Here is a 461,373-nt window from a genome sequence, read left to right on the forward strand (position 1 = left end):
GACCTGCTCATCTGCGCCACCACCACACCCGACCTAGTATTTCCGGCTACGGCCAACATCATTTCGGCGGCTATTGGCGCGACCAAAGCGTTCAGCTTTGATATGCAGGCTGCCTGCTCGGGCTTCATGTATGCCTTGGCTACCGGCTCCCAGTTCATTGCTACCGGCACCTACAAAAAGGTAGTGGTAGTAGGCGCCGACAAGATGTCGAGCATCATTGATTACACGGACCGCTCCACCTGCATCATTTTTGGTGATGGTGCCGGCGCCGTGCTCCTGGAACCCAATACCGATGGCCTAGGCCTATTGGATCAGGAGTTGCACTCCGATGGCCACGGCGAGCAATACCTGCACCAGAAAGCCGGTGGCTCACGCCGTCCGCCCTCTGCTGAAACTGTGGCACAGCGCGAGCATTACGTGCACCAGGAAGGCGCGGCGGTATTCAAGTTTGCCGTGAAGAATATGGCCGATGTAGCTGCCCAGGTTTCTGAGCGCAACGGCCTTACCGCCGATACCATCGATTGGCTGGTGCCGCACCAGGCTAACAAGCGGATTATTGACGCAACGGCGCACCGCGTAGGTATCGGCCCAGAGAAGGTAATGCTCAATATTCATCGGTATGGCAATACCACCAACGGTACTATTCCGCTGTGCCTGGCCGATTATGAGCAGCAGCTCCGCAAAGGCGACAACCTGATTATTGCTGCGTTTGGCGGTGGTTTCACGTGGGGTGCACTTTACCTCAAATGGGCCTACGACCCTAAGCCCGGCCCTTCCGCTGCCTAAATACGGCGGCGCGAAACCAGAAAACCTCTATACTTGCACTCCCGACGTGCCGCCCCGCCATATTTTCGGGTCGGCACGTTGCGTTTCCACCCTGTTTACTCATTTACTGAATGTTGAAGATATAGGCCTAGGACACCAGTTTCCAGCTCCTTTCGCTTAGTTTTCCTCTCTTAACTCTTTCTCCCACCATGGCCACGACCGCAGATTTTCGCAACGGGCTCGTTTTGAACTACAACGGCGAGTTGCACGTCATCACCGAATTTCAGCACGTAAAGCCCGGCAAAGGTCCGGCTTTTGTACGTACTAAACTCCGCAACATTAAAACTGGCCGTGTGCTTGATAACACGTTCAATGCCGGCGTGAAAGTAGAAACCGCCCGCGTAGAGCAGCGCCCCCATCAGTACCTGTTCAAAGACGAGTACGGCTACACGTTCATGGACAATGAAACGTTTGAGCAGGTAGTTCTGCCTGAAGCCATGGTGCCCTTCGCCGACCTGATGAAGGAAGGCCAGGTAGCAACCATCCTGTTCCACGCCGAAACCGAGCAGCCGCTTACCGCCGAGTTGCCCACCACGGTAGAGCTGGTAGTGACCTACACCGAGCCCGGCCTGAAAGGCGACACCGCTACCAACACGCTGAAGCCCGCCATTGTAGAAACCGGAGCCCGCATACAGGTGCCCCTGTTTATTGATACCGATACCAAAATCCGCATCAAGACCAGCGACTACTCCTATGTCGAAAGAGTCAAATAAGCAGTCCAGCAAGCCCTCTCCCGCCGCCATGAAAGCCAAAGAACTACAGGAACTGATCGACTTCATTGCCAAGTCAGGTCTGAACAAAGTAAACATCGAGACTGAAGAGTTTAAGATCTCGGTTCAGCGCGACCCCAGCTACAAGCCCGTGGTAAGCATGTCGGCTCCAGCGGCAGCGGCTCCGGCCGCTACTCCTGCAGCCGCACCGGCCCCATCGGCTCCAACAGCGGCTGCACCCGCACCGGCTGCTGAAGCAGCCAGCAACGGCAACCAAGTTCCGCTGAAGTCGCCGATGATTGGCACCTTCTACCGCAGCAGCGGCCCAGACAGCCCCGCGTTCGTGCAGGTTGGTGACCTAGTAGAAAAGGGTCAGGTGATTTGCATCATCGAAGCCATGAAGCTGTTTAATGAGATTGAGGCTGAGCAATCGGGCCGCATTGTGAAGGCCATGGTTGAAAACGCCTCGCCGGTGGAGTACGACCAGCCGCTGTTCCTCATTGAGCCGATGTAATTTGAGAACCTAGAAATGAGAGCTTGGAGCTCAGACAAGAAGTGGCCTAGAAGCCCGGTCTGACTTCCAAGCTCTCATTTCTCACTTCTACCCCACGAGCTGTGTTCAAGAAAATACTGATTGCTAACCGGGGCGAAATTGCATTGCGCATTATTCGTACCTGCAAGGAAATGGGCATCAAAACGGTGGCCGTTTATTCTACCGCCGATAAGGAAAGCCTGCACGTCCGCTTTGCGGATGAGGCAGTTTGCATTGGCCCGCCTCCCTCGGCCCAGAGCTACCTGAGCATCCCGACGCTAATTGCAGCGGCCGAAATCACCAACGCCGATGCCATCCACCCTGGCTACGGCTTCCTCTCGGAAAACGCAGAGTTCTCGCGTGTTTGTCAGGAAAACGGCATCAAGTTCATCGGGGCTACGCCCGAGATGATTAATCAGATGGGCGACAAGGCTTCGGCCAAAGCCACGATGATTGCGGCCGGCGTACCGTGCATTCCCGGCTCCGTAGGCCTGCTCGACTCGGTGGAGCAAGGCAAAAAGGTAGCCGCTAAAATCAAGTATCCGGTTATCCTGAAGGCTACGGCTGGCGGCGGTGGCCGCGGTATGCGCATCATCAACTCCGAAGACGAGTTTGAGAAAGCCTGGAACGACGCCCGCACCGAAGCCAAAGCCGCTTTCGGCAATGACGGCGTGTACTTGGAGAAGTTCGTAGAGGAACCGCGCCACATCGAGATTCAGGTGTGCGGCGATCAGTACGGCCGCGTGTGCCACCTTTCGGAGCGCGACTGCTCTATCCAGCGTCGCCACCAAAAGCTGGTGGAAGAAGCCCCTTCGCCTTTCATGACGGAAGAGCTGCGCGAAAAAATGGGCGCGGCAGCTATTGCTGGTGCCTCGGCTATCAACTACGAAGGCGTAGGTACCATTGAGTTCCTGGTGGATAAGAACCGGGATTTCTATTTCATGGAGATGAACACCCGTATTCAGGTGGAGCACCCCGTGACGGAGGAAATCATCAACTACGACCTCATCAAGGAACAGATCAAGGTAGCGGCTGGCATCCCGATTTCGGGCGACAACTACTTCCCCCGAATGCACGCCATGGAGTGCCGCATCAACGCCGAGGACCCCACGAAGGACTTCCGTCCTTCGCCCGGCAAAATCACGGTGCTGCACATTCCGGGCGGCCACGGCGTGCGCGTTGATACGCACGTGTATGCTGGCTACCAGATTCCTTCGAACTACGACTCGATGATTGCCAAGCTCATCACGGTAGCGCAAACCCGCGAGGAGTGCATCGTGAAGATGAAGCGTGCCCTTTCGGAGTTTGTGGTAGAAGGCGTGAAGACCACCATTCCCTTCCACCTGAAGCTCATGGACAACGAGAAATTCAAGGCCGGTGACTTCACCACCAAGTTCCTGGAAACCTCCTTCGATTTTTCGGAGCTTTAGGCCACTCCTGCTTCTAGATTTGGAAAGCCCAACCTCGCGGGGTTGGGCTTTTTGTTTGCTCATACTTTTCGTTTGCCAGCCACATCACCGAAAGGTGAGTACTCACTCATTTTTCGAACGAATTTCTAGGTGTTTCTACTATTAGTGCCTGTATGCGCAAATACTCGTCATTATAGCATTGTTAGCACGTCAATACAGCATAGGATTAACAAAATATTATGGAACATTTCCGGGTTCTATGCTCTAGTATTGTAACGTTCTCAATACCCCCACAACCAAAACACCCACCGTATGAAAACCCCATTTCGGCAGCCTCTTGTAGGCCTGCTGCTAGGCGGAGCATTGCTCACTGCTTCTTGCTCCAAAGAGAACCTAGCGCCCTCCTCTCCTGCTGCTCCGGTAGCTTCCAACAACACCCAAAATGCTACGGCCGTTAATGGCGTGATGCTGCAAGGGTTTTACTGGGATGTGCCGATCAGCAATACGCAGGGCACTTGGTGGCAGGTGCTGGGCAGCAAAGCCACCGAGTTCAGCACGGCCGGTTTCACGGCTGTTTGGCTGCCACCGGCCTACAAAGGCAGTGGCATCAATGATGTAGGCTACGGCGTATATGACCGCTACGACCTGGGCGAATTCAATCAGAAAGGCACGGTTGCCACCCGCTACGGCACACTGTCCCAGCTACAGTCGGCCATTACGGCACTGCACGGCAAAGGCATTCAGGTGTACGAGGATATGGTAATGAACCATCTGACCTCGGCCGATGCACAGGAGCAATTCAGCTACAACGGCACCAATTACAACGTGTACACCAGCTTCACCTATCCGGGTCGTGGCAACACGTATAGCTCGTTTAAGTGGCACTATTACAACTTCAACGGTACGCAGCAGGCGCCTAATAATGGCTGGTATCAGTGGAATGCCTGGGATTTCAACTCCTACGCCAACGGTGATGCCTACGATAACCTGCTAGGCTCGGAAATCCGATACGCCGACGTAAATCAGCGGACGGAAACCAAGAACTGGGGCAACTGGATTACGACCAAGCTAGGCCTAGACGGCTACCGCCTCGATGCCACCAAACACATTCAGACCGGCTTTGTGAATGAGTGGCTGGATGCGGTGAAAGGCACCAGCGGCCGCTTTGCGGTGAGTGAGGCTTGGTTCCGCAACCTCACAGATATGAATAACTACGCGTCGGCGACGGGCGGCCGCACCAGTCTGTTCGACGTGCCGCTGCACTATACCTTCCAGAGCATGAGCAGCGGCAACGGTGCCTGGGATATGCGCGGGCTGCAATTTGCGGGCTTCACGGAAGCCAACGGGCCACTGTCGGTCTCCTTCGTAGATAACCACGACACCGACCAGACCGGCGGCGCGCTGTTTTCGCCAGTGGTAAACCTCAAAATGCTGGCCTACGCCTACATTCTGACCCGCGAGAAAGGTTACCCCTGCGTCTTCTACAAAGACTATTACAACTACAACCTGGGCACGCAAATCAGCAAGCTGATGCAGATCCGGAAGGCTAATGCTTTCGGCTCGGCCTACGAATACACCAGCGTGGATGATGCCGATTATTACGCCTACTCCCGCGCCGGCGACGCCACCCACAAAGGCTTGATGATGATCTTGAATGACGGCGGATCTGCCCGTACCAAAGGCATCACTTCCCCTTTCAAAAGCGCCACGCTGACCGACAAGACTGGCAACTATGCTGGCACCATCACCACGGATGCCAACGGTTACGGCAACTTCCCGGTACAGGCCCGCAGCTACTCGGTGTGGGTTCCTAACTAGGGAACTACAAACATGTAGACCAGTAAATTATCCAGCACAAAAAAGGCTAACCAACTGGTTAGCCTTTTTTGTGCGTACTGGCCTAGCCCGTTGTATAGGCCTCTTATCTTGACTATTTCTCGGGTGTGCCGTGCTCAATCTCGTGCACCAGTTCGCCGTACCACTCCTCGCCGTATTTGCGCACGAGTGGTTCTTTCAGGAACTGATAGATGCGTACACCCAAGTTCGCGCCGAATGAACAGGCCGGGTTGCAGATATTCCAACGGTCGTAGTTGAGGGCATCGAAGTCCTCGTACTTCGTGATGCGGATGGGATATAGGTGGCAGCTGATGGGCTTCTTGAAGCTGGTGGCACCGGCCAGATAAGCCTGCTCGATGCCGCACTTCAGAATACCGCGCTCATCGTAGAGCGCGTAGGCGCACTCCCGGTCGTTGATGGTAGTGGTGCTGTAGTCGCCTTCCCAGTCTTTGATGTAGAGACCTTGCTGCTCAATGGCCTGCTGCCCGGCTTCCGTCAGAAAGGGCTTGATGGCCGCGTATTCCTGTTCCAGAATCTGCAGCTCATTGGCTTCCAGGGGGGCACCCAGGTCGCCTTCTACGCAGCAGGCACCTTTGCAGGCTTCCAGATTGCACACGAAGAAATTATCCCGCACGTCATCCGAGATGACGGTATTTTGTATGATGATCATGTCGTAGTTTGCTCGCTAATCGTGCCTCTTGGTTCTCCTGGGTGCCGCGAAATGACTTAGCCAACATCTACGCCCCTACCCCAGTTCACTACAAGAAACAGCGCCGCAAAGATACCGGAATTAGGCCAGCTTCAGCAGAATCTGCTCAGTGAGCTCGCACTGCCGCACGTACGAGTACTCCGCCTGGGCCCGCTGGCTCGCCGACTGGCCTAGCGCCTCCCGCAGCGCGGGTTGCGTCAGGCACTGCAGCACCTGGTGTACGCACGCCGCTACATTGCGCAAGGGGTACAGTAGGCCAGTCTGGCCATCCTGCACAATTTCCAGGGTGCCGCCGGTGGCGCTGGCTACCACCGGCAGGCCCGCGGCCATGGCCTCAATTGTTACCATGCCGTAGGTTTCGCTCACGGAGGCCAGCACAAACACATCAATGGCGCGGTAGAATACTTCCGTTTTAGGGCTAAACGGGAGGATATGCACCTGCTCCCGCAGCCCTAGTCGCGTGATTTGCGCCTGCAGGTGCTGCCAGTATTCGTCGCCTTCGTTGCGGGTCAGCTCGCCCATGAGGACCAGCTCTACGGGTTGCTGGTGTTGGGTGCGGAGCTGATGCAGCACGTCAATGACAAAGTCCTGGCCTTTGCCATCATCAAACCGGCCTAGCACGCCCAGCAGCAAGGGGTGCTGCGGTAGCTGGAGTTGCTCGCGCGCCTCCTGCTGAGTCAGGCCCGGCTCCAGGAAACGTGCTAAGTCTATTCCCAGCGGCACTACATGCACCCGGGCTGGGTTGAAGCGCGTCATCTCAGTTACTTGCCGCGCTAGGCCAGGTAGTGGCGAAAGCCACGCTTCAATCAGACTGAAACGCCAGGTGTGAAACCAGTCGCGTTTCGGAATCCCGATCTGCATGTGCTGCTGATAGACTACGTGCAACTCATTGCCCAACAACAGCTTGAGCAACACTACGAAGCCCAGGTCTTTGTTCTGCGTAACCAGCAGCCGGCTGATGCCATGCTTGCGCAGGTACTGCGCTACTTGCTGGGCGGCGGGCAGTGCCACAGATTTGCGGCGGGTGCTTATCGTTTCGTAGGCCAGTTGTTCGCAGGCGGCCCACTCGGCAAGCGGCGAGGCGGGCGGAATCAGCAGCGTAATGTCCCAGCCCCGCTCCCGCATCCAGCCTGAGAACTTGATGGTATTGATTTCCAGCCCCCCTAAGCTATCGGAAAGGCAGAGAATGGCCAGCCGTTGCTTGCTGTTAGCTTTTTCCCCGCCTTGTCCGGACGGTGAGGAAGTGTTCGAAATCTGCTGACCTTCTTTTCCTGTGTGCATACCTCTGACCTGAAATCAGCTGCGAAGTAACGGAGTGAGAAGTTATAGCCACCAAAAGACGCGGGCCGCTGCTCCGGAGTTGGCTTGCGAAGTGGCCTAGAACAACTCCTTTTACCGCAAAAGGGTACAGGGAGTTATGTACCTTGCAGCCAGCATGAAAATACTGTTGGTGGAAGATGAGCCCAAGCTCGCTTCGTTTGTCAGGAAAGGTTTTGAAAACGAAGGATACGAAATTGAAGTGGCCTACGACGGACGCATGGGCCACTCTCTGGCCCAGCAGCAGCGCTACGAGTTGATTATTCTGGACGTGAATCTGCCCTACATCAACGGCTTTGAGCTGTGCCGACAGATCCGGCTGCAGGACCCGCACGTGCCCATTCTGCTGCTCACGGCCCTCGACAGCCTCGATGACAAGGTAACCGGGTTTGAGGCCGGCACCGACGATTACCTCGTGAAGCCCTTCGAGTTCAAGGAGTTGCTGTTGCGGGCGCGGGTGCTTACGCGCCGCCACACCGAGGCGGCGCGTAAGCACCCGCTGCGCATTGCCGATCTGGAGCTGAATCTCGATTCCAAAACCGTGACGCGCGCCGGCCAGCGCATCGACCTCACAACCAAGGAATACTCCTTGTTGGAGTATCTGCTGCTGAACCGGGGCAAGGTCATTTCGCGCGTGGATATTGCCGAGAAAGTCTGGGAGCTCAACTTCGATACCAACACTAACGTGATTGACGTGTACGTGAGCTACCTGCGCAAAAAGCTCGACAAAGGCTACGACACCAAGCTAATACATACGGTGGTAGGCATGGGCTACGTGCTCCGCGAGGGGTAGCGTGCTTCGTCATGGCGAGCAGGTGGCGCATCAAACCAGTGTCGATGTACCCGGAGAAGAGCGTAACTAATCATTGCTCTTTTCGGGCTCGAATTCGCCAGACAACGCCCCATCCGTCATTGCGAGGACGAAGGACGAAGCAATCTTTCCTTCCTCAAAGCACGAGTTTTTCACAACTCTTCGTGACTGCAGATAAAGAGCGTGCGACAAGGAAAGATTGCTTCGCTCCGCTCGCAATGACACACTAGCCCCACTAAAGAATGGCCTAGGCCACTCTAACGTTCACTTCCCCATTTCACCTCTATGCTGATCCGGAACAAGCTGATATTGCGCTTTACGCTACTCGTAGTGGGCATCCAGCTGTGTTTTTCGATCTTCCTGTATTATTTCCATGCTACTACGCGGGAGCAGCGCTTCCTAAACCGCCTGGCCGGAAAGGCTACCATGACGGCCCGCGTAATTGTGCGCCGCGACACCCTGAACGAACAGCTCCTGCGCACCCTACACCGCCGCGACTTATTCACAGTGCCGGGCGAACAGATCAGTATTTACGGGGAGGGCCAGCACCTGCTCTACACCAGCGCCGACAATCTCAGCCAGAAGTTCAACTCCCAGTATCTGGCTAAAATTCGGCCGGGCCGGCCGGTGCATTTTAAAGACGGCTTGCTGGAAACCATCGGGATTTACTACAAGCACCACGGCCACCCCTACTGGATTTTTTCGGCGGGTCACGACGATTTTGGGCATCAGCAATTAGAGAAGTTAGGTCTGATCTTGCTGGCCGCCAATATTGGCTCGTTGGTGCTCATTATCCTGGCCGGCTGGTATTTTGCCGATGAGTCGTTGAAGCCGATTGCCCGCATTGTAGGCCAGGTGGAGCGCATCACGGCCTCGCGCCTGAACGCCCGCGTAGATGAAGGCAATGGCACCGATGAAATTGCCCAACTGGCCCGCACTTTCAACCATATGCTGGGCGGCGTGGAGCAGGCCTTTGAATCGCAGAAAACCTTCCTGAGTAACGCTTCCCACGAGCTTCGGACGCCGCTGGCCAACGTCCTCGGCACGCTGGAAACCTCCCTGGCCTACGACCACGACCTGCCGGAAGCCAAGCACAGCATGAGCTCGGCGGTGGAAGAAATAAAGAAGCTGATTGCCCTCACCAACGGCCTGCTCTCCCTGGCGAAAGTCACGGACCCCGCGTTTCAGCAGGAGCCCGTGCGACTCGATGAATGCCTGACCCAAGCCATCGGCACCTGCGAAACCAAGCACCCGGGCCGCGCCATAAAGTTGCAATTCGGGCTGCTGCCGCCGGAAGTGGAGGATATGTTTACGGTGCGCGGCAACGCCCAACTCCTTACTACCGCCCTCCTGAACATCATTGATAACGCTTGCAAATACTCCTCAGCGGAGGTGCAGGTTGAGTTGGGCTACTTGAGCCCGGGTGTTATTCAGGTTAAAGTGACAGACTCGGGTATTGGCATGGAACCCCACGAGCTGGCCCGGATTTACGAGCCCCTCTACCGGGCCGGCAACGGCAACAGTGCCCCCGGCTATGGCCTAGGCCTGCCCATGACGCGCAAAATTGTGCTTGTGCATGGCGGCGACATTCGCCTGACCTCAGCAGTAGGCCAGGGCACCACGGCCGAAGTGTCGTTGCCCGCGGCCTCCTAGGCCAGTGTGGGCGTTAATATCTTCTAATATTCTTCTCATACGGTTCTAATCTTGCCGGGCGTGTTTTGCGCTGATGATGGCAAGATCCACTTCTTCCGCCTCCCGAAACCGGCTCTTGGTGTGGCTACTGGTAGGCACACTGCTGCTTTCCACGGGGCTCAATCTGTACTTGCTCTTCCAGGGCCCCGATTACCCCGAAGACTACGCATTTGCTACCCCTCTGCTCGAAACAGCAACTGAGGTAGAGTTGCAGGAAGCCCGCAGGGCGCTGGCCGAGTGCCGGGCCGGCTACTCCTTCACGCCCGATAGTCTAACCCATGCTTCAACTTCCTGGGAGCCCTAAATCGCACGCTGACACTACCTACCCCACCGAATAGCTTGCTGCTTTTCGTTGGTGGCCTGAAATGGTCCTTCTGATCAGGAGCGCGTATGCCCTAATTAGGTACTGCACAAACTCTATGGACCAGGTTTTTTCACTTCCTGGACAAGCATTTTCCGCACCCTGCTCATTGGGGTATACGTACGTGGCATGCCCCGGCCACCGGCTCTTCTACCCTGACTTACTGCCTTATGCTTTTTAACCCTCAACAATACTGGCAGAAATTGCGGGAATCCTTGTGGTTCGTGCCGTGTCTGATAGTGTTGGGGGCCTGCGGAGTGGCCTACGGCGTGATTGAGTTTGATGCGCGCACCTCCTTCGATGGCGACAAGCAGTTTCCCTTGCTGTTTGGTGCAGGGGCCGAGGGCTCGCGGGGCATGCTCACGGCCATTGCGGGCTCTATGCTCACGGTAGCGGCGCTGGTATTTTCCCTTACCCTTTCTTCCATCTCGCAGGTAAGCAGCCAGTACTCGCCACGGGTGCTGCGCAACTTCATGAGCGACCGGGGCAACCAGGTGGTGATGGGGTATTTCGTGGGCGTATTTACGTATTGCCTGATTGTGCTGGGCACCATTCGGGGCACTGATGAGCAGCGCTTTGTGCCCTCTACGGCGGTGCTGCTAGGCCTGGTTTTCGCGCTGGGCGGCGTGGTGGCTCTCATCTATTTCATCCACCACATTGCCGAATCGTTGCAAACGGGCACTATTCTGCAGCGCATCAGTGAAGAAACCTTGCAGGCCATGAACAGGATGTTCCCCAAGGAACTGGGCGAGCCTGCTGAGCTGCCCGAATCAGAAGCGCTTCTGTCTGCTTTTTCTGAAAACGCTGCTACCTGGCGGCCTGTGCGCACTTCGCAGGCCGGATATGTGCAGCGGATAGATGGGCCGGCACTTCTGGAGTGGGCCACTCAGCACAACGCGTTGCTGCGCATAGAGCAAGCCATTGGAGCGTTTGTAGGGGAGCAAACCCTGCTGTTCCAGGTGCAGCCCGATTCGGCAGCGGCAAGCCCACTTTCTGCAAAGGCCTTGGAGGAGCTACCCAGCCACCTGGTTATCGGGCGGCATCGTAATACCGAACAGGATGTGGCCTTTGGTATTCAGCAGCTCGTTGATATTGCCCTCCGGTCGCTTTCGCCCGGCATCAACGACACGACTACTGCCATCATGGCCATTGATTACCTGGGGCTGACCAGCCAGCGGTTGGCCAGCCGGACCTTCCCCTCCCGCCTGCGTTCCGACGGAGAGCAGCCCCGAGTGCTGACTACGGCCCTGGATTTTCCCGGCTACCTAAGGCTCCTATTCGATCTGGTGCGCCTGAACGCCAAAGGCAACCACACCGTGTTCCGGCGGCTTCTTCGGGCCCTGGCCCTAACAGCTGAAGCCGCGCATACCAAGGAGCGAAAATCGGCCGTGCACACCCAGGCCACCCTCCTGCTTAGCTACGCCGAACAAACCCTGGCCACGGAAGACGAAAAGCGCTCCGTGCGCGCGCTTCACGCAGAGCTGCTGCACTTCTGGGAGGTTCCGCTGAGCAACCGGCTTCAGTACCAGGCAGAGGCCTAGCTCAGCGGCCGCTTCGCAGCCAGGCCAGCCTCCGGGTGCTCATTCCCCACTAACCTCCCTCGATTACGTGTGGGCGGCGGCAGCATTCTACTCCATGCCTAAAAATGCTCCGTCCGGCAGCAAAGAGGCTTTTTTAATGTCTTCTAATGTCATTCTAATTTCATGCTAATGTTACGGAAGGAGCTTTGAAACATCCTACACGATTTCCGTGCGGGTTGTCCCCTCCTCCGTATGTTTCCTCTCCGTTCCTTTCGCTACACGGTTCTTACCTTACTTTTTCCGCCGCTGCTAGGCTTGGGCCTGAGCGGCTGCGGCGCCAACTCGCAAGCGGAAAACACCAAGCCCGAAGCACCTCCCACGCTGCCCGTGGCGCAACTCGTAGCCCGCGACACAGTACTGAGTCACGAGTACGTAGCCGATATTCAGGCCGTGCGCAACGTAGAAATCAGGGCGCGGGTAGAAGGTTTTCTGGAGCAGATTTACGTGGATGAGGGTAAGCCTGTCCGCAAAGGGCAACTGCTGTTCCGCATCAACGATGCGCCCTACAAAACCCAGCTCAGCCAGGCCCGTGCCGTGCTCGGCAGCGCCAAAGCCCAAGCCCAGGTAGCCAAGCTGGAGCTAAGCCGCGTGCAGTTGCTGACCGCCAAAAACATCATTTCCAAGACGGAACTCGACGTAGCACAGGCCAAATACTGCGCCGCCCAGGCCCAGATCGACGAGGCCCGCTCCGCCGAAACTGCCGCCGCGCTTAGCCTCTCCTACACGCAAGTGCGCGCTCCGTTTGATGGGGTTATTAACCGCATTCCGCTCAAAATGGGCAGCGTAATTGAAGATGGCACCCTGCTCACAACGGTGTCGGATACGCGGGCCGTATATGCCTACTTCAACGTTTCGGAGGCCGAGTATTTAGAATATACCCGCAACGGTCAGCAAGACTCGGCCCGCAGCACCAACAACGCCCGCCTGGTGCTGGCCGATGGCTCTACCTACAATGTGAAGGGCAAAATTGAAACCGTAGAAGGTCAGTTTCAGGCCAATACCGGCTCCATTGCCTTCCGGGCTCGTTTTGACAACCCCGACAAACTCCTACGCCACGGTGCTAGCGGCAAGGTACGCATCACCAATACCGTATCTGATGCAGTACTGGTGCCTCAGAAAGCGGTGTTCGAGATTCAGGACAAAAACTATGTTTTCCTGGTGGATAACGCCGGCAAGGTGCAGCAGCACGAGTTCAAGCCCAAAACACGGCTAGCCACCTATTACCTGGTGGCCTCGGGCCTGAAACCGGGGCAGCGCGTGGTGTGCGAAGGCACCCAAGATTTGCGCAACGGCGCCCAAATCACCCCCCGGATGGTCACGCTCAGCAGCCTCGTATCGGTGCTGCCGTAGGCAAAACGTCACGGCGTGTTCGGCTTTTAGGCTTGCGAGGGGACATTGCTCCTGGAAGTCTGAACGCGTCGTGGCGTAATACGGCCGCCTAGGCCAGTCGCCTGCTTTTCTCCCCTCCTGATGTTGTTGCTATGCTTGCATTGTTCATTCGGCGGCCGGTGTTGTCGCTGGTCATATCCTTGTTTATTACCCTGTTAGGTGGCCTAGCGCTGTTCACGCTGCCCATCACGCAGTTCCCCGACATTGTACCGCCTTCCGTAACCGTTACGGCCCGCTACACCGGCGCCAACGCGGAAGTCTGCGCCAAGGCCGTGGCTACGCCCCTGGAACGCGCCATCAATGGCGTGCCGGGCATGACCTACATTTCCTCGGTGAGCAGCAACAGCGGCATCACGCTCATTACGGTGTTCTTCCAGGTAGGCACCGACCCCGACCTGGCGGCCGTAAACGTGCAGAACCGCGTGCAAACGGTAATCGACGAGTTGCCGGAAGAGGTTATCAAGGCGGGCGTGAGTACTGAGAAAGAGGTGAACAGCATGCTGCTCTACCTCAACGTGATGAGCGAAGACCCCAAGGTGAGCGAGAAGTTCATCTACAACTTCGCTGATATCAACGTATTGCAGGAGCTCAAGCGCATTGATGGCGTGGGCTTCGCTGAAATCATGGGCCAGCGCGAGTACTCCATGCGCGTGTGGCTGCAGCCCGACCGCATGCTGGCCTACAACGTGTCGGCTGATGAAGTAATCGAAGCCATCCGGGCCCAGAACGTGGAGGCGGCGCCGGGTAAATCGGGCGAGAGCTCGGGCCAGGATGCGCAGGTGCTGCAATATGTACTGCGCTACACCGGCAAGCTCTTCGAGCCCAAGCAGTACGAGGATATTGTGCTGCGCGCCGAGCCCGACGGCTCCATGCTTCGCCTCAAGGACGTGGCCAAAGTGAAGTTCGACGTACTCAGCTACGGCATGGTATCCAAGATTGATGGCAAGCCCTCAGCAGCCATCATGCTCAAGCAGCGCCCCGGCTCCAACGCCTCCGATGTAATTAAGCAGGTGAAGGAGCGCATGGCCGACCTAAAGGTATCGTCGTTTCCGCCCGGCATGACCTACAACGTGGCCTACGACGTGTCGCGGTTCCTCGATGCGTCTATCCATGAGGTACTGCGCACGCTGGTGGAGGCCTTCCTGCTGGTGTTCGTGGTGGTGTACCTGTTTCTGCAAGACTGGCGCTCCACGCTGATTCCGGCGCTGGCCGTGCCGGTGGCGTTGGTGGGCACGCTGTTTTTCATGCAGCTACTGGGCTTCAGCATCAACCTGCTCACGCTCTTTGCGCTGGTGCTGGCCATTGGTATTGTGGTCGATAATGCCATTGTAGTGGTGGAAGCGGTGCACGCTAAAATGCACGAGAAGCACCTTTCCGCCATGGATGCTACCCTGGAAGCCATGTCGGAAATTGGGGGCGCCATAGTAGCCATTACGCTGGTGATGTCGGCGGTATTCGTGCCGGTATCGTTCATGGAAGGCCCGGTAGGCGTGTTCTACCGCCAGTTCTCCCTCACGCTGGCTATTTCCATCGTGATTTCCGGGGTGAATGCCCTCACCCTCACACCGGCTCTGTGCGCGCTGATGCTGAAGCCCACGCACGCCATTGAAGGCGATACGCCGGATGCCGCCGATGGCCGACGGCTAGGCCTAATGGATCGGTTCTTTGCGGGCTTCAACCGCCGCTATGAGTCGATGGCTACCGGCTACCGCAACCTGGTGCGAACCGTGGCTAATCACCGCATCATTACCATAGGCCTACTGATCGGTTTCTGCGTGGCAACCTGGGGCGTAAACTCCATCCTTCCTTCCGGCTTCATCCCGACGGAAGACCAGGGCATGATTTACGTGAACGTGACCACGCCGCCCGGCGCCACAGTGGAACGCACCGAGAAAGTGCTCGACCAGATTCAGAAAGCCGCTGCCAAGCTCGGCCCGGTAGAGTCCGTTTCGACGCTGGCTGGCTATAGCCTTATGAACGAGGTGGCCGGCGCTTCTTACGGCATGAGCATGATCAACCTCAAGGCCTGGGACGACCGGAAGGAGTCCGTAACGGAGCTGATTGCCCTGCTCAACGAGCAAACCAAGCACATCAACGACGCTGACATTCAGTTCTTCCCACCGCCCACCGTGCCCGGCTTCGGTAACTCCAGCGGCTTCGAGCTGCGCCTCCTCGACCGCACCGGACGCGGCGACTTGCAGCAAACGGCCAAAGTTTCCAACGACTTCATCACGGCCCTGGCCAAAACACCCGCCGTGGGCGCGGCCTTCACCGGCTTCGATGCCAGCTTCCCACAGTACCTCATTCACGTCGATCAGGACCAGGCCGCCAAGAAGGGCGTGACTGTGGATAAGGCCATGAGCACGCTGCAAACCCTCATGGGCTCGTTTTACGCCTCCAACTTCATCCGCTTCGGGCAGATGTACAAGGTGATGGTGCAGGCCGATCCCAGCTTCCGGACCAAGCCCGAAGATGTGCTGAAAATGTACGTCAAGAACGACCGCAACGAGATGGTGCCCTACTCCAGCTTTGTGCGCTTGGAACGCGTGTACGGCCCCGAGCAGCTCACGCGCTACAACATGTACACCTCAGCCATGCTCAACGGCGACGCCGCCCCCGGCTTCTCCTCCGGCGACGTGATTAAGACCATTGAGCAGGTAGCCGCCAAAGAGCTGCCCCGCGGCTACAGCTACGAGTGGAGCGGCATGACGCGCGAGCAAATTCTGAGCGGCAACCAGGCGCTCTACGTGTTTGCCATCGTGCTGGTGTTTGTGTACCTACTGCTGGCGGCCCAGTATGAGAGCTTCCTGCTGCCGCTGCCGGTAATCCTGAGCCTGCCTACCGGCATCTTCGGGGCCTTCCTATTCCTGAAGCTGCTAGGCCTGGAAAACAACATCTACGCCCAGGTTTCGCTGGTTATGCTAATTGGCCTGCTGGGTAAAAACGCCATCCTCATCATTGAGTTTGCGGTGCTGCGCCGCAAAGAAGGTGCCTCAGCTCTAGAGGCCGCCGTGGAAGGTGGTTACTCGCGCCTCCGCCCTATCCTGATGACTTCCTTCGCCTTCATTGCCGGCCTGATTCCGCTGTGCATAGCCACTGGCGCGGGCGCCCTTGGCAACCGCTCCATCGGTACGGCCGCGGCAGGCGGCATGTTCATCGGCACCCTGTTCGGCGTCGTCCTGATTCCGGGGCTGTATGTGCTCTTCGCCGGGCGCGAAGGCAAGGCCAAAAAGAAGAAGCCCAAACAGCTAACCGAAGCCGAACCAGTTCACGCCACGGCATAGTACTGCCCGCAAATTCAATCTAGCAGCCAGGGCATTCAAACTTGGTCGTCATGCTGAGCGCAGTCGAAGCATCTCTACCGCTTCTCTAGGCCAGTTGTTTAGCCAGAGGTAGAGATGCTTCGACTACGCTCAGCATGACAATTACTGCAGCAACATCAGCACGCGAGCTGCCCCAACAAGCGCAGCATGACACACCTGATTATAACCGTCTAGCTACTAGCTACCACTTACCGCTAGTCTTCCTCCATGACCTTTCCTCCCCTTAGCATTTTTACCCGTCGATTTCTTCCAGCCCTGACTGGCCTAGCGCTGGCCACGGGCTGCCGCGTTGCCGAGCCCGTTCCGACTCCGGCCGCTTCTCCCATGCCAGCCAGCTTCACGCAGGCAGCCACCCCGGATTCGGCGGGCGTGGCGGCGTTGACGTGGCGGCAGTTTTTCGGGGATAAGAATCTGGTATGCCTCATTGATACCGCCCTGCAGGCAAATCCAGATTTGCGGATTGCGGTACAGCGTATTGAAATAGCCCGGGCCAACCTGCGGGTGCAGCGCGGCGCCTTGCTGCCCAGTGTGGATGCCGTAGCCAGCGCCGGCGTAGACCGCTACGGCGCCTACACACTAAACGGTGTCGGCAACTACGATACCAACCTCTCGCCCAACATTGATAGCCGCCAGCGCATCCCTACGCCCACTCCTGACTTTTTTCTGGGCCTACGCAGTTCCTGGGAAATCGACTTGTGGGGTAAGCTAAGTCAGCGCAAACAGGCCGCTTACCTGCGCCTGCTCGCTACCGAGAAAGGCCGCCATCTGGTAGAAACGGCCTTGGTTGCGCAAGTAGCTAGTCTGTATTTCGATTTGCTGGCCCTGGATAATGAGCTGGCCGTGCTGGGCAAAAACCAGCGCCTGCAGGAAAGTGGCCTAAAGATAGTAAAAGTGCAGAAGCAAGCCGGCCGGGCCAACGAGCTGGCCGTGCAGCAGTTCAGGGCGCAGCTCCTGCGCACCCGCAGCCTGGAAGCCGAAGCCCGTCAGCGCATTGTAGCCGCCGAAAACGAGCTAAACCGACTACTAGGCCGTTATCCGCAGCGCATTGCGCGTGGCTTGCCCATTTTGCAGCAGCCCTTACCCGCCCGTGTGCAGGCCGGTTTGCCCGCCACTATGCTCCTAAAGCGCCCCGATGTGCAACAAGCTGAGCTGGAGCTGGTGGCCGCCCGCGCCGATGTTGCTGCCGCCCGCGCCGCCTTTCTGCCTTCGCTCACGCTCACGCCGTACGTGGGCCTGAATGCCTACAAAGCTTCCCTCCTGTTCAATGCGCCTAGTTCCTTAGCTATTGGTGCGCTGGCCGGACTTGCGGGTCCGATCATCAACCGCAACGCGCTCAAGGCCAACTACAGCCGATCCGCCGCCGAGCAGCAGGTGGCCTACTTTGAGTATCAGAAAGCTATGCAAACGGGCTTCGAGGAAGTGGTAACCAACCTGCGCGGCATCGGCAACTACCAGCGCATGTACGAGTTGCAGCAGCAAGAAGTAGAAGCTCTCAACCAGGCCGTTTCCATCTCCGATGACCTGTTTAAAGCCAACTACGCCACCTATCTGGAGGTCATCACGGCCCAGCGCAGCGTGCTGGAAGCTGAGTTGAACCTGAGCAATACCCGCCGCCAGCAGTTCCTGCGCCTCATCGATCTATATCGCTCCCTGGGCGGCGGCTGGACGCCTACCACTACTGTGAAGAAATAGGCAGCCCGTTTTTCACCAAAAGGCCAAGCCGCCGCTCACTCAGGGCTGAGTGGCGGCGGCTTTCTCGTGTAGTGCCTAGACGTATAAACTTACCCCGAAATATTGCGGCTAGGCCACTATTGCAACTTTCAATTCTGACGCCTTACCTTTGAGGAGTCAATTCTTTCTGACCAAAGGATTGTTTTTATACAGAGGCGTGGAGAGACAGGCTCGACGAAACGCCGGCAACCCCCAGTGATGAGCTGGAACGGTGCCAAGTCCTGACCATATAAAAACAAGTTGCCGTGGCTACTACCAACAACTTTCTCGCCCCTTCTCCCGCTTTCGTTGCTATGCAACAGCCTTGTTGTGCCCTGCGCACCCAGGCCGTTTGCATGCCTTGCGTGTGCATGGGTTGTTGTTGTTAGGTAGCCTCTACGCTTCGTAGTCTACGGTTTTCGCCTTCCCCGATGCATTCATTGGGAATGCTGGCGGCCGCTGCGCTGATTTCTGCCGGCGCTTTACCTTCTCTGTGTTTTCTGCTGCGCCGATTCGGCGGCCGTGTACTCTCGCGGGTTGGCTGTCGTGTAGGCCACTAGCGCCAGAGAATCGGGTTTCAGCAGGCTTATAGGCCACTACGTGCTTCTCTCAGAATACATCTGCGCCTGTCCGGCGCTGAGCTTTTCGCTGGCCGAAAACCGCTTAGGTAGGCCGGTTTCTTTTCGCTGTTTCCATTATTTCCCCTCCTTACTTCATGTCGCACGCTCAAAAGCCCATTGGCATCTATTTCGAACACCCTGAGTGGTTTAAGCCCCTGTTTGCCGAGCTGGACCGCCGCGGACTGGCCTACGAGAAAATCGACGCCGCTCATCACCTCTTCGACCCCTCGGAAAAAGAGAGCCGCTACTCCTTGGTAGTGAACCGCATGAGTTCCTCAGCCTATTTGCGCGGTCACGGCCAGGGCATCTTCCACACGGCTGGCTATGCCACGCACCTGGAGCGTATTGGTACGCGCATTATCAATGGCTCGGCGGCTACGGCCATCGAAACTAACAAGGCCCGTCAGCTTTCCTTGTTCTCTTCATTGGGCCTGAAGTTCCCGAAGTCCTTTGTAGTAAACCACGCCTCACGTATTGCAGATGCCGCCCGGCAACTGCAGTTCCCCATCGTGGTGAAAGTGAACATTGGCGGCAGCGGCGCGGGCATTATCCGCTTTGACACGATTGAAGGCGTAGAGGCGGCCGTGGCCGCTGGCCAGATTGACCTAGGCATCGACCAAACGGCCTTGGTACAGGAATACGTAACGCCCCACGGCGGCAACATTCACCGCGTAGAAACGCTGAATGGCAAGTTTCTGTACGCCATGAAGGTGTACACCACCGGCGAAAGTTTCAACCTCTGCCCCGCCGAAATCTGCCAGATTCCGGAGGAACAATCGGCGGAGTTCTGCCTCACGGAGGCGCCTAAAAAAGGTATTCAGGTGGAAGCTTTCACGCCCCCAGCCGAGGTAATTGAAGCCGTGGAGCGCATTGTGGCCGCTGCTAAGATTGACGTGGGTGGCATCGAATACCTGATTGATGACCGCACCGGCGACGTGCTATTCTACGACATCAACGCCCTCTCCAACTTCGTGGCCGACGCCGTGAATGTGGTGGGCTTCGACCCCTACGCCCGCTTCGTGGACTACCTCGAAACGCAGCTGCCCGGCGCTAAGTCAGGCGCAGCACCTGTTGGTGCTGATTTCATTACTTCTTCCCCCGCTGACCTCATCGCACAATAATGAGATACGGATATTGGATGCCCGTTTTTGGCGGGTGGCTGCGCAACGTCGAGGACGAAAACATGCGCGCCGACTGGGACTATGTGAAAACGCTGGCCCAACGCAGCGAAGAGCTCGGCTACGACCTTTCGCTCATCGCGGAGCTGAATCTCAACGATATCAAGGGCGAAGAAGCCCCTTCCCTGGATGCCTGGAGCACGGCCGCCGCCCTGGCCGCCGTCACGAAGAAACTAGAGCTGATGGTGGCCGTGCGGCCCACCTTCCACTCGCCGGCCCTGCTGGCCAAGCAAGCCGCCAACATCGACCACATCAGTGGTGGCCGGTTGTCATTGAACGTGGTGTCGTCGTGGTGGCAGGATGAGGCCAAGAAGTACGGCGTGCACTTCGAGCAGCACGACGACCGTTACGCCCGCACCGCCGAGTGGCTGCACGTGGTCGATAACCTCTGGAAGCAGGACCACTTCACCTTCGAGGGCAAGTTCTACAAGGTAACCGACTCCATTCTGCAGCCCAAGCCGGTGTCGCGCCCCCGGCCGTTCCTCTACGCCGGTGGCGAATCGGAAGCCGCCAAAAACCTCATTGCCGCACAGTGCGACGGCTACGTCATGCACGGCGACGAGCCCGAGGCCATCGGCCGCCGCATTCAGGACCTGAGCCAGCGCCGTGAGAAGCTCGGCTTGCCACCCATGAAGTTTGGGGTGGCTGCCTACTCTGTGGTGCGCAACACGGAGCAGGAAGTGAAGAAGGAGCTGGAGCGCATCACCAACGTGAACGGTTCGGCGGCCGGCTACAAAAACTACCAGCAGTGGCTGGCTGGCACTCAGCTCGAAAACCAGGTATCGCTGCAGGATTACTCGGTCTCGAACCGTGGCCTGCGCTCCGGCCTCACCGGCACCCCCGACCAGGTAGCCGAGCGCATCGCCGCCTTCGAAGCTGTGGGCGTCGATCTGTTCCTGCTCCAGTGCAGCCCGCAGCTGGAGGAAATGGAGCGGTTCTCGGAAGCAGTGATTCAGGTACTGGCCTAGGCCAGTGGCCAGTTCGATAGACCACCAAAACTGTCATTCCGAGCAAAGCGAGGAATCTGGGTTAGCTTCTTATAAGTGAGCCAGATTCCTCGCTTTGCTCGGAATGACAGTTTTAGGCCACCTTCAACGCCCTAATGCTTTTCTCCTTACTCTTGCCCTATGGAATCAGCTTTACCTGTTGCTTCAGCCGATGTTCCCGTTGCGGCGCCAGTGTCTTTCGCGGAGGCATTTCGCTTCTGGCTGAAGCTCGGGTTCATCAGCTTCGGCGGGCCAGCTGGCCAGATTGCCATGATGAACGAGTATGTGGTAGAACGCCGCCGCTGGCTGGATGAGGAGCAGTTTCTGCATGCTTTGAACTATTGCATGCTCCTACCCGGCCCCGAGGCGCAACAGCTGGCCACCTACATTGGGTGGCTGCTCCACGGCGTGCGGGGTGGCCTAGTGGCGGGCGGCCTGTTCGTGCTGCCCTCGGTGTTTATGCTGCTGGGCTTGAGCTGGGCGTATGTGGAATATGGCACGGTGCCCGCGGTGGCTGGGCTGCTGTATGGACTGAAGCCGGCCGTAGTTGCCATTGTGCTGGGGGCGCTGTTGAAGATTGGAGAAAAAGCCCTGAAAACGCCTCTACATATGCTGATGGCACTGGCCAGCTTTCTGGCGCTGTTCGTAGGCCACTTGCCGTTCCCGGTGGTAGTGTTCAGCGCCTTGCTGCTCGGCCTATTGGTGCAACGCTGGCAGCCAACCTGGCTGGGCATGAAGCTAACAGCCCCGGAAACTATTCCAACTACTGAACCTAGTAACCACAAGTGGCCTAGACGAGTGGCCAAAGCCCTCCTGATTGCGCTAGGCCTCTGGATAATTCCGGTAGCAGCTGCCGGGCTGCTCACTGGCGAATGGAGCTTCTGGTGGCAGCTGACGCGGTTTTTCACTACGGCGGCGCTGGTTACGTTCGGCGGGGCCTACGCCGTGCTGCCTTATGTGGCCCAGGTAGCAGTCGAGAAATTTCACTGGCTCACACGCCTGCAAATGGTCGATGGCTTGGCCCTCGGCGAAACCACGCCGGGCCCACTTATTATGGTGCTCACCTTCGTCGGGTTCATGGGTGCCTGGCAACACGGTGGGCACTCGGTGGTGTGGGGGGCGGCGGGGCTCCTGCTCACCACTTTTTACACCTTCCTGCCGAGCTTCCTGTTCATTTTTGTGGGCGCCCCGCTGGTGGAGCGCACGCGCCAGGATGACCGTGTGAAAGCGGCCTTGAGTGTCGTCACGGCAGCTGTGGTGGGGGTTATCCTGAACCTCGGCATTTATCTCGGCCAGGCAGTTGTGTGGCCGCAGGGAATTCAAGCTTCGCCAGATTGGTTTAGCCTCGTATGGGCAGTGCTTTCGGTGGGCGCGCTGCGCTGGGGCAAGGTGAATCTCATCCTCTGGATTGGCGTGAGTGCCTTGGTCGGCTGGGGGTATACCTGGCTGTTCTAGGCCACTTTTCCTCCTCAAACGCTGCAAAACGGCCTCGGCATTCCCCTACCAAAGCCCTACCTTTGCTAAGTAGCCAATAAGCTTAGTTTCCGACTAATAGACCGAATGGGACTCGATTATCTTTCTCTATTGAACCCCTCGCAGGCCGCTGCCGTGATGCAAATCGATGGCCCCTGCATGATTATAGCGGGTGCCGGCTCGGGCAAAACCCGGGTGCTCACTTACCGCATTGCCAACCTGCTGGAAAAAAACGTTGATCCGTTCAACATCCTGGCCCTCACCTTTACCAACAAGGCGGCCAAGGAGATGCGCGCCCGTATTGAAAAGGTAGTTGGCCCCGAGGCCAAAAACCTCTGGATGGGCACCTTCCACAGCATTTTCGCCCGCATTCTGCGCTCCGAAGCCGATAAAATCGGCTACCCCCGCTCCTTCACTATCTACGATACTCAGGATTCCAAAACTCTGATCGGCCAGATTGTGAAAGAGCTGGAGCTGGACGATAAGCTCTACAAGCCCAACCTCGTGCTCGGCCGTATTTCGGCGGCGAAAAACAAGCTCATTTCGGTGCAGCAATACCTCAACGACCCCGTAATCAAGCAGGACGATGAGGCCGCCCTCCGCCCCAAGATCGGGGTGCTGTACCAGCAGTACGCCAGCCGGTGCTTCAAGGCCGGTGCCATGGACTTCGACGACTTGCTCTACCAGACCAACGTCCTGTTCAAAGACCACCCCGATGTACTGAACAAGTACCAGAACATCTTCAAGTATGTGATGGTGGATGAGTACCAGGACACCAACTACTCGCAGTACCTGATTGCGCGCAAGCTGGCGGCCAAGGAGCGCAACATCTGCGTGGTGGGTGATGATGCGCAAAGCATTTACGCCTTCCGGGGCGCTGATATTCAGAACATTCTAAATTTCGAGAAAGACTACCCGGAGCTGCAGGTGTTCAAGCTGGAGCAGAACTACCGCTCCACCAAGAACATTGTGTGGGCCGCCAACTCGGTTATCAAGAACAACCAAGCTCAGCTGCGCAAAGACGTTTTCTCGGATAACGAGGACGGCCCGCTGATTGAAGTGCTGAAAGCTGCCTCCGATAACGAGGAGGGCAAACTGGTGGCGCAAAGCATCTACGAGGACAAGATGAACCACCATCTTTCCTACGACGACTTTGCCATCCTGTACCGCACCAATGCCCAGAGCCGGGCGATGGAGGAATCCTTGCGCAAGCTCAACATCAAGTATAAGATTGTAGGCGGCCTGAGCTTCTATCAGCGCAAGGAAATCAAGGACTTAGTGGCCTACCTGCGCCTGACGGTAAACCCCAATGACGAGCAGGCCCTGCGCCGCGTCATCAACTACCCCAAGCGCGGCATCGGCGATACCACGCTGGCCAAGCTCATCAACTCGGCCGAGGAATCGAACCACACCATCTGGGAAGTGGTCAGCAATGCCGACAAGTTTTTGCCGACTCGCACAGCGAATCCGATTGTCGATTTCGCGGAGAAGATAAAGGCCTATACCGCTGTAGCGGCCAAGGAAGATGCCTTTGAGGCGGCCAAGTTCATTGCCAAGAACTCGGGCATGATTGAGGAGCTGTATGCTGACAAGAGCATCGAGGGCCTCTCCCGCTACGAGAACATTCAGGAACTCCTGAACGGGGTGAAGGCCTACACCGAGGACCCCGAGCGGGAGGATAAGTCGCTGGGTGCCTTCCTGCAGGATATTGCCCTCGTGACCGACGCCGACACCAAGGACGCGCAGAGCGAAGGCGAGCAGGTGACGCTTATGACCATTCACTCGGCCAAGGGCCTGGAGTTCCGCAATGTATACATCGTGGGCATGGAGGAAAACCTCTTCCCTTCCCAGATGATGATTACGTCGCGGGCTGATTTGGAGGAAGAGCGCCGCCTGTTTTACGTGGCCATCACGCGGGCCGAGAAGAAGCTCACGCTGAGCTACGCTACCTCGCGCTATCAGTGGGGCAACCTGCGCAGCTGCGAGAAAAGCCGCTTTCTCGACGAAATTGATCCGCAGTATGTTGATTTCAAGTTCTCTTCAGGTCCGGCTGGCAGCCCCATGGACTCGGCCTTTGGCCATGTACTAGAGCGCCGCAGCAACCTCATTCCAGCAGCGCCGCGCAAAACGGTAGCCACCAAGTACGTGGCACCTTCTGACTTTCAGCCTTCCGATACCAGCAACCTGCAAAACGGGCAGCGCGTGGAGCATCCGAAATTTGGTTTTGGGCAGGTGACGAAACTCGAAAACCAGAACGGCTCGGTAAAAGCCATTATTCAGTTTGAAGAAGTTGGGGAGAAGACGTTGCTGCTGAGCTTTGCCAAATTGCGCATCGTCTAAAGCCTAAACCTATCATTTCCTTCTGCGTTCAGAACAAGCGCTAGGCCACTCTCAGGTGGCCTAGCGCTTGTTTTCTTGCTTGGTAAGTAGGATAAAGGCTGAGCAAGTCTTAAAAATTATCCAATTTCACCTTTCCAACTCAGCCTTTGCCGACTGCTCCGCAAGAGAAAGAGGCCTAGGGCTGAGGTTTGGCGTATATTTGTCTGGCAGCATTCGTCTGTCTACTGCTTTCCTATGACTCTTCCTTCTCTTCATAAACACGAACTCCTCCAGCGTGAGTACGGCCAGAGCACGTTTCAGCTCGTCCAGCAGCTCCGTGATGTAGAGGACCGCGCCGAGCGCACGCGCCGGGCGCAGCAAATCGTGCAGCTTATCTTCCGGATTCAGCCCAGTCTCCGCGACCAGCCCGAAAGCCAGCAAAAGGTGTGGAATCACATCTTCGAAATGGCCGATGGCGAGCTGGATGTGGACAGCCCATTCCCGCTGGCCGCTCCTGCTAACCAAACTAAGCCGGCTCGGGTGGCCTACCCCAGCAAAGGCCCCAAACTGCGCGCTTATGGCCGGGCCGTGGAGCAACTCATAGCGCAGGCCATTACGCTCGAAGACCCTACGGAGCGCGAGCAGGCTACCATCGTGATTGGCCGCACAATGAAGTTCCTGTACCGTTCCCATAACAAGGAAAACGCCAAGGACGTCACGATTCTGAAGCACCTCAAGGAGCTTTCCGGTGGGCAGCTCACCCTTGACCCAGAACAGGTGGATGCGCAGAATTTGTTTGAGTTTCTCACCGTGCCGACCTCCCCAGCTGGCTCTGGCCGGCAGGCATCCTTCGTCGTGTCGCAGCCGCGCCAGGACCGGGATATACGGCGGGGCAGTTCCGGCGGCAACAATAACCGGCGCGACAAGCAGCAGCGCCGTGGCGGCAAAAAAGGCCGCCAGGAACCACAACAACCTCCTCAGTAATTTTCTTAAGAAACTAGCAGTCATAGGCTGGAATAAGCGTAGCCGCAAAAATTCCAGCTTCTGGCTTCTAGCTTCTAACTTCTCTCCTACATGGCCTCTTTTGAAGTAATCGGCGGTAAAGCGCTGAAAGGCGAAATCGTGCCCCAGGGCGCTAAGAACGAAGCTCTCCAGATTTTGTGCGCGGTGTTGCTCACCGATGAGCCCGTCACGATCAGCAACATTCCCGAAATCCGCGACGTCAATAAGCTCATTGAGTTGCTGCGCGACATGGGTGTAAAAGTTGGTAAGCTCTCGCCAGATACATACCGCTTCCAGGCTGATGCCGTAAACCTGGACTACCTCGACACTCCCGAGTTTGTGGCGCAAGGTCGCGCTTTGCGGGGTTCTGTTATGATTCTGGGGCCCATGCTGGCGCGCTTCGGCAAGTGTCAGTTGCCCAAGCCCGGCGGCGACAAAATCGGCCGGCGGCCCCTTGACACGCACTTTGTAGGCCTGGAAAAACTGGGTGGTAAGCTCACCCTGGAAGGCAAAGACTTCTACCGCATCAGCACCGAAGGGCGCCTGCACGGCGCCTATATGCTCCTTGACGAAGCCTCCGTTACGGGCACCGCAAACATTGTGATGGGCGCGGTTCTGGCCGAAGGCATCACCACCATTTACAATGCCGCCTGCGAGCCTTATCTGCAGCAGCTTTGCAAAATGCTGGTGCGCATGGGTGCGAAAATCAATGGCATCGGTTCCAACCTGCTCACTATTGAAGGTGTGGAGCGCCTGGGTGGCACGGAGCACCGCATGCTGCCCGACATGATCGAAATCGGCTCCTTTATTGGCCTAGCCGCCATGACGGGTTCGGAAATTACCATCAAGGATTGCCAGATTCAGGAGCTGGGCCTGATTCCGGACACGTTCCGCAAGCTTGGCATTCAGCTGGAATTCCGCGGCGACGATATCTTCGTGCCCGCTCAGGAGCACTACGAAATTGCCACGTACCTCGACGGCAGCATCCTGACCATTTCCGACCATACCTGGCCTGGCCTCACGCCTGACCTGCTGAGCGTACTGCTGGTAGTAGCCACGCAAGCCAAAGGCACAGTGCTCATTCACCAGAAGATGTTTGAGTCGCGTCTGTTCTTCGTGGATAAGCTCATCGATATGGGGGCCCAAATCATTCTCTGCGACCCGCACCGCGCCACCGTTATTGGCCTCGACCAGCGCAACCAGCTGCACGGCATTACCATGACCTCGCCGGATATTCGGGCAGGTGTGGCCCTGCTTATCGCGGCACTTTCAGCCGATGGCCGCAGCGTAATTGAGAACGTGGAGCAGATTGACCGCGGTTATCAGTACATCGATAAGCGTCTGACGGCGCTGGGTGCTCAGATCCGACGCCTCTAAACCTGGCCTAGACCTACTAAAAAGCCCGACTTCCTCCGAAGTCGGGCTTTTTTGTCTCTATACTAGTTATCCTATATGTCCCGTTCATATTCCAGATAGCATTAGCGGGGCCGATCCACTCTCTACTTTATACGCCCATGAAAAGCACCATCTTATTCCTCTGTATCAGTGGTTTGCTCACGCTAGGCTCATGCGAGAAGCAACAAGAGCCCAATGCAGCATCGGATAAACAACTAAAGGTTAACGAGTTGATGGAAGCTCCGTCGATGGACGCAGCGGCGCTTGCGGCCCCTGCTGCTCCTACACCTCCTGAGGCACCTCAGCCTGGCTTACCCACTGATGGAACTCTTCCGACGGCCGCTCCTGCTTCAACCCGGAAGATCATCTATCATGCCGATGTTCGGGTGAAAGTGGCCGACCTGATCCGCGCCAACTCCCGCATGGACAGCCTGACGAAAGCATATGGGGCTTACATCTCGGACGCCTCGGAGGAGCGGGAGGAAGGCAAGTGGGAGCATCAAATGAAAATCAGGGTTGCGCCAGGGCGGTTTCAGTCCCTACTCCATAGCCTCAATGGGCTGGGCGCGCTAGAGTCTAAAACCCTTAGCACCGATGATGTAACGTCCGTACATGCCGATGTATCGGCACGGCTGCTTACCAAGCGAGCCGTTGAGCATCGCTACGTGGCGCTCCTAACCAAGGCCAAGAAGATTGAGGACATTCTGGCCATCGAGGAAAAGATTGGAGAAGTGCGTGAGGAAATCGAATCGACCGAAAGCCGGCTCAAAACCCTCAACGACCAAGTCACCTATTCTACCATCACGCTAACCTATTATCAGGTGCTGGCTCTGAATACGCCCGATGCCCCTATTCTCTCCTTCAGCAGCCGGTTTGCACAGGCGTTCTTTAATGGCTGGGAGCTCCTTACGGGCCTCGTGCTGGCGCTTGTAACCGCGTGGCCCCTGCTGGTTCTTGGTACTGCTGCTGTAGTACTTATACGGGCCTGGCGCCATCGGCGCAGAGCCTCGTTACAAGAAGAGGCCTAGCCTCAACAAAAAGCCCCAGCTGCCATGGCAGCTGGGGCTTTTTGCTATAGGTCAGTGTGGCGTTAATCCACAATCATATCGACTACCGATGTTACTAGCGAAAGAACTACGCTGAAAATCAGGGCTGATATAAAGCCGTCAATTTCAAAGCCGGTGAGCAAGTAGCTGGCCAGCATCACGATAAGAGCGTTGATGACAAACAGAAACAGGCCTAGCGTGAGAATGGTGATGGGGAGGCCGATAATTTTTAGAATCGGCTTCACTACCGCATTCAAAATGGCCAGCACAACTACCAGGATAATGGCATCGCCAAAACCGCCAATATGTGAGCCGGGGAGAAACTTGGCCAGCACATACGTAATGATGGCCGAGAGCAGGAACTTGAGAATAAATCCCATGAGTAGTGTAGGGTTGGAGTGAGGAGAGAGATGCTAGGCCACTCTAGGCCTAGCACCCGATACGCAAAAACGCTCCTGACGTTGGGCCTCCCCTATTTCTCTACCGCTTTAGCCTTCAGCCGGCCTTGCGAAACGCCCATCCAGTTGGCCATATGATACAGCAGGCGGGCACCTACGATGGCGTTCCATTCGGTATCACCGGGTGCTACCTCGTTCAGGTCGCAGCCGATGATGGTACGGCCCGAATGTACTACCATACGCAGCAGGTACAGTGCCTGCTCAAACTCTAGGCCACCTGGTACAGGGGTGCCGGTGCCGGGGCACAGCTTGGGGTCGAGGCCGTCAATATCAAAGCTGAGGTACACTTTTTGGGGCAGCTGGGCAATGATCTTTTTGCACTCCTTCTTCCATGATTTGCCACCAAGCATTTCAGCCTGCAGAAAGCGGTCGGCAAACAGGGCTACGCGGCCATTGCTTTGCTCGATGTACTCAGCTTCCTGCTGGCAGTAGTCGCGGATACCTACTTGCACCAGCTTCTTCACCTGCGGCAGCTTCAGGGCATTGTACATGATGGACGCGTGCGAAAACTCAAAGCCTTCGTAGGCCGGGCGCAAGTCACAGTGCGCATCAATCTGCAGAATGCCGAATTCCTCGTGACGCTCAGCCAGCGCGTGCATGTAGCCCAGGGGCGTGCTATGGTCGCCGCCCAGTACTACTACCCCTTTACCGGCATCCAGCAACGCGCCGGTTTTAGCCTTGAGCCATTCCAGCAGGGCCTGACCCTGTAGGCCTATCCGAGCGGGCACAGGTGAGAATTTCTTGTGCCCTTCCTCGGGCTCACCATCTTCCAACCACCCAATATACTCTTCCGCAATGGGGCGCAGCTCCAGGCTCTGGGCTGCAATCTGCTCATCGGGCTCTTCCATGGCCAGGCCCATACGCCACGCATCGGGCAGGTCTGGGTCGTAGAGGTCAACCTGCAACGAGGCCTCCCGGATGGCGGCAGGTCCTTCAGCCGTTCCGGCACGGTACGACACGGTAACTTCCCATGGAACGGGCACTACTACTACTTGGGCCTCTTCGGGCGTGAACGGTAACCCGAACAAGCCGCCAGCAGTGTCGCCGAGGGCGTTGGGGTCGAAATGAGCAAGTTTCTGCTCTAATGAGGATGTTGTTGAGCCAGCCATGTGAGAGGAGAGGTTGAAAGGAAAATCAGGAAAACACCAAGGCCCCCGCTTAGCTACGACACAGCTTCAGTAGCTCTGTCCCAGCCCCGGAGGCCACGGCGACGCGAACAGGCCGAGAGGCCTGCAAAAGGACTAATCGGCCTGCTGGCCACCCATAAAATCATAGGTGCGGATAATGTCGAGAATCTTCTCAAACGTATCCCGATCGAAGAAAATCATGAGCGGCAACTCCACCGAGTTTGCCTTATCCGAGAACTGCGTGATAACCGAGAAAATCAGCGGCTGCACCATCGGGCGGTCCGACATCAGAATTTGCAGGGCCTTCGTCATGTCCCCTTTCGGATGCACAGGCGGAGCACCGTATATACTGGCTTTCAATATATTAGCCAACTGCGTCACCAGCGCACCGGTAATAATATTGCTGATTTCCAGCAGCAGGGACTCCTGCATATCATCAATATGAACGGAATCGGAAGTCGTCATCCGCAAACACACGCGCGAAAGGCGCTGCACATGCTGGCCGGAAAAGAACATGAGCGTTGTGCCATTGAAATCTCCCCGGATATCTGACTGAATGATAACATGCTGCTGCTGCAGCTCGCTAACTTTCTCCAGAATTGTGCTCCCCGATACGATATTGAGGTTAGGAACTTCGAGGAGCACCTTTTCCTGGGCAATAACCGCGAACGAATCGGCGGCGCGAGCCAGCCCGATGTTCAGGATTTCGCGGATAATGTCCCGCTCCAGTTCCGTCATGTGCAAATCCATAGGAGTCATTCAGTTGGTGAGGCTACTGGCCTAGGCCAGTAGTTGGAGGTCTTCGTGTCGTTGGTTAAGGTCGTCGGGCTAAAAACAGACGGGTAAGGGCCGGTACATCAAGTACCAAACACACTTGCCCACTGCCTAGTAGCGTAACGCCACCAAACAAATCAATGGTATCCAGCGGCTTGCTCATGGGCTTAATCACGATGTCCTGCTGACGCAGGAACCGATCAACGATAAGGCCCAGCTTACGGTTGCTGTAATTCACGATAATAATATCCTGGCGGCCGTGTAAGTCTGCTTTGTTAGCAGCCGGCAGCGGCCCGTCGCCGTTGTGCAATAAGCGGCGCAAGGGCACCACGGGCACATTTTCTTCTTGTACGCGCGCCAGCAACATACCGCCCACTACGTGGAAATCGTCTGGCTGCAACGAAACCACCGAATCGGTGTGCATGAGCGGAATGGCATAGTTGCGGTCTTCCAGTACAAATAGCAAAGCACCCTTTACGGCGATGGACGTCGGCAGCACCAAGGTAAAGGTTGTGCCCTGGCCTAGCACCGAGTCAACCCGAAGCTGCCCGCCGAGCGAGTCAATAGCCAGTTTCACGACATCAAGACCGACGCCCCTTCCCGAAATTTCGGTTACTTCCTTGGCCATCGAAAAGCCGGGCTCAAAGAGAAACGCCTGCACGGCCTCATCTGAGAGAGTAGCTGCCACATCGGCCCCTACCAGGCCGCGCTCAATGGCCTTGCGGCGCACACTATTTACATTGATTCCGCGGCCGTCATCAATTACCTGAATCAACACATCATCCCGCTCTGCCTGCGCAGAGAGGGTCAGATGCCCTTGGGCAGGCTTGCCGGAAGCTTCACGCTCGGCTGGTGTTTCCAAGCCATGGCCAATGGCGTTCCGGACCAAGTGCAGCAAAGCATCCGTGATGATCTGCAGAATGTTACGGTCAATCTGGATATCCTCCCCGACTACGGTCAGCTCCACATCCTTCTGTTCCGCGGCAGACACATCGCGCACCACCCGTGGAAACTTGTTGAAGAGAGATCCAACGCCTACCAGGCGAGCATCCATGACGCTGTACTGCAGATCGTCGGCGATACGTGAGAAGTGCGCCGCCGCCGCTATAAGAGCCGGATTCCCAATTTCCTGACTAAGCGTCAGGACCCGGTCGCGGTCAATTATCAGCTCTCCTACCAGGTTAAGCAAGTGGTCGAGCTTTTTGATCTGGATATATACCAGATCCGAAAGCTCCAGCTTGCGGCCGGCTTCTTCATCGTCTTCTACCGCTTCCTCCAGCACAGGCTCTTCACCCTTCACTAAGCGGTCGAGGTTGTCGAGCAGGCGAACCACATCCGGCAGTTCCTGGTCGGCACCAACGGCCCGCACCATTTCTCCGATGGTATCAATTCCTTTGAACAGAACCGGCACTACGGTCCCAGTGAAGGTCATTTCCTTGCTGCGAATGAGCCCGAAAATGGTTTCCATGTGGTGCGCAACCTCCCCGATGGGAATAAAGCCCATAGCCCGGGCATTCGATTTGAGGTTGTGCATGAGCCGGAAGAGCTCATTCAGGGCGGGCTCATCCGTTGGATTGCGCTCCAGCTCACTGATATGGCGGCTCATGGCGTCGTAATACTCGAGCGCCTCCGACATGAATATTTCCCGGTATTCCTGCTCCCTCGACTTCATGAGTGCAAAGTTTGAGGAGTAGCAGAAAACAGGCCTAGATGCCTAAGTGGCCTAGAGGCTACATGTCGTACCAAAAACCCAGCTACATCGTGCAGCGGCAATACTGCATTGGCCAGCCCCGCTTCAATAACCGATTTGGGCATGCTAAACACAGCAGAAGAAGCTTCATCCTGAGCTATTACCACCCCACCCTGCTCCCGAATATGACGGGCCCCACTGGTGCCATCATGGCCTAGGCCAGTCAGGACTATGCCCACCACATTGCGCCCAACCGTTCGGGCCACTGATTGCATGAGAATATCCACGGAGGGTACATCCAGGCTGGTTTCGCTCACAAAATCAGTTTGCCAACCCAGCCAGGGATACATTGCGCCTACTTTGATGATGCTATTTGTGCCACCAGGTGCCACCAGCACTTTTCCTGCTTCCAGCGCGCTGCCTTTAGTAGCTGCCGCAACCGGAAGTGCCGAAACGCGGCGCAGGCGTTCTACCAGCGTATCGGTGAAGGATGCTGGTAAATGCACAGCAACTACAACGGCCCAAGGAAAGTCAACCGGTAACAACCGAAGCACATGTTCTACGGCCGGTGCACCTCCAGTGGAGCCCCCAATAACTACTACCCCACGCGGTGGCAACGGAGCAGCTACAGGGCGCATTCCATCAGTTAAGGGAAGTGCGGCAGTAGGCTTCGGGCGAGCAGCATTTACTTTACGCTTCACCTGGCGGCGCCATTCCATCAACTCGGGTCCATTCTGCGCAGGTGCTGGCTTTATGTAATCATAAACGCCAAAACGGGCTACCTCTCGCAGCATCCCAGGCAAAGGCTGCTGGGTAGTATATAATAATACCGGCCCGTTGTATTGTCTGCGCAGGACTTCAAGCCCCAACAGCTGACTTTCTCCCACTACCACTACTCCTGGTTGCAATAGCCGCGCCTGCCGAGACAGTTCGTCAGAGCCCATAGCGTTGCCTACTACCCGCAAAGCAGGATCGGTATGCAACAGCCGGGTTAGCTCTGCCGCCACAAATGTGGGCAGGTTACCAAGCAATAAGGTAAAAGGAGAAAGAAGATTAAGCACGGAATAGCTACGCGAAGGAACAAGTTGGCTAACAGAAAAATCTGGAAGCCAGGCACTCAAATCAACTTAGGACTGCGCCGCTTCTGAGTCCTGTAGGGCAATGCCCACAATTTCAAGCACCTTTTCCTCTGAGAACGGCTTCACGATGTAAGCCGTGGCACCGCTTTCCAGGGCTTCATTCACAATTACCTCCTGGCCAACTGCTGAGCACATCACCACCTTCACTTCCGGCTGCACCTGCTTGATCCCTTTCAGTACATCTAGGCCAGTATTATCTGGCAGAATAACGTCCAGCGTAATCAGATCGGGCCGGGTTTCTGCAGCCAGATCCAGTGCCTGCTGTCCATTTGCCGCCTCTCCTACTACCTCATAGCCGGCGTCGGTAAGCATATTTTTAAGCATCGTGCGCATGTAAAAGGAGTCATCGACGATGAGGATGCGGTTTTTCATAAAAAGGAAGTAGGTCTGAAGAAAGAGAAGGAAGCTGAACAGTGCGTTAAACTCAGGCTTTTGTACGCGCAGCCGCAGCGGAAGATTCCCCTTTGGGCTGTAACTGCATTATTTCGCTTGGGGTAAGCAGCTTCAGCATATCCAATACCACAATGATGCGGCCATTGGTTTTGGCGATACCTTCAATGTATTTATCATGGATATTGATATCCTGGATAAATTCCGGCGCCTTCTCAATGATGGAAATCGGGATGGAAAGTGGCTGAGGGACTTCCCGTACCATTATTCCAATAGTGTAATCCTTGGCCTCAATGGCCAGGGTATACGTTACGTTTGGCAGTTCTTCACCAACCGGACGAAGCTGAAACCGCTCCTCCAAATCGATGATAGTCACAATATCGCCCCGCAGGTTGGCAATGCCTTTTACGAAGGAGGGTGTCTTCGGCATTCGGGCAATTTCCGGGGTGATGGTCACCTCCTTCACTTGCTCAATCCGAATCCCATACTCTTCCTCGCCCAATCGAAAGACGATAAGTTGAATAAGGGCTTCTTGCTTGGCGTTTTTATCGGCGTCAGCCATACCTAAAACGGGAGAGCGAAGCACCAGACCGCTTTCTTAGAGAAGCAGGTCTGGTATTTCGTCGATACAAATTGAAGTGTGGTTACTTGGCTTTGCTTGCCTTCCGAGGCTTTTCAGCTGTAGCTACTTCCTTGGCAGCTACAACTGGCGCTGTACGGCGGGAAGACTTGCGGGTAGAAGCATTCTCTTTTTCAGGAGTAACAGGGTCCGTTGGCTTCACAGCCGTATTCAGCGCTCTTACACGCCTAGAAGCTGCTTTTGCTGGCCTAGAAGCTTGATCTGCGGCCGCTGGAGCAACTCGCCGAGTCCGCGTAGCAGGTGCTGCCGGAGCGGGAGCCGGGGCAGCTACCGCATTGCGGCGCGTCTGACGACGACGGATGGGCTCTGGCTCCGGCTCGGGTTCTGGCTCCAGATCTTCCATCAACTGGAAGGCCGATAGACCTAGTTGCAGGTCATCTGCAATATCCGTCAGGTTCTGGCTGCTGGTAGTCAGTTCCTGCATAGAAGTGGAGAGCTGCTTGGCTGTGCTGGCCACCTGCTGGGTGCCCGATGCCGTTTGCTCGGCAATAGCTACCACTTCCTCTACATACTTTACTACGTCGCCAATGGAGGTTTTCTGAATCTCCGTTGCCGTCAGAATGTCGCGTGAAGTACGCAGGGTTTCGCCGCTGCTGGTCGCAATGTTCTTAAAGGCCGAGCTGGCCTCGAACGTGGCGTTTTTGCCTTTCAATACCCGGCCTTCCATGGTCGAAATTGCAGTTGCAGCAGAGGTAGTATCCTTTCGAACGTCCTCTACTAGCGTAGCAATTTCGTTGGCCGATTTGCGTGAGCCTTCGGCCAGTTTCCGGATTTCTTCGGCTACTACCGCGAAACCACGACCAGCTTCACCGGCTCGGGCTGCTTCGATGGCGGCGTTCAGAGCCAGCAGGTTGGTCTGGGCCGCAATGTCGGTGATAACGCCCAGCGACTTGCTGATTTCTCCCGACCGTGTGCTTAGTACTTCAATGGTTTTAGAGGTTTGGGCAGCTGCACTGCTGATTTCCTCCATGTTTTTTACCACTTCAGCTACCGTTTTCAGACCGAGCTGCGAGGTTTGCTCACCAAGAATAGCTGCCTTAATACCAACGTCGGCCTTACCAGCCGTTTCTTTGGTGGCCTGCATAATCTCTTCGATCAGCTTGAATGCCTGGTCAGTTTTGAGTGCTTGGTTCTGTGCACCTTCTGCCATTTGCTGCATGGCCAAGGCAACGTCCACGGTTACGCGGCTCATCTCCTGACCTTTTAGCACCATCTCCTCCGACGACTCGCCCACAATCTGCGACGACTCGTTGATTTCGCCGAGCAGCTCGTTGAGGTTGTCTACGGCAAGGTTTAGAGCATTCGACATAGCGAGAATATCACCAGTCGTCTGAATTTCTACTTGCTGCGTCAGGTCACCTTCCGAAATGGCGCGTACCACGCGGCTCACTTCCAGTACTGGCGAGGCAATCGACTCGATCAGAGCGTTAAGGGTGTCTACCAGTTCTTTCCAGGAGCCGCTCACATCACTTACCGAGGCGCGCTCCGTCAGTTTGCCTTCCACGCCAGCAACTTTCGCCACACGGCTAACTTCTACCGCCAGTCGGTTCAGGTCATCCACCATTCGGTTGATGGTTTCGGCCAGGTCCGCTACTTCGCCTTTGGCGTCCAGCGTCAGCTTCTGGGTCAAGTCACCTTGCGATACGGCCGTTACTACTTTCACTAGGCCACGTACCTGCGTGGTAAGGTTGGCCGCCATCGTATTTACGTTGTCGGTCAGGTCCTTCCAAACGCCCGATACGTTAGGCACATTGGCTTGGCCACCCAAGCGGCCTTCCGTACCTACTTCCTGCGCCACGCGGGTTACCTCGCCAGCGAAGATGTTCAGGGAGTCCACCATCCGGTTAATGTTGTCCTTCAGGTCGAGCAACTCGCCTTTAACATCAACTGATACTTTCTGGCTTAGGTCGCCGCGGGCTACGGCGGTAGTTACGTTAGCAATGTCTCGTACCTGAGAGGTAAGTGAGGCTGCCATCGTGTTTACGTTATCCGTCAGGTCTTTCCAGGTACCGCGTACGTTTGGTACTACGGCCTGACCACCGAGGCGGCCTTCCGTACCTACTTCGCGTGCCACGCGGGTTACTTCGTCGCCGAACGTGTTCAGCGAGTCCACCATCTGGTTGAGGTTTTCCTTCAGCTGCAACAGCTCGCCGCGCACGTTTACCGTCACCTTCTGGCTCAAGTCGCCACGAGCTACGGCGGTTGCTACGTTGGCAATGTCTCGCACCTGAGAGGTCAGGTTCGAGGCCATCGTGTTTACGTTATCGGTAAGGTCCTTCCAGGTACCCGATACACTCGGCACATTGGCCTGACCACCCAGAATACCTTCCGTACCTACCTCGCGCGCCACACGGGTTACCTCGCCGGCAAAAATATTGAGCGAGTCCACCATCTGATTCAGGATGTTCTTCAGGTCGAGAATCTCGCCTTTTACATCCACTGTCATCTTCTGGGTCAGGTCACCCTTTGCTACGGCGGTAGCTACGTTGGCAATATCCCGCACCTGAAGCGTCAGGTTCGAGGCCATCGTGTTTACGTTGTCCGTCAGTTCCTTCCAGGTACCACCTACGCGGGGCACGTTGGCTTGGCCGCCTAGCTTACCCTCGGTACCTACTTCGCGGGCCACGCGGGTTACTTCATCACCGAAGATGTTCAGCGAGTCCACCATCTGATTGAGGATGTTCTTCAGCTCCAGGATTTCTCCTTTCACATCAACGGCCATTTTCTGGCTCAGGTCACCGCGGGCTACGGCGGTTGCTACGTTGGCAATATCTCGTACCTGAAGCGTCAGGTTCGAGGCCATGTAGTTTACGTTGTCCGTCAGTTCTTTCCACACGCCGGCCACATTCGGTACGGAGGCTTGGCCACCCAGCTTTCCATCGGTGCCTACCTCAAGTGCCACGCGGGTTACTTCGCCGGCGAACAGGTTCAGCGAGTCCACCATTTGGTTGAGGTTCTGCTTCAATTGTAGCAGCTCGCCCTTTACATCTACCGTAATCTTCTGGCTTAGGTCACCTTTTGCTACGGCAGTAGCCACGTTGGCAATATCTCGCACCTGCAAAGTCAGGTTCGAGGCCATGTAGTTTACGTTGTCCGTCAGTTCTTTCCACACGCCGGCCACATTCGGCACGACTGCCTGGCCGCCAAGGCGGCCTTCGGTGCCTACCTCTTGGGCCACGCGGGTTACTTCGCCGGCGAACAGGTTCAGCGAGTCCACCATTTGGTTCAGGTTCTGCTTGAGTTGCAGCAGCTCGCCCTTTACATCAACCGTGATTTTTTGAGTCAGGTCACCCTTTGCTACGGCGGTAGCTACGTTTGCAATGTCTCGTACCTGAAGCGTCAGGTTCGAGGCCATCGTGTTTACGTTGTCCGTTAGCTGCTTCCATACGCCGCCAACGTTTGGTACAGAGGCCTGGCCACCCAGCTTACCTTCCGTACCTACTTCCTGCGCTACGCGGGTTACCTCACCAGCAAACAGGTTCAGCGAGTCCACCATTTGGTTGAGGTTCTGCTTCAACTGCAGCAGCTCGCCTTTTACATCTACCGTAATCTTCTGGGTCAGGTCACCCTTTGCTACAGCGGTAGCTACGTTGGCAATGTCTCGTACCTGAGAGGTCAGGTTGGAGGCCATGTAGTTTACGTTGTCAGTCAGCTCTTTCCAGATACCGCCTACGTTCGGTACGGAAGCTTGTCCACCTAGCTTACCCTCGGTACCTACTTCCTGGGCCACGCGCGTTACTTCGCCGGCAAACAGGTTGAGGTTGTCAATGGTCTTGTTGATGGTTTCGGCCATCACCTTGAAGTCACCTGACACCGGAATCTGGAAGGTTTCATCCAGGTTTCCTTTGCTGATGTTCTTCAACACCTTGCCTACTTCCAATACAGGAACGGCAATGCTATCCACCAGGCCGTTGATGTTGTTGATCATGTCGCGCCAGAAACCGGCGGCATTATCAGCCGAGGCACGAGCCTTGAGGTTACCCTCAACCCCAGCTACCTTCGATATGCGCGACACCTCTCCTCCTACGCCACCAATCATCTCCACCATGGAGTTGTAGGCCTCTGCTATTTCCGCAAAAATGTCGTCGTTCTGCTTGGTGAGTCGCACCGATACGTCGCCTTTTTTAAAGGCATCGAGGGCGTAGAGCACGCGGTTAAGCTGCTCATTCACATAGTCAGAATCAGCCGAGGACGTTATCTGCGGGCTACTCCCCCGCTTCCGCGTAGAGTTATCCGAGGGCCGAGTGGCAGGCATAGAACCGTTAGTGGACGTAGAGGCGACTGAGTCTAGCGTCTCCGGCATATCGGTTTCCGGAAGATTGTTCTTGGGCATCTTAGCTGAAGCCATAAACGAAGGAGTGGTGGCGAAACCTCTGAGATGAGGCGGTGCACGAACGGAACTACAGGTGGACGAGTTCCAAGACTTACAAAGGTAACAAATACCGTGTTGCAGCGAGCTTTGCCGCAAAAAAGTTGGCTAAAAATATTAACTGCCGCATTCTTAGCTAATTGCCTTCGCAAAGTGGTTGAACCAACTTCCCCCAGTTGCTCCTTATAGTATACCCGCCTACGCATTATTAGCGGACTGCGTGGTTGCGCCGGATTATTCCAGCATCTTTGCGGCAAAATTCAACTTTACGTTGGGCTCGCCGTTTTTACATGAGTACCCACCCAGCGTTAGAAGCATCTGCCTCCTTGTATGGTCAAAAATCTAGTTATAGTAGAGTCTCCGGCAAAGGCCAAAACGATTGAAGGTTATCTGGGCAAAGACTTTATTGTCAAGTCCAGCTTCGGTCACGTGCGGGACTTACCCAAGGATAATAATGCCATCGACATAGCGAATGGCTTTAAGCCTACCTATGTGGTTTCGGCAGACAAGCGGGAGATTATCAGCCAACTGAAAAAGCTGGCTAAGGAAGCCGAGACGGTATGGTTGGCCAGTGACGATGACCGCGAAGGCGAAGCTATTTCGTGGCATCTGTCGGAAACGCTGAACCTCAGCAGCGACAAGACGCGGCGAATTGTGTTCCGGGAAATCACCAAGAATGCTATTCTGCACGCTATTGATACCCCCCGGGAGATTAACCTGGACTTAGTGAATGCCCAGCAGGCCCGCCGGGTACTGGACCGACTGGTAGGCTTCGAGCTGTCGCCGGTGCTATGGAAAAAGGTAAAAGCGGGGCTTTCGGCTGGCCGGGTACAATCAGTAGCGGTGCGGCTGGTAGTGGAGCGTGAGCGGGAAATCAACCAGTTCAAAACTTCCTCTGCGTACCGCGTGGTAGCCAAGTTTGATGCTGGCCGTGGTGCGGTGCTGGAAGCCGAGCTGCCGACCCGCTTTAAGGTGCTGGAAGAAGCAGAAGCTTTCCTGGCCCGTTGCGTAGGCGCTTCCTATTCTATTGAGAACTTAGAGAAGAAACCCGGCAAACGCAGCCCAGCGCCGCCGTTTACTACTTCTACTCTGCAGCAGGAAGCCTCGCGCAAGCTGGGTTTCTCGGTGGCGCAGACCATGAGCGTAGCCCAGAAGCTTTATGAGGCGGGTAAAATCAGTTACATGCGGACGGACTCGGTAAACCTCTCGCAGGATGCCCTGGCCGCCGCTAAAGAAGAAATCAGCCGGGCCTACGGGCCGGAATTCGCGCAAACCCGCCAGTTTAAAACCAAGTCGGCCTCGGCCCAGGAGGCCCACGAAGCCATCAGGCCTACTGACTTTGCCTTGGTGAAAGCCGGGTCTGACTCGCAGGAGCAGCGCCTCTACGACCTTATCCGGAAGCGGGCAATGGCCTCGCAGATGGCCGATGCCGTGATTGAGCGGACGGTGGCATCTATCAGCATCAGCACCCAGCCGGGCACGATGCTCACGGCTACGGGCGAGGTAATCACTTTCGAAGGTTTCCTGAAAGCTTACGCCGAATCTAAGGATGAGGAAGTGCAGGACGAAGCTCCTACCGAATCGACTTTCTCGCGCGGGTTGCCCCCACTGTCCGTAGGCCAGTCGTTGCCGCTGCAACAGTTGCGGGCTACGGAGCGGTTTGCGGCGCCGGCTGCGCGATACACAGAAGCTTCTCTGGTAAAGAAGATGGAGGAAATGGGCATTGGGCGTCCGTCTACATATGCTCCTACCATCAGCACCATCCAGAAGCGTGGCTACGTGGAGAAAGATTCCCGCGAAGGCAAGGAGCGCAAGTTCCATGTGCTAACGCTGGACGGCGACACGGTGAAAACCGAAGTAAAAACCGAAACCTTCGGCGCCGACAAAGCCAAGCTATTCCCGACGGATACGGCCATGGTTGTCAACGACTTCCTGGTAGAGCACTTCCCTGTGATTGTGGACTATCAGTTCACAGCGAAGGTAGAGGACGAGTTTGACCAGATTGCCAACGGCCGCGAAGTGTGGACCGACATGTTATCCGGTTTCTATGGCAAGTTCCACGAAACAGTGGAGCGTGGCCAGGATATTGAGCGCAGCACCCTGGGCAGCACCCGCGAGATAGGCTTACACCCCGAAACCGGGCAGAAGCTAACGGCGCGCCTAGGCCGCTTTGGGCCGTATGTGCAGATAGAGCCGAAGGAAGGTGCCCCGGAAGGCGAAAAGGCTGTGTACGCCAGCTTGCGCAAAGGGCAGTTCATTGAGAATATCACGCTGGAAGAAGCGCTGGAACTCTTCAAGCTGCCACGTATTGTAGGCCAATTTGAGGACAAGGACATGACGGCTGCCCTAGGCCGCTTCGGACCTTACATCCGTCACGACAGCAAGTTCTACTCCCTCACCAAGGAGCAGGACCCGCACACCATCACGGCTCAGGAAGGAGTAGATTTGATTGAGGCTAAGCGCAAATCGGATGCAGAGCGCCTCATCAAAGACTTCCCGACCAACCCGGATGTGCAGGTACTCAATGGCCGTTTCGGCCCTTACATTGTGGTAGGCAAGAAAAACGTGAAGATTCCGAAAGGCGAAGAGCCTGCTGAACTTACGCTGGAACGCTGCCTGGAGCTAGCAGATGCTACCCCAGATAAGCCTGCTAAAGGAGGCCGTTTCGCGAAGAAAGCACCTGCCGCTACAGCCGCTGATACGGCGGATAAGCCCGCCAAAAAAACGGCGGCTAAAAAGCCAGCCGCCAAGAAACCGGCCGCCAAGAAAGCTACGGGCACTACCGCTAAAAAAGCGGCTACGAAAGCGAAGTAGGTTTCCAAATACTACTATTTAACAGCTAGAAAGGCTCTGACCAGTGCGGTTGGAGCCTTTCTAGCTGTTAAGATATCTTGAAATCCATATCTTTATTCAGCTCTATTGCCCTACCCAATTCTTTATGAACTCGGCGTATACTCTATTAAGCATCATGAGCCTTTGCTTTGGCTTAAGTGGTGCTATTACAACCCCTGCCTTACCTGCTGCCCAGCAACTCCCGACCTCAGCCGTAGGCCAGTACCAGTGGCTCCAGAAAGGCCAATACAACCCTAAACAGAGCCTTGCCGCCCGCTTTCCAGCTCCGACGGGCTATGAGCGGGTAGCGGTAACCTCGGGTAGCTTTGGGCAGTGGCTGCGGTATTTGCCTTTGCTGCCGACCGGCTCATCGGTGCACCTGCACAATGGCGAGTTGAAGGACCGCCAGGATGTACACGCGGCCGTATTGAACCTGAATACCGGCTCCCGCGACCTGCAGCAGTGCGCTGATGCCGTGATTCGGTTGCGGGCAGAATATCTATTTAGCCAAGACCCTACACAGGTGCATTTCCATTTGACCAGTGGGCACGATATCCGCTTTCAGGATTGGTATAGCGGCCGCACTTTCCGAGTGGCCGGCGAGCAGGTCCTTCCTGCTTCAAAACCCGCAGAATTGCCCACTCACGCGGTTTTTCGGCGGTATATGGACCAGATTTTCACGTACGCGGGCACATTGTCGTTGAGCAGGGAACTGGTGTCGGTTCCGCTGGCACAGGTGCAGCCCGGCGACGTGCTCATTCGGGGTGGCTCGCCGGGGCATGCCGTGTTGGTGCTGGATGTGGCCCTGCAGCCCAGTATAGGCCGCCGGGTTGCCTTGCTGGCGCAGAGCTATATGCCGGCCCAGCAAATGCACGTCCTGAAGCCCGACTCATTCCAATCTTACGGAGCCTGGTTTGCGCTCGACGCCAGTCAGGAACAGGTATTTACACCTGAGTGGACGTTCAGCCAGAATGAGCTAAAGCGCTTCGAGTAACTGCAGTCTGTAGGCCATTGCTGGCAGGGAATGGCTGTTCAGGAAACGTAAAAACCACTTTACCGGGCAACAGGAACTGCCTTACTATCGTCTCTACTGCATTCAATTAACCCCGATACTATGAGAGAAAAACTGGTAGTACTGACCGGCGCGGGCATTAGTGCAGAGAGTGGCCTAGCCACCTTCCGGGGCTCCGATGGGCTTTGGGAAGGGCACCGCGTGGAAGATGTAGCCTCACCAGAAGGCTGGGCCCGTAATCCGGAGCTAGTGCTTGATTTCTATAACCAGCGGCGCCAAGCAGCCCGGCTGGCGCAACCCAATGCGGGCCATCTGGCCCTGGTGGCGTTGGAACAGGCCTACGATGTAGTTATCGTGACCCAAAATGTAGACGACCTACATGAGCGGGCCGGTAGCTCCCACGTGATTCATCTGCATGGTAAGCTGATGGAATCGCGCAGCACCCGCCATGAGGAGCTGGTGTACCCGATGACTTCCGATGTAATTCAGCTTGGTGATGTCTGTGAAAAAGGCCATCAGTTGCGGCCTAATATTGTATGGTTTGGGGAGCAGGTGCCGCTTATGGAGCAGGCCATGCAGGAAGCTGCCACCGCCGATGTATTTCTGGTGGTCGGGACTTCGCTGCAGGTATACCCCGCTGCCAGCTTGCTACACTATACCCGCCCCGATTGCCCGATATATATAATCGACCCCAATCAGCCGCCGGTTTCGGCAGGGCCAAACGTGCATTTTGTACGGGAGCCCGCCACTACCGGCGTTCCGCGTGTGGCGCAGGAATTACTATCAGGCAACTAAAACTAGCATTGGCCCTATGGCTTCTATTTTCGGGCACACACTGTTGGGTGCCACTCTAGGGAAACTGCTGCTTCCCGACAAACGCTATTGGCAGTGGTGGCTGGCGGCCGCAGCCTGTGCATTTCTGCCCGATATTGACGTAATCGGTTTTAAGTTTCAGGTGGCCTACGGCAGTTTGTGGGGCCACCGCGGCCTTACGCATTCCTTGCTGGCGGCCGCGGCGCTAGCGTCGGCTCTTACTGGCCTACAGCAGCTTCGGGCCAATCCTGGGAGGGCAGTTCCGAGTGGGCGACTATGGCTCCTGTTGTTTCTGGCTACTGCCTCGCATGGCTTGCTCGATGGCATGACAACAGGTGGACTGGGAGTTGCTTTCTTCAGCCCATTTGATGCGGAGCGCTATTTCCTGAGCCTGCGGCCCATTGCGGTATCCCCTATTGAAGTGAAGAAGTTTGTAGGCGAATGGGCTACTCGGGTGCTGCTCACTGAGGTGCTTTGGGTGGCCCTGCCCTGTGTCGTTGTGCTACTACTGCAACGTCTGCTCCGTAGGCCACTTGCCTCATCAGAGGCAGACCCAAATAGAAGAAGTACAAGCGCAACTGGCATAAATTAAAACAGAATTAAATCGTTGCGACTTAATCTCCGTAGAACAGGCTCCACTATGACTTCTTTATGCCTCTACGTTACACTGGTGCATTTCTGGCAGGCCTAGGTCTGGCAGTCACTTTTCCCGCTTTTTCGCAGTCGGTCACGCCCGCGCATACTGTATTCCTACTCGGCAATACGGCCACGGCAGAATTGCCCGCGAGCCACCTGCAGGCCCTGCGCCGCACGCTGGAGCAGCAGCGCGGTACATTTACGTTAGTGCATCTGGGTGATATTGTGGGCAACGAGGGCCTGGGAAGCAAGCGCGACTCTAGCCAAGCCGGCCAAACCGCCCGCGCCGATGCCCTGATTGCACTGGTCCAGGGCCTACCCAATGGCAAGCTGTACTTTGTACCTGGTGATAAGGACTGGGCTAATTCCGGCCCCGATGGCCTGAAGCGTGTACGCCGCCTCGAGAAATACATCGAAGACAAGCTCCCCGATCAGAATGCCTTCGCTCCTACCGGAGGCTGTCCTGGCCCAGAGGTGATAGATGTAGCGCCCCAGGTGCGCCTCGTGGCCATCAACTCGCCCTGGTGGACGCACCCGTATGAGAAAACGGAAGCGCCCAACACGGACTGCAAAACCATGACGAAGGAGGAATTCCGGGAGCAGCTGCAGGATGTGCTGGACGATACTAAAGGGCGTAACGTGCTGCTCGTAGGCCACCAGCCCGTGCTTAGCAATGGCGTATACGGTGGCAGCATGCCCCTAAGCCGCCACTTGCTGCCACCAGTGGCGGGCACTATTTATGCGGCCTACCGCCAAAACGTAGGCACGCCGCGCGATATGGCAAACCCGGCCTATCAGGAATTCCAGAAGGAAATGCTGAACACGCTGCGCGAAAACCCCGGCGCGGTGTACGCCGCCGCCCACGATTTCAGCCTGCAGCTGACCCGCAATGATGACAGCTACCACATAGTTTCAGGCTCCTTCGCCCAGAAGCAACACGTAGGTCACAACCGCAACTCCCAATTCAATGAGTCCCAGGAAGGATTCTCGCGGCTCGATTACTACGCCGATGGCAAGGTAACTTCCGCTTTTTACACCTTTGAGGGCAACGGTTCTACCGCCAAAGAGGCCTACACGGCTACCTTGTTTCAATCGGCTTGCCAGGAGCCGCGCCTGCCCAATATTCCGGTCAACAGCTTTATCCCGGAATGCCCCACGGCCCCTAAAGGCGTGGCAGAAATGAAGACTGATGCTGCCTTTCAGCCCACCCAACAGCTGGCTGCTGGCCCTCAGTATGTCGGCACTGGCTCATCCAGGTTTTGGCTCGGCGACTTGTACCGCACTTCCTGGACGCAGCCCGTGCAAGTCCAGACCTTAAACCTAGCGACCGAAAAAGGTGGCCTACGGCCCTTCGGACGCGGGGGTGGACGCCAGACTACCTCGCTCAAGCTCATTGCCGCCGACTCCTCGGAGTACGTATTCCGCTCCGTAGATAAGGACGTGACGCGCATTCTGCCCCCAGAGCTGCGCAACTCCTTTGCCGCCGACGTGCTGCGCGGCATTACGCCCACGGCGCACCCCTATTCGGGTCTGGTTATTACTTCTCTGCTAGATAAGACGGATATTCTGCATGCGCGCCCCCGGCTGTTCGTGCTACCCGACAACAACCAGCTAGGCCCCTACCGCCAGGAATACGCCGGTTTGTTGGGCACGCTGGAAGACCGCCCCGTCGATCCGAAGCCCAACTTGCCGGGCTACGGCGGCGCCGATAACATCCGGCGTTCCTTCAGCTTTTTCCGGCAGCTGTATAAAGACAACGATAACCGCATTGATGCCGTGGCTCTGGGCCGCGCACGGGCATTTGATATGCTGGTGGCCGACTTCGGCAAGCACGAAGATAACTGGAAATGGGCGGGCTACGAAGACGGCAAAAAGACCGTGTACAAGCCCATTCCGCGCGACCGGGACCAGTCGTTTACGCTCTGGAATGGCAAGCTGACCTACCTGGCCAACCGGGAGTGGGCCGTGCCGAGCATCGAGGACTTCCAGTCGGAGTTTCATGATATGAAAAGCCTTAACTGGCCCGCCCGCCACCTGGATAGATTCCTGCTACAGTCTCTGAACCGGGAGCAATGGCAGGAAATCGGGCGCTACCTGCAGGCCCAGATCACGCCGGCGGCCATTGACGAAGCCACGGCCCAGCTCCCACCCGAGATGATGCCGCTCTCCGGCAATGACCTGAACCGCAAGCTGAAAGCTCGCATTCAGGAACTGCCCAAAGCCCTCGACGAGTATTACCACCTGTTGGCTAAGCGCGTTGATGTAGTAGGCTCCAATAAGGCCGAAGTCTTTCAGGTAGACCGCCAACCCGATGGCAACGTGCGGGTACGCATGTTTGATAAAGCCAAGGAAGGCAACGGCCCCAACGGCGAACCGCTGTTTGACCGCACCTTCCTGCCCAGTGAGACCAAAGAAGTAAGCCTCTATGGCCTAGATGGCAAGGATACGTTCACAGTAACGGGCGCCGCAAGTAACAGCGTGCTGGTGCGCATCATTGGTGGCGAGGGGAAAGACCAGATTGCCGACGACTCACGCGTAAGTGGCCTACGGGCGCTTACGAAGGTGTACGACGTGCCCGATACGGAACTGAAAGCCGGCCCCGAAACCGACAACCACTTCTCCGCCCGCCCCACCATCAACCGCTACGACCGGGAGCAGTTTGAGTACAACAGCTACAAGCCTCGAGCTACCATCATCTACAACCAGAGCGACGGATTCGGGGCCGGAATTGGGGCCGATTTTGTGCAGCAGGGCTTCCGCAAGCCCGGTTTCAAATCGATGTACTCGTTTGATGTGCGGGGCTCCAGCAACGGCAACTTCCAGGTGGCGCTGGCCTCGCGCTACCGCTACGCGTTTGGCAAGTGGGACATTGGCGCCCGCACCGAGTACGGCAACTTTTTCCCGTTCTATAACTTCTTCGGCCTCGGCAACAACACTACCAAGGACCAGAATCTTTACAACGACAACTTCTACAAAGCCCGTTACAAAGGCTTTACCCTGGGTGCCTTCACGGAGCGGGTGTTTTTGCAGCGTAGTGTATTTCGCATAGGCCCCACTTACGAGCAGTACACGTCTAACTACGCCAATAACAGCTATCTAGGCCAGTTGCTGCAGAATCCGGATCCGGCCACTGATGTTCCGAATGCCAGTTTTCAGCGCCTTATTGGCCTGAATGCACTGCTGGACCTGGACCTGCGCGACCGGCAGAACTTTGCCCGCCGCGGCGTACGACTGCGGGTGCAGCACGATAGTTACCATCAGCTAAACCGTGGAAAAGGCAACTTTGGCTTGACCCAAGGCTATGCAGATTACTACGGTACAGCCCGTTTGGGTATTCCGGTAACGCTCGTGCTCAAGGCGGGCGGCGCCACAAACTACGGCAACGACGACGAAATTCCGTTCTACAAGTTCACCAGCTTAGGCCTACGCGAAAACCTACGGGGCTACTACCGCAACCGCTTTACCGGCGACGCCAGTCTGTACGTAAACACGGAACTGCGCTTGGCCCTGGGCCGGGTACGTACATCCTTCCTGCCGTTCTCCTACGGCGTCTTTGGCTTCTACGACAAGGGCCGCGTGTACTATAAAGGGTCGTCGCCCGATGGCTGGCACGATGGCTACGGCGCGGGTTTCTACATTGCCCCCGTTTCCGATCAGTTTGCCTTGTCGGTATCGTATCAGAAGTCGCCGGAAAATGGCCTTATACAGTTTGGACTAGGTTTCCGCATCGATAATTGAATGGCATCCTGATGCTTAGCACGCCTTGTTCCTTCGGGGGCAAGGCGTGTTGTGTAGTAGCACTGGCCTAGGCCACTTCCATACCCACCCGGAACGGCTATATTTGGCCAATCAACTTCCACTTCCTGTTCTGCCGATGGACTATCCTCTCCTGAAATTAGCCGCCATTGATATAGGATCGAACGCGGTGCGTTGCCAGATTTCGGCAGTGCTGCACTACGGCGATAAGTACCGTCTGAAGCGCGTAGAGTATGTCCGCTACCCCTTGCGGCTTGGCGAAGACGTATTTGCGACCGGCGAGATTTCGGAGAAAAAACAGGAGAAGTTCATCAAGTTTCTGCACGCCTTGCGGCTCCTGATGGAGGTGCATGATGTAGCACCCAACCATTACCTCATCTGCGCCACTTCCGCTATGCGCACGGCCCTCAATGGCCAGGAAGTGGCGGCCCGCATTCAGCAAGAACTTGGCATGACGGTGCAGGTGATTGATGGCCAAGCAGAAGCGGCCTACATCAACCGCGTAATTGAGCACTTACTCGAAGACAACAAGCACTACCTCCACATTGATGTGGGCGGCGGCAGTACCGAGTTCAACATCTACTACAACCGCCGCAAAGTAGCCTCGCAGTCGTTTGAGGTAGGCTCCATCCGGCGCATGCAGCAGGCCGAATCTGGCCTAGCGGGCACCGATGCCCAGAATGCTACGTGGCAGCACATGGAGGAGTGGGTAAAGGAAAACGGCCGCCGCTACCACGTTTCCCGCGCCATTGGTACGGGAGGCAACATCAACAAGCTCTACAGCATGGCTCAGCCATCGGTAGATAAGCCGGTTTCGCGCCGCCGCATCGGCACCATCCTCGACCACCTGATGAGCATGAGCATGGATGAGCGCGTGAACGTAGCCCTGCTGAACCCCGACCGCGCCGACGTCATCATTCCAGCTGGCCAGATTTACCTATCCGCCATGGAATGGGCCAACATCCACCAGATGATTGTACCCGATATCGGCTTGAAAGACGGGATGCTGCAAACCTTGTTTGAGGAGCATTTCGAGGAGTTTCGCTCCAAAGACGACCACAAGATAGGCTCCCCGAAAACCACTGTACAAAGCAGGCCTACGGAAATAGAATAAGCCACTAGGCCTGTCATGCATCAAAAGGAAGCCCCAGACTCTTGTAAGTCTGGGGCTTCCTTTTGATGCATGACAGGCCTGATTTTACGCTATGGGCTGAAATTCCTCTCCGCCCAAATCTACCGGTACCGGTGGCTCCGGCTGCGAGTCAGCGGGGTCGGGGGCGTTGGGCCGGTCATCGGCCGGAATGGACTCCTGCCCATCTGCGGTGTTATGAATGGCCGAAACCTCTGCCCGACACAGGTATTCGTCGTACAAAGCCGTTTCAGCCACCATGCCAAAGTTGCGCTGGTAAAACTCCTTGTGCACGTTGAACACGGGCTCATCTTCGGCGGGCTGGCGACGGATGTAGGCACCGTCTTCCCGCATCAGGTAAGTATTCTGGTTATCCTTGAGATTGAAGTATAGAATGTTGATGGCCTCGCGCTTCAGCTGCGGGTTCACAATCAGAAACAGGGCCTCAATACGCCGATCAAAGGAGCGCACCATCAGGTCGGCAGAGCCTGCGTACACTTTAGGGTCGCCGGCTTGGTGGAAATAGAACATGCGGGAGTGCTCCAGAAAGTCGCCCACGATGCTGCGCACTTCAATGTTCTCGCTTAGACCTGGCCTACCGGGCCGCAGGCAGCAAATACCGCGCACAATGAATCGAATGGGCACTCCGGCTTTGGAAGCCCGGTAGAACTCATCCATCATCTCCCGGTCTTCAAGGGAGTTCATCTTCATCACGATGCCGCTGGGCAAGCCCTTTTTAGCATTGCGCACTTCCTCCCGAATCAGCGAAATAAGCTGCTGACGCATGTCCTTCGGTGCCGTAATCAGATATTCGTAATCGTCGGGCTGCGAGTGGCCCGTGATTACGTTGAAGAATTCCGACACATCGTGGCCGTACACATCGTTGGTTGTGAGCAGGCTCACGTCGGTGTAGATGCGGGAGGTTTGCTCGTTGTAGTTGCCGGAGCCGATGTGCACGTAGCGCGTCACCTTCTCCCCTTCCTTCCGGATGATCATGAGCATTTTGGTGTGCGTCTTGTACTTGCTCACCCCATAAATCACGAAGCAACCGGCCTTCTCCAGCCGCGCACCTTCCCGGATATTACGCTCCTCATCAAAGCGCGCCTTCACCTCAAACAGCACCGATACGTGCTTGCCGTTCTCGGCGGCCTTCAGCAGTGCTGCCGTCACGCGCGAGTCGTCGGCAAGGCGATAGATGGTCTGTTTGATACCCAGTACATGCGGATCTTCCGCAGCCTGCTCCAGCAGCTCCACTACCGGCTCAATGCTGTTGTAGGGGTGGTGCAGCAGCACATCGTGCGTCTTCAGGTATTCGAAGAGGTTTTCTTCAGCTCCTTCGGGCAGGCTCAGGGGCGTAACCGTCGAAGGAATCTTGGCCGCTTTGCCACGGAAATTTGGGTGTTTCAGAATCTGCAACACCCCCTTCATATCAATGAGAGAGTTGATGACGAACACGTTGCCGTTATCAATATTCCAGCGCTCCTTCAGCACGCCTGTAAGCGCATTAGAGGCATTCGGCTCCACTTCCAGGCGCACCACACGGCCCTTTTTGCGCGTCTTGAGGCCTAGCTGAATTTCCTTGATGAAGTCAACGTCGATATCATCGGATTCCTCCAGCGTGAAGTCGCCGTTGCGGGTAATGCGGAACATATCGGCCGACACAATTTCCACGTTGCGGAAAAGTTTCGGCAGGTTGGCCCGCACGATTTCCTCAATAGGCACGAAGATGACTTTGTCTTTGCGCGTAAGCTCAAAGAACCGCGACAGGTTCTGGGGAATCTGCACAAACGTCAGGCGCTCTTGCCCTTTCTCGGCCTCCGCATCACCGCCCGCCGAGCGCGTCACGACTCCGAAAATGAGCATGGAGTTCATCATCAGCGGGAAGCCATGGTACGAGTCGTAGACCATGGGCGTGAGCAGCGGGAAGATGGTGTTCTTGAAGTAGCCATCGGCCTTCTTCAGCTCCAGCTCTGTCAGCTCCGACATCTTCAGCACGTTGAAGCCGTTCTTCTCGAACAGCGGCTTCAACTCGTTCAGATAGGTCATCGACTGGTCGTTGACGAACCGGTGCGCGAAATCCAGCAGCTTCCGGCGGAACGGCAGCTCCCGTAGGCCAGAGTAATCGACGCGTTCCTTGCCGTAATCTAGATAGTTATACAACGAGCCCACCCGAATCATGAAGAACTCATCGAGGTTCGAGGAGGTGATGGCCATAAACCGCAGCCGGTCAAACAACGACCGGCTCGGGTCTTTGGCTTGGTCCAGCACGCGGTAATTAAACCGCAACCAGCTCAGGTCGCGGCTGATGTACTTGCTTTTGCGAATGAGGTCTGCGGACTTGAAGAGTTTCATACGAGGAAGGAAAGGCCAGACAAAATACGAGCAAATGGCCTTGGTAGTAAATCTAATCTAGAATAATAGCCGTGGCCTCCATCTCAACCAGTAGCCGAGGATCGATTAAGGCTTTCACTTCCAGCATAGTGGAGGCCGGACGGATGGCACTAAAAACCTCGCCATGCGCTCTGCCCACTGCTTCCCAGTCGTTGATATCCGTCAGATAGATGCGCGTACGCACCACATGCTGGTAGCCGGCGCCGGCTTCCCGGAATGCTAGGCCTATCTTCTCCAGTATTCGCTTGGCTTGAGTATACGCATCTAGGCCAGTTATAGTAGCGCCGTCCTGGGCGGTGGTGCCGGCTACTTCTACAACGTTGCCTACCCGCACCGCGCGGGAGTATCCCACAATCGTCTCCCAGGGTGCACCTGAAGAAATAAGTTGCCGCATGTGGCCTAGAGATTATAAAATAAAAAAGGCCCGCTTTGCAGCGGGCCTTTTCGTGCTTACACGTCGAGTTTCGCGTATTTGGCGTTTTTCTCGATGAACTCGCGCCGGGGCGCCACTTCATCACCCATCAGCATGGAGAACAGGTGGTCAGCTTCAGCAGCCGATTCAACGGTTACCTGCTTGAGAGAGCGGGTTGAGGGCTGCATGGTGGTGCTCCAGAGCTGCTCGGCGTTCATTTCGCCCAGACCTTTGTAGCGCTGCACGTTCACCGTTTCTGGTTTGCCGCGGCCCATGTCTTCCTGCGCCTGCTGGCGCTCGGTTTCCGTCCAGCAGTAGCGCTCTTCTTTACCGCGCTTCACGAGGTACAGCGGCGGCAGCGCGATGTAGATATAGCCGTTGTCTACCAGCTCCCGCATGTAGCGGAAGAAGAAGGTCAGGATCAGGGTCCGGATGTGCGAGCCGTCGATGTCGGCGTCGGTCATGATGATGACCTTGTGGTAGCGCAGCTTGGTGGTGTTGAGAGCCTTGGCATCGGCCTCAATTCCCTTCTCCACGTCGGCATTCACCCCAAAGGACACACCTAGGGCCGTAATCATGTTCCGAATTTCTTCGTTTTCCAGAATCCGGTGCTCCTGGGCTTTCTCAACGTTCAGGATCTTACCACGGAGCGGCAGAATAGCTTGGAACGCGCGGTTACGGCCTTGTTTGGCCGTGCCACCTGCTGAGTCACCTTCGACAAGGTACAGCTCGCAGATTTCCGGATCCGATTCGGAGCAGTCGGCCAGCTTACCGGGCAGGGAGGTAGAGCCCAGCACCGTTTTGCGCTGCACCATCTCGCGGGCCTTACGAGCCGCAATCCGGGCCTTGGCAGCCAGAATCACTTTCTCGACGATGATGCCGGCCTCCTTCGGGTTTTCCTCCAGATACTGCGTCAGGATTTCGCCTACCGCCGTGTTCACGGCGCCGCTTACCTCGTTGTTGCCCAGCTTGGTTTTGGTCTGGCCTTCAAACTGAGGCTCCTGCACTTTCACCGAAATAACGGCCGTCAGACCCTCGCGGAAGTCCTCACCCGAAATTTCCACCTTCGCCTTTTCCAGCTTGCCCGACTTGTCGGCGTACGCCTTCAGGGTGCGGGTCAGGGCCGAGCGAAAGCCCGCTACGTGCGTGCCACCTTCGTGGGTGTTGATGTTATTTACGTAGCTGAAGATGTTCTCCTGGTACGAGTCGTTGTATTGCAGGGCTACTTCTACCGGCGTGTTGCCCTTCTCACTGATTACGTGAATAGGCGCAGGCATAAGCGCCCGGCGCTCCGAGCCATCGAGGTACTGCACGAACTCCGCTAGGCCACCTTCCGAGTAGAAATCCTCGGTCAGGAACTCAGCGCCGTTCTCACCTTTCTCCCGACGGTCAGTCAGGGTGATGCGGATACCCTTATTCAGGTACGACAGTTCCCGCAGACGCGAGGCTACCGTAGCGTACTTGTACACTGACTCCGTGAAGATCGTATCATCGGGCAGAAACTCTACCTGCGTACCATGCTCTTCAGTTTCGCCAATTTCCCGAACGGGATACTGGGGAGCACCAATTTTGTACTCCTGCTCGTACATTTTGCCGTTGCGGCGTACGGTCACTTTCAGGTCTTTGCTGAGCGCGTTCACGCAGCTCACACCCACACCGTGTAGGCCACCTGATACCTTATAGCTGTCCTTATCGAACTTACCGCCGGCGTGCAGCACCGTCATAACCACTTCCAGGGCCGAGCGGCCTTCTTTCTGGTGGAAATCGACGGGGATACCGCGGCCGTTGTCGCGGACGGTAATGGAGTTGTTCTCGTTGATGGTAACCTGAATCGTGTCGCAGTGACCGGCCAAAGCTTCATCGATAGAGTTATCGACTACTTCCCACACCAGATGGTGCAAGCCTTTGATACCAGTGTCCCCAATGTACATGGAAGGACGCTTGCGCACGGCTTCGAGCCCTTCGAGTACCTGAATGCTATTCGCGGAGTACTCGGCGGGGGCTTTTTTCTCTTTCGTTTCGCTCATATTGCGGAGGGTTCAGCGCTGACAGTCTAAGTAGGCAAAGATATCGAAAATATCCGGTTTTTGCCACTGTTTGCCCGGTTTTGGGCATTCTTATCTAAACGCTACGCAAGCGAATATAGTGCCTTAAAAATCTCTTGATTTATGTACTGCTTCTGGGGTGTTTGCTGAGCCGTAGGCAACTCGCTTTTACGGCGAAGGAATTCGTTTTTTGTCAGCTGTATGTACGCCAGCACTTAGTATATTGAAGAGGAAGCCTTCTCAATACTCCGTTCAGGCTTTTCCATCCTGTTGAGCACGAAGAAGCAAGTCTCATTAGTAAAATGCCTGGTTCACATCCTTCACAATGCCCAAATGCAGAGAACTGTAGGCCAGTCTGGCAAGCACCGATAACAAAAAAGCCACCCAGCAAATATGCTAAGTGGCTAATTAACAGAGTGGCCCCGATGTGATTCGAACACATGACCGGCTGCTTAGAAGGCAGCTGCTCTATCCAGCTGAGCTACGGGGTCAAAAACAAAATAGCCGCCCGCCCCATTGGTGGGCGGGCGGCTATCAAGTACGTCGGGGTGGCAGGATTCGAACCTGCGGCCTCCTGCTCCCAAAGCAGGCGCGATACCGGGCTACGCTACACCCCGAAAAAAATTGAGTTTTTTCCGGAAGAATGAACTCAACGTGACAAACAGTGGAGAGGGGGGGATTCGAACCCCCGGTAACCTTTAGAGCTACGGCAGTTTAGCAAACTACTGGTTTAAGCCACTCACCCACCTCTCCAGCGGGACATCCTTTTCGTCTAAAAGGTGTGCAAATATACACCTAGAATGGAGAAACAAACCCTTTCCTAAAAAAATATCTTGCAGCAGGGCTTCAGCAGCGGGGCTTTACCCTAAGCGCTGCGGTGTATATTTGCCCAGATGGCGCTGCCCATTTTTTTGCTTTTCCTATGATTCGTAACCACTTACCGTTATGCTGAACTGGGCCTACACACTAGGTTGGCCGGAGGTAGTAGCCGCGGTAATTTTTTTATTTTTTTACATCGGCTATGTATTGCGGACCCGCCGGTTGGGGTCGCCGCTAGGCCAGAGCGGGTGGCCGCTGGGGTGGAAGCTCGTGTTGCGGGTCCTGTATTTTGGGTTGCTGGTGGTAGCCATTCTGGGTCCGGCCTACGGCCTCACGCAACGGCCCGTGCGCACCGCCGGGAAGGATGTCTGGCTGCTGGTGGACCTTTCTCGCTCTATGGATGCGCCTGACGTCTCTCCTACCCGCTTGCAAAAGACCAAGGCCGAGTTGGCTGGGCTTGTCAACCGGTTTCAGGCGGACCGCCTGGGCCTGATAGTTTTTTCAGGCGAGGCGTATGTACAGTGCCCGCTAACGTATGACCAGGCGGCTCTGCAGCTTTTCCTGAGCACCCTGCAAACGTCGCTGGTTCCGGCAGGCAGCACCGACCTAGTTCCTCCGCTAGAGCTTGTGCTGAGCCGCATGGGCGCTTCGGCACCGCCTGTGGGCAGCGTGCCCCGGGCTACGGCCGTTGTATTGGTAACGGACGGTGAGGATTTTGGCGGCACTCTGGAAGCTACCATCCGAGTACTGGCCCGCTCGGGCGCCCGCGTGTTCACGATGGGGGTCGGTACAACGGAAGGAAGCCGCATTCCGCAGCCCGGTGGGCGCTACGTGCGCGATGCCCGGGGGCGGGAGGCCATTAGCAGACTGGCCCCGGTTCCGCTGCGCCGACTTGCTGAGCAGACCGGCGGGCAATATTTCGAACTTACCGACCGACGCAATGAGTTTCCGTTGCTGGTGAATGCCTTGAACCGGGTAGAAGGCCAGGCGGAGCAGGTTAGGACCGTTTCGGTAGCAGATAATCGTTACCGTTATCCGTTGCTCCTGGCGTTAGCCTTGATGACTCTGGATGTGTTAGTGACTGTTAAAGTAATTCGGCCGTGAAAAATCTGCTGATAGGAAGCGTGCTGCTATTAAGTTCCTGGGGCGGGCTCACCCGCATTCATGAGCGAAATGCCGCCATAGAACGGGGGCAGCAGGCCTACGCGCGGCAAGATTATGCTACGGCGGCACTAGCCTACAAGGAGGCTGCTATCAGACTGGGCAGCCGGGAGGAACAGGTGTGGCTAAACCTTGCGCATGCCACTGCGCGTGCCGGCCGTAGCGCTGAGGCCCGGAATTATTATGGACACTTGCTCAATAGTACTACTCCTGCTATCCGAAGCATTGGGTTGCAGCAATTGGCCGTACTTGCTACTCGCAAGGAAGATTATGCCCAGGCGGTAGCGCTCCTACGCCAGGCGTTGGTGGCAAACCCAGCCAATACCGACGCTCGGTACAATTACGAAGTGCTGCGCAACTACCTCGCCCGCAAAGCCACCGATCCGCAGACGCCCCCGCCCGGCACCGACGGCACACCCGATGTAGAGCGGCACCGCACCTCCGACCCCGAAAAGGCAGAGCGGCAGCCACGCTCAAAACCTGGCAACACCCAGCAGGGTCAGCTCAACGACCCCACACAGCCGCAGGACCCGCGTAATGCTCCTCAACCAGAACCCAATGCCGCCGGCCGGCCTACGCCTCAGCAACCCTCTAGCAATGCCGGCAACTCTGCGCCAGATGGCTTTCGGCCGGGCACAGGCGAGCAGCGCCCGGTGGCGCGCGGCAGCACGCCAGGCTCAGTACTGGGGCTCAGCGACGAGGAAACCGGACCCGAAGCACCCGGAGGAACCAGCTCACGGGGCGGCACGGAGCAAGCCGCATCCGATGAAGCGCAATTACAGACCCAGCGGGCCCGCCTCCAGCAAATGAATATTTCCACAGGGCAGGCGCGCCAGCTCCTAGAGGCTCTGCATGCCGCCGAACAACAGTATCTGCAGCAGTTGCCGCGCAAGAGCACCCGCCCACCAGACAAGAATAAACCTGGGTGGTAATGAGCAGTTTCTAACCAGCAACTTGGCTGGCCTAGCACGATGGTCATCAAACTCTTTCTGCTATTAAGGAGGATCCAGGAAACTGCTAGGCCACTTTTGGTTGGCAATATCCTCGGCGTGACAACATTCCCTCATCAGATCTACTCTAGGCCACTTGATAGCGTGCTTTTCCAACCTCTCGTATCTAAGTTCTACCTTTAAGCCACAAACCACCTAACCCACCCCTCCCATTTTATGCAAATCAAAGAAGTAGTAATTGTTGCGGCTGTGCGCACCCCTATTGGCTCCTTCGGTGGCAGCTTGGCTTCGCTTACCGCCATTGAGCTTGGTGCCATTGCGTTGAAAGGCGCTTTGGAAAAAGCCGGCGTCGATCCGAAGGAAGTGCAGCAGGTAATTATGGGCAACGTGATTTCGGCCAACCTAGGCCAGGCACCTGCCCGTCAGGCTTCTAAAAAGGCCGGCCTGCCCGATACCGTGGAATGCACTACGGTAAATAAAGTATGTGCTTCCGGTACGAAGGCTATCATGTTTGGGGCGCAAGCCATCATGCTAGGCCAGGCCGATGTGGTTCTGGCTGGCGGCATGGAGAGCATGTCGAATGTACCCTATTACCTCGACAAGGCCCGTTTCGGCGCCAAATACGGCCATGGCCAGATGATTGACGGCCTGATGAAGGACGGCCTTTGGGACCCGTATCATGACTTCGCTATGGGCAACGCCGCCGACGCTACTGCCGCGCATTACGGCATCACCCGCGAGGAGCAGGACGCCTTCGCGCAGCAGTCGTATGAGCGCAGTGCCGCCGCCGCAAAAGCCGGCAAGAAAAAGGACGAAATCATTCCGGTAACTATTACGGTACGCGGCAAAAGCACCGTGGTAGAAGACGACGAGGAGTACACCAAAGCAGACTTCACCAAGTTTGCGGGCCTGAAGCCTGCTTTCACCAAAGAAGGTTCCGTTACGGCGGCCAACGCCTCTACGTTGAACGATGGTGCCGCTGCCGTTTTGCTGATGAGCCGCGAAAAAGCAGAGGAACTGGGTGTGAAGCCGCTGGCTCTCATCCGGGGCTTCGCCGATGCTGAGCAGGCGCCCGAGTGGTTCACTACTACTCCTTCCCTCGCTATTCCCAAGGCACTGAAACATGCAGGCCTAGAGGCGAAGGATGTTGATTTTTATGAAATCAATGAGGCTTTCTCGGTTGTATCGTTGGCCAACAACAAACTCCTGAACCTGGAAGGCAGCAAGGTAAACGTGTACGGCGGAGCTGTATCGCTAGGCCACCCACTGGGTGCCTCGGGGGCTCGCATCGTCACGACGCTGCTGAATGTACTGGAGAACGAAGGCGGCAAAATTGGCGTTACGGGCATCTGCAACGGTGGTGGTGGCGCAAGCAGCATTGTAGTAGAAAAGCTCTAATCAGCCCGTATCCGAGCTAACCCAGCTTATTTTATGGGGAGTAAACAAAGCCCTGCCGCAAATACGGCAGGGCTTTTGTTTTGAAGCACAGAGCTGAAGAAAGGTGCCTTTACAAGGCATAGCTGGCGCTCTAGGCCACTCCTGTTCTTCTTTGCCCTGAAAAATACTTTGCCATTTCCCCCGTTCTTGCGGTATGAAACGTTTTGCCTTTGCTTTTTTATTGCTGACTACTTCTGCCGCACACGCCCAGAAACTGCAGCGCTTTACCACGTACTACGATTCCACAAATACGCGCAAACACGAGATATACTCGGCTATAGTGTCCGGCGATACGCTGATGGAAGGCCCTTACAAACGCTTCTATCGTTCTGGTAAACTGGAGGCTCAAACGCGTTACGCAGGTGGAAAGCGCGACTCTGCCTACGTGGAGTTTCATCCGAACGGAGGGCGGCGGCTGGAGGTAACGTACCAGCAAGGCGTGCGCCAGGGCCCCTTCAAAACGTACTACGACTCGGGCAAGATAGCCCAGGAAGGCACCTACGAGAACGACCAGCCTACGGGTACGCTGCGCTTCTATCATCCGAGCGGTGAGGTAAAGCTGGAGACTACTCTATCAAATGGCCAGCCCTCTGGTCCTATTCGCGAGCTGTATCCTTCGGGCAAGCCCAGGGCCGAAATCACCTACCAGAACGGGCAGGCAAACGGAGCAGCCAAAACTTATTTCGAGAACGGCCAGGTGCAGAGCGAAGGCACCTACAACCGCGGCTTGCTAGCCGGACCCTACAAAACGTACTACGACAACGGCCAAATAGAAACCGACGTGCAGGCCGATAAATCGGGGCGCGGCAGCTACCGGAGCTACTACCGCTCGGGCAAGCTGCGTACCGAAGGCACTTATGCCCCCGCCACTTTGGTAGGCCGGGCCATCAAAAACCCGCTGGCCGACGACCTGACTACTCAGGCCAAAAACCTGGCGGGCGGCACCAGCAACCTTGACGGTCCTGCTAAATCCTACTACGAAAGCGGCGCCGTGAAAAGCCAGCAGACGTACCGCCAGGGCGTACTGGTAGGCACCCAGCAAGATTATTACGAGTCGGGGAAGGTGCAGCAGAAAATCGACTACGCCAACCAGGGCCGCGACCGGAAAGTGACTACCTTTTTCGAGGACGGCTTCCCGCATGAGGAGCAGCAGTATAAAAACGGTCAGCCGGTGGGGCAATGGCGCGTGTTTCATCCGGGTGGCAAGCAGGTGCAGAAGCATGAAACTTATGCCAATGGCAAGCTTGCCGGCGAGCAGATCACTTACTTTCCTACGGGCACTGTGCAGAGCAAGCTCGTCTATGAGAATGGCCGCCCTACTGGCCTAGGCCAGGAGTTTTACCCTTCCGGCAAGCTCAAGGCAGAAACCACTTATGTGAAAGGTCTCAAAATGGGCACTTTCCGGCAGCTGCGGGAAGATGGCACCCCGGAAATTACAGGAATGTTCCGCAACGGGAAAGAGAGTGGCGTATGGAGCTATTTCGGCCCCGATGGCAAGACCGTGCAGGAGAAAAAAACCTTCCGCAATGGCCAAATCGTGACAGGCACTGCAGCGCCGGCCACTAAGGCCGCGCCGGTCCGCAAGCCAGCTACGCCCCCAAAGCGCAAATAATCAACCAGACTTACAGAAACCCGTCCGGCGAGGCATAAGGCTTAGCGGGACGGGTTTTTTTGTTCTTAAAACCGGATAGTGAAAGCCGTCCGGCCGTTGGGCTGGGTTGCGAGGCTGAACGTAAAGTTGTGCTGCAGCAGGATGTCGCGGATAAGGGTGAGGCCGATGCCCTGGCCGTCGCGCTTGGTGCTGAAGAAGGGCGTGAACAGGCGGCGCTGCACCTCGGGCGCAATGCCGGGGCCATCATTTTCAATGATAATTTGGGCGGGCTGCTGCACCGTGCGCACCCAGATATTGCCGTCTTCCCCAATAGCTTCCAGGGCATTTTTGCAGATGTTGAGCAAGGCCTGCTCCAACTGCATGGGGTCGAGGGATACTACCACCGGACCAGCGGCTAGCTCCCAGTGCCAGCAAATCCGACGGCGCCCTACCTGCACATGCATCAGGCGCTCGGTAGTGCGCAGGAGTTCGTGCACATCGGTAGGTTGGTGCTGCGGCAGTGGCAGGCGCACCAGGTTAGCAAAGTTGGCAATGAAGTTGGCCAAATGCGTATTACGGTTGATGGAGACATCCAGCGCCTCCGTGAAATCGGGCTGATCGGTGGGCTTCAGCTGGGGGGCGTAGTAATGAAAGCTCTGCAGAATGGAGTTGATGGCACCGATGGAGTTGTTGATTTCGTGCGACATCATCCGGATTAGCTTCTCGTAGGCCTGTTTTTCCTGCCGAATCAGATCCTGCGTCAGTTCCTCCAGCACAATGAAGTGCCGCGTAAACCCACGGTCCAGGAAGTGTGAGGTATGGGCCCGGTAAGTCTGAATACCCGAGAGCTGTACCACCTGCGGTTCCTGCTCCGAGAGGTGGCCTAGCGCTCCGCCCCAGTCGCCGGGCAACTGGGCAGGGCGCTGCCCCAGCAGTTGGGCCGCCGAGAGGCCTAGCATCCGCTCGGCGGCCGGGTTCACCCCCTCAATCCGACCATCGAAGGTGAGCAGAAGTACCCCGGCGGGCGAGGCCTGAATCAGGCTTTCGAGCAGATAGCTTTTCTCGTGCTGGGTTATGCGCTCCTTGCGCAGCTCATCAATCATGTGGTTATACACGTCAATTAGCCGGTCCATTTCCCGCTGACCTACCGGCACAAACTTCATGGAGAAATCCTTGGCCCGAATGGCTTCCGTGCCTGCCGCAATCAGCTGAAAAGGCCGCACGAAGCCGCGGTACAGCTGCACCGTGAAAATGATGCTGATGAGCAGCAGTGCTTCCAGCCCTACAAACAGCGGCGCGTTCGTGCGCATCACCTGCCCCGCCAGCACAATCAGCACCGCGTGAATGATGGCTACGAACAGGATAAACTTTACGCGGAGAGACATGGAGGGAAATAGGTGCTATAACTCTTAAACCAAAGAAAGTCATGCATCATCTGGCATCTACCAAATGACGCATGACCGTCGGTTTTCTGGTCGCCTATTCCACATCAAATGGAATAGCGTATTTCTCCAGCCTTCGATACAGGGCGCCCCGGCTGAGGCCTAGCGCTTTTGCTACGCGGCTGATGTTGCCGCTGTAGTGCTCCAGCGTGCGCCGGATCATCTGGGCCTCCAGCTCGTCGAGGGTGATGGTGCCGGGCTCGGGCAGTTCGCCGGGTTCGGGCTGGCGCACGGGTACGCGCTGAAATTGGGCCTGGAAGTCTTCAGGGCCCAGCTCGTCTTTGCCAGAAACCAGCACGGCGCGCTCTACCAGGTTTTTCAGCTCCCGAATATTGCCGGGCAGCGGCTGCTCTTGCAGCCAATGTTGGGCGCGGGTGCTCACTTTCAGGGAAGCCTTGTTGTAGGTGGCGCGTAGGCCATCCACGAAATGCTGCACCAGCAGCGGAATATCCTGGGGCCGCTCGCGCAGGGCGGGCAGGCGCACCGTAATCAGGTTGATGCGGTAGAACAGATCCTCGCGGAAACGGCCTTGCTGCACCATCTCGGCCAGGTTGCGGTTAGTGGCGCAAATCACGCGGATATCGAGGCGGCGGGGCTTGCTGTCGCCGAGCACTTCGTAGGTGCGGTCCTGGAGTACGCGCAGCAGCTTCACCTGGCTTCCCATGTCCAGCTCCCCTATCTCATCCAGAAAAATGGTGCCGCCGTTGGCCAGCTCGAAACGGCCCTGGCGGTCGGTTTTGGCATCGGTAAAAGCACCGCGCCGGTGACCGAACATCTCGCTTTCAAACAAGGAAGACGAAATTCCGCCCAGGTTCACTTTCACAAATGGCTGGCGGCGGCGCTGGCTGTTTTGGTGGATAGCCTCCGCAATCAACTCCTTGCCCGTACCCGATTCGCCTTCAATCAGCACGGAGGCATCGGTGGCGGCTACCTGGCCTACGCTGCGCAACACATGCAGCAAGCGCGCATCCTGGCCCACAATATCCCGGAAGTTATACTGCTTATCGAGCTGGCGGCGGCTGAGGGCGGCGGGGTCGGTTTCGGGGGCGGCTTCGCTCAGGCTCAGGATGGTCCGGATGGTTTGCAGCAGGGAGTCGTTGTGCCAGGGCTTGGTCACGAACTCCGCAGCGCCGGCCTTCATGCCTTCTACGGCCAGGGATATGGAGCCCCAGCCGGTAATCAGAATCACGGGCACCTGCGGCGTCAGCTGCTTTACCTGGCCTAGCAGCCGCAAGCCATCCTGGCCGGAGGTATCCAGGGAATAATTCATATCCATCAGCACGAGGCGTGGGGTTGCTTCCTGCACTTCGTGCAAGGCTTCCTCGGGCGTAGCTACCCCTTTTGCGGGGTAGCCAGCCTGCTTCAGCAGGAGCCCCAAGGAGGTGCGCACGGCTATATCGTCGTCAACAATTAATATCATGGAGTAGAGCACGAAGGACGGAAATTGGCGCGAAAGTCTGAAGGGTCTAGGCCACTAAAACTACCTTGCGACGCCTGCCCAGTTAGAGGCACTTGAACTCGAGCCATCTCACTCCTCTCGCAACGACACGGCCGGCTGAATGCTGGCAGCAATGCGGCTGGGCTGCCACGCGCAAATAGCAGTGAGCAAGAAGATGAGCACCGTAGCCAGCAGCATGGCCTGCACATACACCGCAGAGGCCACCCCAAATACACCTAACAGCGGAAACTGCATGGCCAGCACAAGCCCACCTGCCACGCCCAGCGTAGTCACCACCAGCATTTCGCCCAAAAACTGCCGACCAATGTTATTGCCGGTAGCGCCCAGGGCCCGGCGCAAGCCAATTTCGGCTTTGCGCTGGTTGATGTTGTACCACAGCACGCCGAACAAGCCTAGGGCCACATTCAGAATCAGGAACAGGCCCACCAGCCCAAGTGCAATCAGCGGCGTCAGCATGAACTTCATTTTATCCTGGCGGTTTTCCTGCAAGGTGTTCACGTTGGCATCCCAGCCTTTGGTTACCTGCTTGATTTTGCGAACCAGCTGCTGCTCCAGCACGGCACCGCTGCCGGGCTGCACGCGCACCAGCAGAATCGGGAGCTCCGTATTGCCGACTTTGCCGGAGTCCTGCAGCACGCGCCTATCGAAGAGGGCAGGCTCATTGGCGGCAAAGTCGTTGCCGGAGCGGTAGGCCTCTATCACGCCTATTATCTGCCACTGCTGGTCGTGCTTGTCATTGGTCATTATTTTGCCCACGGCGGCCTCATCACCGAACATTTCCTCGGCAAATTTTTGGTTGACAACCACCGGACTGTGGGCGGCGGCATCATCGCGGCGGTCGAACCAGCGGCCGGCCACTACCTTCTGGCCTAGCACGCGCACCATGTTATCGTCGGCGTCGTAGCGCTCGGTTAGCGGGGCTTTTTTCTCCTTGTAGCGGTACTCATCGGTGTTCATATTACTGAACGAGAAGGGCGTGTTTGAGCTGGTCCAGGTGACGGCGGCTACGCCCGGCGTGGCCTGCAGCTCCTGCACTAGCAGGCGCAAGGTGGCTTTGCGGTCGGTGGTGTCCTGGCCTGGATCTACATCAAACTCCCACACATTTTCAGGAGTAAAGCCCAAGGGCTGCCGGTAGTTGTAAAAGTTACTGACTAGCAGCGAGCTTACCACAAACAGGACGAAGAACGACAGGAGTATTTCCGCCATGAGCAGAAAGTTGGACCGCTTACGGTTCCAGATCAGAGTAAACAGATGACGTATCATGGGGTTGCTAGAGTATCGTGTACACAGGCGCTTAGGCGCTACGCGGGCAGTTAGTTAGATGGGAAACCAACAGTAGTTCGCTTGCGGCTGAAGTATTACTGGCCGACTGCTGCTGCTTAGTTGGTACCGCCTTTCAGTGCCTGAACCGGCAACAAGCGCGACATTTTGAAGGCTGGGTACACACCCGACAGCAATCCAAAAAGTAAGGTCACGAGCAGTGCCCAACCAAAAATCCGGAGGTTAAGCTCGAAGTGCGAGTAGGCCATAATCTGGGCTCCGCCAATCAGCTGTAGCGCGAGGTAGGCTAGTCCCAGGCCTAGCAAACCACCAATGGCCGTCAGGAAAATATTCTCTACCAGAAACTGCCCAATGAGCGTGCGGCCGGTGGCGCCAAAGGCCTTGCGGACCCCAATTTCAGAGGAGCGCTCCATGATGCGGCTCACGTTGATGTTTACCAGGTTCAGGGCCGGCAGCATCATGAAAAGCATGGCAATGCCAAATAAAATTGAGAAGAGAATAGCCGTGCCATCAGAAGTATAATCGGTCAGGGGGTTCATGATCTGGCGCGAAAACGAGGCCAGCAGCGGGTCGGCGTGCACGTCCAAATGGTCCATTCCCTTGGGGTCGGGCAGCGGAATGCGCTTCGCCATCTGGTCGAATTCAGCCTGCACAGCCGCTTTATCAGCCGGCGATTTAGCCAGAATAATAGCAGAGTATTCGCCGTCCAGTCGGACTTGGTTGAGGTTGTTGGGGCTCGTTGACAAGGGCACCCACACATCGGCGTAAGATGACACGCGCATCACCGGCACATCGTCTACCACGCCCATCACCCGAAAAGCGGTTTGGTTGATTTCAATGGTGCGGCCTACTACTCCTTTGTCGGTGCCAAAATATTTGCGGGCCGTGCTCTGGTTGATAACCGCCACTCGGGCCGCCGACTTCATCTCAGGCTCGCCGAAGGGCTTTCCTTCCCGAAACGTAAAGTCCAGCACCTGCCAGAACACATTGTCGGTATACTTCAGGTCCAGGTCGAGGCGGTTATTGCCTACGTAACTGGGGGTAGCGTGAAACATGGAAAACACCGCTACTTTCTCCGGCGTTTTGAGGGGGCGCACGTAGCGGTCGAGCAGGTAGTAGCTGGCGGGCGAGTTCTGGTTACCTCCGTTCTTGTACTTGATATGCAGGAAGTTAACAAAGAGCATCCGGTCGAGGCGCGTTTCGGGAGCATGCGGGCCAACGACGTGGTCGAACATGGCCGCTACCACGAGCAGTACCATGAGCGTGAAGCTAATACCGAACAGACTGATGAAGGTGAAGAACTTGCGGCGCAGCAAGACTTTCCAGGCAATTTTGAGGTAGCTAAGCAACATGAGCGTGAGAGTAGGAAGTAGAAAAGGAGGAATGAAGGGCCGCTACCTGCCGCTGCAACACGGCCCGGGCCTTACTGAGCTGCGACTTGCTGGTGCCCTCCGAAATGCCAAGTAGTTCCGCCACCTCCGGGTGGGTGTAGCCTTCCAGCGCGCAGAGGTTGAACACGGCCCGGTAGCCGGCGGGCAGCTCCTGTACCAGCCGGAGCAAATCGGCGGCCTGTAGTTCCACATCGGCACCGGGCATTTCGGTGGCGAGGTGGCCTAGGTGGCAGTCTTCGATGCTGAGCGTTACGGACTCGCGGCGGCGCAGCAGGTTCAGGGCTTCGCGCACCATAATGCGGCGCACCCAACCTTCCAGGCTGCCTGTGCCCTCAAACTGGCCCAGGCCCCGAAATACCTTCACGAAACCGCGGGCCAGGGCATCTTCCGCATCAAACTCGTGGCGCAGGTAGCGCAGGCACACGGCCAGCATCTTGGGGGCAAAGCGCTGGTAGAGCTGTTCCTGCGCGGCGGCGCTACCCTGCAGGCAGGCCGCAACCAGTTCAGGATCAGTAAAAGAGGGGGCAAGCATTTTCATAACTCAGAAAGAAAACGGGCAACAGGCAATTCGCAACCGGCAACTGGCCTAGCTGACCTGGCTGCCGTCGAAGAAGCGGATGAGGCGCTCGGTACGGCGGGCCTGCTGCTCGTCGTGGGTTACCATCACGATGGTGGTGCCTTCCTGTTTGTTGAGGCCTAGTAGTAGGTCCATAATCTCCTCGCCCATCACCGAATCGAGGTTGCCGGTGGGTTCGTCGGCCAGGATGATTTCGGGGTTGCCAGCCAGGGCCCTTGCAATGGCCACGCGCTGGCGCTGACCACCGGAAAGCTGGCTGGGGAAGTGGTTGGTGCGGGCGCTCAGGCCCACTTTGTCGAGGGCGGCGTAGGCCCGTTCCCGCCGCTGCTTGCCGCCTACTCCGGGCCGGTACAGCAAGGGCAGCTCCACATTATCAAGCACCGAGAGGTCGTTGATGAGGTGATAGCTCTGGAAAACGAACCCGATTTTCTGGTTGCGCAAGGAGGCCAGCTCCTTATCGGAGTACGACTGCACCGGGCGGCCATCCAGCTCAATCACGCCGCTGGTGGGCTCATCCAGCAGGCCAATGATGCTCAGCAGCGTGGATTTGCCGCAGCCTGAAGGCCCCATGATGGACACGAACTCACCCTTGTTGATGGTCAGGTTCACGCGGTTCAGCGCTACCGTTTCAATGGTCTTGGTCTGGTATACTTTCTCGATGTCGCGTAGCTGAATAACGGGGGCGCTGGCGGTAACTACATCACTGGTAGAAGCGAGTGGCCTAGCGGCAGTTTGGGCGAGGATGTTTTCCATGGAAAGGTCTGGTTGAGAAAGGAATCTTGTCAAGAGGCTGTCCGGTTTTGGGCAGTAGGCCACTGGGGCTAACCTAGTATAGCCAAGCGCTGTGCCAAATTCATAAATCTTTATAAATCAGTAATTTATGATAAATATTCAAATTAAACGATTAACAAAATATGTCCGTTTCCGGACACGGTGTTCGGTATTGAGTAGTAGTTTGTTCGTGGTTGGCCATTATGCACAGAAGGCCGCCCACAAACACGTCACCCTAAGCCTCCCGCGAAGGACCTGCTTCCTGTGAGCACGAACCGTACAACGGCTCATTTCCAGGTGAGTAGGCCTTTCGCGGGGGGCTTAGGGTGACGTGTTTACTCAGGATTGTAGGCGGAGCTTGTCGTTGCCTCTGCACCGCATTCTCGCCTTCTTAATTATTGAGCAGTAAGGGGCAGCTGGCGCTCAAAGTCATACAGCGTAAGGGCACGTAGGCGGTAGTGCGCCACCCAAGCGGCCCGCAGCGCCAGGATGTAGGCCCGTCGCGCCTGATCCTTTTCGTTGGAGGCGATAGTTAGGTCGGTGAGGCTGATGCGCCCGACTTTGTAGGTGGCCTGGGCAATATTGTAGCGTTGCTGGGCCAAGGAATCGGCGCGGCCAGCCAGGTCTAGCTGCTCACTGAGCGTACTGAGTTGGGCTGCCTGTACCTGCACGCTCTGATCGAAGCTGGCTTCTTCCTGCGCTACATCGGCCTGCACTTGGCGGCGAGTAAGCTCGGCGCTCTTCACAATGGATTTCTGGCGGCCCCAGTCAACCAGCGGCATGGAGAAGGTCAGGAGCACTTCCTGTCGGTTCTGCAGTGCATTGTAGGTATTCCATAGGTTGGTGGCCTCATTTCCGTAGCCCAGGCCCGCCGAGAGCGAGGCCTGAAACCCCGTAGTACCCCGCGCCAGCGCAACATCGCGCTCCGCCTGCAACAGCCGCCGCCGAAAGGCCAACACCGTACTGCGATTTTGGCGGGCCTGCTCCAGGGCGCGCTCTTCCGGCACTACCAGCCGGGGGGCGGCGGCAGGCACTGCCAGGCGCAAATTTTCGGCTCGTAGGCCAGTATAGATCTGCAGACTCACGGCGGCATTTTGGGCATCGAGGCGCCCCTGAGCCATGGCCTGGCGGGCATTCAGCAGGTTCAGCTCCAGCCGGAGCAGGTCGCTTTGGGAAAGCAGGCCGAGGTGGTAGCGCTCCTTCCCTATCCGCAGCATTTCCTCGTTGGCCTGCACGTTCTGGCTGGCCACTTCGGCGTTTACCTGCTGCTGCAACACATCAAAATACAGCTCCGTAATGCGCTGGGCAATGCTTTCGCGCTCCTCCACGTAAATACGCTGGCTTTCCTGATACCGCAGCGGCTCAATCTGCCGGGCCCAGCGCAGGTTGTTAAACATGCCCAGCGGCTGCGTAAACCCAATGGATAAAGGCTGATTGTTGTAGGCCTTCAGGTCGCCGTTGAAGTGGTAAACGCGTTTCAGTTCGGATGCCACGTACACCTGCCCGCCCGTTGGGCCAATGTTCTGGCTCAGGGTCATGGCGACATGAGAACTATTGCTGCGCACCGCCTCAAACTTGGTAGTGCCATCCGCCTGCTCCACAAAGGCCATATCTTTCCGAATGCCGGGCAGCGTGCCGCGCAGGCCTAGCTGTGGCTTGTAGTTCGTCTGGTAATTGCGCCAGTCCCAGTAGCTTTTTTCGCGGGTGGTTTGCGCCTGTTTGGCAATGGCCGACTGGCCTAGCGCACGCTCAATCACCTCCTGCAGGGTCAGGTTAGCGGATGAAGGCTGGGCGGCGGCCGGAATACCAGCCAACAGCAACAGGAAAGGAAGAATCCGTTTCATGCGGGTAGCTAGTTTTTCAGGGTGAGTTCTGGGGTATTCTCGTAGTCCTTCATATCCGACACGATAATCTCCTCACCGGTCCGTAGGCCACTGGTTATCTGCACGTAGTCGAAGTTGCTGTCGCCGAATTGCACGGTGCGGCGCTGGGCTTTGCCCTCCTTCAGCACAAACACCGACTGCTCTTTACCACCTTGGTAAAAGGGGCCGTTTTTCACACGCACCACGTTGCGCAGGGCCTTGGTCACCACAAATACATCGGCCCGCAAATTGGACCTAAGGACCGGATGATGATCCTGGGCCAACGTAGCGTAAAAGGTGACCACACCTTTATCCACGGCTGGGCTCACGGTGCTGATGGTGCCGCGCAAATCGGTGCCATTGATGCGGATTACTACCGGGTCGCCGAGGTGCAGGGCATCAGCATAAGAGTCGGAAATGGTGGCGCGCACCCGGAACCGGCTTAGGTCGGCTACGCGGGCCAGGGCGTCGCCGGCCTGCACGGTAGTTCCCAGGTCTTCATTCACCCAGGTAAGCACACCTGGTTGCTGACTGCTGATGTTGGATTGGGCCAGCTTGCCGGCCAGCTCCGCAATGCTGCGCTCCTGAATCTGCATTGTGAAGCCCAGCTCCCGCACATCGGCGGCGTTGGCGGCGCGCTGGTTCCGGATTTGCTCGCCCAAGCGCTGGAGTTCTAGTTGGGCTACCCGCAGGTTCAACTCGGCCTGGCGTACGCTCTCCGAGGTACCGCCACCAATCTTGAGCATGTATTGCTCATCGCGCAGCGATGATTGCAAGCTGCGCACCTTCACCTGCTGCACCTGCTCCTGAGAACGGAGGTCGTTGAGGGCTTTTTCGAGGCTCAGCTGCAGCTGGCCATTCTTGTTGCGGTTCTGCTGTTGCTCGTCCTGAAGTTTGGCCAGGGCCGTATTCGTCAGCTCTTTGTCCAGCTCAAGAATAGTCTGGCCTGGCAACACTTTGCTCCCCACGGACACCGCAACCCGCCGGATAGTGCTCTGGATGGGACTAGTGATGACCGCTTCATGGGCCGGAATAATTACGCCGGCAGCGGTAAGCGAGGCCTCTACGTCACCGGTTTCGGTGGTGGCCGTCAGGATGTTGGCACGCTGCACGCTGGGTTTGAGCACAGTACGGAAGGCCAGCAAGCCCGTCGCCAACAGCACAACAATACCGATGCCTATTAGCCAGCGGCGGCGCTGAAGACGTTTTTGAGTAGAAACAGGTATATCTCTGTCCATTTTCGTACAGGAAGGAAGGGGTTTCCTGTAGAACAAGCCAAGCGCCGTGCCATTTACATAACATTATATCAATCAGTTGATTGCATCTGAAATAAGCAAATCTTCTTTAGGTAAATATGTCCATTAATGGACAAGGTGTTCGGAAATAAACCCAGCCTGCTCACGGCCATTCAAAACAGGAAAGCCCCGACAACCAAGCGGTTATCGGGGCTTTTCTATGCGAGCTTATAAGCAAGCTGCTAGGCCACTTTGCCTACCAGCCACACTGGCCTAGCGCTGGTTTCGGATGGCAAAATCGTTGAAGGCTACGGTAGCCGAATCAAGACCTTGCGCCAACAGGCCTACACGCACGCCTCGGTCCCAAGGGGGTAGGTATTCGCCATTGAGCGCAAAGCTATCCAGCAGCACGGGCTGCCAGGTGCTGCCATCGGTGCCGTAGGTGAAGCGGAAGCGCTGGCCCCCCCAGGCCTCCAGGCGCAGGTGCAACGTAGGGCCAGCCGGCAACGTGAGCTTAGCCAGGCTCTGGTGATGCCCGCCTTTCACATGCCACACCTGCAGGGTGCCGTTGCCGGCCACCAATGCCAAGGCATTGTCGGGGTCGCCGATGGCGCACAGGCCCGCGAAGGTATCGTGGTCCAGAGAAGAGGTAGCCAACGAAGTGGTAGCCTTATACGTGGCCGTGAACGTGCGCTGGGCCACTACTGAACCAATTCCGCGGGGGTTGGCCGTAAGCAGCAGCTGGCCATCGGCTACGCCTACTTCCGGCTGTTGCCCGATAGGCCACTGCCAGGTTCCGGCCAGACAATTGCCCGCAAAGTTTTCCGTGATATTCAGCACGCGCACATCTTTCAGGGGTGCCGCCTGGGGGCTGTTTCCCTCAAACTCCGGCCAGCCTTCCGCATTGAATGTAAACTCACTTAGGATGCCTTGGCGGCCTACAAACTCGTGGCTTTGGTTGTAGTACGCATGATGCAGCAGGAACCAACGGCCCTGGTACTGGGCCACGGTGCCGTGGCCGGGGCACTTCCAGGTAGCATTTTTCTTAAGAATTGGGTTCTGCGGGCACTTTTCCCAGGGGCCCAGCAGGCTCTTGGCCCGCGCTACGCCGGTAGCATAGGTGCAGCACTTACCGCAGCAGCCATTGCCGGCATAGAACATATAGAAATAGTCATCGTGCCGGATGATGGCCGAGCCCTCCACCAAGCAGCCTTCCCAGGTGCTGGGGTCGTTGCGGAACAGTTCTACCTTCTTGCCCACCAAAGCGGTATGGGTGTCGTTGATGCGCTGCGCCCAGATTGGGGTGGGGTTTTGATATGCATTGCCATCTTCCTTCCACACTAGGTACAGCTTACCATGCTCATCGCGCATCGGGAAGCCATCAATAGAGCCTTGGCGCTGGCCTACGAGGGGGCCGTGGTCGGTGTAGGGGCCGGCCGGATCATCGGCGCTGGCTACCCCAATGGACAGACGGCCGTTGCGGCCTTTTTGGCGGGCCGTATAGTAGACGTAGGTCTTACCGTTTTCGTGGAAGATTTCGGGGGCCCAGAAGTTGGTGCCTGCCCACTCCGGAATGGTGTCAGTGGTCGGAAAAACGTGGCTGACCAGCTCCCAGTCCACCAGATTACTCGACTTAAACAAGGGGAACACCGGCCCCCACTCCGCCGACGTAGCACTGGCCCAGTACGTGTCACCGATCTGGGCGATGGTGGGGTCAGGAAAGTCGCCGGGCAGCACGATATTGGCATACGACGTGACAGGCTCGGAAGCAACTGGCGGTGCCAAGTGCACGGCCGTTTGGGTGGCCTCGTTCGAGGCACAGCCCTTCGGAGGAAGGGAAAGGTCGGCTGCAAAATGAGCCGCAGATTCTACTGTGAAAGACACAACAGACGGGGAAATGGGGAGGACGGGAAACAAGGAGCAAGAACGGGAGCAAGCTACCCGAGGGGTGGCCTACTCCTTTGCCGAAGCCCGCAAACAGGCGGCTTCAGAAGCGGGAGCCTACCTAGCTCAACAGCTAGGCCATCTAATGTACTAATAGAATTGAAATATTCCTGCATTTGGAAATTTTGACTACCGCACTATATCCAGCCACAGCCAACAGCATTTTAGAGCAAACCCAACAGACAAAGTTGCTATAATTCTTCCAACAGCAAGAAATAAGAGCCATTCATTCCATACTGCACTAATGATAACTGAGCATAATCCGAGCCATTAAGCTCGTCAAATAGATAAATTTATTTATAATAAATTATAATTTTACCTATAAAAATGAAGTGTATGTATTGGCAAAAGCCTACAAGCTCCCTCCTATCGTGATGCCATCAGAATAGAAAGCATAGTTCCGGGCGATACCTAGGCCACGAATAAGAGGCTGCTAAGTGCTCTGGCTACTGTTTTTCATAAAGTGGCTTCGGAAAAATAGACTCCGACAGTTACAGCAAGTTTTTGGGGCAATAGATGAAATACTGAGGCAACGGTGCAACGCTTTTCTACATCTAGAGTGGTAGTTGCGCCTCCTATTGTCGTGCCCTCGCCGACCATACCATGCTTTCCCAATGGGTGATAAGCGGCGAGCAATGCGGGTTTTAACCCCCAGGATGCAAGGATTTCTGCGCTTCGTTCAAGAAAATGAAAATAAATATCAAAGGTACCTTGCGTCACATAGTACCTTCTACTATATTTGTCTCAGTGATTGGTTGAACAATGGCGTTGGCCCTCGCTTGCACTGCTGCAGGCCCCGGCCAATGCCCTACCATCCCTCCCGGCATCAATCGGATGCTGGCGCTGCCGAAGCCCGGCGTGGCCTATGCCACGGGGCTGCACGCGGCACGGGCTGGGCCAGGTCTTTTCTCTAGGCCTCTTTTCTGATTGATTTCCTGCAACGAGCATCCGGCGGAACCGCGGCCACCGGACACAGCTCCCTCTTGCCCGAAACTTCCACTTTTCCTTCTTCCTGATGACTTCCTCTACGCCTTTCGGCCGGACCCTCCAGGGTCTGGGGTTCCTCGCTATGCTCTTTCCGTTGGCCGCCGCCGCTCAGCAGCAACCTGCCGGCTCTATCCAAGGCACCTTACTCGATCAGGCCAACGGCCAACCGGTACCCTTTGCTAACGTGGTGGTGCTGCGCGCTCAGGATTCGACATTCGTAATCGGCGCGGCATCCGGCGAAAACGGGGGCTTTTCGCTCTCTACACTTGGTTTGGGCACGTATATAGTAAAGGCCTCGGCCATTGGCTACCAGGGCCTGCGCCGCACGGTTGCTTTGACTTCAGCTGCTCCCAATGTGCGTTTGGGCACCCTGAAACTGGCCTCTACCGCTACGCAGCTTGGCGGCGTAACGGTGCAGGGTGAGCGGGCCGCCGTGCAAGAAAGCCTCGATAAGAAGGTAATTAATGTAGAAAAAGACCTGAGCAGCGTGGGTGGCACCGCCATAAATGTGCTGCAAAACGTGCCCTCCGTAACCGTGGCGGCCGATGGTACTGTGAGCATGCGGGGCAGCTCCAACATCACCATTCTCATTGATGGCAAACCCAGCAGCTCGGCCAACAGTGGCGCCGGCGGCAACCGCCTGGAGCAGATTCCGGCCAGCTCCATTGAGCGTGTAGAGGTTGTGACGAACCCTTCGGCGCGATATGACGCAGCCGGTGCCGGCGGGGTGCTCAATATCATCCTCAAAAAGCAGAAAAAAGATGGCTGGAACGGCCAAGCCATGCTCAACCTGGGTTCACGCGAGAAATATAACCCCAGCCTGAGCCTGAACCGGCGCGTGGGCAAGATGAACACGTTTGCCTCGCTGGACCTACGCGACGACACCTACCACAGCCGCATGTGGAGCGACCAGTATACCACCCTGGAAAACCAGGAGCTGCGCACCTACCAGCAGGGCAACAATGTGCGCCACACCAAAAACACCAGTGGCCGCATAGGTTTCGATTATACGCTGCCCGCTAACCAGAGCCTTACTGTGACGGTAGAGCCCAACTTCAACCACTCCAATAACGCAGGCACGCAGCTGGCCACTCTCAGCGGAGCCACCAATGCCCGCATCGGGAGCACGTTTGGGGTAGTAGAGAATGTCGATAACATCGACAACTCCGTGGATTATCGCCGCACCTGGGACGCGCACAAGGGCCGCGAGTTGACTGGCAACGCCTACTACAGCTATCTGAATGCCGATGTAGTAGTGGCCCAGCGCAACACCGAAGGCAGCCCCGACCTGCTGGAATGGAAGCAGGACCTGGACGTGAACCTGCACGCGGTGGGTGGCCAGGTAGATTACGTGCATCCTTTGGGTGAGAAAGCTCGCTTTGATACGGGTCTGAAAGGCCAGTGGCAGACCAACAGCGGCACCGACGATTTCCTGCGCCAGCAGACCGACGGCCCCGGGTTCAACCGCCTGCCCGACCGCTCTTACGCCTACGATTTCAAGGAATACACGCAGGCTGGCTACGCTACCTACCAGCAGGAAACCGGTAAATGGACCATGCAGGGTGGCCTACGGGCGGAGTACACGAACACCAGCGGCAAAGTGATTGGCGGCAATGGCCCCTTCAAGCTCGAATACCTGAATCTGTTTCCTTCCGCCTCCGTAGCCCGCAAGCTCTCCGGCGCCGATCAGCGGCTGCAGCTGAGCTACTCGCGCCGCCTCAACCGCCCTGGCTTCATGCAGCTGCTGGCTTTCCCGCTCTACCAGGACCAGCGCAGCTACCGCATCGGTAACCCCACGTTGCGGCCCGAATACATCAATGCGCTGGAGCTAGGCCACCAGGTTACGATGGGGCAGGCGTCCTTGACCTCCACCGTGTTCTACCGTCACACTACCAATGCCATTCAGCGCTTGGTGCGGCTTGATACGATGGCCACGCGCCTCTACGGAGCGGGTGCGGTTATCACGGCGCAGTATGCCGCCAACTTTGGGCAGGCCACCAGCTACGGCGCGGAGGTTTCCCTGAACCAGCCGGTGGCTAAGTGGTGGCGCCTAACGGCCAGTGGCTCGCTGTTCCAGAACACCGTGACGGCAGCCACCGGCAACGAAGCCAACCGCCGGGTAGTGTCGGGTACGGCTCGCCTGATGAACTCCTTCACTCCCACGCCCAAGCTGGATATTCAGCTGACCGGCAACTACCGCGCTGCCGCCGTCACGGCCCAGGGCCGCATTGCACCGGTAGGCTCTATGGATATAGCCCTACGCCAGCGCCTGTTCAACGACCGGGGCGCCGTTACCTTCCGGGTGTCCGATGTGTTCAATACCCAGCGCAACCTCACTGAAACCTTCACCAACGACTTCCGCGCCACTTATTACAACAAGTGGGAGTCGAGAGTGGCCTACCTGGGCTTGTCGTGGTACATGGGCTCCAACAAGCCGCCCAAGAAGATTGAAAACCAGCCTCAAGGAGGTGGCGGTGGCTTCGGTGGCTAATTGCTGGCAACGGCTGAGTCTCTCTGAAAATATTTTTTCCGTCCGATGTAACTTTTACGAAAATAAGCGGTGTCCACAACAGCAATGCACCGCAGAAGCCCTCTACTGTTACCCCGACAAGCGCAAAAGCTCATCAGAGAACAGTCCAGAAAAGACTTGAAAAAATTGTAGAAATATTTCTCACTTCTCAGGCATCCTTTTCAGTCTCCCTAACATCTATCTTATAGCTAAGCATTTACCGGCAGACAGGTAGCTACTTCTGCCGCTAACACCGCTCCTACTTCGGCCCGCGGCAACTTTCCTCCCGGATAAGTTATGGCCACCCGCCCGCCGAATGTGCCTTACAACCAAAGGGTACAGCTGCCCAGGTTGCCGGCGCTATTCCAGGGCTTCTCGATAGCCTCTGCCCTTTCTCCTTCCTCTTTTACTGTGCTTGTTTTCGGCGGGCCTGCGGGTGCAGGTAGGCCGACAGGTAGCTCCTTGCCAACATTTTTCTCCTTCAACTCATGAAAACTTCCCTGCTTTCCCGCCTGAGCCTTTCTTGCCTGCTGCTGGCTCTCCCAGTTTCCATGGCCTTTGCCCAAACCTCCGTCTACAGCGAGGCGCCCATCATCGCCAAAACCGGCTACTGGACTCTGCAAACCGATACCCAGGCCCGCGACCACACGGTAGTACGCTTCTACAACGACCAGCACGAGCTGTTGTATGAGGAGCAGCTGAAAGGGGTGTGCCTCGATCCTTCCAAGAGCTTGGCTGCCCACCGCCGCATTTCCCGCATGCTGGGCACCACGCTGCAGCAAGTACAGCGCCTGCACAACAACTCGGTGGTTTCTACCAACATGGTAGCCCTGAACCGCCACACCCAGCGCCTGTACGCTATGCAATAGCCGTTGGCTTCTGGCCCGCTTATACTATCCTATGTTATCCGTTATCCGCAGTTTCTGCTTCTGCTAGGCCAGTCAGAAACGCTCTCAATACCTAATTAGTAGCCTAATGCAGCGCCGCATTTGCGCGTGCTCCGGCCTCCGCCCTGTAATGGCGGGGCTCCGTCCCACCAGACTCCTGGCCTAGAGGCCACCCGTCAGCCTGGGCTCGACACCAACTCCTTGCATTTCCTGACCGTCTCCGGCCCCTTCCGGAACAGAACCGCGGCTGCCCGCCAGGCACCGGGGACGGCCACGCCTTACTCTTTCATTTCGCACCTCACCATGAAAACTTCCTTTGCCATCCGTACCCTGTTGGGCCTTTCGCTTCTTTTTGCCGGCCGCGAGGCGGCTGCCACTCAGCCCAAGGCCAGCGCCAGCGGCACCATCAGTGGCCGCCTGTTCGATGGGGAAACCCAGGAGCCTATTCCGCATGCCAACGTGATTCTGCTGCGCGCTTCCGACAACCGCTTCGTGAAGTCCGTGGAAACGGATGCCAACGGCGTTTTCAGGGCCGACAAGCTGCCCCTAGGCCAGTACAAGTTCCGCACTACGGTGCTCGGCTACCACTCCGTAAACCCCATCGTGGCTTTTCATGCGCGCCGGACACAGGTGGCGCTGGGTTCGGTGGTAATGGTGCCGCTCAGTACGCCTCAGGTTGCCCGCGCCAACAAGCAGGAGTGGGCACAACGGAACCGCGCCGTAGCCCAGCTGGAGCCTCGCCGTCCCGCCGTTCGGGTGCGCTCCTAGCGGAACCACACCGTAGGCCAGTGCGCCTGGCGTACTAGCCGGGGCAGCCTGCCGCTTTCCAGGCCACTGCTTTCGCCCGATGGGCTGCTCCCAGGAGTAGCTCATCGGGCGAGCTGTTTTTCGGGCGGGGCGGGCGCTTTTTGGGTTACACCTGGCCTAGCGAGGTATTAACTTGCGCCTCTCCTTGAGAGAAGCAGCCCCACTTATGGCCGCCACTCCCCTCCGTCGAATAATACTAAGAGGTATGCAGGCCTTCGTTGCCTTTATTCTGCTGCTGATGACCGGTACGCTGGTGCCCGTGAACCGCGACTTTCGGCAAACGCCCGGTGGCATCCCTGTGTTTGTGGTTTCCAACGGGCTGCATACCGATGTGGTATTGCCAATGCGGGAGGCGCGCACGGGCCAGGACTGGCTGCAGGAGTTTCAGCAACCCAGCCTCACGGCCCGGTTTGCGCACTACCCATATGTGGCCTTCGGGTGGGGCAATGAAGGTTTTTACCTGGGCTCAATGGGCGGCAAATTCCCCGGGCCGAAGGCTGTTCTGGGCGCGGTTTTTCCTTCCAAAACACTCATGCACGTCGATTTTTACCGAAGCGCACCGAAAGCCGGACACCGTGTGGTGCCTCTCCTGATATCGGCGCAGCAATACCAACGCCTGACGAGCTACGTGCGCAATTCCTTTAGCCCACCCGACAGCCTAGGCCAGTACCAACTGCGCCAGCCCGCCGGCTACTCACCCGAAGACTTTTTCTTCCGGGCCCGAGGCCGCTACCATGCCCTGCGCACCTGCAACGACTGGACAAACCAGGGCCTGCGCAAGGCCGGGCTGCGGGCCGCGCTCAAAGCTCCTTTCGCTGCATCTGTGCTCTTCCAAGCTCAACAGGTAGAGCCTGTTGAGGAGAAATAACTAAATATCAGACAATTTTTCAGGTTTTTTTCCTACTTATCCTTGTTTCTCTTACGAACTCCACAGACAATTTCTGCGCTAATAGAGGGGTAATACTTAGCACATTATATTACTTTTTTACAATGTTGGATGTCCACCGGGAAGTATTGCCAAACGGATTCCTTCTAATCCTCTCACCAGACACGTCTTCTTCCGATGATGTGAAACTTACGCGCGCCCTACACCGGGCTAGTCGAAGCGATAAACCAGCTATTCTGGTTGATTTCAGCCTGGTGAACACTATTTCTGAAGAGACTACTGAGTTGCTACTGGCCTACGCCTTTTTGTTGCATGCCCAGGACCGGCGCCTGATTTTGTGCCATGTGCCCCAACCGGTGCAGCACCACTTCATTTATCTGGATGCGGCCTCCCAGCCTCTGCTGGTTCCGTCGTTGCTGGATGCTATTCAGGAAATAGACTTTGAGGCCGGCAGAAGCCATATATACTACGAGCCGTCGCCAAACTAGCGGCCGTTTGCGCCCCTCTGCCGATCTAAGAAATACGTGCGAGACAGCTCAGGAAGTGGCCTAGGCCACATTTACCATGAGGCCCGTTGAAGTCAGACGGCCCGTTGTACCTTCGCGTCATCATTTCGCACACTTTCTGATGAGCGCCCAAAAACCCAGCATCCCCCGCGGCACCCGCGATTTTGGCCCGGCCGTGGTGGCCCGCCGCAACTATATCTTCGGTATTATTCGTCGCACGTTCGAGAAGTTCGGCTACGCGCCCCTCGAAACTCCGACGCTGGAAAACCTCTCGGTACTCACCGGCAAATACGGCGAGGAAGGCGACCAATTGCTCTTTAAAGTCCTGAACTCCGGCGACTTCGCCAAGGATGTAACGCCCGAAGACCTGGCCGCCGATAACCGCAGCAAGTGCCTGCTACCCAAAGTAGCCGAGAAAGGCCTGCGCTACGACCTCACGGTGCCTTTCGCGCGCTACGTGGTCATGAACCGCAACACGCTGGTATTCCCCTTCAAGCGCTACCAGATTCAGCCCGTGTGGCGCGCCGACCGCCCCCAGCGCGGCCGCTACCGTGAGTTTTACCAGTGCGACGCCGACGTGGTAGGCACCGACTCTTTGCTGTGCGAGGCAGAAATTGTGCTCATGATGTCGGAGGTGCTGACTGGCCTAGGCCTCACGGAGCACACCATCAAAATAAACCACCGCCGCGTACTGGGCGCATTCTACCAGGCACTCGGCGGCGAAGGAACCGAGACTGATCTGTTTACGGCCATCGATAAGCTTGACAAGATTGGGCGCGAAGGCGTGGAAAAAGAGCTGGCCAGCCGTGGCTTCTCGCCCGAAGCCACGGAGCGTCTCTTCGACCTACTGGGCGTAGGCGGCGACTTTGCCGAGAAGCTGGAGCGCCTGCTCGCCGCCTTCGTGACGGCCGGCGTAGAACCCGATAACGCCGACGGCTATAAAGGTCTGCAGGACCTGAAGCGTGTGTATGATTACCTGGTGAGCTTCGGGTTCGATAAGTTTGAGAACCTGGAGTTTGACGTGACGCTGGCCCGCGGCCTGAGCTATTACACGGGCTGCATCTTCGAAATCAAGATCAACAACGTGAACATGGGCAGCGTGAGCGGCGGTGGCCGCTACGATAACCTCACGGGCGCCTTCGGGCTGCCCGGCGTGTCGGGCGTGGGCTTCTCCTTCGGCGTTGATCGGCTTTACGATTGCCTCGAAGAGCTGAACCTGTTCCCGGCCGATGCCGCCACTACCACGCGCTGCTTGGTCGCGAACTTCGATGCCGAAAGCGAAGCGGCGGTACTGCCGGTGCTGCGCCGGCTGCGCGAGGCCGGTATCCCGAGCGAGCTGTTCCCGGAGTCAGGCAAGCTGAAAAAGCAGTTTCAGTACGCCGATCAAAAAGGTATTCCGTACGTGCTGCTGCAGGGCTCTGAGGAGCGCGCCGCTGGCCAGTTTAAGCTCAAAAACCTGGGCACTGGCCTGGAAAGCACCGTCTCGCTGGATGAAGTGCTAGCTGAACTAACTAAATAGCAAGCGGCTGGAAAAGGGCCTTTACCATTGGTGATGGCCGATAATGAAAATGCCTCCCACTGATATAGTGAGAGGCATTTCTTGCTTTATTCCGGCAGGCCTATACGGCCTTCTTGACCTTCATATGTGCTTTGTGAATATCCTGGCCAACTTTAGTACGGCCGATTTTATGCGTGGTTTCCGTCACCTTGGAGCCGTTCGGCCGCATTACCGTTTCGGTGGTGGTAGTAGCGCCGGTGGCTTCATTTTTCACCTTCTTGGTTACTTTCTGGCTGCCGTCGGCGCTGGTTTTGACGTTGGTTTTCACATCTCCCTGAGCTATAGCGGATGCAGCAAAGGCAACTGCTATCAGCATGAATGCAATGCGTTTCATAACGAAAGCTGTTAAATGGTTGAAAGAAAATTTTCAGTTGAAGTAACAACCTACTTGGTGAAGGAAGCATGAAAATTTTGGCACCCAAACCAATCATATATAATTGATAAACAGATTATTACTACGAACTATTTAAAGTCCTTTTTTCTCTCGCCTTATAGTTCCTGTTAGTCCATTCTTGCCCTGCCGGGCCTAGTGGCACCCGGCTATCTTATTGCTTACGACCAGATAAGGGAAGGCTCTTCGCAGCCCGATAGCTTAATTGTATAAGGCACTTATGGCGGCTTCGGCTCTGTAGGGGATGCGGTTTTTTGTTCGACCGGAAAAGCCCACTTTTGGCAATCCATCTGGCCCCACCCGCCGCTCCTTCTCTGCCACCCCATGTCTCAGGATCATTCCCTTACTCCGTCTGCTCGCCTCGATCTAGATACGCTAGGCCACCTGCTGCGCACCAATGCCACTGTGGTTCTCAGCGAGGAAGCCCGCCAGCGCATTGCGGCCTGCCACAGCTACCTGCACGCGCGCCTCGAAGCCACCCCCGATGCGCCCATCTATGGTATCAATACCGGGTTTGGAGCGCTGTGCAACAAGGCCATTGCCGCCGAGCAGCGCCAGCAGTTGCAGGTAAACCTAATGATGTCGCATGCCTGCGGCACCGGGGAGGAAGTGCCCGCCGATCTGGTGCGCCTGATGTTGCTGTTGAAAGCTCAAAGCCTGAGCTACGGCCACAGCGGCGTGCAGCTCAGCACCGTGCAGCGCCTCCTCGATTTTTATAACCGCGAGATGCTGCCAGTGGTGTATCAGCAGGGCTCGTTGGGCGCCAGTGGCGATTTGGCACCGCTAGCCCACCTATGTTTGCCGCTGCTAGGCCTAGGTGAGGTAAACTACATGGGCTACCGCCTCTCCGCCACCGATGCCATGAGCCTATTTAGCTGGGCTCCGCTCACGCTGCAAGCCAAGGAAGGCCTAGCCCTGCTGAATGGCACGCAGTTTATGCTGGCCTACGCCGTGCACTGCCTGCTGCGCGTGCAACGCCTGCTAAACGCGGCCGACGTCATTGGGGCCTTGTCTCTGGAAGCCTTTGGAGGCCGCGCCGAGCCGTTTGATGAGCGCCTGCACCTGATTCGGCCTCACGCCGGGCAGCTTACCGTGGCCCAGCGCGTACGAGAGCTGTTAGTGCAAAGCGAACTGCAGGAGCAGCCCCGCCTAGCTGTGCAGGACCCCTACTCTTTCCGGTGCATGCCCCAGGTACACGGCGCCTCCCGCGATGCCCTGGCCTACGTGCAGCAAGTGGTAGAAACCGAGTGCAACTCCGTAACCGACAACCCCAACATTTTCCCCGACGACGATGCCATTCTGAGCGGCGGCAACTTCCATGGGCAGCCGCTGGCGCTGGCACTGGATATGCTGGCCATTGCCACGGCTGAGTTGGGCAGCATATCGGAGCGGCGCACGTACCAGCTCATCAGTGGGCAGCGCGGCCTGCCGCCGTTTCTGGTGGCAGAGCCGGGCTTGAACTCCGGCTTCATGATTCCGCAATACACGGCAGCTGGCATCGTGAGCCAGAACAAGCAGCTGTGCACGCCCGCTTCCGTTGACAGCATTGTGAGCAGCAACGGCCAGGAAGACCACGTAAGCATGGGGGCCAATGCTGCCACCAAAGCCCGCCGGGTAGTAGAAAATGTAGAGCAGCTGCTGGGCATTGAGCTGCTGAATGCCGCGCAGGCCCTGGCTTTCCGCCGCCCGGCCCGCACCTCCGAGGCATTAGAACAAGTAGTGACGGCCTTCCGCGAGAAAGTACCCTTCGTGAGCCAGGACCGGGTGCTGTACCCCGATTTGCATGCGGCCGCGGCCTTCGTGCGGACGTATCAGTGGGAATAATGTATTCTCGGTGAATGGCTTAACGCCTATTTTAGACGCTTAGCAAACGCAACAGCCCACGTCTTCCGTTATGGCATGGTGAAGAAGAGTTTATTCCTGCTACTGACTTTCTGGACTGCTACCCTGACCTGTGCTCTACACGCCGTAGGCCAGTGCGTGAACACGCCTAACTCTGGGGCGAACTTCCGGCTATACGATGTAGCTACCAAGCAGCAGGTGCAAACACTGTGTGTAGGCCGGCAGGTGCGCCTCAAAGATGCCAGTGGCCGCCAGCTAGACCCCGCCCAGATCTACTACCAGAAAACCAGCGCGCTCGTATGCAGCGGCTTCACCGATACCAGCACGTTTTACACCCCTGCCGCCGCCGGCAAAATCACGATTACCCAGAACACGCAGAACCCTCTGCCCAATAGCTCGGGCCTTATTTTTGGCCGCGAGTATGAAGTAAAAGCCGCCCCACCACCTGCTTTCGAGGTGGTATCGTGTGCCTCTGGCTCGGTGCAGCTAACGGTAACAGATCAAACCTATGATCAATACAGCGTGACGATTGGTGGAGTGGCCGTACAGCCCAACCCACGGCCCAACGCTCCGGTTACCTACGCTACGAATGGGGCTACTGCTGTAACGCTCACGGGTTCCTACAACTCGCCCACACTCTGCTCCAACCAATCAACTAAGACGTTCACATCGCTCCCGGCACCTCAGCGGCCAACTATTCAGCGTCTTACGGCACAGAATAACGGGAGTGTGGAGCTTCAGTTCGCCGCCTTGCAGCCGGAATACAAGTATGCCCTTCAGCTCAGTGAGGGCCCGGCCGGCTACCGCACTGTGGCAACTGTGGCGGCCCCGGTGGCTGGTTACTCGGTGCCCAATACGCCCAAACTAGGCTGTTACCGACTGGTGCTAACAGATGCCTGCCAGGCCAGTGTGGTATTAAGTTCGGCAGATGTCTGCTCGGTATCCCTCACGGCGGCTTCCCTGAATGGCCGGAACCGACTGACCTGGACGACCAGCCAAGCCGGCACTTTTGAAGTCAGCAGAAACGGGCAAGTGCTGGTACAACTACCTGCCGGAACTACGCAGTACGAAGATACTAATGTGACCTGCGGAGTGGCCTACACGTATCGGGTTACGGCCCTCAACGGCTCCGTAGCCTCTGTTTCTAATGAGGCAGTAGTAACCACTGCTTCCACACTCACACCGGCAACCCCGCAGCTTACGGCCTCCTTCAACCTGCGCAACCAAGTAGTATTAACGACGACCACCCCACTTACTCCTACTGGCGGCCAGCTCCTTTACCTGCGCAATGGCTCAGAGTTGCGTACTACTGCCAGCCGCACGCTGCTTGACTCCACGCTAACTCTAGGCGCCACGCCGCAACCCGTGTGCTACACGGTGCGGTTTCTGGACGAGTGCGGCAACCGCTCAGCAGAAAGTGCTCCTGTGTGCCCGGTGCTACTTACTGCCACCGCCGCCAACGAAGATGGAACATTAGTCCGGCTAAGCTGGACGGCCTTGCGCGGCCCCGATCCGGCCGCACTGCCTAGCTACCGGGTGCAGATTCTCTCGCCCAACAATACCGTGCTCGGCACTATTGCAGCGGGCCTTAGCCTCACGCTCCCGCCTTTTCCGCCTCTGGCCGGTCAGCTGGATCAGCAGGAGCTTCGCTACCGCATCGAGGCCATTGGGAGTGGCCTAGCAAGCCCCAGCTATTCCAATATAGCCACTATTACCAGGTCCGTGAAGCTGTTTGTGCCCACTGCTTTCACGCCCAATGGCGACGGTCTGAATGATGTACTGGAGCTTAAAGGACGCTACCTCAACAACTTCCGGTTTGTAATAATTGACCGCAACGGACAGGAAGTGTTCCGGGCCACTACCCGCGCCCAAACCTGGGATGGTCGCATAGGCTCTGCTTCGCCGGTGCCGGGCGCTTATGTATGGCGTTTTGAGGCGAATGACCAAAGCGGCCAGCGCGTGGCCCAACACGGCACCGTCACAATTTTACGGTAGCCGCGTGGTGAGTTTCTCGCTGCATACGTACGCGTCATTCAATACCTTTGAGCCCCGAATGTAGCCGGCGCTTCTGCTGGCCATCGGTTTCTTTCCTTTTTACATATTTCCGCCAAGACGATGTTTGATATAATGGGCATGATGGGCTGGCCCCCTGAAAACCCGCTTAAAAGCCCCTTCAAGGGGCTTTTTTGGTGTCTATGCCGTTCCTGTAGCAACTTCTGGGGCAGATTTGCTACAGTCCCTGGGAATAATACTACACCGGCGGCGCCTCCCCCGGCAGACGAAATTGCACTATTGTATTTTTCCGCGCCGCGCCCTGGTGTGCGGAGCCCGGTCTCGCGCCGTTCGGACGCCCGATTCGTCCGAGGCAAACTCCGCCTTAAATGCCTCCTCTGGAGAAGATCAACCTTCAATAAATTCATCGCGCACGCGCATTTGACTTTAAGAGAGCTTTATTATTAAACGCTTTAAGGGGCTCCACAACTATTTGATTATCAGCATTTCCTGAGAGGTATTCTGGAAAAACCTGCAAATGGGTTACACTCTACCGTGGAAAAATCTGCAAAAGGTTACACCCTACCGTGGAAAAAAAAGCAACGGGTTACGGAAAAATCTGCAACGCTGGCAACAACTATCAACTGGACCCGTACCTTTGCTCAAATTTCACCAACCGACCTCATCAGAATATGACAGAAGCCAGAACAGCCCCCGCCACTGAGCAGATTCCCGGTGTCCGTTACGATGCCACGAAGCGGAAGTGGAAGGCGCAGGCACGAATCGGCGGGGTGGTCCGCAACCTTGGCTATCACCTGGACGCTGCCGACGCTGCCGACGCTATTGCCCGGACAAAGGCGCAACACGAGCCAGTCCACAAGCCAAAGGATGAGTTGACAACGATGCTACGCCAGCGCCAGACGCGCTCCAGCAACCGCCAGGTGGTGTTCCTGTCCAACGACTTCGTCTGCCAGCCCTGGGGGCTCAACGAGCTCCAGGCGAAAGCGTTTGCGCTGACCTTGGCTTCGCTCAACCATAAGGACGACAAGGACCCGCTCACGATTGCCTTCCAGGTGCAGCAACTGTTTCCGAACTATGAACCCAAGCACTACCGCGAGCTCCACCGCACCGTGCACGCGCTGGGGGATATGATGGTGATGATCTACCACAACAAGCACGTGGGCGAGCGCATTAACGTCTTCAGCCAGCTCAAGTTCGATATGAAAACCGGGCTGATTTGGGGCTCCTTTACCCCTGCCATCCAGCCGTACATTATGCCCCTGTTGGAGCGCGGTAACTTCACCGCAGCGCAGCTGGCGGACTTGCTGCGCATCCGCGGCGCAGCCGCCCACAAGCTCTACTGGTTGTTGGTCTGTCATGCGCGGGATGGGGTTGGTAACTGGAAAGAGGGCTATGACTCCTTGCGCCAGTTGCTGTGCGCGGACAAATACCCCGTCTTTGCGGACTTTCGCCGCTATATTCTCAAGCCTGCCTGCGACGAGTTGACTGAGACTGCCTATGGTTTTACCTTCCATGCGGTCGAGGAGCATCGCATTGGTGTGCGAGTCACGCAGGTGGAGTTCCGCTATACGTACAAGGCGACCAGTGTGGAAAAGCCAGCGAAGCCCGCCAAGGCGGGGCGGGCGGAGAAGCGAGAGGAGGATTTTCAGGAGTTCCTCGACCACTATCGCGGCGTGCCCCAGTGGTTCAACCTGTACGAAAAGATGGCGGGCACTCCTGCCCAGCGAGATGGTCGCACCGCCAATGGTTACACGCCCGTCGCCATGGATGCCGCCGCCGCCCAGAAGATATTCCGGTACGTGGTCCAGGACAGCAGCCGCGTGAAAAAGTTAATTGACCTGCTGAATCCTCTCGTCGTCCAGCACGGGCTGACGAACATGGATCGAGTTATGCGCGCCGGGCACGTGATGAAACAGATCAAGCACGCCTTTCCGGATCTCTTCCCTGCCAAATAATATTTTTTTGCCTCATTTGCTTGGAGTATTCCAAAACACTCTTACCTTTGAGCTATGTTCTTCATCGACCCCAAAACTATGCTCCTCATGTCCAGACCAAAACGCAATTTGGACCAGGACTGGCAGGAGTTGCGCGAATGGGTGCAGCAACACCAAGGCATGATCCGCCTGAACGGAGTCGCCCTGAAAGCCGGCGTGAGCCCGGAGCTGGTTACTTCCTTGCTCCTGCGGGATCCCGAGAAGATCCGCGCTGCGCGGGGCTTTGACCGGCTGGACTCCTTGCTGGAGGTCTTCATGGTGGAGCCCTTCGGCTACCGTCCCTCCTGGATCGAAAAAATGTGGGCAAAGACATAGCCCCTTTTTTTACCCGTATTGCCTGTAATTCTGCAAACACACAAGCATTTTCTCCTCCTCCTTATCCTCATTTCCATGGAAGACATTACCACCACCGCCGAGCAGTTGATCGAGGAGCTGGAGCAGCTGCTCGACCGCCACGAGACGCTCACGTTTAACCGCCAACGCCTGGGCAACGGCATTATCACCTCGCTGAGCTCGGGCACCACGATTCTGCTCCAGTTTGCCAGCGTGGACCTGCGCTCGCTGCTGGAGCAGTTGTGCCATGAAGCGGACATCGAGTTTTCTGGTCGCTGCTACCATACGGATGGCGAGTACGGCGGGCAGCGGATGGAGAGCTTTGACGATGGCGAGTCTGACGAGGTGAGCGCCGAAGAGATCCGCGGCAGCTACGAGAGCCTGCGCACCAATGCCGCGCAGATCCAGCAGGCCTAGGACGAGGAGCAGCAGGCGCGCGGCTAGCACGCCCCGCTGGCTGTGGGAGCTCTTCAAGTCGCTGCACTCCTATCCAAAAAACGCCGAGCTGGTGCTAGCGGCGGTTGTAGATACGGAAGCGATGCCGCTGGAGGAGAGGACCGGACACTAGGACTGGGACTATGTGGTCTGGTGTAAGACGTCACTGCTGACCGGCACCCACCGCCTCCCGCTGGACCTGGACCAATTCGAGGCACTCTGGAGCGGAGACTTCGAGGAGGGCTCCGTGCATGAGGAGGACACGGTCCAGCACTTCCGCCGCCTCCTGAAGACCAAGCTGGATTCCCACTACCTGCTCGTCCTGGAGCGCTACAAGCGCCTCTGCCAGCGCCAGCTGGGCACCTCCAACGCGTAACCGACTTCTCTCCCTCTTCCTTTTCTCTCACCTCTACCTCCCTATTTCGATGCCGCTGACCACTGCCACCGCTCAATTCATCGATCAAGTAGACGCCCGCCTGCAGCAGGCTGCCCCGCTGGGCACGCTGCAGCTCACCAAGCGCCGCACGCCCGGCAGCCGGCTTGCCTACCACGCCGAGTTCGGCGGCATAACGGTGGCGCCCACCGCGCCCCGCCGCGTGCGCTGCGGGCTGATCCGCCTGCTCCAGCCGCTGGTGGTGGAGCTGGCAGCGTGCCGGGAAGGCTTCCGGATCCAGGCGGAAACCTTCGTCAGCGCGGCGCTCATCACCATCCAGGTGCGCGTGCTACTGCGGCGCCCGCCATCGCTGGTGCAGCAGTTGGAAGAGGCGGATCAGATGCACCTGACGACGCTGCACGTGCGCCTGGCTGCCTGGCGCCAGAAGCTCAGCGTATTGGTTCCGATGCAGAGGCTCACGCTGGTTGCCGTGGTGGACGAATAGCGCAGTGAGCCGGCACACAACATCTTCACCTACCAGCGCTTCCGCCTCGGCAACCACCGCCTGTCCTGGCAGCTGGAGGAGGATGAGTTTGAGGCGCTCGTGGGCAGCCGTGGGTTGTACGTCGCGGGGCTGATGAGCCAGCGGCGCACCGTAGCGGAGCTGCTGCCTGCCTAAGAATTGAAACGTTCTATTCACTCTCTGGACCAAGTCGGTACCCTGCGCACACGTCCGGGGCTCACCCTAAAGCGCCTACTTCACAAAGACTGCGGCGCTTCCCTGTCCTCTGCTTAGTCCTCAACACACTCACATCAACCACTTTTTCAAATCACCACGAAGTCATGACACAAAAACTCGGAGTCGGAGAAACTTTCTATTTACCAAACCCACAACCAAATACAGAGAACTGCCACCTTGAATTTACAAGTCATTTCGTGGACCTGGTTTACTACATCCTCAAGCCACAAGCACAGGATATAGAAACCTGGAGGAGTGCTCCTTTGCGCTTAGCAGTGTTCGAAGCTGAGTCAGGTGTTCCTTTTGTGGCGGGTGAGTTTCAGAATAAAGAGAAATGGTCTTTCGATGCGCCAGTGAACGTGCTCAAGGTCGCGACGGAACAGCCTCGATGGTGGCAAAGTGAGGCAGGTAGCATGTTTAATATGATTTTGGTGAATGCAGTTACAAACAAGATTGTCGCACTGCGACAGCTCTCTGTCCAGTCTGGCTTAGTTGAAAAATTGAGCAATAGCCTAGTCGAGCAATCGCAGCGGTATCAACACTTCAGGGAGGTGGATGCTGCACACCGACGAGCTACGATCCAATTTAGCACACTTCAGATGCTAAGAGGATAAGCGCTGGCGACCGGAGAACCCGTATTAAGATCCCAGTAACATCATGTCCAGAAAACAAGAACTACTGACCCGCTTCACCACCAGCAGCATGGACACGTCGAAATCCTACCACTGCGGAGACCGGCATAAACGGGTACGCGAATACACGACGCACTACACTGTCCAGAGCATTGCTACCCGAAAAATCTACCGCTTTAGCGTCACCAGCGTGTTCGACGCGGGCAAGGTAATCTCTCGCCAGAATGCACAGGATCACGCGGAAATGAGTCTAGACGAACAGGATGCTCGAGAGTTGGTGGACCTGCTCAGCACACGCTATAACTACATCGAGATGTAGTCGAGGACTCTACTCCTCACTCACAAATGGACCACTCCAACACCATCCCCTCAAACTACGCGGAAGCGCTCCTCGCCACACTGGCAGTGCTCCTGCAGACCACCCACGCCTCGTGACGCTCCAAGATGAAACGGGCGACCTCACGCAGCCAGAGTTGCCGCCGGCCCCGCCAGCTGCAATCCTGTTTAGCTTGGTCCGCGAGGCGAACGTGCACTATCTGCTCCGGCATCTCGACCGGGTTCTACGTTAAGGCATGCAGCAGCTGTGGAAGCTAGAGCACCGGCTGGGGACTATTACGGCGGATGAATAATTTGCCACGAAAAAGCCGGCAGATATAGAGTCTGCCGGCTTTTTGCTGCAGGGTACGGAAGGTGGAGGCGCCCAACCACTTACTACTTGGTAGCCACGGCGGAGCCGCCCTTTTCCTAGTCGAACTTCTTTAACTCCTCCTCTAACACTATTACTTGCTTTTCAGAATACCCCCTACCCTGCTTAGATCGGTGAGAGAGGTAAACCACCGCAACGCATGGGGTCCATTTAAGCTACTGCTCTGCTAGATTAAGGGCATAGTACGTTCTACTACTAGTTGCTTCAATTTCAACAGTCCACCATTGGAGATCTTAGTTGCAGAATGCTGCTACCTCTTCCAAAAGCTGTTCCAGCTGCCCCACATCCAGCTTGCTTATCCGCAATCGTAGCTTGCCTGGTTGTTTATAATTTCGTGTCCAGGTCCTACCGCGTGCCAGGAGCCAGGAAAAAAGCCGTGGCGCCTCGCAGGTAATTTTCAGGTGAATATTTCCGCTGATGCCGCCCCCCGCCTGATTCCGGGGCAGCCTGAAGCTGAGGACTGCTCGGCCATCGATGGAAGTTACATTGAAGCTCACCCGCACTCTGCCCCGTCCGCCGCTCATGATGACCAGCGCCTGCATCTGCTCGTGAAGATTAGGCAGGGAAAGCTCAAGGAGGCAGAACCGGGACGGGGTGTGCGACGGAGGCATACAGGCACAATTAAGAGAGAGTTTGGTGCAGCCGCGCATTATGAACCAGCTGGCACACTTCCCTCAGACAGCGAGGCAAAGCGTACGATGCGAACCAAGACTTCTACGAATTGCCTCATGTCTTCTGCCCGCGCATGCTGGACCCGGTCACTTACTTGATGGCATCGTGCCCAGGTCGGGCAGGAGGCTCGTTTTGTTGCCTGCAGCGCCTTAAGTTCCTCAAAGGGCAGAGTGCCCAGAACAGCGCTTGTGGAGATGCCCCAATGTCGCAGAACCGTGGCGTCGTTGAAGGGCGTGTTGACGATGGCGATCGGGGTCGTGATCACCTGCTGGAGCTGGGCCAGCGCCAGGTCCATGTACACGGCGGTGCCAAAGGCAGTCAGCTCCAGGTTGACACAGAAGGCAACCTCCCCCAGGGCGCCCTCGTGGATACGGCGTGCCAGCTGGCGGGAGCCCGCCCGCTCAAAAGAAACGATCTCCTCGGCGTCCGTGAAGACGATATACACGTGGCGGTCTGCCGGTGGATCAGCGTGCAGGCGGGCAGTGAGCTCCAGCAGGTTGGCGCAGGAGGCGGTGTTGTCGTTGCAGTTTTCCGAGCGCACGTTCGACACGTCGTGGTGCGCCAGAAATACCAGGCTTGCCCGTAGGTCTGGGGTCTGGGCGGGGATGTGGACCATCACGTTCACCAGGTGGGGAATGTCGTCCCGCTGCTCGTTGCGCCCCGTGGCGTCGTAGGCATCCACCTGGTAGGCTACGCCCAGCGCGTCCAGAGCGTGGAGCAGGTAGCGCACCCGCGCGTTGACCGGGTCTATCTGAGGGGAGTGCGCGTTGAAGTCGGGGGATAGGGCACACATCTCCTGCAGGTATGCGTAACTGGTTTTCATAAGCAGCTGGGCTGAAATGGGATGATTGCGGACGGCATAAGCCGGAAAAGTCAGATGCAGAAAATCAGGGTATTCTGCAACTCTCCAGCTCGGTACACGCTTGCCACACCCAACTTGGAGGGGTACTGGTCCAGCAGGGCTGCATTGTGGGCGGGCGAGTGCCGGTACGTGCACAGTATCCAGGTTTCGAGGTCCGGTTTCTCCTGGAGGCTAAGCCCCCGAAACGAGGCGTTAACTCCGCGACTATAGGAATACAGCACTCTGGTTTCCTCGTACCGGTGCCCGGCAGCTGCCAGCCGCGCCCGGGGCGAGGCATAACCCCGCTGGTTGTGCCCGTGCTTGGCATGCGTCAGGTTGTAAACTGCCTGGTCGCGTGCCGCACGGCAGGCAGTTGTGCTCAGGCGCAGGATAGGTAGCCCCCTACTTTCCCGGTAGGCGTTTAACTGGCGCAGCAGTTTGTCTGCGCTGCCAACCTCTTCATATCGGGTGGTGCTGAGTGTAGTAGCCCCTGTGGTAAGTTGAGGTAAGCCAGGAAGTGTTGCCAAGCTGGGATGCAGCCGCGAGAGCAAAATGAGCAGCAGGATCATCATCGCGCCGACAACTGAATGGCTGGATTGATGCGCAGGGTGCCGGCTTCCAAGCTAAAAGAACGGGGCTCGTTATCTGCCCCATTAAGACGCAGCGATATGCCTTTACCCGCCTGCAAAGCTGTAGCCACTGGCTCGGGCATGGGGTTCTGCACAAAGTAGAGCTGCAGGTGCACACGCGAGCGATGAGCTCCGGGCTGCAGGCAGGCAACTTGCTGGTTAACTAGTGAAGCACGGTAGCTCCCGACTGGGGTCGTCAGCAGCAGGTTCGCGCCGGCGGCGTAGCTCGGACTTTGGTCGAGGGCGGGCAGTGGCAGATCCAAAACTAGGTAGTCTACCTCCCCAGCATCAAGGAAGAACAGCACGGCGGGGGCAACACTTTCTCTAAATGGCAGCATCCGCCGTGCCGGCGCCACCGAGGTACTTGCTCCGGACAGTAAGGGCGCCGCGACAGCATGGGCAAGTAGGACAGCTGCCACAAGGCATCGAGGGAGTAATTTAAGCTTGTGCGCAAGCCACATAAGGAAGCGTGAAGAGTAGCTGGTGGGAACTGAGGAGCCGAAAGGGCGCCTTTATCCCTCTAACGAGCTATCTGTATTCTGTGGTATCACCAGCTTCTAATATAATATTACTTCAACTGCAGCCAACTGGGCACGTACCCGAACGGGGGCCCCATGAAAATGAGGAGCAAGCCATCCAACCGATCCCAGTCGCGGCGCAAGCGGCTGGCGTGGGCATCGCGCAACAGCAACGCGCTTGCAACTTCCGGGCTCAATCCCGCGCTTCGGGCTATTCCAGCCATTCGCAGGAAGCTTTGGTGTTCCTGCACCCAGGCGCGAAGCTCGCTCCAATCCTGCTCCAGGTTGCGCTGGTCACGAGTGGCTTTCAGGATCCACTCCGGGTTTAAGTAGTACATAATCAACTGCGAATTTACTATACGAAGGTACGGCCTGCTTGTCATATAACAGACACATCACGATACTAGGCACAGTGATGCTGTCCTAGAGCATAGGCGTGCGGAGTTAGCAGCGAAATTTTTTCCCACCCCCTCCCTGGGGTCGGGGTGGCGGACTTCCTGGGCGGGGTAGTTGAAAAAGTGATACGGCTATAGGAGCCGGGTGAAGGTGAGGAGAGCTTGCTCATATGCCGTATCACTTTTTGAAGAGAGCAAACCAGAAACCAGCTCCCAGCAACCAAGCAGAAGACAACAGGGATCCCCCACCCCAGGGAGGGGGTGGGAAAGAAATCCAAGAAAAAAGCAGGGCAGCCGCCAACCTTCCCGGATTTCAGGTCAATAAGCACCAACGAGAGAAAAAGCAGAAGCACTTCCTGCTACATACTCCACAATCGAGTCCCTGCCCCATGCCCAAACGCGCCAACGACCCCGAAAAACTGATCTCCACGAAGATCCGCACCAGCACCCGTCCGAAGTTGGACATTCTCAAGAAGCTGCACGGCACTAAGTCCGACTACGATATGCTCAAGATCGCAGTGGATCTCGCTTTCATCACCGACCACGCTCGCATCACCGCCTTGGCGGAGCTGCTGCAGATCGAGCTGCCCGCATAAGCCATGAACGACTAAACTGAAGACTTCTGCCATCGCCTGAAGCGCGCCATGGACCTGATCAACACGCTGGATCCTCGCACCAAAGTATTGCTCTGCGCTACCATTGAAAAGGAAGAGATCGTAGCGCTAGAGACCTGCTTAACCTCACCCCGCGACGTCCCCCGATGGAGCGGGGAGTGGACGCGTTCCGACGTGCTATCCTTTCCCGAGCTTCTGGCGCTTGGTGAGACTACCGCAAGGGATAAATGGTGGCACATGTTGCTGATCGCGAATGACCTAAAGGATCTAAGCCGGAGGCGATATGATCGCTACGGTATGCGTGAGGTGACCATCCCAGATCTGAAGGAAGACCTTCAGCGCATGTACAATTTTCGTCAGATTCGCCTCCGAATCATGTTGGCCGGCACTCGCACTGCCCGAGTGTAGCCCACAAAAAAACCGCCCTGGGAATTCGACCTCCCTGAGCGGTAAAAATAGCACACCTTGCCGTGCCACGTATTTATGCCATTCAGGGAATAAGTTTCTCCGAACTGCTCGAAAAAGACGGCTACAGCCGCACGTACATCAAAAATAACGTCTGGAAATATCATCACATCCTGACCAAGGTGCTGTTCAAGTCGGTCATTTACCGCAACAGCCCCGGTGAGTACGTGAAGATCAACATCGCCGGGCTCGACCGTGACCTGGGCAACTCGAAGATCAAGGGCAAGCGGATCCGCTTCTCCACACAGATCATCCAGGACCTGACCAAATGGAAGATCCTCAAGAAGAAGTATCTCCACAAGCAGAACGAGGACCTCTCATTTATGACCACCGTCTTCCTGAAGGTTCCCCAGGAAGTGCTGGCGAAGGGCTGGCAGAAGGCACCGGTGGCGAGCCCGCTGGATCTGGTCCGCGCCCGCAAAACCGACCGTGCCCCGCTCTCCGGGGTGTACCTGCACATCCAGCGTTACCTAGCGCAGGTCTCCATCGACGCCGACGCGGCGCGCGCGTATGCCGACCACGCCCGGGCAGTGGGGCTCCCCCTGAGGAGCAAGCGCAAGGGCTACATCCTCCACCAGGATCGGGTAGTCGACCAACAGGTTCACTCGCACTGGATGATGAGCATCGACGAGGTGGAACAAGGTAACTTCGAGCTCAAGGTGGACGCCACCAAGACGGGGCGGCATTTCACCTCGTTTACCAACCTGCCCCGGGAGCTGCGCCCCTTCCTGCGCATCAACGGGCGCCGCGTGGTGGAGCTGGACATCCGCAACAGCCAGCCCCTGATCTTCGGACTGAAGTTGAAGGAGCTCTACGGTGACCAGGTGCCCGAAGACGTCCAGCACTACCTCAACTTGGTCCAGCAGGGCACCTTCTACGACACCATCAAGGACTTCATCCTGGAAGCCAAGGAGGTCGTCCAGGAGGAAACCTTCAAGACGGACTTCTTCGCCCGCGTGTTCTTCTCCACTGAAAACGTGGATTACAAGTGGCGAAGGATCTTCGACCGGCACTTCCCCAGCGTCTCCCAGGCGATCACCCAGATGAAGCTCCAGGACTACAAGCTGCTAAGCCATCACCTGATGCAGGCGGAAGCTCAGCTACTTGTCCACCAAGTGGCAGCCCGCCTCTACCGGGAAGGCACGGTGGAGTTCTTCACGCTCCACGATGCCATCTACTGCCCGGCGGACGTGGTCGACGAGGTCTACTCCATCATAAACGAAGAATACCAAGCGGTGGGACTACAGGTCACCATCAAAGACAAACCGCTCACCCGACCCACCATCGAGCAGTTGCTCGACCAGGCAGCTTAAACCACCCACACTATGAAGAACACCAGCATTTTTGAGGCGGATTACTGGGGCACTTGTACCTACGACACTAGCAGCTACAGCTACCGCAAGTTCGCAGGCTGCTTCTACGAATTCAGCGACATACACGAAGCCAACTATCGCTTTAACTGCTGCTCCTTGTAGAGCATTTCCGCCAATATCACCGTGCACTCGGCTTCTTACGACAAGCTGCATTGGCTGCCCCGAGCAGCAGTCAATCCGGCGTAGACAGGGACGGCAACTAGCACATGACGTCCGACAACTGGCGCAGCACCTTTCGCAAAGCCTACGCGCCGGATTACCGCGGCATCAGCATAGGGACTCCGCCTAGAGATAGCAGACGATTAGGGTTTTAACTGCGTCGGGCAGTTAGCCAACACCTCTACCATAAGGGTTGACAGAAGCAGTAAAAGCTTATGAAATGTTTGAATCTCATAAGCAATGGTTTGATTCCTATGCGCTGACTAGGCATCAGTCGGGGGACCTTTGTAAGGTAGATGATGCCTGGCTTCACCCAGTCCTAGGCATCCGCCTGAATGCTTGTTGCCCAGTCGGGGCACTACCCTAATCCGGCAACCTGACTTTACTATGAAAACCATGATAGCAGTAGCCCTTCTTTCCATACTGTCTGCCTGCTCGCAGGCTCAACAAACTCCTCCCCCACTGCCTCCTACCACACCACCTGCCACCAGTCAAACCAGCTCCAAAACGACTATCAATAGCATCGACATGGAGTTCATCGCCATTCCAGCGGGCCGATTCCTGATGGGGGCTGGCAACCAAGTGCCTGGGGCCTACGACACCGAAAAGCCACAGCACCCGGTGACCATCAGCAGGGCCTTCTCTATCGGCAAAAACGAAGTGACCCAGGCCCAGTGGGAGGCCGTAATGGGCAGCAACCCCTACACGCTGGACCGCTCCAACCCCTACTACAACGTGCCGGGCATGAAGGAACGCATCACCCGCCCCACGCACCCGGCCACGGTGTCGTGGCTCGACGCGCAGGAGTTCATCAAGCGCCTCAACGCCAAGGAAGGCCATAACCTCTACCGCCTGCCCACTGAAGCGGAGTGGGAATACGCCGCCCGGGCCGGCACCACCACCGCCTATTCCTTTGGCGACAACATCGGCGAGTTAAGCCGCTACGCCTGGCACGGGGAAGACTTCGCCAAAGGAGGCACCCACCCCGTGGGGCAAAAGCTGCCCAATCCCTGGGGTCTGTACGACGTGCACGGCAACGCCTGGGAGTGGGTGCAGGACTTCTACAGCGAATACTACTACGTCAACAGCCCCGCCAGTGACCCCCAGGGCCCGGCCAGCGGCCGGCAGCACGTGGTGCGGGGCGGCAGCTGGCACGTCACGGCGGACAGCTGGCGCAGCACCTTCCGCAAAGGCTACGCGCCGGACTACCGCGGCATCAGCATCGGTTTTCGCCTTGTAATGATGGCGGAATAAACACCCACTAATCCACTCAAGTAAGTATCATGAAAGACGTAATTGTTGTAATCGGAGCCGGTTCTATCGGCCAAGCCATTGCGCGACGGGTAAGCGCCGGCAAGCACGTACTGCTAGCTGATTTGCGCCAGGGAAACGCGGATGCGGCTGCCAAAACGCTCAGCGACGCTGGGTTCGAGGTAACCACGGCCACCGTCGATGTGTCCTCGCGGGCCTCGGTGCACGCGCTGGTGGAGCAGGCCACCGCCCTGGGCAACGTCTTCGGCCTTATCCATGCCGCCGGGGTTTCTCCCTCGCAGGCCTCGCCGGAAACCATCCTACACGTTGACTTATACGGCACCGCACTGGTGCTGGAAGAATTTGGCAACGTCATCGCCCGTGGGGGTGCTGGCGTCGTCATTGCTTCGCAATCGGGCCACCGCCTGCCGGCGCTGACCCCTGAGCAAGACAAGGCCCTGGCGACCACGCCGGTGGAAGAACTGCTCGCGCTGCCCCTGCTGCAGCCCGACCAGGTGAAGGATTCTCTGCATGCCTACCAGGTATCCAAGCGCGGCAACTCGCTGCGGGTCATGGCGGAGGCTGTGCGCTGGGGCAAGCGCGGGGCCCGGGTCAACACCATCAGCCCGGGCATCATCATCACGCCCCTGGCCAACGACGAGCTGAAGGGCCCGCGCGGGGCAGGCTACCGGCGCATGCTGGAGGTATCACCGGCCGGGCGTGCCGGCACCCCGGACGAGGTGGGCACTGTGGGTGCCCTACTGATGGGGCCCGATGGCGCCTTCATCACCGGCAGTGACTTCCTGATGGATGGCGGCGTGACGTCGGCGTATTGGTACGGAGAGCTTGCTGAAAAATAACGGCTGATTTGGCTTCGAGGCCCTTTTTGCATGACTGAATTGCAACGCTTGCTCCTGGCCTATGACCAGCACCGCGCCGATGCGAGGCCTTGCGCCCTAGCCACGGTGGTGGAAGTGCTTGGCTCGGCCTACCGTCGCCCCGGCGCCCGCATGCTCGTCACCGAGGATGGGGAGCTGACTGGGGCCATCAGCGGCGGCTGCCTGGAGGGCGATGCCCGTCAACGGGCCCGCCAAGCTATTTTTCGAGGCCACCCCGCGCTGGTCACCTATGACACGCGGGACGAAGACGACCCGCGTCACGGCCTGGGCCCAGGATGTCAGGGTGTGGTAAGAATTCTACTAGAGCCCCTGGACTTTGCGGCTTCGGACAACCCGGTGGAGATACTAAGGGAGTTTGCCCAGCACCCCGAGCCGGCGGTGCTGGCCACCGTGTTCGAAACCGATGCGTCGGGACTGCGGGCGGCCGTTGGGCAGCGCCTGTTGCTCTCAGCCGCGGGGGTGGTGCGGGGTACTGCCCTCCTGGCAGTACCCTTAGCCGAAGCAGCCCGCGTGGCGCTAGCCCAGAGCCGTTCGCAAGTGCTCGACATTGATACCGATGCGGGTCCGGTGCGGGCGTTGCTGGAAATCCTGACGCCCCCCTTGCGCGTGGTGGTGTACGGAGCCGGCAACGATGCCCAGCCGCTGGTGCGGCTTGGTGCTTCACTCGGCTGGCACATTACGGTGGTTGATGGCCGCCCCAACTTGGCGACGGCGGCCCGCTTTCCCGAAGCCGCAGCAGTGCAGGTGGTATCCGTGCGCGAGCTGGAAGTGCAACGACCTGATGCAGATGCTTACCACGTGCTGCTCAGCCACAACTACGCCTACGACCTGGCCGCGCTGCAAACCCTGGTGTTCTTCCCTGCCCCCTACATTGGCCTGCTGGGCCCGCGCCTCAAAGCCCAACGCCTGCTGGAGGAACTGGGTACGGCACCGGCCGCGGCTGTCGAGGCGTTGCGGGAGCGGTTGCGCAGCCCCATCGGCCTGGATTTGGGCAGCGAGACCCCCGAAGAAATTGCCCTCTGCATCGTGGCCGAGATTCAGGCGCACCGCAGTGGCCGCCAAGGCCAGCCGCTGCGTGAGCGGGCCGGCACGGTGCATGAGCCCGCTTAACTTTTCACTTCTCTTTTACCCGGAAGCGCACAGGTTGCGCTTCGCTAATCTCTCTTTCCCATGGATAACATCACAGGAAAAGTCGTCGTCATCACCGGCGCCAGCAGCGGCCTGGGTGAAGCCTCCGCCCGCTTACTCGCCAAGGAAGGCGCCAAAGTGGTGCTCGGCGCCCGGCGCGTGGAGCGCATAGAGGCCCTGGCCCAGGAAATAACGCAGAACGGTGGCCAGGCCCTGGCCGTGGAGACGGACGTTACCAACCACCAGCAAGTGCAACGCCTAGTGGACGCCGCCGTGCAGCAGTTCGGGCGCGTCGACGTCATCATCAACAACGCCGGCCTGATGCCGCAGTCGCTGCTGGAGCGCCGCAAGATTGAGGACTGGGACCGGATGATTGACGTCAACATCAAGGGTGTGCTGTACGGCATTGCTGCCGTGCTGCCTTACATGCAGGCGCAGAAGTCCGGGCACGTCATCAACGTATCTTCGGTGGCCGGGCACCGGGTAGGCCCCGCCGGAGCCGTTTATTCGGCTACCAAGCACGCCGTGCGGGTTATTTCCGAAGGCCTGCGCCAGGAAGTGAAGCCCTATAACATCCGCACGACCATCATCTCGCCCGGTGCCGTCGACACGGAACTGCCCAGCAGCGCCACCGAGCCGGACATGCAGGAGAACTTCAAGAAGTTCTATGAGGAGTTTGCCATTCCCGCCGATTCGTTTGCCCGCACCGTGGCCTTCGCCATGAGCCAGCCCGACGACGTGGACATCAACGAAATCCTGTTCCGTCCCACCCGTCAGCAGCTCTAAGCCGCCGCTGGCAACGAACGGACCACGTCCCGCGTTGTGCCCTCAAGAAGTACTGTTTGAATTCCTTAACTCCGCCGCATGAATAACCTGCTCGTTTCTTCCACTTCCGGTTTTGACACCGTCGACTTGAAGCTGCGCGGCTTTAAGGTGTACGAAATCGACACGGCTGTGAGCCCGGTGCCTTCCTATAGCCGCCGCGACTTCTACAAGATTTGTCTGATTACGGGCCGCACCAACATTCACTTCGCGGATAAAAGCGTCGAGCTGGACGACACCTTCCTGTTTTTCGGCAACCCGCACATCCCCTACTCCTCGGAAGTGCTGACGCCGCACCAGACTGGTTTCGCCTGCCTTTTTACCGAGGAGCTGCTGAAGGCCAACGACCGGTCGGAGCCGCTGCAGCAGTCGCCCCTGTTCAAGGTCGACGGCACCCCCATTTTCCAGCTGAACGAGGAGCAGAAGGAGCGCATCAGCGGCATCTACCGGCAGATGCTGGTCGAGCAGCAGTCGGATTACGTCTACAAGCAGGACCTGATTCGCTCCTATCTGAACGTGATTATTCACGAGGCGCTGCGCATGCAGCCGACGGAGAACTTTGTCAAGCACAAGAACGCCTCCTCGCGCATTGCGTCTTTGTTCCTGGATTTGCTGGAGCGGCAGTTTCCGATTGAGAGCCCCCAGAGCCCGCTGCGCCTCAAGTCCGCGCACGAGTTTGCCGACCAGCTCGCCATCCACGTCAATCACCTCAACCGGGCGGTGAAGGAAGTAACCGGCAAGCCCACTTCGGCGCACATTGCCGAGCGTATAATCAGCGAGGCCCGGGCCCTGCTGCAGCACACCAGCTGGAGCGTGGCCGAAATTGCCTACAGCCTGGGCTTTGAATACCCGGCCTATTTTACCAACTACTTCAAGAAGATAACGGGCACAACGCCGAGCGCCGTGCGCGAAAGCAGTGTCGTTGTGGCGGCTTAGCGACGCCATTCGGCAGAACAGAGGAGAGCAGGTGACACCAGCGGTGCTGCCTGCTCTCCTCTTTTGCTTTATTTGAAAATCATAATCATCGGTTTGATTCCCATTGCTGGCCGCTCTTTAGCCCCGGTAATTTTGCAGTGTTCTTTCACCAACCACTGTACCGGCCATGCATATTCTACTGACCCGACCCCTCCAGGCACTAGGCGTTCTGGCCCTACTGCTTGCCTTAGGGGGCAGTACCCAGGTGGTCCGCAGCAGGGGCCCCCGGCCTGCACAGGGGCCCATCTTCCCCAAGGGTCAGCGCGGCCCGGCCGCCAATTTCACGGGTACCGTGTGGGTCACCTCCCTGGTGGCGGATGACAGCACCTTCCAGTGCGTGACGGGCAACGTCGTCTTTGAGCCCGGCGCCCGCTCCAACTGGCACCGCCATCCGTCCGGGCAGATTCTGCTGGTAACCGATGGTTCTGGATACTATCAGGAAAAAGGCCAGCCCAAGCGCATCCTGCACAAAGGCGATGTCATCAAGGCACTGCCCGGAGTGGAGCACTGGCACGGGGCCACCCCGAAGCAGGCCCTTACCCATGTGGCCATCGTGCCCAATACAGAAAAAGGCGTGGCCGTCTGGCTGCAGCCGGTTACCGACCAAGAATACTACAGCCTTAAGTAAGCGCTGAACCTGAAAACTCCCTGCGCTTGGCTAGCCAAGCCTCTCAACTTAGCACGAGCATGACTTCCATCAACCCCAAGGGCGACCAGCAGCCCGACACCTACTTCACCGGGACCGTATTTGCCAACCTGGTGGTGACCCCCGCTGATAACCTGAGCAGCGTCATCGGCAAAATGACCTTCGAACCACGCGCCCGCACCAACTGGCACACCCACTCCGTGGGACAAGTATTAATTGTCACGCAAGGCGTGGGCTACTACCAGGAAACCGGACAGCCTGCGGTAGTCATCCGCGAAGGCGACGTGGTAAAAATTGCGCCGGGCATGCTGCACTGGCACGGCGCCTCCCACCACAGCAGCTTGACGCATACGGCCATTGTGCCCAGCGCCCAACCCGATGGCACCACGTGGCTACAGCCGGTGACGGAGGAAGAATACGACGCCGCAGTGCCAGCCACCGACTCAATACCGGCACCAGTCCACTTAACCGAGGCTGCCCACCGCAACCATGAAGCGCTCTGGCCGGAGTATAAGTCGCGGGCCAAGGCCACCGACCCGGAGCTGATTGAGGTGTTCGACAACTTCGCCTTCGATGAGGTCATTAGTCACGACGAGCTTCCGGTGAAAACCCGGGTGATGGTGATTCTGGCCTCAACTATCGGCTCCCAGGCCTTGTCGGAGTACAAGATGACGATGGACGCGGCGCTGAACGTGGGCGTCACCCCCGTTGAAATCAAGGAAATTCTCTACCAGTCGGTGCCCTACGTGGGCATCTCCAAAGTGCTGGATTTCATCTACGCCACGAACCAGAAGTTCACCCAGCGAGGCATCAACCTGCCGCTGGCGGGCCGGCAGTCGACCACCACGCGCGAAACCCGCTACGACGCCGGCTTTGCCGTGCAAAAGCAAATTGTGGGTGCCCGCCTGGACGAGCTGTACGCGCAGTCACCCGAGGACCTGCTGCACATTCAGCGCTACCTCTCGGCCAACTGCTTTGGGGACTTCTACACCCGTCAAGGCCTCGACCTGAAGATGCGGGAGTTGGTGACCCTCTCCTACCTCGTGGCCCTAGGCGGCACCGATGCGCAAATCAAAGGGCACGTTACGGGCAACGTCAACGTGGGCAACGACCGGCAAACCCTCATCAACGTGCTCACCCAGCTGCTGCCCTACGTGGGCTACCCGCGCACGCTCAATGCCATTGCCTGCCTGAACGGAATCCTACCGGCGTAGCCGGCTCTTCCTACGGGCACCGGGGGCTCTTAAAAGCAGCGGTTGTAGTGGGAGTAGCCCCGGCTAGCAGCTAAGGGGTGCGGGCTGTCTGGCCTTGCAGTGGCAGACGGTTGCCCGTTGTTTGATTTATGTACTGTATACCTTTGCGCTATGCAAGCCAGCGAAACCATCGACCAGTTTTATCAGCAGCAAGGAAGCTCGGCAGCTGACCCCGCCCAGCATGTGACGACGGCCACGGGCCACTTCAATGTCTACAACCGCGAGCATTTCTGCAACCGGCGCATGAGCTACAACCGGCGGGATTTCTACAAGATTGCCCTGATGACGGGCACGGGGCGCTTGCACTACGCGACGCGCGGCGTGCTGCTGGACCGGCCGGCGCTGGTGTTTTCCAACCCCAACGTGCCGTACGCGTGGGAGCCGATTTCGGAGGACCAGGGCGGCTACTTCTGCTTGTTTACCGAGGACTTTATGACCCACGACCGGTCGGCCAGCCTACAAGAGTCCCCCCTATTCAAGTTCAGCAGCGACCCGGTGTACTTCGTCAATGAAGAACAGCAGGAGACGATTAGCTACCTGTTTCGCAAAATGCTGCAGGAGATGGAATCGGGCTACCTCTACAAGCAGGACCTGCAGCGCACCTACGTGAGCCTGCTCATCCACGAGGCGCTGAAGATGCAGCCACAGACCACTTACTTCCAGCACCCGAACGCGGCCTCGCGCATCGTGGCGCTGTTTCTGGAGTTGCTGGAGCGGCAATTCCCCATCGACGCGCCCGACCACGGCCTGAAGCTACGCACGCCCGGCGACTTCGCCGACCGGCTCGCCGTCCACGTCAACCACCTGAACCGCGCCGTGCGCGAGCTGACTGGCAAGACGACCGGGACTCATATCGCCGAGCGCATTGTGGTCGAATCCAAGGCCCTGCTGCTGCATACCACCTGGAGCACCGCCGAAATTGCCTACGGCCTCGGGTTCGAGTACCCGACCAATTTCAACACCTTTTACAAGAAGCACACCGGCAGCACGCCTTCGGCCCTGCGGGCCCTGCGCAGCTAGGAAGCGGCACCCTCAAGGGGGTGAACACCGCTGATTGTTTGAAATGAATACTGATTGGATTGATTTGAGTTAGCCCTGGCGGGGCTGGTTGAGGGACCTTTGTCTTACTCAATCAAGCACGCTAAAGCGCCTGCTGGATGCCCCGGATTTTCCCCGGCCTGCCCCAGCGACGCCCGGCTCTAATCACCCACAGTCATGTTAACTCCTAAACAAGAGAAGCTCGCCAGCATCGCTTCCTATACCGCCGTCAGTGATGTAGCCAACCTGGCTCAGGAGCTGACCGCTGGCCTGGAAGCCGGGTTGACCATCAACGAAATCAAGGAGGTGTTTACCCAGCTCTGCGCCTACTGCGGGTTTCCGCGGGGCCTGCGCGGCATCGACACCTTCATGGACGTGTTGCTCGAACGCCAAGCCCGGGGCATCCAGGACGTAGCCGGCCGGGAGCCCTCCCCGGTAACCGACACCCGCAGCTATTACGACCGCGGAGAAGCCGTGCAGATGGCCGTCACGGGCTGGAGCAAAGAGAAATTACGCGCCGGGGCCATGGGGTTCATCCCCAAGATTGACGTGCAGCTCAAGCACTACATTTTCGCGGACATCTACGACAGCGACGTGCTTTCCTACTCCGACCGGGAGATTGCCACCGTAGCCGCGCAGCTGTCCATGGACGGCATCGAGCCGCAGATTCAGGCCCACATCAACGCGGCCTTCCAGGTCGGGCTCAATGAGGCCCAGGTCCGCCACATCATCGCCATCATCGAACGTGAATTCGGCCCCGCCAAAGGGGACCGGGGCAGAGCCCTGCTGGCCAATGTACTGGCTGCCCGCACCACCAAATAACCAACCTTTTAGAACACGAAGCTCATGAATACCAACCAAAAAGTATGGTTTATTACCGGCGGTAATAAAGGCCTGGGCGCTGCCATGGTGCAGGAAGCCCTGAACAACGGCTACCAGGTAGTGGCGACGGCCCGCAGCGTGGAAAGCGCCGAAAAGACGTTGGGCACCCACCCGAACCTGCTCATCCTCCGACTCGACATCACCAACGACCAGCAGGTGCAGGAAGCCGTCGCGGCCGCCGTTGCGCGCTTCGGCCAAATCGATGTGCTGGTCAACAACGCGGGTTACGGGCTGCTGGGCTATTTCGAGGAAATGTCGGCCGACAGCATTCGCCAGCAAATCGAAACCAACGTGTTCGGCACCATGAACATCACCCGCGCCATTCTTCCGGTGATGCGGGCCCAAGGCGCGGGGTTCGTGGTAGTGGTCAGCTCCACCTCGGGCATCAAATCCGTGCCCGGGGGCTCGGTGTACAGCGCCTCCAAATTTGCCTTAGAGGGCTGGGCGGAAGGCATGAACATCGACATGAAGCAGTTTGGTATCCGCTTCATGCTGCTGGAGCCCGGCGCGTTCCGCACGGACTTCGCCAATGCCGATGCCTCCATGCAGCTGCCGGACCTGCAGGTAGCGGCTTACGACGAGGCCCGCACGAACCTGGAGAAAATCTTTACGGGCATGAACGGCAACCAGGCCGGCAACCCGGCCAAACTGGCCAAAGGCCTGGTCAAGGTCGTGAACTCGGAAAACCCGCCCGTACGCCTGCTCATCAGCAAAGGAGCCATCCCGGCGGTGGCCGCCTACTACAAAACCCGCATCGCGGAATTCGAGCAGTGGCAGGACGTATCGGCTGAGAGCGACTTCGAAGACTAAGCAACCGGTAGCCGCGGCACCGCAAGCCGCGCATCGTCTGACCACGGGGTAACTAAAAGGATAGGCTAACCCCCTGGTGGACCATTCACCCTGAATTCCAACAAACAGAAATCATGTCATCACAAGCAGTAAAAGGTAAAGTAGCATTGGTAACCGGCGGCGGTACCGGCATTGGTTTTGGCGCCGCCCGGCGCTTGGCCGAAGAAGGCGCCATTGTGTACATCACGGGCCGGCGGCTCGACGTGCTGCAGGAAGCCGCCGCCAAGATTGGCGACACGGTTCATGCCGTGCAGGCCGACGTCTCCAAGAACGAGGACATGCTCCGCGTGGCCTCGTTCATCCAAGCCGAGCAAGGCAAGCTGGACATCATTTTCTCCAACGCCGGCTACTACAAAGTGAGCCGCCTGGGGGAAATCACCGAAGAGTTCTTCGACCAGATGTACAACACGAACGTGAAGGGCAACCTGTTCACGGTGCAGGCCATGCTGCCGCTGATGGGCGAAGGCAGTTCCATTATCCTGACGTCCTCCATGACGGCCTTCATCGGCCTGCCCGACTACACCTCCTACGCCGCCACGAAAGGCGCTATCATCGCCATGGCCAAGTGCTGGGCCACGGACCTGAAGGCGCGCAAAATCCGCGTGAATGTCATCAGCCCCGGCCTGGTGCCGACCGAAGGCTACGAGGACGTTCAGGGCCTGAGCCCCGAGCAGGTGAAAGATTTCTCCGACCGCATCGCGGCCGCTGAGATTCCCGTGGGCCGCGTGGGTACGGCGGAAGACATTGGCAACGCCGTAGTCTTTCTCGGCTCCGACGCCAGCGGCTTCATCAATGCCGTAAACCTGGTCGTGGACGGCGGTCAAACCCAGGTTTACGCCGGCAAGCTCTAAGCCGGTGCTATTACACCTCCGGCATAGCCTGGCGGGTGTAGGCTGCTGGCCGGTGGGCCCCGGTGCGACCTCCGAAGCGTTCAGGTGGCGGTTTCGGTCGGGGGATTGCCTGACGGAATGCGGCAACGGCCACGACCGTGATGCCAACATGCCCAAACTTTAACAAGCAGCTGGCATCTCAACCCAGCAAGGGCGTAATTTGGTAGCCGAGGCAACCGTCACTTGGCAGCAGGTGGTTACCAGCCCACCAACTGCCCGGTTGTCAAGCTCCACATACCACTACCCCGCATGGAGGTTGCCCAATTCCACCAGCACATCCTACGACAACTACCGGCGATGAGCGCCGACGAACTAGTCGAGCTCACGGCCGCCTTTACGCTCCGCAAAGTCAAGAAACGTCAGTTTATCGTGCAGCCGGGATTCACGGCGGACCATCGCATCTACGTGGTGCAGGGAGCCTTTAGGGCCTACGTCATCGACCCAGCCGGGGTGGAACACACCATCCAGTTTGCCGTGGAGGATTGGTGGATAACCGACGTTAATAGCTACCTCTTTCGGACGCCGGCCCAGATGTTTATCGAGGCGCTCGAAGACAGCACCATCTTCGAAGTCGAGTACGCCACTGAGCAGCGCCTCCTGCAATCCAACCGCCGCTTCGAAACGCTCTTCCGGCTCCAGGCCGAGCGGGCCGCTGCCTACCATCAGCGCCGGCTTATCTCGGCCCTGACCCGCACAGCCGAAGAGCGCTACGAAGAGTTTTTGGCGAAGTATCCGGCCGTGGTGCAACGGCTCCCGCAGTACGTCATTGCCTCTTACCTGGGTATGACCAAGGGCTTCCTTTCCCGAATTCGAAAGCACGGCGGAGCGAGAAAAGCATAACCCGGCTCCCCAGCGTTTTGTGCACTAGTGCAACCGCTAGGCATTTGCTGAACGGGACCTTTGTGGTGTTCAAAGTAACCCACTCTCCGAGCGGTTCACCTCAGCCTAGCTATCATGTCCACCAACCGGTTAACCATCATCCCACAATCGGCCGCCTACTGGCGCGTTGTCATTAATAATCCGCCCCTGAATCTGTTCGACCCGCCGATGTTCGCCGAGTTGAACGTGCTGATGGACCGCATCGAGCAGGACGCCGACCTGAAGGTCGTCGTGTTCGAGAGCGGGGACCCGGATTTTTTCATGAACCACCACGACGTCGAGAACCGCCTGACGGTGCCCGACCAGCCGGGCGCGATGCCGTTTTTCGGCAACTGGCCCAAGTTCGTGACCCGCTTGGCTCAGTCTTCCGTCCTCAGCATCGCCAAGGTGCGCGGGCGAGCTCGCGCGCAGGGCTTTGAGTTCGCCCTGGCCTGCGACATGCGTTTTGCTTCCCGGGAACGGGCAAAGTTTGCGCTGATTGAGGTCGGCGGCTCGTCCATCCCCGGCGGGGGCGGCGTTGAGTGGCTGTCCGCGTTGGTGGGCCGCTCGCGCACGCTGGAAATCGTGTGCAGCGCCGACGACTTCGACGCCGAAACCGGCGAGCGGTACGGCTTCGTCAACCGGGCCCTGCCGGACGCCGACCTCGACGCGTACGTGGATGCCTTGGCCGAGCGCCTGGGCCGGTTCGAGAAGCGGGCGCTGGAAACGGCCAAGAAAATGGTCAACGCCCGCGCCGGTGTGCCGTCCGAAGGCGACCTGTGGCTGTCGAACCACATCCTGCAAGGGGTCGACCTCTGGCCCGAAGCGGGGAAGGCTTTCTCCAAGATGCTCGACGCCGGTTTGGGGAAGGTCGGGGAGTTCGAATTGAATTTTGCCGAGCGGCTGGGCGACCTTCCCGCCGATAGGTCTTAATCCCTCACATTCTACCACAAACAGCTATGAGTGCCTATCTCGTGTATGTCCGGGACCGCATCACCGACCCCGAAGAATTCAAAAAATACGAGGAAAGCGCCCCCGCTGCCTCGGTCGGGCAGCCCATCACCCCGCTGGCCTTCTACGGCGCGGTGGAAACGCTGGAAGGCGAGCGGGTGGATGGCGCAGTCATTCTGGAGTTTCCGACGGTCGCGGACGCTAAGGCCTCGTATGAGAGTCCCCTGTATCAGGCAGCCCTCCAGCACCGGCTGAAGGGAGCCGAGTACCGTGTGTTCATTGTCGAGGGCATTGCAGGATAACATGGAGTCAAGCTGCTGCTAAGCTAGACTTTATGAGACTTCGCCGAAAAGTTCGTCGACCACGCCGTCACCGATTAGACCAAAGGTCGAATTCCGCAGATGGAATTCTAGAAAAGTGTAAACGGCCAATTGCATCAGATAGAGGCTGCCTACTTGCTAGGCAGCCTCTTTTTGCATGGTTACCGATGACAGCCAAGGGCCAGCCATGACCCTGCTAACCCGGCACTAGGTTGAAAATTATAACAATTGGTTTGAATCGTGATTTCCGCGACAAATTGGTTGGCCGACCTTTGTAATAGTGAATGCAAGCTGCTCAGGGCAGTGTTGTAGAAATCCTAAACGGCCAACAAGCACATCAAGGCGCACCAGCCAGCGCCAGCAGAGCGCCCACTTCGGGCCGGCTCCTTGATGTTCTACCCAATGCACGATGGCTGACCAGCTTATCACCCAGAACTTCCAGCTTGGCGCAGGCTCTGTGAGGCCCAATGGCTTCAAAGCCTACGCTATTGATACATCCGTCAATCCGTCACCCTCCTACAACCGCCGCGACTTTTACAAGGCCAGCCTGGTGACGGGCCATTTCGTGCTTCAGGTGGCCGGTCGCAGCCTGGAGCTCAACGGCACCTACTTATTCTTTGCGAATCCACGCATTCCGTATTCCACGCTGCTGCTCTCGGTTCACATTACCGGGTATGCCTGCCTGTTTACCGAAGACTTCCTCCAGGCCAATAACCTGTTCGACAGCATGCAACAAGATGCTTTGTTCGCCAGTGGCGGCATTCCCGCATACCGGCTGACCGAGGGGCAGGCCGCGTATTGCACCGACATTTTCCACAAGATGCAGGAAGAGCAAAGCACCGGTTACCGGTTCAAGAACGACCTGATTCGCTCCTACCTACAGCTGCTCCTTCACGAGGCCTTTCGGGGGCAACACAACGCCTCGTTCGAAAGCCCTTGCTATTGTTAACACCAAGGCATCGATAGGCTTTGGGCCTCCGGCCTAACGGCCCGTTACGGAATAGCGCATCCAGAGAATATTGTCGGGCAGCTGCTCCACTTGCTGCAGCTGCAGCTGGGCCGGCGGGCCGGGCTGCTCGCCCTGCTCGAACACCGTGGGGGAGCTGGCCGCCCCGTCAATAACGGGGTAGTACAGCAAGCTGAGCTCGTCGACTAAGCCGGCCTTGAGCAGGGAGCCGTTGACGTGACCGCCGCCTTCCAGCAAGATGGTTTGGATGGGAAACAGCCGGCCGAGCTTCTCCAGCACCAGCGCAAAATCGAGTTCCTGGACGCCACCAAAGAGGTACGACACACCCTGGCGGCGCAGATAGGCCAGGTACTCGTCGCTGACCTGCTCACTGAGCACCGCCACCACGTGGTCTCCGTCGATGTAAGCTGATTCCCAGCCCAGCTTGCCGTGCGCGTCGACGGCGACCGCGAAGGATGTCGCCTCTTTATCGGCCACGAAGTCTTGGCGGTCGGGCACCGAATCTCCCGCCCGCAGGTCGGGCGGTAGGCCGCCGGTAAAGTCCACTTCGAACGTCACGCGCCCGCAAAGCCAGGCCTGCGCATCAAAGTTGGCAGCCGTGGTTTCGTAGGCCTTGGTGTCGGGCTTTCCGCCCCAGCGCTTTGTAATAATACGGCCGTCGAGCGAGGCCATCATGTGACAGATTACGTGGGGTTTCATAAGAGCAGGAATAAAGGAGAGGTTAGTGGCAGGTGCTTACACCCTTTGGGCCACTGGAAGCTAATACGGCCCTTGCTTAAGGCAGGTGCTTTGTGCCACTACCGCCAGCCTGGTACAAAGGGCAAGCAGTCCAAGTGCCCGGACAGCTTCGATGCAGACGTGGTAAAACCGGCATCTGTTTGAAATTTATAATTATCGGTTTGAATCGTGATTTTAAGGGGGAGTGGGTTGCCGGACCTTTGTCATACTAAAAGTCACCCCGCCGGATACGGTTCACCGCGCCAGCGGCCCAAATACAGCCGACACGCGTGGTGCCGGAAAAATCGGAAACCCACTTTTACCAGTTAATCCAATGAAAACGAGAAAACTTGGCACCAGCGGCCTGGAAGTATCCGCCCTGGGCATGGGCTGCATGGGCCTGAGCTTTGGCCTCGGCCAGGCGGCCGAAATCCAGCACGGCATTGACGTGATTCGCGCCGCTGTGGAGCGGGGCATCACCTTCTTCGACACCGCCCAGGCCTACGGCCCCTACACCAACGAGGAACTGGTGGGCCAGGCCCTGGCGCCCTTCCGCGACCAGGTCATCATTGCCACCAAGTTTGGCTTCGCACTTGACGCGACCGGCGCCATCACCGGCACCGATAGCCGCCCGGAGAATATCCGCGCCGTGGCTGAGGCATCGCTCAAGCGCCTGCGTACCGACCACATTGACCTGTTCTATCAGCACCGCGTTGACCCCAATGTGCCCATCGAAGATGTGGCCGGCACGCTCAAGGACCTGATTCAGGAAGGCAAAGTGCGTCACTACGGCCTCTCAGAGGCTGGCGCAGACACCATTCGCAAGGCCCACGCCGTGCACCCGGTGGCCGCCGTGCAAAACCAGTATTCCATCTGGACCCGTGAGCCGGAAGCTGAGGTGCTGCCGCTGTGCGAGGAACTGGGCATTGGCTTCGTGCCGTGGGGCCCGCTGGGCACCGGCTTTTTGACCGGCACCATCGACACCAACTCGAAGTTTGACGCCAGCACCGACCTGCGCGCCAACTTCCCCCGCTTCTCGCAGGAAAACATCAAGGCCAACATGCCGGTGGTGGACATGCTGCGCGCCATGGCCAAGCAGAAAAACGCCACGCCCGTCCAGATTGCCCTGGCCTGGCTCCTGGCCCAAGGCCCGTCCATCGTGCCGATTCCGGGCATGGACAAAGTCGAGTACATCGACGACAACCTCAAATCGGTGGAGCTGGAACTGACCACTGCCGACCTGCAGGAAATTGACCGTCAGCTTTCGGGCATCCAGGTGCAAGGCGAACGGCTCGACGCCGGCTTGCTGAGCATGTCCGAATAACCAAGCCAGCAGCGGCTAACTCACGTACCGAGTTAGCCGCTGCTTCCATTTTCTTAAATCCGCTAGTATGCAGACAGTTGTTTTGAATAACGGGGTGAAGATGCCCCTGTTGGGCTTCGGCGTGTATCAGATACCCGATGCCGCCGAGTGCGAAGCCAGTGTGCTGGAAGCTATCCGGGCCGGGTACCGCCTGATTGACACCGCCGCGGCTTACGGCAACGAAGAAGCCGTGGGCAACGCCATCAAGAAAAGCGGCGTGCCGCGCGAGGAGCTGTTCATCACCACCAAGCTCTGGATTTCGGATGCGAGCTACGAAGCTGCCAAGCCAGCATTTGAGAAGTCGCTGAAAAACCTGCAGCTCGACTACCTCGATTTGTATCTCATTCACCAGCCTTTCGGCGACGTGTACGGCGCGTGGCGGGCCATGGAAGAGCTTTACCAGGAAGGGCGCATCAAGGCCATCGGGGTGAGCAACTTCCCACCCGACCGGGTCATGGACTTCATCGTGCACCAGAAGGTAGTGCCGGCAGTAAACCAGATTGAAACCCACCCCTTCCACCAGCAAGTGGAAACGCAGCAGTTTCTGGCGGAAAACGGCGTGCAGATTCAGTCCTGGGGGCCGTTTGCCGAAGGGCGCAACAACATGTTCACCAACGAGCTGCTGGTGTCGCTGGCCGCTAAACACGGCAAGAGCGTCGCCCAGATTATCCTGCGCTGGCTTACCCAGCGCGGTGTGGTGGTCATTCCCAAGTCCGTGAACAAGGACCGGATAGTCGAGAATTTCAACGTGTTCGACTTCGAGCTAAGCGCCGAGGACCTGGCAGCGATTGCCAAGCTGGACACCGGCGCCAGTGTCTTCTTCGACCACCGCGACCCGGCCATCGTGAAGTGGCTGGGCGAGCTGGCGCGCAAGTAGCACCAATAACTGCCTCCGTCGTACCATGAAACGACTCACCCACTTCGTTTACCTGCTCTTACTTCTGGTCACTATGGACACGCTTGCCCAATCCACCACGGAAACCGAAATCCTCAACTTATCCCAGGAGAAATTCCGGTGGAAAACGACAGGAAAAATTGACCTGGTGGAAGACTTGTTCGACGACGAACTGGTTTTCATTCACCTCAATGGCCATTTTTCTTCCAAGAAGGAATGGATACAAGAGCTGCGGACCAAGCGGTTTGTCTACAACTCGATTGACCTGAAGGAGGCTTCGGCCAAGGTGTATGGTGATACCGCCGTGCTGGTGGGCCGCGCCACCTTCAAAGTCACCATGGGCGGTTCCAAAGGCACTTACAACCTGGTGTACACGGAAGTTTACACCAAGAAACAGGGCAAGTGGAAGCTCGTGAACCTGCACACCACGATGGGCTAAGCCCGCTTGCTGATTCCTTACTACTACCCTCTCACAACCAACTACTATGGAAAAGCGCACATTAGGCACCAGTGGCCTGGAAGTATCGGCCCTCGGTTTGGGCTGCATGGGCATGAGCTACGGTTACGGCCCGGCCCAGGACAAAGCAGAAATGATACAGCTGATTCGGGCCGCCGTGGAGCGCGGCGTGACGTTCTTCGACACAGCCGAAGTGTACGGCCCCTTCACCAATGAGGAACTCGTGGGCGAGGCGCTGGAGCCCTTCCGCCAGCAGGTGGTCATTGCCACCAAGTTCGGATTCAATACGGCCGTTGCCGGCACGGGCGGTGGGCTCAACAGTCGGCCGGAAAACATCCGCGCCGTGGCCGAAGCCTCACTCAAGCGGTTGCGCACCGACGTTATCGACCTGTTTTACCAGCACCGCGTGGACCCCAGCGTGCCGATTGAGGACGTGGCCGGTGCGGTGAAAGACTTGATTCAGGAGGGCAAGGTGAAACACTTCGGCTTGAGCGAAGCCGGGGTGCAAGTCATTCGCCGGGCCCACGCAGTGCAGCCGGTCACGGCGCTGCAAAGCGAGTACTCGCTGTTCTGGCGCGAGCCGGAGGACGAAATCATCCCAACCCTCGAAGAGCTGGGCATTGGCTTTGTGCCGTTCAGCCCGCTGGGCAAAGGCTTCTTGACGGGCAAGATTGACGAGAACACCGAATTTGACAAGTCGGACTTCCGCAACACGGTGCCGCGCTTCAACCCCGAGAATCGCAAGGCCAATCAGGCCATTGTGGACCTGCTGACCCGCATGGCCCAGGAAAAACAGGCCACCCCGGCACAGGTGGCCCTGGCCTGGCTGCTGGCGCAGAAGCCGTTTATCGCGCCCATTCCGGGCACTACCAAGTTGCACCGCCTCGAAGAAAACATCGGGGGTGCCAACCTCCGCCTTTCGGCCGACGACCTGCGCCAGATAGGGGACGCCGCTGCTCAGATAGATGTGCAGGGAGCCCGCTACTCGGAGGCCGGGCAGAAAATGATAAACCGCTAACGCAGGCGGGTAGCATCACATCATCACTGAGCTCGCCTTGCTGAAATATTAATCGACAGGCCCCTACCCTAACAGCTGGGGGCCTGTTTTTTATCCTACCCATGAAAAACGTACTCATCCTTGGTGCCGGCGGCAACATTGCCAAACAGGTTACTGCCCTGCTTGCTGGCGAGAAGGATATCAACCTAACCCTGTTTGTACGCAGCGCTGGCCGCCTGCGTAGCACGCCTGCCAACGCCCGCGTGGTGGAAGGCGACGTGCTGAACTATGCGCAGCTGAAAGAAGCCGTTACGGGTCAGGACATCGTCTACGCGAACCTTTCGGGCGACCTGGAGCGCATGGCCCAAAACATCGTAAAAGCCATGGAGGAAACCGGGGTAAAGCACCTCATCTTCATCAGCTCGATTGAAATCTATGCGACGCCGCTGAAGGCTGTGCTGAAGCCCTACCGCAAAGCGGCCGACGTCATTGAAGCTTCGAGCCTGGACTACACCGTGCTGCGCCCGGCCTGGTTTACCTCCGACAACGAGGTGGACTTTGAAATCACCCACAAGGGCGAGCCGGAGCGCGGCTCGGTCATCTCGCAGAAGAGCTTGGCCACGTTCATCACCCAGATTATCGAGTCGCCCGAGAAGTACGCGCGGGAAAGCCTGGGCATCAACAAGCCCCGGTAAGTTGACACAAACTGGTTGTCCTACTGTAGGCGCTAACCAATCGTCCCATTTTGACGTGAAGCATATCCTCGAAAGCCCAGCTCTGGGCTTTCGTTGTTTCCTCTGGCCCCCTCCCCTATGCAAAGCCTGCTGTTCGAATTCGTCTTTCTGGTCTTACTCATCCTGGCGCTGGTCATGCTGGCCCAGAAGCTGCGGCTGGCCTATCCCATTGTGCTGGTGCTGGGGGGCCTGGCGCTGAGCTTTACGGGGGCCTTCACCAACCTGGAGATTAACCCGGAGGTCGTGTTCCTGATTTTCCTGCCGCCGCTGCTCTACGAAGCGGCCTGGCAGGTGTCTTGGAAGGAGTTTTGGAAGTGGCGGCGGGTAATTGCCAGCTTTGCTTTCCCTATTGTCATCCTTACGGCGTGCATCGTGGCACTCGTGTCGCATTGGCTGATTCCAGGCTTTACGCTGGCGCTGGGCTTTTTGCTGGGCGGTATTGTGTCGCCGCCCGATGCCATTTCGGCCACCACCATCATGCGGCAGGTGAAAGTACCTAAGGTGCTGCTCAGCGTCATTGAGGGCGAAAGCCTGCTCAACGATGCCTCCTCGCTGATTGTGTTCCGGTTTGCGTTGGCGGCCGTGCTAACCGGGCAGTTCGCCTTCAGCGAGGCGGCCGGCAGCTTTTTCCTGGTCATTGTGTTGGGCACGCTCATCGGCCTGGGGGTCGGGCTGGTGTTTTACGCCATTCACCGCTGGCTACCGACGACTCCCAGCATCGACACGGTCCTGAGCCTGGTCACGCCCTACTGCATGTACTACGCGGCCGAACACTTCCATTACTCCGGGGTACTGGCGGTGGTCAGCGGCGGGCTACTGCTTTCCAGCCAGCGCAACACCATGCTCACCTACCGCAGCCGGATTGAGGGCGTGAACGTGTGGACGGTGCTGAGCTTTGTCTTCAACGGATTCATCTTCCTGCTCATTGGCTTGCAGTTGCCCACCATCACCCAGCAACTGGGCGACACCAGCCTGGGCACGGCCATTGGCTACGGCCTGCTCATCTCCTTGGCCCTCATTGTAACCCGGCTGCTGTGCGCCATGGGCGCGTCGGTCTTTACGCGGGTGGCCAGTCGCTTCATCACGGTGGCCGATGCCAATCCGGGCTGGAAGCAGCCGCTCGTTACGGGCTGGGCCGGCATGCGAGGGGTGGTGTCGCTGGCCTCGGCGCTGGCCATTCCCCTGCTCACGCCGTCGGGGCAGCCCTTTCCCTTCCGCAACCTGATTCTGTTCATCACCTTCGTGGTCATCCTCGTCACGCTGGTGCTGCAGGGCCTCACGCTGCCCTGGCTGATTCGCAAATTGCGCCTGGAGGACAGGTTCGCGACCATCCCGGAGGAGCGCCAGGAACTGCTGATTCAGAAAAAGCTGGCTCAGCAAGCCCTGCGCTCCCTGGAGGAAAAATACCCACAGGACGGCCCGCCGAACGACTTCTTGCATAACCTACGGGCGCGGTTGCAGCTCGACAGTCGGTTTCTCACCCAGGCCCTAGATGTAAGGGATGATGCGCTGGACGATACCCTGCAACAGTACCAGCAATTCTATCTGGACGTGTTGGACCAGCAGCGCGTCCTGCTGCAACAGATGAACCAGCGGGAGGATTTCGATGAAGAGGTTATTCGAAAGTACCTGGCCATCCTGGACCTGGAAGAATACAAGCTGCGCGAAAAGCAGCTGCAACCCGTCGGCGCGGAATAGCCCCGCCGAATGACCTCATCCGCAAAGCCTATCGGGCCAACCACCTGCTTGACACCGTCATTAATTTACTGCCATGGACCCCAAATTAGCGCCCGCTCCCTCCTTGCTCAGCACTCATCAGGACCTGAGTGCCCAGGAACTGAAGCTGAAAGGCTTTAAAGCCTATCAGGTCGATACGGCCGTCAATCCCGGCCCGACCTATCGCCGGCGGGACTTCTACAAGGTGGCGCTGATGACCAGCCACTGCACCGTGCACTACGCCGACCGCAGCATTGAGCTGAACGGCACGAGCCTGATGTTTGCCAATCCGCATATTCCGTATTCCATCGAGCTACACGCACCGCGGTTGACCGGCTACTCCTGCCTGTTCACCGAGGCCTACATGAAGGAAAACGACCGGTCGGAAAGCTTGCACCAGTCGCCGCTGTTTAAGGTCGGGGGTACGCCCATTTTCCACCTCAGCGCGGAGCAAGCCGCCTACGCGCAGGGCATTTTTCAGAAAATCCTGGCCGAGCAGGCCACCGAGTACCTGTACAAAGGCGACTTGATTCGCACCTACCTGCAGTTGCTCATCCACGAGGCGCTGCGCATGCAGCCGACCGAAAGCTTCGTGCAGCACAAGAATTCTGCTTCCCGCATCGCCTCCCTGTTCCTGGAACTGCTGGAGCGACAATTCCCCATTGAAAGCCCGGAAAAGCCACTTTCCTTTAAAACGGCGCAGGACTTTGCCGAGCCCTTGGCCATCCACGTCAACCACCTGAACCGGGCCGTGAAGGAAGCAACCGGCAAATCCACCACCGCCCACGTTGCCGAGCGGGTTGTCGGCGAAGCCAAAGCCCTACTGCACCACACCGACTGGGACGTGGCCACCATTGGCTACGCGTTGGGCTTCGAATACGCCTCCTACTTCAACATCTTTTTTAAGAAGCACACCGGGCTTACCCCGCTGGCTTTTCGCAAGGCTGTTTGATTCGTGTAAGGATTCGTTTGAATTCTATAGGAATACGCTCTGACCGGGCGAATACCTTTGGGTAGGGCTGCCGTTTAACTAGCAAGCTCCTCTGTATCATCTGCTGGCGTCCCGCTTGGGGAGCACTTCAAGAAGGTGTCTCCTTGATGCGCTATGGGTTCCCCGTTCCACTTCATCCGGCAAATCGTCTTGGAGGTGACTTCGAAGCCGAGCCAAAAACGGTTCGCTTTGTCCGGTTCTAGTATCCTCCCTTCCGGCTTTTTTCTCATTAATCCTTCCCCACGCCATGGCTGCTGACTTATTTCCTCCCGCCGACGCTCCCAAGCCCGATGATGGCTCGCGCCGCTCGTTTATGAAACAGGCCGGCGGCATCCTGGGCCTGGCCCTGGCACCGCCGCTGGTTGGACAGGCCGAGCGCCTGACGGCCTATTCCAGAATAATTGAAGGCGCCACGGAGTTCACGCTACGCGTCAACGGGCAGGCCCACACCGTGCGCGCGGAGCCTCGCGTCACGCTGCTTGATGCGCTGCGCGAGCGGCTGGATTTGACCGGGACCAAAAAGGGCTGCGACCACGGCCAGTGCGGGGCCTGCACGGTGCACGTAAATGGCCAGCGCACCCTCTCGTGCCTGACGCTGGCCGTGATGGCGCAGGGCAAGGAGATTACGACCATCGAGGGCCTAGCCAACGGCAACGAGCTGCACCCGATGCAGGCGGCCTTTCTGAAGCACGACGGCCTGCAGTGCGGCTACTGTACGCCCGGCCAGATTATGTCGGGCGTGGCCTGCGTGAAGGAAGGCCACGCTGGTACCGACGACCAGGCCCGCGAGTGGATGAGCGGCAACCTCTGCCGCTGCGGCGCTTATCCTAATATCCTGGCCGCGGTGCGCGAAGTAGCCGGTCAATCTTCAAAAGGCTAATCCCATGAACGACTTCAGCTACACCCAGGCCGCCACGGCCAAAGAAGCCACCGGCCGGTTGAAAGATAAGCCTGCGGCCGCCTACATCGCCGGCGGCACCACGCTGCTCGACCTCATGAAGGCCAACCTGCAGGAACATCCGCAGCTCGTGGACATCAACCTGCTGCCCTTCACCGGCATCGAGCAGACCAAAGACGGCCTGCGCATCGGGGCGCTGGAGCGCATGAACGCCGTGGGCGAGCACCCGCTAGTAGTGCAGCAGTTTCCGGCCATTTCGCAGTCTCTGCTGCTAGCAGCATCGCCCCAGCTGCGCAACATGGCCAGCATCGGCGGCAACATCCTGCAGCGCACCCGCTGCGGATACTTCCGCGACCCGGCTTTTCCCTGCAACAAGCGCGTGCCCGGCTCCGGCTGCCCCGCCCTGACCGGTGACAACCATAACCTAGCCATCCTGGGGGTGAGCGACAGTTGCATTGCCAACTCCTATCCCGGCGACTTCTCGGTGGCGCTGACGGCCTTCGATGCCGTGCTGACACTGGAAAACCAGCGAGGCAAACAGCGTCGGGTCCCCCTCACCGATTTCTACCTTCTGCCGGGCAATACCCCCCACAAGGAAACGGTGTTGGAGCCCGGCGAATTGATTGTGGCCGTCACGATTCCGACCACAACCCAGGCCCAGCGCTCGACCTACCTGAAGGTACGCGAGCGCAGCAGCTACGCCTACGCTCTCGCCTCGGCTGCCGTGGGCCTTGACGTGCAAGCTGGCACCATCCGTTCGGCCCGGGTGGCCCTGGGCGGCGCGGGCGCCCAGCCCTGGCGCTCCCGCGAAGCGGAAAAACTGCTCACCGGGGCGCCCGCCACGGAGGCCACGTTTCGGGCCGCGGCGGCGGCCGCCCTGCAGGGTGCCCAACCCCGGGAGCACAACCGCTTCAAGGTGGAGCTGGCGCAGAACACCCTGGTGCGGGCCCTGCAGCAGGTAGCTGCGGGCTAGCAGCCCGGCTTTGTCGCCCCTTATTTCCATCCCCATCGCCCTTACGCCCGAAGCCTCCCATGGATACCGAACCCCAATTCTTTGAAACCAACGCGACGCCAGGCGTCGTGGGACAACCCCTGAGCCGCGTCGACGGCTGGGCGAAAGTGACGGGCCAGGCCAAGTACTCGGCTGAGTACAACCGCCTGCCGGGGCTGGTGCACGCCGTGCTCAAAACCAGCGACGTCGCCAAAGGGCGGGTGGTGAGCATCGATGCCAGCGCCGCCCAGCGGCAGCCGGGCGTGCTGGGCATCTTCACCCACGAGAACCTGCCCAAGCTTGCTCGTTCCCCCAACAGCCCGGAGGAAAAAGCGGCTCTCAATTCCCCGATGAGCTTTTTTCCGATGCAGTCGGACCGTATTGAGTATGCCGGCCAGCCGGTGGCCATCGTGGTGGCCGATACGCTGGAGCGCGCCCAGTATGCCGCCAGCCTGCTCAAAGTCACCATCTCGCCCGAGGCCCCGGTGGCTTCGTACCTGGACCCCAAGGCTACGCGATTCGTGCCGAAGGTGGTAAAGGGCGTGCCCGGCGTGACCAAGCGCGGGGAGGCGCAGGCGGCCTTTGCCAGTGCCCCGGTGCAGCTGACGGCTACCTACCACCACGCCACCAACCACCACAATCCCATGGAGCCGGGCGCGACCATTGCCCACTGGGAAGCGGCCGACCGCCTCACCGTTTACGACACCACGCAGGCCATTACCTGGACGCAGAAAACCCTGAGCCAGATGCTGGGCCTGAAAATCGAGCAGGTGCACGTGATTAGCAAGTTTCTGGGCGGCGGGTTTGGCTGCAAGGCCTGGGTGTGGCCCCACGTGGCGCTGGCCCCGCTCGTCGCCCGCGCCGTGGGCCGGCCCGTGAAGCTGGTGCTCACCCGCCCGCAGATGTTTACCGGCATGGGCCACCGCGAAGACCAGGAGCAGACCCTGCGCCTGGGCGCCACCAGAGAGGGCAAGCTGCTGGCCCTGGTGCACGAGAAAACGTCCACCACTTCGCCCTGGGACGACTACGCCGAAAGCAACCACAAGATTCTGGATATGCTCTACGCCCTGCCGGCGTTCGAGTCGACCTACCACCTGGCCCACGCCAATGTGATGACCTCGACTTCGACCCGCGCCCCGGGCGAGATGCCCGGCTCGTTTGCCATCGAGTGCTCCATGGACGATTTGGCCGCGCAGCTGAACCTGGACCCCATCCAGGTGCGCCTGCTCAACCACGCCGACAAAGACCCCGCCACGGGCCACCCCTGGAGCAGCAAGAGCCTGAAGCAGTGCTACCAACGCGGGGCCGAGCTCTTTGGCTGGAATAAGCGCAACCCCAAAGCCGGCCAGACCCGCGAAGGCCGCATGCTCGTGGGCTGGGGCATGGCCACGGCCAGCTACCCCGTACACAGCGGTAAGGGCAATGCCCGCGTCCGGCTCTACGCCGACGGCCGCGCTGTCGTGCAGGCCGGCGCCACCGACCTCGGCACCGGCACCTACACCATCAACACCCAGGTGGCGGCCGACGCGCTGGGCATCGCACCCGAAAACGTCCGCTTCGAGCTGGGCGACAGTAACCTGCCGACCACCACGGTTTCCGGCGGCTCCATGGCGGCCGGCACGGTCTCCTCGTCGGTGTACCTGGCGGCCCAGGATGTCTGGCGGCAGCTCATCAAAGTAGCCGTGGCCGATAAAAAGTCCCCCCTTTACCGCGCCAAGCCCGCTGATGTGGTGATGGAAAAAGGCCGCCTGCAACTCAAAGCCGACCCCGGAAAGGGCGAAGCATTCGGGGAGTTGATGAAGCGAGCTGGCCTGGGCGACGTGGAAGGCAGCGCCATCGGCCGCTACGGCAGCAACTACGAGGAATCCCTGGCCACGAGCGAGCAGGCTCCGGAACACGCCATGCACGCCTTTGGGGCGCACTTCTGCGAGGTGCACGTGGACCCCGAGCTGGGAACCGTGCGCGTGACCCGCTGGGTGAGTGTAGTAGCCGGCGGCCGCATACTTAACCCCAAGACGGCCCGCTCGCAGGTAATGGGCGGCAGCATTTTTGGCATCGGCGCAGCCCTGATGGAGCAGACCGTGCGCGACTCCAATCTGGCTCGCTACACCAATGCCGACCTGGCGGGCTACCACGTCCCCGTTAACGCCGACATCCCCAATATGACCGTGGAATTCATCGACGAGCATGACCCCTACGTCAACGCAATGGGGGCTAAAGGCATCGGGGAAATATCGGTCGTGGGCGTCACGGCTGCCGTGTCCAATGCCGTCTTCCATGCCACGGGCCGGCGCCTGCGCTCGTTGCCCATGACGCCGGACAAGGTGCTGGCAGCGTTGCGGCAACCCTCCTAAAACGGCCAGCTGTTTGAAAAGTGTAAGCAATGCTTTGAATGCTATAGGCGGGTGCCTTCAGCCCCCGGATACCTTTGTCCTACTACAAAAACCTCTGATTTACCTCCCCAACCCGCATGATTGAATCGAAAGGCTACGCGGCGCAAAGCCCAACCAGTGACCTGGCTCCCTGGACCTTTGAACGCCGCGACGTGGGGGCACACGACGTGCAGATTGAAATTCTCTTCTGCGGCGTGTGCCACTCCGACTACCACCAGATTAAAAACGACTGGTTCCCGGGCGTCTTCCCGATGGTGCCGGGCCACGAAATCGTGGGCCGCATCACCCAGGTGGGCGACCACGTAAAGAACTTCAAAGTAGGCGACCTGGCCGGCGTCGGCTGCTTGGTGGACTCCTGCCAGACCTGCGCCAATTGTCAGCAGGACCTGGAGCAGTACTGCCTGGAAGGCAATACCCAAACCTACAACCAGGTAGGCCGCGACGGAAACGTCACCTACGGCGGCTATGCCAACAACATCGTGGTGCGCGAGGAATTTGCGCTGCACGTGTCGGAAAAGCTCGACCTGGCGGCCGTGGCGCCGCTGCTCTGTGCGGGCATTACTACCTACTCGCCGCTGCGTTACTGGAAAGTGGGCCAGGGCCACAAGCTGGCGGTGCTGGGCCTCGGCGGCCTGGGCCACATGGCCGTGAAATGGGGCGTGGCGTTTGGCGCGGAAGTGACCGTGCTCAGCACTTCGCCCGACAAGGAAGCCGCTGCCCGGGCTCTGGGCGCGCACAACTTCGTAGTGACCAAGGACGAGGCGCAGGTGGCGGCCGTGAAAGGCTCGTTCGACTTCATCCTCGACACCGTTTCGGCGCAGCACGACCTGGGCATGTACTTGTCGCTGCTGGCTACCAACGGCACGCACATCATCGTGGGCGCGCCGCCCAAGCCCTTAGACCTGTCGGCCTTCTCGCTGTTCGACGGGCGCAAGAGCGTGGTGGGCTCCAGCATCGGCGGCATTGCTGAAACGCAGGAAATGCTCGACTTCGCGGCCGAGCACAACATCGTTTCGGATATCGAGCTGATTAATTTCAAGGACATCAACACCGCGTATGAGCGCATGCTGAAAGGCGACGTGCGCTACCGCTTCGTCATCGACATCGCCACGCTGTAGCCTTTTCATGCAAGGCAGTCTGGCCCCATCCCATCGCCCCTCGCTGTGGCGGGGGTGGGGCCACTTTCTTGAAGCTTACAGACTTCGTAGCCATACCCTAGCTGGCATAGGCGGCTTCCTACTTAACCCAAGGCGCCCATGAAAGATGCTTTCTGGCAGCAGGTCATGTCCTTGCTGCCCCATCCGTCAGCTGGCGGCCCTCTTACCGCTGTCAGCATCGGCTTGGGGCTTGACTCGCTGGATTTCGTCGAACTGGTGCTGGAAGTGGAAAAGCAGTTCGACATCCGTTTTTCCCACGCGGAACTGGCTGAGCTGCGCACGGTGCAACTCCTGCTCAGCGACATCGACCAGCATCTGCGGCGTCCCTTGTACGCCCAATTCTTTGCCCAGCTCCTTCAGAAAAGCACGTGGCGGTTATAGCCTCTCCCTCGTGCCCGTGGTCCAAAAAGCATCCCCGCCACGGCTACTCATTCTTTAATTCCCCAGAGTATGGTACACATCAGCATTTCTTTCCAGTTAGTACTTGGCTTGCTCCTGATGCTGGCAACAGCCGTACAGGCCCAGACCAAGGCTTCGGTGCCCGCGCCCCTCACGGGGAGGCAGCAATCCATCGCCACTGTTTCCGCCCTCACGGCCCAGGGTGACCTGCCCCGCTTGCAGAAAGCCTTGCACGAGGGCCTGGAAGCCGGCCTGACCGTAAATGAAGCGAAGGAAGTGCTGGTGCACCTGTATGCGTACTGCGGCTTTCCGCGCAGCCTGCAAGGCTTGAACACGCTGATGAAGGTGCTGGACGAGCGCAAAGCCCAGGGCCTAAACGTCGTGGTGGGCAAGACCGCATCGCCCATCAGCAGCACCGAGCCCAAGTACGAGCGCGGCATGAAGAACCTGGAAACGCTCACTGGCAAAGCGGAAACCGGACCCAAAACCGGGGTGTATGCCTTCAGCCCCGAAATCGACGTGTTTCTACGCGAGCACCTGTTCGCCGACATTTTTGACCGCGACGTGCTCACCTACCAGGAGCGGGAAATTGCCACCATTTCGGCGCTGGTAAGCTTGGGCGGCGTCGAGCCCATGCTGCAGTCCCACATCCTCAACGGCATGCACGTTGGGCTGACGGAGGCGCAGGTTCAGCAGATTATCGCGTTGAACGAGGTAGCCGTCGGGAAGAAGGACGCTGACGCCGGCCGGGCTGTGCTGAAGAAGGCGCTGGGAACCAAGCAGAAATAACGAATTCATCATGGCCATTCTACTGCGCAGGCTTGTGGCCTGCTCTCTTTTACTGATGGGTTGTACTTCCTTCCAAACCGAGGACACCGCTGCAAGTGGAGCACCGGCTGTCGAGCCCGGCAAAGTATTGATTGTGTACTTGTCGCGCACCAGCAACACGAAAGCCGTGGCGGGTATCATTCAGCGAACGGTGGGCGGGAAAGTGGTGGCCCTGGAATTAGAAAAGCCTTATCCTGCCAACTACCAAGCCACGGTGCAGCAGGTGAGCGATGAAAATGAAAAGGGCTATTTGCCACCCCTGCGCACCAGCGTCGAGAACATCCGGCAATACGACGTCATCTTCGTCGGCTTCCCGACCTGGGGAATGCAGCTGCCTCCGCCCTTGAAAAGCTTTCTGAAGCAGTACGACCTTAGCGGGAAAACCATTGTGCCGTTCAGCACCCACGCGGGCTATGGGGTAGGCAGCGGTTTTGAAACGGTCAAGGCAATGGCGCCCCGGAGCACCGTCCTGGAAGGGTTTTCAACGAAAGGTGGCGTGGAAAGAGACGGCGTGCTTTTCGTGATGGCGGGCAATAAGGAAAAGCAGGTACAGAATGAAGTACAAGCTTGGCTGAAAAGAATTAAGCTCCTGAGCAGCAAGTAAACAAGGCTGATTTCTTGCACCACCGATGGTAAAGCCTTCCGCAGTTAGCGGAGGGCTTTTTCGTTTCCAACCAATTCGAGCCTAATCTCACCAACAACGTGTATGCCCAAATTGGTCTGATCACGCTGATTGGTTTATCGGCCAAAAACGCCATTCTGATTATCGAGTTTGCCAAGGAGCGGGTGGATAAGGGTATGCCGCTGGTAGATGCCACCTTGGAAGCCGTGCGCCTGCGTTTGCGCCCCATCGTGATGACCTCGCTGGCCTTTATTTTGGGTGTGCTGCCGCTGGTGTTTGCTTCTGGCGCCGGCGCCCAAAGCCGGCAGACCATCGGCTGGACTGTACTCGGTGGGATGCTCTCGGCTACGCTGCTGGCCATCTTCATCGTGCCGGTGCTATATGTGCTTATAACCCGCCTGGCCTACGGCAAAGAGAAGCTGGCCGAGCTGGAGGCGGGCTATGAGACTGATGGCTATTTTACAGACGAGAGTAGTTTGCCAGGTTAATCTCTATTAGTTTTTAAAGCCCTAGTGCGAACGAATGGTTTGCACTAGGGCTTTAAAAATGCCTTGATCAGAATTCAAACTGCTCGCCGTTCAAAGGAGCCTTAGCAGCACCTATCGCTGGGAGTGCAGCAGCTTAGAGCATGAATAGCTCGTGCTGAATGCTGCCACGCATCCAAGATCAGGGAAGCTAACTGCTTTTATAGCAGCACGAAATGGAACACGAAAGAATTAGCGACCAAGTACCTCGCGCTTAAAGGCAGGATACGCGCCAAACAGAGCTTCTGCCGCAGGTCGAGGAACTGTTTTGGTCGGGTCTCCAAATTGGATTTGCCATGGGCACTCCTCATCCCACGCAGCGAGTAGCCCTATCAATATTTCCCCATCCGGAGAATGGAGATTGAACATGAAATACGATTCCCGGTCTGTGGGATAAATCCGGGTGGAACCGTCCCCAGCATAAAATTTTACGCTTAGAACCTTAGTTCTAGGTCTCCAGCGGAAGTACATTCGGTCCTCTGGCTGAGCCTCAAACCCTCCCGACCAGTGCTGCCAGCGATCTAGTATTTCTTCGATGCGCTGCAGCGTTGCCTGCGGAATGACAACTTCCTTTACTCCGTCCACCACAGCGTGAGTAGGCAATTTGATGCGTTTGCCATTGTGCACAACATGGCTCGGCAATGGAAACGGTGGTTCACTTAGTTCCTTGGAAGAAAATTTGGAGGGCACTTCGATTGGAGTGCCAGAGTACACGATGGTACGAGGAATGCGCATGAGGTGAAGGGTTAGAAGCTTTGAGAAGGGTCAATCAGGTACGTACCTCGTACTGTTGATCCATTCGACGACGCTTATAGCGTTTGGAAGCCGCAGGGTTGGCTTCATCCTCATTTTATTTCACCAATTTTTCTCCTACACGCTCCGTTCGCTTTTCCTGACTACATAAGGCTGCCAAGCCTTATCCACTACTGGTTCTACTGGCTGACCTCAGCAGCAGTGCGGATTATTCTCTCTTACTGCCTGTGAGTGTGAAGCAAGCTAACAGCGGCCTGCGATGCACGAAAGCGTTTCGACGAACTTCGTATATGTTCAAGCCAAGCTACACCAGTTAGAAAAGGAAATGCAGACATTCATAGACACTGAGTAACCCTGGCTGTGACCAAAGCTGAGTGAGACATCAGCCAGTTGGCTACTTGCGCCACATATTACCTTACCGCCTAAGCTGATATGGACGTTACTCAGTTAGTAGACTTATTTGAGCAGTTGGTAAAAGCCACGCCGGAATAAGCCAAATGGATAGTTTCGGCTAAAACCAAAGTCATTTTACTTACTCTACCCAGTAAGGGCGTTCAAGAGGATTAATATGAGCAAATGCTAATCAAATCAGCGCATCCAAACTCTGCCGATCATGGCTGTGCGCGGAGGTCTGCAAGGCCTGCGGTGACGAGTGCGAGAAGCATGGTGCCCACATGCAGCATTGCCAAGAATGTGCCGACGCTTGCCGCCGTTGCGAGGAGGCATGTCGCCAGCCTATGGCTGCGTAAAGCAAAGGGTTCTCGCACCACTATGAAAGCCTGTCTGCTGCCTGGGAGACGGGCTTTCTCGTGTGCGCGAAGCTACAAATCATGCAAACCCCCGGCTTAATTCTGTACCCGTTTCGGTGCACAGGCCGCTACTTTTGGGTGTTTACAAATCGAACCCGCCCGCTACGGGCTTCTTAGCTTCGCTTCTCATGAAAAAGCACCATTTCAATACCAATATTAACCGCGGCAGCTGCATCCGCGCTGTGACTCCCACCCTCAACGGCGAGAAAGCCATTGCCTCCTGGCAGGTGGATACGGCTAACCCGAACAAGGTGCTGACCGTGACAGGCGATGTAACGGAAGAGCAGGTGCTGGCGCTAGTCGAAGATGCGGGCTTCAAAGCTCAAAAAGCGTAGTCATCCTACTGGTACCAACCAGCACCTCTAAACAAGTCCCGGTTCATAAGCAGGTGTTTACCGCTTTGAGCCGGGACTTGTGTTGTACTAACCAGCCTATGCCGATGGCTCTAGTGTTTGAATAAGTCACGAGTTACAATTAGAGAACCTTTGCCTCCTGCAACTGGTAGAAGCACCGAGCCTGCGGTTTTGAGTACCTTTGTCCTAATGCGTTTCCTGTCTCTATTCTTCGCCTTCTACTTCGCCTGCCTGTCGACGCTGACCTGTGCCGATGAAGTGACCGTGTGCCAGGACCAAACGCAAACCATCGTCGCCGCTACTACGCATGCGGATTGTGGCGCAGCAGACGTAGGGGACTGGTGCTCTCCCTTGTGCCAGTGTCATTGCTGTGGTGGAGCGGTAGCACCACTCCCTTCCCTGGCCACGCCCGCCTCGGAAAACGCACTAGAATGGGGTTCTTCTGAGCGCCATGCGCATTCCATTGCCGCTGCCCCGACCCGGGCACCCTCCGTCGTGTGGCAGCCGCCACGGGCCTAACCCTTCCTCCTATTTCCTGCTGAGTACTCTGTAGGCTGTCCGCTGCTGTAAGCACCGGGGCGGCCGCCTTATGGGCGCATTGCGTCCAGGTAGAAGTACTTACCGTGCTGTTTCCGCCTGTGTTGCCGGAACCGCCGGCCACGCAGGGCTCACGGAAGCGTTAGACCTAACCCCAGCGACGGATGTTCGACCGGCTGATTCATTTTTCCATTCACAACAAGCTTATTATCGGGTTGCTCACCCTGGCGCTGATTGCCTGGGGCAGCTACTCGCTAAGCCGGCTACCGATTGACGCGGTACCCGACATCACCACCAACCAGGTCGTCGTTTACACGGTGGCCCCCTCCCTGGCAGCCAGCGACATCGAGCGCCTGGTCTCTTTCCCCGTGGAGCAAAGCCTGGCCACCATTCCGGGCCGCGAGGAAGTGCGTTCCTTCTCCCGATTTGGTCTCTCGGTGGTCACTATCGTCTTTGAGGACAAGATTGACATCTACTGGGCGCGCCAGCAGGTGGGAGAGCGCCTGCGGGAAGCTGAAAGCCAGATTCCTGCCAGCATCGGTCGGCCCGAAATGGCCCCGGTCAGTACTGGCTTGGGTGAAATCTACCAGTACGTGGTACGCACTAAACCCGGCTATGAGAAGAAGTACGACGCCCGTGAACTGCGTACGATTCAGGACTGGATTGTGCGTCGGCAACTACTGGGTACACCCGGTGTGGCCGACGTGGCCAGCTTCGGCGGGGAGCTCAAACAGTTTGAAATCCGGCTGGATCCTACGCGGCTACGCTCACTGGGGGTAACCACCGAGCAAGTCTTCCAAGCTGTGTCGCGCAACAACCAGAACGCGGGCGGTGCCTACCTCGACCAAAAGCCTACGGCCTACTATATCCGCACCGAAGGGTTGGCGGAGAACACTGCCGACTTGGGCAACATCGTCGTGCGTACAACCCAAGGGGGTATGCCCGTGCTGGTGCGCGACGTAGCCGACGTACGCCTGGGATCTGCCGTGCGCTATGGAGCCATGACCCGTAACGCAGAGGGAGAGGTGACCGGTGGCCTCGTGCTAATGCTCAAAGGGGCTAATGCCAACGACGTCATTAAGGACGTGAAAGCGCGCATGGCAACCGTGCGCAAGTCCTTGCCGGAAGGGGTGACCATCGACGTGTACCTGGACCGCTCCGACCTAGTGGGCCGCGCCATCAGCACCGTACAGACCAACCTGATCGAGGGGGCACTGATTGTTCTGTTTGTGCTGATCCTCTTCCTCGGTAACTGGCGAGCGGGTCTTGTCGTGGCGTCCGTGATACCGCTGGCCATGCTCTTCGCTATCAGCCTGATGCGCCTGTTTGGGGTGTCCGGCAACCTACTCTCACTGGGAGCGATTGACTTCGGCCTCGTCGTAGACGGAGCCGTGATTATCGTCGAGGCCATCGTCCACCGCTTGCACGGGGGGCAGCTCCAGGTGCCGGGAAACCGGCTTACCAGTGCGCAGATGAACGAGGAAACCTACCACGCCGCCAGCAAAATCCGCTCTTCGGCCGCGTTCGGGGAAATCATTATCCTGATTGTGTACCTGCCCCTGCTGGCGCTGGCCGGTATCGAGGGGAAGATGTTCCGTCCTATGGCGGAGACTGTTGCCTTTGCTATTCTGGGTGCCTTCCTTCTCTCGCTCACCTACGTGCCCATGATGTCGGCGCTCGCCCTAAGCCGCTCGACTGAGCCAAAGCGCAACATATCGGATCGGATGATGAGCTGGCTTGAAGCGCGCTACCGCCCGGTGCTCGAATGGGCGCTACGCCGAAAGGCGATAGTGCTTACGGCGGCACTGGTCCTGTTTGGTGGCGCGCTCCTGCTGTTTCGCACCCTGGGCGGGGAGTTCATTCCCCAACTTGCGGAAGGTGACTTTGCGGTGGAAACCCGCACCCTGGCCGGTTCGTCGCTGAGCTACACGGTGGAAAAAAGCCAGCAGGCAGCCGCCATCCTACAGAAGCAGTTTCCTGAGGTAAAGGAGGTGGTCACCAAAATCGGTTCGGCTGAAATCCCTACGGACCCAATGGGAGTGGAAGCGGCCGACATCATGGTGATTTTAGAAAAGGATCAGCGCAAGTGGACCTCGGCTAAAACACAGGAAAAACTGGCCGAGAAAATGGCAGAAGCCCTAAGCGTCATTCCGGGGGTTACCTTCGGCTTCCAGCAACCCATCCAGATGCGCTTCAACGAGCTCATCAGTGGGGCCAAGCAGGACGTGGTACTCAAAATCTATGGCGAGGATCTGCAACAACTCGCTTCCTACGCCGAGCGGGCGGCCCGCCTAGTACGCCAGGTCGAAGGGGCGGAGGATGTGTACGTGGAGCAGGTCACGGGCCTACCCCAGATCGTGGTCAAGCTGGATCGCAACCGGCTGGCTCGCTTCGGCCTCAACGCGGACGATGTAAACCGCACCGTCCAAACCGCCTTTGCCGGCCAGACCGCCGGGCAACTCTTCGAGCAGGAGCGACGCTTCGACGTGGTGCTGCGCCTGGCCCCGGAACTGCGCCAGAACATCGGCAACGTACGCCAGCTGCTGATAGCCACGCCGGCCGGCGAGCAGATTCCGCTGGAGCAGGTAGCGTCGGTGGATCTGCGGGAAGGACCCAACCAGATTCAGCGCGACGATGCCAAACGCCGGATCACGGTGGCCTTCAACGTGCGCGGCCGCGACGTAGAGAGTGTGGTGACGGAGCTGCAAGGTAAAGTCGATACTCAACTCCAGCTGGCTCCCGGCTACTACACCACCTACGGCGGGCAGTTCGAGAACCTACGCCAGGCTACCGAGCGCCTGAGCATTGCGGTGCCCGTGGCTCTGCTGCTCATCTTCGTGCTGCTGTTCTTCACCTTCCAATCGTTTAAGCAGTCGGTGATGATTTTCACGGCCATTCCTCTTTCGGCTATTGGTGGGGTGCTGGCGCTGTGGTTGCGGGGTATGCCTTTCAGTATCTCGGCCGGAGTCGGGTTCATTGCCCTTTTCGGAGTAGCAGTACTCAACGGCATCGTACTCATTGGCTACTTCAACCAGCTCAAGGAGGAAGGCCGCACGGACCTGTATCAGCGCATTTTGGAAGGCACGCAGGTTCGCCTGAGACCCGTGCTCATGACGGCTACCGTCGCCTCACTGGGCTTTCTACCCATGGCGCTGTCCACCTCGGCCGGAGCGGAAGTGCAGCGTCCTCTGGCTACCGTCGTGATTGGCGGTCTGGTCACGGCGACACTACTGACCTTGCTTGTGCTGCCGGTGCTCTACGCCTGGTCTGAACGCAAAGCAACACCCATTAAGGAGCCCGTAACCTCCCGTCCCTTGCCCGTTTCGGTACTGCTCCTGGGGTTAGGACTGAGCGCAATGGTAGGGAGCACACCAGCTTACGCGCAGGGGCCGCTTACCTCCACCCAAGCGGTAGGACAAGCGTTGCAGGCCAACGGCACGGTGCAGGTAGCGCAACGCTCTCTACAGGCGCAGCAAGCCTTGCGACGCACTTCCTTTGACGTGGGGCGTACCACCGTGCTGGGTACCTACGGACAAGTTAACTCTCCCCTGTCAGACAACGTGCTGAGCATCGGCCAGACGGTGGCCCTGCCGGGGTACTACAAAGCCCAGGCGGGGCTGAATCAAGCGCAGATTAGTGGCCGGGAGCAGCAGCTCGCCCAGGTGCAGGCAGAGGTGCGCCGGCAGGTACGACGCAGCTATGAGCAGGCGGTATACGCCCGTCATCGTCTGCGCACCCTACGCGGGCAGGACAGCATCTACCGAGAGTTTCTACGCTCCGCGCAACTCCGCTTCAAAACCGGCGAAGCCGCCCGCCTGGAGCCTGCCAACGCCTTGATTCAGCAAGGCGAAACGCAGAACCTGCTTACCCAGTCCCGAGCGGATTATGCTATTGCCCAGCGTCAGCTGCAGGCTCTGCTGCAAACGTCACAGCCCGTGGCCATCGCCGACAGTACCTTGCGTCTGCTACCCACTCCCCTTGTCTCGACGGACACGACCCTGATGGCTCTCACCCCCCAGGCGCGGGTACTGCAGCAGCAGATCGCTGAGCGTCGGGCGGAAACGAAGGTAGAGCAAGCGCAAGGCCTTCCTCACGTCACGGTGGGCTACACCAACCAGTCGCTTCGTGGTACTTACGAAGTGGATGGAAGTGCCACCACCTATGGGGTAAAAGACCGTTTCCAGAGCGTGGAGGCCGGAGTCGCGATTCCCTTGCTGCGTGGCCCTCAAAAGGCGCGGGTGCAGGCCGCTCAGCTGCAGGAGCAGGTCGCCACGGCCTCCTACCAGCGCTACCAGGCGGAAGTAGCCAGTCAGTTGGACGAGTTAAACCTTCGCCTGCAGGAGCAACGGCAGCGAGTGCAGTTTTATGAGCAGACCGGATTACCGCAAGCTGCCGTCATCGTCCGGCTCAGCCAGCGCGCCTACAAGGCCGGCGAAACGACCTACTCCGAGCTGCTGCTTAATCTGGAGCGAGCCCTGAGCGTGCGCACCGCCTACCTGGACGCTGTGCTGCAGCACAATCAAACTGTTATCGACCTGGACTACCTGCTCGGCGCTACCGCCCAGTAAGAGTACTCCACTTCTTGACCCCGAACCCATGCATAAGATTGCCTACCTGGTGCTGCTTGTGAGCCTGACTATGGCCAGCTGCACCAAGAACAACGAGAAAGAAACGGCCGAAGCCACCGAGACAGCCGCGGCAGCGGAGGGTGAGGAAGCAGAGGAACCTTCCGATATGGTTACTCTTTCACCTGCCGAGCAGCAAGCGGCAGGTATTCAGACCGGCCGCATTGCTGCCCGGCCCATGGGAGCAGGGCTTGCCGTAACGGGTACGCTGGACGTGCCCCCGGAAAGCGCCGTCTCCATTACCGCCCCACTTGGGGGCTTCGTGGAGAATACGGAGTTGCTGCAAGGCACCCGCGTACGCAAGGGGGAGGTGCTGGCCACCATCCGTAATCCGGAGTTCGTGACGCTACAGCAAGATTACCTGGAAACCCGCGCCCGGTTGGAATACGCCCGCACGGAGCTGGCGCGGCAGAAAGAGCTGTACGAGCAGGAAGTTGCCCCCCAGAAGAACTATCAGCGCGCCCAGGCCGACTATAATGCTCTGCAGGTGCAAACCAATGCCCAAGCCACCCGTTTGCGGCTGGCAGGCTTACCCGTTGGAGGACGGATCGTCACCACCGCCAGCTTACGGGCTCCCCGAGCCGGCTTTGTACGCGCCGTGAACGTGACGGTAGGACAGGCGGTGACCGCCACGGATGCGCTGTTTGAAATTGTGGACCCAGAGCATTTGCACGTCGAGCTCACCGTCTTCGAGCGCGACGTAGCCCGCGTACAAAAGGGGCAGTTGATCCGATTCACACTGGCCAGTGACTCTACCGGCTCCCGCCGGGAACGTACCGCCCACGTGTACTTGGTCGGCAAAGCCATCGGCGAGGACCGCACCGTGCGCGTGCACGGTCATCTCGATCAGGAAAACGACCCTTCCCTGCTGCCAGGCCTCTACGTGCGGGCCACGATTGAAACCGGCCGTACGAACGCGCCTACGCTGCCAGATGCTGCCCTAGTACGCTTTGAGGGCAAAAACTACGCCTACGCCGTGGAAGCGTCGGGTCGCTACCGGATGGTGCCAGTCACGCTGGGTCGTAGCGAGGACAACTTCACGGAAGTCACCTTGCCCGAAGCCGTGCCGGCAACCACTACGTTCGTCACGACGGGAGCCTACTCGTTGCTGGCCAAGATGAAAAACGCCGAAGAGGAAGAGTAACCCAACCTGCCTTATGCTTTTGATCCTCAAGCCCCTATTAGTATACTTCTTAGCCGGCCTCTGCGAAATCGGCGGAGGTTACCTCATGTGGCAGTGGCTCAAGGCAGACCGACCCAGCTGGATGGGCGCGGCCGGAGCGATCCTGCTGCTGCTCTACGGGTGGGTGGCCACCTGGCAGCTCACTTCCTTCGGCAAAACCTACGCCGTATACGGCGGCATTTTTATCGTTATGTCCATTGCGTGGGCATGGTATTTCGACGGCTTCCGCCCCGACCGTTTTGACATCATCGGCGGCATTGTCTGCTTCGTGGGCATCGGCATCATCCTGTTCTGGCCCCGATCCTAATAACAAGGTGCCTATCCGCTCCACTCAACCGCTCTCGCTATGGTTCATCCGCTCGAAGACACGCTCATCGCTAAGCAGATTACACCTACGCCCATGCGCCTGCTCGTGCTGGAGGTGCTGCAGCGGCACCCCGCCGCGCTCAGTCTGGCCGACGTGGAACAACTGCTGGGACATGCGGATCGCATAACGGTGCACCGCACGCTGAAAACCTTCACCGAGAAGGGACTCGTGCACCGCATCGAGGATGGCAGCGGAGCCGTCAAGTTTGCCCTGTGTGAGCCCGGCTGCACTCCGGAGTACCACCAGGATCTACACGTACATTTCTTCTGTACCCGCTGCCGGGAAACGTCCTGCCTGCCGACAGTAGCCGTGCCTGCTATTGCCTTGCCGAGAGCGTACCAAGTACAGGAAACCAGTCTGGTAATGAAGGGTCTGTGCGGGAACTGCTCCAGCACCAGTTGAAACTATGCAATAGCATTGCATCGCCCAGCGAGCGAGGTTTGTCTTCTCAAACGGCGGTGCTCACCTCTGACACCTCTACTCCATGGTTGAACTTCTCACGGGTGCCCTTGTGCTCAGTCTGCTCCACGCTGCTATTCCTAACCATTGGGCTCCCGTACTGGCGGTGTCGCGGGCGGAGAACTGGACGTTGCGCCGGGCGGTAGGAGTCACAATGGTGGCCGGTCTGGCACACGTGCTGAGCACCGTCGGCATCGGCCTAGCACTGGGTCTGCTGGGGTGGCGTCTGTCCGCTCGTTTTGAGCAGGTTGCCGGCTGGGCAGCACCTGTGCTACTCATCAGCATTGGGCTGCTCTACGCTTTCTCTGGACCAGGTCACGCGCACCCCAACCCACGGCCTATAAGCCGACGTAGCCCGCGTCGGCAGGTAGTGGTGGGGTTAGCCGCTACGATGTTCCTGGCTCCCTGCCTGGAAATTCAAACCTTCTTCCTGGCGGCTGGTACGCACGGCCCGGTAGCCTTAGCGCTGCTCATGACGCTATACCTGCTGACCTCCGTGACAGCCATGTGCGCGCTGGTAGCACTGGCCCACCGCAGTCTGACTCGTCTCAATCTGGACGGCCTGACCCACCACGGGCGACGTGTAACGGGCGCGGTACTCGTACTCGTCGGCATTGCCAGCTTTTTCGTGGAGTGGTGAGCTTGCTTGCCACCCACGCCTTCCTCATCCGTTTGCAATACCCATTCTCTCGCTCATGCTTGACCCTTCCCTAGATAAAACCAACGAGGAGCTGAATACTGCCAAGCAGGTACAGCTCGATAATGTCGGCGCGCTGACCCGTGACCAGCTCACCCCCGACGCGGCGACGGAGCCCCAGGGCCACGACGTTCCAGGTCATAACCATGCTCCGGCGGCGGATACAACACCAGACCCACATGCCGGTCACAGCCATGCAGCCGATGGTGACCACGACCATGCGCATGGGGAGGCGGGAGCTAGTCCCTACCTGTGGCCCGGCGTGAGCCTGGCGCTGCTGCTGGTCGGTATCGGCCTGGACTATTTCGATGTACCCTTCTTCAGCGGCACCGTACGCCTGCTGTGGTACGGAGTGGCCTTCCTGCTCGTCGGCTGGAAAGTCATGAAGGCCGCTGTGCTCAGCATCCCTTCGGGCAACGTGTTCAATGAGTTTCTGCTCATGAGTCTGGCTACGGTGGGAGCCTTTTCCATCGGTGAGTACCCGGAAGGAGTCGCCGTGATGCTGTTCTACACCGTGGGCGAGCTGTTCCAAGACGCGGCTGTGAACCGGGCTAAGCGCAGCATCCGAGCCCTGCTAGAGATTCAAGCCACTGAGGTCACCGTGTTGCGTGGTGGGCGGAGTATGGTGCTGGATCCCAAGCAGGTGCAGCTGGGCGATACCATCGAAGTGAAACCCGGGGAGAAAGTGGCCCTGGACGGAACGCTGACGGTGGGACCCGCGAGCTTCAATACCGCCGCGCTCACAGGAGAGTCAGCTCCTCAAACCAAGCAAACCGGCGAAGGTGTGCTGGCCGGCATGATCAACCAGGAGTCGTTGGTGCAGGTGCTGGTCACGGCCACCTACCAGGACACCAAGCTGGCGAAGATACTAGCGATGGTGCAGGACGCCGTAGGACGCAAAGCGAAAACTCAGCTGTTCATCACGCGCTTTGCGAAAGTCTACACCCCTATTGTCGTGCTGCTGGCCGCGCTGCTCATCGCCGTGCCCTACCTCCTCGTGGACGACTACGTGTTTCGGGACTGGCTCTACCGGGCGCTCGTCTTCCTGGTTATCTCCTGTCCCTGTGCGCTGGTGGTAAGTATCCCCCTGGGCTACTTCGGCGGTATCGGGGCGGCCTCCCGAGCAGGCATCCTGCTCAAGGGCTCCAACTTCCTGGACGTGCTGCGTGAAATTGACACCGTGGTAATGGACAAGACCGGAACGCTTACCCAGGGCGTGTTTGCCGTGCAGCAAGTTCAGCCCGCAACGGGGTTCGACGCTACGCAGCTCTTGCCGCTGGTAGGTGCCCTGGAGACCAAATCCACCCACCCCATTGCCAAAGCGGTAGTTCAGCACGTGGGTAGTGCGGTGACAGGCGTCACGGTAGAGAACGTGGAGGAAATAGCCGGCCACGGGCTGCGCGGCCGAGTCGACGGTAAGGAGGTACTCGCTGGCAACACCAAGCTGCTGACCAAGTTCAGCGTGCCCTACCCACCCGAAGTCGACCAAGTAGTAGATAGCATCGTGGTAGCGGCCGTGGATGGGAAGTACGCTGGCTACCTGACGGTGGCGGATGCACCCAAAGCGGACGCTGAGCAGACGGTGCGTGAGCTGCGAGCCGACGGCATCACGAAGATCGTCATGCTCTCCGGCGATAAGGACAGCATCACCCAGCGAGTAGCCCAGCAACTCGGCATTGACGAGGCCCACGGAGGTCTGTTGCCGGAGGACAAAGCCCGCTACGTGCAGGAGTATCTCACTGCCGGTCGCAAGCTGGCGTTTGTGGGGGATGGAGTGAACGACGCCCCGGTAGTAGCCTTAGCGGATGTCGGTATTGCTATGGGTGGTCTGGGGTCGGACGCCACCATCGAAACGGCCGACGTCGTGATTCAAACGGACCACCCCAGTAAGATTGCTACGGCTCGCCGTATTGCCCGCGCCACTCACTCAGTGGTGTGGCAGAACATCTGGCTCGCGTTTGGGGTGAAAGCCATCGTCCTGGCTCTCGGAGCGGGTGGGGTAGCCACTATGTGGGAGGCCGTGTTTGCCGACGTGGGGGTAGCCTTGCTCGCGATTCTCAATGCCTGGCGGATTCAACGCATGAAGTTTTAAGCCATGAACACATTGCTGCTTCCAGCTCGCCTGCGGCCGCATTTCCAAACCGAACTGCGCAAGGCTCACGAGGCTTATGCTCGTCAGGATCTAACAGGTGCGTTTCACCATTTAGAACGCGCCCATATCCTGGGTCAGCGCTGGTCCATTTCGCATACTCAGGTGCACCTGCTGATGCTGGCGCATGGGTTGCGTACGCGTAACCTGCGCGAAATACTGGGTCAGTTGCCTCGCATCGTGTTCGGCTTCCTTGGTTCGCTGGTCGGCAGGGTGCCCACCGGGAATACCGGGGGCGCCAACGTGAAAGCCGAGCAACCGATGCCCGTTCCAGTGGACTTGCAACACTTATTGGATGGTGCAGGCTAGACTCGCTTCGCTGCATTCTGAACTCCGGACAGTCATTTGCTGGCGTCATCAACCCTTTGATTGAGGTGCCTGTGCTGATTGCTTTAGTGAATGTAGCCTTCTGGTTTCGTCGTCGCTGGTACGGGGGTAAGAGCTCGCCCTCCTAGACACCTAATAGACAACGCCAAAACATGCGCCTCCCTGATCGACGTGATAACCTGTTGTCACCGTTGATTAGGGAGGCGCACGTTTTCTACCACATGTGTTGGTTGCTACCCCTTGTCGAAAAGGAGCTATGACAAGGGTCAATAACAACTGCCCACACATTCAAGGTGTTCAATATTTGAGTGTGTGCGCACACATGAGTACTACCTCTCTTACCTGGGTGAGCGGTGTTCTCGTGCTCACAACAGATTCCTGGTTCCTAAGATCACTAGATAGCTATCTCCGTCATCCAGGCGGTTTCGGTGTGGTCGTTCGCATCTTGACCCTTGAGCAGATAGCGTTGGGTGCCACCTGCCTTGCGCACTATATGGCTAACTCCCTTCAGCCTACCCTGTCCTCTCCTACAGGCACGATACCCTCCAGTAATCGAGGAGCTCTGGTTGCAGTGCTACCAGTAACGCGCCAGATGCCACATCCCTGCGCAGTGTAAGAACCGGGCAGTGAAAAAACTATGGAAAAAAATAGGTGAGTCCCGAGTGCGCGAGAGTACCGGGTATACTACAAGACACCCCCCGGTGCTTCGAGGCAACCGACCCACCCCCTCCATGAGCTAACCTTCGCTCTTGAATGGGGGCTGCACAAGCAACGCGCTTCGGGTTCAAGCTTTCACATCGAGCTTTACTGTCGTGGATTCATATGCTGCTACGGCGCAGTAGCGTAAACCCACAATCAATGCGCGTAATAATGCGCTTGCGTTCAGTAGGTTAAGTGCAAACAATGGATTAAATTAGGTTACTACGATCCTTTGAGCGGCCGCCTAGAACCGTCCGTCTGGACGAGGGGCTTGTCCTTCCGCCGAGCTTACTGTGGCTCATTCCGTCCCGCCTCTCCCCTTCTATGCTGCTGGATAGCGCTGTTCGGCATAGACCTGATGGGGCAACCTAAGTACAACCCTCTATTCCCTAGTGCCATGCAACATTATTTTACCCGTTTCCTGCTGTTACTGCTGGCAGTATGCCTGTTGCAACCTTCATCGGCAGAGTTACTACGCTTCGAAACTGAAGCACAGAAGGCGAGCACTACACAAGTAGGCATAAGCGGCATCAGCGTTCCTTTAAAGTGGCTTGAGCCCGCGAAGACAACTGAGCACGTGTCTAGGCCTTCCGTACCAAGCAGCAATAGCTTCAGTTTACCGTTTGCATATGCCTATCCTGTAGCGGTTTCAACCGCCACAGGATCAGGAAACTTCGGCGGCGGCTCCAACGTGCCCGTGGGCGGTAATCCTAATTCAGTCCGCGTCGGTGACGTGGACGGGGACGGAGACTTGGATCTGCTCACCGCTAATGGCAACAGTGGATCAGTAAGCGTGCGGCTGAATGGCGGTATAGGTGGCTTCAGTGGTGGTTCCGACTTACCCATAATCGAATGTTTTTCAGTCTGCGTCGGGGATGTAGACGGGGACGGCGACCTGGACCTGCTTGCCCCTAGTTACAGTAGCAGTACAGTAAGTGTGCGGTTAAACGACGGCGTAGGCAGCTTCAGCGGCGGCTCCGACGTGCCCACAGGCAGGAGCCCTGCATCCGTTGCGGTCGGGGACGTGGACGGGGACGGCGACTTGGACTTGCTTACACCTAATACCAACGGCGGATCAGTAAGTGTGCGGCTGAACGACGGCGTAGGCGGCTTCAGTGGTGGCTCCGACGTGCCTGTGGGTAATAATCCTAGTTCTATTGTAGTCAGGGACTTGGACGGAGACGGCGACCTGGATCTGCTTACCGCTGATTACTCATACGATATAGTGAAAGTGCGACTGAATGACGGCAGTGGTAGCTTCAGCGGCGGTTCTAACGTGCCTATAAGCGGCGGTCCCATAAGTGTTGCGGTCGGCGACGTGGACATGGACGGGGACCTAGACTTCCTAACCGCCAATTACTTCAACAGAACGGTGAGCGTGCGGCTAAATGACGGCAGCGGCGGCTTCAGCGGAGGTTCTAACGTGCCTATGGCGAATTATGTACGTTCTGTTGCGGTCGGGGACGTGGACGGGGATGGCGACCTAGACCTGCTCGCCGCATTTGAAGGAAGCAATATGGTGAGTGTACAGCTGAACAACGGCAGCGGCGGCTTCAGGGAAGGCTCCTACGTGCCCGTGGGCACTTATCCTAGCTCAGTCTGCGTCGGGGACGTGGATGGGGACGGCGACCTGGACTTGCTCACTGCTAACACCGGCAGCGGATCGGTGAGCGTGCGGCTGAACCTGCCTCCTAATAATGCACCCGTGGCGAATGCGCAAAATGTAAGTACGGCCGAGGATGTGGCAAAGGACATTACCCTAAGCGGTACTGATGCTGACGGCAATGCGCTGACCTACAGCATCGATACTCCGCCTGTTCACGGCACGCTCAGTGGCACGGGGGCTACCCGTACCTACACGCCTAATACCAACTACAACGGATCGGATAGCTTCACATTCACTGTTAGCGATGGCATCCTGACGTCGGTTCCTGCTACCGTTTCTGTCACTATAACAGCCGTGAATGATGCCCCCGTGCTGGCAGGCGTTCCCGCCAGTGCCAGTATCCCTCGTCAGGTGCTCTACTCCTTTACGGCCTCGGCCACGGATGTGGAGGGAAGTGCTCTCATGTTTTCCCTGCAGGGAGCCCCTGCGGGCGCTTCTATTAACTCCACGACCGGCGCGCTCTCTTGGACGCCATCCGCCAGTCAGGCTGGTGCCTCTTACACTTTTGCTGTGCGGGTCACAGACGGGTCACTAACCGCCTCGCAGAATACTACCCTCACCGTGCTCAAGAGCGTGCCGGTTCCCTCTATCAACTCCTTTGCCCCCTCCTCCGGGCCGGTAGGGACAAGTGTGCTCTTAACGGGGGTTAACTTCGAAGGTACCAGTGGCGTGACCTTTAATGGCGTACGGGCAGCCTACAAAGTGCAGGATGCGACCAGTATCCTGACCATGGTCCCCCCCGGCGCTAAAACAGGTAAAATCACAGTGACTGCTCCCGGAGGTACGGCTACCAGCAAGGGCCAGTTTAAGGTAACAGCCGGCACTGCCCTGATGGCCACGCAAACGCAGTTGGCATATGGCGAAGTAGTCCAAGGGGAAATGGCCTTGCAGGCCAGCCCCAATCCGTTTCGGGATCGAATCTCACTACGGTTCTCTTTGGCTGAGGAGCAGGCCTACGAGTTGCGCGTCTATGATCTGCGGGGCGCGCTAGTGCAGGTGCTGCGGTCCGGTAGTAGCCCCGCAGGTCAGCTCCAGGAGGTGGAATGGGACGCCAGTACGTGTGCGGAGGGGCTGTACCTGATTCACCTGAACTCTGCTGGCAGGTCACAGAATCTGAAAGTCCTGCTAACCCGCTGAACGGATAACCCTATACAGTACATCCGATTTTACACGCAACTGTAAAAACCGGCACTGGAACGTAACTCAACTGCTACCCAGATCGCCCTGGCCGCTCTCGTGGTCGGGGCGTTTTGCTTTACCGCTTCGTATAAGCACCCGTTGCACGTGCTCGCGAGAGTGCCGGGTATACCACAAGACACCCCCGGTGCTTCGCGGCAACCGACCCACCCCCCACCTCATGCAGCCCGGCGTGTTGCCCGGCGATTTAAATCGTTCACGTTTAACTGCTGCAGAGTTATGACCCACCCCTTCACCCGGCCAGTCGCCGGCAGTGCCGCATGCACCTGCTCCTGCAGGGCAGCAGCGGATCCGGCAAGACCATGAGTGCCCTGCTGCTCGCTTACGGCCTTGCGGCCGGCGACTAGAGCAAGGTCGCCCTCATCGACAGCGAGCGCGGCTCCGCTCACCTCTACGCCGACCTGGGCGCCTACCAGGTCCTGCCGCTTACAGCACCGTTTACCCCGGAGCGCTACCTGGATGCGCTGGCCATCTGTGAGCAGGCGGGCATGCAGGTCATCATCCTGGACTCGATCACCCACTGCTGGGAGTACCTGCTCGACTACCACGCCAGCCTGCCGGGCAACTCGTTCACGGCCTGGAGCAAGGTCACCCCGCGCCATAACGCCTTCGTAGACCGGCTGCTGCGCTCCCCAGCCCACATCATCGCCACGGTGCGCTCCAAAACAGAGTATGCTCTCTCGGAGAAGAACGGCAAGCAGGTGCCCGAGTAGCTGGGCATGAAGAGCATCCAGCGTGACGGGCTGGACTACGAGTTCAGCCTCGTCTTTGAGCTCGACAGCAAGCATTATGCGGTGGCCACCAAGGACCGCACCCGCCTGTTTGCCGAGCAGCAGCCCTTCCGGCTCGGGGAAGGCACCGGACAGGCCCTGCTGGAATGGTGCGGTACCGGAAGTCCGGCTATTACACTGCTGGATGAGCAGGGCGTACGCCAGGCCATCCGGCAGGTGCGCACGCTGGATGAGCTGGTAACGCTCTACTATCACACCGCTCCCGAGCACTAGGCCTCACTCCGGGCCGAGTTCCAAGAGCAGAAACAACACCTGCAGTCTCTACTACAAGCACCCAGCAGCCTGGGGGCCGATCACCTCTACCTTCAACCCAACCCCACAAACACCCATGGAAACCTCGCTCATTCGGCTTAATGCCGCCCCCACACTGCTGCACGTACTACCCGAGGCCGACCCGCAAGAGTCGGCCTTTTCTGTGTCCTCTACTTCCCGCGCCTTCATCGAGGCCAACACCACCCCGACGAGCTTCTCCGAGATCCGGCGCGACCACATCATCCCCGTCTTCGTGAAGGACAACGAGCCGCTCATCAGCCAGGCCGACTTCATTCAGGTCACGGCCCAGGCCGTGCGCGACGTGTTTCGGGGCGAAGAGATCCTCACCCCGCAGATCCGGGTGTCGCACCCCATCAAGGGCCGCACCCCGGATGCCAAGGACAAGCCGGCCAAAGACCTGCAGGACTGGGAGCGCACGCTCTATTACGAGCGCATGATGTTCGCCATCGAGATCCCCACCATGTTCGATGAGATCGGTGGCAACCGGCTCACGCTCATCGTCGGCGGGGTGAAGGCCTACAACCTGGACAACCTCTACAATCGCAAGGGCGCGGTGGAACACTTCAAGCTGTTCGTGGGCTTCGAAAACAGGGTCTGTACGAACCTCTGCGTCCGAACTGACGGGCTACATGGACGACCTGCGCGTGAGCAGCGTGGAGCAGCTCCAAAAGGCCATTTACCAGCTGTTGCATGCGTATGACCACCACCAGCATCTGCGCCAGCTGCAGACGCTGACCGAGTACTCGATTACGGAGCAGCAGTTCGCCCAGCTCATCGGGCGCTGCCGCATGTATCAGTACCTGCCCGCTGCCGCCAAGCAACAGATTCCGGCGCTGCTCTACGGCGATCAGCAGCTGGCCAATGTCTGCAAGGACTACTACCGCGACCAGAGCTTCTGCCGCGAACCCAATGGGGACATCAACCTGTGGCGGCTCTACAATCTGTTCACGGGGGCCAACAAGTCCACCTACATCGACCAGTTCCTTGATCGGTCAGTCAATGCGCTGGACTTTACGCAACAGGTTCAATATGCGCTTGAGGGTACGAGTAATAATTGGTACTTGAGCTAACCTTCGATTCTACAAGGAGGAAAATGGAATCCCGTCCGGCAGGAAGAGTGCCGGGCGGGATTCTGTGCTTTCCCTGCTGCAGGGTGCGACCACACGCTTGCCCATGACATCGCGGTGGGTTGGATAGTCCTTTCAAACGGGCCGCTCCGTACTGTCCTCTGGTTGATTCACCGAAACGACGGGGTGTCTGCCCCGGTTGGTCCGCTAGTAGGTAATTTCCCCAACGAAGGACGCCGTACCCGCCGGGTTGTTGAAGTCGAGCACATCGGTTCCATAAATGTTGCCCGTAGCCCCTGTAAATCGGCCGGTTCCGCCGGTGATGGTGAAGTTGACCTGGACCGTGAACGTAGTAGCCGTTAGTGGCACGAGGACGATATCCAAGGTTCCCACCAATTGGTCGCCGTTGGCAGCCGTAATGGTGCGCGTGCCAGTACCCGATAGCGCATTGATATCCAGGATGGGGAAGTCCTCAAAGGTCGATTTACCCAGGTGGGACATCTGCCCGGTCCCATTCACGACGGCTCCTCCTGGAGCCGAGGGTAGCGGAGAGGCCAGGGTGGCAAATGTTCCTTGCACGCTCACTGTGTGCTTGGCCTCTTTCAGGCGGGCGTCAGCGGTGGTTTCGCGCGCGGTGAGCTCCGCAGGGCTTCCTTCGGTAAGGTCAACTTTTTCGCACCCCGCTAAGGATAGCAGCACGATAGGCAGGACGATCAACAGCTTTTTCATTGGAGAAGGGGGTAAAACGTGAAGGAGGAATGACGGGCAGAGCGTGCCCCCGGTCGCGGCTTGTCTCGTAACCGGTCAATTTTCAAAATCGTAGGTGGTGTTCACGCCCTTCACGCCAATGGTGTAGTTGTCCATGTAGCCGATGAAGTTGTTAGCAAAGGTAGGCCCGCCCAATCCCACGCGAATGCCGCCCAGCCCGTTGGGCAGGTTTTGGATGGTGGCGTTGGGGTACAGGCGCAGGTAGTCAGCGAGCGTAAAGAGCTTGCCTTTGTGGTCGGGGTCGTTCAGAATCGAGAGCGCGTCGCTGGTCATGTCTACGAGCCACCAACCGCCGTGCAACGCGTCCCAGGTTTGCCAGGTATTGATCTTACTCGACCATTGGTCCAGGGCACCCGGCACGAGAAACTTCCCGGTTTGGTACCACGGCGCAAAGTTGATCACATCATCGGGCAGGCCATCGCCGTTGATGTCCACGTGGAGCACCAGGAACGGGGTGTCCACCACGGTATCTCTCCGTTCTACGTACGTGGAGTAGGTGAGCTTGGTGATGTCGGATAATAAGGTGCCCGCGTACTTCGTATTCCGGACCCGGGCGAACGAAAAGCTGTGGTTGTGGTTGGGTGCCGTGGTGTAGCGCACGCTGCCGGTGCCCGCTAGAGGCGTCGCCGGGCCGGCGACTAAGTCCGCCGAGGCAGGGGGAGTGCCCATCACGTGCTTGACCCACCCCTTCATATCCGCCGGGGTCACGACCACGACGGTGGTGGTCTCTTCGGGGAGCGGGTCATCTGAATCATTATCCTTGTCACAGGAAATCAGGAGAGCACCAGCGGCCAGCAGCAGGGTAGAAAGCAGCGAGCGCCAAGCCGCGGTAGCGAGCAGACGGGTCTTGGGGGCAGAGCCTATTATTACGTGCCGCGGGGCAGCAATGCCGCAGAGGAAGGCATGTGGGCGAGCGAGCGCCCGGGCGTGGAGGGGGTAGTCAGCAGCCATGAGGTGGAATGGAAGAGTGGGTGGAAAAAACAAGTCCCATCGGCAGCGCAGCCGCTTCTACCAAAAGGACCGTGTAGTATGCCCCTGCGGTCGACACCGACCGGCAAACGAAGCCGGGGTAGGGACGGGCTACGCAGCCTACCTTTGCGCTACCAGTTCGCTGACAGGAGCAAAAGGTCAGGTGGACGTAGGGTGGAGTTGACGAACTGCTGTGGCGGCCACCCTTATTTCCTGTGGCTGGTCGAATCAGGCACTAGATGTGGGAAAAGGCGACTCTCTGAGCCCGGAAACTGCTTCGGCGCTGGTACCAGCTGCTCTAACAGTGCATGGTGTGAAAGCTCCGTCCAAGACGAGAGCACTAGGGGTCTGCTTTGTGTATAGGCACCGTGCCGGATGCGGCACCTGCATTACGAATGAAGAAACTGCACAATCCGTCAAAGGCACCACCCCACTTTATGGGGACCTGCCACGCGTTCCTTCCGTGGCCCTACCGGCTGTCCATGAGGGCAAGAACGGGACACGCCGTTGCCCACCCGCACACTGTATCCTCTCTTAAGATACTGGTTATAAGTAACTTTAGCAAGAAATAATATAACTTTATCGATCACAGGTGTCATCGGTGTGCAGAGAGACCTTAGCGCCGCTTGGGAGCGATCTGCTTTCAGCGGTGCCTGATCCGGTGCCGTGCGTAGTAGATCCCGGAAGGATCGGCATCATTATATGGCGACCCACGACAAGGGCTTCCCGCTGACCCGGGACCTGTTCGCGTACGCCGTACACGCCAACCTGAATACCTGCTGGCCGTGGCACTGCTGAACTACCCTCTTTGTCAGAAACCCGTCCCGGCAGCCTACCAGTTGAACAGGTTTCTGGGTTGGGTAGCAAGCGAGTGAACAACACTTTGCCTATTGGTTTACCCAACCCGACTCGGAGCTATCCTGTTGTGAACGCATGGAGCAGTAAACCTTTCCACTCACAGGGTGGAAGATGTCGTGTGGGATGCACGAGCGATCCAGTATCTTGCTCCCCTTCCTTCGGTAACCGCCGCTCTTATCTCTACTCCATACTCCCTGACCCACCTCCTATACCCGTGAATTACAGCGAAACAGACTCTCTCATCTCCTTCCTGCGAACCGCTCGCTGGCCGGTGTTTACCAAGCGGCAGCCCACCTTTTTCAGCATTGCGGGAATCAGCGGCAAGGAGTTGCCCCTGAGCAACACCTACAGCTTCTTCTTCAGGTCGGAAGCAGACCACGGCCTGGGGGCACTCTTCACCTTGGCTCTACTCGATGTGGTTCGCCGCAAATCGCCGGGTACGGAGCTCCCAGTACTTGACGGACCAGTGCGGGTATCGCGGGAGCATTCCATGGACGAAGGCCAGTGGCTTGACCTGCTCGTGCACAACGGCACTTCTGATTCCTCTCTGCATGGGGCGAGTTTCGCCATCCTGATCGAGAATAAAGTGAATCACTGGTTGCACAACGACCTGGATAACTACTGGAACAGCGTACGGGGGCCGGCTTGCAAGATGGGCATCGTCCTCGGTAAGAACCCCGAGCAGCCAGATGCACCGTGGCTGTTTATCTCACACCCGGAATTGGCGCAAGCCGTCGAAGCCCGCCTCGGGGCAGTACTTAGCCAGGCGCACACCCGATACCTTCCTCTCCTGCTTCACCTGCTGGAATACCTTAAACAGATGACCGATTCAAACCACGACAACTTCGCCCTGGCGTTCAACTTTGCCCATCGTCACCGTGCTGAATTGGCGCTGGCGCAGAACGTGATCAACCAATTTAACGACAAGGGGTTAGCCAACGTCATTGTGGAAGCTTGGGGGCCAGAGTACAAGCAGCAGGGCGTGTTTGAAGACCGCGTGGATATTATGCATGTGCAGCGCAATGATGTGCGCTACATTGTGTTCTATGGGCACATGCTGGAATTGGACAAGGAATCCACCTATGGAATCACCTTATATGCCGGTGGGGCAGAGCGGAAGGCCGTCGCCAACTGGTTTACCTACCTGAGTGGGCAACAGGCTGCCATAGACGCTGGCCTCAGCCGGTTGGACTGGTTTGACAAGAGCTACAAGGAACTGGTCATCGGAAAAAAATACACCTTCACGGGCAGCTCTCTGGAGGAGTTCCGCCAGGAAGTGCGCGAAGCATTGGAGCGTGACTGGAAACCCTTGGAACCAGCTTGGTTAACCAAATCTATCTCTGCGGTCAGCGCTGAGGCTACGGTACTACCCGTCGTTAGCAGCTTGGACGAACTGAGCTAAGCGACGGGACCCCACCACGCAGGGCGATTAATTGGTCGGCCCCGTGTCTACCTTAGATTCCACGGCAGCCTGCACGGTTGTCGATACGGCCGAGAGCAGGTCCAGTCCGGTGGACGCTTCAATGGCATCCACACTAACTCGGTATTGTCCCCAGTTGGTGTTGATGCCATTGTCGTTGGGGGTATCGACCGCGATCACGCGAGTGCTCGTGGTAACGCGGCTCGCATCGTTGTCTCCCACGGGAAGAATGACCACGACCTTCCAGCAGCGGGCAGGCACCGTTACGCGGCCATTGTCGAGTGTTTGCGTCACCCCACCATTGGAGCCGGTGCCACCCTTGCCGTAGCTGCCACAGATAATGTAGAGCTCCTGGCCGCTGTCCAGCAGCGAACGCGAGTAGTCCTCCAGGTTGGCCCAGGTCTGCTGGTTGTTGCGCGGCGCCTGGGGCATCATGTTGGTCATCAGAAAGGTGGCCGAGTTGTCGGCCTCCGTGCGGGTGCGGTCGGCAGAAGGGCAATTATGCCCCCGGTCAAAACCCGAGCCGGTATAGCTGCTGGCCTGTACCTGGTACCAGCCTGCGGGCAGCGTTGCGTCCGCCTTAAAGTCATCCTGACGCCCCGCCGAACCCCGCCACGAAGCGTCCAGGTGCCAGCTCACCCAGTTCGGGATGCCCCGGTCGCGGTGGTAGGACAAGGCGTACTGGGGTTTGCTGAGCAAGTAATTAGTGGGCTGATCCGGGTCAGCGGTGGCCCCGCTCGGGTTGCCCAAGGTCAGGTGCTCCGGAAGCGCTTGCGACGCCGGGGTAGGCTCCTCGGAACTCGAACAGGCCGTCGTGCATACGCTAGCACTCGCGGCTAAGAGGACGAGGCATGATCGGGTAAAAGGTCTCATGTAAGGGTGCGAGGGTGGAAAAGCAGGGCAAATTACACCATTCCAAACGGGGTGCAGGATGAATTGACCTGTCCGAGAGGTAAAACTTATGTGAACTGAAACGAGGGTATTTTGCAGTTAAACAGTGCTAAATATCCGTTTAATGGTGGAGTAAATCCACTGCTTGGTATACCTTCACGGCATGGAAATTCCTGCTGCGTACCAGTCGCTACGTACCCATCTACAGGCCCGGGTACCTCTTTCCGACGACGATTTTGCCGTTTTCCAACAGTATCTACGCCTCCAGACGCTGAATAAGCGAGAACACCTGCTTCAAACTGGCGAGCCCTGCACCCACCTGGCCTTTGTGACTCAGGGCTGCCTGCGCAGCTACTCACTTAATACGCAAGGGCAGGAGCACACCCTGCAGTTTGCGCCAGAAGATTGGTGGGTGTCGGATATGTACAGCCTGCTGACGCAGCAGCCTAGCACGATGAACATCGACGCGCTGGAAGACTCGCAAGTGTTGCTGCTGGCCCAGGCCGACATGGAAACCATCTACGCGCACTTCCCGGTTTTCGAGCGCTATTTCCGCCTCCTGATGCAAAGCCGTTTTGTGGCCCTACAGGAGCGGGTCAACGCCTCGCTGAGCCAAACGGCTAGTGAGAAGTATCAGCACTTTCTGCGCAAGTACCCCGGCATTGCTCAGCGCGTGCCCCAGCATTTCATTGCCTCTTATCTGGGCATAACGCCGGAATCGCTGAGTCGGGTGCGCCGGCAGCTGTAATCAGGAGGGGCGGCCCCTAGGAAATAAGTCAGCGGGCGGGCCGGTGCGTTCTTATCCTAGGATAATGCACAGGGGCCGCCGGCGGGGGACTTTTGTCTTACTCTTTCACCTCGAAAGAACAGACATCCCCTAGACCATGAAAAAGCTCCTGCTGCCTCTCGCCCTGTTTGCCGTTTCGCTGACTGCCGCCGCCCAGAAAACCACGACAAAGCCCGCCACTAAGTCTAGCGACTCGGTAGCCCAGCACCTAAAAACATTCGATGAGCTGGACTACGACGTGTTCAGCAACGCGAAGTGGGACCGCCTGCACGAAAGCCACGGTCAGGACATCCTGGTGCATTGGCCTGACGGCCACACCACCACCGGCATCGAGCAGCACATCACGGACCTGAAGGCCATGTTCGTGTATGCCCCCGATACTCAGATCAAGCAGCACCCCTTCAAGCTGGGCCAGGGTAACTTAACGTCCGTATCGGGCATAATGAACGGCACCTTCACCAAGCCCATGCCCACCGGCGACGGCAAGTTCATCCAACCCACGGGCAGAAAGTTCAGCTTGCCCATGTCCACTGTCGGCGTGTGGAAAGACGGCGTGATGGTGGAGGAATACCTCTACTGGGACAACCAATCCTTCATGAAGCAGCTCGGCCTAGCTCAGTAAACCAGCTAGTTGCCGCCGCTGCGCCTGCCCTCACCTGCTACCTCCCTGCTGTTATGAACACTACTTTGCTTTCGTATTCTTCGCTGCCCGCCGAACGCATCGGCGTGCACCCGCCGATGGAGCTGCCGTCGGTTATTCGCCTGGGTACCGTGCATCTGGCAGTCGCCAGCCTGGCCCGCTCGCTGGAGTTTTACCAGCGCGTGCTCGGGTTTGCGCTGCTTAGCCAGTCAACGGCTGTCGAAGGTCAGGCTGCCGTAGCGGAGCTGGGCGTGGCCGGTACTTCCCAGGTGCTGGTTCGCCTGTCCGAGCAGCCCGGGGCCAATCCCATTCCGCGCCGGGGCCGCCTGGGCATCTACCACCTAGCCGTGCTGCTGCCTTCCCGCGCCGATTTGGGTTGCTTTCTAAAGCACGTGCATTCCCTGGGGGTCTACGTGGGCTCCTCCGACCACAACTACAGCGAAGCCACCTACCTGACCGACCCCGACGGCTTTACCATTGAGGTATACCGCGACCGGCCCCGCAGCGAATGGCAGGTGAGCGAAGAAGGCGAAATCCAGTCGGCCCTCGACCCGCTCGACGAGGCCGGGGTGCTGCAAGCGGCCGGCAAAACCCACTGGCAGGGCCTGCCGGTGGGCACTACCATCGGGCACCTACACTTTTACATCGGCAGCCTGGCCGAGGCAGCGGCCTTTTACCACACGGCTTTGGGCTTCGATATCGAAACCTGGAGCTTGTCGGGGGCCCTGTTTGTGGGCGCGGGCGGCTACCACCACCATTTGGGTTTGAACGTGTGGGCCGCCGGCTCGCCCGTGGCCACGGAGGCCGATGCCCGCCTGCTGTGCTGGGAGCTGTGGCTGCCTGATGCCGATTCCCGCGATGCGGCCGCGGCCCGCCTGCAAGCCGCCGGTTACGCGGTGGATTCTACTCCCGAAGGTCCTATTGCCACCGACCCGTGGGGCATCCGCGTGCTACTGGGGGCTGAGACTTCTTCCCCGCAATGAGTTGTCGGCCCTGGCTGTGGCTGACCTTCCTTCTTCCGCTTTTTCTGACTACTTCCATGACTGTTGCCACTTCCGCGCAGCCCCCGCTGCTGACTGATTTGCCCCTGTCCTACCGCCCGGTGAACCCGGCTCAGGCCACGGGCGCCAAACGCCTGCTGCTCCTCCTGCACGGGGTAGGCGGCAATGAGCTGAACCTACTTTCCGTAGGCGAGCAGCTGGCCGACGCCCATACGCTGGTGCTCTCGGTACGCGCTCCGCTGGTCTTTGGCCCCCTGGGATTCGGCTTTTACCAGGTTGATTTCTCGTCGGGCAAGCCCGTCTTCAACCAGGCCCAGCAGCTCGACGGGCAGCGCTTGCTGCTCTCCTTTATCCAGGAGGCCTCGACCCGGTACGGTATTCCGGCCGGGCAGGTGTATCTACTGGGATTCAGCCAGGGCGCCATCATGGCCTACGATGTGGCCCTGACCCACCCGGCGCAGGTGCGCGGCGTGCTGGCCTTTAGTGGACGCCTGCTGGTGGAATCGCGCCAGCACCATGCCTCGGCCGCCGACGTGCAACAGGTGCAGTTTTTCCTCAGCCACGGCCGCTACGATGATAAGCTGCCCGCTTTCTACGCCGATGAGGCGGTCACCTTCCTGAAAACGCTGGGCATCATCCCCCGTTACGAAGCCTTCGAGGGCGGACACGAAATATCGGCTAGCGGCCTGGCCGCTGCCCACCAGTGGCTGACGCAACAGCCTTAATGGACCGTCAGCATCTCAAGCAATAACGCACTTCAAGTCAACAAATTTTCACTCAACAAACCATGAAAAATCTCCTGTTCCCCCTCTTGTTGGCCGCCACCGTACTATCGGCGCCCGCACAAGCCGCTAAGGGCCCGGTTGCTCGGAAACCCGCTGCCGCCGTCATCGCCAATGAACCCTACAAAGTACAGCCGCAGCTGAGCTCACTCGGCTGGACGGGCAAGAAGATTGGTGGCCAGCACTCCGGTACCATCAGCCTCAAAGAAGGCATCGTGCTGGTGAAAGGCAGCCAGATTGTAGGCGGCACGATCGTGGCCGACATGACCTCGCTGAAGAACACGGACCTGACGGATGCCGACTACAACGCCAAGCTGGTCGGCCACCTGAAATCGGAGGATTTCTTCGGCGTGGAAAAGAACCCCACGGCCACCTTCGTTATCACCAGCATCAAGCCGCTCAAGGGCGATGCCGCCGGCAACAACGCCATCATTACTGGTAACCTGACCATCAAGGGCAAGACCAATCCCTTGAGCTTCCCCGCTAAAGTCGGCGTGAAAAACGGCGTGGCTGCAGCCTCGGGCACGGCCACCATCGACCGCACGAAATACGGGGTTACGTTTGGCTCGACCCTGTTCGGCACCGCGGCCGACAAAGCCGTAGAGGACAACTTCTCGCTAAGCTTCAACGTGATTGCCAAAAGCAAGGGCGTAGCGACGCGCTAAGCAAGTAGGCCGCCCCGGCATCCTCCTTCCATAGGAAAACCGGGGCGGCCTCTGCCTTTGCCCCCTGCTCACTGCTCGCGGGCGGCAAACTCGGACGGCCGCTGGCCCACGAGCTTGTAAAAAGTGTTGCTGAAGGACGAAAGGCTGTTGTAGCCCACGGCGTAGGCTACTTCGCTGATCGTTTGCTTGGTTTCCAGCATCAGGGCCATCGCGGCCATGATGCGCCGCAGCTTCAGGTACTGCCCAAAGGAAATGCTCAGGCACTGCTGAAACAGGCGCGACAGGCTGCGCGGGCTGAAACCGAACTGCCGGGCCAGGGTGCTGAGCTCCACCAGCTCGCCGATGTGCTCGTAGATGTGGCGCAGCACCGGTACCAGGCGCGGGTCTTCCGTGGTGGGCAAGGCCAGCGGCAGCGGGTGATGGCTGATGTGGGGCAGCACCATCTTCAGGTTCAGCAGAAACAGGTAGGGCTCGTACTGTTCAGGTCCCCGGTGCCCATACCAGCTTTCCGTGTAGCGCAGCATTTCGTAGAGCAGGTCCGTGACCGGGTAGATGCCCAGGGTACCAAAGAATGGGTGTTCCCCGTCGCGGGCTTCGGCAAAGCACAGGCCAGTGATCACGTGCTGGTTTGAATGAAAAAGGACGCGGTGCGTAAGCCGGGGCGGAATCAGCACGTAGTGGCGGGCCGGCAGAAAGTACGTCTTGGTTGGCGTGATGAGGTAAGCCACGCCCTGGCGCACGTAGAGCAGCTGCGTTTTCTGGTGCTGATGCAGCGGATAGTTTTCCTCGCTGTGCTGCTGCAGCACAAACATCGTTTCAGGGCGGCTGTCGATAGTATCTAGTTCAACCAGAAATTCGTCGGTCGTAAGCATGGGCTGGCAAGTTTGAACAAATCTATGGCTTGTTTGCAAAAGTCGGCCGTGCGTAGAGCCGGTACCTTTGACTTCAGTAACTACTCGCGCGCCAGGCTGGTGAAGGGCATCCCGCAAAGGCGCCTATAGCCCATCCAGCGGCGCCTTTCGGAACACTAATTTCACACCCAAATCCTAATTCCCATGAAGATTACTGCTGCAGTCGTTAAAGAGAAAGGGGGCTCGTTTCTGCTCGAAGAAATGGAGCTGGACCAGCCTCAACCCCAGGAAGTGCTCGTGCGCATTGTGGCCACCGGCATCTGCCACACCGATATGGTGATTCGCAACCAGCAGATGCCCGCGCCCCTGCCAATGGTATTGGGCCACGAGGGCGCCGGTGTGGTCGAAGCCGTGGGCAACGAAGTAACCGAGGTAGCCGTGGGTGACCACGTGGTGCTCACCTTCGGCTACTGCGGCAAGTGCAGCAGCTGTCGGGAGGGCTTCCCTACCTACTGTGAGCACATGCTGGAGCATAACTTCGCCGGCAGCCGCCCCGATGGCAGCCACCGCATTCACCAGCACAGCACGCCCGACTTGCACGACAGCTTCTTCTCGCAGTCGTCGTTTGCCACCTACGCCGTGGCCCACGAAAACAACACCATCAAGGTGCCCAAGGACGTACCGCTGGAGTTGCTCGGGCCGCTAGGCTGCGGCATCCAGACCGGCGCCGGCGCCATTCTTAATAGCCTGAACGTGCCCTCCGGGGCCAGCATTGCCGTCTTCGGTACCGGAGCCGTGGGGCTGTCGGCCATCATGGCCTCGCGCGTGGCCGGGGCCACGACCATCATTGCCGTCGACATCAACGACGAGCGCCTGGCCCTGGCCCTGGAGCTGGGTGCCACGCACACGATCAACAGCAAGACGGGCAACGTGGTGGAGCAGATTCAGCAGCTCACCGGCCCGGGTACTCACTTCGCCTTCGACACCACGGGGCGCCCGGAAGTTATCCGCACGGCCGTGCAGGGGCTACGCACCCACGGCGTGTGCGGGCTGGTAGGCGTAACGGCCCCCGACAAGGAGTTGAGCTTCGGGCCCAACGACATCATGGTGGCCGGCCGGACAGTGAAGGGCATTCTGCAGGGCGACTCGGTACCCAGCATCTTCATTCCGCGTCTGATTGCCCTCTACCAGCAGGGGCAGTTTCCCTTCGACAAGCTGGTGAAGTTCTACGAGTTCGATCAGATAAACCAGGCCGCCGAAGACTCCGAGAAGGGCGTTACCATCAAGCCGGTGCTGCGCATCGGTAAGGTGTAAAGCAACTGCTACATCTCCTGTGCCTAGCACGTAAGCGCCCGTCTTCTTAGGAAGGCGGGCGTTTTGTTAGGGAAGCGATTCGGGCTGTCGCTAGGTCAGGTGGCTTTCCTTTCCAAGTACCCCCTTTTCCAGGAATGGGGCCCCTAGAGTGTTACTCCCTTTATGAAAGTTAAATACCTGCTTGTTTTAGGCGGCAGCGCCTTATTGGTCTGGTTTATCCTGGATGCGCTCAGCCAACCCAGCCCCCAGGATTTGCCGGGCGAGTTTCAGGAAGTGGCCATGTTCCGCAATGAGAACAATACCGGGCCCGTCGTGCGCATTTACGCGGTAACCGTAGCCGATACCAGCCGCTGGCAGGAAATGCAGCAGTACGGGGCCCTCATGCCGCACACCAAGTACGGCACCACCAAGGTGTTCTTCTTTGCCAAAAGCCGGCCCTTTCCGACCCGCCTTCAGCTGTCCAAGCCGCATTTTGCGCCCGCCCTCAATGGGTACTGCCTAGCGTCCTACGAGAAAGATGTGATGAGCAAGGTCACCTTCCAGAAACACCCGCTCCACTAGCCAGCCTTGCTTGCGCTAGAGTTTAACAGACCACACCATTTGATGGAAAACAACCAAAAAACGACGGGCCAAGTCTCTTCTAAAGACGGCACGTCGATTGGCTACACCCGCCTGGGTAGCGGCCCGGCTCTTGTCGTAACCCACGGATCCTTCGATTCCCAGCAGGGCTGTCCTTTGCGCAGCTGTTGGCGGCTACGCACACCGTGTACGTGTACGACCGTCGGGGAAGGGGCCAGAGCCCCGATGTGGGGAAGCCCTACTCGTTTCAGTACGAGCTGGATGACCTGGCCGCGATGGTGGCCCTGGCAGGGCCGGGTACGGCCTTGCTCGGACACAGCTTCGGGGGTGGCCTGGTACTGGCCTACACTATCCGCGAAGGGTTCACGGGCCGCATTATACTGTATGAGCCCATCAATTCTATTCTGCGCCAGCTCAGCGGAGGACATTATGCCCACTTGCAAGCCCTCGTTGACCAGGGCCAGCTCGATGAAGCAACGGCTTTCGGAATGGAGAAGGTAGTTGGGTTGCCGGCAGCCCAGGTGGCGCAGGCCCGGCAAAGCCGAGGGTGGTTTCAGTCGGTAGAGCGAGTCACCGCCTTCGCCCGGGAAGTGGCCGGCTTGGATGCGCTTGCCCCCAGCGAAGCAGAAACCGACGCCATCCGGGTGCGGGCCTTCGTTTTGCTCGGCACGTCTACGGCCCTGGTTCCTATCCGGGTGGCGACGGCGGGAGTAGCCGCACGGGTACGCGGGCTCACCCTCTATCCGATTATCAACCAAGGGCATTTTGCCCACTTTGAAAACCCCGAGCAGCTACGTCAACTGGTTGTGCGCTGTCTTACAGAAGCTTAATAAACATGCCTTTTCATTTTACAGGCGGGGTATCTAAGGACGCCTGTGAGATCGGGCGTTGAGTAGCAAACTGAAGTGTCTTAGGGAGAGCGGCACTGAAAAAAGCAGTGACAGGCACGTTGGCTGGTTTGAACAATATTCTGACTAATATGATAAAATGAGCCGAGTAGAAGGGCGGTAATTTTGTGCTGTTACAAAAAGCTCATCATGAACGGTTCAAGGTGGCTGCGGCTAGGTGTCGTAGCTTTTTTACTTTCAGTCACTTACCCACTCGCTGCGCAAACGGCCAGTCATCCTGCTGAGCCCCTTACCCTGGAGCAGGCCTGGGCGCTGGCCACCGCGCACAACAAAGAAGTGCTGATGCAACGCCGGCAGGTAGCGCTCAGCGCCGAGTTGGTGAAGGACCGGCAGAATGAGCACCTGCCCCACGTGACCACCAGCGGCAGCTACGCCTACCTGGGCGGGCTAATTGCCTACGAGCCCTACGCCGGGCTGCACAACCCCGAGCAGAAAGCCGTGCCGCCCAGCCCCCACGCCTACCACGTCGGCCTCGAAGCCGACTGGGAAGTATACACCGGCGGCCGCATCAACAACCAGATTGCTACCCAGACCGTCAATGAGGGGCTGGAAACCGAGCGCCTGGCCCTGACGGCCAGCGACGTGCGCCTGCGCGTAGCCACGGCCTATCTCGACGTGCAGCGCAACCGCGAGTACCAAGCCCTGACGGCCAACAACGTCAAGGAGTCGGAGCGGCGGCTGACGCAGATCCGGTCGTTGTTCAAGAATGGAGTAGTGCTGCGCTCCGACCTGCTGCGGGCGGAGTTGCAGCTTTCGCGGCAACAGCTGCTCCTAACCGAAATCGGTAACACGCTCACGCTTACCAACCAGCGCCTGAACCTGCTGCTGGGCACCTCCGAAGACCAGGTAAACCAGCTGGCCCCGGTTAACCCGACCCCGGCGGTGCTGGATACGACCTACGCCGACTACCTCGGCCAGGCGCAGGCTAACGCCCCTGAGCTGCGGGTGGCCGGGCTGCAAACCCGCCTGAGCGAGCTGCGGCTGCAGGCCACTCAGGTGAGCAAGCGCCCGCAAGTGGGTCTGTTCACGGGCTACGCCTACACCTACCCCAACCGGCTGGTGTTTCCCAACGTGTCGCAGATATATGGCGTGGGCGAAGTCGGCGTGCGGGTTTCCTACAACATCACTGCCCGCTGGCTGGACCGCCACGCCGAGAAGGCCGCCGAAATCGGCATAGAGCGCCAGCGCATCGGCCAGGAGAGGGTGCTGGACGACAAGCGCCAGGAAGTGAAAACGGCCTACGTGCGCTACCAAGAAACCCAGGAGCGCCTGCGCATTGCGGAGCAGAGCATTGGGCAGGCCGCCGAAAATTACCGCATCGTCAGCCACACCTACTTCAACCAGCTGGCCCTGCTCACCGACTTGCTGGACGCGGATAATCAGCTCCTGCAGGCCCGCTTTGACCTGGTGACCGCCCAAACGCTGGCGGGTACCTACTACTATCAACTGCAAAAAGCCATCGGCCACCTATAAGTCATGATCCAGCCGACGACCTCGCCGCAACATCCCGCGCAGCGCACCGACCGCCTGGTGGCGCGCATCACCTCTACCCTCGCCGGCTTGCTGGTGCTGGTCCTGCTCATCTGGGCCGGCCGCATCGGGTGGTCGATGCTGCACTACGAAAGCACCGACGATGCTCAGGTGGAAGAATACATCAACCCCATTAACAGCAAGGTCAGCGGCTACATCCGCCAGATTCACTACCAGGAAAATCAGGCGGTGAAGGCCGGCGACACGTTGGTGGTACTCGACGACCGCGACTTCGAGCTGCCCGTGGCCGAAGCCGAAGCGGCCCTGGCCAATGCCCAGGCCCAGCTGCTGAACCTGGCCCGCACCGTGCAAACCTCGCAGCGTAGCTCGCAGGTGAGTCAAAGCCAGATTGGGGCGGCCAAGGCCCGGCTCGTGCAGCAGGAGCAGGACTTTGCCCGCTACCACCAGCTGCTGGCCGACGAAGCCGTGACCCGCCAGCAGTTCGAGCGGGTGCAGTCGGCCCTCGACGTGGCCCGCTCCGACTACCAGGCGCTGGCTGGCGGCTACCAGACTGCCCTCTCGCGTGTAAATGAAAGTCAGGGCCAGCGGGCCGTGCTGCAAGCCGAAATCCGGCGGCGCCAAGCGCTGCTGCGTAAAGCCCGGCTGGACCTCTCCTATACCATCGTGACGGCCCCGTACGCCGGCGTGATGGGCCGCCAGACCATTCAGGAAGGTCAGCTGATGCAGGCCGGGCAGCCGCTGGCCTACATTGTAAACCGCCAGGCAGGCAAGTGGATAACGGCCAACTTCAAGGAAACTCAGCTGCCCCGCCTGCACGTGGGGCAGCCCGTGCGCATCATCACCGATGCCTACCCCGACCAAGTGTTTGCGGGCCGCATCGAGTCGCTGTCGCCGGCCACGGGGGCGCGGTTTTCGCTCTTGCCGCCCGACAACGCCACCGGCAACTTCATCAAGGTGATTCAGCGCCTACCCATCCGCATTCATCTCACCGATCAGCCGGCGAAAATCGCCCAACTCGCGGCCGGCATGAATGCCACCGTGACGGTGGCCAAGTAACCCTGCCGCCTGATGAAACAAGCTGAGCCGCTGCCTCTTTTCAAGGCGTGGGTACCCGAGTGGGCCATTCGGGCCGTGCTATTTTGGGCGCTGCTGCCGCCGTTTCTGCTGCTGGGCCTCTACGCTGGCAGTGGGGCCGAGGTGGCCGCCTACTACGGCGTGGAGCCGGCCGACGTGCAGTTCTCCATCCTGCTGTTCTACGCGGGCCTGGTGGCCTTTCTGCCTTTCGACCCGCACCTGGGCAGTTACCTGCGTCTGCGCAATTATCTACTCGTGAGCGTTGTGCTGCTGGCGGGATTAGTGGGCCTGGCCGGCTGGGTGCGCGATTTTCGTCTGCTGCTGGTACTGCGCTTTTTGCAGGGCACGGTGGCCTGCACTATCGTCACGCCGCTGCTGACGCTGATTTTTTCGCGCCTGCACACTACCCGGGCGCGAGCCATGGGCTACGCCGTGTTTTACGGGGGGCTGCTGGCCTCGGCGCCGCTGGGCACCATGCTGAGCTGGACGGTGCTTGACCGCTACCCCGTGCCGGCGCTGTTTCACGCGTTTCTGCTGCTGGCCGTGCCCGGCGCGCTGCTGCTGCTGCTCATTCTGAACGGGGTGCGCACCCGGCGTCGGCTGCCGCTCACCCAGCTGGAGTGGCCCAGCTGGGTGCTGCTGGCCACGATGCTGCTGGGCATGGCCTACCTGGCTTCGTATGGCCAGCTGCGGTACTGGCTGGAAAGCCCGGAAGCCTGGCTGGCGCTGGGGCTCTCCGTGGTGGGCGGCGGGGCCTTCGGGTGGCGCCAATGGCATCTGAAGCGGCCCTATATTCACCTGGGGGTGTTTCGCTACCGCACCTTTTGCGTAGGGCTGGTCCTGTTCATGGCGTTCTACTTTTTCCGGGGCACCACCAACATCTCGGCCTCTTATTTCACCGGGGTGCTGCACGTCAATGCTCATCAGATGGTGGAGCTGCAAGCCGCTACGCTGGTGGGCATTGTGCTGGGCGTGAGCGTCGTGGTGCGCTTCGTGCTGCTAGGCACGCCCCTGCGCCGGCTGCTGGTGGTCGGCTTCGCCCTGCTGCTGGCCCACCACGTCTGGATGTATCTACTCTTCGGCCCGGCCCAGGGGCTGGCCGTTTTTCGGCTACCCCTGCTGCTGCAAGGGGTGGCCGTGGGCTTTGTATTGGTGCCGCTGGCCTTGTTTACCATGGGCGGGCTGCCGCCGCAGTTGGCCTCGGCAGGCACCTTCGCGGCGGTGGCCTTTCGCAACCTGGGCTTCGTGGGCTCGCTGGCTGTTACCAGCGTGCTGCAGCCGTATTGGCGCACGGCCCAGCTCGACCGGTTCCGAGCCGATTTGCTGCCCGGCACTAGCCTTGTGGCCGCCCGCATGCAGGTCCTGCAGCACACCCTGCAAGGCCGGGGGCTAGACGTGGAAACAGGCCAGCGCGGCGCGGCCAGCCTGCTCTCCCGCACCCTCGAAACGCAAACCCTGCTGCGCTACTGCCTCAACTACTTCGGCTTGGTCAGCCTGGGCATCACGGCCCTGCTTGTGGTGCTGCTGGTGCTGCCGCCGCTACACTGGCAGGCCGTCACGTTCCGGCAGCGGCCCTTGTAAGGTAGCCTGGCATGGGCTTTTCATTGCTTTTCTCACTTTCTGCTTCGGCGGCTCCGCCACCCCTCGTATTATGTCCCAACATAAAGAAGTCAAGCTCGTTACCACCCACCAGCTGCAGGCTATGAAGCAGCGGGGCGAGAAAATCTCCATGCTCACGGCCTATGATTGCTCCATGGCCAGGATTCTGGATGGGGCCGGCACCGACGTGCTGCTCGTCGGCGACTCGGCCGCCAATGTCATGGCGGGCCATGAAACCACGCTGCCTATCACCCTGGACCAGATGATTTACCACGCCCAAAGCGTGGTGCGGGGCACCCGGCGGGCCTTCGTGGCCGTGGATTTACCTTTCGGCTCCTACCAGGGCAATAGCAGCGAGGCCCTGCGCTCGGCCGTGCGCGTTATGAAGGAAAGCGGGGCCCACGGCCTGAAGCTGGAGGGTGGGGCCGAAATCAAGGACAGCATCACGCGCATTCTGGCGGCCGGCATTCCGGTGATGGGCCACCTCGGCCTCACGCCCCAAAGCATTTACAAGTTTGGCACCTACACCGTGCGCGCTAAGGAAGCCGCCGAGGCACAGAAGCTGCTGGAAGATGCCCAACTGCTGCAGGAGCTGGGCTGCTTTGCCGTAGTGCTGGAAAAGATTCCGGCGGTGCTCGCCCGGCAGGTAGCCGAGCAGCTCACGATTCCGGTTATCGGCATCGGTGCCGGGCCCCACATGGATGGGCAGGTACTCGTCGTGCACGACGTGCTGGGCATCACCCAGGAATTCAAGCCCCGCTTCCTGCGCCGCTACGCCGAGCTGGGCGACCTGATGCACCAGGCCGTCACACAGTACGTGAGCGATGTGAAAAGCCGCGCCTTTCCTACGGAAGCGGAAGGCTACTAAAGCCATAATTCAGCTTGTAGTGTCTAGTGCATAACACGTTCCGCAAAGGCCCGCTGGACTCGGCTTAAACTAGTTTAAGCCTATTTCTTACGATAGTTCATCGGCCCGGCCGCGCCCGGTGGGGGACCTTTGTCCTGTTCAATACCCCCATCTTTCAACAACCGATAATGAAGACTTCCCTGTTTGCTGCCGCTCTTTTCCTTTCCCTGACCTCCCTGCAAAGCAAAGCCATGACCCTGTCAGGCGAGCGGCCCGTTTCCGTAACCGTTGCCGACAACGACAAAGCCGCCATTGAGAAAGTCATCACGGCCTACCGCGATGCCCTGAAGGAAGCCAACGCCAGCAGGGTGGTGGCCCTCTACACCAAAGACGCCGTGCTCATGCCGCCAGGCGCCCCTACCGCCGTGGGCCAGGAGCAGGTGAAAGCCACGTACGAGTATGTGTTCAGCGCCATAAAGCTGGACATCAATTTCAGCATTGACGACATCGTGGTAAACGGCAACAGTGCCATCGTGCGCTCCACCTCCAAAGGCACTGCCGTGGTAAATGCCAATGGCCAGTCGGCCCCGGAAGAGAACCGCGAGCTGTTTGTCTTCCAGAAGGTAGGCGGCCAGTGGAAGATTGCCCGCTACATGTACAACAAAACGAAGTAAGCGCTACACTGCCCGCCCGCTTCGGGGGTGCCCCCAATACGAAACGTCGACTTGCCCGTAATGGGAGGTGACGCTTTGTGTTGGGGGCTGACTTTTTCCCTGGTGCTGCAACTTGTGCCGCCGAGCTGCGGTACCATGCGGCTAGGAAGCTGGGGTAGCGCCCCAATCCCTATTTGTCTTATTGACTACCCCCCAAGCAAGCCTGTGCAACCTACCCTGACCAACCAAGCGCAGCCCCGCGCTGGGCTTTCCCGCGCCTCCCTGCTGGTGGCCACATGCTCGACCATCATTGAGTGGTATGACTTCACCCTCTGCCTCTATTTCGCCACCGTCCTCTCGCGGGTCTTCTTTGGCCCGGGGGCCACGTCACTGCTCACTGCCCTCGGCGGGTTTGCCGTCTCCTACCTGATGCGGCCGCTGGGCGCGCTGGTCTTCGGCCACATCGGCGACCGCTACGGCCGGCGGCGCATGATGCTGCTGTCCATGGCCGTGATGACTGGGGCCATGCTCGTCACGGCCCTGCTGCCCACCCATGCGCAAATCGGGGCGTGGGCCGGGTGGCTGCTCTTGCTGCTGCGGTGTTTGATGGCCTTCTCGGTGGGGGGCGAGTACACGGGGGTGGTGGCCTACTTGCTGGAAGGGGCCCGGCCAGGCCGCCGCGGCCTGGTGACTTCGCTGGCTGCTGCCGCGAGCGAGGTCGGCGCCTTGCTGGCCGTGGGCGTGTGCGCCCTGCTCGTGTACGGGCTGCCGACGGCCAGCGTGGATACCTGGGGCTGGCGCCTGCCTTTCCTGCTGGGAGCGGTCCTGGCCGGCGGCGTCTGGCTGGCCCGCTCCACCATGCAGGAGTCGCCTGACTTCGAGCGGCAGCAGGAGGCCGGCACGGTGCCCACCTCCCCCCTGCGCCACACACTGCGCTACCACCGACCCGCCATTTTGCGCACGTTCGCTATCTCCGCCCTGGGCTCCATCACGTATTACGTTGGTATTACCTACGTACCGACCTTCCTGTCCACCACCGGGCAGCGCGGGGAAGGCGAGGCGTTGGGGCTGTCCACCATGGCGGCCGTGGTCGTCATCCTGGTCACGCCCTTCGTGGGACTGCTGTCCGACCGCCTGGGCCGCAAGCCCGTGCTGGCGGTGCTGGCCGGGGCCAGCGCCCTGCTGCCCATCACCCTGTTTTCGCTCATGCGCGGCGGCAGCACCCTGCAGGCTATTCTGGGGGCAGTGGTGCTGGCCGCGGTGGCCGGGGGCGTCAGTGCGGTCGGCGCCGCCGCCACGGCTGAGCAATTTCCAGGCGAAGGCCGCCTGAGCGGGTTGGCTTTGGGGGCCACGGCGGCCACGGCCGTGTTCGGGGGCCTTACGCCCTTTTTGGCGGAGTTGCTCATCGCCCGCACGGGCTGGCCGCTCGTACCCGGGGCCATGATTGCCTTGGTCGCGCTGCTGGTGCTGCCGGTCCTGCTCACCATGCCCGAAACTGCCTTTTCAAAACGAACTACCTAAGCTGGCCTCAGTGCCGAGACTAAAAAAGCCCCACCCCAACGTCTCTTCCAGAAGCGAAAGAGTTGTTGAGCTGGGGCTTTTAAGCACCTATAACCCTGGGGGAATGGCCTAGCTACGCTAGTAGACTATCGACTTCCACGTTCCAGAACTTGCCGCTCTCAGGCCGGGCCTGAATGCCGCGAAACAAGCCCTCCGCCGACTGCTCAGTGGTGAAGGGGGCGCTGTCGCCGCCCATACGGGTCTGCACCCAACCCGGGTGCATGGGCGTGACCGAGATGCCGCGCTCGGCTACGCGCTCGGCCAGGATAGCAGCGTACATGTTGATGGCGGCCTTGGAAATGCGGTAGGCGGGGCTGTCAGCGGCGGCGTGACTTACCAGGCCCATCTTCGAGGAGAGGAAAATGATTTGCCCTCCGTCGCGCACCAGCGGCAGCATGGGCTCGGTGAAGAGAATGGTGCCGTCCACGTTGGTGGCGAAGGTATCGCGCAGGGCGGAGCGCTCGGGCGTAATCGTGCCCAGGTCGGAGCCGACCCCGGCGTTGTTCACTAGCAGGTCAATGCTGGGCGCGAGCTGGCCGATTTGAGCGACGGCCTGCGCGATGCTGGCGTCGTCGGTGACGTCCAGGGATATCACGCTGAGGTTGGGATGGCTGAAATCAGCCATCTGGCCCGAGCGGGACGTGCCAATAACGCGGTAGCCTTCGGCCAGCAGTTTATGGGTAAGGGCCAGACCGATGCCGCTGTTAGCGCCGGTTAAAACGGCAGTTTTTATTTGCGTGTTCATCAAGAAGTTATGTTTAGAAAAAGTACTCGTGTTCCGGCTCTATGGCCGGCGTAAGGGTTGGCTCCTCCCAGTAAGAGAGGAGCACATACGGGGCCTTAATGGGTAGACCCCGCGGGTTAGGGAAGGACAACAATCTTGCCCCCCGCCGCATTGCTCTCCATGAGCTGGTGCGCCTCGGCAATCTGGTCGAGCGAAAAGATGCGGCCGATGCCGAGCAGGACTTGGCCGGCTTCCACCGAGTCGATAAAGGTCTGCAGCGCGGCCGCAGGGGCCGTAATCTGGCCGCTGTCGTAAATGGTCAGGCTGACAGTGGCCGGAATAAACTCCATGGGCGCAAAGTCCGGGATAGACCAGCTCTCGGAGAGCATACCCGTCATGCAGCCGACGCCCCCGGGCTTGATGCAGGCCAGCGAATCCTGCAGGGTGGTGGCACCGACCAATTCCAGCACCTTGTCCACGCCCTCGGGGCAGAGCGCCCGGACTGGCCCTAGCAGCTGGCCATTGTCGACGAGCACGTGCGTGGCGCCGTTGGCGGTGAGCAGGTCGGCCTTGGCCGCACTTCGGGTGGTAGCCAGCACCGTCAGGCCAGCGTTGCGAGCCACTTGCGCGGCCAGCAGCCCCACCGAAGAGGTGCCGCCCCGGATGAGCAGCGTTTCGCCCGCCTGGATTTTCAGGGCCAGGTGCAGCGAGCCGTACACCGTCTGGAACATTTCGGGAATGGCCCCGAGCTGCGGCCAAGGCAGCTGACTGCGAAATGGATACAGGATGCTTTTGGGCACCACCGTATACTCGGCATAACTGCCGTCGTAGTCCCGGCCCATGCCCCCCATCAGGGCCGCCACCTGCTGGCCGGGCTGGTACTGACCTGAAGGGTCCTGCACCACTTCGCCGACGCACTCGATGCCCAGCACCCGTGGAAATTGCACCCCCGGCGAGAGTCCTTTGCGGGTCATCAGCTCGGAGCGGTTCAGCCCGAAGGCGCGCACCCGCAGCAGCACCTGCCCCGATTGGGGAGTGGGCACGGGGCGCTCTTCAAGTTGAAACTGGTCGGCGCCACCGGGGCGGGGCAAGACGGCTGCTTTCATGGGAATGCGATAATGGTCAGCTAACAAGATGGCTCAGCGTTCTTGCCAGCATACGTTGGCGAAGGAGAAGTGCCGCTAAACGTTGCGGTTAGAATGACCGGAACGATCCGCTGGCCCCATCCCGCGCTGATTAGGCAGCCTGCACGCTGTTGAAGATGTAGCAAAAGATTTTCCAGCCCTGGGGCTGCTGACGCAGCACGAAGAAGTCGCGGCTGCGGCGACCTAGTTCCCGCTGGGTGGCGCGCTCGGTGCTGCGGGTGCTGGCCGTGGCGCGCACAAAGCAGTAAGCCCCATCCACCGCCACGGATTCGACCGCGAAGTCGATCTGAAACTCCTCCTTGGCAAAGAAGGCTTCTGCGCGGGCCAGAAGTTCGCTGACCGGAAGGGTCGTGAGGCCTTCGGGCATGAATACCCCGTCCGGAGTGTAGAAGGAGGCCAGGGCAGCGGTATCGGCCGAGTTCAGGGCCTGAGCGTACTGAGTTAGCAGGTGCTCAGCGGCCAGGGTTTCCGGTTGCGTAGACATGGTTTACTGGGGCGCGTTGAAGATGTAACGAGCGATTTTCCACTGGCCGCTTTCTTTCACCAGCACCCACTGCTCGCGGAAGCTCACCTTGGCGCTAGGGCCGGAGGGTTTTACCAGCTGGGTACCACTGGAGGTGGACGTGGCGAAGGCGTAGTCGCTAGTTACCACCGTGATGTTGGCCGGGGTGAAGGCAAGCGTGAGCGTCACGGCGCTGAACAGGCCATCGAAGGCGGCACGCACTTGGGTTTGGCCGGTGGCCGTCGGCGAACCCGGAGCAGCAAATACCCCATCCTGAGCGAAAAGCGTGGTGACGGTGGCGGCATTCGACGCATTCAGCGCCGTGCCGTAGTTGGTGAGCAGCTGCTGAATGGCAGTTTTCTCTGCCGTGGTATCCACGGCGGGCGTGGCAGTAGTCTTGTCGTCGTCCTTGTCGCAGGAAAGGAGAGCCGGCGTCAAAGCGAGAGCGAAAACCAGGGTGCGGAATACGTTGGGCAGGTTCATAAATGTAGGGGAAAGGGGGAAAAGTGAATGGTGAAAAATGCGTTGCGTAGGGCCCGACCCACCGCGGCAGAACCGGAGGTCAGTAGCCGGCTGGTCAACCCGAGGCGGCGCCAGTAAGCAGTTAGTTGGTTAGGTCCGGGTCAATCAGGTTGGCGTCGAACTCGGCGTTGTGCTTTTTGTAGAGCGGGGTGGGCTCCACGGTCACGAACAGCTCCACCGTAGGGCCGGAAATCAGCTCGAACAGGTGGCCCCCGTGCAAGAGGCCATCGAAGGTGGCCAGGCTTACGTGGGTATGCGCCACCGGCTTGTCGCCTAGCAGGGTAATGTTGCCGGTGAGCGACGCCACCTCGACGGGTTCGGCGAAAGGGATGACTTTGAACTGCTTGCGGTCGTAGTCATACACCCCAATCTTGGCCGAGAAGGCATCCCCAATGGCCTGGTAGTGGGCGTTTTTGACGTGGTACTGCTGGGCAAACTTGGTCAGGCCCGCCACGATTTCGTCGCCCTTGGCGAAGACCAACAGGTAGGTTTTGGTTTGCCCGTTGGTGCTGAGGAGCTTCGTTTTGACCCCGGGCGCTTTGCTCACGTCCACGGGCTTCGCGCTCGAGGTGCCGATATACTCCTGGGCCTGGGTAGTCAGGGCGCTGCTAGCTACGAATAAGGCCGTGGCGGCGAGGTACTTCAAGAAGGAAAAACGCATCGGAGTATTACTTAATGAAAGGCACCATATCGGCCCAGGTGGCCGGGAAATTGATGAGGAAGGCCCCGTGCGAGGCATTGGGGACGATGGCCAGCTGGCTGCGGCGAATCATCCGGGCCGTGTTGAGCACGCGCTGCACGGGGTTACCCTCGTCCCGGTCGCCGGCCATGACCAACGTGGGGCACTGGATGGTTTGCAGCAGGGCTTTGTCCACGGTCAGGTGGCTGTACATGTTGCCTACCTGGGTGAACATCTCCGCTAGGCGCTGGGGCTGGGGCATCAGCGCCAGTTGCTGGCGCATGTAGGCGCTGTCGAGGGCGAAGGCCTGCTGGGTGCTGAAGGTGAAGTCGCGCATGCCGGGGGCCAGCTCACTGGCGCCCATCACAATGAGCTTGCGCACCCGCTCGGGGTACATACTGGCCAGTTTAAAGGCCGTAAAGCCGCCGTCGCTGAAGCCGAACACGATGGCGCTGTCGCGGGTCGTGGCCTTGAGCACGGCCAGCACGTCACCTGCCCGCTGCTCATAGGTGAGCGGAGCCGTGCCCAGCTCCGACTTGCCGTGGCCGCGGGTGGAAACGGCAATGACCTGGTACTTGCGCGAGAGGCTGTCAATCAAGCGGCCCATCTCGTAGGTCGAGCCGAAAATGCCGCCGTGCAGCAGCACGAACGGCCGGCCCTTGCCGTACACCTCGTAGTAGATTTTGGCGTCGCCGGCCTGGGCGTAGTGTCCGGCCTTGGGGTTGTTGCCGTACTGAATGGCCCCCTTCGGGGAGGGCGCAGCCTGCAGGAAGGCCCGCAGGGGCTTGGCGGTACGCTGCTGGCCGAAAGCGGTGGAGGTGAAAAGGAGCAGTAAGAAGAGAAGTTGCCGAGTCATGATTGCATCGTTTAAAGCAATGCAAAGGTCCGGCAACGGGTCAGCCCCCACCCCTAAACAATCGTAAGAAATGGGCTTAAACTAGGTTAAGGGTTCAGGCCTTGGGGACCCGGTCCTTGCGGATTTTGCTCAGGAATTCCGGCGTGATGCCCAGGTAGGAGGCAATCTGCGTGTTGGGCAGCCGCTGGGCCAGGTGAGGGTGCTGGTCCAGGAAATTCTGGTAGCGCTCCTCGGCGTTGGCGCTGATGCTTTGCAGGATGCGGTGTTGCAGCGCGATGTAGCCCCGCTCGACGAGAATGCGGAAGTTGCGGTCAAACTTGTGGAAGTGGGTAAACAGGTCCAGCAGGTCGGCGTGCTTGATCTGTAGCACCACGGAGGACTCCAGCGCCTCGATATAGACGCCGCTGGGCTTCTGCGCGTAAAAGCTGGCCAGGTCGGTCATCCACTCGTTTTCCACGGCAAACTGCAGGATGTGCTCCTTGCCGCCCTGGTCGACGGCGTACATCTTGAAGCCGCCACTCACCACGAAGGAGGCGTACTGGCAAATATCCCCCTGCTGCAGCAGGAAGGCCCGGCGTTTAATGGGGCGTTCCGTGAAGCGCGACGCAAACGCCTCTTCCTCTTCGTCCGTCAGGGGAAAATAGTCGTACTGGAAGTAGGCACTGAGAGCGGCTAGGGAGGCAGTGTGAGGCTTCATGAGGGAATCTTATAGGTACGCGTGGCGGTGCAGAGAGTGCGGCGGCAATATAGAAGTGAATAAAGTCGACTACCAGAAGCAAGGAGTTTGGATACCTTCTTTTCCATCGGGACGCCACTCCCATCAGGATGCCAGCTATGCTCTATACCCGCTGCATCGAACAATCTTCACTAAAACTCAGGAACCATACCTGTCACGATGTGTTCCTTCGTGCCTTCCTCCCTCCTGCGCAAGGGTATGATGTTGGTGTGCTACCCTCCCGTATAGCTAACTCCGTTTAGCATAACCTCTCCTTACTTCCTGCAGGCACTACCTCCAGTTATCGAGGGGCACTGATCATGTTGCTTATAGGAGTCGACTGGATGCCCCCCTGCGCAGTGAGTGAACCGGCCTGTGAGAAAAACTCTGGGGAGAATAGGTGAGACCTAAGTGCGCGCGAGTACATGGGTATACCACAAGATCCCCCACGCTTCGAGGCAACCTACCTACCCCCTATCTTGTGCAACAGCACTTCTGCTTCGGTCTTTGCCCTACTGCACGATCAGACGTTGCCTTATTCCTCCTGTATGAGGCAGCGTTACACCTATGTCACGGCCGCTTAAAAGTAGCACAAGCAAAAGGACTAAGCAGTTGAATATGTAACGTATAAAAGTTTATCTTTACTTATTCCCTGTTATAGATCTTGTACCTGCGAGTGTTTACTCCTGCAAGGCGGTTATTATCCGCTGTGCCTGAGAGCCTTATCTTGGCTTCGGCTGTGTTGTGTCGTGTTGTTGCCTGGTAGACAGTCCAGGGTATTCCTCTATTTTCCTTTCTCTTCATGGTACACCGTTATACTCGCGCTTTGCTGCTGGCAGGGGGGATGCTCCTGTGCGCACTGGATGGTTTCGCACAGTTACTGCAGATAATTCCTCCTAATATCACAAGCCTCGACCCGGTTCGAAACGCAGTAAGGGCTCCACGCACGACCAATGTGGCCGTTTCCTTTGACCAAGCGTTGAATACGACCGCAGAAACGCAGCAGGCGCTAAAGATATTTAGTGCGCAAGCGGGTGGAAGGAAAGCAGGGACAGCTACCGTCAGTGGGGCCACGCTCACCTTCAATCCTGCTATTGACTTCAAGCCTGGCGAAACGGTGTTTGCCACCATCACCCAAGGCGTACAAAATAGTAGTGGCGCTTCCTTAGCCAAGCCGCACGTATACCAGTTCACCTCCGCCGCCAGAGCCAGCTCAGGTACATTCAATGGACTTTCCGTTGTACCCATGGGTCAAGGCCCTCGTGGTGTTGTGGCAGGTGATGTTGATGGAGATGGTGATGTAGACTTACTGGCAGCCAATATCAATTCAAACACCGTTACTGTAAGATTGAATGATGGTGCCGGTAGTTTTAGTAACAGTACCGAAGTGCTTGTGGGGAGTAACCCTTGGGATGTGGCTCTTGGAGATGTGGATGCCGACGGTGACTTAGATATAATCACCGGTAAGAGCGAGGGCACCACTGTGAGCGTAAGTATAAATAATGGCACCGGTGTTTTTAGCAGTTATTCCGAAGTATCTGCAGGTAACCAACCCGTGAAAGTAGGGGTAGCAGATATTGATGGAGATGGTGACCTGGACCTGCTGGCTGGTAGTGTCAGCAGTTTTGCTGTGAGGCTGAATAGTGGTACGGGTAGCTTTAGCGCTGGGTCTGATGTACAGTTAGGAATCGGTCCTTGGAATAATATGGCACTAGGCGACGTAGATGCGGACGGTGACATCGATATACTTGTAAGCTCACCGTTTAATCTTGCCATAGAGGTCCTGCTGAATAACGGGGCCGGAAATTTCAGCGTAGGAACTTCAGTACCTGTTGACAACAATGTGACTGGCCTGCATGTAGCAGATATCGATGGAGATGGAGACCTGGATATACTCATTTCCATTAATGCCGACAGCGGTTACGTTAGCGTTCGGCTAAATAATGGCGAAGGGGCCTTTACCAATGGTTCTGACGTAGCAGTTGGGAATAATCCCTCTGCTCTAACGATGGGGGATGTGGAAGGAGACGGCGATTTGGACCTGCTGGTAGCCAACTTCTCAAGCGGAACGGTTAGCCTTAGAACAAACGATGGCATTGGGAACTTTGGCGGCAACACAGAGGTACAGGCAGGAGGACCTAACCTAATAAGTATAACAGTTGCAGATATTGATGCAGATGGTGACCTAGACTTGATTTTGGGAGACGTAAGCAGTTATGTTGGTGCTATCTTGGTCTTTAATCAGGATCCCCCTACCCTTACGGGCCTGACGCCTACCAGCGGCCCCGTCGGTTCGAGTGTTGTTATTGCGGGTACTGGTTTTTCCGGCACCAGCAGTGTCACCTTCAACGGGACTGCGGCCTCCAACTTCATTGTTAACTCTACCACCCAGATAACCGTATCTGTGCCGGGTGGAGCCACTACCGGTCCTGTCCTGGTTTCACGTGGTAGTCTGGTGAGCAATGGGGTTCCGTTTACCGTCACACATGCCCCAATAGCTGCGGCCCAAAGCGTCAGTATCAATGAGGATACCCCAAAGAACATAAACCTTTCAGGTTCTGATGCTGACGGAGATGCCTTAACCTACACCATTGCTTCTTCGCCCGCGCACGGCACGCTCAGCGGTACAGGCAGTGCCCGCACCTATACACCTGACGCCAACTATAACGGACCGGACTCCTTCACTTTCACGGCCAACGACGGCGCGCTCACCTCGGCTAGTGCCACGGTATCAATCACGGTGACGGCGGTCAACGACGCGCCGGTGTTAGCGAACGTGCCGGCGACGGCAAGCATTCCCAAGCAGGTGCTCTACACGTTTACGGCTACTGCCAGTGATCCCGATGGCGGGGCACGTACCTTCTCGCTGGTAAATGCCCCGGCCGGAGCCACCATCAACAGCACCTCGGGCGTATTTGCCTGGACGCCCACGGCACCACAAGCCGGCTCTACCTACACTTTTTCGATACGGGTATCGGATGGGGCACTCTCCGATTCCAAGCCGATATCGCTGACGGTACTCAACAACAGTTCTCCCGCCGCCTTTACGGGGTTCTCGCCGACAGCCGGGCCCGTGGGCACGCAGGTCAATATCGCTGGCAGCGGCCTGGGGGCTGTCACCGCCGTACGCTTCAACGGCACGAACGCCACCTTCAGCCTTGCCAACAGCAACAAGATTGTAGCCACCGTCCCCGCAGGTGCCACTAGCGGTCTGATCAGCCTGAGCACTGCCTCGTCCACCCTGACGAGCAGTACGGCGTTCACGGTAACGCCTGCCGCACCTACCATAAGCAGCTTTACCCCGGGTTCGGGGCCGGTGGGCGCGCAAGTCACCCTTACGGGTACCAACTTAACGGGCACCACTGCCGTGCGCTTCAACGGGGTCTCCGCAACCACCTTTACGGTGCAGAGCGCTACCTCGCTCCGCATGACCGTGCCGGCCGGGGCTACGAAAGGTAAAATTACCCTGACTACGCCGGGAGGTACGGCACAAAGCAAAGACCAGTTCACCGTCACCAACACAGCAGCCCGCCTGGTTGCCACCACCCCGGGGCTAGAGCAGGCGTTGCAGGCGAGCCCAAATCCCTCTCCCGACAAGGTCTATTTGCGCTTTGCCCTGACCGAGAAGCAAGCCTATGACCTGCGCGTCTACGACCTGCGGGGCGCGTTGGTGAAAGTCCTGCGCTCAGAATCCGCGCCCGCTGGTCAACTCCAGGAAGTGGAGTGGGATGCCAGCGCGTGTGCCGAGGGGCTGTACCTGATCCGCCTGAACTCCGCTGGCAGATCACAGGTGCTGAAAGTCATGCTAAGCCGCTGATGGGCTAAGCCTGCGATAGGTCTCCCACCTGTCTGTTGTTAGCAGCCCGTAGACACCGCCCCGACCACTCCTGGGGCCGGGGCGTTTTGCTTATTCGGAGTAGATGGAAATCGTTAGCTCATGCACGCGAGAGTACTGGGTAAATCACAAGATCCCCCGTGCTTCGAGGCAACCTACCTACCTCCCATGTCATGCAGCCTGGCGTGATGCTCGGCGAGTTACATTGTTCACGTTTAACTGCTGCAGAGTTATGAATCACCCCCTTCACCCGGCCAGCCGCCGGCAGTGCCACATGGTGAGAAGCAAATACGGTAAGTAAGCAGGCGCAATAAATGGCACCAAAGGATGAGGCTGCAAACGTAGTATCACAAAGCTGCAGTTGCTAACCTAGTAACTACTCTTAGCCGGCAGGCATGTAAAGGGCACAAGTCAACCTGCCCCAAGGCTTGATAGTCAAGGGGCAGGTTGCTTACAACTCTACATTAAAATGAAAAGTAATCCTCGATCTGCTCTGCTGGATCAACATCTAATGCTGTTGGAGGTTTGAACGGTTGGATGGGGCTTACTACCTCAGCCAGACTGAGGGGTGTGCCGGCGGCAACCAAGCAGTGAATCTGTTTGCTGGCTACATCGACTGCTTTTCGCACAGCTCTCCACTGGGCATCGGAATCAATTACCACGTATTCCCGGCCTAGTTCTGCATTGCCCGAAAACTGCTCAAACTTCAGCTGCTGAATAATTGCCCACAACAACTCTGCAGGCTCGCGCAGTAGGGGAACCTCATAAATGCGCTCTTCGATACACGGAAGAGAGTTCCAGTGCTTCGGGATAGAGCGGATTCCCACGAAGCCGCCATGGTTGCCAATATAGGTGCACGTCACGCGGTATGCTCCTTCGCTCAAAGCTTTGTTGATTTCACTGATGATGCAGGGGGTGGTGTCTAGGTACATACGAAAGGAAAGGTGAAACGCGAACGGCTGAGTGCCGATGGTGCTTCTACACTGGCCTCACGAAAGGTTGGCTCTGTTAGCCAACTTTTTTTCACTATACCTACCTTATTTTCTTGTTTTCAGTGCATTGTGGGCGACATCCACAGCTACCTAGTCACCTCATCAAGTTCCTGGTATTTCGGACAGACTGATTGGGAGCATCTTTTCATTTGTTGAACGTCCCTTGGACAAATGAAGCAAGCCCCGTACTTTGGGTCATCGTCCCTCTTCGTCGGCCCCGACTCATGAAAAATTATGTTGCCTACTATCGCGTAAGTACCCAGCGCCAAGGCGCTAGTGGGCTCGGGCTCGAAGCCCAGCGCGCCGCCTGCCACGCCTTCGTCCGCGGTACTGACCTGATCATTAGCGAGTACGTTGAGGTCGAGAGTGGCAAGAAGACGAATCGCCAGCAGCTCGACGCTGCTATCGCCGCCGCTCGCGCCCAGGGCGCCACCCTGCTCATTGCTAAGCTCGACCGACTAGCGCGCAACGTTGCCTTCACTAGCCACTTGATGGAAACTGGAGTTGATTTTCTGTGTGTCGACAACCCGGCGGCAACACGCCTGACCATCCATATCTTCGCGGCCATCGCCGAGCACGAAGCCCGGACAATATCGGAACGGACTAAGGCAGCCCTCGCCGCCAAGCGCGCCAGGGGCGAGCGGTTGGGTAACCCTGCCAATCTCACCGAAGCCGGGCGGGAGCGGTCGCGCGAAGTGCGCCACCAGATTGCTCGCAACCACCAGGCAAACGTGCAGGCAGCGGCGATGATCTCCTACATGCAGGCACCGGGGAAGACCCTCCAGCAGATGGCAGACAAACTCAATCGATTGGGCTACCGCACCCGGCGGGGCTGTCTGTTTACTACCTGCGCAGTATACCGCCTGAGTCAGCTACAGACCGCCCCTGCGGCAGCATAAAGCCTAATAACCAAGCAGCATAAAACTCGCATTTTTTGCACAGCGTGAGTGCTTTTATTTGAGAGCCAAAAATTCTCTGGGCTGCGCCAGATGTAATCGCGTTAGGCGGCGAGGTCGACCGCATTCAGTTGCGACGACCTGTATCTATGCCGCACCGCGGCAACATTCCACGCGGCGGCAGCTTCCTCCTCACTACCATAGTCTCCTAGGTGCGTGAGTTGATAATATACCATGATGCTTGCGCGCCACCTTTGTGTAGCTGGTACCCAGCTTACGCCCTTCCACCTGCTACAGCCCCACGTTTCTCGGTTACGCATCTGCTCCTGGCAGGAAACCCATTCCAGGTTACCCAAGCTATTATTCAGTGGATTTCGATCGAGGTGATCTACCTGATTCGTACCGTCAGGTCGGTCCAGGAAAGCGTGTGCCAGCAGCCGGTGGAGAGATTCACTCCTGCGCTTCAGTGGCACTACAGGAGACTCTCGGGGCAGCGCCAGGGAGCAGTAGAGATAGCCGTTTCCGGACTTACTTACACGGACAGGGCGCTGCTTTAGACGGTCTGTTATAATTCCTTTGCGGCTGATGATGTAGCGCCCGTCGTAGCCAGGAATTTCGGCAGTTTCTGAGTGAGCGAGGAGGTTGGCATGGTGCGACACGATGTGGTGGCTGCGTTTGGAAGTATGTAGCAGCCATGCCTTGCTCACTTACATATTTTTAGAGCCCTCTCCCACAAATATCCAGTAACTGCCTGCTAATCAGACCAAGGTTTTTTTCAGCGTTCGGTGCCGGAGAACGTATCGTTCCGCGACCTTTTCTACCCCAGATTCGACACTGCAAAAGGTGCTTATGTTCGGTTTGATATTGTTCTCGTTTTTCGCCGAATACCTTAAGCGACCACCTTCATTTTCTGCATCTGGTCGAAGGCTACGGCATCCGCATCCGTATATGAGGTCAGCGTGGTTTCCAGGTCTGAATGCCCCACCCAGGCTCTGATTGAAGCAAGGCTGACGTCGGCTGCCAGGCACAGGTTGATAAATGTTCGCCGGGCCGCGTGAGCTGCGATCAGGTCGCACTTCCGGTGGCTCGTAGTGTTCGCTTTGGCGCCACTCCAGTTGGTGATCTCCATGTGATACTGCAGCTCCGGAATCTTTGCGCAGACCTCCTTGATCGACCTGTTGAAGCTGGCAGAATGGTAAGCAGGGAAGCAGTAATCGTTCGTTTTGAGCAGCGACAGCGCCTTATCTGATAGCGGCACCTTGACAAGCTTCTTCTTCTTTTGCGTCGTGATATGAAGCTCCTGAACGGTTTTCAGTTTGCCTTGGTGCCGGCGCTTGACAGCGACCACATGACTCTTGGTCACGCGGATGGCGTCGCTATAGCGCAGCCCGGTGGCACACATAAAGCAGAACAGGTCACGTACTTTCCGGTGCCGGTCACGCTCTAGCTGGAGCTCCTGCAGGTGCTCCAGCTCCTCGGGGCTGAGGTAGACTAGGTTGTCGTTTTTTACCTTTGGCAGCAGCTTGTGCTGGCGGGCAGAGGCGCAAGTGAGAGGAAACTCTTCCTCGAAGTGGTAGAGCACCTTCCGCAACTTAATGATCACGCCGCGCACGGTGATGTTCAACCGTGCCTTCTCGACCAGGTGATCCTGCAGCTCCTTGAGAAATTTTTTATCCAGCTGGTCAATCCGTATTCCCGGGCGAAAATTGATCGCATTCCGGATGCCAGACTCGATCAGCGCGTGGCTGCGTTTGCTCAGCGTGGACTTCGTATCCTCCTTGAAACGCTCGAAGTAGTCGCTCAACAGCATCCCCTTCCAAGTTCCTAGCTTGATCTCCAGCGCCTGGATTTCCTGGCGCTTGGCTGCTAGCTGCTCGACCAACTGCTGCTCCGCGGCGCGCAGCCGGTCGAGCTCCCGCAGCCGGCTGTGGTGGTTCAGGTACTGCAGGCGCGGCAGCCGCTCCGTCTCCATCTTCACCACCTCGGCATATGCCCGACCCATAGCTTCTTTTGAGGGCTCGATGCCGCGATCCAATAGCGCTTTCACCGCTTGGTGCATGTAGCCCTCGACACGGCGGATATTGCCCTCCTCCACGGCCGCGTTCTCGACAGCGGGGGAAATGCGCCCAGTTTCCAGGTCGATTTGCCCCCGATGGAGCCTCACGTGCGTACTCAGCACATAGCTGCTGCCGCTATGCGTGTGCTTTACGTAAATTGCGCCTTGGATCCCCTCTTTGGGAATCCGGTGGTACAGTGTGATTGTGGACATATCCAAGAGCCTGGGGAGATGCGATTCCCGGGCTCACCAAAGGTAAAATCCTTTTTCAAACTGTAGCAACACTGTAACAACTCAATTTTCAAAACCACTCCAGAACGCTGGAAACAACGAAAGCACTCCTATGTTTGATGTAATGGGCATGATGGGCAAAATGAAAGAGCTTCAGGAGAAAATGAAGCTTGCCCAGGATGAGTTGCAGCACATCACTTCCACGGCCGAATCGGGCGGCGGCTTGGTGAAGGCCACCGCCAATGGCCAGCGCCGCTTGCTGAAGCTGGAAATCGATGAAACCTTGCTCCAACCCCAGGACCGCGACATGCTCGCTGACCTAGTAGTGGCAGCCGTGAACAAGGTGATGGAAGAGGTTGGTGAAAAGGCCAAAGAAGAAATGAAAAGCAAAACGGCCGGCCTCATCCCCAACATTCCCGGCCTCGACCTCGGCGGCTTTGGCCTCTAAGAGTGGCCTAGAAGTCGGTTCGTGCGCCGATGTAGCAGTCGTGATTCTAAACTGGAACGGCCAGGATTTCCTGCGCCGTTTCCTGCCTTCTGTACTGACCTACTCCGAGGGCGCGCACATCGTTGTGGTCGATAATGCCTCCACCGATGACTCTGTAGGGCTATTGCAAAGGGAGTTTCCGGCCGTAGAGGTTATTCAGCACGCCACTAATCTGGGCTTCTGCGAAGGCTATAATACTGGCCTACAACGGCTGGGCGCTGCCTACAAGTACTATGTGCTGCTGAACTCCGATGTGGAGGTAACGCCTGGCTGGCTCGACCCGCAGCGGGAGCTTCTGGAGCAGCACCCAACCATTGCGGCCTGCCAACCCAAAATCCGGCAATACAGCCAGGAAGCAGCTCAGCGCCAACTCTTTGAGTATGCGGGTGCCGGAGGCGGCTACCTCGACCGGCTGGGCTATCCCTTCTGCCGGGGCCGCCTCTTCGATACCCTGGAAACCGACCTAGGCCAGTATGATGACACCAGGCCAGTAGCGTGGGCCACAGGAGCCTGTATGCTTGTGCGCGCCTCGACCTGGCACCAACTAGGTGGCCTGGAAACGCGGTTTTTCGCGCACATGGAGGAAATAGACCTGTGTTGGCGCATGCAGAACGCAGGGTATGCGGTGTGGTACCAGGGCCAGAGCGTGGTGTACCACGTGGGCGGCGGCACGCTGCACAAATCCAACCCGCGCAAAACCTACCTCAACTTCCGCAACGGCTTAGCGTTGGTGTACATGAACACCCACGCAGCCGAATTAAAGAGCACCATGGCTACGCGCCTCGGGCTGGATTGGGTGGCCGCGCTGCGCTTTCTTTCCCAAGGAAACCTAGGCGACTTTCGGGCAATTGTGCGGGCGCATTGGCATTTCGTGCAGCAACTGGCCTATTGGCGTCAGCGACGGGAAGCCTTTCCGCCGCGCCTTCGCACCACGGAACGGGCTGGCACTTATCGCGGTAGCTTGGTGTGGGCCTATTTCGGAAAAAGTCAGAAGAAATTCACGGAGCTAGATACTAGCTTACTCTCCTAGGCCACTAGTGGGCATAAAAAAGCCTGCAACACAGCTAGTGTCGCAGGCTTTTGAGAAGGTCTTGAATCGGGGTTGAAACGGCTACAGGTCCCAAACGGTGCTGCGCTGGCGCCGCATGGCCCGGCGCACGTTCATCCAGAAAGCCAGGGCAAAATACAGCACAATGGGGGAGCCAAACGTAAAGAACGAGGCATACACAAACGAGAGCCGTACGCTGCTGCTGGAAAAGCCCAAACGGTTTCCCAACGTGTTGCAAACGCCGAAGCTTTGCTTTTCAATAAAGTCGGTTAGTCGTTTCATATCTGCTAAAGTAGAAGCTGCCGACGGTGGCCAACCTAAACCCAAAATACACTAATAAGTAGAGTGTGTCAAGCACTTACGATAAAATGGTCTCGCAAGATACGTCTGTGAGAGGCAGTTTTACGTTTGTCTTCTGAATTTGAGCCCTCCGCCCTTCCTATTGCTTATGCGATTTACGTTGCCCCGTTTGTTTTCGTTGGTTGTTTTATCGGGCGGCGTAGCTGTTCTGCCAGCCTGCTCTCCACTTTCCAAAGTGCTGAAGACCGCCCAGACGGGGCAGCAAATTGCCGTAGAGCCCGCTGTGCTGGAAAGCAACGGCGAAAACGTACTGTTTGAGGTGACGGCGAAAGTCCCGGCCAAGCATCTGAAAAAAGGAGTGGCCTACAACCTGGGCCTGAGTTACCGCTACGATAATGGCTTACGCGAAGACACCGTAGGCCGCCTCACCTTTATGTCGGGCGAGTATACCTATGATGAGGAGCAGAAGGATAAGCTCATCATCAAGAAGCAGTTCGTGTTTCCCTACACCACCCGCAAGAGCCCCGGCGAACTGGTAGCCCTCCCCGATGCCCGCGAGCTAAAACCGAATGGCAAGCGCGTGAAAGGCAAGGAAATCAAGCTGGCCCGCGGCATTGTAACCACCAGCCGCCTGGTGGTGCGCCAGGATACGGCTCTGAATTTGCTTCCGGAAACCGTTGATAACAACATGGGCGGCACGCGGGTACTGCCGTTTTTCTTTGATGCTGGCAAAGCTGAAATCCGCAACTACCTGGGCACCAATGTGGCGGCCCTGGAAGATTTCATCGAAGCCAACCAGCACACCGAAAAAGTGATGATTGCGGCTGGCCACTCGCCCGATTCCTTGGACCGCCACGACCCGCGCCTCGCCGACAAGCGCGTGCAGGTGCTGCTGAAATACTACAAAAAGCAGGTTGATACGGACTCCTACCTCAACAAAGTCAGACAGATTGATTTCGAGACGGAGGCCTACCACCGCCGCTGGGACTTGTTCCTGAACAAGGTGCAGGAGTCGGCGCTACGGCCCGCGCAGGTCGATTCGGTGCTGCTGCTCATCAATGATACGCCCGGCACCTACGCCACCAAGGAGAAAAGTCTGCACGCACTGTCGTTCTATGATTACCTGGAGCAGTACATCTACCCCGTAATGCGCTTTGGCACAGTAGCCGTGCGCTACTCGGCTCCCAAGCGCTACGACTCGGAGATATATGTCCTCTCCAAAAAAATTGTAGAAAAGCAGACCGAAACCGATGCCCTGACGCCCGAAGAGCTGCGCTATTCGGCCACGCTTACGCCGCTGCTGGCCGAAAAGCAGCGCATCTATGAAACCTCCGTGGCTACCACTGGCCTCTGGCAGGCCTATCACAACCTGGGCATAGTGCTCTTGCAGCGCTCCGAGAAAGAGGTGAACCCCAAGGTGCAGAAGGCCTACATGCGCCGCGCCGCCGTCAACTTTACGCTGGCCGCCCACCGCAACCCCACCGCCGAGTCGTTCTACCGCGTGGCTACCGCCTACCACCGCGCCGGCGACAAGCTGGAGGCCCTGCAGAACTACGATTACGCCATCAAGCTCGGGGGGCCTAGGCCTATGCTCAACAAAGTATTTGCCGATAAAGCCGCCCTGGAAATCGAAATAGGCCAGCTCGATGATGCCCTGCGCAGCCTCAGCTACAGCGGCAAAAGCTACCAGAACATCATGAACCGCGCCCTGATTTATGTGCTGAAAGGCAATTACCAGGGCGCCGCCGACATTTACGCCGAAGCCATTGCCCTCCGTCCCAACGACCCACTTCTGGCCTACTGCCTTGCTGTGGTAGCCGCCCGTCAGCAAAACGAGCCCGCCATGGCCCTGCACCTGCGCCACGCCGTGGAGCTCGACCGCGCCTACGCCAACCGCGCCGTAGAGGACCTGGAGTTCCGTGATTTTGCGAAAGGCAAACCGTTTCTGGAGGCGCTTCGGTAAGAGGTGAAATTGTGAAGTGGTGAAATGGTGAGTTTGACATTCTAGTGGCCTAGACCGCGCTATTTGAGCTGGCAGAACGTCAAACTCACCATTTCACCACTTCACAATTTCACAAGTTGGTTTGCTCGTTGTAGCTTTACGCGCCGGACTCGTGCCGGCTTTTTGATTCTGAACAGTTCTTTTCGTCTTTCCTTACGATTATGCGGACCATCCAATTCCGGGAAGCCCTGCGTGAAGCCATGTCCGAAGAAATGCGCCGCGACCCGCGCGTGTTTCTGATGGGCGAAGAAGTTGCCGAGTACAACGGCGCCTACAAAGTGAGCCAGGGCATGCTCGACGAATTTGGCCCGGAGCGCGTGATTGACACGCCCATTGCTGAGCTGGGTTTCGCCGGTATCGGGGTGGGTGCGGCCGCCAATGGCCTGTTGCCCATCATCGAGTTCATGACGTTCAACTTCTCGTTGGTAGCCATCGACCAGGTGATTAACTCGGCCGCTAAGATCTATTCGATGTCGGGTGGGCAGTACTCCTGCCCTATCGTGTTCCGCGGACCTACCGGCAACGCCGGTATGCTGTCATCGCAGCACTCCCAGAACTTCGAGAACTGGTACGCCAACACGCCCGGTCTGAAAGTAGTGGTTCCTTCGACCCCCTACGACGCGAAAGGCCTGCTGAAAAGCGCCATCCGTGACCCAGATCCAGTTATTTTCATGGAATCGGAGCTGATGTACGGCGACAAGGGCGAAGTTCCTGAAGAGGAGTACCTCCTCCCGATTGGCAAAGCCAATGTGGTGCGTCCCGGCGAAAACGTGACCATCGTGAGCTTCGGCAAAATGATGAAGGTGGCTTTGGCCTCTGCTGATGAATTAGCCAAAGAAGGCATCAGCGCCGAGGTTATTGACCTACGCTCGGTTCGCCCGATTGACTATGACACTCTCATTGAGTCAGTGAAGAAAACCAACCGCATGGTGGTGGTTGAAGAGGCCTGGCCGCTGGCGAGCATCAGCTCGGAACTGGCCTACATTGTGCAGCGCCGCGCTTTCGACTACCTCGATGCTCCCGTGTTGCGCATCACCAACATGGACGTGCCACTGCCCTACGCGCCTACCCTCATCGATGCCTCGCTGCCCAACGTGGAGCGCACCGTGAAGGCCGTGAAAGAAGTGCTGTACGTGAGCAAATAACTGCCTGAACCAGCAACAGACTGGTAACCAACACATAAACCGACCGGTTGCAATGCGCAGCCGGTCGGTTTTCGTTTATGCCTTGCCACAAGCAAGCTACGTGGAGCCTCTAGGCCTATACGCAAGTAGGCCTGGGCTGATTTTTGCGTACCTTTTAGCCTATTCCCTCCCTCTCTCCTTTTTGCTTTCGCTGGTATGAACCACCGCTTACATCTTCGTTTTGAGCAGCTAGAACAGGCAACTAACCGGTTGCTGGAATCCGTGGCGGCATTAGGCGACAAGGCCTATCAGTCGCCGGGGGCAAATCAGTGGTCGGCGGCGCAGGTGGTGCAGCATCTGGTAATTTCTGAAACGGGCATTGGGCAGTATCTGGAGAAGAAGCTGCTACAGGAAGAAGGCCACCAGAAAGCTGGCATAGGGTCGTTTCTGAAGTCGAGGCTGCTGCGCGTGATGCTGCGGCTGCCCTTCACGCGCTTTAAGGCGCCTTCCTTCCTGGCCAAGATGATGCCCGAAACCGCCCCACCTCTGCCCGAGCTACGTGCCGAGTGGGAGGCCGTGCGGCGGCGGCTGGAACGGCTGCTCAACGAGTTTCCGGGCAAGCTGGTAAGCCACGCCATCTTCAAGCACCCGCGCTCGGGCATGCTCACCATTAACCAAACCCTGGATTTTATGCTCGACCATATCCTGCATCATCAGCAGCAAGTGGAGCGCATCAAGAAAACAGTGGCCTAGAGCCAAATAGTTGATCTAAAACGACGGTCCTGCGGAGGGCCGCTGAAGCATTATTAGCGGCGCTAATTAGATAAGTTAGCCGGAGATAGTGATGCTTCGGCGGCCCTCCGCAGGACCGTCGTTTTTCGGCTTACTCTTCCAGTTACACTGGCCTAGTGAAGCTTGTACTAGTTACTGCTTGGCCTCCCGCACAATGTCGGCGTAGTGCGCGTGGCGCGGCAGGTTACGCATAGCTTCCGTGATTTCGGCGGGTGGCACCGTGAGCTTGCGGGCGCGCAAGTCCAGCCAGGCGCCATCAACCGTTACGGTGGCGGAAGGCCGGCCATCGGCTTTGTAGAGGGTGTGCACGATGCGCCACCGTGAGCCATCTTCGCTCAAACCAGCTAATTCACCGTTTACGCGCAGGTCTTCGCTGATGTGCATTTCCTTCAGGAAACGGGTGTCTTCGCGGAACAGAATAGGGCCGATACCCAGCTGCGCAAAGCGCTGCAAAGAAAAGCCCTGAGCCGCGAGGTACTCTATGCGCAGTTGCGCGGCATAATCGGTGTAGGCAGAGTGGCGCATGTGGCCATTGGGGTCCATATCGGCCCAGCGCACGGTGTAAGTCTTTTCGAAATGAGTCATGCTGGAAATAGAGGTTGATGAGCAGGTGGCGTCTTGGTAGCGCGGAAATCCTGTGGCTTCGGCGCTACATTTGGCTGTACTCCATACAGTCTAGGCCACTCTCTTATGTGTACTGTCTGCGGGAAGAGGCCTACTGGCCTTTGAGGGAAAGCCGCACGAGGTACTGCTGCTGGTCGTCTTCCTCCAGAAACTCTACCTGATAACCGGCGGCTTCAGCGCAGTCCTGCAGCAGGCTGGGGTCGGCAAAAATCCAGGGGAACGTGGCGCCGTGCTCGCCCTCATATTCCATTGTGTACTCTACCTCGCCGTAATAAGGGCCGTTGAGGTCGAACACGAGGGCGCCGTCTTCGTCCTCATACAAGTAGCTGATGTCGGAGGATGTGGCCAGAATCTGTCCGCCGGGTGCGAGCAGTTGGTGAGCGTGCTGCAGGAATCCTCCCAGCCCTTCGAGCGTGCCGGCCAGACCAATACCATTCATCAGCATCAGAATGGTGTCGTACTTATCTTTGGTTAAAGCGGGGTCCAGCAGGTCGTGGCAGGCTACTTCGTTCACCCCGCGCTCCTGCATCACTTGCACAGCGCCGGGCGAAATATCCACGGCTTTTACCTCGAACCCGCGGCTCTGCAGCTCCAGCGCATGGCACCCCGCGCCGGCGCCCAAGTCCAGCACCCGGCCCCGGCATTCGTTCAGGGCGGTGCGTTCCAGTTCGGGCATCTCCCAGAGCGAGCGAAACAAGTACGCTGCTGGCAGTGGCTCCTCTTCCGCCACGTTGCTATGGACCGTGAGCGTAGCTTGATGCTGTCCGCGCTGGTAGGCCAGTAGCGCATGACCGAGCGGATCTTGGGTGGTAAGGGCAGAAGAAGACATGGCGCAAAGATACGGGCAGCAGCTTTGCCAGGATGCGCTTTTGGTAATAGCCGACCAATAACGGCGCAGCTTCGTACGCTTCTAGGCCACTATTCCTTGGTATTTTTATCCGATGTCTTCTCCTGCTTCCAACCGCCCGGGCCGCCTTGTGAAAGGCAACTTGCCCACCAAAATCTGCCTGACCTGCGGCCGCCCGTTTGAGTACCGCAAGAAGTGGCGCAACAACTGGGAGGAAGTGAAATACTGCGGCGAGAAATGCCAGCGCAACAAGCCCAAGACCACAACTACCTGACGAACAATTTATTACTGCGCCCCACCCTGCCAAGCCCGTAGGCCAGTAGAGTTCCGTAGGCCACCTGCTGCATCCTTCTTTAGCTTGGTTTCGTTCTGAAAGCCAACACACTCCTTACTCTCCCTCCACATGGCCAGCAACCTCAACTACCTCGATCCTTCTCTGCTACCTCTCGAAGACAAACTGCAGGCCTATTTGCAGGCCGAGAAAGAATTGCAGCGGGCCGTAGCCGAAAGTGCCTCGCTGAGCCACCCTGCCCCGCAGCCCGATGCCACTTCGGGCCCGGCAGCCGACGCGGCCGCGCACTCCGGCACCGCTCCTACCTCCGACGGAGTTTTTGAACAGCGCCCTCCTACCGGCAGCTACGACCAGGCCGGTGATGAAATGCACGAGCAGCTCCAAAACCTGCGCGACGACCTCGAAACACTCCGCCGCGACATCATCAACATGCTACCCGTCCGCGACGAATGGATTAAGGTAAACCTGGGCTACGGCCCAAGTCGCGTGGGCGCATTCCAGGAAACTGATACGTCGGCAGGCGCTTCAGCAGAAGCGGGAGCCGAGCCCACGTATCAGTTGCGAGTAGTAATTTAACCCTGAGCACTTTAAACCATCCATCTCATTACCCAGAAGCCCGTTATCCTGCACTTGCGCTGGATAACGGGCTTCTGGGTAATGAGTGTGCAGTGAATTAGCTGTTGACTTGCAGCAGCTCGGCGCACTGCGTGGCTATTTCCAGCTCCTCATTAGTAGGGATAACCAGGATTTTCACCTGCGAATTTTTCTCGTTGATTTCCCGTAGGCCAGGTACGCGCTGCTGGTTTTTGGCGGCGTCCAGCTGCAGCCCGAAAAACTCCATATTCTGGCAAGCCAGCCGCCGCACAAGGGCATCATTCTCCCCTACTCCGGCGGTAAATACTACAGCATCGAGGCCGTTGAGCACGGCTGCATACGCCCCGATATATTTGCGAATTCGGTAGGCATATAGCTCGTAGGCCAGGGCAGCACGCGGGTCGCCTTGCTCCAGGGCGCGGGTGATGTCGCGCATGTCGCTAAGGCCCGTGAGGCCCAACATGCCGCTTTCCTTGTTGAGAAGCGTGCTCAGCTGCTCCACGGTATAGCCGAGCTGGCCCATTAGGTGCAGCGCCACTGAGGTGTCCAGGTCGCCGGAGCGGGTGCCCATCACGAGGCCCGTGAGCGGCCCGAAGCCCATGCTCGTATCCAGAGACTGACCGCCCCGCACGGCTGCCATGCTGCATCCATTGCCGAGGTGAATGGTGATGAGGCGGGCATCTGAGTGGCCTAGGTACGCAGCGGCCTGCTCGGCTACGTATTTGTGGCTGGTGCCATGAAACCCATACACCCGAATGCCCTGCTCCTGGTAGAGCGCATCGGGCAAGGCATACCGAAACGCGTATTCGGGCAGCGTCTGGTGGAAAGCCGTATCGAATACTGCCACTTGCCGGGCCTGCGGAAACAGCCGCTCAGCCACTTCTATGCCCACAAAGTTGGCCGGGTTGTGCAAGGGGGCCAGCGCAAACAGCCGTCTTATTTCCGCCTTCACCTCTTCATCGATGATGGTGGTAGCGGCGAAACTCTCCCCGCCGTGCACCACGCGGTGGCCTACCACATCAATTTCCGCTGGGTCCTGAATCACACCTTCGGCTGGGTCCGTCAGCAGGTATACCACTTCGCGTAGGCCTGCCTCGTGGTCCAGCAGTTCCAGGGTACGCTTCTGTTCAGTCGGCGCCGCCTGCTCCGCTTCGGTGCGGAAAAGCCTGTGGGTGATGGTGGCATTGGGGTGGCCTATGCGTTCTACCAGGCCACTGCAAATGGGCTGACGAGCAGGCCAGCGAAACAGTTGGTACTTGATGGAGCTACTACCAGAGTTGACAACGAATATGTTCATGCAAAGGGAAGTGGCGTTGAAATAGAAGCTCTAGGCCAGTCTTACTGCTGGCTTTGAATAGCCGTGATAACGACGGTATTAAACACATCATCTACGGTGCAGCCCCTACTCAGGTCGTTGACGGGTTTGTTGAGGCCCTGCAGTACCGGCCCGATAGCCAAAGCACCGGTTTCGCGCTGCACGGCCTTGTATGTGTTGTTGCCGGTGTTCAGATCCGGGAAAATCAGCACGCTGGCCTGCCCGGCCACTTCTGAGTCGGGGAGCTTCTGGCGGCCCACAATCGGGTCGACGGCGGCATCGTACTGAATGGGGCCCTCTACCTTCAGATCGGGGCGCTTCTGCCGAACCAGCTCGGTGGCCTGGCGCACTTTATCTACGTCGGCACCCGCACCCGATGTACCGGAGGAGTACGACAGCATGGCAATGCGCGGCTCAATCCCGAAAGCTAGGCTGCTTTCAGCCGAGGAAATGGCAATTTCAGCCAGCTGCTCGGCCGTTGGGTTGGGGTTCACAGCACAGTCGCCGAACACGGCCACCCGATCTGGCAGGCACATAAAAAACACCGACGACACCACCGAAACGCCCGGCTTGGTCTTGATGAACTGTAGCGCCGGCCGGATGGTGTGCTGAGTAGTGTGCACCGCTCCCGAAACCATGCCATCGGCGTGGCCCTGGTACACCATCATGCTCCCGAAATACGATACATCGCGCATCAGGTCGCGGGCCATGTCTTCGTTCACGCCCTTGGATTTGCGCAGCTCATAAAAGGTCTGCACGTAGGCCGGGTAATACTCTGAGTGCACCGGATCAATCACGCGCAAATGATCCGGTGGGAGCTGGATGCCCAGCCGTTTCGCCGAGGCCGCCACCTCTTGTGGGTTGCCCAGAATGGTGAGGTCCACAATGTTCTGGTGCAGCAGCAGCGCGGCGGCCCGCAGAATACGATCGTCGTTTCCTTCGGGCAGCACAATGTGCTGGCGCTTCCGCTTGGCCCACTGCAGCAGCCGGTACTGAAACATGTGCGGCGTGATACCCTCCGGCTGGTAGCTCACCAGGCGCTCATTCAGGGCCTTTACATCCACATACCGCTCAAACGTCTGGATGCCCAGTTGAATCTTCTGCGGATTATCGAGGCTGATGCGCGACTTGATGGCCCCCACTTTGGTAGTGGTTTCGAAGGTTCCCGTGGGCACGGCCAGAATGGGCACCACGGCCGGCAGGCCTTCAATCAGGCGCAGGATGGGGGCTTCCGGCTCCGAGCCCGCCGTGAGCACAATGCCGGCCACTCGGGGGTAGCTGGCCGAGGAATTGGCCTGCAGCGCGCAGATGATAATGTCGCCCCGGTCGCCAGGCGTCACAATCAGTACGTTATCCTTCAGGTAGTTGAGAAAGTTGGGCACTTGCATGGCCCCAATCACATAGTTATCCACTTGGTTAGCCAGTTCTTTCTCACCAAATAGCAGCTTCCCGCCTAGCGCCTGCTGAATTTCGCGCATGGTTGGATGTAGGAGATTGATGTCTTCCGGAATCACGGCCAGCAGGATTTCCTTGGGCAACTGGCCTAGCAGTAACAGGCGCACATCATGGGCTTGCTCCAGCTTTATCTTGTTGGCTACGGCCATCAGCACGGTCACTTCCCGGGCTTCAAACCCCCGGATAACCGTTAGCATCTCACTGATAATCTGTGCTGTTCCTTTGCCTTCCCCTGAAACCACCACGATAACCGGCACACCCAGATTTTTGGCAATCGATACATTCGCATCGAACTCAAAGGCGGTGCCGGCCCCCACGTAGTCGCTGCCCTCCACCACCGTGAAATCGTAGTGCTCTTCCAGCTGCTTGTACTTATGAATCACGGTATCAATCAGCTCGCCCTGGGCTTCCGACTCCAGCAGGCGCAGTGCTTCCGGCCGGGTATAGGCATAGGTATCCTCGTAGGCCAGCGGCAGCTTGAAGTAGTTGATGATGGTCTCGATATGAGCGTCCCGCTTTTCGTGGGGGTGAGCCTCAATGATAGGTTTGAAGAAGCCAATCTTTCGGGTTTGCCCAAGCAGCATATTCACAAGCCCCAGCGCAATAATGGATTTGCCGCTGTAAGGCTCGGCGGAAGCAATGAAGATGGTTTTTGTCATAAACGGGGCAGAAAGCGTGGTGAGTAACGCCTGAGATGTTCACTAGCTAACCAGTGCAGCCTCTAAGCGGTTAAGTCGGGTTTGCTTACGCACCGAAGTATTCCCGGGATGTGCGGCAGAAGCAGTCGGCTACCACAGTACCAGCGCCGGTTTACGAAGCGAGTGCGTTGGGTTCGTGGTACAACTGTGTAGCTGTGCAGTTGTTAGTCAGCAGCAGCACGCGCCGGATGTCAGACGCTCAGCTTTTTTAAAGCCGGTTGAATCTCTCGGCCAGAGTGGCCTAGGCAGCTAGCCGCTTCGTTTGCAATCGGGCACAAAATCCTGATTACGAATAAGAATACCCATGAACTACCAGTATAAAATGTTATTTTATGGTAGGCATGCGTGATTCTTAATCCAGCTGTTGCACTTAGGGTCTGATGGACGGCTAACTGCTGCCAGGTACTTGTGGATAAGGCTTTTGTGATGACTGATCAACTTTCACCTCCTTCGTTTGCAGAGCGCCACGCGGCGGAAATTGCGGAGTTGCTGACTGAACTCGTCCGTCTACGCCAGGAAATGGTAGAGGTAGCTACTCAGGGCGCCGGCCGAATAGCCAAGGTTGACACTACTTTTCAGGCCAGCGCCCACAACCTGCTCCATTACCTGGCCCTGCGGCGCCACGATCTACGCCCCCTGCAGCAGCGCCTGGCGGCGCTAGGCCTGTCGTCGTTGGGCCGGGCCGAGTCGCATGCGCTGGCCAGCGTTGATGCCGTGCTGGCTGTCTTGCATGAGCTGGTTTACCCAGGCACTCCCGTTGCGGTACCTCCCTGTGAAACGGCGCCCACTTTTGTCAGCGGTGTGCACCTGCTAGGCCAGCACAGCGAGACGGCGCTAGGCCCCACTCCTGCCGGCCGCGATGTGCGCATCATGGTGACGCTACCCAGCGAGGCCGCCACCGACTACCCGCTGGTGCGAGAGCTGCTGCGCCAAGGCATGGACTGCGTCCGCATCAACTGCGCCCACGACGACACAAGTGCTTGGCAGCAAATGATTCAGCACCTACGCCAGGCGGAGCAGGAACTTGGTAAAACCTGCAAAATCAGTATGGATCTGGCAGGAGCCAAACTTCGCACAGCCGACCTTCCCCTGGGGCCCGCAGTGCTAAGAATCAGCCCGGAGCGCGACGATTTTGGAGGTGTGCTGGCCCCGGCCAGGCTTTGGCTAACTTCTCAGGAGCACTCGGCCGCAGCTCCGGCTGCGGCAGCTACTACTCTCGCCTTCCCGGCCAAATGGCTACAAACGCTGCACCCCGGCGACGCCCTCCGCTTCAGAGATATGCGCGGCAGTAAGCGAAAAATGCGGGTGCACAATACCAGTGAGCAGGGCTGCTGGGTTGAACTCCGCAAAACCACGTATCTAGCTCCAGATATGCAGTTTCTGGGTCCGAAAATGAGCGCTACGCTCGAGCAGTTGCCTCGCCACGACTCGCTACTGCTGCTACACCCCAACGACGTGCTGCATCTAACGCGCAGACCGCTTCCCGTGGCCCCTCCCAGCGTCCCGGTAGCCACCTCTGTACCGTCCCTTGTCATTGGCTGCACCATGCCGGAAGTGCTCGACCAGGTAAAACCCGGCGAGCGGATCTGGTTTGATGATGGGAAAATTGGGGGCGTAGTGGAACAGGTAACGCCCGACGCGCTGCAGATACGCATTACGCAAGCTCGGGCCAAAGGCGGGAAGCTCCGCAACGACAGGGGCATAAATCTGCCCGACACCCAACTGTCCATACCTTCTCTAACAGCAAAGGATCTGGAGGACCTGCCGTTTGTGGTGCAGCACGCCGACATGGTAGGCCTCTCCTTTGTCAATAGCGCGCAGGATGTGGAGCAATTGCAGCAGCACCTGTTGGGACTGTCGGCACGGCCGCTGCCTATCATTCTCAAAATAGAAACGCAACGGGGCTTCGAGCAGCTTCCAGCCCTACTGCTCAGCGCCATGCAGGCCAGCAGCTGCGGCGTAATGATTGCCCGAGGCGACCTTGCCGTGGAATGCGGCTTCGAGCGGCTGGCCGAAGTTCAGGAAGAAATGCTGTGGCTTTGCGAAGCCGCCCATGTACCGGTAGTATGGGCCACGCAGGTACTGGAAAGCCTGGCCAGTGGCGGCCTGCCTTCCCGCGCCGAAGTAACCGACGCCGCCATGAGCGACCGGGCGGAGTGCGTGATGCTCAACAAGGGGCCGCAGGTGGTGCAGGCCGTACAGACCCTCGACGGTATTTTGCGCCGCATGCAGGCCCACCAGCGAAAGAAAAGCGCCATGCTCCGGAGCCTGCACGTGGCGCATATGCTCCCCGAGTTAGAGGTGGGCCGGCCGTAGACAGAAAAGCATAGCGCTGAGCTGATTATTACTGGCCTACAAGTCAACTTTAAAAAAGCTCATTATCACGCACTTGCGGCAGTATTTACGAGGGCACTTGGTCAGTAGGCCAGGTAAGCAGATCGGCTCAGCGGCTCTCCTGCCACCGCTTAGGCAAAGCAGCCGCCACCCAATGTGGGCACTACCCCTCTGGTTGTTCGCTTAAATACTGTTTGATTACAGGCAGGAATAAAGGCGTAGCGGCCTCTATATACTCTCGCTCAGCAGGGGTCCAATGGCGCGGGTGACTAAACACGCACGGCTGCAGAATGCCCCACAACTGGCCCTGCTCGGTGATGTGGGCATGTACCAGGGCGCGGTGCCCAAATGTGCGCCGCTCAAACTCCTGGTTGAGCACCTCAGGGCCCGCTTCGGTTACGTCATCAATAAACACCGACGGTTCAGTGGCGAGAGCCGCCCGAAATAAGGGGTCTTGCTGCGGGAGCTGCCTGGTATCGTCCTGCCAATCGTGGCGCGGGTCGGGTACGGCCTCGTCCAGCCGCCAGACCAAGGCAATGCGCCCCCGGCCCCGCGTAGGGTCACGCACATACAGAAAGCACCGGTCAACGCGCAGTTCCAAACCCATCAGGTCCAGGGCACGCTGCAAGGCATCAGCTGCGGGGCTTGGGGTGGCCAGCACAGCCTTCAATTCGGCAATGGATGGAGTAGTCATGGAGCTTGGCTAAAGAATAAACCAGAGTCTTCGTGGCGACGCGGCTACGGACCGGTGCCAATCCAGTCTACTCAAACAACCCAACCAGGGTTAGACGCCGCCCTGTTTTCTCTAGGCCTATTGATGTAGGCAAAGCCCACTGTTATCAAATAAACGGCTCCAATTTATTTCAAGGAGTAGATTCTCAAAATACTATCAGCCTTGAAAAACCCGGAAACCAGCCTTTAACAGCGCCCTCAATCTTAGGGTCTACCTCTCTCCAAGCTCTAATACAAGGTGCCTGTTACCACCGGCCGGCTTGCAGCTATACTAGCTCACAACCAGTAACCTGTAAGTGTAAAGCATAAAAAAAGGCGGTCCACAAGACCGCCCCTTTTCCACAACCAAAACACCTAAAAAACTATTCTTTCGTTTTTGGTCTTGCAACTATCAGGCCAAAGCTTGGCAACTCACAGTTCATCAACCACTAACCAGAATAATTTTAAGTGTCTACACGAATAAGAGGCGCTACACCCCCGATAAGGTTGCATCAGTTAATAAAAACTTTTGCAAATGTTTCATCAAGAGCACACTCCCCATATTCGTCCTCTAGTTACCAATATTTGCGCAGTATGTTTTGCAAATACATAGTATTATCTGAATTGCTTGATTAAAGACAGCTTGTCCAAAGGCTTGTATTGACAGGGAGGGCCTGTTGAAAGACTTTTCGGAGGGCAATACTTTATGGTTGTATTTTGCGGAGTTTTTGACTCACTAGGCCACTTGCCCTCCTCGCTATCTGCTTATGGAAACTCCCGACCCCAACTTCATGCGCGAAGCCATTCGCCTTTCAATTGATAAAATGCAGGCCGGTTTTGGTGGTCCGTTTGGTGCCGTGATTGTGAAAAATGGCGAAATCATTGCCCGCGGCTTCAACCAGGTAACCAGCACCAACGACCCTACGTGCCACGCCGAGGTAGATGCCATCCGGAAAGCCTGCGCCACTCTTGGCACCTTTCAGCTCGACGATTGCGACCTGTACACTTCCTGCGAGCCATGCCCGATGTGCCTGGGAGCCATCTACTGGGCCCGGCCGCGCCGCGTGTTTTATGGCAACACCAAGCAGGATGCCGCCGCCATTGGCTTCGATGACCAGTTCATTTATGAGGAATTAGAAAAGCCCCTGCCCAACCGCCAGATTCCGATGACGGAACTGCTGCGCGACGAGGCGCTGGCTGGCTTCCGAGCCTGGGAGGTGAAAGAAGGCCGCACAGATTATTAAGCGCTAGGCCACTCTTCGGCAACAAAAAAGCCCCGTACCAGATGGTACGGGGCTTTTTTGTTGCCGAAGAGTGGCCTAGCGGATGGGTCCTTTCATGCCCATCATGCGGGCCATCTGCTGCATACCGCCTTTGGTCTGGCTCATCTTGTTCATGGTGCGCATCACTTTGCGCATGTCCTCGAACTGCTTCATCAGGTTGTTTACCTGCTGAATATCCGTGCCGGAACCTTTGGCGAGACGGCGGCGGCGCGAGCCGTTCAGCAGCTCGGGCTGAGCGCGCTCCTTGGGCGTCATGCTCTTGATAATAGACTCAATCGGCTTGAAGGCGTCATCATCGATTTCTACGTCCTTCATGGCTTTACCCATGCCCGGAATCATACCTACCAGATCCTTCAGGTTGCCCATCTTCTTGATCTGCTCCAACTGGGAGAGGAAGTCGTCGAAGTTGAACTGGTTCTTGCGAATCTTCTGGTTGATGCGCTTGGCTTCTTCCTCATCGAACTGCTGCTGAGCACGTTCCACGAGCGAAATAACGTCGCCCATTCCCAGGATACGCTGGGCCATCCGGTCTGGATAGAACATATCCAGCGCCTCCATTTTCTCCCCCGTCGAGATGAATTTGATGGGTTTCTCCACCACTGCCCGAATCGAGAGGGCCGCACCACCGCGCGAGTCACCGTCGAGCTTAGTGAGCACCACGCCGTCGAAGTTAAGGCGGTCGTTGAAGGTTTTGGCGGTGTTTACGGCGTCCTGGCCCGTCATGGAGTCTACCACGAACAGGGTTTCCGACGGGTTGATGGCCCGCTTCACGGCCTCAATCTCATTCATCATCTGCTCATCGACGGCCAAGCGGCCGGCGGTGTCGATGATTACGACCTTCTTATTGTTTTTGCGAGCGTACTCGATGGCGTTCTGCGAAATCTGAACCGGATTTTTGTTTTCCGGCTCCGAGTACACTTCTACGCCCACTTGCTCGCCCAATACCTTCAGCTGATCAATAGCGGCCGGACGGTACACGTCGCAGGCCACCAGGAGAACTGCGCGGTTTTGCTTTTTGAGGTAGGCGGCCAGCTTACCGGCGAAGGTAGTTTTACCCGAGCCCTGAAGACCCGACAGCAGTATTACGGCTGGCTCACCCTTGATGACGATGTCCTGCTTTTCGCCGCCCATGAGCTCGGTGAGCTCATCGTACACGATTTTCGTCATCAGCTGGCCCGGCGACACGCTGATCAGCACGTCGCGGCCCATGGCCTCTTCCTTAATCTTATCGGTTACTTCCTTGGCTACCTTGTAGTTAACGTCGGCATCGACAAGAGCCCGGCGAATTTCCTTTACGGTCGTCGCTACGTTGATTTCGGTGATGCTGCCCTGGCCCTTGAGGGTTTTGAAGGCGCGGTCGAGCTTGGTACTGAGACTATCGAACATTGGAGTCGCTGATTTGCGCTGTTTTTCTCTGTTATATGGCTGATTGCTGCCTGTAAACCCTGTTGAGCGCAAGGCTCGCCAGGATGCCAGGAATACTGCATGCTCTTGGGAAGCAAGCAGGCAAGAACTACGTTCAGCCTCCAAAAGTAACCAGAAAACCCCGGAATGGCTATAGCTGTGTACCTTCGCCGTCCGTATCCGCTTTCACCAGTGTCCGTGCCCGACCGTCCGCTTCGTCTGCTTGTTATTACCTATTACTGGCCGCCTTCAGGAGGTGCTGGCGTGCAGCGCAGCCTCAAGTTTGTGAAGCACCTGCCGCAGTTTGGCGTAGAGCCCACAGTAATTACCGTGGACCCGGCCCAGGGCGCTTACCCGGTGCTGGACGACTCCCTGGCGGCCGACGTGCCAGCTGGTGTGCGCGTCATCAGAACCAATACGTTTGAGCCCTTCGACAGCTATAAAAAACTGACGGGCAAGCAGGTGCCCTACGGCGGCTTCGTGGGTGAAAGCAAGACCAGCTTTGTACAACGGCTGTTCAAATTCGTGCGCGGCAATGTGTTCATACCGGATGCGCGCCGCGGCTGGAACGCCTACGTGCTGCGCGCCGTGGCCAACCTGATAGCCCAGGGCGAGCAATTTGATGCTGTACTCACTAGCTCGCCGCCCCACTCTACCCAGCTGATAGGCCTAGAGCTCAAGCGCCGCTATGGCCTGCGCTGGCTGGCCGATATGCGCGACCCTTGGACAGATATTTATTACTACAAAGAGCTGAACCACACGCCGCCTGCCCGCTGGCTCGATGCGCAGTACGAGCGCCAAGTGCTGGAGCAGGCCGATGCCGTACTGGTCACGAGTCCCAATACCAAACGACTTTTCCTGGGCAAGTCGCCAAAGCTCGTGGCCGATAAGATTCAGGTGCTGCCCAATGGCTACGATGAAGCTGATTTCCAGTGGCCTAGCCAGCCCCCGACGGATGCGCTGCTCATCACCCACACCGGCACTATCTCCGAAACCTACCATATTGAGCAGCTGCTGGCGGCCTGCGCCGAATGCACCCGCCGCCACCCAGATGTGCCGCTGCGACTGCGCTTCGTGGGGAAAGTATCGGGTGGCCTACAGGAACAGATTGCGCAAGCGGGCCTGCTAGAGCGCACGGAGTTTGTGGCGTTCGTGCCGCACGATGAATCGGTGCGGTACCTGTTGCAGTCCACGGTGCTGCTAATGGCCATTCCGGATGTGGCGAACAACTTCGGCATCTTGCCGGGCAAGGTGTTCGAATATCTCGCTGCTAATAAGCCTATTCTATGCGTTGGCCCCATTGGCTCCGATGCTGACACCTTGCTGGAAGAATGCGGCGCCGGCCACGTCCTGCCCTATGATGGCTATGCCAACATGCTGGCCCATCTGGAAACACTCGTAGGCCAGTGGCGCATCAACCCTAATCTAGATTTGCCCGCGCTCAACCACGCCCGATATTCTCGCCGCGCCCTCACGGAGCAGTTGGCTGGGTTGCTGGAAAAATAGCAATTTACTTCTGCCACAGGCCCCGCAATTTGCTGGGTAGTAGGCTAACCGCGCGAGCTTTCAAATCGACCCAGCCGGAGCGCTCCAGCTGGCGGCCGTGCCACTGGCCAATGGCTTCCGCGAGGTGCTGGGCCAGGGTGCGGTAATGCTGACGATGGTAATGGCGCAGGTTATTCGTAACGTCGGTGGGCGTTTGGATGAAGCCGCGCACATCAACCACAAAGCAGTTCTCGGCGGAAGCCACAAACTCCGCCAACGCCTGATTCATAAGGCCGTGGCGCGCTACAGCCCCCTTTTCGCCGGAATTAGACACCTCGATTTCAGTACCATTCAGAAAGAAAATGGGAACTTGTGGGGGTATCTGGGTGCGCAGCCACCGCAAATTTTCCTGAAACAGCGCGGGCGTAATCTGGCCTACATAGGCAAACTCCTGCTGGAACCGACGCAGGAGGGCTTCATCCAGTCCCTGAAAGCGACGCTGAGCATATTTCGCGGCTTGGGTGGCCGGATCTACCTGCATAAGGTTCTGATAGCCCCCGAAAGGCACCTGTAGGCCTGTAGCCTTTTCGCGGTACAAATCCTGCGTATAGTCCATGAGCGGGCTGTACACCAGCACATCGTACTGCTCGTTCCAGAGCTTTGTATCGAAAGCTTCCTGGCCTAAAAACGGCAAAGCAGCGGCCAGGCGTTGCTGCTCGGCCCTAGGCCACTCGCGGCCCGCACGCAGCAGCTCCGTGTGCTCTACATGGACGGGAATTTGGTACTCGTTGTTATAGTTAAATTCCTCTTCCACTTCCAGCTGAAACGCCTGCAGAAACGGCGTCAGTTGGCCCAGGTCGCAGCCGCCTTTCAGCAGCACGCGCAGGTGGGCGGGGGCAGTGCTATCGGCCGGAGGCGTAGGCCTATTCGGTGTCGGCTGAGCCGTTGCTACGGTAATCCAGTCAGGATAATCAGTGGTATTCAGAGTGGTGGCCACTTCTCCCTGCACCTCTAACTTAGGGAAACCCAGGTGCGCGTAGGTGAATTGCTCCACGCCCAAATGCAGGATGCGGCAGGAGAAAACCAGTTGCTCCAGTCGGTTTTCGGGTAGGTTTAGGCAGTAGATTCCTACGAGGCCGTAATCCCCGAACCGGTCGTGCACACGCACCGTGCCCCACCGCCGCGTAGCGTCCGCGAAGCTGGCCGAAAGCGCTTCTTTTGTAACGCGGCGCTTGGTAAAATTCAGTTGATTAGAGCGGTTGATCAGTTCCTCGATTCGACCTAAATCCGGCAATACTGCCGAGCCTTCCTGAAACTGAATGTTTACCTGAGCATCGCGCAGGAAAGCCAGATTATCATTGTAGGCAGCGCGGGCTTCTTGCTGGCGCTCCAGCAATTTGTATTGTTCCAGGCGCGAAAACCCGGGGTCGGGCTTGCCACTGGCGCGCAGCAACGGGGCCAGGTGGCCTAGGTCGGCGGGGTCGGCTACCTGCAGCTCGGGGTTATAAAACTGCGCCTCAGCCCTATTGATGGGGTTATCATCCAGGAAAAGTGCGTTGGGTGCCCGCAGCTGCATCTGTTCCAGCAGCTCCTTAATAATCGGCCCCTTGGGCTGCCAACTGATTTGGGGAAACACAAACAGGTCGCGGATACCCAATTCCTGAAGTTTGGCCTCAGCGGGTGCAAAGTCATTTTTGCTGACGATGGTATGGACAATGCCACGCGCCGCCGTATCGCGCACCAGCTGCAGATTTTCCTCTATGGCTTCAATGGCTCCTTCCGACAGCGTACCGCGCCAAAACGTATCATCTAAATCCCAGATGACAACTTTAACGGGTTCGGGGAAAGCGAAATCAGGCATGAGAGAAGCAATTAATAATCGGGGTCCATACCGCCGCTACTGGGTGATGCAGCCCGTGCAGCAAAAGTACGGAAGCTCCGGCCGGAATGCCTACTTTTGCTGCCCTTACCCAACCGGCCAGTGGCCGGCCTCCCTCCTTTCGCATGGCCCTCGACCTCAATCATAAGTCTATTCTCGTAACCGGTGGCACCGGTTCGTTCGGTAAGCAGTTCGTCCAGACTGTCTTCGATAAATATCCGCAGGTAAAGCGCTTGGTGGTGTACTCCCGCGACGAGCTCAAGCAATACGAGATGTCGCAGATTTTCCCGCATGAAAAGTACCCCGCCATTCGGTACTTCATTGGGGATGTGCGCGACGCGGAGCGGATGAAGCGGGCCTGCGAGGGCATTGATATTATTGTGCACGCCGCGGCCCTTAAGCAGGTGCCGGCCGCCGAGTACAACCCGATGGAGTGCATCAAAACCAACATCTTCGGGGCCGAAAACGTGATTAATGCGGCCCTGGACTGCGGCGTGAAGGACGTTGTAGCCCTGAGCACCGACAAAGCGGCAGCGCCCATTAACCTGTATGGTGCCACCAAGCTATGCTCCGATAAGCTGTTTGTGGCCGCCAACAACATGAAAGGCTCCCGCGACCTGCGCTTCTCGGTGGTGCGCTACGGCAACGTAATCGGCTCCCGCGGCTCGGTGGTGCCATTTTTTCTGAACCGCCGTACGTCGGGCGTGCTGCCCATCACGCACCCCGATATGACGCGCTTCAACATTTCGCTGGAAGAGGGTGTAGACCTCGTGCTTTACGCGCTGGAGCACAGCTGGGGCGGCGAGATTTTCGTGCCCAAGATTCCGAGCTACAAGATCACGGAAGTAGCCAAAGCCATCGGCCCCAACTGCCGCCAAGAGATTGTGGGCATCCGGCCGGGCGAGAAGCTGCACGAGGAAATGATTACCGAAACAGACGCCTTGAGCACCGTGGAGTTGGATAAATACTACGTGATACTGCCCTTCACGCCGCGCTGGGACGTAGATGATTTCATCAAGCACTTCCGCGGCCGCCGCGTAGAGCCGGGCTTCCACTACGACTCCAGCAACAACACCGAATGGATGGACGCCGAGCAGATTCGGGAGGAAATCCGCCTGCACGTAGATGCGAGTTTTCAGGCCTAGAACCTTCGCACATTTATTGGTTTTTTATAAGAGAAGCCGCTTTCTATGGAGAGCGGCTTCTCTATTACCTTTGATTCTACTATGATCCAGTCTGCCTTCCAACCCACGCGCTCCATTGCCTACGGCCGCCAGCATATTACTCCCGAAGATGTGCAGGCCGTTACGGATACGCTCTATTCCGACTACCTTACGCAAGGCCCGAAAGTGGCCGAGTTTGAGGAGAAGTTTGCCGCGTACGTAGGCGCCAAATACGCCGTGGCGGTGGCCAACGGTACGGCCGCGCTGCACCTGTGCGCGCTGGCGTTGGGCGTGCAGCCGGGTCAGCGCGTCATTACTACGCCCATCACGTTCTCGGCTTCGGCCAACTGCGTGCGGTACTGCGGCGGCGAGGTGCATTTCGTGGATATAGACCCGGCCACGGCGCTTATTGATCTGGAAGCCGTGCGGCGTTTGCTGGAAATCCACCCCGTAGGCCACTTTCAGGGGCTGATTCCGGTGGATTTTGCGGGCCTTCCGGTAAATCTGGAGGCAGCGCGCAAACTCTGCGACGAGTTTGGCCTCTGGATGATTGAGGATAGCTGCCACGCCCCCGGCGGCTTTTTCACCGACTCGCTAGGCCAAGAGCAGCGCTGCGGCAACGGGCAGTTTGCCGATTTGGCCATCTTCAGCTTTCACCCTGTGAAGCACATTGCCACGGGCGAAGGCGGCATGATTACCACTAACAGCCCCGCCCTCTACGAGCACCTGCTGCGCCTGCGCACCCACGGCATCACCAAAGACCCGGCGCAGCTGGAGCGCCCTTCCGATGGCGGCTGGTACATGGAGATGCAGGAGCTCGGCTTCAACTACCGCATGCCCGATATGCTCTGCGCCCTCGGCATCAGCCAGCTCCGGCACGCGGAGACTGGCCTAGCGCGCCGCCGGGAGCTGGCCGCCCGCTACGATACGGCCTTTGCCGAGATGCTTACGGTAAGGCCACTGACCGGGGCTCCGGGCCACGCCTACCATTTGTATGTGATTCAGGTGGAAGACCGGAAGGGGCTGTACGATTTCCTGCGGGAGAAGCAGATTTTTGCGCAGGTGCACTATATTCCGGTGCATATTATGCCTTATTATCAGCAGCTGGGCTGGCGCTCCGGCGACTTTCCGCTGGCCGAAGCCTACTACGCGCACTGCCTGAGCATTCCGCTGTTTCCGAGCCTCACCGATGAGGAGCAGCAGTATGTTATTGATTGCATCCGGGAGTTCGTACAAGGCTAGATTTCATGGCAAAAAAAGTCGGTATTATCTCTCAGGCCCGCATGACCAGCACGCGGCTGCCCGGCAAAGTGCTCATGCCCGTAGCGGGCCAACCACTGCTGCAGTACCACGTGGAGCGCCTGCAGGCCAGCGGCTTTCCGCTGTACTTGGCCATCACAACCAACGCCACTGATAACCCGCTGGCGGACTTCGCGGAGGCGCAGCACCTAGCCTACGTGCGCGGCGATGAGCACGATGTACTGTCGCGCTACGCCTTGTGCGCGCAGGAGCATCAGCTGGATGTAGTGGTGCGCGTAACTTCTGATTGCCCATTGCTGGATGGGGAGCTTGTAGGCCAGTCAATCCGGGAATATCTGCGGGCCAACGATGCACGACTGTACCTGTCTAACGTGCTGGAGCGCACGTTTCCGCGGGGCTTCGATTTTGAAATCTTCTCCCGGGAGCTCCTGGAGGAAGCCGCTCAGCATGCTACACTACCCGCCGACCGGGAGCACGTGACGCCCTACATCCACCAGAATCGCTCTGGCCGCGTGCACTTCCGGCATATCCGCCGCCCCGACGACCGGAGCGCCTACCGTCTCACGGTTGACACAGCGGAGGATTTCGAGCTGATTCGGCAGCTGATTGAAGTGCACCACGCCGCCCGGCTCACGGCCGATGAACTTATCGGGATTCTAGATCAGCATCCGGAACTGGTGGCGCTGAATGCACACGTGGAGCAGAAGAAAATCTAGCCCACTACCGGCGGTTCCGGCCCGGCTCCCTACTTTCGGGGCATGGAGACTTGTGTTTCGGCCGCCGGCGCGGCCTCCTTGGTGGTTATTCCCCGGCTGGTATTTCGGGCCGATGGCAACTCCCGCATAGGCCTAGGCCACGTGATGCGGCTGCTGGCGCTGGCCGAGATTCTGGCGCCGCTGGCGGCAGAGCGGCTTTTCCTGATCCGGCAGCCTGATGAGGCATTGGTAGAGCTATTGGAAACCAATGGCCTGACGGTACAGCAGCTCCCGCTGCAGCCACTGCCCGAAGAAGCGGCCGAGCTGGTGCGCCAGGTGCTGCGGCCCACCGACGTGCTGGTACTGGATGGCTACGACTTCCGCTACGACTACCAAAACACGGTGCGCGGCGCCGTAGCCCGCCTCGTGTACCTCGATGATCTGCACAGCTTTCCGCTGGCCGCTGATCTGGTGTTGAATCCGGCGGGGGGTATCAGTGTGGCGCAGTATGAGCTGCGCCAGCCGGGCGCACGGTTGCTCAGTGGCCCCGCCTTTGCACCACTCCGAACGGCCTTTCGGGAACTGCCTGCTCGGGAGCCAACGAATGCTTCTCCGGAGGAAATTCTGGTATGCCTGGGCGGCGCCGACCCTACTCATCAGACCCAACGCGTAGCGGCGGCGTTGCTGGAGCTGCCTTCGGGGCCCCAGGTGCACGTGGTGGTGGGCAGCGCCTACACCCACTGGGAAAGTCTGCAAGCCTGGGCGCAGGATCAGCCCCGGCTGGTGCTACACCGTAATCTACCTGGCGAGCAACTGGCGGAGCTGATGCGCCAATGTGGCGCGGCCGTGTGCTCGGCCAGCACCGTGAGCTACGAATACTGCGCGGCCGGTGGGGGCCTGCTGTTCATTCTGCCCGTGGCCGACAACCAATATGATATTGCCCACTACCTACGGGCGGCGGGGCTGGCGCTGCCCTACACCTCGGCACCCAACGTGCTGACTTCGCCCGAAGCGGCCCGCGTAGCAGCGCAGCTTCGCGAGGCGCAGCACCGGGTGTTTGATGGCCTGACCGCCGTACGACTACGGCAGGAATTCACGGCGCTGCAGCTTCCGCCCCCACCCTTTTACCTGCGCCCCGTGCAGGCCGCCGATTCCGACCAGCTCCTCGCCTGGACCAATGAGCCGGCCGTGCGCCAGCATTCCTTCAACCCCAACCCCGTAGCGCCTCCCGACCATGCTAAGTGGCTGGCCGCCCGCCTCTCCGACCCGCAGGCCCTGCTGCTGCTAGCTCAGGAAGCCGCTACTGGCCTACCAGCCGGCCTGATCCGGTTTGCCGTGGACGGTGAGGAGGCTACGCTAAGCTATTTGCTGGATGCCCGGTTCAGGGGCCGCGGCCTGGCAGCACTGTTGCTGCTGGCCGGTACCCGGCAAGTTACGGCGCTGTTCCCGCAGGTGCGGCGCGTTGTAGGCCATGTGCAAGCGGCCAACGTGGCCTCCGTCAAGGCATTTGAGCGGGCTGGGTTTCGGCAGGTTGCCGAAAAGTCAGCTGAGGTAGATAGCGTTGCCTTTCGCTGGGAAGGGGTTGGTTCTGCTGCGTGAAGCTCCCGGCGCACTAGCTTCCGTGTGCCTGCTTGCCCTTATTAATTTACCGAAGTCGACGCCTATTTTTAACCGATAGCCCCGCTCCCGCAGGGCTTCGTATTTTTGCCTTATGCAGATTTCCATTGGCTCCCGCCTTCTTGGCTCCGATCAGCCGCCGTTCATCATTGCCGAGCTCAGCGGCAACCATAATCAGGACCTCAACCGGGGCCTGGCCATTGTAGATGCTATGGCCGCCGCCGGTGCGCATGCCATTAAGCTCCAGACGTATACCGCCGATACCATGACGCTGCCCGGCGCCTACCGCATCGACGACCCTAATTCCTTGTGGTACGGCCGCGAGCTGCATGAGCTCTATCAGGAGGCGCACACGCCCTGGGAGTGGCACAAGCCTTTATTTGATCGGGCGCGGGAGCATGGCATGCTGGCCTTCAGCTCGCCCTTTGATGAAACCGCCGTGGATTTTCTGGAAACCCTTGAGGTACCAGCCTACAAAATCGCCTCTTTCGAAAACACCGACTGGCCCCTGCTGCGCCGCGTGGCGGCCACCGGCAAACCCGTGATTATGAGCACGGGTGCCAGTACGCTGGCCGAAGTAGCCGAAGCCGTGCAGGTGCTGCGCGAGGCCGGTTGCCGAGAGCTGATTTTGCTGAAGTGCACCAGCACCTACCCCGCCACGCCCCAAAACACCAACCTGCGCACGCTGCCCCATTTCCAGCAGCTCTTTCCCGACTGCCTCGTAGGCCTCTCCGACCATACCATGGGCGTGGGCGCTGCCGTAGCGGCCGTAGCCTTGGGCGCTTGTGTAGTAGAGAAGCACGTAACCCTGCGCCGCGCCGATGGTGGCGTAGATTCCGCTTTCTCCCTGGAGCCCGAGGAAGTAGCGCAACTGGTAACTGAAACTGAGCGGGCCTGGCAGGCGCTAGGCCAGGTGCAATACGGCATCCAGCGGGCGGAGGAAAAGAGCCGACTCTACAAACGCTCCTTGTATGTGGCCCAGAATATTCAGGCCGGCGAAATCTTCACCAAGGAAAACCTGCGCGTAGTGCGCCCCGGCGACGGTTTGCCGCCCCGCTACTACGACCAACTCCTGGGCAAACCGGCCCGCCAAAACCTGCAGGCCGGCACCCCCCTGACCTGGGAGGCGCTGTAAGATACCGGACAACAAAAGCAACTATTTAAGCTGGTCAGGTCGAGCTGGTCGAGACAGCTCGCGGGCTGAAGTTGCAGTGGTGACTACTTGGCCCCGAACAGCCCACTAGCACGTCATCCTGACGAAGGAAGGATCTTGTCACGATAAAACGACTGGCCTAGCATCTCGTGCTGACGTGATAGGATCCTTCGCTGCACTCAGGATGACGTGCTAGCGAGAATCAACGTCAGCACGCAAGCTGTCTCGACCTGACGGGCGGAGGTAGTTATTCTGGACCAGTCAACCGTCTTTAACTCATTTAACTTGCTCGATTTATTGCTTATTAATGCCTGACGTTCCCTCTACCTGCACTGCACGCCTGCACGACATCCTGCAACTCCGGTTTACCGACCTGTTTGCGACGCTGCCGGCGCACATGCTGGAGCCGATTTCGCCGGCTAGGCCACTTAAGCGGTTGCTGAAGGTGGCAGGCTACGCGGCCGTGCGACTGGTGGGCAACCTGTTCAGTAAGGTGCGGAACGCGGAGGAGCTGCAAGGCAAGGTGTGGCTCTACGTAGTAAGCCAGAACAACTACGACTCGCTGCACTTTGTGCGGGAGGCTCGGCCAGACAGCGTACTCGTAGCGGGACAGAGCAAGCAGATTGGGCGCTACAACCAACTGGTGAACCGACTTTCGCTGCGGCGGAAACTGCTGTATTACGCGCAACTGCCTGAGGTATATAGTGGCCTACGGCGCACGGAGGGGGCAAAAGCGTGGCGGTTTTTCGATTTGATTTTCAATGCCATTGGCTACTACGAAGTGTATTGCCGGGCCCTGCGTCATTATAAGCCACGTGCCATCATCTTCGCCAACGACCACAATGACGATGCCCGCGCTCTGCTGCTGGCAGCACGCGCCTGCGGCGTACCCACGGCGTACGTGCAGCATGCCAGTGTCAGCACCAATTTCCCACCGCTGGGCTTTGACCTGAGCTTACTCGAAGGCCAGGATGCGCTGGACAAATACCGCCAGTGCGGCCCCGTGCACGGCCGCACCGAGCTGGTAGGCATGCCCAAAGCGGATGCATTCCTGGCCACCAAAAACCAAACCTCCAACGTGCAACGCGTAGGCCTGGCCTGCAACGCGCTTGACGACACATCGGCAATTGCGGCCGCCGTAGGCCACCTCCTGCGCGAATTCCCGGACCTTACGTTCACGTTCCGCCCGCACCCAGGCGACAAGCGCGACTTCACCTTCCTGCGCCATCGGCACCCGCAGCTGCAGTTTTCGGATGCCCGGCAGCAGCAGGTATTTGAGTTTCTTCAGCAGCAGGACGCCCTCATCGCCGCCGACACCAGCACCCACCTGGAAGCCACGTTGCTCAATCTGGCCAGCATCTACTTCCGCTTCGGCAACCACGGCATCACCGACGATTACTACGGCTATGTGGCGCACGGCTTGGTAGAGCGCGCCAGCACGCTGCCGCAGCTCTCGGAGCTACTACGCCGCTACCAGCAGCACAAGCCCCTCGACCTCTACCGCCGCGCGGCTTACTACAATGCCACACTCGGCACCCCCGACGAAGGCCACAGCCAACAACGAGCCCTGCGCCTCCTCGACGAGTGGCTCCCCAAACAGGCCTAGAACAGCTCTGCGCCCTCTGCGGGAACCGTCGTCTGCCAAACCTGCTTTACTTGCGCCGTCATGCCTGCTCCCGCTTTCCCAACTCCACCGCAGCCAGTTTCTGCCGAAACCCGACTGGCCTACGTACTCCGCCATTTCCGACTGGCCTACGAGAACGTGCCGGATATTTCCATTGGCTACGCGTACCACCAACCTCAACTGCAAATAGCCGAAAGTGCCGGCGAGTTTTTCAACGACACAAATCCGTATCCGGCAGCGCCAAACATGCGGGAGTGGCTAGGCCAGTCGGTGCCGTTTTTCTTTGACGCAGCGCCGCATAAGCCGCTCCTGGAACTGCTACCAAGTGGGCGGCCTACCATCAATGCGGATGTAATTTCGGGGGCGTTTTACTTACTCAGCGGCTGGCAGGAATACTACTCCGAGGAGCGCGACCAGCACGGCCGGTTCCCCTACGCAGATAGTGTGCAGCAGCAATATGGCTTCGTGACAATGCCAGTGGTGAACTACTACTTCGATGTGCTGAAAACAGCCATAGAGCATATCGTAGACTACTCTTTGCAACCTCGCACCTGGCCGAATGGCGCAAAATGGGCTGCCTTCATCACCCACGATATCGACAACCTCTACAGCGCCTGGAAGGCCTCCGCCAAAGCTGCCTTCCAGCGCCGCGACTGGCCTGGCTTGGCCCGCCAGCTCTGGCAGCACTTCACCCAGAAAGATGCTTGGGACAATCTGGAAGAAGTGAAGCAAACTGTAGCCAGCTACGGCGCCAAAAGCACGTTCTTATTCCTACCCGAGCACCGCAAAGCCGCCAATGGCACCCCGAATGCGGACTATAAAATTCGAGAGGCAGACCGCAGTATTAGCCTTCTGATAAACGCTGGAATAGAAGTTGGGCTTCATGCTCCGTACCGCACGAATGAGAATGAGCCTTTTGGCTCTGATCTAGGGTGGGAATCAGAAAAAGTAACTGGAAAGCAAACTGGTTTTGGCTTGCGCTATCATTATCTGCGCTGGGAGCCCCGTCTCATGCCAGACATGTTATACTTGGTCAATTTTGCCTACGATTCCACCTTAGGCTTCGCCGAGCATTTCGGCTTCCGCAACTCTTACTGCTTACCCTTCTACCCGTTCAATTTTCAGCGCGGAGAAGCGTGCAACTTCCTCGAAATCCCGCTTAACGTGATGGATGCCACGCTCCATCACCCGCGTTACCTGCAGCTGACGCCGCAGGAAATACTCCCAGCCCTGACGCCGATGCTCCAGGAAATTGAGCGGTTTGGTGGAGTATGCACGCTGCTCTGGCACAACGAGAACTTCGACCCGGCCAACGAAAATACTGGCCCCCGCCAGTTCGCCGAAATCATGGAGTACCTTCGCAGCCGCGCCGTGGCGTTTGTTAACGGCTCCGATATTCTAGGTGCAATAAGCAAGCAAAAAAGCACGTCAGCCTGAGTGCAACGAAGGATCTTAACACGTCAGCACGAATGGTTCTAGGCCAGTTGGTCTCACCTGAGAAGATCCTTCGCAAGCTTAGGATGACGTGCTCTTGGTCTCTTTACCACTTCACAAATTCACCACTTTACCATTTCACCTCTTGGGCATAGTTCTGCGGCAGGGGCTGCGTAATACGGTCATTTCTTACATCGGGCTAGCCCTGGGGTTCGTAAACACGGCCTTTGTGGTGCCCCGTTTTCTGGCGGCGCATGAGCTAGGCCTCACAAGCACGCTGCTGGCCATGGCCACCATTTATGCGCAGCTTTCGGGGCTGGGGTTTGCTAGCGTAGGCATCAAATTCTTTCCCTATTTCCGCAACCGGGAGGCGGGCCACCAGGGTTTCCTGCCGCTGCTGCTGGGCGTTCCGCTACTAGGGTTTGGCCTTGTCACGGTGCTTTTTCTGGGCGGGAAGCCGTTGGTGCTCAACTTCTACGAGACTGACCAAGCCCTTATCAGCAGTTATTATGGCTGGGTGGGTGTGCTGGCCCTGTTCGTGATGCTGTACTCCCTGCAGGATGCATATCTCAAGGGCCTCTACCACACGGCTTTCTCGTCGTTTGTGCAGGAGATTTTGCTCCGGGTGCTGCAGGCCGGCGCGGCGGTGCTATACGGACTGGGCTACTTTTCCTTTCATGGCTACATACTGGCCTACATCGGTACCATGAGTGGCATTGCACTCCTGCTTACAGTATACTTAGGCGTCATTGGGGAACTGCATATTCGTCCCAACCGGGCGGTGCTGCAGGTGCAGCCGTTGCGGAACATTCTCAGCTTTGGGGGCTTTGCGCTGTTGGCCAATATCTCGGCTACAGTCATCATGAATATTGACACCATTATGGTGGGCTCGCAGCTAAATCTGGCGGCGGCAGGGGTCTATAGCATTGCGTTTTTCATCAGCACGGCCATTACGCTACCGGCTCGCTCGCTCAACAAAATTGCCTTTCCGCTGCTGGCCGACTACTGGAAAGAGCAGGCGCTGCCCCGCATGGCCGCTTTCTACCGCGACACTACCCGCCTCAACACGGTGCTGGGCTGCTACCTGGCCCTGGGCATCGGGCTCAACCTCGATTTTATCTATGGCCTGATGCACAACCCCGCCCTGAAGGCCGGCACCACAGCCGTGCTGGTGCTGTTGGCAGCTCGTTTGTTCGATGGCATTACGGGCCTGAACGCGCTCATCGTCGTCACGTCGCCCCGATACCGTTACGATTTGCTGTTCAACATTTCGCTGGCGCTGGCCACTATTGGTCTGAACGCGGTGCTGATTCCTCGTGTAGGGTTGCTGGGCGCCGCCGTAGCGTATTTACTGGCCATCGTCTGCATAAACCTGGCCCGGACCTGGTTTGTGTGGCACAGCTACCGGATGCAGCCTCTCACGTGGCGTATAGCGCTCATCGTTGGCATTGCAGCCGTGGCAGGTGTGGCGGCCTGGCTGGTGCCGGAGTTTCCGTCGGCTTTCCTCACGATGCTGGTGCGCTCCGCCGTGCTTACGGCACTATATAGCGCTCTGATTTTACTCACCAAATCTGCCCCGGAAGTCAGTGCATTACTGGGCAGAATCCTGGCACGCAAACGCCAGTAGCATCATAAAACGCTAGTTTCACTTTACAGCGAAACACAGCGCCTGGCAGCATTACTGGATTTCTATCAGCAAGCGGGTGGCCTAGGCCACCCGCTTTTGTTTTGAGCTCGATATTCAGGTTTATTGCTTTTGCCGACGAGCAAGTATTCAGTTATAAAATCCTCTATAAAATTAAACTATTCCTTTACAATACTCCCACTAGGCCAGCAGATTCTCTTCCGAAAAATCAGCCCGCCCAAGATGGCGAAGGAACTGGCTAAAGCGGCTTAGCTTTAACCTGTATAAAAAATAAAATTTGGAAGTGTAAAATTTCGACCAGTACATTTGTAGCACCAATTCTTTCCCCATCAAAGGATTGTTTTTATACAGAGGCGTGGAGAGACAGGCTCTACGAAGCGCCGGCAACCATCCGTAAGTGCGGAACGGTGCCAAGTCCTGACCATATAAAAACAACAACGCCGTGAACCGCTTCGTCAACACCACCGCCGCTTCTGCCACCTCCGCTTCTGTACAGCATGGGTGTTGTGGTATGGCTACTCCCGTCTCTATGACCGGAGCCTGTTGTTGTTGCTAAGGGCCACACTCCTCCTTTTTTCCTGGTTTGTAGGCTGATTGAGCTTTTCTGACGTGCGTAAGTGCGCGTCTAGCTGAGTCGTCTGCACCCGCCTTTTTCGCCTGGCGAAACCGTGTACCTGTCGCCCCGCGACGTTGCGTTTCTGCTTGGGCCATTCTCGGCCGGACTGCTGCCCCTGCGGTGGCCTCTCCTCACTTCTCTTCTTGTTATGTCTGCAGCATCTGCTGCGCCGGCCGTCCTGCCCGAGCTCGACGACCTGCGCCTTCAGCTTACATCTGCTAACGCCCTGGAGCGCCTGCGTCTGGTGGCTGAGCGCTTCCCTGGCAAAGCCGTGTTTTCCACTTCCTTTGGACTGGAAGACCAGATTATCAGCCACTTGATTTTCGCACATGAGCTTCCTATCAAGGTATTCACGCTGGATACCGGGCGCAATTTTCAGGAGACCTATTCCACCTGGAACAAGACCCTCCTGAAATACGAACAGCGCATTGAAGTATACTTTCCGCGCCAGGAAAGCGTGCAGGAGCTGCTCCTCGCCAAGGGCCCCAACAGCTTCTACGAGAGCGTCGACAACCGCAAGGAGTGCTGCTACATCCGCAAAGTGGAGCCTCTGAATCGGGCGCTGGCGGGGCAGCAGGCCTGGGTAACCGGCATTCGGGCCGAGCAGTCACAGAACCGCCAAACCATGGACCCCGTGGAGTGGGACGCGGCGCATAAGCTCACCAAAATTCATCCGCTTTTCGACTGGACCTGGGAGCAGGCAGTGGCCTACGCCCAGGGAAACAGCATTCCCGTGAACCCGCTGCACCAACAAGGCTTCGTGAGCATTGGGTGCGCCCCCTGCACCCGGGCCATCAAACCAGGCGAAGACTTCCGGGCCGGCCGTTGGTGGTGGGAGGACCTTTCCGCCAAGGAGTGTGGCCTACACAGCACGGCTCATCACGACGGACCCGACCCGGTGGTAGAACCCGTGCCGGCGGGCTAGGCCGGGTAGAGACGCAACATTTTGCGTCTCGTCGCTAGAACGACTGGCCTAGGACAGCCAGCTAAATAACATCAACATACGGCAGACACAAAATAGTGTGTCTCTATAGCTGCCCAATGCAAAACGGTCATCCCGACAACACCATGAGTACTCCTCCATTTGATTACCTCGACCGGCTGGAAGCCGAATCCATTCATATCCTGCGCGAAGTAGCGGGCCAGTTTGAGCGTCCGGCACTGCTGTTTTCGGGCGGCAAAGACTCCATTGTGCTCACGCGCCTGGCCGAGAAAGCCTTTCGCCCCGGCCGCTTCCCCTTCCCGTTGGTACACGTGGATACTGGCCACAACTTCCCGGAAGTCCTGGCCTACCGCGACGATCTGGCCGCCCGCCTGGGCGAAAAGCTAATTGTGCGCAGCGTGGAAGACACCATCAAGCGCCAGCGCCTGCGCGAGCCCGGCGGCAAATATCCGAGCCGCAACCCGCTTCAGACCTACACGCTGCTGGAGGTAATTGAGGAGTTTGAGTTTGATGCCTGCATTGGGGGTGCCCGCCGCGACGAGGAAAAAGCCCGCGCCAAGGAGCGCATTTTCTCCGTGCGCGACGAGTTTGGCCAGTGGGACCCCAAGCGCCAGCGCCCCGAGCTCTGGAACGTATACAATGGCCGCATTCAGAAGGGCGAAAACGTGCGCGTATTCCCCATTTCCAACTGGACAGAGCTGGACGTGTGGCGCTATATCCAGCGAGAAAACATTCAGCTGCCGGATATCTACTTCGGCCACGAGCGCACCTGCGTGGTCCTGCCCTCGGGCCAGCTCCTAGGCCTGTCGGAGCATTTACACCTCGATGACGACGATGAAATCGTGACGCGCCAGGTGCGCTTCCGCACCGTGGGGGACTCTACGTGCACGGCCGCCGTGGAAAGCGACGCCGCCACCGTGGAAGACATCATTCAGGACCTGCTGCTGGCCAAAGTAAGCGAACGGGGCGCCACTCGCCTCGACGACAACATCTCGGAAGCCGGCATGGAAGACCGCAAGCGCAACGGCTATTTCTAAGTGGTGAAGTTGTGAAGGGTGAGGTTGTGAACTGACAACACGCTTCACCCGAACGACCAACTCACAATTTCACAACCTCACAATTTCACCTCATGGACTTACTCCGATTTATTACCTGCGGCAGCGTTGACGACGGCAAAAGCACCCTAATTGGCCGCTTGCTGTACGATTCCGAATCTGTGTCGCTGGATGTGCTGGCGGCACTGGAAAAGCGGCAGGCTTCTAACGGCGTCGTGGATCTGGCACTGCTGACCGATGGCCTACGCGCTGAGCGTGAGCAGGGTATCACCATCGATGTGGCCTACAAGTACTTCACCACGCCGCGCCGCAAGTTCATCATCACGGATGCGCCGGGCCACGTGCAGTACACCCGCAACATGGTGACAGGCGCCAGCAACGCCGACCTCGCCATTGTACTGGTGGATGCGCGCCAGGGCGTGATTGAGCAAACCCGCCGTCACACCCTAATTGCGGCGCTGCTGGGTATTCGGCAGTTTGTGTTGGCCGTGAACAAAATGGATCTGGTAGACTACGAGGAAGCGATTTTCGCTAAAATCGCGACGGATTACGCCGAGCTGACCAACCACTTCAATCTGCCGGCCGCCGTGGCTATTCCGCTTAGCGCCCTGCAGGGCGACAATGTGGTAACCCCCTCCACGCACCTGCCCTGGTACACCGGCCCCAGCTTGCTGGAACACCTGGAAAGCGTGCCCGGCACGCTGGAACGGTCCTCGGAACCCCGGTTCCAGGTTCAGTATGTCATCCGTCCGCAAACGGCCGAACTACCCGACTACCGCGGCTATGCCGGCCAGATTCAGAGCGGCGCATACCGCCGTGGCGACCGGGTACTGATTCTGCCCTCGGGCCTGGAATCGGAGATTGAGGCGCTCGAAGTAAGCCAGCGGGAAGTAGAAGTAGCAGCGGCGCCCCAGGCCGTGGTGATTCGGCTGCGCGACGATGTGGACGTGAGCCGCGGCGACACTATTGTGCCCGTAGGCCACCAGCCCACTGTAACAAGGGAATTGGAAGCCACCCTGTGTTGGATGAGCGAACAGCCACTGTGGCCGGGCCGCAAGCTCTTGGTGCAGCAGCACTCGGCCCTGGTGAAAGCCGCCATACCGGCTATCCTCTACAAGGTAAATGTGCAAACCTTCGCCCGCGTCGCGACGGATTCGGCCCAGCTCAACGACATCGTGCGGGTGCGCATCAAAACCGCGCTACCCCTGGCCCTGGATCATTATCAGGACAACCGTGTTTCCGGCTCCTTCATTCTGGTTGATGAGCTCAGCGGCGACACCGTAGCCGCTGGCCTCGTGGAAGCCGCCAACTCCGAGTATTTCACGGCCCCGGTGCCGCCGCCCGTCGTGTTTTCCATCTAGCCGCCTGGCTACCTGCCTCTATTCCGCATGTCCTTCACCAAACAGCCCCGGCTTACTGTGCTCGGCGCCGGCCCCGGCGACCCGGAGCTGCTCACGCTCAAAGGAGCCCGAGTGCTGGGCGAGGCCGATGTTATCCTGTATGATGCGCTGGCCAACAACGAGTTGCTGCAGTATGCTCGCCCCGATGCCATTACGGTATTTGTGGGTAAGCGCAGAGGCCTGCGCAGCTACAGTCAGGATGAAATCAATGCCCTGATTGTGGAAAATGCTCTTTTGTATGGCCACGTAGTACGCTTGAAAGGCGGTGACCCTTTCGTGTTTGGGCGGGGCCGCGAAGAGATGCTGTATGCTGAGCAACATGGCCTGGCCACCGACTACGTGCCGGGTATCAGTAGCGCGGTGGCGGCGGCGGGTAGCGTGGGCATCCCGGTTACGCACCGGGGCGCCAGCGAGGGGTTTCGGGTGATTACGGCTACCACCGCCACCGGCGAGTTGTCGGGCAGTGTCGCCGAAGCCGCCCGTTCCCGCACCACTACCGTCATTCTGATGGGCCTGGGCGAGTTGGAACGTATTGTAGGCCTGTTCAGCCAACATGGGCAAGCCAATACGCCGGCTGCCATTGTACAAAACGGCACCCTGCCCTCGGCGCGCCTGGTTACCGGGACCGTGGCGGAGCTTCCCGCTCGCGTGGCGGCAGCAGGCCTGGGCGCGCCCGCCATTATCATAATTGGAGAGGTGACGCGCCTGGCCCGGCCCGAAGTGGTGGCCGCCGAAGCCTTTGCCGCAGTGGCCTACGCCAACGTTGCCTGAGTTGCCAGCCGGTGCAGAAGTGCCGGGCTCCATCCCACCGCCAGAACTCCTTCTACATGTCGACCCCCCTTTCTTCTACACTTCCCACCGGCCTCGATGAGGCCTCCCTGGAGCGGCTAACCACGGGCCTTTCCGATCAGCAATTGCTCTGGCTGAGCGGGTATCTCTATGGCCGCGTGGGAGCTGGCACCGCTGTGCCGCAGCCTACTGGGGTCGTTGCAGCGGCCCCGGCTGGCCGCCTGACGATTCTGTATGGCTCGCAAACCGGAAACAGCAAAAAAGCCGCGAACCTCACCGCCGAAGCAGCCCGCCAACGTGGCTTAGTTGCCACAGTGCGCGACATGAACGAGTACCCAACCAAAGACCTCAAGAGAGAGCAGCAACTACTAGTAATTGTAAGCACACAGGGCGAGGGCGACCCGCCCATTGCAGCCGAAGAGCTCCATCAGTTTCTGCTCAGCAACCGTGCGCCCAGGCTGCCGGAGCTACGCTTCGCGGTGCTGGCCCTGGGCGACAAAAGCTACCTACAGTTCTGCCAGACGGGGTTTGAGTTCGATCAGCGGTTGGCGGAGCTGGGCGGACAGCGCCTGCTGGACCGCGTGGATTGCGACGTGGAATTTGAGCTGGAAACCCGCCAGTGGGCCGACCAGGTGCTGGACCTGATTGCCCAGTCGGTACCGACGGCGGCTCCCGTAAGCACTACTGTATCGGTGGGCGCTACGGTGGCGGTTCCGGCGGGGGTGTTTGCCTTTCAATCTTGCGCGCCGTTTGGTGGGGAGGTACTGCCCGAGGCGGAAGTGTATACCAGCAAAAACCCGTTTCAGGCACCCTTGCTGGAGAAGATTCAGCTGAACGGCCGCGGCTCCACGAAGGAAACCTATCACCTGGAATTTTCGCTGGAAGGCTCCGGAATTCAGTATGAAGCCGGCGATGCGCTGATGGTGCAGCCCACCAACCGCCCAGCGCTGGTGGAAGAAGTGCTGCAAGCCGCTCGCCTTTCGGCCATAGCACCCGTGCGTCTGGGAAGCACCGAGCTAGACTTGGTCACTGCCCTCACGGAGCGGCTGGAGCTATCAGTAGTGACGCGCGACGTGCTGGAACGCTACGCCGCGGTGGCACCCCAGCACACACATTTGCAGGAGATTCTGGCCGATAAAGCTAAACTTCCGGCGTACCTCTACGGCCGCGATGTAGCTGACTTGCTCACGGAGTTTCCTGTGGAGTTATCAGGGCAGCAACTGTCGGCGGTGCTGCGGCCTCTGCCGGCCCGCGCCTACTCCATTGCCAGCAGCCTGCTCGCGCACCCTGAGGAAGTGCATCTGACGGTTGGCGCCGTGCGTTACCAGGCCAACGGCCGCGACAAACACGGCGCCTGCTCCGTGTACCAGGCCGACCACCTGAACCTCGGCGACACCGCCCGCGTGTGGGTCGACCGCAACGAATACTTTAAGCTGCCTCAGGATTCTGCCACCGACATTATTATGGTAGGCGCTGGAACAGGCGTGGCTCCGTTCCGGGCTTTTACGGAGGAGCGGGCTGAAAACGGCGCTACCGGCCGCAACTGGCTGGTGTTCGGCAACCCCCACTTCACCACCGACTTCCTTTACCAGACGGAGTGGCAGCAGCACCTGAAAAAAGGCACCCTAGACCGCCTCGACGTGGCTTTCTCCCGCGACCAAAAGCAGAAAGTGTACATCCAGCACCGCCTGCTGGAGCAGGGTCGCCGCCTCTACGACCAGCTTGAAAACGGCGCCTACTTCTACGTGTGCGGTGACAAAACCCGCATGGCTGCCGATGTGCAGCGCGCCCTACTCACCATCATCGGCCAGGAAAGTGGCCTAGGCGAAGAATACGCCGCTGAATACCTGAAGAAGCTGAAGAAGTCGCGCCGCTTTCTCGAGGACGTGTATTAGAACGGCTCACAATGAACGTCATGCTGAGCGCAGCCGAAGCATCTCGCGTGCTGACGCAGGATTAGTAACTCAACGTCAGCACGCGAGATGCTTCGACAAGCTCAGCATGACGGTCTTCCCCTACCAACCCCAACCAGATGCGTGCCCTGATGAATCGATGTTGTAGCTGCTAAAAGCCGCCGGTTGTGCGGCTCTCCGCCCCCCTTCCGACTGGCCTACGTCCCTCCATTTCAACGTCTTTCCACTAGAAATACCTTCTATATGCTGAAGCAGTACTACGCTTCTTTCTGGTTGCTCCTGCTTCTTTTGTTCGTGAGCATCCTCTCAGCCAACGCCCAGGATCCGCTTATTTCCATCAGCGGCACCGTGCGCGACAACGGCAACCAACAGCCGTTGCCCGGCGTGAGCATCAGTGTAAAAGGCGGCTCGACGGGCACGCTGAGTGATAATAATGGCCAGTTTGCGTTGAAGGCCAAGCTGCGGTTTCCGTTTACGCTGGTGTTCAACTTCATCGGCTACGAATCCAGAGAGCTGGAAATTGCTAGCGGCAGCCAGCCTATTGCCATTAAGCTGGAGTCGAAGGCGGTGCTGGTGAATGAGGTGGTGGTGTCGGCCTCGCGGGTGGAAGAAAGCCGACTCAGGTCGCCGGTAGCTATTGAGAAACTGGATATCCGGGCCATCAAGGAAACGCCCGCGCCCAGCTTCTACGATGCCCTAGAAAACGTGAAAGGCGTGCAGATGACCACCAGCTCGCTCACGTTTAAGGTGCCGAATACACGCGGCTTCAACATCCCGAACAACTTCCGCTTCATGCAGCTCGTGGATGGCGTGGATATGCAGGCGGCCACGCTGGGCGTGCCGCTGGGCAACGCCATCGGACCCACCGAGCTGGACATTGCTAGCGTGGAAATTACGCCCGGCGCGGCTTCGGCGCTGTATGGCATGAACGCCATCAACGGCATGGCCAACCTCACCACCAAAAGCCCCTTCAGCTACCCTGGCTTGAGCGTGTACCAGAAAGTAGGCGTGAACCATGTGGATGGTAAAGACCGCGACCCGAGCGCCCTCACCGAAACGGCTGTGCGCTGGGCGCAGGTGGTGGGGCCTTCCCAGCGACTGGCCTACAAAGTAAACCTGAGCTACCTGCGCGGCACCGATTGGCTGGCCAACACCCAAATCGACCAGAACCCGCAAACGGCCGCCTCCGCCAACCCGCGCTTCCCGGAGCTTAGCGGCGCCAACAACCCCGCCGCCGACCTCTGGAACCGCTACGGCGACGATAACGCCGGCAACGTGTCCATCACCATTCCCTACAACGGCCGCAACGAAACCTTCAACGTGCGCCGCACGGGCTACTATGAGCGCGACCTCACCAACCCCATCGTGCGCAACATCAAGGCCGACGCCAGCCTGCACTACAAGCTCACGGATAAGATGGAGCTGAGCTACGGCTACCGTTTCGGGCTCATGGACGGCGTATTTCAGCGCGGCAACAAGATCCAGCTGGATGGCGTGACGGTGCAAAACCACAAAATTGAGCTGAAAGTCCAGGACTTCACAGCCCGCGCCTACATGCTCATCGAAAACACCGGCGACTCCTATAACCTCAACCCGCTGGCCCTGAACCTCGACCTGCAAAACGGCTCCAACGCCGCGTGGGGCACCAAGTTCCGGACGGCGCTACAGAGCCAGCTGAGCGCCGGCAGTGGCCTAGCGGCGGCCATGCAACAAGCCCGCGCGGTGGCCGATGCCGGCCGCGCCGTGCCGGGTACGCCCGCCTTTGATGCGCTGAAAAACCAGATTGTGCACACCAATAACTGGGACAGCGGCGTGAACGTGCCGGGAGCACCCATTCCGGGCGGCGCGGCCCTCACCCAGCGCAGCCACACCTATCACGCCGATGCTATCTGGAACCTGGGCCAGCGCGTGAAGTTTGCCGATGTGATTGTGGGGGCTGATACCCGTGTGTACGCCGTCATTCCCGATGGCAACAACTTCGTGGACTTCAGTAGGCCACTTGCTGAGCGCACCATGCCCGGCGGCAGCAACCAGTACTATAAGAAATTTGGTGGCTTTGCTCAGGCTACGCGCCTGCTCCTCGACAACAAGCTTAAGCTGACCGCTTCCCTGCGCGCCGACTACAATCCTGAGTTCGACCCCAAGCTGAACCCGCGCGTAGCCGCCGTGTATACCCTGGCCGACAAGCACAACTTCCGGGCGTCGTACCAGAACGGCTGGCGCTTCCCCTCGTTGTTTGAGGCCTTGTCGTTCGTGAACAACGGCAACGTGCGCCGCGTGGGTGGCCTAGCTCGCGTGAACGAGGGCCTGAACTACCTCGACAACTCCTACACGCTGGCGTCCATCACCACCTTCAATGCGGCGGTGAATGCCTACGTGGCAGCCAATAGTGGCACCACGGCCTCCCAAGCGGCAGTGCGCCCCGAAATTCGGGAGCTGTTGAAAGTAGGTAACCTGCCCACGGAGCAGCCCGAGCAGATCAACGCCTACGAGGTGGGCTACCGCAGCGTGCTGTTTGATAACCGCGTGTCGATTGATGCCGATGCGTACTACAACGTGTACTCCGGTTTCCTAGGCCAGGTAGAAGTGAGCGTGCCCAAGAATGCAGCCGGTCAGCAAGTAACCGTGGGCTCCGATGATGCGGTGCTGGCCGCCCTGAACAGCAACCGCGGCGCCCGCCAAGACCGCTACCGCGTGTACACCAACGCGCTCAACAACTACCACAGCTACGGCTCCACGCTGGGCATCAACTACAACTTTTACGAGAAGTTCACGGTCGGCGGCAACGTCAACTACAACGCCCTCTCGGCCAATAAGGAGTCGGATATTTTCGTGACGGGCTTCAACACGCCGCATTGGGCCACGAACGTGTCGTTTGGCAACCGCGAGGTGGTGCGCAACGTCGGCTTCAACGTGGTGTGGCGCCATCAGAGCACTTTCTACTGGGAAAGCCCGCTGGCCAACGGCCGCGTGCCCGCCTACCAGACCGTTGATGCCCAGGTGAACGTGCGCATTCCGTCCCTGAAATCAACCATCAAAGTGGGCGGCGCCAACCTGCTCAACAACCGCTACATCCAGTACGCGGCCGGCCCCACCATCGGGGGCTTGTACTACGTGGCCCTCACCTTCGACAACACGGTGCTGCGCTAGAAGCTAAAAATCAGCTCCCCTTCTCAGATGATTCCGCGCATGAAGCGGCGAGGGGTTAGGGTACTTGATATTCGTCTGAGCGTCAACTAGCTCTAATTCTAAAATCGTTCTAGGCCACTTCAACCACCCCAGCCCCTCGCCGCTTCATGCGCGGAATCATCTGAGGAGAGAAGCTTTGTTCTAAAATCACCTGATACTATGGCCGATACCACCATCAAGCTTTCCGAAGTCGAGCACGTCAAGGACGCCAGCAACTACCTGCGCGGTACCCTGGCCGAGAGCCTCGTGAACCCCATTACGGGCGCCCTCTACCCCGACGATACCCATCTGATCAAATTCCACGGCTCCTACCAGCAAACCGACCGCGACCTGGAAAGCGAGCGGAAGCGCCAGAAGCTGGAGCCACTGTATTCGCTCATGATTCGGGTGCGCGTGCCCGGTGGCATTGCCACTCCGGCGCAATGGCTACGCATGGATCAGTTGGCCACTCAATATGGAAACGACACCCTGAAGCTTACCACGCGCCAAGCTTTCCAGCTGCACGGCGTACTGAAGCGCAACCTCAAAAAGACTATCAAAGGCTTCAATGATGTCCTTTTAGACAGTATTGCGGGCTGCGGCGACGTAAACCGCAATGTGATGTTCAACCCCAACCCGCACCAAAGTAAGGTGCATGAGCAGGTATTTGAAATCACGAAGCAGATCAGTACGCACCTCACGCCGCGCACCTCGGCGTACTGGGAGCTGTGGCTGGATGGAGAATCGAAGTACAGCAGCGCACCGAATGAGGGCGAGGAAGATTTCGAGCCGATTTATGGCAAGACCTACCTGCCGCGCAAGTTCAAGATTGCGCTGGCCGTACCGCCAAACAACGACACCGACATCTTCGCCAACGACCTCGGTCTGATTGCCATTGAAAAAAATGGCCAGCTCCTGGGCTTTAATGTGGCCGTAGGTGGCGGCATGGGCATGACGTTTGGGATGCCCGAAACGTACCCGCGCCTCGCCGACCTCATTGGCTTTGTGCCCGCCGATAAGGCGGTGGACCTCTGCGAGAAAGTCGTGACCATTCAGCGCGATTGGGGCAACCGCGAAAACCGCAAATTCTCGCGCCTCAAGTACACCCTCGACCGCGTAGGCCTAGATGTGTTCCGGCAGGAGCTGAATCAGCGTTTGGGTTTCGAGCTGGAAGAGGCGCGGCCGTATGAGTTCAAGAGCTCCGGCGACGCCTTCGGGTGGACTACCGGGCCCGATGGCGCCCAGCACCTGACCTTGTTCGTGGAAGGTGGCCGCGTGGCCGACCGACCCGGAAACCTGCTAAAAACTGCGCTCCGGGAAATTGCGGCTTTTCACACCGGCGACTTCCGCCTCACTGGCAACCAGAACTTGATTGTGGCCAACGTGGCTCCGAAGCACCGCCTGGCCGTGCAGGCCACCTTGGCGCAGCATGGGGTAGCCGTAGAAACCAGCTCCGGCCTGCGCCGGGGCGCCCTGGCCTGCGTGGCTCTGAACACCTGCTCGCTGGCCTTCGCCGAGGCCGAGCGCTATATTCCACAGCTGATTGACCGGCTGGAAGTGGTGCTGGCTAATTTGGGCCTGACCCAGGACGATATTCTGATCCGGATGACGGGCTGCCCCAACGGCTGCGCCCGCCCCTACCTGGGCGAAATTGGGCTGGTGGGCCGGGCCGTGGGCCGCTACAACCTCTACCTTGGAGCGGGCTTCAATGGGGAGCGGATGAACAAGCTCTACAAGGAGATGCTGGACGAAGAGGGTATTGTGGAAGCCCTGACGCCGCTGCTCCGCGACTACGCCCAAAACCGCCAGCCTCAGGAGCATTTCGGCGATTTTGTGATTCGGCAGGGGCATGTGCAGGCCACCACGCACGGCCTGAACTTCCATGTCTAGGCCACTAGCTCTGGGCGTAAGCACAAATAAATCAGCGCTTTTGCCTATTTTACCTTTCCATAATCTGCCAGCCGCGCTATGAACACAGCCGACACTACCGCCCAGAGCTTGCCCGATCTAGCGCCAGCCAGCGGTTCTAACCGACTGTTTCCCATCTTCCTGAAGTTGGAGCAGCTACATGTGCTGTTGGTAGGTGGCGGCAACGTAGGCCACGAAAAGCTAGCGGCAATTCTCGCTAACAGCCCGGCTACCGCTGTAACCGTGGTGGCCACGTATTTTTCCGATGCACTGCTTGATCTAGCCGAAAAGCACCCCGCCGTGCAGCTGCGCGAACAGGCCTACCAAACCACCGACCTCGTAGGCCATGATCTGGTGATTGTGGCAACGGACGACAAAGCGCTGAACCTGCGCATCAAGGCCGATGCTACGCGCCAGCGCCTGCTCTGCAACGTAGCCGACACGCCCGACGCCTGCGACTTCTACCTGGGCTCCATCGTGCAGAAGGGCGACTTGAAAATTGCCATCAGCACCAACGGTAAGTCGCCCACCATTGCCAAGCGCCTGCGCGAAATGCTGACCCATGCCATTCCCGATGAGCTCCATGATGTGCTCCAGCGCATGTCGATCATTCGGGAGAAAGTAGGCGGCGACTTCGCGCACAAGGTAAAGTCGTTGAATGCCGTGACGGCCGAGCTAACGGGCGGACCGGCCTACGAGTCGCCGGCGGCGGCGCAGTGGCGGCGCCGGGCTACGGCGGCCCTGCTGGCTTTTGCTAGCCTGCTGGTGTTCAATATCCTCTCCTACTACATCACCTGGGACCAGGTGTGGGGCGTGGCCAGCAACGCCAAGATGTTCTACCTCTTCGTTGCCATCGGTTTCGCGGCGCAGCTGATTGACGGGCTGCTAGGCATGGGCTACGGCGTCGTTACGGCCATCAGTCTGATGAGCATGAACATTGCGCCAGCCGCCGTGAGTGCCAGCATTCACACGGCCGAAATGTTTGCCAGCGGCGCCTCCGGGTACCATCACTACCGCTTCGGCAACGTCAACAAAAAGCTGTTCAAGGTCCTCCTGATTCCGGGCGTGCTGGGTGCCATTACGGGCGCGTTTCTACTGGCCCGCTTCGGAGAGCAATATGCTGGCTACGTGAAGCCTTTCCTGGCCGTGTACTTACTGTTGCTGGGCACGCGCATTCTTACTAAAGCCTTCAGCAAACCGAAGCCCCGCGTGAAACACAAGAAGCTAGGCCTGTTGGCCGCAGCCGGTGGTTTTTTGGATTCGTTTGGCGGGGGCGGCTGGGGGCCGTTGGTCACAAGCACGCTCATTGCCGGGGGCCGCACTCCGCAGTATGTCATTGGCTCGGTGAGCGTTACAGAGTTCTTCGTCACGTTTGCCAGCGCCGTTACGTTCTTTGCCACACTCGGCATTTCGCACTGGCAGATTATTCTGGGGCTGATTGTGGGCGGCGTGGCTGCTGCACCATTTGCTGCCCGGCTGGCCGGCCGCATTCCGGTCCGCTGGATGTTTGTGGGCGTGGGCCTGATGGTGATTGTGTGGAGCCTTTGGGCGCTGCGCAAGCTGTTTATGTAGCAGCTGTAGTGGCCTAGCACAAGATATCGGCTGGCTCCTGTACCTGAACAAGCGAGCCAGCAGGCGTTGTTTCGGGTACGTAAGGCGACGTTGTACGCTGCACCCGCCGGATAAATTCAATGATCAACAAGGCACTAACCAGCAGCACCAGGCCGTAGGCCAGCCAGGAGCCCAGGGCTTCGTGAGGCGCCTGCTCACTATGCGCCTTCGATGACAGGGAGCCCACTAAAGCCATCAGGTTGTTTAGCGCGTGCATCACGATACACAGCAGCAACGATTGGGTGCGGTAGTAGAGCCAGCCAACCAACAAACCCATTATTCCAGCTGATACAATCTGGGCTGGGTTCAGATGAAACAGGCCAAACAACAGCGCCGACTGCCCAATAGCTACCCACGGCCGGTAATTGCGCAGCAATCCGTTGAGCAGTATTCCGCGGAACAGGATTTCTTCCAGCAGTGGCGCACTAATTCCGATCATCAGAAAGGCCAACACAGGCTGGGCTTCCATCTGCCGGAAAGTGTTGTCAGCCCAGTTGGGTAAGTGCACATAATGCAGCACAGAGCGCAGCATAATTTGCGCCACCGCTACCACGGGTAGGGCTATATAAATCCAGCGGGGCACCTGGCCTAGCAGCTGCATGGGTTGTGTGCGCCGTCTGTTATACCACAGCAAAAATCCAATGGTCGCTATTTCGCCCAGCACCGTAGCCACCGAGCTTACCACGATAGATTTGTGGTGCACTCCCCTATCGAAAATGAGCAGTATAGGTATAGCCGCCAGTACCATAATCAGCAGAAACCAGCCCAGCGAGGCCCAGCTTTCTTTAATGGTTGGGTAAGCAGTTGCCGGGCGGTGTGGGGCGGCGTGGAGTACTTCGGGTTCGGGTAAAACTGCTTCCATGGATAGGCCTTGTGCGATAGAAAAACGGGTAGATAAGAGGGCCGAAAATACCCTTTCTCGGACAAGTGCCCACAAAAAAGCCGGAACTCGTCCGGCTTTTTTGTGGGCACTTGGTTTCTGGACTGGCCTAGGCCACTAGTTCCTCTTGTTGGGCGCGCAGCTTACTGTGTTTTTTGCCGTAGCCGAAGTAAATAGCCAGCCCGATGGCCAGCCAGACAGCCAGACGCAACCACGTTTCCCAAGGCAGGGCTACCATCATCACTACGCAGGTCAGGATGCCGAGAATAGGCACCAGCGGCACCCACGGCGTACGGAAGCCACGGGGCGCATTGGGTTCTTTTTTACGCATGATGAGTACACCCAGGCACACCATCACAAAGGCCAGCAGGGTGCCAATGCTAGTCATCTCGCCCACTACCGAAATGGGCACGAAGCCTGCAAAGAGCGCAATGAACAGGCCTAGCAGCAGGCTGGACTCAAGCGGCGTGCGGAACTTGGCGTGGATGCGCGCAAAAACAGGAGGCAGCAGCCCATCCTTGGCCATGGAGAAAAACACGCGGGTCTGGCCCAGCAAATCCACCAGAATTACGGACGTGTAGCCAATGATAATGGCCAGAATTACGGCCGAGGAAAGCCAGGCATACGGCGTTTTTTCGATGGCAATAGCCACGGGAGCGGCACTGCCCTTGAACTCGGTGTAGTTGGCCAAGCCGGTCATGACGTGCCCAAACAGCACGAATAGAATGGTGCAGATAACCAGGGAGCCGATGATGCCGATGGGCATATTGCGCTGCGGATTCTTGGTTTCCTGAGCCATAGTGGCCACAATATCGAAGCCAATAAACACGAAGAATACCACACCGGCCCCACGCAGAATCCCGCTCCAGCCAAACTCGCCGAAGGTACCGGTGTTCTCGGGAATGTAGGGATGATAGTTGGCCGGATCGATGTACTGCCAACCCAGCGCGATGAACACCAGCACCACCGCAACCTTGAGCGTAACCACAATGGCATTGAACCACGCCGAGCCCTTGGTGCCGCGAATGATGATAAGCGTGATAAGCAGCACAATCAGCATGGCGGGCACATTCACGAACCCGTGCACCGAGCTGCCATCAGCCAGCGTGGCCGACTCGAACGGCGACATCACTAGCTGCGGCGGCAGGTGTATGCCCGACTTAGCCAGAAATTTCAGCAGATACTGCGACCAGCTGATGGCCACCGTGGCAGCGCCTACGGAGTATTCCAGCACCAAATCCCAGCCGATAATCCAGGCAAACAGCTCGCCCATAGTGGCATAGGCGTAGGTGTAGGCCGAGCCAGATACGGGCACCATGGAGGCAAACTCGGCGTAGCAGAGTGCCGAAAATGCGCAGCCAATGGCTGCCACAATAAACGAGAGGGTGATGGCCGGGCCGGCATTATTGGCGGCGGCAATACCTGTGAGCGAAAACAATCCAGCCCCAATGATTACCCCAATGCCCATCGTGATGAGGTTGAAGCCGTTCAGACTTCGTTTGAGGGTGTTTGCGCCGGTTTCGGCGGCTTCCTGCCGCAGCAGTTCCAGTGATTTTTTAAGCATAAAAACAGAATGCCAACGCACACGTTGGCCGGTGATAAATAGGTCCGATCAGGGAAGCTCTCTGCCGCCAGCCAAGTGGCATACGAGTGCAGCAAACTGGCATAACGCGATGGGGGGAGCAGCGAGCTTGGCCTCTATTAGGAAAGCCAGTAAACACAGCCCCCATGCGAGGCAGCGGAGAAAAACCCGACCAGGAAAAGGAAAAGAAGAGCACGCGCCGCGGCAACGACTTAGGCCGCCCGCATAAGGCTCTTAAAAACTGTGAGCGATAAAATCAGGCCTCAACAGCAACAACACGCACCGCTACAACACGCCTGCCGATGGGCAGAAACGCCAAAAGAGGCAGCAAAAACTACAAAACGGGCAGTACGGCAGGGGCGAAAATCCACGGCAACTTGTTTTTATATGGTCAGGAATTGGCACCGTTCCGGCAGTTGCGGATGGTTGCCGACGCTTCATCGAGCCTGTCTCTCAGCGCCTCTGTATAAAAACAATCCTTTGTCGGTAAAGAATTGGTAGCGCAAAGGTACATCCGGCCGGCGCGCATTTACAAACACACCGGTTCCCGTGCAGACCAGTGGCCTAGGCCACTCTACTCCTACTAATGGCCCGCCTGACTGCTTTAAAACCTAAAGGTTTAACCCAGCAATAGTCTTTTTTTTATTTTACCAAAATCTGTCCTTCGCCCAAAAGTTGGCATCTGAGTTGCAAATACCCATTGCAGAAGGCCACAAACCTGTTTCAGGAAGCGGCTTCATTCTTTTCTTCGATTTAACAATTCAGCTATTTTCTAATGAACAAGCTTCTCGTAATTCTTGCCGCTTTCTCTCTTTCTGCTGGTGTAGCTTCGGCCCAAACGGCTCCTACAAAAGTCAAATACAAATCTAAAACGGACCAAGCTGCCAAGGCTCAAAAGACGCCCGAACAGAAGGCCGACCACAAAGCCAAGCAGCTGGCGCAAAAGCTGAATCTAACCGCTGAGCAGACCGAGAAAGTGCGGCAGTTGCATCTCTCCCGCTACCAGCAACTGCAGGCCAACCGCGTCAAGTATGCCACAGCAGGCAAAAGCGCGGCCCGCAAGCAGGAAATGAAGACCGATAAGGCTGCTTACGAAGCCCAGCTCAAGCAAATCCTGAGCGCCGAGCAGTACACTAAATACGCCCAGCTGCGCGCTGAAAAAGTGGAAAAGCATAAGGCGCAGCGCAAAGCCAAAAGCTAACCGTACCTAACAGATCTAAGAAAAGCCTCACCGTAGCGGTTGAGGCTTTTTTTGTGCACCAGCCGGCCAGTCAGGCCCCAAAACCCAACTGTAGGCCACTACGCGCGTATTGCGCCTACACTTCTTCTGTTCTGCCGAAGCGCCAGCGCACTTCGATCACCTAGTACGTTATGAAAGCATGCCTATGCAACGCATTGAAAATCACGGGCTATGTAGCAGGCTCCATAGGTGGCGCGCTAGGCCTCTACCTAGGTGCCGCCGCCGTATTGTCGCGCATTCCCAGCCCCAAAACCAGCACCGATCCGCTGACGGACCTGGATATTTATATCTACTCCAACGGCGTGCATACCGATATTGTGGTGCCCATCCGCACCCCCTACATCGATTGGAGCAAAACGATTCTGCTGGCGAATACGCCCTCCAACGACCCCGCCATGCAATACCTGGGCTTCGGGTGGGGCGATAAAGGCTTCTACCTCGATACGCCCACGTGGGCCGAGCTAAAGCCGAGCACGGCGTTCAAAGCCATGTTTTACCTGGGCACCTCGGCCATGCATACCACCTTCTACAAGGAGATGCACGAGAGCGAAGACTGCGTAAAAATCAGTATCAGCCACAACGACTACCGCCGCCTGATTCGCTACATCCAGGAGAGTTTCCGCTACGATGCGCTAGGCCACCCCATCTATATTCCGGGCCACAGCTACGGCCCCGACGACTCTTTTTATGAGGCGCACCGCACCTATGGCTGGTTTTACACCTGCAACACCTGGGCCAACGACGCCCTGAAAGCCAGCGGCCAGAAAGCCAGCCTCTGGACACCCTTCGACACCGGGATTTTCTATCAGTACCGGAAGTAAACGCTTATAGGCTAGTCGGCAATTCTCAGGTGAGCTTGCTACAGAACTTCCGTCGTGGGGTTCGCTCTGAAATACCGCATCCGGTAGCAGTTCATGGCGGTGTTGCCGAGCTGCTCCAGCAGGCGGTAGTTGGCAATGGCGCCCACCGCCGCCCCAATTACGGGCACCAGCTGCGCCATCTTGGCCAGGTCAATATAGTCGCGGTACTCCTGCTGAAACGTGCGCCAGTCGAACTCGTGCACGTCCGTCGGCAACGTGTGGCGGTAGGCATCCCAGTCGGCAATGCGGCTATACACTTCGTTGCGGGTGTGCTGGCTGCTGAAAGCCAGTTGGAAGATGTGCAGCAGGAATAGCCGCTCGGTATAGTCCTTCACATCGTAGCCATAGAACGCGGCGATATCAAAGAGCAGTTTCAGTTTGATGCCCAGCAACAGCGGAAAATCGGCGAGGCCGAGCAGGAAACCGCCCGCGCCCGTTACGGCTCCTTCGGCGGCAGCCGTGTTGCGGTAGTATTTCACGCGGGTACGTACCGCGGCTTCGCGCTCTGCCAACGGCAGTTCCAGCACGGGCTTCCGGGTGGTATGCGTAGAGCCGAACAACACACCCCGCACCATCTGCTTGATGGCGGTGGTAATGGCCTCGTGTACTTTCTCCGGCAGAAACGCATTCAGCCGCCCTTGTACCTGCCGCGCCAAGCGGTTCAGCATAGTAGGTGGCTGCTGCATCTTGCGCTGCCACGCCCGTAGCTCGGTGTAGGCCTGTTGGTCGGAGTAAGGCGAAGTCATAGAATGAAGGTGCACATTTCTACAGCCATTTCATTTCCTGTCCCGCTTCTATGGGCTTGTCGCCTGAGAAAATGACAGGTCATAGTCCTCTACTTCAACTTATAAATCCGCTCAATAATTTCTACCACTTTCAGGCCCTCCAGGGCATTCGTAGTAGCGGAGCTGCGCTTCTGCACCGTTTCAATTACGTTTTCGATGATGTGGACGTGGTTGGCGGCGCTGCCTTGGTACGAGCCATACTCGTTGGCGGGGTTGGTGGGCGGTAGCGGTGGCAGGGTGTAGTCGCGGAGGTAACAATACTCCACCTTATCCATGTACTGCCCCCCGATTTTGAGGCTGCCGTGCTCGGCTATTACCGTGAGGGAGCTTTCCAGGTTTCGGTCCCAGACGGCGGTGCTGTATTGCAGCGTGCCACTGCCGCCGCTCACCAGATCAAACGTTACGAGGCCCGAGTCTTCAAATTCGGTGAGATTCTGGTGATTGAAGTCGCGGAAGCGGGCCGAGATATTAGTGATGTCGCCGAAGACCCAGTAGAGCAGATCCACGAAGTGGCTGAACTGCGTGAAGAGCGTGCCGCCATCCTGCTGCCGGGTGCCTTTCCAGGCGCTGGGCTGGTAGTAGCGGGCGTCGCGGTTCCAGAAGCAGTTGATCTGCACCAGGTATACCTGGCCTAGGCGGCCTTCCTCCATTAGTTGCTTAAGCCACGCAGCCGGCGGCGAATAGCGGTTCTGCATCACCCCAAACACCAGGCGCCCGGTTTGCGCGGCAGTGCGCACTACAGCTTCCGCATCCTGTGTGCGCAACGCAATAGGCTTCTCAATGACGACGTGTAGGCCATGTTCCAAGCCAGCTATAGCCTGCGACGTGTGCTGGTCATTTGGTGTAGCTATAGTTAATACATCGGCCACCAAACCAGCTGTAAAGTACTCATCCAGAGACAGAAAGAAAGAAACACCTGGAAAAGCAAGCGCCAGCTCAGGGGCCAGTTCCGGGCGCACATCAATCAGGGCTACCAGCTGTGCGCCGGCATGACGGGCCACCAGCGCAGCATGACGGAGACCAATGTGGCCTACACCACAAATAGCAAAGCGGACGGCAGGAAGAGAATCAGCCAATGGAAAGAGATGCAAGCAAAACAGAGTAGCAAGCTGCGAAAAAACCCGCGTTTCTGTGCGCCAAAAAAAAGCCTGTAACGCTGCAAGCAGCACTACAGGCTTTTAGAATTGGCTAGTGTAGTAGCCAACAGCTGTTTAGGACTACAGCAGGCGCTTGAGCTCCTCAAAATTGGAGTTGCTCACGGTGCGGCCCGTGCAGCCAAGCTGCTGAGCGCTCTTCTGAATATTGGTAATGCGCGAGCCGGGGTTGGGGTGGGTGCTCAGGAACTCCGGCGTACCGCCCCCACCCTGCTTCTCTGCTTTAATGAAAAAGCCCGCGGCGCCGTCGCAGGCGTAGTAGCGGGTGCCGTTGAGGTAGATGGTGGAGTACTTGTCAGCCTCCACTTCGTAGGTGCGGCTAAATTTGAGCTGGCCCAGGCCGGCGGCAATCTGCACAAGCTGGTTGGAATTATTACCCAGTACAATACCAGCTAGCATGCTGATGCCATACTGCTTCTGGAGCATCTGGGTGCTGTGGCGGCGGTCGGCGTGGGCGATTTCGTGGCCTAGCACACCAGCCAACTGGTTTTCATTATCCAGGAACTTGATCAGGCCCGAAAACACGTAGATATGGCCGCCGGGCGTAGCAAAGGCATTCTGGGTGGCGTCGTCTTTGATGATCTGCACATCCCAGGGAAATTCTTTGCGGTATTTCAGGTTGCCGTTGTCGAGTACGCGCTTCACTACGCCATCCAGCAGCGTGTAGGCGCGGGCATTGCCGGAGCGCGAAAGCAGCTGGCCTTTGGCGCGGTAGAGAGAGTCGGTTTGGTGGGCTACCTGGGCACCCAGCTCAATATCCTGCTGGATAGAAAACAGGTTAAAGCCCTGGCGGGGCGCATTAACAGCCGCCGTAGTAACGACCGAAACAACGGCCAGTGGCAGCAAGAGGGTTAGAAAGGGACGGCGCATGCAAAAAAAGTTAACAGGTAAGAGGCGAGTAATACGGCTGAAAGAAAAAACAGTGCCAGCAAAAAGCAACGTCGGCCAAGTTGTGCGCTAAAAGTGACCTAGGCCACTTCCCATGCCTGCAGCACGGCACCTACGTAGGCCACCTGCTCGGGCGTCAGCATCGGGTGCATGGGCAACGACAGCACGGTACGGCACAAGCGCTCTGCCACCGGAAACTGCCCCTGTTGGTAGCCCAAATACGCATAGGCAGGCTGCAGATGGTTGGGCAACGGATAATAAACCGCGCTGGGTACGCCGTGCGCTGCCAAGTGCTGTTGCAGTGCTTCCCGGGCACCCGGCTTGTCTGCAACCTGCACGGTGTATTGATGAAATACGTGCGTACTGCGCGGGTCGTGGGCCGGCCGGCGCAAGTGAGAGTGGCCTAGCAGGGCGGCATCATACTGCGCTGCTACGTGCTGGCGGGCGGCAGTCCATTGGGGCAGATAGCGGAGTTTCACGCGGAGCAGCGCCGCCTGCACAGTATCGAGGCGGGAGTTGAGGCCGATGTGCTCGTGGTGATACTTACGGCTTTGCCCGTGGTTGGCGAGCTGACGCAAGTAGCTGGCGCGGACTTTATCGGCCGTGAACAGGGCGCCACCATCCCCGAAGCCCCCGAGGTTTTTGCTTGGGAAAAATGAAGTGGTTCCCACCTCCCCTACTGTTCCGGCAGCCCATATCTCGCCAGAGCTTGTGGTAAAGGTGGCCCCAATGGCTTGCGCATTGTCTTCTATTAGGGCCACCTGGTGCTGGTTGGCCAACTGGCGCAGGGCTTCCAGATCAGCACACTGCCCAAACAGGTGCACCGCTATTATAGCACCGGTGCGCGGCGTAAGGGCCGCTGCTACGGCCGCCGGATCGAGGTTAAACGTATCAGGCAGCACGTCGGCGGGCACGGGTACCAGGCCTAGCACGGCGGCGGCTTCCAGGGTAGCTACGTAGGTGAAGGCGGGTACTATTATCTCGGTGCCGGGCGGCAGGCGCAGGCTCATCAGGGCCAGCTGGAGAGCATCGGTGCCATTAGCGCACGGCACTACTTCAGTATGCGCACCTAGGTAGTGGCCTAGCTCGGTGGCAAACTGCTGCACGGCCGGCCCCTGGATGAAGGCGGCTTCCAGAAGCGTTTCGCGCAGGGCCGCGTCCAGCTCCGTCTGAATAGGTGCATGCTGGGCGCGCAGGTCCAGTATTTGGATGGGTGTAGCGGGAGGAAGCAGGGAAGACAAGCGGCGCGAGCAGTAAGACGGAGGAGCTTCAAAGATAGAGGCCCACGCAGAACCTGGCATCAGATGCCAACGTAACCTGCCATTGTACGCTTGCGTTTAGCAGGCCGAAGTGCGCTTCCTATTGCCTTGCACTCCTTCTGTTCCTCCCTCTTCCCTTATCCTACCGCCATGTTCAGGAAAACCCTCACTATCAACGCTCTCTCGGCCATTCTGCTTGCCGGCAGCTTAGCATTCACGCAAACCAGCTGCTCGCCGGCTGACAAGAAAGAAGTATCGGCGGAAAGCGACGAGGCTTACAACGACTTCAAGACCTTTGTTGCCAACACAGAAACCAAGTCGGAGAATGTAGCCAACGAGGTGGAAGCTGATTACGAATCAGAAACCAACCAGCTCAAATCGGACTTCGATGCCAAAGTAGCTGCCGTAGATAAGTACGCCGACCAGTACGATGATGCACGCCGCCAGGAAATTGAGCAGCTGCGCACACGTTACACCACGGCCTACGACAAGCGCGAAATGGCCTGGAAAAACCGCCCCAACGCGGTTTCTACTACCACTACAACCTCAACGGCTAACCTGAAGCCCGGCAAATATTACAAGCCGATGGCCCCTGCCGCCCAGATTACGGCCGCCAACGCCCGCGCCACCTACGAGTCGTTCGTGAACAACATCAAGCAGAACGAAGACAAGTACGATATCGAAGACTGGCGCTACATCAACTCGGAGTGGCGCGCTCTGGACGAGGCCTACGACAAAGTAAAGAAAGACATTCCGGCCCGCGACCTGGCCGAGATTCAAAAGGAGAAGCTGAAATACGCCGCCTTCAAATCATTCGACAAATCGGAAGCGCGCGTAGCGCAAGGTGCTGATGCCGTAAGCGGTGAAGCCCAGGACGTGAAAGCTGAAACTGCCGATGAGCGCAGCAAAGTGGGCCAGGCGGCAAGCAACACCGCCCAGGACGTAAAAGAAACTGGTAAAGATGTAGGCCAGGGTGCCGCTAAAGTCGGCAAGAAAGTAGGCAGCGCAGTGAAAGGCGCCTACAAAGAAGTGAAGTCGGAAGTCAAAAATACCGACAACGACTAACTGGCCTAGCGCCTGATTTAGTAAAAGAAGCCCGGTTCCTGACACAGGAGCCGGGCTTCTTTGTAGTTATGTCGGAAGCAAGATGCCCCTCATGCGGAGCGTAACCGCTCTTAGGCAGCTAGTTCCCGGAGCAGCCAATAGAGCTTCAGGGCATCGAGCTGGCGCAGGCTAGGCCTCCCCGACAGCAGATTGCGCAGTACCTGGCGCTGGCGCAGCTTAAAAGCAATGCACACGGTTTCGCCGAGGCCCCAGCGCTGTAACTGCAGTGCCGCCCGCAGCAGTTTTGTATCGGCGCCCAGCCCTTCGTTTCGGTAGAGCTGAACCAAGTTGCGCACCGCGTCGTGGGTTTTGCGCAGGAAAATGGCGGCGGGTTCTAGTCCGTCGTGCAACACCGGATTATCAATATGGTGCACCTGGATGCGGGCCCGGCGCAGCATCCAACCGAATTTGGTGTCCTCGTGGCCGTAGCGCGTCAGGCTTTCATCGAGGCCTAGGCCACTAAACAGATCGGCCTGTATCAGCAGATTGTTGAGCGTGAGCTGGCCGTGTGGCGCCCGTTGGCGCACGGCAGCCGGGCGGGCCTCCCGCTGCCTACCATACAGCCACCGGAGCAGCAAACTTGAGCTTGAGGGCGGCAGGGCTTCGTACACGGTGCCGCCGGCTACTACAGGTGCCTGAGCGCAAGCAGCGGCATAACGGGCCAGGAAACGTTCATCTGGCAGCAGGCTGTCATTGTCCAGCAGTAGTAGCCAGGAGTGTTGGGCCCGGCTGGCCAGCTCGTTGCGGATGGCGGCCCGCCCAATGTTGCGGGGCAGCTCTTCGTAGTATACGCCTGGCAAAGCGGCCAGTGGACGGTTTAGCTCTTTTATACCCTCTTCCGAGCCGTCATCAAGGCACCACATTTCTACTGGCCCATCCCAAGCGGCTGCCTGCGCCAGCAACGCGTGCACCAAGGGAGCAACGGCACGGTTGAACAGCGGAATCAGCACCGAAAGACCGGGCGTTTTCAAATGGTAGGCGCAGGTGAAATGAAGGAATAAACTACCCACTAGTGGCCTAGCAGGCGGCACGGCAAACTGCCCGCTTAGCTCTCCATCCGCAACTCAAAAGGAGTTTTCACGGAATCAATCAGGTTGCCTTGCTCGCACTTGAGCACCCGCTTCGGGTACTGCCGAATGATCTGGTAGTTGTGCGTGGCCATGAGCACGGCGGTGCCGGAGTTGTTGATTTCCACAAACAACTTCATGATGCTGTCGGCTACGTCGGGGTCGAGGTTGCCGGTGGGCTCGTCGGCGAGGAGCAGCAAGGGCTCGTTGAGCAGCGCGCGGGCAATAACTACGCGCTGCTGCTCGCCGCCCGACAGCTGGTGCGGCATTTTGCCCGCTGAGTTGGCCAAACCTACCCGCATCAGCACTTCCGAAATACGCTGCTGCTTGCGGGCCTTGCCTTTCCAGCCAGTGGCATTCAGCACGAACAACAGATTATCGGCCACCGAACGGTCGAAGAGCAGCTGAAAATCCTGGAAAATGATGCCCAGCTTGCGGCGCAGATACGGCACTTTGTCGCCGCCGGCCAGGCGGGGCAGTGGGAAACCTACCACCGTGCCGGTGCCGGCGGGTAGAGGCAGATCGGCGTACAGTGTCTTGAGCAGGGAGCTTTTGCCGGAGCCCGTACGGCCTACGAGATAGGCAAATTCGCCCTTTTCGAGCGTAAACGTGACCTTTTGCAGCACGGTGTTTACGTCCTGCATGATGTAGGCGTCGTGCAGCTCAATAACCGGGGCGGACGAGGTAGGCATAGAAACGAAGATACAGGGCGCGGGCAGTTCTAAAAAATGTCATTCCGAGCAGTAGCGCCGGACTCTAGGCCACTCTTACGAGCAAACCCAGTTTCGCGCTACCGCTCGGAATGGCATATGGGCAAGTGGTTCAGATTTCCAGCTTCTGCAGCTTCCCGAACTCCAGCCCCGATATAACGCCAGCCAGCTCCGTTTCCTTGTTTTCCAGCCCGTAGCGGTGCAGATCCTTCAGCGGGCGGTCGGCGCGGAAATACGCAATCAGCACGAAGTTCTCGTCGCGCAACTGAATGTAATCCGGAATCTTGGCCTTGCCTTTTACTTTGATGATGTACATGCAGGGGAAGAAGCTAGGAGTTAGGAGTTAGAAGACAGGAGTCAGGAAGAGGAATATGGGGCAGGAGTCAGACGCTCGGGCCTGCCCCTTACCATATTCTAGCTTCTAACTCCTAGCTTCTTAAGATTACCCGTTTACCTTTTTGTGGTCGGCGAGGAAAGTTGCCAGCCCTTTATCGGTGAGCGGGTGGTTGAGCAGGCCGTTGATAACGCTCAGGGGGCAGGTAACTACATCGGCGCCCAGTTCAGCGCACTGAATCAGGTGGGGTACGTGGCGCACCGAGGCCGCCAGCACCTGCGTGGGGTAGCCGTAGTTGGAGAAAATGTCCACAATCTGCTGCACTAGCTGCAGGCCATCGTGTCCGATATCATCGAGGCGGCCTACGAACGGCGACACGTACGTAGCGCCGGCTTTGGCGGCCAGCAGGGCCTGCCCGGCCGAGAAAATCAGGGTGCAGTTGGTCTTGATGCCTTTTTCCGAGAAGTACCGGATGGCCTTCACGCCCTCCTTGATCATGGGCACCTTCACGACGATGTTCGGGTGCAGCTCGGCTAGGGCCTCTCCTTCCCGAATCATACCCTCGAAATCAGTAGCAATAACTTCGGCCGACACGTCGCCATCCACCATTTCGCAGATCTGGCGGTAGTGGCTCATCACGGCATCGGTGCCTTTGATGCCTTCTTTGGCCATCAGGGAAGGATTCGTCGTCACGCCGTCGAGTACGCCCAGGTCTACGGCTTCCTGAATTTCCAGCAAGTTGGCGGTGTCAAGAAAGAATTTCATGCGGATAGATTGAAAAAGAGGATGCCCAAAGCTACTCACTCAATCACGGATTCAGACGGATTTTTCGGATTAGAGAAACCCGCCGGGAGATAAGACCGGGTAGCGCGGGAGTTCAGACAGGCGGAAAAACAAAAGAGCCTCCCGATGGAAGGCTCTTTTGACAAGGAGCAGATAAAGAAGAAATCCGCGAAATCCGGATAATCTGTCTAAATCCGTGATAAAAAAAGCGAGCCAAAATCGCACCGCTCAACCACCTACCCTTGCTACCTTCCGGTCCTGGGGGAGTTCAGTAGGAGCTGGTCGTTCTGACTCGCCGGGTGCAAAGATACGAAGCGGATAGTTGCGGGCAAGCTAGCAGGCCAGATTTAGCCCCAAAACGATGGATTGCCTTGATTCTGTGGCATATTCTTTTTCCTAGGCCACTATTTATTGCGGCGGCGGGCAGGTTGCAGCTTCACCGTTACGGGCAGGAAGTTGGTGGCCTTCAGTTGCTGCTCCTGATAGCCGGTATAGCTAAACACCAGCGTATTAAGCCCCTGTGGCACTGACATGGTAAACTCGCCGCGGGCGTTGGTGCTCACCACATCGGCGGCTTCCTTGATATAGACCGTTGCGCCGGCCAGCGGCTCGTTACGCTCATTGAGCACGCTCCCGTTTAGTTTCACCCATTCGGCTTTGCTGGCAGCTTCTGGGGTAGCAACCGGTGCATTAGGGGCGGCAGCAGGCTTCGCTTCAAGAGATTCCTGGGGCTTGGCTACCACAACGGCCAGCTGGCTGGAGTCGCGGGTGCTGGAGGTAGCTGGCCCTGTCGTGCTGGCTACTTGCTGGGCATGCACCGCCTGTAGAGAAAGCACAACACTCAGAAACCCAAGAAACAGTATAGAACGGTGCATGGCAGGAAGGAAGTAAGCGGAAAGACAATGGACCGGTCGAAAGGTCGAGGTTTGTGCCGCTGCCGTAAAGGCCAGAAGCCCTACTTCTGTGACGTAGATTATATATTCAAAATATTGAATAATTTCTTTACCGTTGAGCTCCATCTCAGTCAGGCCCGCTCTCTGCACTGATAACGTGGCGCAAAAACGTCTCGTTTGTGACGCAGTTTGCACTCCGCTTCGCCCCGCGCTGGCCTAGCGACTCCTCTCTGGTTATCACCGGGAAAGTCCTTTAACCAACTCCATCAATTCGCGGCGCACTTGGCATTTCCTCGCAGAAAACTGCGTCAGGTGTGAAATCTGTCCCGTAACTTTGCCTATGCCTCAACAGATTCTGATTCTCGATTTTGGGTCGCAATACACGCAACTCATTGCCCGGCGCATCCGGGAACTGAACGTTTACTGCGAAATCCATCCGTATACCCACGCCCCGGACCTCACTGAGGACATCCGGGGCGTTGTGCTTTCGGGCTCCCCGTGCTCTGTGCGCGACCCCGAAGCCCCCAACCCCGACCTGAGCAAGTACCTAGGCCATGTGCCGGTGCTGGGCGTGTGCTACGGCGCGCAGCTACTGGCCCATCAGCAGGGCGGCGAGGTGATGCCCGCCACCATTCGGGAGTACGGGCGCGCGCGCCTCACGCATGTGCACCATGCCTCTCCCCTGCTACACGGCGTGCCTACCGAGTCGCAGGTCTGGATGTCGCACGGCGACACTATCAAGACTTTGCCCGCGGGCTACGAGATTATTGCTGGCACGCCGGAAGTAGCCGTGGCCGCCTTCCACATTGAGGGCCAGCCGACCTACGGCATCCAGTTTCACCCCGAAGTAACGCACTCGACCGACGGCAAAACGCTGCTCCAGAACTTTGTGGTTTCTATCTGTGGCCTAGACCAGAGCTGGACGCCGGAGCACTTCGTGGACTCCATGGTGGACACGCTCAAGCGCACCATCGGTGAGGAAGACCAGGTAATTCTAGGCCTGTCGGGCGGCGTCGATTCGTCGGTGGCGGCGTTGCTGCTGCACCAGGCGGTAGGCAAGCGTCTGCACGGCATCTTCGTGAACAACGGGTTGCTGCGCAAGGATGAGTATGAAGACGTGCTCCACTCCTACAAGGATTTGGGCCTGAACGTGCGCGGCGTAGATGCCTCCGAAGAGTTTTACGCGGCCCTCGCCGGCCTCACCGACCCCGAGCAGAAGCGCAAAGCCATCGGCCGTACCTTCATCGAGGTGTTCGACCGCGAGGCCCAGAAGGTCGATGGCGCGCGGTGGTTGGCGCAGGGCACCATTTACCCCGATGTTATTGAGTCGGTGTCGGTAAAAGGTCCGGCTGTCACCATTAAGAGCCACCACAATGTGGGCGGCCTGCCCGAGAAAATGAACCTGAGGATTGTGGAGCCGCTGCGGGCATTGTTCAAGGACGAGGTGCGCGAGGTAGGCCACACGCTAGGCCTGCCCGTTAATATTCTGCACCGCCACCCCTTCCCCGGACCGGGCCTGGGCATCCGCATCCTCGGCGACATCACGCCCCAGAAAGTAGACCTGCTCCAGCGCGCCGATGCCATCTTCATCAACGGCCTGAAAAACTACGGCCTCTACGAGAAGGTGTGGCAAGCCGGCGTAATGCTGCTGCCCATCCAGAGCGTGGGCGTAATGGGCGACGAACGGACGTACGAGCAAGTAGTAGCCCTGCGCGCCGTAACCAGCGTAGACGGCATGACCGCCGACTGGGCTCACTTGCCCTACGACTTCCTGGCCGACATCTCAAACCGCATCATCAACCAGGTGCGCGGCATCAACCGCGTGGTGTACGATATCAGCTCCAAGCCACCAGCAACGATTGAGTGGGAATAAGCTGCCAGTAATTTAGTAAGTGAGAAAAGCCCGTTGGTGTATATTGCCAGCGGGCTTTTTTGCTTGCCTAAACCCTCGCCTTTATGCTGATTCACTGCTTTCAACACATGCCTGATGAGGGCCCGGCGCACATAGCTGCCTGGGCTAAAACCCGTGGGCATGAGCTGCACATTACCCGGTGGTTTGAGCCCGTTATTGTTGCGCCTGACTTGTCAGCTACTGACCTACTAGTGGTGCTGGGCGGGGCCATGGGTGTGCATGATGAGGAAGAATTTCCGTGGCTCCGCCTCGAGAAGAACGCCATCCAAACTGCGCTGGGCTCCGGGAAGCCAGTGCTAGGCCTATGCCTTGGTTCGCAGCTGATAGCCCAGCTTCTGGGCGCCACGGTAGGCCGCAACCCAGAGCCGGAGGTTGGTTTCTGGCCGGTGGAGTTTACTGCCGAGGCACGCCAGACACCGCAGCTAGGCCACTTGCCCGCCGAGGTTATGGCCCTGCACTGGCACTATGATGCGTTTACCCTGCCGCCCGGCGCTCAGCTGCTGGCTACTTCGGCGGCTACCAGTTGCCAGGGCTTTCTGTGGCAAGACCGGGTAATAGGCCTACAGTTTCATCCGGAGGCTGATGCGGCCTGGCTGGCGTCGTTGGTGGGGGCGGAAGGGCACTTGCTCGGCTCAGGCACCTATGTGCAGACTGTGCCCGAGATTCAGAATCACCGCGCGCTGCTAGGCCAGTCGCCAGCGTTTCTGTTTCCGCTGCTGGATGGCATGTTGGCGCTGGCTTAGGCCCGTTTTATATTCGATATGCAGTATTTTCATCAAGCGCTAGGCCTGTTTACACTTATTCTGTGTGGGTGCCTGGTCAGTTGCAAAGGGCCCATTGTCATACAGGACTGCCTGCAAGCCCAGAAGTTGGCAGCTGATTACGCGAAGAGCTATTCGCCACACCATATGCAAAGAGGCTGGTACGGGCCGCCGCCGGTGGTTTCGCCTCCGTTGCGGCGGGCTCATTTGCAGCAGCAAGCTATTCTGCTAGGCCACGTAGACCGACTTGGATCAGATGGCACGGTAAGCCCGCAGCCCGGTGCCCGTGTGTTTGCGCGTCAGCAATTCACCGACACGGATAGCCATGGAAACTACACGCTACCACTTGCCACAGGCACCTATACTTTACGATGCGGCGCTGTAGGTTTGCTCGTACCTCAAGAACCCGTGGCTTTACACGTCCGGCCCGGCGACTCTATCCGCATAAACTTTCTTCTATTAGTAGATCCAAGACCTATCATCCACCAAATGCCGTAGGCCAGTCCCGAACACCTCTTACAGCTGCTCGCCTGCTTTCTGCCTGAGCAGATTGCTCCTACGCACTACCACTGTTAGGTTTTCTGCGTAGATAGCAGCAACTCCGCTACCCCTCCCGCCCGTTAGTCCCGCATGAAACGACCGTCGATCCGTCAGTTCCTGGCTGTAGCCGTGCTGGGGCTGTTGTTGGCGGTGGTAGCGGCCTTGGTACTGTTGGGCTCCAATTGGGGCCGACGCGAGATTACGCGTCAGGCGCGGGCCCGAATCGCCCAGAACTCCGATCTGGTGCTGGCGCCATTTGAGGTGGAGTTTTCCTGGCTGCGCGACTTTCCACACATTACGGCGTCCCTGCACCACGTCAGCCTGACTGATACGGCTTTCCAGCGTGCTATACCGGTGTTGCAGATAGGCCGTGCCGACCTGCGGCTGCGGCTGAGCCAGCTGCTGCTAGGACGGGTGCAGATAAACCGACTGGCGGTGTATGATGCTGAATTCCGACAGCTTACCGATTCTCTAGGCCACAACTGGGGCCTGCATGGCAAAGGCCCGCACCGCGCGGCGGCCTTCACGCCACCCGATTTCAACCTCGATTCACTGTTGCTATACAAAGTGCGCGTCACGGACCGCAACGAGCTGCAGAACAGCGGCTTTTCGGCTTACGTCAGGCGCGGTGGGCTAGCAGTGCGGGCGCGGGGCGGAGTGGCTAACGTCCGAGGCACTCTGGACGCCCAGCTGGAATATTTGCGTAGCGGGCGGGGCAATTTATTTGAGCAGGAGCCCGTAATGGCCTGGATACGCTACCGCTACGATTTTGGGCGCCGGCAGGGCAACTTTCTCCGGACGCACGCCACCCTCAACGGCGATACCGTGCTGGTTACCGGCACCCACCAGGCCGCAGCGCCCGGTGCCCCCAGAGGCACTACCCTCAACCTGAAGTTTGTGGGCCGCCAGCCCTTGGTAGAGGTGCTGCACGTAGCGCTGCCCACCAATCTGCACCATTTCCTTACGGGAGCCACCAGCGCCAGCCATGCCCGAATCCAGTATACCATTCAGGGCCTGAGCGGACCATCGGCCAGGCCACGCACCATCCTGCGCTTTCAGTTGCAGAATGCACAAATGCGCTGGCCCGATTCAGTTCGCCAGATCCGGCGTTGGGATGCCCGTGGTGTGTTCGACAACGGCCCCGAACACTCTTCCCGCACCACCTACCTCAGCTTTGAGCAGTGCCGGCTGTACTCTACGGCGGGCGAGCTGAATGCCCGAATCAAGGTGCAGGACTTCACCCACCCCTTCCTGACGGGCCATGTGCAGGGACGCACGGAGCTGCAAACCCTGGCCACAGTGGTAGTGCCTGGCCTCTGGAAAGCACGTTCGGGGCAAGCCGCCCTGAATATTCACTTCAATGGCTTACTGCCCGAAATTCCGGAGCGCACGGCCCGCAGAGCAGGCCAGACGGCTACTGCCACCCTCTCGCCGCTGGCCGCGCGCGGAACCGTTACGCTGGAGAATGCCTCGCTTTTGGTGCCAAGTCACGGAGCCGATATGTCGGGGCTGAATGTGCGCGTGCGCCTGCGCGACAGTCTGTGGATTCTGGAAAACCTAGCGGGTCGCCTGAATGGCATGCAGGTGCAGGCCAATGCCACCACCACGTACCTGCTGGCTTACTTTAGTGGGCAGCATCCTTCTACCGATATCAAGGGCACGTTTACTGTTGATGAGCTGCACCTGGGGCGGCTGCGCCAGCTGCTGGCGCCCCCCGTAGGCCATGCGCGAGCGGCGGCCCCACGCATCCGCCGGCCCGGCCGCCCGCGCAATCAGGAGCTGGCCGCCCGAGCCATGAACCTGCTGCCTCCTGGCCTACACCTCTATATTAGGCTTCGCTGCCAACGTTTGCTCCTGCCCACCGATACCCTGTTCCAGCTGGCGGCCACGGTGCGCCACGATGGCCGACAAGTGCAGCTTTCCAACCTCCAGATGCATGTGTGGAGTGGACAGGTCAAGGGGGCCATCAGCTGGCCTACGGATACACTGCACCTGCAACCGGTGGCGGCGCGCCTCGCGGCGCACTTCCAGACAATTGAGTACCGACGCCTGCTGGCCCTGCTTCACCGCCCGGTGCGCCCTGCACCCAGTAACAACGCCGACCCGAGCCTGCAGGAAGTACTGCTGGCCGCCAACGGACAGGCCGAGGTGAGCATCCAAAACTTGCAACTGCCGGCAGGCGAAAACCTCACGGATATGCGGCTGCGGCTCAACAAAACCGGCCGCAATTTCCGGATTCCTTACCTCACCTTCGGGACCAGTGCGGGCGGCACGGGGCGCGTAAGTGCTATGGCGCGCCTCAACGGCACCGAGCTGCAATCAGCCAAGGCCGATATAGACCTGCGCTATTCCGAGCTTGATGTGCAGCGCCTGTTCCAGCTGCTGGCCGCCCTTACGCCGCCCTCACGAAAGGCTCCTGATGCCCCCCCTACCAAAGCGCCGGCCGGTGGATCTTCTCTATTAGATGGCACCGTTGCCGCAAAGGTGCGGGTATCCGCCGACCGGGTTCGATATGCTGCTTTGCAGGGAAGCAACTTTCAGCTGCGCAGCAGTTTAGAGAATGGCTGGGCCAATCTGGATGAGTGCTCCCTGCAGTCCTTTGGAGGATCTATAAACCTTCGGGGCCGTGTACAGATGGATGCAGAGGCGGGCTCTCAGCACCCATTGCATGCCCAGGTGCGCCTCAAGAACATCAACCTCACCCCTTTATTCGGGGTGGCTGCCGCCCTGAATCTAGACGTGATGGGGCCTGAAAACATCCGGGGTACTATGCAGTGCGAAGGCGACCTGCACACCACACTGGATGCCGCATTTCTGCCCTCACTGTCTCAAACCCACGCCTACCTAAAAACCGATTTGCGCGAGTTGGAGCTGATGGATGTGACGGCCTTGCAGCAGGCCCTGAAGTTTTTGCGCGATAAGCGGACCAGCCACCTCTACTTTGAGCCCGTGAGCCCGCGCTTTATCCTGGACGGCACCCGCCTGCTGATCCCGGATCTACATCTCAACAGCAACCTCACGGATATGGCCATCAGCGGCGAATACCAGCTGGATGGCCGGGCCAACCTGTATGTAGGTCTGAGCCCCATGCAAACCCTGTTCGGCAACAACAAAAAGCGGATTGAACGCATCCAGAGCGGTGAAGCCACGGAGCAGCCCAGCCGGGGCCTGGTCTACGTAAACCTTCACCGCACGCCGGGCAGCCGCTACAAAGTCCGACCATTCCAGAAGCAGGAACAACGCCAGCAGCAGGAGCAGCTTCGTCGGGAGTTTCAGCAGCTGCTCATCCGTCAGCCCCTCGATACTACATTGCGGCTGCTGCAATGACCCCTACAGGCCTAGTGGGCAAGAAAGCCGAATGCACCGGCCTTTTCTTGCGCTCAGCATAACGGGCTTTTGCGACCTTTACTATCTACCTAAACCGCTTCGCTATACCCTATTTCTAGGCCAGTACCTAGCTCATCTATTCCCCTATTCACCCATGCTTTTCAGGTATTATCGAGTACTGTTGCTTTTACTGATTATCGGTGGCGCAACTTCAAGCCAGGCCGCCACCCCACATCAGGTGCGGGCTTTGCTTCGGCTGGAGCCTGCTACCAAGCATTTCTGGTGCCGCTATACCCTCACTATTCCGGCAGAAGCAGCTCCGGAAAACATCCGACTAAACCTGAACAAAGCGTTCAAGGTGCTTTCCGTCAATGCGCCTCGCTCTACGCAGCAACGGGTGGCGCCCTACATGTACTCCGTATATCAGGATACCGTGCAGGGCATAGAGGTGGCCTACGCGCCGCACAACAGGCAGCCCCGCCAGATAACTATCACCTACGAAGGCACGCTTTCCTCACGGTTTGCCACCGAGCAGGTGATGTAGCTGAGCGGGCACAGCTTCTGGGTGCCGGTTTTGCCTTATAAAGAATATCAGCTGGTTGATTATGTGCTGGAGGTGCAGGCGCCTGCTCTGTACAGTGTCATCAGCACGCGCCCGCCCACCCAGCACCGCCGCGGCCACTACACGTTCCGGGGCCGCACTCCTGCTATTGAGCTGACGGCCTTGGCCGCGCTGCAGTTCCGTAGTTTATCATCGAAGCCAGGTTCTGCAGCGCCCGTAGGCCTATACAAAGCCGGAGCTGAGCTGAATCGCACCGATTCTTTGCTGCTGCCGGAAACGGAGAAGGTGGTAGCATTTTACAACGGTACCATTGGTCGGCAAGACCCTATTGCGCGCTTCTCCATTTTACTTCCGGGCACCGACCGCGATGCATTTGGTCTGCTCGATAACGCTACCGTGATTACCTACTCTGATTTCGATATCCGAAAGCCCGATGAACGCCTAATTTTAGCCCACTAAATCACTCACAAATGGTGGTCGTCGGGCTCTTTTAATGATTACAACGACTGGCTGAATGAGGCCTTTGCCGTGTATTCGAGCCTGCTGTATATCCGCTCAGCGGGCGACACAGCCACGTATAATCGCGTGTTGGCCAAGCATACTGCTGCCGCCGCGGGCGCACCCGCCCTCATCGGTTTTCAGAAGGAGAAGTACGATTACCCCACCTACCGCCGCGTGGTGTACAGCAAAGGCACAGTGGTGTTGGCCGCTCTGCACCAGCGCCTGGGCAACGAAAAGTTTCTGACGCTTCTGGCGGCCACTGCGGCGCAGAAAACCGCCACCACCGAAGCCTTCCTGGCCTTGGTAGAACAAACCACCGGAGCAGAAAACCGCGCCTGGCTCCTGGCGCTTCTAAAACACTAGCCCAACTGGCCTAGAGCCCCTTCGGTAGGTGTACTCCACGGATGTTGCGCAGTAGGCTTAGGGCATTCTGGTCGGTGAGGCCGCCGATGTAATCTGTGAGCAATATGATTTGCTCGTAGGCAGAGGCTCCTTCCTGGTGGCCTACGGCTCTGAATTGCTCCGGCAACAATTGCAGCAGCTTGCGCGAGCGGGGGCCGGTATAGGGGTCGAAGGTGGCGTGCAGGAACCCATCCAGCAGGCCGGCCAGCACCTCGAAGCCGGCCGCTTCGGTTTCCAGCACGGGGCGGCTTTGGTATAGGTGCTGGAGCGTGAGCTGGTGCATGTGCTGCAGCTGCTCCCAACACTCCAGCTGGCGTATCAGGGGCTCATCGGAGCGGCCGCGCAGCAGGTCATCGGAACGGTCGGCGAAGAGGCGGGCAGTTTGCTGCACCAGCCGGTTAATGAGGCGGGCCCGCAGGTAGCCCAGCTCCTCGCGCCAGTCGTGCCACTCCACGGAGCCGCGCCGGTCGGGCGCATCACCCAGGATTTCACGCATAAGCTGCAGGCCTTCCTTGCACGGAATCAGCCCCAGCTTGAGGCCGTCTTCAAAATCAACAATCCGAAAGCAGATATCATCGGCTGCCTCCACAAGAAAGGCTAATGGATGCCGATGAAAGAAGCCGCCCAGTTCAGTGCCGGGCGGTTTCGGCAAGAGGCCTAGCTCACGGGCAACCTCCTGAAAACGGGCCGCTTCGGTCTGGAAGTAGCCATACTTTTTCTCGCTGGTGCCACGCGTCAGGCTGGCCTCCTCCACTACTGAAGGGCGCGGATATTTGGTGAAGGCACCCAGCGTGGCATACGTGAGGCCCAAGCCAGCCGAGCCGCTGCTATGGGCCGCGTAAGTGTGCGTGAGTATCCGAAACCCGGCTGCGTTGGCTTCAAACTGCTGCAAATCGGCGCGCTGCGCTGCGTTGAGCACCCGCACGAACGGCTCGGCGGCCGAGCTGTGGAAGTACGCCGAAATAGCATCTTCGCCGCTGTGCCCAAACGGCGGCTTCCCGATGTCGTGGGCCAGGCAGGCGGCGGCCACAATGTCTCCGAAGTCGCTATCCAGATGCGGCAGCGTTTTGGCGAGGCTCTCCGACTCTTCCAGCAGCAGACGCCCACCCAAGCGGCCCAGGGAGCGGCCTACGCTGGCCGTTTCCAGGGAGTGCGTGAGGCGGGTGTGCACGAAATCCATTTCGGGCAGGGGCATCACCTGGGTTTTGCGCTGCATGCGCCGAAACGCCGAGCTGAACACCACCCGGTCGTAGTCGGCCACGAAGGCTCCGCGCACGGGCGGCGCATCCGTCACTACATGCAGTTGGGGCTGCTCGGGGTAGCGGCGGCGGCTCAGGAGCCGCTCCCAGGTCATGGCCGGCGCGTCGGAACTTGTCAGGTGCATCATCAGTGGCTAAGGTAATGGGCTCCCGCAAATCAGCCAGCGCAGAAATGTACAATCTGGCTTTTTGCCCTGACTTCGACTACATCTAACCGTTATGGTTGATCTGGTGTCCGGGCTGTCGAAGCATCTATATCGCTTCGTTGTAGTTCTAGGCCAGTAATTAGCCAGAGGTAGAAATGCTTCGGCTGCGCGGACACCAGATCAAGCATGACGGTCTTTTTTAAGCTGCTTAACCGACCGCCCAAAATGCTCCTAGGCCACTTCCTCACCTGTTTTGCCCAGCAGCCGCACGGTGGCGTAACCTAACAGCAGGAAAGCGCCATACAGCAGCGTAACGCCCCAGGTAGCGGGGTGGTCGGTGGGGTGCAGTAGGCGGTGCATGATGTCGTAGAACAGCGTGAGCGGGTTGGTCAGCACGTCCCAGCTATTGAAGCGTAGGAAGCGGCCCAGATACACGCCAAAGGAACTGAGCAGCAGCGCAATGGTGGCAAAGCTCCAGCCCGTCCACCACCCCAGGCGGCGCGTCACGAGGGCTTGCATATCGGTGAGGGAGGCGTAGGCCAGCATCAGGCCGTTCCAGGCGCAGCTCAGAATCAAGGCCAGATCGTACCAGTACGGCACGCCTGGCCTAGGCTCCAGATGAAACAGATCGGTGAGAATGTAGGGCGCATTGGGGAAAAACAGCAGCCACACCAGCCCTACCGGTAGCAGCACCCGCGCCTTCAGCCGGCCTGCCGTGAGGGAGAGCATGGTGCTGAGCCCAAACGGAACGACGGCCAGAAATAGATTCCACATCAGGAATACGAACCGGATTTCGTGCGCCAGAAATACCCGGAGGGTTATCAGTACTACACTCAGGGTGAGCGAAATACCCAACACAAGCAGCAGGTTGAGGCGCTGGCGGATCTGGGGCAAGGATAAGTCGGCTAGTGGAGTCGGCATAGCTACAAGTTCAGCATTTTTAAACGCCAACGGAAATGCACGGTTACACCGCCGGCGGTGGGCGGCGTTATTCTACCACTCCACCCGCCGCCCACCGCAGCATGGCCTGGGCTTGGGCATACTTAGCCTGTAGCTCCGAAAGCTTCACGCGGGCCGAAACCAGCGTGGCCTCCCGGGAATTAATCAGAAACACAGAGCTTTCCCCGTTTTCAAAGCGGATCTGCTCGCCGCGGCGCAGGCTTTCGGCGTTGCGTACCACCTGTTGCTGCAGGGCCAACTGTTCGCGCAGCGCCTCCCAGTCGTTGGCCACGGTTTGTACGCCCGTCTGGATTTCGCGCGTGTCCTGTTGCAGATCCAGCTCGGTTTCCTGCTGCTTGAGGCGGTTGAGCTGCAGCTTGGCCCGCTCCTGCCGCAGCAGCAACGGATAAGCAAAGCTCACGCCCAGCTTGTAGTTGTTCTGCAGATACGTGCCGCGCAAGCTGGCCGACTTCTCGGGGCTGAAGGGCTGGCCGGCTTGCAGCAGGTTATAATCAACGGAGAGCTTGGGCAGCAGCTTATTGGAAAGCAGGCGGCGCTCTACGCCCAGCTGGCTGAGCTTAGCCCGGTTCTTTTGGAGTTCCGGATGAATTTGCTGGGCCAGCTGCGCCAGGGCCGCTACCGAATCGGGCGAGAGAGTGCGCCAGTCGGTGGGGCCGGGCAAGGGCTGCGGCCGGGCCGTGGCGGGCAGGTCGCGGGGCTGTTGCTGCTCATCCCAGAGGTAGTTGCTGAGCAGCAGCGTGGCATTGCGGAACTGCACCCGCGCCTGGCTAAGCGTGGCCTGCCGGTTTTGCAGCTCCGTAAGTGCCTCAATAGAATCGATGGCCGCCGCATCACCGAGCCGTACGCGCTGCCGGATGGCCCGGAAGCGCACATCGGCCAGGCCGGCGTTGCGGTCCAGCAGCTGCAGACGCTCGTAGTTCAGGCTCCAGTCCCAGTAGTCTTTAGCGGCCTGCAGCACCAGCTTGTTGAGGGCACCGCGCCGCTCGGCTTCGGCCAGGCCTTGCAACGCCTGAGCCTGACGCACCGCCGCCCGCCGCTCATCTATCAGCAAGCCCTGGGCCAGCGGCACCGACAGGCCTACGTAGCTCAGGCCCGCCGGCGAAGTGTAGTTCTCGGGGTTGACGTAAGTTCCCACGCCCCTATCGAAGCCGGCTTTCACATCGAGCCCGTACCATATCGGAATGCGCAGCTGCGAGTCCCAATCGTGGAAATATTCCTTGCCCCCGAACGTCTTGCCATAGTATTTGCTGGTGGCGGTGGGGTCGAAGAGGCCACGGGCATAGCGCACCTCCTGCAGGGCGCGCTCCGGCTGCAGCCGCGCCTGCCGGGCCACCGGGTGGCGCAACGTCACGTAGGTAAGCAGGTCGTTGAGCGAGAACACCTGACCCGAATCGGGCGCGGCTGCCTGCACGCTCCCGGGTTGGCCTAGGCCACTCAGCTGGCCGTTTGGCCGGGCGGTGGGCTGGGCTTGCAGGAAGGCCGGCGGCAGCATATTCAGCCACAGCAGTAGTAGTAGTAAGGGCCACCTCATTTCGCTTCCTCCTCCTCGCCGCTATCTGCCGCTTTAGCTTCTTTCTTGCCCGCTAGGCCACTTTTGGCCTTGTCGGAAGGGGCGCCCACGAAGTCGGGCGGGAAGCCGTTCAACTGGCGCCACAGCTCGTACCAGATCGGAACATCATCTAGCAGGGCCCAACCGTACACCCCGGAGCCTACCCGCAAGGGTTCCGGCCAGGGCTCCAAATCAGGGTCAGGTGTCACGAGAATGCGGTATTGGCCCTGAGAGTCAATGTTATCGATAACGGCCACCCGGCCCCCGAATGTGCCGAAGCTGGTACCGGGCCAGCCGGTAAACACCAGCGCGGGCCAGCCATCAAACTGCAGCCGCACCTTACGGCCTACACTGAGCAGCGGAATATCCATGGGGCGCACGTAGAGCTCGGCAGACAACGCCGGGGCAATGGGCATCACGGTCAGGATGGCTTCGCCTTCCTTCACAATTTCGCCGATACCCTGCTTGAGGGCGCGCACCACGTAGCCATCCTGCGGGGCCTGAATGTGGTAGTAGCCCGAGCGGATGCTCAGGTTGGCCAGCTCGTTGCGGAGCTTGGATATCTGTCCCTCCGAATCGAACTGGTAGGCTACTGCCGAGCGGCGCTCCGACTCCGACTTGGATAGCTTGTCCTGGTAATCGGCCTGCAACGACGACAGCTCCAGCTGCGCGTTGGTCAGCTCCTGGCGGCTGGCGCCCAGCTTATTTTCTACGGCCTGGCGCTTGGCGGTGCTTTCCTGAAACTTCAGGCGCCGCTGCTCCAGCTCCGTGAGGCTCTTAAGACCCTGTTTGTAGAGCTCTTCCTGGCGCGCCAGCTGCTGGCGGGCAATATCGAAGTCGTTGTTGGCGGCGCGCAGCTCGGCCTCGTCGGAGTTTACCTTGAGACGGGTCTGGGTGACTTTGTTGCGGGCCTTGTCGAGGCTTACGCTCAGACCCGCCCGCAAAGCGGTTTGCTGAGAGCCGAGGGCCACCGTTTTGCCCCGGTTTTCTTCGAGGGCCGAAATCTTGGCCGCCAGCTGCTCACGGGTACGGGCCAGCAACTCGGGGTCGAAGTACTTCTCCTTGATTTCGGTAATGACGACCAGCGTATCGCCCTGCTTCACGCGCTGGCCCTCCCGCACGCGCCAGCTCGCAATGCGGCCGGCAATAGTGCTGGGCACCGTTTGGGGCCGGTCTTGGGGGCGCAAGGTGGTGAGCTGCCCGTTGGAGCGGATGTTCTGCGTCCAGGGCAGAAACCCCGCCAGCAGCACTGCTAGGCCTATTCCGCCCAACCAGCGGGCCAGCACGCGGCCGTTGCGCGGCGTCTGCACCCGTTTGAACGAGCGGAAATGCGCCGTCAGCGGGTCAGTTTCTTCGAGGGGATGTTCGGCGAAAGGCATATTCGTTGCGAATTAAAAGTGCGGATGAGCTGACCCGGGGCTACAGAAGCTCCCGTAGCGCAGACTGCTGTGAAATGCTGGCAAAAGGACCATCGAGCACAAGGCGGCCCTTTTGGAGCAAGGCCAGCCGGGGGCATAGCTCCAGAAGGCGCACATCGTTGGAGGCCAGCACCACCGTCCAGGTTTGCGAGGGGTCCAGCAGGCGGCGCATAATGCGCAGGCGCTCGGCTGGCTCTACTCCGGGCAGGAAATTATCGAGCAGCAGCAGCCGGGGCCTACTCACAAGGGCGCGGGCCAGCAGCAGCTTCTGTCGCACACTATCGGAGAAAGTCGTCCCGACGCTCAGGTGCGTTTTCAGGCCCTGCGGACGCGCGTAAAAGTCGTCGCGCAGGCCCACTAGCTCCAGCGCCCAGGCCACATCCTCGGCGCTGATGTGGGGCTGATCCAGGGTCAGGTTCTGGAGCAAGGTCCCCTCAAACAGGTTTTGGTGGGCAATGTTGGCGCCTACATACTGGCCTAGCGCCTCGCTGGAAATGTCCTGCAGGGCCATGCCCTCGTAGGCCACTACGCCGGTGTAGCCGGGCAGCAAACCCGCCAATACGCGCAACAACGTGGTTTTGCCGGAGCCATCGTAGCCGGCCAGCCCCAGATGCTCGCCCGCGGTCAGCTCCAGCGTCACATCCTGCAGCGGCTGCTTCTGCCCTCCCGGATACTGGTAGGTCAGGTGGCGTACTTCCATGCGTAGGCCACTGGTTTGGGTGGGTAAAGGCAAGGTGCCGGTCGTGTGCGGCTCCAGCACGGGCAAGTCCAGTACATGGCCAATTTTATCGAGCGAAGTCAGGGCATCATACACCACATCCAGCTTGAGCAGCACTTTTTCTACAGCCGAGATGGTGAGGATAATCACGATTTCGGCGGCCACAAACTGCCCGATGTTGATTTGCTTGCTGATCAGCAGCCAGCACCCAATGATGAGCAGAGCAGCCGTAATCAGGGTTTTGAAAGCCACGAACCCCCAGAACTGCGTCAGGAGTACCCGGAAGTGGCTTTGGCGGGCTGAAAGGTAGCCGCCCACCAGCCCATCGGTGCGGCTGAGGGCCAGCTCCTGCCGGGGCGAGTGCCGGAACGTGTGCACCGTGCGGGCTACATCTTCCAGCCAGGCCACCACCTGATACTTGTATTTCGATTCGGCGAGGCTGGTTGTGAGGCCTTTAGGGCCGGTCACCCGAATCATGAGGGCCAGCAACGCTATCAGCAGCAAGCCGAAGGCAATGAAGATAGGATGATAAAAGGAGAGCAAAATCAGGCCGAACAGAATCTGCAGCGCCGCCGCCGAAAACTCTACCAGCAGCGTAGAAAGGCCTTTCTGTAGTGTGGGCGTATCGAGCAGCCGGTTCATCAGCTCCGGCAGGTACTGGTCGCCGAGCGACTCCGTGCGTACCCGCGGCAGGCGCACCGCAAAATCGAGGCTGACGCGGGCAAACAGGCGCTGCTGAATGAACTCCACCAGGTACAGCTGCATCACCTGCAGCGCCCCTACCAGGAACGTCCCGAACACAATAAAGCCAATCAGCACGACTAACGATGTGCTGACATCGCCGCTACTCACAAACCCGATGACGGACTGCACGCCCAGCGGCAACGTGAGGCTAATGAGGCCGGCCAGGGCCGCATATACATAGAGGTACGTGATGTCGCGCCGTTCCGAAGCCAGCAGGCGCAGCATCCGCTGGCCCGGCGTCAGGGAAGATTCAGTATGGTCGGCCATAAGAAGGAGGTCAGAATTCAGGGGTCGTTATTGATTCAGGGTTCCGAAAGCCAGCCCTTCCAGAAAGGAATAGATGTTGGCCTCGACGGCTTGTTCGCCAGAAGTATCGGTGAGGGAAGGCAGGTGCTGGGCAAAAAAGAGCTGCTTTCGCGAGGCCTCCAGCAACGTACTTACCAGCGCATGTGGGTAGCGGTAGGTAGGCCGGATTTCGCTCACCATGCTCGCGATGTCGGCCACCAGCTGCTTGTGCTCCCGAAATAGCCCGCTCTGGTTGTTCTCATCCACATCGTGGGTGAGGTAAGATTTGGAGGCTTCGTTTACTACGATGCGGTGTAGCGCGGCCTCGTCCAGCTCGGTTGTGGGGTTGTCGTGGTGGGCCCGCGTCAGAATGCCCAGCACCAGCCGCAGCCGCTGGCTGGGGTCGGGGATGTTGTGGGTATGGAAACGGATCTGAAACCGAAGCCACGCCCAGTACCACGACACCAGGTACACCAGCAGCCGGTGCTTGCTTTCGAAGTAGCGGTACAGGGAGGCTTCTGTAGAGCCCATGCGGTGAGCCAACTTCTTGAACGTGAACTGCTCTAGGCCTATCTCATCAATCAGCCGGATGCTCTCATTAATGAGCCGCCGGCCCAGCTCCGTATCCTGCGGATCGCGCAGATACAGTTTGTCGCTCAGGCAGATATCTCTCATGTTCGTTCTCAGTTGCGCCACGGAAAGAAGTATTACTTCAGCTCTTGATAGCTTTACTTACAGCCGAGCTTGCAGGAGGCCATGCTGCCCATTGAAAAGCCGCCCTCCTACATCTCCCAGACTCGGGTACAAAGGTACCGCATGGCTCTACTGCCGAACTTAAGGCCAGATTAAATGGGTCTTAAATCTTCATTAAAACAGCGGCAGCTGTTGGCACTTTGCTAGGCCACTTCCTCGCGGCATCTAGGCCCAGCTGAGCACGAAAGGGCCACGGGAAAAGCAAACGCCCAGAGCCTGCTATTCCTACTTAACCCTTGCCCGGTGTATCTGCGTACCTTTGCTGTCCGATGCGCTGGTATGGTTGCTGGCGTCGTCCTCTGTACTCTCACCTACTTTCTCTCCGGTCCTCTGTTATGAGGTATTCCCTTGCTCTGCGACTTGCGGCTTTCTGTACTGGCCTAGGCCTGTCGGCTCCGGCCTTAGCTCAGCAGCCTACATCGCGCCCTACTACTGCCCCCACCGCAGCCCCCAAGAAGGCCACCACAGCCCCTGCAAAGCCGGCCACAAAGCCAGCTCCGGCGGCCACGACGCCAGCCAAAGCAGGAGCTGCTCCTACCAAAACCGCCGTTTCGGGCGCTAAAGCCACTGCTGCGCCAGCTGCCACTAAGCAGGCTGCTCAGGCCGGAGCAAAGCCCGCTACTCCGGCCGCCGCTAGGCCTGCTGTGGTTTCGCCGCCCAAACCTACCGGGCCTCCCCTGCCAGCCAACCTGGGCTCCACTGACCCCAACACGCGCTACAAAAACGGCAAAACGCTCCTTGAGCAAACCCGCTACGATCTGGCCATGCAGGAGCTGGAGCCGCTCACGCGCCCCGGCAGCAAGTTTGAGCGCGCCCCCGAAGCCGGCTATCTCTACGCCGTGGCGGCCAGCCGCGCCAAGAAGTGGGCCGAAGCTGAGCAGATGCTTAACCTGATTCGTAACCAGTACCCGCAGTGGCCTAACCTGCCCGAGGCGCTGTTTCTGCAAGGTCAGGTGTCGTTTGAGCAGAACGATTTCGACAATGCACTTAGAGTGCTGGCCCAACTCCCCTCCGACCGCCTAGCGACGGAGCGCGAGAACATGAAGGCCCTGTATCTGCCCCGCATCAAGGACAAGGCCACATTCCAGAGCCTGCTCAAAACCTATCCGCAGGAAGCGGCGCTGGGACGCGCGTACGCCAACAAGCTAGCCAATGGCGGCTGGTACACCGATGCCGACAAAGGCCAGCTCGACCAGCTCATCACGCAGTTTTCTCTTGATCGGGCCCGCTACACCCCGCAGCCCCGGGCCCAGAAGAAAAGCACCTACAATATTGGGGTGCTCCTCCCCTTCGAGTTCAACGACCCGAGCTGGGAAAAGCAACGCAAAAATCAGTTCGTGACCGACCTGTATGCCGGCATGCGCTTAGCCCAGGACTCCTTGCAGCGCGAAGGCCGCCCCGTGCAGCTCTTCGCCTACGATACCGGCGCCGATACCCTGCAGCTCAAGCAAGTGCTGGCGCTGCCCGAGGTAGCCTCCATGGACATGATTATCGGGCCGGTGTACAAATCGGGCAGCAAGATTCTGGCCCGCTTCGCACAGCAGAAGCAGATCCTGTGCGTTAATCCGCTTTCTCAGGATGGCGACTTGGTTCTGGACAACCCTTGGTATTACCTCTATGAGCCCAGTGCCGCCACCCAGGGCCGACAAGCCGCTGAGTTTGCGTTTAACCGCTTGGGCGGCCCGCGCACGGCCGTGGTTCTCTACGAAGACAGCAAAGACGAAGCTTCCTTTGGAGTGGCCTACAAACAGGCCTACGAGGCGCTAGGCGGCAAAGTCCTGGAGCTGCGCCGCATCAATTCCGATGTGGAAGAGTCCATGGCCGCTGGGTTTGCAGGCCTGGATCTGAAGTCTGTAGGCCACTTGGTGGTGGCTTCTGATGGCAAGAAGGCTGGCCCCTATACCTTCGGGGTGATGCAGGCCCAGGCTACGCGCCCGGCCCTCATCACCTATGCGTCCTGGCTCGACAACAACCGCGTAAGCCTAGGCCAGTTGAATGCCCGCAGCGTGTACTTTGTGCATCCCAAATTCCTCGACAAAACCAATCTGGGGGTGCGCCGCTTCCGCCAGTTGTACACCCAGCGGCAGAACCTGCCCCCCTCCGTATTTGCCTTTTCAGGCTTCGAGATGCTGTACTACTTCGGCTCTCAGCTCCACCAGAACGGCCCCGATTTTCAGGAGGCGCTGGCCAATGGCGGCCCGGTTTCCGGCACGGTGTTCCAGGGCATCGGCTACCCCGGCGGCTCTCACGACAACCAGTACGTGCCCATCACCAAAATGGAGCGCCTGGAGCTTGAAGTGCTGAACCCGGTGGGCATCAGGTAGGTTACACTATAGCGCGAAGCTCCAGCCTCGCGCCTCATCAGTATCTGTAGTATGGCGCGCCGCTGGAGCTTCGCGCAACCTTTCAGTTTCTCCTCGCATGTCTCAATCCGTAGTTGCTCCCGAACTTACTCTCACCACCAGCGACACCCTGTTTACCCGCGCCAAAGAGCACATTCCCGGTGGCGTAAACTCACCTGTGCGTGCCTTCCGGGCAGTAGGCGGGCACCCGGTATTTATGCAGTCGGCCAAAGGAGCCTGGCTGACTGATGTAGATGGCAACCAATATCTTGATTTCATAAACTCTTGGGGCCCAATGATTTTGGGACATGCACCAGAACTAGTACTGGATGCAGTGCAGGAAGCCATCAAAGGCTCGTTGTCGTTTGGGGCGCCTACCCGCCGCGAGGTGGAGATGGCTGAGCTCATCAAGCAGATGGTGCCCAGCATCGAGAAAGTACGGTTGGTAAACTCCGGCACGGAAGCTACGATGTCGGCCATTCGGGTGGCGCGGGGCTATACAGGCCGCAACAAAATCATCAAGTTCGAAGGCTGCTACCACGGCCACGGCGACTCCTTCCTGATTGCTGCCGGCTCGGGTGCCCTTACCCTCGGCGCTCCCGACTCGCCGGGCGTAACGCAGGGCGTGGCCCAGGACACCCTCACGGTTCCTTACAACGACCTCGCTGCTGCTGAGCAGATCATTCTCGCCAACGAAGGCCAGGTAGCTGCCCTGATTCTGGAGCCGGTTGTTGGCAATATGGGTTTGGTAGCCCCCCAGAAAGGCTACCTGCAGGGCCTGCGCGACTTGTGCACCCAGCACGGCATCGTACTCATTTTCGACGAGGTAATGACGGGCTTCCGCCTGTCGCGCGGTGGCGCGCAGGAGCTCTACGGCATCAAGCCCGACATGACGACTCTGGGCAAAATCATTGGCGGCGGCATGCCCGTGGGGGCCTACGGTGGCCGCCAGGACATTATGGACCAGGTAGCACCGGCTGGCAAGGTCTACCAGGCTGGCACGCTCTCCGGAAACCCTATTGCTACGGCGGCCGGTATTGCACAGCTTACTTATCTGCAGGAAAACCCTGAGCTATACACCGAGCTCAACCGCATCAGCACGCGCATCGCCGATGGCACCCGCCAGATCTGCCAGGAGTTGGGCCTGAACTACACCGTCAATCAGGTGGGTTCAATGTTCAGCGTATTCTTCACTGATCAGCCCGTCAATAACCTCGAGGATGCCAAGAAATCAGATACTGAAGCCTTTGGACGCTACTTCCGCGCCATGCTGCACCGCGGTATCTACCTCGCGCCGGCTCAGTACGAAGCGCTATTTGTGAGCACTGCCATCACCGACGAGCTAGCCGACGTGTACCTCACGGCCTGCCGCGAAGCCATGCGCGAAGCACACGGCCTATAGGTCTAGTCTTCTGTTTTTAAAGCATTCAGAACCTGACTTAGCAAGAATATGTGTCGTACTCACGGCTCATTCCTGCTAGGCCAGGTTCTTTGTTTGTGGATACTGGCCTAGGGTTTTCTGATATGTCTTTCCGAACCATACCGGCAACCGGCTACCTTTGCGGCAAATCCATTTGCTGCTATGCTCCGATTTCGTTCGATATTTCTGCTGCTGCTGTGGCTAGCCGTGCCCGGTGTGCTTCTGGCCCAAACGGAAACGCCCGCGGCGGCCAACAAGCGCCTCTTCGACCGCACTGTTGACGAACTAAACTTCCGCACCATGGAAACCGTCTACGACAAGACGTTTGCCCGCGGCAAGTTTCCGGCTGGGCTTCGCACCGCGAAGGCGCGCCGGGAATTCGATAGTTTCCCCGGCCGGCCCGATCTGCAGAAGCTTTTTCACAACTACAACGATGTATCGGAGCGCTTTAAAAGCCGTTTTGGCTCAGGCCGTGCCGATCTGGTCGAGTTTGAGAAGCAGCTGAATACGGTATTGGTCGACAAGAACTTCGAGTTTTTTGTGCGGGTGCTGCCTCGCGACGAGCGGGTTTCACTTATCCGGGCTTTGCAGCGGGTTATCAAGCTGGGTACGGCACAGTTCAATGCCTCCCAGGACCCCGCTCCCGAGGAGCTGGCCGCCGATGGTGCTGCCGTACCGGCTCCAGCCGACGCGGAAGTAACGCCACCGGCCAACGCCGCGCCTGCTGCTATGGAAGATGCGCAGCCTACTCCGGAAGGCAACCTCGCCTCAACGCCCGCCAGCTACCCTGCCCTGCGCCCCCTGGATGTTTCGCCTCGTCATGACTGGGTTGACTACCTCACGTTGCTGCTGGCAGGCAGTTCCCTCCTGCTCACGCTATTCCTGATTACTGGCCCCCTGGCCGACCTGCGCAACCGCCTTGACGCTCTCAACGATGAGTTAGAGGACCGAAAATCAGGCGCGGCCGCTACGCCCCGGCGCCGCTCCAATGCCCTGCCCGAAGACCGCTACGAAGACGATGACGAAAACTAAGAACTGGGAAGTGAACAGCCTTTGTAATAGCTCTCTAAGCCGTTGCAAAGCCTGTTTTCGATTTCATTCTCAGTTCTTGATTCTTACTTTTTAATTGAACCCATGATTCTCACCGACCAGCAGATTCTCGCCGAAATAGAGCGCGGCAACATTGTTATCCAGCCCTACGACCGGACCTGCCTCGGCACCAACTCCTACGATGTGCACCTGGGCCGCTACTTGGCTACCTACCGCGATGCCGTGCTGGACGCGCGCAAGCACAACGAAATTGATGTCTTTGAAATCCCGGAGGAAGGCTTTGTGCTGCAGCCTGGCACGCTCTACCTAGGCGTTACGGAGGAGTACACCGAGAGCCATGCCCACGTGCCCTTCCTGGAAGGCAAGAGCAGCGTAGGCCGCCTTGGCATTGATATTCACGCCACCGCTGGCAAAGGCGACATCGGCTTCTGCAACACCTGGACGCTGGAAATCAGCGTTTCGATGCCGGTACGTGTGTATCACCTGATGCCCGTAGGCCAACTCATCTACTTCGCCGTGCAAGGCGATGTCGAAACGTTTTATAACCGCAAAGCCAACGCCAAGTACAACGAGCGCACCACTAAGCCGGTGGAGTCCATGATGTGGAAAAACCAGTTTTAGCCTAGGCCACCTGGTCGCCTACTTAGGCTCCAAGCAAAGGATCTTATCTGATGAGAAAGCAAGGCTGCTAGGCCAGTTGCTTCTTATCATGTAAGATCCTTTCTGTTAAGTAAGCTGGGCAGTTGAAGGGAAAAGGATTTATATGTTTTAGATATAGAATAAACTCCCTGGCACAGTTTTTCGTTAATAACCAGACAAGCCACCTGATTTCAACCACCCTTGAATAGGGAAGCTGACTTAGATTGTTGACTTAAAACGTGCAGATACAGATGAGAAAGCAACTTGCTACCGCCGCTCTGCTGCTCGCCGCTTTCGGCGCGCAGGCTCAGCAAGGTCCCTCGTTGGTCCAACCCCAGGATAAAACCAAGCCTTCACTTCGGCTGAATCCGGTGCAGGAGCGTGCCAGGCGCCTCTCCGACCAGATGGCCCGCGACCTGCGCCTCAATGGCTACCAGACCACCAAGCTGCGTGCTATCAATGAAGAGAAAGTAGCAAAAATGGCCGCTATTGAGCAGCGCCATGCCGGCAACCAGAAAGTAATTACCGAGCAGTGCGACGCCGTATGCCGGGAGCGTGATAAGGAGCTTCAGGCGGTTCTGTCGAACGACCAGTACAGCAATTACTACGACTCGCGTGCTGCTTTTCGTAAGTATGACCGAGATTACGCGGCACAATCCAGCAATGCCATTTTCGTAAACTCGGTGCAGAACCCAATGCCAGCCAGCAGCAAAGGTGCTACTATTGGGCCAAGCAGAACAACTACTGCTGCCCCAACAACCCGTTAGATTGCAGTGGCCTAGGCCACTTGGTTATATAAAAAAAGTCCCGCCAGAGTTTCTGGCGGGACTTTTTGTCTTTTCAGGCAAACCCTTATTTCTGAGCGCGCTCTTCTTCCTCAATGTGGTCCATTAGCACGCGGCACAGGTCGCGCATCTTGGTGGCCATCACAGAGTCGTTGGTGGCTGTGATGATGCTCTCGGCCATGGCGCCCATGGTATCCACGTAGAAGCGCTTCATCTCATCGACGGGCATTTCCTTGGTCCAGAGGTCAATCTTCATGGTACCGCGCTCATCCCGGTCCCAGAGGGCAATATTGATGGCTTTAGCGAAGTGGATATCAGGACCTGCATCGGTGGCCGACCAGCTGATGGCCTCGGGCACTTTCTGATCGTCGAGGGCAATGCTGAACCGGATTTCGGATTTTTTCATGGCTGCAAAAGATTAAAAAAGAACGTCATGCTGAGCGAAGCCGAAGCTGCGCTCAGCATGACGAGCTACTTGGATTGTTCAGTCAAACCGTGGTTAAACGTAGTTGTTCAGCATCACGGGCATCACCAGCATCAGGATGCTTTCGTTGTCATCCGGAGTGGTGGGCATGAGCAGGCCGGCGCGGTTTGGCGTGCTTAGCTCCAACGTAATTTCCTCAGAGTCGATGTTCGACAGCATTTCGGTCAGGAACTTGGCGTTGAAGCCGATTTCCATGTCCTCGCCATCGTACTGGCAGGCCAGCTTCTCGTTGGCTTCGTTCGAGAAGTCGAGGTCTTCGGCTGAAACCGTCAGCTCCGAGCCAGCGAGGCGCAGACGCACCTGGTGGGTGGTCTTGTTGGAGTAGATGCTGATGCGCTTCACCGAGTTCAGCAGTTCCTGGCGGCTGATGATGAGCTTGTTGGGGTTGCTAACCGGAATTACGTTTTCGTAGTCGGGGTAGCGCTCATCAATCAGGCGGCACACGAGGCGCATCTGGTTGAAGCTGAAGAAAGCATTGGAGTTGTTAAACTCTACACGCACCGTAGTGGCCTCGGAGGGCAACGCGCCTTTCAGCAGATTGAAGGCTTTGCGCGGAATGATGATGTTAGCCGTCTGGCCAGCGCCTACGTCGGAGCGGCGGTAGCGCAGCAGGCGGTGGCCATCGGTGGCCACGAAGGTTACCTGGTTGTCGGCTAGCTGCACCAATATTCCCGTCATGGCGGGGCGCAGCTCGTCGGTGCTCACCGCGAAGATGGTCTTGTTGATGGCGCGCGACAGCGACGTGGAGGGAATATCAATGGGCGTCGAGCCCTTCACTACCGGCACGCGGGGGAAATCGGTGGCATTCTCGCCGGCCAGCTTGTAGCGGCCGTTGGAGCTGGCAATTTCAATGGTATACGTCTCCTCATCCAGCGTGAAAGTCACGGGCTGGTCGGGCAGGTTTTTGAGAGTATCGAGCAGGATGCGGGCGGGCGCGGCAATGCGGCCGCTTTCGCGGGCTTCTACGGGCAGCTCGGTCATCATGCTGGTCTCCAGATCGGAGGCCGTAATCATCAGCTTGCCCTCTTCTATCTCAAAGAGAAAGTTCTCCAGAATCGGTACCACGGGGTTATTCGTGACCACGCCATTGATGCTCTGGAGCTGCTTGAGCAGAGCGGAAGACGAAACGATGAACTTCATATGAGAGGTGGGTTTTGGCGTGTTTTGGAAGACGACAAAGATAGGAAACGCGAGCCGGTTTGGAAACCGCCCCGTGCAATGAATTAGGCCCTTTATTAAGTCTTCACTCTATATCCCTAGGCCACTCCGTTGGGATAAATTTGGTCGGTTTGGATTTCCGGTCTGCTTCGGTTATCGTAGGCCACTTGATTACGCTTTGCCTTGGTGTTTCAGTTGGTAAAAGAGAAGTTAGGGAGGTTTAGTATTTTAGCGAACAGACCCCTCACCTTTTGTTCATGCCAGTTACTGCCTTACACCATCTAGTTTATCAGAGCTCTGCTACCACCTCCCTGAGCGAAAAGGATCTGGAAGCAATTCTTACCCAATCGCGCGCCTGGAACCATGCGCATGAACTCACTGGCGTCTTGCTATACAGCAATGAGGAGATTATGCAGGTGCTGGAGGGCCCTGAGGAAGAAGTTCGTTATATATTCCAGCGCATCGAGCAGGACAACCGGCATTACCGCGTCACTAAACTATCCGACGGCCCAATTCAGGAGCGCAATTTCGCCCAATGGTCGATGGGCTTTAAGGCCGTCAATCCCGAAGATTTTCAGCATCTGTTAGGCTATCTTAATCCTACTCAAGACTCCTACCTCGCCGACCATTCCACCAACACGGATGCGTCGCTTTACGCCATGCTGTCAACCTTCGTGACGGAAGACGAAATCAGGTTCTAGGGGGGTACGGCCAAGCAGTTTGAAACAGCGTGTTAATTGTGCAGCCAATGTGCTAGGGGTGCAAAAAACAGCAGGGCCAACACGAGCAGTATTCCGATAGCAGCTACGGTATTTAATACCACAACTTGTCCAGCATTGGCATAGCTATTATCGTACTCTCTGGCCAATATATCTTCTACTATTTGCGTGTTCCGATAACGCGAATACAACCAGATAAAGCCTATTGGCACGAAAACCAGCACACCGAATAAGGCTTCAACAAGTCCTGCTATGATAAAGCTGAAGAGTTCTTCCATGCTAAACCGAGGGTAAGTTGAGTTCCACAATCCGGTGTAGATTAAGCTTAGCTAAACGACGCATAGCGCCGCTTCCGACGCCACGCCCGTACCGCCCCGAACAGGCCTAGCAGCACCAGCGGTGCCACTAAGTTCAGCAGTTGCCAGCGGCGGCGCTCCTCCACAACCCGAAGCTTATCCAGAGGGCGCAGCGTGATTTGCTTGCTGCGTACCGAGATGAGTCCGCTTTCGTCCAGCATATAATCCACGGCATTCAACACCAGCTCACGGTTAGCAAATTCGGTGTTAGCGAGGCGGTCGAAGCCGAGGCGGAAGGGCTGCCCGGTTTTGGGGTCCAGCTCGCTGCGCACGAAGTCCCCATCGGAGAGCACCAGCACTTTGGAAGGCTTGGCCTGCGGGGAAGCTTCGGGCTGAAACTGGTTGGTACAGGGCTCGGCACGGTTAGCGTAAAGCGACCGGAACTGGCCTTCCAGCAAATACCCCACCGGCTGAAACTTCTGCTTGTAGAGCTTCTGATTAGGCTCCAGGCGGGCATCGTTCAGGTTGATGGGCACTGGTGAGGGCAGCACGCGGGTATAGCGTGAGGTGAACAGCAGCGGCGTTTTACGGATGCCCACGGCTTTCACGGTGTCCATGCTGCTCACAAACTTGGTGTACACCGCATCGAGGTTGCGGGTGATGGGGTGCTGGCTGAGGTTGTTGATGAGCGGATAGAACTGCCAGGGCATAGGCTCTACCTTGGGCTTTTCGCCCTCTAGGCCAGTCACCATGGGTACTACGCCGGAGTTGAGGTCCAGAATCAGGTCGGGGTTGATGCGCACGCCGTACTTGAACAGCAGGTCCTCCAGGTTCAGCTGCATCGGGAAGGAGAGCATGCCGCCGCGGTTGGCGCTATCCAGGTTCACGCGCATGGCATCCACGAAGAACAGGGCGTTGCCGCCCTGCGTGATAAATTTATCCAGTTTGAATTTCTCCGGCTCAGAATAAGCGGTGGCGGGCTTAGCCACAATGATGGCACTGAGCGTTTGCAGATCCTGGGGGCGCGCCTTATTCAGGTTCACCCGAAAAACATCATAGAACTGCTGTAGGGAGCCGATCAGGTCGCCGGCTTCGGCATTGCTTAGTTCGCCGTGGCCTTCGAGCACGCCAATGCGCTTCCGATTCCCGGGGCTCAGCTTGCGGATAGCACTAGCCAGCTCATATTCTAGGCCTTCAATGCTTTGGTTGAGCCGCACATCGGAAGGGGCGGCCTGGTTGCCGCGCAGCAGAAGCACTTGTTGCTCTTTGCCGCCGGAAGCGACCGTAGCCCACGGAAAAATGATTTTCTCGACGCGCTTCCCGTTCTCGTTGGCGCCCAGGTTAGTTGGCTGCAGGCCCTTCTTGAGCAGTGTGGCGTAGTACTCGTTGCGGGCCTTTTCGGTGCCGGCCGCCGAGGGGTCCACAAACACATAGTGCAGGTTGGAGCCGCCGTACACCTGCATTTCGTTCAGGGTTTCGCGCACGGATTGCTGCAGGCGGCGAAAGGCCGGCGGGAAGTCGCCGTCGAGGTACACCGTCACGGTGACGGGCTGCTTCAGGTTCTCCAGCAGCTGCTTCGTGGCGCCCGACATGGTATAGCGCTTTTCCTCCGTCATATCCAGCCGGAAGAAGTAAAGGCCACCCAGGAAGTTGAGCAGCAACAGGCCTAGCAGCGCCAGACCGAAGCGCGTCAGGTCGCGGCGTTTGCGCGTGGTAGAAACAGAAGCAACAGGAGCAGATGAAGCCATAAAGCGGCGAATTCAGATCAGATTCTTTTGTCAGCTTGAGCAGTAGCTCAACCCAGACAAGTAGTGGCTATTTGGATTACCAGTTGCGGCTTTGCAACACCAGGCGCGTGCCCAGCAACAGACCTACAATCAGGCTTAAGAAATACAGCAAGTCGCGGGAGTCGATGAGGCCCTTGCTCAGGTCGCGGTAGTGGGCCGCAATACCGAGCTGGCCGATGTAGTAGGCCACCGAACCATCAAATACCGAGGCCAGCGAATCGAAGCCCGAATACACCAAAAAGCAGCCAACCACCGCCACTAGAAAAGCAATGATTTGGTCGCGGGTGATGGCACTGGCGAAGACGCCAATAGCGGCAAAAACCGCCGCCAGCAGTGCCAGCCCCAGGTAAGAGCCCACCGTAGCAGCTGAGTCGATGTTGCCTTTGGGCGCGCCCAGCTGGTACACTGAGTAGTAGTACAACAACGTCGGAACCAGCGCCAAAAGCGCCAACAGCAGGCACGCCAGGTACTTCCCTCCTATTATCTGAGTATCGGTGAGCGGGCGGGTTAGCAGTAGCTCAATAGTACCGGCCTTCTTCTCCTCGGCGAAGGTGCGCATGGTGATGGCCGGAATCAGGAACAGGAAGATCCAGGGGGCCATGTTGAAGAGCGTCTGCAGATCGGCGTAGCCGTAATCGAGCACGCTACTATCGGGAAACACCCACACGAACAGGCCGGTGGCCACCAAAAACACGCCAATGACCACGTAGGCTACTGGGGAGCTCAGGAAAGCATTGAATTCTTTGCGAAGTATGGCGTACATCTAGGAGTGATGTGCTGATAGTTGATAGGTAAATCCGGAGAGTCCACTTATTTCGTCAGAGCCTGGAACACCTGCTCCAGCGACTGTTCTTCCTGCCGTAGGCCTAGCAGCACCCAACCCTGCTGCGCGGCTAAGCGCGAAATAGCGCCGCGCTGATCAGAACCAGCGGCAGCACGAATGCGGTAGGTGTTACCAGCCTCTTGTTCTACCTGATTGATGCCGGGCAAAGCGAGCAACGGTGTGGTGTCAACCGGCTGCTCAAACTCGGCGCGGATAATGGTTTCGCCAGCCGCTTTGGCACCCAGTTCCGAAACTGGTGAATCGGCTACGAGCTGGCCACGGTTGATGATAACGGCGCGGCTGCAGAGAGCAGCTACTTCGGGCAGAATGTGCGTGGAGAAGATGACCGTCTTATCCTGGCCCAGCTCCCGAATCAGGGTCCGGATTTCGCCAATCTGGTTGGGGTCTAGGCCAGTTGTGGGCTCATCGAGGATGAGCACGCCAGGGTCGTGGATAAGCGCCTGAGCCAGGCCTACGCGCTGACGGTAGCCTTTCGATAACGCCCCGATTTGCTTGTTCTGCTCCCGGCCCAGGCCTACGCGGTCAACCATTTGGCGCACGCGTTGCTGTAAATGGTTGCCTTTCAGTCCGTGCACGGAGCCAATGAATTCCAGATACTCATGCACGTACATATCCAGGTAGAGCGGGTTGTGCTCCGGCAGATAGCCCACGCGCCGGCGCACTTCTAGGGGAGCCGCCAGCACATCGTAGCCTTCCACTACCACGGTCCCGGCGGTGGGCGGCAGGTAGCCGGTGGCAATCTTCATAGTCGTGGACTTGCCTGCCCCATTGGGCCCCAGAAACCCCAGGATTTCGCCTTTACCGGCCGTAAAGCTGATGTTGTTGACGGCCACTTGCGTGCCGAAGGTTTTCGTCAGCTGTTGAACTTCTACCATTTGCTTAGTCTAATTCAATTGGCTGCCAATCAGAAGCAGACAACCCAAATTCAGTGGCTACACTAAGAGCATTGCCAAAGTTTTCGTACCACTCGTCACCACCAGTACTTAAATCGACACTATTTAAGTAATACACAAAGAAGCCTCCTGTTTGCATAGAATCTTCCTCTAATACTAAATGATCTATTCCATCATCTAATGGTACAGGTAGAACAAGCTTCCACTTTTCACCCATCTACTTAGGCTGCGTGGGCCGCATCTGTATTTCTGAAATCATCGTCGTTTGCGGAGCTTCCAGAGCGTGCACAATAGTAGCAGCAATATCCTCGGGCTGCATCTGGTGCGGATCAGGCTCTTGGCCGGGCGTGGCGCCATTGAAGTTCGTTTCCACGGAGCCAGGCATCACGCATGTCACGCGCACGCCGGCGGGGCGCACTTCCTTAAATAGCGCATCGGAGAAGCCGCGCACAGCGTACTTAGTAGCACAGTAGCCCGCTAGGTTAGCAGAGCCTGCAGTGGCGGCCAGAGAAGCCACATTGATGATGTGGCCTAGCTGCTGCTTTTTCATCTGGGGCAGCGCCGCCTTGGTGCAATAGAATAGCCCATGCACGTTGGTATCAAACATCTCGTGCCAGTCATCGGAAGAGAAGCCGTCCACTGGGCCGAAGTGGCCTAGGCCGGCATTGTTCACCAGCACATGTATTTCCTGACCTAGCTCGCGCTGGGTGTTGGTATAGGCCTCTTTCACGGCCACTTCATCGCGCACATCGCACTCGAAAAACTGGAAACGCTCGTGCTCCAACCCTTCGGGCGCCGTACGGCCCCAACCAGCCACTAGGGCACCTTTTGCCAGCAATGCCTCGGCGGTAGCCCGCCCAATTCCTTTGCTGACGCCTGTGATAATGGCTACCTTGCCGCTTAAGTCCATAGCAGTACCAGATGACTTGGTTTGAAATAGGGATGCAAGTTAGCGCCCCACGTCGGCTTTTACGTGCATCGGCCATTGGAGTCGTGGCTTTGCTGTCGTTGGCAGGTTGCCAGAAGGAAAATGAGGCGGGTTGCTTCACGAGTACCGGCAACATCATTACGGAGCGGCGGGCATTATCTCCTTTCCGGGTGCTCACCACCTACGATAATGTGCAGGTGACGCTTGTGCAGGACACGGAAACGTACGCCGAAGTACGGGCCGGCAAAAACCTGCAGGATGATATTCGGCTGGAAGTAGAAGGCAACCAACTCACCATCCGGAATACCAGCCGCTGCAACTGGGTACGCCGCTACAACACGCCCCGCGAAGTTACGCTGCACACGCCCCGCCTCACCGATGTATTCCTGCGTGGGCAGGCCGATATCCGGACCGCCGGCCCCTTCCGGGCCGATACGCTCTTCGTGCACCTTGTAGGTTCCGGCGACTATCATTTGAACCTCCAGAGCAAATACCTGAACGCAGACCAGTACGAGCTAGGCGACATCTATCTGGAAGGCCAAACCGACGAACTTCACCTCACCATTGGCGGCGGCGGCAGCACGTATGCTACTGGCCTACCAACTCGTCAAGTGTATCTGCGCTCTAATTTCGACAGCGAAGGCAGTGCCTACTTCCGACCTTCCGAGCTACTCACGGGCGTTCATGCAGGCATCGGGACGGTTTACTACCACGGCATGCCAGCTACTGATCTGCGGGTTACGGGCAAGGGCAGGCTGGTGAAGGAATAACTGCCACTTCGTAGGTTCTGCTGGTCAACAGAGTGGCCTACAAATCGCCGAGCTGGGGCCGAATCAGGAGTTCTTCTACCACTGCTTGCGGCGAGAGGCTGAACGTGCTGAAGATGGCCTCGGCTACATCCTCCGCCCGAATAAACCGCTCCGCGGGCAGGTTGGTGCCTTCCCAACTGGCCGTGAGCGTAGCGCCCGGCAGCACGGCCGTCACACGGATGTTGTGCTCTTTCAGCTCTTCCCGCAGGTTTTTTGTAAAACCCAGCAGCGCAAATTTGGCAATGCCATAAGAGCCGCCATTAGGATAGGCCGTGAGACTGGCCGTGGAGCAAATAGTAAAAATATGCCCCTTGCGATGCGCAATTAGGCCGGGTAGCAGGGCCAGCGTCACGTCGTAGGCGCTGAGCAGGTTGGCGGCCAGCATCTGGCGCAGCTGCGAGCCATCCTGGGGTTCATCCTGCAGGCGGCCCGGAATGAAGGCTCCCGCATTGTTTACCAGCACCTCCACCTGGCCCAGGCCACGCACGAAGTCGGTGAAGCGGTGCGCGTCGGTTTGCTGGCTCAGGTCGGCGGGGTGCGTGTGCAGCTGGGCGGCGGGAAGTTCGGCCTGTACGGCAGCTTGCAGCGCGTCGAGGTCGGTGGTAGAACGGGCGCAGGTGGCTACCGGATAGCCAGCGCGCAGAAACCTGAGTACCAGCGCCCGGCCGATTCCCTTTGTACCCCCGGTAATCACCACGATATTTTTTTGCATTCCTTTGATTGCTGAAACTGTTTTTACGTAAGTGAGGCGGGTTAGCTCCTCCATATTCTATGGCAGGCCTCCCCGACCACAAGAACCCGCTTTTCCTTCTTCTGTTCCGCTTTTATGGTCAAGTCATTTGGCGAATTTCTGCTCTTTATCCAGAGTATGCTCTCCCGAAAAGAGCGTTTTAGTGTACTCTGGACCCGCACAATTGACGAATGTATCGTCATTGGCGTAAACTCCATCTTTATTGTTGCCATCGTGTCGGCCTTCATTGGGGCCGTTACGTGCGTGCAGATTGCCTACAACCTTACCAATCCGCTCATCCCGAAGAGCACCATCGGGTACATGGTGCGCGAAATGACGATTTTGGAGCTGGCCCCCACCATCACCAGCATTGTGCTGGCGGGTAAGGTTGGTTCCAGCATTGCGGGTGGCCTAGGCACCATGCGCATCACGGAGCAGGTTGCCGCGCTTGAAGTAATGGGTATCAACTCAGCCTCTTACCTGGTATTGCCCCGAATTATTGCGGCCATGCTGATGTTTCCGCTCCTCGTGATTCTGGCTATGGCGTTGTCCATCATCGGGGGGTATCTGGCCGGTACGCTCACGGGCGCGGTTTCAGCTCAGGAGTACGTGGAAGGAATTCGGACCGATTTCATTCCCTACAACATTGTGTTTGCCTTGATTAAATCGGTGGTGTTTGCCTTCCTGGTATCCGCTATTTCGGCGTTCAAAGGCTACTACACGCAGGGCGGTGCCCTAGAAGTTGGCGCGGCCAGCACCGACGCCGTGAACAATTCCATTATTGCGATTCTGGTAGCCGACTTCGCCTTGGCAGCCATTCTGTTGTAATCCGGAAGCCTCGAATAAATACTTGAGAATATTCTCTTTATTCTGTCTTCTGGCTTCTATCTCCTAGCTTCTCTCATGATTGAAGTACATAATATCCAGAAATCCTTCGATGGCAATCAGGTGCTGAAAGGCATCAACTGCACCTTCGAAACGGGTAAGTGTAACCTGCTACTGGGCGGTTCCGGCACTGGTAAATCGGTGCTGTTGCAGTGCATTGTAGGCCTGATGAAGCCCGATATTGGCAGCATCACTTTCGATGGCACCGTGTTCACCAACAACAAAGTGGACATCAAGCAGGAAATTCGTCGCAAAATCGGAATGCTGTTCCAGGGCTCAGCCCTGTTCGACTCCATGACGGTAGCCGAAAACGTGGAGTTTCCGCTGAAAATGCTCATGACGGAAATGAGCCGCGAAGAGCGAAAAGATCGGGTGGAATTCTGCCTCAAGCGCGTAGGACTAGAAAACGCCGGCACCAAAATGCCCTCCGAGATATCGGGCGGCATGAAGAAGCGGGTAGGTATTGCGCGGGCCATTGCGCCTAACTGTACGTACCTATTCTGCGACGAACCCAACTCCGGCCTCGACCCGCTCACCAGCATCAAGATTGACGAGCTGATTCACGAAATCACGCACGAATACGGCATCACGACCGTCGTAGTAACGCACGATATGAACTCAGTCATCGAAATCGGTGACCATATCATCTTCCTCTACAAAGGCCAGAAGCTCTGGGACGGCAACAAGGATGAAATCCTGAACGCCCAGGTGCCCGAGCTAAAGGAGTTTATCTTCAGCAGCAGCTTAGTACGCGCCGCCAAAAAAGTAGACGACGAAACCCAAGGTGGCCTAGCTGCCGCCACCACCGACGAGGCAATCAATATTTAATCTGATTGTAGTCGTCGTCATTGCGAGCAAAGCGACGCAATCTTTCTCAATGCACGAGCCGTTGACGACCAAAAAAGCCCTTACCTCCACTGTGGAAGTAAGGGCTTTTCAGTAGGCCGCCGTTGGCGCAACTGGAAGGAAGGATTGCGTCGCTCTGCTCGCAATGACAGGCTTGGTGGCCTAGAAGCCTTCGCGACGCCGAAGCTCTGTGATGTGCGCTACGTGGTGCCGGCCGTGCCACGCGTAGAGCACCAGCGCCTGCTCCAGGGTGAACTTGCGCTTGGTGCCCGGGTGATAGAACGTGCGCTGCCACTGCTGCTCCGTGAGGTTCCGCAGCAGGAATGTCCAGCGGATATGCAGTGACTCCAGCAAGGCCAACGACACCGCCGGTGGTGTTGCGGCAGTATCAGGTAACTCAGCCCATAGCTGCTCTTCGTAGGGGCAGATGGTGGGGTTATCTTCCGTTAGGGCCAGCTTGAAGCGGACGAAGCTGTTGAGGTGCGAGTCGGGCAAATGATGCACTACCTGACGCACCGACCAGCCGCCGGGCCGGTAGGGCGTATCCAGTTGGGCCGGCGTAAGGCCTGTAACGGCGGCACGCAGTTGGTCCGAGAGCAGCGCAATCTGCGCTACGTAGGCCATGCGGGCGCCGCGCTCCAACGGCTCATCGGGCAAAATGGGGTGGCCTATGGGAAAACGCAGATCGGGGGTGGCAGTAGTTTCCATGTAATGTAGGGTGAAGGGGCACGCAAAGTAACACCACCGGGCAGTACTCAGCGTGCAGGTGGCTTAGAAACAGCAACGGCCTCTCTTGTTCAGAGAAGCCGTTGCAAAGTAGTTGAGGCCGATACCTTAGCCGTTACGCTTGTTGAGTTCGTCGCGGATTTTGGCAGCCTTCTCGTAATCTTCTTTTTCGAGGGCCTGGGCCAGCATTTTGGTCAGCTCATCCAACGAAACCTGTCCGCTTGGCTCGCGGGGCTCGGGCTGGGGTCCAGCCGTTTCGCCCGAAACGTCATCCTCGTCCTCATCTTCGTCGTCGGTGTCTTCGTCCGCATTTTCGTCGAGGTCGGAGAGAATGATACCGGCTTCACTGAGCACACTTTCCACCGTATAAATCGGCACGCCAAAGCGTAGGCCGATGGCAATGGCATCGGAAGGGCGCGAGTCCAGCTCAAACGTCGTGGCCCCATCAGAGCACACAATTTTGGAGTAGAACACGCCTTCTTTGAGGTCGGAAATCAGGACCTCCAACACGGCTACATGCACCTGCTCGGCAAAGGCCTTAAAAAGGTCGTGCGTGAGGGGCCGGTTCGGATTGATTTTCTCTATCTGAATGGCGATACTCTGCGCCTCAAACATGCCGATAATGATCGGCAAGCGCCGGTTGCCGGTTTTTTCACCCAGAATAAGGGCAAACGAACCCGACTGCGACTGGCTGGACGAGAGGCCCAGAATTTCGAGCTGAATTTTTTTCACCAGGTAACGTACTGATTTACTGAAGTATTAGACACTGCCCTGCTGCTATATACGAATGTGCTAATCAATTGCCATAAAACCGCGGCTCCCAGCAATTAATCGGCGCCAACGCGGCGGCAGTGGCCTAGCCCAGTTCCTTTACGGCCTGGGTTAGTTTGGGCAATACGTCAAATACGTCGCCTACGATGCCATAATCAGCAGCTTTGAAGAAAGGAGCCTCCGGATCTTTGTTGATGACCACGATAACCTTCGACGAGTTTACGCCCGCCAAGTGCTGAATAGCACCCGAAATACCGCACGCAATGTACAGGTTCGGCGATACCGTGATGCCGGTCTGGCCCACGTGCTCGTGGTGAGGGCGCCAATCGACGTCGGACACTGGTTTGGAGCAAGCCGTAGCTGCGCCTAGTGCCTTCGCCAGATCCTCAATCAGACCCCAGTTCTCGGGGCCTTTCATGCCACGGCCACCCGAAACCACTTTATCAGCCTCAGGTAGCAATACTCCACCCGTCTGCTCCTGCATGATTACCTGCTTCGGGGCATCCGTAAAGTCAGCATCAGTAAGTTGAGCTGAGAAAGACTCTACCTGGGCAGTTTTGCCGGCTTCGTGCAGGGCCTCGATGGAGTTTTTCTTTACGGCCAGAATCTTCCGGTCGCCGCTCAGTACTACATCAGCAAAGGCTTTGCCCGAGAAGGCGCCGCGCTTCACCGTGAACTGGCCACCGTCGTTCTTAGGCAGCTCCACTACGTTGGTAGCTAGGCTAGCCTGCAAACGTACCGACAGGCGCGAGCCAACGGCCGCGCCGATGTTGGAGTTAGCCAGTACAATTACTTTAGAATCTTCTTTCTGAGCGGCAGCAGCAATCAGCTTAGTGTAGGCGCCGTTCACGAAGTCCTTCAGACGGGGCTCTGCATCGTAGAGCACTTTCGTGATACCCTGCTCACCGAGCGCGGCCAGATTGGCCTCGGTAGCCTCGCCTACGGCAACAGCCGTGGCAGTAGTGCCGAGCATCTGGGCCACCTGGCTGCCATAGGAGGCTACTTCCAGCGAGGATTTCTTTACCTCACCGCCGTCACATTCAACAACAACTAGTACAGACATTGTAGGAAATCTTAAATGTTGGAGGTTGTGAGCCGAACGGAGCATGAATAGTGGCCTAGCTGGCCTCATTCCGCTCTACGTCAGCCCCAACCGTTTCTAGATAACTTTGGCTTCGTTGCGGAGCAGCTTGATCAGGTCACCGGCGCTTTCAGCGGGGATGAGCTTTACACCCTGCTTCTTGGGGGGCAGCGCGTACTCGGCTACCTCCGTGCGCGGCGCATCGCCCACGGGCTCCACCACCTTCAGGGGCTTGGTACGGGCCGTCATGATACCGCGCATGTTCGGGATGCGAGGCTCACACATGGGCTGCTGGCAGGAAGCCACGAACGGAGCATTCACCTCCACGATTTCCTTGCCGCCTTCAATTTCGCGTTCCAGTGTAGCAGTGTTGCCGCTCATATCGAGCTTCATGGCCGGGGCCACCGTCGGGATACCGAGCAGCTCGCCTACCATGCCGTGCACCTGGAAACCATTGTAATCAATGCTTTCCTTACCCATCAGAATCACATCATAACCGCCATCTTTGGCGATGCTGGCAATCTGCTGGGCCACGAAGAACGCATCCTTCGGGAAGGCATTCACGCGGATAGCATCGTCGGCGCCGATAGCCAGCGCTTTGCGAATATTTGGTTCAGTATCGGCCTCGCCCACGTTCAGTACCGTAACAGTACCGCTACCCTGGGCTTCTTTTAGCTCAATTGCGCGAGTGAGGGCATACTCATCCCACGGATTAATAACGAATTGCACGCCGGCCTTATTAAACTCCTTGTTATCGGGCGTGAAGGCAATTTTAGTGGTCGTGTCGGGCACGTTGCTGATGCAAACGAGAAACTTCATCTACGGCTGCTTGTGGTGAAGGAGAAACTACGGGAAAGCCCCAAATTTGGGGCGAAGATACTGAAAATACTACCTGATGGAAACCAAGCCAAGCCGCTTACAACAACTACTCGCCTTCCTCGAAGACGACCCCAAGGACCCTTTTACCATCTACGCCATTGCCACGGAATACCGCGAAACGGAGCCAGAAAGGGCCATGGAGTACTATAATACGCTGCTTGCCGAGCATCCGGATTACGTGGGTACGTATTACCACGCAGGCAAGATGCTGGAGCAATTAAAAAAGCCCGATGAGGCCGAAAAAGTTTACCGGCTAGGCCTATCGGTAGCGCGCCGGGCCGGCCAAATGCACGCCGCCAGCGAATTGCAGCAGGCCCTGAACCAGTGTTTGGGCCTCGATTATGAGGATGATTAAGCTCCGCACAAGCCAGCACGCAGGCCGATAAGTACACACTCACCCGGCCTTCATCTTATTTGCAAAAATTTGCTTCACCTCCCCTACTTAGTAGTCAGGCAGACGGTTGACGCTGTACCGTTGCCTTACTCACGCCTCTAACTTCCTCCATGAAAATTCTGCTCGTTGAAGACGAACCGAAAGTCTCTGCCTTTATCAAGAGAGGCCTAGAGGAAGAAGGCATGGAGGTAGAAGTGGCCTACGATGGGCGTTTTGGGCAGCAACTGGCCCTCTCCCGCGCCTACGACCTGATTATTCTGGATGTGATCCTGCCTCACTTTAGTGGCCTAGAGGTGCTGCGGGCGATACGTACCCAAAACCAGCAGACGCCGGTGCTCATGCTAACGGCCCTCGGTACCACCCAGGACAAGCTCCACGGTTTCGGAGGCGGCGCCGATGATTATCTGGTGAAACCCTTCGATTTTCCGGAGCTGGTAGCCCGGGTGCATGCCCTCACACGCCGCCGGGGCCAGCAGGTTAAGAGTGCCGTGCTCACGTTCGATGACCTCACGCTGGACACGGCGGCCAAAACAGTGGCGCGAGCAGGCCAGACCATCAAGCTTACGGCCCGCGAGTTTGGCTTGCTGGAGCTGTTTCTGCGCCACCCAGGCCGGGTGCTGAGCCGGGCCGAAATAGCCGGCGACGTTTGGGAGGATTCCTTCGATGCGGGCTCCAACGTGGTAGATGTGTATGTGAATTACCTGCGCAACAAGGTTGATAAAGGCTTCGCGCAGAAGCTCATTCATACAGTGGTGGGCATGGGCTATGTGCTGCGCCACCAATAGTAAAAGGTGAGATGAGGAGATAATGAATGACGTGATGAAGGTGATTCTGCCTTTTCCTCCGCCCATTTACAGGCATAGAGTGGCCTAGGCCACTCCCACTTCTCCCCCTCTTTACTCCATCACCTCTTAATCTCGTCACCTCATCACCCCATCACATGACCATCCGCAACCGTCTGACGTGGCTCTTCCTGGGCCTGGTAGCCGTTATTTTGCTGGCGGCCATGTCGGTGGTGTATATTCTGCAGGCTGATTATACGCACGAGGAATTCCACCAGCGCCTGCGCGACCGGGCCGAGGTAACGGGCTATGTTTTTCTGGAGCAGGATGAGCTGCGGGCCGAAGCGTTCCGCAACTTCCAACGGCGCTACCTGCGTACGCTTACGGGCGAGGTGCTGCAGATTTACGACTCCAAGCTTCAGCCGCGGTTTATTGAGCAGGATGTACGCATCAAGATTCCCGAACGCATTCTGGCGCGCATTCTCACGGAAAAGGAAGTGTACTTCGATTTGGGCCGGCGCCAGGCGGTAGGCCTATTCTACAGCGACAACCAGGGTGAATACATCATTGTGGCGGCGGCCGAAAACCACTCGGGCGCGGCGCGTCTGGAGTATCTGGCTTCTATTTTGGCGGCCATTTTTGTCGTGAGTCTGGTGGTTATTTACGTAGCCGGGCGAGTGTTTGCCGGCCGGGCCCTGGCCCCCATTGCAGCCGTCAACGACCAGGTAGACCGCATTACCACGCAGGATCTGCATTTGCGCGTAAACGAGGAGCTAGGCCACGAGCAGGATGAGCTGACCCGCCTGGCGCGCACCTTCAACCGCATGCTTGAGCGCCTGGAGGATGGCTTTGAAACGCAACGCACCTTTGTGAGCAATGCTTCGCATGAGCTGCGTACGCCTCTCACGGCCACCATCGGGGAAATTCAGGTGCTCCTGACCCGGGCCCGCAACCCGGAGGAATACCAGCAAGGGCTGGACTCGGTACTTCACGAGCTTCAGCAGCTTAAATCTCTCTTCAACAGTCTACTGGAACTCACGCAGGCCGACACCAGCAGTGCCATCGGTGATACTATCCGGCTGGATGAGTTGCTATGGGAAGCGCGCGCATCGGTAGAGCCCGAACAGCGCCGCCGCGTGCAGATTACGCTGCTCGACTTGCCTGACAATGCCGACCATATGGAAGTAATGGGTAACCGGCAGTTGTTAAGCCGTGCCCTAAAAAATCTGCTGGATAATGCGCTGAAATACTCAGCGCCTAGCACCCTGGTTTCGGTTCAGTTCTCGCACCACCAGGGCCGCAGCCATATCCGGATTGAAGATCACGGCATTGGTATCAGTGCAAAAGCGCTGCCGCAGATCTTTCAGCCTTTCTTTCGAGCCGATAATGCCCGTGGGGTAACAGGACATGGTATTGGCCTGGCATTGTCGCGCCGCATTATTGAAGTACACGGCGGCCAGCTGACTATTACTTCTCAGCTAGGCCAGGGCACCACGGCACAAATCAGCTTTTAGCAACATCATAGCTACCGCGTTAAGCACTCTGAAAGCTTCCGTTCAGTCTGAGGCAGAAACCCGGTTCTAGACCTTGTAGAAATACCTAATAGAAATAATTATCTCTTCTAATCCTTTTCTAATTCACCTCTAATACGCCCTTAATACGGTGGGCGTACCCTTGCATATCCAAACGCGAAAACCGGATATGCAACGCTTCTTTTATTTGCTGACAGCCTCTCTGCTGCTTGGCCTCTCTATCCGCACGCAGGCGGCTCCTTTACGCGCCGACACGGTCCGGCTTACGCTACCAGAAGCCGAAAAGCGCTTCGTGGAAAGCAATCTGAATTTGCTGGCCCAACGCTACAACGTTTCGGCGGCGGAAGCCCAGGTTCTGCAAGCGAAGCTCTGGGACAACCCCACCATTTCGCTGGAGCAGAACGCCTACAACCCCCAGACCCGCAAAGCCCTTGACGTAACCCGCACCGGCAATACCGCCGTGCAGGTGCAGCAGCTGTTTGCCATTGCCGGCCGCCGCAAAGCCGCTACCAGCGTTGCGCAGCAAAACGCCCTCGTGGAGCAATTCAATTTCGAGGACTTGGTTCGGACCCTGCGCTTTCAGCTCCGCAGCACTTTCTACGACCTGTACTACAAGCAGCAAAGCGTGGGCGTGTATGACAAGGAAGTAGCCAGTTTTGAGCGCACAGTAGGCCTCTACCAGAGCCAGTACAGCAAGGGCAACATTGCGCTCAAAGAAGTTATCCGCCTGAAAGCCTTTCTCTTTCAGTTGCGCAATGAGCACCAGGCCCTGCTCAACGATATTGCCTCGGAGCACGCTGATCTGCGCGTTCTGATGGGCGACACCAGCGGCGCCTACTATCTGCCCAACGCCGACTCAAACCGCCTCAGAAGCCTCTCGCTGGCCGACCGCAGCGAAGAGCAGCTCGTTGACTCGGCGCAGGTGTACCGCGCCGACCTGAAGGCCCGCCAGGCCAGTGTGCAGCAGCAGGCCCAGAACCTGCGCTACCAGCGCGCCCTGGCCGCCCCCGATCTGGCCCTGGGCTACGTGTACGACCGCGCCGGCAACTACATCCAGAACTACAATGCCGTGACGCTGGGCATTGCAGTGCCCATTTTCAACCGCAACCAAGGCAACATCCGCACGGCGCAAAACCAGGTAGAGGTTAGCAAGGCCCAGCTAGGCCAGCAGCAGCTGGTAGTGAAGAACGATGTGCAGGAAGCTTGGCGCCAGGCCCGCCAAACGGATCAGCTCTATCAGGGCACCGACCGGGAAACGTCGGATTTCGACCGCCTGATGAAGGGCATTGATGAGAGCTATGCCAAGCGCAACCTCACGCTCGTGGAATTCCTGGACTTCTACGAGAGCTACAAAAACAACCTCGTGCAGCTCAACAACTTGCGCGCCAGCCGTGTGCGGGCCTTTGAGCAACTTAACTATGCCGTGGGCCGCCCGGTGTTCAAAGCTGAATAATCATGTTTTCCGTCCTCTCCTGCCGCTTCTCAAGTCGCCATTCCATGAACCGCTATGCCACCCTGGCCACCTCACTGGCCCTCCCGCTTGCCCTCGGATTGGGGGGCTGCTCCAAAGCTGATGAAGCAGACGCTACCTCCAAGGCTGAAGCTGGCTTCTCGCTCTCTGACCAAATGATGCGGGAAATAAAAATTGATACGGTACGCGCCCAGCCGGTGCGTGATGAGCTGACACTTTCGGGCCAGATTGCTTCCAACGGCGACAAAACAGTGAAAGTGTACCCGCTGGTAGGCGGCGTGGTGGAGCAGCTCTCAGTGGAGCTTGGCGACCACGTGACCAAGGGGCAGGTGCTGGCCGTGATTAAGAGCGGTGAAATTGCGGACCTGCAAAACCAGAGCAGCAGCGCCGGCACCGACCTCGACATTGCCCGCAAAAACCTGCAGGTGCTGGAAGACCAGTATGCCGCCGGCCTGGCCTCGGAGCGCGACGTGAGCCTGGCCCGCCAGGAGCTGCGCAAGGCGCAAGGCAATGTGGGCAAGAGCCGCAAGCAGCTAAGCGTGTACGGCGTATCGGCTGATGGCACCTACACGCTGCGGGCGCCCATCTCGGGCTTTATCACGGAGAAGAACGTGACGGATCATATGCAGTTCAATGCTGACAATGTTGGCAACCTATTCACGGTCAGCAATCTGGATGACATCTGGATTATGGCCAACGTGTTTGAGTCAGACATCTCGAAGGTGAAGGAAGGATACGCCGCCGACGTCACGACCCTTTCCTACCCCGACAAGCACTTCACAGGCCGCATCGACAAGGTGTTCAACGTGCTCGACCCCGAGAGCAAAGTGATGAAGGTGCGCGTGCGCCTTAGTAACCCCGGCTACCTGCTCAAGCCCGAAATGTACGCGCAGGTAAAGGTGCTCAACACCGAAAAGCAACAAATGCTGGCCGTGCCTTCCAAAAGCGTGGTGTTCGATAAGGACCGCAACTTCGTGATGGTCTTTAAGGACCGTAATCATGTGGAAACCCGCGAAGTGAAGATTGCCAAAACCGTCGGCGACGTGAGCTACGTCCAGACTGGCCTACGGGATGGTGAGCGGGTTATCGGCCAGAACCAGCTCCTCGTGTACGACGAGCTGAACGACTAATTATCAAGAAGCTGGAAGCTAAGCACTAGCAGCTGCGGCAAGGGCCTCAGCAGTCATTCTGCTGCCTGCTTCTGCCGCCCAGTTTACGCTGAACCAATTCTAGCTCCTAGCTTCTGCCTTCTAGCTACTTAATCCTATGGGTAAGTTCATTCAACAAGTAGTCGCGTTTTCGCTCAAGAACCGCTTCTTCGTCTTCTTCATGACGGCCCTGCTCATTGCGGGCGGCGTCTATAGCTACGTGCACACGCCCATTGAGGCGTTTCCGGACGTTACCAACACCCAGATCATCATTGTAAGCCAGTGGCCCGGCCGCTCGGCGGAAGAGGTGGAGCGGTTCGTATCGGTGCCGATTGAGGTGGCCATGAACTCGGTGCAGAAGAAGAGCAATATGCGCTCCATCAGCATGTTCGGTCTGTCGGTGCTCAAAATCAACTTCGACGACGACGTAGATGATTTCTACGCCCGGCAGCAGGTGAACAACCTGTTGGCGGGCGTGAGCCTGCCTTCCGATTGCGAAAACCATGTGCAGCCGCCGTACGGGCCTACCGGTGAGATTTTCCGCTACACCGTGCAGGGCAAAGGCCGCTCCACCAACGATTTACTGGCCATCCAGGACTGGGTGGTGGAGCGCGCCCTAAAGAGCGTGCCCGGCGTGGCCGATATTGCCGCGTTTGGGGGCACCAAAAAGGTGTATGAAATCACGGCCGATCCGGCTCAGCTCCAGATGTATAACCTTACGCCCCTGGAAGTATTCCAGGCCGTGCAGAAGAGCAACATCAACGTGGGTGGCGACGTGATTGAGAAGAACGGACAGGCCTACGTGGTGCGCGGGATAGGCCTACTGGAAAACCCGGAGGAAATCGGCAACATCATCGTCGACCATGTGAACGGTACGCCTATTCTGGTGCGCAACGTGGCCCGCGTAACGGAAAGTCACCTGCCCCGCGTAGGCCAGGCCGGCCTGGATGGGAACGACGACGTGGTGGAGGGCATCGTGATTATGCGTAAGGGCGAAAACCCCGCCGAGGTGCTAGGCCGCGTGAAAGACAAGATTGAGGAACTGAACACCAAAGTGCTGCCCTCCGGCGTGAAGCTGGTGACGTTCTACGACCGGGACGTGCTGATGGACAAGTGCACCGAAACCGTGATTCACAACCTGATTGAGGGCATTGTGCTCGTGACGCTGGTGGTGTTCCTGTTTATGGCCGACTGGCGCTCTACCCTAATTGTGGGTGTGGTAGTGCCACTGGCCTTGCTGTTTGCGTTTATCTGCCTACGCCTGAAAGGCATGAGCGCCAACCTGCTAAGCATGGGCGCCATCGACTTCGGCATCATCATCGATGGGGCCGTGGTGATGGTGGAAGGCATTTTTGTAGTGCTCGACCACAAAGCGCATAAGGTGGGCATGCCAGTGTATAACAAGCTGGTGAAGATGAGCCTGATCAAGAAAACCGGCGGCGAATTGGGCAAAGCTGTGTTCTTTTCCAAGCTCATCATCCTGACCTGCCTGCTCCCCATTTTCGCTTTTGAGAAAGTAGAAGGCAAAATGTTCTCCCCCCTGGCCTACACGCTTGGCTTTGCCCTCATTGGCGCCCTGCTACTGACGCTCACGCTGGTGCCGGTGCTGGCTTCTATCCTGCTGAATAAGAACGTGCGGGAGAAGAACAACCCCATCGTTAACTTCTTCGACCGGAATGTGGTACGGGCCTTTGGCTTCACGATGGCCAACAAGCGCCTGAGCCTGGTTGCCTCCTTTGCCCTGATGGCGGGCGTGCTATATTCTTATACGTTTCTGGGCTCTGAATTCCTGCCCGAGCTGAACGAAGGCGCGCTGTGGGTAGAAGCTAAGTTACCGATGTCCTCATCGCTGACGGCCACTACCAAGCAGGTGGCGGAGTTCCGCAAGATCCTAGGCTCCTTTCCCGAGGTGAACGGTGTGCTCAGCCAGACGGGCCGCTCCAACGACGGCACTGACCCCTCGGGCATGTATTACGTGCAGTGCCAAGTGAACCTGAAACCGCAGGAAGAATGGAAGCGCAAGATTACCAAGGAGCAGCTCATCGAGGAGATGGATAAGAAGCTGCGCGTGTATCCGGGCGTCATCTACAACTACTCACAACCTATCATTGACAACGTAGCCGAAGCCGTGGCAGGCATCAACGCCTCCTTGGCCGTCAAGATTTTCGGCAACGACCTCAAGCAGATCAATGCCAAAGCCGACTCCGTAGCCACGATTTTGCGGGGCGTGCGGGGCGTGAAAGACCTGGGCATTCTGCGCAACCTAGGCCAGCCCGAAATGAGTATTCTGCTCGATCAGAACCGTATGGCCACGTATGGTGTGGCAGCTGCTGATGCCCAAGCCGTGGTGGAAATGGCCATTGGCGGTAAGGCGGCTACGCAGCTGTTTGAGGGCGAGCGGAAGTTCGATATCCGCATCCGGTACCCCCAGCAATACCGCAGCACCGAAGAAGAAATCGGGGCGCTGCGTGTGCCTACCCTGAAAGGCGGCCAAGTGGCGCTCAAGGAAATCTCCTCCATCCGGACGGTAAACGGCCCCGCCTCGGTGTATCACGACAATGGGCAGCGCTTTATTGCCGTGAAGTTCTCCGTCCGCGACCGGGATATGGGCTCCACTATTGCCGAGGCGCAGAAGAAAGTAAACGCTCAGATTCACCTGCCTAAAGGTTACAGCATTGCCTGGGCCGGGGAGTTTGAGAACCAGGTGCGCGCCCAGCAACGCCTGAGCCAGATGGTGCCCGTGGCCCTGGTCATCATCTTTATTCTGCTGTTCATCACGTTCGGCAATGCCAAAGATGCTGGCCTAGTGCTCGTAAACGTACCTTTTGCCCTCATCGGTGGCATTGTGGCCCTGCATCTCACGCACACCAACTTCAGCATTTCGGCGGGTATTGGTTTCATTGCCCTGTTTGGCATCTGTATTCAAAACGGGGTGATTCTGATTACGGTGTTCAAACAGAATATGCGCAAGAAGATGAGCCTGCCCGAAGCCCTGCGCACCGGCGTGGCTTCCCGCGTGCGGCCCGTGGTCATGACGGCCCTGATGGCCATGATTGGCTTGTTCCCGGCCGCACTAAGCACCGGCATTGGCTCCGAGACACAGAAGCCGTTGGCCATTGTGGTAATTGGGGGCCTGGTATCGGCCACCATCCTCACGCTGCTCATATTCCCCCTGATCTTCAACGCCGCCTACCGTGCCCAGCACACTCACTACGGTGACGACCCTGAGCTGCATCCCGAGCTGCACCAGCAACCCATGCTGGCCCATTAGCCAAGCTGCCAGCCAGACGCAAGAACGCCCGACCATATGGTCGGGCGTTCTTGCGTCTGGCTGGTTGGGTGAATACCTGGCCTAGACAGTGCATATTGTACTGTGGGCTACTGGCCTAGGCCACTTGCTTTACTGCACCGCTACGGCATTTGCTTTCAGCACCTTCTGAAAGAACAGAACATGATAGGGCAGCGCGTTTTCCCAGTATTGCCAGGTATGCGCGCCGGGCCGTTCGGTATAGTCGTGTGGCGTGTGGTTGTAGACCAGGCGGCGGTGCAGCTCGCGGTTTATCTCGATCAGAAAATCATCCACGCCGCAGTCGATGATGAGCGGCAGGCCGTTGCTGTACAGCTTGTCGGCCATATTCACGACGGAGTTGGCACTGTACACACTGGGCGCCGGCGTCTCGGGCCCCAGAATGGGGTTAAAGAGCGACTGGCGTTGCTTGGCTTCATCGGGGTTCAGCTTGCGGTTTGTGATGGACAGATCCAGCGCGCCGCTCATGCTGCCGGCGGCCGCAAACAGCTCCGGGTGCCGAGCCGAGAGATACAGCGCGCCGTGTCCGCCCATGGATAGGCCCGTAATCACGCGGCCTTTGCTGCTGCGCACGGTGCGGTACGTATTGTCAATTTTCCCGATAACATCCTGGGTGATATAGGTTTCAAACTGGCTGGCCTTATTCACGGGGCTATCTAGATAGAAGCTGAAGGTTTCGCCCTCTGGCGTCACAATGATGAGGTTATACTGATCAGCGAGACGATGCAACAGCGTTTTGTCGGGCGTCTTGGAAATCCAGTCGTTGAAGTGGCCGTAGGCCCCGTGCAGCAGGTAGAGCACGGGGTAGGCCACCTTTTTATTCTTGGCGTAGGAAGTTGGCAGCACCACTGCCGCCCGGTAGGTTTTCTGCATGGCCGCGCTGGGAATATCCAGCGTATCGACTTTGGCTGCGAAAGACCGGGAAGCAATGCCCAATAGCAGCAGCAACAAGAACAGGCGTAAAGATTTCATAGAGTTTAGGTGGGTTTAAAGAGCTACAGACGCAAGTTGTGGTGCAGCCGTTGCGGGCCTCAGCTTGCCCGGCCCCGCTGGTTTCGCCAGATTCCGGAGCAAGCGAGGCCTAGGCCACTTAGTTAAGCAGAAAATAACGATCTTCTTTCCCGAAGTCACCTCACCAGTACTGGCCTAGGCCAGTGCCGGTGGCCTATCCTACTTACGTTATGTCTACGCCATCCACCTCCTGGCCTCCTCTTCCGCTCGCCGACTGGGCCGATACGCTTGCCACCCTGCACATGTGGACGCAGATTGTGGGCAAAATCCGGCTGGCCCAAACACCGCTCGTGAACCACTGGTGGAACGTGCCGCTTTACCTAACGGCGCGGGGCCTCACCACCACGGCCATGCCCTACGAGGAGCGCTCCTTTCAAATTGATTTCGACTTCCTTGACCACCAACTCATTATTCGGTGCAGTGATGGAGCGGAGCGCAAACTGGCATTGGAGCCCCGCTCTGTGGCGGCTTTCTACCGCGAAGTGATGCGCCTACTTGATGAGCTAGGTATTCAGGTAAAAATCTGGCCCGTGCCAGTGGAGCTTGAGCATCCTATTCCCTTCGAGCAGGACGAGCAGCATGCCAGCTACGATGCTGCCGCGGCCCACCGCTTCTGGCGCAGCCTCACCCTGATGGCGCCGGTGCTGGAGTCGTTTCGGTCGGAGTTTATCGGCAAGTGTAGCCCGGTACATTTCTTTTGGGGCTCGTTTGATCTGGCCGTTACCCGCTTTTCGGGCCGGACCGCCCCACCCCGCGAAGGTGCCGACAGCATCACCCGCGAAGCCTATTCGCACGAGGTTATCAGCCACGGGTTCTGGCCCGGTGGCAATGGGCAGGAAGCGGCCTTCTACGCCTACACCGCCCCTGCTCCTGCCGGGTTTGCTGACGTACCTGTACAGCCGAAAGAGGCATTTTACAGCACCGAGCTAGGCGAGTTTCTGCTGCCCTATGAAGCCGTGCGCACTTCCCCGGATCCGGCTGCAGCCCTCCGGCAATTTCTGCAGAGCACCTACGAAGCGGGAGCTACATTAGGCCACTGGGAGCGCACAGCGCTGGAGCGGCAGCCTGCGTAGGCCACTTGCTTTTCGCGGGCTAATGGCCTAGCGGCACTTCTGATGCTGGAAAAGGCTATAAAAAGTGTGCGCCGTGCCGCAGCATCTGTGCCGAAAAGTTTGCAACTAGCAGCCTGAATCCTTGCTCTATTTTCCATGACAAAAGCTTTCCTGCTGAGCCTGGGCCTACTGGGCGCGGCTCCGGCCTTCGCTCAGTCGCCGGCCGCCCGCCCCGACTCCGCCGCGCTTCTCCCCTACCGCGAATCGGCCCGCAAAGTCAACGCGCTCGTCCACACCAAGCTGGATGTGCGCTTCGACTACGCCAAGCGCTACCTCTATGGCAAAGAATGGGTGACCCTGCAGCCAGTGGCCTACGCCACCGACTCCTTGCGGCTAGATGCCAAAGGCATGGATATCAAGTCGGTGACGATGGTGAACGGCGCTGCCACCAGCACGCTGAAGTACGACTACAACCAGGAGCAGCTGCTGGTGCACCTCGGCAAGCTCTACGCGCCCGGCCAGCAGTACACGGTATATATTGAGTATACGGCCAAGCCCGATGAGCTAAAAGTGAAAGGCAGCGCGGCTATATCTGATGCCAAAGGCCTATACTTCATCAACCCCGACAGCACGGAGGCCGGCAAGCCCCGCCAGATCTGGACTCAGGGCGAGACCGAATCATCGTCGGCCTGGTTTCCGACCATCGACAAGCCCAACCAGAAGACTACCGCCGAAATCAGCATGACGGTGCCTGCGCGCTACGTGACGCTCAGCAACGGCCGCCTCGACGGGCAAAAAACCAACTCCGACGGCACCCGCACCGATACCTGGAAGCAGGAGCTGCCCCACTCGCCCTACTTGTTCATGATGGCGGTGGGCGACTTCAAAATTGCCAAAGACACCTGGCGCGGCAAGGAAGTTAGCTACTACCTGGAGCCCAAATACGCGCCTTTCGCCAAGCAGATTTTCGGTAATACGCCCGAAATGCTGGAGTTCTTCTCCGAGCGCCTGGGCGTAGAATATGCCTGGAATAAGTATGCCCAGATTGTGGTGCGCGACTACGTGAGCGGCGCCATGGAAAACACCTCGGCCACGCTGCACGGCGAGTTTCTGCAGAAAGATGCCCGCGAGGCGCTGGACGCCGAGTACGCCAACGGCGAATCGGTTATTGCCCACGAGTTATTCCACCAGTGGTTTGGCGATTTGGTAACGGCCGAAAGCTGGAGCAACCTGACCGTGAACGAGTCGTTTGCCGACTTCAGCGAAGCTCTCTGGGCCGAGCATAAATACGGGCAGGACGCCGCCGATGCTCACGCCTACCAGTACATGCGCAACTATCTGCGCAGCCCCGCCGATGCCAAAAAGAACCTCGTGCGCTTCCATTATGCCGATAAGGAAGACATGTTTGATCTGGTGAGCTACCAGAAAGGCGGCCAGATTCTGAACATGCTGCGCAGCTACCTCGGCGACGACGTGTTCTTCGCGGGCCTCAAGAAATACCTCACCGACAACCGCCTCGCCAACGGCGAAGCACATCAGCTACGCCTCGCCCTGGAAGCTACTTCGGGCCAGGACCTGAACTGGTTCTTCAACCAGTGGTATTTCAACTCGGGGCATCCCGTGGTAAATATTGAGTACGCCTACGATGCGGCCCGTAAGGAGCAAGCCGTGACCATCAAGCAAACGCAGCCGGGCCAGGTGTTCCAGCTCCCGATGGCCGTGGATGTGTACGTGAACGGCAAGCCCCAGCGCCACCAAGTGGTTATGCGCCAGGCTACCGAAACCTTCCGCTTCCCGGCGGCCAGCAAGCCCAACTTAGTGAACGTGGATGCTGACAAGGTACTATTGTGGCAGAAAACCGATAACAAGCCCTTTGAGGACTTCGCATATCAGTATAAAAATGCCCCTCGCTTCGTAGACCGCCGCGAGGCCGTAGCCGCCGCTGCTGCAAAGCCCGCCACCGATGCCGCAGCCCGTACGCTGCTGATTTCGGCTCTCAATGATAAGTACGCTGGCCTACGTCTCTCCGCCTTGTCGGGCTTGAAGCTCGACGACAAAGCTGTGCGGAAAGCTGCCGCGCCGGTACTACGCAAACAGCTGGCAAAGGAGAAAAACACCAACAACCAAGCCGCGCTCCTGACGGCCCTAGGCCAGTTGAAGGACAAGAAGGACGAGAAAACCTTCACGCAGTCGCTTAACAGCCAGTCGTACGCCGTGCAAGGTGCTGCCCTTAAAGGCCTAGCTGCTGTGCAGCCCGCCAAGGCACTGGCCCGCGCCAAAACCTTGCAGAACGACACCCACGCCAGCCTGACCAACGCGGTATCCAGCGTGTATGCAGAGTACGGCGATGCTAGCTCCTGGACGTTTGTGCGCGACCGGTTCGATGCAGCCGGGGTGCAGGGCAAGTTCAATATGCTGGAAAGCATGGTCAGCTTTATCACCCGCCTCAACGATGCCACCGTGCTCAAGGAAGGTGTAGAGCGCATGCAGAAACTGGCCGTCGACTACAAGAAATACGGCGTCGATGAGCCTATTCTCGGTATGCTGGATAAGATTGCGAAAGCCAAGCCCGCCGACCAGCAGGCCACGGTGCAGCAGGCCATGCAGGCCATCAAGCAGGCTCCCTAGGCCAGTATATTTTCTTGCTTTTTTCAAAAGAGGCCTAGCAATGCTAGGCCTCTTTTTTTCTGGCTATACGGCCTATAACAAGCGAATTAGGTGGTTTTCGCTGGCTAGGCAAGCGCAACGAGATTGGACTGCTAGGGTTTCATCTTCCTGGTAAAATCGAACTTTTACCAGAAGGGGGTTGTCGGAGAGGTCATGAGAAAGACCATCCTGCTGACCGCCGCCGGGCTTTTGCTCGCCGGCGCGGCCCGCACCCTGGCCCAGACCACTGACCCCCAGTTGGAAAACGGCGACTCGCCGTTTGTGCGCCTTATTCGCCCCGACCGGCCGGGCCAAACCATCACCACCAACATGCTCTATCCGGGGCAGTTTCAGATTGAAACCGGCCTGAACAGCTACGACCGGAGTAGTAGCGTAGGCTACGCCGGCCGCACTGCCTGGGGCAATACGCTGCGGGTGGGCTTCTTCAACCACATTGAGCTGCGCGCCACCCAGAACTACCTGCGCACGCCCGATGTTCGGCCACTCACCCCGGAAGGCACACCTGCTCCTTACGCAGGCCCGGCCGGCTTTGCACCACTCAATGTAGGAGCCAAATTTCTGGCTTCCACGGTGCAGAACGCTCCTTCCCAAGTAGTGCTTCTTCTGGATATGAACCTGCGCAACGGTAATGCCAGCTTCGGTGAGAAACAATACGAGCCCGGCGCCCGCCTGCTGGTTTCGCAGCAGCTAGGCCAGCGCTTTGGGCTGGAAGGCAACTTTGGCTTCCGGCAGCGCGGCTTCAAAGCTGAGGGCACCAAACAAGGCCAATACCTGACTACTCTGGCGCTCAATGGCCCGCTTGATGCCGCTAATCATTTCGGGTTCTTTACGGAAACGTATGCTACCTGGCAGCGTCAGCAGGGCTGGCTGCCGGGCCTCACCTCCGGGGTTTATTGGCGCCCACTCCCTGGCCTACGCTTCGATGTGAATGCCGGACACGGTTTGACTGGCGCAGCGGGTGGCTTCAATGTAGGGGGCGGCCTGAGCATGCGTCTGGGCAAGTAGCCCGTGGCTTAGCGGCCTTCTCGCCCATTGCTTCACTCAAAGGACCTGATTCTTCCCGAACGATTGTCAGATAGATGACACGTTCAGGGAAGGATCAGGTCCTTGTGTTTGGTGGCCTAGGGCGACTTACTTGCTTACCTGCTCAGGAGCAATGCGGGCGGGCGTCTGCTTGCCTGATATAATACCGGCCGCGCTGCGTCCGATAGCCGTGATAACGGCCGTCATGTTGGGCAAATCCAACGACTCAACCTCGTCATCAACGCTGTGGTAGAGTTTATCGGTCGGAATCTGGTCGGTGCTGATGGTGTGGGCGGGCACGCCCAGGCGGGCCAGCGTGGCATTATCGGAGCGGTAAAACAGGTTCTGCTCGGGATACGGGTCGGGCTCGAAGCGGAATACAGAGCCTTTCGCGTTTTCCTGCAGCATCTTTCCGAAGTCCGACTTATCGAAGCCCGTAATGAAGGCGGTGTTGGGGCCAAATTTGGCCTGTTTGCCAATCATTTCGATGTTGAACATGGCCACCACCTGCTTAGGATCTATCTGCTGCGAAAAGTGCTTAGCGCCAAAGCCCCCTATTTCTTCCGCCGCGAATGCTACAAAGACTAGGGAACGGGCATTGTCGTCCTTTTTCTTGAAATACTCGGCCAGGGCCACCACGCCGGTCGTGCCGCTGGCGTCGTCGTCGGCTCCGTTGGCAATGGAGTCGCCCTTCAGAGCCGCCAAATATCCGAGGTGGTCGTAGTGGCCACTGAACACCACCTTCTCGGCAGCGCGGCCTTCTTCTTTGCCGGGCAGCATGCCCACCACGTTGCGCAGTTCTACCGTCCGGATGGTAGTAGTTGCCGCTACCATAAACTTAAGCGGGGTGGGCGGCGGTGTGCCCAATACCACCAGCGTAGTAAATTCCGCTGGCTTATCGGGGCGTAGGCCACCGCGCTTCATGTAGCCCGCCAGGCGAGTAAAAGCGGCGGCCTGGGCAGGATCTACAAAGACGATGGTATTCTCTTTGGGGTCCAGCAACGGGCGGACTTCGCGCATCAGATTGCCATCGGCCGCTACGGTTATAATGCGCGGCGCGGGTTCGTCGGCATTTGTCCAGTTCAGGTGCGCCTGCCCCGAAATCAGCAGAACTTTATCGGGGCTTACTTTGGCGCCGTTGATGGAAACAAATGCGGCGGCGGTACGCACTTCATACGTGGGGAAAGTTTGCGCAAAGCCTTGTAGGCCAGGTAGTGGCTGCAGACCAATACGTTGAAATTCAGCGGCTAAAAATTCGGCAGCTTTCTGGCTGCCGGGCGTGCCAGAGGCACGGCCCTGCATATCATCGGCTGCCAGGGTACGTATAACCCGTTCCACTGTAGCAGACGCCACGCCCGCTGATTTAGTAACAACGGTTTTTTTCTGGCCGAAAGCTGCTTGCGTGCAATAGAGTAAGAGAGAGATAAAAAGAGCGGTTTTCATTCCCGAATGTAGCCATTTTGTCTTATCCCGAAGTGGAAGAGCTTGCACATTCAGCTTCTTTTTTCAGGACATTATTCCCTTTTGGTTAGCACTCACTCACCTGCCTTATGCATAGCCACAGCCTACTTTTAGCCAGCTGCTTCGCTATCAGTTGTTTATTGGTCTCTTGCCAGCCAAGCCGCGCTCCCAAGTCGGCATCTGCACTTAGCCCTCCTACCGCCGAGTTGCACACTACTCGTTGGGCGCTTTATTCACTTGATATGCAGCCACTAGCCGTTAGTCCCGGCAATGATATCTACTTCCAGCTGAGCGCTACTGAAACCTACGTGGAGGGTCAGATTGGCTGTAACCGATTCAGAGGTTCGTTTGAGCTGCCCGTAGAAGGCCAGCTCCGATTTGGGCAGCTATTGCTTACCAAAATGAACTGCCCGGATCTGCTGATTGAAAGCCGCTTCATGCAGGCCCTGCGCAGCACGCGCGCCTACCGCATCAGCGGCGACACGCTGCGCCTCTACGACAATAAAACTGCGGCTTCTTTGGCAGAACTGCTGGCAAGCCGGCCATAAAAAAGGCCTTCTCTGAATAAGAGAAGGCCTTTTTATCATTCAAAATGAAATAAGGTTACCGGACTGCTACTAACTGGAATGCCGAGACCAATTCCTTTTCTGAGCTGACTACTACGCTGTTTGTTAGGCCTGCACGGCTGGCAACCCCTACTTCTTCGAGGGCCTTGTCCAGGCCTTTTCGGCTTAGTTTCACGGGTTTTGCTTTGCCATTAGCAGCAAATACATAGTATTCCGTTCTAGATAGGATTTGGTCGGCGTTATTGCCCGTGTTGTAGCTGGCCTCCTGGCTGGCACGCATCATATTCTTTCTCACGCGCTTTAGCAGCACCACTTCTTTCCCTTCCGATAACACCTCAAAATAGGCGTCGACTAGTTTAGAATCCTGCAGGAAACTGTAGCGCCTGTACAGTTTATCCACTGGCTCCATCAAGGGTTTCAGGGCCATATCGTGTAGTACGAACTCTTTTACCAACCCCGAAGCCAGGATTATTGAATCGCCCTCCTTTCGTAGGGCAATCAGCTTGTTTTCCATCAGATCATACTTGATGGGCACATCTTTCATCACCTTATCACTTTGCAGGCGCAAATCAGCTTTTTGCCAGTATTGCGACAAAAAAGGAGTTCCTTTTATCCCCTGGTAACGATGGTTGAAGATGAAGTAGGTGTCATCCGCAGCACTGTTTGCAGAGCGTAGCTGATCCACTGCCTGTTGTTCCTTGTTAGCAGGAGTTGTCGTTTTGGTTTGAGCCTGGCAGTTTGTACCGTTTATATACAGGCTGGTGAATAGCAGTAAGGATATTCCTATCAGAGGCTTTTTCATTCTTGGTTTGCGAGTAGGTAAAGGAATATTGTAGTAAGGTTGATGGTCTGTACTCACTATTGCGAGGCTTCCCAGATGCCACGGGTTGGCACCCTTGAAGTGCATTAAATATAAGTACAGATATGAAATAAATAAGGCCTCTGCTTCCCGGGAAGCAGAGGCCTTATTTGCACATAAGCAGAGTGGCCTAGCGGACATTGAAACGGTTATCAGCCCAGTGTAAGGATTAGATCATCGGCGTTTACCAATGTCCCTTCGCCCAGGTGCAGGCCTTTGATGACGGTATCCTCATTGGCCGTGACGGTGGTTTCCATCTTCATGGCTTCGATGATGAAGAGCGGGGCATTGCGCTTTACTTCCTCGCCATCCTTTACCAGCACACGGGAAAGCATGCCCTGCAGCGGCGCTCCAATCTGGTGGGGGTTGGCTTTGTCTACTTTGGCATTGTGCACACGCTTCACTTCCACGCTGGTGTCGCGCACTTCCAAGTTGCGGGTCTGGCCGTTGAGGTTGAAGAAGATCGTGCGGTTGCCGTCATCGTTCACGGGCCCGATGGATTGCAGGCCTACGATGATGCTCTTGCCCTTCGCAATATCGATGATGGTTTCTTCGCCGGGCTCCAGACCATAGTAGAACACGGGCGTCGGTATGATGCTGACCTCGCCGTATTGCTGCAGGTGCGCCCAATACTGCTCGAACACCTTGGGGTAGAGCAGCCAGGAAAGCAGATCCGTAAACTTGCCGCGCGCGCCGAATTTCTCCTCGAACTTCTTCCACTCTGCGTCAAAGTCGATGGGGGCCAGATGCTCGTTGGGTCGGTCGGTGAAGGGCTTTTCGTCTTTCAGAATAGCCTTCTGCACGTCCGTAGGCCACCCTCCTTCCGGCTGCCCGATGTCGCCGCGGAACAGCTCCCGCACCGATTCGGGGAAGTTCAGGCTCGGACCTTTCTCCAGCACATCGGCGGTGGTGAGGTTGTTGGAAACCAAGAACAGCGCCATATCCCCCACCACTTTCGAAGAAGGCGTGACTTTCACGATGTCCCCGAACAGCAGGTTTACATCAGCAAAGGTGCTCTTGATGGTTTCGAACTTATCCAATAGGCCTAGGGCTGCCGCCTGGGGCCGCAGGTTGGAGTACTGTCCGCCCGGAATCTCGTGCTGGAACACCTCAGAGGTGCCGGCCTTCAGATCCGACTCAAACGGGTAATAATACTCGCGCACAGTTTCCCAATAGTTCGAGAATTCATTGAGCGAATACTGGTTGAACTCGCGGTGGCGCGGCTGGCCCCGCAGCATCTCTACAACGCTGTTGAAGTTGGGCTGTGATGTGAGGCCCGAAAGGCTACCCAGCGCCACATCAATCACGTTCACGCCCGCTTCCACCGCCTTCAGATACGTAGCGGCCTGCAGACTGCTGGTGTCGTGGGTGTGCAGATGAATGGGCAGGCTTACGGTGTCGCGTAGGCCAGTAATCAGCTCCTGGGCGGCGTAAGGCTTCAAGAGGCCGGCCATATCCTTGATGCACAGGATGTGGGCGCCGGCATCCTCAATCTGCTTGGCCAGGCGGAGGTAATAGTCGAGGGAGTATTTACGGTTCCGCTTGGGGTCTAGAATGTCACCGGTATAGCAGATGCTGGCTTCCGCGAGCCGATCGGTTTTGTTGCGCACGAAGCCAATGCAGGCTTCCATGCCGGGCATCCAGTTCAGAGAATCGAAAATGCGGAACACGTCGATGCCGGTTTCAGCGGCCTGCTGCACAAAGCGCTCCGTCAGGTTATCCGGATACGCCTTGTAGCCGACACCATTGGCACCCCGGATCAGCATTTGGAGCAGGATATTGGGTACGGCTTTGCGCAGTTTGGCCAGCCGGTCCCAGGGATCTTCGTGCAGGAAACGCAAAGCCACATCAAACGTAGCGCCGCCCCAGCATTCCAGCGAAAACGTCTGGGGATGCTGCTTGGCAAAGCGCTCGGCCACCTTCAGCATATCGAAGGTGCGCATGCGCGTGGCCAGCAGACTTTGGTGGGCATCGCGGAGCGTGGTATCGGTATAATGGATGGCAGTATCGGCCCGCAGCCACTTGGAAAATTCCTCGGGGCCCAGCTCCGTGAGCTTGTCCTTGGTGCCGGGCGTGTAGGCCACTCCGGGGTCGTACTGCGGCAGGCGCGGCTTGCGCAGCTCGCGCTTCTCATCCACATGACCTTTCACGTCGGGGTTGCCGTTCACAATTACATCGCCGAGGAAGCTGAGCACCTTGGTGGCGCGGTCCTGGCGGGCCTTGAATTTGAACAGCTCGGGGTGGTCCTTAATGAAATCGACGTTGGCCTCGCCCGCCGCGAAAACCGGGTGGGCAATGATGTTTTGTAGGAACTGGATATTGGTACCTACGCCGCGCACCCGAAACTCATCCAGCGTGCGCGCCATCTTCTGGGCCGCGCTGGCCAGCGTTGGGGCGTGCGCCGACACCTTTACCAGCAGGGAATCAAAGAACGGCGACACCTTCACGCCGGTGTATACTGAGCCCTGATCGAGGCGAATACCGAAGCCGCCTGCCGAGCGGTAGGCCGTGATGGTACCGTAATCGGGCTTGAAGTCGTTTTCCGGCACTTCCGTGGTGATGCGGCACTGAATGGCCACCCCAATTTTCAGGGGCTTGACATCGGGCCCTAGGCCTATCTCGGGGTCGGCGAGGTGGCGGCCATCGGCAATGTGCAACTGGGTTTTGATCAGGTCGATGCCCGTAATCATCTCCGTGACGGTGTGCTCCACCTGAATGCGTGGGTTCACCTCAATGAAGTAAATCCGGTCGTGCTCGGGGTTCACCAGGAATTCCACGGTGCCCACGTTGTTGTAGTTCACGGCCCGGCCCAGGCGTAGCGCATACTCATAGAGCAGGTGGCGCATGTGGTCGGGCAGGTTGAGGGAGGGCGCCACTTCCACCACTTTCTGGTAGCGCCGCTGCACGGAGCAGTCGCGCTCGTAGAGGTGCATCAGGCCGCCATAGTTGTCGGCTACCAATTGCACCTCAATGTGCTTGGGCCGCTCCACAAACTTCTCCAGGAATACGGTATCGTCGCCGAAGGCTTTCAGGGCCTCGTTGCGCGCCTCAAAGAAGCCACGCTCCAGCTCTTCATCATCCCTGATTACGCGCATACCGCGCCCCCCCCCGCCGGAAGCGGCTTTCAGCATCACGGGGTAACCGATGCGGTGGGCCTCTGTTTTGGCAATATCCACGTCGGTCAGGTCCTGCTCACTGCTCTCAATGATGGGCACCTGGCACTGCACCGCTACGCGTTTGGCCGCCACCTTGTCACCAAGCGCCTCCATCACTTCGGGCCGGGGGCCTACGAAAATGATACCTTCTTCTCCGCAGCGCCGGGCCAGTATGGCGTTTTCACTCAGAAAACCGTAGCCGGGATGAATGGCATCGACGCCGTTTTCCTTGGCCATCCGGATAATGCCTTCGATATCGAGATAGGGCTTCAGCGGCTCATCATCGCGCCCAATCTGGTAGGCCTCATCCGCCTTGTAGCGGTGCAAGGAGTAGCGATCCTCGTAGGTATAGATAGCGACAGTAGTAATGCCCAATTCGGTTGCAGCTCTGAGGACACGAATGGCAATTTCGCCCCGATTGGCGACCAGCAGTTTGCGGATATTCATCTTGGGATACGGTGTTTGGAGTAGAGAGAAGCGTGCTGCAAGCTACGGAATACGCCCAGAAGATTTAGCGAATATTTGCTGTTATGCTATTTTTCGCAGGAATTAAATACCTAGGATTTAACCAGTAATTTTAGTTTTCTTGGTTTATCAGGTTTACTACCAGGGTCACCATCACCTCTTTGTCAATGGGTTTGCTTTCGGCAATGAGTAAGGTGAGGGCAACCAGTGCATTATCGGCGAGCCGGCGGGAGCCATCAGGTTTGTACAGGCAACCGTTCTTGTCCATGAACCACACGAAAAGGAATGCGGCAATGCGTTTGTTGCCATCAGAAAACGAATGATTCTTCACCACAAAGTAGAGCAGATTGGCCGCTTTTTCTTCGACACTCGGATAGAGTTCTTCACCGCCAAAGCTTTGGTAAATCGTGCGCACAGAGCTTTCGAATGAGGCATCCTTCTCCCGCCCGAACAGCACACTACCCCCAAATTGCTTTCGTAGGCCATCTATTGCCTGCATGGCGGCCTCATAGGTTAGCTCAAACGGCGTTTCGGGCGAGGTGCGCGTAATTCGCAGCCGCTGGTGGTCGTACTGGTCAAGTACATCCAAGGCCCGGGCGTAATCGCTGAGTACGCGCAGCAGAGCCGTAGTTTGGTCAGGCGTTAGCTCCTGATTCTCCAGCAGTTCTCCTTGCAGGCGGAGCAGGCGTTTCAGCTCCGTGAGCTGACGGGCGTCTTCGCCCAGTCTCTTCTCGTTGAGCGCGTAGCCCTGCACTAGGAACTGACGGAGCACCTGCGTCGCCCATTGCCGGAATTGCGTGCCCTTTTTGGAATTGACACGGTACCCGACAGAAATAATGACGTCGAGGTTATAATACGTCACGGGTTTGTCAGAAAAAGCAATGTGCATTTTTTGCACATTGCTTTCTTCATCCAACTCCTCAGACTGAAATACAGAACGTAAGTGTTTGGTTATCACACTACGTTCACGACCAAAAAGCTCCGCCATCTGCGCCTGGCTAAGCCACACGGTTTCGTTCTGCAGCTGCACATCGAGTTGGGTCTGGCCATCAGCCGATTGGTATAAGAGGATATCCTGCGTAAGCTCCATGATAAGGCTAGGATGCAAAAAAGAATAGCAATTCAGCAATATGCAGAATCAGCACACATAACCAAAGCCCACTTTTCACTGGCCTACGAAGCCAAAGCGCCAAAACTTTCGCGGTGCGGCTCAGTTAGCAGTTACCGCTTCTCACCTGAACTGCTTCATGAAATTTGCCGACAAAAACATTCTGCTCGTTGGGGCTTCCTCGGGCATAGGCCTGGCTACTGCTCAATTGCTTCACGAGTTGGGCGCCAACTTATACACTGCTTCGCGCCACCTCTCGCCGGAGCTGGCCGCGCTGGAAACCACCTTCCTGGAGCTCGACGTGACCCAACCGATGGGCACCGCACTGGATGGCTTACCGGAAGTACTACACGGCGTGGTGTACTGCCCCGGCAGCATCAAACTGAGGCCTTTTGAGCGGATTCCGGCCGATGATTTCCGCGCCGATTTTGAGCTAAACGTGATGGGCGCCGTGCAGGTACTGCAGGCCACCATGAAGCGTCTAAAAAAGGCCAACGGCGCCTCGGTGGTACTATTCAGCACCGTGGCGGCCGAAACGGGTATGGCCTTTCATGCCAGTATTGCTACGGCCAAAGCAGCCGTAGAAGGTTTGGCCCGCGCCCTAGCCGCCGAATATGCCGCCAGCGGCATTCGGGTGAATGCCGTGGCACCTTCGCTCACGAATACGCCCCTGGCCGCTGCCCTGCTCAGCACCCCCGAGAAAGTAGAGGCTGGCGCCAAACGCCACCCGCTTCAGCGCATTGGCGAGCCCCAGGACCTGGCCTACATGGCCTCATTCCTGCTCTCCGACCATAGCTCGTTCATTACGGGGCAGGTGCTGCCCGTGGATGGCGGTATGGGTCGGCTGAAATAGGCCATTAGCTTGTCTTCTGACTACCTTCTAGGCCACTTCCTTACGCCTTCTTTCCTCTATCTGGCTACGAAAAGCCGGCGCTATAGCTTATGAAAATCACCTTGTTCTGGCACCGGCGCGACCTGCGCCAACACGATAACGCAGGCCTTACGGCGGCTTTGCAAAGTGGCTTTCCGGTAGTGCCGGTGTTTATCTACGACCGGGAGATTCTGGATTTGCTGCCTTCGCGCCGCGATGCCCGCGTGACTTTTATCCATCAGGAAGTGGAGCGCCTAGCCCGCCAGACGGAGCAGCAAGGCGGCGCCTTTCTGGCTTTGTATGGTCGCCCATTGGAGGTGTTTGCGCAGCTTCTCTCACAGTATGAGGTGGCCACCATCTTCACTAACGAAGATTACGAACCCTACGCGGCCGAGCGCGACAATGCCATTGCCGCACTGGCTGCGCAGCACGGCGCCACCTTCCAGGCGCTGAAAGACCAGGTGGTTTTCGCTAAAAATGAGCTATTGGGCAAGTCGGGGAAGCCGGCCCGCGTGTTTGGGGCCTATCGGAAAGCCTGGCTCGAAAAGCTCCAGGACGAGCACTTACGCCCCTATCCATCGGCCGAGCTGTACACTACGGAGCACCTAGGCCACCTGCCCGATGCCCCACCCCGGCCTACGCTGGCCGATATGGGCTTCGAGGAATTTAGGCAGGAAGTGCCCGCGGCGGAGCTGCCGGCTGAGAGCCTGGTGCGCAACTACCACCTAACCCGCGACACGCCGGGCCGGGTTGATAGCAGCACCCGGCGCTCGGTGCATCTGCGGTTTGGCACCCTCAGCGTACGGGAACTCATGCGGCAGGCCCGCGACCTGAACCCGAAGCTGCTGGCCGAGCTGATCTGGCGCGACTACTTCATGATGCTGCTCTGGCATTACCCCGGCACCGCCACCGAAAGCTTCGACCCGCGGCTGCGCCAGGTGCCATACCGGAACAATGAGGAGGAATTTAAGGCTTGGTGCGAAGGGCGAACCGGCTACCCACTCGTAGATGCCGGGATGCGCGAACTAAACCAGACCGGCTACATACCCAACCGGGCCCGCATTGCCGCGGCTGGCTTTCTGGTGAAGCATCTGCTCATTGATTGGCGCTGGGGCGATAAGTATTTCGCCGATAAGCTACTGGATTACGATATGGCTCAGAACGTGGGCAACTGGCAATGGATGGCCGGCACGGGCGTGGTAGCCGCGCCCTGGTTTCGGGTGTACAGCCCGCAAAGTCAGCAGGAGCAATACGACCCTACCTTTGCTTACGTGTGGCAGTGGGTACCGGAGTTTGGCACCTGTGAGTACCCAAAGCCCATTGTAGACCACAAGTTTGCCCGTCAGCGCGCCATCGACACACTTCGGGCAGCCTATAAAGCGTCTGTTTAGGCCAATTTCTTTCTGAACTAGAGGCGCTTCGGCCGAACCACACCCCGGTATTCCCGGTTATACCTGAACTATGGAACAGCAACCTTCACCATCCGCCGCGCCCGAAACGGCAGCTACCCCGAAAGCTCGCATCAAGCAGGCCTACCTCGACTATGTGCTGCGCAAAGGCACGCCACCGGCCTCGGTGTATAAGCTTACCCAAAAGCTAGGCCTGCCGGAGCAGGAGTTTTACCGTTTCTACGCCAACTTCGCCGCCATCGACCGGGAGCTGTGGGCCGATTTCGGCCGCGAAGCCCGCACTACGGCGGCCAGTGAGCCGGTTTGGGCGCAATACGGAGCCCGCGAAAAGCTACTGGGTTTCTACTACACGTTGCTGGAAATCCTGAAGCGCAACCGCAGCTACGCCCTGAACTCGCTGCACCGCTCCATGCCGGAGTTTCCGGGCCTCACGCCTCGTGTGCTCGATGATTTCCGTCAGGAATATGAAGAATTTGTAGGTCAGATTCTGCGGGAAGGCCGGCGTACCGAGGAAGTGGCTACCCGCCGATTGGTTGAGGATCAGTACCCCCGCGCTTTCTGGCAGCAGATGCTGTTTGTGCTGGGCTACTTCGCCAAAGACGATACCGTGGACTTCGAGCGCACCGATGCCGCCGTGGAGAAAGCCGTTCGCCTGAGCTTCGACCTGGTAGGCCCCAACACCCTGGATTCCGCCGTGGATTTCGTGCGCTTTCTGGTACGCCGGAAGTAAGCTTTTTGACTTTATTGAATGGTCATGCTGAGCTTGGCGAAGCATCTCTACCTCGTCGTTGAATCAATGCAGGCGAAGCGGTAGAGATGCTTCGCCAAGCTCAGCATGACTGTTTTACTACATATCTGCATTACATGGAAGAACCCCAAAAGTCGCTTTCCTCCCTGCCCACCACCAAAGTGGCGCGGGCGGCGCGTTTTGCCAAAACCGGCCTTAATGTGGGCGCCAACTACGTGAAGCATTACGCCAAGCGGGCTGTAGGTGCCGAATCAACTTCGGAAGACTTGCATGTGGCCAACGCCGCCGAGCTGTACGGCGCGCTTAGCGAGATGAAAGGCTCGGTGCTGAAAGTGGCCCAGATGCTGGCCATGGAGAAGAACATTCTGCCCACTGCTTACGCCGACCAGTTTGCCCAGGCGCAGTACCAGACTCCTCCCCTCTCGGGGCCGCTGGTGGTAAAGGCGTTTCGGGATGCGTTTGGCAAGTCGCCGTTTGAGGTCTTCGAGGAGTTTGATATTCAGGCCCGGCAGGCGGCCAGCATCGGGCAGGTACATTTTGCCCGTAAAGGTGGCCTAGAGCTAGCCGTGAAAGTGCAGTACCCCGGCGTGGCCGACAGTATCCGCTCCGATATCCGGCTGGTAAAACCCATTGCGTTGCGCGTCCTAGGCCTCTCCGAGGAAACTGTGCGGCCCTACATGCAGGAAGTGGAGGCTCGCCTGATTGAGGAAACCGACTACGCCCTGGAGCTGCGCCGCGGCCAGGAAATTGCGGCTGCCTGCGCTGGCCTAGGCCACCTGCAGTTCCCAAACTACTACCCCGAGCTGTCCTCGGTCCGCATCCTGACGATGGACTGGCTGCCCGGTCAGCACCTCAAGGAGTTCCTGCTGACGGAGCCTTCCCAAGCCGTTCGGAACCAGCTAGGCCAGGCGCTCTGGGACTTCTACATGTTCCAGCTTAACACGCTGCGCACCGTGCACGCCGACCCGCACCCCGGCAACTTCCTGCTTCGCTCCGATGAGGGCGGGACGCTGGGGGTACTGGATTTTGGCTGCGTAAAGGAAATTCCGGCCGATGTGCATCGACTCTTCACCTCCCTGCTCCTCCCCGAAACGCTGGCTGATACGGCCCGGCTTACTGCCCTGCTGGAAGAAGCCGGCGTGGTGCGCCCCGAGGATGCCCCTGCCAAGCGCACGTTCTACGTGAGTACCATGCAGGCCTCCCTGGAGCTCGTCGGCCGGCCGTTTCGCCAGACCTCGTTCGACTTCGGCGACCCTGCTTACATGCAAAGCCTCTACGCCCTCGGCGACGACCTGATGCAGCAGCCAGAGTTGCGCCAGCAGCGCGAGCCGCGCGGCTCCGAGCACTTCATTTACCTCAACCGAACCTACGTAGGCCTGTATGCCTTGCTAACGGAACTGCGCGCTTCTATCCGGACCGCAGAGGTGGCCTAGCGTTGTTGCAAGCTCAACCGTTCGGGTTGAAAACCTAATAGGCAGCTGCCAGTTTATGATGCCAGCCTGATTCCTCAATTGGGAAGTCAGGCTGGCATTTCTTCATTCATTTCTTCCCCTCCATGAAAAAAATCTGGACCCTTTTTGCGGCGCTACTGAGCACCGCTACTATGGCTTCGGCGCAAAGCGCCATGAGCTGCTGCACCAAGCCTGCAACGGCCACTGAGACCTTTGCCATGCTGGCTTCTAACGAGGATTTCTCGGGTGGTCACGATGCACCTCTACCGTATACTTATGCCGGTGAGGGCGAAACCATTGAGTTCAAGACCACCGATGGCCAGACCAGCAAGGCCTTCGAAATCAAGAGCAACATCCGCTCCGATAAGTACCTGTTTGTGATTCACGAGTGGTGGGGCCTCAACGACTATATCAAGAAAGAAGCCGCCCAGTACGCCAAAGACCTGCCCGGCGTCAACATCATTGCCCTCGACCTCTACGATGGCCAGGTAGCCACCGACCCCGACCAAGCCGGCAAGCTCATGCAGGGCGTAAAAACCGACCGTGCTCAGGCCATCATCAAAGGGGCCCTGCTGTATGCTGGCCCCAAAGCCCAGATTGCCAGCGTAGGCTGGTGCTTTGGCGGCGGCTGGAGTCTGCAAACCGCGCTGCTGGCTGGCCCAAAGGCCGTTGGTTGCGTGATGTACTATGGCATGCCCGAGAAAGATGTAGCCAAGCTCAAAACCCTGAATACGGACGTGCTGGGCATCTTCGCCAGCCAGGATAAGTGGATCAACCCTGAGGTGGTTGCGCAGTTCCAGAAGGACATGGCCGCCGCCAAGAAGAAGGTGACCATCAAGAGCTACGATGCCGACCACGCCTTCGCTAACCCTTCTAACCCCAAATACAGCAAAGCCTACGCTGCCGATGCACACACCGCCGCCGTGGCTTATTTGAAGAAGAACTTCAAGCTGAAAGGATAAGACTGCAGCATTTTCTGCTTCCCAGAAAGGAGTTGGCCTACTGGTCAGCTCCTTTTCTTTTGTAGGCTCAAACCCGTACCTTTTATCCTCGCCCTGGCTCCTAATAAACCCACCAACTCATTCCCTCATGTCTGCTCTCCCCTCCTTGCTTTCTGAGTATGGCGAAAGTCACCAGAACCCGACCAATAAGCTGGTTCACTGGGTATGTGTGCCGCTGATTATGTTCTCGATTCTGGGCCTGCTCTGGTCGATTCCGGTGCCAGATGCATTGCGACAGATCAGCCCGTGGCTGAACTGGGGCACCTTGGTAATGGCACTGGCGCTGGCGTACTACCTACGGCTTTCAGTGCGGCTGGCCATCGGGATGTTGCTCGTCTGGGTGGCTATGGCGGGTGGCCTACGGCTCGTAGATGCGGGGGCGACGCTACCGCTGTGGGCAATTTGCCTGATTGTGTTTGTGTTGGCCTGGGTTGGGCAGTTTTGGGGGCATAAGGTAGAAGGCAAAAAGCCCTCATTCCTCAAAGACCTGCAGTTTCTGCTCATCGGCCCGCTCTGGCTGCTGCACTTCGTGTATCGCCGTTTGGGCTGGCAGTATTAAGCTGAACCAGATTTTTACAGGCTTCATTTGCCGTTTCATGGAAAATAAAACGGGCCAACCTGCATGTAGCAAGTTGGCCCGTAGCTTATAAACTGGAAATCAAAAAGTTATTCTACAGGCTTCAGCTGCCAGTTGGAGGCCAGCAAGGCGGCTAGTTCGGCCACGCTTTCTGTGAGCTGGTCCCAGCTGTTGAGCAGGAAGTATTGGTCCTGCAGGTGCGCTTCGCTGTAAGGCGTCTGGAGCACGGTGGCCAGATCGAAGGGGAAGCGGCGGGTTACGTCGCCGATGCAATGGTGAATTTCGCCGGAAGAGGACAGCAGACCAGCGCCGTACATGCGGGTTTCGCCGCGCTCCTGCACCAAGCCAAACTGCACCGTGAAGCCATATAGCCGCTCCAGACGCGTAAGGGCCACGTCATCGTCCAAGTGCTGAGCGGCTACGTAGCCTAGGAAATGCAGGAAATCAGCAAAGGCCTTGTCCATCAGCAAGGGCACGTGCCCAAATACGCCGTGAAACAGGTCGGGCTCCTCGATGAAGTCGAACTGGGCCATGGATCGGATCCAGACAGTAGCCGGAAACTTGCGCTGGGCCAGCAACCCAAAGAAATCGGCATCATTGAGCATGCCTTCTACGGGCTCCAGCTGCCAGCCAGTGGCTTTATACAGGCGCTGGCTTACCTCTGCAAAGTTCGGAATAGCATTGCGGTGGAAGCCCACCGCGGCCAGACCTTGGGCAAAAGCCGAGCAGGCCCGCTTATGTAGAAGGGCGGTCTGGCGGTCGAACAATACTTTCCAAACCAACTGGTCCTGCGCCATGTATCGGTCGTAGTGTTGCTGAAGCATAGTTGTAGACATAAAAAAAGGCCCGATTTCCTTTCGGAGTCGGGCCTTTACTGGTTTTCAGAGGTGAAGTAGCATGTTGCTCTTAGCTTCCGTACCGGCAATGCAGCCCGACTTCGTCCTGCATAGGACGAATATTGGTTAGGCAGACTTGCTTTGCGGAATAGTTGAACATGATGATACAAATATAGAGAAATACTGAAATAGATTGTATGCAAAGAGTATGCTTTTTTTCGCACCTACTTTAAGCATAATCATAGTCAAGTATTTCGCACCCCTTTTCATTTCATGGGTATTATTGCATAATCGTATCAAATATTGCGCTTACCCCTTTAGAATACACAGGCCACCTGCGCTCAATACCACTACTCAAAAGCAGGAAGGGGTTAGTTGCTGATTGGTAGAAACAAGAAGCTAAGGCTTTCCTGTGCTCTCATAGTCCATCCGGAGGTTGGTATCTCCCGTGACGGTTAGGTCGAGGTTGGCTTGTTGGCCGGAGGGGTTCAGCAGCACTGCCGTAGAGCCCGCCATAAATTTGAGCGTCGCTTTCTGTCCTGGGGCCAACGTTGCCTTACCAAAGATGCCACCACCCGCGGGCCGTTCCTTGAATTCAACCGGCACTTTACCAATGTTATGAGCCGCCACCCTGAACGCTCCGCGCTGGCCACCGCCCAGCACAAACTGCTTGCCGGGCTCAATAAACAGGTTGGAGTGCAGATTGCCGCCCCAGCACGCTATGGCGGAAACCAGTGTGAGGCAGACCGCCGCCGCTGCCGTAAGCCGGCGGCTGGGTAGCAGGCGCTGGAGTAGAGGGCGCACCGCGGCGGAGTGGCCTAGGGCATAATCTAGGGAGTAGCGCCCGCCACCTACCGCCGCCACAAGCACAAAGGCCCAGAACAGCAGCTGTTGGTAATACATACCTAGGAGTGGCTCTGGCGCATCGTACCACAGGAAGGCAATTACCAGAAACTGGATAGCCAGCTGCACCCCGCTCCAGCGTGTGAGTAAGCCTAGCGCAATCAGTAGGCCACCCGCAAACTCGCCCCAGGCTGCCAGTGCTGCCCAGAAGTACGGCGAAGGCTGCGTGAAACCTAGCTGAGCCACTTGCTGCACAAACCAGTCAGGAGGGCCAAGGGCGCTGCCTTGCGTCGTGAGTTTGGCTAGTTCCTGCGTAGTGGTCAGGTTAACGAGCTTAGACCAGCCGGCACCAATGGCAATAGAGAGCCCTAGATGGAGCCGAAAGAGCAGCCACGCGGCCTCCATGAGGCGAGAGGGCAAGGCGGGAGCGAAAAAGAGGAGCTTCTTCATGGTAGCAGGAGTTTAGGTTGATGAGTCAGCCAAAGGTCTCCTCTGCCCCTTCCGCAAGCGCCCCGAATCATAGCCTGGGACGTCCCAATTTATAGGTTGCGCCTTGCTACCTCGCTTGGCGTGCTGCCACGCAGCTTTTTGAACACCCTATTGAAGGTAGATTTTGAGTTGAAGCCGGCCTCCAGCGCCACGGCCAACAAGGTGTAGTGCTGAAAGCGTGGGTTGCGCAGGCACTGCTCTGCTTCGCGTACTCGGTACTCGTTGATAAAGTCGTTGAAGTTTTGTCGGCACCCCGTGTTGATGACTTTCGAGAGCCACGAGGTGTTGGTACGCAACTGACTCGCCAGCTCGCCCAATGTAAGCTCGGGCGCTAGGTAGGGCCGCTCGGTTTCCATGTGTCGCAGCAAGCGGGTTGTCCAGCGGGTGAGTTCCGCATCAGCCTCAGCGGGTTCTGCTGTTACAACCGGCGCTGCATCTACTGGCGACGGAGTCATATTGCCGGGTTCCTGTTGTAGGCCACTTGGCGGCGCCTCCTCACTGGTTTCATCTTGTTCAGCTTCCAGTAGTTCAGCATAGGCCACTTGTTTTGCTGCACTACTCGGCGCAACACCCGGCACTTCAGCAGAAGATAAGGTTGGTAACGAGGCCAGCGGCTCCGGAGCGGGTTGAAAGCGCAGGCCCGCCAGGCGGTGCCCCGTAAGCAACCCCGCAATGCTCAGGTAGTAGATCAGAAGGCCCGTAAACAGGTAATCGTACCAGGCCTGATAATAATCCAGGGGGTGCACGAAGGTGTTGATGAAGCCAAACGCCAACGTAACCCCGGTACCTACCCCTACCGCAATCAGCACGTTACGCAGCCACCGAAACCGGATTTGATCAGTATCAGAAAAGTTGTCGTTGAGATACTGAGCGTATGTGCGGTACTCGCGCAGGGTCCGCACGGTGTAGGCCAGTACCAGCAGGTACCCAATTGTATTGACCCAAAACTTGATGGGCTGCTGCTCAGCCCACGCAGCCAGTGGGCCTTTGGTGCCGAAATGCGCTGGCAGCGGCTGCCCCTGTAGGCCATGCCACCAGCCTATATCATAGGCATATACCACCAGCCGCCAGCCCAGGTAGGCCAAGGCCGGCACAAAATGCCACCAGTGCGGCCGCTGCATCCGAAACTCCTGGTTGGTAAGGCTCCGGAAATAGAAATACAGTGTCGGGCCTACCGCCAGCCAATTCTCAAAGGGCCAGTAGAACATGAACGTGGTGCGCGCATCGTGCGAATCGTACCAGCCACCAAAACCCAGCATCCATTGCGCCAGCCGCCCTACAAACAGCAGCAGTAGCAGCGCCAGCCAGCCATCAGCAGGCAATTCTTCCCGATAACTACGCCGCCACAACACGCCGCTAACCACCATTCCCTGCACGAAGAATGGCAACAGCAGCGAGCTATACAGACTAAAGGTGAAGAACATAGGCCTAGAGGGAGGTGCACATCGGCCCTTAAATTAAGTCTTATCTATATACTAGCATCAAAGCCCGTTTCTCTTCCCTTGCAGGAACAGAAACGGGCTTCTATCAAGTGGCCTAACGGGACCCTATTCCAGCTCTTGGCGCAGGGCATACACCTTGCGCAGGTTCCGGATCAGGCGCTCCGACTCCTGGAAATTCAGGGTTTGGGCGCCGTCGGAGGCAGCTTCCTCGGGCTTCTCATGGGCCTCGTAGATGATGCCGTCGGCTCCGGCCATCACGCCGGCCAGCGCCATGGTGGGCACGTATTCCCGTATGCCGATGCCGTGCGAAGGATCAACGATGACGGGCAGGTGCGTTTTCTCCTTCAGAATGGGCACCGCGTTCAGGTCCAGCGTATTGCGCGAAGCAGTTTCAAAGGTCCGGATGCCCCGCTCGCAGAGAATCAGCTTCTCATTGCCCCCCGAAAACACGTACTCTGCTGATGACAGCAGCTCTTCCAGCGTACCGGAAATGCCGCGCTTGATCATCACGGGCTTATCTACGCCGCCCAGCGCGTCCAGCAGATTAAAATTCTGGGTGTTGCGGGCACCTACCTGAAACACGTCCACGTAGTCGTGCATTTCCTCTACCTGCGACACCTGCATCACTTCCGTAATGATTTTGATGCCGTGCTTTTGGGCCATCTGATGAAACATCTTCAGGCCTTCCATGCCCAGGCCACGGAATGAGTACGGCGAAGACCGGGGCTTAAACACGCCGCCACGCATGATGCGCACGTCATTGTCCACGAGGTGCTGCATCATCATCTCCATCTGCTGCTCGCTCTCGATGCTGCAGGGGCCGGCAGCCAGCGTGAGGTTGCCCTCCCCTATTCGCACCCCGTCGCCGAGGTCCAGCACGGTAGGCCGCACGCGCCATTTCCGTGACACTAGCTTGTAGTCGTCGGATACGCGGTGAATGTCGAGAATGCCGGGCAACTGGCCTATGGCGCGCAGGTCAATGTCGGCTTTGCCGATGGCCACGAGGTAGTGCGCCCGCTGGGTTTTCACCTCCGTGGCTTTATACTTCAGGTCTTGGATGCGCGCCAGAATATCCGCTTTCGCGGCTTCTGAAATGGAAGGTTCGAGTTGAATAATCATGAGGAGAGGAGAAATCTAGAAGCAGACTGGGCTAGCTGAAGCGGCAATGCGTTGCTAGGCCAGTACTGACTGAACAAACCGAGTGGCGGCGGCCGGAGCATCTTCGGCACCGTCCAGGGCCCGAATCAGGGCCGAGCCGATGATGGCGCCTTCGGCATGCTTGCAGGCATTCTGGAAGGATGCTTTATCACCAATACCGAACCCGATGAGGCGCGGATTGCGCAGGTCCATGGCCTCAATCCGCTCGAAATAAGCGTCCTGCACACCTTCGGCCTGCGTGTTCTGTCCACCCGTAGTGCCCGGGCCCGATACCAGATACAGGAAGGAATCCGTCAGCTCATCAATGCGGCGGATGCGCTCCGGCGCCGTCTGGGGCGTGATAAGGAACACGGGGCGCAGGTTATGGCGCTTGAAAATCTCCTGGTATTCCGCTACGTAGTCGTCGAGAGGCAAGTCGGGCAGAATGATGCCATCTACCCCTACGGCAGCAGCTTCGCGGCAGAAATTCTCCACCCCGAACTGCATTACCGGGTTCAGGTAGCCCATCAGCAGAATCGGCGTTTCGGGTACCGACTGCCGCACATCTTTGAGCTGAGTGAACAGCACACGCATGTTCATGCCATTCTGCAAGGCCACGGTGCTGCTCTGCTGAATCACGGGACCATCGGCCAGGGGGTCAGAGAACGGCATCCCGATTTCGATCAGGTCGGCGCCAGCAGCCGAAATGGCCTGAATAAGCGGCACTGTGGCCTGGAGCGTAGGGTAGCCGGCGGTGAAGTAGATATTGAGCAGACCTTTTTGCTTGCGGTCAAAGGTGTCTTTGATTCGGTTGTTCATAAGTTGGTTCCCGCTGAGGGCGCAGTGGTTTCCGCAGAGGACGCAGAAGAACGCCCTCCACGGCCACGGTGAGCTAATTACATTATCTCGTCGGCGTATTTGATATAGGTTTCCAGGTCTTTGTCGCCGCGGCCGGAGAGATTTATCACGACCACATCATCGGGGCCGGCGCCCAACTGGCCTAGGGCCGCCAGCGCGTGCGCCGTTTCAAGCGCCGGAATGATGCCTTCCAAGCGGCTGCACTCGGCCACCGCTTTCAGCGCAGGCTCGTCTTCGATGCTGATAAACCGCGCCCGCCCTGAATCGGCCAGGAAGGCGTGTAACGGCCCAATACCCGGATAATCGAGGCCAGCCGACAGTGAGTAGGGCTCCGTAATCTGGCCGTCCTCATCCTGCATCAGCAGGGTGCGCGAGCCGTGAATGATGCCCGGCTTGCCCAACACCGACGTTGCCGCCGAGTGTCCCGAATGCACACCGTGCCCGGCCGCCTCTACGGCCACCAGTTGCACCGAAGGCTCTTCGAGGAAGTGGTAGAACGCCCCGGCTGCGTTGGAGCCGCCACCCACGCAGGCCACCACATAGTTGGGCAACTCAGAACCAGTTTTCTCCAGCAGCTGCTTGCGCATTTCCTCGCTGATAATGGCCTGCAGACGCGCTACCAAATCGGGGTACGGATGCGGGCCTACTACTGAGCCAATGATGTAGTGTGTATCTACGGGGTTGCTGATCCAGTCGCGGATGGCCTCGTTGGTGGCATCCTTGAGGGTGCGGCTGCCACTCATGGCGGCGCGTACTTCGGCTCCCAGCAGGCGCATGCGGTACACGTTCGGCTTCTGGCGCTCCATGTCAATTTCGCCCATGTACACGATGCACTCCATGCCCATGAGGGCGCAGACCGTGGCCGTAGCTACTCCGTGCTGGCCCGCGCCGGTTTCGGCAATGATGCGGGTTTTGCCCAGGCGCTTGGCCAGCAGAATCTGGCCTACGGTGTTATTGATTTTGTGGGCGCCAGTGTGACAGAGGTCTTCGCGCTTCAGGAAGATGCGCGTGTTGTATTTCTCCGACAGCCGTTTAGCTTCAAATAGCGGCGTAGGGCGCCCCACGTAGTCGCGCAGCAGCATCTGGTACTCCTCCTGAAAAGCCGGCTCGGCCATAATGTCCAGGTAGTTCTGGCGCAGCTCCTCTACGTTTGGGTAGAGCATTTCGGGAATAAAGGCACCGCCAAACTGGCCGTAATAGCCGCGCTCCGTGGGTTTTTGATAGGTAGTGTTCATGGTGTCGGTTTCGTTCTGATGGCTTCAAGGCTGATGCCCGGGCCTTCGTAACTGATTCTTATGCTGGTACAGACTGGCCTAGGAAGCTTGGTGGGTGAGTCGGAGTTCAGTGAACATCTGCTGGAGCAGCGCGGCATCCTTCGCGCCGGGGGCCGTTTCAAACTTACTGTTCAGGTCCAGTGCAAACAGGCCGGGTAAACGTAGGTTTCGCAACGTTTCGGCGTGAGCCAGTTCCAGGCCACCCGCCAGAAAATACGGCACCTGAAACGGGTAGCGCTCCAACAAGCGCCAATCGAAAGTGGTGCCGTTGCCGCCCGGCTGCGCTCCTTTGGTGTCGAACAGGAAGTAGTCGACGTGGCCTAGGTAAGGCGTGAGCTGGTTGAAGTCAAAGTCGGCCCCTACCGAGAAGGCTTTTACCACCTCCAGGCCACCTTCGCGTAGCTGTTGGCATTGGGCGGGCGTTTCGTGGCCGTGCAGCTGCACCAGATCCAGCCCAAACTCCCGCACCCGCGCCCGGATGACCTCGGTGGCTTCATCTACAAACACCCCTACTTTCTGAATACCGACGGGCAACGCGGCCAGCATGCTGCCGCTTAGCCCCTGACCTACGTAGCGGCTGGATTTTGGGTAAAAGATGAACCCCAGGAAATCAGGCTGTAGCGCTGCCACGGCCGCCAGGCTCGTGGGCTCGCGCATACCGCACACCTTTATATAAGGAGTGGCAACAGGCAATAAGGATGTGGAGGCGGTGGCTTGCATCAATCGTAGGCCTATAACAACGTAATGGCTTCGGTGGCGCGCAACTGCTGGACCAGCGCGGCGCAGGCTTTTTCGGGGCGGCTGTGGCGCATAAAGGTTTCGCCCATCAGGAAGCCCCGGTAGCCCACGGCCCGCAGCGCCTCAATGTCGGCGGCGGTCTGTAGGCCACTTTCCGTCACTTTCACAAACTCGTCGGGGATGCGCTGGGCTAGCTCGCCGGAAGTATCGAGGCTCACGGAGAAATCGTGGAGGTTGCGGTTGTTCACGCCCACCAGCGTCACGGCATCGGGGTGCAGCGTCTTGTCGAGCTCTTCGGCATTATGAATTTCGAGCAGCACTTCCAATCCCAGGCTTTTGGCAAAACGACCCAGCCGGAGCACTTCCTCACCCGTGAGTACGGCCGCAATCAACAGGATGGCATCGGCCCCAATGCTTTTGGCTTCCAGAATCTGGTACTCATCTACGGTGAAATCCTTGCGCAGAATGGGGCAGAAATTGTACCGGCGAGCCGTGGTCAAATCATCGTTCTTGCCGCCAAAAAACTCCGTGTCCGTCAGCACCGAAAGTGCCGAGGCGCCCGCCTGCATGTAGCCCAGCGTGGTGCGCTCAACCGGAGCATGGGGATTAATAAAGCCTTTGCTCGGCGACTTCCGCTTGAACTCGGCAATGATTCCGCTCAGGTCTTCGCGCAGCAGATACCGGCGCAGGCTCAGTGGCTGCGAATCCATGTAGATGCTTTGCTCCAGCTTTTTCGCGGGCACCAGGTCGCGGCGGGCAGCTACTTCCTGGCGCTTGTGGGCAATGATTTTATCGAGAATGGTGGGCGTATGCATGAGTTCTTGGGTGCAGCCCGCACAAGGCTAAGGCTTGAATGAAGAATGACGTAGCGCAGTACCGATTAGCAACCGTCAACTGGCCTACAATGCTTTTTTACAGTTTAGGGAAGCACCTGACTGGCCTAGGCCAGTAGGTTGCGCAATGCCTCACGGGCCCGGCCAGAGTCCAGAGACTCCTGCGCTTCGGCCAGGGCCTCCGCAAAGCTGAGTTCCGGCTTCACGCACTGAATAGCCAGTGCCGCATTGGCCGTCACGACGGCGCGCTGCGGAGCGGTAGCCCGGCCTTCCAGTACATTCAGAAACAGCTTGGCGGAGTCTTCCACAGTCTGGCCACCGGCCAGCTCCGCGGGTGTAGTGGCGGTCAGGCCCAGGTCGGCAGCCGTTACTATTTGCTCGCCGGCTGCGGAGGCCAGCTTAGCAGCGCCAGTCAGGGAAAGCTCATCGTAGCCATCCAGCGCGTGCACTACGGCGTATTGCGTGCTGGTTTGCTGCAGCAGATAATGATACAGGCGCAGCAGCTCCAGGCTAAACGTGCCGGAGAGCTGGTAGCGTGGCCGCACGGGATTCACGAGGGGCCCCAGGATATTGAAGAACGTACGCACGCCCAGCTCCCGCCGCACCGGCCCCGCGTGGCGCATGGCCGGATGAAAGGATGGCGCGTGCAGAAAGCAGATGTTGGCGCGCTCCAGCTGCCGTTTTAGCTCATCATTGGGCACCGCAAAATTAACGCCCAGCTTAGCCAGCACATCCGAGGAGCCGCACACCGATGACACCCCGATGTTGCCATGTTTAGCCACCTTATAACCTGCCCCGGCCACCACAAAGCAAGCCAACGTGCTGATGTTCAGCGTGTCTTTACCGTCGCCGCCGGTCCCTACAATGTCCACCACTTCATTAGTGCCTAGCTCGGGGTTGCGGGAGAGGTCCAGCAGCGCATCCCGGAAGCCCGACAGCTCCGGCACCGTGATGGGCCGCATGCGGTACACCGTCATAAAGGCAGCCATTTCCGAGGGGTTGGCCTCACCCTGCCCGATGCTGTACATGGCATGCTGGGCTTCGGCGTAGCTTAGGGTTTGCTGATCAAATAGTTGATTTAGGAGTTGTTTCACGATGGGAGCCCCTGCGGTGGATAGCAGAGAGTTAATGAGAGAAGCGAAGAAGCTGATACAAACCGGGCACGATAAACAGGCCTAGCGCCTGTTGGGCGGTTACGCCAGCCAGTTTTTCAGCATCTGATGTCCGTGCTCGGTCAGGATAGACTCGGGGTGGAACTGAACGCCGCGCACATCATACTGGCGGTGGCGGAAGGCCAGCACCTGGCCGTTTTCGTCTAGGGCAGTTACTTCCAGCTCGGCGGGCATGCTCTCCGGCTGCACGCTCCAGGAGTGGTAGCGTCCCACCCGAAACTGCCGGGGCAAGCCCTGGAACAGCTTTTCATCGTCGGTGGTCAGCGCGGCGTCGGTGGCAATGCCGTGCAGCACATCGGGCAGGTTATACAGCTCACCGCCGAAGCTCTCCGCAATGCCCTGGTGGCCTAGACACACGCCCAGCATCCGTTTAGTGGGCGCGTAGCGCCGGATAACCTCCGGCATCAGACCTGCTTCAGCAGGCAGGCCAGGGCCCGGCGACAGGAGTACCGCGTCGTAGGCCTCTACATCATCCAGCGTGAGCTTGTCGTTGCGGATGACGGTGGTATCGGCTCCGTGGCCCAACTCGCGCAGCACCTGCACAAGGTTGTAGGTAAAGGAGTCGTAATTATCAATGACAAGAATCTTCATGGCAATAGGCAGCGTGGGGCCGGTAGCACGGCGCCAATTAGGGCGATGTAATTAACTGATTAAGAATTCGCAACGTTCGTTAGCGGAGCTTGGCGGGGGCTATCTTCTCCCCTATTTGCTCGGCCTCCTTCAGGGCCTTGCGCAAAGCCGCCAGTTTGTGGTGCACTTCGTTGAGTTCCGAGTTGATGTCGGAAGCGGCCACTACGCCGGCACCCGCCTGGTAGTAAAGCTGCCCGCCGGTGCTCAGGAAGGAGCGAATCATGATGGCGTGGTTGAATTCGCCGTTGAAGCCGAGGTAGCCGATGGCACCGCCGTAGTACCCGCGACCAGTAGGTTCCAGACCATCAATAAGTTGTATGGCGCGGTGCTTGGGTGCGCCCGAGAGCGTACCCGCCGGGAAGGTATCGGCCACTACCTGCAGGGAGTTGGCTTCGGGGGCCAGTGTAGCATTCACCTCGCTCACCAAATGAATCACATGCGAGTAGAACTGAATTTCGCGGAAGGTTTTCACCTTCACCTCGTCGCCGTGGCGGGCTAAGTCGTTGCGAGCCAGGTCTACCAGCATGGTGTGCTCGGCGTTTTCCTTGGGGTCGTCGGCAAGCTTCTGAGCCAGGGCGGCGTCTTCAGCATCGTGGCCGGTGCGGCGGAAGGTGCCGGCAATCGGGAACAGGCTGGCTTTGCGCCCTTTAATCAGCAGCTGCGTTTCGGGCGAGGAGCCGAAGATTTTAAAGTTGCCGTAGTCGAAGTAAAACAGGTAGGGCGAAGGATTGATGGAGCGGAGCGCGCGGTACACATTGAACTCGTCGCCCACAAAACCCTGCTGAAACCGCCGCGAAAGCACAATCTGAAATACATCACCGCGGCGGCAGTGTTGCTGCCCCTGCGCCAGCACCTTCAGGAACTCCTCGTCGGTCTGGTTGGTCTGCTCCTCCCCGGTGGTTTGAAAGCCGAATTCTGGAAGTGAGGGATTGCGAATCAGGTTCACCAACCGTTCCAGGCCATCCTGATCTACCGCTTCGCCTTCCAGCGTGTGCTCAAACACATACAGCTCGTTGCGGAAGTGGTTGAGCGCAATAACGTAGCGGTACGTACCATAGATAATATCCGGAATCTGACCAGCGGCTTCCTTTTCCTCGCTCAGCGTCAGGTCCTCGAAATACTGTACGGCCTCATAGCCCAAGTAGCCAAACAACCCGCCCGTGATAAAGTCAAACCCCTGATCCTCTGTCTCGAATCGGCCCGCAAACTCGCGCAATCTATCCAGCGCCTGCCGGGGCTCCGCGAGGGTTTCCGAAGTTACGGAATCATCGGGGAAGCTTTGCTTCACTACGCCGCGCTGCACCTCGAAGCGCGCCAACGGGTCACAGACGAGGTAGCTGAAGGCGTTTTGCTGACCGTGGTAGTCGGAGCTTTCCAGCAGCAGGCAGTTCGGGTACCGGTCGCGGAGGCGCAGGTAGAGGCCTACAGGAGTCACGGTATCTGCCAAAACACGGAGATGGCGGGTAGTGAGGCGGAAGGATTTCATATCGGGGCGAAGTACTGGTTGTGGTGTTTTCCGCGCCGGGCAATAAAAAAAGCCCGGCGTTGCGGCCGGGCTTTCTGTAGTCGAATGCGAAGAGAGTTTCACGTAGGCTCTAATGCACGCACAGGCTGTCCCGTCCGGAATTTCCGAGGGGCCACCACCAAGCTTGCAGAGTCATGTGAGAAGTCATTGCCGATTTTTTGGGCGTTGAATGCTGCAAATGTACAGCGGGCTTTTTACGGCGCAAGGTTTTTTTCGTTTTCTATTTGAAAAATCGCAACCAAGCTGCCTGTTGATTTAGGATTTGATACCCTAGGCCACTCTACCGTTTTACCAATGTCTGGCTGCCGGTCTGCTTACCCGCCGACACGCGCAGCAGATAATTCCCTTTCGGCAGGTGGCCTACGGCAACACCAGTGCGCGTTCTTGCTTTCTTTTTCAACACCACACGCCCCGCCTGATCGAAGATTTCTAACCTCGCCTTCCGTGTACCTTCCGGCAACTGAAGGGCCAGCTGGTTTTGCGCCTGATTTAAAGCAGCACTATAAGGCAGTGGCCTAGGGCCTTTATCCGAGTTGCTGGCCGCCCCCAACTGATAGAGCCACGAGTAGGCCGCCGGAAACTCTCGTTTCCAGAACCATTCCGCGTGTTTGCCATCGGGAGGCGTGCTGTAGGCGAGGTTGGCAGCGGGCACGCCGTTGCGCTGAAGGGAGTCGCGCATGGCCTGCATCAGCGGCGCCATGGTTTCGCTTTCGGTGGTGCCACTCACGAAGTAAAATCGCGTACCGGGGTTAGCCGGATGCTGACGCACATACTCAAAAAGAGGCTGCTTCGCGAACCAGAACGCTGGCGAAAACACACCTACTTTACTGTAGACCTGCGGGTATTTGAGAGCCGCATATGTAGAAATCAGCCCGCCCATGCTGCTGCCCGCAATGCCCGTAAACTCCCGGCCCGTAAGAGTCCGGTAATGCGCATCGATATACGGCTTGAGCGTCTCCACCATGAAATCTACGTACTGGTCGCCTTGCCCGCCGCCATACTCCGCATTGCGCCACGGCGAGAGTTCGTTCAGCCGCTGGTCGCCACCGTTATCTACGGCTACTACTATGCTGCCCGTATCTAGAGCTTTCTGCTGCAGTTGGCTCAGGGCTTCATCAACGCCCCACTCCCCCGAAAAGCCAGTGCAGGCATCAAACACGTTTTGTCCGTCGTGCAGGTACAGCACCGGGTAACGCTTGTTAGAAGAGGCCGCATAATCCAGCGGTAGGTACAGCCAGATCCGCCGCTTGCGCTGAAGCTGAGGCATTTCAAAAGCAGAATCCAATACCTGCACCTGGGGTTTCAATGCAGTGCTTGTACAGGCTACTTGGCCACTCGCACCACCAGAATCCTTCCAACTTGCCACTTGCAGCTCCAGGGTAGCAGCTTTTTTATCGATGACGTATTGCCGATTTGCAATGTCCTGGTGTTGTGCATCGGCCTCTGCTGTAGGCCAGGTGCCACGTGTAATTTTAAAATCCAGGGTGCCGATAAGCGTAGCCGGTAACGTCAGCTGGTAAGTCCCAGACGATGTCTTGGTGAAAGCATATGCCTCGCTGCCGGGGTTCCAGTTATTGCAGGAGCCTGCCAGGTACAAGGTAGCCGCTTTGGGGGTTTGAGCCGGTACCTGCGTAAGGCGGATTGTAGTCTGGGCATTGCTTCTGGCCGCTAGCAGCACGGTAAGCAGTAAAAGGAGGATTGACTTCACTGGTAGAAAAGAGCAGAGGTTTCTAGCTCAAATGTACTGCCTAAGCAGCAGGCACCCGCCACCCCATCTGCTACAGCGTGGGGCATCTTCTCTAATTCAGTAAGGGACCGGAAATTTGGAAACTACTGCTTAAATCCAACCTGTATTTTTCCGAGAAAAAATCTAAGTCATCAACAACCGCCCCCTTTTTTTTGACGCCAAAAAACGTAAAAAACAGTTCCACTGGCCGCCCGTATGTTTGATGCTTTATCGGAAAGCAATAGAGCAATAGCGCTCTTTATGTTTGACTAGGTTATATGCAAAAATTGGCCTACTGATTTTTATAGTACACATTCCGATTAGTTATCCTTGATTGACATAATAGCATTTCTCAATCGATACCCTTAACCACCATTTTAGCTATTTTTTCCGAAAGCAATATTTGCCTCTATAGCTCGTATTCATAGTTTACGTACGTAATCTATCTGGCACCCCCTCCATTTTACCCCCTACACCCTTCATTTAGCTCAGTTTATACCCGCTCTCACGAGGGTTCAACACAGCACCATATTTTGTTAATATAGCATTAGCCATTTTTTGTGGCTGACTTCCATTACTATTCCTGCATTTGCACCCTCAGTAGGGCTATTTAAAATAACAGGGTAGATTAAAGAGGGTTATGGTCAGCTTTTGACGGTGTCTTAGTGCCCATATTGGCAATAGCAGTAAGTGAGTCTTTAGTCACCTACAGAATAGCTAGCCGCTAAATCCAATTATTGCTATTCCCAGAGTGAGTATTTTCTCATTGTTTTTGTGCTGTCTACCGCTTTAACTTGCGGTGTTTCTCACAAATTGATGACTTCGCATTCTCCTTAAAGTGAATCGTGAATTGCACCGTTGGATGCACTCTAGCCTCTGCTCCAGCGCCCAAAGTCATTGAAAATTCCCACTCCGGTAAGTCCGGAAAAATCCATTTAACCCCTAACATCATTTAAATGAAACACCCTTATCTAGCGAAACTAGTGTTTCCGCTATTGTGCGCTGGCGTAAGCGTCAGCAGCGCCTACGCACAGGGGGTCGGCACTGTAAGCGGCCGGATCCTGGACGAGAAAGGCGAAGGCATTCCCGGTGTAACCGTCCTGGTGGAAGGTACTACCATGGGCGGCTCAACGAACTCTGATGGTACCTTCTCCATCCAAGGCGTTCCTTCCGGCCCTCACACGCTGGTTGTCTCTTTTGTGGGTTATACCACACGCCGCCAGCCGATTACAGTAACCGCAGGCCAGAACACGGCAGTGGCTCCGCAAACGTTAGCGGAAAACACTACGCTGCTGAATGAAGCAGTAGTAGTAGGCTATGGTGTACAGCGCCGCCAAGACGTAACGGGTTCTATTGCCACAGTGCAAGCCAAAGACTTTGTGCCAGGCCAGGTGACTAACCCCGAGCAATTGGTGCAGGGCAAAATTGCCGGCGTAAACATCACTACGGGCGGTGGTGCTCCCGGCGCGGCCAGCACAATCCGTATTCGTGGTGGTTCCTCGCTGACTGCGAGCAATGATCCACTGTTTGTAATTGATGGTGTACCAGTAGACAAGGGTGGAATCAGCGGCGCCAGCAACCCGCTGACCATGATTAACCCCAACGACATTGAGTCGGTAACTGTATTGAAGGATGCTTCGGCTCTGGCTATTTATGGCAACCGGGCTTCGAACGGCGTTGTACTTATTACGACGAAGCGTGGGGTACAGGGTGAGAAGTTAACGGTTAACTTCTCCTCCCAGACGTCTGTTTCGCGTCCTTTCAAAACGTACGACGTACTGGGTGCTGATGAATTTCGCACGCTGATTGAGGCTAATGGCTTGGCTTCTCAGAAAGCAACGCTAGGTTCATCTAATACTAACTGGCAGGACGAAATTTTCCGCACTGCTACCTCTTTTGACAACAATATCAGCCTGACCGGTAACTTAGGCAAAGTGCCTTTCCGTGTTTCTTACGGCAATCTGTACCAGGATGGTATTGTTATCACGAACAACCTGAAGCGTAATACCGGCTCTGTAAGCCTCTCTCCGGTTATCCTCGATGGCCATTTGCGCATTGATGTTAATGCAAAGGGCACACAACTGGAGAACCGCTTTATCGACAATGGAGCCATTGGCGGTGCATTGTTCTACGACCCTACGCAGCCAGTTCGTTCCTCTGAAGCGCAGTTTGCGCCTTTCGGTGGTTACTATCAGTATCTGACTGCAGCTGGTGTCCCTTTGACGCTAGCACCCGGCAACCCGGTAGCTGCCTTGCGGAACACGAACAACACAAGCGATGTAAAGCGCTTCATCGGCAATGTGCAGCTGGACTACAAATTCCACTTCCTGCCCGAGTTGCGTGCTAACCTGAACCTGGCAACTGACCTTTCGCGGGGTACTGGCTCGACCATCAACTCGGTGACCGATTTCGGTAACTACAACAGCAAAGCGACCAACATAAACCAGAACGGCCGCTACTCGCAGTACAAGCAGGACAAGGATATGAAACTGCTGGAGTTCTACCTGGCCTACGCTAAGCAGTTGGGTGAGAATTCCAAGTTCGATGTGCAGGCAGGTTATTCCTATCAGGACTTCGTAACGCAAGGACCCTTATACCTGCCTTACCGCTTCGACCGTACCACTCTAGCCAACGAAAACGCGACTCAGACGGTAACAGGGTATTATGACCCCTTCCGCTATAAATCTTACTTCGGCCGTGCCAACTTCACGGTTAAGGACCGTTACTTATTAACGGCTACCCTGCGGAACGACAATACCTCGCGCTTCCTGGAAGATCAGCGCCATGGTTACTTCCCAGCTCTGGGCCTGGGCTGGCGCATTAAGGGTGAGGAATTCCTTGCCAACAATACGGCAATCACGGAATTAAAGCTACGCGCTGGCTACGGTATCACGGGTCAACAGGAGATTGGTGGGCCCTTCGATGCTCTGCCGCGCTATGTAACAGGTCGCTCTACAGTACAATACCAGTTTGGCGTAGATGCTAATGGCAATCCAATATTCGTTACCGGGTTGCGTCCCTCCGCCTCCAATGGCGCTCTGAAGTGGGAAACCACTACTACCTACAACTTAGGTTTAGACTGGGGACTGTTCGACAACCGCTTGTCTGGTGCTGTTGATGTGTATGAGCGTGAATCCAATGACCTACTTGCCAACGTATTTGTTCCGGCTGGTGGCCTGAGCAACCAGCTGAACCGTAACATTGGTTCGCTGCGTAACCGAGGCGTAGAAGTTGCTATAAATGCCTCGCCGGTACGCACCGAAGATTTCAGCTGGGATCTTAACTTCAACGTGGCCTACAACAAAACCAAGATTACGGACCTAGGCCCACAGCAGGAGAACTTCCCTGGTTATCTAGTGGAAGGCATTCCTGGCGGCACAGGCACCACCGTCCAGATCAACTCGGTTGGCTTCCCCAACAATGCCTATTATGTATACCAGCAGGTATACGGGCAGGATGGCCGTCCGGTGGAAGGGCTATATGTTGATCGCAACGGCGACGGCACTGTGAACGAGCAGGACCTGTACCGCTACAAGCAGCGTGCTCCATTGGCTACGTTCGGCTTGTCGACCAACTTTGCCTATAAGAAGTTCTCGCTGAACGCCGTGCTGCGCGCTAACGCTGGCAATTACGTGTACAATGCGGGAAATGGCAATCTGGCCAACTTCGCTAACGCTAATACCTCTACCAACTTTGTAGGCAACCTGCCTGTAGGCATCCGAGATACCGGTTTCCGCACGCAGCAGGTACTCTCTGATTATTACGTAGAGAATGGCTCATTTATCCGCGGCGAGAATATCACGCTGGGCTACAACGTAGGTAAGATTTTCCGCGAAGGGTCGAATCTTCGTCTAACTGCAGCTGTTCAGAACGTGTTCCTGATCACCAAGTACAAAGGCTTGGATCCGGAAATCTTCAACGGGGTAGACAACAACTTCTATCCTCGCTCCCGCACCTTCACCTTCGGCCTGAACGCCAGCTTCTAACCCACCCGACTAATGAATAAATTTCTAATCCGCGGCCTGGTAGTAGCCACAACGGGCTTTGCTCTAGGTACCAGCCTAACTTCCTGCGGCGACCTCGACTTGAAACCTAAGTATGAGACGACGCCGGATAAAGTGTATGTAGACCTGAACGGTTACCGTTCGGTACTCGCTAAAGTGTACGGTGGTTTCGCCGTAACTGGCCTAGGCTCAGATGACAATGGTGCTTCCGGCGGCGGCGACGTAGGAGGTATCGATGAAGGTACTTCGGATTACATCCGTCAGCTGTGGTGCGCACAGGAGCTCTCTACTGACGAAGCCATCCTAGCTTGGGGCGACGTTGGAGTGCGTGACTGGCACAATATGAACTGGACGGCTTCCAACCCGCTCATTCGTGGTCTTTACTACCGCATTTACTACGAAATTGCTATTGCCAACGAGTTTATCCGCGAATCGAGCGACGATAAGCTGAGCGCGCGTTTGAGTGGCAGTGACGTTGCTAGCGCCAAGCGTTTCCGCGCTGAAGCTCGGTTCCTGCGTGCTGTAGCCTATATGCACGTTCTGGACCTGTACGGTGGCGGCCCTTTTGTGGTAGAAACTGACCCTACTGGTGCTTACACGCCTCCTTATCGCAACCGTCAGGAGCTGTTCAGCTATGTAGAAAGCGAGCTGCTTGCGTTGAGCAATGATGCTGATTTCGCGGAGCCCAAGACTAATGAGTACGGCCGTGTTGATAAGGCTGCTGCCTGGGGTATGCTTTCCCGTTTGTACCTGAATGCTCAGGTGTATACCGGCACCCAACGCAACAACGACGCTGCCACGTATGCAAAGCGCGTGATTGACGTGCCTGGCTATGCGCTGTCTACTACAGCAGCTGGTAAGGTTACCTCGGCCTACGGTCGTTTGTTTCTGGCCGACAACCAAACCGCGCCAGCTCGTAACGAAATCATCTGGCCGGTTACGTTCGATGCGAACAATACCCGTAGCTTCGGTGGTACTACGTTCCTGGTCAACGGTTCCACTAGCTCAAGCAATGGCAACTGGAAAGCCAAAAACGGCATGCCTCAGGGCGGCTGGGGCGGCATGCGGGCTACCAAGAACTTGGTTAACCTGTTCGGAGCTGACACGGTGCGCGACACTCGTGGCCGCTTCTGGACGGATGGCCAGACCCTCGAAATTGCCGATATCGGTAATTTCAATGAAGGCTACGGTGTAATCAAATTCCGTAACGTGACCTCGACAGGTGCTGCCCAAGGTGGTTCGCAGAGTCAATCAAGCGTAGATTACCCTATGATTCGTCTGGCAGAAGTAATGCTGAACTACGCCGAAGCGGTATCTCGTGGCGGTGCTGGTGATGCTAACCTGGCGCTGTCGTATGTAAACCAGATTCGTCGCCGGGCTTACAGTGTCCCTACTACTACGCCTAACACAACGGTTGACTTAGCCGCTCTTTCAACTAACGCTTTGCTTGATGAGCGTGGTCGTGAGCTGTTTTGGGAAGCCTTCCGTCGTACGGACCTTATCCGTTTCGGCCGCTTCGTAGAGGGCACTTATCTGTGGCCTTGGAAGGGTGGCGTTAAGGATGGTCGTGGAGTTGAGGCATTCCGTGCGCTTTACCCGTTGCCCGCTTCTGACTTGAGTGTAAACCAGAACTTAAAGCAGAATACTGGTTACTAAGAAGAACTCGACCAATCCGGGAACCACTTCGAGCTGGTTCCCGGTTTGATCGGGAAATTCTTCCATCAATTCCCACTTTCATCAGCGACTCATGAATCATTTTACCAAACTAGCAGGGCTGGGCTTAGTTGCCACTCTGTTTCTTGCTTCGTGCGAAAAAGACGAAGATCGTGCAGTGATGCAGCCAGGCAGCGCACTTGCTGTAACTGCCTCTACCAACACCGCTGTTCTTACCCAGGACAAAGCATCTACCAACGCCGTTACCTATACCTGGAGCCCCGTTGATTTCGGTTTTCAGGCGGCAGTGAAATACACGCTTCAGTTCGATAAGAAGGGTGGTCCTTTCACTACGCCTATCGAGTTTGAAGCTGGGAATGCTACTTCGCGTACCCTCACCGTATCTGAGCTAAACAGCGTATTAATTCGTTTGAAAGTAGCACCGGGCTCAACCGGAAACGTTGATGTACGAGTGAAAGCCAGCCCAGGTGGGGTTGCTGCACCCGTTATATCTTCCGTTTCGACACTGACCGGTACGCCTTATTTAGTATTCATTCAGTATCCTTCTTTGTATGTACCTGGTAGCTACCAGGGCTGGGCACCAGATAAGGCTCCTTTCATTGCCTCGGTGAACAACAACAAGGTGTATGAAGGATATGTAAACTTTCCTACAGCAGATACAGAGTTCAAAATCACCAATGCTCCTTCATGGGATAAGGGTGATTACGGAATGGATCCAAATGGTGCTCCCGGGTCGCTAGTTTCTAGCAACAGCCAGAACATTAAGGCTGCTAACCCTGGTTACTACCGCCTGAACGTCGATCTGAACACGCTGAAGTATACGCTTACCAAAACTTCTTGGGCCGTAATTGGAGCTGCAACTCCAGGCGGCTGGGATGTAGAAACCCCGATGGTTTTCAACTCCGTGAAGCAGGTATGGACCGTAACGCTGCCACTAAAGGCCGATGAACTGAAGTTCCGTGCCAATAATGCTTGGGACATCGATATGGGCGACAACGAGCCTGATGGCGCTCCTGATTATGGTGGAAAGAATATCAAAGTAGGTGCTGCTGGTACATATACCGTCACACTCGACTTGAGCAAAGGCGCTGGTAACTACAGCTACTCCATCGAGAAATAATCTTTCTCGATTGCTTACCATACAAAAAGGGCCGTCATATGACGGCCCTTTTTGTATGGTACCCTTCTGAACACTCGTTTGCTGAATGTGCTTACTAGTCTTCTACAACGCTCAAAAAAGTGAGCAGCTACTTTTAAGAATCTATTACCTGATTTTCTGCCGAAATTTTCTGTGTTTCGTTGAGGTTAACTACGAACTTTGCTTGTAGGCCATGTTACGTGGCCTAGCCTCAATATCGACTTCCCATTTCTTCTACCTTTCCGACTTAATATGATCCTTATTGCCGACGGTGGCTCGACCAAGAGCAGCTGGTGTCAGCTCGATGAAGCTGGTAACCGTGTGTATTTCAACACTGAGGGGTACAACCCTGACTTCATTACCACGGAAGGCATTGCCCAGTCCCTGGAGAAGAACCTGCCTGATACCCTTCCGCGGCAGAAAGTGACGGAAGTGTATTACTACGGGGCTGGCGTATCGTCGCCGAAGAAAGCCGAGGTAATTGCCAAAGCCATGCGCCAGATTTTTCCGCAGGCCGAAGTCGTTGTAGACCACGACCTGCTGGCCTCGGCGCGGGCCTTGCTGGGACGCAAGCCAGGTTTTGCAGCTATCCTTGGTACCGGCACCAACTCCTGCCTATACGACGGCAATAAAATCACGTATAACGTGGATTCGCTGGGCTACTTCCTCGGTGATGAGGGCAGTGGCTCTTTCATCGGCAAGCGCCTGCTGCGCGATTATCTGCGCGGATTGCTGCCTGATGGCCTACAGGAAATTTTCAAGGAAGAGTTCAACCTCACCCGCGAAGACATTCTGGACAAGCTCTACAACCAGCCTCTCCCAAACCGCTTCCTGGCTAGCTTCGCCAAGTTCACTTACGACCACAACAACATCAGCTACTGCCGCGAGATTGTGCTGCAGGGGTTCGAGACGTTCTTCGCGAACATTGTGCGGCACTACCCTAACTACCAGGATTACACGTTCAACTGCATCGGCTCGGTAGGCTACAACTTCCGCGATGCCTTGTCGCAGGTGGCCAAAGACCACGGCATGGAAGTCGGCAAAATCATCCGCTCCCCTATCGATGATCTGGTGGCCTTCCACGAGGAAGAGCTAGCTAAATCGAAATAACGATAGCACCTCCAACGAAAAAGCCCGCTCTCTTAGGAGAGCGGGCTTTTTTAGTGGCATAGGCTAGTAGCCGGCGTGGCCGGCTTTTGCCAGACAGGCCTAGTGGTGCACTACCAACCGAACGGTTTGCTGCTGAGCGCCTGCGTTCAGGCGCACCAGATACACGCCGTTGGCCAGGTTTTGCACAGGGAGTTGCAGCTCCCGGGTGCCGGCCGGCTGGCGAGTAGAAGTGGTAACGGTATGCACCGTGGCACCCAACAGGTTCGTGACGGTTACGCTTACCGGCGCCGACTGGCCTAGCTCGTAGCGCAGTGTAGCGGTAGAGCTGGCAGGGTTCGGCAGGGCCACCAGTTGCAGAGCAGCCGCATCCTTTTGGCGCTTGGTAGCCAGAACGGTACCAGCGGGCACCGCAATCTTGCGTGAGGTGTACACCGTGTACTGGCCGGGAGCCAACGTGAGTGGCGCCGCCTTATCGGTTACCGTAAGTGTTTCGCCGTTGAGGTAGTTGTACCACGTACCGGCTGACTGGAAGTTCGGTACCACAGTAGCTGTCTTCACATCAAAGTTTCCGACGATAGTTACCTGTAGGCCAGGGTCCGAAGAGCTAGCATCACGCTCCGAGAGGTGCATGGTTTTTACGGCCCCGTTGAGGTCTTGCGTAAAGCTGGCGGGATTCTCAAACGCTGGCTCCTGCACCTTCAGGGCAATCAGGCTGCGGTATACATCGTACAGGTGGCGACGGTTGGCATCCTTGTAGTAATCCCACAGCGCTGGCTTGTTGCTGAGTTTGCAGCTTTGGTCTTTGCCATACTGCTCCGGCGTGCCGTCGTCATTAGGTATGGATCCATCCGTGCACATGAAGATGGATTTATCGTAGCCTACTTCGCCAAACTGCCAGATCATGCGGGGGCCGGGCACCGTGAAGAAGAAGGCACCAGCTGCCTCCTGACGGGCCAAGGCCGTGTTCAGCTCTTTCACTGAATAAGTACCGGAGCTGTTGCCGAAACGCAGGTTCTTGTACATCAGGCGCTGCTCATCATGGCTTTCCATGTAGGTTACCAAGTTAGGCGCGTTCCAGCCACGGCCGCCTTGTGCCGTGTTGCCATAATAACCATAGCTGAAGTTGGACTTGCCATTTTCATGGTAGCCCATTGTCGCTTCGTTGTAGTTGTCAGTCGCCTTGCCCCATAGCATCAGGCCATAGTCAGCCAGTGTCTTGCCTTCCGCGTTGGCGGCAAAGGACTCCAGAATCGGGTAAGACGTCGCGTCTACGCTGATCTGGTAGTCGTAATAATCCTTCCAGATTTCTACCCGCGACTGGTCATACACGGCATCATAGGTAGCTTCCGTTTTCTGCACCTGGCTGAATCCTCCGGCCAAGTCATAGCGGTAGCCATCAATGTGGTACTCCGTCAGCCAATGCTTGATTACCTGCTTGGTGAAATACTTGGTGAAAGCACTTTCGTGGTTGAAGTCGTAGCCTACGTTGTAGGGGTGCTTGGCAGTGGTATTGAACCAAGGGCTTGTCGAAGACGGATTGCCATTTTCGAAGTACATCTGCACCATGGGGCTCTGGCCGAAAGAGTGGTTGAGCACCATATCCAATACTACCGCAATACCGCGCTTGTGGGCTTCATCTACCAGCTTTTTCAGGTCGTTCTTGGTGCCGTAGTATTTATCGGGAGCGAAGAAGAACGAGGGGTTGTAGCCCCAGCTTTCATTGCCTTCAAACTCATTCACGGGCATCAGCTCCAGCACGTTCACGCCCAGGCGCTTGATGTAGTCGAGCGAGTCCGTTACGGTCTTGTAATCGTGGCGAGCTACGAAGTCGCGCACCAGCAACTCGTAGATAATCATATCCGTGCGCTTCGGACGGGCAAAGTTGGTTACCTGCCAGGCATAGTCGGAGGCGTTGCTTTGCAGCACCGAAACAATACCATTGGTTTTGCCGGTGGGGTAAGCCTTCAGATTTGGGTACGTAACGGCCGGAATGTACTGGTCGTTGTTGGGGTCGAGAACCTTTTCCGAATACGGATCCGCCACGCGTAGGCCACCATCCACCAGAAACTGATAAGCATATTCCTGACCAGCCGTTAGGCCGTCAATCTGCACCCACCAACGCCCATCTACTGTGTTGTCGGCTGCATCACCAGCTGCGTTTGGCGTGCGCTTCATATAGGAAGCTTCATTGGCCGTCCAGTTGTTGAATTCCCCGATAACGTGCACGAACTGCTTGTTGGGGGCCGTCAGGCTGATGATGGCCGACGTACCTCCGTTGAGATATGTAACGCCATCTTTCTTGGCGCCGGCAGGCAAGGCAGCCAGCGTTATCGCCGAGCGGGACTGCACTACTACTTCCGTAGCTTCCGTAGCAGTGCCTTTGGTGGCCGTGAGGCGCAGCGTGTTATTGCCAGCCTGCGTCAGAGTTACGTTGGCCGTAATGCTGGTGGCGTTGGCTTGCTCCGCTACTTTCGTTCCGTTCAGAAATAGGGCTAAGTCGGAGGCTACAGCCGAGGAGCCACTTACGGGCGTGGGGGTATTCAGGGCAAACAGGAACGGGCCTATGCCAGCCGGATTGGTGAAGCGCAGATCGAACGTGTTTTGGGCTACCGATACCAGGATATCGGAGTTACCGTCGCCTTTTCCTTCCGGTTTGCCGCCATCACCCCGGAACACCATGGCCAGCTTACGGATAACTTCCGCACTCGTGAGGCCGGGGTAGTACGTGCGTGGGACGAAAGTGATGCTGTACTTATTGTTGCCCAGCGACGTCATTTTCTCGGCAGCCGAGGGAGATGAAAAGCTGGTGCCTTTCACGTGCTTCCAGTCGCTGTCGGAAGTGCTCTGGTTAGTGATAACACCCGTCCAGATGTACACATTGCCGGTATACCCCACTAATGCCTTGTTGCCCTGATTGGCATCATACGTTAGTGTAACCTCATCAGTGTCTTTAAAGATGGCGGGCTGAGTGGTTACTACCTGGGCCTGCAGAAGGGGCATTCCGGCCAGGAAAGCCACCAGACCTAGTAATAGTCGAAGTGTTTTCATGAAAAAGAGTTGGGTTGGGAATTTTGAATACGAGGGAATAAGTGATGCTCTATTAACTTCCAAGTAGATGAGTGAGGAGTCACATAGTGCAAGAGGGCATTAAAGATACAGCGACTAGGCCTCTCTAACCAAGCCTACTAGGCCTTTTATCGTAGCTTTGACGCAGTTACTTTACCCCAAGCCTGCTGCCACTGCTCATGTCGTTTTTTCCTGCATTTTTCCCGTCTACCAAACGTGTGAGCCGGCAATGGCTGCTGGCACTTCTGGTGGGCCTGGCGGGAAGCGCAACCGCGCAAGTCCCAACTCGGGCGGCGGCAGTGGCATCAGGAGTCGTGGCCGATACCGTAACTGCTACCGCTCCTACCTCTAGCCTGCTCAACCGGCGCCTGCCGGTGTTGGCGGGGGGGCTGGTACTCTCCTACTCGGGCACCATGTACTTGCTTGGCCAGGGCTGGTACACCGGCGAGCAGTCGAAGTTCCACTGGTTCAATGATTTGCCCGAGTGGAAGCAAATGGACAAGGCTGGCCATTTCTGGGGGGCCTTCCACGAAAGCCGGGGCGCGGTAGATATGCTGCGCTGGGCCGGCGTGCCCGACCGAAAAGCCATCTGGTACGGCGGTTTCGTGGGATTTCTGCTGCAAAGCCCCATTGAGCTGCTCGATGGCCGCGACCCGCAGTACGGTGCTTCCGCTACCGATCTGGCCGCCAACTTCCTGGGCTCCGTAGGCCTCATCGGGCAGCAGCTGGCCTGGAATGAGGTGCGCATCATGCCCAAATACTCTTTTCATACCACGCGCTACGCGCCGCTACGGCCCAACGTGCTGGGCAAGAGCCTCGGCGAGCAATACCTGAAAGACTACAACGGCCAGACCTACTGGCTATGCGCCGATGTGGGTGCCTGGCTGCCCGCCTCCAGCCACTGGCCGCGCTGGCTTCAGCCGGCCGTAGGCTATGGCGCTCAGCAAATGGTATATAATGACCAAGACGCCAACGCAGCCCTGGGCCTACGCCCTTACCGCCAGTATTACCTCAGCCTCGACGTAGACCTGCGCAAAATCCCGACGCGCAGTAAGCTCCTGAAGCGCGTATTTTATGTGGCCAGCATTTTCCATCTGCCCGCGCCCGCGCTGGAGTGGAATGCCCGGCGCGGCCTAGTGGCACACGGGCTATATTATTGAGCCGCCGAAGTGGCCTAGGCTTATCTGAGTGCGTATAGCAATCAATTCAAGCCAAAGGCCTGACCTTTGGTTACTCTTCGCGACTTTTGTTTGTTAAGAGAATCCCGGTTTCTAGCCAGCAACTGGCCTAGAGAGAACATTCAGCGTTAATCTGCAATACATGAACATAGGAGATAGAGTGCGCCTGCTGACAGGCCGCGAAGAAGGCATCGTTACGCGCCTGCTCGACAACGACCTAGTAGAGGTAGCCATTGATAACGACTTCACCATTCCGGTGTTGCGCCGCGAGGTGGTGGTAGTAGCCGCCGAAGAAACCAAGGCCTTCGGGCAGAGTGCGGCAGCCATTGCTTCTGAGAAAAAAGCCGCGTCTATCGGAGCCGCCCAGGCAGCCCGTGCGGCCGGCGCTACCCCAGCCGCCGCTGCGGCCGCGCCCAAGAAATCGGAAGGCCCCGCCGGGCTGCCCGCTGCCAAGGATGTACCGCCGCCCGTACAGAAAGGCGTGTACCTGGCTCTCACGCACCAGTCGCCGGAGCTGCTGGCGTTGCAGCTCGTCAACCACACCGACCGCGACGTGCTCTACACCTTTGGGGAAGAGCGTGTAGGCCAGTACCGTGGGCTGGGTTCCGACAAGCTCGCGGCCAAGTCGGTGAGCAAGCCGCTAGGCCACTGGCACCTCAAGGATTTTGACCAGTGGGCGGCGCCGGTTGTGCAGCTACTGCCCTTCCAGACGAACGGCACTACGGCGTTTGAGCTGATTACTAAACGGATTCAGTTCAAGGCCGCCAGCTTCTACACCAGCCGCCAGCCCAACGTGCCGGTGCTGCAGCGAGAGGCCTACCTCTTCCAACTCGATGAAAAGCCTGCTGCCCCGGTTGCTATTGCGCCTGAGAAATTAGCCGAAACACTGAAAGCCCAGCTCACCGGCAACGCCCCCGCCAAACCTGCCGCCGTAGCGCCCGCACCTGAGCCAGCCAAAGCCATTGTGGCGCCTCCGCATGAGGTAGACCTACACCTGGAAGCTCTCATGCCGGAAGGCGCCGAAGGCCTCAGTAATACCGCCATTCTGAAGCTCCAGCTCGAAGCTTTCGAGGACACGCTGAGCCGCGCCCTGGCCACCAACATGCACGAAATCGTGTTTATCCACGGCTCCGGCAACGGCACCCTGCGCAAAGAGCTGCACAAGCTCCTGAGCCGCAACCGCGACATCAAGTTCTTCGAGGATTCGAAGAAGGAGAAGTTTGGCTACGGTGCTACGCTGGTGCGGCTGAAATAGGAGAAGCCTAATACCCAAGTACGTCATCCTGAGCAGAGCGAAGGATCTTATCACTTATAAACGAGAGCCCTAGCGCCCCGTGCTAATGTGACAAGATCCTTCGCCCTGCTCAGGATGACGTGTTTTTGCGTTAGGCCACACTTGCTACAGGTTATCTCGACATGTAGCTACGCAACCGTGCGGCGGCATCTGGTTACTTTGCGGCTGAAACCTTTTCCGCCGCATGAAAATCCACGCGCTACTCGCCGCTTCTCTACTTTCCCTAACCGCTCTAGGCCAGCAACTGCCGGTTCCGCGCAATCTGCAGGCTACGTACGCCAAAGGCACCCGCGCCGAGAGTGGCCTACCGGGCCCCAACTACTGGCAGAACTACGCCGACTACAAGCTTAACGTTTCCTTCGACCCTGGCACGCGGCGCGTGGCGGGCACTGCGGATATAGCTTATCACAACCAAAGCCCTGACTCGCTACGGCAGATCTGGTTTAAGCTCTACCCCAACCTATACCAAAAAGGGGCGGCCCGGGCTTCTTCCATCGAGCCGGAAGATGTAGGCGAAGGGATGCAGATCGAAAAGCTAACCATCAACGGCCAAACCATTGATGTAGCCAAACTGAGAGGCGACGCTACCAACCTGCCGGTGTCTGTGCAGCGTGCTATCGGCCCCAAGCAGACGGCTCAGGTTTCCGTCACGTATTCCTATATCCTGAACAAAGGCTCGCACACGCGCACTGGCGAAGTGGAGCCCAATGCGGATTTCGTAGCCTACTTCTTCCCGCGCATTGCGGTGTACGATGACATTGATGGCTGGAACCGCAACCCCTACCTCGGCTCCCAGGAGTTCTACAACGACTTCGCCAACTTCTCAGCCGATATCACCGTGCCCAAAGACTTCGTGGTGTGGGCTACCGGCGACCTGACGAATGCCGACAAGGTGCTCACGAAGAAGTACGCCAAGCGCCTCCAAGATGCGGAAAAGAAGGACGGTATCACGAGCATCATCACAGAGGAAGACCTGAAGCGCCGCGACATTACGGCCACGAACGCGCAGAACACCTGGCACTTCGAGGCGAAGAATGTAACCGACTTCGTGTTTGCTACCACCGACCATTACGTGTGGCAAGCCAGCAGCTTGGTAGTAGACCCAGCCACCAAACGTCGTACCCGCGTCGATGCCGTGTACAACACCAAGCACAAGGATTACGCCGAGGTAATTCAGTTTGCGCGCAAGACGGTGGAGGCCATGTCGTACACCTTCCCGAAGTGGCCCTTCCCCTACTCCCACGAAACCATTTTCGATGGCCTGGACCAGATGGAGTACCCCATGATGGTGAACGACAACCCGACGGAAACCCGCCAGGACGCCATTACGCTCACCGACCACGAGATTTTCCACACGATGTACCCATTCTACATGGGCATCAACGAAACCAAGTACGGCTGGATGGATGAAGGCTGGGCCACCATTGGCGAGTGGATTATCTCCGGCATCATCGACCCAAAGCTGGACGACGACTACGGCATTGCGCCCTATGCCCGTGGCGCCGCTACCGAGGATGATGTGCCGATTGTAACGCTCAGCACCCAACAAACCGGTACTGCTTTCTTCCTCAACTCCTACCCCAAACCTGGCCTAGGCTACCTCTACGTGAAGGATATGCTCGGTGATGAGTTGTTCACGAAAGCGCTGCACACCTATATCCGTAACTGGAACGGCAAGCACCCCATGCCCTACGACTTCTTCAACTCGATGAACGCCGGGGCCGGCCGCAACCTCAACTGGTTCTGGCAGCGCTGGTTCTTCGACTCAGGCTACCCTGACCTCGCAATTCAGCAGGTCACAAAAACCGGCGCCGGCTACGACGTTATAGTAGAATCAAAAGGTACCAAGCCCGTGCCCGTTGACCTCACCATCACCTACGCCGACAACTCCACCGAGAAGCTACACCGCACCATTACCGTCTGGGAGCAGGGAGCCCGCACCGTCATGGTGCCCCTAGCTACAACCAAAGCCTTGAAACAAGTGAAACTCGGTGCTACGCTAGTGCCTGATAGCTACCCCAAGGATAATGTGTGGGAGAGTAAGTAGGAAATTTAGAAATGAGTCAGAATCCACTTATACCCTATGTTCTGCGTTCAACTCAACGCGCTCTTCTATTTAATATTCGATCCTCATTCATAGCTATTTCAGTCGACTTATCAGACTCCAATGCTTTTCTCATGAGAGTACAGCTAGATGGTGAGCCTAATGAGAACGAGAAAGATTTATGCTTTGCAGCCGCAGCAGAGGTATGTGGTGACTTTGGGGAAATACACGATAGCGAGGTAGCTTTTATTCAATCAATACCTATTTTCGATAAAGACAAGCACTTGCCTTACCTAGTATATGCAAGAGCAGAAGTCTGAAATTCAAATAGAAGCTAGTGCATATAAAAAGGCCAGCCTGTAACAGGCTGGCCTTTTTATATGATTAAAGTTATTTCCTATCATGTCGCAACACAACCAGGCTTATTGCAGCCGCACGCGCATGATGTGTCGGTCGGGGGCTTGGAAGTGGTAGCTGAGTAGGAAGCCGTAGGTTTCGCAGATCTGGCGGGCAATGGCTAGGCCTAGGCCTACGCTTCCAGGCGGCCGCTCGGGGCCAGGCCGAAAGCGGACGAACAACTGGTCAGCGGGCAAGGCGTGAGAGCGACCAGTGTTCTGCACAGAAAATTCCTCGGTAGTGAGCGTTACGACTAACTCCCCACCGGGCACATTATGGCGAATAGCATTGCTAAGCAGATTGCTCACCAGAATCTCTAGCAGGGACCGGTTTGCTGCCAGCGGCAAGGACGCTACCACATCAGTAGTCAACGTGAGGTTGCTGGCGCTGAGCTGCTCCCGCAACTGGCCTAGCTGAGTACGGATGGCGGCAGCCAAGTCCACAGTTTCGGTGGGGAAGAACAGCTGCTGATCGAGGTGGGCCAATAGCAGCAGGCTGCGGCTTAGGTGGGTCAGGCGCTGCGTCACCTCCAATAGCGCTTCAATGTGGCCGGCTTGTTGTTCCGTTAGACCAGGGGCCTGCACCAATAAGTCGAGCTTGGTGCGGAGGATGGCCAGCGGTGTTTGCAGCTCGTGGGCGGCGTTTTCGGTAAATTCCCGTTGGCGGTGATAGATCCGCTGATTACGGTTAAGCACCCGCTTCAACGCCGAGTTTAGCTCCTTGAACTCCGGGATGCGCGTGTCGGAAAGATGCACGGACTGGTGCTGATCAAGCTTGTACTTCTGCAGCTCACTCAGCGTGCTGTAGAATGGCGCCCACATCCGGCGAGCCAGAAAATGCTGCAGTAGCAACAGGCCTACCAGTAGCGCCCCAAACAACAAGGCCCCTGCCAAGACAATACGCGCCAGCAGTTCCTGGCTATCGAGCATGGTAGTGCGCAGCTCCAGCCGGTAGGGCCGCCCCTGAAATTGCACCGGCGCCGCCAGTTGCCGGTAGGGCACAATCTGGTTGGTCAGCTCATTATACATCATGCGCTGGCTGAAGGCAACGGGCGGCCCCGGCACCGACAGGGGCTTAAACTCCACGTTATGATCAAGCTGATGCCAGAAAGTAAGGTCGGCGGGGGTGCGCAGATGCAGACGCAGGGCTTTTTCCACTCGCATCTTCCGCCGACTCAAGGTGCGGTCGACGTAGGCGTAGTAGATTTTGCTGATGAAGCCGTAGTACACAAACGTGCCGCCCACAGCTACAACGCTGGCATAAATCAGGAAGAAAACAGTGGTGCGGGCCAGCAGCTTCATGGCAAACGGCGGAGAGGAAAACGGCTACGTGTCGGAACTTGGGTCGAACCGATAGCCTAGGCCATATACCATGCGGATGTAGTTGGGGGCGCCGGCATCCGCGAGCTTGCGCTTGAGGTTCTTGACGTGGGCATACACGCTCTCGAAGGTATCAAACTGCTCTGCCGCGTCGCCGGAAAGGTGTTCGGCAATGGCGCCTTTCGTGATGACACGTCCCTGGTTGGCCAATAGAAGCAGCAGCAAATCAAACTCGGTGCGCGTGAGCGTTACGGGCTGGCTTTCCACGGTGGCACGGCGGGCAGGAACATCTACAGTAAGCTTGCCGGCTTGCAGAAGATTGGTACCCTGGTAGTGGCGGCGGCGGACCAGCGCCGAAATGCGGGCGCTGAGCTCCGGCAGATAGAACGGTTTGGGCAGATAATCGTCGGCGCCCAGCTCTAGGCCAGTTATGCGGTCATCTACGGCGGCACGGGCGCTGGTGATAATAACGCCGGCCGCTTTTTGGTGGCGCTGCAGCTCGCGCAGTAGCTCTAAGCCATCGCCCCCGGGCAGGGTGAGGTCGAGCACAATGCACTCATAATTGTAGAGCAGCATTTTTTCCTGCGCCTGGGCATAGGTAGTAGCCACCTCGCACACGTAGTGCTGGGCTTGTAGGTAGCTGACCAGGCTGGCAAGCAGCTCCGGCTCGTCTTCCACGAGAAGCAACTTCATGTGGGAATGGGGGCAATAGAAGGGTGGGAGAAGCAGAAAGATAGCGGCATTCAATCGGGAAAGTGACCAATCACCCAAATTTTTCTGGTAGAGGCCCATTCTTCTAAATGTCTTCTAAATCGTTGTGCTACTTGGCTGACACAATACGCTGCACTTCCCTCCAACCTACTTAAAAATTCCCCCAATGACTGTACTGCTACCTTCCCTGTATCGAGCTGGTTGCGCTGGGCTGGTTCTGGCCGCGCAAGTAACGGCCGGCACAGCTGTCGCCGCCCCAACCCTCTCCGCTCCTAACGCCCTAGCACACCTCGCCGACCGTCGTCCGCTCACGGGCCGCGTGCTCGATGGAGCCGACCAGGCCCCGCTGAGCTTCTGCTCGGTGGGCATCAAAGGCTCTAACCGCGGGACCACCACCGACGCCAACGGCGCCTTTAAGCTGGATGTGGAAGACGGTGACATTCTGGTGATTTCCTACGTAGGCTACGAGCCGCGGGAGATTCCGGTGCCGGCCGGCGAATCAACTATTTCCATCAGCCTAAAGTCTACCACGCACACCATGGCCGATGTGGTGGTGGTGGGCAACCGCGCTTCGGAAGCTCGCACCAATGTGGAGCTGCCCGTACCGGTAGACGTGCTCAGCGCTAAGGAAATCACGAAAACTGGCCAGACGGAGCTAGGCCAGATGATTCACTTCCTGGCACCCTCCTTCAACTCTACCAAGCACGCTATCAGCAACGTAACCTCGTACGTAGACCCTGCCACGCTACGTGGCCTAGGCCCCGACCAGACGCTGGTGCTTGTGAATGGCAAACGCCGCCATCAGTCCTCGGCTCTGAACGTGAACAATGTGGTAGGTCGTGGCTCGGTGGGTACCGACCTGAACGCTATTCCAACGGCAGCCATTGAGCGAGTAGAAATCCTGCGCGATGGTGCAGCGGCCCAATACGGCTCCGATGCCATTGCCGGTATTGTGAACCTGGTGCTGAAAAAAGCTCCTCGCGGCGGTACTGTCACGGGTAACTACGGCATCAGCAAGCTCGGCGATGGTGACACGTATGATGCGGGCGTTAACTTCGGGCTACCCGTGGGCAAGCGCGACGGTTTCTTTAACACCACCGTGCAGCTCCACCACAACGAGCCCACCGACCGCTCCGGCGACTACACGGGCGCCGTGTACAGCACCAAACCCGAGGAAGACGCAGCTCTGGTTGCCCAGAACGGCTTCAACCGCCACGTAACTACCTACGGCACGGCCAAAAACACCATGGGCCAGCTGTTTTACAACGCCGAAACCAAGCTGGGCGAGGCCTGGACGCTGTATTCCTTCGGGGGCTACTCCCGCAAGGACATGACGGCCTACGGCTTCTACCGTCAGCCCAGCAACAAAAAGCGGGCAGTGCTTTCTCTGTTCCCGAATGGCTACAACCCGGTTTTCCCGGCCAAAGTCCAGGATCTGGCCTCTACCGTGGGGGTGCGCCGCACTACCGGCAGCGGCTGGAACCTCGATTTTAGCGCTGGCTTTGGTGGCAATACCATCGAAACCTTCGCGAATCATACCGTTAACCCTTCCTACGGCAGCAACTCGCCCACCAGTTTTTACACGGGAACCAACAAGTTTGGGCAGGGCCTAATTAACGCAAACGTCTCGAAATCTCTGAAAAACATCGGCAGCCTGAAGTCCCTGAGTGTGGCCTATGGCAGCGAGCTGCGCGTGGAGCGCTACCAGTTGGAGGCTGGTGATGATGCCTCCTGGATGAAAGGCCCGGTTACGACCAACTCGCCCGACGTGGGCTCTAGCGGCCGCGAGGGCATTGGGGCTCAGAACGCCGTGAAGCGCACCCGCAACAACGTAGGCCTATATGCCGACGTGCTCAGCGATATTACCGAAGCTCTGTTGGTAGATGTAGCCGCCCGCGTAGAGCGCTACAGCGACTTTGGCACCAACGTATCCGGCAAAATCTCGACGCGCTACAAGTTCTCGAACCTGTTCTCGGTGCGCGGCTCCCTCAACCGGGGCTTCCGGGCGCCCTCCATGCACCAGCTCTACTACTCCAATAATGCTGATGCCCAGTGGCTGACCATCAATGGCGTATTCGACTCCTACCCTATTGCCCACCTGCGCAACGACAATGCCTATGTGCGGGCACTAGGAGTCGAGAAGCTGAAAGCGGAAACGACTCTCGACTATAACCTGGGCTTTACGGCACAAATTGGCCCCAACCTGCAGGTGACGGCCGATATGTACCAGATTGATATCAAAGACCGGATTGTGATTTCCGGCCAGCTTGATGCCACCAAAGACCCCTTGGCTCCCGTGTTCCAAGGCTCGGGCATTGCACAGGTGCAGTTCTTTTCCAACGCCCTGGATACCCGCACCCGCGGCCTCGATGTGGTAGCCGCCTACCGCCAGAACATCAGCAAAGACCAGGAGGTAAACCTCAGCGCCTCCATGATGCTAAATGCGACGAAAGTACAAGGCGGTGTGCGCACCCCTGCGCAGCTCTCCAGCCTCAGCACCGGCCTCATTGATAGGGTTATGATTGGGCTGATTGAGGTGGCTCAGCCTCGCTCGAAGGCCATTGTATCGGCTAGCTACCGCTACAAGAAGCTAGAAGGCATGCTGCGGGCCACCCGCTTCGGCGAGGTTACTGCCATCCAGACCACCCCAGAGCTCGACCAGACCTTCCGGGCCAAAACTGTCGCCGATGCTTCCTTGTCGTACAGCTTCAACCCCCGCATCAACCTGACGGTAGGCGCCAACAACATCTTCGACGTGTACCCTGATAAGATTGCCTTCCCGTCCCTGACGGCCTCGGGCCAGACGCCTTACACGCGTTTCACTTCGCAGTTCGGCTTCATGGGCGCTTACTACTTCACTACGGTGCGGTATAGCTTCTAATCAACGCAGCAAGCGGCGCCCACATGGTCCGCTAGGCCACTCCCTGCGTCATGAGCGGAGGCTGCAACCTCTCGCCTTGGCACCGGGAGTGGCCAAGCAGGCCCTGACCTTTTATTATACTTCGCGCTCCAAGCTGTGCGGACGTGGAGTGTAGGCGAGGGCAATTACCCTGGCTCAGTTGCAGAAAGTTGGTTTCCATGCTGCGCGGAAGCCGACTTAAACTACCCAGCCTAGGGCGCCGCTGCTGCCTTGTTTAGCACTCTGCGCACGTACCACCCACTTTTCACTCCTGCCTCATGCTCGCACTTGCTGGCTTTGCCATGATTATCACCTTCATGGTGCTAATTATGACGAACCGACTCTCGGCCATTACGGCGCTGCTGCTGGTGCCCGTGGCGTTTGCGGTGCTCACGGGCTTCAGCGCCCAAATGGGCACCATGATGCTGGACGGCATCCGCAACATTGCCCCCACGGGTATTATGCTGGTGTTTGCCATCCTGTACTTCGGGTTGATGACGGACGCCGGGCTGTTTGATCCCGTTATCAGCCGAATTCAGCGCGTGGCGCACGGCGACCCCATGAAGATTATCATCGGCACGGCACTGTTGGCCCTGCTGGTGTCATTGGATGGTGATGGGGCTACTACCTACATCATTGTCGTGACGGCCATGCTACCGCTTTACCGCCGCCTGGGCATCAACACCCTGATTCTCACTTGCATGAACATGCTGGTAGGCGGCGTAATGAACATTTTGCCCTGGGGCGGCCCCACTGCCCGCGCCATGAGCGTGCTCCACCTCGATAGCACCCAACTCTTCAACCCGCTTATTCCGGCCATGCTGGTGGGGCTGGCGTGGGTGTTTTTTGTGGCGTGGCGCTTTGGCAAACAGGAACGCAAACGCCTAGGCCTGCATCAAGAACCCAACCAAGCCAAAAAGCCGATGGTGTTTGGCATTACGGCTGGCTTTCCGGCTCCGCTTCCCCCCGATGACGAAACTACCCACATAGCGCTTTCACCTGAAGACCAGGCCTTGCGCCGCCCCCGCCTGCTGTGGATCAATGCGTTGCTTACCATTGGCCTGATGGTGGCGCTGGTGCGGGAACTGCTGCCGCTGCCGGTGCTTTTCATGGTTGCTTTCGCGCTGGCGGCGTTGCTCAATTACCCCAATCTGGCACAGCAGCGGCAGCGGTTTGCGGCCCACGCCAGCAACGCCCTATCGGTGGCGGCCATGGTATTTGCGGCGGGCATCTTCACCGGCATTCTGAGCGGCACCCACATGGTTGATGCTATGGCGCACACCTTCGTGCAGCTGGTGCCCACGGAGCTAGGGCCGCGCTTCCCCGTCCTAACTGGCCTAGTGAGTGCGCCGCTTACCTTCTTTATGTCAAATGATGCCTTTTACTTCGGCATCTTGCCCTTCTTCACGAAGGCAGCAGCGCAATTTGGCATCACGGCCGCCACGATGGGCAAGGCCTCGCTGCTAGGCCAGCCTGTGCATCTGCTTAGCCCGCTGGTGCCTTCTACCTATCTGTTGGTAGGTCTGGCCGGCGTAGAGTTTGCCGCCCATCAGCGCTTCACCCTGAAGTGGGCCTGTGGCACCGTACTCGTGATGCTGCTCACGTGTCTGCTGCTGGGTATTGTGCCGTGGTAGTGCCTACACGGTAGCTGTTTGCAGCTTACTATTTGGCGCGCCCTAGGCCACACCTACTCCACTATGGGCTTCCCTTTCTGTCCATCCATGAATCAATACATTCAACATATTCTCGATAATCCAGCCGCCTCGCTGGCTATCATTGGCAACTTGGTCATCATTGAAAGCCTGCTTTCCGTGGATAATGCGGCGGTTCTAGCTACAATGGTGGGCGACCTGCCCCGCGAGCAACGCAAGAAGGCTTTGCGATACGGCATTTTCGGGGCTTATATTTTCCGGGGGCTGTGCATTCTGTTTGCGTCGTTTCTGATCAAATTCTGGTATCTCAAACCACTAGGCGGTCTGTATCTACTGTACTTGGTGTACGACCATTTCAAAGCCCGCGGCTCCAGTGAGGATGAGGGAGTAGATAAAGAGAAGAGCTGGCTTTACCGCAACACGCTAGGCCTGTTCGGGAAGTTCTGGGCAACGGTAGCCCTGATCGAGCTCATGGACCTGGCCTTCTCCATCGACAACGTCTTTGCTGTAGTAGCCTTCACCGACAACCTGATCCTAATTTGTGCGGGGGTATTTATTGGCATTCTGGCCATGCGACTAGTAGCACAGGCCTTCGTGCTGCTAATGGGCAAATATCCCTTTCTGGAAACTGCGGCTTTTGTGGTAATCGGTTTCCTGGGGCTGAAGCTGGTACTGTCGCTGGTAAGTCACTTCCTGCCCGGCCACCCGCTCAGCCTCGCCCTGGAAAGTGAAGCTGCCGATGTAGCCATGACTGTGCTGACGGCCAGCGCATTTCTGGTGCCCTGGGTTACCTCGCTGCTCTTCAATGTACCGCAGCGCCCCGGTGGCAACCGAGTTGAGACGTGGGAAGTATCTGAGTGAACTACCTGTAAGTATCTGCCGAATACAAAAAAAGGCCAGCCCATTACAGGCTGGCCTTTTTAATATATGTTAACCTTTTCGGCTTACAAGTGAGCGATGGTATCGGGGTTGCCGTCCGGATCGTTCTTCACGGTGCCGCTGGTGGTGAAGTTCTTGCCGCGCATCAGCAGAACACCAGCCATGTGCGGAGTAGCCATGGAAGTGCCGCTGATGGTGTTGTAGCCACCGCCCATCCAGGTAGACTGAATGTTCACACCGGGCATGCAGTAATCAACCGGCGGGTTGCCGAAGTTGGAGAACGACGCCCAGGTATCGGTGTTGTTCATGGCCGAAATGGTGAAGATGTTAGCACCATTCACGCGAGCTGGCGAGTGGTTGTTGGCATCGTCCGTTTCGTTGCCGGCAGCCAGTGCGAAGAGCACACCACCAGCCGAAGCGCGCAGAACAGCGTCATCAAGAGCTTGCGAAACACCGCCACCGAGGCTCATGTTGGCCACATCACCGGCTTTGCCGTTGGCGCCTACATAGTCAACGCCAGCAATAACGCCGGAGTTGGAACCGCTGCCGCGCGAGTCGAGCACGCGAACTGCTACTACCGAAGCGTTGGCAGCTACACCTACTACCCCAATAGAGTTGTTAATGGCCGCAATAGTGCCCGATACGTGGGTACCGTGGCCGTTGCCATCATTTGGCGAAGCATAGTTAGCACCGCTGGTCAGGAAAGACTTGCTGCGAGCTACGTCCACGTTCAGGTCAGGGTGCGTCAGGTCGATGCCGGTATCAATGATCCAGGCAGTTTTGCCGGTGCCGTCGCCAGTGCCTACACGGGCAATGCCGTAGGGTGTTACCTGGGCTGGCTGCGTGGTACCGCCACCACCGGCGGGCTTACCGAGAGAAATTACTTTATCAGCCTCTACGTAGGCCACCCGAGCATCTTCGCGCAGCGCCTTAGCCTCGGCAGCGCTCAATCGGGCCGAGAAACCTTTCAGGGCATGACCGTAGGCAAAGCCTAGTGCATCGGCACTAGCGCCACGGGCTTTCAGGATGCCTTGTCCTACTTCTTTAACCTTGGATACCTTCTGCGTATACGACTCGTTTCCGCTCAGTTCAACTGCTCCATCCTTCAGCACCACGATGTACTGACCGGGAATTACGTCTGCATCACTTTTAGCATCGCTGCTCTGCGCTACGCCAGCTTGGGAAGGTTGTACGGCATCTTCCGAGCAGGCGGTAAAGGTGGCACTAGCAGCAATTGCTGAGGCACTTAAAAGCCAAGCGAGACGGGCATTGCGTTGTTTCTTCTGCATTCTACTGTGGTGAGAGGTGGAAAGAAAAAGTGGAAGTCGCTGTATGGAGCTTATTCTTCTTAGAAAGGAAAAACACAAGAAGCGTCAACTGCTTGCGAAGCTCTTCAACAGTTACATCTGCTGCTGCAAAGTATAAATTATGCCGAACTTTCGCTGTCATCAATTACAAATATTACTCGTATAAGCTCGTCTTTATACACAATTGTTCAGTAAAAAAGCCTTTTGATTGATATTTACACTTGTTTTGAGATGTTTTAATAAAATTATGTTAATTCGTAAAATTATATGTTTTTATGAAATTCTCAACATAGAATTATTCAGAACGATGACCGAAAAGTTATAAAATCTTTTGATTGCTGTTTGGGTAGTGCGAATCCTTCTACACCAGCAACCAAGTTATCCGCTTACCTTTGCCTTTGTGATGGGTCGCCCCACCGCGGCGCTTTCGGGCGACGAGGAAAGTCCGGGCAACACAGAGCACCCTGCTTCCTAACGGGAAGGATTTGGAAGCGTAAAGCAACCCAAGACAGCCAGTGCCACAGAAAACTACCGCCTACGTCGCCTCCGGGTGGCCGGTAAGGGTGAAAAGGTGCGGTAAGAGCGCACCAGCGGCTGGGCAACCATGTCGGCTGGGTAAACCTCAGGGGTTGAAAGACCAAATAAGCTGGCACGTCGGCCTTTCGGGGCCGGCACCGGGTGGCTCGTCCGGCGCCAGCGGGTAGGTTGATGGAGCCTTTCCGCGAGGACTGGCCTAGATAAATGGTGGGGCCGCTTTTGCTTGCAGAGGCGGACAAAACCCGGCTTACAGACTCATCACCGCCATCAGACGGCCGCTGCAACTTTGGGTGCGGCGGCCGTTTTTGTTGCCGCATGGTGTTACTTCGCGTACACGTTCTCCGCTATGTATTCTTCCCTTTCTTATTCAGCCAAGAGTGGCCTAGGCCGTGTCTGGCTGATTTCGCTTCTCTTTCTAAGCCTAGGCCTGTCAAGCACCTCCGCTCAAACTTCCCCGCCAGCCAAGGCCGATGTATATATCGATGGCAAAGGCATTATGCGCTGGCAGGGCAGCAAGCAGGAAGTAGCTCTTTTTGGCGTGAACTACACTACGCCTTTCGCTTACTCCTATCGGGCTCATCAGAAGCTGGGGATAAACCCCGAGCAAGGTATTGCCCAGGATGTGTATCACCTGTCGCGGTTGGGCGTTGATGCGTTTCGGGTGCACGTGTGGGATGTGGAGGTGACAGACACGGTGGGCAACCTGCTCCAGAACGAGCACCTGCGCCTGCTGGATTACCTGATCCAGCAGTTGAAAGCGCGGCGCATTAAGATTATTCTCACGCCCATTGCGTACTGGGGCAACGGCTACCCCGAAAAGGATACGGCTCAAACGGGTTTCTCCAGTATCTACCCCAAAGGACAGGCCTACAACACGCCCCGAGCCGTGAAGGCCCAGGAAAACTACCTGACCCAGTTCCTCAACCACCGCAACCAGTATACCGGCCAGTTCAACCGCGAAGACCCCGACATTATTGCCTACGAGGTCTGCAATGAACCGCATTACCGCCAGCCCGAGGCCGAGGTAAGCGCCTTTATTCAGCGGATGGTGCAGGCCATGCGGGCTACGGGCTATAAGAAGCCTATCTTCTATAATATTGCTGAAAGCCCTACGGTATCCAATGCCATCCTGAGCAGCCAGGTGCAGGGCTTCACGTTCCAATGGTATCCGTCGGCGCTGGTGGGTGGCCACACGCTGCGCGGCAACATGCTGCCGCTGGTAAACCAGTACCCCATTCCATACGCCAAAGACCCACGCTTCAGCAGCAAGCCCCGGATGGTGTATGAGTTTGAATCGGCAGATATTCTGCAGCCGGTGATGTATCCCCTGATGGCCCGCAGCTTCCGCAGTGCCGGCATGCAATGGGCCACCCAGTTCGCCTACGACCCGCTGGCTATTGCCTTTGCCAACACCGAGTACCAGACGCATTACCTGAACCTGGCCTACACGCCGGCCAAAGCCGTGAGCCTGCTTATTGCGGGCAAGGTTTTCCGTCAGGTTAAACGCGGCCAGCCATTTGGCACCTACCCTACTGATTCCGTTTTCAACAATTTCCGGGTGAGCTACCGCGCCGGCGTGAGCGAGTTGAATGCGCCAGAAGAGTTTTACTACACCAGCTCTACCACTACGCAGCCGCGCAAGCCGGCCAGCCTGCGCCACGTGGCCGGTACAGGCTCGTCGCCGATAGTGGCCTACGAGGGCACGGGTGCTTATTTTCTCGACCGCCTGGCCACGGGTGTGTGGCGGCTGGAGGTGATGCCCGACGCCCTGCAGGTGCGCGACCCATTTGCCACAACCTCGCTCAAGCAAGTCGTGACCCGCATTGCCTGGAACACGCAACCCATCCGCATGAGCTTACCTGGCCTAGGCCAGGATTTTACCGTGCGCGGCCTTAACACAGGCAACACCTTCCAGGGGCAGGCCACCAACGGCACTGTGCGCTTGCAGCCGGGCGTATATGTAGTGGCGGCGCGGGGCAAAAACACATCGGCCTTCACGCCAAGCATGGCAATGGGGGCTATTAAGCTGGGGGAATACGTTGCGCCGCCTGCTACCAATTTGCCCACGCAGATACTGCATACCGCACCATTTCAAATTGCCGCTGGCCAGCCTGCCACGCTCCAGGCCACTGTAGCCGGCGCTGACGCTACTGACTCCATATTCCTGGTAGCACAGCACTACTATGGCCGCACCCGTACCCTCCCGATGCGCCGCCTCACACTCACGACTGCCGAATCTACCGTGCCGGCCGACCTGCTGTACCCCGGTTTGCTCCGCTACTGGATGGTAGTGAAGCACAACAACAAGAACACCACCTTCCCCGGTGCCCACCCCGGCAGCCCCCGCGACTGGGATTACGCTCCGCGGGAGTACTGGGAAGCCTCTATCGTTGCGCCCGGCACGGCATTGCCACTGTATATAGCTAGCCAAGATCAGCAACGAACGGAAACTGGTGGAATCAATGGCGCTGGCTGGTCGGATTATGTGACGACCGGCAACGGTCAGTTGTCCTTACGCCTGCTGCAGAGCCCGCCGCCTTCCAGCCCCATTCCGTTCTCTGATGCAGCCGCACCAGTGGCGTTTCTGCGCGCTTACTTCGGCGACCGGCTGGCCTCACGCGCTGCTGATGCCGGCACATTCCAGGAATTAGTGATTCGTGGCCGCCGTGGCGCCGGAGCTGGCAGCGTCCGCTTGGTGCTCACAACCCGCGACGCAGTGGCCTACGTGGCCGATGTGGAGCTACCCGCCGACATGCAGGAAGTGAGAGTTCCACTTACGGCGTTCCGCCTTGGTGCGCAGGCCTTGCTGCCGCGCCCGTATCCGAGCTTCTTGCCGCTTACGTTCCAGACCAACGGCCCCGCTACCCTGCCACTGGCTCAGGCCGAAGTACTGCAGGTGCTCCTTGGCCCGGCCGCCACGCCTGCTACCGAAGCCCGCCCTTTCCTCGACATCGAATCGATATACCTGCGCTAATGCTGTTCCGCTGCCTCTCATCCCAAGCCCAACTGCTGACACTGGCTGCCTTCCTAGGCCTGTCGGCGTGCTCTCGCTCCAGCAGCCCTGCTACTTCCGGCACCGAAGTTTCTCCCCTCCAAAGCACCTTCAATACCGACTGGGAGTTTGTGCGCGATGTAGATACCACGATGGGGCCAAGCCTCTTTGTGCGGGCTGACAAATCGAAAAGCTGGGCAACAGTAATGCTCCCACACACGCCTCGCCTGGAACCCGTAGTAACGGCCGAGAAGCAGTGGCAGGGCATCAGCTTTTACCGGCGTTTCTTCCGGGTGTCGGCAGCGGATACCAGCCGCCGGGTGGCCATCCGTTTTGAGGGAGCCATGAACGAGGCCGACGTGTACCTGAACGGACGCCGCCTGATGCGCCACCAGGGCGGCTACCTGCCCTTCACCGTCGAGCTTACGCCTTATCTGCAGGTGGACGCAGAAAACTGCTTGGTGGTGAAGCTTAACAATCAAGATAACCAGGCCATTCCGCCCGGTAAGCCTCTCAAAGACCTCGACTTTAATTATTACGGTGGCCTATACCGCCCCGTGCAGCTATTGGTGCAAGACCCGCTGCGCATTACCGATGCTGTGGAGGCAGCTAGGCCTGCCGGAGGAGGCATTCTGCTGCATTATGAAAATGCAAGCGCGCAACAGGCGACACTCCACATCCAAACGGAAATCCGCAACGGCCACCGCACCGCTCGCCCGGCCAAGCTGCGCACCGTGGTGCTTGATGCGGACGGCAAAGAGGTGGCCAGCACTACCACCGATGCTCCGCTGCTCACGCCGGGTGGGGCTACCTCGGTTAAGCAAACCTTCTCGCTGGCTTCGCCCAAACTATGGTCGCCAAGCCAGCCCTACCTATATCGGGTGCAGGTGGCAGTGCTCGATGAGAAGGGCAACAGCGTGGATCAACAAGAACTGACGACGGGCGTACGTACCATCCGGTTCGCGCCCGATGGCTTTTATCTCAATGGACAGAAAACCCGTTTGCGCGGCACTAATCGGCACCAGGAGTACCCGTATTTGGGCTATGCGCTGTCGGATGAGATGCAGTACCGAGATGCCTGGAAGATTAAGGAGGCCGGTTTCAACTTCGTGCGTTGCTCGCACTATCCGCCTTCGCCGGCGTTCCTGCAGGCTTGCGATGCGCTAGGCCTCTTAGTAATGAACTCTATTCCGGGCTGGCAGTTTTTCGGCGATGCCGCGTTTCAGCGCAACAGTCTCCAAAACGTGCGCGACATGGTGCGCCGCGACCGGAACCATCCCAGCATTGTGATCTGGGAGGCGGCTCTCAACGAAACCGACATGAGCAAGCCGTTCATGGACCAGGCCCATCAGGCCGTACATGAGGAGCTGCCCTTCCCGACGGATGTATATACCTGCGGCTGGATGGATTATGCCTACGACGTATTCATTCCGGCCCGCCAGCATGCCAAAGCGCCCGACTATTGGCACAAATACAACAAGCAGAAGCCCATCCTGCTCTGCGAGTACGGCGACTGGGAATATTACGCGCAAAACGCGGGCTTCAACCAAACCGCCTACTCAGGCTTAAAGGAGTCGGAAAGGACGTCGCGGCAGTTGCGCGGGCAGGGCGAGCGGGCGTTGCAGCAACAGGCTCTCAACTTCCAGGAAGCCTATAACGACAATTTCGTGGGCCCTGCCATCGGCGACGCCAACTGGCTGATGTTCGACTACAAGCGCGGCTATGCGCCGGATATTGAGTCGTCGGGGGTGATGGATATATACCGGCTGCCCAAGTTTGCGTTCTACTTCTATCAGAGCCAATATGGCCCCGTGCCCGATGCTCTGGGCTTCGGCAAGCCGATGGTGTTTATTGCCAGCTACGCCCAGCCTACTTCCTCGCGGCAGGTGCGCGTGTACAGCAACTGCAGCGAGGTAGAACTGCAGCTGAATGGCCGCACACTGGCCCGCCAGCAACCCGATAAAGACCGCTACTCTAATCATCTGGCGCATCCGTCGTTCACCTTCACCTTGCCCAAGTTTACGGCGGGCACCCTGAAAGCAGTGGCCTACCAAAACGGTAAAGCCGCCGCTGAATATACCCAGCGCACGCCCGGCCCGGCTCACCACATTCAGCTCACCTTTGATAAAAGTGGCCGCGAGCTAACCGCTGGCCGCCAAGATGCTGTGTTTGTGTACGCCACCGTGGTAGATGCCCAGGGCACGCCCGTTCCCGACGCTACCTCCGCTATCCAGTTTGCGGCTACCGGCAACGCCGAACTGCTCGGCGACAACCCTGTAAAAGCCGAAGCGGGCATTGCCACCACTCTTCTGCGGGCCGGTAGTACGCCTGGCGCCGTAAGTGTTACAGCCACCGCAAGTGGCCTACCAGACGCGAAACTGGAGCTGCGAAGCGTTAAACCTCAGTAGGAAGTTACCGTCAAACCCGTTCATCATCAACTGCCAGCTACTAACGCTGTAGGCCACAGCGAAAGAGGTTTTCCGATTTGGATATATCCTTTTGCCAGGCGCTTTTCGTTACTTTGGTTTCCTCCATTCGCCTTTCCAACCTATGCCCCGCATTTTAATTATTGACGACGAAAAGGCCATCCGCAATACGCTGAAGGAAATTCTCGAATACGAAAACTACCAGGTAGACCAGGCGGAAGACGGTCCGACTGGCCTAGACATGCTCATCCGCGATAAATACGACGTGGTCCTCTGTGACATCAAGATGCCCAAGATGGATGGCATTGAGGTGCTGGAGCGGGCTCGTATTGTGGCTCCTGATGCGGCTTTCATCATGGTATCAGCGCACGGCAACGTGGAAATGGCAGTGGAAGCCACCAAGAAAGGCGCCTACGATTTCCTCCAGAAGCCACCAGACCTGAACCGCCTCCTCGTGACGGTGCGCAACGCCCTCGACCGCACTAAGTTGGTAACGGAAACCAAGACGCTGAAAAAGAAGATTGCCAAAAGCTCCGAGATGGTCGGTAATTCTGCCGCCCTCGGTGCTGTGCGCAAAGCCATTGAGAAGGTGGCCCCAACGGATGCCCGTGTGCTCATTACGGGCCCCAACGGTGCCGGCAAGGAAATGGTAGCGCGCCAGCTCCATGAGCTCAGCAACCGCAACAACGGCCCTATCATTGAGGTAAACTGCGCGGCCATTCCCTCAGAGCTGATTGAATCGGAGCTGTTCGGACACGAGAAAGGCTCGTTTACTTCGGCTGTGAAGCAGCGCATCGGCAAGTTTGAGCAAGCCGATGGCGGTACGCTTTTCCTGGATGAAATCGGCGACATGAGCCTTTCGGCGCAGGCCAAAGTGCTGCGGGCCCTGCAGGAAAACAAGATTACCCGTGTGGGCGGCGAAAAGGAAATTTCGGTGAATGTGCGCGTGCTGGCCGCCACCAACAAGGACCTAATGCAGGAAATTGCGGACAAAAACTTCCGCGAAGACCTTTACCACCGCCTCTCGGTTATCCTTATCCAGGTGCCGGCCCTCAACGACCGCCGCGAAGATATTCCGGCCCTGATTGAGAAGTTCTTGCAGGACATTGCCAACGACTATGGCAACAAGCCCAAAAGCATCGATGCCGCCGCCCTCAAGTACCTGCAGAGCCTCGACTGGCGCGGCAACATCCGGGAACTGCGCAACGTGGTAGAGCGCCTAGTGATTATGAGCGACGCCACCATCACAGAATCCGACGCTAAAGCATTTGCCGGCAAATAGGCCTAGGCCTGTTATTGACAGCTGGCAACATATAACAGCTGGCCGATCAACAGATATAGTTTATAGCTATATTGTTGATTGGTCAACTGCTACTTTTTATAACACAGTAGTTTTAGTCTATTTTCATCTTTTTCTATTGAGAACTGACCAACGCTTTCCAACAAGGCTTCTATTTGTTCTAGGTAATGTTCACCGTACTTATTTGAGGCAGTTTTTGGAAAAACAAGATATTCTACCTCTTTAAAAAGTAACCATCCTCCGATCGAGTTGCACCCTTCAAATCCATTTTGCCAGTAATCGAATCCATATTCTGTATCCATAACAAGATATAATTCGCCAATATGGTCTTGCTGCACTTTCTTAAACTCTATTTTTAGAATCTTATCAGCATTTTCTACAAGCTTATTGATAAGCCGAATCCATTTAGAGTTAGACATTAGTGGCTGAGAGAAATCAGAAATAGCTTTCTCCATCTCCCGCTCTTTCTGCGCATCGAACCTCATAGCTTTATGTGTTCTCATATATTCAATACTAGCACTTATAAAAGTTTATTTCGTGCAGCAATTTGCTGCAAAATCTTGTTTGGCTACACCATCTGATTGCACCCCCGAATATCGGAATTGTCTAGGCGGCCCAGCACCTCGAAGGAGCCATCGGGGTGCATGCGGGCCAAGTCTTTTGTTTCGATGAAGGCGCAACTGTCCACGTTGGCCAGATCAATGATGTTGATGGCGCCGGCTTCGCGAGAGGCTGAGACGGAAAATGGGTCGGAAGGGTCGCGGAGCAGAATCTGGAGCTGGGGCGGCGCGTGGAAGCGGCCGTCGCCGAAGCTGTAGGCCTGTCCGAGTAGCTCCGTCATGCCGTACTCAGAGTGGATGTCGATAGTCCCAAACCCTTTCCGCAGCTCTTCGTGGAGTTCTTCCCGAATCATCTCGCGCCGACGTCCTTTCATGCCGCCGGTTTCCAGCACCGTGAGCCCCTGCAGGGCCGGGTTGCCGGCGTAGGCCTCTACCAAATCAAGCAAGGCGTAGCTCACCCCTATCAGCAGCACCTGCCGCGAGGCATCCCGCTGGGCTTCGCGCAGAGCTGCAAGCAAGGCTTTGTGGTTATGCAGAAAAAATGCGCCCTGGTATTGCCCCGACTGCTGAGCGAAATAATCTACCATGGCCACCAAGGACGACTGCCCCTGCTCCAGGTAAGATGGCAGCAGTGCTAGTATCGTCCAGCTGGTTAGCGGACCATAATAATGCTCAAATATGCGGGCCGCGTGTTGGCGGTACAGTTGCGGGTCGCGCACGAAATGGTGACTACGTTGCTGCTGGGTGGTGCCGCTGCTCAGGAAGGTTTCCTGGGGTTCCCATTCGGCGGCATCGGTGCGCACGCTATGGGTTTTAAAAAACTCGATGGGCAGAAACGGAATATCCTCCAGCCGCGTCACGGTTTGCGGGTTGCGGCCCAGAGCCTGCAGGTACTCCCGATACGGCCCGCAATGCTCGGCCTGGTAGCGGAACAGGCCTAGGGCAGCCGCCGGCGCGGTGGCCTCGGTCAGTGTAGGTAAGGCAGACAGAAAGTCGTCGCGGAAACTCATTCGAAAGCGGTAGGGTTAGCGAAACGATAGAACAATGCCGGCGCTACTTCGTTCGTTAGGAAGTTGTACCTTCCCGACGCGGCAGGGCCGTTTTCCACTAGTTTCACTGCTTGTTATGACTATATCTCGTACTCTTGGGTTTGGGGCGCTGCTATTGCTGGCCAGCATAGGCATTTCATCGTGCTTAAGCCCACCAGATTACCCAGACACGCCGGAGATTAGCTTTAAGAATATTCAGAAGACCCGCGTTGATACAATCACTGGCCTGTTTGACCGGGTAGTAGTGACGGTGTCGTTTAAAGATGGTGACGGGGACCTAGGCCTCGACAACGGAGATACTTCCCCCCCCTACAACGAGCTGGACCCCATTACGCAGCTCCCAAACCGCTACTACAACAATTACTTCTTCCAGCCCCAGATCCAAAATGGTAGTGGCCAGTTCGAAGATTATAACTTGTCTTTTTCCTACAACGCCCGGTATCCGCGCTTATCACCTACAAATCAAGGCGACCGGAAAGAGCCTCTGAAAGGCGACCTGAACTTCAAGCAACAGTTCTTCCAGGGCACCTTCCCGCGCAATTCGGTAGTTCGCTTTAAGGTGAAGATTGTGGACCGTGCCCTGCACGAAAGCAACGAAATCACGACAGAGCCTGTCACTTTCGAATAGTCCGCTTTCCTGATAAACACATGAAAAGCCCTCGTTACACTGGCCTAGGCCGGTACAACGAGGGCTTTTTAGTGGCCTAGTAAATAGAAGCGAAGCGCTTTGGGTCGCTTTCCTGCATCATCTCATACACGGTATCGAACACATCTTCGGCGTTGGGCTTGGAGAAGTAGTCGCCATCGGAGCCGTAGGGCGGACGGTGGGCCTGGGCCGAGAGGCAGCGTGGCGCGGAGTCGAGGAGCTGATAAGCCCCCTGCTCATCCAGCACCTGCTGCATCATGTAGGCCGTGGCACCGCCGGGCACGTCTTCATCGGCGAAGAGGACACGGTTTGTTTTGCGCAGACTGTCGGTGATGAGGTGCTCGATATCGAAAGGCAGCAACGTCTGGACATCGATGATTTCCACCGATATACCTACTTCGGCTAGTTGCTTGGCGGCATCCTGCACAATCCGGCACATGGAGCCGTACGTCACGATTGTCAGGTCCTGGCCTTCCCGGATGACCTCTGGCATACCCAGTGGTACCGTGAACTCGCCCACGTTCTGCGGAATGCGCTCCTTGAGTCGGTAACCATTGAGGCACTCAATCACGATGGCGGGCTCATCAGCACGCAGGAGCGTGTTGTAGAAACCGGCGGCCTGGGTCATGTCGCGGGGCACACATAAGTGGATGCCGCGGATGCTGCCTAGAATCATCTGAATTGGCGAGCCGCTGTGCCAGATGCCTTCCAGGCGGTGGCCGCGGGTGCGCACAATCAGGGGCGCCTTCTGGCCACCTTTGGTGCGGTACTGCAGGCTGGCTACATCGTCGCTGAGAATCTGGATGGCGTAGAGCAGGTAATCGAGGTACTGAATTTCGGTGATGGGGCGTAGGCCACGCATGGCGGCGCCAATTCCCTGGCCTACAATTGTGCACTCCCGAATGCCCGTATCCGTCACGCGCAGCTCCCCAAATTTCTCCTGTAGGCCCGCAAACGCCTGGTTCACGTCGCCAATACGGCCTACATCTTCGCCAATAGCAAAAATGCGCGGGTCGCGGCGGAAGTTGGCTTCGAAGCACGCCTGCAGTACCTCGCGGCCGTCTACTTGTGGCGCGTTGGGCGCAAACTCCGCCTTTATTTCTTCGATGTTGAGGGCGGCATCTTCGCTCTGGCTGTAGAGGTAGGAGTTGTAGCGGTTGGCGTTTTCGGCCAAGGCCTGCTCCAGCCAGTTCTGCAGGTCGCGGCGGGCCATGCTGCGTAGGCCACGTACGCGGCGCAACACGCGGCGCGCCGTACGCACCAGATCGGCGCGAATGGGCGCCGGGTTGTGGGCCAGGGGCTCTACCAGTTCGTGCAGCTCGTGCTCGGTGCCCGTTTCAGCCACCAGCTTGTTCAACAGGCCTACTACCTCTTCGCGCTCCTGCTTAATGGGGTTGAAGAAAGCATCCCAGGCGGCTATGCGCGCCTGCTTTACGGTGTCCTTGGCTTCCAGCTCAATCTGGTTCAGTTCTTCTTCCGAGGCCTGGCCATCGGTAAGGAGCCAGTCGCGCATTTTGCGCAGGCAGTCGTGCTCCTCCTCCCAGCTCAGGCGGTCTTTGCTTTTGTAGCGCTCATGCGAGCCGGAAGTGCTGTGGCCCTGGGGCTGCGTGACTTCCGTCACGTGAATCAGGACGGGCACGTGCTGGGTGCGGCACACTTCGGCGGCGCGCTGATATGTATCAATCAGGGCGGCGTAATCCCAGCCTTTTACCACAAAAATCTCGAAGCCCTGCTGGCCCTCGCCTTCGCGCTGGAGGCCTTTCAGGATTTCGGAAATGTTCTGCTTCGTGGTCTGGTATTCGGCCGGCACCGAGATGCCGTAATGGTCGTCCCAAACGCTCACCAGCATCGGAATCTGCAATACGCCGGCGGCATTCAGGGCCTCGAAGAACATGCCTTCGGAAGTGCTGGCGTTGCCGATGGTGCCAAACGCTACCTCGTTGCCGTTCACCGAAAACTGCGTCATATCGTGCAGCTCGGGGTTCTGGCGGTACAGCTTGGAGGCGTAGGCCAGTCCGACGAGGCGCGGCATCTGCCCGCCGGTTGGCGAGATATCGGCGGAGGAGTTTTTGCTTTCCGCCAGGTTCTTAAACTGGCCGTCGTCGTCGAGTAAGCGGGTGCCAAAGTGGCCATTCATGGCGCGGCCGGCGGTGGCAGGTTCGGCCTCCGCATCGGGGTGGGCATAAAGCTGCGCGAAATACTGCTGCAGCGTCAGCTCGCCGATGGCCAGCATGAAGGTTTGGTCGCGGTAGTAGCCGGAGCGCCAGTCGCCGGCCCGGAAGGCGCGGGCCATGGCCAGCTGGGGCACTTCCTTGCCGTCGCCGAAGATGCCAAACTTGGCCTTGCCCATGAATACCTCTTTGCGCCCTGCCAGCGAGGCATGCCGGCTTTCCCAGCCCAAGCGGTAATCACGAAGGAGTTCTTCTTTGCTAAGTGTGGCAACGGTGGCCATTAGGTCGGCAGTTTCAGCAGTGGACATAGAAAGCGCAGCGGGTAAAGGTGGGGGCGGGTACAGGGTGGGTGGGAACCGGTTTCCGAGGAAACAGGCCCCCAAAAGTACGGATTTGCCATTGATCCGGCTGTGCTCTTCTATGCCAAGCGCTATCTGGCAGCTAGCGGGCGTTTTTGCCTATCTTTGATAAAAGAAGCAAAGCGCTAAAAGCCAGCCCCCAGATTTGGTTTTTCAGCGGCCGGCTGCTCCCTTTGCCAGTCAGGCGCTTTTAATCAGTACTCGATTTTCAACCTCTGCCTCTTACGAATATGAAACACCTGTTCTCACTGCTGGTAGCCGTATTGATGGCGGCCGCCACCCACGCACAGGGCGTGCTGCAGTTCGAAAAAGTACTTCACGACTTCGGCAAAGTGCCCGAAGGCACTATGGCCACCTACGAATTCAAGTTCAAGAATACCGGCAACCAACCCGTCATCATTGCCGATGTGCAGGCCTCCTGCGGCTGCACCACGCCCGACTGGACCAAAACGCCGGTGTTGCCTGGCAAAACCGGCATTGTGAAGGCCGTGTACAGCAGCTCCGGCCGGCCCGGCATCTTCAACAAAACCGTGACCGTTACCAGTAACGCCGCTACGCCCAGCACGGTGCTTACCATCAAAGGCAATGTGCTGAATAAAGATCAGATAAAGGCCACTCTTACGCCGGCCCAGCTGGCACAAGGCCCGCGCCTAGTGCTCGACCAAACCACCCACGATTTCGGGAAGATGGAAGCCGGCCAAGCGCCTACTGCCCGCTTCACCATAAAAAATACGGGCAAGCAGGACTTGGTCCTGAGCGCTATTCAGTCGCAGTGCTACTGCGTGGGCTACAAGTCGGCGCCAGCGCCTATCAAGCCGGGGCAGAGCGCCGTTGTGGAACTGATCTATAACCAGCGTAAGCTAGGCCTGCAGGAGGAAAGCGTGACTATCACGAGCAACGATATGCACGGGGATACCAAGCTTACGCTCAAGGCCAATGTGGTGAAGGACTTGAACGCCGGCAGCATGGTAAAGGAAAGCGGCTCATCGGTGCCGTTTAAATAAGCCTTCCTGCGCTGGGCAAAAGTGCAACCTACCGAACCGTCCTGCTGAGTTGAGCGTTGGGCCTTGTTACAAACCTGGGAGCTGGTGCTAGGCCACTCCCGGAGATGTACGCAGAGCCTGGCCTCCACTAAGCAGGACGGTTCTTTTTTACCGCGCTGCCTCTGCGATTTCCGCCTTATCTTTGCCCCCGCTTTTAGAGCGTTATCCTCCACCCCCACCTTCACACTTCGCTTCGAGCCATGCTAATCGGCGTACCGAAAGAAATTAAGAACAACGAAAACCGCGTAGGCCTGACGCCCGCTGGTGTAGCTGAATTCCGTAAGCATGGCCACGATGTGTACGTGCAAGCTACTGCCGGCACCGGCAGCGGCTTCTCCGACGCGGAGTATGAGCAGGCCGGCGCTACCATCCTCGCAACCATTGAGGAAGTGTACGCCAAAGCTGAAATGATTGTGAAGGTGAAGGAGCCGATTGCTTCGGAGTATCCTCTCATCAAGGAAAACCAACTGCTCTTCACGTATTTCCACTTTGCCTCGGGCGAGGAGCTGACCCACGCCATGATTGAGCGCAAGGCGGTATGCCTGGCCTACGAGACGGTAGAATTGCCTTCGCGCGCCTTGCCCCTGCTCATTCCGATGAGTGAAGTAGCTGGCCGTATGGCACCGCAGGAAGGTGCTAAGTACCTGGAGAAGCCCCTGAAAGGTCGTGGCATTCTACTGGGTGGCGTACCCGGCGTGAAGCCCGCCGAAGTACTCGTATTGGGTGCTGGCATTGTGGGCACGCAGGCGGCTAAAATTGCCGCTGGCCTGGGCGCTCAGGTAACCATCATGGATATCAGCCTGAACCGTCTGCGCGAGCTCGACGATTTCATGCCCAAAAACGTGGTAACGCAGTACTCCAACGAGTACAACATCCGCGAAGCCATCAAAACCGCCGACCTCATCATCGGTGCGGTGCTGATTCCAGGTGCCAAGGCGCCCCACCTCATCACCCGCGACATGCTCAAGACCATGAAGGCTGGCACTGTACTGGTTGACGTGGCCGTGGACCAGGGTGGCTGCATCGAGACCTGCAAGCCGACTACCCACGAAAACCCGACCTTCATCATCGACGACATCGTGCACTATTGCGTGGCCAACATGCCCGGCGCGGTGCCTTACACCTCTACCCTGGCCCTGACCAACGCAACACTGCCCTACGCGGTGAAGTTGGCCAACCTGGGCTGGCAGGAAGCGTGCCGCCGCGACGAGGCTCTGCGCCTCGGCCTGAACGTGGTACATGGCAAAGTAGTGTACAAAGGAGTTGCTGAAGCCTGGGGCCTGCCCTTGGAAACGGTAGAATCTGTAATGGAAGTGGCCGTTGCGTAAGCAGCAACCTTTCCTATAAAGCGGAAAAGCCTTTCCGGCCACTTGGTCGGAAAGGCTTTTTCTATAGCGCGAAGCCCTAGCTTAGCGTGTTGTTAATAGCATTTACCCTGACGGGACTGGCCTAGCACCCAGCCCGTTGTTCGAAACGCGAATCGCAAGTTTCGCGCTGCATCCTATGAAAGGCATTGTATATACCGGCGGCGAGCTTACGGACCTCGTGAGCTTCGCACGTCTTCCCTCCTACATGCAGACATTTCTGCGCGAGCAAAATGGTGTAGTGGCCTACTTCGGTGGCCTACACATTCGGGGCTGCGTATCGGAACCCATCTGGCACTCCCTATCTGAGGCTTGGCAGGGCGAGAAGGCGTTCTGGCGCACCTATGATACCGTGGTAGAAACGGATATTCCATTTGCTCAGGATTGTGTAGGCAATCAGTTCCTATTACGCGGCGACGCAGTGCTGTTCCTGGACACCGAAACCGGCGAGCTAGCTGACCTAGAGGTTGACTTCAAGCACTTCCTTTTCGGGGCCGAAAAATTCCCTTTGGATGCGCTGGGCATGGAGCCATTGCGCGGGTTTCAGCAGCGTGGTGGCGTGTTGCAGCCGGGCCAGCTGCTGAGTCTGTTTCCTCCGGTGTGCATTAACACGGCTCAGGAGCCCCAGGCAAAACCTCAGGCGGCCGCCGAGCGGTTGGCCTGGCTCGCCGATTTGTACCTCCAGATCAAGAACCTGCCGGATGGCCAACGCCTCAATCTTAAGCCAGGTCAGGATTAACCCTTACGTGCCTTGATGCTCTCCCCTGTTCTGCGCTTGCTGGTTCGTCGGTTTCTGCTGCTGCTTGGTGTGTACCTGCTGCTGCGGCTGGGATTTTATCTGTCGAACCAAGCCGTATTTCAGGAGGCGCCCGTAGGCCAGGTGTTATGGGCATTCTGGCACGGCTTCCGCTTCGATATATCGGCGCTGCTGCTGCTGAATATTCCGTTTCTGGTGCTTTCTCTCGTGCCGCGGTTCACCCGGAACTGGCAGCGCACGGTGCGGGGCGTTTACCTTACGCTGAATGCCGCCGGTATCGCGCTTAACCTGATTGACACCCAGTATTTCAAGTTTATCGGGCGGCGCACCAGCGACGAGCTGTTTACCATCACCGATGACATTGAGCGGCAGGCCGGGCAGCTCGTAGGCCACTATTGGTTTCTGCTGCTGCCGTTTGCGGTGCTCTTTGGGCTGCTCCGGTACTTCTACCCCATGCCAAGCCCGGCAAAGAGCGTGGCAGCTGCGCCACGCGCACCTCAAGCTTCCCGACGTATCCTGCGCACTTCGCTGGAAGTTATTCTGGTGGCGGCGCTGGCCGTGTTGGGCATCCGGGGTGGCCTACAGCTCAAGCCGCTGCGTACCGGGCACGCGTTCATGCAAACGCCACCCATGCTAGGCCACCTGGCCTTGAATAGCACCTTCACTTTCCTCAAAAGCCTTGGCTACCAGCCGGTGGAGCGGCTCACGTACTTCTCCTCGAAACAGCAGCTGCATGCGGCGCTGGCGGCTCGTACCCCGGCTGCCCGCCCCAACGCTCCGCACGATAATGTGGTGGTACTGCTGGTGGAAAGCTTTGCCTCTGAGTACAATGGCATCGAAAATGGCGGTAACGGCTACACGCCCTTTTTCGATTCGTTAGCCACGCAGGGGCTGTTTTTTCGGGAGCATTATGCCAATGGGCGCCGCTCCATTGAGGCGCTGCCGGCGGTGTTGGCGGGCCTGCCTTCCCTCATGGAAAGCCCCTTCATCACCTCCAACTTCCAGACCGACGAGCTGCATGGCCTGGGTGAGTTGCTGGGCAAACAGGGTTACGCCACGTCCGTTTTTCATGGGGCACAGAATGGCACCATGGGCTTCAATACGTTTTCGGGTATAGTAGGCATTCAGCGCTATTATGGTCTGAATGAGTATCCGGGGAGCATCAAAAGCGCGGAATATGATGGGCACTGGGGCATTTTTGATGAGCCTTATCTGCAGTATTTCGCGCAGCAGCTGACCAGGCAAAAGGAGCCTTTCTTCTCCACGGTTTTCACGCTCACCTCCCACGAGCCGTTTCCGGTGCCCGTAAAGTACCAGGGCAAGTTTAGCCGGGGCAAGCTGCCCATCCATACCTCCATCGGCTACACCGATTTTGCGCTGCAGCAGTTCTTCAAATTGGCGGCCCGGCAGCCTTGGTACAAGCGCACCTTGTTTATCCTGCTCGCCGACCACACTTCCCAAACGCTGCGGCCCGGCTACCAGAACCTGCTGGGCAGCTATAAAACGCCACTCCTGCTTTTTCATCCGGGCCGCTCACTGCCGCCCGCCGATGTGCACCGCATTACCCAACAGGCCGATGTGCCGGCCACCGTGCTGGATTATCTGGGCATTTCGGCTCCCAAGCAGCTGCTTCCGTTTGGCTACTCGGTGTTTGACACGGGCACGAGTGGCCGCGCCCTGTTTCTAAGCGGCGGCTCCCACTACCTCGTGCACCACGACTTCGTGACGGAGCTCACTGCCGATAATCAGGTTCGGCTGTACCCATACAAAACGCATTACGTGCCCGCTAGGCCACTTGCCAACCCCAATCCGGAAAAGCTGCGCGCGTACGGCAACGAACTTAAGGCCTGCAACCAGTTCTTCACCAACGGCCTAGCCGACAACACACTGTACAAGTGGTAAGTTGATGTGCCACTGGCCTAGCCTCTAGGCTACTATAGCACTACTTCACCATAAGCTGGTACCTCGAGCAGCCGCTCATTCGTGCGCTGCTCGAAATCTACGCGCCAGCAGAAGTGGTCGAGGCCATTGGTGAGCAGCAGCAGCGGGGCGCCAATGGTCTGGTTGTAGGTAGCCGCCTGCATGGCAACAGCCGCGGTAATAGCTACCGAGGGCGCTTTGCACTCTACTAGCAGCAACGGTTGGCCATCGGGGCCGAGGGCGCAGAGGTCGGTGCGTTTCTGGCGCTGGTTGTAGCGGTGGCCGCGCTCCAGGCTCAGCAAGCCTTTGGGGTAGCCGCGGTGGTGCATCAGGTAGTGCACTACGTGCTGGCGCACCCATTCTTCGGGGGTTAATACAACTTGTTTGCGGCGTAATACATCCCAGATCAGCAAATTTTCGCTGGATTTCGTAACTTTGTATTCGAAAGGCGGCAGGTTCAACTCTTGCATCACCTCCAAAGGTACGGCCCAGGACTTCGGTTCCCGCTTTTCGCCCCGTACCGTCGCACCCTTTTGGGTCCCGACGGTTTTTTTGTACCTAAGAACGCCGAAGATAGGTATATGTCTATGCCTCTTTGGTACTTCGGGGTTTTCAGTTGTTCATTTACCTACATCACAAGTTCACCATTACATTGCCTATGAAGACTAAAACCGACATTGTCGAGAACTGGCTGCCACGCTACACTGGCGTACCACTCAAAGATTTCGGCCAGTATATCCTGCTGACGAACTTCCTCAACTACGTGACCATGTTTGCCGAGCAGTTCGGCGTGGAGGTTCGTGGCCTGGATAAGCCGATGCAAACGGCCACGGCCAACGGCATCACCATTATCAACTTCGGGATGGGCTCCCCGATGGCAGCTACGGTTATGGATCTGATTTCGGCCGTAAAACCGAAAGCAGCGCTGTTTCTGGGCAAATGCGGTGGTCTGAAAAACAAGACCAAACTCGGCGACCTGATTTTGCCCATCGCGGCCATTCGCGGCGAGGGTACTTCCGATGACTACTTGCCCGCCGAGATTCCTGCCCTGCCCTCGTTCCGGTTGCAGCGCGCGGTGTCTTCCATGATCAAGAAGCACGAGAAAGACTACTGGACCGGCACGGTGTACACCACCAACCGCCGTGTGTGGGAGCACGACGAGAATTTCAAGGAGTATCTGCGCCAGATCCGGGCCATGGCCGTTGATATGGAAACCGCTACGATCTTCACGGTAGGCTTCGTAAACGAGATTCCACACGGTGCGCTCCTGCTCGTGAGCGACAACCCTATGACACCTGAAGGCGTGAAAACCTCCGAGAGCGACAAGAAGGTTACCACCGATTTCGTGACTTCGCACCTCCAGATCGGCATTGAGTCGTTGATGGAGCTGAAAAACTCCGGCGAATCGGTGAAGCACATGCGCTTCGAGTAGAAGCCATTCGCAGCTTAACTAGCAAGAAGCCCGGGCATTATCGTCCGGGCTTTTTTGCGTCTAGGCCAGTTTCGCTTGCACTCAGGTAGGCCTAGCAGCACGCGCAAACAGCCGGCAGGTGGCAGCAAAACGGTACGCCAGCATCAGGTTTACCAACACGCTGCTCCCGCCTCGCCCTGTGTCCCTTTGCTCAAGACAGAAGCCAAAATTTCAGAACTGTCTTAATTCCTTATACCTTGAAGCCATAGTTCACTACCCGGAAGGCCTGGAGCCACCTTTGGTACCGGACGAGGCTTGCGCAATTGAGTGCCTCGCATTTCTGTCCTTACGTCTTATCTATGCCGCTTTTCGACTCGAATTACCTCACGATTACGTACACGCCTGAGTCGCAGCAGCTCACGGGGCGCTGGCTACGTTCGGTGATGCCATTTGAGCTACACCGAGGCTACAACACCCTGCTGGACAGCGCAGTGGAACGAAATTGCCGCTTTTGGCTGATTGATATCCGGCGGCGCTCCAGCGTAGAGTCACGGGATGTATATTGGATGCTGGAAGAGTTTTATCCGCAGCTATTTCCCCGCTTGGGCCGCACCACCTACATCGCCTTTCTAATGGCCCCGAACCAACTGGCTGGCGTATTAGCTGATTCTAAGATGCCCGTTCTGGAGACCCCGGAAGATGGCAAACCGTACATTATCCAGCGGTTTACAGAGGAAAAATCGGCGCAAGACTGGCTGCATCATTACCAACAGCACGAATCCGTAGCGCGCTAATTTTCCCTGTGGTGCAGGCACGCTCGTTGCGTACCTTCGCTCCATGACCCGTCTCCGATTACTCGCTCTGCTCCCGCTGCTCGGGAGCTTCGCTGGCTGCCAAACGGCCAGCCGTCAGTCCGCTGACCTGATCGTGTATAATGCCACCGTGTACACCGTCGATTCGGCCTTCAGCAAAGCCCAGGCGTTTGCCGTGAAGGATGGCAAATTTGTGGGCGTGGGCACGGCCGAGGATATTCGGGGCAAGTTTGAGGCAAAGAAGGAGGTAGATGCGCAAGGGCAGTTTGTGTACCCTGGTTTCTACGACGCCCACTGCCACTTCTACCGCTACGCCCTAGGCCTCCGCGACGCCGATTTGGTCGGGACTGAATCGTGGGAGGCGGTGGTGCAAAAACTGCAGCAACAGCGCCAGCAATACCCACACGCGGCGTGGCTTACAGGCCGCGGCTGGGACCAGAACGACTGGCCTACGAAGCAGTTCCCATCCAAAGACACCCTCGATAAGCTGTTCCCCAACACTCCCGTGTTCATCGTGCGGGTAGATGGGCACGCAGCCCTCGTAAACCAGAAGGCGTTGGATATGGCGGGCGTCACGCAGAATACGCCTATCAGCGGCGGCACCATCACGAAGGATGCTCGCGGCAACCTGACTGGCCTACTGGTAGATAACGCCGTACGGTTGGTATCGGCCAAGATTCCGGAGCCCACCGCAGCTGAAGCGGAAACTGCTTTGTTGGAAGCACAGAAGCGGTGCGTAGCTGTAGGCCTCACCAGCCTCGCCGACGCAGGCCTCGACAAAGCCAACGTAGACCGCATGGATGCGCTACAAGGCCAGGGCAAGCTGAAAGTGCGCCTGTACACCATGCTGGCTCCCACCAAAGAAAACCTCGAATTTTACCTGAAAAACGGCCCTGTGTTTAAGGATCGGCTCACGGTATGTAGCTTCAAAGTGTACGCTGATGGGGCTTTGGGCTCTCGCGGCGCCTGCCTGGTGCACCCGTATACCGATAAGCCTCAGGAAACGGGCTTCCTGCTTTCTTCCGTAGCCGAGTATCGTACGCTGGCCAAGCAGCTGGCGGCCAGTAAATTCCAGATGAACACCCACGCCATCGGTGACTCCAGCAACCGGCTTTTACTGGATATTTATGGCGAAGCCCTCAAGGGCCAGAAAGACCGCCGCTGGCGCATAGAGCACGCCCAGGTAGTGACCAAGGCCGATGTACCCAAGTTCGGCCAGTACGGTATTGTGCCCTCGGTGCAGCCCACACACGCCACCTCCGATATGTACTGGGCCGGCGAGCGGCTAGGCCAGTCGCGTCTGCAAACGGCTTACGCGTATAATGATCTGCGCAAGCAGTACGGCCAGGTGGCGCTCGGTTCCGATTTTCCGGTGGAGGATATCAACCCGCTGTTTGGGTTCCACTCGGCGGTGGCCCGCCAAGATGCCAAGAATTACCCGGCCGGTGGCTTCCAGATGGAGAATGCCCTCTCCCGCCCCGATGCGTTGCGCGGCATGACCACCTGGGCAGCTCATGCGGCCTTCGAGGAAAAGCAGAAAGGCAGCATCAGCCCTGGCCTAGCCGCCGACTTTGTGCTACTGGATACCGACCTGCTGGAAGCGCCCAAGGAGAAGCTGCGCTCTGCCAAGGTGCAGCAAACCTGGATTGCCGGCGAGAAAGTATTCGGCGGCAACTAGGAAACCACACTTTACCGCACAGAAAAGCCCTGCAACTACGAGTAGCTGCAGGGCTTTTCTATGCGGTAAAGTGTGGTTTCCTAGCGACGTGGGGCCTCATCGGCAGAACCGCCATAGATGGCCGGCACCGGAATATCTAGCAGGCGCAAATACACGGAAAGCTGGCCACGGTGATGGACCAGGTGGTTAAGCACGAGCGTACGGGCTACAGCGGCGCGGGGCATGGTCATGAATACCTGCTCGCCCCGGCGCATCGTCCAGAGGTCATGGAAAGTTGCGTCGTCTACCTGGCCTAGGGCCTTATGGATGTTCTCGCTGTTCACATCGAAGCGGCGCAGCACCTCGTCGGTAGTGGTCGGCGAGGCGGGCATTTGCACGGTGGCCATATCTGTTTCGGGGCCCTGCAACGACATTTCCAGGAAACCGACCAGGTTGGCCATATGTGAGGCCAACGTCCCGATTTTCATGGATTTGGGGTGAGGCTGCCAGTCGAACTTCTCGGTGGGCACGCGCTCCAACAAGCGACGCGTGAGGCTGAGTTCGTGCTTCAGCTCTTGGCTGAGGGCAGTTTGGAGGGAAGAGGTTTGAGTTTCCATAAGCGGGGGTGAGAAAGGTGTTGCACTGCGTAACTGCCAGCGGCCGGTTTAGTTTTGACAGGCACAAAAAAGCCTGCCGCACTATGCAGCAGGCTTTTTGTAGGCAGCCTTGAGCGTGGCTTCAGCAATATTGCCTACTGCCTTGCTGCCGGCATACCAACGTTTGGAGTAGCGGGCGGCGGGCCAAGCACTGTCTCACCCGAAGGTTCATCACGCAGCTTTTTGCCCCGTAGCGTCAGCAGAAACAACAGGCCCAGAATGAAGAACACGATAAGAGACAGGATGCTGTTGCGCATAGAGCCCGTAATCTGGGCAATGATGCCGAATACGGCCGTGCCAATCACGATGCTGAGTTTCTCCGTTACATCGAAAAAGCTGAAGAATGCGGCGGTGTTAGGGGTATTCTCCGGAATAATTTTGGAGTACGTGCTGCGCGAAAGGCTCTGAATAGCACCCATTGTGAGGCCAATGACGGAGGCCAAGGCATAGAAGCTCCAGCCTGCCTGCACGAAATAGCCGGCCACGCAAATGCACATCCAGATAAACACTGACCAGCTCAGGGCGCGGGTATTGCCGATGCGTTCTGAGAGCTTGGCAAACAAGTAGGCCCCCAGAATACCAACCACCTGCAATAGCAAGATGGTGATGATCAGGGAAGTGCTTTCCAGATGCAGCTCCTTGTCGCCGAAGATGGTGGCCACGTACATTACGGTTTGCACGCCCATGTTATAGGTAAAGTAGGCCAGTAGAAAGCGCTTCAGATTGGGCAGGTGCTTCAGCTGAGCCCACACTTTGCCTAGCTCATGGAAGCCATTGAGCAGCCATCCAGATTCAGAAGCAACAGCATCGGCGGGGCGGCCGGGGTCGGCGGGTAGCGTGAAGAAGGGAATTTGGGCAAAGCCTGCCCACCATAGGCCAGTCAGCAGAAAGGAAATGCGGGCCGGCAGGCGGGCTCCTTCCGGCGTGGAGGCATCAATGCCGACCATCTCCGGAAACTGATTGATCAGCAAGCAAATAATCAGGAGCACTACGGAGCCGATGTAGCCCATCGAGAACCCGCGCGCTGATAAGGAATCGTAATTTTCTTCTGACGAAATCAGGGGCAAGTAGCTATTATAGAACACAATAGAACCCGAAAAGCCAAACGTGGCCGCTATAAAGATGAAGGTGCTGAGCGTGAGCGTATCGGGCGTGAAGAAGAACAGCGCCGCGCAGGAAAATGCCCCGATGTAGCAGAATATCTGCATGAACAGCTTCTTACGGCCCGAAAAGTCGGCCAGAGAAGTCAGGAACGGGCTGATGAGCGCCACCAGCAGAAAAGCTGCGGAAATGGCGTAGGTCAGCAGAGAAGAGCCGGGCACCTGGAAACCCAAAAAGCTCACCACGTCGTCTTTGGGACTGATGGTTTTGGTGATAGCGCCCCAATAAATCGGGAAAATAGAGCTGGTAATAACCAGTGGGTACACGGAGTTGGCCCAGTCGTAGAACGTCCAGCCGCGCGTGATGCGCTTGTCGTCCTTGGGAATATCGGCGAAAGAGGTTTCAGGCGCAGTTGCCGAAGCAGTTGTCATACAGGCACGAGTTGAGGTGTGGCGTCGGGCAAGATAACGGGATTCGCGGGTTGCAGTTGTCGAGCTCTTGTAGTGGCGCTCAACTGCAAGGCCTTTATCAGGTAAAAAGGCTCAACAAACACTTCCCGCCGACCTGCTACCCCTCGAACAGCCAGAGGGCTTACAAGCAACTTTATCTGCCAGGAACTTCTGTAGAATCCGGTGTTTGGTATGGCCACACGCTTAGCCCGGCGACGCCAAAAGCGCAGCGTATTGTTCTGGCGTATCCACATCCACCGCGCCAAGCGGAAAGGGCAAGGAAACCACCAACTCCGGATGCTGCCGCAGAAGCTGAGCGGCGCCGGCTGCATCGGGCAACAGGCGCAACAACGGCAGCGCCTCCACCCCGAAAAATACCGGCACACCCCACACCTCGTTGTACTGGCTAGCCGCAATCGGCTGACCAGGCGTGGCAGCGGCTGCGAGCTGTTGCAACAAGGAAGTTGTCACGAAAGGTTGGTCGCAAAGCATGACTGTAACTCCGCCTCGCAGTGGCCTAGCGTGCATTTCCAGCGCCTGTAGGCCAGTCTTGATGGAGGCTCCCATGCCCGCCTGCCACTGCTTGCACTGCACTACCATCACTGGCAGGCCTACCAACTCGGGCAGCAGCTCCTCGTGCAACGCCCCCGTCACGACCACCACTGGCGCCCCAGCGGCTGCCTCCACCGCAGTTTCGGCAGCCCGACGCAGGAGGGTTTTACCTTTAAACGGCAGGAGCTGTTTGGGCTGGCCCAGCCGGGAAGAAGAACCAGCCGCCAGCAGAATGATAGCCGACATAAGAACAGCAGGAAATAATCTAGGTGCTAAAAACGAGGAATTGAAGCCAGCAAGTTGTAATACTCAGCGCTGGCTTTCCAACAACCCAAAAGGGCAATAGCCTTTGGCCTTACTTAGCCATGTGGTGCTATAGCTCGCAAATGGCATCTACCCGGCCATCGGCTACCATCGGGCCGTCGGCGTGCAATGAAGGATGGATGGGATGGGGAGAGTCGCGCAGGAACCCCGCAGGACGAGCCGTGAGTACAGCCTGGATTTCAGCAATGATGGACAAGGCAATTTCTTCGGGCGTCTCAGCACCCAGGTTCAGGCCAATGGGACTGTATAGGCGGCCTTGCAAGCGGGCCGCGGCATCAGGCACATCTTTCTGCAAATCGGTGAGCAGCCTGTCGTACTTCTTGCGCGGCCCCAATAGGCCTACGTATAGGGTGGGCGAGTCCAGCAAATGGCGTAGTACCGCCAGATCGTAGTAATAGTTATGCGTCATCAACAGGGCAAAGCTGCTGTTGTGCGGCTCCTTTTCCACCTGCGCCAACGGCACCACTCGCACTGCTTCGGCTTCGGGAAAGCGCGCGGGCTGGGCTTGGGCTGGTCGGCCATCCAACACCTGCACGCGCCAGCCTAGGCCACTTGCCAGCCGTACCACGGGCTGCACATCGTTGCCGGCCCCGTACACCGTGAGGCGTACCGGCGGGCGCAGTATTTCCAGACACACCCGTACTGTTCCCGCTTCGGCGGGGTAATGGCGCGTGGCCGGCTGGCCGGCCGCAAGCGCCTGTCGGGCATCGGCCAAAATGGCTTGGTACAGCACCGAAGCAGAAGAAAGGCTGCCCTGCACTGCTCCATCCGAGGTCAGCAGCAGTCGCTCCCCTACCTGAGCCGGCGCCGCAGCACCTGCCAGGCTAAAAATTGTTGCTACCACAGCAGTTTCTTCCACTCCTTCGGCCCAGCGCCGCAACAGCTCTAAGGGGTTTTGCGGGTCTTGAAAGTCGAGGGGCTCCAGCAGAATCTGGACGATGCCTTGGCAACCCAGCGCGGCCCCAAACTGCAGGTCGTCGTCGGGGTCCGTAGAGTCATAGGTAACAATGGTAGGCTTGCCGCGCTGGATGGTCTGGCGAGCCCGGCGCCTGGCATCGCCCTCCAGGCAGCCGCCACTAATGGCGCCCGTCAGCTGTCCGTCTTCGGTCACGAGCATGCGGGCACCTGGCCTACGGTAAGCGGAACCCGCCACATCTACCACAGAAGCCAGCGCACAGGCGCGGCCAGCGGTGCGGTGTTCGTCGTAGGCCAGTAAAAGTCGTTGAAGTTCAGTCATAACACAGCGGCCGCCCCCTTCTAGCTGAAGCATGCATCAGCAAAACACCTACGCAACAGAAAAGTATGGCTAGTAAGCTGAAAGCCATAGCAGCAGTTAGAGAGTACGCTAATTCAGCAAGCAGGTTAGGCAAGACAAACACTGATTTTCTGCCACAGATTACTCTCTGCTACCTAAAAGCAGCATAACTGCAGGACCTTGGTGACATCTATCTTAATTAACTAAATCCTTGATATTTTGCATATTATATGTATAAAATTATATCATTTTCTGCAAAATCTATAATTTTCAAGCCATTGATTTACATATTACGCAATCATTAATTCTATCCTTCATGAAAAAATCAAGACTTACACTTCGTTCTCTCTCCCTAATGGGTCTTGGGCTGGCTTTTCTGGCTAGCTGCAGCAAAGAAGAAATTACCGTGGCGGATACGCAACCGCAGAACAGCACGTCAAACAATCAAGCAGAGGTTTCCAGCGAGTCTGTAGTTCGTCGGGGCCAGAGCTACATCATTCTTTCGTCTACTGATAATTTGCCTAGTGACTTGGCCAGCCAGATGCAGGCGGCCAATGGTACCCTTACCGGAGAGCTTTCCGGCGCTGGCCTAGCTCTGGCTACTTCCACCGATCCGGATTTCGCAGCCAAAGCCTCCCGCATTAGCGGCGTGCGTTCTGTAATCCACGATTTTACTTATCAGGGCTTCGCTCCTAATTCCGCTCGGGATGTGGAAGCAGTAACGGAATCAGACAATACCAACCCGGCTACCAGTGCCGATAACGACCGGTTTTTTCCGCTTCAGTGGGGCCACACCGCTATTCAGGCACCTGAGGCCTGGAATACGGGTGCCCGCGGCAAAGGCGCCTTGGTAGCGGTGCTTGACGGCGGCTTCGACCTGACGCATCCGGACCTAGTGGCAAACATTGCCGGCTCCAAAAGCTTTGTTCCTGGCGAGGCAGCGCAGTTTAAAGGCAGCGCTTTCAGCCATGGAACGCATACAGCCGGCACTATCGGGGCCGTTGATAACAACCTCGGCGTAGTGGGCGTAGCACCAGAGGCGAAGCTGCTGCTGGTAAAAGTACTGGCCGACGGGGGCTCAGGTTCCTTCTCCTGGATGATCCAAGGTATTTATTACGCTGTTTCGCAGCAGGCTGATGTTATCAATATGAGCTTGGGAGCCGCTATTCCTAATAGCAGCAAATACCGCGACGATAATGGCACGCCTGAGGATACCTCGGACGACAAATGGGTAAACGACACGAAGGAGATTCAGGAGTTGCTGGTCGCCATCAGTAAGGCCACCTCCTACGCCACCAAAAAAGGCGTAACGGTTATTGCCTCGGCTGGCAATGATGCCAACAATGGCCAGCGCGATAAAAACCTGGTGCACATTCCTTCGGGCGCTACCGATGTAATTTCCATCTCGGCAACCGGCCCCATGGGCTGGGCACTGAAGCCGCTGGAAACGAATCTTGACCGGATGGCTTCCTACACCAACTTTGGTACTTCGGATGTGGAATTTGCTGCTCCAGGTGGCGACGCAGCGTACCCCGGCAACGACATTGCCTCTATTGCTGGCGTAACCCAATATGCGTTTGCGTTTGACATGGTATTCAGCCTCACTAGCCAGGGCCGCTACACGTGGTCGGCTGGTACGAGCATGGCGGGTCCGCACGCGGCCGGCGTTGCTGCCCTGATTGTGGGCAAAGCCGGTGGCCAGCTGGATCCATCTCGGGTGCGGGCCATCATGCGCGCTTCCGCCGACGACCTCGGCAAGCCCGGCCGTGACCCCTACTATGGTTATGGCCGCGTAAATGCTCTGCGGGCTGTATCGCAGGCATTCTAGCTTTACTAGGCCAGTAAGCTGCGCCTATTAGCCGCCAATAAGAAAGCCCGTTTCCAAGTTTGGAAACGGGCTTTCTTATTCATACCTGCTGAGTAAAGCGATGCGCCAGGATATAATAACTGACGCAGTAGAAGTCGATGACGATGCCCCGATTTTCTATAGCGAGGAATGCTTCTTAGCGTGCGCTGGCTCCAGAAAAACTAGGAGCAATTCACTTCTGAAGAATGTCCCGATGCTGCTTAACTGAATAGTTGTTTAGTTACGAGGCTGGTATTTCGACTTAATGAAATCCAGCATTTCCCGCACCTGCTCATCGTCTTTGTTAACCTCGATTTTCCACAGTGCTTCTACCAAAAGCAGCAACAGGCTCGATTCTTTGGCAGGGTCCTCGTAGCCTAGCTGCTCAAAGGCTTTCCGCAGCAAGGCGGGTACCGGCTGCAGGAAACGCTCGTGCTGCTTGATGGCCGTAGCGCTATCGGCCAGCCTCGACTGCAGTTTCCAGAAATGCGGCTCTTCGCGCACCAGCTTGTAGGGCAGTTCTATTACGCTATGCACGAACTCCAGAGGCGCGCGGCCCTCAAACCACCCACGATTCTGCTCGATAATACGCTTATAGCCGTTCTTGATGATGAAGTCGAGCAATTGCTCCTTCGATCCGAAGTGTTTGAATATCAAAGCTTCTGACACTCCCGCCTCCTTAGCAATTAATTGCGTGGGGGTATGTTCAAAGCCCTTTTCCCCAAAAAGCTGAAGCGCTGTTTGGGCAATGTGCTGCTTGCGGTTGGTCATGGACACGGTATGTTTCTCTGCTATTGCGGCTCAATATAGCACCCTAAAAGGGCGCTACGTAGCCTATACGGCTATTCTCCGCACAGATTATCAAAAAAAGATACAGTTACCTGCTGTTTCCTCGGCCGTTTAGGGCCACCCTAACATCCTCGTGCCTACTACTTACCTCCAGTTTCTCGAGTCCGCCGCTTTTCTGCTGGTGCAGAGGTGCCACAACCTTATATACCATAAGCCGGCCGAACTGGAGGGTATCCAATTCGGCCGGCTGCGAGGTAGTAGAAGCAGGATGTCTGGGCCTGGGGAGCCAGACGGCTAACTACAAATTTCGCCAGATGGGTGGGATCAGCATCTGGGTAAACGGGGCGTGGGAATTAAATTACCAGATGGGGTGGGGAGCATCTGGGTAAGCGGGCGTGGGAATTCTCAATCAGCTAACTGGGTGGGATCAGCTGGCTGATTGATGGAACAATATTAAGCAAAGATTCTTGATCGCAAGTAAGTATTCACTTTTTTTTCGTGAGTGCACACTCACCTTTTAGTAGTTATAGCCAGAAAACAGGCCCTCTAATGCTCTAGCCTGGGGATTATGCTCAAACCGGGAATGAAAAATAAACTAACAAATGTTTGTTGACCACGCACATCTACGCTACTTTTAACAGCCCTCTTCTCACTTTTGGCTGTGTGGCTAAGCCCATTTAATGCTGAATTAGTACGGTGTCTGTACTGCAGCGTGAGCAGCAAACTCTGCGAATTGAAAGTTCTTAATAACCTGGCCTAGGCCACCTTTATAGTGAGAAAGGTTACAGCCATTTGTGGCACCTTTCATGGGCAAGTGCTTTTGCCCCGCAACAAGCCCTCCGAACTCCCGTCCGCCCTACCCTTCCCAGATGGCTAAGAAAATCAAGACGAATAAACGACAGATTATCCTGGAAGAAGCCGCCAAGCTCTTCAAGGATCGAGGGTTTGGCGGTACGTCGATGCGCGATTTGGGGGCGCAGGTAGGCATGGAAGCAGCGAGCATGTATAACCACATCAACTCCAAGGATGAGATTCTGGAGCACATCTGCTTTCACGTTTCCAACACCTATATCTCACAGCTGGCCCAGATTGAGCAAACGGATGCCACATATGTAGAGAAAATCAGGGCGCTGGTGCGGTTGCACATCCACCTGATGATAGAGGACGGCGCGGCCGTATCAGTAGCCAACAACGACTGGAAATACCTCACCGGCGACAAGCTGACCGAGTTTAAAGATGCTCGCAAACGCTACGAGCGTGGCTTCGCGGCCCTGATTGAGCAAGGTATTGAGGCCGGTGAGCTGCAGCCCGTGAACGTATCGGTGGCGCTGTTCACAATTCTCTCGGCCGTGCGGTGGGTAGAGCTATGGTACCGGCCCGGCCGCGGCATCTCCGGCGAGGAATTAGAGGAAAACATCATGACCATTTTGCTGAATGGCCTAGCAAAATAATATCAGTTGCCTGTTGTGAGTTGCTGGTTACCAGTGTCATTCTTAATGGCCTAGGCCACTTGGCAATCGGCAACTAGCAACTCACACTCGGTAACTCCTAACTGGAAACTCATCCCTAATGAGCCGATTTCATAAAGTTAAAATCAAGCGCATCAACAAGGAAACGCCCGACTGCGTGACGCTGTCGTTGGACGTACCCACCGAGCTGCACGACACGTTCAAGTTTACCCAGGGCCAGTACCTCACGTTTCGGCGGGAGCACAACGGCGAAGAGCTGCGCCGCTCCTACTCCATTTGTAGCAGCCCCCTGGATGGCGAGTGGCAGGTAGCCATCAAGAAAGTACCGGAAGGTCGCTTCTCTTCTCTGGCGGTAGAAAACCTGCAGGTGGGCGAAGAGTTGGAAGTGATGCCGCCGGCCGGCCATTTCTACACGGTGCTGCACCCTGAGCAGGCCAAAAACTATGTAGCCTTCGCGGCAGGTAGCGGCATTACGCCGGTCTTTTCCATTATTAAAACCATTCTGCTGACGGAGCCCAAGAGCCAGGTAACACTGATTTATGGCAACCGTGGCCGCAACTCCATCATCTTTAAAGAGGCCATTGAGGCACTGAAGAACAAGTTTCTGCAACGCTTCAGCGTCTACCATATCCTCAGCCGCGAGCAGGGCGACACGGACTTACTGTTCGGCCGCATTGATGAGGCAAAGACCCAGCAGTTCCTCCAGAAGATTCTGCCCGCTGATCAGATTGACGAAGCTTTCCTCTGCGGCCCCGAAGAGATGATTAACGGGGTACGTGCGGCGCTAAGCAGCGCGGGCGTAGCCCCAGAAAAGATTCACTTTGAAATGTTTACCTCCGCTAGCAGCGCCAAAAAAGCGGCTGGCCCGGCCAAGGTGCATCCTATTGGCGAAGACGACAAGAAAAGCCGGGTAATGGTGCAACTTGATGGTGGTACCCGCGTGCTGGAAATGTCGTACTACGGTAATACTATTCTGGATGAGCTGCTGGAAAGCGGAGCCGACGCGCCCTACTCCTGCAAAAACGGCATGTGCAGCACCTGCCGCTGTCGGGTAATAGAAGGCACGGTGGAAATGGATGTGAACTACTCCCTCTCGGATACGGAACTGGCAAAAGGCTACGTCCTCTCCTGTCAGGCCCGCCCCACATCGGAGAAGGTGAAGGTCGATTTTGACCAGTAATGGCCTAGCACTGGCATGCTGAGTGAAGCGAGGAACCTGGATTCAGTTTCTATATATTCAACCAGCTTCTTCGCTCCGCCCGTAAAGCAAGCGCAATATTTTTCTTACTTTTAACTAACGAATGTTAGTTAAACTTTGTTGAAAGCGTATGGAAACGGTAGAAATCAACCTCGAAGAGCAGTTTCAGGCCCGCATTGACGCGGATGTGCGCATTGAGCCCAAGGATTGGATGCCCGACGCGTATCGCAAAACGCTGATTCGGCAGATTTCTCAGCACGCTCACTCTGAGTTGGTTGGTATGCTGCCCGAAGGCAACTGGATTACCCGCGCTCCTTCGCTGAAGCGCAAGTCCATTCTGCTTTCCAAAGTGCAGGACGAAGCTGGCCATGGCCTCTACCTCTACAGCGCGGCCGAAACCCTGGGTGCCTCCCGCGACCAAATGCTGGCCGATCTGCACTCGGGCAAAGCCAAGTATTCCAGCATCTTCAACTACCCCACGCTTAGTTGGGCCGATATGGGCACGGTGGGCTGGCTCGTGGATGGTGCCGCCATCCTGAACCAAGTGCCGCTGTGCCGTACTTCCTACGGCCCGTATGCTCGTGCCATGGTGCGCGTTTGTAAGGAAGAAAGCTTCCACCAGCGCCAGGGCTTCGAGATTATGCAGACCCTCTGTGAAGGTGCGCCCGAGCAGAAAGCCATGGCGCAGGAAGCCCTGAACCGGTGGTGGTGGCCTACGCTGATGATGTTCGGCCCCAAAGACGCCGACTCGCCCAACACGGCCCAAAGCATGAACTGGCGCATCAAGCGCTTCACCAACGACGAGCTGCGTCAGAAGTTCGTGGACATGATGGTGCCCCAGGCTGAGTTCCTGGGCCTGACCGTTCCCGACCCGAACCTGAAGTGGAACGACACCAAAAACGGCTACGACTTCGGCGACGTGGACTGGGAAGAGTTCTGGAACGTGGTGAAAGGCAACGGCATGTGCAACAAAGACCGCCTCGGCGCCCGCGTCAAAGCCCACGAAGAAGGCGCTTGGGTCCGCGAAGCCGCCCTCGCCCACGCCGCTAAACGTGCGCAGCGCGCCGAGCAGGAAGCCGTTTCGCAAGTGGCCTAGGCCTGTTTGGCAAAGAACCCAAAGAGTAGGTAGCCCGTCATGCTTCGACAAGCTCAGCATGACGGGCTACTTTCCAGCTAACTCACGCTAGGCCACCCCCCTACTCCAACCGTTGTGAAATTCACCATTTCACCACTTCACCATCTCACCTAATGACTCAGCACGAATGGCCTCTGTGGGAGGTTTTTATCCGCAGCAAGCAGGGCCTCGATCATAAGCACGTGGGCAGCCTGCACGCGGCCGACGCGGCCATGGCCATCCAGAACGCCCGCGACGTGTACACGCGCCGCATGGAGGGCATCAGCATCTGGGTGGTAGAGTCGAAGCATGTGCACGCTTCCAATCCCGATGATGCCGCTGCCTTCTTCGACCCGGCCAACGATAAAGTATACCGGCACCCCACGTTTTACGAGGTTCCGGATTCTATCAAGCACATGTAATTTCTGAGGTTATGCAAGTCACTCCATCCGAAACGGTTTCGTTGGCCAATTACACGCCAGAGGTGCGGCAGCAGATGTTTCGCTACGTGCTGCAGCTCGCCGATACCAGCCTGATTCTAGGCCACCGCCTATCGGAGTGGTGCGGACACGGCCCCATTCTGGAGCAGGATCTAGCCATGGCCAACATTGCGCTGGACTTGCTGGGCGAAACGCGTAGCCTTTACCAATACGCCGCTGAGCTGGAAGGCCAGGGCCGCACGGAGGATGACTTGGCCTTCCTGCGCCTTGCCACCGAATACCAGAACCCGCTGCTGGTGGAGCAGCCCAATGGCGACTTCGCCGACACGGTAGTTCGGCAGTTCCTGTTCGATAACTTTCATTTCCATTTCCTGCAGCAGCTCCAGACCAGCCCCGATGAGCGGCTGGCCGCTATTGCGGAAAAAGCCTGGAAGGAAGCGGCGTACCATCTCAAATGGAGTTCTGAGTGGATTATCCGTCTCGGCGACGGCACCGACGAAAGCCGGCAGCGCGTGGAGAAATCCATTGGCAACCTATGGCGCTACTCCGGCGAGCTGACCACCCCCACCGCCACGGAAAAGAGCCTGCAAAGCATCGGCCTGATTCCGGAGTATGCCGCGCTGCTGCCCGCCATGCAGGCCCACTTGCATAAGGTATTTGAGGAGGCCACGCTGCCCGTGCCGCCAGAGGCCTACATGCAGAAAGGCGGCAAAGAAGGACGCCACACCGAACACCTGGGCTATATTCTGACAGAGCTGCAATACATGCAGCGTACCTACCCCGGCCTGAAATGGTAACTGAAACGCACGCGCCCACGGAAGAACGCATCTGGCAACTGCTGGAGGAAGTCTTCGACCCCGAAGTGCCCGTGCTGAGCATTCTGGATCTGGGCATTGTGCGCGGCGTGCAGGTAGAGGGCGAGCAGGTAACTATAACCATCACGCCCACCTACTCCGGCTGCCCGGCCATGAGTACTATTGCCACCGATATCCGGTTGCGGCTGCTGGCCGAAGGCATTACCCACGTCGCCATCAACAACCAGCTCCGCCCCGCCTGGACCACCGACTGGATGACTACCGCCGGGCGCGAAAAGCTAGAGGCCTACGGTATTGCCGCGCCGGTTAATGGCACGGCTACCGGCCATGTTCTCAACCTGTTCGGGAAGGATACCGCTGTGCGCTGCCCGCTCTGCAAGTCAGAGCACACCCACCTGGTCAGCCAGTTTGGCTCCACCGCCTGCAAAGCCTCTTACCAGTGCGACGACTGCCTGGAGCCCTTCGATTACTTCAAGTGCCACTAGCTGCACATGCTTTTACCCGGAACGTCATCCGGCGCTTGCCGAAGGATCTCGCGTGCTGACATTGGGTTAGTAACTCAACATCAGCACCCGAGATCCTTCGGCAAGTTCAGGATGACATTCATTCCAAAAGACCTATCACCCAGCCCCACTTCCTTTCCCAATGCCTGAAACCAACTTTCTGAACTTCTCCATCGAGGCGGGCGTCGCCACGATTACGCTCAACCGGCCCGACGTATTCAACAGCGTGAACAAGCCCTTGGCGCTGGCGTTGCAGCAGCATTTGCGCGACTGTCAGCAGAACCCGGAGGTGCGGGCGGTGCTGCTTACGGGTACGGGCAAGGCGTTTTGTGCCGGTCAGGATTTGGCAGAAATCACAGGTCCGGATAGCCCGGAGGTGGCAGAAATCGTGGAGAAGCACTACAACCCGATTGTGCAGCTGATTCGGGAACTGGAGAAGCCGGTGGTAGCCGCCGTGAATGGCGTGGCGGCCGGGGCCGGCGCTAACCTGGCCCTGGCTTGTGATATTGTAGTGGCCAAAGAATCGGCCTCGTTTATTCAGGCGTTCAGCAAAATCGGGCTGATTCCGGACAGCGGCGGAACGTACTTCCTGCCCCGCCTGATAGGCCTACAGCGCGCCTCGGCCCTCATGTTCACCGGCGACAAAGTAAGCGCTCAGGAAGCCGTGCAAATGGGCATGATATACAAGGCTTTCCCCGATGAAAGCTTTGACACGGAAGTAGCCGCGCTGGTCAGCAAGCTGGCTGCCATGCCCACCAAAGGACTGGCCTACACCAAGCAGCTGCTCAACGGCACCTTTCACAACGACCTCACGCAGCAGCTCCGCGCCGAAGCAGATTATCAGCTCCGTGCCGGCCGCACCACCGATTACAAAGAAGGGGTTTCAGCCTTTATGGAGAAACGCAAACCAACCTTCACTGGTCAGTAAGCCACTGGTCGTCAGCCGGCAGATTATGTTCGAAAGGAGCTAAACTTGCTGACTGACAACCGAAAAGAACCTCTACTATGACCATCGGAATAATTGGCAGCGGGGCTATGGGCGCGGGCATTGCGCAGGTAGTAGCCCAGGCCGGCCACACGGTCTGTCTGCACGATACGAACTCAGCCGCCTTACAACGCGCTACCGTCAGCATCCAGAGCAGTCTGCGTAAGCTGGCGGAGAAGAATAAAATCAGCTCGGAGGAAGCCGAAGCGGCCATCCGCCGCGTGCAGACCTGCACCGACATGGATTCTTTCGCGAAATGCGGCTTGATCATCGAAGCCATTGTGGAAGACCTGGCCGTGAAGCAGGCGGCATTCCGTGATGTGGAAGCCGTGGTTTCAGCCGACTGTATTCTGGCCAGCAACACGTCGTCGCTTTCTATTGCGTCCATCGCGGCGGCTTGCCAGAAGCCCGAGCGTTTCATCGGGATTCATTTCTTCAACCCAGCGCCCCTAATGCAGCTGGTAGAAGTGATTCCGGCGGTGCAAACCAGAACTGGCCTAGCGGAGGAAATCCGCGACCTGGTGCAGAGCTGGGGCAAGCTGCCGGTGCTGGCCAAGGATACGCCCGGCTTCATTGTGAACCGCGTGGCGCGGCCCTTCTACGGCGAGGCCATCCGGATTCTGGAGGAAGGCATTGCCGATATGGCGACCATCGATTGGGCCATGACCGAGCTGGGCGGCTTCCGTATGGGGCCGTTTGCACTCATGGATTTCATTGGGCACGATGTAAACTACCGCGTAACGGAATCGGTGTTTACCGCCTTCTTCTATGACCCCCGCTTTAAGCCTTCCTTCACCCAAAAAAGGCTGTTCGAGGCGGGCTACTACGGTCGCAAATCGGGCAGAGGCTTCTATAGCTACGCGCCTGACGCAGTGCTGCCCGAACCCACCCGCGACCCGGCGCTAGGCCACCTAGTGCTGCACCGCATTCTGGCCATGCTCATCAATGAAGCCATAGACGCGCTGGCGCTGAACGTGGCCTCCAAGGAAGACCTGGAGCTGGCCATGACCAAGGGCGTGAACTACCCCAAAGGCCTGCTTGCCTGGGCCGATGAGCTAGGCCTGGGCAACGTACTCACGACCCTCGATGACCTCTACGCCGAATACCACGAAGACCGTTACCGCGCCAGCCCCCTACTGCGTCGCATGGTGAGAACAGGCCATACGTTTCTACCAAATGAGTCAGCCAGCAGCCACCGGTAACAGCCGCGCCGAAGCGGTGAAGGAGCTGATGCTCCAGCACGATGCCTTCAGCCGCTGGCTGGGCCTAGAAGTTGAAGCGGTAGGCCCCGGCTACTGCCGCCTGCACTTCAGGGTGCGGCCTGATATGGTCAATGGTTTTGGGGCGCTGCACGGGGGCGTTATGTTCTCGGCCGCCGACTCCGCCTTTGCTTTCGCCTGCAACAGCCACGGCCGCCAGAGCGTGGGCCTCACCGTCACGATTAATTATCTGGAAGCCGGGAAGGTCGATGACATCATCACGGTAGAAGCGCGCGAGGAAAGCCTTAAGCACAAAATTGGCGTGTATCAGGTGCGCGCCACCAACCAGGATGGCGCAGTGCTGGCCCTGTTTAAAGGCACCGCCTACCGCACCAGCAATGAGGTTTTATAACGCCAGCAGTGGCCTAGTGGAGGATATATCCAGCCCTAGGCACGTCATCCTGAAGCAGGAAGGATCTTATCAGGCTTACACAACTGGCCTAGCGCCTCGTGCTGACGTGATAAGATTCTTCGCTAGGCTCAGGATGACGTGCGGTAAGACAGATGACGTGCGGTAAAACAAGCGTCATCAGCAGCAACTAACACTCTACAACTGAAATGAATCAAGCTTATATAATTGACGGTATCCGGACGCCCATCGGCAACTTCGGCGGCACGCTTTCCGCCGTTCGTCCCGATGACATGGCCGCGCACGTTATCCGGGAGCTGCTGAAGCGCAACGCTTCTGCCGACCCTGCCGCCATTGCCGATGTGATTCTGGGCTGTGCCAACCAGGCCGGCGAGGACAACCGCAACGTGGCGCGCATGGCGCTGCTGCTGGCAGGCCTACCTACTTCGGTGCCTGGCGAAACCGTAAACCGCCTGTGCGCTTCGGGCCTTTCGGCCAGTATTGGGGCGGCGCGCGCCATCCAGAGCGGCGACGGCGACCTGTTCATTTCTGGCGGCGTGGAGAGCATGACGCGCGCGCCTTATGTGATGTCGAAGCCCAGCAAAGCCTTTGGCACCGACTCGCAGATGTACGATTCCAGCTTCGGCTGGCGCTTCATCAACCCGCGCCTGGAAGAGGCCTACGGCACTGACGCCATGGGCGAAACCGCCGAAAACCTGGTGGACCGCTACGGCATCAGCCGCGAAGACCAGGACCAGTTTGCCTATGAGTCGCACCAGCGCGCCGGCCGGGCCCGCGACTCCGGCCGCTTCGCCGAGGAAATTGTGCCGGTGTCCATTCCCCAGCGCAAGGGCGAGCCGCTGTTGTTTTCTGAGGACGAGTTCATCAAGTTGAACACTACGCTGGAAGGTTTGGCCAAGCTGCGGCCCGCGTTCCGCAAGCAAGGCGGCTCCGTAACGGCCGGCAATTCTTCGGGCCTAAATGATGGCGCGGCGGCGCTGCTGCTGGCTTCTGAAGAAGGCATCAAACAGCACGGCCTCACGCCCCGGGCCCGGATCGTGTCGATGGGCGTGGCCGGCGTGGAGCCCCGCTATATGGGCATCGGGCCGGTGCCGGCATCGCAGCAAGCACTCAAGAAAGCGGGCCTGACGCTGGACCAGATCGATCTGATTGAGTTTAATGAAGCCTTTGCGGCCCAGACTCTGGCTTGTGCCCGCGGCCTGGGACTGGAAGGCGACGACCCGCGCATCAACCCCAACGGCGGCGCCATTGCCCTAGGCCACCCACTGGGCATGAGCGGCGCCCGCATTCTGAACACGGCGGCCCTGGAGCTGCACAAGCAGAACAAGCGCTACGCCCTCATTACCATGTGCATTGGCGTAGGCCAGGGCTACGCGGCCATTATTGAGAAGGTATGATTTACGCATTCAACGGTATCGTGCCCGTCGTGCATGAGTCGGCGTTTGTGCACCCGCTGGCCACCGTTACGGGCAACGTCATCATCGGGCGCAACGTGTACATCGGGCCGGGTGCCGCTATTCGCGGCGACTGGGGCCAGATTATCATCGAGGACAATTGCAACGTGCAGGAAAACTGCACCGTGCACATGTTCCCCGGCACCACCGTTCGGCTTAAGGAAATGGCGCACATCGGGCACGGTGCCATCATCCATGGCGCCACCATTGGCCGCAATGTGCTGGTGGGTATGAACGCCGTGATTATGGACCGGGTGGACATTGGCGACGAATGCGTAATCGGGGCGCTGAGCTTCATCAAAGCCGATGAAGTCATTCCGCCCCGCAGTCTGGTGGTCGGGAATCCGCACAAAATCATCCAGCAGGTGAGCGACGACATGGTGGCCTGGAAAACAGAAGGCACCCGAATCTACATGCAACTCCCAGCCGACTGCCACGCCACCCTCACGCCCTGCGAGCCCCTGCGCGAAGTTCCCGCCGACCGCACGGTGCAGCAAGTGGCCTACCAAACCTGGAACGAACGGAAAGAAGGCGAGTGAGCTTCAACATCGACCGTCATGCTGAGCTTGCTGAAGCATCTCGCGTGCTGACGTTGCAATGGTAACCTAATTACTCTAACACGTCATCCTGACGAAGGAAGGATCTTATCCCGTATGAGCAGCTTGTTCTAGGCCAGTCGGACCAACGTGACAAGATCCTTCCTTCGTCAGGATGACGTGTTAGAGTCAGCACGCGAGATGCTTCGACAAGCTCAGCATGACGTTCTGATTTTAAATTCGCCCCACTCCCACCCTCCACCACCCCATCAACTCTACAACTCCCTCCCGATATGACTCCTACCCTTCAAAACTATGCGCTAGGCCACTGGATTGCCGGTAAGGGCCACGAGCAGGAACTATTGGACGCCAGCACCGGCGAAGTCATTGCCCTCGCCAGCAGCGAAGGTCTCGACTACGAGGCCATGATGGACTATGCGCGCCGCACCGGCAACAAGGCCCTGCGCAAGATGACGTTCCATGAGCGCGGCCGCATGATTAAGGCGCTGGCCCTGCACCTCGACAGCAAAAAGGAAGACTTCTACACCCTCAGCTACCGCAGCGGCGCCACCCGCGCCGACTCCTGGATTGACATTGAAGGCGGCATCGGCAACCTGTTTGCCAACGCCTCGTTGCGCCGCAAATTCCCGGATAAGCCGTTCTATGTGGAGTCGGACCCAATTGCGCTGTCGAAGGCGGGCAACTTCATGGGCCACCACATCATGGTGCCGAAGGAAGGTGTAGCAATCCACATCAACGCCTACAACTTCCCCATTTGGGGCATGCTGGAGAAAATTGCCGTAAACCTACTGGCCGGCATGCCGGCTATTGTGAAGCCGGCCGTGCCTACCGCTTACCTCACGGAAGCGGTGGTACGGGAAATCATTGCCTCCAAAATTCTGCCCGAAGGCGCGCTGCAGTTGGTGTGCGGCACCGGCGAAGGTATTCTCGACCACGTGACGTACCAGGATGTGGTGACGTTTACGGGCTCTGCCGCAACTGGCCGCAAGCTCAAGGCGCACCCGCGCATTCTGGCCGAGGCGGTACCCTTCAATATGGAAGCCGACTCTCTGAATTCCGCCGTGCTAGGGCCTGATGCCGTGCCCGGCACCATAGAATTTGACCTGTTCATCAAGGAAATCCGGAAGGAGATGACGGCCAAAGCCGGGCAGAAATGCACTGCCATCCGCCGCGCCATTGTGCCCGAAAACATGGTGGAAGACGTGCAGATTGCCCTCGGCAAAGCGCTGGCCCAAACCACCGTAGGCCACCCGCAGGCCGAAGGCGTGCGCATGGGCGCGCTAGTGAGCCTGACCCAGGTAAACAAGGTGCGTGAGCAGGTGCGCGAGCTGGCCAAGCACACACCCATCGTGTACGGCGACCTGGACAACGTGCAGGTAATTGGGGGCGACTGCAAAACCGGCGCGTTTATGTCGCCGATTGTGCTGCTGAACTCCGAGCCGTTCAAGTTTACCGATTCCCACGAGGTGGAAGCGTTCGGGCCGGTAGCAACCCTGATGCCCTATAAAGATTTAGACGAAGCCATTACGCTCTCCAACATGGGCAAAGGCTCCCTGGTGTGCTCCGTGGCCACCAACGACCCGCGTACGGCGCAGGATTTCGTGCTGGGCGCGGCTACGCACCACGGCCGTATTCTGGTTATCAATGGGGAAGTGGCGAAGGAAAGCACCGGCCACGGCTCGCCGCTGCCGCTCCTGATTCATGGTGGCCCCGGCCGGGCTGGTGGCGGGCAGGAAATGGGTGGCATGCGCGGTGTGGAGCACTTTATGCAGCGCGTGGCTATCCAGGGCTCGCCGAGTATGATTACGGCCATTACGGAGGTATACCAGCCGAAGGCCAAGCAGATTGAGAAGGACAAGCACCCTTTCCAGCACTACTTTGAGGAGCTGGAAATCGGGCAAACCTACACCACGCACCGCCATACGGTTTCAGAAGCTGACATCACCAACTTCGCGCAGGTTTCGGGCGACAACTTCTATGCTCACGTGGACGCTACTTCGCTGGAAGGCACGTTGTTCACAGGCCGCGTGGCCCACGGCTACTACGTCCTGAGCAAGGCCGCCGGCATGTTTGTAGATCCGCGCAAAGGCCCTGTGCTGCTCAACTATGGCTTGGACGAATGCCGCTTCACCAAGCCCGTGTACCCTGGCATGACCATCGGGGTGAAGCTGACTGTGAAGGAGAAAATCGGCCAGGAGAAGCGCGACGCGGAGGACGTGGCCAAGGGCATCGTGCGCTGGCTGGTGGACGTATCGGACGAAACCGGCGAAACCGTAGCCGTTGCTACCATCCTCACGATGGTGAAGAAAAAGAATCAGGAATAAACTCAACTATAAAAGAACGTCATGCTGAGCTTGCCGAAGCATCTCTACCGCTTCGTTGAATCGTTGCTAAGCCAGTTGGTTAGTCAGAGGTAGAGATGCTTCGGCTCCGCTCAGCATGACGTTCTTTTCTTCATAGACAAACCATGACCACCACCACCCTTACCGCCGGCAAAGTAGAAATCTCTACCGATGCCCATGGCGTTGCTACCATCACTTTCTTCCACCCCAGCCACAACTCCCTGCCCAGCGCCCTGCTGACGCAACTAGCTGACACCATTACCACCGTAGGCCAGTCTCCGGACACGAAGGTTATCATCCTGAAAAGCGAAGGCGAGAAAACGTTCTGCGCGGGTGCCAGCTTCGATGAGCTGATGGCCATTGAGAATGAAGCGCAAGGCCTGGAGTTTTTCTCAGGCTTCGCGAAGGTGATTAACGCCTGCCGTACCTGCCCCAAAATCATTGTCGGCCAGGTGCAGGGCAAAGCCATCGGTGGCGGCGTGGGCGTGGCCGCTTCTACCGATTATTGCTTTGCTACGGCGCAGGCCTCGGTGAAGCTCAGCGAGCTGGTTGTCGGCATTGGGCCGTTTGTGGTGGGGCCGGCCGTGGAGCGGAAACTAGGCCTCTCGGCTTACTCGCAGCTGGCGCTGGATGCTGCGGAGTTCCGCTCGGCAGAGTGGGCCAAGGAGCACGGGCTGTACGCGGAGGTACTTGATTCCAGAGAAGCGCTGGAAACTGCTGTGCAGGCCTTTGCTGCCAAGCTGGCTGCCTACAACCCCGAGGCTCTGACAGAGCTAAAGCAAGTGTTCTGGCAAGGCACCGAGCACTGGAATACGCTGCTGGTAGAGCGTGCGGCCATCAGTGGCCGGCTGGTGCTGTCGGAGTTCACCCGAAACTCTATCCGGCAGTTCAAAAGCAAATAGCCCGTTCTAGGCCTCTAAGGCCTGTTTACGGTAGCAGATCAACGGGCACTAGCCTACTTCTTACACCATAGAACGGCCCGTTCCTGCATGCAGGAACGGGCCGTTCTATGGTGTAAGAAGTAGGCTAAAAAGCTAGCCTGGTAGGACACTAGCGGGTAGTAGTACCGCTGGTAGTGCCCGATGTAGTGGTGCCACTGGTGGTAGAGCCGCTGGTAGTGGTACCAGTAGTTGTGCCTGTAGTAGTTCCGGTGGTTGTACCCGTAGTAGTTCCGGTCGTGGTGCCCATAGTGGTAGAACCTGACGTTGTGCCCATGGTGGTAGAGCCAGAAGTAGTACCATCGGTAGTACCCGAAGTGCTACCGGAGGTAGTACCACCCATCGAGCCATCGGTGGTGGAAGCGGGCGTGCTGGTGCTGGTGCTGGAGCACGACGAGAGAGCAACGCCGGCACCGAATAACAGCGTCAGTACGCGGGCAGACCAGAGGGCTTTTTGTGCGTTTTTCATAGAAAGTTAGTTAAGGGAGTGGAAGAGAAGTCGGAAAAAATCCTGCGGAACAAAGTCTGTTTTGGAAAGGATACCGTGCGGGCAAGGTTAGCGTGTTGGCCGCAACGCAGGATAGTAGAGGCTACTGCTTAGCATACCAGGAAGGTATAGAAGTGCGCCGCTTCAATAGAAGTAAATAAGGATAAAATTGTCATTAATCCCTACTATGTACAACGGTTCTCTAGCCGTATTATACCCGGTGTACGGATAAGCAATATTTTTTGTTCGCTGCAAGCGACTGTATACCTCAACAAGACAGCCACTTACCTCCTATCAACCTTCCCAAAAAGCTGTCATTCATCCCTCTAGCCCGATTCCAGCTATCCTATTCTCCTGCATTTACTTCAGGCGGCGGCGGTTAAAAACACTGTTCCCAAGAACTATCCTTTAGCCAGCTGGCCTAAACAACCTCAACAGTAGCACAAGCGCCCTCGCTGCCATAGAAAAGCCCCCGTGTCGGGCCCAAAACGACTGCTTACGTTTCGGGCCCGACACGGGGGCTTTTGTGGCTATGGAGTTTTTCAGACCGTCACGGTCTCCTCAATGGCTTCGGATATTTCGATTTCCTCCAGGGGCGGCACCGGGGCAAACCTCGACTCATGGAAATTGGCTTCCGGGAAGCCGGGCGCCACACCGGCGTTGTTGATTTCGTGGAGCGTGAGGCCGTAGCCGCGGTGCGTATCGTAGAGGCCGCGCACGGTGTAAATGGGCCCGCGCTTGGGCGTCTGGATGTTGGGATTCTGCACCAGCAGCAGCGTAAAGTCGTCGTTGGTACAAACTACTTCCTGCCCGATGTGAAAGAGTGGAGGATTCATGAAAAGGAATGAACTAACTGGCCTAGCGAGCTTTTCGGCTCGCGCTAGGCCACTAACCTGGCCTACGCCCACAAAGTTCGGGGTCTGGCGCGAACATGCCTCGGGTTATTTTTGCTTCAGGGCCTCCGCTACGGCTTTCTGCAACAAGGGCTCCATCACGCGGTAGCCGGCCAGGTTGGGGTGCACGCCATCTTGGGCGTAGGCCACCTTCAGGCCCTGCCGCTCATCGGCCATAGCGGAATGATAGTCGAGGTACACGAGCTTTTTCTGGCGGGCATAGGCTTTGATCTGCGCATTGAGAGCCACGATTTTGGGCGCCGGCGCCAGCCCTTTGCGCCACCAGAAATCATAGGCAGGCAGTACCGAGCATAGCACCACCCGCACGCCGTTGGCTCGGGCCAGCTCCACCATCGACTGAATATTATTGAGCGTAGCGTGCTGGTCATAGGGGCCGGTGTTCTCGGCTACGTCGTTGGCGCCGGCCAGAATGGCCACCACGGCGGGCCGCAGTTCCAGCACATCCTGCCGAAACCGCACCAGCATCTGCGGCGACGTTTGCCCGCTGATGCCCCGCCCGATGTACTCGTAGGGCTTGCCCGCGAAAAAAGCGGAGTCCGTTTTGGGCCAGGAGTCGGTAATGGAGTTGCCCAGCAGCACCACGCGGGGCGTGCCAGCTACCGGGGCGCGGAGCGCCTTGTTGGCGCTGGCATAGCGGGCCAGCTTCGCCCAATCGGTGAGCAGCGGGTCGGGCTGGGGCGCGGGGGCCGTTTGCGCCCGAAGCGCCGTAGTTGTCAGGCCCAACGCCAGCAGCAGCAAGAGTTCTTTTCTCATACCCCGAAACAAGGCAATACGCGCTTCCTAAACAAGTGTACCCTCCACAGCCCCCGACATACCCCCCGTTGCGGACTGCGCTCCGGTGCTCCCCACAGGCCTAGCCGCCCGCATTCCGGCCGCAAATGGTTACTATCGCACTTCTCAACCTTTCTTTCGCTATGCATACTCCTTCCACTTCCGCTGCTGCCACTTCGCTGCCCGAGCGCTTGGCCCAACAGCTCGGCTCTTCCGTTTCGGCCCAAACCATCTACGGCACGCCCGTGGAGCGCGACGGCATCACTATCATTCCCGTGGCGCGGGCCATCTACGGCTTCGGCGGGGGCGGCGGCTCCAAAGCCAATGAGGGCGAAGGCTCCGGAGGCGGCGCCGGCGTAGCCCTAACCCCCATCGGCTACATCGAGCTGACCGATGGCAAGTCGCGCTTCCGGCCCATCCGCAGCTCCGTAGTGCCGCTGGTAGCTGTGAGTGGCCTGGTAGCCCTGCTGCTGCTGCGCAGCGTGCCCAAGGTACTGCGCCGGAATCTGTAGGGGCCGGCACTACTCTTTAAACTAGCGCTAGAAAGCTAGTTCCCCTCCTCAGATGAGGAGGGGTTAGGGGTGGTTGACCAATCGTTGAACGGGTACTAGAGTTAGTTCTAAAACTCGTTCTACAGACATCAACCACCCCTAACCCCTCCTCATCTGAGGAGGGGAACTAGCTTTCTAGCGCTAGTTTCAGCCCTAGGCCACTTACGCACGCTATTTTACCGCCTACTCCCCCTATCTTCCCCGCCTGATATATACCCCTACTATCTCTACTAGTGACTTACCCCGAATTTGAAGCTCGCTGGAAGCCCGCCGGCGGCGCGGAACGGGCCAACTACGGCCTGTTTCTGCAAGACCTCTGTGACCTGCTGGAAGTACCTCGCCCCGACCCCACCACCGACAACCCCGCCCAGGACCAGTACGTGCTGGAGCGCGCCGTGCAGTTCAACGATGGCCAGAAGAAAAGCACCGGCCGCATTGACCTGTACAAGCGCGGCTGCTTCGTGCTGGAAACCAAGCAGGGCACCGACACCCCCGACCAGCAACAGAAGCTCGACCGCGCCGAGCTGGGCCTCCCCAGCGAGAAGCGCCGCAAAGGCCACGCCGTGCGCAACTCCGCCAAGTGGGCCGAGATGATGCAGGCCGCCCGCCAGCAGGCCCTCGGGTACGTGCGCGCCCTGCCGCCCGAGGAGCCTAGGCCCCTCTTCGTGCTGGTGGCCGACGTGGGCTACTGCCTCGATGTGTACAGCAACTTTGCCGGCGTCGGTGATTCGTTTGTGCCCTTCCCCGACCAGACCCGGTTCCGGCTGCCGCTCTCGGCCCTCGCCGATGAGGGCACGCGGGCCATGCTGCGACAGGTGTTTCTGGCGCCCCGCGACCTGGACCCCAGCCGCCGCGCCGCCCGCGTCACGCGGGAGCTGGCCGCCCGCCTGGCCAAGCTCTCGGAGCAGCTGGAGCGCGCCGGCCACGCCCCCGAGGTGGTGGCCCAGTTCCTGATGCGCTGCCTCTTCACCATGTTCTCCGAAGATGTGGGCCTCATCCCGAAAACCTCCTTCACGGGCATGCTAGGCCAGTACCGCACCCCCGAGCTGCTGGAGTTTCTGCCCGATGCCCTCACCAACCTCTGGCGCACCATGGACACGGGCGGGTTCTCTCCCGACCTCAAGGCTCGCCTGCGCCGCTTCAACGGCAAGCTCTTCCACGATGCCACCGCCCTGCCCCTCACCGCCGACCAGGCCGAGCTGCTGCTGCAATCGGCCCGCGCCGACTGGACGGAGGTGGAGCCCGCCATTTTCGGGACGCTGCTGGAGCGCGCCCTCGACCCCAAGGAGCGCCACAGCCTGGGCGCCCACTACACCCCGCGCCGCTACGTAGAGCGGCTGGTGCTGCCTACGGTGCTGGAACCGCTCCGCCGCGAGTGGGCCGCAGCCCAGGCCGCCGGGGCCCGCCGCCTCGAAGAAGGCAACCCCAAGGAGGCCCGCCAGGAGCTGGTGCGCTTCCTGAGCCGCCTCACCTCCATCCGCATCCTCGACCCCGCCTGCGGCTCCGGCAACTTCCTGTACGTGACCCTGGAGCACCTCAAGCGCCTCGAAGGCGAGGTGCTGGCCGCCATCAACAGCTACGGCCACACGGGCCTGCTGGAGCTGGGTGGCGGCACCACCGTGAGCCCCCACCAGCTGCTGGGCCTGGAGCTGAACCCGCGCGCCGCCGCCATTGCCGACGTGGTGCTGCGCATCGGGTACCTGCAATGGCACCTGCGCACCTACGGCCCCTCCGAGCTGCGCGAGCCCCTGCTGGATGAGTACCAGAACATCCGCCAGCAGGATGCCGCCCTCCAGCACGATGCGCCCGTGCCCCGCCTCGATGCCCTAGGCCACCCCGTCACGCGCTGGGACGGCACCACCCGCCTGCACCCCGCCACCGGCCAGCCCGTCCCCGACGAAACCGCCCGCACCCCGGTCCTCGACTACCCCAACCCCAAGCCCGCCGAGTGGCCTACCGCCGATTTTATCGTCGGCAACCCGCCGTTTTTAGGTGATAAAGCAATGCGCCGGGCCCTAGGTGATGGTTATGTAGATGCACTTCGCAAAGCTTACAAAGGGACAGTACCTGATTCGGCTGACTTAGTAATGTATTGGTGGAGGAAGGCTGCGGAGTGTGTGCAACAAAGGAGAACAGAACGGTTTGGTTTTATTACCACTAATTCAATATCCCAAGGCTTTAATAGGAGAGTAATTCAGCCATTTATTGAAAATAGCGAAGCGCCACTCTCTCTCATATTTGCCATACCTAATCATCCATGGGTTGACAATGGAAATGGAGCTGCTGTACGTATTGCGATGACAGCGGTAGAGGCTGGAGAAAAGCCAGGGCAATTATTAACAGTAGTTGACGAACAGCTGGCTGATGATGGAAGCAGCGAAGTAGAGTTTGCTCAACAAGACGGTATAATCAACGCTGACCTTAGAGTTGGAGCTGATATTGATTCCGCATCGACCCTAAAATCTAACAAATCAATAGCTAACGTTGGCTTTGGACTTTATGGCTCAGGTTTCCTGGTTGAACAAGCTCAGGCCGAAACACTGGGACTAGGAGAAATAATTGGCTTAGAAAAGCGAATTCGTCCTTATTTAAATGGAAGAGATTTAGCTCAAAGGTCAAGAGGTATGCTTGCTATAGACCTTTATGGAATGACTACAAACGATGTCATGACGACCTACCCTAAGGTTTATCAGCATGTATTCGAGAGAGTAAAGCCAGAGAGAGATTCAAACAACAGAGCTTCAAGGCGCGAGAAGTGGTGGCTTTTTGGGGAGCCAAATCCAAGGCTCCGAGAGGCCCTAAATGGTTTGCCACGCTTCGTCGCAACAACCCGTGTATCAAGACAACGATTTTTCGTATTCCTAGAAGATGCAGTATTACCGGATGAGAAGATTGTTGTTTTCGCAACAGATGACGCTTATCATTTAGGAGTATTATCCAGTACTGTACATATAACCTGGGCATTAGCTGCTGGAAGTCGACTCGGTGTAGGCAATGACCCAGTGTATGATAAATCTCGCTGCTTCGACCCGTTCCCCTTCCCCGCCGCCACGGCGGAGCAGCAGGCGCGCATCCGGGAGCTAGCCGAACAGCTCGATGCTCACCGCAAGCGCCAGCAGGCCCTGCACCCCAGCCTCACCCTCACCGACCTCTACAACGTGGTGGAGAAGCTGCGCGCCGGCACCGCCCTATCCACCGCCAAAGAGCAAACCATCAACCAGCAGGGCCTAGCCTCTGTGGTGCTCAGCCTCCACCAGCAGCTCGATGCCGCTGTAGCCGAGGCCTACAACTGGCCTACCGCCCTACCCGACGCCGAGATTCTGCAACGCCTCGTGCGCCTCAACCACGAGCGCGCCTGCGAGGAGCAAGCCGGCCTCATCCGATACCTGCGCCCCGCCTACCAGGCCCCCGAGCTGCAACAGCAACATCTGGAGTTGCCCACCGCCGCAAAAGCCGCCGCTGCCACCGCCACCGCCCAGGAAGCTACCGGCCCCCAGCCCTGGCCCACCGAGCTGGCCCAGCAGATGCAAGCCCTCCGCGACGTGGTGCAGCAAGCCGCCCAGCCCGTCAGCGCCGCCCAGGTAGCCGCCCGCTTCCGCCACCTCAAGCCCGAAAAAGTGCAGCCCCTCCTCGATACCCTCACCGCCCTCAGCCTCCTGCGCCGCACCGAGGAAGCCACCTACGCCGCCTAGGCCACTCCAGAACGAAAACTCCCCTCCTCAGATGAGGAGGGGTTGGGGGTGGTTGACCAATCGTTGTTTACAAAAACAGTCATGTCGAGCTTGTCGAGACATCTCGCTCGTGAGTAATCAGATTACTCTGCCAACGTCAGCACGCGAGATTCCTCGACAAGCTCGGAATGACGTTCAGACAAAGTCGTTCTAGGCCAGTGGTTCTGATGGTGTCGTTCTGATGGGGCCGTTCTAGGCCAGTCGTTTTTGCGTGCGCACACGCTAGGTTCTACTTCAGCCCGGATCGCTCTTCGCTTCCTTCAATACATACTCTTCCCTACGTTTTCTATGGAATCACTTTTACCTTATTTTAGCCCGAAGGCCTTCTTACTGACGTCATTGCTCCTTCTGGGGTATAGTCTGCCCGCGGCCCAGGCGCAGACCCCGTTTTTCGGTTCGGCCATTTCTGTGGGCACCACCAAAGGCCAGGGCGAAAGCTATGTGGGCGGTACGGCCATTGATGCCCAGGGCAATACCTACGTGGCGGGTGGTTTTGCGGGGCACCTCCACTTCGGCAGCAAGGAGCTCATCAGTCGGGCCGGCGGCAAGGATGTATTCGTGGCCAAGTTCGATGCGGCGGGCAATACCCTGTGGGCCGTCAGCGCCGGCAGCGACTCCTACGACGATGCCACTGGCCTCGCGCTTGATGGCAAGGGCAACGTGTATATCACCGGCCAGTATTACGGGCAGGCTTTATTCGGCGCCTTTTGGCTCCCCGATGCGCAGGGTGCACGCCCCGGCAATGTATTTGCGGCCAAACTAACCTCATCGGGCAGTTGGGAATGGGCTACGCATGGCGGTGGCGACGGCAATGATCATGGCGCGGCCCTGTACGTGGATGCGGCCGGCAACAGCACGATAGTAGGTGGCTTCAGCAGCTCCACTGCCACCTTCGGCGCTCTACAGGTAACCAACGACCCCACTAACCCCGATGACCAGGACGTTTTTGTGGCCCGGCTTACTCCCTCCGGTGTCTGGGTATCGGCTATGGCCGTGGGCGGCCCTCGAAATGACCAGGCCACCAATGTAGCCCTCGATGCCGCGGGCAATACTTATGTCTGCGGTACTTATTCCAGTGATGGTATCAGGTTCGGTACGCGTGCTCTTGCAAATTCCGGCTCAGCCTTTGGCGATATATTCATTGCTAAACTAGCTCCAACCCGCAGTTGGGAGTGGGCGGCACACGCGGGCGGCACTAACAACGAGACGGCTATGGGCCTCGCCATCGATCCGGACGGTATGGTGTACGTATCGGGCAGCTACACCAGCCCGACTGCTACGTTTGGCCCTGTAAGTCTCGCCAACGGAGGAGCCGCTTCTACCATGGATGTATATGTAGCTTCGCTGGATGCTAGTGGCGCGTGGCGTTGGGCAACCCGCGCGGGCGGCCCCAGCAGCGACTACAGCAGCGGCCTGGTGCTTACCGGCTCTGGCCAGATACTTATCACGGGGGGCTTCATCAGTGCCTCGGTTGGGTTGGGCGCATTTACCTTACCTAACTCTAACGCTACTGCCATTGGCAAGATGGATAGCTACGTAGCCAAGCTCACTACTCAAGGCGAGTGGCAATGGGCCCTTGGCACTTTAGGCCAGGAGGATGAGGAGGCCCGAACCCTGACCCTGGCCCCCGACGGATCGGTGAGCGTAGTAGGTACCTATTGGGGCTCTCCCTCGTTTGGTGCCACTACCCTCGTTGGTAACCCGATGTTCCCCAACGTGTTCCTCGCCAAGGTCTACGACCAGGGCCTACTGGCTTCCCTCACCACCGTAGCCCCCAGCAGCGGTGCGCCAGGCCAGATGGTCACGCTTACGGGCAGCGGTTTTGTGGGCGTTACGGATGTGCTGTTCAACGGCACCCCGGCGGCCAGCTTCACGGTGCAGTCGGCTACCAGCCTGGAGGCTACCGTGCCGGCGGGCGCCACGGCGGGCCCGGTGAGCGTGCGCACCAGCGCGGGCCTGGCTGCCTCAGCAGCCGTGGTGTTTCAGCCTACCGCCGTTACGGCCACCACTCACGCAGCTACCAGCAAGCTGCAGCTTTACCCCAACCCGGCCACCACCTTTGTACACCTGCCAGGACTAGCCGCCGGCAGCCGCGTGCAACTAGTTGATCTGGTAGGCCGTCCGGTGCGCACAGCCATCCTGGCATCCAATGGCCGGGTATCAGTGCAGGGCCTGGCTCCTGGCCTCTATACTTTGCGCGCCACCAACCAACAGGGCCAGCACTTCGCGGGAAAGCTACTAGTAGAATAGCGCTTATTGCGGCAGCGGCTTTTCTCCGAGCAGGCTGCTGCCACCCAGAGCGGTTGGAGCATGAAAGGAGGTGACCCGCAACACCTGCGCGGGCGCCTTCTCACTCGCCCGACCTTCACGCGGCGGCTGTTTTGACGTACTTCCGTCTTTATCCTCCTATATATAATATAGTTGATATAAAACAGCATTATATCTATCTTGTAATTACCTGATCCTCTCTGGGCCCCATGCTGAGCAGCTTTTCTGCTCGCTGCCCAGGCGTGCCTGGTAGCTCGGAGCCAGGGGCCGGGAGAGGAAATCGTCTCACTTTATAGCAAGCCCTTATGAGTCCTCCCCTTATGCTATTCGCATCCGTTATTTCGTGGTAGCCCGGTAGCAACCATCGGCACAGCACGTTATCGGGCCTCTGTGCGGCCCCCTTCCCCTTTCTACTGGCATCTGGCATAGCCATTGCCTCCCGTAGGCCACTCCGTAAGAGCGTGCCTGAAAAGTCTGCCTTGGGCTTCCTACCGCTGCAAACGCCGCTGGCTGCTTCGGGCAGTGCAGGCCAGCGGGGGCATAAAATGTTGATTGAGAAGAGTTGCGCCCCACTGAAACCCCGTGTTCTATGCGGATTCTTTTACCGGCAATGGTCCTTTGGGCTACCACGTTCCCGTTGGCTCAGGCCCAACAGTCAGCAAAATCATCTTCCAGTATATCTTCGGCCGGCTCCGAGGAAACCAACAGGCCTAGTGCGCCTCCTTTCAAGGAGACAGGCACGGTGGTAGTAAACGCAAGCCAGCAGTACCAGGCCGGCAAGCTCCGGACATGGTTGCTGGGCCAGAACTACCGGCAGGAGTGGCAGCAGCCGGTGCGTGTGCCGGTCCTGCAACTGGGCACCGCGCAGGGTGGCCTACAGCCCCTGAAGCAGGGCGGCGGCAAGCAAACCAAATCGCTCAGACTGCGGGCGGCAAACGGCCGCGAGTACGTGCTGCGCTCCATTGAGAAAAACACCGAGCAGGTGCTGAAAGAGGAGCTGCGCAACACGCTGGCCGCCAAAGTAGTGCAGGATCAGGTATCGGCGGCCCACCCCTATGCCGCCCTCACCATCCCTGTTCTGGCCGAAGCGGCCGGCGTAGGTCACACCAACCCCGAGCTGGTGTACGTGCCCGATGATGAGCGCCTGGGCGAGTTCCGGCCCCTTTTTGCCAACACGCTGGCCCTGCTGGAGGAGCGCGACCCGCAGGTACCGGCTTCCTTCACGGGCCGGGCGCTCGAGAAAAACTATAGCACCGCGAAAGTGCTGGAGCTGCTACGCGCCGATTCCAGAAACCGCATCGACCAAAAAGAGCTGATTCGGGCCCGCCTGTTTGATGTGCTGGTGGCCGACTTCGACCGGCACGAGGACCAGTGGCGGTGGCTGGCCTACAGCCTGCCCGGCGGTGGCCTGCTGCTGCGTGCCGTGCCCCGCGACCGGGACCAGGCCTACTTCGTGAACCAGGGGCTGCTGCCCAACATTGCGAGCCGCAACTGGGCCGTGCCCGCCGTGCAGGGCTTCGATGGCACCCTGCGCGACATCAACACCTTCATGTTCAGTGCCCGTTTCTTCGACCGTTCCTTCCTCACGGAAACCACCCGCGCAGACTGGGCAGCCGTAGCCCATGACCTGCAGGCCCGCCTCCCCGATGCCGTGCTGGAACAGGCCATTGGCCGGCTCCCTGACTCCGTGTATGCGCTATCGGGCCCTACCATTGTGGCCAAGCTGAAATCCAACCGCGACGCCCTGCCCGCTTATGCCGAAAAGTACTACCGCTTTCTGGCCAAGGAAGTGGATATAGCAGGCAGCAACCAGGCTGAGCAGTTTGAAATCCAGCGCCTGAACGATGCCCAGACCCGCGTCAGGATGTATGCCCTGGATCCGGATGGGCAGCCCACTGGCGAGCCGCTGTATGAGCGCACCTTTCTGACCGATGAAACCCGGGAAATCAGGCTATACGGCCATGGCGGCCCCGATAAGATGGCTGTGACCGGCGAGGCACACACGAGCGTTACCGTCCGCCTCATAGGCGGCGACGGGGCCGACGTACTTACGGACCGCTCCAGAGTGACTGGCCTAGGCCACCGCACGGTGATGTATGATACACCCACCGGCAACACGCTCACGCTGAGCAGCGAAAGCCGCAACCGCACCTCCCCCGATTCGCTCGTGAATGCGCACAACCGGCAGGCGTTTCGCTATCCGTATGTGGGCCCTTTGCTACCCCTGGCCTACAACCCCGATGATGGCATTTTCCTGGGTCTCGGGGTGGAGTTTCGCAAGCCGGGGTTTCGCAAAACGCCGTGGGCCGCCGTGCACCGGGCGCAGGCCAATGTCGCGCTGGGCACGGCGGCCTACAGCTTCCGCTACCAGGGCGAGTTCAACCAGGTGGCTGGCCCCCTCGATTTGCTGCTCCGCGCCGACTTGCAAGCCCCCAACTACGTGCGCAACTTCTTTGGCTTCGGCAACGAAACCCCGTTTAATAAGGACCTCGGCATCGATTACTACCGCGTGCGCTACAACAACCTGACGCTGCAGACGCTGGCGCGCCGCCGCGTAGGGCATCACCAGTTTTTGGCTGGCCCCCAGTATCAGCGGGTGCGGGTGGTGCATACCCGCGGGCGTTTCATTGAGCAGGTACCCGACGGAAACGGCTCTGCCGCCACCCTATTTGAGCCCCGCCACTATGCCGGAGTTAAGCTCAGCCATATCCTGGATACGCGCAACAACGATTGGCGCCCCATCAAGGGCGTTTTCTGGCACACCGAGTATACTGGCCTACGCCCGCTCAATGGCCTCGCCCGCCCTCTCTCTCAACTCACCTCAGAAGCCGCGGGATACTGGACTCCGGCGGCCACGCCCGGCATTACGCTGGCGGCTCGGGTGGGCGGTACCTTCAACTTCAGCCACTATGAGTTTTTCCAGGCCGCAACCCTGGGCGGACTTTCTACCCTGCGCGGCTACCGCCGTACCCGCTTTGCCGGAGAAAACAGCTTGTACAACAACCTGGAATTCAGGGCTTACCTCGCTACTCTCAACACCTTGTTAGTATCCGCCAAGTTTGGCGTGGTGGGGTTTCATGATGTTGGGCGCGTGTGGCTTGACGGCGAGCCATCCGATACCTGGCACACGGGCTACGGCGGGGGCTTGTGGCTGGAGCCGTTCCGGCGCGTGGTAATCGTCGGGGCATATGGCCTCTCCCGAGAGGACCGCATGCCCGTAATCCGGCTCGGCTTCCACTTTTAACCCCACTAGGCCACTGCAGACCAGCGGTCAGCCGCCACCCTGTTGTTCATTAGAACCAGTTCCTGACGCTACCTCAACTGGGGAGCCGCACGGTAAACTCGGTAAATTCGTTTTCTTTCGATTTCACCGCCAGGTTGCCGCCGTGGCTCTGCACCACAATATCAAAGCAAAGCGAGAGGCCTAGGCCAGTGCCTTCGCCGGGTGGCTTGGTGCTAAAGAAAGGCTGAAAAACTTTGGTGCGGATGCTCTCCGGCATCCCGATACCGTTATCCAATACCTTGAGCTCTACTTCCCGCTCAGTCGTGCGGCGGGTGCTTACCGTGATGGTGGGCTCGTAGCCAGTAGTGGCGGCGCAAGCCTCCAGTTTGCGCTGCCGCTCCAGCACCGCATACAGGGAATTAGCACACAGGTTCAGCATCACCCGCACAATATCGGACCTGATAACGGGCACGAGCCCCAGCCCAGGGTCATATTCTCGGGTGAGGGTAGCCTTGAACTCCGGATTCTTGACGCAGAAACCCTGGTAGGCCAGTAGCAGGGCCTCCTCGGTGAGGGCGTTCAGGTCGGAGGGCTCGCGCCGGCCCGGCCCGGAGCGCGAGTGCTCCAGCATATCCCGAATGATGGACGATGCCCGCTGCCCGTGCTGGCTGATTTTCTGCAGGTTCTGCTTCAATCCCGTCAGAAACTCCTGGCCTATGCTGTTGCTGGAAGCTACCTCGTGCTCCTTGCCCGACATTTCCTCTACCAGCTCGGTGCTCACGTCGGCAAAGTTCTTCACGAAGTTCAGCGGGTTTTGCAGCTCGTGGGCAATACCGGCCGTGAGCTCCCCCAGAAACGCCATTTTCTCGCGTTGCATGAGCTGGTTTTGCGTGGCTTTTAGCTCCGCCAGCGCCTCCCGAAGCCGGTCGCGCTGGGCCGCAATCTGCGCGTTTCTGCGGTTGAGCTGGTGGTAAGCATGCTGCTTGAGACGGTTGTTGCGCCACAGCAGCCACAGCGCCGGCAGGGCACCGGCCAGGGCGGCCAATAGCCATAGCTGCCGGCGCTCGGCCTCCGCCTGCTCCTGCTCAGCGGCCAGCTCCTGCTGGCTCAGCCGGTCGCTCACTTCCAGGGCCTGCACCTGAGCCATCTTGCTCAGGCTGAACAGGCTGTCGCGGGTGGCATTGGCCAAGCTCAGGTAGCGGTACGCCGCCGCGGTGTCCTGGCGGTTGGCCCAGGCGGTGGCCAGAAACTGGCTGGCTTCCAGTACTCCCTTGGGGTAGTGGCCTAGCTGCCCGGCAGCCAGCGCCTGCCGCCCATTCTGCAGCGCCGAATCGGCCCATATGCCTCCCTCCTTCTCAAATAGCCGGGCCCGGCCCAGATACGAGCGACACAACGCAAACGTGATATGCGGCTTTTTGGCCCGCTTAATACTGCGGCGGTAATAATACTGGGCCAGGCCGCTTCGGCCGAGGCGGGCGTACACATTCCCCAGCATGCCGGCGTCGCCTACTTCGCTCACCAGGTCCCGGTTCACCAGGTCCAGCGTGTATCCTCGCCTGAGATAATAGAGGGCTGAGTCGAGCAGGTTGAGCTGCTGATACACATTGCCAATATTGCCCAACACCCGGGTCAGCAGCTTCTGGTTGCTGATTTTTTCGGCCATGCGCTTGGATTGCAGGAAGTAGTTCAGGGCCGGCCGACTGTTGCCCTGCTCCCAATACAGGTAGCCAAGCGCGTTGAGCGCCCTGCCAATGAGCTCCGGGTCGCCGAGGCCTTCGGCCGCATGCAGGCCTTGCAGACCCACCTGTAGCGCGGCCGGGTAGTTTCCCGCTTCCCGGAAGCCGGAGCCCATCCGGATCAGGGCCCAGCATTCGCCCCGCTGGAAGTGTACTTGCTGGGCCAGCCGGAGCGCCTGCCGTCCGTACGCAATAGTAGCCAGCGGATTGGTTTGGGTGTACTCGTAGGCCAGTTGGGCCAGTAGCAGCACCCGGGTTGTATCGGGGTGGGGAGTTCTGAGTAATTGCCGAATACTGTCTATCTGGACATTCGTCTGAGCGGCGTACATAGCTTGCACCGGGCCCAGCCAGCACAATATAAGTATGCACACCGTTCTCATGGCAGCGAACAAAAAGTATTTCCAGACGGAAAAGAACAACACTCCCGAAGCCTCTTCGCGCCAGTCAGCTGGCAAGCCAATACAGCAACTTCACTTGGCTCCTACCGGCCTTTCCCCTGCAACCAAGCCATCTTCTACTGGCCACTCTCTCCCAGTGAAAGATGACTAATATTAGAATTAATATGCTCTAATATAGTGAATTTTAGCGGCACCTACCTGAGCTTGCTCCCTTCGCTTCAGCGCGTTCTGCGCCCCATTCTGCTGCTTTGCGGTAAGGGCTGAATGGCCAGGCGATAAGGACAAAGAAAAAGCCCGTTTCTGAATCAGAAACGGGCTTTACTGTAGAGAGGATGGGATTCGAACCCACGATAACCTTTTGGGCTATACACACTTTCCAGGCGTGCTCCTTCGACCACTCGGACACCTCTCTAGATGCGGGGAAGTGGCGCAAAATAACACCCTATTTTCGGGATACGCAAGCGCTAGGCCACTATCCTATCAGATTAGCGTGATTTCGCCGCGTAGGTCCTGGGTCAGAAGGCGCCGTGTAACCTCCGGTTCCTGGTTGAGGCCCAACACGAACATGAGCTTGGTAATGGCGGCTTCTACCGTAATATCGTCTCCCCCCATGATGCCTAGGCCAGTCAGGTGGGCGCTGGTTTCGTAGCGGCCCTGCAGCACACGGCCTTCTTCGCACTGACTCACATTGAGCAGGTACACTCCCCGCTCAGCAGCATCCTGGAGGCACCTGAGAAACCAAGGCGCGGTGGGGGCATTGCCGGAACCATAGGTTTCCAGCACCGCACCGCGCAGATCGTCCACATCCAGCTGGGCCCGCATCATACGCTCCGTGAGGCCCGGGAACAGGCGCAGAATCGTCACGTGGTCATCGAGGTGGGTATGCACGTGCAGGGGCGCCGAGGGTAGCAGCCGAATCTGCTTGTCGTGGAACTCCAGCTCGATGCCGGCGCGGGCCAGCGGCGGGTAGTTCTCGCTGCGGAAAGCGTTATACTGCTGACTTTCTACTTTCTTGGCCCGGTTTCCCCTGATCAGCAGCTCATTGAAAAACACGCATACTTCCGGCACACGCACCGTGCCCGCGGCCGGGTGGCGAGCCGCGGCCAGTTCCAAGGCCGTCACGAGGTTGCGGCGCGCATCCGTCCGAATCCGGCCTACGGGCACCTGCGCCCCCGTGAATACCACCGTTTTGCCCAGGTTTTCGAGCAGGAAGCTCAGGGCCGCCGCCGAGTAGGCCATGGTATCGGTGCCGTGCAGCACTACAAAGCCATCGTAGCGGTCGTAATTGTCCCGGATGAGCGCCGCCAGTGCCAGCCAATCGGCCACCGTGATGTTAGACGAATCAATAGGCGGCCCCAGATTCAGGACATCTACCTGCATGTTCAGCTGCCGCAGCTCCGGCATTTTCTTCCGAATCTGCTCGAATTTCATGGGCACCAACTCACCCCGACTGTTATAGGCCATGCCAGCTGTGCCACCGGTATAAATGACCAGAATAGCGGATTGTGCGGGGCCGGAAGTAGAAGGAGTAGCCAATAGTGGGCAGGTGAGTTGGGTGGGAGGTTATGGGGTGGTGAAGGTAAACAAGAACGCCCTTCTGCGCGTGGAGCAGTAGGGCGTTCGACTAGCCTGCTTGTGTAGCTTGAGGGCCTTGCTGCGCGGGCAACTCCCCGAACAGTTCCAGCGTGTTGTGGGTAGTGGCTTCGGCTACTTCTTCCATGTCCTTCCCGAGTAGTTCTGCCACCCGATGCGCTACCAGCGGCAGGTAAGCGGGCTCGTTGCGCTTGCCCCGGTACGGCACTGGCGCCAGGTACGGGCAATCGGTTTCCAGCAAAAGATGCTCTAGGCCTATGCCGGGAAGCACCTTATCTAGACCTCCATTCTTAAAGGTTGCCACGCCCCCAATGCCCAGCTTAAAGCCCAATTTGATAACCTCCTCGGCTTCTTCTTTGGAACCAGAAAAGCAATGAAACACGCCCCGCAAAGTGCCATCCTGTGCGGCCGCAATGATATCGGCGGTTTCGCGGAAGGCGTCGCGGGTGTGCAGCACCAGGGGCAGGTTATGCTTCTTGGCTAGCGCTACCTGAATGCGCAGGGCTTCCTGCTGCTCAGAAAGGTGGGTTTTGTCCCAGTACAGATCAATACCACACTCCCCTACCGCCGCAAAAGGCCGGCGGCCGAGCCAGGTTTCTACCTCGTAGAGCTCCTTTTCGAAATTGCGCGTAACGTGGCACGGGTGCAAACCCATTTGGGCGAAGCAGCGCGTGGGGTATTTGGCTTCCACTTCCAGCATGGCGTCGATGCTGGTGTGGTCGATGTTGGGCATGAAGATGGTGCTTACTCCGGCATCAAAAGCGCGGCGCAGCATGTCATCCTGGTCGGGTTTGAATTGCTCGGAATAGATGTGAGCGTGCGAATCAGAAAGTTGCATCTCACAAAGGTGGTGAAATTGTGATTTAGTGAAATGGTGATGGGGTGAAAGGTGGCTTGGACGGCGCGGGTGGCCTAGGCCTATCGTGTCATTGCGAGGAGGCACGACGACGCAATCTTTCCTTATCGCATGCGGCATTTCTGACGAAACCGAAAAGCCCTTACTTCCAGTGTGGAGGTAAGGGCTTTTCGGTAGGCCAGTACTTGGTGCGGCCGAAAGGAAAGATTGCGTCGTCGTGCCTCCTCACAATGACACGATAGGCCTAGACCACCTTTCACCCCATCACCGTTTCACTAAATCACAATTTCACTGTTCCTGTCTGGCGGATGTCGCGGGAGGAGCTGCCTACCAGCACGTTGAAGCTGCCGGGCTCCAGCACCCATTGCTTCTTGGCTTCATCGTAGTAGCTGAAGGCATCGGCGCCGAGGTTCATGGTCAGGGTCTTAGACTCGCCGGGCTTCAGGAAGACTTTCTCGAAAGCTTTTAGCTCCTTCTCGGGGCGCTTCACGCTGGCTTGTTCATCCTTTACATAGAGCTGCACTACTTCGGCACCGGGTACTTTGCCCGTGTTGCGCACCGTGAGGGTTACCGTAGCGCTTTGCTTACCGGGCTTCACGGCTAGCTTTCCGTACTCGAAGCTTGTGTAGCTCAGGCCATGACCGAAGGCAAATTGCGGCGCCACCTTATAGGTATCGAAGTAGCGGTAGCCCACGAAAATGTCTTCCTTGTAAGTCTGTTTCAGCGGGTCGCCGGGGGTGCTAGGGTACTCTCCTAGCTTATGCGCAGGTGAGTCTTCGAGCTTCACGGGGAAAGTCATGGGCAGCTTGCCGGAAGGATTCACGTCGCCGAACAGCACGTGGGCCAGCGCGTTGCCGCCTTCCATGCCGGGGTACCAAGCCTCCACAATCCCCTTGGCCTGCCCGGCCCACGCTGATACATCAATCGGGCCGCCGTTCAGCAGCACCACAACCGTATTGGGGTTGGCCGCCAGCACCGCCTTAATCAGTTCATCCTGGCCAAAGGGCATATGCATATCGGGCTTATCGTAGCCCTCCGCGTCGTAGGCGTTATCCGACCACACTTTGTAGTCGTAGCCGTGCGTGGCGCCTCCTACAATAATGGCTACATCGGCAGCTTTGGCGGCGGCTACGGCCTGAGCAATCAGTTCAGGATCAGCCATCTGTCCGCGGGCAATTTTGTAGCCGGGGGCGTAGGTGATGTTGGCCTGCGGGCCCAGTGCTTTTTGCAGACCCTGCAGCGGCGTAATCTCATACTTGGCCTTCACCTGGGAGCTGCCACCACCTAGTGCGTTTTCGCGCGTGGCGTTGGCGCCAATAACCGCGAAGGTTTTCGTGGATTTCTTGAGGGGCAGGATGTTGCCCTCGTTTTTCAGGAGCACAATGCCTTCTTCAGCTACTTTCAGGGCAGTGGCCTGGTGCTCGGGGGTATTGTAGGCCCCGGCCTTGCGCTTAGCACCATCCATCATATTGGTGGCGTACATCACACGCAGGATGCGGCGCACTTTGTCGTCGAGCAGCGGTTCCAATGACTTGTCTTTCTTGATGGCGTCCAGCGCGGCCGTGCCGAAGAAGAACCGGTCGTAGAGTGCAGGCGTAAGCTTCGGCATACCAGCACTGGCCGTCTGGTCGACGCTGCTGTACATCAGGGAAAGGTCGGTGCCCATTTCCAGATCGGTGCCGTTGCGCAGACCTTCCATCGTGTTGTGCACCGAGCCCCAGTCGCTTATTACCAATCCTTTGAAGCCCCACTCCCCTTTCAGGATGTCGTTCATCAGGTAGGCGTTGTGCGTGGCATACTGGCCCCGAAACTTGTTGTAGGAACCCATCAGCGTGTTCACGCCAGCCTCCTGCACCGCGGCCTTGAACCCGGGCAAGTAGATTTCGCGGAGCGCCCGCTCGCTCATATTCACGTCAATATCGTTGCGGTGCTCCTCCTGGTTGTTGGCCGCGTAGTGCTTCACGCAGGCCGAAACGCCCTGGTCTTGCACCCCGCGGATATAGCCCACCACCATCTTCGACACCAAGTGCGGGTCTTCGCTGAGGTATTCGAAGTTACGCCCGTTCAGCGGCGTACGGATGATGTTGATGCCGGGACCCAGGATGATGTCTTTGCCCCGGAAGCTGGCCTCACTGCCCAGCACCGTTCCGAAGGCGTAGCCCAGCGCGGGGTTCCAGGTAGAGGCCAACGTGTTGCCAGTAGGCAGGTACGTGCCGGAGTCGTTGGCCCCTTCGTCGGGCTGCCAGTCGCGGCCGTGTTCCAGGCGCACACCGTGTGGGCCATCGGAGGTTTCCATCTCCGGAATTCCCAGGCGCTTCACGCCGCCGGAGTTGAAGGAAGAGGTGGCGTGCACCATGGCAATCTTCTCTTCCAGCGTCAGCTTTTTGAGGAGCTGATCAATTTTGGCTTCGTTGGCAAGCAGAGCCTGCTGGCGGTTGGCACCTGTAGCAGCACTTTTCGCGGAGGTAGCGGTGGCCCCTGGACGGGTAGTAGCGGGCTTCGTCTGGGCCGGGGCCACCTGGGTAGTAGCACAAAAGAGTGCCGCCATCAGGAAGGCGCGGGAGCGGGATTCAAAAAGCATGGAGCGAATAAAACGGGTGGAAGTGTAGCACGATGAGAGCACGCCGGAAGCGTCAGAAATGAGAGGGCCGCGGCCACTCAGGCACGCACTCCTGCCTCCGGCGGGTGTCAGCTAAGCCAAATATATCGTTGGCAAACAGTAAAAACACGTGACCAAAATATGCACTGTGGCCTCTCAGAGCTATTTTCTGAGCACCTTATACACTTACCACACACGTTAGCACACACCTACAGAACACCCGATAGTTTTTAGACTTACTCCGGTACAATTAAAAAACAACCAGCTTTTTTAGGAGTATCGACGGCCCTTCCACTCAAACCGAAGCGGCAGAAGACGAAACGTTGTCAAACCGGCAGTAAGCAAAATGGTATAGAGCTCGAACATCGGGAGCAGCTCAAGGGGCGCCCGGCGCCCTACCCGCCCAAAGCAGAGAACCGCTAGGCCACCTTGCAGAAGCATTTTCAACAGCCAAACGCCCAGCGCCACCTTCAATCCGGCCAGCCAGGCCAGTGCCAGCAGCACCAGGTGGAAGGAGCCGTACAATCCCAAACACAGCTTCAGCCACGCGGGCAGCGCCTCTACCCCCAGCATCCAGCGCCGCCGTTGGTGCAGCAGGCCACGCCATGTATAGATGGGCAACGACTCGGCCAGCACTTCGGGCCGAAATACGTTGCGTGAGGTGTAGCCATGCCGAAGCACCGCCTTGAACAACTCAAAATCTTCGATAATAGAAAATGGCAGCTGCTCGTAGCCCCCAGTATCCTCGTAGGCCACTCTCGTGATGAGCATGTTGTTGCCCATGGCCGTAACAGGCCGCCCCAGGTCCGTCACGACCTGCACCAGCCCCAGCGACATCAGCCAGTCCAGACCCTGCAGGCGGTGAAACAGGCGGGCCCCCGTCACGAGCGTGAGGCCCGTCACGATGCCTACGCCGGGCGCCAGGTGGCCTAGCAAGCCCTGCAACCAGGAAGCAGGAACGGCAATATCGGCGTCGGTGATAAAGAAATACTCCGAGGTTGCTACGCGGGCGAGGTGAGCCAGGACATTGGCCTTGCCGTGCGCCGTACCAAGTTTTTCTTCGATAGAAATTATCTGAAACGAGCCGGCATAGCCTTCCATACTAGCCTGTGCTTGGGCGGCAGTATCATCGGTGGAGCCATCGTTGCCAAGCAGCACTTCTACCAGATCGGGAGGATAGTGTAGTGCCCGGATGGCCCGGAGGCACCGCGCAATGGCGGCTTCTTCGTTGCGAGCAGCTATCAGAATGCTCACGCGGGGCAGCGGCTGTGGCACGGGATGTAGCGGACTGCCTTGCCGCCGGGCGAACAACACGATGGCCGTAGTCAGCAGCCCAAACCAGCCCAGGAAGTACAGCGTCAGGAAAACCATGCCGCGCAAATTACGCTCAGGAAAGCCAGACTGCCGCCGCCTCGCTTCTACCCTGGCCTAGAGCCGCTCAAACCGGTAGCCTTGCTCGGAAAAATGCTGCAGGTACCGCGGCAGCACGTAGCGCATGTTACGGCTGGCTTTCAGGCTGTCGTGAAAGACGGTGATGGAGCCGGGCCGGGTATTGCGAATAGCGTGGTGCAGGCACTTTTCGGCGGCAAAATCCCGGTCGTAGTCGTAGGTCAGCACGTCCCACATAACTACTTGGTGGGTGCTGTTCAGGGCCTGCGCCAGCGGGATAGTGATACGGCCGTAGGGTGGGCGTATGAGTGGCCTAGGCTCGGGCTGCAGCGCATCAAGCAGGGCTTGGCACTGGCCTACATCCTGCAGATACCGGGCGCGGGAATGGCGCCAGCCGCTGATGTGGTGGTAGGTGTGGTTGGCCAGCCGATGGCCCTGCGCTACTACTTCTTGCGCTACTTCGGGGTGGCGGTGCAGGTTGTCGCCCACGCAAAAGAACGTGCCGCGGGCATTGAACCGGGCCAGGGTTTCCAGGACAAACGGCGTTTCCTCCGGAATGGGGCCGTCGTCGAAGGTCAGATAGATGGTGGGCGGGTTGGTGGCAGGCATCTCCCAGAGGCAGTCAGGAAACAGGCGCCGCACCGGAGCCGGCATTCGAAACAAGCGCACAGAAAGAGACGAGTTAAGTTGGCTAAACGAGTGGCCTACAAACGGAGCAGGCGCTGCAAAGTACGGCGCCGAACGGATTCCGACTACGCGTAGGCCACTTCTGACTAGCCCATATCCTCACCAACCTAGTTTATTTGGTATTGACCGCCGACTCCAGCATGAGCCACAGAGCGTGGGCGCTTTGCTCCCAGGAAAAGCGCTGCACGTTGCGAAACCCGCGGGCAATGAGCTCCAGCCGCCTGTCGTGCTGGGTGTGCAGCACGCGTAGACCATTGGCAATAGACTCTACCTGAAATGGATCGACGAGCTGCGCCGCGCCGCCGGCTACTTCGGGCATGGAGCTGCAGTTGGAGGTAATAACCGGTGAGCCGCACGCTTGCGCCTCAATGATGGGAATGCCGAAGCCCTCGAAATACGGCACATAGGCTGTAGCAAAGGCCGCCGCATATAGTTGCACCAGTTCGTCGTCGGTTACGCGGCCCGTTAAGTGCACATCGTGGCGGAACTGCATATGCCGGTACACCTCGAAGATAGGGCCAGCTTTCCAGGCGGTGCGGCCTACTACCAGCAGCTTGGTGGGGGCGTTGGTTTCCTGCTTGAACTGATCGAAAGCGCGCAGCAGATTGATGAGGTTCTTGCGTGGCTGCAGCGCTCCTACAAAAAGAAAGTAAGGTTTGCCTGCACTAAACCGGTCGCGCGTGGCTTGCTGATCGGCTTCCGGCAGAGGCCGAAACTGCTCGTCGACCGCGTTGTAGACTACGCCTATTTTCTCGGCGGGTACCCCATAGGCACGCACTATATCCTGCCGGGTAGCTTCTGAAACGGCTACCACCCGCTTGGAGGCCTGAGCAAAACGTGGCGTAAAAAACTGGTAATAGCGCAACGTAAGCCGGTCAACATCCTGGGGAAAGTGCTCGAAAGCCAGATCATGTAGCACCGTTACGCGGGGCACGCGCGTGCGAAGAGTGGTATAGCCATCGGGACTGAGGAACACAGCCGGCCGGTACCGCCGCAGCCAGCGCGACACGGCGCCTTCGAACCAGGCCACCCACAACACCGGGTGCCGCGCCGGCGGCCCCAGGACATGTGGTATTACATTAGCACCAAACAGGTACCGGGAATCAAAAGGCCGGTCGAAGAGAAAGTGAAACGTATGCTCCGGGTGCTGCCGCACAAGTCGGCGCAGCGTTTCATAAGTGAAACGCCCGATGCCTTCCAGCTTATCGCCGGGCAGCAGGAAGCGGACATTGACGGCAATTTCCAATCAACAAGTAATTCGGCGGGTAGATGTCGGCAATATCCGGTATTCTGCCCTGATTCCAGCCTCCTGCGCCATATCATTTCCGGTATGGAAAGAACGAGACCGGCTTCGCTGAGTGGCCTAGGAGTGCTTTGTAGAAAGTGGCCGGTCCCGTGCTCAAGCGCAACGGTTACTACTACCGCTTGATAAACACGAAGTTGTCGGAGTCGTAGTTGTGCTGCACCAGAAACGCATCCAGGTCGGCGCAGGGCACGGGCTGGCCAGCGGCATCCAACGAATGTGCCGCGTAGCCTAGTTCCTGCAGCAGCGTCACCGCCTTTTGGTGCTCCGCGTTGTGGCGCTTGGGCTCCAGGTACTCCATCACGACAAATGGGCGCAGCCGGCGCAGGCTGTCTGCCGCGCCCCCAATTACCTTTAGCTCCGCTCCTTCCACGTCGATTTTGATAACGGCCGGCTCGCGGTTGGTCGTTGCCAGAACGTCATCAATACGAGTGGCAGGAATATCAATACGCGTGGGCTTGAACTCCTTAAACCACTTCTCACCCGCAAATTGCGCTACATCCATCGAGTTGAACTCGTTGTAGAGCACCGGAAACTCATAGAAGGATATTGTTTCCTGTTTATCGGAAACGGCTTGGTTTATGGCCTCAATATTGGCTTTCCCCTTCACGTTTTCGGCCAGCACGGCGTAGGTGCTGCGCGAGGCCTCGTAGGCCAGTACCCGGCCCGACTGGCCTACCAGGCGCGAGGCCAGCAGGGCAAAATAGCCGAAGTGTCCTCCCACATCCAAAAACGTGTCGCCGGGCTGCAGGGTATTGATGAGGAAGCGGGCCAGCCGGATTTCCGAGCTGTGCGACTTGCCGCCGGTCAGGTAAATATCGGTTCCGGCGGGTAGCACCACTTGCATGGGCACCCCGAAAAACGTGTTTACCTGCTTCACCAGACCCTTTTTGGTGCGGGCATACACCAGCTGCCGAAACCCAATAGCGTACAGATACTTCCCCGGAGCGTGTAGTAGGCGGTGCCATTTGGTGGCATTGGCCAGGTTTTCTACTTGATCAAGCTGCTGCAGGAGGGGATTCATGTATGAATAATAGAGACGCGAACAGGCCTACCGATGGTCGAGGCAGGAAACAGGGTGAACAAATATCGGGGATTACGCTTCTGTTTTGCGTTTCAGTAGTTGTTTAAGTTCTGCCAGCCGCACAATACCCAACGCCGGCACGAGGCCCAGGAATACTATTCCGGCTGCCACCGCTTCCAGCAGCCACGGGAGCTGCAGGTAGGTTTGCATGGCATACCAGGCCCCACACAATGCCCCAAAAACGGCCAGCATCCGGGTTAGCAAAGCCCACGGTACCGCCACGCCGGCCTTCTTTTGCACCAGCCACACATACACCCCGGAAACGAACACAGCACAGAAAAGTGTATTCCAGGCGGCCGCAATAGCTCCGTAGCGCGGCAGAAACACCACATTCAGCGCAATATTCAGGGTCACGCTTATGCCTACCAGCCAGCTAACCATGTTTACGAGGCGGGTGCTGTTGAGCAGGGAAGCATAAAGCGCGAAGAAGGAATGCACCAGCACATTCACAAACAGGATTTTGAGGCACCACGCCATGCGGGCCACTTCCTCAGGGGTGCTATGCTTGAACTGCCAGAACAGCACCTCACCCCGAAACAGCACAAAGGCACATACCAGCAGCATGGGCACCGTAACTACGCGCTGCCCAAACCAGAGCAGGTCGCGCTGCTCCTGCTGGTTGTGGGCAGCGCCCGCAAACTTGGCAAAGAACAGCGGCAGCACCGTCCAGATATACATCATCACGGCATCAACCCAACGGTAAGCGCCGGCATAGTAACCCGCCTCGGTGGGCGAAGCCAGGCGCTCCAGCATTACCATATCTACGCGCTCATTCACGCCATACAGCAGCGTGATAACAGCAAAAGGCACGGTTTCTCGCAGCACGGTGCGGGCCTGGGCCCATTGCCAGCGGTAGCGCACTCGTCCGAAAAGGCGCGTCATGAGGGCATACAGCAACACCGTAGTGAAGATGGCCGCCGCCACCCGCACGCCTACGTAGCGCTCCAGTGTGAGCCCCAGCGGCAACAGGCCTAGCACCAGGCCTAGCAGCAGGAACTTCTCGAATACCGACAGTACTGCATCGGTATTGAAGTGCTGGTGGGCTTGGAGTGTGCCGCGCAAAAACTGCCCGTACTGGGCCAGCAACAAGCTAAGCCCAATGGCCCCGAGCAGCAGCAAGGGGTAGCCGCGGTAGCCAATAATCCACCCCACGGCCAGCATCCCGGCCAGCGCCACCACGTTCAGAAGGCCACGTAGAGGCAAAATGGTAGGAAAGTACTCCGTAAGAAAAGCCGGCTCCGAGGCCACGCGCTTCACGCTGTAGTGCGTCAGGCCCAGATCCGAGACGGTGGCCAAGACCAGCGTGAGGGCCGACAGCGCAGTGAACAGGCCGAAGGCAGCATGGCCTAGCCGGTCCTGCACAATATTTTCGAGCACCACCCAGCCAGGCTTTACCAACAGGTTGAGCAGCACCACAAGACTGATATTTCCGAAAAATCGTTTGATGCGGGGCGTGCTTAAACTGAGAATCTGGGGTCCAGCCACCAAGGCCCACCTGACGGCAGCACGCTGGCTGGGCTGCAAAACTACGTAAAAACCCGCCGAGCCCGATAGGTGCCTTTGCTGCGGCACAGGCCGTTTTTCTCCTATCTTTGCCGGCCACTACTGCCTGCTTTTCACTTCCGGGCTAGTGGCTATACCTGTATTATGACCGAGCGTCCTTATTCTCTTCTAGGCCTGTGGCCTATTATTAATCGTTGGAAAAACTTAGTACTAGCTGCCTTGGTGCTGGCTTTGGTCGTCAGTACTCTTGTGGCTTTTCTGCTGCCAAATATCTATTCTTCCACTTCGGTTTTCTTCCCTACAAACCCACAAAACTCTGACCCCGACCGCATTGTGGAAGGACAGAAGTTGGAACTTGGCGGGCGCACCGAAGACCTGGACCGGGTGATTACCGTGGGTGGTTCGCAGCCGGTGGCCGAACTGATACTTAAGCGCTTCAACCTATACGAGCACTATGGTGTGGGCAACCCCGGCACCGACAAAGCCGAAAACGACGCCCTGCGGGAGTTCAGCGACAACCTAGACATTGTACGCAATGAGCGTGATGTTATTGAGCTCACCTTTCAAGACACCGATAAGAAGCTGGCAGCCCGCATTGCCAACAGTATGGTGGCCGTTATTGACTCTATCAATCAGCAGCTTACGCTGGAAAACCGGCGCAACGTACTAGGCCTGTTTAAGCAGCGCTACGAGTTTTTGAACAAAGAATATGAGACTTCCCGCCGCCAGGTGGTGCAGGCTCGGCAACGGTACGGCATCTTCGGTCCGGAGCAACAGTCGCGCTACTTAGCCCGCGAAATTGTGCGCGTGGAGCGGGAGCTGAATCAGACGGGGCAATATGTTAAAACGCGCGGCTTGCGCCTGGCCCTTCAGCGCATCAAGCAGGATGAATTGGAGAATACCACCAATACCGAAAGCTACCTGGCCCGCGAAATTGTAGAAACGGAAAGCGCCCTGCAACAAGAAAAAGGTGGCCCCAAAGCTACCAGCCTACGTCGGGCGCTCCGGGGCCTCACGCAAGCCAGCAGCGGCAACCTGATCAATGCTGAAAGCTACATCAACGGCATCGACTCGCTGAACCTGCTGACGGCTCGGGTAACGGATTTGCAGGACCGCTTGGTGAAAGCCCAGGGCGAGTACGAAACGGCTGAATTATCCATCAAAGCGCGTATTTCGTCGCTCTACGTGGTGCAGAAGGCGTACCCCGCTACTCGCAAAAGCAAGCCTGTTCGTTGGCTGATTGTGGTGGGTTCAGTATTCATTACGCTGGCCCTCTCGATTGTGATTATCACGCTGCTGGAGCTCTACCGACGTGGCCAGCGCCCAGCCGTAGCTACACTGTGAGCGAACTGCTGAACCGGCTCCGCCCCGCCGACCCCATTCAACGGTTGTTTGCGGGGTTGATGCTGCTGCTGATTCTGGGCGGCGCCACGGCAGCTCTGTTCGAAACACCACTGGCGCTGTTGCCCATAGGCCTAGGCCTAGGCCTGTTGGTGATTTTCACCGACTGGACGCTGCTCTATTATCTGCTGTTCCTTACACTGGCCTTCTCGCGGGAAATTCCTATTCCCGGTGGTCTCAGCCTCGATGTGCCTTCCGAGCCGCTGATGATAACGCTGACGAGCTGCGTAATAGCCACTTTGCTTATGCGGCGGGTGCGCCTACCTACCCGCGAGGTGCTCCACCCCATTGTGGTAGTGCTCTGCCTGATGCTGCTGTGGTCGGTCACCTCGTCGTTTTTTTCCGTCGACTCCACCAAGTCGATTAAGTACATCCTGGCCAAAATCTGGTACCTGGTGCCTTTCATACTGGGCACCTTACTGCTGGTGCGCAAGCCCGCCGATATGTGGCGGGTAGCCGGTTTTTACGTGGCGGGCACCTGTGTCACGGTGCTGATTATCATTGTGCGGCACGCGGCACTTGGCTTTGCCTTCGATGGCATCAATCCGGCAGTGCAACCCATTTACCGCAACCACGTGACGTACGCCACGGTGCTGGCCCTGCTGCTGCCCTTCTCGTGGTATGGCGCCCGTCAAGCAACTGGCCTGCCCCGCTTGGGTTGGCGCATAGCCACTGGCCTGATGCTTTTTGGCATCCTGACGGCCTATACTCGCGCTTCTATTTTGTCGCTGCCGGTAGCTGGCATTTTCTACCTGATCATACGCCTGCGCCAGATGCGGCTCTTGCTGATTGCTACAGTGGTAACCGTAATGGCTGGTACCAGCTATTTCGTGAGCGAGAACAATTACATGCTTTACGCTCCGGATTTCGAGAAAACAATCTTCAACGGTAAGAACTTTCAGAAACACTTGGAGGCTACGTATAAGCTGCAGGATGTATCGGGCATGGAGCGCGTATACCGCTGGGTGGCCGCCATCCGGATGACGGCCGACAAGCCCTTGGTAGGTAGCGGCCCCAGCACTTTTTACCCCGAATACAAGCGATACACGGTTCGCAGCTTCCGCACCTTTGTCAGCGACAACCCCGAAAAGTCCACCACGCACAACTATTTTCTTTTGCTGCTGGCCGAGCAGGGCTTTCCGGGCATGCTGCTTTTCGCGGTACTGTTGGGCATAAGCCTACTGATGATTCAGCACCTCTACCACCGCACGGCTCCGCACTCAGACCTGCGCTATGTTGTGCTGGCCTGTGGGCTCAGTTTTGTGGTTATCGTGTTTCACTTGCTGCTGAATGAGCTGATTGAGGTAGACAAAATCGGCTCCTTTTTCTTCTTCAATCTGGCGGTGCTGATCAGGTTGGGCAGCTGGCTGAAAGAAGCAAAGGGTGAAGTAGTGACCTAGGGCCAGGGTTGTCTTTGGCAGTTAAGCAACCTACCCGATGGTACCTACTCAAGTACTGAAAAGCCCTTACTTCCACAGCGGAGGTAAGGGCTTTTCAGTACTTGAAGATGGTATTATAATTCTACCTACTTTCTTGCGGGCGCTCTGCTACACGTACGCGCAGTGCCAAGACCTCTAGGCCACTCGCTTACTTAAACCGGCAGCTCAGTATGGTTACGTCGTCGGCGAAGCGGTTGCCTTGGGTGTTGTAGGCCTCTATCTCACGGAGCAGCTCTTGGTGAACCACCGCAAGGGGTGCGTAGCGGTTATGTCTTAGCACGCGCAACACACCCTCCTCACCAAACTCCTCCTGGCTGGCGTCAAACACTTCGGTGAGGCCATCGGTGTAGGTAAACAGCATGGTGCGTGGCGCTACTGTTATTTCGCCCACGTTCAGCATCGGGAGGTCTTCCATCACGCCCAGCATAATGGTACCCGATTTCAGCATCACCACCGGGCCATGATCCGGAATGAGCAAGGGGTCGTTGTGGCCGGCATTTACGTACTGGAGCTGGCGGGTACTACGGTCGTAGAGGCCGAAAAACACGGTGATGAACTTGTCGCCGCCCGCGTTGCGGAAAATCAAATTATTGAGCTCATGCACAACCGTCGAGAGGTTGGCCTGCTGGCGCAGCAGCGTCCGGAGGCCCGCCTGAAAGTTCGACATCAGCAACGAAGCCGCCACGCCCTTGCCCGACACGTCGGCCACGCAGAATAGAAAGCGGTTTTCGTCGAGGTTGACTACATCATAGTAGTCGCCGCCTACGGCAGTGTGCGGCACGTAGCTGGCCTGCACGGCCACGTGTCGGTCGTTGGGCAGCGAGCGGGGGAAGAGCATGGCCTGCACTTCCTGGGCAATTTCAATCTCCTTCCGGATTGCGGCGTTTTCTACGCGCTGGCGGGCCAGGCGGCGGCTTTCAATTGCGCCAATGAGGATGTTGCTGAGCGTTTGCAGGAACTTGGTTGCTTCCTCACTGGCGTAGTCATCGTGCACGTTGCCAATGAAAACGTAGGCCAGTACCTGCCCATTTGTTACTACCGGAATCACCGTTTCCAGTTGCTCCCACTCGGGGCTGAGCCCGAAGTACTGCACCGGACAGGGCAGCGCCGTGCAGTTTTCCTGCACCACCGCGGGCAGCGGCACCTTACGAAAATCGGGCAGGCCGGCCCCGAAAGAAACCATGCATTCCCATTCCCCTTCCTCCTTCACATAGAGCACCAGCCGCCGGATATTCAACTGGCCTAGCAGCGTGAACTGAAAGATTTTATACAGCGCGCCTTCCGTCGGGTCGAGGTTGATGGCCTGCGTAATTTCCAGCAGGGCTCCCAGTTCGCGCTCTTTCAGGAAAAGGCGTTTTTCAGGAGTTATCGGGCGGGAGGTAGACATGAGGTGAGGTAATGAAATGGTGAAGTGGCGAGCTAGTGAAGTGGGGAGCTGGTGAGTATTTCTTCTACTGGCCTAGGCCGCGCCAGTAGCGCAACTTAGGCCGACAGAACGTGAATCTCACCATTTCACCACTTCACCATCTCACCTTTAGCCTACGGGAGTTTTAGGATCGTAGGCGTCGCGGAGGCCGTTGCCGAGCAGGTTAAAGCTCAGTACCAGCAAGCTAATGGCCAAGCCCGGCAGCAGCGTCAGCCACAGGCCGGCCTCGGTGCCCAAAAGCTGAAAGCCTTCGTTCACCATCAGGCCCCAGGAGGGAGCCGGTGGCTGCACTCCCAGGCCCAGAAAGCTCAGGCCGGCTTCCAGCAAGATAGCAGCCGCAAAGTTACTGGTTGCAAGCACAATCAACGGGCCCGTCATGTTGGGCAGCAAGTGCCGCCAGATCAGGCGGCTCTGCGGCAGGCCCAGCACGCGGCCGGCTTCTACAAAGGTTTTTTCGCGCAGGCTCAGCATCTGCCCGCGCACTACGCGGGCTACATCTACCCACATGGTGAGGCCCACGGCCACGAACGACGTCCAGACGCCTTTGCTATCGAGAGCCAGGGAAATGGCAATGACAAGCATGATGCCCGGAATGCTCCAGACCACCGTCATCAGGCCCAGCAGCAGGCTATCAACCCAACCGCCTACATAGCCAGCCACGGCGCCCACGGCCATACCCAGCAGCACCGAAATCAGGACGGCAACTAACCCGATTCCCAGCGAGATACGGGTACCCAACAGCAACCGGCTCAGCTCATCGCGGCCTGCTTTGTCGGTGCCCAGCAAGTAGGTACGTGGGCTGATGGCTTGTGCTGCAATTACCTGCGGCGAAGCGCCTGCCTGCGTGTCCGTAACGAGGCTACGCAACGCAAAGCCCTGCTCCGCTACGCGTGGGGCACTTGCCGATTGGTATGACCGATAGGGACGGACAAACAACGAATCGGGGGTGGTGCGGTAGGCTGCCTCAATGGGCATTTCGCGGGTTTTCTGGGGCTGCCCGCCCCACCAAAGTCCCAAGATGCCTACTGCTGAAGCGCTCCGGGCCGAATCGGGCAAGGGTACGTGCAGAATATTTACGCGCGTGCCAGGAGGCTGCTTTTGCAGCGCTACCAGGCTTTTATTGGCATTAGGCGAGTTATCGGGCAGCACCCAATAGCCCAGCAATGCTACCAGTGTACAGAGCACAATGAAGCCCAGCCCGAGCATGGCGGGTTTATTGCGCCACAAACGCAAACGCACGTAGTAGCCCGGCGGCCGGGCGGGCGGAAGCGTGGCCGCATGGGCCGATACAGGAACTGCAGCTACAGCCACCGTTAGCGCGTATTGTGCTGAAGCAGGCCTTCCTTGGATGCCAAAAAGAAACTATCGCGCACAATGGCGGCAAAAGAGCTCTCCTCGTAGGCCAGTTCTGTGTCGGGGTCGGGCCAGTAGCTCCGGATGAGGTCCTGCTCCAGAAGGCTGCGCAGGTTGCGCTCCAGGTCGGTGGGCGACTGGCCGGTTTTCTGAACCAGGTCGGAAAAAGAGGTGACGAAGTAGAGCTCGTCGAGGATATCGAATTCGGTGTCGGTCACGGGCAGAAAAAGGGCTTAGCGATATAGGCAAAGGTAGAACGCCCCGCCTAATTTCAGCAGCTACGGCTGAAATGGCTAATCCGGGAGGTAGAAAGTGGCCTAGCAGCGGCTGTACCAGCTAAATACAGTTGCCAGGCCACTCTTTATAGTGAAGCTAGTTTATCACCGCTACCGCATTGCCCGCTGCTGACGCCCATCCCTCTTCCGACTTAACGTAGGCCAGTATCTGCCGGATTTCTAGATCGGAAAGCTGGAAGCTGGGCATTTGCTGTTTGCCGTACTGATTGAAAATCCTGACCGCGTACTCATCGCCGCTGGCTACTACTTTGCTAGAGTTCTTCACCCAGCTCAACAGCCACTTTTCGGGGCGGCGCTTAGCTAGGCCACTTAAGGCAGGTCCTACCACTACATCGTTTACAGCATGGCACTGGGCGCAATTGCCTTTGAACAGTGCATCGCCGGCGGCAACTGCTTCGGCCTGTTCCGGCGTCATGGCCACTATTTGGCTTGTCGAGTCGAGTGCGGTTAGGTGAGCTTGACTGAGCGAATCCGGCTGGGTGCTGGTCTGCGCAGCTTCTCCCATTGAGAAGGGCTCTAATAAGCCGGTTGCGGCGAAAAAAACACCGCCAACCAAGAATACCAACAACACAACCAGCAACGGAAATACGGCCTCTAGACTGAAATGAGACATGACGTATGAGCTTTATAGGAACATAAACTTTTCGCCAAAAAGTAGTCCTCAAACGCTCCGCTCCCAACCTTTTTCTGCTATTTATTTCGGTGCGTCTATATAAGTAAACTGGTCCGTGACCCTACACCTGACGCCCCTTCCAGACGTAGCCGCCGCGCAGCCCCAGCAGGCCCGTAGCCAGCGCGTAGGGTGCGTAGGCCAGCTGCAAAACCGGCACCCACCATAGCCACCGAGACTGGCCTAGAAACCGTAGCACTGGCCGCAGAAATAGCACATCAGCCGTCAGCTTGAGTGCCCATGTTAGCGGCACCAGCCAGCCCGGCCAGCCACCGGCCAGCCACAGGCCCAGGCCTATCGGGAAGGTAAGATTAGCCAGGAGCACCAGCACCGCCAGCCGCTGGGGCGCAGCCGCCTGATAGTGCCGCCACTTGCTGGCCCAGCGCACCCGCTGCCACAGTAGCTGCCGAAGGGTAGGCTGGGCGGCCGTGCTCACAATGGCCTGCTCCTCCTGCAGAAACCGAACACCGTCGGGAAACTTCGCCTGGATTTTGTGCAGCAGGAATTCATCGTCGCCGCTGGGCACGGCTTCGTTTCCCCGAAAACCATCTACCGCTGCAAACGCAGTACGCCGGTAGGCCAGGTTGGCGCCGTTGCACATGGTGGGGCGCTGCAGGCTTATGGAAGCGGCCCCCACTCCTACTAAGCCCGCCAATTCAAGCCCCTGCAGTGTGGCCAGCCAGCCTGATCCCGTCAAAAGCATGGGGCCGCTGATGAACTGTACTGTGGCATCGGCGGCCAGTGCGGCGTAGGCCAGTACCCAACCGGCTGGTACGCGGCAATCGGCATCGGTGAGGAGCACCCAGGGCGCGTGGGCCGCTTGCACGGCCGTTTCTACGGCGGCCTTCTTGCCGGTGCGGGTGCCCGGCAGCTCCGCCAGTTGCAGCAGACGCACCGGAAACGGGAGTTGCCGAGCAGCTGCCTGCACTACAGCCGCGGTGCCGTCGGTGGAATGGTCATCTACAATGATGACCTCAAATCCGCCGGTTACCGGGAGTTGCTGGCGTAAATCAGCCAGAAGGTTTGGCAGGTTTTCGGCTTCGTTGCGGGCCGCAATGAGGATGGAGAAGGCAGGCGCGGACCTCATCCCCGGTCCCTCCCCGTTGGGAAAGACGTCTGCTGTTCCAGAACGCACCCCTCCCCCAACGAGGAGGGTCCGGGGGTGGGGCTTGCGCCAGGCAGTTCGGTACTGGAGCATCTGCCACAGATAAACGCCCGCAATCAGAACTTGAATACCCAGTAGGCCACTCATCCAGCTGAAACTACTCATGCGTTTTCGCCGCTTTGGAACGCTTACGAAACACCTTCAGCCGCAGCACAAACCCCAGGCCTATGGCGCTGGGCACCGCAATATTGAGCACCCACAGGCTGATGCTGGCACTGAGCACCGGCAGCACCGGCTCGCCCAGCAGCCCAAACAAATGTGTAGCCGACAGCTCCCGCACGCCCACATCGGCCAGGGCATTCAGCGAAGGCACCAACGACTTCAGCAGGAACGTGCCCGCAATAGCAGCGGCACCCGGCCAGAACGGCGCGTGGGTACCGTAGGCCACCAGCAGTAACCCAAATTGCGCGCAGAACACCGCATACCGCAGCCCCGAAATCAGGAGTACGGCTGTGAGGGCTCGCGCCGGATACGTGGGCATGACGGCCAGAAACCGCCGGAACCGCCGCAAAGGTCGCACCGCCATCACGGCCGAAACCAGCAGACGCGAACGGTACAGCGGCAGCAGCACGGCCAGATTCGCCACCACCACCGCCGCCACTAGGCCTAGGCCAGTGGCGGGGTAGCCGTGCAGGTAAAACCGCAGCACGAAGTACAGCAACCCCGTCGTGCCGGCCAGCACCGTAATTACCAATTGGCAGTAGCGTCCCAGGAAAACGGCCCCTAGCGCATCCAATCGGCGGCTTTTCAGCTCGATGATTCGGCCGGCGTAGTCGCCGACGCGGTTGGGCGTCACGAAGCCCAGCGTGAGGCCTACCAGCACCGCCCGGAAGCTGCGCCGGAACGTCACGGGCTCCAGGTGCCGGGCCAGGCGCCACCACTTCCAGGCTTCCAGACCCCAGTTCAGGGGCATCAGGGCCAGGGCCAGTAGCACCGGCAGGCGGCCTTCGCCGCTGAGGGTGCGCGTGAGCAGGCCGCGCCAAGCGGTGGCCGTGTCGACATCCTGAAATACAGAGTACCAGAGCAGGCCGAGCGTGAGCAGCGTCACGAGGAGCTTGCCCGCCACCACAAACCCGCGCCGACGGGCGGCACTATCCGGCTTTTGGACGTAGTTTTGTAGAAGGTCTGGGGGCAAAACGGCGACGAAATTATTCTGTTAGCTACTGTGGTTTATCGATAGATAGCCGTGTACATCCCTGCTGATACGACCTACAACTACCTCCCGACCATGATTCTGCCCCTCGCCTCCACCGATTTGCTGCCCAAGATTATCATGGGTGTCGACCCCGGCACGCAGATTATGGGCTATGCCATCATCGAGGTGCAGGGCCAGCGGGTGCGCGTGGTGCAGTACGACGTGATTAATATGAAAGCCCTGGGCTCTAATCACGCCGTAAAGCTAAAGAAGATCTACGACCGGATGGTGGAGCTCATCGACGAGTTCCTACCCGACGAGTTGGCCATTGAGGCCCCATTTTTTGGGGTGAACGTGCAAAGTATGCTCAAGTTGGGCCGGGCCCAGGGCGTAGCCATTGCGGCCTGCCTCTCCCGCCAAATTCCATATGTAGAATACGCGCCCACCAAAGTAAAGCAGTCAGTAACCGGTTCCGGCAACGCCACCAAGGAGCAGGTGGCGCACTGGCTCCGCCAGACGCTGGAGCTGCCGCCTATCGAGCAGGCCTCCAAGTTCCTCGACGCCACCGACGCCCTGGCCGTGGCCATGTGCCACCATTACCAGAAGGGCAACAACGTGAAAGCCGGTGGCAAAAGCTGGGGCAAGTTCATTGCCGATAATCCCGGCAAGCTTGCTGCGCCTGTAGCGGGGAAGAAGGCCGCTGTCAGTAAGAAGAAGCCAGCAGCGTAGGCCTAGAATAGCCTACTTTACATAGAACGGCTTCTCGGACAGATAATTACAGGCAATTCAGACAGAACCGACCCACTGAAGTAGCGAGCCGTTTCTGTCAGTATCAATACTGAAATATTTCCTGCAGCCGGTCGCAGACCTCCTGTGCCGTGGCTTTAGGCAGCACGCCCATACGGCACACCAAATGGGTTTTGTCCACCGAGCGGATATCGTTGAGCGCGACTTGGCCCTCTTTGCCCTGAAAAGTGCAGTCTACCCGGGAAGGGTAGTCGCGCCTGGTGCTGGTAAGGGCGACAATGCTCACCGTGCGCAGGTAGCGGTTCATCTCGTCGGGGAGATCACCACGCTGGGACGAGTCTTATTGATTTCGCTGCCCTGGGTCGAGTCGAGGTTGATGAGCCACACCTCGAAGCGCTGCACGGCTACCAGTGCCACTGAGTTTCCTCAAAGGCCTCGTCCGAGAATCCCTCCAGCAGCTCGCCCTCCGGGGCCTGCCCCTGGGCAAGCCGGGCTGGAAGCGCTTGTTCCAGCCCTGGCGGCGGGGCTTTACCACTGGCTTGATAAGTAAGCTCTCGGACGTGGGCTGCAGGTGCACCTCGCCGGAAAGGTGGTACTGCGAGCGGAGCTACTTCCAAGAGGATGCAAGGGTTGCGCGCCACAACGCGTACAGAAGAGGCGGGCCCGATTGTAAAGCAACCCATTAATATCCCTTTCACTGGCAGTAACGCCATACAGTTCAATGCTTTTATGGCGGTTGTGCTGGTTGGGTAAAGTCTTGGGTCGGCTGTTTTGGTTTGGAGCCCGCGGCGTTGAGAGATACGTTTGAGTGTAGGGGGCATGCTTGTGGATGCCGCCGCTCGTTTTACCACTTTTCCTGCTTAGCCCCATGAACCAACTTACCCCGCGCACCGGCAACCCTTTTTTCGACGTTTCCTGCCCAAGGGCGCCACGGGCCGTGGCCTCGCTGCTGGGCCTGCTGCTGACAGGTGGCCCAGCAGCAGGGAGCGCGCAGGTGTCTGCGTCTTCGCCCATTGGGCTACCGGCCCCGGCCGATTCCGTCGGAGCCCCGACGCCGCGGCTGCGGCACAACGTGCTCAAAGTAAGCCCGGTGTTGTTCCTCGGGGTGCTGTCGGTCTTTTACGAGCGGGCCTTGACCGACCGGGTGTCGGTTGTGGTAGGGTTCGGTGCCGGGGGCACGAACCGGGACTTCGGCCGTACCTACGAACAGGGCGACTTCACGTTCCGACGGGGAACGGTGGAAGTGCGCCGTTACTGGAAACAGGGGCTGCGCGGGTTTTACGCCGGACCGTACCTGCGGGTCGGGACGCTGCGCGAATCCTATGCGTACTACCTGCCGCCGGGCCCGCCCGGCCCCGTGGGCTGGCGGGAACAACAGGCCCGGCTGTGGACCCCGGGCGTGATGCTGGGCCACCAGTTACTGACCCGCTGGTTTGCCTTGGACACGTTTTTGGGGCTGCAGTCGACGCGGGGCGGGCAGGCATGGGTGGGGGCCAATGGCGTTCCCGAAGGCATGGCCAGTTCAAAGCTGGCCGTCCGAGTGGGCCTAAGCATTGGGGTGCCTTTTTAACCGGTGATTTTTCCACGGCCTTGTTGAAACGGGACTTTTCCCGCGCCAAGGGTCTTTGGAAAGTACCTGCGTCACCGCGGAAAAGCCGCTAAACATAATCGGTGTCATTCGCCCGACCTCGGAAAAATGGTAATTTTAAGGTTGACTAATAGTTCGCCAGCTACTGTACTTTTCTCCTAGCAACTGAAGCTTCTTCCCACTATTTTTTACTTTCTATGCAGCGCCGACTAGTCCGATCTACTTCTATCAAAGCCGTGGGATATGATGCCGTCACGCAAAACCTGGAAATAGAGTACCGCCACGGTGACCTGGTACGCTACACTGGTGTACCCGCTCACATTTATGAGGCGCTGCTGCAGGTACCGGGCAAAGCTATGTTTATAGAGCAGGTGATTGAGCGCAACGGCTACGGCCGCGAGCAGGTGCGCGGGTAGCATGCTGCGGTCGTAGCCGTTGCGCTGAGTGGCCTAGGCCTCTGCTATGGGCACCTCAATCTCGCCGCGCAGATACGTGACGGCGTGGCCGCTCATCAGCACCCGGTTGCCGCGCAGCTCGCACCACAGGTCGCCGCCGCGGGAGGAAACCTGGCGGGCGTGGAAGGTGGTTTTGTTGAGGCGCTCAGCCCAGTACGGCACTAGCGTGGTGTGGGCGGAGCCCGTAACCGGGTCTTCGGGCACGCCTACGCGTGGGCCGAAGAAGCGGGACACGAAATCAATTCCATTAGAGCCGGGGGCGGTGGCAATAACCGCGCGGTACTCCACTTTAGCCAAGTGGGCCATGTCGGGGTGCAGGGCGCGCACTTCGGCTTCGGTGGCGAAGAGGCACACTAGGTCGGGGCCGGCCAGCATCTGCAGGGGCGTGGCGCGTAGGCCATCTAGTAGGCCATCGGGGTGGATGGCGAGCGGCTTGGGTGGCCTAGCGGGGAAGTCGAGGGTCAGGCGCCCTTCGGTGGCGCGGCTTACGCGCAACGGGCCGCTGCGCGAATGAAACACGATTTCTGCTTCGGCAAAGCCCAGATGATTATACAGCACGTGCGCCGAGGCCAGCGTGGCATGGCCGCATAGCTCTACCTCCACGGCCGGCGTAAACCACCTGATTTCATACTCACTGCCTCCGCGCTGGATGAAAAAAGCAGTTTCGGCGAGGTTATTTTCGGCGGCAATAGCCTGCATGGTTTCGGCGGGCAGCCAGCTTTCCAGCGGGCACACAGCGGCGGGGTTGCCGGCAAAGGGCCGGTCGGTAAAAGCATCAACCTGATAGATGGGGAGCAGCATAGCGAAGAGGGGTAATAAGCAGCAGTTGCAGACGGGGCAGCGAATCTAGAACTTGTCGGCTAATAATACGTGCTTTCTACTTCTGCTAATGCTATCTGTATTTCTGGTTATCGGGCTGGGCTTGGTATTGGCGGCTGTTTATTACTTGGTTGGCGGCAGTACTAGGCCACCCTCTTCCAATGCCAGCACGCCCGCCCCTGTCGAGGCAACCGATCAGCTGGTGCTGGTAGTTGGGCCGCCTGTTGCAGAGGTCATTCAGGTGAGCACGGAGTTTCGGGAGTTTTATCAGGACGGAGATTTGGTGGCCTATCCGTTCCAGATACACGCAGTAGAACCCGGCATTACGGCTCTCACTTTTCCGCTGGATCTTCCTGCTGAGATCTTTTATTACCTAGTCAATTATCTGACTTACCCCGAATCTGGCTACTCTGTAGCAGCTCAGGTGCATGGCTGGGCAACGTTACCCATCATAACCCGGAACAAGGTAGTAGCGGCACCTGAGCCGGTGCTGGTGTGCGTGCCGCCTCAGGACACGCAGTATGACGTGGTGCTTTTGGTGACACCTGCATCCGCTGTGTATCAGGTATCCGTCGGGAGTTTATTGCCTACTGCGCGCCGGTGCGCTGTGCCACTGGCCTACGCGGCTCCTCCTTACCCCCTGACAGAAGTGCGCCAGCTTTCGGCTATCAAGCTGTCTTAAATAGGTATCTGAAAATATTTCTATCCCTCGCGCAACGGTGGCGTGAGTTGGCTGGTCATGGGGGCAGAACGCTAGCGAATACTCCTATTCTTACCTTATCAGATCTGCCTATGGCTGATTCTCTCGATATTATACTGGACGGCTGTCGGCGAGGGAAACCAGCGGCGCAACGGGCTCTCTACGATAAGTTAGGCTACCAGCTGATGGGCGTATGTCTGCGGTATTGCCCCTCGCGGGTAGAAGCCGAAGACGCCCTGCAGCTGACTTTCGTGAAGATCTTTTCCCGCCTCGATCAGTTCCGGGGGCAGGGGCCGTTCGAGGCCTGGGCCCGACGCATTGCCGTTACTACTTCCCTCAATTTGTGGCACCAGCAGCAGTTGCGCGGAACGCAGGTAGACAGCAACGAGGCCGCCGAACTACAGCACCCCGATGGCACTCCGTTCGATGAGCTCTCAGCGGATGATCTGATCCGGCTCATTAATGCCCTGCCCCCGGGCTACCGGGCAGTGCTCAATCTCTATGCCGTCGAAGGCTACACGCATGCCGAAATAGGTGAGCTGCTAGGCATTTCGGAAGGCACCAGCAAGTCGCAGCTTTTTAGGGCGCGCCGGCTGTTGGAAGAACGACTGACCCTTCAGGCTTCAATCTCCCCTTACCATGACTGAAAACGACTCGGAGAAATTTTACGCGGACCTGCGCGAGAAGCTTGCTGACTACGGAAGTGCCCCACCAGAACTGGTCTGGGAAGGCATTAGGCAGCAAGTGCCCGCCCAGCCGAAGCGCCGCTGGGGGCGGGTGGCCATCTTGCTGCTCTTGCTTATCACGTCACTGGTCGTGTTTACCACTAGTACCCGGTACTGGCGCCAGGCTACTGGCCTAGGCCAGTCTGCCGCAGGCAAAGCTTCTGTCCCCTCCCCATCTTCCCGCATAGCCTCATCGGCTAGCCGAGCTGCACAGTCTGGAAATGCGGCAGCGGGTACCACACCAACTCCGGAAGGCTTGGCTGCGGAGCAGAGTGGCCTAGCAGGCTCACTGGCAGAGACGAACCCTACCGCCACTACTGCTGAGTTGCCGTTGGCAGAAGCCAAAAGAACTCCACGGACCAGCTTACTGACTAAAGGGATTGTGGCGAGAGACAAGGAAGAAAAAGGCCTGCTCAGGCAGCAATCGGTGGGTACTTCTGATGACAGATCCCGCTCGACTGCGAAACGTAAGCGGCGAGGCATCCTGTTGGCCGCGCTTCTGCCTTCGCGGCGCTCTACCAGCAGCTCCATGAGTGGCCTACGAGAGCGGCGTGGAACCCAGCGTACTGGCCTACGAAACGAAACCTCGAAACTGAACCGGAGCCGGTTGGACCGGCTGCGTAACAGGCCAGCCGCCCGGCACCTTTCATCGGAACAACCGGATGCCACTAGTTCGGCTACCCGTTTTGCTTCTGTTACCGAGGCCTTTGCCAACCAACAGGCAGAGCAACGATTCAGCAATGAACTGCTAGCGCTGCTGCCCGTGCAGTTGCAGCTGGATGAGCCCGAAGAGCCGGAGGTACGGCGGGTAAAGCGGCAAAAGGCGCGTCGTTCGCGGGCGGCTCAGCTGCTGCGTGGCTGGAGCGTGCAGGTGCTGGCCGGTTCCAGCCTCACGTACCGTACCCTCGGTGACTCGGCCCGGCAGGTGGAGCACTTAGAACGGCCCGGCATTGGGTACAGCGGTCAGCTCATGGCTTCGTATGCGCTCAACAAGCGTCTCACGGTATCTACTGGCCTAGGCTACGCCGAATACGCGAATAATCTGAAATTTCAGGTCAAAAAAGCCAGTCAGGAAACTGCCCACACAGTGGATTTCCGCGACGTGTACCGCTTCGTGACCGTTCCGTTGCTGGCGCAGTACACGCTGGGCGGCAACCAACGCTGGCAGTTTGGCACGCAGGGTGGCGGCACGCTAGGCCTGTTGGCCGGCACCCGCACTACGCAGGGCAGCGCCTGCAACTGCAGCCAAGCCACTTCCCCACCCGAAGGTACTTACCGCAACACCAGCCTGCTCCTCACGGCCGGCGGCTTCCTGAGCTACCAGTTTGCGCCGGGCCAGTGGCTTACGCTGCGCCCCCAAGGCAGCTACTTTCTGAACTCCCTCACCGACCCCACCACCGGCAAGGCCACGCGCCACCCCTGGAGCGTGGGCGTGCAGGGCGGCATCTCCTTCGACCTCGAACCCAAGAAATAATCCTCTATCCTATTCCTCTTCATTTCTGATCTATGTATTCGCTTAAAAACGTACTGCGCGCCACCATTTTGCTGGCCCTGCCCCTACTGAACAGTTGTGAGCAAGCCCTCGATACGGTTATCTGCGAGGATGGTACCCCAACAGGGCCGGTCGTTCAGCCGCCGGCGCATGATTCCTTAACGGCCCTTAGCCGTCGGCTGGGCGCGCCACAGCAGTTTTTCACATATGTACCCAATCGGCAGAATACCATTACAGGCCTGAAGGGAACGATCATCACGATTCCTGCCAATGCGTTCGTGAAAGCCAGCGGAACACCCGTAACAGAACCGGTTCTATTGGAAGTGCGGGAGGTATTCAGCCGGGCCGAGATGGTGCTGACGGGTACGCCCACCGTCTCAAATGGGCGGCTGCTGGAATCGGCGGGCGAAATCTTCCTGCAACCCGCCCAAGACAGCAGCCTTCGGCTTTCGCCGCAGGCCACCCTGCAGTTTCAGACCCAGAACCCGCCGAACCTATCAAGCCCCGACTCCATGCGCCTGTTTGTGGGCAACGGTGGCGGGGGCTGCTTTAATTGGGAGCCAGTGTTTGATCCGGGTTCCAGCCTCCGCCCCAATGGCAGTGGGTTTCAGGTGAATGTGAGCAGCGCCCTCTACAATGCCGGAATCGGCTGGTTCAACTGCGACCGTTTCTACAATAATCCCGATCCGCTGACGGTGGTGGTAGATGTGCCAGGCACCAGCATCGACCCCAAGAACAACACCATGGTGTTTGTGGTATTCCGAAGCTTAAACGGCAGTTTGCGGGCCTGCACGTTCACGGCGCCCAACACCTTTTCCACCGGGGGCATACCTACTGGCGCCACCGTTGCGGTGGTCGTTATCCGGACGCTCAATGGGAAGCTGTTCTATGGCCGCCAGGATGGCGCCGTTGCCGCTGGCCTACGCTTCAGCCCCACCATGCGGGAGGTAACAGCTGCCGAACTCAAAGCAGACTTGAACAGCATTTAATCGGTGGCGAAGTTCCTAAAGGCCTTCTCTGTCTTCCTTGAGCAAGAAGGAGATGGAGAAGGCCTTTTGCGTTACAATACTTACTCGGGCCGCTCTATGCGCACGCCACCAATAATTACTTCGCGCACCGGGTTTTCGCCGAGCCAGTACGGGATTTCCTGATACGTGGGCACCTCCAACAGGAGAATATCGGCGCGTTTGCCGGGTTCCAGGCTGCCACATAGCTGCTCCTGGCCAATGGCCCAGGCGGCATTGAGCGTAACGGCCGCAATGGCTTCCAGCGGCGTCAGGCCCATTTTCAGGCAGGCTACTGCTAGCGCCAGCCACAGGTTTTTGCTGGGGCAGGAACCGGGGTTGAAATCGGTGCTGACGGCTACGGGCAGGCCGGCGTCGATGAACTGCCGGCCGGGCGCGTATTTCTCCTGGCGCAGAAAAAGCGGCACCAAGGGCAAGAGCACGGCCACGGTGTGCCCATCCGACACGTGCGCAATACGCGCGGCGGCTTCGGGCGTCAGGTAGTCGCAGTGGTCAATGCTGGTGGCGCCCAGCGCGGCCGCCATTTCGCAGCCGCCGAGGTCGTGGAGCTGCTCGGCGTGGATTTTCAGCCGGAAGCCCTGGGCTTTGGCTTTCTGCAGATAACTGCGCGACTGTTCTACTGAGAAAGCGCCTGCCTCGCAGAAAATATCCACGAAATCGGCTACACCGTGCAGGGCCGGCAGCACATCGGAAGCCAAAAAATCGAGATACTCTGCAGCACGGCCCTGGAACTCTGGCGGTACTACGTGGGCGCCCAGAAACGTGCGCACTACGCGCACCTCCTGGCGGTGGCCGGCAGTACCCGCCGCGCGTACCAGGGCCAACTCCGTTTCGCGGTCGAGGCCGTAGCCGCTCTTGGCTTCTACCGTCGTGACGCCGTAGTGCCGAAAACCGGCCAGATGGTGCAACGCATTGCGCAGCAGATCTTCTTCCGAAGCGGCCCGCGTAGCGCGCACGGTGCTCAGGATACCGCCGCCACTGGCCAGAATATCGAGGTAAGCCTCTCCTTTAAGCTTGCGCTGAAACTCATGGGCTCGGTTTCCGCCAAATACCAGGTGCGTATGGCACTCCACCAGGCCCGGCATCACCACTCGTCCGTGGGCTTCTACAATAGCGGTGCCGCCCGTTACCTGCGCCCGGTCCAGCTCCTGCATGGGGCCTACGGCCACAATCTGGTCGCCTTCGCAGGCCACGTAGCCATCCGGAATTATGCGCCAATTACGCTGGTCTTCACCGGCTAACGGACGATCTGGAGGACCACCCGCCAAGGTTAAGAGCTGCCCACAATGTCGGATGAGGAGAGAGTAGGCCATAGTGTTGGGCGGGTGGTAGAAGTAGGATGGGAAGAACTTTGTGGGCAGCGCAGTCAGGTAGCGCCCGTGCAGTGGCCTAGGCCAGTCGGGGTTTCTCGGCCACCACCGAATATACCATGGGTAGCTTGCCAGCCAGCGGCGCAATCTGAAACTGACCAGGCGATACTTCTACGGTGTGGGCAAAGCAGTTATAGGGCGAGTAATTATATTCCTGAAAATCAGTCAGCTGCAAACCCTGCCGGAGTAAGCTCCCCAGCACTTCGGCTAGCTCGTGGTTCCAGCTTACGGAGATGGTCGTGATGGGTGCCGACCGTTCGGCATAGGTGCCGGTCTCGGTTTCCCGGATGGTTTCGCGGTTGAAGTAGCTGTACTGAAACTGCGAAAACTCGTTGTCGAACATCCACATCACCGGATGAAATTCTACCAGTATCAAGCGTCCTCCCGGCTTCAGGTAGCGCGCCACCACGGCGGCCCAGCGGTCCAGGTCGGGCAGCCAGCCCAGCACCCCATACGTGGTGAACACCACATCGAAGCCGGGCTCGGTGGGCAGATGGTCGGGCAGGCTGTAGAGGTCGCAGCACACGAATTGCGCGGACAACTGCAGTTCCTCTGCCAATCGGCGCGCAGCCACAATGGCCTCGTCGGATAAGTCCATGCCCGTCACCTCGGCGCCCATTCGGGCCAGCGAAAGGGTATCCTGCCCGAAATGGCACTGCAGATGCAGCACGCGCTGGCCGTGCACCTGGCCTAGCAACGCCAGCTCAATCTCTTTCAGCGAGGTCTGACCGGCGCGAAAACCGGCCACATCGTAGAACGTGGAGCGGAGATGATGCTCGGTCTTGGCGTTCCAGAGCGCACGGTTCAGGTCGAGGTATTCAGGGGATTCGGGCATGGCGAAAGATAAAGGTCTGGGAGGTTTTTCGGTGCAGTTAGTTACAGTATCGTATTTCCGTAACTCGCCCCCTATCCCGCATGCTTTCACCTCTCTCTGCTCCGCTTATTCTCACGCTGGCCCTCAACCCCGAAGCCCAGACACTATTCAACGAGTTGCGGGAGCAGCATTTCCCGCCCGAGCGCAACTATTTACAGGCCCACGTTACATTGTTTCATCATTTACCGGGCCCGGAGCAACCGACCATTGAAGCGGAGCTGCAACGCCTGACCAGCACCCACCCGCTGCTGCCGTTGCGGGTCACGGGCCTGCGCTTTCTGGGGCGCGGAGTGGCCTACAACCTCGAAAACCCGGTATTGCAGCAGTTGCATAAGCAGCTGCAAACTACCTGGGCCGCCTGGCTTACGCCCCAGGATCAGCAGCGCCTCAAGCCCCACATTACGGTCCAGAATAAGGTCGATCCGGGCGTGGCCCGCGCCCTTCATCAGAAGCTACTGGCGCAGTTCGAGCCATTTGAGGCCGTAGGTACTGGCCTACACCTCTGGGCCTACCGCAACGGGCCGTGGGAGAAGCTACGGGAGTTTCCGTTCAGCAGCGAAACGCTCAACAAGTAAAAGTGGTCATGCTTTGACTCAGCATGACCACTTTTCCCAGTACTCTATTTGGGTTTACATTACTTTTTGCGGGCCGAGATGGTGTGCGTCAGGGACTTGAACTGGCCTATGGCCGTTTCGAAATCCTGACGGGCTAAGCCCTGCATAGCCACGGCGGTGTTGCCAATGATAGTCACCTGCTGATACAGCAGTACGCGCTGGCCCTGCATCTGCCCAAACCCTTCCGTCTCGTAGGTCAGTAGGTCGTTGATTTTCGACGACGACATTTTGCGGGCCGTAAAACCCGTAAAGCCAAACCGCGTGAGGGTGCTCAGCAGCTCGTTGCTGATGTCGGCGGCCGTGAGGGAGGGGTTGTAGGGCAAGGGCGTTACGGTAAGCAGGGGCTCCATGCCGTAGTCGTCCTTTTTCTGGCCACCCAGGGCATACACGTAGAGGTTAGACGTGGTTTTGGCAAAAGCCAGCGGCGACTTCTTTTCATCGAAAGCAAAGACGGCCTTTGCGAAAGGGTCGGAGGCCAGATTCTTCTGATACGTGGCCGAGAGCAAGGCCTGACGGATGGCTGTTCCGGTCGTTGCATCAGCAGTTGGGTACACTCCCACCAGCTGCACCGCGAAGGTAGAATCGCCGAACATAAGCTGCATTGACTCCTGGGTGGGCGAGTTCTGCACCCGGGCTAGCCGGGCCGGGTAGCCCTGCACCGTCAGTTCCTCAAACGCCAGCACCTTCAGCCCGCGCGCCTCAAACCGAGCCTTCCCGAAGGAAGCCGCATTTCTGAAATAATTACTGCCCGTCAGGTCGTACACCTGAATAGCTGCGTCGCCTTTTCGAACGCCGGTAAAGCCTGGCGCGGGCCCGAACCCCTCGGGCGGCACCAGCACTACGTGCGTGCCCGGCACCAGCCGCGGCACCGCCGCCGACTGTGCAAGCGCAGCCCCCGCCGAAATGGCCAGAAATCCGAAAATCAAAAAAGGTGCAAAAAAACGCGTCATATTCATGGCAAACAAAGAAAAAGCCCGCTGCACCTTTTCAGGTGCGCAGCGGGGCGCAAGGTAGGCAGGAAATGACGGGGGCACTATTTCCGGCCGGGCCTAGGCCAGCACAGGATGGAGAGCCACAAAGTTGAGCAGGAGTTGCATGAGGGCCGGACTGGCATTGCGCGCGCGCGGCAACGGGAACAAGGGGTTCTCGGGGTCTACGTAGCCCGTGATGCGGCGCAACTCTTCGGGCATAGCCGCTACAAAGCCCATGCTCCAATCAGGGAACTGCCGGCCGGCCACGGGCATATCCACCAGCGTCAGGACTTGGTGGTGGCGGGAGTCCTGGCGAATGAGGGCATACAGGTCGCGTACTACTTGCTCCTCGCCTTCCAGCACCTGCACCACGCGCCCATCGGCATACAGCAGAATTCCGGTAATTCGCAGACGGTGATTCTTGGCGCGGGCCTGCACCAGCAACTCCGTCAGCTGCTCCTGGGTGGGCAGCGTGATGAAGCGGCTGATGTACACAATCTGATGGATATTCATGGGAAACAGGGTAATAACCGTCGGGTATAACTTCGGCTAGCGCATTACCGTTCCTTGCCGGAGCTAGCTGAGCCGCCCGTATGTTTGCAGCCTGGTCCTACATCTCACCCTAATATACTGACTATGCGCGCGCTGCTACTAATTGATATTCAGAATGATTTTTTGCCCGGCGGCTCCCTCGCAGTGCCCGGCGGCGAGCAGATTCTGCCTTTGGTAAATGAATTGCAGCCGCAGTTTGAGCTGGTAGTTGCTACCCAGGACTGGCACCCGGCCAACCACCAAAGCTTCGCCAGCCAGCATAGTGGCCGCCAGCCGTTCGAGCAAATTGACCTGCACGGCCTCCCGCAAACCCTCTGGCCCGACCACTGCGTGCAAACCACGCCCGGCGCCGAGTTCAGCGCGGCTCTGGATCAGCACCGCATTGAGGCCATCTTCCGCAAAGGCACCAATCCGGAAATCGACAGCTACAGCGGCTTCTTTGATAATGGCCACCGCAAAAGCACTGGCCTAGCCGATTACCTGCGCGGCCGAGGGGTGCAGGAAGTGCATCTGTGTGGCCTAGCCGCCGATTTCTGCGTGAACTTCTCCGCCCTCGATGCCCTGCAGGAAGGCTTTTTAGTGGTATTCCGGGAGGAGGCTACCCGGGCTATTTCGGCGGAAGGCTACGCGCAGGCCCGCCAGGAGCTGCAGCGGCGCGGCGCCCACATGCTGAGTCGCTAGGCCACTCTACGCTAACCTTTCAGCCCTATTCAAGGTACAGAAGGGCATTTGCGCTACGCTGGCCTCCTGCAGTGCGGATTTTTCCTATGCTCGAATATTTCTCTGACCTTCCTGAGCAGCTGCGCATGTGGCTGCAACCCATTGGCGTGGTGTTAGGAAGCCTGCTGATCGGCCGTCTGCTGAAATTCATCATCTTCGGTATCCTGAACGCATACAACCGGCGCAAACCCGTACTGCTGGCTCAGTCGGTGGCCCGGCACCTGAACGCGCCTAGCGGGTGGTTTTTTCCGGTACTGGTTCTATCGTTCCTGCTACTACTTACGGGTCTAGAAGCGCGCCCGCTGGAAGTGGCGCGCCGGCTGGTAGAAACCGCTCTGCTTATCACGTTTGCCTGGGGCCTGGTCAAGACCGTGGACGTGATTCAGGACCTGGTGGAAGACCATTACCGTCTGGCCGAAGCCGATAACCTGCGGGTGCGCAAGCTTTTCACCCAGCTGCAGTTCGTGAAGAAGCTGGCCGTTACGCTCATCATTTTTGTAGCCGTAGGCCTGATTCTGATGAGCTTCGCCACGGTGCGCAAAATCGGGACAGGCCTACTAACCTCCGCCGGTATTGCCAGCGTGATTGTGGGCTTTGCGGCCCAGCGCTCCATCAGCAACCTGCTGGCCGGCTTCCAGATTGCCTTCACGCAACCCATCCGGCTGGATGATGTGCTGGTGGTAGAAGGCGAATGGGGCCGCGTGGAGGAAATAACGTTTACGTATGTAGTGCTGCGCATTTGGGACGAGCGGCGCCTGGTACTGCCGCTTAATTACTTCATCGAGAAGCCCTTCCAGAACTGGACGCGCAGCACTTCCCAACTGCTGGGCACCGTGTTTCTGTACACCGATTATACGGTGCCCGTCGAAATCATCCGGCAGGAGCTGCAGCGCTTCGTAGAAGGCGAGCCGCTGTGGGACCGGCGCGTGTGCGTATTGCAGGTAACGGACTCTAAGGAACGAACCCTGGAGCTGCGCTGCCTGGTAAGCGCCAGCAATTCCAGCCGAGCCTTCGATTTGCGGTGCGCAGTGCGCGAGCATTTAATCACGTTCATTCAGCAACACCACCCCGAGGCGCTGCCCAAAACCCGGAGCGTAGTAGACGCCCAAGACCGGCCATTCACGCTGGGGACAGAAGCCGAATAAAACCGCACAAAATAGGTTAGAAGCGAGTACCAATAAATTGGACTTTGCGCCGTACCTTTGCAGCCCGTAAGCGCCACCAAATCGGTAGTTTAGCCGATATACTTCTGTGCTGCGGACTGCCGTTTTCATGATCCAACTGGAATACTTCACGCCTACTGATTTCGATCAACTTATTGCCTGGATTGATACGCCCCATCTGCTCATGAACTGGTCGGGGCCGATGTTCAACTTCCCCCTCACTCACGACAAGCTCGACTGGTACGTGCAGGACACCAACCTGCTCGGCGAGTCGGATGTATTTATTTTTAAGGCCATTGATGCAGCCACGGGAAAGGTGGTCGGCCACATATCGTTGGGCAGCATCAGCGAGAAAAACAGCTCCGCACGCATCAGCCGGGTGTTTATCACGCCGGAAGCGCGGGGGCAGGGCTTTGCCCGTCAGATGCTCACACAGGCTCTGGGCTTCGGCTTCGAGCAACTCAAGCTGCACCGCATCGACCTGGGCGTGTATGATTTCAACAAAGCAGCTATTGCGGCCTACACCAAGGCCGGCATGCACCGGGAAGGCTGCTCCCGCGACATTCTCTTCTACCAAGGGGAATACTGGAGCCTGGTAGAAATGAGCATGCTAAAGCACGAATGGCAAGCTCAACAAGTAGTGGCCTAGTCGCAGAAGCACCAAAACTTGCACTTTACCGCGACAGATTCCACACGAATTTCCAAGCGCTACGTCTCAAGCAGGTAAGACGAGAGGCCTAGCACAATCCCGCCCGTTTATTCCAGCGAGAATAAACGGGCGGGATTGTGCTAGGCCTCTTCTGGCTTCAGGAATTTAAGTCCAGTACTGCACGGGCGCGTTGGGGAATCTTTGGCGCCACTCTTCGTAGAAGAACTGCCGTAGCGTGCGCATATCCTCGGGCTGATACACGTATTTCACGCCCCCAAACTTATTGCGCTTAATGGCGCGAGTAGACTCATCAAAATCCAGCGGCGTATTTGGGTACCATTGCTGCAGCACATCACGAGAGCCGGGTGTGAAGCGGTGCGTGATAAACTCCACCGTCAGGTCACACTTGAAGTCCAGCGCCTTGGCAATGCGGTCGAGCAGAGCCGTGTAGTGCTGGCGCCAGTCGGGAATCTGCATGATGGGCGCCAGCACCACGCCAACGGGGTATCCGCCCCCACCCTGCTCCTGCGGCAACGCGAGCTTCCGCAGCGCTTGCAGGCGCGCCTCAATGGAGGCCGTACCGCCTTCCAGACGCCGGGCTACCGGCTCGGCATTCAGGCTGATGCGGGCGCGCGTGTGGCCGTTGTGCGGCAACGTCAGCAGAGGTTCTACGTGGTCGTACTTCGTTACAAACCGCAGCTGAGCCGCTTCCCGGTTCCCAAAATATCGTATGCACTCGACCAAGCTCCCCGTAAGGTGCTCAATGTCCAATACATCGGTATAGCAACTCACTTCGAAGCTCGTCTGGCGGCTCGCCTGCTCATACGTAGCCGTGTTTTCGAGCAGCTGCGGCAGATTGGCAAATACCCGCACTACGGGTGGCCCCTGCAGGCTGCCGGCCAGATAGCAATACTGGCAATGCGCCGGACAGCCTTCCGCCAGGTTCATTTGCCAGTCGGCGGAGGGCGGAGTAGGCTGCAGGCGTAGCGCACCGGGCGGCGCTTTCACCACGGCCAGCGTGCTTTTGGCGTTGCGGTAGGTTTCGCGCGCATCTTCGCCCCGTAGGCCAGTCAGACGGTTGCTCTTGAGCACTTCAATAGGCAATCCGTGAGCGGCCACGCGCTCATATATCTGTTGGCCGAAAGGCTCCTTCAGCGCATCAGGCGTGAAGAGCACGCGCTTGGGCAGCCACAGCTTGGCGTTGTGCGTCAGCGGCTCCGGAGTAGGCCGGGGCGCCGGGTTCAAAACGGGTAAATCGAAGAGCTCCAGGGTCTGATTGATCATAGCTTTTTACAACGCTCAACCACCCCAAATAGCTCCCTCAGAATCTTTAATTCACCTGTTTTAGGCCACTTTTTTGCTGGCAAAGCACTCCAGGAAAGCAGTACTTCCCTGGAGTGCTCTGAGCTGTCTTTTCCTACTTATTCATCAGCTTGAAACGGGCATCCAGCTCTTCGCGCGAGGCTTTGCGGGCCTCTTCAGAAGTGCCGTAGCCAACCTCCTCTTCGCCAGCCGCTAGGCGGGCCAGCACCGAGTCGGCGAAGGCATCAACGGGCACACCAAACGTGTGTAGGCCAGGTCCGCCGAGGTCGGTATTAACGGCGGGCGGCACTATTTCCAGCACTCGGATAGGCGTGGCGGTCAGCTGGTGGCGCAGAGAAAGCGTAAAGGAATGGAGCGCTGCCTTGGTAGCGCTGTAAATGGGCGCGAAAGCTGCCGGCGCAAACGATAAGCCCGAGGTTACGTTGATGATAGCCGGATTCTGCTGCTGGCGCAAATGCTGAATAAACAGCAACGCCAAGTGCATGGGCGCCTCTACATTAATGGCAATTTCGTTTTGGTAATACGCCCAATCGGTAGAAACATCGTGCTCGGCTAGCTGCAGGCGCTGCTGAATGCCGGCATTATTGATGAGCACGTTCAGCGTCGGAAATTCCTTCTGCACCCAATGGAACAGGTCTTCGCGCTCCTCGGGCCGGGCTACATCGCACACGTAAGTATGCAGGCCGGGCAGTTGGCGCTGAGCAGCTTCCAGTGCCTCCGCGCGGCGTCCGCAGATTACCACTTGGCTGCCGGCCCGTAAAAAACGTTCGGCCAGGGCCAGGCCTATTCCGGTGGAACCACCGGTTATCAATACAGTGTTGTTGGCCAGATTCATACAGAAGTGAGGATTGTCGGTGGAGAGAGAACCGTAGACTACTTACCGGCCCCAAGGGGCTTTTGTTGTGGCCTACGGAAGCTTTTTAAGCGCCACAGTGCGAACTGCATCTGCTTTTCTTCGTGAAACAAAAGAGACCTTTTCTGACTTTCCCCGTACTTCGTAAGTCCTATTCCTGAACTACGCATGAGTACTACCGATAGCTCCGCCGCCCTTTCTGCCGATGTGGTATTGATTGGGGCTGGCATTATGAGCGCCACTCTGGGCATGATGCTCAAAGAGCTGCAGCCCGACATTACCATCGCCATTTTCGAGCGCCTCGATGTGGCTGCCGCCGAAAGCTCCGATGCCTGGAACAACGCCGGCACCGGCCATTCTGCTTTCTGCGAGCTGAACTATACCCCCGAAAAGCCCGATGGCCGCATAGATATTTCCAAAGCCATTGCTATTGCCGAGCAGTTCGAGCAGTCGAAGCAGTTTTGGTCGTATCTGGTGGAGAAGTACCAAGTGACGGGCGTTACGCGCTTCATCAACCATATTCCGCACCTGAGCTTTGTGTGGGGCGATAAGAACGTGGAGTTTTTGCGCAAGCGCCACGCGGCCCTCACCCAGTCGCCCCTATTCAAGGGCATGGAGTACACCGAGAACCACGCCCAAATGGAGCAGTGGATGCCCCTTGTGATGGACGGCCGCGACCCGCAGCAGCCCGTAGCGGCCACGCGCATGGATCTGGGCACCGACGTAAACTTCGGTTCCCTGACCCGTGGCATGTTTACGCTGCTCCAGCAAAAGCCCGGCGTGTCGTTCTACTTCCACCACGATGTGGACAAGATCAAGCGCAAGGAAGATGGCCGCTGGGGTGTGAAGGCCAAAGACCTGAGCACCGGCGAGACCGTCAAAGTCAGGGCACCGTTCGTGTTTATTGGGGCCGGTGGCGGCTCGTTGCCGCTGCTCATCAAATCGGGCATTCCGGAAGGACAAGGTTTCGGCGGTTTCCCCGTGAGCGGGCAGTGGCTGAAGTGTGTGAACCCCGAGGTAATTGCCAAGCACCACGCTAAAGTGTATGGTAAGGCTTCGGTCGGCTCACCGCCCATGTCGGTACCGCACCTGGATACGCGCGTCATCAATGGTAAGCAAGAGCTACTATTTGGGCCTTATGCCGGCTTCAGCACCAAGTTTCTGAAGAAAGGCTCCTATCTCGATTTGCCGCTCTCAGTAAAGCTGAGCAACATGCGCCCCATGATTATTGCGGGCCTCAAGAACATGCCGCTCACCAAGTACCTGATTAACCAGGTGCGCCAGTCGCCCCAGGACCGCCTTGCGGCCCTGCGCGAGTATCTGCCCGAGGCGCGCTCCGAGGACTGGCAGTTGGAAATAGCCGGCCAGCGCGTGCAGGTCATCAAGAAAGACGAAAAGCAGGGCGGCGTGCTGGAATTCGGCACTGAAGTAGTAGCCGCCGCCGATGGTTCTATTGCAGCCCTGCTGGGTGCTTCACCGGGCGCTTCTACCGCCGTGAGCATCATGATTGGGCTTGTGAAGCGTTGTTTCCCGCAGTTCGCCAACACGCCCGAGTGGGAAGCAAAAATGCGCGAGATGATTCCGTCCGTAGGCCAGTCGCTGAACGATAACCCGGCCCTGGTAGAGCAGCTCCGCGCTCACACTAGTGCAGTGCTCGGTCTCAATGAGCCAGCTGAGGCAGTAGCAAAGTAGTTGCTGCCGATAGAAAATAGCCAGAACGGCCGCCTGTAGATTTATAGGCGGCCGTTCTGGCTTTATGGCATCTGAGGAGCCTAGGCCACCTTTTCCGGCAGAAACACTTCGGCAAGCATGCACCGGACGCTGCCGCCCCCAATGGTTTCAATGGTCGGAATAGCCAGCGGCACCAGTTCGGCGTACTGGCCTAGCGTGTGCCGTTGCGCTGGCGTAAGGGCATCGAAGGCGCTTTGCGACATAGCCAGCAGTTCCTGCCCCTCAGCAGGCTGCAGCGTGAGCATATTGCCGGCAAAGCGCGTTACCTGCGCCAGTGAAATATCTACGATTTCGTGGCCAGTAGCCGCCAGAGAGTCCACCACCGCGGTGCGCTCTGCCGCGTCCCAGATACTTTCCAGACATACCACTGCAAACTGAGCGCCTATGCACATCATGACGTTGGTGTGATAAATGGCCTGGCCTTGTAGATCAGCGGCGTGGAATGCAACCGGCCGGTAGGCCAGTTGGGCGCACACCTCCTCGAACAACGCCGCATCCGTGCGCGGCGACAGGCAGGCGTAGGCCACTCGGTTTGGATGATCGAAGAGGATGCTGCCCGTACCCTCCAGAAACCGTTCCTCCTGCTCTGCCCCCGATAAATCCAGTACTTCCCGAATGGCAAATGACTGACCTAGCGCCGCCAGAATATCGGGGCGGCGCTCCAGTCGGCGGTTGGGCGCACACATAGGATAAAGTACTGCGCGGCCATCGGGATGCAGCGTGAGCCAGTTGTTGGGGAAGATCGAATCGGGCGTATGAGGCTCGGGCGTATCCTCAAATACCAGCACCTGCACGCCTTTCGCCCGCAACGTAGCCACAACCCCATCGAACTCGGCGTAGGCCTGTTGCTGCACCGTTTGCTCCGTCAGGCCTGCGAGTGGCTGCTGAAAGTGGTTGGATGCGGCCGTTTCAGCATTAAAGGAAAATCGCACCGGACGAATAAGAAAAACAGTGGCTGCTGCTTGCATGGGCTCAACATAAACGAGTATGCGTGCAAAGAAACACTCTTCCAGGATTCCGGAAGGCCTGTCCGGCATGCTGTAGTAAACATCTGGCGTGAGTAGCGTCCCGTAGCCCCATTTCGCAGTCTGTAGTAGAAATGAAAAAGCGGTAAATTAGGCCATTCCTCGCCTGTCATATTCTATCTTCTATGCGTCTACTTCTTGTACTGGGCTTTATGTTGCCAGCCGCCATTTGCTATGGCCAGCAGCCTAATATTGAGCAAGTTGGAGCGGCTGGCCAGGCCAACCTAAATGCGCTGGCCGCCGGCTCGCCGGCTGTGCTGCCCAGCGGACCTACCAACGAAATTATTGGTTCTCCCTACGCCGATCCGCGTTGGTTGCCGGCTCAGCTTATCATGAAAAATAGCGTACCGCTGGCGCCTGTACCGTTGAAGTACGATGTATTCAACAAGCGCTTGCTCATGCGCCTGGTAGACCGACCCAAGGATTCCCTACAGCTCGACGACCGGCTACTGCTGAAGTTTATTCTGCAGGAGCCCGCTACCGGCACCACTCCGGCCCGGCAGCGCCCCTTCCGGCGGTTTACGGAGGCGCCCATTGCGGGGCAGCGCACTCAATTTGTAGAAGTGCTGCACGAGGGCAAATACACGCTGCTAAAGCACTACGCCAAACTGCTGCGCAAAGCCCCGACCGGCGCCTACAGCAACGGAAGCCGTTTCGATGAGCTGGAAGATAAGCCTACGTATTATATGCGCCGGCCCGATGGCACACTTTTACCGGTCAAGCTGACGGTCAAGCAGTTGCAGGCCACCGCCCCGGAACTTGCCAGCGCTCTGAAAACGGTACCCGGTGCAAAAACGGCCAAAACCGACGCAGAATGGAGCGCCGTACTCAAAGCCATCGACCCGAAGCCTTAGGCCTAGGCTTACCTGATTCCAAATACCACGAGCTCAGATTGTAATGCACAGCCTGGGCTTATCATTACCTCTTGATGGCCATAGGTTTACAGGTACGATAGCCACCAGTAGGAATGTTGATGCCTGAAATTACGATACCACCGGCACGGCCAGTATAACGCCGCAATTACCAGCAGCCACACTACATAAGCGCGCAGTAAACTGGGCTGATAGGCGGCGGGCCAATCTTTGGAAGAGGTAAACCCGAGATTTATGGGGGTGCCAAATGCCAGCCGGGTCCAGACCCAGGCGCCGCCGCTAATGAGCAGCAGGTGCAGCAGGTAGTAGAAAAACGGCACCTGACCAAAGGTGCTCAGCCACCGGCTTAGCCGCCCCGACGCAGTTTCCACCCAACTCAGCAGCAGCAGCGCCACGCCCAACGTGAGGCTAATAAACAGCAGCGACGGCGGATACTTTGTTACGTTCAGGAAGGAGGCTATGCTGTAGGCCAGTCCGCGCGGCTGTACGCTCCAGGGCGCCGGGTCGCCGTATAGGTTGGAGGCACGCAATACAACAAATAGCAGCAAGAGGCCCAAACCAGCAAGCCGCAGCCACCGCTGACGAACTGGCAGCGGCTGCCGAAACCACGGCCCTACCAGGTACCCCGCCAGCATCACGCCCAACCACGGCCCAATGGTGTAGGCCACTAAAAAGGACGTCAGGTGCGGGACCGGAAACACAAAGGGACTGTTGTGCAGCAGAGCCGGCACCAGTGTGCCAGCCGTAACGGGCTGAATGGCTGGCAACAAATTATGCAACAGTACTATGCATGCAGACAGTACGGCCAACACAGCGCGGGGCAGCCAGATAAGCCCAGCTAATAGCATCATGCCCCACCCTATGGCCCAGATTACCTGTAGCAAAACCAGCTCGTAGCCCCAGGTAAGAAACAGGCTGATTACCAGCATTTCCAGAGTTACCAACCACAGTCCTCGCGTGAACAGGAAGCGGCTGACGCGCCCCCGGTTCGGCTGCTTTTGTTGGTACAGGAATATGCTCAGGCCCGACAGAAACACGAAGGTAGGCGCACAGAAGTGGGTAACCCATCGCGTGAAAAAGAGCAGCATAGAGGCCTGTGCGACATCCTCGGGGCGCACTGGCGTTGGGCTCCAGAATTCGCGGATGTGGTCCAGCGCCATCACTACCATCACTAGCCCCCGGACAATATCAACGGCCTGTACCCGGGTTCTAACCGTTGGAGAGGTTTCGGAGGTGATGGCTAAAGCAGGTGCGGAAAGGTGCTCCATAGGAAAGCAAGCTGATGCTGAGGGGTATATCGTACTCAAGGTAATCACCTTGTTCTACTCCAAAAGCTCAACCGGTAAATTCCTTTGCCTCTTGCTAGGCCAGGGCTATTCCAGTACAGACAGGGCACAAAAAAAGGAAGCATGCCCGTGGGCATGCTTCCTTTACTTCTTCAGACAAGAAGGAGAACTAAGCGCGACGTACTTTAACAGCGCTCAGGCCCTTACGGCCTTCTTCTACTTCGAACTCAACCTTGTCGTTGTCGCGAATTTCGTCGATGAGGCCCGTTACGTGAACGAATACATCTTGGCCGGTAGCGGCGTCATTGATGAAACCAAAACCTTTGGTTTCATTGAAGAATTTAACGGTTCCTGTTGACATGATGCTTAGGAATGGAATGAAAAAATAGCAACTGGCAACGGAACCCTACGATTATTCAGCACGCGAATTGATGGTAGTGACACGAGGCAATTTGCCTTAACGATGTAAAGGTAAGGCTTTATTTTGATTAGGCCATGCAAGACATAGCATTCCGAACTGAGCATAGGCCACTCTTCTTACCTGCAGCCTGCCTTTTGCCGAATTACCAACGGCTGCCTGGTACAGGGTAGCTACGCTTCAGCTTCATGGAAATCAGAGAGTAAGCCAGGAGTAGGCTTCTTGGCCCAGGCACGTTGTAAGGCTTTGAAAGGAATTATCATACACCATTCCAGCAGCCAGGAATCTGTTCAGTCTTCCTGAATAGGCTTGGCGGACTTACAGCAATGGGGCAGCGCTGCCGACAAATGACTTGAGAAGCATGAGCATGCCCTCCCCTATCTCGGGTAAGTGGGCATCCAGAAAATTAGCGCGGTAAGGGTCGATATAGCCCGTCAGGCGCACGAAGTCTTCGTCAGAAAGTTTCTGAAAACCCATAGACCAATCTGCAAATACGCGCGCTTGGATGGGGCCGTCTGAAAGCGTGATGATGTGGGTGTGGCGGTAATCGGTTTGGATGGTGGCATACATCTGCTGCACCACGGCTTCCTCGCCTTCTAATACCTGCAGGTACTCTCCATTGCCGTAGAGCAGCAGCCCCGTAATTCCTAGCCGGCTATTATGCATTCTCGACTGCTGGAGCAGAAATTTCAGCTCCGCGATGGTGGGCTGCCCTACGGCACTGCTCTGGTAGACGATATGATGCATAACTTCAGCAGTATGCCCCGACGCGCGCGGTAATCGCGCTTCCAAAACTCATCTACCCCTAAAAGGCTGAATGTCAAGTATAAATTATTCAATCGAAGCAAAAGAAGCAAGCCAAATAGGTAATTTATACACTTGATTTTTTGGCTACGGGCTCCGGCTATGTTGGGCTGATGTCTCACAAAGTATACCCGCGGTACCACTCAAAAGCCGCATGTATTTCGCCAAGGTGTTTCTTTCATCCTCCTTGCCACCGACTATCGGGCATAACTTTCCAGATAGCGGAACGGTATTACACAACCCGGCACTGGCCTGGGGCAGGCAAGCTCATGCCTAGGCCACCAGAATAAGCCGTTGAAGCTTTCAGCAATCTGAATACTATGCATCCGAATACTGCAGCAAATACCCCAGACCGTAGTTCTTTTACTCCTTCCACGCCAGGAACCATTGTGCTGGCGGGGGCAACCGGCGCGCTAGGCCTGCTCATTACCCACCACCTCCGGCGGCGCGGAGCCACGGTGCGGGCCTTGGTGCGGCCGGGGGCTAGCACCCGACCTGAGGCTGAGTCGTTGCAGTTGCAAGGAGTGGAGGTGGTGGAAGTAGATTATAACAATCTGGCAGACCTTACGCAAGCCTGTACTGGTGCGGCCTGTGTGATATCAGCGCTATCTGGCCTGCGAGACGTGATTGTGGATATGCAGACGCAGCTGCTGGAAGCGGCCGTAGCAGCCGGCGTGCCTCGCTTTATCCCTTCCGACTTCTCCGCCGACTTCACCCATCTGCCGGAAGGCTCCAACCGCAACTTCGACTTTCGCCGGGAATTTCAGCGGCGGCTCGATGTGGCCCCCATTCAGGCTACTTCCATCCTCAACGGCATGTTCATGGATTTGCTGACCGGCCAGGCGCCGGTGGTGTTGCAAGGGCCGCGCCGGGTGGTGTACTGGGGTGATGCCGACCAGCCCCTAGACTTCACTACCATGGTAAACACCGCCGAGTTTACCGCTGCCGCTGCCTTAGATGCTACCACGCCCCGCTACCTGCGCGTGGCCGGTGAGGTGGCCAGCATTCGGGGGCTACAGGCCGCGGCCAGTGCCGCTACCGGCAAACCGTTCAAGCTGTTCCGGGTAGGTGGCCTAGGCGTGTTGGCTACGATGATCAAGGTCACTAAAACCCTCATGCCCGCCGAAAAGGAGGTGTTTCCGCCGTGGCAAGGCATGCAGTACCTGCACAACATGTACAGTGGCCTAGCCAAACTGGCCGAGCCGCTCGACAACAGCCGCTACCCCGATATCCGCTGGACGAAAGTGCAGGAGTTGCTGGCGAATCGATAGTAGCCAAGGCTTCACATCCTCAACCCTGCTGCGTAGTAGTGCTTCATAAATTTTGCTTTATTGAAGCCGCTATGAAGACTCTTGCACTCCTAGGCCTAGTACCCGGTTTGTTGCTGACGCACGCGGCCGCATCCCAACCATCTGCTGCTCGTCAGCCGAAGCCGGGTACGGCCGTAGTGCGAGCCGGCAACCCGGTAGTTTCGGGTTGGTATGCCGATCCGGAGGCCACTATTTTCGGTAAGCAATACTGGATATACCCTACCTACTCGGCGCCCTATAAGGAGCAGGTGTTGCTGGATGCGTTTTCGTCGCCTGATCTGGTGCACTGGACCAAGCACCCGCGCATACTCGATACGGCGGATGTAAAATGGGCGCGGCGGGCCATGTGGGCGCCGGCCGTAGTGAAGAAAGGCGGCAAATACTTCCTGTTTTTCGGGGCGAATGATGTACACGAGGGCGAAGTGGGCGGCATTGGCGTGGCCGTGGCCGACCGTCCGGAGGGCCCGTTTAAAGATTATCTGGGTCAGCCGCTCATCGGCAACATCCACAACGGTGCCCAGCCCATCGATCAGTTCGTATTTCAGGACAAGGATGGGCAGTATTATATGATTTATGGCGGCTGGTCGCACTGCAATATTACGCGCCTCAAGCCCGATTTCACCGGCTTCCTCCCCTTCCCCGACGGCTCCACTTACAAGGAAATTACGCCGCAAAACTATGTGGAAGGCCCCATCATGTTCCGGCGCCAGGGCAAGTACTATTTCATGTGGTCGGAAGGCGGCTGGACCGGGCCTGATTACGCCGTGGCCTACGCCGTAGCCGACTCGCCGCTAGGCCCTTTTCAGCGGGTAGGCAAGATTCTGCAGCAAGACCCCGCCGTGGCTACCGGCGCCGGCCACCACTCCGTTGTTCAGGTGCCAGGCACCGATGAGTGGTATATCATCTACCACCGCCGCCCCTTGGGCGAAACCGACCAAAACCACCGCGTCACTTGCATCGAGCGGATGTATTTCGATCAGCAGGGCCGCATTCAGCCGGTGAAAATTACCCAGGAAGGTGTAGCGACGCGGCGTTTGCCATAACCGTTTTCTACTCTTGCACCGATAAAGTGGCCGGCAATGATTGGCGTAGACGGTCGCTGCTGAAGGTAAAGCGCACAGAGTCGTTGCCGCAGTCTATATCGGTAATGTAGCTCGTTGCCCAGAGAAACTTCTGCGCCCGCACTGGTCCAAAAGCCGACCAGGGAATAAACAGCGGCGGGTGGCCTACGAAGAAGATTTTCCAAGTAGTTAGCCACACACCTTCGGGCGTGATACCAGCCCTCACGGAGTTTTTGTAATTCGCCACGCCAATGCGCAGGTAGGCCAGTAGAATCCGCTCTACGCTGGCCGGCACCTCAGCCACGGCATATTGCTTGGCTAGGCGGTGCCAGCCCATCCGCGACACCAGAAAGCTGATCAGGCAAAACAAACCCACAAAAGCGGGCAGTAGTAGCAGCGGAAGCCAAGGCACAATAGGATGCATGCTCCCGGCATACGCGTTCAGCGGGCAGGAGTTGAAACGGGCAGTAGGTAGGCCTATGCCTTTCGGCGGTTTTCACAGCAGCTACGCACCCATGGCCAGGCCCCTAAACGCAAGCAGAATTCTGCAACGCCAGGAGTAAGATGAGGTTCTACTAGTTAACCAGCTACCAGCCAATACCAGTGTTTGCTTAGCAAGGAGAAAAGAACACCACTTCCTGTAAGCGGCCTTTTCTGAACAGCAGAATCAATGAGTCATCCATCATCTCGCCCTTGTATTCAAAGGGCAGACTCATTTCTTCGCCCCGCTGGCCCGACGCTGGTTTCTCGGCTTCCTTGGCAGATAGGGGGTAAAAGCGACGCACATCTTCCAGTGTGGTATTCTGATCGAGGATAAGTTTCCCCAGCTTGCCCTTGAATTTGCCCGTCGTGACATCGAAGCTATACAGGATGGCTCGCGTGCCGTTTACTTCGTACATGGTGTTCCCATAGTACCACCAGTCGCCTTCGGGACTTGTTTCGGTGGCGAAGTATCCTCCGCACTCTACGGCTCCCTTCTTTATGCTATCCGGCCGCCCCAGTTGGCGCTCCAACAATTGGGTGGTAAGCTCCCGGTGCCGTAGGCCATTGACGGTCAGCATCGTATCCTGTATCCGCTCGGGGTTAGTTGCCGCTAGGCCACTCTCCGGCGCCGGCCCTGAGTTAGGCGCCTTCAGCGCCGCCACCTCTTGTGCCACCGGCGGGGTTGAGTTACTCTGGCAGGCGGTCAGGGCCAATAGCCAAGTCGAGAAGAATATGGTTGAGTTCATAAACATATATGGGTGTAAATGGGCTGTTTCAACTATCAGGAGGCCTTTATAGGGTATTTTCTGGTGGGAAAAGGCAGGGGCAACCCGGCATCAGGGGGTTGGCTTGCTGTGGTGGGTTGTTGTGTCAATTTTAACCGACTGTAGGGTGGTGTAGGCCTGTTCGGCGAGGCGGCCGCAATCGGCCTGCTTGCATTCAAAGTGCAAGGCCACTTCCCAACTGCGCAGGCCGGCCTGCACTACGGTAGTGGCCGTCACCTGTTCATAGGGCTCTGCTATCAGATTGGAGCCGCCCACAAACGACACGACCGAAAACGTCCGGCCATTGATTACTTGCAGCTTTTTAGCTTTCAGAATCGGCGCGGCACCGCCCTTCAACTTGCTTACCTCACCCCAATACCGGATTCTTCTGTCAACCGCCGCAAGGCTTTCTTCTGCGCTGCTGCTTTGTTGGGTAGAGATGGTGAGCCGGTCCAGGGTGTCGCGGCAGTACGTGCCCTCCCGCTTGTAGAATCCCGATTCCTGCAATAGGCACCCGCGAGAACTGACAAAACGGTATTTCGCTTTGTGGCCCATTGGCGTATCCGACTCGTCGATCCAAGTGAGCAGGGTATCGTATTTCGCTGGCACATGCAGCGTGATGCTACCCGTGGGCATCTGCATCGCTGGCCAAGTTTTAAACGTGACGCTCCGCTTCACAAAGCCGGTAGGTACTACTGCTACTTCCTGCTTCGGTGAGGAGCAGGTGACCAGAAAGAGCAAGGAGAGAAACGCTACTATTCGCATGAGGAGCCAAGGAGTCAGGAGCCGTTGCAAACTAAGCGTATTTGCCCGTCTCCCCACAAACCTTCACACTGTGCCCTCCCTTATTTTCCAGTTGCGCTGGCTTACCTTGAGGTAAGCACACGAGCGCCACTCCTATCGAAACGCCACCGGTACTGCACCTAAAACGAACAACGCCGCCCAAGTTTCCTCGGGCGGCGCTGTAACGGTTTACCGCTGATGCGGCAACAAAAAGGCAACTTTCATTCAATACGAAGCCCGAACCATAAGCTCACTTCAGTTGAGCGGATAAAAAAGACCGTTATGCTTGATCTAGCGTCCGCTTGCCAAAGCATCTCTCCTGCTTCGTTGCGGTGGCCTAGGCCAGGTAGTTAGTCAGAGGTAGAGATGCTTCGACTGCGCGGACGCCAGATCAAGCATGACGTTTTGTAGTTTCCGGCAGTGAGCTACTCGGCGGTTACTTCAGCTGAATGCCTTGGTCGGCCATGGCTTGCTCCTGCTTGGCGTGGTTGGCCAGGAATTCTTTGTGCTGGGCATCGGTGCGCTCGGTGCCGAGGCTGGCCAGATGCTCACGCAGTTTATCAGCCGGCATATCGGCGCCGTATGAGGGGGTGCCGGGCTGCTGCCGCCACGACTCGTGCAGCGTGCCGTCGTCCACGGCGTCGAAGCCCAACTCCTCTACCAGCGCCATCACTTTCTGCTTGGCGGCGGCATCGTCGGAGGCTACGGGCAGGGCAATGCGGCCGGGCGTGCCGGCGGGCTGGCCTTTGCCTTCGAGGTGGTGGGCGTAGATATTGTTAAACACCTTCACTACCGGGCGGCCCAGGTGCTGCTGCACCCACTCGCTCTCGGTCAGGTCGCCGGTTTCCAGCTCGGGCATCTTGCCGTCGCGCAGCATGGGGTAGTAGTTGCTCGTGTCGATGATGGGCACCTCGGCCGGTACGCTCGCGAACAGGTCTTTGGGCAGGTCGGGGATGTTTTTCAGCGGAATGGTTACCACGATGATGTCACTGCCGCGGCGGGCCACTTCTTCGGCCGTAACGGGCGTAGCGCCGGTTTTCTGGGCCACGTCTTGCAGCGTCTCGGGGCCGCGGGAGTTGGCAATGTAAACGGAGTGGCCTAGGCTGGTAAGCCGCACAGCGAGGGCGCTGCCGATGTGGCCGGCGCCAATAATTCCGATGTTCATAGTTGGGAGTGTTTAGTTCGAGCGCCGTTGATGTGCCAGTGCAGGGAGGTAAACAGCGAAGGCGGGTGTTTTGCTTTTTTCTTCTTGGGTGAGGCTTAGAATGAACAACGCCACCGGAGCGGAGTTCGGGCGGCGTTGGTGGTAGAGGTAAAATCCATGAAAAATCCGATGTAAGCTATTAAAGCCAGTATTCACTGGTCCATATCCCACCTTGCTGTATAGTGAGGAGTGGTTCAGGGTTAAATCTATTGTTGTCTTCGATTCTTGTGCCTTCACTTAACACTACCACTTGCTTACCTAACAGCTTAGATATACTTGTCAAGTAATGTATTAACTGCAAATGATCATCCGGCTTCTTGAATTCCCTTGGGTCGATGTCTCCGTCAATAATATCCTCAGCCAGAAAGAAACACCTGATTTGGATATCACCGACAAAAATTCGCGCCAATGGCCAGTTCTCTGCATCCACATTATTCCAACATTCTAGAACAGCTGCAAAGTCTATTTTCTCGTGTTCTTGCTCGTTTGTATATCGAAATACGACTTTGTAGTTAGTATTGATAAAGTCGACCCACATGTACCAGTCATCACAATTGACATCCAGTACATAGGTATCCGGCAAGGAGCCATCTAGGGTGTAGATATGCTCCTTTACCTCTTCCCAGCTTAACTCTGCTACGTTGACTTGCATATAATTCGCCATAAAACTTACTCCCGTCCCGGAATCTTCACCCCGCGCTCCTCGGCTACCTGCTGGGCCAACTCGTAGCCGGCGTCGGCGTGGCGGAAGACGCCCATGCCGGGGTCGGTGGTGAGGACGCGGCGCAGGCGCTCGGCTTTTTCGGGGGTGCCGGTGGCTACTATCACCATGCCGGCGTGGGTGCTGTTGCCGATGCCCACGCCGCCGCCGTTGTGGATGGAAACCCAGTCGGCACCGCTGGCAGTGTTGGCCAGGGCGTTGAGCAGAGGCCAGTCGGCTACGGCGTCGGAGCCGTCGAGCATGCCTTCGGTTTCGCGGTTGGGCGAGGCCACAGAGCCGCAGTCGAGGTGGTCGCGGCCAATGACGATGGGCGCCGATACTTCGCCGCGGGCCACAAGGTCGTTGATGACCAGGCCGAATTTTTCCCGCTCGCCGTAGCCCAGCCAGCACACGCGGGCCGGTAGGCCTATGAAGGGCACTTTGGCCTGGGCTTTTTCAATCCAGCGGGCCAGCATCTTGTTGTCGGGAAAGGTTTCCAGAAGGGCGCGGTCGATGCGCAGAATATCCTGCGGGTCGCCGGAAAGTGCCGCCCAGCGGAAAGGGCCTTTGCCCTCGCAGAAGAGCGGCCGGATGTAGGCCGGTACAAACCCAGGGTACAGGAACTGGGCGCGCTCATCGCGCACTTGTAGGCCACCTTTCTCGGCCTGTCCGCGCAGGTTATTGCCATAATCCAGCGCAATGGATCCGGCAGCCTGCATGTCGATAATGGCCTGACAATGCTTCATGATGGAAGCCAGGGCCTGGCGCTTGAACTCCTCGGGGTGTTGCTGGCGCAGTTGCAGAACCTCATCGATGTTGCCTTCGGGAATGTAGTCCATCAGGTCGTGGGCGGAGGTTTGGTCCGTCACGATTTCGGGGCGGAAGCTGCGCTGCAGCAGCTCGGGCAGCACGGTGGCGGCGTTGCCGGTGAGGCCTACCGACCAGCCTTTGCGTTCGGCTTTGTATTGCGCGCACAGCTCCAGCGCGTGGTCTAGGTCGCGGGCCTGCTCATCTACGTAGCCTTCGCGCACCTTTTGCTTCACCCGGGCATCAATGGGCTCGATAACCAGACACACCCCATCGTTCATGGTAACGGCCAATGGCTGGGCGCCGCTCATGCCGCCCAGGCCCGCCGTGACGGTGATGGTGCCCGCAAGCGTGCCCGAAAAGTGCTTATCGGCCACGGCCGCGAAGGTTTCGTAGGTACCCTGCAAGATGCCCTGGGTAGCAATGTAAATCCAGGAGCCGGCCGTCATCTGCCCATACATCATCAGGCCCAGCTTATCCAGCTCGTCGAAATACTCCTGAGTGCTCCAGGCGGGTACCAGGTTGCTATTGGCAATCAGCACGCGCGGGGCGTGGGCCCAGGTGCGAATCACGCCCACCGCCTTGCCGCTCTGTACCAGCATGGTTTCGTCGGGTGCCAGGTTCTTGAGGGTGCGGACGATGGTCTGGTACTCTTTCCAGTTGCGGGCGGCGCGGCCGGCGCCACCGTACACAATCAGCTCATCATACACTAGGCTCACGGCGGGGTCGAGGTTGTTTTCGAGCATGCGCAGGGCGGCTTCGGCCTCCCAGGTTTTGCAGCGCAGCTGATTACCGTGCTGGGCTTTTACCGTTTCCTCAGGCTTGAACTCGTAGTACATCGGGCGTTTCGCCGGGTTTGCGGCCGCCGGTGTGGAGGTGGCACTGCGCTCTGGCGTGTGGTCCGATTGGCTGTTGGCTTCGAGGTTAAGCTCGGGAGTAGCAGGAACGAGGTGAGACATGGGCGGGAAAGGAAAGGGTGGATAACAGGTTGGGCTGGAAGATATAAGATTTTGGCCTCCTGAGAGTAGCGGGTAGTGGCCTAGGGCCTGGTTCCGTGGCTGGCAGGCCGAATTTGAACTGGAGGGCATCCACCTATAAACGCCCAACATTCAGCCTGACTACCAATTGATTACGTTTACAGAGTTTTCTCCTACTTATTCTGGCGCCTATGCAATATGTAAGCACTTATTTGCGCTACCTGATTTTACTAGGCCTATTGGTACTGGGGGCCCTGAACCGGCAGGCATTAACCGCTCAGCAGCACCGTACGGCCACGCTCCGCCTGCGTGACCTGCACCTTACACAACGGCAGATACTCTCCTTTCGGGGTCCTGCCGCCGGGCCTGCTCCGGCTCCTGCCAGCCTACATCAAGCTTATCTGTATAAATAAACCCATAATTATGTATCCTAAATGGAGGGTTACCAAATAAAACTGAGGCGTATTAAGCACCAGATCTTCCGGCTGGAAAGTCTGGCATCTATCTCCAAACACCTCATTTCTATCCAACCTCACCATGAAAAAAGTATTGTTTCTTGCCCTGGCAGCCGCTTCTTTCTCTTTTGCAGCCTGCAACGGCAACCAGCGCGAAGGCGCTGAAAGCACCACCACCGAAACGTCGGAATCTACTTCATCTACCAGCGAAACCACTGTGCCCGCTGGCACTGGTTCCGACACGACTATGACCAACGATGGTGCTATGAACGGCTCTACCTCCGGTAGCACGGCGGGTTCTACCACTTCGGGTGGTAGCACGGCGGGCTCTACTGCCGGCGGCATGGGTACCACGGCAGGCACCACCACTACCGGCACCACGGCGGGCTCTACTACTGCCAGCACCACTACCGGCTCAACAGCTGGCACTACCGGTACCACCGCTCAGTAAGTACTACTGGCCTAGCGGCCTGAGAAAAGCCCTTTGCCACGCGGCGAAGGGCTTTTTGCATTTCCGACTTGCAATTTTCTGCCACTCTGCGTCCGCTTTCCCGTAGTAGAGCTATATACAAACTAGCCAATCCTATGAAACAGGTTGCTCCGGGTGTGCATCAGCTCACCATTCAACGCTTTGTAAATCTTTATTTTGTTGAAACTGGTACGCCCGGCGAGTGGGTGCTGGTGGATACTGGCCTACCCGGCTCCGAGAAAGCCATCATTGCCGCGGCCGATAAACTGTTTTACCCCGGCACGCACCCCGAAGCCATCATTCTGACGCATGGCCACATGGACCACGCCGGCTCGGCGCAGGCGCTGGCCGAGCATTGGAAAGTGCCCGTGTTGGCGCACCCCCTGGAAATGCCCTTCCTGACGGCCCGCGCCGTGTATCCGCCCGCCGACCCTTTGGTAGACAAAGGCGGTTCCTTGGCGTTTGTGGCGCGCTTTTTCCCGCCCCAGTCCTTCCAGCTCTCCGATTTTGTGCAGCCCCTGCCGGCCAACGACACCGACCCACCCTTCCTGCGCGACTGGCGCTGGATTCATGTGCCCGGCCATGCGCCTGGCCAGGTAGCGCTGTTCCGGGAGAAAGACCATACGCTGCTGGGCGCCGACGCCTTTGCCACGGCCAACCACGAATCGGTGCCGGAGCTATTGCTGCAACTTCCCAAAATCAGTGTAGCGGGGGCGCCGTTCAACTATAACTGGCAGCAGGTGCGGGAGTCGGTGCAGACGCTGGCAGCGCTGCAGCCCCAGGCTATTGGCTGCGGCCACGGGCCCGTTATTACGGGGCCGGAAGCGGCAAGTGGCCTACAGCGCCTCGCCGATGAGTTTCCGATGCCCGTCAGCGGCCGGTACGTGCAAGACCCCGCCCGCCTTGATGAGAACGGGGTGGCCTACCTCCCACCCGCTCCCGAAGACCCCATCCGGACGAAGTTTACTATTGCGGCCGTTGGTTTGGGCGCGCTGGTGGGCGTGGCCCTGCTCATCAAGCAGCAGCAAAAGAAAAAGCAGAACAAATACCCCAAGCCCTACTCCGATCCGGAGCGCATACCGCGCACCGGAAAAATGCCCGCTCCTATCGAACAGGAATATTTAAGTGATGAAGAGCTAGCCATTCCACTTTACATCGAATAAGCAAAACGGCCCGTGTAGTACACGGGCCGTTTTGCTTGAATAGAACATCTACCAGAAGTGGCCTAGGCCACTTCTGGTGGCTTCTAGCCTTCTTTTTTAGGTTCTGAAGATGATACTTTAGTCGGTTTCGCGCTTCCCTCTTGCTGCACTTCCACGCTGCCATTTACGGTACCCATACGGAGTTGCGGGCCGCCCTGGCCCAGCGTGGTCGTGAGGTTGTGGGGCTGCAGACTTTTGCGGTTGCCAGCGGCCAGTTGCGCCTGCACCCGCCCGTGTACCGTGCGGGCCGTAAGCGTGGCCGAGTAGGTGGCGGGCAGCTCGCATTTGATGCTTCCATTCACGGTATTCACGTCGAGGGCGCCGCCACTCCAGGTGTCGCCGGTGAGGCGGATGGTCAGGCCGCCATTCGTGGTGCTGCCCTTCACCTCACCGCCAACACCGGCCAGCGTCACGCCTCCATTCATGGTTAGGAAAGAGATGATGCCCTGCACGTTTTCGATATGAATACCGCCATTCTGGGCCTGCAGGCTGAGGCCGGTTTGCGTGGGCACGAACACCTCGTAGCTCACCGACCAGCCCTCGGTGGCACCGTTGGGACGAGCTGCCAGGAGCTTGTTGCTTTCACTGCTGATCTGTACAGAGGCTGCCAGGGCTTTGGCGGCCTCGGCGGTGGCGGCACGGCCTTCCACCAGGGCCTGCACCCGCACATCAGTTCCGCTCCAGCCCCGCACCGTGATGCTCCCACCGGGGCGGGCATCAAGGGTGAGCGGCGTGCCGGCAGCAGGCGCCGCCAGCGTGAGGGTGCGGATTTCGCAGAACTGCTTTTGCAGCGGATTCTTGGCAGTGAGGCCGGAGCAGCTCAGTGTGAAAGCAGGCACGGGTGCAGTCTGGGCCAGGGCAGCGCTGCTTGTCATCACTGACACAGCTATCAATAATAAGGGTAGTAGGGGTTTCATGGGCACAAAGATGGAGGTAGTAAATTAGGGGCGGAAGTGCAACTAACTGCTGGCATAGGCCACTTGGCTAGGCTCCTTTGCCGGCGGCCAGGCCCGTCAGGTAGGCGGTTATGATGGTGGCCCCCAGCCGGGCCGTTTGGTTGTCGCGGTCGAAGACCGGATTAAGCTCCACTACTTCAAACAGGCGAACATCGGCATGCTTGCCTGCCAGGAAGGCTGCTTGCGTAGCCTCGCGCGGCGTGAAGCCATCGGCGCTGGGCGCCGACACGGCCGGCGCGTAGGCTTCGGCGCACCCGTCTATATCGAAGCTCACAAATCCGACGCCATCAAACCGACGCAGGGCGCGGTCCATGTACTCGGGCATGCCATCCTTTTGCACGTGGCCTAGGGGCACGATATGAGCATTTTGCTGGTGCAGAAAATCAATATCTTCCCAGGTATTGAGGTTGGAATGCAGCCCGATTTCCGTGAACCGCTCTCCGAGCAGGAATCCTTCGCGCAGCAGCTTCCGGAAGGGCGTTCCGCTACTGAGTACCGCTAGCTTTTCCTTCACATCGGCGTGGGCATCGAGGTTGATACCGCTGACCGCCTGGCCGCCGTGGGCATCTACGAGGCCGCGCACGGTGCTGTAGGTGCCATCATGAGAGCCGCCCAGCACTACCACGCGGGGATACTGGCCTAGCAGCCGCGCCAGCTCCTGCCGAATGGCCTGGTGGTTGGTAGCGTGGTCGAAGTCATTGAGAGCCAAGTTGCCGGCGTCGGCTATGCGCAAGGCATCGAGGTGCACATTGTGCTCCAGGTTATAGGTTTTGTGGTAGCGCCGCAGCTCCCGCCGGATGGCATCGGGGGCACCCGCCGCGCCAGCCCGGCCGCCTTCCAGCACCGTTCCGAAATCAATCGGCAGGCCTACGAGGCACACATCCGCTTCCGGCAGCTCCGCCGTCGGCCGAATTAACTCTTTCAGGAAAGTCGCCATAGCAGAAGCAAGTAAGTTGGGACCGAAATGTAGTTGATTCCGGCAGGATGATGTTCAGCCGGGCGTTTGCCAGGCCAGGCAGGCTTCCTAGGCCAGTGTTTGCCAGCATGTGCTACCTTTCGGAATGCTCTTCCGTGTTCTTCTCCTGGCCTTGCTGTTGGGTAGCGCTCCAGCTGCCTGGGCCCAGCGCAACGCCGCGCCCATTCCTAAAGTGGCGCCCTCCTTCTTCTCTACCTACACGTACCTCTCCTACACCATTCAGGACAAGGCTACCAGCGCCGAGCCCATGGCGGCCCGCGGTGTAGGCGGCACGCTCACGCTGCGCCCCGATGGCACCTACCAGAAACGCCTGACGCTGGCCGGCAACGGCACCACAATGGCCTTTGACCAGGACGGACGCTTCACCTTCGCCGGCGACCAAATCACATTCAGCTACACCGACAAAAAAGGCCAGCCCCGCACCGATCAGGGCACGTTTCGGCTGCAGCCTGCCGCCCGGCTTCTTACCCTCACCCTCATTGCCTACCCGGCCGGCAACAAGGGAGTTTACACGCTGCGAGTGCAGTAAGTATTGGCCCCGCCCTTGGCCCCTAGCTCTCCAACGAAAACACTATGGCGTTGCCGATTTCACGGAGAAAACCTTTTGCATAATGCTTAGTCACGACTGGGTGCCTTGACGAAAATCAGAGTGTGCAGGTTCGAACTCTCCCCCTGTATCCCTTCCAAGCTTTCTTGCAGTATATACCCTTGGGCATAGAGCTTAGCAATAACTTCTTGGTAGCCAGTGGCAGCCGCAACCAGGTCTTTCTGCCTTGAACCGCTACCAAACTTGTAAAACTCAGGCTGGCCTGTGCCACGCACAACGGTGACCTCCACCGTTACCCTGCTCTCATAGATGCGCACTACAACTACAGCCGGGTCCTCGGCCACGGCCAACACGGGAGAGCTGCTCAGCACTACTAGGCAGCCCACGATATAGAATAGTTTTTTCATAGTGCGTGAAGGTAGCTGAACAGCAGTATCCAGGACTATTTCCTCTGCTGCATACTGGCCTAGCGGGGTCCGGCGCTGGCCTAGGCCAGTGGATTGCGCCCCGCCGGGCTTTCTGCTAACTTGCGGCCCCTTTCGGCCCCACTGGCGTCGGCTGGGCATTCACCATTTCACAACTCCACAAATTCACAGATAGATGGGACGCGCATTTGAATTCCGCAAAGGCCGCAAAATGAAGCGCTGGGACCGGATGTCCAAAGACTTTACCCGCATCGGCCGGGAAATCGTGATGGCCGTGAAGGAATCGGGCTCCAACCCCGATACCAACTCTCGCCTGCGCACGGCCATGCAGAACGCCAAAGGCGTGAACATGCCCAAAGACCGCGTAGAAGCCGCCATCAAGCGTGCCAGCTCCCGCGAAGAGAAAGACTACCAGGAAGTGGTATATGAGGGCTACGCGCCCCACGGTGTGGCCGTAGTTATTGAAACTGCTACTGATAACCCCACCCGCACCGTTGCCAACGTGCGCATGTACTTCAACCGCGGCAACGGCGCCCTAGGCACCGCGGGCTCCTCTGACTATACCTTCACCCGTAAGGGCGTGTTCAAGCTAGCCGCCGAAGGCCTCGACCTAGATGAGCTGGAACTGGAGCTGATTGACGCCGGCGCCGAAGACGTGTACGCCGATGAGGAAGAGGACGAGCACGGCAGCGTGAAGCACTACATTGTGGTAGAAACCGCCTTCACAGACTTCGGCCAGATGCAGAAAGCACTGGAAGAAAAAGCCCTGAACGTAGTATCGGCCCAACTCCAGCGCGTGCCCAACACCACCGTGCACCTAGAAGGCGACGAGCTGGAAGAAGTAATGAACCTCATCGAGAAGTTTGAGGACGACGACGACGTGCAGGCCGTGTACCACACGCTTGGCTAGGCCTATGCCATTTTGCATGACTCCGATTAAAATAAGAATGCTCCATATGGAGCATTCTTATTTTAATCGGAGGTTACATTTTATTAACACTTCTTTAAGAATAATCATGAAGTCAGTTTTACTTACTCTAGCATTCATGCTTGTGTATACATGTTCACATGCGCAAGCAACTCCAGAAGAAATAACTACTAAGTTTTTTTCTTTATATAAATCAGGCGACTCCAATAAGTCCGTAGACTATTTATTTACTAATAGTGATTTTTCAAAAGATATAGCAGATGGAATTGATGATTTGAAACGCCAACTGAAAAAGCAAATTGATGCTGATGGAAAGTTTTTAGGTGCAGATTTATTATCGAAGAGAGTAGCAGGCCCCAATTATGTTATATATTCTTATTTGGTAAGGCATCAGAGAGAACCTCTAACATTCAATTTTATATTTTATAAAGCATCGGACAAATGGCAATTACAGAATTTTAAATATCATAACAAGACTGACGAAGAGTTAGAAGAAGCCGTTAAAGTATACCACTCTAAAGCGAACAACGATTAAACATTTCGCATGCTATTCTCCTATAAAACCCTCTTCTTACTCGAAGCCGACACGTTTTCACTAGTGGAAATTAAACGGCTGAATATACAGAGTGATAACCCAGGCGAAGTGTATTTCTGGTTCCGATTCGACAAAGTAACCAGTGGCCTAGAACTATTGGAATTCGTTTCCATGAACAAGGACGGCGACGAGCAACAGCGGGAGTTCCTGCAGGGGAAGCTGCAGTTCAACCAAAGCAGTGGCACCTATTCTACTGCTGAAGACAGCTCCCTTCTACAGCTCAAAACAGCTGCCTCATTACCACTCGAGCTGGATGATGCCATTCAACGACATTTCATTGGAGCATAGTTACACAGAGGTTTATAGCACTACTTACATACTACTACTGTTCCCCACCTACTTCCGGCGTATCTTTGCGGCCCGTTGGCACCTTCAGTGTCGGCGGGCCGTTGTCTTACCTCGCTTAGCATTATCACCTCATGGCCACTCGTCTCAATAAATACATCAGTGAAAGTGGCGTCTGCTCCCGCCGGGAAGCCGACCGCCACATCGAGCAGGGCAACGTGTTCGTGAATGGCAAGCGCGCCGGCATCGGCGACCAGGTTACGACCAAAGACCGCGTGGTAGTAAATGGCAACCTCATCGAGCCCCGCGCCGAGGAAGATGCCGTATACATTGCCTACAATAAGCCGCCGGGCATCATCACCACCACCGATACGGGCATTAAGGACAACATCATCCGGGCCATCAAGCACTCGGTGCGCATCTTCCCCATCGGCCGCCTCGACCGCGATTCACAGGGCCTGATTCTGCTGACCAGCAACGGCGACATTGTCAATAAAATCCTGCGGGCCGGCAACAACCACGAGAAGGAATACATCGTGATGGTTGATAGGCCTATCAACGAGCAGTTCATAGAGGCCATGTCGAATGGCGTGCCGCTGGGTGGCGTGATGACGCAGCCCTGCAAGGTGACCAAGGAAACGCCCTATATCTTCCGCATTATTCTGGTGCAGGGCCTCAACCGCCAGATTCGCCGCATGTGCGAATACTTCGGCTACGACGTGGTGCAGCTGGAGCGCATCCGGGTGATGAATATCAACGTGAAAGGCCTGGGCGTAGGCGAATGGCGCGAGCTGAAGGAGAAGGAGCTGAAAGTGCTGTTCGAGATGATCAAGGACTCGGCTGGCACTGATGATGGCTCTGGGTCGCGCCGCCGCAAGCGCCCTTCCACCGCCGAGTTCTGGACCGAGCGCCCCACGCGCAAATCGTCGGCGCCGCTGGTAGGGGCTGCTCCCGGCCAAGCCAAGCCCGCCGGCTCCTGGGTTGAAAGGCCCGCCAGCAAGCGCGCTGTCGGTCGCCCGGCCGCCAAACGTACGGCTGCCCCCGCTCCCGACGCAACGGAGTGGCCTACGGGCCCCGGCCGTCCGCCCGGCCCGGCCACCGGCATCCGCCCCGATGGCACCGGATTCGGCAAATCGAGCCGCCCGGCTGGCGCCCGTGCTACGGGAGCTGGCACCCGCCCTCGCGGCGCTGCTGCCGGCAAAGGTCCGAAGGCTCCCGCTGGCCCACCAAAAGGCAAAACCAGCAGCCGTGGCACGCGTGGCGCCAGTCGGCCAGGCAAGCGCTCGTAGGCCACTCCCCTCTTAAGAAGCGGGCCGTTCCAGCTGGAGCGGCCCGCTTTTTTGTTGTTTCGGAAGCTATTGAAAAGTCTGATTTTCGCCAATTAGATCTTGCCGTTGCCTGTAATCACAAGTTGCCTACAAAATTCAGATTGATCTTCTGGCAACTAATCAGGCATATTTTATAAGATTCACTGATTGACAGCCAGGAGAAAAAGCTTGTTCTTTCATGGGCGTTAAAAAGTCTAACATTTCCAAATTAGGATTTTCACTTACCACGAAAACACGGCATCCTTGTATCAACCAAACCGGGACACACTTTCCTAGGCCAGTAGCTTCTGGCTCTGGGGCAGCAGAGAGGTACTCTGAGAAGCGTAGTGCATCCCCCGCGTTTGTAGCGCATCATGCAGAAAACGTCCAATGCCTTCATCGCTGCTTCTTGGTTTGCCTTACTTATTGGCATGGCAGCCTTCATTGTGGGCCTCTGGAACGCCACCATGCTCCTCAATGAGAAAGGCTACTATTTTGCCGTGCTGCTGTACGGGCTGTTCAGCGCGGTATCCTTGCAAAAGACTGTGCGCGACCAACTGGAAGGCGTGCCGGTAACGGGCATCTATTACGGTCTGTGCTGGTTCGCGACGCTTTCGGCAGTGTTGCTGCTGGCCATAGGCCTCTGGAATGCCTCCCTGACTTTAAGTGAGAAGGGCTTTTACGCTATGTCGTTTATGCTAGGCCTGTTCGGAGCTATTGCCGTGCAGAAAAACACCCGCGACAACCGTGGCGCCGAGCCTACTACTACGCCGGATGTAACCAACTCGAGTTCGAGCTTGAGTTAGCGCAGGATGGGGCAACTCGTATCTTGCCGCTGATGAACAGGACTGAGAAAGAAAAGATGCTGGCCGGCGAGCTGTACCAAGCCAATGAACCACAGCTGGTAGCCGAGCGCCTGAAGGCGAAAGAACTCTGCCATCGTTACAACCAGGAGCCTGTACACCTGAATAAGCAGGTATTGGCAGAGCTGCTTGGCTACGATACGGATGCCCACCTGGAGGCCCCCCTACGCTGCGACTATGGCTACAATATTCGGCTGGGTCGCAACGTGTACGCCAACTACAACCTCACGATTCTGGACTGCGCACTTGTCACCATCGGCGACAATGTGTTCATGGCGCCCAACGTGCTGCTCACTACAGCCGGCCACCCCGTAGAGGTGGCGCCGCGCATTGCGGGTTGGGAGTTTGCCAGGCCTATTACCATCGGGGACAACGTGTGGCTGGGCGCGGGTGTGCTCGTGATGCCCGGCGTGACGATTGGCGAAAACACCACCATTGGAGCGGGCAGCGTGGTAACGCGCGACATACCAGCCAACTCCGTGGCAGTAGGCAATCCGTGCCGGGTAATTCGGCAGCTGGAGGCCTAGCGAAAACCTACTTCCCGTGTATCTTGCGGCCCGCTGCGTAGCTTTGGCTCCGGCGGGCTGCTTCATTTCAGCCTCCAACCATCCAGAAACCGAAATACGACTTCCTTCCCACCCCATGATTCGCACTGACTGGACCCTCGACGAAGTAAAAGCTATTTATAACCTGCCCGTACTGGAGCTGGTAACCAAGGCCGCCGCCATACATGCCGAAACCCAGGCCACCGGCGAGGTACAGGTGTGCACCCTGCTGAGCGTGAAAACCGGCGGCTGCCCCGAGGACTGCGCCTATTGCCCCCAGGCCGCCCGCTACCATACCGGCGTGCAGGCCCACAAGCTTCTCCCCGATGCCGAAGTATTGGCCTCCGCGCAGCGCGCCAAAGACTCGGGCAGCACCCGCTTCTGCATGGGCGCCGCCTGGCGCGAAATCCGCGACAACCGCGACTTCGACCGCGTGTTGGGCATGGTAGAGCAGGTAAACGGCCTCGGGCTGGAAGTCTGCTGCACCTTGGGCATGCTGAACGAATATCAGGCCGAGCGCCTCAAGCAGGCCGGCCTCTACGCCTACAATCACAACCTCGACACCAGCGCCGAGCACTACTCCGAAATCATCACGACACGCACCTACGACGACCGCCTCAACACCCTGGAGCACGTGCGCAAAGCGGGCATCTCGGTATGCTCCGGCGGCATCATCGGCCTGGGCGAAACGGATGAGGACCGCATTGCCATGCTGCACACGCTGGCCACGCTGCCCGCCCACCCCGAGTCGGTGCCGGTGAATGCGCTGGTGCCCGTGGCCGGCACACCCCTCGCTGATCAGCCCCGCGTGAGCGTGTGGGAAATGCTGCGCATGATTGGCACTGCCCGAATCCTGATGCCGCACACCATGGTGCGCCTCTCGGCCGGCCGTCAGGAAATGCCCGTAACGGAGCAGGCCCTGTGCTTCCTGGCCGGTGCAAACTCCATCTTCTCCGGTGAGAAGCTGCTGACTACGCCAAATCCCGATTTCGACGCCGACAAGCAGATGTTTGCCCTGCTGGGCCTCACGCCCCGCAAGTCGTTCAAAGATGTGCCCGAAGGCGCTATGGTGCTGGGCAAAGAGGCTCCGGTAGTGGCCTAGCATAGTTTCGTCAGATACCTGTACTGTCATCCTGCGTCGCCGCAGGATGACAGTTTCTTTCTAGGCCGTAAGCAAGGCTGTATGAACAAGGTGCTTTACCTCCCGCTGCTGCTCGTTTCTCCCGTTGTCTGTGCGCAGAGCACGTCGGGTCCCATGCCTGCCCTTCGCCCGCTCGATTCGGTGTATGCGGTTCATGGGGTGGCATTCGGGACGCTGGAAGGTGCCGCGGCCAACTTACGGCCCCAGTTTTCCGGCACCGGCAAACGATGGAAAACAACCCGGGTATATACCCTAACCCCCCAGGCAGATACCGTAACGCTGGCACAACAGCCAGTGCATCCTGAGTTTTGGTTTCGGGGCAGACAGTTGGTAGGTACCACCTACCAATTAAAAGGGGAGCAAAAAACCCGTTCCGTCCTACAAGCCCTGACGCAACGCTATGGCACGCCCCGCACAGGTAACGTGCCGGGAGCCTTTTATTGGCTGGGTGAGCGCACGTACATTCTCTACGAAGATGCCTTGCCTGATGTAACCCTACACGTTGCCAGCTTGGGCATGCTCAATGAGCAGGTGATAGAAACCTCGGTCCGGCAGGAAGCCCGGAATTTCTTGGGTTGGCAGCCCGATTCGCTTGGTTTTCCCCGGCAATTCCCGCTGCCTTCCGTTAAGCCCAAAAAGTAGTGCTTTCTCCCCTCCACCAGCGCCTCGTTCAGCACCTGGCTCAGCGTGAAACGGACGGCACCCGCCGCCGCCTCACGCTGCCCACGGGTGGCCTAACCGATTTCAGCTCCAACGATTACCTGGGCCTGAGCCAGCACCCAATGGTGCAGGCTGCCCTGCAACAAGCAACTGCCGAAGCAGCTGGCAGCACTGGCTCCCGTTTGCTCACCGGCAACTCAGCGCCGGCCGAGGCGCTGGAAGCTCACCTAGCTGCTTTCCACCGAGCCGAAGCAGCCTTGCTGTTCAACTCGGGCTACGCCGCCAATCTGGGCTTCTTCAGTGCCGTGCCGCGCCGTGGCGATACCATCCTCTACGACGAGGCCTCGCACGCTTCCGTGAAAGACGGCATCCGGAGTTCCTTTGCCACGGCCTGGAGCTTCCAACACAACGATTTGCAGGACCTGGAGCGAAAGCTGGCACGGGCGACGGGCGCCGTGTTTGTAGCTGTGGAAGCCCTCTACTCCATGGATGGCGACATGGCCCCGCTTCAGGAATTGGCAGCGTTTTGTCAGGCACGCGGGTTATATCTGGTGGTTGATGAGGCGCACACCAACGGCATTTATGGCCTTAAGGGCGAAGGTCTGGTATCGGAACTAGGCCTAGAAGATGCTGTTTTTGCGCGTATTTTGACTTTCGGCAAAGCCCTCGGTAGCCAGGGAGCCGCCATTGCCGGCGCGGCCGTTCTGCGCGACTACCTGCTGAACTTCAGCCGGCCGTTTATTTACACCACGGCCCTGCCGCCGCTCACTGTAACTGGCCTAGCGGCGGCCTATGAGCTGCTGCCAACCCTCACCCAGGAGCGAGAACAGCTCTTTGCTCTTTCTAATTATCTGAAGGCCCGGCTGAATGCGGTACCTGGCCTACGGGTGCCGCTGGAAAGCCACGTCATTCATCCGGTATTCTTCACCGACAACCCCGGCCCCGCCCAGGTGCGCCAGGTAGCTGCCGCTGCCCAGGCGGCCGGCTTCGATGTGCGCGCCATCGTGTCGCCGACGGTGCCAGTGGGCACGGAGCGCCTGCGGCTGATTGTGCACAGCTACAATACCCGGGAGCAGATTGATGGGCTGGCCGAAGTACTGAGCCATCAAGTGTAGAAGATGGGCTGAAATCCTGATTCAGCTATTCATTTAACAATTCCCTCAACGTGGAACGACTTTTCATCACCGGTATCGGCACCGACGTAGGCAAAACGCTGGTTTCGGCCATTCTTACCGAAGCCTTGCAGGCCGATTACTGGAAGCCAGTGCAGGCTGGCCTAGAGCCCACTACCGACGCCGGCACCATACGCAGCCTGGTGCAGAATCCGGTGAGCCAGTTCTTCCCCGAGCGCTACCGCCTACTGATGCCGGCCTCACCCCACGCGGCGGCTACCGCGGAAGGCCTCACTATTCAGCTCCAAGATTTCAGGCTCCCTGACACGCAGAACCACTTGCTGGTAGAAGGCGCGGGTGGCCTACTGGTGCCACTGGCACCGGGCCTGCTAATAGCCGACCTGATTAAGCACCTGGGGTTAGAAGTGGTGGTGGTTTCGCGCAATTACCTGGGCAGCATCAACCACACCTTGCTCACGCTGGAAGCCTTACAGGCCCGGGGTATCCGCGTGCGTGGCCTCGTATTCAATGGGGAGCCAAACGCCGCAACCGAAGACTTCATCAGCCAGCATACGGGCGTGCCCCTCATGCCGCGCGTGCTGCCCGAAACTGAGGTAACGCCCGCCGTGGTGAGCCGCTATGCCGCCGAGTTCCGGTCATGGTTTCTATCTACTCAGGGATAGGCGGCCCCTTACTATATTACCCTAATATAGAGCAGCAACCAGGATTATAGGCGGTTTATCTGGCCACTTTATCTGCTAATGAAATTAATTTTTACCCTCTTTTTCGTGCTGCTTTCTACGGCCAGTTTTGCCCAGCATCCGGCGGCGCATTGGTACCTGGGCGGCAACAGCGACCTGGACTTTACGACTACGCCCGCTACGTTGCGGCTCAAGAGTACGGGGACCACCAACCAGGCAACCACGTTCAGCGACTCCACTGGCCGGGTAGCCTTCTACGTTAACGAAGCCGGGATTTTTAGCCGGAATGGGCAACAGATGCCGAACGGTACCCTGGCTCTCCGAGACTTCAGCAACCCCACGCTCTACCTGATTCTCAAGCCGGGCAGCACGACACTGTGCTACGTTTTCTATACTGGATTTATAAATTATGCCAACAACACCTTTGGCGGATTGTACTATGCCCTAGTGGATATGGCGGCTAACGGTGGAGCAGGCGCAGTGCTGCAAAGAGACCAGTTGATAGAGCCCAATCTGCATGGGTCCTTTACTATTTCCGGCCAGTGTGCCAATGGAGATTACTGGCTCGTGGGTGGATACGGTACTTCAATCCCCGGCAGTGAGAAGATTGTTGCGCACCGTATTACGGCGTCAGGGGTTGCCCCTCAGGTAGCAGAATCGGTTCCTGTTCCGGCACAATGGTCCTATGGCTATAAACTTTCTCCTACTTCTAATTGGCTGGTTTATAACTATCAAAACCCGAACAATCCGGCACCGCTTGGATCTGTTCTCTGTCGCTTCGATGTCAATACCGGCCAGGTTACTCGCGTCGCCACCTTATCTACTAATTTCAAAAGTTACGCCGGCACTACCAGTAACTGGCGTCCTGAGTTTTCTGCCAGTGGCAATAAGCTCTATCTAATGAAAGCTGACACACTGATTCAGTTTGACGTCAGTACCCCGTCGGCCACTACCATTCTGGGTTCTCGGCGTCTGATTTACGGCAGCAACGGCCCCACATTCAATTTTCAGCAGCTAGGCCCCGATGGCAGGATTTACAGCAGCAATGACGCTAACACAGCGCTAAGCGTAATTCAGTCGCCGGAGCTGTCAGGCCAGGTTTGCGACCTACGGCTGAACATATACCCGGGGCCAGGCTGGTCGCCCTTCCTGCCAAGCATTGCTTCTCACCTGCTCTACCGCTCGCCACTGCAGCCTGATGCCGGCCCCGACCGTACGGTGTGCGTGGGGGAGGCAACCAGTCTTGGTGGAACACCTGTGTCAGCCGCTTACACCTGGTCGCCAAATACATATCTGCACAGCGCTACCACCGCCAAGCCTACATTTCGCTACACCGGCCCGCCGGTCACGGCCCCTACCGACCTGTGGTATACCGTGGCCGTGAACGACGGCAATTGCACCCTCCGCGACCGGGTGAAAGTGACTGTGCAGCCTACACCTGCCGCTCCCCTCATCAGCGGTAGCCGTTCTGTGTGCCCCGGAATTCAGGGCGTAGAGTACGAGGTAGCCGCTCAGGCGGGCCTTACGTACCGCTGGCAGATCATTGGCGGCACGCTGGTTAGTGGCCAGGGCACCGCCAAAGTTACCGTAAACTGGGGCCCACGCATTCCGCAGGCTACGGTGCAGGTTGTAGCTTATAACAGCAGTAGCTGCACCAACATCGCTACCCTGCCAGTGCGCATCAATCCGGCTCTTCAGACCGAAACGCCCACCGGAGAAACGCCCGTATGCCTGAATCAGCAGGATGGAGTGGCCTACACAGTTACCAAAACCACAGGATCTGTTTACACCTGGGGCATCCGGGGAGGCAGGGTAATGACAGGGAAAGGCAGCAGCCGAATAACGGTGAACTGGACTGGCCTAGGCCAGCACCGCCTGTGGGTGCAAGAGCAAGCCGTGGCAGATACCATTTGCTACGGAGTATCCGATACGTTACGCGTCAATGTATTCCAGGACCCTACCACGCTAAGCCTGAGCGCTGTCAGCATTGGCCTTGGTTCCGATAATGAGGCGACCATAAGCTGGGCACTGAGTCAGCCACTGACTAATAACCAGCGCATTACGGTACTACGGCGGGCGGCGGGTTCCAGCGCCTGGCAGGATGCCGCCCAAGTACCCACCGCATTGGGGTCGTACACCGACAAAGGCGTGGCGGCCGACGATTACAGCTATGAGTACCTGCTGCGCACCCGCAACAACTGCGACGAGCCGCTGGAAACTATCTTGCACCGCACTATCCGGCTCACCGGCGTGGCGCGCCCCGGCGACGATAAGCTGGACCTGATCTGGAACGCCTACACGGGCTGGCCTCCTGCTGACACGCGCTATGAGCTGTGGCGTAAGGTGGATAAGGAAGATGCCTACACCCTGCTGCGCCCACTCAGCAACTCCAGCTTTTCTGTTTCAGATCTGGATGCATTAGCTGGCTTCGAGCACCACTATAAAATCAGAGCCAACAATACGAAGAATGCGCTGGTGGTGTGGTCGAATGAGGTAGAGCTGAGTTTTGAGCACGCATTAATCATTGCCAATATCTTCACTCCCAACGGTGATAAGCGCAACGATACGTTCCGCATACCGAAGCTTGAGTTATACCCCGAAAACGAACTGACTGTCTTCAATCGGTACGGCAAACAGGTGTTTCAACAGAAAAACTATACCGGCAGCTGGTCGGGGGCTGATTTAGGGAACGGCGTCTACTATTACCAGCTGTTTCTGAAGCGGTTGAACACCTACCACAAGGGTTGGGTACAGATAGCCAAGTAAGCCCGGAGAGGCCTAGGGAAGTGCGAGTGAAGGGGTACTAGGCCACTTGCCGATGCTTCGTGCGTTACCTTTGCGGCCCTAGCCTGTTTACCACCCATGCCTACCCTCGCTCAGCGGGACCACGCCGTACTGTGGCATCCCTATACCCAAATGCAGACCGCCCCGCTGCCCGTGCCCATTGTGCGCGGCGAAGGTAGCTGGCTCATTGCCGAAGATGGCACCCGCTACCTCGACGGCATTTCCTCGTGGTGGGTGAACCTGCACGGCCACGCTAACGCCCACATTGCCAAGCGCGTGAGCGAGCAGCTGCACACGCTGGAACACGTACTGTTCGCCGGCTTTACCCACCCGGCGGCGGTGGAGCTGGCCGAGCAGCTGCTGGAAATCCTGCCCCAGAATCAAGCCCGCGTTTTCTACTCCGATAACGGCTCAACGGCCGTGGAAGTGGCCCTGAAAATGGTGCTGCAGTACTTCCACAACCTCGACCAGCCGGAACGCCGCACGTTTATCTGCTTCCGCAACTCCTATCATGGCGACACCTTCGGGGCCATGGCCGTGAGCAGCCGCGGAGCCTTCACCCAGCCTTTCTGGCCGCTGCTGTTTCAGGTGGAGTTTATTGATGTGCCGGTGCCCGGCCGCGAAGCAGAGGTACTTGAGCAGCTGGATGCGCTGGTTAGTCGGCCTGATGTGGCTGGGTTCATTTTTGAGCCGCTGATGCTGGGCACGGCGGGCATGGTCACGTACTCTGCGGAGGTGCTAGATGAACTGATCCGGCGCTGCCACCAGCACGGGGTACTCTGCATTGCCGATGAGGTGATGACCGGCTTCGGCCGGCTAGGCCACCTCTTTGCCACTGACTACCTCACGGAGCAGCCCGACATCATGTGCTTCTCCAAGGGCCTGACGGGCGGCACCATGGCTATGGGCCTGACCACCTGCGCGGCGCCCATTTACGAGGCTTTCCTGAGCAGTGAGCTGATGAAGGCCCTGTTCCATGGCCACTCCTACACCGCAAACCCCGTAGCCTGCGCCGCCGCCCTGGCTAGCCTGGAGCTCACCCGCGCCCCCGAGTGCTCCGCCCAGCGCGCCCGTATTGCGGCGGCTCATACTGCTTTCCGCCAGGAAATAGCGGGCCAGCCGGGCATCCGGGAGGTGCGCCACTTGGGTACGGTGCTGGCCGTAGAGTACGACCCCGGCGAGGATACCAGCTACTTCAGCCGCCTCCGCGACGGATTCTACCAGCTTTCCCTGGAGCACCATGTGGTACTGCGCCCCCTCGGCAACGTGGTGTACCTGCTGCCGCCCTACTGCACTACCAACGAGGAGTTGGATCTGCTCTACACCGTGCTGCGCCGCATGCGTGAGCTGGTCCTGAACTTCGCGCCTGCCCCTTCCCTGCCTGAATACCTGCATGACTAATTCATTTTCTCCCGATGAGCTCATCGTCATTCGGGGGCGCGGGCGGGTATCGGCCCTAGGCCAGTCGCTGGATACGTTTGGCACAAGTTCCCCGTTCACCACTCGCCAGACAGGCCTGCACAGCTTGCCCATAGCGGCCTTGCCCCCCGAAGCGGAAGCGGCCCTGCAGGAGCTCCGCCGCAGCCAAACCGCCTACCGCCAGCTCGACCGCACGGTGCTCCTAGGCCTGCTGGCATCTCGCCAAGCTACTTCCGCTGCCGGCTGGGACAACGCTCGGCCAGTTTCCCCGGACCCACGCGAGGCAGAAATCAGCGTCAGCATGGGAAGCAGCCGGGGTGCTACGGGCCGGTTGGAGGAGTTTCACGCGGAGTTTCTGCGCGAAGGCTCCGTACCAGTGGCCGCCTCCCCCCTCACCACGCTGGGCAATGTGGCCAGCTGGGTGGCCTACGATGCTGGTAGCACCGGCGGCGCCAACCTGAGCCACTCCAGCACCTGCAGCAGCGCGTTTCAGGCCCTCGGCAATGCTATGGCGTGGCTGCGCGCGGGCATGACCACACGGTTTTTAGCCGGTGGCACCGAGGCTCCCCTCACCGATTTCACGTTGGCCCAGATGCAGGCCATTGGCATCTACTCGCCGTTTGCCGCCCAGGATTTTCCCTGTCGGCCCGGAGCCGGCAAGCCCTCCACGTTTGTACTGGGGGAAGGTGCGGCGGTGTTTGCGCTGGAGAAAGTATTTGCCGCAAGCCTGGCTGAGCAGCCCCGCAACCAAGTGGCGGTGCTGGAAGGAGTGGGCTTCGGGTTTGAGGCCATCGGCAGTAAAACTGGCCTTTCCGTTGATGGCAAGCACTTTCAGCAGGCCATGCGCCAGGCCCTAGGCCAGTCGGGCTGTGCACTGCATGAGGTAGATGCCGTAGTACTGCACAGCCCCGGCACCCCAGCCGGCGACGCGGCGGAGCGGGCCGCCCTGCGCGCCGTATTCGGGGAAGCGCTGCCGCTGCTGCTGTCCAACAAGTGGCTGATAGGCCATACGCTGGGTGCTTCCGCGGCGTTGAGCCTCGACTTCGCGCTACACGTACTGGAAACGCAGCAGTGGCCTAGGCCGCCTTTTCCTACCGATTTATCGGTTCCATCTGGGGCTAGGCCACTCCGCCGCATCCTGGTGAACGCGGCCGGGTTTGGCGGTAATGCGGCCAGCGTAATTGTCTCGCTCCGGTAGTGCTTATTGCCAATATGTGCAGTTGCCGTGCATGTATTTGGCAAATTATTGAAAGAAATACCGTAAAACGGTGCGTATTTACAGCTTCATCGGCTTCTTCCCTGTAGTATCCGCAACGGTTAGTGCCTGTCTGCGTCTGTACACCGTTTCCACTTTTCTCGTTCCTGCATGCGTCGTCTTACTCCGCTCCTATTTACGCTAGGCCTGTCGGCTTCAGCTTTTGCCCAAAACCAACCGAGCACCACCCCCGATCCTATCATCTCCAAGATGGTGCAGGAGGTTTCGGAAAAGAATTTGCGCACTGATATTGACAAGCTTGTGAGCTTCGGCACGCGCCACACGCTCTCCGACACCAAAAGCAAGAAGCGCGGCATTGGGGCCGCCCGTAATTGGGTGGAAGATGAGTTCAAAAAGTACAGCAAAGCCAACGGGGGGCGCCTGAAAGTAGAGCAGGACACTTTCACGATTAAGCCCGATGGCCGCCGTATCAATAAGCCCGTGGTTATGGCCAACGTAATGGCCACGCTGCCCGGCACCGACCCCACCGATAAGCGCGTGTTCATCGTGAGCGGCCACATCGACTCCCGCGTGTCGGATGTGATGAACGCCACCGCCGACGCGCCCGGCGCCAACGACGACGGTTCCGGTACAGTAGCCGTGATGGAGCTGGCCCGCGTGATGTCGCAGCAGCAGTACCCCGCTACCATCATTTTTGTGGCGGTGCAGGGCGAAGAGCAGGGCCTCTACGGCTCCACACACTTGGCCAAGCGAGCCAAAAAGGAAGGCTGGAACCTGGTGGCGATGCTCAACAACGACATCATGGGTAACTCGACTGGCCACGACCCGGAAATCAAGAATACCACGCAGCTGCGCGTGTTCAGCGAGGGCGTGCCCGCCACCGAGACGCCTGATGAAGCTAAAGTGCGCCGCACGCTTTCCTCCGAAAACGACTCGCCGAGCCGGCAGCTGGCCCGCTACACCCGTATGGTTACCAAGCAGCA

391 protein-coding genes, 4 tRNA genes, 2 other RNA genes, 3 pseudogenes and 3 riboswitches (2 of these 403 running past the window's edge) are annotated in these 461,373 nt (G+C 57.8%); of the genes and pseudogenes, 244 read left to right on the forward strand and 156 right to left on the reverse strand.

What is annotated here, in order from left to right; genetic code table 11:
• The 5 genes from CFT68_RS05620 to CFT68_RS05640 form a co-directional block, all read left to right on the forward strand.
• Nucleotides 1-786: the 3' portion of a beta-ketoacyl-ACP synthase III gene (locus CFT68_RS05620; RefSeq protein ID WP_088842419.1), read on the forward strand. It extends 228 nt beyond the left edge of the window; only the last 786 of its 1,014 coding nucleotides appear in the window; its start codon lies off the left edge, out of view; the stop codon is at nucleotides 784-786.
• A 188-nt stretch (nucleotides 787-974) separates the two neighbouring features.
• Entirely contained in the window at nucleotides 975-1,538 is a 564-nt protein-coding gene (efp, locus tag CFT68_RS05625) for an elongation factor P (RefSeq protein ID WP_088842420.1), read from the forward strand.
• Nucleotides 1,539-1,566: 28 nt separating this feature from the next.
• Nucleotides 1,567-2,049 (forward strand): acetyl-CoA carboxylase biotin carboxyl carrier protein, encoded by a 483-nt coding sequence (gene accB, locus CFT68_RS05630; RefSeq protein WP_088843686.1) that lies wholly within the window; start codon nucleotides 1,567-1,569, stop codon nucleotides 2,047-2,049.
• A gap of 101 nt (nucleotides 2,050-2,150) precedes the next feature.
• Nucleotides 2,151-3,497 (forward strand): acetyl-CoA carboxylase biotin carboxylase subunit, encoded by a 1,347-nt coding sequence (gene accC / locus CFT68_RS05635; RefSeq protein ID WP_088842421.1) that lies wholly within the window; start codon nucleotides 2,151-2,153, stop codon nucleotides 3,495-3,497.
• Between the two features lie 291 nt (nucleotides 3,498-3,788).
• On the forward strand, nucleotides 3,789-5,294 hold the full coding sequence (locus CFT68_RS05640) for an alpha-amylase (RefSeq protein WP_088842422.1): 1,506 nt from the start codon (nucleotides 3,789-3,791) through the stop codon (nucleotides 5,292-5,294).
• Between the two features lie 112 nt (nucleotides 5,295-5,406).
• Here the strand turns inward: CFT68_RS05640 and CFT68_RS05645 are convergent, their stop codons facing one another.
• Together CFT68_RS05645 and CFT68_RS05650 are read right to left on the reverse strand one after the other, a co-directional pair.
• Nucleotides 5,407-5,982 carry a DUF3109 family protein gene (locus CFT68_RS05645; protein ID WP_088842423.1) on the reverse strand — a complete coding sequence of 192 codons (576 nt, stop codon included), beginning with the start codon at nucleotides 5,980-5,982 and terminating at the stop codon, nucleotides 5,407-5,409.
• A 120-nt stretch (nucleotides 5,983-6,102) separates the two neighbouring features.
• Nucleotides 6,103-7,302: a glycosyltransferase family 4 protein gene (locus CFT68_RS05650; RefSeq protein WP_088842424.1), complete on the reverse strand. Its 1,200-nt coding sequence runs from the start codon at nucleotides 7,300-7,302 to the stop codon at nucleotides 6,103-6,105.
• A gap of 154 nt (nucleotides 7,303-7,456) precedes the next feature.
• Here CFT68_RS05650 and CFT68_RS05655 point away from each other — a divergent pair, with 154 nt between their 5' ends.
• From CFT68_RS05655 to CFT68_RS05720, 14 genes are all read left to right on the forward strand, one after another.
• The gene (locus CFT68_RS05655; protein WP_088843687.1) at nucleotides 7,457-8,131 is read left to right on the forward strand and encodes a response regulator; all 675 of its coding nucleotides are present in this window, start codon (nucleotides 7,457-7,459) and stop codon (nucleotides 8,129-8,131) included.
• Between the two features lie 303 nt (nucleotides 8,132-8,434).
• Nucleotides 8,435-9,802, forward strand: a complete 1,368-nt coding sequence (locus CFT68_RS05660; RefSeq protein ID WP_088842425.1) for a sensor histidine kinase — start codon at nucleotides 8,435-8,437, stop codon at nucleotides 9,800-9,802.
• Nucleotides 9,803-9,875: 73 nt separating this feature from the next.
• On the forward strand, nucleotides 9,876-10,145 hold the full coding sequence (locus tag CFT68_RS05665) for a hypothetical protein (protein WP_141106461.1): 270 nt from the start codon (nucleotides 9,876-9,878) through the stop codon (nucleotides 10,143-10,145).
• Between the two features lie 227 nt (nucleotides 10,146-10,372).
• Nucleotides 10,373-11,743 (forward strand): DUF2254 domain-containing protein, encoded by a 1,371-nt coding sequence (locus CFT68_RS05670; protein ID WP_088842427.1) that lies wholly within the window; start codon nucleotides 10,373-10,375, stop codon nucleotides 11,741-11,743.
• A 231-nt stretch (nucleotides 11,744-11,974) separates the two neighbouring features.
• Nucleotides 11,975-13,132, forward strand: coding sequence for an efflux RND transporter periplasmic adaptor subunit (locus CFT68_RS05675; RefSeq protein ID WP_088842428.1), 1,158 nt, complete (start codon nucleotides 11,975-11,977; stop codon nucleotides 13,130-13,132).
• A 131-nt stretch (nucleotides 13,133-13,263) separates the two neighbouring features.
• Entirely contained in the window at nucleotides 13,264-16,455 is a 3,192-nt protein-coding gene (locus CFT68_RS05680; RefSeq protein ID WP_088842429.1) for an efflux RND transporter permease subunit, read from the forward strand.
• A gap of 246 nt (nucleotides 16,456-16,701) precedes the next feature.
• Nucleotides 16,702-18,186, forward strand: a complete 1,485-nt coding sequence (locus tag CFT68_RS05685; protein WP_088842430.1) for an efflux transporter outer membrane subunit — start codon at nucleotides 16,702-16,704, stop codon at nucleotides 18,184-18,186.
• Between the two features lie 181 nt (nucleotides 18,187-18,367).
• Nucleotides 18,368-18,461: riboswitch (SAM riboswitch) on the forward strand.
• A gap of 458 nt (nucleotides 18,462-18,919) precedes the next feature.
• On the forward strand, nucleotides 18,920-19,945 hold the full coding sequence (locus tag CFT68_RS05690) for an ATP-grasp domain-containing protein (protein ID WP_245815284.1): 1,026 nt from the start codon (nucleotides 18,920-18,922) through the stop codon (nucleotides 19,943-19,945).
• Nucleotides 19,945-20,970 carry an LLM class flavin-dependent oxidoreductase gene (locus CFT68_RS05695; protein WP_088842431.1) on the forward strand — a complete coding sequence of 342 codons (1,026 nt, stop codon included), beginning with the start codon at nucleotides 19,945-19,947 and terminating at the stop codon, nucleotides 20,968-20,970. The genes CFT68_RS05690 and CFT68_RS05695 overlap by 1 nt, the downstream gene beginning before the upstream one ends.
• A gap of 159 nt (nucleotides 20,971-21,129) precedes the next feature.
• Nucleotides 21,130-22,443, forward strand: coding sequence for a chromate efflux transporter (chrA, locus tag CFT68_RS05700; protein WP_088842432.1), 1,314 nt, complete (start codon nucleotides 21,130-21,132; stop codon nucleotides 22,441-22,443).
• Between the two features lie 105 nt (nucleotides 22,444-22,548).
• Complete coding sequence (locus tag CFT68_RS05705; RefSeq protein WP_088842433.1) at nucleotides 22,549-24,801, forward strand: ATP-dependent helicase; 2,253 nt, start codon at nucleotides 22,549-22,551, stop codon at nucleotides 24,799-24,801.
• A 234-nt stretch (nucleotides 24,802-25,035) separates the two neighbouring features.
• On the forward strand, nucleotides 25,036-25,764 hold the full coding sequence (locus tag CFT68_RS05710; protein ID WP_088842434.1) for a DUF4290 domain-containing protein: 729 nt from the start codon (nucleotides 25,036-25,038) through the stop codon (nucleotides 25,762-25,764).
• A 90-nt stretch (nucleotides 25,765-25,854) separates the two neighbouring features.
• Nucleotides 25,855-27,159: a UDP-N-acetylglucosamine 1-carboxyvinyltransferase gene (murA, locus tag CFT68_RS05715; protein WP_088842435.1), complete on the forward strand. Its 1,305-nt coding sequence runs from the start codon at nucleotides 25,855-25,857 to the stop codon at nucleotides 27,157-27,159.
• 137 nt (nucleotides 27,160-27,296) lie between these two features.
• Nucleotides 27,297-28,205, forward strand: a complete 909-nt coding sequence (locus tag CFT68_RS05720) for a DUF4349 domain-containing protein (RefSeq protein WP_088842436.1) — start codon at nucleotides 27,297-27,299, stop codon at nucleotides 28,203-28,205.
• 62 nt (nucleotides 28,206-28,267) lie between these two features.
• Here CFT68_RS05720 and CFT68_RS05725 read toward each other — a convergent pair whose 3' ends face one another.
• From CFT68_RS05725 to CFT68_RS05760, 8 genes are all read right to left on the reverse strand, one after another.
• Nucleotides 28,268-28,603: a phage holin family protein gene (locus CFT68_RS05725; RefSeq protein WP_088842437.1), complete on the reverse strand. Its 336-nt coding sequence runs from the start codon at nucleotides 28,601-28,603 to the stop codon at nucleotides 28,268-28,270.
• Nucleotides 28,604-28,695: 92 nt separating this feature from the next.
• Nucleotides 28,696-29,790 carry an agmatinase family protein gene (locus CFT68_RS05730; protein WP_088842438.1) on the reverse strand — a complete coding sequence of 365 codons (1,095 nt, stop codon included), beginning with the start codon at nucleotides 29,788-29,790 and terminating at the stop codon, nucleotides 28,696-28,698.
• A gap of 132 nt (nucleotides 29,791-29,922) precedes the next feature.
• The gene (locus CFT68_RS05735) at nucleotides 29,923-30,558 is read right to left on the reverse strand and encodes a chemotaxis protein CheC (protein ID WP_245815285.1); all 636 of its coding nucleotides are present in this window, start codon (nucleotides 30,556-30,558) and stop codon (nucleotides 29,923-29,925) included.
• Between the two features lie 64 nt (nucleotides 30,559-30,622).
• Nucleotides 30,623-32,254, reverse strand: coding sequence for a chemotaxis protein CheA (locus CFT68_RS05740; protein WP_088842440.1), 1,632 nt, complete (start codon nucleotides 32,252-32,254; stop codon nucleotides 30,623-30,625).
• Nucleotides 32,251-33,333, reverse strand: coding sequence for a chemotaxis protein CheB (locus CFT68_RS05745; protein WP_141106462.1), 1,083 nt, complete (start codon nucleotides 33,331-33,333; stop codon nucleotides 32,251-32,253). Before CFT68_RS05745 ends, CFT68_RS05740 begins: the two co-directional genes overlap by 4 nt.
• A 66-nt stretch (nucleotides 33,334-33,399) precedes the next feature.
• Complete coding sequence (locus tag CFT68_RS05750; RefSeq protein ID WP_088842442.1) at nucleotides 33,400-33,783, reverse strand: response regulator; 384 nt, start codon at nucleotides 33,781-33,783, stop codon at nucleotides 33,400-33,402.
• Nucleotides 33,784-33,835: 52 nt separating this feature from the next.
• A complete protein-coding gene (locus tag CFT68_RS05755) occupies nucleotides 33,836-34,363 on the reverse strand; it encodes a chemotaxis protein CheW (RefSeq protein WP_088842443.1) in 528 nt (175 codons plus the stop codon).
• An 82-nt stretch (nucleotides 34,364-34,445) separates the two neighbouring features.
• Entirely contained in the window at nucleotides 34,446-38,696 is a 4,251-nt protein-coding gene (locus tag CFT68_RS05760) for a methyl-accepting chemotaxis protein (RefSeq protein WP_245815286.1), read from the reverse strand.
• A gap of 444 nt (nucleotides 38,697-39,140) precedes the next feature.
• Between CFT68_RS05760 and topA the strand changes: the two genes are divergently transcribed.
• The 6 genes from topA (at nucleotide 39,141) to CFT68_RS05790 (ending at nucleotide 48,973) form a co-directional block, all read left to right on the forward strand.
• Nucleotides 39,141-41,624 (forward strand): type I DNA topoisomerase, encoded by a 2,484-nt coding sequence (gene topA, locus CFT68_RS05765; RefSeq protein ID WP_088842444.1) that lies wholly within the window; start codon nucleotides 39,141-39,143, stop codon nucleotides 41,622-41,624.
• Nucleotides 41,625-41,778: 154 nt separating this feature from the next.
• Nucleotides 41,779-42,636, forward strand: coding sequence for a DUF4846 domain-containing protein (locus tag CFT68_RS05770; protein WP_170934705.1), 858 nt, complete (start codon nucleotides 41,779-41,781; stop codon nucleotides 42,634-42,636).
• Between the two features lie 120 nt (nucleotides 42,637-42,756).
• Nucleotides 42,757-43,449, forward strand: a complete 693-nt coding sequence (locus tag CFT68_RS05775) for an SIR2 family NAD-dependent protein deacylase (RefSeq protein ID WP_088842446.1) — start codon at nucleotides 42,757-42,759, stop codon at nucleotides 43,447-43,449.
• Nucleotides 43,450-43,465: 16 nt separating this feature from the next.
• Nucleotides 43,466-44,059: a metal-dependent hydrolase gene (locus tag CFT68_RS05780; RefSeq protein ID WP_088842447.1), complete on the forward strand. Its 594-nt coding sequence runs from the start codon at nucleotides 43,466-43,468 to the stop codon at nucleotides 44,057-44,059.
• A gap of 59 nt (nucleotides 44,060-44,118) precedes the next feature.
• Entirely contained in the window at nucleotides 44,119-47,841 is a 3,723-nt protein-coding gene (locus tag CFT68_RS05785) for a BamA/TamA family outer membrane protein (protein ID WP_088842448.1), read from the forward strand.
• A 136-nt stretch (nucleotides 47,842-47,977) separates the two neighbouring features.
• Nucleotides 47,978-48,973 carry a Ppx/GppA phosphatase family protein gene (locus tag CFT68_RS05790; RefSeq protein WP_170934706.1) on the forward strand — a complete coding sequence of 332 codons (996 nt, stop codon included), beginning with the start codon at nucleotides 47,978-47,980 and terminating at the stop codon, nucleotides 48,971-48,973.
• Nucleotides 48,974-49,057: 84 nt separating this feature from the next.
• Here the strand turns inward: CFT68_RS05790 and ppk1 are convergent, their stop codons facing one another.
• The 6 genes from ppk1 to CFT68_RS05820 form a co-directional block, all read right to left on the reverse strand.
• Nucleotides 49,058-51,340: a polyphosphate kinase 1 gene (ppk1, locus tag CFT68_RS05795; protein WP_088842449.1), complete on the reverse strand. Its 2,283-nt coding sequence runs from the start codon at nucleotides 51,338-51,340 to the stop codon at nucleotides 49,058-49,060.
• A gap of 52 nt (nucleotides 51,341-51,392) precedes the next feature.
• Nucleotides 51,393-51,773 carry a RidA family protein gene (locus tag CFT68_RS05800; RefSeq protein WP_088842450.1) on the reverse strand — a complete coding sequence of 127 codons (381 nt, stop codon included), beginning with the start codon at nucleotides 51,771-51,773 and terminating at the stop codon, nucleotides 51,393-51,395.
• A 56-nt stretch (nucleotides 51,774-51,829) separates the two neighbouring features.
• Nucleotides 51,830-53,818, reverse strand: a complete 1,989-nt coding sequence (gene gyrB, locus CFT68_RS05805) for a DNA topoisomerase (ATP-hydrolyzing) subunit B (protein WP_088842451.1) — start codon at nucleotides 53,816-53,818, stop codon at nucleotides 51,830-51,832.
• A gap of 435 nt (nucleotides 53,819-54,253) precedes the next feature.
• Nucleotides 54,254-54,327: transfer RNA gene (locus tag CFT68_RS05810), tRNA-Arg, on the reverse strand.
• A gap of 52 nt (nucleotides 54,328-54,379) precedes the next feature.
• Nucleotides 54,380-54,453, reverse strand: a tRNA-Pro gene (locus tag CFT68_RS05815).
• A 48-nt stretch (nucleotides 54,454-54,501) separates the two neighbouring features.
• Nucleotides 54,502-54,589, reverse strand: a tRNA-Ser gene (locus tag CFT68_RS05820).
• A gap of 192 nt (nucleotides 54,590-54,781) precedes the next feature.
• On the opposite strand from CFT68_RS05820, the gene CFT68_RS05825 reads away from it, so the two are divergent.
• The 4 genes from CFT68_RS05825 (at nucleotide 54,782) to CFT68_RS05840 (ending at nucleotide 59,815) form a co-directional block, all read left to right on the forward strand.
• Nucleotides 54,782-55,759, forward strand: coding sequence for a VWA domain-containing protein (locus tag CFT68_RS05825; RefSeq protein ID WP_088842452.1), 978 nt, complete (start codon nucleotides 54,782-54,784; stop codon nucleotides 55,757-55,759).
• Nucleotides 55,756-56,748, forward strand: coding sequence for a tetratricopeptide repeat protein (locus CFT68_RS05830; RefSeq protein WP_088842453.1), 993 nt, complete (start codon nucleotides 55,756-55,758; stop codon nucleotides 56,746-56,748). The genes CFT68_RS05825 and CFT68_RS05830 overlap by 4 nt, the downstream gene beginning before the upstream one ends.
• Before the next feature lie 234 nt (nucleotides 56,749-56,982).
• Nucleotides 56,983-58,164, forward strand: a complete 1,182-nt coding sequence (locus CFT68_RS05835; protein ID WP_170934707.1) for an acetyl-CoA C-acyltransferase — start codon at nucleotides 56,983-56,985, stop codon at nucleotides 58,162-58,164.
• Nucleotides 58,165-58,357: 193 nt separating this feature from the next.
• Nucleotides 58,358-59,815 carry a toxin-antitoxin system YwqK family antitoxin gene (locus tag CFT68_RS05840; protein WP_088842454.1) on the forward strand — a complete coding sequence of 486 codons (1,458 nt, stop codon included), beginning with the start codon at nucleotides 58,358-58,360 and terminating at the stop codon, nucleotides 59,813-59,815.
• A gap of 65 nt (nucleotides 59,816-59,880) precedes the next feature.
• Here the strand turns inward: CFT68_RS05840 and CFT68_RS05845 are convergent, their stop codons facing one another.
• The 9 genes from CFT68_RS05845 to CFT68_RS05885 form a co-directional block, all read right to left on the reverse strand.
• On the reverse strand, nucleotides 59,881-61,179 hold the full coding sequence (locus CFT68_RS05845) for a sensor histidine kinase (RefSeq protein ID WP_088842455.1): 1,299 nt from the start codon (nucleotides 61,177-61,179) through the stop codon (nucleotides 59,881-59,883).
• A gap of 94 nt (nucleotides 61,180-61,273) precedes the next feature.
• Complete coding sequence (locus CFT68_RS05850; protein ID WP_088842456.1) at nucleotides 61,274-62,656, reverse strand: sigma-54-dependent transcriptional regulator; 1,383 nt, start codon at nucleotides 62,654-62,656, stop codon at nucleotides 61,274-61,276.
• A gap of 108 nt (nucleotides 62,657-62,764) precedes the next feature.
• Nucleotides 62,765-63,901, reverse strand: coding sequence for an FtsX-like permease family protein (locus CFT68_RS05855; RefSeq protein WP_170934708.1), 1,137 nt, complete (start codon nucleotides 63,899-63,901; stop codon nucleotides 62,765-62,767).
• Nucleotides 63,902-64,074: 173 nt separating this feature from the next.
• On the reverse strand, nucleotides 64,075-65,328 hold the full coding sequence (locus CFT68_RS05860; protein ID WP_088842458.1) for an ABC transporter permease: 1,254 nt from the start codon (nucleotides 65,326-65,328) through the stop codon (nucleotides 64,075-64,077).
• Nucleotides 65,318-65,905 (reverse strand): RNA polymerase sigma factor, encoded by a 588-nt coding sequence (locus tag CFT68_RS05865; protein WP_245815287.1) that lies wholly within the window; start codon nucleotides 65,903-65,905, stop codon nucleotides 65,318-65,320. Before CFT68_RS05865 ends, CFT68_RS05860 begins: the two co-directional genes overlap by 11 nt.
• A 48-nt stretch (nucleotides 65,906-65,953) precedes the next feature.
• On the reverse strand, nucleotides 65,954-66,697 hold the full coding sequence (locus CFT68_RS05870) for an ABC transporter ATP-binding protein (protein WP_088842459.1): 744 nt from the start codon (nucleotides 66,695-66,697) through the stop codon (nucleotides 65,954-65,956).
• Between the two features lie 413 nt (nucleotides 66,698-67,110).
• A complete protein-coding gene (locus CFT68_RS05875) occupies nucleotides 67,111-68,559 on the reverse strand; it encodes a TolC family protein (protein WP_088842460.1) in 1,449 nt (482 codons plus the stop codon).
• Nucleotides 68,560-68,567: 8 nt separating this feature from the next.
• Entirely contained in the window at nucleotides 68,568-69,815 is a 1,248-nt protein-coding gene (locus CFT68_RS05880; RefSeq protein WP_088842461.1) for an efflux RND transporter periplasmic adaptor subunit, read from the reverse strand.
• A 270-nt stretch (nucleotides 69,816-70,085) separates the two neighbouring features.
• Nucleotides 70,086-71,696 carry a family 43 glycosylhydrolase gene (locus CFT68_RS05885; protein ID WP_245815288.1) on the reverse strand — a complete coding sequence of 537 codons (1,611 nt, stop codon included), beginning with the start codon at nucleotides 71,694-71,696 and terminating at the stop codon, nucleotides 70,086-70,088.
• 1,075 nt (nucleotides 71,697-72,771) lie between these two features.
• On the opposite strand from CFT68_RS05885, the gene CFT68_RS05890 reads away from it, so the two are divergent.
• From CFT68_RS05890 to hisS, 6 genes are all read left to right on the forward strand, one after another.
• Nucleotides 72,772-75,234, forward strand: coding sequence for an outer membrane beta-barrel family protein (locus tag CFT68_RS05890; RefSeq protein ID WP_088842462.1), 2,463 nt, complete (start codon nucleotides 72,772-72,774; stop codon nucleotides 75,232-75,234).
• A gap of 506 nt (nucleotides 75,235-75,740) precedes the next feature.
• The gene (locus CFT68_RS05895) at nucleotides 75,741-76,121 is read left to right on the forward strand and encodes a hypothetical protein (protein ID WP_088842463.1); all 381 of its coding nucleotides are present in this window, start codon (nucleotides 75,741-75,743) and stop codon (nucleotides 76,119-76,121) included.
• Between the two features lie 321 nt (nucleotides 76,122-76,442).
• A complete protein-coding gene (locus CFT68_RS05900; RefSeq protein WP_141106463.1) occupies nucleotides 76,443-76,907 on the forward strand; it encodes a carboxypeptidase-like regulatory domain-containing protein in 465 nt (154 codons plus the stop codon).
• 244 nt (nucleotides 76,908-77,151) lie between these two features.
• Entirely contained in the window at nucleotides 77,152-77,814 is a 663-nt protein-coding gene (locus tag CFT68_RS05905; protein WP_170934709.1) for a TIGR02117 family protein, read from the forward strand.
• Between the two features lie 200 nt (nucleotides 77,815-78,014).
• The gene (locus tag CFT68_RS05910; protein WP_088842466.1) at nucleotides 78,015-78,320 is read left to right on the forward strand and encodes a hypothetical protein; all 306 of its coding nucleotides are present in this window, start codon (nucleotides 78,015-78,017) and stop codon (nucleotides 78,318-78,320) included.
• Nucleotides 78,321-78,459: 139 nt separating this feature from the next.
• A complete protein-coding gene (gene hisS / locus CFT68_RS05915) occupies nucleotides 78,460-79,857 on the forward strand; it encodes a histidine--tRNA ligase (RefSeq protein WP_088842467.1) in 1,398 nt (465 codons plus the stop codon).
• A gap of 100 nt (nucleotides 79,858-79,957) precedes the next feature.
• Here the strand turns inward: hisS and CFT68_RS05920 are convergent, their stop codons facing one another.
• Nucleotides 79,958-80,230: a hypothetical protein gene (locus CFT68_RS05920; protein WP_088842468.1), complete on the reverse strand. Its 273-nt coding sequence runs from the start codon at nucleotides 80,228-80,230 to the stop codon at nucleotides 79,958-79,960.
• A gap of 381 nt (nucleotides 80,231-80,611) precedes the next feature.
• Here CFT68_RS05920 and hutH point away from each other — a divergent pair, with 381 nt between their 5' ends.
• The 9 genes from hutH (at nucleotide 80,612) to CFT68_RS05965 (ending at nucleotide 88,967) form a co-directional block, all read left to right on the forward strand.
• Nucleotides 80,612-82,111 carry a histidine ammonia-lyase gene (gene hutH / locus CFT68_RS05925; RefSeq protein WP_088842469.1) on the forward strand — a complete coding sequence of 500 codons (1,500 nt, stop codon included), beginning with the start codon at nucleotides 80,612-80,614 and terminating at the stop codon, nucleotides 82,109-82,111.
• Nucleotides 82,112-82,186: 75 nt separating this feature from the next.
• On the forward strand, nucleotides 82,187-84,124 hold the full coding sequence (locus tag CFT68_RS05930) for a T9SS type B sorting domain-containing protein (RefSeq protein WP_088842470.1): 1,938 nt from the start codon (nucleotides 82,187-82,189) through the stop codon (nucleotides 84,122-84,124).
• A 584-nt stretch (nucleotides 84,125-84,708) separates the two neighbouring features.
• Complete coding sequence (locus CFT68_RS05935; RefSeq protein WP_141106464.1) at nucleotides 84,709-86,097, forward strand: replication initiation protein; 1,389 nt, start codon at nucleotides 84,709-84,711, stop codon at nucleotides 86,095-86,097.
• 87 nt (nucleotides 86,098-86,184) lie between these two features.
• Nucleotides 86,185-86,451, forward strand: a complete 267-nt coding sequence (locus CFT68_RS05940; RefSeq protein ID WP_141106465.1) for a hypothetical protein — start codon at nucleotides 86,185-86,187, stop codon at nucleotides 86,449-86,451.
• Nucleotides 86,452-86,526: 75 nt separating this feature from the next.
• Complete coding sequence (locus CFT68_RS05945; protein WP_088842473.1) at nucleotides 86,527-86,886, forward strand: hypothetical protein; 360 nt, start codon at nucleotides 86,527-86,529, stop codon at nucleotides 86,884-86,886.
• A gap of 163 nt (nucleotides 86,887-87,049) precedes the next feature.
• On the forward strand, nucleotides 87,050-87,280 hold the full coding sequence (locus CFT68_RS05950) for a hypothetical protein (protein WP_088842474.1): 231 nt from the start codon (nucleotides 87,050-87,052) through the stop codon (nucleotides 87,278-87,280).
• A 49-nt stretch (nucleotides 87,281-87,329) separates the two neighbouring features.
• Nucleotides 87,330-87,782: a hypothetical protein gene (locus CFT68_RS05955; RefSeq protein WP_088842475.1), complete on the forward strand. Its 453-nt coding sequence runs from the start codon at nucleotides 87,330-87,332 to the stop codon at nucleotides 87,780-87,782.
• A 338-nt stretch (nucleotides 87,783-88,120) separates the two neighbouring features.
• On the forward strand, nucleotides 88,121-88,630 hold the full coding sequence (locus CFT68_RS05960) for a hypothetical protein (protein ID WP_088842476.1): 510 nt from the start codon (nucleotides 88,121-88,123) through the stop codon (nucleotides 88,628-88,630).
• A 43-nt stretch (nucleotides 88,631-88,673) separates the two neighbouring features.
• Complete coding sequence (locus CFT68_RS05965) at nucleotides 88,674-88,967, forward strand: hypothetical protein (RefSeq protein WP_141106466.1); 294 nt, start codon at nucleotides 88,674-88,676, stop codon at nucleotides 88,965-88,967.
• 620 nt (nucleotides 88,968-89,587) lie between these two features.
• Here the strand turns inward: CFT68_RS05965 and CFT68_RS05970 are convergent.
• From CFT68_RS05970 to CFT68_RS05990, 5 genes are all read right to left on the reverse strand, one after another.
• Nucleotides 89,588-89,965 (reverse strand): hypothetical protein, encoded by a 378-nt coding sequence (locus CFT68_RS05970; protein ID WP_141106467.1) that lies wholly within the window; start codon nucleotides 89,963-89,965, stop codon nucleotides 89,588-89,590.
• Nucleotides 89,966-90,003: 38 nt separating this feature from the next.
• A complete protein-coding gene (locus tag CFT68_RS05975; RefSeq protein WP_088842479.1) occupies nucleotides 90,004-90,849 on the reverse strand; it encodes a M28 family peptidase in 846 nt (281 codons plus the stop codon).
• Nucleotides 90,850-90,899: 50 nt separating this feature from the next.
• Nucleotides 90,900-91,439: a CAP domain-containing protein gene (locus CFT68_RS05980; protein WP_141106468.1), complete on the reverse strand. Its 540-nt coding sequence runs from the start codon at nucleotides 91,437-91,439 to the stop codon at nucleotides 90,900-90,902.
• A complete protein-coding gene (locus CFT68_RS05985) occupies nucleotides 91,436-91,801 on the reverse strand; it encodes a hypothetical protein (protein WP_088842481.1) in 366 nt (121 codons plus the stop codon). Before CFT68_RS05985 ends, CFT68_RS05980 begins: the two co-directional genes overlap by 4 nt.
• A gap of 263 nt (nucleotides 91,802-92,064) precedes the next feature.
• Nucleotides 92,065-92,352: a hypothetical protein gene (locus CFT68_RS05990; RefSeq protein WP_141106469.1), complete on the reverse strand. Its 288-nt coding sequence runs from the start codon at nucleotides 92,350-92,352 to the stop codon at nucleotides 92,065-92,067.
• 446 nt (nucleotides 92,353-92,798) lie between these two features.
• Between CFT68_RS05990 and CFT68_RS21915 the strand changes: the two genes are divergently transcribed.
• From CFT68_RS21915 to CFT68_RS06080, 17 genes are all read left to right on the forward strand, one after another.
• The gene (locus tag CFT68_RS21915) at nucleotides 92,799-93,005 is read left to right on the forward strand and encodes a hypothetical protein (RefSeq protein ID WP_088842483.1); all 207 of its coding nucleotides are present in this window, start codon (nucleotides 92,799-92,801) and stop codon (nucleotides 93,003-93,005) included.
• A gap of 488 nt (nucleotides 93,006-93,493) precedes the next feature.
• Entirely contained in the window at nucleotides 93,494-94,801 is a 1,308-nt protein-coding gene (locus CFT68_RS06005) for a hypothetical protein (RefSeq protein WP_088842485.1), read from the forward strand.
• Between the two features lie 606 nt (nucleotides 94,802-95,407).
• On the forward strand, nucleotides 95,408-96,274 hold the full coding sequence (locus CFT68_RS06010; RefSeq protein WP_088842486.1) for a formylglycine-generating enzyme family protein: 867 nt from the start codon (nucleotides 95,408-95,410) through the stop codon (nucleotides 96,272-96,274).
• Nucleotides 96,275-96,303: 29 nt separating this feature from the next.
• Nucleotides 96,304-97,131, forward strand: a complete 828-nt coding sequence (locus CFT68_RS06015; RefSeq protein ID WP_088842487.1) for an SDR family oxidoreductase — start codon at nucleotides 96,304-96,306, stop codon at nucleotides 97,129-97,131.
• Between the two features lie 30 nt (nucleotides 97,132-97,161).
• A complete protein-coding gene (locus tag CFT68_RS06020; protein ID WP_088842488.1) occupies nucleotides 97,162-98,280 on the forward strand; it encodes an XdhC family protein in 1,119 nt (372 codons plus the stop codon).
• A 60-nt stretch (nucleotides 98,281-98,340) separates the two neighbouring features.
• The gene (locus CFT68_RS06025; protein WP_088842489.1) at nucleotides 98,341-99,084 is read left to right on the forward strand and encodes an SDR family oxidoreductase; all 744 of its coding nucleotides are present in this window, start codon (nucleotides 98,341-98,343) and stop codon (nucleotides 99,082-99,084) included.
• 78 nt (nucleotides 99,085-99,162) lie between these two features.
• Nucleotides 99,163-100,056: a helix-turn-helix domain-containing protein gene (locus tag CFT68_RS06030; protein ID WP_088842490.1), complete on the forward strand. Its 894-nt coding sequence runs from the start codon at nucleotides 99,163-99,165 to the stop codon at nucleotides 100,054-100,056.
• 166 nt (nucleotides 100,057-100,222) lie between these two features.
• Nucleotides 100,223-100,723 (forward strand): (R)-mandelonitrile lyase, encoded by a 501-nt coding sequence (locus CFT68_RS06035; RefSeq protein ID WP_088842491.1) that lies wholly within the window; start codon nucleotides 100,223-100,225, stop codon nucleotides 100,721-100,723.
• Between the two features lie 59 nt (nucleotides 100,724-100,782).
• Nucleotides 100,783-101,955, forward strand: a complete 1,173-nt coding sequence (locus CFT68_RS06040; RefSeq protein ID WP_088842492.1) for a cupin domain-containing carboxymuconolactone decarboxylase family protein — start codon at nucleotides 100,783-100,785, stop codon at nucleotides 101,953-101,955.
• Between the two features lie 150 nt (nucleotides 101,956-102,105).
• Entirely contained in the window at nucleotides 102,106-103,014 is a 909-nt protein-coding gene (locus CFT68_RS06045; RefSeq protein WP_088842493.1) for a helix-turn-helix domain-containing protein, read from the forward strand.
• Between the two features lie 195 nt (nucleotides 103,015-103,209).
• The gene (locus CFT68_RS06050; RefSeq protein WP_088842494.1) at nucleotides 103,210-103,854 is read left to right on the forward strand and encodes a carboxymuconolactone decarboxylase family protein; all 645 of its coding nucleotides are present in this window, start codon (nucleotides 103,210-103,212) and stop codon (nucleotides 103,852-103,854) included.
• A 24-nt stretch (nucleotides 103,855-103,878) separates the two neighbouring features.
• Complete coding sequence (locus CFT68_RS06055; protein WP_088842495.1) at nucleotides 103,879-104,724, forward strand: SDR family NAD(P)-dependent oxidoreductase; 846 nt, start codon at nucleotides 103,879-103,881, stop codon at nucleotides 104,722-104,724.
• A gap of 113 nt (nucleotides 104,725-104,837) precedes the next feature.
• On the forward strand, nucleotides 104,838-105,614 hold the full coding sequence (locus CFT68_RS06060) for an SDR family NAD(P)-dependent oxidoreductase (protein WP_088842496.1): 777 nt from the start codon (nucleotides 104,838-104,840) through the stop codon (nucleotides 105,612-105,614).
• 288 nt (nucleotides 105,615-105,902) lie between these two features.
• Nucleotides 105,903-106,493: a Crp/Fnr family transcriptional regulator gene (locus tag CFT68_RS06065; RefSeq protein WP_088842497.1), complete on the forward strand. Its 591-nt coding sequence runs from the start codon at nucleotides 105,903-105,905 to the stop codon at nucleotides 106,491-106,493.
• 114 nt (nucleotides 106,494-106,607) lie between these two features.
• Nucleotides 106,608-107,444, forward strand: a complete 837-nt coding sequence (locus CFT68_RS06070) for an enoyl-CoA hydratase/isomerase family protein (protein WP_212590365.1) — start codon at nucleotides 106,608-106,610, stop codon at nucleotides 107,442-107,444.
• A 26-nt stretch (nucleotides 107,445-107,470) separates the two neighbouring features.
• Nucleotides 107,471-107,764, forward strand: a complete 294-nt coding sequence (locus tag CFT68_RS06075; RefSeq protein ID WP_088842499.1) for a DUF1330 domain-containing protein — start codon at nucleotides 107,471-107,473, stop codon at nucleotides 107,762-107,764.
• Between the two features lie 427 nt (nucleotides 107,765-108,191).
• Nucleotides 108,192-108,731 carry a hypothetical protein gene (locus tag CFT68_RS06080; RefSeq protein ID WP_088842500.1) on the forward strand — a complete coding sequence of 180 codons (540 nt, stop codon included), beginning with the start codon at nucleotides 108,192-108,194 and terminating at the stop codon, nucleotides 108,729-108,731.
• A 33-nt stretch (nucleotides 108,732-108,764) separates the two neighbouring features.
• Here the strand turns inward: CFT68_RS06080 and CFT68_RS06085 are convergent, their stop codons facing one another.
• Nucleotides 108,765-109,448 (reverse strand): dihydrofolate reductase family protein, encoded by a 684-nt coding sequence (locus CFT68_RS06085; protein ID WP_088842501.1) that lies wholly within the window; start codon nucleotides 109,446-109,448, stop codon nucleotides 108,765-108,767.
• Between the two features lie 352 nt (nucleotides 109,449-109,800).
• Between CFT68_RS06085 and CFT68_RS06090 the strand changes: the two genes are divergently transcribed.
• The 15 genes and pseudogenes from CFT68_RS06090 to CFT68_RS06160 form a co-directional block, all read left to right on the forward strand.
• Complete coding sequence (locus tag CFT68_RS06090; protein ID WP_088842502.1) at nucleotides 109,801-110,790, forward strand: aldo/keto reductase; 990 nt, start codon at nucleotides 109,801-109,803, stop codon at nucleotides 110,788-110,790.
• Between the two features lie 67 nt (nucleotides 110,791-110,857).
• On the forward strand, nucleotides 110,858-111,706 hold the full coding sequence (locus tag CFT68_RS06095; protein WP_088842503.1) for an aldo/keto reductase: 849 nt from the start codon (nucleotides 110,858-110,860) through the stop codon (nucleotides 111,704-111,706).
• A gap of 25 nt (nucleotides 111,707-111,731) precedes the next feature.
• Nucleotides 111,732-112,163, forward strand: coding sequence for a nuclear transport factor 2 family protein (locus tag CFT68_RS06100; protein ID WP_088842504.1), 432 nt, complete (start codon nucleotides 111,732-111,734; stop codon nucleotides 112,161-112,163).
• A 46-nt stretch (nucleotides 112,164-112,209) separates the two neighbouring features.
• Entirely contained in the window at nucleotides 112,210-113,199 is a 990-nt protein-coding gene (locus CFT68_RS06105; protein ID WP_088842505.1) for an aldo/keto reductase, read from the forward strand.
• A 101-nt stretch (nucleotides 113,200-113,300) separates the two neighbouring features.
• Nucleotides 113,301-113,873 carry an NAD(P)H-binding protein gene (locus CFT68_RS06110; protein WP_088842506.1) on the forward strand — a complete coding sequence of 191 codons (573 nt, stop codon included), beginning with the start codon at nucleotides 113,301-113,303 and terminating at the stop codon, nucleotides 113,871-113,873.
• 117 nt (nucleotides 113,874-113,990) lie between these two features.
• Nucleotides 113,991-115,610: a Na+/H+ antiporter gene (locus tag CFT68_RS06115; protein ID WP_088842507.1), complete on the forward strand. Its 1,620-nt coding sequence runs from the start codon at nucleotides 113,991-113,993 to the stop codon at nucleotides 115,608-115,610.
• A gap of 73 nt (nucleotides 115,611-115,683) precedes the next feature.
• Nucleotides 115,684-116,580, forward strand: coding sequence for a helix-turn-helix domain-containing protein (locus tag CFT68_RS06120; RefSeq protein ID WP_088842508.1), 897 nt, complete (start codon nucleotides 115,684-115,686; stop codon nucleotides 116,578-116,580).
• A 286-nt stretch (nucleotides 116,581-116,866) separates the two neighbouring features.
• A complete protein-coding gene (locus CFT68_RS06125; protein WP_088842509.1) occupies nucleotides 116,867-117,499 on the forward strand; it encodes a (2Fe-2S)-binding protein in 633 nt (210 codons plus the stop codon).
• A gap of 4 nt (nucleotides 117,500-117,503) precedes the next feature.
• On the forward strand, nucleotides 117,504-118,490 hold the full coding sequence (locus CFT68_RS06130; protein ID WP_088842510.1) for an FAD binding domain-containing protein: 987 nt from the start codon (nucleotides 117,504-117,506) through the stop codon (nucleotides 118,488-118,490).
• A 59-nt stretch (nucleotides 118,491-118,549) separates the two neighbouring features.
• On the forward strand, nucleotides 118,550-120,862 hold the full coding sequence (locus tag CFT68_RS06135; protein ID WP_088842511.1) for a xanthine dehydrogenase family protein molybdopterin-binding subunit: 2,313 nt from the start codon (nucleotides 118,550-118,552) through the stop codon (nucleotides 120,860-120,862).
• A gap of 116 nt (nucleotides 120,863-120,978) precedes the next feature.
• Complete coding sequence (locus CFT68_RS06140) at nucleotides 120,979-122,019, forward strand: NAD(P)-dependent alcohol dehydrogenase (protein ID WP_088842512.1); 1,041 nt, start codon at nucleotides 120,979-120,981, stop codon at nucleotides 122,017-122,019.
• 138 nt (nucleotides 122,020-122,157) lie between these two features.
• Nucleotides 122,158-122,439, forward strand: coding sequence for an acyl carrier protein (locus CFT68_RS06145; protein WP_088842513.1), 282 nt, complete (start codon nucleotides 122,158-122,160; stop codon nucleotides 122,437-122,439).
• 69 nt (nucleotides 122,440-122,508) lie between these two features.
• The gene (locus tag CFT68_RS06150; RefSeq protein WP_088842514.1) at nucleotides 122,509-123,246 is read left to right on the forward strand and encodes a carboxymuconolactone decarboxylase family protein; all 738 of its coding nucleotides are present in this window, start codon (nucleotides 122,509-122,511) and stop codon (nucleotides 123,244-123,246) included.
• Nucleotides 123,247-123,301: 55 nt separating this feature from the next.
• Nucleotides 123,302-123,889, forward strand: coding sequence for a flavodoxin (locus tag CFT68_RS06155; protein ID WP_245815289.1), 588 nt, complete (start codon nucleotides 123,302-123,304; stop codon nucleotides 123,887-123,889).
• 74 nt (nucleotides 123,890-123,963) lie between these two features.
• Nucleotides 123,964-124,395: pseudogene (locus tag CFT68_RS06160) on the forward strand (efflux RND transporter permease subunit); the annotation flags it as partial.
• A gap of 228 nt (nucleotides 124,396-124,623) precedes the next feature.
• Here the strand turns inward: CFT68_RS06160 and CFT68_RS06165 are convergent.
• Nucleotides 124,624-125,166, reverse strand: a complete 543-nt coding sequence (locus tag CFT68_RS06165; protein WP_141106470.1) for a hypothetical protein — start codon at nucleotides 125,164-125,166, stop codon at nucleotides 124,624-124,626.
• A gap of 605 nt (nucleotides 125,167-125,771) precedes the next feature.
• Between CFT68_RS06165 and CFT68_RS06170 the strand changes: the two genes are divergently transcribed.
• From CFT68_RS06170 to CFT68_RS22260, 15 genes are all read left to right on the forward strand, one after another.
• The gene (locus CFT68_RS06170; RefSeq protein ID WP_317044106.1) at nucleotides 125,772-125,933 is read left to right on the forward strand and encodes a four-helix bundle copper-binding protein; all 162 of its coding nucleotides are present in this window, start codon (nucleotides 125,772-125,774) and stop codon (nucleotides 125,931-125,933) included.
• 188 nt (nucleotides 125,934-126,121) lie between these two features.
• Nucleotides 126,122-126,328 (forward strand): heavy-metal-associated domain-containing protein, encoded by a 207-nt coding sequence (locus tag CFT68_RS06175; RefSeq protein ID WP_088842517.1) that lies wholly within the window; start codon nucleotides 126,122-126,124, stop codon nucleotides 126,326-126,328.
• A gap of 207 nt (nucleotides 126,329-126,535) precedes the next feature.
• Nucleotides 126,536-126,865 carry a DUF6660 family protein gene (locus CFT68_RS22375; protein ID WP_394340108.1) on the forward strand — a complete coding sequence of 110 codons (330 nt, stop codon included), beginning with the start codon at nucleotides 126,536-126,538 and terminating at the stop codon, nucleotides 126,863-126,865.
• Nucleotides 126,866-127,047: 182 nt separating this feature from the next.
• Entirely contained in the window at nucleotides 127,048-131,451 is a 4,404-nt protein-coding gene (locus CFT68_RS06180) for a CusA/CzcA family heavy metal efflux RND transporter (RefSeq protein ID WP_088842518.1), read from the forward strand.
• 28 nt (nucleotides 131,452-131,479) lie between these two features.
• A complete protein-coding gene (locus CFT68_RS06185) occupies nucleotides 131,480-132,652 on the forward strand; it encodes an efflux RND transporter periplasmic adaptor subunit (RefSeq protein ID WP_088842519.1) in 1,173 nt (390 codons plus the stop codon).
• Between the two features lie 13 nt (nucleotides 132,653-132,665).
• Nucleotides 132,666-132,998 carry a YnfA family protein gene (locus tag CFT68_RS06190; RefSeq protein WP_170934711.1) on the forward strand — a complete coding sequence of 111 codons (333 nt, stop codon included), beginning with the start codon at nucleotides 132,666-132,668 and terminating at the stop codon, nucleotides 132,996-132,998.
• Between the two features lie 39 nt (nucleotides 132,999-133,037).
• Nucleotides 133,038-133,460 (forward strand): Fur family transcriptional regulator, encoded by a 423-nt coding sequence (locus tag CFT68_RS06195; RefSeq protein ID WP_088842520.1) that lies wholly within the window; start codon nucleotides 133,038-133,040, stop codon nucleotides 133,458-133,460.
• Nucleotides 133,461-133,542: 82 nt separating this feature from the next.
• Nucleotides 133,543-134,157 carry a hypothetical protein gene (locus CFT68_RS06200; protein WP_088842521.1) on the forward strand — a complete coding sequence of 205 codons (615 nt, stop codon included), beginning with the start codon at nucleotides 133,543-133,545 and terminating at the stop codon, nucleotides 134,155-134,157.
• Between the two features lie 55 nt (nucleotides 134,158-134,212).
• Entirely contained in the window at nucleotides 134,213-136,306 is a 2,094-nt protein-coding gene (locus CFT68_RS06205; protein ID WP_088842522.1) for a heavy metal translocating P-type ATPase, read from the forward strand.
• Between the two features lie 3 nt (nucleotides 136,307-136,309).
• Nucleotides 136,310-136,672 (forward strand): DUF3703 domain-containing protein, encoded by a 363-nt coding sequence (locus CFT68_RS06210; RefSeq protein WP_088842523.1) that lies wholly within the window; start codon nucleotides 136,310-136,312, stop codon nucleotides 136,670-136,672.
• Nucleotides 136,673-137,786: 1,114 nt separating this feature from the next.
• A complete protein-coding gene (locus CFT68_RS06215; RefSeq protein WP_245815290.1) occupies nucleotides 137,787-140,192 on the forward strand; it encodes an FG-GAP-like repeat-containing protein in 2,406 nt (801 codons plus the stop codon).
• Nucleotides 140,193-140,614: 422 nt separating this feature from the next.
• Nucleotides 140,615-140,965: an AAA family ATPase gene (locus CFT68_RS21920; RefSeq protein ID WP_212590399.1), complete on the forward strand. Its 351-nt coding sequence runs from the start codon at nucleotides 140,615-140,617 to the stop codon at nucleotides 140,963-140,965.
• A 6-nt stretch (nucleotides 140,966-140,971) separates the two neighbouring features.
• Nucleotides 140,972-141,256 carry a hypothetical protein gene (locus CFT68_RS21925; protein ID WP_212590366.1) on the forward strand — a complete coding sequence of 95 codons (285 nt, stop codon included), beginning with the start codon at nucleotides 140,972-140,974 and terminating at the stop codon, nucleotides 141,254-141,256.
• A gap of 115 nt (nucleotides 141,257-141,371) precedes the next feature.
• Nucleotides 141,372-142,016, forward strand: coding sequence for a DUF3871 family protein (locus CFT68_RS22255; RefSeq protein ID WP_262490706.1), 645 nt, complete (start codon nucleotides 141,372-141,374; stop codon nucleotides 142,014-142,016).
• Complete coding sequence (locus CFT68_RS22260) at nucleotides 141,946-142,386, forward strand: DUF3871 family protein (protein ID WP_262490707.1); 441 nt, start codon at nucleotides 141,946-141,948, stop codon at nucleotides 142,384-142,386. Before CFT68_RS22255 ends, CFT68_RS22260 begins: the two co-directional genes overlap by 71 nt.
• A 204-nt stretch (nucleotides 142,387-142,590) precedes the next feature.
• On the opposite strand, the gene CFT68_RS06230 is transcribed toward CFT68_RS22260, so the two are convergent.
• The gene (locus tag CFT68_RS06230) at nucleotides 142,591-143,112 is read right to left on the reverse strand and encodes a hypothetical protein (RefSeq protein ID WP_088842525.1); all 522 of its coding nucleotides are present in this window, start codon (nucleotides 143,110-143,112) and stop codon (nucleotides 142,591-142,593) included.
• Nucleotides 143,113-143,187: 75 nt separating this feature from the next.
• The gene (locus CFT68_RS06235; RefSeq protein WP_088842526.1) at nucleotides 143,188-144,102 is read right to left on the reverse strand and encodes a hypothetical protein; all 915 of its coding nucleotides are present in this window, start codon (nucleotides 144,100-144,102) and stop codon (nucleotides 143,188-143,190) included.
• 1,090 nt (nucleotides 144,103-145,192) lie between these two features.
• Between CFT68_RS06235 and CFT68_RS06240 the strand changes: the two genes are divergently transcribed.
• Nucleotides 145,193-146,380 carry a PD-(D/E)XK nuclease family protein gene (locus tag CFT68_RS06240; protein ID WP_170934713.1) on the forward strand — a complete coding sequence of 396 codons (1,188 nt, stop codon included), beginning with the start codon at nucleotides 145,193-145,195 and terminating at the stop codon, nucleotides 146,378-146,380.
• A 27-nt stretch (nucleotides 146,381-146,407) separates the two neighbouring features.
• Here CFT68_RS06240 and CFT68_RS06245 read toward each other — a convergent pair whose 3' ends face one another.
• A complete protein-coding gene (locus CFT68_RS06245; RefSeq protein WP_245815291.1) occupies nucleotides 146,408-147,148 on the reverse strand; it encodes a DNA/RNA non-specific endonuclease in 741 nt (246 codons plus the stop codon).
• A 304-nt stretch (nucleotides 147,149-147,452) separates the two neighbouring features.
• Here CFT68_RS06245 and CFT68_RS06250 point away from each other — a divergent pair, with 304 nt between their 5' ends.
• The 5 genes from CFT68_RS06250 to CFT68_RS06270 all read left to right on the forward strand — a co-directional run bounded on the left by CFT68_RS06250 (nucleotide 147,453) and on the right by CFT68_RS06270 (nucleotide 151,164).
• Nucleotides 147,453-148,037, forward strand: a complete 585-nt coding sequence (locus tag CFT68_RS06250) for a Crp/Fnr family transcriptional regulator (protein ID WP_245815292.1) — start codon at nucleotides 147,453-147,455, stop codon at nucleotides 148,035-148,037.
• Between the two features lie 136 nt (nucleotides 148,038-148,173).
• Nucleotides 148,174-148,698: an ester cyclase gene (locus tag CFT68_RS06255; RefSeq protein ID WP_088842529.1), complete on the forward strand. Its 525-nt coding sequence runs from the start codon at nucleotides 148,174-148,176 to the stop codon at nucleotides 148,696-148,698.
• Nucleotides 148,699-148,751: 53 nt separating this feature from the next.
• Entirely contained in the window at nucleotides 148,752-149,699 is a 948-nt protein-coding gene (locus tag CFT68_RS06260) for a VOC family protein (protein ID WP_088842530.1), read from the forward strand.
• Between the two features lie 56 nt (nucleotides 149,700-149,755).
• A complete protein-coding gene (locus tag CFT68_RS06265) occupies nucleotides 149,756-150,442 on the forward strand; it encodes an alpha/beta hydrolase (RefSeq protein ID WP_170934714.1) in 687 nt (228 codons plus the stop codon).
• Between the two features lie 62 nt (nucleotides 150,443-150,504).
• A complete protein-coding gene (locus CFT68_RS06270) occupies nucleotides 150,505-151,164 on the forward strand; it encodes a YceI family protein (RefSeq protein ID WP_088842532.1) in 660 nt (219 codons plus the stop codon).
• Between the two features lie 68 nt (nucleotides 151,165-151,232).
• Here CFT68_RS06270 and CFT68_RS06275 read toward each other — a convergent pair whose 3' ends face one another.
• Nucleotides 151,233-152,036 (reverse strand): helix-turn-helix domain-containing protein, encoded by an 804-nt coding sequence (locus tag CFT68_RS06275; RefSeq protein ID WP_088842533.1) that lies wholly within the window; start codon nucleotides 152,034-152,036, stop codon nucleotides 151,233-151,235.
• A gap of 183 nt (nucleotides 152,037-152,219) precedes the next feature.
• On the opposite strand from CFT68_RS06275, the gene CFT68_RS06280 reads away from it, so the two are divergent.
• The 9 genes from CFT68_RS06280 (at nucleotide 152,220) to CFT68_RS06320 (ending at nucleotide 162,001) form a co-directional block, all read left to right on the forward strand.
• A complete protein-coding gene (locus CFT68_RS06280; RefSeq protein ID WP_088842534.1) occupies nucleotides 152,220-153,329 on the forward strand; it encodes an NAD(P)-dependent alcohol dehydrogenase in 1,110 nt (369 codons plus the stop codon).
• Between the two features lie 162 nt (nucleotides 153,330-153,491).
• Complete coding sequence (locus tag CFT68_RS06285) at nucleotides 153,492-153,890, forward strand: hypothetical protein (protein ID WP_088842535.1); 399 nt, start codon at nucleotides 153,492-153,494, stop codon at nucleotides 153,888-153,890.
• Between the two features lie 182 nt (nucleotides 153,891-154,072).
• Entirely contained in the window at nucleotides 154,073-154,738 is a 666-nt protein-coding gene (locus CFT68_RS06290; protein WP_262490711.1) for an alpha/beta fold hydrolase, read from the forward strand.
• A gap of 207 nt (nucleotides 154,739-154,945) precedes the next feature.
• Nucleotides 154,946-156,289: a TolC family protein gene (locus CFT68_RS06295; RefSeq protein ID WP_088842537.1), complete on the forward strand. Its 1,344-nt coding sequence runs from the start codon at nucleotides 154,946-154,948 to the stop codon at nucleotides 156,287-156,289.
• 3 nt (nucleotides 156,290-156,292) lie between these two features.
• Nucleotides 156,293-157,363 (forward strand): HlyD family secretion protein, encoded by a 1,071-nt coding sequence (locus tag CFT68_RS06300; RefSeq protein WP_088842538.1) that lies wholly within the window; start codon nucleotides 156,293-156,295, stop codon nucleotides 157,361-157,363.
• Between the two features lie 12 nt (nucleotides 157,364-157,375).
• A complete protein-coding gene (locus CFT68_RS06305) occupies nucleotides 157,376-158,962 on the forward strand; it encodes an MFS transporter (protein WP_088842539.1) in 1,587 nt (528 codons plus the stop codon).
• Nucleotides 158,963-159,032: 70 nt separating this feature from the next.
• A complete protein-coding gene (gene panB / locus CFT68_RS06310; RefSeq protein WP_088842540.1) occupies nucleotides 159,033-159,848 on the forward strand; it encodes a 3-methyl-2-oxobutanoate hydroxymethyltransferase in 816 nt (271 codons plus the stop codon).
• 167 nt (nucleotides 159,849-160,015) lie between these two features.
• A complete protein-coding gene (locus CFT68_RS06315) occupies nucleotides 160,016-160,501 on the forward strand; it encodes a YybH family protein (RefSeq protein ID WP_088842541.1) in 486 nt (161 codons plus the stop codon).
• A 135-nt stretch (nucleotides 160,502-160,636) separates the two neighbouring features.
• Nucleotides 160,637-162,001 (forward strand): MFS transporter, encoded by a 1,365-nt coding sequence (locus tag CFT68_RS06320; RefSeq protein WP_088843694.1) that lies wholly within the window; start codon nucleotides 160,637-160,639, stop codon nucleotides 161,999-162,001.
• 112 nt (nucleotides 162,002-162,113) lie between these two features.
• On the opposite strand, the gene CFT68_RS06325 is transcribed toward CFT68_RS06320, so the two are convergent.
• The 7 genes from CFT68_RS06325 to CFT68_RS06355 form a co-directional block, all read right to left on the reverse strand.
• Nucleotides 162,114-162,785: an SDR family NAD(P)-dependent oxidoreductase gene (locus tag CFT68_RS06325; protein WP_088842542.1), complete on the reverse strand. Its 672-nt coding sequence runs from the start codon at nucleotides 162,783-162,785 to the stop codon at nucleotides 162,114-162,116.
• 116 nt (nucleotides 162,786-162,901) lie between these two features.
• The gene (locus CFT68_RS06330) at nucleotides 162,902-163,870 is read right to left on the reverse strand and encodes a zinc-binding alcohol dehydrogenase family protein (RefSeq protein ID WP_088842543.1); all 969 of its coding nucleotides are present in this window, start codon (nucleotides 163,868-163,870) and stop codon (nucleotides 162,902-162,904) included.
• A 130-nt stretch (nucleotides 163,871-164,000) separates the two neighbouring features.
• Nucleotides 164,001-164,393, reverse strand: a complete 393-nt coding sequence (locus CFT68_RS06335; RefSeq protein ID WP_088842544.1) for a YybH family protein — start codon at nucleotides 164,391-164,393, stop codon at nucleotides 164,001-164,003.
• Nucleotides 164,394-164,396: 3 nt separating this feature from the next.
• Nucleotides 164,397-164,894: a YybH family protein gene (locus CFT68_RS06340; RefSeq protein ID WP_088842545.1), complete on the reverse strand. Its 498-nt coding sequence runs from the start codon at nucleotides 164,892-164,894 to the stop codon at nucleotides 164,397-164,399.
• Between the two features lie 121 nt (nucleotides 164,895-165,015).
• Nucleotides 165,016-165,594, reverse strand: a complete 579-nt coding sequence (locus CFT68_RS06345) for a PPC domain-containing DNA-binding protein (RefSeq protein WP_170934716.1) — start codon at nucleotides 165,592-165,594, stop codon at nucleotides 165,016-165,018.
• Nucleotides 165,595-165,601: 7 nt separating this feature from the next.
• Nucleotides 165,602-166,468: an alpha/beta fold hydrolase gene (locus tag CFT68_RS06350; RefSeq protein ID WP_088842547.1), complete on the reverse strand. Its 867-nt coding sequence runs from the start codon at nucleotides 166,466-166,468 to the stop codon at nucleotides 165,602-165,604.
• 94 nt (nucleotides 166,469-166,562) lie between these two features.
• Nucleotides 166,563-167,165 (reverse strand): Crp/Fnr family transcriptional regulator, encoded by a 603-nt coding sequence (locus CFT68_RS06355; protein WP_088842548.1) that lies wholly within the window; start codon nucleotides 167,163-167,165, stop codon nucleotides 166,563-166,565.
• Between the two features lie 862 nt (nucleotides 167,166-168,027).
• Here CFT68_RS06355 and CFT68_RS22380 point away from each other — a divergent pair.
• Nucleotides 168,028-169,368 (forward strand): annotated as a pseudogene (locus CFT68_RS22380) (FG-GAP-like repeat-containing protein); the annotation flags it as partial.
• 45 nt (nucleotides 169,369-169,413) lie between these two features.
• On the forward strand, nucleotides 169,414-171,000 hold the full coding sequence (locus tag CFT68_RS22060) for an Ig-like domain-containing protein (RefSeq protein WP_245815293.1): 1,587 nt from the start codon (nucleotides 169,414-169,416) through the stop codon (nucleotides 170,998-171,000).
• Between the two features lie 482 nt (nucleotides 171,001-171,482).
• Here CFT68_RS22060 and CFT68_RS06365 read toward each other — a convergent pair whose 3' ends face one another.
• Nucleotides 171,483-171,950 carry a hypothetical protein gene (locus CFT68_RS06365; protein WP_088842550.1) on the reverse strand — a complete coding sequence of 156 codons (468 nt, stop codon included), beginning with the start codon at nucleotides 171,948-171,950 and terminating at the stop codon, nucleotides 171,483-171,485.
• A 284-nt stretch (nucleotides 171,951-172,234) separates the two neighbouring features.
• On the opposite strand from CFT68_RS06365, the gene CFT68_RS06370 reads away from it, so the two are divergent.
• Nucleotides 172,235-172,909, forward strand: coding sequence for a recombinase family protein (locus CFT68_RS06370; protein ID WP_088842551.1), 675 nt, complete (start codon nucleotides 172,235-172,237; stop codon nucleotides 172,907-172,909).
• A 101-nt stretch (nucleotides 172,910-173,010) separates the two neighbouring features.
• On the opposite strand, the gene CFT68_RS22385 is transcribed toward CFT68_RS06370, so the two are convergent.
• Both CFT68_RS22385 and CFT68_RS06380 read right to left on the reverse strand, forming a co-directional pair.
• Entirely contained in the window at nucleotides 173,011-173,613 is a 603-nt protein-coding gene (locus CFT68_RS22385) for an HNH endonuclease (protein ID WP_088842552.1), read from the reverse strand.
• Nucleotides 173,614-173,795: 182 nt separating this feature from the next.
• Nucleotides 173,796-175,175, reverse strand: coding sequence for a tyrosine-type recombinase/integrase (locus CFT68_RS06380; RefSeq protein WP_088842553.1), 1,380 nt, complete (start codon nucleotides 175,173-175,175; stop codon nucleotides 173,796-173,798).
• Between the two features lie 130 nt (nucleotides 175,176-175,305).
• On the opposite strand from CFT68_RS06380, the gene CFT68_RS06385 reads away from it, so the two are divergent.
• On the forward strand, nucleotides 175,306-175,641 hold the full coding sequence (locus tag CFT68_RS06385; RefSeq protein WP_088842554.1) for a YbaB/EbfC family nucleoid-associated protein: 336 nt from the start codon (nucleotides 175,306-175,308) through the stop codon (nucleotides 175,639-175,641).
• Complete coding sequence (locus CFT68_RS06390; RefSeq protein ID WP_088842555.1) at nucleotides 175,631-176,710, forward strand: glycosyltransferase family 2 protein; 1,080 nt, start codon at nucleotides 175,631-175,633, stop codon at nucleotides 176,708-176,710. Before CFT68_RS06385 ends, CFT68_RS06390 begins: the two co-directional genes overlap by 11 nt.
• Before the next feature lie 81 nt (nucleotides 176,711-176,791).
• Here the strand turns inward: CFT68_RS06390 and CFT68_RS06395 are convergent, their stop codons facing one another.
• Entirely contained in the window at nucleotides 176,792-177,010 is a 219-nt protein-coding gene (locus CFT68_RS06395) for a PspC domain-containing protein (protein ID WP_088842556.1), read from the reverse strand.
• A gap of 166 nt (nucleotides 177,011-177,176) precedes the next feature.
• Between CFT68_RS06395 and CFT68_RS06400 the strand changes: the two genes are divergently transcribed.
• The 3 genes from CFT68_RS06400 to CFT68_RS06410 all read left to right on the forward strand — a co-directional run bounded on the left by CFT68_RS06400 (nucleotide 177,177) and on the right by CFT68_RS06410 (nucleotide 180,907).
• Nucleotides 177,177-178,991, forward strand: coding sequence for a tetratricopeptide repeat protein (locus tag CFT68_RS06400; protein WP_141106471.1), 1,815 nt, complete (start codon nucleotides 177,177-177,179; stop codon nucleotides 178,989-178,991).
• 200 nt (nucleotides 178,992-179,191) lie between these two features.
• Nucleotides 179,192-180,175 carry a pyruvate dehydrogenase complex E1 component subunit beta gene (locus CFT68_RS06405; RefSeq protein WP_088842558.1) on the forward strand — a complete coding sequence of 328 codons (984 nt, stop codon included), beginning with the start codon at nucleotides 179,192-179,194 and terminating at the stop codon, nucleotides 180,173-180,175.
• 195 nt (nucleotides 180,176-180,370) lie between these two features.
• Complete coding sequence (locus CFT68_RS06410) at nucleotides 180,371-180,907, forward strand: DinB family protein (RefSeq protein WP_088842559.1); 537 nt, start codon at nucleotides 180,371-180,373, stop codon at nucleotides 180,905-180,907.
• 171 nt (nucleotides 180,908-181,078) lie between these two features.
• Here CFT68_RS06410 and CFT68_RS06415 read toward each other — a convergent pair whose 3' ends face one another.
• Together CFT68_RS06415 and CFT68_RS06420 are read right to left on the reverse strand one after the other, a co-directional pair.
• On the reverse strand, nucleotides 181,079-181,531 hold the full coding sequence (locus CFT68_RS06415) for an acyl-CoA thioesterase (protein WP_088842560.1): 453 nt from the start codon (nucleotides 181,529-181,531) through the stop codon (nucleotides 181,079-181,081).
• A 130-nt stretch (nucleotides 181,532-181,661) separates the two neighbouring features.
• The gene (locus CFT68_RS06420) at nucleotides 181,662-182,399 is read right to left on the reverse strand and encodes a class I SAM-dependent methyltransferase (RefSeq protein ID WP_088842561.1); all 738 of its coding nucleotides are present in this window, start codon (nucleotides 182,397-182,399) and stop codon (nucleotides 181,662-181,664) included.
• 112 nt (nucleotides 182,400-182,511) lie between these two features.
• Here CFT68_RS06420 and CFT68_RS06425 point away from each other — a divergent pair, with 112 nt between their 5' ends.
• Nucleotides 182,512-182,691, forward strand: coding sequence for a DUF2256 domain-containing protein (locus tag CFT68_RS06425; protein ID WP_088842562.1), 180 nt, complete (start codon nucleotides 182,512-182,514; stop codon nucleotides 182,689-182,691).
• Between the two features lie 129 nt (nucleotides 182,692-182,820).
• A complete protein-coding gene (locus CFT68_RS06430) occupies nucleotides 182,821-183,285 on the forward strand; it encodes a hypothetical protein (protein WP_088842563.1) in 465 nt (154 codons plus the stop codon).
• A 97-nt stretch (nucleotides 183,286-183,382) separates the two neighbouring features.
• On the opposite strand, the gene CFT68_RS06435 is transcribed toward CFT68_RS06430, so the two are convergent.
• Together CFT68_RS06435 and pta are read right to left on the reverse strand one after the other, a co-directional pair.
• Nucleotides 183,383-184,600, reverse strand: coding sequence for an acetate/propionate family kinase (locus tag CFT68_RS06435; RefSeq protein ID WP_088842564.1), 1,218 nt, complete (start codon nucleotides 184,598-184,600; stop codon nucleotides 183,383-183,385).
• A gap of 41 nt (nucleotides 184,601-184,641) precedes the next feature.
• Complete coding sequence (gene pta / locus CFT68_RS06440) at nucleotides 184,642-186,732, reverse strand: phosphate acetyltransferase (protein ID WP_088842565.1); 2,091 nt, start codon at nucleotides 186,730-186,732, stop codon at nucleotides 184,642-184,644.
• A gap of 465 nt (nucleotides 186,733-187,197) precedes the next feature.
• Here pta and CFT68_RS06445 point away from each other — a divergent pair, with 465 nt between their 5' ends.
• The gene (locus CFT68_RS06445; protein WP_088842566.1) at nucleotides 187,198-189,087 is read left to right on the forward strand and encodes a pyruvate kinase; all 1,890 of its coding nucleotides are present in this window, start codon (nucleotides 187,198-187,200) and stop codon (nucleotides 189,085-189,087) included.
• A 181-nt stretch (nucleotides 189,088-189,268) separates the two neighbouring features.
• Here CFT68_RS06445 and CFT68_RS06450 read toward each other — a convergent pair whose 3' ends face one another.
• Nucleotides 189,269-189,799, reverse strand: coding sequence for a GAF domain-containing protein (locus tag CFT68_RS06450; protein WP_088842567.1), 531 nt, complete (start codon nucleotides 189,797-189,799; stop codon nucleotides 189,269-189,271).
• A 784-nt stretch (nucleotides 189,800-190,583) separates the two neighbouring features.
• Here CFT68_RS06450 and CFT68_RS06455 point away from each other — a divergent pair.
• A complete protein-coding gene (locus tag CFT68_RS06455) occupies nucleotides 190,584-191,060 on the forward strand; it encodes a nucleoside deaminase (RefSeq protein ID WP_088842568.1) in 477 nt (158 codons plus the stop codon).
• Nucleotides 191,061-191,135: 75 nt separating this feature from the next.
• Here CFT68_RS06455 and ffh read toward each other — a convergent pair whose 3' ends face one another.
• Nucleotides 191,136-192,485, reverse strand: a complete 1,350-nt coding sequence (ffh, locus tag CFT68_RS06460; RefSeq protein ID WP_088842569.1) for a signal recognition particle protein — start codon at nucleotides 192,483-192,485, stop codon at nucleotides 191,136-191,138.
• Nucleotides 192,486-192,662: 177 nt separating this feature from the next.
• Between ffh and CFT68_RS06465 the strand changes: the two genes are divergently transcribed.
• The gene (locus CFT68_RS06465) at nucleotides 192,663-194,009 is read left to right on the forward strand and encodes a glycosyltransferase family 4 protein (protein ID WP_245815294.1); all 1,347 of its coding nucleotides are present in this window, start codon (nucleotides 192,663-192,665) and stop codon (nucleotides 194,007-194,009) included.
• A 4-nt stretch (nucleotides 194,010-194,013) separates the two neighbouring features.
• Here CFT68_RS06465 and CFT68_RS06470 read toward each other — a convergent pair whose 3' ends face one another.
• Complete coding sequence (locus CFT68_RS06470) at nucleotides 194,014-195,849, reverse strand: hypothetical protein (RefSeq protein WP_088842571.1); 1,836 nt, start codon at nucleotides 195,847-195,849, stop codon at nucleotides 194,014-194,016.
• Between the two features lie 143 nt (nucleotides 195,850-195,992).
• Here CFT68_RS06470 and pseB point away from each other — a divergent pair, with 143 nt between their 5' ends.
• The 16 genes from pseB to CFT68_RS22320 all read left to right on the forward strand — a co-directional run bounded on the left by pseB (nucleotide 195,993) and on the right by CFT68_RS22320 (nucleotide 219,822).
• Entirely contained in the window at nucleotides 195,993-197,012 is a 1,020-nt protein-coding gene (gene pseB, locus CFT68_RS06475) for a UDP-N-acetylglucosamine 4,6-dehydratase (inverting) (RefSeq protein ID WP_088842572.1), read from the forward strand.
• An 81-nt stretch (nucleotides 197,013-197,093) separates the two neighbouring features.
• The gene (gene pseC / locus CFT68_RS06480) at nucleotides 197,094-198,272 is read left to right on the forward strand and encodes a UDP-4-amino-4,6-dideoxy-N-acetyl-beta-L-altrosamine transaminase (protein ID WP_088843695.1); all 1,179 of its coding nucleotides are present in this window, start codon (nucleotides 197,094-197,096) and stop codon (nucleotides 198,270-198,272) included.
• A gap of 5 nt (nucleotides 198,273-198,277) precedes the next feature.
• The gene (locus tag CFT68_RS06485; protein WP_088842573.1) at nucleotides 198,278-199,006 is read left to right on the forward strand and encodes a cytidylyltransferase domain-containing protein; all 729 of its coding nucleotides are present in this window, start codon (nucleotides 198,278-198,280) and stop codon (nucleotides 199,004-199,006) included.
• Between the two features lie 42 nt (nucleotides 199,007-199,048).
• Nucleotides 199,049-200,584 (forward strand): UDP-2,4-diacetamido-2,4,6-trideoxy-beta-L-altropyranose hydrolase, encoded by a 1,536-nt coding sequence (gene pseG, locus CFT68_RS06490; protein WP_088842574.1) that lies wholly within the window; start codon nucleotides 199,049-199,051, stop codon nucleotides 200,582-200,584.
• A 112-nt stretch (nucleotides 200,585-200,696) separates the two neighbouring features.
• Nucleotides 200,697-201,737 carry a pseudaminic acid synthase gene (gene pseI / locus CFT68_RS06495; protein ID WP_088842575.1) on the forward strand — a complete coding sequence of 347 codons (1,041 nt, stop codon included), beginning with the start codon at nucleotides 200,697-200,699 and terminating at the stop codon, nucleotides 201,735-201,737.
• Nucleotides 201,738-202,062: 325 nt separating this feature from the next.
• The gene (locus tag CFT68_RS06500) at nucleotides 202,063-203,361 is read left to right on the forward strand and encodes a glycosyltransferase family protein (protein WP_088842576.1); all 1,299 of its coding nucleotides are present in this window, start codon (nucleotides 202,063-202,065) and stop codon (nucleotides 203,359-203,361) included.
• A 60-nt stretch (nucleotides 203,362-203,421) separates the two neighbouring features.
• Complete coding sequence (locus CFT68_RS06505; protein ID WP_088842577.1) at nucleotides 203,422-204,816, forward strand: DUF7033 domain-containing protein; 1,395 nt, start codon at nucleotides 203,422-203,424, stop codon at nucleotides 204,814-204,816.
• Nucleotides 204,817-204,958: 142 nt separating this feature from the next.
• The gene (locus tag CFT68_RS06510; RefSeq protein WP_170934718.1) at nucleotides 204,959-206,440 is read left to right on the forward strand and encodes a lipopolysaccharide biosynthesis protein; all 1,482 of its coding nucleotides are present in this window, start codon (nucleotides 204,959-204,961) and stop codon (nucleotides 206,438-206,440) included.
• Nucleotides 206,441-206,798: 358 nt separating this feature from the next.
• A riboswitch (SAM riboswitch) is annotated at nucleotides 206,799-206,890 on the forward strand.
• A 332-nt stretch (nucleotides 206,891-207,222) separates the two neighbouring features.
• On the forward strand, nucleotides 207,223-207,999 hold the full coding sequence (locus CFT68_RS06515) for a phosphoadenylyl-sulfate reductase (RefSeq protein WP_088842579.1): 777 nt from the start codon (nucleotides 207,223-207,225) through the stop codon (nucleotides 207,997-207,999).
• A gap of 143 nt (nucleotides 208,000-208,142) precedes the next feature.
• Nucleotides 208,143-209,054, forward strand: coding sequence for a sulfate adenylyltransferase subunit CysD (cysD, locus tag CFT68_RS06520; protein WP_088843696.1), 912 nt, complete (start codon nucleotides 208,143-208,145; stop codon nucleotides 209,052-209,054).
• 92 nt (nucleotides 209,055-209,146) lie between these two features.
• Nucleotides 209,147-210,433: a sulfate adenylyltransferase subunit 1 gene (locus CFT68_RS06525; RefSeq protein WP_088842580.1), complete on the forward strand. Its 1,287-nt coding sequence runs from the start codon at nucleotides 209,147-209,149 to the stop codon at nucleotides 210,431-210,433.
• 27 nt (nucleotides 210,434-210,460) lie between these two features.
• Nucleotides 210,461-211,243, forward strand: coding sequence for a uroporphyrinogen-III C-methyltransferase (cobA, locus tag CFT68_RS06530; RefSeq protein ID WP_088842581.1), 783 nt, complete (start codon nucleotides 210,461-210,463; stop codon nucleotides 211,241-211,243).
• A 56-nt stretch (nucleotides 211,244-211,299) separates the two neighbouring features.
• On the forward strand, nucleotides 211,300-213,156 hold the full coding sequence (locus tag CFT68_RS06535; RefSeq protein ID WP_088842582.1) for an assimilatory sulfite reductase (NADPH) flavoprotein subunit: 1,857 nt from the start codon (nucleotides 211,300-211,302) through the stop codon (nucleotides 213,154-213,156).
• Between the two features lie 261 nt (nucleotides 213,157-213,417).
• Nucleotides 213,418-216,324, forward strand: coding sequence for a TonB-dependent receptor (locus CFT68_RS06540; protein ID WP_088842583.1), 2,907 nt, complete (start codon nucleotides 213,418-213,420; stop codon nucleotides 216,322-216,324).
• A gap of 198 nt (nucleotides 216,325-216,522) precedes the next feature.
• Nucleotides 216,523-218,232: an NADPH-dependent assimilatory sulfite reductase hemoprotein subunit gene (locus CFT68_RS06545; RefSeq protein WP_088842584.1), complete on the forward strand. Its 1,710-nt coding sequence runs from the start codon at nucleotides 216,523-216,525 to the stop codon at nucleotides 218,230-218,232.
• Nucleotides 218,233-218,310: 78 nt separating this feature from the next.
• Nucleotides 218,311-219,822, forward strand: a complete 1,512-nt coding sequence (locus CFT68_RS22320) for a TSUP family transporter (protein ID WP_088842585.1) — start codon at nucleotides 218,311-218,313, stop codon at nucleotides 219,820-219,822.
• A gap of 13 nt (nucleotides 219,823-219,835) precedes the next feature.
• On the opposite strand, the gene CFT68_RS06555 is transcribed toward CFT68_RS22320, so the two are convergent.
• Together CFT68_RS06555 and CFT68_RS06560 are read right to left on the reverse strand one after the other, a co-directional pair.
• The gene (locus tag CFT68_RS06555) at nucleotides 219,836-220,723 is read right to left on the reverse strand and encodes a CPBP family intramembrane glutamic endopeptidase (protein WP_088842586.1); all 888 of its coding nucleotides are present in this window, start codon (nucleotides 220,721-220,723) and stop codon (nucleotides 219,836-219,838) included.
• A 127-nt stretch (nucleotides 220,724-220,850) separates the two neighbouring features.
• Nucleotides 220,851-222,305, reverse strand: coding sequence for an amino acid permease (locus tag CFT68_RS06560; protein ID WP_088842587.1), 1,455 nt, complete (start codon nucleotides 222,303-222,305; stop codon nucleotides 220,851-220,853).
• Between the two features lie 398 nt (nucleotides 222,306-222,703).
• Nucleotides 222,704-222,796, reverse strand: a riboswitch (SAM riboswitch).
• Between the two features lie 302 nt (nucleotides 222,797-223,098).
• Here CFT68_RS06560 and CFT68_RS06565 point away from each other — a divergent pair.
• Both CFT68_RS06565 and CFT68_RS06570 read left to right on the forward strand, forming a co-directional pair.
• Nucleotides 223,099-223,524 carry a hypothetical protein gene (locus CFT68_RS06565; RefSeq protein ID WP_212590367.1) on the forward strand — a complete coding sequence of 142 codons (426 nt, stop codon included), beginning with the start codon at nucleotides 223,099-223,101 and terminating at the stop codon, nucleotides 223,522-223,524.
• A 170-nt stretch (nucleotides 223,525-223,694) separates the two neighbouring features.
• Nucleotides 223,695-224,384, forward strand: coding sequence for a TIGR02117 family protein (locus tag CFT68_RS06570; RefSeq protein ID WP_088842588.1), 690 nt, complete (start codon nucleotides 223,695-223,697; stop codon nucleotides 224,382-224,384).
• A 38-nt stretch (nucleotides 224,385-224,422) separates the two neighbouring features.
• Here the strand turns inward: CFT68_RS06570 and CFT68_RS06575 are convergent, their stop codons facing one another.
• The 4 genes from CFT68_RS06575 to CFT68_RS06590 all read right to left on the reverse strand — a co-directional run bounded on the left by CFT68_RS06575 (nucleotide 224,423) and on the right by CFT68_RS06590 (nucleotide 228,491).
• Complete coding sequence (locus CFT68_RS06575; RefSeq protein WP_088842589.1) at nucleotides 224,423-225,169, reverse strand: EcsC family protein; 747 nt, start codon at nucleotides 225,167-225,169, stop codon at nucleotides 224,423-224,425.
• 89 nt (nucleotides 225,170-225,258) lie between these two features.
• Complete coding sequence (locus tag CFT68_RS06580; protein ID WP_088842590.1) at nucleotides 225,259-226,284, reverse strand: Gfo/Idh/MocA family protein; 1,026 nt, start codon at nucleotides 226,282-226,284, stop codon at nucleotides 225,259-225,261.
• A 141-nt stretch (nucleotides 226,285-226,425) separates the two neighbouring features.
• Nucleotides 226,426-227,232: a M48 family metalloprotease gene (locus CFT68_RS06585; protein ID WP_088842591.1), complete on the reverse strand. Its 807-nt coding sequence runs from the start codon at nucleotides 227,230-227,232 to the stop codon at nucleotides 226,426-226,428.
• Between the two features lie 98 nt (nucleotides 227,233-227,330).
• On the reverse strand, nucleotides 227,331-228,491 hold the full coding sequence (locus tag CFT68_RS06590) for a DegT/DnrJ/EryC1/StrS family aminotransferase (RefSeq protein ID WP_245815295.1): 1,161 nt from the start codon (nucleotides 228,489-228,491) through the stop codon (nucleotides 227,331-227,333).
• Nucleotides 228,492-228,659: 168 nt separating this feature from the next.
• On the opposite strand from CFT68_RS06590, the gene CFT68_RS06595 reads away from it, so the two are divergent.
• Nucleotides 228,660-229,574 (forward strand): hypothetical protein, encoded by a 915-nt coding sequence (locus CFT68_RS06595; protein WP_088842593.1) that lies wholly within the window; start codon nucleotides 228,660-228,662, stop codon nucleotides 229,572-229,574.
• 110 nt (nucleotides 229,575-229,684) lie between these two features.
• Here CFT68_RS06595 and CFT68_RS06600 read toward each other — a convergent pair whose 3' ends face one another.
• The 6 genes from CFT68_RS06600 to CFT68_RS06625 form a co-directional block, all read right to left on the reverse strand.
• Nucleotides 229,685-230,584: a glycosyltransferase gene (locus CFT68_RS06600; RefSeq protein ID WP_170934719.1), complete on the reverse strand. Its 900-nt coding sequence runs from the start codon at nucleotides 230,582-230,584 to the stop codon at nucleotides 229,685-229,687.
• A gap of 74 nt (nucleotides 230,585-230,658) precedes the next feature.
• Nucleotides 230,659-231,372: a cell division ATP-binding protein FtsE gene (locus tag CFT68_RS06605; protein ID WP_088842595.1), complete on the reverse strand. Its 714-nt coding sequence runs from the start codon at nucleotides 231,370-231,372 to the stop codon at nucleotides 230,659-230,661.
• A 130-nt stretch (nucleotides 231,373-231,502) separates the two neighbouring features.
• Nucleotides 231,503-231,706 carry a fructose-6-phosphate aldolase gene (locus CFT68_RS06610; protein WP_088842596.1) on the reverse strand — a complete coding sequence of 68 codons (204 nt, stop codon included), beginning with the start codon at nucleotides 231,704-231,706 and terminating at the stop codon, nucleotides 231,503-231,505.
• Nucleotides 231,707-231,832: 126 nt separating this feature from the next.
• Nucleotides 231,833-232,489, reverse strand: a complete 657-nt coding sequence (gene fsa, locus CFT68_RS06615) for a fructose-6-phosphate aldolase (protein WP_088842597.1) — start codon at nucleotides 232,487-232,489, stop codon at nucleotides 231,833-231,835.
• Between the two features lie 220 nt (nucleotides 232,490-232,709).
• Nucleotides 232,710-232,806: signal recognition particle sRNA small type (ffs, locus tag CFT68_RS06620), an RNA gene on the reverse strand.
• Between the two features lie 105 nt (nucleotides 232,807-232,911).
• The gene (locus tag CFT68_RS06625; RefSeq protein WP_170934720.1) at nucleotides 232,912-233,382 is read right to left on the reverse strand and encodes a carboxypeptidase-like regulatory domain-containing protein; all 471 of its coding nucleotides are present in this window, start codon (nucleotides 233,380-233,382) and stop codon (nucleotides 232,912-232,914) included.
• 358 nt (nucleotides 233,383-233,740) lie between these two features.
• Between CFT68_RS06625 and guaA the strand changes: the two genes are divergently transcribed.
• The 6 genes from guaA to CFT68_RS06655 all read left to right on the forward strand — a co-directional run bounded on the left by guaA (nucleotide 233,741) and on the right by CFT68_RS06655 (nucleotide 241,366).
• Complete coding sequence (guaA, locus tag CFT68_RS06630) at nucleotides 233,741-235,273, forward strand: glutamine-hydrolyzing GMP synthase (protein ID WP_088842599.1); 1,533 nt, start codon at nucleotides 233,741-233,743, stop codon at nucleotides 235,271-235,273.
• A 107-nt stretch (nucleotides 235,274-235,380) separates the two neighbouring features.
• Nucleotides 235,381-236,055 carry a type 1 glutamine amidotransferase gene (locus CFT68_RS06635; RefSeq protein ID WP_170934721.1) on the forward strand — a complete coding sequence of 225 codons (675 nt, stop codon included), beginning with the start codon at nucleotides 235,381-235,383 and terminating at the stop codon, nucleotides 236,053-236,055.
• Nucleotides 236,056-236,703: 648 nt separating this feature from the next.
• Complete coding sequence (locus CFT68_RS06640) at nucleotides 236,704-239,940, forward strand: AsmA family protein (RefSeq protein WP_088842601.1); 3,237 nt, start codon at nucleotides 236,704-236,706, stop codon at nucleotides 239,938-239,940.
• 154 nt (nucleotides 239,941-240,094) lie between these two features.
• Nucleotides 240,095-240,484, forward strand: coding sequence for a hypothetical protein (locus CFT68_RS06645; protein WP_212590368.1), 390 nt, complete (start codon nucleotides 240,095-240,097; stop codon nucleotides 240,482-240,484).
• A 30-nt stretch (nucleotides 240,485-240,514) separates the two neighbouring features.
• Nucleotides 240,515-240,961, forward strand: a complete 447-nt coding sequence (locus tag CFT68_RS06650; protein WP_088842603.1) for a M1 aminopeptidase family protein — start codon at nucleotides 240,515-240,517, stop codon at nucleotides 240,959-240,961.
• Nucleotides 240,962-241,366 carry a M1 family aminopeptidase gene (locus CFT68_RS06655; protein ID WP_317044107.1) on the forward strand — a complete coding sequence of 135 codons (405 nt, stop codon included), beginning with the start codon at nucleotides 240,962-240,964 and terminating at the stop codon, nucleotides 241,364-241,366.
• 10 nt (nucleotides 241,367-241,376) lie between these two features.
• Here the strand turns inward: CFT68_RS06655 and dgt are convergent, their stop codons facing one another.
• The 6 genes from dgt to CFT68_RS06685 all read right to left on the reverse strand — a co-directional run bounded on the left by dgt (nucleotide 241,377) and on the right by CFT68_RS06685 (nucleotide 249,159).
• Nucleotides 241,377-242,792 carry a dGTP triphosphohydrolase gene (gene dgt, locus CFT68_RS06660; protein ID WP_088842605.1) on the reverse strand — a complete coding sequence of 472 codons (1,416 nt, stop codon included), beginning with the start codon at nucleotides 242,790-242,792 and terminating at the stop codon, nucleotides 241,377-241,379.
• A 249-nt stretch (nucleotides 242,793-243,041) separates the two neighbouring features.
• Entirely contained in the window at nucleotides 243,042-243,731 is a 690-nt protein-coding gene (locus CFT68_RS06665; RefSeq protein ID WP_141106472.1) for a DUF1361 domain-containing protein, read from the reverse strand.
• A 67-nt stretch (nucleotides 243,732-243,798) separates the two neighbouring features.
• On the reverse strand, nucleotides 243,799-245,262 hold the full coding sequence (locus CFT68_RS06670) for a TolC family protein (protein ID WP_170934722.1): 1,464 nt from the start codon (nucleotides 245,260-245,262) through the stop codon (nucleotides 243,799-243,801).
• Nucleotides 245,263-245,297: 35 nt separating this feature from the next.
• Complete coding sequence (locus tag CFT68_RS06675; RefSeq protein WP_088842608.1) at nucleotides 245,298-246,698, reverse strand: HlyD family secretion protein; 1,401 nt, start codon at nucleotides 246,696-246,698, stop codon at nucleotides 245,298-245,300.
• A gap of 40 nt (nucleotides 246,699-246,738) precedes the next feature.
• Entirely contained in the window at nucleotides 246,739-248,466 is a 1,728-nt protein-coding gene (locus CFT68_RS06680; protein WP_088842609.1) for a peptidase domain-containing ABC transporter, read from the reverse strand.
• 27 nt (nucleotides 248,467-248,493) lie between these two features.
• On the reverse strand, nucleotides 248,494-249,159 hold the full coding sequence (locus CFT68_RS06685; RefSeq protein WP_088842610.1) for a TetR/AcrR family transcriptional regulator: 666 nt from the start codon (nucleotides 249,157-249,159) through the stop codon (nucleotides 248,494-248,496).
• Nucleotides 249,160-249,572: 413 nt separating this feature from the next.
• Between CFT68_RS06685 and CFT68_RS06690 the strand changes: the two genes are divergently transcribed.
• The 5 genes from CFT68_RS06690 to CFT68_RS06710 all read left to right on the forward strand — a co-directional run bounded on the left by CFT68_RS06690 (nucleotide 249,573) and on the right by CFT68_RS06710 (nucleotide 255,455).
• Nucleotides 249,573-251,561 carry a tetratricopeptide repeat protein gene (locus tag CFT68_RS06690; RefSeq protein ID WP_088842611.1) on the forward strand — a complete coding sequence of 663 codons (1,989 nt, stop codon included), beginning with the start codon at nucleotides 249,573-249,575 and terminating at the stop codon, nucleotides 251,559-251,561.
• A 97-nt stretch (nucleotides 251,562-251,658) separates the two neighbouring features.
• The gene (hemL, locus tag CFT68_RS06695; protein ID WP_088842612.1) at nucleotides 251,659-252,981 is read left to right on the forward strand and encodes a glutamate-1-semialdehyde 2,1-aminomutase; all 1,323 of its coding nucleotides are present in this window, start codon (nucleotides 251,659-251,661) and stop codon (nucleotides 252,979-252,981) included.
• 180 nt (nucleotides 252,982-253,161) lie between these two features.
• The gene (locus tag CFT68_RS06700) at nucleotides 253,162-254,031 is read left to right on the forward strand and encodes a hypothetical protein (RefSeq protein ID WP_088842613.1); all 870 of its coding nucleotides are present in this window, start codon (nucleotides 253,162-253,164) and stop codon (nucleotides 254,029-254,031) included.
• 102 nt (nucleotides 254,032-254,133) lie between these two features.
• Nucleotides 254,134-254,670, forward strand: coding sequence for a dCTP deaminase (gene dcd, locus CFT68_RS06705; protein ID WP_088842614.1), 537 nt, complete (start codon nucleotides 254,134-254,136; stop codon nucleotides 254,668-254,670).
• A gap of 269 nt (nucleotides 254,671-254,939) precedes the next feature.
• On the forward strand, nucleotides 254,940-255,455 hold the full coding sequence (locus CFT68_RS06710; RefSeq protein WP_088842615.1) for a hypothetical protein: 516 nt from the start codon (nucleotides 254,940-254,942) through the stop codon (nucleotides 255,453-255,455).
• An 85-nt stretch (nucleotides 255,456-255,540) separates the two neighbouring features.
• On the opposite strand, the gene gldC is transcribed toward CFT68_RS06710, so the two are convergent.
• Together gldC and dnaN are read right to left on the reverse strand one after the other, a co-directional pair.
• Nucleotides 255,541-255,879, reverse strand: a complete 339-nt coding sequence (gene gldC / locus CFT68_RS06715) for a gliding motility protein GldC (RefSeq protein ID WP_088842616.1) — start codon at nucleotides 255,877-255,879, stop codon at nucleotides 255,541-255,543.
• A 93-nt stretch (nucleotides 255,880-255,972) separates the two neighbouring features.
• Complete coding sequence (gene dnaN, locus CFT68_RS06720; RefSeq protein ID WP_088842617.1) at nucleotides 255,973-257,097, reverse strand: DNA polymerase III subunit beta; 1,125 nt, start codon at nucleotides 257,095-257,097, stop codon at nucleotides 255,973-255,975.
• 275 nt (nucleotides 257,098-257,372) lie between these two features.
• Here dnaN and CFT68_RS06725 point away from each other — a divergent pair, with 275 nt between their 5' ends.
• Entirely contained in the window at nucleotides 257,373-257,816 is a 444-nt protein-coding gene (locus tag CFT68_RS06725; RefSeq protein ID WP_088842618.1) for a BLUF domain-containing protein, read from the forward strand.
• A 32-nt stretch (nucleotides 257,817-257,848) separates the two neighbouring features.
• Here the strand turns inward: CFT68_RS06725 and CFT68_RS06730 are convergent, their stop codons facing one another.
• The 6 genes from CFT68_RS06730 to CFT68_RS06755 all read right to left on the reverse strand — a co-directional run bounded on the left by CFT68_RS06730 (nucleotide 257,849) and on the right by CFT68_RS06755 (nucleotide 262,564).
• Nucleotides 257,849-258,112 carry a hypothetical protein gene (locus CFT68_RS06730; RefSeq protein WP_088842619.1) on the reverse strand — a complete coding sequence of 88 codons (264 nt, stop codon included), beginning with the start codon at nucleotides 258,110-258,112 and terminating at the stop codon, nucleotides 257,849-257,851.
• Between the two features lie 47 nt (nucleotides 258,113-258,159).
• On the reverse strand, nucleotides 258,160-259,878 hold the full coding sequence (gldG, locus tag CFT68_RS06735) for a gliding motility-associated ABC transporter substrate-binding protein GldG (protein ID WP_088842620.1): 1,719 nt from the start codon (nucleotides 259,876-259,878) through the stop codon (nucleotides 258,160-258,162).
• Between the two features lie 76 nt (nucleotides 259,879-259,954).
• Nucleotides 259,955-260,680, reverse strand: coding sequence for a gliding motility-associated ABC transporter permease subunit GldF (gene gldF / locus CFT68_RS06740; RefSeq protein WP_088842621.1), 726 nt, complete (start codon nucleotides 260,678-260,680; stop codon nucleotides 259,955-259,957).
• Between the two features lie 47 nt (nucleotides 260,681-260,727).
• Entirely contained in the window at nucleotides 260,728-261,636 is a 909-nt protein-coding gene (gene gldA, locus CFT68_RS06745; RefSeq protein ID WP_088842622.1) for a gliding motility-associated ABC transporter ATP-binding subunit GldA, read from the reverse strand.
• Nucleotides 261,637-261,640: 4 nt separating this feature from the next.
• Nucleotides 261,641-261,871 (reverse strand): hypothetical protein, encoded by a 231-nt coding sequence (locus CFT68_RS06750; RefSeq protein ID WP_088842623.1) that lies wholly within the window; start codon nucleotides 261,869-261,871, stop codon nucleotides 261,641-261,643.
• Nucleotides 261,872-262,564, reverse strand: a complete 693-nt coding sequence (locus tag CFT68_RS06755; RefSeq protein ID WP_088842624.1) for an SDR family oxidoreductase — start codon at nucleotides 262,562-262,564, stop codon at nucleotides 261,872-261,874.
• A gap of 11 nt (nucleotides 262,565-262,575) precedes the next feature.
• Here CFT68_RS06755 and CFT68_RS06760 point away from each other — a divergent pair, with 11 nt between their 5' ends.
• A complete protein-coding gene (locus CFT68_RS06760) occupies nucleotides 262,576-263,352 on the forward strand; it encodes a head GIN domain-containing protein (RefSeq protein ID WP_088842625.1) in 777 nt (258 codons plus the stop codon).
• Between the two features lie 37 nt (nucleotides 263,353-263,389).
• On the opposite strand, the gene CFT68_RS06765 is transcribed toward CFT68_RS06760, so the two are convergent.
• Nucleotides 263,390-264,103, reverse strand: coding sequence for an SDR family oxidoreductase (locus CFT68_RS06765; RefSeq protein WP_088843697.1), 714 nt, complete (start codon nucleotides 264,101-264,103; stop codon nucleotides 263,390-263,392).
• Nucleotides 264,104-264,217: 114 nt separating this feature from the next.
• On the opposite strand from CFT68_RS06765, the gene CFT68_RS06770 reads away from it, so the two are divergent.
• On the forward strand, nucleotides 264,218-264,949 hold the full coding sequence (locus CFT68_RS06770; RefSeq protein WP_088842626.1) for an MlaE family ABC transporter permease: 732 nt from the start codon (nucleotides 264,218-264,220) through the stop codon (nucleotides 264,947-264,949).
• Between the two features lie 75 nt (nucleotides 264,950-265,024).
• A complete protein-coding gene (locus tag CFT68_RS06775) occupies nucleotides 265,025-265,834 on the forward strand; it encodes an ABC transporter ATP-binding protein (protein WP_088842627.1) in 810 nt (269 codons plus the stop codon).
• Nucleotides 265,835-266,014: 180 nt separating this feature from the next.
• Here the strand turns inward: CFT68_RS06775 and CFT68_RS06780 are convergent, their stop codons facing one another.
• From CFT68_RS06780 to CFT68_RS06795, 4 genes are all read right to left on the reverse strand, one after another.
• Nucleotides 266,015-266,560: a YfiT family bacillithiol transferase gene (locus CFT68_RS06780; RefSeq protein WP_088842628.1), complete on the reverse strand. Its 546-nt coding sequence runs from the start codon at nucleotides 266,558-266,560 to the stop codon at nucleotides 266,015-266,017.
• A gap of 126 nt (nucleotides 266,561-266,686) precedes the next feature.
• Nucleotides 266,687-267,310, reverse strand: a complete 624-nt coding sequence (locus tag CFT68_RS06785) for a bifunctional nuclease family protein (RefSeq protein ID WP_088842629.1) — start codon at nucleotides 267,308-267,310, stop codon at nucleotides 266,687-266,689.
• A 124-nt stretch (nucleotides 267,311-267,434) separates the two neighbouring features.
• Nucleotides 267,435-268,412: an electron transfer flavoprotein subunit alpha/FixB family protein gene (locus CFT68_RS06790; RefSeq protein ID WP_088842630.1), complete on the reverse strand. Its 978-nt coding sequence runs from the start codon at nucleotides 268,410-268,412 to the stop codon at nucleotides 267,435-267,437.
• Nucleotides 268,413-268,508: 96 nt separating this feature from the next.
• Nucleotides 268,509-269,249 carry an electron transfer flavoprotein subunit beta/FixA family protein gene (locus CFT68_RS06795; protein ID WP_088842631.1) on the reverse strand — a complete coding sequence of 247 codons (741 nt, stop codon included), beginning with the start codon at nucleotides 269,247-269,249 and terminating at the stop codon, nucleotides 268,509-268,511.
• A gap of 76 nt (nucleotides 269,250-269,325) precedes the next feature.
• On the opposite strand from CFT68_RS06795, the gene CFT68_RS06800 reads away from it, so the two are divergent.
• From CFT68_RS06800 to CFT68_RS06825, 6 genes are all read left to right on the forward strand, one after another.
• Entirely contained in the window at nucleotides 269,326-269,664 is a 339-nt protein-coding gene (locus CFT68_RS06800) for a tetratricopeptide repeat protein (protein WP_088842632.1), read from the forward strand.
• 149 nt (nucleotides 269,665-269,813) lie between these two features.
• Nucleotides 269,814-270,488 carry a response regulator transcription factor gene (locus CFT68_RS06805; protein ID WP_088842633.1) on the forward strand — a complete coding sequence of 225 codons (675 nt, stop codon included), beginning with the start codon at nucleotides 269,814-269,816 and terminating at the stop codon, nucleotides 270,486-270,488.
• Between the two features lie 155 nt (nucleotides 270,489-270,643).
• On the forward strand, nucleotides 270,644-271,999 hold the full coding sequence (locus CFT68_RS06810) for a sensor histidine kinase (protein WP_088842634.1): 1,356 nt from the start codon (nucleotides 270,644-270,646) through the stop codon (nucleotides 271,997-271,999).
• A 187-nt stretch (nucleotides 272,000-272,186) separates the two neighbouring features.
• A complete protein-coding gene (locus tag CFT68_RS06815) occupies nucleotides 272,187-273,470 on the forward strand; it encodes a TolC family protein (protein WP_141106473.1) in 1,284 nt (427 codons plus the stop codon).
• A 2-nt stretch (nucleotides 273,471-273,472) separates the two neighbouring features.
• Nucleotides 273,473-274,618, forward strand: a complete 1,146-nt coding sequence (locus CFT68_RS06820; protein WP_245815296.1) for an efflux RND transporter periplasmic adaptor subunit — start codon at nucleotides 273,473-273,475, stop codon at nucleotides 274,616-274,618.
• 136 nt (nucleotides 274,619-274,754) lie between these two features.
• Nucleotides 274,755-277,907 (forward strand): efflux RND transporter permease subunit, encoded by a 3,153-nt coding sequence (locus tag CFT68_RS06825; protein ID WP_088842637.1) that lies wholly within the window; start codon nucleotides 274,755-274,757, stop codon nucleotides 277,905-277,907.
• 129 nt (nucleotides 277,908-278,036) lie between these two features.
• On the opposite strand, the gene CFT68_RS06830 is transcribed toward CFT68_RS06825, so the two are convergent.
• Nucleotides 278,037-278,915 carry an alpha/beta hydrolase gene (locus tag CFT68_RS06830; protein WP_088842638.1) on the reverse strand — a complete coding sequence of 293 codons (879 nt, stop codon included), beginning with the start codon at nucleotides 278,913-278,915 and terminating at the stop codon, nucleotides 278,037-278,039.
• A 209-nt stretch (nucleotides 278,916-279,124) separates the two neighbouring features.
• On the opposite strand from CFT68_RS06830, the gene CFT68_RS06835 reads away from it, so the two are divergent.
• The 3 genes from CFT68_RS06835 (at nucleotide 279,125) to CFT68_RS06845 (ending at nucleotide 283,678) form a co-directional block, all read left to right on the forward strand.
• Nucleotides 279,125-280,027 carry a DUF5996 family protein gene (locus tag CFT68_RS06835; protein ID WP_088842639.1) on the forward strand — a complete coding sequence of 301 codons (903 nt, stop codon included), beginning with the start codon at nucleotides 279,125-279,127 and terminating at the stop codon, nucleotides 280,025-280,027.
• 135 nt (nucleotides 280,028-280,162) lie between these two features.
• On the forward strand, nucleotides 280,163-282,634 hold the full coding sequence (locus CFT68_RS06840; RefSeq protein WP_088842640.1) for a M1 family aminopeptidase: 2,472 nt from the start codon (nucleotides 280,163-280,165) through the stop codon (nucleotides 282,632-282,634).
• A gap of 192 nt (nucleotides 282,635-282,826) precedes the next feature.
• Nucleotides 282,827-283,678 carry a transporter gene (locus CFT68_RS06845; protein ID WP_088842641.1) on the forward strand — a complete coding sequence of 284 codons (852 nt, stop codon included), beginning with the start codon at nucleotides 282,827-282,829 and terminating at the stop codon, nucleotides 283,676-283,678.
• 126 nt (nucleotides 283,679-283,804) lie between these two features.
• Here the strand turns inward: CFT68_RS06845 and CFT68_RS06850 are convergent, their stop codons facing one another.
• On the reverse strand, nucleotides 283,805-285,139 hold the full coding sequence (locus tag CFT68_RS06850) for a M20/M25/M40 family metallo-hydrolase (RefSeq protein ID WP_088842642.1): 1,335 nt from the start codon (nucleotides 285,137-285,139) through the stop codon (nucleotides 283,805-283,807).
• Nucleotides 285,140-285,246: 107 nt separating this feature from the next.
• Between CFT68_RS06850 and CFT68_RS06855 the strand changes: the two genes are divergently transcribed.
• Nucleotides 285,247-285,705, forward strand: a complete 459-nt coding sequence (locus CFT68_RS06855; RefSeq protein ID WP_088842643.1) for an META domain-containing protein — start codon at nucleotides 285,247-285,249, stop codon at nucleotides 285,703-285,705.
• A 55-nt stretch (nucleotides 285,706-285,760) separates the two neighbouring features.
• On the opposite strand, the gene CFT68_RS06860 is transcribed toward CFT68_RS06855, so the two are convergent.
• The 3 genes from CFT68_RS06860 to rhuM form a co-directional block, all read right to left on the reverse strand.
• Complete coding sequence (locus CFT68_RS06860; protein WP_088842644.1) at nucleotides 285,761-286,525, reverse strand: hypothetical protein; 765 nt, start codon at nucleotides 286,523-286,525, stop codon at nucleotides 285,761-285,763.
• Nucleotides 286,526-286,734: 209 nt separating this feature from the next.
• Complete coding sequence (locus CFT68_RS06865; protein ID WP_088842645.1) at nucleotides 286,735-290,184, reverse strand: pyruvate carboxylase; 3,450 nt, start codon at nucleotides 290,182-290,184, stop codon at nucleotides 286,735-286,737.
• Between the two features lie 130 nt (nucleotides 290,185-290,314).
• A complete protein-coding gene (rhuM, locus tag CFT68_RS06870; protein ID WP_088842646.1) occupies nucleotides 290,315-291,292 on the reverse strand; it encodes a virulence protein RhuM/Fic/DOC family protein in 978 nt (325 codons plus the stop codon).
• A 157-nt stretch (nucleotides 291,293-291,449) separates the two neighbouring features.
• Between rhuM and CFT68_RS06875 the strand changes: the two genes are divergently transcribed.
• From CFT68_RS06875 to CFT68_RS06900, 6 genes are all read left to right on the forward strand, one after another.
• Entirely contained in the window at nucleotides 291,450-292,163 is a 714-nt protein-coding gene (locus CFT68_RS06875; RefSeq protein ID WP_088842647.1) for an SDR family NAD(P)-dependent oxidoreductase, read from the forward strand.
• Nucleotides 292,164-292,252: 89 nt separating this feature from the next.
• Complete coding sequence (locus CFT68_RS06880; protein WP_088842648.1) at nucleotides 292,253-293,572, forward strand: cryptochrome/photolyase family protein; 1,320 nt, start codon at nucleotides 292,253-292,255, stop codon at nucleotides 293,570-293,572.
• A 70-nt stretch (nucleotides 293,573-293,642) separates the two neighbouring features.
• Nucleotides 293,643-294,320 (forward strand): TetR/AcrR family transcriptional regulator, encoded by a 678-nt coding sequence (locus tag CFT68_RS06885; RefSeq protein ID WP_088842649.1) that lies wholly within the window; start codon nucleotides 293,643-293,645, stop codon nucleotides 294,318-294,320.
• Between the two features lie 134 nt (nucleotides 294,321-294,454).
• Nucleotides 294,455-295,771: an ABC1 kinase family protein gene (locus tag CFT68_RS06890; RefSeq protein ID WP_088842650.1), complete on the forward strand. Its 1,317-nt coding sequence runs from the start codon at nucleotides 294,455-294,457 to the stop codon at nucleotides 295,769-295,771.
• A gap of 122 nt (nucleotides 295,772-295,893) precedes the next feature.
• On the forward strand, nucleotides 295,894-296,751 hold the full coding sequence (locus tag CFT68_RS06895) for a dienelactone hydrolase family protein (protein WP_088842651.1): 858 nt from the start codon (nucleotides 295,894-295,896) through the stop codon (nucleotides 296,749-296,751).
• 127 nt (nucleotides 296,752-296,878) lie between these two features.
• Nucleotides 296,879-297,349 carry an Mpo1 family 2-hydroxy fatty acid dioxygenase gene (locus CFT68_RS06900; RefSeq protein ID WP_088842652.1) on the forward strand — a complete coding sequence of 157 codons (471 nt, stop codon included), beginning with the start codon at nucleotides 296,879-296,881 and terminating at the stop codon, nucleotides 297,347-297,349.
• A 107-nt stretch (nucleotides 297,350-297,456) separates the two neighbouring features.
• On the opposite strand, the gene CFT68_RS06905 is transcribed toward CFT68_RS06900, so the two are convergent.
• The 12 genes from CFT68_RS06905 to CFT68_RS06960 all read right to left on the reverse strand — a co-directional run bounded on the left by CFT68_RS06905 (nucleotide 297,457) and on the right by CFT68_RS06960 (nucleotide 310,852).
• Entirely contained in the window at nucleotides 297,457-298,191 is a 735-nt protein-coding gene (locus CFT68_RS06905) for a phenylalanine 4-monooxygenase (protein ID WP_245815298.1), read from the reverse strand.
• Between the two features lie 411 nt (nucleotides 298,192-298,602).
• Nucleotides 298,603-299,496, reverse strand: coding sequence for a DoxX family protein (locus CFT68_RS06910; protein ID WP_088842654.1), 894 nt, complete (start codon nucleotides 299,494-299,496; stop codon nucleotides 298,603-298,605).
• Nucleotides 299,497-299,585: 89 nt separating this feature from the next.
• Entirely contained in the window at nucleotides 299,586-300,959 is a 1,374-nt protein-coding gene (locus CFT68_RS06915; protein WP_088842655.1) for a helix-turn-helix domain-containing protein, read from the reverse strand.
• Between the two features lie 123 nt (nucleotides 300,960-301,082).
• Nucleotides 301,083-302,096, reverse strand: coding sequence for a 3-deoxy-7-phosphoheptulonate synthase (gene aroF, locus CFT68_RS06920; RefSeq protein WP_088842656.1), 1,014 nt, complete (start codon nucleotides 302,094-302,096; stop codon nucleotides 301,083-301,085).
• A 54-nt stretch (nucleotides 302,097-302,150) separates the two neighbouring features.
• Nucleotides 302,151-302,933 carry a tryptophan synthase subunit alpha gene (trpA, locus tag CFT68_RS06925; RefSeq protein ID WP_088842657.1) on the reverse strand — a complete coding sequence of 261 codons (783 nt, stop codon included), beginning with the start codon at nucleotides 302,931-302,933 and terminating at the stop codon, nucleotides 302,151-302,153.
• Nucleotides 302,934-303,010: 77 nt separating this feature from the next.
• Nucleotides 303,011-304,207 carry a tryptophan synthase subunit beta gene (gene trpB, locus CFT68_RS06930; RefSeq protein ID WP_088842658.1) on the reverse strand — a complete coding sequence of 399 codons (1,197 nt, stop codon included), beginning with the start codon at nucleotides 304,205-304,207 and terminating at the stop codon, nucleotides 303,011-303,013.
• 78 nt (nucleotides 304,208-304,285) lie between these two features.
• Entirely contained in the window at nucleotides 304,286-304,903 is a 618-nt protein-coding gene (locus CFT68_RS06935) for a phosphoribosylanthranilate isomerase (protein ID WP_245815299.1), read from the reverse strand.
• A gap of 74 nt (nucleotides 304,904-304,977) precedes the next feature.
• Nucleotides 304,978-305,799 (reverse strand): indole-3-glycerol phosphate synthase TrpC, encoded by an 822-nt coding sequence (gene trpC, locus CFT68_RS06940; RefSeq protein ID WP_088842660.1) that lies wholly within the window; start codon nucleotides 305,797-305,799, stop codon nucleotides 304,978-304,980.
• 125 nt (nucleotides 305,800-305,924) lie between these two features.
• Entirely contained in the window at nucleotides 305,925-306,911 is a 987-nt protein-coding gene (gene trpD, locus CFT68_RS06945) for an anthranilate phosphoribosyltransferase (protein ID WP_088842661.1), read from the reverse strand.
• A 99-nt stretch (nucleotides 306,912-307,010) separates the two neighbouring features.
• Complete coding sequence (locus CFT68_RS06950; RefSeq protein ID WP_088842662.1) at nucleotides 307,011-307,580, reverse strand: anthranilate synthase component II; 570 nt, start codon at nucleotides 307,578-307,580, stop codon at nucleotides 307,011-307,013.
• Between the two features lie 79 nt (nucleotides 307,581-307,659).
• Nucleotides 307,660-309,105 (reverse strand): anthranilate synthase component I family protein, encoded by a 1,446-nt coding sequence (locus CFT68_RS06955; protein WP_088842663.1) that lies wholly within the window; start codon nucleotides 309,103-309,105, stop codon nucleotides 307,660-307,662.
• A gap of 319 nt (nucleotides 309,106-309,424) precedes the next feature.
• The gene (locus tag CFT68_RS06960) at nucleotides 309,425-310,852 is read right to left on the reverse strand and encodes an alpha/beta hydrolase-fold protein (protein ID WP_141106474.1); all 1,428 of its coding nucleotides are present in this window, start codon (nucleotides 310,850-310,852) and stop codon (nucleotides 309,425-309,427) included.
• Nucleotides 310,853-311,826: 974 nt separating this feature from the next.
• On the opposite strand from CFT68_RS06960, the gene CFT68_RS06965 reads away from it, so the two are divergent.
• The 4 genes from CFT68_RS06965 (at nucleotide 311,827) to CFT68_RS06980 (ending at nucleotide 318,796) form a co-directional block, all read left to right on the forward strand.
• Nucleotides 311,827-314,856 carry a SusC/RagA family TonB-linked outer membrane protein gene (locus CFT68_RS06965; protein WP_088842665.1) on the forward strand — a complete coding sequence of 1,010 codons (3,030 nt, stop codon included), beginning with the start codon at nucleotides 311,827-311,829 and terminating at the stop codon, nucleotides 314,854-314,856.
• 12 nt (nucleotides 314,857-314,868) lie between these two features.
• Nucleotides 314,869-316,530, forward strand: coding sequence for a RagB/SusD family nutrient uptake outer membrane protein (locus CFT68_RS06970; RefSeq protein WP_088842666.1), 1,662 nt, complete (start codon nucleotides 314,869-314,871; stop codon nucleotides 316,528-316,530).
• Between the two features lie 91 nt (nucleotides 316,531-316,621).
• Nucleotides 316,622-317,668 carry a SusE domain-containing protein gene (locus CFT68_RS06975; RefSeq protein ID WP_088842667.1) on the forward strand — a complete coding sequence of 349 codons (1,047 nt, stop codon included), beginning with the start codon at nucleotides 316,622-316,624 and terminating at the stop codon, nucleotides 317,666-317,668.
• A 270-nt stretch (nucleotides 317,669-317,938) separates the two neighbouring features.
• A complete protein-coding gene (locus CFT68_RS06980; RefSeq protein WP_088842668.1) occupies nucleotides 317,939-318,796 on the forward strand; it encodes an N-acetylglucosamine kinase in 858 nt (285 codons plus the stop codon).
• Nucleotides 318,797-318,895: 99 nt separating this feature from the next.
• On the opposite strand, the gene CFT68_RS06985 is transcribed toward CFT68_RS06980, so the two are convergent.
• Nucleotides 318,896-321,844: a DUF4961 domain-containing protein gene (locus CFT68_RS06985; protein WP_088842669.1), complete on the reverse strand. Its 2,949-nt coding sequence runs from the start codon at nucleotides 321,842-321,844 to the stop codon at nucleotides 318,896-318,898.
• A gap of 197 nt (nucleotides 321,845-322,041) precedes the next feature.
• Here CFT68_RS06985 and CFT68_RS06990 point away from each other — a divergent pair, with 197 nt between their 5' ends.
• From CFT68_RS06990 to CFT68_RS07000, 3 genes are all read left to right on the forward strand, one after another.
• Complete coding sequence (locus tag CFT68_RS06990) at nucleotides 322,042-323,022, forward strand: DUF2279 domain-containing protein (protein ID WP_141106475.1); 981 nt, start codon at nucleotides 322,042-322,044, stop codon at nucleotides 323,020-323,022.
• Nucleotides 323,023-323,182: 160 nt separating this feature from the next.
• The gene (locus tag CFT68_RS06995) at nucleotides 323,183-324,295 is read left to right on the forward strand and encodes a Smr/MutS family protein (protein ID WP_088842670.1); all 1,113 of its coding nucleotides are present in this window, start codon (nucleotides 323,183-323,185) and stop codon (nucleotides 324,293-324,295) included.
• A 223-nt stretch (nucleotides 324,296-324,518) separates the two neighbouring features.
• Nucleotides 324,519-326,381 (forward strand): M1 family metallopeptidase, encoded by a 1,863-nt coding sequence (locus tag CFT68_RS07000; protein ID WP_088842671.1) that lies wholly within the window; start codon nucleotides 324,519-324,521, stop codon nucleotides 326,379-326,381.
• Nucleotides 326,382-326,800: 419 nt separating this feature from the next.
• Here the strand turns inward: CFT68_RS07000 and CFT68_RS07010 are convergent, their stop codons facing one another.
• Both CFT68_RS07010 and CFT68_RS07015 read right to left on the reverse strand, forming a co-directional pair.
• Entirely contained in the window at nucleotides 326,801-328,075 is a 1,275-nt protein-coding gene (locus CFT68_RS07010; protein ID WP_088842673.1) for a sensor histidine kinase, read from the reverse strand.
• A 24-nt stretch (nucleotides 328,076-328,099) separates the two neighbouring features.
• Nucleotides 328,100-328,786: a response regulator transcription factor gene (locus CFT68_RS07015; protein WP_088842674.1), complete on the reverse strand. Its 687-nt coding sequence runs from the start codon at nucleotides 328,784-328,786 to the stop codon at nucleotides 328,100-328,102.
• Between the two features lie 184 nt (nucleotides 328,787-328,970).
• Between CFT68_RS07015 and CFT68_RS07020 the strand changes: the two genes are divergently transcribed.
• The 3 genes from CFT68_RS07020 (at nucleotide 328,971) to CFT68_RS07030 (ending at nucleotide 334,216) form a co-directional block, all read left to right on the forward strand.
• Nucleotides 328,971-331,685, forward strand: coding sequence for a TonB-dependent receptor (locus CFT68_RS07020; protein WP_088842675.1), 2,715 nt, complete (start codon nucleotides 328,971-328,973; stop codon nucleotides 331,683-331,685).
• Nucleotides 331,686-331,981: 296 nt separating this feature from the next.
• On the forward strand, nucleotides 331,982-333,337 hold the full coding sequence (locus CFT68_RS07025; RefSeq protein ID WP_088842676.1) for a CitMHS family transporter: 1,356 nt from the start codon (nucleotides 331,982-331,984) through the stop codon (nucleotides 333,335-333,337).
• 87 nt (nucleotides 333,338-333,424) lie between these two features.
• Nucleotides 333,425-334,216, forward strand: coding sequence for a TerC family protein (locus tag CFT68_RS07030; RefSeq protein WP_088842677.1), 792 nt, complete (start codon nucleotides 333,425-333,427; stop codon nucleotides 334,214-334,216).
• Nucleotides 334,217-334,299: 83 nt separating this feature from the next.
• Here the strand turns inward: CFT68_RS07030 and CFT68_RS07035 are convergent, their stop codons facing one another.
• Nucleotides 334,300-335,523 carry a S8 family serine peptidase gene (locus CFT68_RS07035; protein WP_088842678.1) on the reverse strand — a complete coding sequence of 408 codons (1,224 nt, stop codon included), beginning with the start codon at nucleotides 335,521-335,523 and terminating at the stop codon, nucleotides 334,300-334,302.
• Between the two features lie 418 nt (nucleotides 335,524-335,941).
• Here CFT68_RS07035 and rnpB point away from each other — a divergent pair.
• The 4 genes from rnpB to CFT68_RS07055 all read left to right on the forward strand — a co-directional run bounded on the left by rnpB (nucleotide 335,942) and on the right by CFT68_RS07055 (nucleotide 342,778).
• Nucleotides 335,942-336,344: RNase P RNA component class A (gene rnpB, locus CFT68_RS07040), an RNA gene on the forward strand.
• 80 nt (nucleotides 336,345-336,424) lie between these two features.
• Nucleotides 336,425-339,052, forward strand: a complete 2,628-nt coding sequence (locus CFT68_RS07045) for a cellulase family glycosylhydrolase (protein WP_088842679.1) — start codon at nucleotides 336,425-336,427, stop codon at nucleotides 339,050-339,052.
• The gene (locus CFT68_RS07050; RefSeq protein ID WP_088842680.1) at nucleotides 339,052-341,478 is read left to right on the forward strand and encodes a glycoside hydrolase family 2 protein; all 2,427 of its coding nucleotides are present in this window, start codon (nucleotides 339,052-339,054) and stop codon (nucleotides 341,476-341,478) included. Before CFT68_RS07045 ends, CFT68_RS07050 begins: the two co-directional genes overlap by 1 nt.
• Before the next feature lie 142 nt (nucleotides 341,479-341,620).
• Nucleotides 341,621-342,778 carry a sigma-54-dependent transcriptional regulator gene (locus tag CFT68_RS07055; RefSeq protein WP_088842681.1) on the forward strand — a complete coding sequence of 386 codons (1,158 nt, stop codon included), beginning with the start codon at nucleotides 341,621-341,623 and terminating at the stop codon, nucleotides 342,776-342,778.
• Between the two features lie 89 nt (nucleotides 342,779-342,867).
• Here CFT68_RS07055 and CFT68_RS07060 read toward each other — a convergent pair whose 3' ends face one another.
• Nucleotides 342,868-343,299: a hypothetical protein gene (locus tag CFT68_RS07060; RefSeq protein WP_088842682.1), complete on the reverse strand. Its 432-nt coding sequence runs from the start codon at nucleotides 343,297-343,299 to the stop codon at nucleotides 342,868-342,870.
• Nucleotides 343,300-343,364: 65 nt separating this feature from the next.
• Nucleotides 343,365-344,366, reverse strand: coding sequence for a long-chain-fatty-acid--protein ligase (locus tag CFT68_RS07065; RefSeq protein WP_088842683.1), 1,002 nt, complete (start codon nucleotides 344,364-344,366; stop codon nucleotides 343,365-343,367).
• A gap of 115 nt (nucleotides 344,367-344,481) precedes the next feature.
• On the opposite strand from CFT68_RS07065, the gene CFT68_RS07070 reads away from it, so the two are divergent.
• Nucleotides 344,482-345,033, forward strand: coding sequence for a hypothetical protein (locus CFT68_RS07070; protein WP_141106476.1), 552 nt, complete (start codon nucleotides 344,482-344,484; stop codon nucleotides 345,031-345,033).
• 76 nt (nucleotides 345,034-345,109) lie between these two features.
• Here CFT68_RS07070 and CFT68_RS07075 read toward each other — a convergent pair whose 3' ends face one another.
• Nucleotides 345,110-347,530, reverse strand: a complete 2,421-nt coding sequence (locus CFT68_RS07075; protein WP_245815300.1) for an alpha-ketoacid dehydrogenase subunit alpha/beta — start codon at nucleotides 347,528-347,530, stop codon at nucleotides 345,110-345,112.
• A gap of 281 nt (nucleotides 347,531-347,811) precedes the next feature.
• Between CFT68_RS07075 and CFT68_RS07080 the strand changes: the two genes are divergently transcribed.
• The 4 genes from CFT68_RS07080 (at nucleotide 347,812) to CFT68_RS07095 (ending at nucleotide 352,647) form a co-directional block, all read left to right on the forward strand.
• Nucleotides 347,812-348,585 carry a DUF1573 domain-containing protein gene (locus CFT68_RS07080; RefSeq protein ID WP_088842685.1) on the forward strand — a complete coding sequence of 258 codons (774 nt, stop codon included), beginning with the start codon at nucleotides 347,812-347,814 and terminating at the stop codon, nucleotides 348,583-348,585.
• Nucleotides 348,586-348,824: 239 nt separating this feature from the next.
• Nucleotides 348,825-349,952: an alanine dehydrogenase gene (gene ald, locus CFT68_RS07085; protein WP_088842686.1), complete on the forward strand. Its 1,128-nt coding sequence runs from the start codon at nucleotides 348,825-348,827 to the stop codon at nucleotides 349,950-349,952.
• A 175-nt stretch (nucleotides 349,953-350,127) separates the two neighbouring features.
• Complete coding sequence (locus tag CFT68_RS07090; protein ID WP_088842687.1) at nucleotides 350,128-350,727, forward strand: SMI1/KNR4 family protein; 600 nt, start codon at nucleotides 350,128-350,130, stop codon at nucleotides 350,725-350,727.
• 15 nt (nucleotides 350,728-350,742) lie between these two features.
• Entirely contained in the window at nucleotides 350,743-352,647 is a 1,905-nt protein-coding gene (locus CFT68_RS07095) for an LTA synthase family protein (RefSeq protein ID WP_088842688.1), read from the forward strand.
• 32 nt (nucleotides 352,648-352,679) lie between these two features.
• Here the strand turns inward: CFT68_RS07095 and CFT68_RS07100 are convergent, their stop codons facing one another.
• Entirely contained in the window at nucleotides 352,680-353,135 is a 456-nt protein-coding gene (locus CFT68_RS07100) for a type I restriction enzyme HsdR N-terminal domain-containing protein (RefSeq protein WP_088842689.1), read from the reverse strand.
• A gap of 188 nt (nucleotides 353,136-353,323) precedes the next feature.
• Here CFT68_RS07100 and CFT68_RS07105 point away from each other — a divergent pair, with 188 nt between their 5' ends.
• From CFT68_RS07105 to CFT68_RS07115, 3 genes are all read left to right on the forward strand, one after another.
• The gene (locus CFT68_RS07105) at nucleotides 353,324-354,097 is read left to right on the forward strand and encodes an AMP nucleosidase (RefSeq protein WP_088843699.1); all 774 of its coding nucleotides are present in this window, start codon (nucleotides 353,324-353,326) and stop codon (nucleotides 354,095-354,097) included.
• Between the two features lie 338 nt (nucleotides 354,098-354,435).
• Nucleotides 354,436-354,870: a hypothetical protein gene (locus CFT68_RS07110; RefSeq protein ID WP_088842690.1), complete on the forward strand. Its 435-nt coding sequence runs from the start codon at nucleotides 354,436-354,438 to the stop codon at nucleotides 354,868-354,870.
• A 43-nt stretch (nucleotides 354,871-354,913) separates the two neighbouring features.
• On the forward strand, nucleotides 354,914-356,566 hold the full coding sequence (locus CFT68_RS07115; protein WP_088842691.1) for an amidohydrolase: 1,653 nt from the start codon (nucleotides 354,914-354,916) through the stop codon (nucleotides 356,564-356,566).
• An 80-nt stretch (nucleotides 356,567-356,646) separates the two neighbouring features.
• Here the strand turns inward: CFT68_RS07115 and CFT68_RS07120 are convergent, their stop codons facing one another.
• The 4 genes from CFT68_RS07120 to CFT68_RS07135 form a co-directional block, all read right to left on the reverse strand.
• The gene (locus CFT68_RS07120; protein WP_088842692.1) at nucleotides 356,647-357,162 is read right to left on the reverse strand and encodes a DinB family protein; all 516 of its coding nucleotides are present in this window, start codon (nucleotides 357,160-357,162) and stop codon (nucleotides 356,647-356,649) included.
• A 134-nt stretch (nucleotides 357,163-357,296) separates the two neighbouring features.
• Nucleotides 357,297-358,733, reverse strand: a complete 1,437-nt coding sequence (locus CFT68_RS07125) for an MFS transporter (RefSeq protein ID WP_088842693.1) — start codon at nucleotides 358,731-358,733, stop codon at nucleotides 357,297-357,299.
• A 222-nt stretch (nucleotides 358,734-358,955) separates the two neighbouring features.
• Nucleotides 358,956-359,549, reverse strand: coding sequence for a nucleotidyltransferase family protein (locus CFT68_RS07130; protein WP_088842694.1), 594 nt, complete (start codon nucleotides 359,547-359,549; stop codon nucleotides 358,956-358,958).
• 127 nt (nucleotides 359,550-359,676) lie between these two features.
• Nucleotides 359,677-360,864 carry an XdhC family protein gene (locus CFT68_RS07135; protein ID WP_170934724.1) on the reverse strand — a complete coding sequence of 396 codons (1,188 nt, stop codon included), beginning with the start codon at nucleotides 360,862-360,864 and terminating at the stop codon, nucleotides 359,677-359,679.
• 334 nt (nucleotides 360,865-361,198) lie between these two features.
• Here CFT68_RS07135 and CFT68_RS07140 point away from each other — a divergent pair, with 334 nt between their 5' ends.
• Nucleotides 361,199-362,710 (forward strand): S8 family serine peptidase, encoded by a 1,512-nt coding sequence (locus tag CFT68_RS07140; RefSeq protein ID WP_088842696.1) that lies wholly within the window; start codon nucleotides 361,199-361,201, stop codon nucleotides 362,708-362,710.
• 255 nt (nucleotides 362,711-362,965) lie between these two features.
• On the opposite strand, the gene CFT68_RS07145 is transcribed toward CFT68_RS07140, so the two are convergent.
• Nucleotides 362,966-363,499: a TetR/AcrR family transcriptional regulator gene (locus CFT68_RS07145; RefSeq protein ID WP_088842697.1), complete on the reverse strand. Its 534-nt coding sequence runs from the start codon at nucleotides 363,497-363,499 to the stop codon at nucleotides 362,966-362,968.
• Nucleotides 363,500-364,386: 887 nt separating this feature from the next.
• Here CFT68_RS07145 and CFT68_RS07150 point away from each other — a divergent pair.
• From CFT68_RS07150 to CFT68_RS07210, 13 genes are all read left to right on the forward strand, one after another.
• A complete protein-coding gene (locus tag CFT68_RS07150; RefSeq protein ID WP_170934725.1) occupies nucleotides 364,387-364,968 on the forward strand; it encodes a TetR/AcrR family transcriptional regulator in 582 nt (193 codons plus the stop codon).
• 118 nt (nucleotides 364,969-365,086) lie between these two features.
• Nucleotides 365,087-366,166: a 1,2-phenylacetyl-CoA epoxidase subunit PaaE gene (gene paaE, locus CFT68_RS07155; protein WP_088842699.1), complete on the forward strand. Its 1,080-nt coding sequence runs from the start codon at nucleotides 365,087-365,089 to the stop codon at nucleotides 366,164-366,166.
• A gap of 148 nt (nucleotides 366,167-366,314) precedes the next feature.
• Nucleotides 366,315-367,280, forward strand: coding sequence for a 1,2-phenylacetyl-CoA epoxidase subunit PaaA (paaA, locus tag CFT68_RS07160; RefSeq protein ID WP_088842700.1), 966 nt, complete (start codon nucleotides 366,315-366,317; stop codon nucleotides 367,278-367,280).
• 152 nt (nucleotides 367,281-367,432) lie between these two features.
• A complete protein-coding gene (paaB, locus tag CFT68_RS07165; RefSeq protein ID WP_088842701.1) occupies nucleotides 367,433-367,720 on the forward strand; it encodes a 1,2-phenylacetyl-CoA epoxidase subunit PaaB in 288 nt (95 codons plus the stop codon).
• Between the two features lie 11 nt (nucleotides 367,721-367,731).
• Nucleotides 367,732-368,535, forward strand: coding sequence for a 1,2-phenylacetyl-CoA epoxidase subunit PaaC (gene paaC / locus CFT68_RS07170; RefSeq protein ID WP_170934726.1), 804 nt, complete (start codon nucleotides 367,732-367,734; stop codon nucleotides 368,533-368,535).
• On the forward strand, nucleotides 368,529-369,038 hold the full coding sequence (paaD, locus tag CFT68_RS07175) for a 1,2-phenylacetyl-CoA epoxidase subunit PaaD (protein ID WP_088842702.1): 510 nt from the start codon (nucleotides 368,529-368,531) through the stop codon (nucleotides 369,036-369,038). The genes paaC and paaD overlap by 7 nt, the downstream gene beginning before the upstream one ends.
• A gap of 160 nt (nucleotides 369,039-369,198) precedes the next feature.
• Nucleotides 369,199-369,984, forward strand: coding sequence for an enoyl-CoA hydratase-related protein (locus CFT68_RS07180; protein ID WP_088842703.1), 786 nt, complete (start codon nucleotides 369,199-369,201; stop codon nucleotides 369,982-369,984).
• Nucleotides 369,985-370,061: 77 nt separating this feature from the next.
• Nucleotides 370,062-371,243: a 3-hydroxyacyl-CoA dehydrogenase NAD-binding domain-containing protein gene (locus CFT68_RS07185; RefSeq protein ID WP_088842704.1), complete on the forward strand. Its 1,182-nt coding sequence runs from the start codon at nucleotides 370,062-370,064 to the stop codon at nucleotides 371,241-371,243.
• On the forward strand, nucleotides 371,218-371,652 hold the full coding sequence (gene paaI, locus CFT68_RS07190) for a hydroxyphenylacetyl-CoA thioesterase PaaI (RefSeq protein WP_088842705.1): 435 nt from the start codon (nucleotides 371,218-371,220) through the stop codon (nucleotides 371,650-371,652). The genes CFT68_RS07185 and paaI overlap by 26 nt, the downstream gene beginning before the upstream one ends.
• Before the next feature lie 206 nt (nucleotides 371,653-371,858).
• Nucleotides 371,859-373,067: a 3-oxoadipyl-CoA thiolase gene (gene pcaF / locus CFT68_RS07195; RefSeq protein WP_088842706.1), complete on the forward strand. Its 1,209-nt coding sequence runs from the start codon at nucleotides 371,859-371,861 to the stop codon at nucleotides 373,065-373,067.
• The gene (locus CFT68_RS07200) at nucleotides 373,064-373,663 is read left to right on the forward strand and encodes an acyltransferase (RefSeq protein WP_088842707.1); all 600 of its coding nucleotides are present in this window, start codon (nucleotides 373,064-373,066) and stop codon (nucleotides 373,661-373,663) included. The genes pcaF and CFT68_RS07200 overlap by 4 nt, the downstream gene beginning before the upstream one ends.
• 290 nt (nucleotides 373,664-373,953) lie before the next feature.
• Nucleotides 373,954-376,005 (forward strand): phenylacetic acid degradation bifunctional protein PaaZ, encoded by a 2,052-nt coding sequence (paaZ, locus tag CFT68_RS07205; protein WP_088842708.1) that lies wholly within the window; start codon nucleotides 373,954-373,956, stop codon nucleotides 376,003-376,005.
• 143 nt (nucleotides 376,006-376,148) lie between these two features.
• Nucleotides 376,149-376,925 carry an enoyl-CoA hydratase/isomerase family protein gene (locus CFT68_RS07210; protein WP_088842709.1) on the forward strand — a complete coding sequence of 259 codons (777 nt, stop codon included), beginning with the start codon at nucleotides 376,149-376,151 and terminating at the stop codon, nucleotides 376,923-376,925.
• Nucleotides 376,926-377,073: 148 nt separating this feature from the next.
• Here the strand turns inward: CFT68_RS07210 and CFT68_RS07215 are convergent, their stop codons facing one another.
• The 3 genes from CFT68_RS07215 to CFT68_RS07225 form a co-directional block, all read right to left on the reverse strand.
• The gene (locus tag CFT68_RS07215; RefSeq protein WP_212590369.1) at nucleotides 377,074-377,430 is read right to left on the reverse strand and encodes a hypothetical protein; all 357 of its coding nucleotides are present in this window, start codon (nucleotides 377,428-377,430) and stop codon (nucleotides 377,074-377,076) included.
• 560 nt (nucleotides 377,431-377,990) lie between these two features.
• A complete protein-coding gene (locus CFT68_RS07220; RefSeq protein ID WP_088842710.1) occupies nucleotides 377,991-378,284 on the reverse strand; it encodes a hypothetical protein in 294 nt (97 codons plus the stop codon).
• A gap of 105 nt (nucleotides 378,285-378,389) precedes the next feature.
• Nucleotides 378,390-379,115 carry an SGNH/GDSL hydrolase family protein gene (locus CFT68_RS07225; protein ID WP_088842711.1) on the reverse strand — a complete coding sequence of 242 codons (726 nt, stop codon included), beginning with the start codon at nucleotides 379,113-379,115 and terminating at the stop codon, nucleotides 378,390-378,392.
• A gap of 161 nt (nucleotides 379,116-379,276) precedes the next feature.
• On the opposite strand from CFT68_RS07225, the gene CFT68_RS07230 reads away from it, so the two are divergent.
• The 4 genes from CFT68_RS07230 (at nucleotide 379,277) to CFT68_RS07245 (ending at nucleotide 388,927) form a co-directional block, all read left to right on the forward strand.
• Nucleotides 379,277-379,645, forward strand: coding sequence for a spore germination protein GerW family protein (locus CFT68_RS07230; protein ID WP_170934727.1), 369 nt, complete (start codon nucleotides 379,277-379,279; stop codon nucleotides 379,643-379,645).
• Nucleotides 379,646-379,917: 272 nt separating this feature from the next.
• Complete coding sequence (locus CFT68_RS07235; protein ID WP_088842713.1) at nucleotides 379,918-383,376, forward strand: class I SAM-dependent DNA methyltransferase; 3,459 nt, start codon at nucleotides 379,918-379,920, stop codon at nucleotides 383,374-383,376.
• Nucleotides 383,377-383,703: 327 nt separating this feature from the next.
• The gene (locus CFT68_RS07240; protein WP_088842714.1) at nucleotides 383,704-385,665 is read left to right on the forward strand and encodes a T9SS type A sorting domain-containing protein; all 1,962 of its coding nucleotides are present in this window, start codon (nucleotides 383,704-383,706) and stop codon (nucleotides 385,663-385,665) included.
• A 607-nt stretch (nucleotides 385,666-386,272) separates the two neighbouring features.
• Nucleotides 386,273-388,927, forward strand: coding sequence for a BamA/TamA family outer membrane protein (locus CFT68_RS07245; RefSeq protein WP_141106477.1), 2,655 nt, complete (start codon nucleotides 386,273-386,275; stop codon nucleotides 388,925-388,927).
• A 73-nt stretch (nucleotides 388,928-389,000) separates the two neighbouring features.
• On the opposite strand, the gene CFT68_RS07250 is transcribed toward CFT68_RS07245, so the two are convergent.
• The 10 genes from CFT68_RS07250 to CFT68_RS07295 all read right to left on the reverse strand — a co-directional run bounded on the left by CFT68_RS07250 (nucleotide 389,001) and on the right by CFT68_RS07295 (nucleotide 402,036).
• Nucleotides 389,001-390,971, reverse strand: a complete 1,971-nt coding sequence (locus CFT68_RS07250; protein ID WP_170934728.1) for an ATP-binding protein — start codon at nucleotides 390,969-390,971, stop codon at nucleotides 389,001-389,003.
• A gap of 393 nt (nucleotides 390,972-391,364) precedes the next feature.
• Nucleotides 391,365-391,452 (reverse strand) — tRNA-Ser (locus tag CFT68_RS07255).
• 68 nt (nucleotides 391,453-391,520) lie between these two features.
• Nucleotides 391,521-392,576: an asparaginase gene (locus tag CFT68_RS07260; protein WP_245815301.1), complete on the reverse strand. Its 1,056-nt coding sequence runs from the start codon at nucleotides 392,574-392,576 to the stop codon at nucleotides 391,521-391,523.
• An 88-nt stretch (nucleotides 392,577-392,664) separates the two neighbouring features.
• Nucleotides 392,665-393,471: a TatD family hydrolase gene (locus CFT68_RS07265; RefSeq protein WP_088842717.1), complete on the reverse strand. Its 807-nt coding sequence runs from the start codon at nucleotides 393,469-393,471 to the stop codon at nucleotides 392,665-392,667.
• A gap of 298 nt (nucleotides 393,472-393,769) precedes the next feature.
• Nucleotides 393,770-396,070, reverse strand: coding sequence for a glycoside hydrolase family 3 C-terminal domain-containing protein (locus CFT68_RS07270; protein WP_212590370.1), 2,301 nt, complete (start codon nucleotides 396,068-396,070; stop codon nucleotides 393,770-393,772).
• A 288-nt stretch (nucleotides 396,071-396,358) separates the two neighbouring features.
• Nucleotides 396,359-397,459: a glycosyltransferase gene (locus CFT68_RS07275; RefSeq protein ID WP_088842718.1), complete on the reverse strand. Its 1,101-nt coding sequence runs from the start codon at nucleotides 397,457-397,459 to the stop codon at nucleotides 396,359-396,361.
• Between the two features lie 57 nt (nucleotides 397,460-397,516).
• Entirely contained in the window at nucleotides 397,517-398,146 is a 630-nt protein-coding gene (locus CFT68_RS07280) for a polysaccharide deacetylase family protein (RefSeq protein WP_317044098.1), read from the reverse strand.
• A 130-nt stretch (nucleotides 398,147-398,276) separates the two neighbouring features.
• Nucleotides 398,277-399,410: a glycosyltransferase family 4 protein gene (locus tag CFT68_RS07285; RefSeq protein ID WP_088842720.1), complete on the reverse strand. Its 1,134-nt coding sequence runs from the start codon at nucleotides 399,408-399,410 to the stop codon at nucleotides 398,277-398,279.
• Nucleotides 399,411-399,582: 172 nt separating this feature from the next.
• Nucleotides 399,583-400,491 (reverse strand): FkbM family methyltransferase, encoded by a 909-nt coding sequence (locus tag CFT68_RS07290; RefSeq protein WP_088842721.1) that lies wholly within the window; start codon nucleotides 400,489-400,491, stop codon nucleotides 399,583-399,585.
• 72 nt (nucleotides 400,492-400,563) lie between these two features.
• Nucleotides 400,564-402,036 carry an oligosaccharide flippase family protein gene (locus tag CFT68_RS07295; RefSeq protein WP_141106480.1) on the reverse strand — a complete coding sequence of 491 codons (1,473 nt, stop codon included), beginning with the start codon at nucleotides 402,034-402,036 and terminating at the stop codon, nucleotides 400,564-400,566.
• Nucleotides 402,037-402,198: 162 nt separating this feature from the next.
• On the opposite strand from CFT68_RS07295, the gene CFT68_RS07300 reads away from it, so the two are divergent.
• Together CFT68_RS07300 and CFT68_RS07305 are read left to right on the forward strand one after the other, a co-directional pair.
• Nucleotides 402,199-403,398 carry a GumC domain-containing protein gene (locus CFT68_RS07300; protein ID WP_088842723.1) on the forward strand — a complete coding sequence of 400 codons (1,200 nt, stop codon included), beginning with the start codon at nucleotides 402,199-402,201 and terminating at the stop codon, nucleotides 403,396-403,398.
• Nucleotides 403,395-404,855 (forward strand): O-antigen ligase family protein, encoded by a 1,461-nt coding sequence (locus tag CFT68_RS07305; protein ID WP_088842724.1) that lies wholly within the window; start codon nucleotides 403,395-403,397, stop codon nucleotides 404,853-404,855. The genes CFT68_RS07300 and CFT68_RS07305 overlap by 4 nt, the downstream gene beginning before the upstream one ends.
• Nucleotides 404,856-405,042: 187 nt before the next feature.
• Here the strand turns inward: CFT68_RS07305 and CFT68_RS07310 are convergent, their stop codons facing one another.
• The 6 genes from CFT68_RS07310 to CFT68_RS07335 all read right to left on the reverse strand — a co-directional run bounded on the left by CFT68_RS07310 (nucleotide 405,043) and on the right by CFT68_RS07335 (nucleotide 410,939).
• Nucleotides 405,043-406,281 (reverse strand): PP2C family protein-serine/threonine phosphatase, encoded by a 1,239-nt coding sequence (locus CFT68_RS07310; RefSeq protein ID WP_088842725.1) that lies wholly within the window; start codon nucleotides 406,279-406,281, stop codon nucleotides 405,043-405,045.
• Nucleotides 406,282-406,428: 147 nt separating this feature from the next.
• A complete protein-coding gene (locus CFT68_RS07315; protein ID WP_245815302.1) occupies nucleotides 406,429-407,631 on the reverse strand; it encodes an ABC transporter permease in 1,203 nt (400 codons plus the stop codon).
• A gap of 2 nt (nucleotides 407,632-407,633) precedes the next feature.
• On the reverse strand, nucleotides 407,634-407,891 hold the full coding sequence (locus CFT68_RS07320) for a helix-turn-helix domain-containing protein (protein WP_088842726.1): 258 nt from the start codon (nucleotides 407,889-407,891) through the stop codon (nucleotides 407,634-407,636).
• Between the two features lie 154 nt (nucleotides 407,892-408,045).
• Nucleotides 408,046-408,582: a cytochrome c gene (locus CFT68_RS07325; RefSeq protein WP_245815303.1), complete on the reverse strand. Its 537-nt coding sequence runs from the start codon at nucleotides 408,580-408,582 to the stop codon at nucleotides 408,046-408,048.
• Nucleotides 408,583-408,703: 121 nt separating this feature from the next.
• Nucleotides 408,704-409,726, reverse strand: a complete 1,023-nt coding sequence (locus CFT68_RS07330; RefSeq protein ID WP_170934729.1) for a glycosyltransferase — start codon at nucleotides 409,724-409,726, stop codon at nucleotides 408,704-408,706.
• A 175-nt stretch (nucleotides 409,727-409,901) separates the two neighbouring features.
• The gene (locus tag CFT68_RS07335) at nucleotides 409,902-410,939 is read right to left on the reverse strand and encodes a lysylphosphatidylglycerol synthase transmembrane domain-containing protein (protein ID WP_088842729.1); all 1,038 of its coding nucleotides are present in this window, start codon (nucleotides 410,937-410,939) and stop codon (nucleotides 409,902-409,904) included.
• A gap of 93 nt (nucleotides 410,940-411,032) precedes the next feature.
• Between CFT68_RS07335 and ruvC the strand changes: the two genes are divergently transcribed.
• Nucleotides 411,033-411,668 (forward strand): crossover junction endodeoxyribonuclease RuvC, encoded by a 636-nt coding sequence (gene ruvC / locus CFT68_RS07340; RefSeq protein ID WP_088842730.1) that lies wholly within the window; start codon nucleotides 411,033-411,035, stop codon nucleotides 411,666-411,668.
• A 103-nt stretch (nucleotides 411,669-411,771) separates the two neighbouring features.
• Here ruvC and CFT68_RS07345 read toward each other — a convergent pair.
• A pseudogene (locus CFT68_RS07345) lies at nucleotides 411,772-412,103 on the reverse strand (type II toxin-antitoxin system PemK/MazF family toxin).
• A gap of 451 nt (nucleotides 412,104-412,554) precedes the next feature.
• Between CFT68_RS07345 and CFT68_RS07355 the strand changes: the two are divergent.
• Entirely contained in the window at nucleotides 412,555-413,256 is a 702-nt protein-coding gene (locus CFT68_RS07355) for a hypothetical protein (RefSeq protein ID WP_088842732.1), read from the forward strand.
• A 215-nt stretch (nucleotides 413,257-413,471) separates the two neighbouring features.
• The gene (locus CFT68_RS07360; protein WP_088842733.1) at nucleotides 413,472-413,690 is read left to right on the forward strand and encodes a KTSC domain-containing protein; all 219 of its coding nucleotides are present in this window, start codon (nucleotides 413,472-413,474) and stop codon (nucleotides 413,688-413,690) included.
• 33 nt (nucleotides 413,691-413,723) lie between these two features.
• Here CFT68_RS07360 and CFT68_RS07365 read toward each other — a convergent pair whose 3' ends face one another.
• Nucleotides 413,724-414,530 (reverse strand): PhzF family phenazine biosynthesis protein, encoded by an 807-nt coding sequence (locus CFT68_RS07365; RefSeq protein WP_088842734.1) that lies wholly within the window; start codon nucleotides 414,528-414,530, stop codon nucleotides 413,724-413,726.
• 88 nt (nucleotides 414,531-414,618) lie between these two features.
• On the opposite strand from CFT68_RS07365, the gene CFT68_RS07370 reads away from it, so the two are divergent.
• The 4 genes from CFT68_RS07370 to CFT68_RS07385 all read left to right on the forward strand — a co-directional run bounded on the left by CFT68_RS07370 (nucleotide 414,619) and on the right by CFT68_RS07385 (nucleotide 418,454).
• Nucleotides 414,619-415,230, forward strand: a complete 612-nt coding sequence (locus tag CFT68_RS07370) for a hypothetical protein (protein WP_088842735.1) — start codon at nucleotides 414,619-414,621, stop codon at nucleotides 415,228-415,230.
• Nucleotides 415,231-415,340: 110 nt separating this feature from the next.
• Nucleotides 415,341-415,895, forward strand: coding sequence for an RNA polymerase sigma factor (locus tag CFT68_RS07375; RefSeq protein ID WP_088842736.1), 555 nt, complete (start codon nucleotides 415,341-415,343; stop codon nucleotides 415,893-415,895).
• Entirely contained in the window at nucleotides 415,888-417,447 is a 1,560-nt protein-coding gene (locus tag CFT68_RS07380; RefSeq protein WP_088842737.1) for an outer membrane beta-barrel protein, read from the forward strand. Before CFT68_RS07375 ends, CFT68_RS07380 begins: the two co-directional genes overlap by 8 nt.
• A 32-nt stretch (nucleotides 417,448-417,479) precedes the next feature.
• Nucleotides 417,480-418,454: a hypothetical protein gene (locus tag CFT68_RS07385; protein WP_088842738.1), complete on the forward strand. Its 975-nt coding sequence runs from the start codon at nucleotides 417,480-417,482 to the stop codon at nucleotides 418,452-418,454.
• Between the two features lie 80 nt (nucleotides 418,455-418,534).
• Here CFT68_RS07385 and hutI read toward each other — a convergent pair whose 3' ends face one another.
• Together hutI and CFT68_RS07395 are read right to left on the reverse strand one after the other, a co-directional pair.
• On the reverse strand, nucleotides 418,535-419,803 hold the full coding sequence (gene hutI / locus CFT68_RS07390; RefSeq protein WP_088842739.1) for an imidazolonepropionase: 1,269 nt from the start codon (nucleotides 419,801-419,803) through the stop codon (nucleotides 418,535-418,537).
• A gap of 76 nt (nucleotides 419,804-419,879) precedes the next feature.
• The gene (locus CFT68_RS07395) at nucleotides 419,880-420,695 is read right to left on the reverse strand and encodes a class I SAM-dependent methyltransferase (RefSeq protein ID WP_088842740.1); all 816 of its coding nucleotides are present in this window, start codon (nucleotides 420,693-420,695) and stop codon (nucleotides 419,880-419,882) included.
• An 80-nt stretch (nucleotides 420,696-420,775) separates the two neighbouring features.
• Between CFT68_RS07395 and CFT68_RS07400 the strand changes: the two genes are divergently transcribed.
• Nucleotides 420,776-421,309 carry a 2'-5' RNA ligase family protein gene (locus tag CFT68_RS07400; protein WP_088842741.1) on the forward strand — a complete coding sequence of 178 codons (534 nt, stop codon included), beginning with the start codon at nucleotides 420,776-420,778 and terminating at the stop codon, nucleotides 421,307-421,309.
• A gap of 59 nt (nucleotides 421,310-421,368) precedes the next feature.
• On the opposite strand, the gene CFT68_RS07405 is transcribed toward CFT68_RS07400, so the two are convergent.
• Nucleotides 421,369-422,298, reverse strand: a complete 930-nt coding sequence (locus CFT68_RS07405) for a hypothetical protein (protein ID WP_141106481.1) — start codon at nucleotides 422,296-422,298, stop codon at nucleotides 421,369-421,371.
• A gap of 99 nt (nucleotides 422,299-422,397) precedes the next feature.
• Nucleotides 422,398-422,832: a BLUF domain-containing protein gene (locus CFT68_RS07410; RefSeq protein ID WP_088842743.1), complete on the reverse strand. Its 435-nt coding sequence runs from the start codon at nucleotides 422,830-422,832 to the stop codon at nucleotides 422,398-422,400.
• Nucleotides 422,833-422,955: 123 nt separating this feature from the next.
• Here CFT68_RS07410 and pncA point away from each other — a divergent pair, with 123 nt between their 5' ends.
• From pncA to CFT68_RS07425, 3 genes are all read left to right on the forward strand, one after another.
• Entirely contained in the window at nucleotides 422,956-423,552 is a 597-nt protein-coding gene (pncA, locus tag CFT68_RS07415; protein WP_088842744.1) for a bifunctional nicotinamidase/pyrazinamidase, read from the forward strand.
• An 86-nt stretch (nucleotides 423,553-423,638) separates the two neighbouring features.
• On the forward strand, nucleotides 423,639-424,736 hold the full coding sequence (locus CFT68_RS07420; protein ID WP_088842745.1) for a mechanosensitive ion channel family protein: 1,098 nt from the start codon (nucleotides 423,639-423,641) through the stop codon (nucleotides 424,734-424,736).
• Between the two features lie 127 nt (nucleotides 424,737-424,863).
• Nucleotides 424,864-425,403, forward strand: coding sequence for a GNAT family N-acetyltransferase (locus tag CFT68_RS07425; RefSeq protein ID WP_088842746.1), 540 nt, complete (start codon nucleotides 424,864-424,866; stop codon nucleotides 425,401-425,403).
• Between the two features lie 165 nt (nucleotides 425,404-425,568).
• Here CFT68_RS07425 and CFT68_RS07430 read toward each other — a convergent pair whose 3' ends face one another.
• Both CFT68_RS07430 and CFT68_RS07435 read right to left on the reverse strand, forming a co-directional pair.
• On the reverse strand, nucleotides 425,569-426,687 hold the full coding sequence (locus CFT68_RS07430; protein WP_245815305.1) for a spore photoproduct lyase family protein: 1,119 nt from the start codon (nucleotides 426,685-426,687) through the stop codon (nucleotides 425,569-425,571).
• A 133-nt stretch (nucleotides 426,688-426,820) separates the two neighbouring features.
• Nucleotides 426,821-427,561 carry an SDR family oxidoreductase gene (locus CFT68_RS07435; RefSeq protein ID WP_088842747.1) on the reverse strand — a complete coding sequence of 247 codons (741 nt, stop codon included), beginning with the start codon at nucleotides 427,559-427,561 and terminating at the stop codon, nucleotides 426,821-426,823.
• Between the two features lie 186 nt (nucleotides 427,562-427,747).
• On the opposite strand from CFT68_RS07435, the gene CFT68_RS07440 reads away from it, so the two are divergent.
• Nucleotides 427,748-429,271, forward strand: coding sequence for a malate:quinone oxidoreductase (locus tag CFT68_RS07440; RefSeq protein ID WP_088842748.1), 1,524 nt, complete (start codon nucleotides 427,748-427,750; stop codon nucleotides 429,269-429,271).
• Between the two features lie 80 nt (nucleotides 429,272-429,351).
• Here the strand turns inward: CFT68_RS07440 and ctlX are convergent, their stop codons facing one another.
• A complete protein-coding gene (gene ctlX, locus CFT68_RS07445) occupies nucleotides 429,352-430,278 on the reverse strand; it encodes a citrulline utilization hydrolase CtlX (protein WP_088842749.1) in 927 nt (308 codons plus the stop codon).
• A gap of 182 nt (nucleotides 430,279-430,460) precedes the next feature.
• Here ctlX and CFT68_RS07450 point away from each other — a divergent pair, with 182 nt between their 5' ends.
• Nucleotides 430,461-431,189 carry a hypothetical protein gene (locus tag CFT68_RS07450; protein WP_141106482.1) on the forward strand — a complete coding sequence of 243 codons (729 nt, stop codon included), beginning with the start codon at nucleotides 430,461-430,463 and terminating at the stop codon, nucleotides 431,187-431,189.
• An 86-nt stretch (nucleotides 431,190-431,275) separates the two neighbouring features.
• Here the strand turns inward: CFT68_RS07450 and CFT68_RS07455 are convergent, their stop codons facing one another.
• The 3 genes from CFT68_RS07455 to CFT68_RS07465 all read right to left on the reverse strand — a co-directional run bounded on the left by CFT68_RS07455 (nucleotide 431,276) and on the right by CFT68_RS07465 (nucleotide 433,658).
• On the reverse strand, nucleotides 431,276-432,475 hold the full coding sequence (locus CFT68_RS07455; protein ID WP_088842751.1) for a DUF1624 domain-containing protein: 1,200 nt from the start codon (nucleotides 432,473-432,475) through the stop codon (nucleotides 431,276-431,278).
• Nucleotides 432,476-432,662: 187 nt separating this feature from the next.
• Entirely contained in the window at nucleotides 432,663-432,854 is a 192-nt protein-coding gene (locus tag CFT68_RS07460; RefSeq protein ID WP_044514260.1) for a cold-shock protein, read from the reverse strand.
• A 375-nt stretch (nucleotides 432,855-433,229) separates the two neighbouring features.
• Nucleotides 433,230-433,658 carry a BLUF domain-containing protein gene (locus tag CFT68_RS07465; protein ID WP_088842752.1) on the reverse strand — a complete coding sequence of 143 codons (429 nt, stop codon included), beginning with the start codon at nucleotides 433,656-433,658 and terminating at the stop codon, nucleotides 433,230-433,232.
• Between the two features lie 377 nt (nucleotides 433,659-434,035).
• On the opposite strand from CFT68_RS07465, the gene CFT68_RS07470 reads away from it, so the two are divergent.
• Both CFT68_RS07470 and CFT68_RS07475 read left to right on the forward strand, forming a co-directional pair.
• Nucleotides 434,036-434,986: an NmrA family NAD(P)-binding protein gene (locus CFT68_RS07470; RefSeq protein ID WP_088842753.1), complete on the forward strand. Its 951-nt coding sequence runs from the start codon at nucleotides 434,036-434,038 to the stop codon at nucleotides 434,984-434,986.
• A 71-nt stretch (nucleotides 434,987-435,057) separates the two neighbouring features.
• Complete coding sequence (locus CFT68_RS07475) at nucleotides 435,058-436,068, forward strand: glycoside hydrolase family 43 protein (RefSeq protein ID WP_088842754.1); 1,011 nt, start codon at nucleotides 435,058-435,060, stop codon at nucleotides 436,066-436,068.
• 7 nt (nucleotides 436,069-436,075) lie between these two features.
• On the opposite strand, the gene CFT68_RS07480 is transcribed toward CFT68_RS07475, so the two are convergent.
• From CFT68_RS07480 to hutU, 6 genes are all read right to left on the reverse strand, one after another.
• On the reverse strand, nucleotides 436,076-436,510 hold the full coding sequence (locus CFT68_RS07480; RefSeq protein ID WP_088842755.1) for a hypothetical protein: 435 nt from the start codon (nucleotides 436,508-436,510) through the stop codon (nucleotides 436,076-436,078).
• Nucleotides 436,511-436,697: 187 nt separating this feature from the next.
• On the reverse strand, nucleotides 436,698-437,315 hold the full coding sequence (locus CFT68_RS07485) for a hypothetical protein (protein ID WP_141106483.1): 618 nt from the start codon (nucleotides 437,313-437,315) through the stop codon (nucleotides 436,698-436,700).
• A gap of 90 nt (nucleotides 437,316-437,405) precedes the next feature.
• On the reverse strand, nucleotides 437,406-438,098 hold the full coding sequence (locus tag CFT68_RS07490) for a hypothetical protein (RefSeq protein ID WP_141106484.1): 693 nt from the start codon (nucleotides 438,096-438,098) through the stop codon (nucleotides 437,406-437,408).
• Nucleotides 438,099-438,552: 454 nt separating this feature from the next.
• Nucleotides 438,553-439,281 (reverse strand): NADPH-dependent F420 reductase, encoded by a 729-nt coding sequence (locus CFT68_RS07495; RefSeq protein WP_088842758.1) that lies wholly within the window; start codon nucleotides 439,279-439,281, stop codon nucleotides 438,553-438,555.
• A 178-nt stretch (nucleotides 439,282-439,459) separates the two neighbouring features.
• Nucleotides 439,460-439,972 (reverse strand): hypothetical protein, encoded by a 513-nt coding sequence (locus tag CFT68_RS07500; protein WP_141106485.1) that lies wholly within the window; start codon nucleotides 439,970-439,972, stop codon nucleotides 439,460-439,462.
• A gap of 17 nt (nucleotides 439,973-439,989) precedes the next feature.
• On the reverse strand, nucleotides 439,990-441,786 hold the full coding sequence (gene hutU / locus CFT68_RS07505; protein WP_317044100.1) for a urocanate hydratase: 1,797 nt from the start codon (nucleotides 441,784-441,786) through the stop codon (nucleotides 439,990-439,992).
• 209 nt (nucleotides 441,787-441,995) lie between these two features.
• Here hutU and CFT68_RS07510 point away from each other — a divergent pair, with 209 nt between their 5' ends.
• The 3 genes from CFT68_RS07510 (at nucleotide 441,996) to CFT68_RS07520 (ending at nucleotide 443,891) form a co-directional block, all read left to right on the forward strand.
• The gene (locus CFT68_RS07510; RefSeq protein ID WP_088842760.1) at nucleotides 441,996-442,217 is read left to right on the forward strand and encodes a hypothetical protein; all 222 of its coding nucleotides are present in this window, start codon (nucleotides 441,996-441,998) and stop codon (nucleotides 442,215-442,217) included.
• 124 nt (nucleotides 442,218-442,341) lie between these two features.
• Nucleotides 442,342-442,710 carry a hypothetical protein gene (locus CFT68_RS07515; RefSeq protein WP_088842761.1) on the forward strand — a complete coding sequence of 123 codons (369 nt, stop codon included), beginning with the start codon at nucleotides 442,342-442,344 and terminating at the stop codon, nucleotides 442,708-442,710.
• A gap of 134 nt (nucleotides 442,711-442,844) precedes the next feature.
• On the forward strand, nucleotides 442,845-443,891 hold the full coding sequence (locus CFT68_RS07520) for an MBL fold metallo-hydrolase (protein ID WP_088842762.1): 1,047 nt from the start codon (nucleotides 442,845-442,847) through the stop codon (nucleotides 443,889-443,891).
• A gap of 83 nt (nucleotides 443,892-443,974) precedes the next feature.
• Here CFT68_RS07520 and CFT68_RS07525 read toward each other — a convergent pair whose 3' ends face one another.
• The gene (locus tag CFT68_RS07525; protein ID WP_088842763.1) at nucleotides 443,975-444,805 is read right to left on the reverse strand and encodes a DUF4097 family beta strand repeat-containing protein; all 831 of its coding nucleotides are present in this window, start codon (nucleotides 444,803-444,805) and stop codon (nucleotides 443,975-443,977) included.
• Between the two features lie 109 nt (nucleotides 444,806-444,914).
• Nucleotides 444,915-445,823: an arginase family protein gene (locus CFT68_RS07530; RefSeq protein WP_088842764.1), complete on the reverse strand. Its 909-nt coding sequence runs from the start codon at nucleotides 445,821-445,823 to the stop codon at nucleotides 444,915-444,917.
• 124 nt (nucleotides 445,824-445,947) lie between these two features.
• On the opposite strand from CFT68_RS07530, the gene CFT68_RS07535 reads away from it, so the two are divergent.
• Nucleotides 445,948-446,391, forward strand: a complete 444-nt coding sequence (locus CFT68_RS07535; protein WP_088842765.1) for a hypothetical protein — start codon at nucleotides 445,948-445,950, stop codon at nucleotides 446,389-446,391.
• Nucleotides 446,392-446,477: 86 nt separating this feature from the next.
• Here CFT68_RS07535 and CFT68_RS07540 read toward each other — a convergent pair whose 3' ends face one another.
• A complete protein-coding gene (locus CFT68_RS07540) occupies nucleotides 446,478-446,816 on the reverse strand; it encodes a hypothetical protein (RefSeq protein WP_088842766.1) in 339 nt (112 codons plus the stop codon).
• Between the two features lie 193 nt (nucleotides 446,817-447,009).
• Here CFT68_RS07540 and CFT68_RS07545 point away from each other — a divergent pair, with 193 nt between their 5' ends.
• From CFT68_RS07545 to CFT68_RS07610, 14 genes are all read left to right on the forward strand, one after another.
• On the forward strand, nucleotides 447,010-447,744 hold the full coding sequence (locus CFT68_RS07545) for a YebC/PmpR family DNA-binding transcriptional regulator (RefSeq protein ID WP_088842767.1): 735 nt from the start codon (nucleotides 447,010-447,012) through the stop codon (nucleotides 447,742-447,744).
• 106 nt (nucleotides 447,745-447,850) lie between these two features.
• Nucleotides 447,851-448,297, forward strand: a complete 447-nt coding sequence (locus CFT68_RS07550; RefSeq protein ID WP_170934730.1) for a hypothetical protein — start codon at nucleotides 447,851-447,853, stop codon at nucleotides 448,295-448,297.
• A gap of 9 nt (nucleotides 448,298-448,306) precedes the next feature.
• Nucleotides 448,307-448,645: a hypothetical protein gene (locus CFT68_RS07555; protein ID WP_088842769.1), complete on the forward strand. Its 339-nt coding sequence runs from the start codon at nucleotides 448,307-448,309 to the stop codon at nucleotides 448,643-448,645.
• A gap of 131 nt (nucleotides 448,646-448,776) precedes the next feature.
• Entirely contained in the window at nucleotides 448,777-449,931 is a 1,155-nt protein-coding gene (gene rluF, locus CFT68_RS07560; RefSeq protein ID WP_088842770.1) for a 23S rRNA pseudouridine(2604) synthase RluF, read from the forward strand.
• Nucleotides 449,932-450,323: 392 nt separating this feature from the next.
• Nucleotides 450,324-450,755, forward strand: coding sequence for an inner membrane protein YiaA (gene yiaA, locus CFT68_RS07565; protein WP_088842771.1), 432 nt, complete (start codon nucleotides 450,324-450,326; stop codon nucleotides 450,753-450,755).
• A 32-nt stretch (nucleotides 450,756-450,787) separates the two neighbouring features.
• The gene (locus CFT68_RS07570) at nucleotides 450,788-451,339 is read left to right on the forward strand and encodes a sugar O-acetyltransferase (RefSeq protein ID WP_088842772.1); all 552 of its coding nucleotides are present in this window, start codon (nucleotides 450,788-450,790) and stop codon (nucleotides 451,337-451,339) included.
• A gap of 115 nt (nucleotides 451,340-451,454) precedes the next feature.
• A complete protein-coding gene (bioB, locus tag CFT68_RS07575) occupies nucleotides 451,455-452,459 on the forward strand; it encodes a biotin synthase BioB (RefSeq protein WP_088842773.1) in 1,005 nt (334 codons plus the stop codon).
• Nucleotides 452,460-452,540: 81 nt separating this feature from the next.
• Entirely contained in the window at nucleotides 452,541-453,140 is a 600-nt protein-coding gene (locus tag CFT68_RS07580) for a hypothetical protein (RefSeq protein ID WP_088842774.1), read from the forward strand.
• Complete coding sequence (locus CFT68_RS07585; RefSeq protein WP_088842775.1) at nucleotides 453,140-454,273, forward strand: aminotransferase class I/II-fold pyridoxal phosphate-dependent enzyme; 1,134 nt, start codon at nucleotides 453,140-453,142, stop codon at nucleotides 454,271-454,273. The genes CFT68_RS07580 and CFT68_RS07585 overlap by 1 nt, the downstream gene beginning before the upstream one ends.
• 50 nt (nucleotides 454,274-454,323) lie before the next feature.
• On the forward strand, nucleotides 454,324-454,953 hold the full coding sequence (gene bioD / locus CFT68_RS07590) for a dethiobiotin synthase (protein WP_088842776.1): 630 nt from the start codon (nucleotides 454,324-454,326) through the stop codon (nucleotides 454,951-454,953).
• Nucleotides 454,954-455,031: 78 nt separating this feature from the next.
• Entirely contained in the window at nucleotides 455,032-457,737 is a 2,706-nt protein-coding gene (locus CFT68_RS21930) for a gliding motility-associated C-terminal domain-containing protein (RefSeq protein WP_212590371.1), read from the forward strand.
• Nucleotides 457,738-457,833: 96 nt separating this feature from the next.
• The gene (gene bioA, locus CFT68_RS07600; protein ID WP_088842777.1) at nucleotides 457,834-459,156 is read left to right on the forward strand and encodes an adenosylmethionine--8-amino-7-oxononanoate transaminase; all 1,323 of its coding nucleotides are present in this window, start codon (nucleotides 457,834-457,836) and stop codon (nucleotides 459,154-459,156) included.
• On the forward strand, nucleotides 459,149-460,372 hold the full coding sequence (locus tag CFT68_RS07605) for a beta-ketoacyl synthase N-terminal-like domain-containing protein (RefSeq protein WP_088842778.1): 1,224 nt from the start codon (nucleotides 459,149-459,151) through the stop codon (nucleotides 460,370-460,372). Before bioA ends, CFT68_RS07605 begins: the two co-directional genes overlap by 8 nt.
• Nucleotides 460,373-460,540: 168 nt before the next feature.
• On the forward strand, nucleotides 460,541-461,373 hold the 5' portion of the coding sequence (locus CFT68_RS07610) for a M20/M25/M40 family metallo-hydrolase (RefSeq protein WP_088842779.1). It continues 526 nt past the right edge of the window; the window shows 833 of its 1,359 coding nt (coding positions 1-833); it begins with the start codon at nucleotides 460,541-460,543; the stop codon falls past the right edge of the window.

Source organism: Hymenobacter gelipurpurascens (assembly GCF_900187375.1).
GTDB classification, from domain to species: Bacteria; Bacteroidota; Bacteroidia; order Cytophagales; family Hymenobacteraceae; genus Hymenobacter; species Hymenobacter gelipurpurascens.

Excerpts from the sequence above, each read along its gene's own strand:
- CFT68_RS06365 (WP_088842550.1), bottom strand. The coding sequence starts at position 171,950 with ATGTACCTAGACACCACCCCCTGCATCATCAGTGAAATCAACAAAGCT.
- bioA (WP_088842777.1), top strand. The coding sequence starts at position 457,834 with ATGCCTACCCTCGCTCAGCGGGACCACGCCGTACTGTGGCATCCCTAT.
- CFT68_RS06820 (WP_245815296.1), top strand. The coding sequence starts at position 273,473 with ATGTTTTCCGTCCTCTCCTGCCGCTTCTCAAGTCGCCATTCCATGAAC.
- CFT68_RS07450 (WP_141106482.1), top strand. The coding sequence starts at position 430,461 with ATGCGTCTACTTCTTGTACTGGGCTTTATGTTGCCAGCCGCCATTTGC.
- CFT68_RS05840 (WP_088842454.1), top strand. The coding sequence starts at position 58,358 with ATGAAACGTTTTGCCTTTGCTTTTTTATTGCTGACTACTTCTGCCGCA.
- CFT68_RS05695 (WP_088842431.1), top strand. The coding sequence starts at position 19,945 with ATGAGATACGGATATTGGATGCCCGTTTTTGGCGGGTGGCTGCGCAAC.
- gldG (WP_088842620.1), bottom strand. The coding sequence starts at position 259,878 with ATGGCTTCATCTGCTCCTGTTGCTTCTGTTTCTACCACGCGCAAACGC.
- CFT68_RS06885 (WP_088842649.1), top strand. The coding sequence starts at position 293,643 with ATGGAACAGCAACCTTCACCATCCGCCGCGCCCGAAACGGCAGCTACC.
- CFT68_RS05780 (WP_088842447.1), top strand. The coding sequence starts at position 43,466 with ATGGCTTCTATTTTCGGGCACACACTGTTGGGTGCCACTCTAGGGAAA.
- CFT68_RS06880 (WP_088842648.1), top strand. The coding sequence starts at position 292,253 with ATGAAAATCACCTTGTTCTGGCACCGGCGCGACCTGCGCCAACACGAT.
- CFT68_RS07530 (WP_088842764.1), bottom strand. The coding sequence starts at position 445,823 with ATGGCGACTTTCCTGAAAGAGTTAATTCGGCCGACGGCGGAGCTGCCG.
- CFT68_RS06070 (WP_212590365.1), top strand. The coding sequence starts at position 106,608 with ATGTCCACCAACCGGTTAACCATCATCCCACAATCGGCCGCCTACTGG.
- CFT68_RS06450 (WP_088842567.1), bottom strand. The coding sequence starts at position 189,799 with ATGACTACTCCATCCATTGCCGAATTGAAGGCTGTGCTGGCCACCCCA.
- CFT68_RS07090 (WP_088842687.1), top strand. The coding sequence starts at position 350,128 with ATGAAAGGCATTGTATATACCGGCGGCGAGCTTACGGACCTCGTGAGC.
- CFT68_RS06195 (WP_088842520.1), top strand. The coding sequence starts at position 133,038 with ATGGTTCATCCGCTCGAAGACACGCTCATCGCTAAGCAGATTACACCT.
- pseI (WP_088842575.1), top strand. The coding sequence starts at position 200,697 with ATGCAGATTTCCATTGGCTCCCGCCTTCTTGGCTCCGATCAGCCGCCG.
- CFT68_RS05670 (WP_088842427.1), top strand. The coding sequence starts at position 10,373 with ATGCTTTTTAACCCTCAACAATACTGGCAGAAATTGCGGGAATCCTTG.
- paaB (WP_088842701.1), top strand. The coding sequence starts at position 367,433 with ATGACTCAGCACGAATGGCCTCTGTGGGAGGTTTTTATCCGCAGCAAG.
- paaD (WP_088842702.1), top strand. The coding sequence starts at position 368,529 with ATGGTAACTGAAACGCACGCGCCCACGGAAGAACGCATCTGGCAACTG.
- CFT68_RS05865 (WP_245815287.1), bottom strand. The coding sequence starts at position 65,905 with ATGAAAATGCTTGCCCCCTCTTTTACTGATCCTGAACTGGTTGCGGCC.
- CFT68_RS22320 (WP_088842585.1), top strand. The coding sequence starts at position 218,311 with ATGAACACAGCCGACACTACCGCCCAGAGCTTGCCCGATCTAGCGCCA.
- CFT68_RS07145 (WP_088842697.1), bottom strand. The coding sequence starts at position 363,499 with ATGACCAACCGCAAGCAGCACATTGCCCAAACAGCGCTTCAGCTTTTT.
- CFT68_RS05890 (WP_088842462.1), top strand. The coding sequence starts at position 72,772 with ATGACTTCCTCTACGCCTTTCGGCCGGACCCTCCAGGGTCTGGGGTTC.
- CFT68_RS06865 (WP_088842645.1), bottom strand. The coding sequence starts at position 290,184 with ATGAATATCCGCAAACTGCTGGTCGCCAATCGGGGCGAAATTGCCATT.
- CFT68_RS05800 (WP_088842450.1), bottom strand. The coding sequence starts at position 51,773 with ATGCGGCAACTTATTTCTTCAGGTGCACCCTGGGAGACGATTGTGGGA.
- topA (WP_088842444.1), top strand. The coding sequence starts at position 39,141 with ATGGTCAAAAATCTAGTTATAGTAGAGTCTCCGGCAAAGGCCAAAACG.
- bioB (WP_088842773.1), top strand. The coding sequence starts at position 451,455 with ATGATTCGCACTGACTGGACCCTCGACGAAGTAAAAGCTATTTATAAC.
- paaZ (WP_088842708.1), top strand. The coding sequence starts at position 373,954 with ATGACTCCTACCCTTCAAAACTATGCGCTAGGCCACTGGATTGCCGGT.
- CFT68_RS07030 (WP_088842677.1), top strand. The coding sequence starts at position 333,425 with ATGAATCAATACATTCAACATATTCTCGATAATCCAGCCGCCTCGCTG.
- CFT68_RS05785 (WP_088842448.1), top strand. The coding sequence starts at position 44,119 with ATGCCTCTACGTTACACTGGTGCATTTCTGGCAGGCCTAGGTCTGGCA.
- CFT68_RS06710 (WP_088842615.1), top strand. The coding sequence starts at position 254,940 with ATGAGAAAGCAACTTGCTACCGCCGCTCTGCTGCTCGCCGCTTTCGGC.
- CFT68_RS21915 (WP_088842483.1), top strand. The coding sequence starts at position 92,799 with ATGCCCAAACGCGCCAACGACCCCGAAAAACTGATCTCCACGAAGATC.
- chrA (WP_088842432.1), top strand. The coding sequence starts at position 21,130 with ATGGAATCAGCTTTACCTGTTGCTTCAGCCGATGTTCCCGTTGCGGCG.
- CFT68_RS06730 (WP_088842619.1), bottom strand. The coding sequence starts at position 258,112 with ATGGAAGAACTCTTCAGCTTTATCATAGCAGGACTTGTTGAAGCCTTA.
- CFT68_RS07200 (WP_088842707.1), top strand. The coding sequence starts at position 373,064 with ATGATTTACGCATTCAACGGTATCGTGCCCGTCGTGCATGAGTCGGCG.
- CFT68_RS22375 (WP_394340108.1), top strand. The coding sequence starts at position 126,536 with ATGCGTTTCCTGTCTCTATTCTTCGCCTTCTACTTCGCCTGCCTGTCG.
- CFT68_RS06990 (WP_141106475.1), top strand. The coding sequence starts at position 322,042 with ATGTCGTTTTTTCCTGCATTTTTCCCGTCTACCAAACGTGTGAGCCGG.
- CFT68_RS06330 (WP_088842543.1), bottom strand. The coding sequence starts at position 163,870 with ATGAAAGCAGCCGTCTTGCCCCGCCCCGGTGGCGCCGACCAGTTTCAA.
- CFT68_RS05680 (WP_088842429.1), top strand. The coding sequence starts at position 13,264 with ATGCTTGCATTGTTCATTCGGCGGCCGGTGTTGTCGCTGGTCATATCC.
- CFT68_RS06815 (WP_141106473.1), top strand. The coding sequence starts at position 272,187 with ATGCAACGCTTCTTTTATTTGCTGACAGCCTCTCTGCTGCTTGGCCTC.
- CFT68_RS07515 (WP_088842761.1), top strand. The coding sequence starts at position 442,342 with ATGAAAAAAGTATTGTTTCTTGCCCTGGCAGCCGCTTCTTTCTCTTTT.
- paaA (WP_088842700.1), top strand. The coding sequence starts at position 366,315 with ATGGAAACGGTAGAAATCAACCTCGAAGAGCAGTTTCAGGCCCGCATT.
- CFT68_RS06845 (WP_088842641.1), top strand. The coding sequence starts at position 282,827 with ATGAGAAAGACCATCCTGCTGACCGCCGCCGGGCTTTTGCTCGCCGGC.
- CFT68_RS06025 (WP_088842489.1), top strand. The coding sequence starts at position 98,341 with ATGGATAACATCACAGGAAAAGTCGTCGTCATCACCGGCGCCAGCAGC.
- CFT68_RS06645 (WP_212590368.1), top strand. The coding sequence starts at position 240,095 with ATGCTTTTCAGGTATTATCGAGTACTGTTGCTTTTACTGATTATCGGT.
- CFT68_RS07275 (WP_088842718.1), bottom strand. The coding sequence starts at position 397,459 with ATGGTTTTCCTGACGCTGTACTTCCTGGGCTGGTTTGGGCTGCTGACT.
- CFT68_RS07555 (WP_088842769.1), top strand. The coding sequence starts at position 448,307 with ATGCTATTCTCCTATAAAACCCTCTTCTTACTCGAAGCCGACACGTTT.
- CFT68_RS05760 (WP_245815286.1), bottom strand. The coding sequence starts at position 38,696 with ATGCCTGCCACTCGGCCCTCGGATAACTCTACGCGGAAGCGGGGGAGT.
- CFT68_RS06265 (WP_170934714.1), top strand. The coding sequence starts at position 149,756 with ATGACTGTTGCCACTTCCGCGCAGCCCCCGCTGCTGACTGATTTGCCC.
- CFT68_RS05860 (WP_088842458.1), bottom strand. The coding sequence starts at position 65,328 with ATGTTGCTTAGCTACCTCAAAATTGCCTGGAAAGTCTTGCTGCGCCGC.
- pseG (WP_088842574.1), top strand. The coding sequence starts at position 199,049 with ATGGAGACTTGTGTTTCGGCCGCCGGCGCGGCCTCCTTGGTGGTTATT.
- CFT68_RS05845 (WP_088842455.1), bottom strand. The coding sequence starts at position 61,179 with ATGTCTCTCCGCGTAAAGTTTATCCTGTTCGTAGCCATCATTCACGCG.
- CFT68_RS06435 (WP_088842564.1), bottom strand. The coding sequence starts at position 184,600 with ATGAACATATTCGTTGTCAACTCTGGTAGTAGCTCCATCAAGTACCAA.
- CFT68_RS05940 (WP_141106465.1), top strand. The coding sequence starts at position 86,185 with ATGTCCAGACCAAAACGCAATTTGGACCAGGACTGGCAGGAGTTGCGC.
- CFT68_RS06610 (WP_088842596.1), bottom strand. The coding sequence starts at position 231,706 with ATGTACATCATCAAAGTAAAAGGCAAGGCCAAGATTCCGGATTACATT.
- CFT68_RS22260 (WP_262490707.1), top strand. The coding sequence starts at position 141,946 with ATGGACGACCTGCGCGTGAGCAGCGTGGAGCAGCTCCAAAAGGCCATT.
- CFT68_RS06140 (WP_088842512.1), top strand. The coding sequence starts at position 120,979 with ATGATTGAATCGAAAGGCTACGCGGCGCAAAGCCCAACCAGTGACCTG.
- aroF (WP_088842656.1), bottom strand. The coding sequence starts at position 302,096 with ATGATTATTCAACTCGAACCTTCCATTTCAGAAGCCGCGAAAGCGGAT.
- CFT68_RS06300 (WP_088842538.1), top strand. The coding sequence starts at position 156,293 with ATGATCCAGCCGACGACCTCGCCGCAACATCCCGCGCAGCGCACCGAC.
- CFT68_RS06280 (WP_088842534.1), top strand. The coding sequence starts at position 152,220 with ATGAAGATTACTGCTGCAGTCGTTAAAGAGAAAGGGGGCTCGTTTCTG.
- CFT68_RS07000 (WP_088842671.1), top strand. The coding sequence starts at position 324,519 with ATGAAAATCCACGCGCTACTCGCCGCTTCTCTACTTTCCCTAACCGCT.
- CFT68_RS06505 (WP_088842577.1), top strand. The coding sequence starts at position 203,422 with ATGCCTGCTCCCGCTTTCCCAACTCCACCGCAGCCAGTTTCTGCCGAA.
- CFT68_RS07430 (WP_245815305.1), bottom strand. The coding sequence starts at position 426,687 with ATGATCAATCAGACCCTGGAGCTCTTCGATTTACCCGTTTTGAACCCG.
- gldA (WP_088842622.1), bottom strand. The coding sequence starts at position 261,636 with ATGGTAGAAGTTCAACAGCTGACGAAAACCTTCGGCACGCAAGTGGCC.
- CFT68_RS07125 (WP_088842693.1), bottom strand. The coding sequence starts at position 358,733 with ATGACAACTGCTTCGGCAACTGCGCCTGAAACCTCTTTCGCCGATATT.
- CFT68_RS06455 (WP_088842568.1), top strand. The coding sequence starts at position 190,584 with ATGGAAACTCCCGACCCCAACTTCATGCGCGAAGCCATTCGCCTTTCA.
- CFT68_RS05770 (WP_170934705.1), top strand. The coding sequence starts at position 41,779 with ATGAGCCTTTGCTTTGGCTTAAGTGGTGCTATTACAACCCCTGCCTTA.
- CFT68_RS07460 (WP_044514260.1), bottom strand. The coding sequence starts at position 432,854 with ATGTCAACAGGAACCGTTAAATTCTTCAATGAAACCAAAGGTTTTGGT.
- hutU (WP_317044100.1), bottom strand. The coding sequence starts at position 441,786 with ATGTCTCACCTCGTTCCTGCTACTCCCGAGCTTAACCTCGAAGCCAAC.
- CFT68_RS06305 (WP_088842539.1), top strand. The coding sequence starts at position 157,376 with ATGAAACAAGCTGAGCCGCTGCCTCTTTTCAAGGCGTGGGTACCCGAG.
- CFT68_RS05690 (WP_245815284.1), top strand. The coding sequence starts at position 18,920 with ATGTCGCACGCTCAAAAGCCCATTGGCATCTATTTCGAACACCCTGAG.
- CFT68_RS06595 (WP_088842593.1), top strand. The coding sequence starts at position 228,660 with ATGTTCAGGAAAACCCTCACTATCAACGCTCTCTCGGCCATTCTGCTT.
- CFT68_RS06565 (WP_212590367.1), top strand. The coding sequence starts at position 223,099 with ATGAACAAGCTTCTCGTAATTCTTGCCGCTTTCTCTCTTTCTGCTGGT.
- CFT68_RS07540 (WP_088842766.1), bottom strand. The coding sequence starts at position 446,816 with ATGAAAAAACTATTCTATATCGTGGGCTGCCTAGTAGTGCTGAGCAGC.
- CFT68_RS06030 (WP_088842490.1), top strand. The coding sequence starts at position 99,163 with ATGAATAACCTGCTCGTTTCTTCCACTTCCGGTTTTGACACCGTCGAC.
- CFT68_RS05645 (WP_088842423.1), bottom strand. The coding sequence starts at position 5,982 with ATGATCATCATACAAAATACCGTCATCTCGGATGACGTGCGGGATAAT.
- CFT68_RS07010 (WP_088842673.1), bottom strand. The coding sequence starts at position 328,075 with ATGAAGCTGCTGGCCCGCACCACTGTTTTCTTCCTGATTTATGCCAGC.
- CFT68_RS06515 (WP_088842579.1), top strand. The coding sequence starts at position 207,223 with ATGTCTGCAGCATCTGCTGCGCCGGCCGTCCTGCCCGAGCTCGACGAC.
- CFT68_RS05685 (WP_088842430.1), top strand. The coding sequence starts at position 16,702 with ATGACCTTTCCTCCCCTTAGCATTTTTACCCGTCGATTTCTTCCAGCC.
- CFT68_RS06545 (WP_088842584.1), top strand. The coding sequence starts at position 216,523 with ATGGCCGATACCACCATCAAGCTTTCCGAAGTCGAGCACGTCAAGGAC.
- CFT68_RS06825 (WP_088842637.1), top strand. The coding sequence starts at position 274,755 with ATGGGTAAGTTCATTCAACAAGTAGTCGCGTTTTCGCTCAAGAACCGC.
- CFT68_RS06410 (WP_088842559.1), top strand. The coding sequence starts at position 180,371 with ATGAACCACCGCTTACATCTTCGTTTTGAGCAGCTAGAACAGGCAACT.
- CFT68_RS07380 (WP_088842737.1), top strand. The coding sequence starts at position 415,888 with ATGACTGAAAACGACTCGGAGAAATTTTACGCGGACCTGCGCGAGAAG.
- CFT68_RS07400 (WP_088842741.1), top strand. The coding sequence starts at position 420,776 with ATGCTTTCACCTCTCTCTGCTCCGCTTATTCTCACGCTGGCCCTCAAC.
- CFT68_RS06060 (WP_088842496.1), top strand. The coding sequence starts at position 104,838 with ATGTCATCACAAGCAGTAAAAGGTAAAGTAGCATTGGTAACCGGCGGC.
- CFT68_RS05710 (WP_088842434.1), top strand. The coding sequence starts at position 25,036 with ATGACTCTTCCTTCTCTTCATAAACACGAACTCCTCCAGCGTGAGTAC.
- CFT68_RS06790 (WP_088842630.1), bottom strand. The coding sequence starts at position 268,412 with ATGTCTGTACTAGTTGTTGTTGAATGTGACGGCGGTGAGGTAAAGAAA.
- CFT68_RS21930 (WP_212590371.1), top strand. The coding sequence starts at position 455,032 with ATGAAATTAATTTTTACCCTCTTTTTCGTGCTGCTTTCTACGGCCAGT.
- CFT68_RS06640 (WP_088842601.1), top strand. The coding sequence starts at position 236,704 with ATGAAACGACCGTCGATCCGTCAGTTCCTGGCTGTAGCCGTGCTGGGG.
- CFT68_RS05720 (WP_088842436.1), top strand. The coding sequence starts at position 27,297 with ATGAAAAGCACCATCTTATTCCTCTGTATCAGTGGTTTGCTCACGCTA.
- CFT68_RS21925 (WP_212590366.1), top strand. The coding sequence starts at position 140,972 with ATGAAGAGCATCCAGCGTGACGGGCTGGACTACGAGTTCAGCCTCGTC.
- ctlX (WP_088842749.1), bottom strand. The coding sequence starts at position 430,278 with ATGCAAGCAGCAGCCACTGTTTTTCTTATTCGTCCGGTGCGATTTTCC.
- CFT68_RS06470 (WP_088842571.1), bottom strand. The coding sequence starts at position 195,849 with ATGCCTGATTTCGCTTTCCCCGAACCCGTTAAAGTTGTCATCTGGGAT.
- CFT68_RS07300 (WP_088842723.1), top strand. The coding sequence starts at position 402,199 with ATGACCGAGCGTCCTTATTCTCTTCTAGGCCTGTGGCCTATTATTAAT.
- ruvC (WP_088842730.1), top strand. The coding sequence starts at position 411,033 with ATGATTCTGCCCCTCGCCTCCACCGATTTGCTGCCCAAGATTATCATG.
- CFT68_RS07265 (WP_088842717.1), bottom strand. The coding sequence starts at position 393,471 with ATGCAACTTTCTGATTCGCACGCTCACATCTATTCCGAGCAATTCAAA.
- rluF (WP_088842770.1), top strand. The coding sequence starts at position 448,777 with ATGGCCACTCGTCTCAATAAATACATCAGTGAAAGTGGCGTCTGCTCC.
- CFT68_RS06400 (WP_141106471.1), top strand. The coding sequence starts at position 177,177 with ATGCGATTTACGTTGCCCCGTTTGTTTTCGTTGGTTGTTTTATCGGGC.
- CFT68_RS06095 (WP_088842503.1), top strand. The coding sequence starts at position 110,858 with ATGCAGACAGTTGTTTTGAATAACGGGGTGAAGATGCCCCTGTTGGGC.
- fsa (WP_088842597.1), bottom strand. The coding sequence starts at position 232,489 with ATGAAATTCTTTCTTGACACCGCCAACTTGCTGGAAATTCAGGAAGCC.
- CFT68_RS07045 (WP_088842679.1), top strand. The coding sequence starts at position 336,425 with ATGTATTCTTCCCTTTCTTATTCAGCCAAGAGTGGCCTAGGCCGTGTC.
- CFT68_RS05735 (WP_245815285.1), bottom strand. The coding sequence starts at position 30,558 with ATGGATTTGCACATGACGGAACTGGAGCGGGACATTATCCGCGAAATC.
- CFT68_RS06560 (WP_088842587.1), bottom strand. The coding sequence starts at position 222,305 with ATGCTTAAAAAATCACTGGAACTGCTGCGGCAGGAAGCCGCCGAAACC.
- CFT68_RS07485 (WP_141106483.1), bottom strand. The coding sequence starts at position 437,315 with ATGAACTCAACCATATTCTTCTCGACTTGGCTATTGGCCCTGACCGCC.
- CFT68_RS05660 (WP_088842425.1), top strand. The coding sequence starts at position 8,435 with ATGCTGATCCGGAACAAGCTGATATTGCGCTTTACGCTACTCGTAGTG.
- CFT68_RS06805 (WP_088842633.1), top strand. The coding sequence starts at position 269,814 with ATGAAAATTCTGCTCGTTGAAGACGAACCGAAAGTCTCTGCCTTTATC.
- CFT68_RS05955 (WP_088842475.1), top strand. The coding sequence starts at position 87,330 with ATGCCGCTGACCACTGCCACCGCTCAATTCATCGATCAAGTAGACGCC.
- CFT68_RS06795 (WP_088842631.1), bottom strand. The coding sequence starts at position 269,249 with ATGAAGTTTCTCGTTTGCATCAGCAACGTGCCCGACACGACCACTAAA.
- CFT68_RS06355 (WP_088842548.1), bottom strand. The coding sequence starts at position 167,165 with ATGAAGCCTCACACTGCCTCCCTAGCCGCTCTCAGTGCCTACTTCCAG.
- CFT68_RS06445 (WP_088842566.1), top strand. The coding sequence starts at position 187,198 with ATGACTGATCAACTTTCACCTCCTTCGTTTGCAGAGCGCCACGCGGCG.
- CFT68_RS07070 (WP_141106476.1), top strand. The coding sequence starts at position 344,482 with ATGACTATATCTCGTACTCTTGGGTTTGGGGCGCTGCTATTGCTGGCC.
- CFT68_RS07105 (WP_088843699.1), top strand. The coding sequence starts at position 353,324 with ATGAAGACTAAAACCGACATTGTCGAGAACTGGCTGCCACGCTACACT.
- ffh (WP_088842569.1), bottom strand. The coding sequence starts at position 192,485 with ATGTTCGATAGTCTCAGTACCAAGCTCGACCGCGCCTTCAAAACCCTC.
- CFT68_RS06260 (WP_088842530.1), top strand. The coding sequence starts at position 148,752 with ATGAACACTACTTTGCTTTCGTATTCTTCGCTGCCCGCCGAACGCATC.
- CFT68_RS06370 (WP_088842551.1), top strand. The coding sequence starts at position 172,235 with ATGAAAAATTATGTTGCCTACTATCGCGTAAGTACCCAGCGCCAAGGC.
- CFT68_RS07405 (WP_141106481.1), bottom strand. The coding sequence starts at position 422,298 with ATGACGCGTTTTTTTGCACCTTTTTTGATTTTCGGATTTCTGGCCATT.
- CFT68_RS06995 (WP_088842670.1), top strand. The coding sequence starts at position 323,183 with ATGAACATAGGAGATAGAGTGCGCCTGCTGACAGGCCGCGAAGAAGGC.
- CFT68_RS06835 (WP_088842639.1), top strand. The coding sequence starts at position 279,125 with ATGTCTACGCCATCCACCTCCTGGCCTCCTCTTCCGCTCGCCGACTGG.
- CFT68_RS06380 (WP_088842553.1), bottom strand. The coding sequence starts at position 175,175 with ATGTCCACAATCACACTGTACCACCGGATTCCCAAAGAGGGGATCCAA.
- CFT68_RS07425 (WP_088842746.1), top strand. The coding sequence starts at position 424,864 with ATGATCCAACTGGAATACTTCACGCCTACTGATTTCGATCAACTTATT.
- CFT68_RS06725 (WP_088842618.1), top strand. The coding sequence starts at position 257,373 with ATGCCAGTTACTGCCTTACACCATCTAGTTTATCAGAGCTCTGCTACC.
- gyrB (WP_088842451.1), bottom strand. The coding sequence starts at position 53,818 with ATGAGCGAAACGAAAGAGAAAAAAGCCCCCGCCGAGTACTCCGCGAAT.
- CFT68_RS06405 (WP_088842558.1), top strand. The coding sequence starts at position 179,192 with ATGCGGACCATCCAATTCCGGGAAGCCCTGCGTGAAGCCATGTCCGAA.
- CFT68_RS07150 (WP_170934725.1), top strand. The coding sequence starts at position 364,387 with ATGGCTAAGAAAATCAAGACGAATAAACGACAGATTATCCTGGAAGAA.
- CFT68_RS06275 (WP_088842533.1), bottom strand. The coding sequence starts at position 152,036 with ATGCTTACGACCGACGAATTTCTGGTTGAACTAGATACTATCGACAGC.
- CFT68_RS06605 (WP_088842595.1), bottom strand. The coding sequence starts at position 231,372 with ATGCCTACCTCGTCCGCCCCGGTTATTGAGCTGCACGACGCCTACATC.
- CFT68_RS06950 (WP_088842662.1), bottom strand. The coding sequence starts at position 307,580 with ATGAAGATTCTTGTCATTGATAATTACGACTCCTTTACCTACAACCTT.
- CFT68_RS07020 (WP_088842675.1), top strand. The coding sequence starts at position 328,971 with ATGACTGTACTGCTACCTTCCCTGTATCGAGCTGGTTGCGCTGGGCTG.
- CFT68_RS07055 (WP_088842681.1), top strand. The coding sequence starts at position 341,621 with ATGCCCCGCATTTTAATTATTGACGACGAAAAGGCCATCCGCAATACG.
- CFT68_RS06200 (WP_088842521.1), top strand. The coding sequence starts at position 133,543 with ATGGTTGAACTTCTCACGGGTGCCCTTGTGCTCAGTCTGCTCCACGCT.
- CFT68_RS07420 (WP_088842745.1), top strand. The coding sequence starts at position 423,639 with ATGCTCGAATATTTCTCTGACCTTCCTGAGCAGCTGCGCATGTGGCTG.
- CFT68_RS06770 (WP_088842626.1), top strand. The coding sequence starts at position 264,218 with ATGGTCAAGTCATTTGGCGAATTTCTGCTCTTTATCCAGAGTATGCTC.
- CFT68_RS06075 (WP_088842499.1), top strand. The coding sequence starts at position 107,471 with ATGAGTGCCTATCTCGTGTATGTCCGGGACCGCATCACCGACCCCGAA.
- CFT68_RS06685 (WP_088842610.1), bottom strand. The coding sequence starts at position 249,159 with ATGAGAGATATCTGCCTGAGCGACAAACTGTATCTGCGCGATCCGCAG.
- CFT68_RS06335 (WP_088842544.1), bottom strand. The coding sequence starts at position 164,393 with ATGTCTACGCAACCGGAAACCCTGGCCGCTGAGCACCTGCTAACTCAG.
- CFT68_RS07360 (WP_088842733.1), top strand. The coding sequence starts at position 413,472 with ATGCAGCGCCGACTAGTCCGATCTACTTCTATCAAAGCCGTGGGATAT.
- panB (WP_088842540.1), top strand. The coding sequence starts at position 159,033 with ATGTCCCAACATAAAGAAGTCAAGCTCGTTACCACCCACCAGCTGCAG.
- CFT68_RS07185 (WP_088842704.1), top strand. The coding sequence starts at position 370,062 with ATGACCATCGGAATAATTGGCAGCGGGGCTATGGGCGCGGGCATTGCG.
- CFT68_RS06680 (WP_088842609.1), bottom strand. The coding sequence starts at position 248,466 with ATGGCCGACCATACTGAATCTTCCCTGACGCCGGGCCAGCGGATGCTG.
- CFT68_RS07510 (WP_088842760.1), top strand. The coding sequence starts at position 441,996 with ATGCAATATGTAAGCACTTATTTGCGCTACCTGATTTTACTAGGCCTA.
- CFT68_RS05655 (WP_088843687.1), top strand. The coding sequence starts at position 7,457 with ATGAAAATACTGTTGGTGGAAGATGAGCCCAAGCTCGCTTCGTTTGTC.
- CFT68_RS05750 (WP_088842442.1), bottom strand. The coding sequence starts at position 33,783 with ATGAAAAACCGCATCCTCATCGTCGATGACTCCTTTTACATGCGCACG.
- CFT68_RS06135 (WP_088842511.1), top strand. The coding sequence starts at position 118,550 with ATGGATACCGAACCCCAATTCTTTGAAACCAACGCGACGCCAGGCGTC.
- CFT68_RS06120 (WP_088842508.1), top strand. The coding sequence starts at position 115,684 with ATGGACCCCAAATTAGCGCCCGCTCCCTCCTTGCTCAGCACTCATCAG.
- CFT68_RS06860 (WP_088842644.1), bottom strand. The coding sequence starts at position 286,525 with ATGAAAAAGCCTCTGATAGGAATATCCTTACTGCTATTCACCAGCCTG.
- CFT68_RS06750 (WP_088842623.1), bottom strand. The coding sequence starts at position 261,871 with ATGGGTGAAAAGTGGAAGCTTGTTCTACCTGTACCATTAGATGATGGA.
- CFT68_RS06970 (WP_088842666.1), top strand. The coding sequence starts at position 314,869 with ATGAATAAATTTCTAATCCGCGGCCTGGTAGTAGCCACAACGGGCTTT.
- CFT68_RS05900 (WP_141106463.1), top strand. The coding sequence starts at position 76,443 with ATGAAAACTTCCTTTGCCATCCGTACCCTGTTGGGCCTTTCGCTTCTT.
- CFT68_RS05855 (WP_170934708.1), bottom strand. The coding sequence starts at position 63,901 with ATGGCGGAAATACTCCTGTCGTTCTTCGTCCTGTTTGTGGTAAGCTCG.
- CFT68_RS05665 (WP_141106461.1), top strand. The coding sequence starts at position 9,876 with ATGATGGCAAGATCCACTTCTTCCGCCTCCCGAAACCGGCTCTTGGTG.
- CFT68_RS06425 (WP_088842562.1), top strand. The coding sequence starts at position 182,512 with ATGTCTTCTCCTGCTTCCAACCGCCCGGGCCGCCTTGTGAAAGGCAAC.
- CFT68_RS06175 (WP_088842517.1), top strand. The coding sequence starts at position 126,122 with ATGAAAAAGCACCATTTCAATACCAATATTAACCGCGGCAGCTGCATC.
- CFT68_RS07455 (WP_088842751.1), bottom strand. The coding sequence starts at position 432,475 with ATGGAGCACCTTTCCGCACCTGCTTTAGCCATCACCTCCGAAACCTCT.
- CFT68_RS06635 (WP_170934721.1), top strand. The coding sequence starts at position 235,381 with ATGCCTGATGAGGGCCCGGCGCACATAGCTGCCTGGGCTAAAACCCGT.
- CFT68_RS06045 (WP_088842493.1), top strand. The coding sequence starts at position 102,106 with ATGCAAGCCAGCGAAACCATCGACCAGTTTTATCAGCAGCAAGGAAGC.
- CFT68_RS05675 (WP_088842428.1), top strand. The coding sequence starts at position 11,975 with ATGTTTCCTCTCCGTTCCTTTCGCTACACGGTTCTTACCTTACTTTTT.
- murA (WP_088842435.1), top strand. The coding sequence starts at position 25,855 with ATGGCCTCTTTTGAAGTAATCGGCGGTAAAGCGCTGAAAGGCGAAATC.
- CFT68_RS06905 (WP_245815298.1), bottom strand. The coding sequence starts at position 298,191 with ATGCTTCAGCAACACTACGACCGATACATGGCGCAGGACCAGTTGGTT.
- CFT68_RS07500 (WP_141106485.1), bottom strand. The coding sequence starts at position 439,972 with ATGCAAGTCAACGTAGCAGAGTTAAGCTGGGAAGAGGTAAAGGAGCAT.
- CFT68_RS06020 (WP_088842488.1), top strand. The coding sequence starts at position 97,162 with ATGACTGAATTGCAACGCTTGCTCCTGGCCTATGACCAGCACCGCGCC.
- CFT68_RS07290 (WP_088842721.1), bottom strand. The coding sequence starts at position 400,491 with ATGAATCCCCTCCTGCAGCAGCTTGATCAAGTAGAAAACCTGGCCAAT.
- CFT68_RS07550 (WP_170934730.1), top strand. The coding sequence starts at position 447,851 with ATGAAGTCAGTTTTACTTACTCTAGCATTCATGCTTGTGTATACATGT.
- CFT68_RS06855 (WP_088842643.1), top strand. The coding sequence starts at position 285,247 with ATGCATAGCCACAGCCTACTTTTAGCCAGCTGCTTCGCTATCAGTTGT.
- CFT68_RS07095 (WP_088842688.1), top strand. The coding sequence starts at position 350,743 with ATGCTCTCCCCTGTTCTGCGCTTGCTGGTTCGTCGGTTTCTGCTGCTG.
- CFT68_RS06315 (WP_088842541.1), top strand. The coding sequence starts at position 160,016 with ATGAAGACTTCCCTGTTTGCTGCCGCTCTTTTCCTTTCCCTGACCTCC.
- CFT68_RS05730 (WP_088842438.1), bottom strand. The coding sequence starts at position 29,790 with ATGGCTGGCTCAACAACATCCTCATTAGAGCAGAAACTTGCTCATTTC.
- CFT68_RS06775 (WP_088842627.1), top strand. The coding sequence starts at position 265,025 with ATGATTGAAGTACATAATATCCAGAAATCCTTCGATGGCAATCAGGTG.
- CFT68_RS06295 (WP_088842537.1), top strand. The coding sequence starts at position 154,946 with ATGAACGGTTCAAGGTGGCTGCGGCTAGGTGTCGTAGCTTTTTTACTT.
- CFT68_RS05990 (WP_141106469.1), bottom strand. The coding sequence starts at position 92,352 with ATGTACTACTTAAACCCGGAGTGGATCCTGAAAGCCACTCGTGACCAG.
- CFT68_RS06205 (WP_088842522.1), top strand. The coding sequence starts at position 134,213 with ATGCTTGACCCTTCCCTAGATAAAACCAACGAGGAGCTGAATACTGCC.
- CFT68_RS06040 (WP_088842492.1), top strand. The coding sequence starts at position 100,783 with ATGACTTCCATCAACCCCAAGGGCGACCAGCAGCCCGACACCTACTTC.
- trpA (WP_088842657.1), bottom strand. The coding sequence starts at position 302,933 with ATGAACAACCGAATCAAAGACACCTTTGACCGCAAGCAAAAAGGTCTG.
- pcaF (WP_088842706.1), top strand. The coding sequence starts at position 371,859 with ATGAATCAAGCTTATATAATTGACGGTATCCGGACGCCCATCGGCAAC.
- CFT68_RS07060 (WP_088842682.1), bottom strand. The coding sequence starts at position 343,299 with ATGAGAACACATAAAGCTATGAGGTTCGATGCGCAGAAAGAGCGGGAG.
- CFT68_RS06085 (WP_088842501.1), bottom strand. The coding sequence starts at position 109,448 with ATGAAACCCCACGTAATCTGTCACATGATGGCCTCGCTCGACGGCCGT.
- CFT68_RS07470 (WP_088842753.1), top strand. The coding sequence starts at position 434,036 with ATGCATCCGAATACTGCAGCAAATACCCCAGACCGTAGTTCTTTTACT.
- CFT68_RS06080 (WP_088842500.1), top strand. The coding sequence starts at position 108,192 with ATGGCTGACCAGCTTATCACCCAGAACTTCCAGCTTGGCGCAGGCTCT.
- CFT68_RS22255 (WP_262490706.1), top strand. The coding sequence starts at position 141,372 with ATGGAAACCTCGCTCATTCGGCTTAATGCCGCCCCCACACTGCTGCAC.
- CFT68_RS06830 (WP_088842638.1), bottom strand. The coding sequence starts at position 278,915 with ATGAAATCTTTACGCCTGTTCTTGTTGCTGCTGCTATTGGGCATTGCT.
- CFT68_RS06110 (WP_088842506.1), top strand. The coding sequence starts at position 113,301 with ATGAAAAACGTACTCATCCTTGGTGCCGGCGGCAACATTGCCAAACAG.
- dgt (WP_088842605.1), bottom strand. The coding sequence starts at position 242,792 with ATGATGCACCTGACAAGTTCCGACGCGCCGGCCATGACCTGGGAGCGG.
- paaC (WP_170934726.1), top strand. The coding sequence starts at position 367,732 with ATGCAAGTCACTCCATCCGAAACGGTTTCGTTGGCCAATTACACGCCA.
- CFT68_RS06180 (WP_088842518.1), top strand. The coding sequence starts at position 127,048 with ATGTTCGACCGGCTGATTCATTTTTCCATTCACAACAAGCTTATTATC.
- CFT68_RS06535 (WP_088842582.1), top strand. The coding sequence starts at position 211,300 with ATGTCGACCCCCCTTTCTTCTACACTTCCCACCGGCCTCGATGAGGCC.
- CFT68_RS06215 (WP_245815290.1), top strand. The coding sequence starts at position 137,787 with ATGCAACATTATTTTACCCGTTTCCTGCTGTTACTGCTGGCAGTATGC.
- CFT68_RS07250 (WP_170934728.1), bottom strand. The coding sequence starts at position 390,971 with ATGTACGCCGCTCAGACGAATGTCCAGATAGACAGTATTCGGCAATTA.
- trpB (WP_088842658.1), bottom strand. The coding sequence starts at position 304,207 with ATGAACACTACCTATCAAAAACCCACGGAGCGCGGCTATTACGGCCAG.
- CFT68_RS06760 (WP_088842625.1), top strand. The coding sequence starts at position 262,576 with ATGACTTGGTTTGAAATAGGGATGCAAGTTAGCGCCCCACGTCGGCTT.
- pta (WP_088842565.1), bottom strand. The coding sequence starts at position 186,732 with ATGACAAAAACCATCTTCATTGCTTCCGCCGAGCCTTACAGCGGCAAA.
- CFT68_RS06765 (WP_088843697.1), bottom strand. The coding sequence starts at position 264,103 with ATGCAAAAAAATATCGTGGTGATTACCGGGGGTACAAAGGGAATCGGC.
- CFT68_RS06690 (WP_088842611.1), top strand. The coding sequence starts at position 249,573 with ATGAGGTATTCCCTTGCTCTGCGACTTGCGGCTTTCTGTACTGGCCTA.
- CFT68_RS06145 (WP_088842513.1), top strand. The coding sequence starts at position 122,158 with ATGAAAGATGCTTTCTGGCAGCAGGTCATGTCCTTGCTGCCCCATCCG.
- trpC (WP_088842660.1), bottom strand. The coding sequence starts at position 305,799 with ATGCATACGCCCACCATTCTCGATAAAATCATTGCCCACAAGCGCCAG.
- CFT68_RS07580 (WP_088842774.1), top strand. The coding sequence starts at position 452,541 with ATGAACAAGGTGCTTTACCTCCCGCTGCTGCTCGTTTCTCCCGTTGTC.
- CFT68_RS06910 (WP_088842654.1), bottom strand. The coding sequence starts at position 299,496 with ATGAAGAAGCTCCTCTTTTTCGCTCCCGCCTTGCCCTCTCGCCTCATG.
- CFT68_RS07605 (WP_088842778.1), top strand. The coding sequence starts at position 459,149 with ATGACTAATTCATTTTCTCCCGATGAGCTCATCGTCATTCGGGGGCGC.
- CFT68_RS06665 (WP_141106472.1), bottom strand. The coding sequence starts at position 243,731 with ATGCCGACTCCACTAGCCGACTTATCCTTGCCCCAGATCCGCCAGCGC.
- guaA (WP_088842599.1), top strand. The coding sequence starts at position 233,741 with ATGCCTCAACAGATTCTGATTCTCGATTTTGGGTCGCAATACACGCAA.
- CFT68_RS07365 (WP_088842734.1), bottom strand. The coding sequence starts at position 414,530 with ATGCTGCTCCCCATCTATCAGGTTGATGCTTTTACCGACCGGCCCTTT.
- hutH (WP_088842469.1), top strand. The coding sequence starts at position 80,612 with ATGTCTCAGGATCATTCCCTTACTCCGTCTGCTCGCCTCGATCTAGAT.
- CFT68_RS05870 (WP_088842459.1), bottom strand. The coding sequence starts at position 66,697 with ATGGAAAACATCCTCGCCCAAACTGCCGCTAGGCCACTCGCTTCTACC.
- CFT68_RS06625 (WP_170934720.1), bottom strand. The coding sequence starts at position 233,382 with ATGCACCGTTCTATACTGTTTCTTGGGTTTCTGAGTGTTGTGCTTTCT.
- CFT68_RS06575 (WP_088842589.1), bottom strand. The coding sequence starts at position 225,169 with ATGACTTCGCCTTACTCCGACCAACAGGCCTACACCGAGCTACGGGCG.
- CFT68_RS06415 (WP_088842560.1), bottom strand. The coding sequence starts at position 181,531 with ATGACTCATTTCGAAAAGACTTACACCGTGCGCTGGGCCGATATGGAC.
- cysD (WP_088843696.1), top strand. The coding sequence starts at position 208,143 with ATGAGTACTCCTCCATTTGATTACCTCGACCGGCTGGAAGCCGAATCC.
- CFT68_RS07240 (WP_088842714.1), top strand. The coding sequence starts at position 383,704 with ATGGAATCACTTTTACCTTATTTTAGCCCGAAGGCCTTCTTACTGACG.
- CFT68_RS07075 (WP_245815300.1), bottom strand. The coding sequence starts at position 347,530 with ATGTCCACTGCTGAAACTGCCGACCTAATGGCCACCGTTGCCACACTT.
- CFT68_RS06255 (WP_088842529.1), top strand. The coding sequence starts at position 148,174 with ATGAAAAAGCTCCTGCTGCCTCTCGCCCTGTTTGCCGTTTCGCTGACT.
- CFT68_RS06840 (WP_088842640.1), top strand. The coding sequence starts at position 280,163 with ATGACAAAAGCTTTCCTGCTGAGCCTGGGCCTACTGGGCGCGGCTCCG.
- accB (WP_088843686.1), top strand. The coding sequence starts at position 1,567 with ATGAAAGCCAAAGAACTACAGGAACTGATCGACTTCATTGCCAAGTCA.
- rhuM (WP_088842646.1), bottom strand. The coding sequence starts at position 291,292 with ATGGAGCTTACGCAGGATATCCTCTTATACCAATCGGCTGATGGCCAG.
- CFT68_RS06755 (WP_088842624.1), bottom strand. The coding sequence starts at position 262,564 with ATGGACTTAAGCGGCAAGGTAGCCATTATCACAGGCGTCAGCAAAGGA.
- CFT68_RS07310 (WP_088842725.1), bottom strand. The coding sequence starts at position 406,281 with ATGTCTACCTCCCGCCCGATAACTCCTGAAAAACGCCTTTTCCTGAAA.
- CFT68_RS06975 (WP_088842667.1), top strand. The coding sequence starts at position 316,622 with ATGAATCATTTTACCAAACTAGCAGGGCTGGGCTTAGTTGCCACTCTG.
- CFT68_RS05705 (WP_088842433.1), top strand. The coding sequence starts at position 22,549 with ATGGGACTCGATTATCTTTCTCTATTGAACCCCTCGCAGGCCGCTGCC.
- CFT68_RS06850 (WP_088842642.1), bottom strand. The coding sequence starts at position 285,139 with ATGAAAACCGCTCTTTTTATCTCTCTCTTACTCTATTGCACGCAAGCA.
- yiaA (WP_088842771.1), top strand. The coding sequence starts at position 450,324 with ATGCAGAAAACGTCCAATGCCTTCATCGCTGCTTCTTGGTTTGCCTTA.
- CFT68_RS07520 (WP_088842762.1), top strand. The coding sequence starts at position 442,845 with ATGAAACAGGTTGCTCCGGGTGTGCATCAGCTCACCATTCAACGCTTT.
- CFT68_RS06485 (WP_088842573.1), top strand. The coding sequence starts at position 198,278 with ATGGCAAAAAAAGTCGGTATTATCTCTCAGGCCCGCATGACCAGCACG.
- CFT68_RS07215 (WP_212590369.1), bottom strand. The coding sequence starts at position 377,430 with ATGAAAAACGCACAAAAAGCCCTCTGGTCTGCCCGCGTACTGACGCTG.
- CFT68_RS05650 (WP_088842424.1), bottom strand. The coding sequence starts at position 7,302 with ATGCACACAGGAAAAGAAGGTCAGCAGATTTCGAACACTTCCTCACCG.
- CFT68_RS07330 (WP_170934729.1), bottom strand. The coding sequence starts at position 409,726 with ATGAGGTCCGCGCCTGCCTTCTCCATCCTCATTGCGGCCCGCAACGAA.
- CFT68_RS06185 (WP_088842519.1), top strand. The coding sequence starts at position 131,480 with ATGCATAAGATTGCCTACCTGGTGCTGCTTGTGAGCCTGACTATGGCC.
- CFT68_RS07385 (WP_088842738.1), top strand. The coding sequence starts at position 417,480 with ATGTATTCGCTTAAAAACGTACTGCGCGCCACCATTTTGCTGGCCCTG.
- CFT68_RS06525 (WP_088842580.1), top strand. The coding sequence starts at position 209,147 with ATGGACTTACTCCGATTTATTACCTGCGGCAGCGTTGACGACGGCAAA.
- CFT68_RS06125 (WP_088842509.1), top strand. The coding sequence starts at position 116,867 with ATGGCTGCTGACTTATTTCCTCCCGCCGACGCTCCCAAGCCCGATGAT.
- CFT68_RS07410 (WP_088842743.1), bottom strand. The coding sequence starts at position 422,832 with ATGAATATCCATCAGATTGTGTACATCAGCCGCTTCATCACGCTGCCC.
- CFT68_RS07270 (WP_212590370.1), bottom strand. The coding sequence starts at position 396,070 with ATGCTTTTTGAATCCCGCTCCCGCGCCTTCCTGATGGCGGCACTCTTT.
- CFT68_RS05975 (WP_088842479.1), bottom strand. The coding sequence starts at position 90,849 with ATGAAAACCAGTTACGCATACCTGCAGGAGATGTGTGCCCTATCCCCC.
- CFT68_RS07355 (WP_088842732.1), top strand. The coding sequence starts at position 412,555 with ATGAACCAACTTACCCCGCGCACCGGCAACCCTTTTTTCGACGTTTCC.
- CFT68_RS07115 (WP_088842691.1), top strand. The coding sequence starts at position 354,914 with ATGACCCGTCTCCGATTACTCGCTCTGCTCCCGCTGCTCGGGAGCTTC.
- CFT68_RS06035 (WP_088842491.1), top strand. The coding sequence starts at position 100,223 with ATGCATATTCTACTGACCCGACCCCTCCAGGCACTAGGCGTTCTGGCC.
- CFT68_RS06010 (WP_088842486.1), top strand. The coding sequence starts at position 95,408 with ATGAAAACCATGATAGCAGTAGCCCTTCTTTCCATACTGTCTGCCTGC.
- CFT68_RS05895 (WP_088842463.1), top strand. The coding sequence starts at position 75,741 with ATGAAAACTTCCCTGCTTTCCCGCCTGAGCCTTTCTTGCCTGCTGCTG.
- CFT68_RS05920 (WP_088842468.1), bottom strand. The coding sequence starts at position 80,230 with ATGAAACGCATTGCATTCATGCTGATAGCAGTTGCCTTTGCTGCATCC.
- CFT68_RS07435 (WP_088842747.1), bottom strand. The coding sequence starts at position 427,561 with ATGAATCTGGCCAACAACACTGTATTGATAACCGGTGGTTCCACCGGA.
- CFT68_RS07035 (WP_088842678.1), bottom strand. The coding sequence starts at position 335,523 with ATGCAGAAGAAACAACGCAATGCCCGTCTCGCTTGGCTTTTAAGTGCC.
- CFT68_RS07110 (WP_088842690.1), top strand. The coding sequence starts at position 354,436 with ATGCCGCTTTTCGACTCGAATTACCTCACGATTACGTACACGCCTGAG.
- CFT68_RS07120 (WP_088842692.1), bottom strand. The coding sequence starts at position 357,162 with ATGGAAACTCAAACCTCTTCCCTCCAAACTGCCCTCAGCCAAGAGCTG.
- CFT68_RS07475 (WP_088842754.1), top strand. The coding sequence starts at position 435,058 with ATGAAGACTCTTGCACTCCTAGGCCTAGTACCCGGTTTGTTGCTGACG.
- CFT68_RS07180 (WP_088842703.1), top strand. The coding sequence starts at position 369,199 with ATGCCTGAAACCAACTTTCTGAACTTCTCCATCGAGGCGGGCGTCGCC.
- hutI (WP_088842739.1), bottom strand. The coding sequence starts at position 419,803 with ATGGCCTACTCTCTCCTCATCCGACATTGTGGGCAGCTCTTAACCTTG.
- CFT68_RS06150 (WP_088842514.1), top strand. The coding sequence starts at position 122,509 with ATGGTACACATCAGCATTTCTTTCCAGTTAGTACTTGGCTTGCTCCTG.
- CFT68_RS07210 (WP_088842709.1), top strand. The coding sequence starts at position 376,149 with ATGACCACCACCACCCTTACCGCCGGCAAAGTAGAAATCTCTACCGAT.
- CFT68_RS07490 (WP_141106484.1), bottom strand. The coding sequence starts at position 438,098 with ATGCGAATAGTAGCGTTTCTCTCCTTGCTCTTTCTGGTCACCTGCTCC.
- CFT68_RS06900 (WP_088842652.1), top strand. The coding sequence starts at position 296,879 with ATGTCTGCTCTCCCCTCCTTGCTTTCTGAGTATGGCGAAAGTCACCAG.
- CFT68_RS06340 (WP_088842545.1), bottom strand. The coding sequence starts at position 164,894 with ATGAACCTGCCCAACGTATTCCGCACCCTGGTTTTCGCTCTCGCTTTG.
- CFT68_RS06190 (WP_170934711.1), top strand. The coding sequence starts at position 132,666 with ATGCTTTTGATCCTCAAGCCCCTATTAGTATACTTCTTAGCCGGCCTC.
- CFT68_RS05790 (WP_170934706.1), top strand. The coding sequence starts at position 47,978 with ATGGACTATCCTCTCCTGAAATTAGCCGCCATTGATATAGGATCGAAC.
- CFT68_RS06320 (WP_088843694.1), top strand. The coding sequence starts at position 160,637 with ATGCGGCTAGGAAGCTGGGGTAGCGCCCCAATCCCTATTTGTCTTATT.
- CFT68_RS05930 (WP_088842470.1), top strand. The coding sequence starts at position 82,187 with ATGGTGAAGAAGAGTTTATTCCTGCTACTGACTTTCTGGACTGCTACC.
- pncA (WP_088842744.1), top strand. The coding sequence starts at position 422,956 with ATGCGCGCGCTGCTACTAATTGATATTCAGAATGATTTTTTGCCCGGC.
- hisS (WP_088842467.1), top strand. The coding sequence starts at position 78,460 with ATGAGCGCCCAAAAACCCAGCATCCCCCGCGGCACCCGCGATTTTGGC.
- CFT68_RS05725 (WP_088842437.1), bottom strand. The coding sequence starts at position 28,603 with ATGGGATTTATTCTCAAGTTCCTGCTCTCGGCCATCATTACGTATGTG.
- CFT68_RS07375 (WP_088842736.1), top strand. The coding sequence starts at position 415,341 with ATGGCTGATTCTCTCGATATTATACTGGACGGCTGTCGGCGAGGGAAA.
- CFT68_RS06555 (WP_088842586.1), bottom strand. The coding sequence starts at position 220,723 with ATGGAAGCAGTTTTACCCGAACCCGAAGTACTCCACGCCGCCCCACAC.
- hemL (WP_088842612.1), top strand. The coding sequence starts at position 251,659 with ATGTCTCAATCCGTAGTTGCTCCCGAACTTACTCTCACCACCAGCGAC.
- CFT68_RS06675 (WP_088842608.1), bottom strand. The coding sequence starts at position 246,698 with ATGCCTTTCGCCGAACATCCCCTCGAAGAAACTGACCCGCTGACGGCG.
- CFT68_RS06700 (WP_088842613.1), top strand. The coding sequence starts at position 253,162 with ATGCTCCGATTTCGTTCGATATTTCTGCTGCTGCTGTGGCTAGCCGTG.
- CFT68_RS07495 (WP_088842758.1), bottom strand. The coding sequence starts at position 439,281 with ATGAACATCGGAATTATTGGCGCCGGCCACATCGGCAGCGCCCTCGCT.
- CFT68_RS06345 (WP_170934716.1), bottom strand. The coding sequence starts at position 165,594 with ATGCGTTTTTCCTTCTTGAAGTACCTCGCCGCCACGGCCTTATTCGTA.
- CFT68_RS05905 (WP_170934709.1), top strand. The coding sequence starts at position 77,152 with ATGCAGGCCTTCGTTGCCTTTATTCTGCTGCTGATGACCGGTACGCTG.
- CFT68_RS06430 (WP_088842563.1), top strand. The coding sequence starts at position 182,821 with ATGGCCAGCAACCTCAACTACCTCGATCCTTCTCTGCTACCTCTCGAA.
- CFT68_RS06105 (WP_088842505.1), top strand. The coding sequence starts at position 112,210 with ATGGAAAAGCGCACATTAGGCACCAGTGGCCTGGAAGTATCGGCCCTC.
- CFT68_RS07025 (WP_088842676.1), top strand. The coding sequence starts at position 331,982 with ATGCTCGCACTTGCTGGCTTTGCCATGATTATCACCTTCATGGTGCTA.
- CFT68_RS05980 (WP_141106468.1), bottom strand. The coding sequence starts at position 91,439 with ATGATGATCCTGCTGCTCATTTTGCTCTCGCGGCTGCATCCCAGCTTG.
- CFT68_RS07395 (WP_088842740.1), bottom strand. The coding sequence starts at position 420,695 with ATGCCCGAATCCCCTGAATACCTCGACCTGAACCGTGCGCTCTGGAAC.
- CFT68_RS06420 (WP_088842561.1), bottom strand. The coding sequence starts at position 182,399 with ATGTCTTCTTCTGCCCTTACCACCCAAGATCCGCTCGGTCATGCGCTA.
- CFT68_RS07480 (WP_088842755.1), bottom strand. The coding sequence starts at position 436,510 with ATGCATCCTATTGTGCCTTGGCTTCCGCTGCTACTACTGCCCGCTTTT.
- CFT68_RS06270 (WP_088842532.1), top strand. The coding sequence starts at position 150,505 with ATGAAAAATCTCCTGTTCCCCCTCTTGTTGGCCGCCACCGTACTATCG.
- CFT68_RS06780 (WP_088842628.1), bottom strand. The coding sequence starts at position 266,560 with ATGGAAACTACTGCCACCCCCGATCTGCGTTTTCCCATAGGCCACCCC.
- efp (WP_088842420.1), top strand. The coding sequence starts at position 975 with ATGGCCACGACCGCAGATTTTCGCAACGGGCTCGTTTTGAACTACAAC.
- pseB (WP_088842572.1), top strand. The coding sequence starts at position 195,993 with ATGGCCCTCGACCTCAATCATAAGTCTATTCTCGTAACCGGTGGCACC.
- CFT68_RS07015 (WP_088842674.1), bottom strand. The coding sequence starts at position 328,786 with ATGAAGTTGCTTCTCGTGGAAGACGAGCCGGAGCTGCTTGCCAGCCTG.
- CFT68_RS06500 (WP_088842576.1), top strand. The coding sequence starts at position 202,063 with ATGCCTGACGTTCCCTCTACCTGCACTGCACGCCTGCACGACATCCTG.
- CFT68_RS06235 (WP_088842526.1), bottom strand. The coding sequence starts at position 144,102 with ATGGCTGCTGACTACCCCCTCCACGCCCGGGCGCTCGCTCGCCCACAT.
- CFT68_RS06915 (WP_088842655.1), bottom strand. The coding sequence starts at position 300,959 with ATGTTCTTCACCTTTAGTCTGTATAGCTCGCTGCTGTTGCCATTCTTC.
- CFT68_RS07325 (WP_245815303.1), bottom strand. The coding sequence starts at position 408,582 with ATGTCTCATTTCAGTCTAGAGGCCGTATTTCCGTTGCTGGTTGTGTTG.
- CFT68_RS05970 (WP_141106467.1), bottom strand. The coding sequence starts at position 89,965 with ATGCCTCCGTCGCACACCCCGTCCCGGTTCTGCCTCCTTGAGCTTTCC.
- CFT68_RS05880 (WP_088842461.1), bottom strand. The coding sequence starts at position 69,815 with ATGGACAGAGATATACCTGTTTCTACTCAAAAACGTCTTCAGCGCCGC.
- paaI (WP_088842705.1), top strand. The coding sequence starts at position 371,218 with ATGAGTCAGCCAGCAGCCACCGGTAACAGCCGCGCCGAAGCGGTGAAG.
- CFT68_RS07535 (WP_088842765.1), top strand. The coding sequence starts at position 445,948 with ATGCTCTTCCGTGTTCTTCTCCTGGCCTTGCTGTTGGGTAGCGCTCCA.
- CFT68_RS07545 (WP_088842767.1), top strand. The coding sequence starts at position 447,010 with ATGGGACGCGCATTTGAATTCCGCAAAGGCCGCAAAATGAAGCGCTGG.
- CFT68_RS05775 (WP_088842446.1), top strand. The coding sequence starts at position 42,757 with ATGAGAGAAAAACTGGTAGTACTGACCGGCGCGGGCATTAGTGCAGAG.
- CFT68_RS07570 (WP_088842772.1), top strand. The coding sequence starts at position 450,788 with ATGAACAGGACTGAGAAAGAAAAGATGCTGGCCGGCGAGCTGTACCAA.
- CFT68_RS06115 (WP_088842507.1), top strand. The coding sequence starts at position 113,991 with ATGCAAAGCCTGCTGTTCGAATTCGTCTTTCTGGTCTTACTCATCCTG.
- CFT68_RS06385 (WP_088842554.1), top strand. The coding sequence starts at position 175,306 with ATGTTTGATGTAATGGGCATGATGGGCAAAATGAAAGAGCTTCAGGAG.
- CFT68_RS06890 (WP_088842650.1), top strand. The coding sequence starts at position 294,455 with ATGGAAGAACCCCAAAAGTCGCTTTCCTCCCTGCCCACCACCAAAGTG.
- CFT68_RS05850 (WP_088842456.1), bottom strand. The coding sequence starts at position 62,656 with ATGATATTAATTGTTGACGACGATATAGCCGTGCGCACCTCCTTGGGG.
- CFT68_RS05755 (WP_088842443.1), bottom strand. The coding sequence starts at position 34,363 with ATGGCTGACGCCGATAAAAACGCCAAGCAAGAAGCCCTTATTCAACTT.
- CFT68_RS06230 (WP_088842525.1), bottom strand. The coding sequence starts at position 143,112 with ATGAAAAAGCTGTTGATCGTCCTGCCTATCGTGCTGCTATCCTTAGCG.
- CFT68_RS05825 (WP_088842452.1), top strand. The coding sequence starts at position 54,782 with ATGCTGAACTGGGCCTACACACTAGGTTGGCCGGAGGTAGTAGCCGCG.
- gldC (WP_088842616.1), bottom strand. The coding sequence starts at position 255,879 with ATGAAAAAATCCGAAATCCGGTTCAGCATTGCCCTCGACGATCAGAAA.
- CFT68_RS07135 (WP_170934724.1), bottom strand. The coding sequence starts at position 360,864 with ATGACTGAACTTCAACGACTTTTACTGGCCTACGACGAACACCGCACC.
- paaE (WP_088842699.1), top strand. The coding sequence starts at position 365,087 with ATGAGCCGATTTCATAAAGTTAAAATCAAGCGCATCAACAAGGAAACG.
- CFT68_RS05740 (WP_088842440.1), bottom strand. The coding sequence starts at position 32,254 with ATGAAGTCGAGGGAGCAGGAATACCGGGAAATATTCATGTCGGAGGCG.
- CFT68_RS06935 (WP_245815299.1), bottom strand. The coding sequence starts at position 304,903 with ATGCGCGAGCCCACGAGCCTGGCGGCCGTGGCAGCGCTACAGCCTGAT.
- CFT68_RS07130 (WP_088842694.1), bottom strand. The coding sequence starts at position 359,549 with ATGTCGGCTATCATTCTGCTGGCGGCTGGTTCTTCTTCCCGGCTGGGC.
- CFT68_RS07220 (WP_088842710.1), bottom strand. The coding sequence starts at position 378,284 with ATGAATCCTCCACTCTTTCACATCGGGCAGGAAGTAGTTTGTACCAAC.
- CFT68_RS07140 (WP_088842696.1), top strand. The coding sequence starts at position 361,199 with ATGAAAAAATCAAGACTTACACTTCGTTCTCTCTCCCTAATGGGTCTT.
- CFT68_RS07050 (WP_088842680.1), top strand. The coding sequence starts at position 339,052 with ATGCTGTTCCGCTGCCTCTCATCCCAAGCCCAACTGCTGACACTGGCT.
- ppk1 (WP_088842449.1), bottom strand. The coding sequence starts at position 51,340 with ATGAAACTCTTCAAGTCCGCAGACCTCATTCGCAAAAGCAAGTACATC.
- CFT68_RS05875 (WP_088842460.1), bottom strand. The coding sequence starts at position 68,559 with ATGAAACGGATTCTTCCTTTCCTGTTGCTGTTGGCTGGTATTCCGGCC.
- CFT68_RS06980 (WP_088842668.1), top strand. The coding sequence starts at position 317,939 with ATGATCCTTATTGCCGACGGTGGCTCGACCAAGAGCAGCTGGTGTCAG.
- CFT68_RS06955 (WP_088842663.1), bottom strand. The coding sequence starts at position 309,105 with ATGAAATCCTTCCGCCTCACTACCCGCCATCTCCGTGTTTTGGCAGAT.
- CFT68_RS05835 (WP_170934707.1), top strand. The coding sequence starts at position 56,983 with ATGCAAATCAAAGAAGTAGTAATTGTTGCGGCTGTGCGCACCCCTATT.
- ald (WP_088842686.1), top strand. The coding sequence starts at position 348,825 with ATGCTAATCGGCGTACCGAAAGAAATTAAGAACAACGAAAACCGCGTA.
- CFT68_RS07100 (WP_088842689.1), bottom strand. The coding sequence starts at position 353,135 with ATGCAAGAGTTGAACCTGCCGCCTTTCGAATACAAAGTTACGAAATCC.
- CFT68_RS06015 (WP_088842487.1), top strand. The coding sequence starts at position 96,304 with ATGAAAGACGTAATTGTTGTAATCGGAGCCGGTTCTATCGGCCAAGCC.
- CFT68_RS07465 (WP_088842752.1), bottom strand. The coding sequence starts at position 433,658 with ATGCATCATATCGTCTACCAGAGCAGTGCCGTAGGGCAGCCCACCATC.
- CFT68_RS06540 (WP_088842583.1), top strand. The coding sequence starts at position 213,418 with ATGCTGAAGCAGTACTACGCTTCTTTCTGGTTGCTCCTGCTTCTTTTG.
- CFT68_RS06065 (WP_088842497.1), top strand. The coding sequence starts at position 105,903 with ATGGAGGTTGCCCAATTCCACCAGCACATCCTACGACAACTACCGGCG.
- CFT68_RS06155 (WP_245815289.1), top strand. The coding sequence starts at position 123,302 with ATGGGTTGTACTTCCTTCCAAACCGAGGACACCGCTGCAAGTGGAGCA.
- CFT68_RS06395 (WP_088842556.1), bottom strand. The coding sequence starts at position 177,010 with ATGAAACGACTAACCGACTTTATTGAAAAGCAAAGCTTCGGCGTTTGC.
- CFT68_RS07225 (WP_088842711.1), bottom strand. The coding sequence starts at position 379,115 with ATGAGAAAAGAACTCTTGCTGCTGCTGGCGTTGGGCCTGACAACTACG.
- dnaN (WP_088842617.1), bottom strand. The coding sequence starts at position 257,097 with ATGAAGTTCATCGTTTCGTCTTCCGCTCTGCTCAAGCAGCTCCAGAGC.
- CFT68_RS06285 (WP_088842535.1), top strand. The coding sequence starts at position 153,492 with ATGAAAGTTAAATACCTGCTTGTTTTAGGCGGCAGCGCCTTATTGGTC.
- CFT68_RS06800 (WP_088842632.1), top strand. The coding sequence starts at position 269,326 with ATGGAAACCAAGCCAAGCCGCTTACAACAACTACTCGCCTTCCTCGAA.
- CFT68_RS07245 (WP_141106477.1), top strand. The coding sequence starts at position 386,273 with ATGCGGATTCTTTTACCGGCAATGGTCCTTTGGGCTACCACGTTCCCG.
- CFT68_RS06350 (WP_088842547.1), bottom strand. The coding sequence starts at position 166,468 with ATGACTCGGCAACTTCTCTTCTTACTGCTCCTTTTCACCTCCACCGCT.
- gldF (WP_088842621.1), bottom strand. The coding sequence starts at position 260,680 with ATGTACGCCATACTTCGCAAAGAATTCAATGCTTTCCTGAGCTCCCCA.
- CFT68_RS06100 (WP_088842504.1), top strand. The coding sequence starts at position 111,732 with ATGAAACGACTCACCCACTTCGTTTACCTGCTCTTACTTCTGGTCACT.
- CFT68_RS07230 (WP_170934727.1), top strand. The coding sequence starts at position 379,277 with ATGCATACTCCTTCCACTTCCGCTGCTGCCACTTCGCTGCCCGAGCGC.
- CFT68_RS07440 (WP_088842748.1), top strand. The coding sequence starts at position 427,748 with ATGAGTACTACCGATAGCTCCGCCGCCCTTTCTGCCGATGTGGTATTG.
- CFT68_RS07080 (WP_088842685.1), top strand. The coding sequence starts at position 347,812 with ATGAAACACCTGTTCTCACTGCTGGTAGCCGTATTGATGGCGGCCGCC.
- CFT68_RS06875 (WP_088842647.1), top strand. The coding sequence starts at position 291,450 with ATGAAATTTGCCGACAAAAACATTCTGCTCGTTGGGGCTTCCTCGGGC.
- CFT68_RS07370 (WP_088842735.1), top strand. The coding sequence starts at position 414,619 with ATGCTATCTGTATTTCTGGTTATCGGGCTGGGCTTGGTATTGGCGGCT.
- CFT68_RS05965 (WP_141106466.1), top strand. The coding sequence starts at position 88,674 with ATGTCCAGAAAACAAGAACTACTGACCCGCTTCACCACCAGCAGCATG.
- CFT68_RS07525 (WP_088842763.1), bottom strand. The coding sequence starts at position 444,805 with ATGACAAGCAGCGCTGCCCTGGCCCAGACTGCACCCGTGCCTGCTTTC.
- CFT68_RS06985 (WP_088842669.1), bottom strand. The coding sequence starts at position 321,844 with ATGAAAACACTTCGACTATTACTAGGTCTGGTGGCTTTCCTGGCCGGA.
- pseC (WP_088843695.1), top strand. The coding sequence starts at position 197,094 with ATGATCCAGTCTGCCTTCCAACCCACGCGCTCCATTGCCTACGGCCGC.
- CFT68_RS06895 (WP_088842651.1), top strand. The coding sequence starts at position 295,894 with ATGAAAAAAATCTGGACCCTTTTTGCGGCGCTACTGAGCACCGCTACT.
- CFT68_RS06130 (WP_088842510.1), top strand. The coding sequence starts at position 117,504 with ATGAACGACTTCAGCTACACCCAGGCCGCCACGGCCAAAGAAGCCACC.
- CFT68_RS05945 (WP_088842473.1), top strand. The coding sequence starts at position 86,527 with ATGGAAGACATTACCACCACCGCCGAGCAGTTGATCGAGGAGCTGGAG.
- CFT68_RS06965 (WP_088842665.1), top strand. The coding sequence starts at position 311,827 with ATGAAACACCCTTATCTAGCGAAACTAGTGTTTCCGCTATTGTGCGCT.
- dcd (WP_088842614.1), top strand. The coding sequence starts at position 254,134 with ATGATTCTCACCGACCAGCAGATTCTCGCCGAAATAGAGCGCGGCAAC.
- CFT68_RS06585 (WP_088842591.1), bottom strand. The coding sequence starts at position 227,232 with ATGCGCCGTCCCTTTCTAACCCTCTTGCTGCCACTGGCCGTTGTTTCG.
- CFT68_RS06250 (WP_245815292.1), top strand. The coding sequence starts at position 147,453 with ATGGAAATTCCTGCTGCGTACCAGTCGCTACGTACCCATCTACAGGCC.
- CFT68_RS05640 (WP_088842422.1), top strand. The coding sequence starts at position 3,789 with ATGAAAACCCCATTTCGGCAGCCTCTTGTAGGCCTGCTGCTAGGCGGA.
- CFT68_RS07065 (WP_088842683.1), bottom strand. The coding sequence starts at position 344,366 with ATGAGTTTCCGCGACGACTTTCTGTCTGCCTTACCTACACTGACCGAG.
- CFT68_RS06055 (WP_088842495.1), top strand. The coding sequence starts at position 103,879 with ATGAATACCAACCAAAAAGTATGGTTTATTACCGGCGGTAATAAAGGC.
- CFT68_RS06810 (WP_088842634.1), top strand. The coding sequence starts at position 270,644 with ATGACCATCCGCAACCGTCTGACGTGGCTCTTCCTGGGCCTGGTAGCC.
- CFT68_RS06210 (WP_088842523.1), top strand. The coding sequence starts at position 136,310 with ATGAACACATTGCTGCTTCCAGCTCGCCTGCGGCCGCATTTCCAAACC.
- CFT68_RS06090 (WP_088842502.1), top strand. The coding sequence starts at position 109,801 with ATGAAAACGAGAAAACTTGGCACCAGCGGCCTGGAAGTATCCGCCCTG.
- cobA (WP_088842581.1), top strand. The coding sequence starts at position 210,461 with ATGTCCTTCACCAAACAGCCCCGGCTTACTGTGCTCGGCGCCGGCCCC.
- CFT68_RS06050 (WP_088842494.1), top strand. The coding sequence starts at position 103,210 with ATGTTAACTCCTAAACAAGAGAAGCTCGCCAGCATCGCTTCCTATACC.
- CFT68_RS06570 (WP_088842588.1), top strand. The coding sequence starts at position 223,695 with ATGAAAGCATGCCTATGCAACGCATTGAAAATCACGGGCTATGTAGCA.
- CFT68_RS06165 (WP_141106470.1), bottom strand. The coding sequence starts at position 125,166 with ATGCGCATTCCTCGTACCATCGTGTACTCTGGCACTCCAATCGAAGTG.
- CFT68_RS06670 (WP_170934722.1), bottom strand. The coding sequence starts at position 245,262 with ATGCTGCCGCCGGCCTTCCTGCAAGCCCAGCCCACCGCCCGGCCAAAC.
- CFT68_RS05960 (WP_088842476.1), top strand. The coding sequence starts at position 88,121 with ATGACACAAAAACTCGGAGTCGGAGAAACTTTCTATTTACCAAACCCA.
- CFT68_RS06325 (WP_088842542.1), bottom strand. The coding sequence starts at position 162,785 with ATGAACACGCAAATAAAAACTGCCGTTTTAACCGGCGCTAACAGCGGC.